General features: G+C 64.5%; 423 protein-coding genes, 5 tRNA genes, 2 other RNA genes, 3 pseudogenes and 1 riboswitch (1 of these 434 only partly in view). Of the genes and pseudogenes, 197 read left to right on the forward strand and 236 right to left on the reverse strand.

All coding sequences use genetic code 11. From position 1 onward, the window contains the following. Positions 1 to 30: 30 nt before the first annotated feature. Positions 31 to 846 carry an FkbM family methyltransferase gene (locus tag M2331_RS09415; protein ID WP_184117257.1) on the forward strand — a complete coding sequence of 272 codons (816 nt, stop codon included), beginning with the start codon at positions 31 to 33 and terminating at the stop codon, positions 844 to 846. Between the two features lie 23 nt (positions 847 to 869). On the opposite strand, the gene M2331_RS09420 is transcribed toward M2331_RS09415, so the two are convergent. The 4 genes from M2331_RS09420 to M2331_RS09435 all read right to left on the reverse strand — a co-directional run bounded on the left by M2331_RS09420 (position 870) and on the right by M2331_RS09435 (position 4733). Beyond that, positions 870 to 2003, reverse strand: coding sequence for a glycosyltransferase family 4 protein (locus M2331_RS09420; RefSeq protein ID WP_184117258.1), 1134 nt, complete (start codon positions 2001 to 2003; stop codon positions 870 to 872). An 86-nt stretch (positions 2004 to 2089) separates the two neighbouring features. Further along, entirely contained in the window at positions 2090 to 2743 is a 654-nt protein-coding gene (locus tag M2331_RS09425) for an ABC transporter ATP-binding protein (protein WP_181560044.1), read from the reverse strand. Continuing rightward, complete coding sequence (locus M2331_RS09430) at positions 2740 to 3543, reverse strand: ABC transporter permease (protein ID WP_181560045.1); 804 nt, start codon at positions 3541 to 3543, stop codon at positions 2740 to 2742. The genes M2331_RS09425 and M2331_RS09430 overlap by 4 nt, the downstream gene beginning before the upstream one ends. A 2-nt stretch (positions 3544 to 3545) precedes the next feature. Next, positions 3546 to 4733, reverse strand: a complete 1188-nt coding sequence (locus tag M2331_RS09435; protein WP_264592351.1) for a hypothetical protein — start codon at positions 4731 to 4733, stop codon at positions 3546 to 3548. Between the two features lie 176 nt (positions 4734 to 4909). Between M2331_RS09435 and M2331_RS09440 the strand changes: the two genes are divergently transcribed. From M2331_RS09440 to M2331_RS09455, 4 genes are all read left to right on the forward strand, one after another. Continuing rightward, positions 4910 to 5896, forward strand: coding sequence for an agmatine deiminase family protein (locus M2331_RS09440; protein ID WP_181560046.1), 987 nt, complete (start codon positions 4910 to 4912; stop codon positions 5894 to 5896). A 21-nt stretch (positions 5897 to 5917) separates the two neighbouring features. Further along, positions 5918 to 6778: an N-carbamoylputrescine amidase gene (gene aguB / locus M2331_RS09445; RefSeq protein ID WP_181560047.1), complete on the forward strand. Its 861-nt coding sequence runs from the start codon at positions 5918 to 5920 to the stop codon at positions 6776 to 6778. A 26-nt stretch (positions 6779 to 6804) separates the two neighbouring features. Continuing rightward, on the forward strand, positions 6805 to 7095 hold the full coding sequence (locus M2331_RS09450; protein WP_181560048.1) for a putative quinol monooxygenase: 291 nt from the start codon (positions 6805 to 6807) through the stop codon (positions 7093 to 7095). 90 nt (positions 7096 to 7185) lie between these two features. Continuing rightward, complete coding sequence (locus M2331_RS09455; RefSeq protein ID WP_181560049.1) at positions 7186 to 7890, forward strand: class I SAM-dependent methyltransferase; 705 nt, start codon at positions 7186 to 7188, stop codon at positions 7888 to 7890. Between the two features lie 278 nt (positions 7891 to 8168). Here the strand turns inward: M2331_RS09455 and M2331_RS09460 are convergent, their stop codons facing one another. Continuing rightward, a complete protein-coding gene (locus M2331_RS09460; RefSeq protein ID WP_181560050.1) occupies positions 8169 to 8393 on the reverse strand; it encodes a hypothetical protein in 225 nt (74 codons plus the stop codon). Positions 8394 to 9233: 840 nt separating this feature from the next. Between M2331_RS09460 and folK the strand changes: the two genes are divergently transcribed. Both folK and M2331_RS09470 read left to right on the forward strand, forming a co-directional pair. After that, complete coding sequence (gene folK / locus M2331_RS09465) at positions 9234 to 9770, forward strand: 2-amino-4-hydroxy-6-hydroxymethyldihydropteridine diphosphokinase (RefSeq protein ID WP_181560051.1); 537 nt, start codon at positions 9234 to 9236, stop codon at positions 9768 to 9770. Positions 9771 to 9796: 26 nt separating this feature from the next. Beyond that, positions 9797 to 9872, forward strand: a tRNA-Lys gene (locus M2331_RS09470). Positions 9873 to 10194: 322 nt separating this feature from the next. On the opposite strand, the gene fabG is transcribed toward M2331_RS09470, so the two are convergent. Continuing rightward, a complete protein-coding gene (gene fabG, locus M2331_RS09475) occupies positions 10195 to 10935 on the reverse strand; it encodes a 3-oxoacyl-[acyl-carrier-protein] reductase (protein WP_181560052.1) in 741 nt (246 codons plus the stop codon). A gap of 20 nt (positions 10936 to 10955) precedes the next feature. After that, entirely contained in the window at positions 10956 to 11891 is a 936-nt protein-coding gene (gene fabD, locus M2331_RS09480; protein WP_181560053.1) for an ACP S-malonyltransferase, read from the reverse strand. 150 nt (positions 11892 to 12041) lie between these two features. Between fabD and M2331_RS09485 the strand changes: the two genes are divergently transcribed. The 4 genes from M2331_RS09485 (at position 12042) to rplI (ending at position 14788) form a co-directional block, all read left to right on the forward strand. Then, positions 12042 to 13316 (forward strand): chloride channel protein, encoded by a 1275-nt coding sequence (locus tag M2331_RS09485; RefSeq protein WP_181560054.1) that lies wholly within the window; start codon positions 12042 to 12044, stop codon positions 13314 to 13316. Positions 13317 to 13499: 183 nt separating this feature from the next. Next, complete coding sequence (rpsF, locus tag M2331_RS09490; RefSeq protein ID WP_181560055.1) at positions 13500 to 13928, forward strand: 30S ribosomal protein S6; 429 nt, start codon at positions 13500 to 13502, stop codon at positions 13926 to 13928. 13 nt (positions 13929 to 13941) lie between these two features. Continuing rightward, positions 13942 to 14166 carry a 30S ribosomal protein S18 gene (gene rpsR, locus M2331_RS09495; protein WP_181560056.1) on the forward strand — a complete coding sequence of 75 codons (225 nt, stop codon included), beginning with the start codon at positions 13942 to 13944 and terminating at the stop codon, positions 14164 to 14166. Positions 14167 to 14179: 13 nt separating this feature from the next. Further along, positions 14180 to 14788, forward strand: a complete 609-nt coding sequence (gene rplI / locus M2331_RS09500; protein ID WP_181560057.1) for a 50S ribosomal protein L9 — start codon at positions 14180 to 14182, stop codon at positions 14786 to 14788. A 105-nt stretch (positions 14789 to 14893) separates the two neighbouring features. Here the strand turns inward: rplI and M2331_RS09505 are convergent, their stop codons facing one another. Both M2331_RS09505 and folE read right to left on the reverse strand, forming a co-directional pair. Next, a complete protein-coding gene (locus M2331_RS09505) occupies positions 14894 to 15664 on the reverse strand; it encodes an SDR family oxidoreductase (protein ID WP_181560058.1) in 771 nt (256 codons plus the stop codon). After that, positions 15661 to 16266, reverse strand: a complete 606-nt coding sequence (gene folE / locus M2331_RS09510) for a GTP cyclohydrolase I FolE (RefSeq protein ID WP_181560059.1) — start codon at positions 16264 to 16266, stop codon at positions 15661 to 15663. The genes M2331_RS09505 and folE overlap by 4 nt, the downstream gene beginning before the upstream one ends. A 359-nt stretch (positions 16267 to 16625) precedes the next feature. Between folE and M2331_RS09515 the strand changes: the two genes are divergently transcribed. The 3 genes from M2331_RS09515 to M2331_RS09525 all read left to right on the forward strand — a co-directional run bounded on the left by M2331_RS09515 (position 16626) and on the right by M2331_RS09525 (position 21034). Further along, complete coding sequence (locus M2331_RS09515) at positions 16626 to 17834, forward strand: acetyl-CoA C-acetyltransferase (RefSeq protein WP_181560060.1); 1209 nt, start codon at positions 16626 to 16628, stop codon at positions 17832 to 17834. Positions 17835 to 17993: 159 nt separating this feature from the next. Beyond that, the gene (locus M2331_RS09520) at positions 17994 to 20174 is read left to right on the forward strand and encodes a 3-hydroxyacyl-CoA dehydrogenase NAD-binding domain-containing protein (RefSeq protein WP_181560061.1); all 2181 of its coding nucleotides are present in this window, start codon (positions 17994 to 17996) and stop codon (positions 20172 to 20174) included. A gap of 266 nt (positions 20175 to 20440) precedes the next feature. Continuing rightward, positions 20441 to 21034, forward strand: coding sequence for a glutathione S-transferase family protein (locus M2331_RS09525; protein ID WP_181560062.1), 594 nt, complete (start codon positions 20441 to 20443; stop codon positions 21032 to 21034). A 15-nt stretch (positions 21035 to 21049) separates the two neighbouring features. Here the strand turns inward: M2331_RS09525 and M2331_RS09530 are convergent, their stop codons facing one another. The 4 genes from M2331_RS09530 to M2331_RS09545 form a co-directional block, all read right to left on the reverse strand. Then, positions 21050 to 22474: an ATP-binding protein gene (locus M2331_RS09530; protein WP_181560063.1), complete on the reverse strand. Its 1425-nt coding sequence runs from the start codon at positions 22472 to 22474 to the stop codon at positions 21050 to 21052. Next, positions 22471 to 23553 (reverse strand): hypothetical protein, encoded by a 1083-nt coding sequence (locus M2331_RS09535; protein ID WP_181560064.1) that lies wholly within the window; start codon positions 23551 to 23553, stop codon positions 22471 to 22473. The genes M2331_RS09530 and M2331_RS09535 overlap by 4 nt, the downstream gene beginning before the upstream one ends. A gap of 33 nt (positions 23554 to 23586) precedes the next feature. After that, entirely contained in the window at positions 23587 to 24816 is a 1230-nt protein-coding gene (locus tag M2331_RS09540; RefSeq protein ID WP_181560065.1) for a hypothetical protein, read from the reverse strand. Positions 24817 to 24946: 130 nt separating this feature from the next. Then, positions 24947 to 25258 carry an Hpt domain-containing protein gene (locus M2331_RS09545; RefSeq protein WP_181560066.1) on the reverse strand — a complete coding sequence of 104 codons (312 nt, stop codon included), beginning with the start codon at positions 25256 to 25258 and terminating at the stop codon, positions 24947 to 24949. Positions 25259 to 25526: 268 nt separating this feature from the next. Here M2331_RS09545 and M2331_RS09550 point away from each other — a divergent pair, with 268 nt between their 5' ends. Continuing rightward, positions 25527 to 27713 (forward strand): hypothetical protein, encoded by a 2187-nt coding sequence (locus M2331_RS09550; protein WP_181560067.1) that lies wholly within the window; start codon positions 25527 to 25529, stop codon positions 27711 to 27713. Between the two features lie 71 nt (positions 27714 to 27784). On the opposite strand, the gene M2331_RS09555 is transcribed toward M2331_RS09550, so the two are convergent. The 20 genes from M2331_RS09555 to M2331_RS09650 all read right to left on the reverse strand — a co-directional run bounded on the left by M2331_RS09555 (position 27785) and on the right by M2331_RS09650 (position 46694). Next, the gene (locus tag M2331_RS09555) at positions 27785 to 28069 is read right to left on the reverse strand and encodes a DUF1467 family protein (RefSeq protein ID WP_181560068.1); all 285 of its coding nucleotides are present in this window, start codon (positions 28067 to 28069) and stop codon (positions 27785 to 27787) included. Positions 28070 to 28080: 11 nt separating this feature from the next. After that, the gene (locus M2331_RS09560; protein WP_181560069.1) at positions 28081 to 29727 is read right to left on the reverse strand and encodes a ribonuclease J; all 1647 of its coding nucleotides are present in this window, start codon (positions 29725 to 29727) and stop codon (positions 28081 to 28083) included. Beyond that, positions 29724 to 30512: a type III pantothenate kinase gene (locus M2331_RS09565; RefSeq protein WP_181560070.1), complete on the reverse strand. Its 789-nt coding sequence runs from the start codon at positions 30510 to 30512 to the stop codon at positions 29724 to 29726. Before M2331_RS09565 ends, M2331_RS09560 begins: the two co-directional genes overlap by 4 nt. Positions 30513 to 30556: 44 nt before the next feature. After that, positions 30557 to 31276, reverse strand: a complete 720-nt coding sequence (locus M2331_RS09570; RefSeq protein ID WP_181560071.1) for a biotin--[acetyl-CoA-carboxylase] ligase — start codon at positions 31274 to 31276, stop codon at positions 30557 to 30559. 100 nt (positions 31277 to 31376) lie between these two features. Next, a complete protein-coding gene (gene nuoN / locus M2331_RS09575; RefSeq protein WP_181560072.1) occupies positions 31377 to 32816 on the reverse strand; it encodes an NADH-quinone oxidoreductase subunit NuoN in 1440 nt (479 codons plus the stop codon). Further along, the gene (locus tag M2331_RS09580) at positions 32816 to 34363 is read right to left on the reverse strand and encodes an NADH-quinone oxidoreductase subunit M (RefSeq protein WP_181560073.1); all 1548 of its coding nucleotides are present in this window, start codon (positions 34361 to 34363) and stop codon (positions 32816 to 32818) included. The genes nuoN and M2331_RS09580 overlap by 1 nt, the downstream gene beginning before the upstream one ends. Continuing rightward, the gene (nuoL, locus tag M2331_RS09585) at positions 34360 to 36471 is read right to left on the reverse strand and encodes an NADH-quinone oxidoreductase subunit L (protein ID WP_181560074.1); all 2112 of its coding nucleotides are present in this window, start codon (positions 36469 to 36471) and stop codon (positions 34360 to 34362) included. The genes M2331_RS09580 and nuoL overlap by 4 nt, the downstream gene beginning before the upstream one ends. A 4-nt stretch (positions 36472 to 36475) precedes the next feature. After that, positions 36476 to 36781 carry an NADH-quinone oxidoreductase subunit NuoK gene (nuoK, locus tag M2331_RS09590; protein WP_181560075.1) on the reverse strand — a complete coding sequence of 102 codons (306 nt, stop codon included), beginning with the start codon at positions 36779 to 36781 and terminating at the stop codon, positions 36476 to 36478. Positions 36782 to 36887: 106 nt separating this feature from the next. Further along, positions 36888 to 37502: an NADH-quinone oxidoreductase subunit J gene (locus tag M2331_RS09595; protein WP_181560076.1), complete on the reverse strand. Its 615-nt coding sequence runs from the start codon at positions 37500 to 37502 to the stop codon at positions 36888 to 36890. Between the two features lie 30 nt (positions 37503 to 37532). After that, entirely contained in the window at positions 37533 to 38015 is a 483-nt protein-coding gene (nuoI, locus tag M2331_RS09600) for an NADH-quinone oxidoreductase subunit NuoI (RefSeq protein ID WP_181560077.1), read from the reverse strand. Then, the gene (gene nuoH, locus M2331_RS09605; protein ID WP_181560078.1) at positions 38012 to 39058 is read right to left on the reverse strand and encodes an NADH-quinone oxidoreductase subunit NuoH; all 1047 of its coding nucleotides are present in this window, start codon (positions 39056 to 39058) and stop codon (positions 38012 to 38014) included. Before nuoH ends, nuoI begins: the two co-directional genes overlap by 4 nt. Then, on the reverse strand, positions 39055 to 41067 hold the full coding sequence (gene nuoG / locus M2331_RS09610) for an NADH-quinone oxidoreductase subunit NuoG (RefSeq protein WP_181560079.1): 2013 nt from the start codon (positions 41065 to 41067) through the stop codon (positions 39055 to 39057). Before nuoG ends, nuoH begins: the two co-directional genes overlap by 4 nt. A gap of 2 nt (positions 41068 to 41069) precedes the next feature. After that, positions 41070 to 42410, reverse strand: coding sequence for an NADH-quinone oxidoreductase subunit NuoF (nuoF, locus tag M2331_RS09615; RefSeq protein ID WP_181560080.1), 1341 nt, complete (start codon positions 42408 to 42410; stop codon positions 41070 to 41072). Further along, entirely contained in the window at positions 42410 to 43075 is a 666-nt protein-coding gene (locus M2331_RS09620) for a complex I 24 kDa subunit family protein (protein ID WP_181560081.1), read from the reverse strand. The genes nuoF and M2331_RS09620 overlap by 1 nt, the downstream gene beginning before the upstream one ends. Beyond that, a complete protein-coding gene (locus M2331_RS09625) occupies positions 43068 to 43259 on the reverse strand; it encodes a hypothetical protein (protein WP_181560082.1) in 192 nt (63 codons plus the stop codon). The genes M2331_RS09620 and M2331_RS09625 overlap by 8 nt, the downstream gene beginning before the upstream one ends. Continuing rightward, positions 43256 to 43618, reverse strand: coding sequence for a nuclear transport factor 2 family protein (locus M2331_RS09630; RefSeq protein ID WP_264572273.1), 363 nt, complete (start codon positions 43616 to 43618; stop codon positions 43256 to 43258). Before M2331_RS09630 ends, M2331_RS09625 begins: the two co-directional genes overlap by 4 nt. A gap of 11 nt (positions 43619 to 43629) precedes the next feature. Then, positions 43630 to 44865 (reverse strand): NADH-quinone oxidoreductase subunit D, encoded by a 1236-nt coding sequence (locus M2331_RS09635; protein ID WP_264592352.1) that lies wholly within the window; start codon positions 44863 to 44865, stop codon positions 43630 to 43632. Then, positions 44865 to 45752 (reverse strand): NADH-quinone oxidoreductase subunit C, encoded by an 888-nt coding sequence (locus tag M2331_RS09640; protein ID WP_181560083.1) that lies wholly within the window; start codon positions 45750 to 45752, stop codon positions 44865 to 44867. Before M2331_RS09640 ends, M2331_RS09635 begins: the two co-directional genes overlap by 1 nt. 10 nt (positions 45753 to 45762) lie before the next feature. Then, a complete protein-coding gene (locus M2331_RS09645; RefSeq protein WP_181560084.1) occupies positions 45763 to 46329 on the reverse strand; it encodes a NuoB/complex I 20 kDa subunit family protein in 567 nt (188 codons plus the stop codon). After that, positions 46320 to 46694: an NADH-quinone oxidoreductase subunit A gene (locus M2331_RS09650; protein WP_181560085.1), complete on the reverse strand. Its 375-nt coding sequence runs from the start codon at positions 46692 to 46694 to the stop codon at positions 46320 to 46322. The genes M2331_RS09645 and M2331_RS09650 overlap by 10 nt, the downstream gene beginning before the upstream one ends. Positions 46695 to 46836: 142 nt before the next feature. Here M2331_RS09650 and M2331_RS09655 point away from each other — a divergent pair, with 142 nt between their 5' ends. Together M2331_RS09655 and bfr are read left to right on the forward strand one after the other, a co-directional pair. After that, positions 46837 to 47139: a (2Fe-2S)-binding protein gene (locus M2331_RS09655; protein ID WP_319800986.1), complete on the forward strand. Its 303-nt coding sequence runs from the start codon at positions 46837 to 46839 to the stop codon at positions 47137 to 47139. A 161-nt stretch (positions 47140 to 47300) separates the two neighbouring features. After that, entirely contained in the window at positions 47301 to 47780 is a 480-nt protein-coding gene (bfr, locus tag M2331_RS09660; protein WP_181560086.1) for a bacterioferritin, read from the forward strand. Between the two features lie 118 nt (positions 47781 to 47898). On the opposite strand, the gene M2331_RS09665 is transcribed toward bfr, so the two are convergent. Genes M2331_RS09665 through efp form a run of 3 tightly spaced genes read right to left on the reverse strand, consistent with a single transcriptional unit; the run spans position 47899 to position 49698 of the window. Next, on the reverse strand, positions 47899 to 48723 hold the full coding sequence (locus M2331_RS09665; protein ID WP_181560087.1) for an inositol monophosphatase family protein: 825 nt from the start codon (positions 48721 to 48723) through the stop codon (positions 47899 to 47901). Positions 48724 to 48772: 49 nt separating this feature from the next. After that, positions 48773 to 49135 (reverse strand): hypothetical protein, encoded by a 363-nt coding sequence (locus M2331_RS09670; RefSeq protein WP_181560088.1) that lies wholly within the window; start codon positions 49133 to 49135, stop codon positions 48773 to 48775. Then, positions 49135 to 49698, reverse strand: a complete 564-nt coding sequence (gene efp, locus M2331_RS09675) for an elongation factor P (RefSeq protein ID WP_181560089.1) — start codon at positions 49696 to 49698, stop codon at positions 49135 to 49137. The genes M2331_RS09670 and efp overlap by 1 nt, the downstream gene beginning before the upstream one ends. A 52-nt stretch (positions 49699 to 49750) precedes the next feature. Here efp and M2331_RS09680 point away from each other — a divergent pair, with 52 nt between their 5' ends. Then, a complete protein-coding gene (locus M2331_RS09680; RefSeq protein ID WP_264592353.1) occupies positions 49751 to 50146 on the forward strand; it encodes a YdcH family protein in 396 nt (131 codons plus the stop codon). Positions 50147 to 50164: 18 nt separating this feature from the next. On the opposite strand, the gene xrtV is transcribed toward M2331_RS09680, so the two are convergent. The 3 genes from xrtV to M2331_RS09695 form a co-directional block, all read right to left on the reverse strand. After that, a complete protein-coding gene (xrtV, locus tag M2331_RS09685) occupies positions 50165 to 51097 on the reverse strand; it encodes an exosortase V (RefSeq protein ID WP_181560091.1) in 933 nt (310 codons plus the stop codon). An 87-nt stretch (positions 51098 to 51184) separates the two neighbouring features. Then, positions 51185 to 52024 carry a CmcJ/NvfI family oxidoreductase gene (locus tag M2331_RS09690; protein ID WP_181560092.1) on the reverse strand — a complete coding sequence of 280 codons (840 nt, stop codon included), beginning with the start codon at positions 52022 to 52024 and terminating at the stop codon, positions 51185 to 51187. Positions 52025 to 52173: 149 nt separating this feature from the next. Then, a complete protein-coding gene (locus M2331_RS09695) occupies positions 52174 to 53181 on the reverse strand; it encodes an acyl-CoA thioesterase (RefSeq protein WP_264592354.1) in 1008 nt (335 codons plus the stop codon). Here M2331_RS09695 and M2331_RS09700 point away from each other — a divergent pair. From M2331_RS09700 to M2331_RS09710, 3 genes are read left to right on the forward strand one after another with little or no spacing between them, the layout of a single operon-like run. Further along, positions 53180 to 53536, forward strand: a complete 357-nt coding sequence (locus tag M2331_RS09700) for a DUF952 domain-containing protein (protein WP_181560093.1) — start codon at positions 53180 to 53182, stop codon at positions 53534 to 53536. The two genes, M2331_RS09695 and M2331_RS09700, sit on opposite strands and share 2 nt — an antisense overlap. Beyond that, a complete protein-coding gene (gene trmFO / locus M2331_RS09705; RefSeq protein ID WP_181560094.1) occupies positions 53533 to 54891 on the forward strand; it encodes a methylenetetrahydrofolate--tRNA-(uracil(54)-C(5))-methyltransferase (FADH(2)-oxidizing) TrmFO in 1359 nt (452 codons plus the stop codon). Before M2331_RS09700 ends, trmFO begins: the two co-directional genes overlap by 4 nt. Then, entirely contained in the window at positions 54888 to 55457 is a 570-nt protein-coding gene (locus M2331_RS09710) for a MarR family winged helix-turn-helix transcriptional regulator (RefSeq protein WP_181560095.1), read from the forward strand. The genes trmFO and M2331_RS09710 overlap by 4 nt, the downstream gene beginning before the upstream one ends. Positions 55458 to 55478: 21 nt before the next feature. On the opposite strand, the gene M2331_RS09715 is transcribed toward M2331_RS09710, so the two are convergent. Beyond that, positions 55479 to 57065 (reverse strand): FAD-binding protein, encoded by a 1587-nt coding sequence (locus tag M2331_RS09715; RefSeq protein ID WP_181560096.1) that lies wholly within the window; start codon positions 57063 to 57065, stop codon positions 55479 to 55481. A 166-nt stretch (positions 57066 to 57231) separates the two neighbouring features. On the opposite strand from M2331_RS09715, the gene M2331_RS09720 reads away from it, so the two are divergent. The 6 genes from M2331_RS09720 (at position 57232) to M2331_RS09745 (ending at position 63771) form a co-directional block, all read left to right on the forward strand. Continuing rightward, on the forward strand, positions 57232 to 57525 hold the full coding sequence (locus M2331_RS09720) for a 2Fe-2S iron-sulfur cluster-binding protein (protein ID WP_220128542.1): 294 nt from the start codon (positions 57232 to 57234) through the stop codon (positions 57523 to 57525). A 157-nt stretch (positions 57526 to 57682) separates the two neighbouring features. Next, positions 57683 to 58786 (forward strand): aromatic ring-hydroxylating dioxygenase subunit alpha, encoded by a 1104-nt coding sequence (locus M2331_RS09725; RefSeq protein ID WP_181560098.1) that lies wholly within the window; start codon positions 57683 to 57685, stop codon positions 58784 to 58786. A gap of 209 nt (positions 58787 to 58995) precedes the next feature. Next, positions 58996 to 60075, forward strand: a complete 1080-nt coding sequence (locus M2331_RS09730) for a TAXI family TRAP transporter solute-binding subunit (RefSeq protein ID WP_181560099.1) — start codon at positions 58996 to 58998, stop codon at positions 60073 to 60075. A 102-nt stretch (positions 60076 to 60177) separates the two neighbouring features. Beyond that, positions 60178 to 60807 (forward strand): hypothetical protein, encoded by a 630-nt coding sequence (locus M2331_RS09735; protein WP_181560100.1) that lies wholly within the window; start codon positions 60178 to 60180, stop codon positions 60805 to 60807. A gap of 75 nt (positions 60808 to 60882) precedes the next feature. Beyond that, positions 60883 to 62271, forward strand: a complete 1389-nt coding sequence (locus M2331_RS09740; protein ID WP_181560101.1) for an MFS transporter — start codon at positions 60883 to 60885, stop codon at positions 62269 to 62271. A gap of 12 nt (positions 62272 to 62283) precedes the next feature. Further along, complete coding sequence (locus tag M2331_RS09745; protein ID WP_181560102.1) at positions 62284 to 63771, forward strand: carboxylesterase/lipase family protein; 1488 nt, start codon at positions 62284 to 62286, stop codon at positions 63769 to 63771. 32 nt (positions 63772 to 63803) lie between these two features. Here M2331_RS09745 and M2331_RS09750 read toward each other — a convergent pair whose 3' ends face one another. The 6 genes from M2331_RS09750 to M2331_RS09775 form a co-directional block, all read right to left on the reverse strand. Continuing rightward, positions 63804 to 66614 carry a M10 family metallopeptidase C-terminal domain-containing protein gene (locus M2331_RS09750; protein ID WP_181560103.1) on the reverse strand — a complete coding sequence of 937 codons (2811 nt, stop codon included), beginning with the start codon at positions 66612 to 66614 and terminating at the stop codon, positions 63804 to 63806. Positions 66615 to 66936: 322 nt separating this feature from the next. After that, a complete protein-coding gene (locus M2331_RS09755; protein ID WP_181560104.1) occupies positions 66937 to 68100 on the reverse strand; it encodes a hypothetical protein in 1164 nt (387 codons plus the stop codon). Between the two features lie 6 nt (positions 68101 to 68106). Then, positions 68107 to 68655, reverse strand: a complete 549-nt coding sequence (locus tag M2331_RS09760) for a hypothetical protein (protein ID WP_181560105.1) — start codon at positions 68653 to 68655, stop codon at positions 68107 to 68109. Positions 68656 to 68728: 73 nt separating this feature from the next. Next, positions 68729 to 71599, reverse strand: a complete 2871-nt coding sequence (locus M2331_RS09765; RefSeq protein ID WP_181560106.1) for a TonB-dependent receptor domain-containing protein — start codon at positions 71597 to 71599, stop codon at positions 68729 to 68731. 84 nt (positions 71600 to 71683) lie between these two features. Then, positions 71684 to 72313, reverse strand: coding sequence for a hypothetical protein (locus M2331_RS09770; RefSeq protein WP_181560107.1), 630 nt, complete (start codon positions 72311 to 72313; stop codon positions 71684 to 71686). 131 nt (positions 72314 to 72444) lie between these two features. Continuing rightward, positions 72445 to 73764, reverse strand: a complete 1320-nt coding sequence (locus tag M2331_RS09775; RefSeq protein WP_181560108.1) for a sialidase family protein — start codon at positions 73762 to 73764, stop codon at positions 72445 to 72447. A 249-nt stretch (positions 73765 to 74013) separates the two neighbouring features. Here M2331_RS09775 and M2331_RS09780 point away from each other — a divergent pair, with 249 nt between their 5' ends. Continuing rightward, on the forward strand, positions 74014 to 75156 hold the full coding sequence (locus M2331_RS09780) for an alpha/beta hydrolase (protein WP_181560109.1): 1143 nt from the start codon (positions 74014 to 74016) through the stop codon (positions 75154 to 75156). A gap of 42 nt (positions 75157 to 75198) precedes the next feature. Here the strand turns inward: M2331_RS09780 and M2331_RS09785 are convergent, their stop codons facing one another. From M2331_RS09785 to M2331_RS09795, 3 genes are all read right to left on the reverse strand, one after another. Continuing rightward, positions 75199 to 76770, reverse strand: coding sequence for a tannase/feruloyl esterase family alpha/beta hydrolase (locus M2331_RS09785; RefSeq protein WP_181560110.1), 1572 nt, complete (start codon positions 76768 to 76770; stop codon positions 75199 to 75201). Positions 76771 to 76902: 132 nt separating this feature from the next. Next, entirely contained in the window at positions 76903 to 78471 is a 1569-nt protein-coding gene (locus tag M2331_RS09790; RefSeq protein ID WP_184117259.1) for a carboxylesterase/lipase family protein, read from the reverse strand. A 4-nt stretch (positions 78472 to 78475) separates the two neighbouring features. Further along, the gene (locus tag M2331_RS09795) at positions 78476 to 79384 is read right to left on the reverse strand and encodes a dienelactone hydrolase family protein (protein ID WP_181560112.1); all 909 of its coding nucleotides are present in this window, start codon (positions 79382 to 79384) and stop codon (positions 78476 to 78478) included. 130 nt (positions 79385 to 79514) lie between these two features. Between M2331_RS09795 and M2331_RS09800 the strand changes: the two genes are divergently transcribed. Next, positions 79515 to 80840: a sugar porter family MFS transporter gene (locus M2331_RS09800; protein ID WP_181560113.1), complete on the forward strand. Its 1326-nt coding sequence runs from the start codon at positions 79515 to 79517 to the stop codon at positions 80838 to 80840. An 8-nt stretch (positions 80841 to 80848) separates the two neighbouring features. Here the strand turns inward: M2331_RS09800 and M2331_RS09805 are convergent, their stop codons facing one another. Continuing rightward, the gene (locus M2331_RS09805; RefSeq protein WP_181560114.1) at positions 80849 to 80992 is read right to left on the reverse strand and encodes a hypothetical protein; all 144 of its coding nucleotides are present in this window, start codon (positions 80990 to 80992) and stop codon (positions 80849 to 80851) included. After that, the gene (locus M2331_RS09810) at positions 80989 to 81468 is read right to left on the reverse strand and encodes a hypothetical protein (RefSeq protein ID WP_181560115.1); all 480 of its coding nucleotides are present in this window, start codon (positions 81466 to 81468) and stop codon (positions 80989 to 80991) included. The genes M2331_RS09805 and M2331_RS09810 overlap by 4 nt, the downstream gene beginning before the upstream one ends. 106 nt (positions 81469 to 81574) lie before the next feature. Here M2331_RS09810 and M2331_RS09815 point away from each other — a divergent pair, with 106 nt between their 5' ends. Beyond that, positions 81575 to 82462 (forward strand): MBL fold metallo-hydrolase, encoded by an 888-nt coding sequence (locus tag M2331_RS09815; RefSeq protein ID WP_181560116.1) that lies wholly within the window; start codon positions 81575 to 81577, stop codon positions 82460 to 82462. Between the two features lie 15 nt (positions 82463 to 82477). Here the strand turns inward: M2331_RS09815 and M2331_RS09820 are convergent, their stop codons facing one another. Further along, positions 82478 to 82768 (reverse strand): YciI family protein, encoded by a 291-nt coding sequence (locus tag M2331_RS09820; RefSeq protein ID WP_181560117.1) that lies wholly within the window; start codon positions 82766 to 82768, stop codon positions 82478 to 82480. After that, complete coding sequence (locus tag M2331_RS09825) at positions 82768 to 84030, reverse strand: Rieske 2Fe-2S domain-containing protein (protein ID WP_181560118.1); 1263 nt, start codon at positions 84028 to 84030, stop codon at positions 82768 to 82770. Before M2331_RS09825 ends, M2331_RS09820 begins: the two co-directional genes overlap by 1 nt. 135 nt (positions 84031 to 84165) lie before the next feature. Here M2331_RS09825 and M2331_RS09830 point away from each other — a divergent pair, with 135 nt between their 5' ends. After that, complete coding sequence (locus M2331_RS09830) at positions 84166 to 84459, forward strand: hypothetical protein (RefSeq protein WP_181560119.1); 294 nt, start codon at positions 84166 to 84168, stop codon at positions 84457 to 84459. A 54-nt stretch (positions 84460 to 84513) separates the two neighbouring features. After that, on the forward strand, positions 84514 to 85107 hold the full coding sequence (locus M2331_RS09835; protein WP_181560120.1) for a hypothetical protein: 594 nt from the start codon (positions 84514 to 84516) through the stop codon (positions 85105 to 85107). Positions 85108 to 85143: 36 nt separating this feature from the next. Here M2331_RS09835 and M2331_RS09840 read toward each other — a convergent pair whose 3' ends face one another. Next, positions 85144 to 86136, reverse strand: a complete 993-nt coding sequence (locus M2331_RS09840; RefSeq protein ID WP_181560121.1) for a protocatechuate 3,4-dioxygenase — start codon at positions 86134 to 86136, stop codon at positions 85144 to 85146. A 198-nt stretch (positions 86137 to 86334) separates the two neighbouring features. On the opposite strand from M2331_RS09840, the gene M2331_RS09845 reads away from it, so the two are divergent. From M2331_RS09845 to M2331_RS09885, 9 genes are all read left to right on the forward strand, one after another. Then, the gene (locus tag M2331_RS09845) at positions 86335 to 87570 is read left to right on the forward strand and encodes an acyl-CoA dehydrogenase family protein (RefSeq protein WP_181560122.1); all 1236 of its coding nucleotides are present in this window, start codon (positions 86335 to 86337) and stop codon (positions 87568 to 87570) included. A 38-nt stretch (positions 87571 to 87608) separates the two neighbouring features. Next, complete coding sequence (locus M2331_RS09850) at positions 87609 to 88058, forward strand: hypothetical protein (protein ID WP_181560123.1); 450 nt, start codon at positions 87609 to 87611, stop codon at positions 88056 to 88058. An 18-nt stretch (positions 88059 to 88076) separates the two neighbouring features. Then, positions 88077 to 88280 (forward strand): hypothetical protein, encoded by a 204-nt coding sequence (locus M2331_RS09855; protein ID WP_181560124.1) that lies wholly within the window; start codon positions 88077 to 88079, stop codon positions 88278 to 88280. Positions 88281 to 88310: 30 nt separating this feature from the next. Continuing rightward, complete coding sequence (locus tag M2331_RS09860) at positions 88311 to 89717, forward strand: MFS transporter (protein ID WP_181560125.1); 1407 nt, start codon at positions 88311 to 88313, stop codon at positions 89715 to 89717. A gap of 80 nt (positions 89718 to 89797) precedes the next feature. Continuing rightward, a complete protein-coding gene (locus M2331_RS09865; RefSeq protein WP_220128544.1) occupies positions 89798 to 90604 on the forward strand; it encodes an amidohydrolase family protein in 807 nt (268 codons plus the stop codon). Between the two features lie 139 nt (positions 90605 to 90743). Continuing rightward, complete coding sequence (locus M2331_RS09870; protein ID WP_184117260.1) at positions 90744 to 91829, forward strand: WD40/YVTN/BNR-like repeat-containing protein; 1086 nt, start codon at positions 90744 to 90746, stop codon at positions 91827 to 91829. Between the two features lie 185 nt (positions 91830 to 92014). Continuing rightward, on the forward strand, positions 92015 to 92875 hold the full coding sequence (locus M2331_RS09875) for an amidohydrolase family protein (protein WP_181560127.1): 861 nt from the start codon (positions 92015 to 92017) through the stop codon (positions 92873 to 92875). A gap of 38 nt (positions 92876 to 92913) precedes the next feature. Further along, a complete protein-coding gene (locus tag M2331_RS09880) occupies positions 92914 to 94020 on the forward strand; it encodes a zinc-dependent alcohol dehydrogenase (protein WP_181561454.1) in 1107 nt (368 codons plus the stop codon). Positions 94021 to 94115: 95 nt separating this feature from the next. Further along, positions 94116 to 94760, forward strand: a complete 645-nt coding sequence (locus tag M2331_RS09885; RefSeq protein ID WP_220128545.1) for a GntR family transcriptional regulator — start codon at positions 94116 to 94118, stop codon at positions 94758 to 94760. A 14-nt stretch (positions 94761 to 94774) separates the two neighbouring features. Here the strand turns inward: M2331_RS09885 and M2331_RS09890 are convergent, their stop codons facing one another. From M2331_RS09890 to M2331_RS09900, 3 genes are read right to left on the reverse strand one after another with little or no spacing between them, the layout of a single operon-like run. Then, positions 94775 to 95434 carry an RraA family protein gene (locus M2331_RS09890; RefSeq protein WP_181560128.1) on the reverse strand — a complete coding sequence of 220 codons (660 nt, stop codon included), beginning with the start codon at positions 95432 to 95434 and terminating at the stop codon, positions 94775 to 94777. Next, a complete protein-coding gene (locus tag M2331_RS09895) occupies positions 95434 to 96105 on the reverse strand; it encodes an RraA family protein (protein ID WP_181560129.1) in 672 nt (223 codons plus the stop codon). The genes M2331_RS09890 and M2331_RS09895 overlap by 1 nt, the downstream gene beginning before the upstream one ends. After that, positions 96102 to 97112 (reverse strand): amidohydrolase family protein, encoded by a 1011-nt coding sequence (locus M2331_RS09900; RefSeq protein ID WP_181560130.1) that lies wholly within the window; start codon positions 97110 to 97112, stop codon positions 96102 to 96104. Before M2331_RS09900 ends, M2331_RS09895 begins: the two co-directional genes overlap by 4 nt. A 234-nt stretch (positions 97113 to 97346) precedes the next feature. Here M2331_RS09900 and M2331_RS09905 point away from each other — a divergent pair, with 234 nt between their 5' ends. Continuing rightward, on the forward strand, positions 97347 to 98015 hold the full coding sequence (locus M2331_RS09905; protein WP_181560131.1) for a GntR family transcriptional regulator: 669 nt from the start codon (positions 97347 to 97349) through the stop codon (positions 98013 to 98015). 39 nt (positions 98016 to 98054) lie between these two features. On the opposite strand, the gene M2331_RS09910 is transcribed toward M2331_RS09905, so the two are convergent. From M2331_RS09910 to M2331_RS09920, 3 genes are all read right to left on the reverse strand, one after another. After that, positions 98055 to 98954 carry a formylglycine-generating enzyme family protein gene (locus tag M2331_RS09910; protein WP_181561456.1) on the reverse strand — a complete coding sequence of 300 codons (900 nt, stop codon included), beginning with the start codon at positions 98952 to 98954 and terminating at the stop codon, positions 98055 to 98057. Positions 98955 to 99004: 50 nt separating this feature from the next. Beyond that, positions 99005 to 101101, reverse strand: a complete 2097-nt coding sequence (locus tag M2331_RS09915; protein WP_264592355.1) for a PQQ-dependent dehydrogenase, methanol/ethanol family — start codon at positions 101099 to 101101, stop codon at positions 99005 to 99007. A 66-nt stretch (positions 101102 to 101167) separates the two neighbouring features. Then, positions 101168 to 101869, reverse strand: a complete 702-nt coding sequence (locus M2331_RS09920) for a nuclear transport factor 2 family protein (RefSeq protein ID WP_181560132.1) — start codon at positions 101867 to 101869, stop codon at positions 101168 to 101170. 142 nt (positions 101870 to 102011) lie between these two features. On the opposite strand from M2331_RS09920, the gene M2331_RS09925 reads away from it, so the two are divergent. Further along, complete coding sequence (locus M2331_RS09925; protein ID WP_181560133.1) at positions 102012 to 102914, forward strand: LysR family transcriptional regulator; 903 nt, start codon at positions 102012 to 102014, stop codon at positions 102912 to 102914. Positions 102915 to 103019: 105 nt separating this feature from the next. Then, a complete protein-coding gene (locus tag M2331_RS09930; protein ID WP_181560134.1) occupies positions 103020 to 103205 on the forward strand; it encodes a hypothetical protein in 186 nt (61 codons plus the stop codon). A gap of 106 nt (positions 103206 to 103311) precedes the next feature. Here the strand turns inward: M2331_RS09930 and M2331_RS09935 are convergent, their stop codons facing one another. The 7 genes from M2331_RS09935 to glmU all read right to left on the reverse strand — a co-directional run bounded on the left by M2331_RS09935 (position 103312) and on the right by glmU (position 121002). Beyond that, entirely contained in the window at positions 103312 to 108720 is a 5409-nt protein-coding gene (locus tag M2331_RS09935) for an autotransporter domain-containing protein (RefSeq protein WP_181560135.1), read from the reverse strand. 267 nt (positions 108721 to 108987) lie between these two features. After that, positions 108988 to 115044: an autotransporter domain-containing protein gene (locus M2331_RS09940; protein WP_181560136.1), complete on the reverse strand. Its 6057-nt coding sequence runs from the start codon at positions 115042 to 115044 to the stop codon at positions 108988 to 108990. A gap of 191 nt (positions 115045 to 115235) precedes the next feature. Beyond that, a riboswitch (cyclic di-GMP riboswitch) is annotated at positions 115236 to 115310 on the reverse strand. A gap of 279 nt (positions 115311 to 115589) precedes the next feature. Then, positions 115590 to 116732, reverse strand: coding sequence for a pyridoxal phosphate-dependent aminotransferase (locus M2331_RS09945; protein WP_181560137.1), 1143 nt, complete (start codon positions 116730 to 116732; stop codon positions 115590 to 115592). 141 nt (positions 116733 to 116873) lie between these two features. Then, positions 116874 to 118697, reverse strand: a complete 1824-nt coding sequence (glmS, locus tag M2331_RS09950) for a glutamine--fructose-6-phosphate transaminase (isomerizing) (protein ID WP_181560138.1) — start codon at positions 118695 to 118697, stop codon at positions 116874 to 116876. A gap of 20 nt (positions 118698 to 118717) precedes the next feature. Next, on the reverse strand, positions 118718 to 119086 hold the full coding sequence (locus M2331_RS09955) for a type II toxin-antitoxin system VapC family toxin (RefSeq protein WP_181560139.1): 369 nt from the start codon (positions 119084 to 119086) through the stop codon (positions 118718 to 118720). After that, on the reverse strand, positions 119083 to 119343 hold the full coding sequence (locus M2331_RS09960; RefSeq protein ID WP_181560140.1) for a ribbon-helix-helix protein, CopG family: 261 nt from the start codon (positions 119341 to 119343) through the stop codon (positions 119083 to 119085). Before M2331_RS09960 ends, M2331_RS09955 begins: the two co-directional genes overlap by 4 nt. Positions 119344 to 119685: 342 nt before the next feature. Next, a complete protein-coding gene (glmU, locus tag M2331_RS09965; protein ID WP_264592448.1) occupies positions 119686 to 121002 on the reverse strand; it encodes a bifunctional UDP-N-acetylglucosamine diphosphorylase/glucosamine-1-phosphate N-acetyltransferase GlmU in 1317 nt (438 codons plus the stop codon). Between the two features lie 167 nt (positions 121003 to 121169). Here glmU and M2331_RS09970 point away from each other — a divergent pair, with 167 nt between their 5' ends. The 8 genes from M2331_RS09970 to phoB all read left to right on the forward strand — a co-directional run bounded on the left by M2331_RS09970 (position 121170) and on the right by phoB (position 129276). Further along, positions 121170 to 121844, forward strand: a complete 675-nt coding sequence (locus M2331_RS09970; protein ID WP_181560141.1) for an HAD-IA family hydrolase — start codon at positions 121170 to 121172, stop codon at positions 121842 to 121844. A 73-nt stretch (positions 121845 to 121917) separates the two neighbouring features. Next, positions 121918 to 123207, forward strand: coding sequence for a sensor histidine kinase (locus tag M2331_RS09975; protein ID WP_181560142.1), 1290 nt, complete (start codon positions 121918 to 121920; stop codon positions 123205 to 123207). An 80-nt stretch (positions 123208 to 123287) separates the two neighbouring features. Then, positions 123288 to 124322 (forward strand): substrate-binding domain-containing protein, encoded by a 1035-nt coding sequence (locus M2331_RS09980; RefSeq protein WP_181560143.1) that lies wholly within the window; start codon positions 123288 to 123290, stop codon positions 124320 to 124322. A 77-nt stretch (positions 124323 to 124399) separates the two neighbouring features. Beyond that, on the forward strand, positions 124400 to 125782 hold the full coding sequence (pstC, locus tag M2331_RS09985) for a phosphate ABC transporter permease subunit PstC (RefSeq protein WP_181560144.1): 1383 nt from the start codon (positions 124400 to 124402) through the stop codon (positions 125780 to 125782). Then, positions 125779 to 127071, forward strand: coding sequence for a phosphate ABC transporter permease PstA (pstA, locus tag M2331_RS09990; RefSeq protein WP_264592356.1), 1293 nt, complete (start codon positions 125779 to 125781; stop codon positions 127069 to 127071). Before pstC ends, pstA begins: the two co-directional genes overlap by 4 nt. Beyond that, positions 127065 to 127847: a phosphate ABC transporter ATP-binding protein PstB gene (gene pstB, locus M2331_RS09995; protein ID WP_181560145.1), complete on the forward strand. Its 783-nt coding sequence runs from the start codon at positions 127065 to 127067 to the stop codon at positions 127845 to 127847. Before pstA ends, pstB begins: the two co-directional genes overlap by 7 nt. Positions 127848 to 127878: 31 nt before the next feature. After that, on the forward strand, positions 127879 to 128577 hold the full coding sequence (gene phoU, locus M2331_RS10000) for a phosphate signaling complex protein PhoU (protein WP_181560146.1): 699 nt from the start codon (positions 127879 to 127881) through the stop codon (positions 128575 to 128577). A 3-nt stretch (positions 128578 to 128580) separates the two neighbouring features. Then, on the forward strand, positions 128581 to 129276 hold the full coding sequence (gene phoB / locus M2331_RS10005; protein ID WP_181560147.1) for a phosphate regulon transcriptional regulator PhoB: 696 nt from the start codon (positions 128581 to 128583) through the stop codon (positions 129274 to 129276). Positions 129277 to 129312: 36 nt separating this feature from the next. Here phoB and M2331_RS10010 read toward each other — a convergent pair whose 3' ends face one another. The 3 genes from M2331_RS10010 to epsC all read right to left on the reverse strand — a co-directional run bounded on the left by M2331_RS10010 (position 129313) and on the right by epsC (position 131876). Next, positions 129313 to 130707: an OprO/OprP family phosphate-selective porin gene (locus tag M2331_RS10010; protein ID WP_184117261.1), complete on the reverse strand. Its 1395-nt coding sequence runs from the start codon at positions 130705 to 130707 to the stop codon at positions 129313 to 129315. Positions 130708 to 130818: 111 nt separating this feature from the next. Next, a complete protein-coding gene (locus M2331_RS10015; RefSeq protein WP_181560149.1) occupies positions 130819 to 131175 on the reverse strand; it encodes a DUF2794 domain-containing protein in 357 nt (118 codons plus the stop codon). Beyond that, the gene (gene epsC, locus M2331_RS10020; RefSeq protein WP_181560150.1) at positions 131175 to 131876 is read right to left on the reverse strand and encodes a serine O-acetyltransferase EpsC; all 702 of its coding nucleotides are present in this window, start codon (positions 131874 to 131876) and stop codon (positions 131175 to 131177) included. The genes M2331_RS10015 and epsC overlap by 1 nt, the downstream gene beginning before the upstream one ends. Before the next feature lie 172 nt (positions 131877 to 132048). Here epsC and M2331_RS10025 point away from each other — a divergent pair, with 172 nt between their 5' ends. Both M2331_RS10025 and M2331_RS10030 read left to right on the forward strand, forming a co-directional pair. Continuing rightward, on the forward strand, positions 132049 to 132810 hold the full coding sequence (locus M2331_RS10025) for a sulfite exporter TauE/SafE family protein (protein ID WP_181561460.1): 762 nt from the start codon (positions 132049 to 132051) through the stop codon (positions 132808 to 132810). A gap of 39 nt (positions 132811 to 132849) precedes the next feature. Continuing rightward, positions 132850 to 133779: a hydrogen peroxide-inducible genes activator gene (locus M2331_RS10030; protein ID WP_181560151.1), complete on the forward strand. Its 930-nt coding sequence runs from the start codon at positions 132850 to 132852 to the stop codon at positions 133777 to 133779. Positions 133780 to 133804: 25 nt separating this feature from the next. Here M2331_RS10030 and M2331_RS10035 read toward each other — a convergent pair whose 3' ends face one another. Genes M2331_RS10035 through pgsA form a run of 3 tightly spaced genes read right to left on the reverse strand, consistent with a single transcriptional unit; the run spans position 133805 to position 135130 of the window. Then, entirely contained in the window at positions 133805 to 134272 is a 468-nt protein-coding gene (locus M2331_RS10035; protein WP_264592357.1) for a molybdenum cofactor biosynthesis protein MoaE, read from the reverse strand. After that, positions 134265 to 134525, reverse strand: a complete 261-nt coding sequence (gene moaD, locus M2331_RS10040) for a molybdopterin converting factor subunit 1 (RefSeq protein ID WP_181560152.1) — start codon at positions 134523 to 134525, stop codon at positions 134265 to 134267. The genes M2331_RS10035 and moaD overlap by 8 nt, the downstream gene beginning before the upstream one ends. Positions 134526 to 134527: 2 nt before the next feature. Further along, a complete protein-coding gene (gene pgsA / locus M2331_RS10045; protein ID WP_413714712.1) occupies positions 134528 to 135130 on the reverse strand; it encodes a CDP-diacylglycerol--glycerol-3-phosphate 3-phosphatidyltransferase in 603 nt (200 codons plus the stop codon). A gap of 104 nt (positions 135131 to 135234) precedes the next feature. Between pgsA and M2331_RS10050 the strand changes: the two genes are divergently transcribed. Beyond that, positions 135235 to 136557 carry an MFS transporter gene (locus tag M2331_RS10050; RefSeq protein ID WP_181560154.1) on the forward strand — a complete coding sequence of 441 codons (1323 nt, stop codon included), beginning with the start codon at positions 135235 to 135237 and terminating at the stop codon, positions 136555 to 136557. Between the two features lie 4 nt (positions 136558 to 136561). Here the strand turns inward: M2331_RS10050 and M2331_RS10055 are convergent, their stop codons facing one another. Then, positions 136562 to 136756: a hypothetical protein gene (locus tag M2331_RS10055; RefSeq protein WP_181560155.1), complete on the reverse strand. Its 195-nt coding sequence runs from the start codon at positions 136754 to 136756 to the stop codon at positions 136562 to 136564. A gap of 517 nt (positions 136757 to 137273) precedes the next feature. Here M2331_RS10055 and M2331_RS10060 point away from each other — a divergent pair. From M2331_RS10060 to M2331_RS10085, 6 genes are all read left to right on the forward strand, one after another. Beyond that, a complete protein-coding gene (locus M2331_RS10060; protein WP_181560156.1) occupies positions 137274 to 138893 on the forward strand; it encodes a hypothetical protein in 1620 nt (539 codons plus the stop codon). 31 nt (positions 138894 to 138924) lie between these two features. Further along, complete coding sequence (locus M2331_RS10065; RefSeq protein WP_181560157.1) at positions 138925 to 140292, forward strand: surface lipoprotein assembly modifier; 1368 nt, start codon at positions 138925 to 138927, stop codon at positions 140290 to 140292. 57 nt (positions 140293 to 140349) lie between these two features. Continuing rightward, positions 140350 to 141072, forward strand: coding sequence for a DUF2334 domain-containing protein (locus M2331_RS10070; protein WP_181560158.1), 723 nt, complete (start codon positions 140350 to 140352; stop codon positions 141070 to 141072). Beyond that, positions 141072 to 142196 (forward strand): glycosyltransferase, encoded by a 1125-nt coding sequence (locus M2331_RS10075; protein WP_181560159.1) that lies wholly within the window; start codon positions 141072 to 141074, stop codon positions 142194 to 142196. The genes M2331_RS10070 and M2331_RS10075 overlap by 1 nt, the downstream gene beginning before the upstream one ends. Before the next feature lie 73 nt (positions 142197 to 142269). Next, the gene (locus M2331_RS10080; protein WP_181560160.1) at positions 142270 to 143208 is read left to right on the forward strand and encodes a hypothetical protein; all 939 of its coding nucleotides are present in this window, start codon (positions 142270 to 142272) and stop codon (positions 143206 to 143208) included. Between the two features lie 54 nt (positions 143209 to 143262). Beyond that, a complete protein-coding gene (locus M2331_RS10085) occupies positions 143263 to 144456 on the forward strand; it encodes a glycosyltransferase (RefSeq protein ID WP_181560161.1) in 1194 nt (397 codons plus the stop codon). Between the two features lie 37 nt (positions 144457 to 144493). Here the strand turns inward: M2331_RS10085 and M2331_RS10090 are convergent, their stop codons facing one another. From M2331_RS10090 to M2331_RS10140, 11 genes are all read right to left on the reverse strand, one after another. Beyond that, on the reverse strand, positions 144494 to 145018 hold the full coding sequence (locus M2331_RS10090) for a DUF2141 domain-containing protein (protein ID WP_181560162.1): 525 nt from the start codon (positions 145016 to 145018) through the stop codon (positions 144494 to 144496). Positions 145019 to 145317: 299 nt separating this feature from the next. Then, complete coding sequence (locus tag M2331_RS10095; RefSeq protein ID WP_181560163.1) at positions 145318 to 147222, reverse strand: TonB-dependent receptor; 1905 nt, start codon at positions 147220 to 147222, stop codon at positions 145318 to 145320. A gap of 335 nt (positions 147223 to 147557) precedes the next feature. Then, the gene (locus M2331_RS10100; RefSeq protein WP_181560164.1) at positions 147558 to 148349 is read right to left on the reverse strand and encodes a glutathione S-transferase family protein; all 792 of its coding nucleotides are present in this window, start codon (positions 148347 to 148349) and stop codon (positions 147558 to 147560) included. 42 nt (positions 148350 to 148391) lie between these two features. Beyond that, positions 148392 to 149165, reverse strand: coding sequence for a glutathione S-transferase family protein (locus M2331_RS10105; protein ID WP_181560165.1), 774 nt, complete (start codon positions 149163 to 149165; stop codon positions 148392 to 148394). A 76-nt stretch (positions 149166 to 149241) separates the two neighbouring features. After that, positions 149242 to 150156, reverse strand: coding sequence for an SDR family NAD(P)-dependent oxidoreductase (locus M2331_RS10110; protein WP_181560166.1), 915 nt, complete (start codon positions 150154 to 150156; stop codon positions 149242 to 149244). Positions 150157 to 150294: 138 nt separating this feature from the next. Then, on the reverse strand, positions 150295 to 152094 hold the full coding sequence (gene glgX, locus M2331_RS10115; protein ID WP_181560167.1) for a glycogen debranching protein GlgX: 1800 nt from the start codon (positions 152092 to 152094) through the stop codon (positions 150295 to 150297). A 38-nt stretch (positions 152095 to 152132) separates the two neighbouring features. Then, entirely contained in the window at positions 152133 to 153764 is a 1632-nt protein-coding gene (locus M2331_RS10120) for an alpha-D-glucose phosphate-specific phosphoglucomutase (protein WP_181560168.1), read from the reverse strand. Then, on the reverse strand, positions 153761 to 155215 hold the full coding sequence (gene glgA / locus M2331_RS10125; RefSeq protein WP_181560169.1) for a glycogen synthase GlgA: 1455 nt from the start codon (positions 155213 to 155215) through the stop codon (positions 153761 to 153763). Before glgA ends, M2331_RS10120 begins: the two co-directional genes overlap by 4 nt. A 93-nt stretch (positions 155216 to 155308) precedes the next feature. After that, positions 155309 to 156574: a glucose-1-phosphate adenylyltransferase gene (glgC, locus tag M2331_RS10130; protein WP_264570843.1), complete on the reverse strand. Its 1266-nt coding sequence runs from the start codon at positions 156572 to 156574 to the stop codon at positions 155309 to 155311. A gap of 46 nt (positions 156575 to 156620) precedes the next feature. Further along, on the reverse strand, positions 156621 to 158774 hold the full coding sequence (glgB, locus tag M2331_RS10135) for a 1,4-alpha-glucan branching protein GlgB (protein WP_181560171.1): 2154 nt from the start codon (positions 158772 to 158774) through the stop codon (positions 156621 to 156623). Further along, positions 158771 to 161191, reverse strand: coding sequence for a glycogen/starch/alpha-glucan phosphorylase (locus tag M2331_RS10140; RefSeq protein ID WP_181560172.1), 2421 nt, complete (start codon positions 161189 to 161191; stop codon positions 158771 to 158773). Before M2331_RS10140 ends, glgB begins: the two co-directional genes overlap by 4 nt. Before the next feature lie 367 nt (positions 161192 to 161558). On the opposite strand from M2331_RS10140, the gene M2331_RS10145 reads away from it, so the two are divergent. Further along, positions 161559 to 164780, forward strand: a complete 3222-nt coding sequence (locus M2331_RS10145; RefSeq protein ID WP_181560173.1) for a TonB-dependent receptor domain-containing protein — start codon at positions 161559 to 161561, stop codon at positions 164778 to 164780. A gap of 199 nt (positions 164781 to 164979) precedes the next feature. Beyond that, the gene (locus tag M2331_RS10150) at positions 164980 to 165555 is read left to right on the forward strand and encodes a MarR family winged helix-turn-helix transcriptional regulator (RefSeq protein ID WP_181560174.1); all 576 of its coding nucleotides are present in this window, start codon (positions 164980 to 164982) and stop codon (positions 165553 to 165555) included. A gap of 122 nt (positions 165556 to 165677) precedes the next feature. Here M2331_RS10150 and M2331_RS10155 read toward each other — a convergent pair. After that, a tRNA-Tyr gene (locus M2331_RS10155) sits at positions 165678 to 165763 on the reverse strand. Between the two features lie 103 nt (positions 165764 to 165866). Between M2331_RS10155 and M2331_RS10160 the strand changes: the two genes are divergently transcribed. Genes M2331_RS10160 through M2331_RS10170 form a run of 3 tightly spaced genes read left to right on the forward strand, consistent with a single transcriptional unit; the run spans position 165867 to position 167841 of the window. Further along, the gene (locus tag M2331_RS10160) at positions 165867 to 166619 is read left to right on the forward strand and encodes a TrmH family RNA methyltransferase (protein WP_181560175.1); all 753 of its coding nucleotides are present in this window, start codon (positions 165867 to 165869) and stop codon (positions 166617 to 166619) included. A 53-nt stretch (positions 166620 to 166672) separates the two neighbouring features. Continuing rightward, positions 166673 to 167431, forward strand: coding sequence for a hypothetical protein (locus tag M2331_RS10165; RefSeq protein ID WP_181561462.1), 759 nt, complete (start codon positions 166673 to 166675; stop codon positions 167429 to 167431). Next, positions 167428 to 167841, forward strand: coding sequence for a DUF2147 domain-containing protein (locus tag M2331_RS10170; RefSeq protein ID WP_181560176.1), 414 nt, complete (start codon positions 167428 to 167430; stop codon positions 167839 to 167841). The genes M2331_RS10165 and M2331_RS10170 overlap by 4 nt, the downstream gene beginning before the upstream one ends. Before the next feature lie 40 nt (positions 167842 to 167881). Here the strand turns inward: M2331_RS10170 and M2331_RS10175 are convergent, their stop codons facing one another. Further along, positions 167882 to 168199: a 2Fe-2S iron-sulfur cluster-binding protein gene (locus M2331_RS10175; RefSeq protein ID WP_181560177.1), complete on the reverse strand. Its 318-nt coding sequence runs from the start codon at positions 168197 to 168199 to the stop codon at positions 167882 to 167884. Positions 168200 to 168293: 94 nt separating this feature from the next. Here M2331_RS10175 and M2331_RS10180 point away from each other — a divergent pair, with 94 nt between their 5' ends. Beyond that, a complete protein-coding gene (locus M2331_RS10180; protein ID WP_181560178.1) occupies positions 168294 to 168908 on the forward strand; it encodes a DNA-3-methyladenine glycosylase family protein in 615 nt (204 codons plus the stop codon). A 27-nt stretch (positions 168909 to 168935) separates the two neighbouring features. Here the strand turns inward: M2331_RS10180 and M2331_RS10185 are convergent, their stop codons facing one another. Then, entirely contained in the window at positions 168936 to 169229 is a 294-nt protein-coding gene (locus M2331_RS10185; protein ID WP_181560179.1) for a 4a-hydroxytetrahydrobiopterin dehydratase, read from the reverse strand. 57 nt (positions 169230 to 169286) lie between these two features. Here M2331_RS10185 and ccmA point away from each other — a divergent pair, with 57 nt between their 5' ends. Together ccmA and M2331_RS10195 are read left to right on the forward strand one after the other, a co-directional pair. Then, positions 169287 to 169901, forward strand: coding sequence for a heme ABC exporter ATP-binding protein CcmA (gene ccmA / locus M2331_RS10190; RefSeq protein WP_181560180.1), 615 nt, complete (start codon positions 169287 to 169289; stop codon positions 169899 to 169901). Then, positions 169898 to 170539 (forward strand): heme exporter protein CcmB, encoded by a 642-nt coding sequence (locus tag M2331_RS10195; protein WP_181560181.1) that lies wholly within the window; start codon positions 169898 to 169900, stop codon positions 170537 to 170539. Before ccmA ends, M2331_RS10195 begins: the two co-directional genes overlap by 4 nt. 191 nt (positions 170540 to 170730) lie before the next feature. On the opposite strand, the gene M2331_RS10200 is transcribed toward M2331_RS10195, so the two are convergent. The 10 genes from M2331_RS10200 to coxB all read right to left on the reverse strand — a co-directional run bounded on the left by M2331_RS10200 (position 170731) and on the right by coxB (position 179791). Then, positions 170731 to 171627 (reverse strand): class I SAM-dependent methyltransferase, encoded by an 897-nt coding sequence (locus M2331_RS10200; protein WP_181560182.1) that lies wholly within the window; start codon positions 171625 to 171627, stop codon positions 170731 to 170733. A 136-nt stretch (positions 171628 to 171763) separates the two neighbouring features. Next, a complete protein-coding gene (gene thrC / locus M2331_RS10205) occupies positions 171764 to 173167 on the reverse strand; it encodes a threonine synthase (protein ID WP_181560183.1) in 1404 nt (467 codons plus the stop codon). A 44-nt stretch (positions 173168 to 173211) separates the two neighbouring features. Continuing rightward, the gene (locus M2331_RS10210; RefSeq protein WP_181560184.1) at positions 173212 to 173850 is read right to left on the reverse strand and encodes an SURF1 family protein; all 639 of its coding nucleotides are present in this window, start codon (positions 173848 to 173850) and stop codon (positions 173212 to 173214) included. Beyond that, a complete protein-coding gene (locus M2331_RS10215; RefSeq protein ID WP_181560185.1) occupies positions 173847 to 174275 on the reverse strand; it encodes a DUF983 domain-containing protein in 429 nt (142 codons plus the stop codon). Before M2331_RS10215 ends, M2331_RS10210 begins: the two co-directional genes overlap by 4 nt. 137 nt (positions 174276 to 174412) lie before the next feature. Continuing rightward, positions 174413 to 175243: a cytochrome c oxidase subunit 3 gene (locus tag M2331_RS10220; RefSeq protein ID WP_181560186.1), complete on the reverse strand. Its 831-nt coding sequence runs from the start codon at positions 175241 to 175243 to the stop codon at positions 174413 to 174415. Positions 175244 to 175296: 53 nt separating this feature from the next. Then, entirely contained in the window at positions 175297 to 175872 is a 576-nt protein-coding gene (locus tag M2331_RS10225) for a cytochrome c oxidase assembly protein (protein ID WP_181560187.1), read from the reverse strand. A gap of 11 nt (positions 175873 to 175883) precedes the next feature. Beyond that, positions 175884 to 176006 (reverse strand): hypothetical protein, encoded by a 123-nt coding sequence (locus M2331_RS10230; RefSeq protein ID WP_264570860.1) that lies wholly within the window; start codon positions 176004 to 176006, stop codon positions 175884 to 175886. Beyond that, a complete protein-coding gene (locus M2331_RS10235) occupies positions 176003 to 176932 on the reverse strand; it encodes a heme o synthase (RefSeq protein ID WP_181561463.1) in 930 nt (309 codons plus the stop codon). Before M2331_RS10235 ends, M2331_RS10230 begins: the two co-directional genes overlap by 4 nt. A 157-nt stretch (positions 176933 to 177089) precedes the next feature. Then, positions 177090 to 178760 (reverse strand): cytochrome c oxidase subunit I, encoded by a 1671-nt coding sequence (gene ctaD / locus M2331_RS10240; RefSeq protein WP_181560188.1) that lies wholly within the window; start codon positions 178758 to 178760, stop codon positions 177090 to 177092. An 11-nt stretch (positions 178761 to 178771) separates the two neighbouring features. After that, positions 178772 to 179791: a cytochrome c oxidase subunit II gene (coxB, locus tag M2331_RS10245; RefSeq protein WP_181560189.1), complete on the reverse strand. Its 1020-nt coding sequence runs from the start codon at positions 179789 to 179791 to the stop codon at positions 178772 to 178774. Between the two features lie 189 nt (positions 179792 to 179980). Here coxB and pyrE point away from each other — a divergent pair, with 189 nt between their 5' ends. From pyrE to lepB, 4 genes are read left to right on the forward strand one after another with little or no spacing between them, the layout of a single operon-like run. After that, positions 179981 to 180559, forward strand: coding sequence for an orotate phosphoribosyltransferase (gene pyrE, locus M2331_RS10250; RefSeq protein WP_181560190.1), 579 nt, complete (start codon positions 179981 to 179983; stop codon positions 180557 to 180559). 5 nt (positions 180560 to 180564) lie between these two features. Further along, positions 180565 to 181314: a pyridoxine 5'-phosphate synthase gene (locus M2331_RS10255; protein ID WP_181561464.1), complete on the forward strand. Its 750-nt coding sequence runs from the start codon at positions 180565 to 180567 to the stop codon at positions 181312 to 181314. Next, the gene (gene acpS / locus M2331_RS10260) at positions 181311 to 181712 is read left to right on the forward strand and encodes a holo-ACP synthase (protein ID WP_181560191.1); all 402 of its coding nucleotides are present in this window, start codon (positions 181311 to 181313) and stop codon (positions 181710 to 181712) included. The genes M2331_RS10255 and acpS overlap by 4 nt, the downstream gene beginning before the upstream one ends. Positions 181713 to 181726: 14 nt before the next feature. Beyond that, a complete protein-coding gene (gene lepB / locus M2331_RS10265) occupies positions 181727 to 182644 on the forward strand; it encodes a signal peptidase I (RefSeq protein WP_264592449.1) in 918 nt (305 codons plus the stop codon). 25 nt (positions 182645 to 182669) lie between these two features. Here lepB and M2331_RS10270 read toward each other — a convergent pair whose 3' ends face one another. Continuing rightward, positions 182670 to 183281 (reverse strand): TetR/AcrR family transcriptional regulator, encoded by a 612-nt coding sequence (locus M2331_RS10270; RefSeq protein WP_181560193.1) that lies wholly within the window; start codon positions 183279 to 183281, stop codon positions 182670 to 182672. A 77-nt stretch (positions 183282 to 183358) separates the two neighbouring features. Between M2331_RS10270 and M2331_RS10275 the strand changes: the two genes are divergently transcribed. After that, complete coding sequence (locus M2331_RS10275) at positions 183359 to 183721, forward strand: darcynin family protein (RefSeq protein WP_181560194.1); 363 nt, start codon at positions 183359 to 183361, stop codon at positions 183719 to 183721. 81 nt (positions 183722 to 183802) lie between these two features. Here M2331_RS10275 and M2331_RS10280 read toward each other — a convergent pair whose 3' ends face one another. From M2331_RS10280 to M2331_RS10290, 3 genes are all read right to left on the reverse strand, one after another. Further along, a complete protein-coding gene (locus M2331_RS10280) occupies positions 183803 to 184369 on the reverse strand; it encodes an FKBP-type peptidyl-prolyl cis-trans isomerase (protein WP_181560195.1) in 567 nt (188 codons plus the stop codon). 66 nt (positions 184370 to 184435) lie between these two features. Further along, the gene (gene rpsU, locus M2331_RS10285) at positions 184436 to 184642 is read right to left on the reverse strand and encodes a 30S ribosomal protein S21 (RefSeq protein ID WP_181560196.1); all 207 of its coding nucleotides are present in this window, start codon (positions 184640 to 184642) and stop codon (positions 184436 to 184438) included. A gap of 176 nt (positions 184643 to 184818) precedes the next feature. Next, the gene (locus M2331_RS10290) at positions 184819 to 186552 is read right to left on the reverse strand and encodes a bifunctional metallophosphatase/5'-nucleotidase (RefSeq protein ID WP_264587557.1); all 1734 of its coding nucleotides are present in this window, start codon (positions 186550 to 186552) and stop codon (positions 184819 to 184821) included. A 174-nt stretch (positions 186553 to 186726) separates the two neighbouring features. Here M2331_RS10290 and M2331_RS10295 point away from each other — a divergent pair, with 174 nt between their 5' ends. From M2331_RS10295 to M2331_RS10330, 8 genes are all read left to right on the forward strand, one after another. Continuing rightward, on the forward strand, positions 186727 to 187485 hold the full coding sequence (locus M2331_RS10295) for a class II aldolase/adducin family protein (RefSeq protein ID WP_181560197.1): 759 nt from the start codon (positions 186727 to 186729) through the stop codon (positions 187483 to 187485). A 58-nt stretch (positions 187486 to 187543) separates the two neighbouring features. Continuing rightward, the gene (locus M2331_RS10300; protein ID WP_181560198.1) at positions 187544 to 189646 is read left to right on the forward strand and encodes a prolyl oligopeptidase family serine peptidase; all 2103 of its coding nucleotides are present in this window, start codon (positions 187544 to 187546) and stop codon (positions 189644 to 189646) included. Between the two features lie 10 nt (positions 189647 to 189656). Further along, positions 189657 to 190217 (forward strand): (2Fe-2S)-binding protein, encoded by a 561-nt coding sequence (locus M2331_RS10305; RefSeq protein WP_181560199.1) that lies wholly within the window; start codon positions 189657 to 189659, stop codon positions 190215 to 190217. A gap of 121 nt (positions 190218 to 190338) precedes the next feature. After that, entirely contained in the window at positions 190339 to 191280 is a 942-nt protein-coding gene (locus M2331_RS10310) for an RcnB family protein (protein WP_264570871.1), read from the forward strand. Positions 191281 to 191429: 149 nt separating this feature from the next. Next, positions 191430 to 192119 carry a prolyl hydroxylase family protein gene (locus M2331_RS10315; RefSeq protein ID WP_181560200.1) on the forward strand — a complete coding sequence of 230 codons (690 nt, stop codon included), beginning with the start codon at positions 191430 to 191432 and terminating at the stop codon, positions 192117 to 192119. 160 nt (positions 192120 to 192279) lie between these two features. Continuing rightward, positions 192280 to 192720, forward strand: a complete 441-nt coding sequence (locus M2331_RS10320; RefSeq protein WP_181560201.1) for an RcnB family protein — start codon at positions 192280 to 192282, stop codon at positions 192718 to 192720. 185 nt (positions 192721 to 192905) lie between these two features. Beyond that, on the forward strand, positions 192906 to 194738 hold the full coding sequence (locus M2331_RS10325; RefSeq protein ID WP_181560202.1) for a DUF885 domain-containing protein: 1833 nt from the start codon (positions 192906 to 192908) through the stop codon (positions 194736 to 194738). A gap of 141 nt (positions 194739 to 194879) precedes the next feature. Then, positions 194880 to 195326, forward strand: coding sequence for a hypothetical protein (locus tag M2331_RS10330; protein WP_181560203.1), 447 nt, complete (start codon positions 194880 to 194882; stop codon positions 195324 to 195326). A 43-nt stretch (positions 195327 to 195369) separates the two neighbouring features. On the opposite strand, the gene M2331_RS10335 is transcribed toward M2331_RS10330, so the two are convergent. Then, entirely contained in the window at positions 195370 to 196971 is a 1602-nt protein-coding gene (locus M2331_RS10335; protein WP_181560204.1) for a lysine--tRNA ligase, read from the reverse strand. A 179-nt stretch (positions 196972 to 197150) separates the two neighbouring features. Between M2331_RS10335 and M2331_RS10340 the strand changes: the two genes are divergently transcribed. Next, a complete protein-coding gene (locus M2331_RS10340) occupies positions 197151 to 197510 on the forward strand; it encodes a PilZ domain-containing protein (RefSeq protein WP_181560205.1) in 360 nt (119 codons plus the stop codon). Positions 197511 to 197525: 15 nt separating this feature from the next. On the opposite strand, the gene M2331_RS10345 is transcribed toward M2331_RS10340, so the two are convergent. After that, positions 197526 to 197738, reverse strand: coding sequence for a hypothetical protein (locus M2331_RS10345; protein ID WP_181560206.1), 213 nt, complete (start codon positions 197736 to 197738; stop codon positions 197526 to 197528). Next, a complete protein-coding gene (locus tag M2331_RS10350) occupies positions 197735 to 198184 on the reverse strand; it encodes a DUF983 domain-containing protein (RefSeq protein ID WP_181560207.1) in 450 nt (149 codons plus the stop codon). Before M2331_RS10350 ends, M2331_RS10345 begins: the two co-directional genes overlap by 4 nt. Before the next feature lie 80 nt (positions 198185 to 198264). Between M2331_RS10350 and M2331_RS10355 the strand changes: the two genes are divergently transcribed. The 3 genes from M2331_RS10355 to M2331_RS10365 are packed head-to-tail and all read left to right on the forward strand — an operon-like array spanning position 198265 to position 203041. Then, the gene (locus tag M2331_RS10355) at positions 198265 to 199638 is read left to right on the forward strand and encodes a PLP-dependent aminotransferase family protein (RefSeq protein ID WP_181560208.1); all 1374 of its coding nucleotides are present in this window, start codon (positions 198265 to 198267) and stop codon (positions 199636 to 199638) included. A 56-nt stretch (positions 199639 to 199694) separates the two neighbouring features. Next, the gene (locus M2331_RS10360) at positions 199695 to 202493 is read left to right on the forward strand and encodes an ATP-dependent DNA helicase (RefSeq protein WP_181560209.1); all 2799 of its coding nucleotides are present in this window, start codon (positions 199695 to 199697) and stop codon (positions 202491 to 202493) included. Then, entirely contained in the window at positions 202490 to 203041 is a 552-nt protein-coding gene (locus M2331_RS10365; protein ID WP_181560210.1) for a SixA phosphatase family protein, read from the forward strand. The genes M2331_RS10360 and M2331_RS10365 overlap by 4 nt, the downstream gene beginning before the upstream one ends. A 286-nt stretch (positions 203042 to 203327) precedes the next feature. Here M2331_RS10365 and M2331_RS10370 read toward each other — a convergent pair. From M2331_RS10370 to M2331_RS10400, 7 genes and pseudogenes are all read right to left on the reverse strand, one after another. After that, positions 203328 to 203558 (reverse strand): annotated as a pseudogene (locus M2331_RS10370) (MerR family transcriptional regulator); the annotation flags it as partial. Between the two features lie 85 nt (positions 203559 to 203643). Then, positions 203644 to 203940, reverse strand: a complete 297-nt coding sequence (locus tag M2331_RS10375; protein WP_181560211.1) for an integration host factor subunit alpha — start codon at positions 203938 to 203940, stop codon at positions 203644 to 203646. Positions 203941 to 204096: 156 nt separating this feature from the next. Then, on the reverse strand, positions 204097 to 205068 hold the full coding sequence (locus tag M2331_RS10380; RefSeq protein ID WP_319800988.1) for a beta-ketoacyl-ACP synthase III: 972 nt from the start codon (positions 205066 to 205068) through the stop codon (positions 204097 to 204099). Next, positions 205065 to 206111: a phosphate acyltransferase PlsX gene (plsX, locus tag M2331_RS10385; RefSeq protein WP_181560212.1), complete on the reverse strand. Its 1047-nt coding sequence runs from the start codon at positions 206109 to 206111 to the stop codon at positions 205065 to 205067. The genes M2331_RS10380 and plsX overlap by 4 nt, the downstream gene beginning before the upstream one ends. 22 nt (positions 206112 to 206133) lie before the next feature. Beyond that, positions 206134 to 206313 carry a 50S ribosomal protein L32 gene (gene rpmF / locus M2331_RS10390; protein WP_181560213.1) on the reverse strand — a complete coding sequence of 60 codons (180 nt, stop codon included), beginning with the start codon at positions 206311 to 206313 and terminating at the stop codon, positions 206134 to 206136. Positions 206314 to 206542: 229 nt separating this feature from the next. Continuing rightward, positions 206543 to 207220: an MBL fold metallo-hydrolase gene (locus M2331_RS10395; RefSeq protein WP_319799446.1), complete on the reverse strand. Its 678-nt coding sequence runs from the start codon at positions 207218 to 207220 to the stop codon at positions 206543 to 206545. A gap of 58 nt (positions 207221 to 207278) precedes the next feature. After that, positions 207279 to 207980, reverse strand: coding sequence for an NAD-dependent deacylase (locus tag M2331_RS10400; protein ID WP_181560214.1), 702 nt, complete (start codon positions 207978 to 207980; stop codon positions 207279 to 207281). Positions 207981 to 208021: 41 nt separating this feature from the next. Between M2331_RS10400 and dapB the strand changes: the two genes are divergently transcribed. The 8 genes from dapB to M2331_RS10440 all read left to right on the forward strand — a co-directional run bounded on the left by dapB (position 208022) and on the right by M2331_RS10440 (position 213682). Continuing rightward, positions 208022 to 208789 carry a 4-hydroxy-tetrahydrodipicolinate reductase gene (gene dapB / locus M2331_RS10405; RefSeq protein ID WP_181560215.1) on the forward strand — a complete coding sequence of 256 codons (768 nt, stop codon included), beginning with the start codon at positions 208022 to 208024 and terminating at the stop codon, positions 208787 to 208789. Positions 208790 to 208792: 3 nt separating this feature from the next. After that, positions 208793 to 209449: an endonuclease III gene (gene nth / locus M2331_RS10410; protein WP_220128546.1), complete on the forward strand. Its 657-nt coding sequence runs from the start codon at positions 208793 to 208795 to the stop codon at positions 209447 to 209449. A 104-nt stretch (positions 209450 to 209553) separates the two neighbouring features. Next, on the forward strand, positions 209554 to 209820 hold the full coding sequence (locus M2331_RS10415) for a spike base protein, RCAP_Rcc01079 family (protein WP_181560216.1): 267 nt from the start codon (positions 209554 to 209556) through the stop codon (positions 209818 to 209820). Positions 209821 to 209948: 128 nt separating this feature from the next. Next, positions 209949 to 212342, forward strand: a complete 2394-nt coding sequence (locus M2331_RS10420) for a sialate O-acetylesterase (RefSeq protein WP_181560217.1) — start codon at positions 209949 to 209951, stop codon at positions 212340 to 212342. Further along, on the forward strand, positions 212339 to 212602 hold the full coding sequence (locus M2331_RS10425; protein WP_181560218.1) for a hypothetical protein: 264 nt from the start codon (positions 212339 to 212341) through the stop codon (positions 212600 to 212602). Before M2331_RS10420 ends, M2331_RS10425 begins: the two co-directional genes overlap by 4 nt. Then, positions 212599 to 213081: a lysozyme gene (locus tag M2331_RS10430; RefSeq protein ID WP_181560219.1), complete on the forward strand. Its 483-nt coding sequence runs from the start codon at positions 212599 to 212601 to the stop codon at positions 213079 to 213081. The genes M2331_RS10425 and M2331_RS10430 overlap by 4 nt, the downstream gene beginning before the upstream one ends. Then, a complete protein-coding gene (locus tag M2331_RS10435; RefSeq protein ID WP_181560220.1) occupies positions 213078 to 213542 on the forward strand; it encodes a hypothetical protein in 465 nt (154 codons plus the stop codon). Before M2331_RS10430 ends, M2331_RS10435 begins: the two co-directional genes overlap by 4 nt. Positions 213543 to 213607: 65 nt before the next feature. Then, positions 213608 to 213682, forward strand: a tRNA-Thr gene (locus M2331_RS10440). Between the two features lie 45 nt (positions 213683 to 213727). Here M2331_RS10440 and M2331_RS10445 read toward each other — a convergent pair. Then, on the reverse strand, positions 213728 to 214090 hold the full coding sequence (locus M2331_RS10445) for a hypothetical protein (protein ID WP_184117262.1): 363 nt from the start codon (positions 214088 to 214090) through the stop codon (positions 213728 to 213730). A 437-nt stretch (positions 214091 to 214527) separates the two neighbouring features. Between M2331_RS10445 and M2331_RS10450 the strand changes: the two genes are divergently transcribed. Then, positions 214528 to 217143 carry a glycosyl hydrolase 115 family protein gene (locus M2331_RS10450; RefSeq protein ID WP_181560222.1) on the forward strand — a complete coding sequence of 872 codons (2616 nt, stop codon included), beginning with the start codon at positions 214528 to 214530 and terminating at the stop codon, positions 217141 to 217143. A 57-nt stretch (positions 217144 to 217200) separates the two neighbouring features. Here M2331_RS10450 and M2331_RS16620 read toward each other — a convergent pair. Next, positions 217201 to 217296: pseudogene (locus tag M2331_RS16620) on the reverse strand (PEPxxWA-CTERM sorting domain-containing protein); the annotation flags it as partial. 692 nt (positions 217297 to 217988) lie between these two features. On the opposite strand from M2331_RS16620, the gene M2331_RS10460 reads away from it, so the two are divergent. Genes M2331_RS10460 through M2331_RS10475 form a run of 4 tightly spaced genes read left to right on the forward strand, consistent with a single transcriptional unit; the run spans position 217989 to position 222703 of the window. Beyond that, positions 217989 to 219431 (forward strand): efflux transporter outer membrane subunit, encoded by a 1443-nt coding sequence (locus tag M2331_RS10460; protein ID WP_181560223.1) that lies wholly within the window; start codon positions 217989 to 217991, stop codon positions 219429 to 219431. A 14-nt stretch (positions 219432 to 219445) separates the two neighbouring features. Continuing rightward, positions 219446 to 220792, forward strand: coding sequence for an efflux RND transporter periplasmic adaptor subunit (locus M2331_RS10465; RefSeq protein WP_181560224.1), 1347 nt, complete (start codon positions 219446 to 219448; stop codon positions 220790 to 220792). Continuing rightward, complete coding sequence (locus M2331_RS10470) at positions 220782 to 221495, forward strand: ABC transporter ATP-binding protein (RefSeq protein ID WP_181560225.1); 714 nt, start codon at positions 220782 to 220784, stop codon at positions 221493 to 221495. The genes M2331_RS10465 and M2331_RS10470 overlap by 11 nt, the downstream gene beginning before the upstream one ends. Beyond that, positions 221495 to 222703: an ABC transporter permease gene (locus tag M2331_RS10475; protein ID WP_181560226.1), complete on the forward strand. Its 1209-nt coding sequence runs from the start codon at positions 221495 to 221497 to the stop codon at positions 222701 to 222703. Before M2331_RS10470 ends, M2331_RS10475 begins: the two co-directional genes overlap by 1 nt. Positions 222704 to 222806: 103 nt before the next feature. On the opposite strand, the gene ligD is transcribed toward M2331_RS10475, so the two are convergent. The 4 genes from ligD to M2331_RS10495 all read right to left on the reverse strand — a co-directional run bounded on the left by ligD (position 222807) and on the right by M2331_RS10495 (position 227513). Beyond that, on the reverse strand, positions 222807 to 225332 hold the full coding sequence (gene ligD, locus M2331_RS10480) for a DNA ligase D (RefSeq protein WP_181560227.1): 2526 nt from the start codon (positions 225330 to 225332) through the stop codon (positions 222807 to 222809). Beyond that, positions 225332 to 225835 carry an MgtC/SapB family protein gene (locus M2331_RS10485; protein WP_181560228.1) on the reverse strand — a complete coding sequence of 168 codons (504 nt, stop codon included), beginning with the start codon at positions 225833 to 225835 and terminating at the stop codon, positions 225332 to 225334. Before M2331_RS10485 ends, ligD begins: the two co-directional genes overlap by 1 nt. Before the next feature lies 1 nt (position 225836). Next, positions 225837 to 226772, reverse strand: a complete 936-nt coding sequence (locus M2331_RS10490) for a Ku protein (RefSeq protein ID WP_181560229.1) — start codon at positions 226770 to 226772, stop codon at positions 225837 to 225839. A gap of 342 nt (positions 226773 to 227114) precedes the next feature. Then, a complete protein-coding gene (locus M2331_RS10495; protein WP_181560230.1) occupies positions 227115 to 227513 on the reverse strand; it encodes a VOC family protein in 399 nt (132 codons plus the stop codon). A gap of 316 nt (positions 227514 to 227829) precedes the next feature. Here M2331_RS10495 and M2331_RS10500 point away from each other — a divergent pair, with 316 nt between their 5' ends. Beyond that, entirely contained in the window at positions 227830 to 228117 is a 288-nt protein-coding gene (locus M2331_RS10500; protein ID WP_181560231.1) for a barstar family protein, read from the forward strand. Positions 228118 to 228224: 107 nt separating this feature from the next. On the opposite strand, the gene M2331_RS10505 is transcribed toward M2331_RS10500, so the two are convergent. The 13 genes from M2331_RS10505 to M2331_RS10565 are packed head-to-tail and all read right to left on the reverse strand — an operon-like array spanning position 228225 to position 240338. Continuing rightward, positions 228225 to 228983 carry a prepilin peptidase gene (locus M2331_RS10505; RefSeq protein WP_181560232.1) on the reverse strand — a complete coding sequence of 253 codons (759 nt, stop codon included), beginning with the start codon at positions 228981 to 228983 and terminating at the stop codon, positions 228225 to 228227. Between the two features lie 7 nt (positions 228984 to 228990). Then, positions 228991 to 229713, reverse strand: a complete 723-nt coding sequence (gspN, locus tag M2331_RS10510; RefSeq protein ID WP_181560233.1) for a type II secretion system protein N — start codon at positions 229711 to 229713, stop codon at positions 228991 to 228993. After that, entirely contained in the window at positions 229710 to 230189 is a 480-nt protein-coding gene (gspM, locus tag M2331_RS10515) for a type II secretion system protein GspM (RefSeq protein WP_181560234.1), read from the reverse strand. The genes gspN and gspM overlap by 4 nt, the downstream gene beginning before the upstream one ends. Then, on the reverse strand, positions 230189 to 231304 hold the full coding sequence (gspL, locus tag M2331_RS10520) for a type II secretion system protein GspL (RefSeq protein ID WP_181560235.1): 1116 nt from the start codon (positions 231302 to 231304) through the stop codon (positions 230189 to 230191). Before gspL ends, gspM begins: the two co-directional genes overlap by 1 nt. After that, positions 231301 to 232341, reverse strand: coding sequence for a type II secretion system minor pseudopilin GspK (gspK, locus tag M2331_RS10525; RefSeq protein WP_181560236.1), 1041 nt, complete (start codon positions 232339 to 232341; stop codon positions 231301 to 231303). The genes gspL and gspK overlap by 4 nt, the downstream gene beginning before the upstream one ends. Next, entirely contained in the window at positions 232331 to 232996 is a 666-nt protein-coding gene (gene gspJ / locus M2331_RS10530; RefSeq protein ID WP_264592358.1) for a type II secretion system minor pseudopilin GspJ, read from the reverse strand. Before gspJ ends, gspK begins: the two co-directional genes overlap by 11 nt. Further along, the gene (locus M2331_RS10535; protein ID WP_264592359.1) at positions 232989 to 233462 is read right to left on the reverse strand and encodes a GspH/FimT family pseudopilin; all 474 of its coding nucleotides are present in this window, start codon (positions 233460 to 233462) and stop codon (positions 232989 to 232991) included. Before M2331_RS10535 ends, gspJ begins: the two co-directional genes overlap by 8 nt. Continuing rightward, positions 233459 to 233869: a type II secretion system minor pseudopilin GspI gene (gspI, locus tag M2331_RS10540; RefSeq protein ID WP_181560237.1), complete on the reverse strand. Its 411-nt coding sequence runs from the start codon at positions 233867 to 233869 to the stop codon at positions 233459 to 233461. Before gspI ends, M2331_RS10535 begins: the two co-directional genes overlap by 4 nt. A 40-nt stretch (positions 233870 to 233909) precedes the next feature. After that, complete coding sequence (gene gspG, locus M2331_RS10545) at positions 233910 to 234419, reverse strand: type II secretion system major pseudopilin GspG (RefSeq protein ID WP_181560238.1); 510 nt, start codon at positions 234417 to 234419, stop codon at positions 233910 to 233912. A 3-nt stretch (positions 234420 to 234422) separates the two neighbouring features. Beyond that, complete coding sequence (gene gspF, locus M2331_RS10550; protein WP_181560239.1) at positions 234423 to 235670, reverse strand: type II secretion system inner membrane protein GspF; 1248 nt, start codon at positions 235668 to 235670, stop codon at positions 234423 to 234425. Positions 235671 to 235693: 23 nt separating this feature from the next. Then, positions 235694 to 237238 (reverse strand): type II secretion system ATPase GspE, encoded by a 1545-nt coding sequence (gene gspE / locus M2331_RS10555; RefSeq protein ID WP_181561473.1) that lies wholly within the window; start codon positions 237236 to 237238, stop codon positions 235694 to 235696. A 59-nt stretch (positions 237239 to 237297) separates the two neighbouring features. Continuing rightward, on the reverse strand, positions 237298 to 239475 hold the full coding sequence (gspD, locus tag M2331_RS10560) for a type II secretion system secretin GspD (RefSeq protein WP_181560240.1): 2178 nt from the start codon (positions 239473 to 239475) through the stop codon (positions 237298 to 237300). Next, entirely contained in the window at positions 239472 to 240338 is an 867-nt protein-coding gene (locus M2331_RS10565) for a type II secretion system protein N (RefSeq protein ID WP_181560241.1), read from the reverse strand. Before M2331_RS10565 ends, gspD begins: the two co-directional genes overlap by 4 nt. A 201-nt stretch (positions 240339 to 240539) precedes the next feature. On the opposite strand from M2331_RS10565, the gene M2331_RS10570 reads away from it, so the two are divergent. After that, positions 240540 to 241166, forward strand: coding sequence for a prolyl hydroxylase family protein (locus tag M2331_RS10570; RefSeq protein ID WP_181560242.1), 627 nt, complete (start codon positions 240540 to 240542; stop codon positions 241164 to 241166). Positions 241167 to 241262: 96 nt separating this feature from the next. On the opposite strand, the gene M2331_RS10575 is transcribed toward M2331_RS10570, so the two are convergent. The 6 genes from M2331_RS10575 to mscL form a co-directional block, all read right to left on the reverse strand. Continuing rightward, complete coding sequence (locus tag M2331_RS10575; protein WP_181560243.1) at positions 241263 to 243908, reverse strand: TonB-dependent receptor domain-containing protein; 2646 nt, start codon at positions 243906 to 243908, stop codon at positions 241263 to 241265. 80 nt (positions 243909 to 243988) lie between these two features. After that, on the reverse strand, positions 243989 to 245596 hold the full coding sequence (locus M2331_RS10580) for a hypothetical protein (RefSeq protein WP_181560244.1): 1608 nt from the start codon (positions 245594 to 245596) through the stop codon (positions 243989 to 243991). Between the two features lie 360 nt (positions 245597 to 245956). Further along, on the reverse strand, positions 245957 to 246313 hold the full coding sequence (locus M2331_RS10585; protein ID WP_181560245.1) for a tetratricopeptide repeat protein: 357 nt from the start codon (positions 246311 to 246313) through the stop codon (positions 245957 to 245959). A 267-nt stretch (positions 246314 to 246580) separates the two neighbouring features. Beyond that, positions 246581 to 246971, reverse strand: a transfer-messenger RNA (tmRNA) gene (gene ssrA / locus M2331_RS10590). 89 nt (positions 246972 to 247060) lie between these two features. Beyond that, a complete protein-coding gene (locus tag M2331_RS10595) occupies positions 247061 to 247321 on the reverse strand; it encodes a hypothetical protein (protein ID WP_264572283.1) in 261 nt (86 codons plus the stop codon). A gap of 123 nt (positions 247322 to 247444) precedes the next feature. Next, on the reverse strand, positions 247445 to 247873 hold the full coding sequence (mscL, locus tag M2331_RS10600) for a large conductance mechanosensitive channel protein MscL (protein WP_181560246.1): 429 nt from the start codon (positions 247871 to 247873) through the stop codon (positions 247445 to 247447). A gap of 143 nt (positions 247874 to 248016) precedes the next feature. Here mscL and M2331_RS10605 point away from each other — a divergent pair, with 143 nt between their 5' ends. From M2331_RS10605 to M2331_RS10650, 10 genes are all read left to right on the forward strand, one after another. Further along, positions 248017 to 248634, forward strand: coding sequence for a LemA family protein (locus tag M2331_RS10605; protein WP_181560247.1), 618 nt, complete (start codon positions 248017 to 248019; stop codon positions 248632 to 248634). A 44-nt stretch (positions 248635 to 248678) separates the two neighbouring features. Further along, the gene (locus tag M2331_RS10610; RefSeq protein WP_264574903.1) at positions 248679 to 249482 is read left to right on the forward strand and encodes a TPM domain-containing protein; all 804 of its coding nucleotides are present in this window, start codon (positions 248679 to 248681) and stop codon (positions 249480 to 249482) included. 17 nt (positions 249483 to 249499) lie between these two features. Then, positions 249500 to 250165 carry a TPM domain-containing protein gene (locus M2331_RS10615; protein WP_264592360.1) on the forward strand — a complete coding sequence of 222 codons (666 nt, stop codon included), beginning with the start codon at positions 249500 to 249502 and terminating at the stop codon, positions 250163 to 250165. Positions 250166 to 250209: 44 nt separating this feature from the next. Beyond that, positions 250210 to 250716 (forward strand): NUDIX hydrolase, encoded by a 507-nt coding sequence (locus M2331_RS10620; protein ID WP_181561476.1) that lies wholly within the window; start codon positions 250210 to 250212, stop codon positions 250714 to 250716. A 96-nt stretch (positions 250717 to 250812) separates the two neighbouring features. Further along, positions 250813 to 251457 carry a phosphoribosylanthranilate isomerase gene (locus tag M2331_RS10625; protein ID WP_181560249.1) on the forward strand — a complete coding sequence of 215 codons (645 nt, stop codon included), beginning with the start codon at positions 250813 to 250815 and terminating at the stop codon, positions 251455 to 251457. A 67-nt stretch (positions 251458 to 251524) separates the two neighbouring features. Next, a complete protein-coding gene (locus M2331_RS10630; RefSeq protein ID WP_181560250.1) occupies positions 251525 to 252136 on the forward strand; it encodes a TIGR02281 family clan AA aspartic protease in 612 nt (203 codons plus the stop codon). Positions 252137 to 252352: 216 nt separating this feature from the next. Then, on the forward strand, positions 252353 to 253609 hold the full coding sequence (gene trpB / locus M2331_RS10635; protein ID WP_181560251.1) for a tryptophan synthase subunit beta: 1257 nt from the start codon (positions 252353 to 252355) through the stop codon (positions 253607 to 253609). Then, positions 253606 to 254415 (forward strand): tryptophan synthase subunit alpha, encoded by an 810-nt coding sequence (gene trpA / locus M2331_RS10640; RefSeq protein ID WP_181560252.1) that lies wholly within the window; start codon positions 253606 to 253608, stop codon positions 254413 to 254415. Before trpB ends, trpA begins: the two co-directional genes overlap by 4 nt. After that, positions 254412 to 255266, forward strand: coding sequence for an acetyl-CoA carboxylase, carboxyltransferase subunit beta (accD, locus tag M2331_RS10645; RefSeq protein WP_181560253.1), 855 nt, complete (start codon positions 254412 to 254414; stop codon positions 255264 to 255266). Before trpA ends, accD begins: the two co-directional genes overlap by 4 nt. 110 nt (positions 255267 to 255376) lie before the next feature. Beyond that, positions 255377 to 256714, forward strand: coding sequence for a bifunctional folylpolyglutamate synthase/dihydrofolate synthase (locus M2331_RS10650; RefSeq protein ID WP_181560254.1), 1338 nt, complete (start codon positions 255377 to 255379; stop codon positions 256712 to 256714). Between the two features lie 9 nt (positions 256715 to 256723). On the opposite strand, the gene M2331_RS10655 is transcribed toward M2331_RS10650, so the two are convergent. Both M2331_RS10655 and M2331_RS10660 read right to left on the reverse strand, forming a co-directional pair. Further along, on the reverse strand, positions 256724 to 258082 hold the full coding sequence (locus tag M2331_RS10655; protein ID WP_181560255.1) for an AmpG family muropeptide MFS transporter: 1359 nt from the start codon (positions 258080 to 258082) through the stop codon (positions 256724 to 256726). Positions 258083 to 258176: 94 nt separating this feature from the next. Further along, positions 258177 to 258614, reverse strand: a complete 438-nt coding sequence (locus M2331_RS10660) for a response regulator (RefSeq protein WP_181560256.1) — start codon at positions 258612 to 258614, stop codon at positions 258177 to 258179. Positions 258615 to 258714: 100 nt separating this feature from the next. Here M2331_RS10660 and M2331_RS10665 point away from each other — a divergent pair, with 100 nt between their 5' ends. Further along, positions 258715 to 259617 (forward strand): pseudouridine synthase, encoded by a 903-nt coding sequence (locus tag M2331_RS10665; protein WP_181560257.1) that lies wholly within the window; start codon positions 258715 to 258717, stop codon positions 259615 to 259617. Next, on the forward strand, positions 259614 to 260156 hold the full coding sequence (rsmD, locus tag M2331_RS10670) for a 16S rRNA (guanine(966)-N(2))-methyltransferase RsmD (protein ID WP_181560258.1): 543 nt from the start codon (positions 259614 to 259616) through the stop codon (positions 260154 to 260156). The genes M2331_RS10665 and rsmD overlap by 4 nt, the downstream gene beginning before the upstream one ends. Positions 260157 to 260188: 32 nt before the next feature. Here rsmD and M2331_RS10675 read toward each other — a convergent pair whose 3' ends face one another. Next, positions 260189 to 260599: a hypothetical protein gene (locus M2331_RS10675; protein WP_181560259.1), complete on the reverse strand. Its 411-nt coding sequence runs from the start codon at positions 260597 to 260599 to the stop codon at positions 260189 to 260191. Positions 260600 to 260704: 105 nt separating this feature from the next. Between M2331_RS10675 and M2331_RS10680 the strand changes: the two genes are divergently transcribed. From M2331_RS10680 to M2331_RS10695, 4 genes are all read left to right on the forward strand, one after another. Further along, the gene (locus M2331_RS10680) at positions 260705 to 263047 is read left to right on the forward strand and encodes an ATP-dependent helicase (RefSeq protein ID WP_264592361.1); all 2343 of its coding nucleotides are present in this window, start codon (positions 260705 to 260707) and stop codon (positions 263045 to 263047) included. A 289-nt stretch (positions 263048 to 263336) separates the two neighbouring features. Beyond that, entirely contained in the window at positions 263337 to 264686 is a 1350-nt protein-coding gene (locus M2331_RS10685) for an MFS transporter (RefSeq protein ID WP_181560260.1), read from the forward strand. A gap of 67 nt (positions 264687 to 264753) precedes the next feature. Further along, entirely contained in the window at positions 264754 to 265677 is a 924-nt protein-coding gene (cysK, locus tag M2331_RS10690; RefSeq protein WP_181560261.1) for a cysteine synthase A, read from the forward strand. A 177-nt stretch (positions 265678 to 265854) separates the two neighbouring features. Further along, entirely contained in the window at positions 265855 to 267267 is a 1413-nt protein-coding gene (locus M2331_RS10695; RefSeq protein WP_181560262.1) for a cell wall hydrolase, read from the forward strand. 76 nt (positions 267268 to 267343) lie between these two features. Here the strand turns inward: M2331_RS10695 and M2331_RS10700 are convergent, their stop codons facing one another. From M2331_RS10700 to M2331_RS10760, 13 genes are all read right to left on the reverse strand, one after another. Further along, positions 267344 to 269149 carry an acyl-CoA dehydrogenase C-terminal domain-containing protein gene (locus M2331_RS10700; RefSeq protein ID WP_181560263.1) on the reverse strand — a complete coding sequence of 602 codons (1806 nt, stop codon included), beginning with the start codon at positions 269147 to 269149 and terminating at the stop codon, positions 267344 to 267346. A 23-nt stretch (positions 269150 to 269172) separates the two neighbouring features. After that, entirely contained in the window at positions 269173 to 269607 is a 435-nt protein-coding gene (locus tag M2331_RS10705; protein ID WP_181560264.1) for a MerR family transcriptional regulator, read from the reverse strand. Between the two features lie 111 nt (positions 269608 to 269718). Next, a complete protein-coding gene (gene hisI, locus M2331_RS10710) occupies positions 269719 to 270108 on the reverse strand; it encodes a phosphoribosyl-AMP cyclohydrolase (protein ID WP_181560265.1) in 390 nt (129 codons plus the stop codon). 85 nt (positions 270109 to 270193) lie between these two features. After that, positions 270194 to 270270 (reverse strand) — tRNA-His (locus M2331_RS10715). 256 nt (positions 270271 to 270526) lie between these two features. Further along, positions 270527 to 270799, reverse strand: coding sequence for an HU family DNA-binding protein (locus M2331_RS10720; RefSeq protein ID WP_181560266.1), 273 nt, complete (start codon positions 270797 to 270799; stop codon positions 270527 to 270529). Positions 270800 to 271052: 253 nt separating this feature from the next. After that, positions 271053 to 273449 carry an endopeptidase La gene (lon, locus tag M2331_RS10725; protein WP_181560267.1) on the reverse strand — a complete coding sequence of 799 codons (2397 nt, stop codon included), beginning with the start codon at positions 273447 to 273449 and terminating at the stop codon, positions 271053 to 271055. Positions 273450 to 273665: 216 nt separating this feature from the next. After that, positions 273666 to 273989, reverse strand: coding sequence for a YbaB/EbfC family nucleoid-associated protein (locus tag M2331_RS10730; RefSeq protein WP_181560268.1), 324 nt, complete (start codon positions 273987 to 273989; stop codon positions 273666 to 273668). Next, positions 273989 to 275761, reverse strand: a complete 1773-nt coding sequence (locus M2331_RS10735) for a DNA polymerase III subunit gamma/tau (protein ID WP_181560269.1) — start codon at positions 275759 to 275761, stop codon at positions 273989 to 273991. The genes M2331_RS10730 and M2331_RS10735 overlap by 1 nt, the downstream gene beginning before the upstream one ends. Before the next feature lie 32 nt (positions 275762 to 275793). Continuing rightward, on the reverse strand, positions 275794 to 276702 hold the full coding sequence (locus M2331_RS10740; RefSeq protein ID WP_181560270.1) for a DMT family transporter: 909 nt from the start codon (positions 276700 to 276702) through the stop codon (positions 275794 to 275796). A 150-nt stretch (positions 276703 to 276852) separates the two neighbouring features. Beyond that, positions 276853 to 276950: signal recognition particle sRNA small type (ffs, locus tag M2331_RS10745), an RNA gene on the reverse strand. A 215-nt stretch (positions 276951 to 277165) separates the two neighbouring features. Next, positions 277166 to 277501, reverse strand: coding sequence for a 2Fe-2S iron-sulfur cluster-binding protein (locus M2331_RS10750; protein ID WP_181560271.1), 336 nt, complete (start codon positions 277499 to 277501; stop codon positions 277166 to 277168). Next, entirely contained in the window at positions 277498 to 278604 is a 1107-nt protein-coding gene (locus M2331_RS10755; protein ID WP_181560272.1) for a cysteine desulfurase family protein, read from the reverse strand. Before M2331_RS10755 ends, M2331_RS10750 begins: the two co-directional genes overlap by 4 nt. Beyond that, positions 278601 to 279653: a cysteine desulfurase family protein gene (locus M2331_RS10760; RefSeq protein WP_181560273.1), complete on the reverse strand. Its 1053-nt coding sequence runs from the start codon at positions 279651 to 279653 to the stop codon at positions 278601 to 278603. The genes M2331_RS10755 and M2331_RS10760 overlap by 4 nt, the downstream gene beginning before the upstream one ends. Before the next feature lie 99 nt (positions 279654 to 279752). On the opposite strand from M2331_RS10760, the gene M2331_RS10765 reads away from it, so the two are divergent. The 3 genes from M2331_RS10765 (at position 279753) to M2331_RS10775 (ending at position 281615) form a co-directional block, all read left to right on the forward strand. Then, on the forward strand, positions 279753 to 280544 hold the full coding sequence (locus M2331_RS10765; protein WP_181560274.1) for a TSUP family transporter: 792 nt from the start codon (positions 279753 to 279755) through the stop codon (positions 280542 to 280544). A 115-nt stretch (positions 280545 to 280659) separates the two neighbouring features. Then, entirely contained in the window at positions 280660 to 281316 is a 657-nt protein-coding gene (locus tag M2331_RS10770) for an alpha/beta hydrolase (protein WP_181560275.1), read from the forward strand. Beyond that, positions 281316 to 281615 (forward strand): putative quinol monooxygenase, encoded by a 300-nt coding sequence (locus M2331_RS10775; protein ID WP_181560276.1) that lies wholly within the window; start codon positions 281316 to 281318, stop codon positions 281613 to 281615. The genes M2331_RS10770 and M2331_RS10775 overlap by 1 nt, the downstream gene beginning before the upstream one ends. A 15-nt stretch (positions 281616 to 281630) precedes the next feature. Here the strand turns inward: M2331_RS10775 and M2331_RS10780 are convergent, their stop codons facing one another. Beyond that, the gene (locus tag M2331_RS10780; protein WP_181560277.1) at positions 281631 to 282512 is read right to left on the reverse strand and encodes a DMT family transporter; all 882 of its coding nucleotides are present in this window, start codon (positions 282510 to 282512) and stop codon (positions 281631 to 281633) included. A gap of 112 nt (positions 282513 to 282624) precedes the next feature. Continuing rightward, positions 282625 to 284412: an ABC-F family ATP-binding cassette domain-containing protein gene (locus M2331_RS10785; protein WP_181560278.1), complete on the reverse strand. Its 1788-nt coding sequence runs from the start codon at positions 284410 to 284412 to the stop codon at positions 282625 to 282627. A gap of 139 nt (positions 284413 to 284551) precedes the next feature. On the opposite strand from M2331_RS10785, the gene M2331_RS10790 reads away from it, so the two are divergent. The 4 genes from M2331_RS10790 (at position 284552) to M2331_RS10805 (ending at position 287754) form a co-directional block, all read left to right on the forward strand. Then, positions 284552 to 285286: an SIMPL domain-containing protein gene (locus M2331_RS10790; protein WP_181560279.1), complete on the forward strand. Its 735-nt coding sequence runs from the start codon at positions 284552 to 284554 to the stop codon at positions 285284 to 285286. A 58-nt stretch (positions 285287 to 285344) separates the two neighbouring features. Beyond that, positions 285345 to 285662, forward strand: coding sequence for a hypothetical protein (locus tag M2331_RS10795; protein WP_181560280.1), 318 nt, complete (start codon positions 285345 to 285347; stop codon positions 285660 to 285662). 48 nt (positions 285663 to 285710) lie between these two features. Continuing rightward, on the forward strand, positions 285711 to 286376 hold the full coding sequence (locus tag M2331_RS10800; protein ID WP_181560281.1) for a response regulator transcription factor: 666 nt from the start codon (positions 285711 to 285713) through the stop codon (positions 286374 to 286376). A 73-nt stretch (positions 286377 to 286449) separates the two neighbouring features. Beyond that, positions 286450 to 287754 (forward strand): sensor histidine kinase, encoded by a 1305-nt coding sequence (locus tag M2331_RS10805; RefSeq protein ID WP_181561478.1) that lies wholly within the window; start codon positions 286450 to 286452, stop codon positions 287752 to 287754. Between the two features lie 4 nt (positions 287755 to 287758). Here M2331_RS10805 and M2331_RS10810 read toward each other — a convergent pair whose 3' ends face one another. Next, positions 287759 to 288163 carry a MerR family transcriptional regulator gene (locus M2331_RS10810; RefSeq protein WP_181560282.1) on the reverse strand — a complete coding sequence of 135 codons (405 nt, stop codon included), beginning with the start codon at positions 288161 to 288163 and terminating at the stop codon, positions 287759 to 287761. Positions 288164 to 288231: 68 nt separating this feature from the next. Between M2331_RS10810 and M2331_RS10815 the strand changes: the two genes are divergently transcribed. Continuing rightward, the gene (locus tag M2331_RS10815; RefSeq protein ID WP_181560283.1) at positions 288232 to 289011 is read left to right on the forward strand and encodes a MauE/DoxX family redox-associated membrane protein; all 780 of its coding nucleotides are present in this window, start codon (positions 288232 to 288234) and stop codon (positions 289009 to 289011) included. Positions 289012 to 289060: 49 nt separating this feature from the next. Here M2331_RS10815 and purC read toward each other — a convergent pair whose 3' ends face one another. Further along, entirely contained in the window at positions 289061 to 289840 is a 780-nt protein-coding gene (gene purC / locus M2331_RS10820; RefSeq protein ID WP_181560284.1) for a phosphoribosylaminoimidazolesuccinocarboxamide synthase, read from the reverse strand. A gap of 190 nt (positions 289841 to 290030) precedes the next feature. Here purC and M2331_RS10825 point away from each other — a divergent pair, with 190 nt between their 5' ends. From M2331_RS10825 to M2331_RS10850, 6 genes are all read left to right on the forward strand, one after another. After that, positions 290031 to 291272 (forward strand): putative DNA modification/repair radical SAM protein, encoded by a 1242-nt coding sequence (locus M2331_RS10825; RefSeq protein WP_181560285.1) that lies wholly within the window; start codon positions 290031 to 290033, stop codon positions 291270 to 291272. Continuing rightward, the gene (locus M2331_RS10830; RefSeq protein WP_264592362.1) at positions 291269 to 292693 is read left to right on the forward strand and encodes a UdgX family uracil-DNA binding protein; all 1425 of its coding nucleotides are present in this window, start codon (positions 291269 to 291271) and stop codon (positions 292691 to 292693) included. The genes M2331_RS10825 and M2331_RS10830 overlap by 4 nt, the downstream gene beginning before the upstream one ends. A gap of 321 nt (positions 292694 to 293014) precedes the next feature. After that, the gene (locus M2331_RS10835; RefSeq protein ID WP_184117263.1) at positions 293015 to 293347 is read left to right on the forward strand and encodes a hypothetical protein; all 333 of its coding nucleotides are present in this window, start codon (positions 293015 to 293017) and stop codon (positions 293345 to 293347) included. Positions 293348 to 293404: 57 nt separating this feature from the next. Beyond that, the gene (locus M2331_RS10840) at positions 293405 to 294679 is read left to right on the forward strand and encodes a TolC family protein (RefSeq protein ID WP_181560287.1); all 1275 of its coding nucleotides are present in this window, start codon (positions 293405 to 293407) and stop codon (positions 294677 to 294679) included. Next, on the forward strand, positions 294676 to 295818 hold the full coding sequence (locus M2331_RS10845; protein WP_181560288.1) for an efflux RND transporter periplasmic adaptor subunit: 1143 nt from the start codon (positions 294676 to 294678) through the stop codon (positions 295816 to 295818). The genes M2331_RS10840 and M2331_RS10845 overlap by 4 nt, the downstream gene beginning before the upstream one ends. Positions 295819 to 295821: 3 nt before the next feature. Then, positions 295822 to 299070 carry an efflux RND transporter permease subunit gene (locus M2331_RS10850; protein ID WP_181560289.1) on the forward strand — a complete coding sequence of 1083 codons (3249 nt, stop codon included), beginning with the start codon at positions 295822 to 295824 and terminating at the stop codon, positions 299068 to 299070. A 530-nt stretch (positions 299071 to 299600) separates the two neighbouring features. Here the strand turns inward: M2331_RS10850 and M2331_RS10855 are convergent. Further along, positions 299601 to 300086: a MarR family winged helix-turn-helix transcriptional regulator gene (locus M2331_RS10855; RefSeq protein WP_181560290.1), complete on the reverse strand. Its 486-nt coding sequence runs from the start codon at positions 300084 to 300086 to the stop codon at positions 299601 to 299603. Between the two features lie 292 nt (positions 300087 to 300378). Between M2331_RS10855 and M2331_RS10860 the strand changes: the two genes are divergently transcribed. Further along, complete coding sequence (locus M2331_RS10860) at positions 300379 to 303198, forward strand: TonB-dependent receptor plug domain-containing protein (protein WP_181560291.1); 2820 nt, start codon at positions 300379 to 300381, stop codon at positions 303196 to 303198. Beyond that, positions 303195 to 304583 carry an MFS transporter gene (locus M2331_RS10865; RefSeq protein ID WP_181560292.1) on the forward strand — a complete coding sequence of 463 codons (1389 nt, stop codon included), beginning with the start codon at positions 303195 to 303197 and terminating at the stop codon, positions 304581 to 304583. Before M2331_RS10860 ends, M2331_RS10865 begins: the two co-directional genes overlap by 4 nt. A 405-nt stretch (positions 304584 to 304988) precedes the next feature. Here M2331_RS10865 and M2331_RS10870 read toward each other — a convergent pair whose 3' ends face one another. The 3 genes from M2331_RS10870 to M2331_RS10880 are packed head-to-tail and all read right to left on the reverse strand — an operon-like array spanning position 304989 to position 307218. Beyond that, a complete protein-coding gene (locus M2331_RS10870; protein WP_181560293.1) occupies positions 304989 to 306026 on the reverse strand; it encodes a tetratricopeptide repeat protein in 1038 nt (345 codons plus the stop codon). Next, a complete protein-coding gene (locus M2331_RS10875; RefSeq protein ID WP_181560294.1) occupies positions 306023 to 306916 on the reverse strand; it encodes a hypothetical protein in 894 nt (297 codons plus the stop codon). Before M2331_RS10875 ends, M2331_RS10870 begins: the two co-directional genes overlap by 4 nt. A 32-nt stretch (positions 306917 to 306948) precedes the next feature. Next, on the reverse strand, positions 306949 to 307218 hold the full coding sequence (locus tag M2331_RS10880; RefSeq protein ID WP_184117264.1) for a hypothetical protein: 270 nt from the start codon (positions 307216 to 307218) through the stop codon (positions 306949 to 306951). Between the two features lie 161 nt (positions 307219 to 307379). On the opposite strand from M2331_RS10880, the gene M2331_RS10885 reads away from it, so the two are divergent. From M2331_RS10885 to M2331_RS10895, 3 genes are read left to right on the forward strand one after another with little or no spacing between them, the layout of a single operon-like run. Then, positions 307380 to 307691 (forward strand): hypothetical protein, encoded by a 312-nt coding sequence (locus M2331_RS10885; protein ID WP_220128549.1) that lies wholly within the window; start codon positions 307380 to 307382, stop codon positions 307689 to 307691. After that, positions 307681 to 308022 carry a hypothetical protein gene (locus M2331_RS10890; RefSeq protein WP_181560296.1) on the forward strand — a complete coding sequence of 114 codons (342 nt, stop codon included), beginning with the start codon at positions 307681 to 307683 and terminating at the stop codon, positions 308020 to 308022. Before M2331_RS10885 ends, M2331_RS10890 begins: the two co-directional genes overlap by 11 nt. 49 nt (positions 308023 to 308071) lie before the next feature. Continuing rightward, positions 308072 to 309163 carry an ATP-dependent DNA ligase gene (locus tag M2331_RS10895; RefSeq protein WP_181560297.1) on the forward strand — a complete coding sequence of 364 codons (1092 nt, stop codon included), beginning with the start codon at positions 308072 to 308074 and terminating at the stop codon, positions 309161 to 309163. Between the two features lie 60 nt (positions 309164 to 309223). Here the strand turns inward: M2331_RS10895 and M2331_RS10900 are convergent, their stop codons facing one another. Beyond that, positions 309224 to 309718, reverse strand: a complete 495-nt coding sequence (locus M2331_RS10900) for a cupin (RefSeq protein ID WP_181560298.1) — start codon at positions 309716 to 309718, stop codon at positions 309224 to 309226. Beyond that, on the reverse strand, positions 309715 to 310524 hold the full coding sequence (gene xth, locus M2331_RS10905; RefSeq protein WP_181560299.1) for an exodeoxyribonuclease III: 810 nt from the start codon (positions 310522 to 310524) through the stop codon (positions 309715 to 309717). Before xth ends, M2331_RS10900 begins: the two co-directional genes overlap by 4 nt. A gap of 573 nt (positions 310525 to 311097) precedes the next feature. Between xth and M2331_RS10910 the strand changes: the two genes are divergently transcribed. Continuing rightward, entirely contained in the window at positions 311098 to 314211 is a 3114-nt protein-coding gene (locus tag M2331_RS10910; protein WP_181560300.1) for a TRCF domain-containing protein, read from the forward strand. A gap of 445 nt (positions 314212 to 314656) precedes the next feature. Beyond that, entirely contained in the window at positions 314657 to 317038 is a 2382-nt protein-coding gene (locus M2331_RS10915; protein WP_184117265.1) for an arylsulfatase, read from the forward strand. Between the two features lie 482 nt (positions 317039 to 317520). Here M2331_RS10915 and M2331_RS10920 read toward each other — a convergent pair. Next, positions 317521 to 317610: transfer RNA gene (locus tag M2331_RS10920), tRNA-Ser, on the reverse strand. 143 nt (positions 317611 to 317753) lie between these two features. Between M2331_RS10920 and hspQ the strand changes: the two genes are divergently transcribed. Continuing rightward, on the forward strand, positions 317754 to 318149 hold the full coding sequence (gene hspQ / locus M2331_RS10925) for a heat shock protein HspQ (protein WP_181560302.1): 396 nt from the start codon (positions 317754 to 317756) through the stop codon (positions 318147 to 318149). Positions 318150 to 318196: 47 nt separating this feature from the next. On the opposite strand, the gene M2331_RS10930 is transcribed toward hspQ, so the two are convergent. Further along, on the reverse strand, positions 318197 to 319036 hold the full coding sequence (locus M2331_RS10930) for an ABC transporter permease (protein ID WP_181560303.1): 840 nt from the start codon (positions 319034 to 319036) through the stop codon (positions 318197 to 318199). A 134-nt stretch (positions 319037 to 319170) separates the two neighbouring features. On the opposite strand from M2331_RS10930, the gene M2331_RS10935 reads away from it, so the two are divergent. Next, positions 319171 to 319872 (forward strand): GcrA family cell cycle regulator, encoded by a 702-nt coding sequence (locus M2331_RS10935; protein WP_181560304.1) that lies wholly within the window; start codon positions 319171 to 319173, stop codon positions 319870 to 319872. Positions 319873 to 319982: 110 nt separating this feature from the next. On the opposite strand, the gene M2331_RS10940 is transcribed toward M2331_RS10935, so the two are convergent. Next, on the reverse strand, positions 319983 to 320834 hold the full coding sequence (locus tag M2331_RS10940; protein WP_181560305.1) for an outer membrane protein: 852 nt from the start codon (positions 320832 to 320834) through the stop codon (positions 319983 to 319985). Positions 320835 to 321186: 352 nt separating this feature from the next. Between M2331_RS10940 and parE the strand changes: the two genes are divergently transcribed. Together parE and M2331_RS10950 are read left to right on the forward strand one after the other, a co-directional pair. After that, positions 321187 to 323166 carry a DNA topoisomerase IV subunit B gene (gene parE / locus M2331_RS10945; protein WP_181560306.1) on the forward strand — a complete coding sequence of 660 codons (1980 nt, stop codon included), beginning with the start codon at positions 321187 to 321189 and terminating at the stop codon, positions 323164 to 323166. A 97-nt stretch (positions 323167 to 323263) separates the two neighbouring features. Further along, positions 323264 to 324703, forward strand: a complete 1440-nt coding sequence (locus tag M2331_RS10950; protein WP_264592363.1) for a L,D-transpeptidase family protein — start codon at positions 323264 to 323266, stop codon at positions 324701 to 324703. A gap of 130 nt (positions 324704 to 324833) precedes the next feature. Here the strand turns inward: M2331_RS10950 and M2331_RS10955 are convergent. Continuing rightward, positions 324834 to 324956: pseudogene (locus tag M2331_RS10955) on the reverse strand (IS5/IS1182 family transposase); the annotation flags it as partial. Between the two features lie 120 nt (positions 324957 to 325076). Here M2331_RS10955 and M2331_RS10960 point away from each other — a divergent pair. Next, entirely contained in the window at positions 325077 to 325376 is a 300-nt protein-coding gene (locus M2331_RS10960) for a hypothetical protein (protein ID WP_181560307.1), read from the forward strand. A 59-nt stretch (positions 325377 to 325435) separates the two neighbouring features. Here the strand turns inward: M2331_RS10960 and M2331_RS10965 are convergent, their stop codons facing one another. The 10 genes from M2331_RS10965 to uvrB all read right to left on the reverse strand — a co-directional run bounded on the left by M2331_RS10965 (position 325436) and on the right by uvrB (position 338381). Beyond that, the gene (locus M2331_RS10965; protein WP_181560308.1) at positions 325436 to 325705 is read right to left on the reverse strand and encodes a hypothetical protein; all 270 of its coding nucleotides are present in this window, start codon (positions 325703 to 325705) and stop codon (positions 325436 to 325438) included. Between the two features lie 5 nt (positions 325706 to 325710). Next, on the reverse strand, positions 325711 to 326271 hold the full coding sequence (locus M2331_RS10970; protein WP_181560309.1) for a type 1 glutamine amidotransferase domain-containing protein: 561 nt from the start codon (positions 326269 to 326271) through the stop codon (positions 325711 to 325713). A 151-nt stretch (positions 326272 to 326422) separates the two neighbouring features. Next, a complete protein-coding gene (locus tag M2331_RS10975; RefSeq protein WP_181560310.1) occupies positions 326423 to 328426 on the reverse strand; it encodes a TonB-dependent receptor family protein in 2004 nt (667 codons plus the stop codon). A gap of 40 nt (positions 328427 to 328466) precedes the next feature. After that, the gene (locus M2331_RS10980; protein ID WP_181560311.1) at positions 328467 to 329090 is read right to left on the reverse strand and encodes an SCO family protein; all 624 of its coding nucleotides are present in this window, start codon (positions 329088 to 329090) and stop codon (positions 328467 to 328469) included. After that, positions 329077 to 329547, reverse strand: coding sequence for a copper chaperone PCu(A)C (locus tag M2331_RS10985; RefSeq protein ID WP_264592364.1), 471 nt, complete (start codon positions 329545 to 329547; stop codon positions 329077 to 329079). The genes M2331_RS10980 and M2331_RS10985 overlap by 14 nt, the downstream gene beginning before the upstream one ends. Before the next feature lie 67 nt (positions 329548 to 329614). Beyond that, positions 329615 to 330001, reverse strand: coding sequence for a DUF2946 family protein (locus M2331_RS10990; RefSeq protein ID WP_413715171.1), 387 nt, complete (start codon positions 329999 to 330001; stop codon positions 329615 to 329617). A gap of 91 nt (positions 330002 to 330092) precedes the next feature. Next, on the reverse strand, positions 330093 to 331334 hold the full coding sequence (locus M2331_RS10995) for a DUF445 domain-containing protein (protein WP_264592365.1): 1242 nt from the start codon (positions 331332 to 331334) through the stop codon (positions 330093 to 330095). 131 nt (positions 331335 to 331465) lie between these two features. Further along, positions 331466 to 334606 (reverse strand): efflux RND transporter permease subunit, encoded by a 3141-nt coding sequence (locus tag M2331_RS11000; protein WP_181560314.1) that lies wholly within the window; start codon positions 334604 to 334606, stop codon positions 331466 to 331468. Between the two features lie 98 nt (positions 334607 to 334704). After that, a complete protein-coding gene (locus M2331_RS11005) occupies positions 334705 to 335898 on the reverse strand; it encodes an efflux RND transporter periplasmic adaptor subunit (RefSeq protein ID WP_181560315.1) in 1194 nt (397 codons plus the stop codon). Between the two features lie 287 nt (positions 335899 to 336185). Then, positions 336186 to 338381: an excinuclease ABC subunit UvrB gene (gene uvrB / locus M2331_RS11010; RefSeq protein WP_181561482.1), complete on the reverse strand. Its 2196-nt coding sequence runs from the start codon at positions 338379 to 338381 to the stop codon at positions 336186 to 336188. Between the two features lie 223 nt (positions 338382 to 338604). Between uvrB and M2331_RS11015 the strand changes: the two genes are divergently transcribed. The 4 genes from M2331_RS11015 to M2331_RS11030 all read left to right on the forward strand — a co-directional run bounded on the left by M2331_RS11015 (position 338605) and on the right by M2331_RS11030 (position 342605). Continuing rightward, a complete protein-coding gene (locus tag M2331_RS11015; RefSeq protein ID WP_181560316.1) occupies positions 338605 to 339165 on the forward strand; it encodes a DUF3617 domain-containing protein in 561 nt (186 codons plus the stop codon). 177 nt (positions 339166 to 339342) lie between these two features. Next, positions 339343 to 339762 carry a VOC family protein gene (locus tag M2331_RS11020; RefSeq protein ID WP_181560317.1) on the forward strand — a complete coding sequence of 140 codons (420 nt, stop codon included), beginning with the start codon at positions 339343 to 339345 and terminating at the stop codon, positions 339760 to 339762. Positions 339763 to 339832: 70 nt separating this feature from the next. Next, positions 339833 to 341710 carry an ABC-F family ATP-binding cassette domain-containing protein gene (locus tag M2331_RS11025; RefSeq protein WP_181560318.1) on the forward strand — a complete coding sequence of 626 codons (1878 nt, stop codon included), beginning with the start codon at positions 339833 to 339835 and terminating at the stop codon, positions 341708 to 341710. Positions 341711 to 341726: 16 nt separating this feature from the next. Continuing rightward, positions 341727 to 342605: an arylamine N-acetyltransferase family protein gene (locus M2331_RS11030; protein WP_181560319.1), complete on the forward strand. Its 879-nt coding sequence runs from the start codon at positions 341727 to 341729 to the stop codon at positions 342603 to 342605. 134 nt (positions 342606 to 342739) lie between these two features. Here the strand turns inward: M2331_RS11030 and M2331_RS11035 are convergent, their stop codons facing one another. After that, positions 342740 to 342985, reverse strand: coding sequence for a GlsB/YeaQ/YmgE family stress response membrane protein (locus tag M2331_RS11035; RefSeq protein ID WP_181560320.1), 246 nt, complete (start codon positions 342983 to 342985; stop codon positions 342740 to 342742). A gap of 172 nt (positions 342986 to 343157) precedes the next feature. On the opposite strand from M2331_RS11035, the gene M2331_RS11040 reads away from it, so the two are divergent. From M2331_RS11040 to M2331_RS11050, 3 genes are all read left to right on the forward strand, one after another. Next, positions 343158 to 344681, forward strand: a complete 1524-nt coding sequence (locus tag M2331_RS11040) for a fumarate hydratase (protein WP_181560321.1) — start codon at positions 343158 to 343160, stop codon at positions 344679 to 344681. Between the two features lie 25 nt (positions 344682 to 344706). Then, on the forward strand, positions 344707 to 345630 hold the full coding sequence (locus M2331_RS11045) for an EamA family transporter (RefSeq protein ID WP_181560322.1): 924 nt from the start codon (positions 344707 to 344709) through the stop codon (positions 345628 to 345630). A 91-nt stretch (positions 345631 to 345721) separates the two neighbouring features. Continuing rightward, a complete protein-coding gene (locus M2331_RS11050; RefSeq protein WP_181560323.1) occupies positions 345722 to 347134 on the forward strand; it encodes a methyl-accepting chemotaxis protein in 1413 nt (470 codons plus the stop codon). A 4-nt stretch (positions 347135 to 347138) separates the two neighbouring features. On the opposite strand, the gene M2331_RS11055 is transcribed toward M2331_RS11050, so the two are convergent. Together M2331_RS11055 and M2331_RS11060 are read right to left on the reverse strand one after the other, a co-directional pair. Continuing rightward, a complete protein-coding gene (locus tag M2331_RS11055; protein WP_319800997.1) occupies positions 347139 to 348368 on the reverse strand; it encodes a Bcr/CflA family efflux MFS transporter in 1230 nt (409 codons plus the stop codon). A gap of 10 nt (positions 348369 to 348378) precedes the next feature. Further along, on the reverse strand, positions 348379 to 348930 hold the full coding sequence (locus tag M2331_RS11060; protein ID WP_181560325.1) for a hypothetical protein: 552 nt from the start codon (positions 348928 to 348930) through the stop codon (positions 348379 to 348381). 533 nt (positions 348931 to 349463) lie between these two features. Between M2331_RS11060 and M2331_RS11065 the strand changes: the two genes are divergently transcribed. The 4 genes from M2331_RS11065 to M2331_RS11080 all read left to right on the forward strand — a co-directional run bounded on the left by M2331_RS11065 (position 349464) and on the right by M2331_RS11080 (position 352827). Continuing rightward, positions 349464 to 351332 carry a ribonucleoside-diphosphate reductase subunit alpha gene (locus M2331_RS11065; RefSeq protein ID WP_181561483.1) on the forward strand — a complete coding sequence of 623 codons (1869 nt, stop codon included), beginning with the start codon at positions 349464 to 349466 and terminating at the stop codon, positions 351330 to 351332. Positions 351333 to 351593: 261 nt separating this feature from the next. After that, on the forward strand, positions 351594 to 352019 hold the full coding sequence (locus tag M2331_RS11070; protein WP_181560326.1) for an OsmC family protein: 426 nt from the start codon (positions 351594 to 351596) through the stop codon (positions 352017 to 352019). 109 nt (positions 352020 to 352128) lie between these two features. Continuing rightward, a complete protein-coding gene (locus M2331_RS11075) occupies positions 352129 to 352473 on the forward strand; it encodes a glycine zipper 2TM domain-containing protein (protein WP_181560327.1) in 345 nt (114 codons plus the stop codon). A gap of 57 nt (positions 352474 to 352530) precedes the next feature. Beyond that, positions 352531 to 352827: a hypothetical protein gene (locus M2331_RS11080; RefSeq protein ID WP_181560328.1), complete on the forward strand. Its 297-nt coding sequence runs from the start codon at positions 352531 to 352533 to the stop codon at positions 352825 to 352827. Between the two features lie 53 nt (positions 352828 to 352880). On the opposite strand, the gene M2331_RS11085 is transcribed toward M2331_RS11080, so the two are convergent. Next, a complete protein-coding gene (locus M2331_RS11085; protein ID WP_181561484.1) occupies positions 352881 to 353291 on the reverse strand; it encodes a low affinity iron permease family protein in 411 nt (136 codons plus the stop codon). 172 nt (positions 353292 to 353463) lie between these two features. On the opposite strand from M2331_RS11085, the gene M2331_RS11090 reads away from it, so the two are divergent. From M2331_RS11090 to M2331_RS11115, 6 genes are all read left to right on the forward strand, one after another. Further along, positions 353464 to 353787 carry a hypothetical protein gene (locus tag M2331_RS11090; RefSeq protein WP_181560329.1) on the forward strand — a complete coding sequence of 108 codons (324 nt, stop codon included), beginning with the start codon at positions 353464 to 353466 and terminating at the stop codon, positions 353785 to 353787. Between the two features lie 177 nt (positions 353788 to 353964). Beyond that, complete coding sequence (gene sucC / locus M2331_RS11095) at positions 353965 to 355161, forward strand: ADP-forming succinate--CoA ligase subunit beta (protein WP_181560330.1); 1197 nt, start codon at positions 353965 to 353967, stop codon at positions 355159 to 355161. Beyond that, the gene (locus M2331_RS11100; protein ID WP_181560331.1) at positions 355161 to 355610 is read left to right on the forward strand and encodes a GFA family protein; all 450 of its coding nucleotides are present in this window, start codon (positions 355161 to 355163) and stop codon (positions 355608 to 355610) included. The genes sucC and M2331_RS11100 overlap by 1 nt, the downstream gene beginning before the upstream one ends. Before the next feature lie 49 nt (positions 355611 to 355659). After that, positions 355660 to 356406 carry an electron transfer flavoprotein subunit beta/FixA family protein gene (locus M2331_RS11105; RefSeq protein WP_181560332.1) on the forward strand — a complete coding sequence of 249 codons (747 nt, stop codon included), beginning with the start codon at positions 355660 to 355662 and terminating at the stop codon, positions 356404 to 356406. A 107-nt stretch (positions 356407 to 356513) separates the two neighbouring features. Continuing rightward, positions 356514 to 357443 carry an electron transfer flavoprotein subunit alpha/FixB family protein gene (locus M2331_RS11110; RefSeq protein WP_181560333.1) on the forward strand — a complete coding sequence of 310 codons (930 nt, stop codon included), beginning with the start codon at positions 356514 to 356516 and terminating at the stop codon, positions 357441 to 357443. Between the two features lie 233 nt (positions 357444 to 357676). Next, on the forward strand, positions 357677 to 358342 hold the full coding sequence (locus M2331_RS11115) for a DUF1345 domain-containing protein (protein WP_181560334.1): 666 nt from the start codon (positions 357677 to 357679) through the stop codon (positions 358340 to 358342). Positions 358343 to 358667: 325 nt separating this feature from the next. Here the strand turns inward: M2331_RS11115 and M2331_RS11120 are convergent, their stop codons facing one another. Together M2331_RS11120 and M2331_RS11125 are read right to left on the reverse strand one after the other, a co-directional pair. Further along, the gene (locus tag M2331_RS11120; RefSeq protein ID WP_181560335.1) at positions 358668 to 359453 is read right to left on the reverse strand and encodes a 3-hydroxybutyrate dehydrogenase; all 786 of its coding nucleotides are present in this window, start codon (positions 359451 to 359453) and stop codon (positions 358668 to 358670) included. Next, positions 359450 to 360628 (reverse strand): patatin-like phospholipase family protein, encoded by a 1179-nt coding sequence (locus M2331_RS11125; RefSeq protein ID WP_181560336.1) that lies wholly within the window; start codon positions 360626 to 360628, stop codon positions 359450 to 359452. Before M2331_RS11125 ends, M2331_RS11120 begins: the two co-directional genes overlap by 4 nt. 194 nt (positions 360629 to 360822) lie before the next feature. Between M2331_RS11125 and M2331_RS11130 the strand changes: the two genes are divergently transcribed. After that, positions 360823 to 361707 carry a neutral zinc metallopeptidase gene (locus M2331_RS11130; protein WP_181560337.1) on the forward strand — a complete coding sequence of 295 codons (885 nt, stop codon included), beginning with the start codon at positions 360823 to 360825 and terminating at the stop codon, positions 361705 to 361707. A gap of 841 nt (positions 361708 to 362548) precedes the next feature. On the opposite strand, the gene dksA is transcribed toward M2331_RS11130, so the two are convergent. Next, entirely contained in the window at positions 362549 to 363010 is a 462-nt protein-coding gene (gene dksA / locus M2331_RS11135; protein WP_181560338.1) for an RNA polymerase-binding protein DksA, read from the reverse strand. A 262-nt stretch (positions 363011 to 363272) separates the two neighbouring features. Here dksA and serS point away from each other — a divergent pair, with 262 nt between their 5' ends. The 4 genes from serS to rimO all read left to right on the forward strand — a co-directional run bounded on the left by serS (position 363273) and on the right by rimO (position 367932). After that, positions 363273 to 364550 carry a serine--tRNA ligase gene (gene serS / locus M2331_RS11140; protein WP_181560339.1) on the forward strand — a complete coding sequence of 426 codons (1278 nt, stop codon included), beginning with the start codon at positions 363273 to 363275 and terminating at the stop codon, positions 364548 to 364550. Next, positions 364550 to 365323, forward strand: a complete 774-nt coding sequence (gene surE / locus M2331_RS11145; protein WP_181560340.1) for a 5'/3'-nucleotidase SurE — start codon at positions 364550 to 364552, stop codon at positions 365321 to 365323. Before serS ends, surE begins: the two co-directional genes overlap by 1 nt. A 112-nt stretch (positions 365324 to 365435) precedes the next feature. Continuing rightward, positions 365436 to 366494, forward strand: a complete 1059-nt coding sequence (locus M2331_RS11150) for a potassium channel family protein (protein WP_181560341.1) — start codon at positions 365436 to 365438, stop codon at positions 366492 to 366494. A 67-nt stretch (positions 366495 to 366561) separates the two neighbouring features. Then, positions 366562 to 367932: a 30S ribosomal protein S12 methylthiotransferase RimO gene (gene rimO / locus M2331_RS11155; protein ID WP_181560342.1), complete on the forward strand. Its 1371-nt coding sequence runs from the start codon at positions 366562 to 366564 to the stop codon at positions 367930 to 367932. 157 nt (positions 367933 to 368089) lie between these two features. Here rimO and M2331_RS11160 read toward each other — a convergent pair whose 3' ends face one another. Then, positions 368090 to 368917 carry a PdaC/SigV domain-containing protein gene (locus M2331_RS11160; protein WP_181560343.1) on the reverse strand — a complete coding sequence of 276 codons (828 nt, stop codon included), beginning with the start codon at positions 368915 to 368917 and terminating at the stop codon, positions 368090 to 368092. A gap of 83 nt (positions 368918 to 369000) precedes the next feature. Here M2331_RS11160 and M2331_RS11165 point away from each other — a divergent pair, with 83 nt between their 5' ends. From M2331_RS11165 to M2331_RS11185, 5 genes are all read left to right on the forward strand, one after another. Continuing rightward, a complete protein-coding gene (locus M2331_RS11165) occupies positions 369001 to 370401 on the forward strand; it encodes a leucyl aminopeptidase family protein (protein ID WP_181560344.1) in 1401 nt (466 codons plus the stop codon). Positions 370402 to 370492: 91 nt separating this feature from the next. Further along, on the forward strand, positions 370493 to 371398 hold the full coding sequence (locus M2331_RS11170) for a C40 family peptidase (protein WP_181560345.1): 906 nt from the start codon (positions 370493 to 370495) through the stop codon (positions 371396 to 371398). Beyond that, entirely contained in the window at positions 371395 to 372321 is a 927-nt protein-coding gene (argC, locus tag M2331_RS11175) for an N-acetyl-gamma-glutamyl-phosphate reductase (RefSeq protein WP_181560346.1), read from the forward strand. The genes M2331_RS11170 and argC overlap by 4 nt, the downstream gene beginning before the upstream one ends. A 242-nt stretch (positions 372322 to 372563) precedes the next feature. Further along, entirely contained in the window at positions 372564 to 373094 is a 531-nt protein-coding gene (gene msrA, locus M2331_RS11180) for a peptide-methionine (S)-S-oxide reductase MsrA (protein ID WP_181560347.1), read from the forward strand. Positions 373095 to 373192: 98 nt separating this feature from the next. Then, a complete protein-coding gene (locus M2331_RS11185) occupies positions 373193 to 373414 on the forward strand; it encodes a hypothetical protein (protein ID WP_181560348.1) in 222 nt (73 codons plus the stop codon). 46 nt (positions 373415 to 373460) lie between these two features. Here M2331_RS11185 and M2331_RS11190 read toward each other — a convergent pair whose 3' ends face one another. Continuing rightward, on the reverse strand, positions 373461 to 375251 hold the full coding sequence (locus tag M2331_RS11190; RefSeq protein WP_181560349.1) for a glycosyltransferase: 1791 nt from the start codon (positions 375249 to 375251) through the stop codon (positions 373461 to 373463). 369 nt (positions 375252 to 375620) lie between these two features. Then, the gene (locus tag M2331_RS11195) at positions 375621 to 376577 is read right to left on the reverse strand and encodes an L-threonylcarbamoyladenylate synthase (protein ID WP_181560350.1); all 957 of its coding nucleotides are present in this window, start codon (positions 376575 to 376577) and stop codon (positions 375621 to 375623) included. A 164-nt stretch (positions 376578 to 376741) separates the two neighbouring features. On the opposite strand from M2331_RS11195, the gene M2331_RS11200 reads away from it, so the two are divergent. Next, positions 376742 to 377563, forward strand: coding sequence for an ATP-binding protein (locus tag M2331_RS11200; RefSeq protein ID WP_181561485.1), 822 nt, complete (start codon positions 376742 to 376744; stop codon positions 377561 to 377563). A 132-nt stretch (positions 377564 to 377695) separates the two neighbouring features. Here M2331_RS11200 and M2331_RS11205 read toward each other — a convergent pair whose 3' ends face one another. Next, positions 377696 to 379063: a PQQ-dependent sugar dehydrogenase gene (locus M2331_RS11205; RefSeq protein ID WP_181560351.1), complete on the reverse strand. Its 1368-nt coding sequence runs from the start codon at positions 379061 to 379063 to the stop codon at positions 377696 to 377698. 73 nt (positions 379064 to 379136) lie between these two features. Next, the gene (locus tag M2331_RS11210) at positions 379137 to 379319 is read right to left on the reverse strand and encodes a hypothetical protein (protein ID WP_181561599.1); all 183 of its coding nucleotides are present in this window, start codon (positions 379317 to 379319) and stop codon (positions 379137 to 379139) included. A gap of 240 nt (positions 379320 to 379559) precedes the next feature. Between M2331_RS11210 and M2331_RS11215 the strand changes: the two genes are divergently transcribed. After that, the gene (locus M2331_RS11215; protein ID WP_264573379.1) at positions 379560 to 379754 is read left to right on the forward strand and encodes a hypothetical protein; all 195 of its coding nucleotides are present in this window, start codon (positions 379560 to 379562) and stop codon (positions 379752 to 379754) included. A 101-nt stretch (positions 379755 to 379855) separates the two neighbouring features. Here the strand turns inward: M2331_RS11215 and M2331_RS11220 are convergent, their stop codons facing one another. The 5 genes from M2331_RS11220 to M2331_RS11240 form a co-directional block, all read right to left on the reverse strand. Beyond that, entirely contained in the window at positions 379856 to 381541 is a 1686-nt protein-coding gene (locus tag M2331_RS11220; protein WP_181560353.1) for a long-chain-fatty-acid--CoA ligase, read from the reverse strand. Positions 381542 to 381666: 125 nt separating this feature from the next. Beyond that, positions 381667 to 382323, reverse strand: coding sequence for a DUF1013 domain-containing protein (locus M2331_RS11225; protein ID WP_181561486.1), 657 nt, complete (start codon positions 382321 to 382323; stop codon positions 381667 to 381669). Between the two features lie 167 nt (positions 382324 to 382490). Continuing rightward, positions 382491 to 383549 carry a glycosyltransferase family 4 protein gene (locus M2331_RS11230; protein ID WP_264592366.1) on the reverse strand — a complete coding sequence of 353 codons (1059 nt, stop codon included), beginning with the start codon at positions 383547 to 383549 and terminating at the stop codon, positions 382491 to 382493. Further along, positions 383546 to 384385: a UDP-2,3-diacylglucosamine diphosphatase gene (locus M2331_RS11235; protein WP_264592367.1), complete on the reverse strand. Its 840-nt coding sequence runs from the start codon at positions 384383 to 384385 to the stop codon at positions 383546 to 383548. The genes M2331_RS11230 and M2331_RS11235 overlap by 4 nt, the downstream gene beginning before the upstream one ends. Positions 384386 to 384489: 104 nt before the next feature. Next, positions 384490 to 385470, reverse strand: a complete 981-nt coding sequence (locus M2331_RS11240) for an NAD(P)H-quinone oxidoreductase (protein ID WP_181561487.1) — start codon at positions 385468 to 385470, stop codon at positions 384490 to 384492. Between the two features lie 190 nt (positions 385471 to 385660). Between M2331_RS11240 and M2331_RS11245 the strand changes: the two genes are divergently transcribed. From M2331_RS11245 to M2331_RS11260, 4 genes are all read left to right on the forward strand, one after another. Next, positions 385661 to 385861 carry a DUF1192 domain-containing protein gene (locus M2331_RS11245; RefSeq protein ID WP_181560355.1) on the forward strand — a complete coding sequence of 67 codons (201 nt, stop codon included), beginning with the start codon at positions 385661 to 385663 and terminating at the stop codon, positions 385859 to 385861. A 143-nt stretch (positions 385862 to 386004) separates the two neighbouring features. Next, on the forward strand, positions 386005 to 388335 hold the full coding sequence (clpA, locus tag M2331_RS11250; protein WP_181560356.1) for an ATP-dependent Clp protease ATP-binding subunit ClpA: 2331 nt from the start codon (positions 386005 to 386007) through the stop codon (positions 388333 to 388335). A 124-nt stretch (positions 388336 to 388459) separates the two neighbouring features. After that, entirely contained in the window at positions 388460 to 389146 is a 687-nt protein-coding gene (locus M2331_RS11255) for an alpha/beta hydrolase (RefSeq protein WP_181560357.1), read from the forward strand. Between the two features lie 40 nt (positions 389147 to 389186). Then, positions 389187 to 389816: a glutathione S-transferase family protein gene (locus M2331_RS11260; RefSeq protein ID WP_181560358.1), complete on the forward strand. Its 630-nt coding sequence runs from the start codon at positions 389187 to 389189 to the stop codon at positions 389814 to 389816. A gap of 101 nt (positions 389817 to 389917) precedes the next feature. Here the strand turns inward: M2331_RS11260 and M2331_RS11265 are convergent, their stop codons facing one another. The 24 genes from M2331_RS11265 to ubiA all read right to left on the reverse strand — a co-directional run bounded on the left by M2331_RS11265 (position 389918) and on the right by ubiA (position 412258). After that, positions 389918 to 390649 carry a Bax inhibitor-1/YccA family protein gene (locus tag M2331_RS11265; RefSeq protein ID WP_181560359.1) on the reverse strand — a complete coding sequence of 244 codons (732 nt, stop codon included), beginning with the start codon at positions 390647 to 390649 and terminating at the stop codon, positions 389918 to 389920. A gap of 230 nt (positions 390650 to 390879) precedes the next feature. Beyond that, positions 390880 to 391968 carry an OmpA family protein gene (locus M2331_RS11270; protein WP_181560360.1) on the reverse strand — a complete coding sequence of 363 codons (1089 nt, stop codon included), beginning with the start codon at positions 391966 to 391968 and terminating at the stop codon, positions 390880 to 390882. Between the two features lie 194 nt (positions 391969 to 392162). Further along, positions 392163 to 392660, reverse strand: coding sequence for a DUF2793 domain-containing protein (locus tag M2331_RS11275; RefSeq protein ID WP_181560361.1), 498 nt, complete (start codon positions 392658 to 392660; stop codon positions 392163 to 392165). Positions 392661 to 392716: 56 nt separating this feature from the next. After that, positions 392717 to 394933: a phage tail protein gene (locus M2331_RS11280; RefSeq protein WP_181560362.1), complete on the reverse strand. Its 2217-nt coding sequence runs from the start codon at positions 394931 to 394933 to the stop codon at positions 392717 to 392719. A gap of 3 nt (positions 394934 to 394936) precedes the next feature. Beyond that, the gene (locus M2331_RS11285) at positions 394937 to 395335 is read right to left on the reverse strand and encodes an NlpC/P60 family protein (protein WP_181560363.1); all 399 of its coding nucleotides are present in this window, start codon (positions 395333 to 395335) and stop codon (positions 394937 to 394939) included. Positions 395336 to 395338: 3 nt separating this feature from the next. Then, a complete protein-coding gene (locus M2331_RS11290; protein WP_181560364.1) occupies positions 395339 to 396154 on the reverse strand; it encodes a DUF2163 domain-containing protein in 816 nt (271 codons plus the stop codon). After that, a complete protein-coding gene (locus tag M2331_RS11295; RefSeq protein ID WP_220128551.1) occupies positions 396151 to 398478 on the reverse strand; it encodes a DUF2460 domain-containing protein in 2328 nt (775 codons plus the stop codon). The genes M2331_RS11290 and M2331_RS11295 overlap by 4 nt, the downstream gene beginning before the upstream one ends. Positions 398479 to 398639: 161 nt before the next feature. Further along, positions 398640 to 399203 (reverse strand): tail tape measure protein, encoded by a 564-nt coding sequence (locus M2331_RS11300; protein WP_181560365.1) that lies wholly within the window; start codon positions 399201 to 399203, stop codon positions 398640 to 398642. Beyond that, on the reverse strand, positions 399196 to 399405 hold the full coding sequence (locus tag M2331_RS11305; RefSeq protein ID WP_181560366.1) for a phage tail assembly chaperone: 210 nt from the start codon (positions 399403 to 399405) through the stop codon (positions 399196 to 399198). Before M2331_RS11305 ends, M2331_RS11300 begins: the two co-directional genes overlap by 8 nt. Beyond that, complete coding sequence (locus M2331_RS11310; RefSeq protein ID WP_181560367.1) at positions 399402 to 399722, reverse strand: gene transfer agent family protein; 321 nt, start codon at positions 399720 to 399722, stop codon at positions 399402 to 399404. Before M2331_RS11310 ends, M2331_RS11305 begins: the two co-directional genes overlap by 4 nt. Then, positions 399719 to 400126, reverse strand: a complete 408-nt coding sequence (locus M2331_RS11315) for a phage major tail protein, TP901-1 family (RefSeq protein WP_181560368.1) — start codon at positions 400124 to 400126, stop codon at positions 399719 to 399721. The genes M2331_RS11310 and M2331_RS11315 overlap by 4 nt, the downstream gene beginning before the upstream one ends. Positions 400127 to 400187: 61 nt before the next feature. Then, the gene (locus tag M2331_RS11320; RefSeq protein WP_181560369.1) at positions 400188 to 400583 is read right to left on the reverse strand and encodes a DUF3168 domain-containing protein; all 396 of its coding nucleotides are present in this window, start codon (positions 400581 to 400583) and stop codon (positions 400188 to 400190) included. Continuing rightward, positions 400580 to 401119: a head-tail connector protein gene (locus M2331_RS11325; RefSeq protein WP_181560370.1), complete on the reverse strand. Its 540-nt coding sequence runs from the start codon at positions 401117 to 401119 to the stop codon at positions 400580 to 400582. The genes M2331_RS11320 and M2331_RS11325 overlap by 4 nt, the downstream gene beginning before the upstream one ends. Before the next feature lie 95 nt (positions 401120 to 401214). Continuing rightward, the gene (locus M2331_RS11330) at positions 401215 to 402366 is read right to left on the reverse strand and encodes a phage major capsid protein (protein WP_181560371.1); all 1152 of its coding nucleotides are present in this window, start codon (positions 402364 to 402366) and stop codon (positions 401215 to 401217) included. Positions 402367 to 402446: 80 nt separating this feature from the next. Then, a complete protein-coding gene (locus M2331_RS11335; RefSeq protein WP_181560372.1) occupies positions 402447 to 402866 on the reverse strand; it encodes an HK97 family phage prohead protease in 420 nt (139 codons plus the stop codon). Next, on the reverse strand, positions 402863 to 404008 hold the full coding sequence (locus tag M2331_RS11340; protein WP_181560373.1) for a phage portal protein: 1146 nt from the start codon (positions 404006 to 404008) through the stop codon (positions 402863 to 402865). Before M2331_RS11340 ends, M2331_RS11335 begins: the two co-directional genes overlap by 4 nt. Before the next feature lie 119 nt (positions 404009 to 404127). Beyond that, on the reverse strand, positions 404128 to 404835 hold the full coding sequence (locus tag M2331_RS11345) for a helix-turn-helix transcriptional regulator (protein ID WP_181560374.1): 708 nt from the start codon (positions 404833 to 404835) through the stop codon (positions 404128 to 404130). Between the two features lie 106 nt (positions 404836 to 404941). Next, complete coding sequence (locus tag M2331_RS11350) at positions 404942 to 406246, reverse strand: DNA-packaging protein (protein ID WP_181561489.1); 1305 nt, start codon at positions 406244 to 406246, stop codon at positions 404942 to 404944. A 13-nt stretch (positions 406247 to 406259) separates the two neighbouring features. Further along, on the reverse strand, positions 406260 to 406799 hold the full coding sequence (locus tag M2331_RS11355) for a hypothetical protein (RefSeq protein ID WP_181560375.1): 540 nt from the start codon (positions 406797 to 406799) through the stop codon (positions 406260 to 406262). Positions 406800 to 406957: 158 nt separating this feature from the next. Then, positions 406958 to 407665, reverse strand: coding sequence for a tRNA (guanine(46)-N(7))-methyltransferase TrmB (trmB, locus tag M2331_RS11360; protein WP_181560376.1), 708 nt, complete (start codon positions 407663 to 407665; stop codon positions 406958 to 406960). Positions 407666 to 407818: 153 nt separating this feature from the next. Continuing rightward, complete coding sequence (gene metK, locus M2331_RS11365; protein WP_181560377.1) at positions 407819 to 409027, reverse strand: methionine adenosyltransferase; 1209 nt, start codon at positions 409025 to 409027, stop codon at positions 407819 to 407821. An 88-nt stretch (positions 409028 to 409115) separates the two neighbouring features. After that, positions 409116 to 410705, reverse strand: coding sequence for an apolipoprotein N-acyltransferase (gene lnt / locus M2331_RS11370; protein WP_264592368.1), 1590 nt, complete (start codon positions 410703 to 410705; stop codon positions 409116 to 409118). Positions 410706 to 410709: 4 nt separating this feature from the next. After that, positions 410710 to 411291 carry a YqaA family protein gene (locus tag M2331_RS11375; RefSeq protein ID WP_181560378.1) on the reverse strand — a complete coding sequence of 194 codons (582 nt, stop codon included), beginning with the start codon at positions 411289 to 411291 and terminating at the stop codon, positions 410710 to 410712. A gap of 55 nt (positions 411292 to 411346) precedes the next feature. Continuing rightward, complete coding sequence (ubiA, locus tag M2331_RS11380) at positions 411347 to 412258, reverse strand: 4-hydroxybenzoate octaprenyltransferase (protein WP_181560379.1); 912 nt, start codon at positions 412256 to 412258, stop codon at positions 411347 to 411349. Positions 412259 to 412525: 267 nt separating this feature from the next. On the opposite strand from ubiA, the gene M2331_RS11385 reads away from it, so the two are divergent. Both M2331_RS11385 and M2331_RS11390 read left to right on the forward strand, forming a co-directional pair. Next, positions 412526 to 413287, forward strand: coding sequence for a 16S rRNA (uracil(1498)-N(3))-methyltransferase (locus tag M2331_RS11385; protein ID WP_181560380.1), 762 nt, complete (start codon positions 412526 to 412528; stop codon positions 413285 to 413287). A 64-nt stretch (positions 413288 to 413351) separates the two neighbouring features. Then, positions 413352 to 414725 (forward strand): glutamate--cysteine ligase, encoded by a 1374-nt coding sequence (locus tag M2331_RS11390; protein ID WP_181560381.1) that lies wholly within the window; start codon positions 413352 to 413354, stop codon positions 414723 to 414725. Positions 414726 to 414868: 143 nt separating this feature from the next. Here M2331_RS11390 and sthA read toward each other — a convergent pair whose 3' ends face one another. Continuing rightward, positions 414869 to 416266, reverse strand: a complete 1398-nt coding sequence (sthA, locus tag M2331_RS11395) for a Si-specific NAD(P)(+) transhydrogenase (protein ID WP_181560382.1) — start codon at positions 416264 to 416266, stop codon at positions 414869 to 414871. A gap of 319 nt (positions 416267 to 416585) precedes the next feature. Here sthA and M2331_RS11400 point away from each other — a divergent pair, with 319 nt between their 5' ends. From M2331_RS11400 to M2331_RS11410, 3 genes are all read left to right on the forward strand, one after another. Continuing rightward, positions 416586 to 417791 carry a toxic anion resistance protein gene (locus tag M2331_RS11400; RefSeq protein WP_181560383.1) on the forward strand — a complete coding sequence of 402 codons (1206 nt, stop codon included), beginning with the start codon at positions 416586 to 416588 and terminating at the stop codon, positions 417789 to 417791. A gap of 10 nt (positions 417792 to 417801) precedes the next feature. After that, on the forward strand, positions 417802 to 418515 hold the full coding sequence (locus M2331_RS11405; RefSeq protein ID WP_181560384.1) for a hypothetical protein: 714 nt from the start codon (positions 417802 to 417804) through the stop codon (positions 418513 to 418515). A gap of 260 nt (positions 418516 to 418775) precedes the next feature. After that, a complete protein-coding gene (locus tag M2331_RS11410) occupies positions 418776 to 418958 on the forward strand; it encodes a DUF465 domain-containing protein (protein ID WP_181560385.1) in 183 nt (60 codons plus the stop codon). A gap of 42 nt (positions 418959 to 419000) precedes the next feature. Here the strand turns inward: M2331_RS11410 and M2331_RS11415 are convergent, their stop codons facing one another. Continuing rightward, complete coding sequence (locus M2331_RS11415; RefSeq protein ID WP_181560386.1) at positions 419001 to 419972, reverse strand: ArsR/SmtB family transcription factor; 972 nt, start codon at positions 419970 to 419972, stop codon at positions 419001 to 419003. 183 nt (positions 419973 to 420155) lie between these two features. On the opposite strand from M2331_RS11415, the gene M2331_RS11420 reads away from it, so the two are divergent. Further along, positions 420156 to 420365, forward strand: coding sequence for a circumsporozoite protein (locus M2331_RS11420; RefSeq protein ID WP_181560387.1), 210 nt, complete (start codon positions 420156 to 420158; stop codon positions 420363 to 420365). Between the two features lie 73 nt (positions 420366 to 420438). On the opposite strand, the gene M2331_RS11425 is transcribed toward M2331_RS11420, so the two are convergent. Further along, positions 420439 to 420819 carry a GtrA family protein gene (locus M2331_RS11425; protein WP_181560388.1) on the reverse strand — a complete coding sequence of 127 codons (381 nt, stop codon included), beginning with the start codon at positions 420817 to 420819 and terminating at the stop codon, positions 420439 to 420441. A gap of 208 nt (positions 420820 to 421027) precedes the next feature. Between M2331_RS11425 and M2331_RS11430 the strand changes: the two genes are divergently transcribed. Further along, entirely contained in the window at positions 421028 to 423076 is a 2049-nt protein-coding gene (locus M2331_RS11430; protein ID WP_181560389.1) for a hypothetical protein, read from the forward strand. Here the strand turns inward: M2331_RS11430 and M2331_RS11435 are convergent. Continuing rightward, positions 423035 to 423493: a nucleoside deaminase gene (locus M2331_RS11435; protein ID WP_181560390.1), complete on the reverse strand. Its 459-nt coding sequence runs from the start codon at positions 423491 to 423493 to the stop codon at positions 423035 to 423037. The two genes, M2331_RS11430 and M2331_RS11435, sit on opposite strands and share 42 nt — an antisense overlap. A gap of 159 nt (positions 423494 to 423652) precedes the next feature. Here M2331_RS11435 and rpmB point away from each other — a divergent pair, with 159 nt between their 5' ends. After that, positions 423653 to 423946 carry a 50S ribosomal protein L28 gene (gene rpmB / locus M2331_RS11440; RefSeq protein ID WP_181560391.1) on the forward strand — a complete coding sequence of 98 codons (294 nt, stop codon included), beginning with the start codon at positions 423653 to 423655 and terminating at the stop codon, positions 423944 to 423946. An 81-nt stretch (positions 423947 to 424027) separates the two neighbouring features. Here rpmB and M2331_RS11445 read toward each other — a convergent pair whose 3' ends face one another. Further along, a complete protein-coding gene (locus tag M2331_RS11445; RefSeq protein ID WP_181560392.1) occupies positions 424028 to 425032 on the reverse strand; it encodes an esterase-like activity of phytase family protein in 1005 nt (334 codons plus the stop codon). A 188-nt stretch (positions 425033 to 425220) separates the two neighbouring features. On the opposite strand from M2331_RS11445, the gene M2331_RS11450 reads away from it, so the two are divergent. Next, entirely contained in the window at positions 425221 to 425595 is a 375-nt protein-coding gene (locus M2331_RS11450) for a glycine zipper 2TM domain-containing protein (protein WP_181560393.1), read from the forward strand. Positions 425596 to 425697: 102 nt separating this feature from the next. Here M2331_RS11450 and M2331_RS11455 read toward each other — a convergent pair whose 3' ends face one another. Genes M2331_RS11455 through M2331_RS11465 form a run of 3 tightly spaced genes read right to left on the reverse strand, consistent with a single transcriptional unit; the run spans position 425698 to position 428113 of the window. Continuing rightward, a complete protein-coding gene (locus M2331_RS11455) occupies positions 425698 to 426498 on the reverse strand; it encodes a LytR/AlgR family response regulator transcription factor (RefSeq protein WP_181560394.1) in 801 nt (266 codons plus the stop codon). Then, on the reverse strand, positions 426495 to 427595 hold the full coding sequence (locus tag M2331_RS11460; protein ID WP_181560395.1) for a sensor histidine kinase: 1101 nt from the start codon (positions 427593 to 427595) through the stop codon (positions 426495 to 426497). The genes M2331_RS11455 and M2331_RS11460 overlap by 4 nt, the downstream gene beginning before the upstream one ends. A gap of 8 nt (positions 427596 to 427603) precedes the next feature. After that, positions 427604 to 428113: a winged helix-turn-helix transcriptional regulator gene (locus M2331_RS11465; RefSeq protein WP_181560396.1), complete on the reverse strand. Its 510-nt coding sequence runs from the start codon at positions 428111 to 428113 to the stop codon at positions 427604 to 427606. Between the two features lie 178 nt (positions 428114 to 428291). Between M2331_RS11465 and M2331_RS11470 the strand changes: the two genes are divergently transcribed. After that, positions 428292 to 430388, forward strand: coding sequence for a RelA/SpoT family protein (locus tag M2331_RS11470; RefSeq protein ID WP_181560397.1), 2097 nt, complete (start codon positions 428292 to 428294; stop codon positions 430386 to 430388). Between the two features lie 238 nt (positions 430389 to 430626). Continuing rightward, positions 430627 to 431226 carry a PEPxxWA-CTERM sorting domain-containing protein gene (locus M2331_RS11475; protein ID WP_181560398.1) on the forward strand — a complete coding sequence of 200 codons (600 nt, stop codon included), beginning with the start codon at positions 430627 to 430629 and terminating at the stop codon, positions 431224 to 431226. Between the two features lie 64 nt (positions 431227 to 431290). On the opposite strand, the gene M2331_RS11480 is transcribed toward M2331_RS11475, so the two are convergent. From M2331_RS11480 to M2331_RS11500, 5 genes are all read right to left on the reverse strand, one after another. Beyond that, positions 431291 to 432019: a GIN domain-containing protein gene (locus tag M2331_RS11480; protein ID WP_181560399.1), complete on the reverse strand. Its 729-nt coding sequence runs from the start codon at positions 432017 to 432019 to the stop codon at positions 431291 to 431293. 183 nt (positions 432020 to 432202) lie between these two features. Then, entirely contained in the window at positions 432203 to 432733 is a 531-nt protein-coding gene (locus tag M2331_RS11485; RefSeq protein ID WP_181560400.1) for a CarD family transcriptional regulator, read from the reverse strand. A 391-nt stretch (positions 432734 to 433124) separates the two neighbouring features. Further along, positions 433125 to 433463: a ferredoxin FdxA gene (gene fdxA, locus M2331_RS11490; RefSeq protein ID WP_181560401.1), complete on the reverse strand. Its 339-nt coding sequence runs from the start codon at positions 433461 to 433463 to the stop codon at positions 433125 to 433127. 94 nt (positions 433464 to 433557) lie between these two features. Further along, a complete protein-coding gene (locus M2331_RS11495; protein ID WP_264571088.1) occupies positions 433558 to 433842 on the reverse strand; it encodes an RNA-binding S4 domain-containing protein in 285 nt (94 codons plus the stop codon). 52 nt (positions 433843 to 433894) lie between these two features. After that, entirely contained in the window at positions 433895 to 436864 is a 2970-nt protein-coding gene (locus M2331_RS11500) for a helicase-related protein (protein WP_181561491.1), read from the reverse strand. A gap of 226 nt (positions 436865 to 437090) precedes the next feature. Between M2331_RS11500 and M2331_RS11505 the strand changes: the two genes are divergently transcribed. The 6 genes from M2331_RS11505 to M2331_RS11530 all read left to right on the forward strand — a co-directional run bounded on the left by M2331_RS11505 (position 437091) and on the right by M2331_RS11530 (position 445044). Further along, the gene (locus tag M2331_RS11505; protein WP_181560403.1) at positions 437091 to 438677 is read left to right on the forward strand and encodes a M23 family metallopeptidase; all 1587 of its coding nucleotides are present in this window, start codon (positions 437091 to 437093) and stop codon (positions 438675 to 438677) included. Positions 438678 to 438837: 160 nt separating this feature from the next. Continuing rightward, the gene (locus M2331_RS11510; RefSeq protein ID WP_181560404.1) at positions 438838 to 441027 is read left to right on the forward strand and encodes a TonB-dependent receptor; all 2190 of its coding nucleotides are present in this window, start codon (positions 438838 to 438840) and stop codon (positions 441025 to 441027) included. 111 nt (positions 441028 to 441138) lie between these two features. After that, the gene (locus M2331_RS11515) at positions 441139 to 442227 is read left to right on the forward strand and encodes a YjgN family protein (RefSeq protein WP_181560405.1); all 1089 of its coding nucleotides are present in this window, start codon (positions 441139 to 441141) and stop codon (positions 442225 to 442227) included. A gap of 15 nt (positions 442228 to 442242) precedes the next feature. Continuing rightward, on the forward strand, positions 442243 to 443325 hold the full coding sequence (locus M2331_RS11520; protein ID WP_181560406.1) for a M48 family metallopeptidase: 1083 nt from the start codon (positions 442243 to 442245) through the stop codon (positions 443323 to 443325). A 13-nt stretch (positions 443326 to 443338) separates the two neighbouring features. Further along, the gene (locus M2331_RS11525; RefSeq protein WP_181560407.1) at positions 443339 to 444097 is read left to right on the forward strand and encodes an alpha/beta fold hydrolase; all 759 of its coding nucleotides are present in this window, start codon (positions 443339 to 443341) and stop codon (positions 444095 to 444097) included. Positions 444098 to 444105: 8 nt separating this feature from the next. Further along, positions 444106 to 445044 carry a hypothetical protein gene (locus M2331_RS11530; protein WP_181560408.1) on the forward strand — a complete coding sequence of 313 codons (939 nt, stop codon included), beginning with the start codon at positions 444106 to 444108 and terminating at the stop codon, positions 445042 to 445044. Positions 445045 to 445063: 19 nt separating this feature from the next. Here M2331_RS11530 and M2331_RS11535 read toward each other — a convergent pair whose 3' ends face one another. Beyond that, on the reverse strand, positions 445064 to 445762 hold the full coding sequence (locus M2331_RS11535) for an SIMPL domain-containing protein (protein ID WP_264592370.1): 699 nt from the start codon (positions 445760 to 445762) through the stop codon (positions 445064 to 445066). Positions 445763 to 445892: 130 nt separating this feature from the next. Here M2331_RS11535 and M2331_RS11540 point away from each other — a divergent pair, with 130 nt between their 5' ends. The 3 genes from M2331_RS11540 (at position 445893) to M2331_RS11550 (ending at position 447599) form a co-directional block, all read left to right on the forward strand. Further along, positions 445893 to 446327 carry a VOC family protein gene (locus tag M2331_RS11540; RefSeq protein WP_181560409.1) on the forward strand — a complete coding sequence of 145 codons (435 nt, stop codon included), beginning with the start codon at positions 445893 to 445895 and terminating at the stop codon, positions 446325 to 446327. After that, positions 446321 to 447052: a hydroxyacylglutathione hydrolase gene (gene gloB, locus M2331_RS11545; RefSeq protein ID WP_181560410.1), complete on the forward strand. Its 732-nt coding sequence runs from the start codon at positions 446321 to 446323 to the stop codon at positions 447050 to 447052. The genes M2331_RS11540 and gloB overlap by 7 nt, the downstream gene beginning before the upstream one ends. Before the next feature lie 130 nt (positions 447053 to 447182). Continuing rightward, the gene (locus M2331_RS11550) at positions 447183 to 447599 is read left to right on the forward strand and encodes a DUF6491 family protein (RefSeq protein ID WP_264575159.1); all 417 of its coding nucleotides are present in this window, start codon (positions 447183 to 447185) and stop codon (positions 447597 to 447599) included. Positions 447600 to 447614: 15 nt separating this feature from the next. On the opposite strand, the gene M2331_RS11555 is transcribed toward M2331_RS11550, so the two are convergent. Next, positions 447615 to 449408, reverse strand: a complete 1794-nt coding sequence (locus M2331_RS11555; RefSeq protein WP_264592371.1) for an AMP-dependent synthetase/ligase — start codon at positions 449406 to 449408, stop codon at positions 447615 to 447617. 219 nt (positions 449409 to 449627) lie between these two features. On the opposite strand from M2331_RS11555, the gene ggt reads away from it, so the two are divergent. Further along, the gene (gene ggt / locus M2331_RS11560; protein WP_181560411.1) at positions 449628 to 451370 is read left to right on the forward strand and encodes a gamma-glutamyltransferase; all 1743 of its coding nucleotides are present in this window, start codon (positions 449628 to 449630) and stop codon (positions 451368 to 451370) included. Positions 451371 to 451436: 66 nt separating this feature from the next. On the opposite strand, the gene M2331_RS11565 is transcribed toward ggt, so the two are convergent. The 3 genes from M2331_RS11565 to M2331_RS11575 all read right to left on the reverse strand — a co-directional run. Next, positions 451437 to 453164, reverse strand: coding sequence for a hypothetical protein (locus tag M2331_RS11565; RefSeq protein WP_181560412.1), 1728 nt, complete (start codon positions 453162 to 453164; stop codon positions 451437 to 451439). Between the two features lie 263 nt (positions 453165 to 453427). Further along, positions 453428 to 454849, reverse strand: a complete 1422-nt coding sequence (locus tag M2331_RS11570; protein ID WP_181560413.1) for a hypothetical protein — start codon at positions 454847 to 454849, stop codon at positions 453428 to 453430. Between the two features lie 95 nt (positions 454850 to 454944). Continuing rightward, positions 454945 to 456159 carry the 3' portion of an undecaprenyl-phosphate glucose phosphotransferase gene (locus M2331_RS11575; RefSeq protein WP_181560414.1) on the reverse strand. The gene runs 234 nt beyond the window's last position, so 1215 of the gene's 1449 nt are visible here — the last part of the coding sequence; its start codon lies off the right edge, out of view; it ends in the stop codon at positions 454945 to 454947.

The raw sequence follows: 456159 nt of genomic DNA on the forward strand, positions 1-456159 counted from the left end.
ATGCCCTGCGTCAATATCAAGCTAGACAACATGCCCCGTTTCGAAATGGAAGTTCACGAGCATGGCGATCAATATATCAGCCACGAACTCACTACGCTTGGGCGTTGGGAGCCGTTTGAGACAAGTGTAATCCGACGCTTTCTAGACAGCGACACGGAGTTTTACGACATAGGAGCTAACATTGGATGGTATTCCGTGGTGGCCGGCCTGACTATTGGGGTGGCAGCCGGCCCCATCCACGCGTTTGAGCCTGTTCGCGACAATGCCGCGTTGCTCACGCGCAATATTTCGCGGAACAGTCTGACCAATGTTCGGGTCAATCCATATGCGCTGGGCGACAGAACTGATGTCGTCGATATGCACCTGTCGCCAACCAATAAGGGTGATCACCAAGTCGATGGATCCGCCCCGGATCGGCAGACACAGCGCTGCGGAATGGCGCGCTTCGACACTTATCATGCCCCTTCATTGCGCAAAATCCTCATAAAGATAGACACACAAGGGTCGGAGCTCTCGATCATCGAAGGCATGGGACGGTATCTTGGCTCGATCCGCAATCTGACAATGGTGATTGAGTTTTGGCCCGTCGGGCTGGAGCGCCGCCCGGGCAGCACGAAGCGCCTAATCGAGAAGCTCGCGAGCCATGGCTTCGGGGCATTTAGCATTACGGAAGATGACGGGCGGATCCGACCAGCAGACTGGGATATTCTCGAACGTGCCTCGATGGGACCGATCGCGCCCGAAACTGGTGGATTTGTTAATCTCCTCTTGGTTCGAAACAGGGATGTGCTCGTGCGCGAATTCGAGGACCTCTACGACTCTGTTCCGTCACATCATCTGATCTGAATGAAACAGTCGCGCGAGCGGGTTTAGAGTCTATCCCGCGCTGCACCGCTTACGCTATCCAATAGAGATTGGGTTACCTCGCCCCACCCGACTGAAGTAGATGTTGACCGCCGCGCAGATCTTGGCATCATGATCGATCGCCGCAGATGTGCTACCGCCTCGACTGCCTGACCAACGTTGTAAAACAGGATGCCTTCAGGGGAAAACTCCCTGAACACCGGAAGATCTGGCGCAACAACTGGCAGCCCATAGGACATTGCTTCAGCGAGGGGGAGGCCAAAACCTTCCGCGCGGGAAGTCGAGAGGAAAGCGGTGCTAAACCTGTAGAGCCAGGCCAAATGCTCATCACTAGCATCCTCGATCCAAAAGAGGGAGCGGCCGGATTGCGGATGTAGCCGAATCTGCTGCTGCAAAGCCTCGGTGCGCCACCCCTTCTTTCCGGCGATCACAAATATTGGCGCAACACCTCCCGTCCAGTCGGCATCGATTATGTCGAGTGCCAGATCATAACCTTTGCGCGGCTCTACAGTCCCGACCATCAGTATGATTGGGTGCCTCGCAGGCACCCCCTGCAGTACCGACGGCATGACAGCCTGCACGCCTGATGCTTCGAATACCGTCGCCAGCCGCACGACGTCGATTTTTATTGGTCGATCGTTCTGAAAGAAGCGCTTGAGACCACGCTCTGGCAACAGATCGCGTAATTCTTGAGCAACGGTGGCCGAAATGCAGATGGCGTGATCCGCATGCAGCCGCACGAAGGAGAGCCAGCGACGAAAATTGCGCGCGCCTCGCTTGGTGAACCATTCGGGATTGGTCACCGGCAGAAGATCATAAACCAGAACATGAACTGTGACGCCGACCCGCTTCCAGTTGGCGATCGCGCGGTGATGGCGGGGGAGTATCGCGGGTGAAAAATCGAGAGCTAGGAACAAGTCGCCTGGTTGAGGTCGATAAGGCGCCAATTCGCCCCCGCTCCCGGCCGTTTTTGGACGCTCGACGAAGTCGTCATCAATATGGTGGAATGGGCTTCCATTGCTGGCCGCCACGGCAATGGCGGCAAGGCCCGGCCGATCCATCCGGCGCAATTCATCCCAAATGTTCCGGACAACGCGCTGGATGCCTGTCCCCGCATCGATTTGATACAATACGGACATATCAACGATCAATCGACGGCGCTCGCCGCGATATTTCTCAGTACCATCCAATATGTCCGTCGCCCTGACTAACGGCATAAGCTGCGCTACTGAAAGCGTTCCAGGTAATAGGAATAGGCGTCATCGACATTTTCGAAATTCACCATCTGCCCTTCATCCAGCACCGATGCGCGATGGCAGCGTTCGCGAATGAAGCCCGGGTCATGCGACACCAAGATCATCGCCCGATCGCCACGTTTTTCAAACAGTTCCTCATGACACTTGCGGTGAAAGCGCGCGTCGCCAACTGCGATGATCTCATCGACCAGAAAACAGTCAAATTCCACGATCATCGAAATTCCGAAAGCCAGGCGCGCCATCATGCCTGCCGAATAGGATCGAACGGGCTCATAAAGAAATGAGCCCAGTTCTGAAAACTCCTTCAGAAATTCGAGTTTGTCCGCCGGCTCTGCACCGTAGATCCGACAAATGAATCGGTAATTGTCCATTCCGGTCAGCGTCCCCTGAAACGCCCCGCCAAATGCGAGCGGCCAGGAGACCGACATATCTCTTGTTAAATGGCCGCTAGTAGGCTGCTCCGCGCCACTGATCAGCCGAATGAGCGTCGATTTACCAGCGCCGTTACGCCCCAAAATTCCGACATGCTCCGACCGGCCGACCTTCAGGTCAACATTGCGCAAAACATGAATAGATCCATGCTGCTTCCGGTAGATCTTGTTCACACCCTGCAACTGGATCATCCCGGCACGACCTCACGGCTCACTTTGCGCGTCATCACGAGCGCAGAGATCGTCAGGAGGGCGTTGAACGTTGCCATGTAGGCCATGTCATAATGCGCAACGATAGCGGAACCGAAATAGCCTTCCCGAATGAACTCGACCCCATTCACCATAGGCAAGTAAAGCGCGTACGGCTGAACATCCTGCGGCAGCGCATCAACCAGGAACGCCGCACCTGACAAAGGGAAAAGGAGATACGAAGCGGGATGCCAGAGCTTATCGACAATCTCGTTCTGCTCTGAGAGAACACCCAGCAAGATCGCAGTCGACATGCCGAACCAGGCAATCATCGACCAGCCTCCCAACACTTGCAGAATATCCTCAGGCGGCCTGATCCAGCCGATCGAAACGAAGAACAGCGACAGGATCGCAAAGGAGATAGACGCACCGCCGCCTTCCAACAACAGCCGCGCCAGCAATACATCAAGAACCTTCACGTTGCGATGATAAAGCAACGACAGGTTCGGCAGAATCGCACCGATACACCGCGCAGGCATGTTCCGCCAAAGCAAAACGCTGGAATATCCTGTCAGGGCGAAGGCGACGATCGGCAAATTCGAGCCATGCGTCAAACCGGCGGCCGTCCAGAGCGCCGTCACGCCCAGCGTGAACATCATTGGCTCGACGAACAACCACAGAAAGCCAATATTATGTCGACCATAGCGCGTCAGCATCTCGCGGATAAGCAGCGCAGCGACCACACGTTTCTGGATTTTCCAGGAATCCAGGAACGAAGATAGGCTGGACTCCGGTCCAAACATGATCAGGCCCGATGCTCCCGAACACCGGATAGCAGCATTGACAGCACGCCCCAGGCAATGAGCCCGAAGGCAATCGTAGCGAGAACGCCGCGTATGCGGCGCGGCTCGAGCGGTTCGTCCGGCAAGTTCGCTTGTACGATGCGCTCGACGTAGACTTGCTTGCGACGCGCTTCGTTCCGCGCTTCCTCGAGTGAAGCCATGGCGCTAGCCAACTGTCGCTCCGAGAACTGATTATCTAGCATCAGTCGCTGATATTGCGCCGCCGAGGACGATAAGGAGCCCCGGTCGCCGGCGACTTTGCCGAGCTCCTCATCGATCTGCCTTGTAAGCGCCTTTGCCCGGATATTCAGCACCGCGACCTGCGGATTATCGGGCGCAAAAGCACGGACTTGGATCAGCTGGTTTTTCGTGGCGATCAGCTCGTCCTGCAACTTGGAGACCATCTGAATTTGAACCGCTGCCTGCCGCTCGGGATCAATGACGCCCTCACGGTTCCGATATTCGGATAAGGCTAATGCCGCGCTCCGCGCTCTTTGGCGGGCGCCGTCAACCTCCACCTGGGCGAAGCGAATCAAATCCTGGCGGCCGCGCGTATTCAGACGATTTACGGTGGCTTCCGCCATTTCGAGCAGTTGCTGATTAAATTGCTGCGCTTCTCGAGCCGAATAAGCGCGTACGGACAGGGTCATAATAGAAGATGCCGTGTCGTGGCGAACCTCGATTTTCTTATTGTAATATTTAAATAAATCTTCGAAGCTGCTTCCAGAGATAAAAGTGCCGAACCGATCGAACTCTGAAATTACATGACTCGAATAAGCACGCTCAAAAGCGCCCGAGCGATTTAGTGTTCGAAGCGCGTCGCGCGACTCCACAAATTCCTTTGCAGCGTAGATTTCATCACCCGCATTCGAGAAGCCGGCGGATTTGAGCAAGATGCCGAGGCCCGACGTAGACGTCTTTTCGGGACTGCGAACCACGAACTTCGCTTCGGAAATATAGACGTCCGATGCGAGAAATCCAAAATAGAATATTGCGCAGATCGTCGGCAAAAGCACGGTGAGGGCGAACAAGCCGCCCAGTTTGGACACACGCTGCTGCAGGCGTCCGACCAGGCTGATCTGACTCCTGGCGCCCCCTTCCTGCTCGCCGGACGACACTTCCGCCGAGAATGCGTGGGCTCGATCTAACATGGAAACGGTCTTATCCGATCTTGGACAAATACAAGGTTACAGAACGCGATTTGCCCCCACGGCGGAAAATTTGCAACCGCCAATGCGTCGCCATAGATCATGCTCCTGCCTTGTGACTTGCCCTAATCATTGCATTGAGCGAGAGACAAAGCCTCACGCCATTCGGACAACGTTTCATGCCACATCATACTCCTGCCGAATGGGCGCCTCAAGAGCGCCTTTGGATCGGTTTTCCGGGCAACCCCGAAGAATGGTCAGTCGTCCTGCAGCAAGCGCAATTTCAAGCCGCCACCTTTGCGAGCACAGTCGCGGAAGCGGGTCAATCGGTAACTCTTATCGTCCGCGCCCCGCCGGATGCCGAAGCCGCGCGCGCCGCCGTCTCCCCCTCCGTCGAAGTGCGCTATGAGCACTTCGGGGACATCTGGCTGCGCGACACCGGGCCTATCGCTATCATCGGCACGGACAAATCCCGCACCCTGATCGATTTCGATTTCAACGGCTGGGGCGGCAAATATGTTATGTCGGGTGACGAAGATATCGGCGCCCGCCTCGCCGCGACCACCGGCCTGCCCTGCCGCCATGTGCCCATCATTTTTGAGGGCGGCGCTGTCGACACCGACGGCACGGGCCTTTTCGTGACGACCGAGCAATGCCTGCTCAATCCTAATCGAAACCCAACGCTGAATCGCCGCCAGATTGAGACATTGCTCGCCGGCGCGCTGAGCCTGTCATCGATGCTCTGGCTAGGCGATGGCCTACTCAATGATCATACTGACGGGCATGTGGACAATCTCGCCCGCTTCGTCGCGCCCGGTGTCCTGGCAGTGCCGGAAGCGACGACACCGGACGACCCCAACACCGCCATCTATGAGGACGCCGCCGCCCGTGCCCGCGCCTTCGGGTTGGAGGTGGTACGTTTCCCATCGGTCGGCCGCTACGATATAGACGGCGCCATCTTTCCCGCTAGCTACATGAACTTCTGCATCACCAATGGCGCAGTCGTCGTGCCGCAATATGGCGCACCCAATGATGCCGAAGCACTGGAAGCACTGAAGCCCTTCTTCCCCGATCGCGCTCTTGTTGGCCTGCCCTCCGATGCCATATTGCGCGGCGGGGGTAGCTTCCATTGCATGAGCCAGCACCTGCCAGTCGCCGCCGTCTAAGTCACACCGGTCAGGAATCCCATGTCGAAGGTCACCGTCGCCGCGCTCCAGCTTGCTTTCTCGGATGATGAGGCAGATAATATAGCGCTGGTCGAGGATCATGTGAACAAAGCGGCCGCCCGCGGCGCGAAAATCATCCTGCCGCCGGAGCTGTTCGAGGGGCCCTACTTCTGCACCATTGAGGATGAGGCGCTGTTTGCCCGCGCCCGTTCGGTGGGCGAGCATCCGGCCGTGCTGGCGATGCAGAAGGTGGCCAAGGCACAAGGCGTCTTCATCCCGACTAGCTTCTTCGAGTGTGACGGCCAGCATCATTACAACAGCCTCGCCATGATCGATGATGAGGGCGAGATTATGGGCATCTATCGTAAGAGCCATATCCCGGACGGTCCTGGCTATGAGGAGAAATATTATTTCCGTCCCGGCAATTCCGGCTTCAAGGTCTGGCAAACCAAATATGGCATCATCGGCGTCGGCATCTGCTGGGATCAATGGTATCCGGAAACCGCGCGGGTAATGGCGCTGATGGGCGCCGAGATGCTCTTTTACCCGACGGCCATCGGCTCCGAGCCTTATGATACTGAACTGGACACGAGCCGCATGTGGCGCCGCGCGATGCAGGGGCATGCCGTGTCGAACTGCATGCCCGTGATCGCGGCGAACCGCATCGGCAAAGAAAGCTCGGACAACGGCTCGCAGAAATTCTACGGCCACAGCTTCATCACGGATGAATGGGGCGACCTCGTATCGGAGGTAGAGGAGTGGCAGACTGGCGCCCTAGTTGCTACGCTGGACCTTGCTCAGGCACGCAAGCATCGCGCTGGGATGGGCTTTTTCCGCGACCGGCGCCCGGAGCTATATGGTCGCATCGCGCAGGATATCTGAGAGTTATCATAAGGAGAGAGAGACGAATGACCGTCGCACGCATTTACATCATCCCCGCAGCGGATGGGAAAAGCGCGGAAATGGAATCCGCCCTTACTGCGCTCTCAAAAATCGTCTCTGCCGTCGAGGGCAGTACAGGCGTCGAACTGTTGCGCGATCTCGGCAACGAGCATCGCTTCATCTTCATCGAAAAGTGGGTCAGCGAAGAGCATCATGCGGCAGGCTTTGCATCGCTGCCTCCGGGCGCGCTGGATAGCGTGCAAGCCGCTGCGGGTGGTCCGCCGGATGGGTCCCATTACGATTATATTGTGGGCTGAATCTGAAAGCTGCTCTGCCTTCGTCATCTGAAAAAGGCAGAACCTCCGGTTGCGACCCCTTACTCAACCTGTCAAACTCGAAGGCTGTTCATGTCGTCTCTGCCACGTCCGGATATCACCTGGTTTCATTCCTTTGACTTCGAGGACGGAGAAACAATCTCGGGAATCAAGGCACTCGATATCCTGCGGAAGGAAGCAGACCTGATTTTCGATGAGGATCTTACCGGAAAATCAGTTCTCGACATTGGCGCCTGGGATGGCTTTTTCTCGTTTGAGGCAGAGCGGCGGGGAGCCACGCGCGTCGTCGCGACTGACCATTTCATCTGGTCGGGACCAGGATGGGCCAACCGTTCGGGGTTCGACTATATCCATCATCGACTCAACTCCCGAGTGGAAGCGATAGACGCAGACATCGTAGATCTTCCCGGTTTGAATCTTGGGCAGTTCGACATCGTTCTTTTCCTAGGTGTCTTTTATCATCTGAAGGATCCATATACTGGCTTGGAGACCGCTGCTCAAATGTGCGGCGACCATCTGATCGTCGAAACGGCGACCGCGCTTCCACGAGAAAAACTCCCTGCAATGCGGCTCTATGCTCCTGGCGAATTGGGGAACGACACAACCAACTTCTGGGCGCCGAACATTCCGGCGCTCAAACTCATGCTCACCAGTTTTGGCTTTGGTAGAACGTCCTTCTCGGCTTTGTCATCTTCACGCCGACACCCGCTTAACGCTCGCATTCTCCCGCCGAATGCCGACGCGACGCACAGAACGATCGCTCATGCTTGGCGCTGAGCCCCCTCATGTATCATTGATGATCGGATGGACCTGCCCGCCCAGCGCATAACGCTGAGCGATGGTGAGTTACACAAGGATGGTTCGCTCGCGTTCGCGGTCTGTATACGGTTGATCACAAAAGGGCGAGCCCCACTGCTTCATCGATCGTCAAATCCTTAGCCCGCCAGCGCCACTGCCGCCTAAACCGCCTCATATTTGCCCGACAAAAGCTTGGGCGACGTGTCAGATAGTGTCAGGCATTTGCGTTTGACCTGACGCCGCGAAAGACCGTCCGCCTACGCCAATGTCCGCACCTTGGGCGATGCACCACAGAACCAGGCATCGACCTGCCGGACGAATGTCAGCACCTTGTAGCGGCATGAGTTCATCATTCGTGAGATGATCGCTTCACCGCCGGCGGCCCTCGCTGCAACATCTGTCGCAGCGGCGAGTTCGCAGAGCCTTCCCTTTTTTGGCGGGGAGGTGACAAGATCGGCGAGATCCACCGCGGAACTGATCATGGTCGATGCAACAATCCCTACTAGCGGAGCCCACCCTGCCAGCGTGAGGCAGACGCTAAACACTTTGATCGGCCTGATGCTCCGAAGGTAAACGCACTGGTAGTCGGACCGACAATATGGACATCCGAGTCCGACTTGCTCGAGCCATCCGACAAAGTGATATTACTCGCCTCCTCGCGTCAGTAGGAAAACGGATTTGAGCTTAGTCCGCGCGCTTCACATACTCCATCACCGAGGTGTCCGCTCGAACCCGGTATAACAGGGTCACATCATACGAGACAGCATCTCGCCGCACTGCGACGTTGAGTTGGATGGGCATTAGCAAGCTCTGTTTGCAACGTTTACAACCGGGCGCTTAGACGCGCCGTGACCACGCGATAGTCGGCGACACCAGCCGGAATATCGGAATTCCCGGTCATGTGCCGGATTTCCGCAAGGGTTTCGTTTTCGAGCGCCGCATCGATAGGGTCGGGGGGCGCTGTAATCGACCTGACGGAACTAGAAGCCATCTTGCTTACAGGACCGCGCCCATCGCTTCATATGTGCACGCGACAAATCGTCGGATACCAACACTTCATGGTCCTCCCCAGCAACGCAGGGGCGAGATTGACGCCAATAATCCCGCACCGCCAGCATTCGGATGAAGACACATGAAGTAACCCTATGGATGAGAGCCATGATCGCCAGAAGCCGTAAAAAACGCGATTGCTAGCGGCCATGTCTAAATTTAGAGCGAATGTCCTGATGCTGCGATCGCTGCCTCTCGGCGTCCGACGGGATGTTGGGGCGCACCGGTGAAACGGACTGGTCAGCGTCGATCCGCGAAGCTAGGTCCAACCGATGAGCAATGCGACAGCGAACCCCGACGACCAGCCATATGTCTATGCTATCGGTATCGGATCGAACCGCCCCCTCACGCGCGTCCTTGACCCCAAGGCAATCGCCACGGCCGCACTCACAGCACTGGACACTTTCCCTCTTCGCCTCCTCGCTGGCTCGCCGATCATAGCGACCCGGCCGCTCGGCCCATCGATGCGCACGTATGCCAATGCGGCCGCGCTAGTATCCTCGCCGCTCCAACCGATAGTGATGCTGAACCTGCTCCAGCAGATCGAAAGACGCTTCGGCCGACGCCGCCATCGGCGATGGGCAGCCCGTACGCTTGATCTGGATATTTTGCTCTGGTCGGCTGGTTCCTACGCAAGCAAGCGGCTAACCGTTCCTCACAGCGCCCTGAAAAATAGATCCTTCGCTCTGGCACCTCTCCGGATGATCGCCCCCCGCTGGCGACACCCTGCATCGAAACTGAGCGTCATTCACCTCGCTGCGCGCCTTGCCAAGCCGAAGCCGGTTGACCACTGCCGCGCACGCCTCTAGGTGACCCGCAGCCACCCGTTCTTTTCGGGCCCTTAGCTCAGTCGGTAGAGCAACTGACTTTTAATCAGTAGGTCGCTGGTTCGAACCCAGCAGGGCTCACCATATTCCGCCGGTATTCCGTTTTGTCACAACCCTAGGCTTGGGCGATCCCCCCGCGAGATCGGCCACCACGGTTCGTGGGTTCATAACTGAACAGCGCGTCAGCGCCAACGGAGAGCACTCACACAGCCGCTCCCACCCATCCTCACCACAAAAAAACGGCGACCTCTGAAAGGTCGCCGTTAAGGGGGTCCGCTGACCGGCGGGAGCCAGTCAGTGAGGGAATGATCGGCGCGGCATCGGGTTCCGCCTGCCGACAAAAAATCTCGCTCTGCCGTGATGATGAGCCCGGGATCAGCCGACCTCGCCAGAGACCGGCCAAAGCTCAGATCATCGCCATGCCGCCATTCACATGCAGGGTCTGGCCCGTGACATAGCCCGCCTCGCGGCTGGCGAGGTAGACCACCGCCGCGCCAATATCCTTTCCGGTGCCGAGCGCGCCGGCTGGAATGCGCGAGAGGATGGCGTCCTTCTGGGCGTCGTTGAGCGCGTCGGTCATGGCCGAGCGGATGAAACCGGGCGCGACGCAGTTCACGGTGATGCCCCGGCTGGCCAGTTCCTGCGCCAGGCTCTTGCTCATGCCGATCAGCCCGGCCTTGGAGGCGGCGTAGTTTGCCTGGCCCGGATTACCGGTGACGCCCACGACGCTGGTGATCGAGATGATCCGCCCCGTGCGCGCCTTCATCATCGGCTTGGCCGCCGCGCGGATGAGGCGGAACGCCGCTTCCAGATTGATCTTCTGGACGGTGTCCCACTCCTCGTCTTTCATGCGCAGGATGAGGTTGTCGCGCGTGACGCCGGCATTGTTGATGAGGATATCCAGCTTGCCGCCCAGCGCCTCAAGCGCGGCGGGCACCAGGGCGTCCACCGATGCCGCGTCGCTCAGATCGCACGGCACGCAGACGTGATCGCCGCCCAGCTCGGCGGCAAAGGCCTCCAGCTTGGCGACATTGCTGCCGGAGAGCGCCAGCCGCGCGCCCTGCGCGGCCAGTGCCCGGGCCACGGCAGAGCCGATGCCACCGCTCGCGCCGGTGACCAGCGCCGTCATTCCATTGAGATCGAACATGATGCAGTCCCTCCTGTCTCTCACACGCGGCCGAGCAGCGCCTCGATGTCATCCATCGAGATGACGCTGGTCACGGTCGCATCCGGCGCGATGCGCTTGACCATCGGGCCGAGCACCTTGCCGCCCAGCTCGACGAAATCGGTAATGCCCGCCGCCCACATCGCCGCGATGCTCTCGCGCCAGCGCACCCGGCCGGTCACCTGCTGAACCAGCAGATCGCGGATCGTTGCCGCGTCACTCACCGGCGCGGCCGTGACATTGGCATAGACGGGAATGAAGGCGCCGGGCGACTGCGTGTCCGCCAGGGCAGCCGCCATCGCATCGGCAGCGGGCTGCATCAGCGGGCAGTGGAACGGCGCGGAGACCGGCAGCAGCACGCCACGCTTGATGCCATGATTCTTCACCAGCCCGATCGCGCGCTCGATGGCGCCGACATGGCCGGAAATGACGACCTGGCTCGGATCATTGTCGTTGGCGACGGCGCAGACTTCGCCCTCGGCCGCAGCAGCCGCGAGCGCCTCGGCCTTCTCGATGTCGGCGCCGAGCAGCGCGGCCATGGCACCCTCGCCTACCGGCACGGCGGCCTGCATCGCCCGACCGCGCGTCTTGAGCAGACGGGCGGTGGTCGCGAGATCGAAGGCACCGGCCGCGCAAAGGGCGCTATATTCGCCGAGGCTGTGGCCGGCCAGCGCATCCGCCTTGTCGCGCAGCACCACGCCGCCTTCCTTCTCGAGCACGCGCAAAGTGGCGAGCGCGTTGGCCATGATCGCCGGCTGGGCATTTTCGGTCAGGGTCAGGTCCGCTTCCGGCCCTTCGGTCATGATGCGGAAGAGATGCTGGCCCAGCGCCTCGTCGACTTCCTGGAAAATCTCGCGCGCCACGGGCGATGCTGCGGCCAGCGCCGACCCCATGCCCACGGCCTGACTGCCCTGCCCCGGAAAGATGAATGCACGCACGGCCCTGATCCCTGCTTGGTCTGTGAAGGCCTGCGCCCTAGTCCGGGGGGGCGCCCCGGGCAAGTCCTGTTGGCTTGACCGGCACGACGGCGCGCCAGGATGGACATTGGCCATTGTGCGCCCTGCTCATGGGGCATAGTGGAAGCCAGGATGTTAAAGCCACGGTTCTCCAACGCGATCAGCCGCGTGGATGCCCGCGTGATGCGGGGCCGCATCGGCGCGATCGGCGGCGCCTTGCTGCTCAGCCTGGTCGCGGTGCTGTTCGCCAAGCTGGGCGAGGCCGCGCAAGGCGTGTTTACCGGCGTGGCCGATGCCTTTCCTTATGCGCCGCTGGTCATCACGCCCGGCCTGTTCGTCGCGGTGACCTATGTCACGCGGCATTGGTGCCCGGAGGCGCGCGGATCGGGCATTCCGCAGACAATGGCGGCGGCGCGTATGCCGGATCATCCACAATCCCGCCGCCTGCTCTCCCTGCGGACCGCGCTGTTCAAGCTGTTCGGCACGCTGGGGATGCTGCTCGCGGGTGGCTCAGTCGGTCGCGAAGGACCGACCGTGCAGATCAGCGCCGCCATCATGGCCGCGGTGCAGCGCTGGCTGCGCGTGCCGGTTTCGGCCGGGATCATTATCGCAGGTGGTGCGGCAGGCGTTGCCGCTGCGTTCAATACCCCGCTCGCGGGGGTCGCCTTCGCCATCGAGGAACTGGCCGCTGCCTTCGAGCAAAAGATTGCGATCGTGGTGATGGCCGCCGTGATGATGGCGGGCATCACGAGCCTGTGGCTCTCGGGCGATTACATCTACTTTGGCGCCATGCATCAATCGATGCCGATCTCGTCCATGCTCCTGCTGACGCCCGTCGCCGGGCTGGTCGGTGGCGTGGCCGGCGGCCTGTTCTCGCGCGCGCTGATCGCTCTTGCCTGGTCCCGCAGCCCGCTCACCCGCGCGATGCGGGCCAAGCCACTGCTCGTCGCGGGCATCTGCGGCCTCGTCGTCGCCATCACAGGCATCCTCACCGCTGGAATCAGCTGGGGCACCGGCTATGAGACGACGCGTGCGTTGCTCGCCGGTGAAGAGGTTTCCTGGAGCTTCGGCCCCGCCAAGCTCGTCGCCACACTGGCCACGGCGCTGAGCGGAGCCCCCGGCGGCATCTTTGCGCCATCGCTCTCCGTCGGCGCCGGCCTTGGTCAGCTGCTGGGGCTGCTGATGCCGGACCAGCCGCACGGCGCCATCGTCTTGCTCGGCATGATCGGCTATTTCGCGGGTGTGGTCCGGGCGCCGCTCACCGCCGCGATCATCATGATGGAAATGACCGCAGACCGCACCATGATCCTGCCGCTGTTCGCCACGGCGATCTTCGCCAACTGGGTCAGCGGGCAGATCTGCAAGCCCAAGCTCTATCACGCGCTGGCCCGGCAGTTCCGGCCCTGATCGCTTATCGGCGAGAGCGGGCAATGCGCACTTGCCTTGCGGGCACTTTTCAGCCATAGGCCGCCCCTTCGCCGGGCAGGCTCTCGCTGCGCCCGCCGCGAAGCTTTGTTTGAGACGACAGCCGGAGGGGCATGCGCATGGGGCGTATGTCAGCAATCGGCCAAAAGACAGGACGCATGAACCATGCCCTATTATGAGCATGTCTTCCTTGCGCGTCAGGATCTGGCACAGGCCCAGGTCGATGCGCTCGCGGAAAATGCCACCAAGATCATCGAGGCCAATGAAGGCAAGGTGACGAAGGTGGAAAGCTGGGGTCTCCGCAACCTCGCCTACAAGATCGCCAAGAACCGCAAGGCTCACTACGTGATGCTCAACATCGACGCGCCGGCTGGCGTGGTCGCCGAGCTGGAGCGTCAGACGCAGATCAACGAAGACGTGATCCGCTTCATGACCGTTCGCGTTGAAGAGCTGGAGGGTGGCCCTTCGGTGATGATGCGCAAGAACGAGCGTGACCGTGAGCGTCGTGGTGAGCGCGGCGACCGTGGTGACCGCCCGGATCGCGGCGATCGCGCACCCCGCCGGGACCGCGAAGAAGCCTCGGACGGCGAATAAGGAGACCTGACACATGGCACGCCCATTTTTCCGCCGTCGCAAGACCTGCCCGTTCTCCGCAAAGGACGCACCGCGCATCGATTACAAAGATGTGCGCCTGCTGCAGGGCTTCGTCTCTGAGCGCGGCAAGATCGTTCCCTCGCGCATCACGGCCGTCTCGGCCAAGAAGCAGCGCGAGCTTTCCCAGGCAATCAAGCGCGCCCGCCATCTGGGCCTGCTGCCCTACATCGTGAAGTAAGGAGGGCGGACCCATGGAAATCATTCTGCTCGAGCGTATCGAGAAGCTGGGTGCAATCGGCGACGTCGTAACCGTCAAGGACGGCTATGCGCGCAACTATCTGCTGCCCAACAAGAAGGCGCTTCGCTCCAACAACGCCAACAAGAAGGTGTTCGAGGCCAACCGCGCCAAGATCGAGGCCGACAACGCAGCCCGTCGTGACGACGCTGCCAAGGCGGCCGAGAAGGTCGATGGCGTTCAGGTCGTCCTGATCCGTCAGTCGTCGAACAGCGGCCAGCTCTACGGATCGGTCTCGGTCCGTGACATCGTGGAAGCGCTCCACGAAGCCGGCCACACCAATGTGAGCAAGTCGATGGTCGTGCTGGAACGCCCGATCAAGACGCTCGGCCTGTTCGACGTGCGCGTCTCTCTGCACCCGGAAGTCTCCGTCACCGTTCAGGCCAACGTCGCACGTTCGCCTGAGGAAGCCGACCTGCAGAAGGACGGCGTGGACGTCATGGCCTCCATGTTCGAGAAGGACGAAGCCGGCTTCACTGAGGATTACGATCCCAATGCCGAGCCGGGCGAAATCGCGACCGAGGCTGCCGAGCCGGCTGCCAACGAGGATACGGAAGAGGCCTGAGCCCCTTCCCTCCGCAAGCTTTAGAAACCCCGCCGGACAGATCGTCCGGCGGGGTTTTGCTTTGTGGGAGATCGGATCGGCCGTCACCGGGCGCTGCCGGGCGGTTCAGGTCTCCAGATGCAGAAAATCGCGCGCGTAGGTACGCATATGGGCACCGCCATCGACAATGATCGTCTGGCCGGTCACCGACTCCGCCCGCGCCAGATACAGCACCGCCTCGCCCACCGCTTCCGGCGTCGGCAACACGCCGAGGGGCGCGTGACTGGCAAGCCGCTCCAGTTGCTCGGGCGTATAATCATAGGTTGCGAGCGTCAGCCCCGGCGAGACCGCGTTGACTCGAATGGCAGGCGCCAGCGTGCGCGCCGCGATCCGCGTGAACGCCTCCAGCCCCGCCTTGCCCAGCGTATAGGCGAGCTGGTCGCCATGCGGCTGGGCCAGGCGCTGGTCGAGAATATTGACGATCGAGGCGCCAGCCCCATCGGGCCGGGCCGCCGCAGCAAAGGCCTGGGTCAGCAACACCGGCGCAACCGTATTGACCTGATGATAGTCAGCCAGCTGACCGGCGCTGACATTGGCCAGCTCGCTCTCGCCGAACAGCGAGGCGCTGTTGACCAGCAGATCCGGCGCGCGGCCGAAATGATCGGTTACTGCCGGCATCAGCCCTTCGGCGGCCCCCGGCGTCAGGAAATCCGCGACGAAACCATGCCAGCGCACGCCTGTTGCGGCGAGGCATTCGGACAGGAAGCGATGCGGCTCCGCATCATGCCGGCCATGGATCGCCAACGCATAGCCGGCGCGCGCCAGATGCATGGCGATGCGCGCGCCGAGGCGGCGGTGCCCCCCGGTGACGAGCGCGAGCGGGGCCTGCGCCGTCATTTTACGCCCATGAGGCGCAGCACTTCCTCTCGGCTCTTTTCGTCGCGCTTGAATACGCCCATCATCCGGCTGGTGCGCATGATCGTGCCATGGGTGCGGACGCCCCGCCCGGTCATGCAGCCATGGGTCGCCTCGATCACCACGGCCACGCCGAGCGGCTTGAGATTCTCCCAGATGCAGTCGGCGACCTGCGCCGTCAGCCGCTCCTGCACCTGCAGGCGGCGGGCAAACGCCTCCAGCACGCGAGCGAGCTTGGAGATGCCGACGACATAATCCTGCGGCAGATAGGCGATGTGCGCCTTGCCGACGATCGGCGCCATGTGATGCTCGCAATGAGACTGGAACGGGATGTCAGTCAGCAGCACGATCTCGTCATAGCCGCCGACCTCGTGGAAGATGCGCGAGAGGTGATAGGCCGGGTCTTCGGCATAGCCCTCGCAATATTCCCGCCAGGCGCGCGCGACGCGCTTGGGCGTTTCAATGAGGCCTTCCCGCTCTGGATCGTCGCCGGCCCAGCGGATGAGGGTGCGGATCGCCTCCTCTACATCCTTGGGAACGTCCGGCTTTGCCGGCTTGAGACTGTGTTCGTTCTGGCTGGCCATGCCTACCCCCGGGAAAAGGACAAGAGGACACGCGGGTGTGCATGTCGATATGCTGATGCGGCGCAGATAGGCCGTTGGAACTTTCTATTCAACCGCAGACGCCCGAGTCGGGCCGCTTGCGCCCAAAAGGGCAGCGCGGACTTGGCATGTACGGCTCGCCGTGGCGCCAAAGATTGGGAAATTATGCCCCGCCTGCACGCCTTCCGTTGACGTTAGGGTAAGGCCGAGGATTGGCGGATTTCTCGGGCTTGCATGGACCGCACAACTGGTGAAGCCCGCAGCGAGCCCTTGCGCGAAGGCGATGGCATGGCCCATATTGGCCGCACCAAAGGCCCCGCCAGACCTACAGGAGAGCGACCATGGAAGCCTTCATCTATGATGCCGTGCGCACACCGCGGGGACGCGGCAAGCCGGACGGGTCGCTCCATGAGGTGACGCCGGTACAGCTGGCAGTGCGGGTTCTTCAGGCCATTCGCGATCGCAACACCATCGACACCGCCGATGTGGACGACGTGATCCTCGGCTGCGTCGCCCCGGTCGGCGAGCAAGGGACGGACATCGCCCGCATGGCGGTGCTGACCGCCGGCTATGCCGAGACCGTGCCGGGCGTGCAGATCAATCGCTTCTGCGCCTCGGGCCTGGAAGCGGTGAACATGGCCCTCGCGAAGGTGATCAGTGGCGAGGCGGAGCTGGCCATTGGCGGTGGCGTGGAGAGCATGAGCCGCGTGCCGATGGGCGCAGACGGCGGCGCCTGGGCCTCCGATCCCAATGTCGCCTATGCCAGCTATTTCGCGCCGCAAGGCATTGGCGCGGACGTGATCGCGACCAAGTTCGGCTTCTCGCGCGACGATGTGGATGCCTATGCGGTCGAGAGCCAGAAGCGCGCCAAGGCCGCCTGGGACGACAAGCGCTTCGGCAAGTCGATCATTCCGGTGAAGGATGTGATCGGCCAGGTGCTGCTCGACCATGACGAGCATATGCGCCCGGAAACGACGATGCAGAGCCTCGCCAGCCTCAAGCCCAGCTTTCTCGCCATGGGCGAGGAGATGCCGGGTTTCGACACCATCGCCCTACTCCGCTACCCGGAGCTGGAGCGCGTCAACCATGTCCACCATGCCGGCAACAGCTCCGGCATTGTCGATGGCGCGGCGGCTGTGCTGATCGGCAGTAGGGCGATGGGGGAGAAATATGGGCTCAAGCCGCGCGCCCGGATGAAGGCCATGGCGTCGGTCGGCTCCGAGCCGATGATCATGCTCACGGGGCCGGAAAACATTGCCGACAAGCTTCTGAAAAAGGCTGGAATGTCGGTCGGCGATATCGACCTGTGGGAGCTGAACGAAGCCTTCGCCAGCGTCGTGCTGCGCTACATGCAGGCGATGGGGCTCGATCACAGCCAGATCAACGTGAACGGCGGCGCCATCGCCATGGGCCATCCGCTCGGCGCGACCGGGGCCATGGTGCTGGGCACTGCGCTCGACGAGCTGGAGCGCTCCGGCAAGGGCACGGCGCTGATCAATCTGTGCGTCGGCGCGGGCATGGGCACGGGCATCATTATCGAGCGGGTTTGAATCCAGAAGTCCGTTCGCCCTGAGTAGGGGCTGAGCCTGTCGAAGACCCGTATCGAAGGGTCTTTCCGTGGCTCGATCCTTCGATACGCCACTTCGACAAGCTCAGTGGCTACTCAGGATGAACGGAGGGAACAAAATTGAACGAGTCAGGAGGCACACATGGCTACGAGCATCACGACCGAGATCGACGGCGACGGCATCGCCCTTCTCACCATCGACGTGCCGGGGCAGTCGATGAATGTCATCACGCCTGACTTCCTGACCGACTTCGCCGCCGCCATCGCACGGATCGGTAGCGAGGAGGCCATCAAGGGCGCCGTCGTCTGCTCCGGCAAGGACAGTGGCTTCATGGCGGGCATGGACCTCAAATATCTCTCGGCCATGCTGCGCGAGGCGACAACCGGCGATGTCGACATGGCCGCCCTGTTCGACAATGTCTTCACCCTCAACGACTTGCTGCGCAAACTTGAGACTTGCGGAAAGCCGGTCGCCATTGCCATCGAAGGTACGGCCATGGGCGGTGGTCTGGAGCTGGCGCTCGCCTGCCATCACCGCGTGCTCAGCAACAATCCCAAGGTGCAGATCGGCCTTCCGGAAATCCTCGTCGGCCTGTTCCCCGGCGGTGGCGGCTCACAGCGCCTGCCCCGCCTGATCGGCATCCAAGGCGCCCTCATGTACATGCTGCAGGGGAAAAGCTGGCGTCCCGCCGAAGCGGCGGCGATGAAGGTCGTCGATGAACTGGCCGACCCCGGCCAGACTGTCGATGTCGCCAAGGCCTGGGTGAAGGCCAATCCCGATGCCCACACCCAGCCGTGGGACGTCAAGGGCTTCAAGGTCCCTGGCGGATCGGGGCAGTTCAACCCCGGCTTCATCCAGACGATGATGGCCGCGACGGTGATGACCACCAAGCAGACCCAGCGGAACATCCATGCGCCCCATGCGCTGCTCAGCGCAGTCTATGAGGGCCTCCAGTTGCCGATGGACCGGGCGATCCGGGTCGAGAGCAAATATTTCGCCAAGGTGGTGGCCGATCCGCAGGCGGGCAACATGGTCCGCACGCTGTTCGTCTCCAAGCAGGCCGCCGAACGCGGCGCGCGGCGTCCCACCGGCGTCGAGAAGGCCCCCACAAGAAAGCTGGCCGTGCTCGGCGCCGGGATGATGGGCGCGGGCATCGCCAATGTCGCGGCGCAGGCCGGTATCGACGTGGTGCTGCTCGACCGCGATCTGGCCTCGGCGGACAAGGGCAAGGCCCATGCGCAGGCGCAGATGCAAAAGCGCATCGGCCGGGGCATGACGCCGGATAAGATGGAACAAGCCCTCGCCCGCATCATGCCGGCGGACAGCGTGGACGCGCTGCAGGGCTGCGATTTCGTGATCGAGGCCGTGTTCGAAGACCCTGCGATCAAGGCGGAGATCACCCAGCGGGTCGAATCCGTGCTGGGGCCGGACGTGATCTTCGGCTCCAACACCTCCACCCTGCCGATCTCGGGCCTCGCCAAGGCCTGGTCGAAGCCGGAAAATTTCATTGGCGTGCATTTCTTCTCGCCGGTGGAAAAGATGCCGCTGGTCGAGATCATCCTCGGCAAACAGACCGGCGATGCCGCCGTCGCCAAGGCGCTCGATTTCGTCGCGCAGATCCGCAAGACACCCATCGTCGTCAATGACTCGCGCGGTTTCTACACTTCGCGCTGCTTCGGCACTTATGTGCAGGAAGGCGCGCAGATGCTGGCCGAGGGCATCAATCCAGCGCTCATCGAGAATGTCGGGCGCCAGCTCGGCATGCCGGTCGGCCCGCTCGCCGTCTCGGACGAGGTCTCCATTGAGCTGGCCCATAAGGTGACGCTCGCCGCGAAGGCCGCGCTGGGCGATGCCTATGTGCCCGCCAAGGCCGACGATGTTGTCGCGCATATGGTCGAGATCGGCCGCCTCGGCCGCAAGAACGGCAAGGGCTATTATGATTACCCGGCTGACGGCGGGAAAAAGGCGCTCTGGCCCGGCCTTGCGGCGGAGTTCCCCCGCGCGCTCAACCAGCCGACCCCGGCCGAGGTGCGTGAGCGGCTGCTCTACCGCCAATTGGTCGAATGTGCCCGCTGCTTCGCCGAGGGTGTGCTGGTGACACCACAGGATGGCGATATCGGCGCGATCTTCGGCTGGGGCTTCGCGCCCTATACGGGCGGCCCGTTCAGCGCGATCGACACGATCGGCCCCGCGAAGGTCGTCGAGGTTCTGGATCGGCTGACGGCGGCGCATGGCGAACGCTTTACGCCGACAGAGCAGTTGCGGGAGATGGCAGCGAGCGGCCATGGCTATTATGACGGCGCGCAGGTGAAGGCGGCCTGAGATGATAATAGGCTGCCGTTAAGCAGCAAGGATCGCCCTATACCCTCTCCCCTTGAGGGAGAGGGATGCGCAGGCTTGGCAGCGTGCTGCCTAGCCGAAGCTGGGAGAGGGGTAAGCGATCCACGGGATCGCGCGGATCATGGATCCGCCACCCCTCATCCAACTTCGCCTAGCCGCCGATAGCGGCAAGGCTCCGTATCCTTCTCCCTCAAGGGGAGAAGGATTAAGCTTGTCACAGCCTTTGCCGGCATCAGGGAGGACAACCCATGCTCACCCTCTATATCGCCCCGGGCGCCAGCTCGATGGCCCCGCACATCGCGCTCGTGCACATAGGGGCGCCGTTCGAGCTACGTTCGCTCTCCTTCGCCAAGCGCGAGCAGGCAGAGCCGGCCTATCTGGCGATCAATCCCGAAGGCAAGGTGCCGACCTTGGTGACCGATGAGGGCACGCTGACCGAAGTAGCGGCCATCCTCTTCTATCTCGCGCGGCGTTTTCCCGAGGCCGGACTGCTACCGGATGACCCCATGGGCACCGCGGAGGCTCTTTCATGGATGTCGTTCGCCGCGTCGACGCTGCATCCCTCCTTCATTGCCGGGCAAGAGCGCGCGGAGGCTGCGCTCGAACAGGCGGAGCATCGGCTTGCGGGTCAGGAATGGGCGGTAGGCGGCAGGCTTTCGGTGGCCGACATCCACCTTTTCCGACTATTCTGGCGGATGCGACACACGCTCGCCCTGCCGGTGGAGAACTGGCCGGGCCTCACCGCTCATTATGACCGGATGATGGCGCTGCCAGCCGTTCGCAAGACCTGTGAGATCGAACAGTCGATCGGCTATGAGTTGCGAGGTCTGCGGGTGCCCTGAACGCTACGCCTCAGGTCAGGCGTCCGCCCACACCGGCAGATCGAGCGTGAAGCGGGCGCCCTGCCCCAGCGCGCTCTCGACGGTCAGATCGCCGCTCATCGCGCGGGCAAGGCGGCGGGAGATATAGAGCCCCAGCCCGCTACCATCCCCGCCGGAGAGACCCAGCCGCTCGAACCGCTCGAAAATGCGCTGGTGATCGGCGGGGTCGATGCCGCCTCCCTGATCCGCGACGACGACGCGGGCGCGCCCGCCCTCGCTATCGACGCGCACCCAGATGGTGCTGTCGCGCGGCGTGTGCCTCACCGCATTGCCGATGAGATTGACGAGAATCTGCAGCACGCGGCGATACTCACCGCAAGCCATGGCGCTCTCACCCAGCGGCGGTGTCTGGATACGGATGCCGCGCTCGCCGGCACGAACATGCAGCAGGCCGGCGGCTCGGCGCGCCAGATCGGCCAGATCGACGCGCTCCTTCGCCACCCGGAAATCGGGGCGCTCAATGGCGTGAAGATCTGACAAGTCATCGACCAGATCTAGCAGATGGCGGCTGGCCTGGGCGATGTCCGCGCCATAGCCTGCATATTCCTCTCGCAGTTCACCATGCGCCTGCGCAGCGATGCTGCCGGCATTGGCGATGATCCGCCCGATCGGTTGGCGAAGGGCGCGGTCCAGCCGGGGGGCGAAGCCGGCATCGAACATGCCATCGCCAAAGAGATCGTGGATCTCCGCCGACGGCGCCTCTGCCTCGACGCGGGGTCCCTGTGCGGGCTGGCTCTCCTGCGGCACCGCGCGGCCGCGATAGCCCATCAGCGCGCCATGCTCATCGAACAGCGGCTCGCCGGAAATGCGATAGAAGACGGCATCGTCGGCCCGCAGGCGCGCATGCTGGTCCGTAAACGGCATGCGCAGCGCCAACGCCTCAACCAGCGGCATCGGCGACACATCGTCCGCAATGATCGCATCGAGGCGGAAATAGGCCGTCAGCGGCTCGCCATCGCGGGGCGGCTCATGCCCGATGGCGGCGGCGTCTGCCGCAACCTGCCGGAAGCGCAGTTGCGTATCCACCTGCCATGGCCAGCCCGGCTCAACGGGCGCCAGACGGCGCGCCATCAGCACGCCCAGTTCGCCGGGCCATTGACGCGGAGCGCGCACCTGCCAGTCGACGATAGACATGGCATAGCCGTCCGCCTCCGGGCGGATCTGCACCCACATGCTCAGATCAGCCTCGCCCTGAGCCGCCTGCACCGCGCGGGAAATCGGGATGCGCAGGCGCGCGGCGAGGCGGACGAGCGCGGCCAGCGCGGGAATGGCGAGCGGCCCGTGCGGATCGCCGCCGGCATCGGCCTGCAACCGCGCAAGCGGCGCGTCGGCCGCGATGATGCGGCCGTCGCCGTCCAGCCGCGCCAGGATTGGCTCCGTGCCGGGGCGCGCGACTGTCATCGGCCGTCCAGCAGAGCGAGCTTGTCCGCCAGCGCGCGCGGGTTCATCCGGTCGAGCAGCCATTGCATGGCCTGCTCCGCATCGAACGCGCGATAGCCCTCGACGAAAGCGACCAGCGCGGCATCACCCCCTTCGGCGAGACCGGTGACCGGGCCGAGCATCTCTGCGACCTGAAAGGCGCCGGGATCGTCCACGCCCATGACCCGCAACAGGGCGAAGCGATCGCGATCCTGCGGGCCGATCAGCGCCTCCAGCACCTCGTCCAGCGCAATGCCGCCCTCGCACTCCACGATGGCGGCGAAGAGCAGCAGCCGCGCTTCCGCCAGCGCGTGCGGGGCGATGGCGAAGCGTTGATCCGAATTAAGCGCACGCGCGCAGCGGCGGGCCTGTGCGATGGCGCCCTGCCCTTCATCATGCCGGGCAATCAGCCCCTCGGCGGCGCGCGCGATGGCTGCCGTAAGCATGGGATCAGCGCCGGCGGCTTGTGCGCTGCTGCCGTTTACCAGCAGGGCCGCGACGGTCCACACGAGATCGTGATAGAGATCGGCCGGCAGGTCCGGCAGCATCGTTGCGTCGAGCAACATCGGCCCGCACCAGTTGCGCTCCGCCAGCGCGAGGCCAGCCAGTGCATCGAGATACCGACCATTGTCGCTGGCCTCGCTCTCCAGCCGCGAGCGATCGCCATGGCGACCCTCGAGCCGATATTGCCGCATCAGCAGCGACACGCAGGCGCGATGACGCAGATGGCGCAGCAGGTCCGGCGAAAGCACGGCGATGTCCCGCTCGATCGCCTGCCGCGCATAACCGGCATCGGGCATGGCGGAGGCCGAGGCCACGGGCTCGCGGGCCAGTCCGGCGACCAGCGCCTGCTCGACGGCGTTCATCAGCCCGGCAAGATGGATGCGCGTTTCGGCCAGCAAGGCATCGGTCCAGCGGCCCGGCGCATCGTCGGCCAGTCGCGCGAGATCGGCCCCATGGCGAACCTCCAGCGCCAGCCCGCGAGCAAAGCGCGCGGCAAACACCGCGCCTTCCCGCTCGCCGCCATGGCGTTGCTGAACCGGTTCACCCACGCCCGTCATGCCCCATCCCTAGCCAAACAGGCTTAACAGGCCCTAAAATTCGGACCTTCCCAAATGGAACAGTCGCGCGGCCAGAAGACCGGCCAGAACCCAGCCGAGCAGCGCAAAGGCTATTCCCACATAGCCGACGATAACGCCGCCAAGCACCATCAGCAATGCCGCCGGGACGCCGGGACGAAGCTGCACTTCCCAAAGCGCAGTGGGCGGCGTTCGTTCCGACCCGAAGGTGAAAAGAGTGAGGAACAGCAGCACGAACAGCACCGTCGTGAGCGCCAGCGGGTCCGCTCCCGCCGCGCGCAAACCGGTCATGCCCAACAGCAGCAGCGCGCCGCCCTGCACCAGCGCCAACGGCCACCGCCGACCGGTCGCGCGCAGGGTCAGTTGCGCATAACGGTCCGCCAGCGCCGCGATGCCGAGCGCCGGCAGCATGAGGAGCAGCGCCGGGAAAGCCCATCCGCTGAGTCCCACTGCCACGCTGCCCGCGCACAGCAGCACGGCGAGCAGCGCGATATGTCCCGGTTCCGCCTGCCGGTGCATCAACTCGCGCAGCAACGTACGCGAGAGCGGCGCCAGCAAGGCCGCAACGCCGCCGCCATCGCGCCAGCTTGCGTCGGGGGCGTAATCGCTGAGGGCATTCAGCGCCAGATCGGCGCTGGACTGATCGGTGAGGAAGGCCAACCGGCCCTGCAGCACCGGCTCGGGCGGCAGCATGATCCGCTCCACGCCATCCTGAACGGCGCGACGGAGCAAGGTGAGCACCAGATCCCACTCGCCCAGCATATCCAGCGTTGCGAGCAGCCGTTCCCCGGAAACACAGAACGCCCCGCCCCACATGCTGCTGGCATCCAGCCGCTCGAAGCTGGCCGTGCTCGCGCCAGAGGGCAGCACCAGCACCGCCTCGCCACCGCTGATCGTCAGGGCGTCGAGCGCTTCTGAGGGGATCACCGCCCCTTCCGCCATCAGCAGAACGAGGTCTTCCGGTGCAATCGTGCGGGCCAGTTCCGGCATGTCGCGCACCACGCTCACCGGGCAATCGGTCTCTCGCGCGATGTGATCGGCCATGCGGGTGAGGCCGGGCAAGTCCGCCTCGGCCGCCGCCGCATCGGCATGGATGATGAGCTTTTCCGCGCCCGCGCCAAGCGCCAGCCGCGCCTGATACTCGATGAGGCTCTGGCCGCCAAAGTCCAGCAGCGCCGATGACACGGGCGACTGCAGACCGTCCCGTGCGGCATTGCGCGCACTGAGCAGAGCGACCAGCACCATGGATGCTACCTAGAGACCGACATTCGACACAGACAATCTGTCTGGCAATGCGGTGGCCTGATTGCAAGGCCCCCGTTTCGACACATGGGGCTGCCTGGAGAGTAATCAGCCGACACATACGGTCGGGCTGTCAGTCTTCGTTTTCCGCCCCGACCGTCGCGAGCGCCTGGGTGATGCGCCGCAGGATGACCGGATCGCCCGGCGCGCCCATCAGCGCTTCATCGGCGAGGTTCATCAGGCGATTGACGCCAAAGCTGGCGCAGAGCCCCTTGAGTCGTAGCGCCGCCATCGTCCAGTTCGCATCGCAGCGGGAACGGGCGAGAAGATCAACCTGCCGGCCTGCGCTCTCGAGGAATGCGCGACGCAAATCCGCGATGAGCGCACGGTCGGAACCGACTGCCGCAGCAAGGGCTGCTTCGAGCGTGCCAGGATCATATGCCATGGCCATCTGATAACCTTCGAAAGGTGAACAGAGTGTAAAACCGGGTTCCCCCTCAGAGGGAACATGTTAAGGAAATGCCATGTCCGACGCCCGAAAAGTCGAAAATCCGTCCCAAAACGGTACGGATGGGCGGGACATCGACCAGATTAGCGGCATCAATAAGGGGCCAGAACACGTGAAACAGGACGGCGTCTCGCGCCGCAACGAGTCGGATGCAGGCTGGGATGCGCCCGCCTTTCCCGATCGTTCCTCTGGGGGAGATCAAGGCATGGCCACATCCTTCGCAAGCGGCGCCGCAGAGCGCGAACCGCTCAGCCCGGCGCGGAAAGCCGCTCTGGGGGGCTTGGGGGTCATTGCCGTCGGCTGGGTCGCGCTTGTGGTCGCCAGTGGGACCGATCCGGACATCGGCGCGCGCTCCGCATGGCTGATCAACCTGATCGCAGTCGCGACGGCACCCTTGTTGATCCTTGGCGGCCTCGCCGTGATCCTGATGCGACGCCCGGCCGCGGCTGTAGCCTCGCTCAGCGCCGACGACGCCGCGCAAATCACCAGCGAAGCGCGCCAGGCCCTGACCATGCTCACCGACGTGAACGGCCAGCTCGCCGGCCAGACCCGCGAAACCGCCCGGGCAGCCGAGGCGGCGAGCGAGTCCCTGCGCCGATCCATGACGGACATCGCCGCGCAGACCGACCTGCTCGGCCAGAACAGCACGACCTCGCTCTCACGCGTGAGTGCCGTCGGCGACCGTCTCGCCGCGATGGTCGATACGCTGCCCAAGCTGGAGGACCGGCTGGCGACACTGGGCGAAACGCTCGCACGGGTCGGTGGCGATCTTGGCCAGCGCCACGACGCGCTCGATCATCAGTTGCAGGCGACAGCTTTGGTGGCGGAGGAAGTCCGCCTGCAGCTCACCGATGCCGGCAAGGCGCTCTCGGCGCAGATCTCCGGGCTGCGCGACGGCGCGCATGACGCGGGAGAAGAGCTGACCAATCTCTCCGAACTCTCCTCCGCCCGTCTCGACCTCACCATCGACCGCGTGAAATCCGTGCTCGATGCGACCGAGCAGCGCCTCGATGCGCAGAACGCCGCGCTGGCCGCGCTCGTCGAACAGAGCGCCGCGGCGATCGACCGCGCATCCAGCGGCGGCCTGGATCGCTTCGCTTCCACCTGCCGCGAGATGGAAGCCCTGCTCGACGGTCTCGATGCCCGATTGGAAGGGCAGACCGGCAGGAGCACGCAGTGGCTGACCCAGACGAGCGAGCAAGCAGTCGCGCTTGCCCATTCGTTCGATGCGCTGGAGCAGGCCTCGCTCGCCCGCACCCAGCAGCTTTCCGGCACGCTCAGCCGGCTGTCAGGGGAAACCCAGGCCCTGATCGAGACTCTGGGGCGCGGCGATGGCCATGCCGGTCAGCTTATCCAGCGCACCGAAGCGCTGCTGCTCGCCCTGGACAGCAGCGTGCGCGAGCTCGACGAGAGCCTGCCGGCCGCGATTGGCCGGGTTGAAAGCCAGCTTGGCACGATGCACGAGCGCATCCGCACGGCAGGGCCGGCGCTTGAAGCCGTGGAAGCGGTGGCGACCGGCGTCGTCAGCCAGTTGCGCGAGTCGGACAAGGCGACCAACACCCAGCTCAGCGTGCTCACCGAGGCTTTGTGCAAGTCTCAGGATGCCCTTTCCGCGCAGCGCCAGCAAATCGCGGCGCTGGCCGATGCGGTCGAGCAGGCAGGTCGTGGCATGGAGGTGCTTGGCGAGACGGTCGGCCCGCGTCTGGCGGAAGCGCTGGGCGAAGTCCGCAATGCCGCCGACGCTGCTGCCTCACGCGCGCGAGAAGCGATGGACAACGTGATCCCGGCAGCCGCGCAGGGGCTCGCAGTGGCCAGCGACAAGGCCATCCGGCAGGTGGTTGAGGCGACCGTCTCGAGCGAACTGGCCCGGCTGGCTCAGGCGGCCGACGAGGCTGCGCAGACCGCCCAGAAGGCAACGCACAAGCTGAGCGGCGACATGCTGACCCTCGCCGAAGCCGGCATGACGCTCGACCTCGCCATCAGCGCACATCGCGAGAAGCTGGAGACGCAGGACCGCGATCTGATCTCCGAACGATCGGCCATGCTCATCGGCGCATTGGGCGAGCACGCCATCGATGTCGGCAAGTGGTTCGACAAGGATGTCTCGGACAGCGACTGGAACGCCTATCTCAAGGGCGACCAGGGCCTATTCGCACGGCGCGCGACCAAGCTGGTCAACAATGCAGAGGCGAAGCAGATCCACGCCCTCTATCAGGACGATGCCACCTTCCGCGAGCATGTGAACCGCTACATCCGCGACTTCGAGATGCTGCTGCGCACGGTGATGGCCGCCAAGGACGGCAGCACCCTGGCGCTGACAATGATCTCGTCGGATATCGGCAAGCTCTACGTGGCGCTTGCCCAGGGCATCGACCGGCTTCGGCCAAATTGAGGCCGAACTGAGCGGGGCGCGCGGCTGAAACCGCGCGCCCGCCTCCCCGCTTATTGCCGGAGGCTCTGCGCTTACTGCCGGAGGCTCTCAGGGGCGTTCAAAAACCCGTCGAAGCTGCGGATGGTCACCCAGCCATATTCCCAGTTCGCGTAGAACAGCGCGAAGAACAGAGCGGAAAGCGCCGTCGTGCGCAGGATCATGCGGAAGAAGCGAAACTCATGGGGCGCGCTGTCCGCCTGCCCCGGCACCTTCTCCTTCCCAAGCTCGTCGCTGGTGCGCACGCCGAACGGCAGCACCAGAAACAGGCTGAGAAACCAGATCAGAAAATAGATCGCCAGCGCGGAGCCGATTTGCATCCTCGCCTCCCTCAGCCGGCCTGCACGATCATCACGTCGACGATCGGCTTCTTGCCGGTCCACTCGAACGCCACGCGCCGCGCGCCGATGCGCACCGCTTCCCGCAGGGATTCGACGTCCCCACTCGCCTTGCCCTTGGCGACAACCGCGCCCACAGCTTTGGCCGCATCAGCCAGGAACTGCTCGCGATCATCCTCCACCGGCACGCCCTTGGTGCGGATGTCCGGCGCGCCGAGCATCTTGCCCTTGGCGGAAATGGCGAGGCCCACGCTCATATGGCCGTGGATCATGATCTTGCGGCGCTCGTTCATGGTGTTGCCATCGGCCGGCAGGATCACATCGCCATCCAGCACGAGGCGCCCGGCGCGCGTCTCGCCGATCTTGTGCGGCCCATCGGGCGCGAGGCGGATGATGTCGCCATTGGTCTGCACGATGCCGCGCTCGATGCCCTGCTCCGCGGCAAAGCGCGCCTGCTCCGCCATATGGCGCAATTCGCCGTGCACCGGCACAATCATCTCGGGCCGGATCCAGCCATACATCGCCGCCAGCTCCGGCCGCCCGGGGTGGCCGGAGACGTGGATATGCGCGTCATTCTCGGTGATCATCACCACATTCTTGGCCGCCAGCGCATTCTGGATGCGGCCGATGGCCAGCTCGTTGCCGGGAATCTTGCGCGACGAGAAGATCACCGTGTCGCCGGTATCCAGCTTGATCGGGTGTTGATCGGTCGCGATGCGGGCGAGCGCGGCGCGGGATTCGCCCTGGCCGCCAGTCGCGATGATCATCGCTTCGCGCGGCGGCACCGCCATGATCGCGTCGAAGTCCAGCATCGGCGGCAGATTCTGCAGATAGCCGCAGCTCTTGGCGATGGTGATGATGCGATCGAGCGAGCGCCCGGCGACACAGAGTTTGCGCCCGGTGAGCCGCGCCACATTGGCCAGCGTCTGCAGGCGCGCGGCATTGCTGGCGAAGGTGGTCACCACCACCCTGCCCTTGGCGCCGGCAATCGTACTCAGCAGATCGGCCTGCACAGAGCCTTCCGAGCCGCTGGCCTCGGGATTGAACACATTGGTACTGTCGCAAACGAGCGCCAATACGCCCTCGTCGCCCACGGCTTTGAGTTCTTCCGCCGTGGAGGGCACGCCGATCTGCGGCTCATCGTCGAGCTTCCAGTCGCCGGTATGGAAGATGCGGCCAAAGGGCGTCTCGATCAGCAGCGCATTGCCTTCCGGGATCGAGTGCGCGAGCGGTAGGTAGCGCATCCGGAATTCGCCCAGTTCGAAGCTCTCGTCCTCCTGGATGACATGCAGCGTCACGCTGTCCGTCAGACCTTCCTCGGCGAGCTTGCCCCGCACCAGACCGGCAGTGAACGGCGTCGCATAGATCGGCACGTCGAGATCGGCCGCAAGATAGGGCACCGCGCCGATATGATCCTCATGCCCATGGGTGAGCACGATGCCGAGCAGATCCTTCTGCCGCTCCTCGATGAACGCGGTGTCCGGCATGATGAGATCTATGCCGGGGAAGGACGGATCGGAGAAGGTCACCCCCAGATCCACCATCAGCCATTTGCCACGACAGCCATAGAGATTGAGATTCATGCCGATTTCGCCTGACCCACCAAGGGCCAGGAAGAGAAGTTCATCGCCTGGCGTCATGCACTTTTTCCGCTGCGTTCATAGAGGAGTGCCAGGCCGGTCAATGTGAGATCCGGCACGATGGCATCGAAGAGATCGGTCTTCTGGTCGAACAAGATGGCGAGGCCGCCGGTGGCAAGAACAGTCGCCGGGCGGCCGATCTCCTTGCGCATCCGCATGACCAGCCCCTCCATCATTGCCACATATCCCCAGAAAACACCAATCAGCATCTGGTCCTCCGTGGTGCGGCCGATCACGGAATCATTGTTACGGGGGGATTCGATGGCGATGCGGGGCAATTTCGCGGCATTGTTCACCAGCGCATCGAGCGACAGGTTGATGCCCGGCGCAATGATCCCGCCCTTATAGGCGCCGGTATAATCGATATAGTCGAAGGTGGTTGCCGTGCCGAAATCGATGACGATGAGATCGCCTTCATAGGCGTCATGGGCGGCGATGGCATTGAGCGCGCGATCCGCACCGAGCGTCTGCGGCATCGGCACGTCCACATTGATATGCCATTCCACCGGTGGTTTGCCCGCAATCAGCGGCTCGACGCCGAAATATTTGCGGGCGAGCGTATCGAGATTGTGCATCGCGCGCGGCACGACGGTAGAGACGATCACCGCCGTCACATCCTTCATGCCCAGCCCTTCGAGCTGGAGCAGCTGGTTGATCCACACGGCATATTCATCGCCGGTGCGGCGCGGATCGGTGGCGATCCGCCAGCGCGCGCGGATCGTGCGATCGGGCGCGATCAGCGCGAAGACGACATTGGTATTTCCGGCATCGATGGCTAGCAACATGGGCTGATCCTCTCAGGCGGCGTTGCGCGTTTCCAGCGCCGAATTCAAGGCAATATGCCGACATCGCCGCTGTGCACGACCGCCTGTGTGCCATCCTCACGGGCCAACATCAGCGCACCATCGCCGCGCAAGCCGGCAAAGCGCCCGTGCAGGGGCGCGTCTGCCGTGCCCGTCACCACCAGCGCCGTGCCGATGGGATGCGCCCGCGCAAGCCAGGCCGGGACGAGCGCGGCCATCCCCTCCGCGCGCCAGCGTGGCAGCCAGCGGTCGACCGCGAGAACCAGCGCGTCGAGAACCGCCTCGGCGGCAACGTCAGCCCCGCCCGGCAAGGCATTCAGCGCTACGGTCGGGCGGTCGGCGAGCGACGGCGCGGTGGCGATGTTGACCCCGATCCCGGCGATGATCGCCTGCCCTTCCCGTTCCAGCAACATGCCCGCCAGCTTGGCGCCATCCGCAAGAACATCATTGGGCCATTTCAGCAGGATCGGCGCCTTCACTGCGAGGCTTGAAAGCGCGTCATGGACCGCGATCCCCATCATCAGGCTGATGCCGGTGACTGGCGGATCACCCGGCTGCAGCGCGATCAGGGTGGAGGCGTAGAGGTTACCGGTCGGGCTCTGCCAGGCACGGCCGAGCCGCCCCCGCCCCGCCGTCTGGCGCTCGGCGCGCAGCCAGTGCCCATCCGGCCAGCGATCGGCCTGCGCGCGCAGATCGGCATTGGTGGAGCCGGTTTCCGGTACGACATCGATGCGCGCGTGCGCCATCTAGCCGCGCCCCTGTGACGCCATGCGGTGATAGAGGGTCATCGATGCGCCCACTGCGCACTGCAGCGTCGCCCCGCTCGTAAGGCGACGCGCGGCGGTCTCAGAAAAGCGAAGCTGCAGCAGCCGCGCTCGCCCGGTCGAGCCAGGGGTTGAGCAGATAGCCCACCACGATGATCGCTGCGCAGGCGGTCATAAGCCCATATTCCAGGGGGCTGCGGGCAGTGCCATAAGGCTCGGCCGGCTGGTCGAAGTACATCGTCTTGACCACCTTGAGATAATAGAAGGCGCCGATGACCGAGGCGGCAATACCGATGGCGGCCAGCGGCGTAAGGCCCGCACCGACGGCGGCATCGAACACCAGGAACTTGGCCCAGAAGCCGAACAGCGGCGGAATACCCGCAAGGCTGAACATGAAGATGGCCAGCGCAGCCGCCAGACCCGGTCGCGAGCGCGACAGGCCCGCGAGGCTCGCGATCGTCTCGACCGGATTGCCGTCCTCATCCCGCATCTGCAGCACGCAGATGAAGCTGCCGACCGTCATGATAATGTAGATGAACAGATAGCTCATCACCGCCGCAACACCTTCGGCCGTGCCGGCCGCCAGGCCGATCAGCGCGAAACCGATGTTGTTGATCGAGGAATAAGCCAACAGCCGCTTGATGTTGGGCTGGTTGATCGCCGCAACGGCGCCCAGCACGATGGACGCCAAGGCCATGAAGATGATGATCTGCTGCCAGGCGACTCCGCTCGGCCCCATCGCGCTGATCGCCACGCGCACCGTCAGCGCGAGCGCTGCCACCTTGGGCGCGCTGGCGAAGAAGGCCGTGACCGGTGTCGGCGCACCTTCATACACGTCGGGCGTCCACATGTGGAACGGCACCGCACTGATCTTGAAGGCAAGACCCGCCAGCACGAACACCATGCCGAACATTTCGCCGGTGCTCAGGCCATCGGCCATCGCTGCAGCGACACCAGTGAAGCTCGTCGTACCGGAGAAGCCATAGAGCAGCGACATGCCATAAAGCAGGATGCCGCTCGCGAGACCGCCGAGCACGAAATATTTGAGGCCGGCTTCTGCCGAGCGCGAATCCTTGCGGGCAAAGCTCGCCAGCACATAGGCGGCTAGGCTCTGCAACTCGAGGCCGATATAGAGCGTCAGCAGATCGGCCGCCGACACCATCATCGACATGCCTATGGACGAGAAGAGGATCAGCACCGGATATTCGGCGCGCAGGCCACCGTCGCCATCGAAGAAGCGCGGTGCCACGACGATGCAGGCCGCAGCCGCGAAGAAGATCAGTGCCTTGGCGAAGCTCGCAAAGGCATCGGCGCGGTAGAGACCCTCGAAGATCAGGCCGCCGGCATTCACCGCCGGCGTGGCGAGCAGCAGCCCGGCCACGGCCAGCGCCAGCACCGAGAGCCAGCTCACCGTGCGACCGGCGCTATCGCCTGCAAAGGCACTGACCATCAGCAGGACCAGGCCCGAGATCGTCAGCGTGATTTCCGGCAGGACCGAAGCGAATACGCCCAGGCTATCCATCAGTGCGCCCCCTCGGCGTGTTCTTCATGATGTGTTGTAACGGCCTTGCCCGTGCCCTTGGTGAGGTGGGCGTCACCGGCGGGCTTCACCGCCTCGGTGCGGGCAACGATGCTGGCGACATTGCCGCGCATCGGCGCCAGGAAGCTTTCGGGATAGACGCCCATCCACAGCACCGCAGCGGCAATCGGCACCAGCAGCGCCATTTCACGCGCCGAGAGGTCCGGCATGGCGCGAACGTCGTCCTTGACCAGGTCGCCGAACACCACGCGGCGGTAGAGCCACAGCATATAGGCGGCGCCCAGGATGATGCCGGTGGTGCAGACCAAAGCGACCCAGCTCGATGCCTGATAGATGCCCATCAGCGACAAGAGTTCGCCGACGAAGTTGCTCGTGCCCGGCAGGCCGACGGAGGCCATGGTGAAGAGCATGAACAGCAGCGCATATTTCGGCATGTTGACGGCAAGGCCGCCATAGCGATTGATCTCGCGGGTGTGCAGGCGATCATAAATGATGCCCACGCACAGGAAGAGTGCACCGGAAACCAGGCCGTGGCCCAGCATCACCATCATGGCGCCCTCGACGCCCTGCTGGTTGAAGGCGAACAGGCCGACCGTCACGATCGCCATGTGCGCGACCGAGGAATAAGCGATCAGCTTCTTCATGTCGCTCTGCACCAGCGCGACGAGACTGGTGTAGACCACCGCGACCATCGAGAGGCCCCAGACCAGCCAGGCCAGTTCGGCCGAGGCCACCGGGAACATCGGCAGCGAGAAGCGGATGAAGCCATAGCCGCCCATCTTCAGCAGCACGCCGGCGAGGATCACCGACCCTGCGGTCGGCGCCTGCACGTGCGCATCCGGCAGCCAGGTGTGGACCGGCCACATCGGCATCTTCACCGCGAAGCTGGCAAAGAAGGCGAGGAACAGCCAGGTCTGCGCGTGCGGCGGGAAGTCATAGGCCATCAGCTCCGGAATGGCGGTGGAGCCGGCCGTGCGGACCATCCACAGCATCGCAATGAGCATCAGCACCGAGCCGAGCAGCGTATAGAGGAAGAATTTGTAGCTGGCGTAGATCCGGTCCGCGCCGCCCCAGATGCCGATGATGAGATACATCGGGATGAGGCCGGCCTCGAAGAAGATGTAGAAGAGGAAGATGTCCTGCGCCGCGAAGACGCCGATCATCAGCGTCTCCATGAACAGGAACGCCGCCATATATTCGCCGACGCGGTCCTTCACGGATTCCCAGCTCGCGCCGATGCAGATCGGCATCAGGAACACCGTGAGCGCGATCAGCATCAGCGCGATGCCGTCTATGCCCAGCGCCCAGGCGAACCGCCCGAAGATCGGCGCATATTCGGTGAACTGCCATTCCGCCGCGCCGGGCGTCATGTCGAAGCTCAGCCAGAGGATAGCGCCCAGCACCAGGTCGATCAGGGTCGCGGCGAGCGCGATCCAGCGCGCGGACTGCGCCGAGACGAACAGGCAGGCGATGGCGCCGATCATCGGAACGGCGAGCATCAGCGAAAGGATGGGGAAGCTCTGGCTCATTTCGGCATGATCGCCCAGGTGACTGCCGCGGCGAGGCCAATCAGCATCACCAGCGCATAGGAATAGAGATAGCCCGACTGCATGGCCCGCGTGACCCGGCTGCCGGCAACGACGACCGCCGCCGCACCATTGGGACCGAACCGATCGATGACCCCCTGGTCGCCGCCCTTCCAGAAGACGCGGCCAAGCCACATGGCCGGGCGAACGAAGATGAGATCGTACAGCTCATCGAAGTACCACTTATGCAGCAGGAAATCGTAGAGCATGTAGAACTGCGCCGTGAACTTGGCCGGCCAGTCGGTGTGGCGGATATAGGCCAGCCAGGCGATGACGAGGCCGGTGAGCATGACGACGGCCGGCGTCGCCTTCACCCAGAACGGCACTTCATGCGCGGCATGGACCAGATGCTCGTTGAAATAGAGCGTGCTGGCCGCCCAGAAGCGGGCGCCCTCTTCGACCCCGAAGAAGCTGTAGTAGAACACATAGCCACCCAGCACCGCACCAAGGCTCAGCACGATCAGCGGGATGAGCATGACCAGCGGGCTCTCATGGGGGTGATAGCCTGCCGTGCCGGTCGCCTGCGCATCGACGCCATGGCCGTGCGGATCATGACCCGCATCTTCCTGCGCCGGCGGATTGTCCGCACCATGCTCGGCATGGCCGTATGCTTCGGCATGGGCATGGTCGTCATGACCGTGGCCGTGGGCATCATGGACAGCGTGCTGAATGTGCTCGCTGCCCGCCCAGCGGGGCTTGCCCCAGAAGGTCAGGAACATCAGGCGCCAGCTGTAGAAGCTGGTGAGCAGCGCCGCGAAGGCGCCGACGAAGAACGCGCCCGTGCCATGGCCGCCCGCCGCGAAGGCGCTCTCCAGGATCGCATCCTTGGAGAAGAAGCCGGCAAAGCCGAAATAGGTGCCGGGAACGCCGACGCCGGTAATGGCCAGCGTGCCGAGCAGCATCGTCCAGAAGGTGATCGGGATCGATTTCCGCAGGCCGCCATAATAGCGCATGTCCTGCTCATGATGCATGGCATGGATCACCGAGCCGGCGCCGAGGAACAGCAGCGCCTTGAAGAAGGCGTGCGTCAGCAGGTGGAACATCGCAGCGCCATATGCGCCAACGCCAGCAGCGAAGAACATGTAGCCGAGCTGCGAGCAGGTCGAATAGGCGATCACGCGCTTGATGTCGGTCTGCACCGTGCCGATGGTGGCGGCGAAGATGCAGGTTGCCGCGCCAACGATGGTAACCACCGCCATGGCCGTCGCGCTCGTCTCGAACAGCGGCGAGAGGCGGCACACCATGAACACGCCTGCCGTGACCATGGTCGCGGCGTGGATCAGTGCGGAGACCGGCGTCGGGCCTTCCATCGCGTCCGGCAACCAAGTGTGGAGGCCGAGCTGCGCGGACTTGCCCATCGCGCCGATGAACAGCAGCAGACACAGGACCGTCATGGTATCAAAGCGATGGCCGAGGAAACCGATGGTCGAGCCGGCCATGGTCGGCGCGGCCGCGAGGATCGCCGGAATGTCGATCGTGCCGAACACCAGATAGATGCCGAAGATGCCGAGCATGAAGCCCAAGTCGCCGACGCGGTTGACGACGAACGCCTTGATGGCCGCAGCGCCCGCCGAGGGCTTCTTGTACCAGAAACCGATCAGCAGATAGGAGGCCAGGCCCACGCCTTCCCAGCCGAAGAACATCTGCAGCAGGTTGTTGGCGGTCACCAGCATCAGCATCGCGAAGGTGAACAGCGAGAGATAGGCGAAGAAGCGCGGCTGATCCGGGTCCTCGTCCATATAGCCCCAGCTATACAGGTGGACGAGCGCGGAGACGCTGGTGATGACCACCAGCATCGTGGCCGTCAGCGCATCCACCCGCAGCGCCCAGCTGACGTCCAGCGTGCCCGAGCGCATCCAGGTGAACAGCTCGACAATCTGCGGCTGTGCATTGCCGGTGAGGTAGGAGATGAAGATCGGCCAGGAGAGCGCGCAGGAGAGGAACAGCGCGCCCGTCGTGATGATCTTGGACGGCACATTGCCGATGGCGCGCTGGCCCAGCCCCGCGATGATCGCGGCCAGCAGCGGACCGAAGACGATGATTGAGATCACGCGATCAGCCCTTCATCTGGTTGACATCGTCGACGGCGATGGTGCCGCGCTGACGGAAATAGATGACGAGGATCGCCAGACCGATCGCCGCTTCACCGGCGGCCACTGTCAGAACGAACATGGCGAAGACCTGCCCGACCAGATCGCCCAGATAGGCGCTGAACGCGACGAGATTGATGTTCACCGCCAGCAGGATTAGCTCGATCGCCATCAGGATGACGATGATGTTCTTGCGGTTGATGAAGATGCCGAGCACGCCGAGCACGAACAGGATCGCGCTGACGACGACATAATGACCCAGGCCGATCATGCGGAAAGACCTCCCTTTCCGTTCGCTTCGAGCGAAGTCGAGAAGCGGGGTGCGCGACGTGTCTCGACGACGCTCGACACGAACGGAGCGTTGATGCGGAAGAGGCTCACAGCTCTACCCCCTTGCCCACCGGCTGATCGATGTTGCGCACGGCATCCTCGGGCCGGCGGCGGACCTGCTTGCCAATGTCCTGCGAGCGCACGCCGCCCCGGGCGCGATGCGTCAGCACGATGGCGCCGATCATCGCAACGAGCAGGATGAGCCCGGCCGCCTCGAACAGGAAGATGTAGCGCGAGTAAAGCAGCGCGCCGATCGCCTGGATGTTCGGCATGTCCGTCGGTGTTGGCGCAGCCCGCTGCGCGAGCGTGACCTCACCGGCCTGCCAGATGGCGATGCCGAGCACCAGCTCGACCAGCAGGATCAGCGCGATGGCGCCGCCCAGCGGGAAATAACTGACGAATCCCGCTCGCAACTCCGCGAAATCGATGTCGAGCATCATCACCACGAAGAGGAAGAGCACGGCGACCGCACCCACATAGACGATGACGAGCAGCATCGCGACGAACTCGGCGCCGAGCAGCACCATGAGTCCCGCCGCGTTGAAGAACGCCAGGATGAGCCAGAGCACGCTGTGCACCGGATTGCGCGCGAGAATGACCATCGTGGCCGATGCCACGACGATGCTCGCGAACAGGTAGAAGGCGAAAACTTGAACGGTCAAAACGTCCCCCTCTGGTCCCTTCGCGGCGCCTTAACGGTAGGGGGCATCGGCGGCAAGGTTCGCCGCGATTGCCCGCTCCCATTTGTCACCATTGGCGAGCAGTTTCGCCTTGTCGTAATAGAGTTCTTCACGGGTTTCCGTGGCAAACTCGAAGTTCGGGCCTTCCACGATCGCGTCGACCGGGCAGGCTTCCTGGCAGAAGCCGCAATAGATGCACTTCACCATGTCGATGTCGTAGCGCGTCGTGCGCCGCGAGCCATCGTCGCGCGGCTGCGCCTCGATGGTGATCGCCTGCGCCGGGCAGATTGCCTCGCACAGCTTGCACGCGATGCAGCGCTCTTCGCCATTGGGATAACGGCGCAGCGCATGCTCGCCGCGGAAGCGGGGCGAGATCGGGTTCTTCTCATAGGGGTAGTTGATGGTCGCCTTGGGCTTGAAGAAATACTTCAAGGTCAGCCAGTGCGCCTTCAGAAACTCCCAGAGGGTGAAGGATTTGACGAGATGCGCAATCATGCGCCGCCTCCATAGCGGGTCAACATCAGGAACCCGGACACGAGGAATACGAAGAAGAGCGAGAGCGGCAAGAAGACCTTCCAGCCCAGCCGCATGAGCTGGTCATAGCGGAAGCGGGGCACCGTCGCCTTCACCCAGGAGAAGATGAAGAAGAAGATGAAGGTCTTGGCCAGCAGCCAGATGATGCCCGGCACGACATAGAGCGGTGCCCAGTCCACCGGCGGCAGATAGCCACCCCAGAAGAGCAGCGCGTTGAGCAGGCACATCAGGATGACGTTGGCATATTCGCCGAGCCAGAAGAGCGCGAAGCTCATCGACGAATATTCGGTCTGATAGCCGGCGACGAGCTCGGATTCAGCCTCGGTCAGGTCGAAGGGCGCCCGCGCCGTCTCCGCCATGGACGAGATGAGGAACACCACCGCCATCGGGAAGAGCAGCGGGTTGAAGCCGTGGCCATTCAAAAAGCCATAATAGCTGCGCTGCGTCTCGACGATGGTCGAGAGATTGAAGCTGCCCGACCAGAGCACGACGCTGATCAGCACGAAGCCGATCGAGACCTCATAGGAGATCATCTGCGCACTGGCGCGCATCGCAGAGAAGAAGGGATATTTGGAATTGGACGCCCAGCCCGAGATCACCACGCCGTAAACGCCGAGCGAGCTGATCGCGAGAATATAGAGCAGGCCGACATTGATGTCCGCCAGCACCATTCCGGCATCGAATGGGATCACCGCCCAGGCTAGCAGCGCCACCGTGAAGGTGATGATTGGCGCGAGGATGAACAGGCCCTTGTTGGCCGCACTCGGGATGATCGTTTCCTGCAGGAAGACCTTGAGGCCGTCCGCGAACGACTGGAGCAGGCCAAAGGGACCGACGACGTTGGGGCCGCGACGCAGCGCCATCGCCGCCCAGATTTTGCGATCGGCATAGATGATCATCGCGACCGCCAGCATGAGCGGCAGCGCGATGAGCAGGATGAGGATCAGGTTGGCGACGAACCAACCGAAGCCCGTGCCCAGATAGGTCTGGAAAAACTCGGTCATTCCGCGGCCTCCGCGAACTCTTCACCCATGACCAGTTCTGCCGAGCAGCGCTTCATCGTCGGGCTGGCCCGGCAGATCGCGTTGGTCAGGTAGAAATCCTTGATCGGCAGGTTGATCGGGCCGCTCGCATTGCTCGCCAGCGACGGAGCCGACCAGCCGAAATCGACAAGCCCTTCCTGCGCCAGCGCCGGGACGGCGGCATACATGGCCGCACGCAGCGCCTCAAAGCTGTCGAACGGCAGCGTCTTGCCCAGCACGTCGGAAAGCGCGCGCAGGATCGTCCAGTCCTCGCGGGCATCGCCCGGCGCGAACACGGCCTTGTCGCCGCGCTGCACGCGGCCTTCCGTGTTCACATAGGTGCCGGCCTTTTCGGTGTAGGCCGCGCCGGGCAGGATCACCTCCGCCGCATGCGCGCCCTTGTCGCCATGATGGCCGACATAGACCTTGAAGCTCTTGCCGAAGAGGTCGAACGGCACATCGTCCGCGCCCATCAGGAACAGCAGCTTGGGCTCGCTCTGCGCGATCGCCTTCACCCCGCCCTGCGCGGCATAGCCGAGCATCAGCCCGCCCATGCGTGCGGCGGCCATGTGGACGACGTTGAAGCCGTTCCAGTCAGCCTTGATCAGACCCAGCGTGTTCACCGCCGCCAGTGCGGCGCCATGCACGCCCGCGGCCGCCAGCGCACCGCCGCCCATGATCAGCGCCGGGCGGTTGGCCGCAGCGAAGGCATCAAGCACATCCTTGGGCAGGTTCGCGAGAAGCGCGGCATCGTTGCCGAGCGAGGTCACCTTATAGGTCAGGTCCACATCGGGCCCGATGGTCCAGACCTTGGCGCCCTTCTTGATGGCCTTGCGGATGCGCGTGTTGATCAGCGGGGCTTCCCAACGCAGGTTGGTGCCGACCAGCAGGATCGCGTCCGCCGTCTCGATGCCGGCGAGCGTCGAATTGAAGTTCACCGCCGAAAGGCTGGAAACGTCATAATCGAGGCCGCCCTGGCGGCCTTCGAGCAGCGAACCGCCAAGACCATGGACAAGCTCACGCGCGGCGAACATCGTCTCGCAATCGAGCTGATCGCCGGCAATCGCAGCGACCGAGCCGTTGGCGGCCTTCGCCACAGCGGCGATGGCCGCAAAGGCCTCGTCCCACGTGGCAGCAACCAACTGGCCGTCCTTGCGGACATAAGGCTTGTCGAGGCGTTTGCGGATCAGGCCATCGACCGCGTGGCGGGTCTTGTCGCTCGCCCACTCCTCATTCACGTCGTCATTGACGCGCGGCAGCACGCGCAGCACCTGACGGCCACGGCTGTCGATGCGGATATTCGTACCCACGGCATCCATCACGTCGATGGCGAGCGTCTTCTTGAGCTCCCAGGGCCGCGCCTCGAAGGCGTATGGCTTGGAAGTCAGCGCGCCGACCGGGCAAAGATCGACCACATTGCCGGAGAGCTCGCTCTTGGCGGCATGTTCCAGATAGGTGGTGATCTGCATGTTCTCGCCGCGATAGATCGCGCCGATCTCCGGCACGCCGGCCACTTCCTCGGCAAAGCGCACGCAGCGGGTGCACTGGATGCAGCGGGTCATCACCGTCTTGACGATGGGGCCCATATATTTCTCGGTGACAGCCCGCTTGTTCTCGTCATAGCGGCTCTGGCCACGGCCATAAGCGACGGACTGGTCCTGCAGATCGCACTCGCCGCCCTGATCGCAGATCGGGCAATCGAGCGGATGGTTGATGAGAAGGAACTCCATCACGCCCTCGCGGGCCTTCTTCACCATCTCGCTGTCGGTGCGGATTTCCTGACCGTCCGCGGCCGGCAACGCGCAGCTCGCCTGCGGCTTGGGCGGCCCAGGCTTCACCTCGACGAGGCACATGCGGCAATTGCCGGCGATGGAGAGGCGCTCATGGTAGCAGAAGCGCGGAATTTCCTTGCCGGCCAGCTCGCACGCCTGAAGCACGGTCGCTCCGGCGGGAACTTCGATGTCGATGCCGTCTACTTTGACTGTGGGCATGATTACTCCGCTGCCTCCAGCACAGGGGCGCCGCCGCGCTTGGCCGCGATGCGGCGCTCGATCTCGGGGCGGAAATGGCGAATGAGGCCCTGGATCGGCCACGCGGCTGCGTCGCCGAGCGCGCAGATGGTGTGGCCTTCGACCTGCTTGGTGACCTGGAAGAGCATGTCGATCTCCTCCACATCGGCGTCGCCGCGCACCAGCCGCTCCATCACGCGCCACATCCAGCCCGTGCCCTCACGACAGGGCGTGCACTGGCCGCAGCTCTCATGCTTGTAGAAGTAGCTGAGCCGCGCGATTGCCCGCACGATGTCGGTCGACTTGTCCATGACGATCACCGCTGCGGTGCCGAGGCCGGAGCCGAGCGCGCGCAGGCCGTCAAAATCCATCGGCGCGTCCATAATCTCAGCGGCTGGCACCAGGGGCACCGAAGAGCCGCCGGGGATGACCGCGAGCAGATTGTCCCAACCGCCGCGAATGCCGCCGCAATGGCGATCGATCAGCTCGCGGAACGGGATGCTCATGCTCTCCTCAATCACGCACGGCTTGTTCACATGGCCGCTGATCTGGAAGAGCTTGGTGCCGCGATTGTTCTCGCGCCCGAAGCTGGAGAACCAGCCGGCGCCGCGCCGCAGAATGGTCGGCGCAACCGCGATGCTCTCGACATTATTGACCGTGGTCGGGCAGCCATAGAGGCCTGCGCCCGCCGGGAACGGCGGCTTGAGACGCGGCTGGCCCTTCTTGCCCTCGAGGCTCTCGATCTGCGCGGTTTCCTCGCCGCAGATATAGGCCCCTGCCCCGCGATGGACGAATACATCGAAATCATAGCCCGAGCCGCAGGCATTCTTGCCGAGGAAGCCCTTGGCATAGGCCTCTTCCACAGCGGCGAAGAGCACCTTCGCCTCGTAGATGAACTCGCCACGGATGTAGATATAGGCCGCCCGCGCACGCATCGCGAAGCCGGCGACCAGCGCGCCCTCGATCAGCTTGTGCGGATCGTGGCGGATGATCTCGCGGTCCTTGCACGAGCCCGGCTCGGACTCGTCGGCATTGATAACCAGGAAGCTCGGGCGTCCGTCCTTGCTCTCCTTGGGCATGAAGCTCCACTTCATACCGGTCGGGAAGCCGGCGCCACCGCGACCACGCAGGCCCGAGGCCTTCATGATGTCGATGATGCCGTCCTGCCCGATTTCGAGCAGTTTTTTGGTGTTATCCCAATCGCCCCGCTTCATGGCGGCGTCGATGCGCCAGTCCTGATAGCCATGGACGTTGGTGAAGATGCGGTCCTTGTCTTCCAGCGGGCCGACAAAGGGCGGCGGCGCGGCGGGCGTTTCGTCAGCCATTACCATTCCCCCCGATAATCATGATTCTCGGTGACCATCGCCTTCGTCGCAGTCGGCCCGCCCTCAGGGGCGCTGGTCTGGCGGTCGATCTGCGGACCGATCTTGGGCTGCTTGCCGGCTGCGAGATCGTCGAGGATCGCCGTCATGCTCGCGAAGGTCAGATCTTCGTAATTGTCGTCGTTGATCTGCACCATCGGCGCATTGGCGCAGGCGCCGAGGCACTCGACCTCGGTCAGCGTGAACAGGCCGTCCGCGGTGGTCGTGCCCTTCTTGAGGCCGCGCTTGGTGCAAGCGGCCAGCACATCGTCGCTGCCGCGCAGCATGCACGGCGTCGTGCCGCAGACCTGCACATGGAACCGGCCGACCGGCGCCAGATTGTACATGGTGTAGAAGGTCGCGACCTCATAGGCGCGCATGAACGGCATATCGAGCTGGGCGGCGACATATTCGATCACCGAGATCGGCAGCCAGCCCTGCGTGTTCGTCTCCGCACCGACCTGCCGCTGGGCAAGATCGAGCAGCGGCATCACAGCCGACTGCTGGCGGCCATCGGGATAGCGTGCGATGACCTTCTTAGCCTGCTCGGCATTTTCCGGCGTCCAGGCGAAACCGCCCCAGCGGGCGCGGACTTCGGCTTCATCGGGGATCTGGGGCGCGTCAGCCATTCTCGCGGATCCGCTTGCTGTAGGCCGGTGCACCGAAGGTCAGCCAGAAATAGACCGTGGCGCATGCCAGCCCTGCGACCACGCCATCGGGAACATCGGCCATGCGGTCCAGCACGATCAGCACCATGCCGGCAAGGCTCAGCACCAGGATATGCAACCAGACGGGTGTTGCGTCGCCCCTCATCGAATGAACTCCACGCGCGACACCTTGTCGCCCTCGAATGAATAGACAGCGATCACGTCGAACGGCTCGACCAGCTCCGAGCCATCGCTTGCCGGGCCGCGCGTGACATGCTCGCGCATCAGCACATAGCTGCCGATGGCCTGCGCCTCGACGATCTCCGCATGGTTCTGCGGCCATTTGGCGAAAGCGGCGGCGAGGCCCGAGCGGGTCCCTTCCTTGCCTTCGCGCACGACCGCGCCGCGATAATTCGCCTCGCAGGCCTCGTCCGTCATCAGCTCGACATAGGCGTCGGCATCCTGACGATTGTAGCGCGCGATCATCTCGCGGGCGATGGCGATGCGCTCGTCAGCGGACAGCATGGTTGCAACGCTCACCGGTCGCACTCCCCGAACACGATATCCATCGCGCCGAGCACGGCGGTGGTGTCGGCCAGCATGTGACCCTTCATCAGGAAGTCCATCGCCTGCAGATGGCTGAATGCGGTCGGACGGATCTTGCAGCGATAGGGTTTGTTGGTCCCGTCGCTCACCAGATAGACGCCGAACTCGCCCTTGGGGCTTTCGGTCGCCACGTAGACTTCGCCCTCGGGCACGTGGAAGCCCTCGGTATAGAGCTTGAAGTGGTGGATGAGTGCTTCCATCGACTGCTTCATCTCGCCGCGCTTGGGCGGCACGACCTTGCGATCGAGTGAAGCGACCGGGCCGTCCGGCATCTCGTTCAAGCACTGCTTCATGATCCGCGCCGACTGGCGAACCTCTTCCACGCGCACCATGAACCGGTCGTAGCAGTCGAAGTTGGTGCCGACGGGCACGTCGAACTCCATGCGATCATAGACATCGTAAGGCTGGGCCTTGCGGATGTCCCACGGAATGCCGGAGCCACGGAGCATTGGGCCTGAGAAGCCCCAGCGCAGCGCGTCTTCCTTGGAGCAGACTGCGATATCGACATTGCGCTGCTTGAAGATGCGGTTGTCCGCCACCAGGCTGATCGCATCCTCGAAGAGACGTGGCAGGCGCGTATCGAGCCATTCGCCAATGTCCGCGAGCAGCTTGAGCGGCACGTCCTGATGGACGCCGCCCGGCCGGAAATAGGCCGAGTGCATGCGCGCGCCGGATGCGCGCTCGAAGAAGTTGAGGCAGTCCTCGCGGATCTCGAACATCCACAGGTTCGGCGTCATCGCGCCAACGTCCATGACGTGCGAACCGAGGTTCAGCATGTGGTTGCTGATCCGCGTCAGCTCAGCAAAGAACACGCGCAAATATTGCGCGCGCAGCGGCACTTCGAGGTTCAGCAGCTTCTCGATGGCCAGCACATAGCTGTGCTCCATGCCGAGCGGCGAGCAATAGTCCAGCCGGTCGAAATAGGGCAGCGCCTGCAGATAGGTCTTATACTCGATCAGCTTCTCGGTGCCGCGATGCAGCAGGCCGACATGCGGATCGCAGCGCTCCACGATCTCGCCCTCGAGCTCCATAACCAGACGCAGCACGCCGTGGGCAGCGGGGTGCTGCGGGCCGAAGTTGATCGTATAGTTCTGGATCGCGGTGTCGCCGAGCGCCGGATCGGCGTCGTCAACGAGATGCTCCAGCTTGTCGAGATATTCGGACATCAGGCGTCACCCTCGGGCGTCTTGGGCTTGCGCGTACGCTTCGGCTTGTTTTCCACCGGGGGCGTGTCTTCCACCGGCGCAGACGCAACCTCCGCCTTCTTGGCACGCGGTGCACGGGCCTGCTTGGTCGCAGCCTTGTCGGCCGGCGCGCCGGCACCGGTATCCGCAGGCTTGTCCGTCGTCTTGGTCGTCTTTGCGTCCGGGGAAGCGGATGCTGGCGGGGGCGGCGGAGGAGGTGGCGGCGGCGTGGGCGCACCCGGCGCCTCGCCCTTGGCCTTCTCGTCGCCCGGCAGCACATATTGCGCGCCTTCCCACGGGCTCATGAAGTCGAAGCTGCGGAAGTCCTGCGCGAGCTTCACCGGCTCATAGACCACCCGCTTCTGCTCTTCCGAATAGCGCAGCTCGACATAGCCGGTGAGCGGGAAGTCTTTGCGGAACGGATAGCCCTTGAAACCATAATCGGTGAGGATGCGACGCAGGTCCGTGTTGCCCTCGAACAGCACGCCATACATGTCGAACACTTCGCGCTCGAGCCAGCCGGCAACCGGCCAAAGATGCGTGACGGTCGGCACCGCATGATCCTCATCGGTGCGCACCTTGACGCGCAGGCGATGGTTCTTGGTCACCGAAAGCAGGTGATAGCAGACCTCGAAGCGCTCGGCGCGATCGGGATAGTCGACCCCGGCGATCTCCATGAGCTGCTGATAGTCGAAGCGATCGCGAAGAAGCTGCAACGCATCGGCCAGCGCCTCGCGCTGCACGCCCACGCTCAGCTCGAAATGCGCATCCTTGATCGCCAGCACGACATCGCCGAGTGCGGCGCGAATGGCATCGGCCAGACCCTCGATCGGCTCGACCCGCGGTGCGGAATGAACGGCTGTCACCATATCCGCCCCCTCAACGCTCTATCGTGCCGACCCGGCGGATTTTCCGCTGGAGCTGCATGATGCCATAAAGCAGTGCTTCGGCCGTCGGCGGGCAACCGGGGACATAGATGTCCACGGGCACGATCCGGTCGCAGCCGCGCACGACGCTGTAGCTGTAATGATAATAGCCGCCGCCATTGGCGCACGAGCCCATCGAGATGACGTATTTCGGCTCGCTCATCTGGTCGTAGACCTTGCGCAGCGCCGGAGCCATCTTGTTGCACAGCGTGCCGGCGACGATCATCACGTCGCTCTGGCGCGGGGACGCGCGCGGGGCAGCGCCGAAGCGCTCCATGTCGTAGCGCGGCATGTTCACGTGGATCATCTCGACCGCGCAGCAGGCGAGGCCGAAGGTCATCCACCAGAGCGAGCCGGTGCGCGCCCAGTTGAACAGGTCTTCCGTCGAGGTGACGAGGAAGCCCTTGTCGCTCACCTCGGTGGAGAGCGCCTTGAAGAATTCGGGATCTGGCTGCGTGGCCGGCGGAACCCCGATCAGCGGAGCGCCCAGCGTGCCCGGCCGTTCAAGTTCTACTCCCAATCGAGTGCTCCCTTCTTCCAGGCATAGACGAGGCCGAGCACCAGCTCGAAAATGAAGATCATCATCGCGCCCCAGCCGGCCCAGCCGATCTCAGCCAGACTCACCGACCAGGGGAAGAGAAACGCCGCTTCCAGATCGAAGATGATGAACAGGATCGCGACGAGATAGAAGCGCACGTCGAACTGACTGCGCGGATCCTCGAATGCGGGAAAGCCGCACTCATATTCGCTCAGCTTTTCCGGGTCCGGCTTGTGCGATCCCGTCAGCCGGCCGACGGCCATGGGCAGGAACACGAACGCGCACGACAAGCCCAATGCGACAACCAGAAACAGCAGGATCGGCAGATATTGCGACAGATCGACCACTTGAATCCCCTAGGCTTAATAGCCTTTGATGGGGGCGCTTTAGGACTGCTGCACCTGCGAGGCAACCCTTGGACGGGCTGAGAATGATTCGCAACAAATCAGCCGAGCGTCAGCCCCTCCCCTATGGGCTCAGACCGGCCGGATGCCCAACCATTCGTCGCATTCGATCACGCCGGAGATTGCAAATGCCTCGCAACAACACTATCAACGAATCATGCTTGTCTGTATCTGTAATGCGATCACGGAACAGGAACTGCGCAGCGTTGCTCGCCAGGGTGTGACGTGTCCCGAAAGCGCCTACCGGGCGCTCGGCAAAACGCCGCAATGTCGCATCTGCCTCGATCATGCGGAAGATGTGATGGTGGAAGAGCAATCCTCCTGCCGGGCGCGCTGCAACCGCAGCCTCAATGCGCCGAGCCAGACCGGCACCTGGGCAACGGCCTGAGCCGACCAGCCAAGCCCCATTCCTGACTATCATTGGCATTAGCGAAGAAGTGCACCGCTATTAAGAACCTATCGCACCCATGGTTGCGAGACGTTCTCGCGTGAATTATTGCCGCTTTGCTGCTAGTTCCGCTCCATCGACTGACGACATGGAGACAGAACATGAAGGGTGACGAAAAGGTCATCGAATTTCTCAATGGCGCGCTCAAGAACGAGCTGACTGCCATCAACCAATATTTCCTCCACTACCGTCTTCTCGATCACTGGGGTATCTCGAAACTCGCCAAGTTCGAATATGAGGAATCGATCGACGAGATGAAGCACGCCGACAAGCTGGCGGAGCGCATCCTGTTTCTCGATGGCCTGCCCAACTTCCAGCTGCTCGGGCGCCTGCGCATCGGCAGCACGGTCGAGGAAGTGCTCAAGGCCGATCTCGACACAGAATTGGAAGCGATCCCGCTGCTTCGCGATGCCATCCAGCATTGCGAGAGCGTGCGCGACTATGTCAGCCGCGACCTGTTCCAGCATATCCTCGACAGCGAGGAAGACCATGTCGACAAGCTGGAGACGCAGTTCGAGATGATCGAGCGCATGGGCCTGGCCAATTATATCCAGCTCAACAGCGAGGCCGTCGAAGGCTGACGCGCCGTCCAGAAGCAAAAAGGGCGCCCCTGCCGGCCGAATGGCGAGCAACGGGCGCCCTTTTTTGTTGGCCGGTAAACGGCGGCAGCGATAGTCGCCGGCGCCGGACCGTTCCGCATCACATGTTGCGTAGCGCTCCGGCGAGCAGCTTGTGGAGCTTGCTGTGGAGCACGTCATTGGCGGCCAGCACCTGGCGACGCTCCACTGGCTCGGCGCCACCCCGGAAATCGGTGACGAAACCGCCGGCCTCGCGGACCAAAAGAATGCCGGCCTGCACGTCCCATGCCGAGAGGCCGCTCTCCCAGAAGCCGTCATAGCGCCCGGAAGCCACCCAGGCGAGGTCGAGCGCAGCGGAGCCATAGCGGCGGATACCCGCAACCGAGGGGGCGATGGCGCCGAAAATGCGGCTCCATTCAGTGAAATCGCCGTGGCCGATAAACGGAATGCCGGTGGCGATCAGCGCCTCGGTCAGATCGCGACGAGCCGAGACGCGCAGGCGCTGGTCATGCCGCCAGGCGCCGCGGGATTTCTCCGCCCAATAGCTCTCGTCGGTGATCGGCTGATAGATCATGCCGGTCGTCACTTCGCCCCAGCCCTGCCCGGAGCGATGCGGCTCCTGCACGGCGATGGAAATGGCGAAATGCGGGATGCCGTGGAGGAAGTTGGTGGTGCCATCGAGCGGATCGATCACCCAGCGCGGCTTCATGGGATCGCCGGCGATCTCGCCGCCTTCCTCGAGCAGGAAGCCCCAGTCCGGCCGCGCCTTGCTCAGTTCGGCGACCAGCGTGTCCTCCGCCTTCTTGTCGGCGACAGTCACGAAGTCGGCCGGCCCCTTGCGGCTGACCTGAAGATGCTGAACCTCGCCGAAGTCGCGCCGCAGTTGCGGAGCCACCTTGCGGGCCGCGCGCTCGATGACCGTCAGCAGGCCGGAATGGGATACCATGTCAATCTGTCTCCTCCGGCGCGGAAGAGCGGCCGGTCAGGGAATGAAATCACTTCTTGGGCGGTGCGACCATCTCGGGCCGCAAACCGCAAACGGCCGCCATGGCGCTGAGCACCTGGGTCGGATTTTTGCGGTCCAGCTTCTTCTCGGTCATCAGCTTGTCGGTATTCTCGCTGATCTTGCTGAACGGATTCCCGTAGGCGCAGGTGAAGAGAATGCTCTTCACCGGCTGCGGAATCTTGTCGGACTGCAGACCGCTGACCATGATGCGGAAATTCTCCGCCGCGTGCTGAAGCTGGGCTTCGCTGGGCTGCCCCGCAGGCCTGGCCGGCTTGGCCTGCGCCAGCAGCGGCGCGGACCAGGCAAGGGACAGGGCCAGCGCGGACCCGGCGACGAGGCGGAGGGCGCGCATCAGTCGGCCCGCTTCACATATTCGCGCTCGTAGACATCGACGATGATCCGGGTGCCGGTGGTGATGTGCGGCGGCACCATCACGCGCACGCCATTGTCGAGAATCGCTGGCTTGTAGCTCGCCGATGCGGTCTGCCCCTTCACCACGGCGTCCGCCTCGACGACGGTCGCCTCGACCGTCTCGGGCAGCTGCACGCTGATCGGGCGCTCTTCATACATTTCGAGCATGACCATCATGCCGTCCTGCAGGAACGCTGCGGCATCACCCACGAGATCGTTGGGCAGGTTGATCTGCTCATAGGTCTCCGTGTCCATGAAGACGAGCATGTCGCCCTCGGCATAGAGATACTGGAAATCCTTGGTATCGAGGCGGATGCGCTCGACCGTCTCGGCAGAGCGGAAGCGCACATTGTTCTTGCGCCCGTCGATCAGGTTCTTCAGCTCCACCTGCATATAGGCGCCGCCCTTGCCGGGCTGGGTGTGCTGGATCTTCACGGCGCGCCACAGGCCGCCTTCATATTCGATATTGTTGCCGGGACGAATATCCACGCCGCTGATCTTCATGGGTCGCGCCTGTCTATTTCAAGGATGGAAAGAGCCGGTGCGCCCTCTAGCCGTGTTGACGCGCAACGGCAAGGGGCGCGGGCAATCCCGCCGCCCATGCGCTGGCGGTGGGCGACGAATTGATCTTGCGCAAGGCGCGCTATCGTTCCGTCCGGCACGATCGGATCATTGCAAGCCGGACAAGACCCAGGAGAGCAACATGACCCTTGATACCCGCGAGACGCTCGACGACCTGTTCCCGCATGACCATGAGGTGCTTCACGCCCTGAAGCTGCACAACGCGCATTTCCGCACCCTTGCCGAGCGCCACCACCTGCTCACGCGCCAGATCTACCGGATCGAAACCGACATCGAGCCGGCCTGCGACGAGCATCTGGAGGACCTTAAAAAGGAGAGGCTGGCGATCCTGGACGACATGTCGAACCTGATCGCCCAACAGCGGAGCTGAGGCACGCCGCGCCCGGCCTTAGGGCTGGGCGGGCTCGGCCGCTGGCTTTAAGACAGGATCGCTCTTGCTGCCCTTCAGGCGCGGGAACAGCAGCCCGAAGAGATGATCGATCGCGAATATGGTGATCAGCGCGGTCATGAACATGGTCAGTCCCGCAAAATCATGCAGGAAGCCCTGCGCCGCTGCCTCGCCGCCATGATAGGTCAGCAGCACAAGCAGTACGATCCGCACGAAATTGGCGAACACGGCGACCGGCACGATCGCCACGATCATCAGCAGCGCGTAGCGCACATTGGCGTGGTGGCGCAGATACACATAAAATAGCGAGATGGCCGAGAGCGAGATGAGCGAGTTGAGGCCCGCGCAGGCCTCCGCGACAAGCAGCTGATACTGGCCCACCTGAATGGTGACACCCGACGAGGCGACCGGATAACCGACCAGATACAGGAAGCCGACGGCGGATTCGGACAGCATGATCTTGAGCGGATTGGTGACCATGGCCACCAGCGTCTCAGGCGGCGGCAGCACGAACAGCAGGTAGATGAGCGGGAACCAGAGCCGCTTGAGCGCCTCCCAGCCGATGGCGCTGAACAGCGCCGCAACGACCAGGCCATACATGAGAAAGCCCTCTGTCTCGACGATGTTGCTGACCCGCGAGACGAAATAAAGCGGGAGGAGAATCGCGAAGGCGATGGCAATCGGAAGCCCCGGCGCCGGACGCGCGACGGCCGCAGCATTCTGCCATTCCCGCCACAGCAGCCACAGGCCGGTGGCCAGCACGATGGGACCATGCGCGCCCTGCTCAGTCGACCAGCTTTCCCTTGCCACGAGCAGTAGCGTCGGAACGAGCACCGCGAGAATACCCGCCCCCAGAACAGGGTTGGCGATCAACCAGTTCAGCAGCTCGAAACGAGTTTTCTTTTCGGTAATCACAGGTGCATTCGTCGCCATTGGAACTCTCAGCTCTTTGACCTGCGCCTAACCCGAACAAGGTTAAGAGCTGATGATGATACGGTCAGCCATCGGGATAATTTTGGTTTACGGTAATTTACCTTTACCGCGATCCCCGCCCTCTCGCCAATAGGCAATGGCGCGCGCCTCGACGCTGATGCGCGGCGGTGCCTCGTCATCGCACAGCGGATCATCGAACGCGACGTGCGGCACGCAGCGGGCGACGCCTGCGCGGCTGTCATGCGTCTTGAAGATGATCGCCTCGTCCGTCGTCATATCGGGAAACCACAGCCAGCGATGCGCCGGATCGTGCGCGACGACATAGCCCTCGAAGCTCCAGTCGCCCGAGGGACTGTCGAAAATCGCATCGGCCAGCAGCAGTTCCTGGCCGGTGACCGACCGCGCATCGCAGATCGCCAGCGGCACATCCTGCGGGGCGGGCGAAAGAACGCGCCAGACATTGTAATGCGCGGCCCGAACAATGTCCCCCTCTGCGGGCTGACGCTGCGCCGAAAAACCGCGCGCCGTCGCGTCGCTGACATCGACATGGGCAAAGCGCGCGGGATGGCTGTTATCGCTGCTGCCGGCCTTGCCGGAGCGTTCCGAAAAGCGCAGGATCGGCGGACCGGTGACGATCACCACATCCGCCCCCGTCTCGCGCAGCAGCAGCGCTTCGATCTCCTTGGCATAAGCTGGGAAATTGGCCTTGTCGGCAAAGTCGGTGACCGCCGTGGGCGCCTCAACCAGCGCCACGCCGGCCGTGTCGAGACCGAGCACCTCATGCCGTCCATCGCTGGCGGCCATGCCGTGCTCCTCGATCACCACCGTGTCCCGGCTGTGATCGTTCGCATAATAGCGCGGCCGTTCGTCGGTGAGTGCGACATAGTTGATCGTCACAGAGGGCCGATCAGCCCGAATTCTGGTCATCCACTCCTCCGTTCCGCCCGGGGTGTGCCTTTGTCAGGTCCGGATCAATAGTGCTTTCGGCGATGAACTTTGCCGTCAGCGCGGCTCAAACGCAACGGATGTCCTGATGACATGGAATATTGGGAGCCGACGGTCCAAAGGGACGCGCGTCACTCGGCTTCGCGGAAGCGGATCAGCCCTTCCTGCGCCACGCTGGCCACCAGGCGACCGTCCCGCGCGTAAAAATGCCCGCGCGCGAAGCCCCGTCCATGCCCCGCCCAGGGACTGTCCGTGATGTAAAGCAGCCAGTCGCCGCACTCCACATCGTCGTGGAACCAGACGCTGTGATCGATGCTGGCACTGGCCACTCCGGGACTGCCGATGTGCAGGCCGTGCGGCCGGTAGGCCGTTGCCAGCAGCAGCATGTCGCTGATGAACCCCAGCATCGCCCGCTGCATGGGCTGCTCAAGGCCGAGCGGCCCCTCCCCTACGCGCATCCAGCACAGCTGCGGCGCGGCATCGTGTGTCTTGATGATGCCGGACTGGATATCGCCCACCGGACGGAAGCGCACCGGGCTGTTACGCCCGGCAATCCAGCGCAGCACCGGACCGGCCGGGAGTTCATGCTGCTCGATGAGATCGCCGAGATCCTTGAGATCATCAGGGTCCGGCACCGGCGGCATGTCGCTCTGGTGCGCCGGACCGCGTTCGGCCTTATGGAAGGACGCGATCATGTTGAAGATCGGCTTCTCCTGCTGCCAGGCCACGATCCGCCGGTTTGAGAAGGCGCGGCCATCCATGTCCGCGTCCACCTGATAGTCGATAGGATAGTCCTCACTGCCCGGGCGCATGAAATAGCAATGCAGCGAATGCACGGGCCGGTCCGCCGCCACCGTCTTGGCCGCGGCCGCCAGCGCCTGGCCGACCACCTGCCCGCCATAGACGCGCCCTGCCCCGCCGGGCTTGCGATGGCCGAGGAAATGCCCGGGCTCTCCCGCCGGCTCGACATCGAGCAGGCGGATAAGCCCTGCGGTGAGCACGGACATGGGCTTGGCGTCGCTCGGCATGAAGAACATATCCCGTTCTGTTTCAATCGATTCACCGGTTGGAATGCCCGGATTTCGCGCCTCAAGGCAAGCGCTGGACGGCGCCCCGCCCATGCCGTAGCGTCGTTTCATGACAGAACTCTTCGCCTTCAAGCTGTTGCGCCCCGAGGAATGGTCGGCATGGCGCGACTCAGGTGTTTTTACAGGCGCGCCGGTGGATCTGGCCGATGGCTACATCCACCTTTCCGCCCGCGAACAGGTACGGGAAACCGCAGCCAAATGGTTTGCCGATGTCGATCCGGCCATCCTCGTCATGGTCGATCTGCCGCCGCTGGGGGACACCGTGCGCTGGGAAGTCTCGCGCGGCGGCGCTCTGTTCCCGCACGTCTATGGCACCATCCCGATGAGCGCGGTTGCCGGTCACAGCAAGCTGCGGCTAGGGGCAGACGGGAAACACGCATTCCCGGCAGGATTTGAAGAACCATGACCCATCAGGTGCACATCATCGGCGGCGGCCTTGCCGGCAGCGAGGCGGCGTGGCAGCTCGCCCAGGCCGGCGTGCGCGTGCGCCTCTCCGAGATGCGCGGCGGCGGCGAACAGACGCCCGCTCACGAAACCGATGCGCTGGCCGAGATGGTCTGCTCCAACAGCTTCCGTTCCGACGATGCCAACAGCAATGCCGTCGGCCTGCTCCATCAGGAAATGCGCGCGCTCGGCTCGCTCATCATGGCGCAGGCGGACAAGTGCAAGCTGCCAGCGGGCTCCGCGCTGGCGGTGGACCGAGACATTTTCGCGCAGGGCGTGACCGCTGCCATCGAAGCGCATCCGCTGATCGAGCTGGTGCGCGAGCGCGTTGACGGCATTCCGGCGGAGGGCCCGACGATCATCGCCACCGGCCCGCTCACCGCCGCGCCGCTGGCCGAGGCAATCGCGCGGACGACCGGCAAGGACCAGCTCGCCTTCTTCGACGCGATCGCGCCCATCGTCCATGGCGACAGCATCGACATGTCCATTGCCTGGAAAGCGAGCCGTTGGGACAAGGGTTCGCCCGACGGCGACGGCAAGGATTATATCAACTGCCCGATGGACAAGGATCAGTACGACGCCTTCGTCCAGGGTTTGCTCGATGGTCCCAAGACCGAGTTCAAGCAGTGGGAGAAGGACACGCCCTATTTCGATGGCTGCATGCCTATCGAGGTGATGGCCGAGCGCGGCCGAGAGACGCTGCGCCACGGGCCGATGAAGCCAGTGGGTCTCGACAATCCCCGCACCGGCCGCTGGCCCTATGCCGTCGTGCAGTTGCGGCAGGACAATGCGCTAGGCACGCTGTGGAACATGGTCGGCTTCCAGACGAAACTTAAATATGAGGCGCAAGTCGCTCTGTTCCGGACGATTCCTGCGCTTGAGAATGCACAGTTCGCGCGGCTGGGCGGCCTGCATCGCAACACCTTCATCAAGAGCCCGGAGTTGTTGGACGATCGCCTGCGCCTGCGTGCCATGCCGCATGTGCGCTTTGCCGGGCAGATCACTGGCTGCGAAGGCTATGTGGAAAGCGCCGCCATCGGCCTGCTCGCCGGTCTGTTCTGCGCGGCGGACCTCGGCGGACGCGACATACCCCTCCCCCCACCGCAGACCGCGCTGGGCGCCCTGCTCGGCCACATCACCGGCGGCGCCGATGCGGAGAGCTACCAGCCGATGAACGTCAACTTCGGCCTCTTCCCGCCCATCGAGGACGAGAGCGTGCGCAAGAAGCAGCGCAAACAGGCCTATACCGACCGGGCGCGAGAAGCGCTGGCGGGTTGGAAGGCCGGCCTCCATGCCGATGCAATGCCGGTAATGTGACAAAAGACGGCGCGACTGCAGCCTTAGGCCTCGCGCACCTGCGTGCGGAGAGTGAGGCGCATCGGCTGGATGCGGCAGTGGATGCGCTTGTCGGGGAGTGGCAGGCTGTCATTCCGGCGCTGGATGCCGATGTGCGGGCGATTGCGGCGCGGGTCGCGCGGATCGATGATCGGCTCCGTGCGGAGACGGCAGCGGTGCTCAAGGCGTCGGGGCTATCCGATAATGAGTTTCGTCTGCTGGCGGGCCTGATGCGCATCGGCGCGCCCTATCGCGCGGCGCCGACCGACCTCGCCGGGCGCTATGTGCCGGTGACCTCGGGCGGGTTGACCGGGCTGGCGCGGCGGCTGGAACAGCGCGGCCTGATCCGCCGCGTCTCGCATGCCAGCGACCAGCGCTCGTTGCTCATCGAACTCACGCCCGACGGCATCGCGCTGGCCGGGCGGACCATGGCCGCCTTTACTGCGACGGAACAGCGCCTGATGGGCAGCCTTTCGCAGGCGGACCGGCAGCGTTGCAACGCGATCCTGCGCAAGCTGCTCCATTCGATCGAGGCCGCGCTGCCCTGAACGCGGGCGGCGCGGCGCCGGTCAGGCGTCGGCGAGTTCGACCACCGGGATGGTATCGACAGCCACCGCGCCATCGCCTGCGTTCGCGAGGCGGACGTGGCGCACCCAGGCGGGATCTTCCTGCGGGAAATCGGTGCGCCCATGGCCGCTGCGCGTCTCCTCGCGGGCGAGCTTGGCAGTCGCCACCAGTTCGGCGGTGAGCGCGAGATTGCGCAGTTCCTCGGCGGCGACCAGATCGGACTGATCGATATCGGTCGCGGCGATGCGCTGGATCTCCTGAAATTTGGCGATGGCATCGGTCAACTGGGTGCGGTTGGACACCACGCCGACCTGCGCCCACATGATCTCGCGCACCCTCTCGAACAGGGCGACAGGATCCTGCGCGCCCGTGCTGCGCGCCAGCCGCGCGACCTCGGCCTCCACCGCAGCGGGATCGAGCGCGGGCAAGTCAGTCGTCTTCGCGCGCTGCGCTGCGCTCTGCCCGGCAATGCGGCCAAAGGTCTGCGTCTCCAGGAACCCGCAGCCCTGCATCCGGTCGCCGCCATGAATGCCCCCGGACGCCTCGCCTGCGGCATACAGGCCCGGCACCGCCGTCGCAGCGGTCACATCGATGCGCGCGCCGCCCATCAGGCGCTGGAACATGAGGGTGATCTCCACGATCTGCCCGCCCTCATAATTGCCGACCGGTGCGCGCGAGCGGGCGACCTGCCCGTCCTCGACATGCCAGACCACCGGCCCGCGCCCCTCAAAATTCTCGGTATAGACGGCGCGCGCCATCATGTAGCGCGGGGCGCATTCCATATTCTCGGGATCATATTTCTCCATGATCCGTTCGCCGAGCGCATTCACATAGGCGGCGCCGTAGATCGGCCCGGCGGGTGGTGAATCGCGGAACTGCACGAACTCCATGTCAATCAGCGGCGCGCCGGCATGGAACGCCAGGCTGTAGGAATCGCCCGTGGTGCGGCTGCCATGCTCGACCACTTCGTCGCAAAGCTTGGTGTAGAGACGGTTCACTCCGCCCGAGGCGAGCACGACAGCCTTGGCGCGGATGATGAAATGCTCGCCATCTGGCCCGACCGCATATGCCCCCACGACCGCCCCATCACTGAGCAGAAGGCGGGTGATCATCGTCCCTTCCTGCAGCGTCACGCCGGCATCGATCAGGCCGGTGCGCATGGGCGCGATGACATTGGCGTGCTTGCCCTTGCCCAGGCCCTGCGCCTGCAAGGTCCGGCGCACGGAATGGCCGGCGCGGCGGGAGATGAACCAGCTTCCATCGGCATTGCGGATGAAGGGCACGCCGCGCTTTTCCATATCCTCGGCCAGAAAGCGCCCATGCTCTGCGCATTGGGCGACCAGATCGCGATCGCAAATGCCGCCGCTGGCCTTCGCCCAATCCTCGACGAACAGCGCGGAGCTATCCGCCTCATCCAGCAGCGGCACGCTGAAGCCGACCAGTGCGTGCGGGCTGGAGCCGCTATCGCCGACCGTGCCCTTGTCCACCAGCATCACGGCCACGCCCGCCGCCGCGGCCTCCAGCGCCGCGCGCGTCGCCGCGGAGCCGCCGCCGATCACCAGAACATCCGTCACCATTTCGCGGGCCACTGCGCATCTCCTAAACCGTTATCAGGGGCACCGAGCGCAGCAAATGGCGCGTCCGGCGAATGGCCTTGAGGGTATTTTCGCCCTCGTCGCCTGTCAATATATCTTAGCACTAAGATATTTCTGGCGTATGAAGGATGAATGGAAAGCATGATAGAGATTGCCGGTCGTGACTGAAAAACAGCCCCTCCCCGATGGCACCATCATCGTCGAATTGGCCCGCTCCGGTCTGGTGCTCACCGTGGCGCCGGACCAGTCGATCCTCGATGCGGTGCGCGAGGCTGGCGTGCCGACCAGCTCCAGCTGCGAACAGGGCACTTGCGGCGCCTGCGCAACGGAAGTGCTCGCCGGGACGCCCGAGCACTTCGACGCGGTGCTGACACCGCAGGAGAAGCGCGAGGGGAAGATGATGATGATCTGCTGCTCAGGCGCGCTCACCGAGCGGCTGGTGCTGGACCTTTGATGAGTGACCAGCCACGCGACTTGCCGGATGACAGCGAATAACTCGTATGGTATACATAATCGTCTACCAATGATTCAGGAGAGGTTTGCTGCGCCCGCCTCCTGGTCCTGTTGCGGAAGCCCCGGTTGCCGCGATCAAAATATTGATGGAGTGGTGAGTGCTCTCGATCCTGAAAAACACCTGGTACGCCGCAGCCTATTCCCATGAACTCGGCGAAGGCACGCTGGCCCGCACGCTGATCGACCAGAAGGCCGTGCTGTTCCGCGACAGCCATGGCGAGGCGGCGATGATCCTCAATCGCTGTCCGCACCGCTTTGCGCCGCTCTCCGCCGGCCGGATCATCGATGACACGCTGGAATGCCCCTATCACGGGCTGCGCTTCAACCGGGATGGCGAATGCGTGCTCAATCCGCACAGCAAGACCAAGGCCGGCCTGCCCGCCGCAAACATTCGCGCCTGGCCGCTGCTGGAGCGCTACGGCATCATCTGGTTCTGGCCCGGCGACCCTGCAAAGGCCGACCCGGCATTGCTGCCGGTCATCGATTTCCTTGAGCAGCCCGATGACTATGCCGTGGTGCGCGGCCTGTTGCACGTGAAGGGTCATTATGAGCTGGTGGTGGATAACCTGCTGGACCTCAGTCACGCCGCCTTCATCCACCCGCAGTTCAGCGGGGGCAATTACACGCCAGAGCAATTGCTCGCCGCCACCACGCAGCGGCTGGAGCGCGGCGATCGCTGGATCACCAATCATCGCATCCGCAGCGGCCTCGGCCCCTCCTCGGCGCATGTCGGCCTGTTCGGCATGGACCCCAAGGTTGTGGTGGAAACCGACACCACCATGACCTGGCATCCGCCGGCGATGCTGGACTTCAAGCTGGGCAGCTGGGAGGTCGGTCAGCCGCGCGAGAGCGGCGCGCATATCCCGCAGCTCCACATCATTACGCCGGAGACCGAGTTCACCTCGCATTATTTCTTCGTCAACGGCCGCAATCGCCGCCGCGATGAGCCGGAGGTCGATCAGGCCCTGCTCGACTTTTTCGATATGGCCTTCCGCCAGCAGGATGAGCCGATGATTGAAATGGTGCAGGATAATATGGGTGCCGTCAGCGACATCAACGAGTTGAACCCGATCCTGCTTGCGACGGATACGGCGCCGGTTTCCGCGCGCCGCATGTTGGCCGATCTCATCGCCCGCGAACGCGCCGAGGAGGCCTCCGCCTCCCTGAATGCTCCGCGCGCACCCGCGGAGATGGCGCACTGAAGCTCTCGCGCGCCCACAGGTCAAATATTAGAAAGGCGCGCGACCACATGGCATTGACGACGCCAGATTAGTATACTATTTTTTATATTGTTTGCTGCCTAACCGAAGCTTCCCACAGAAGAAAGCGGGGTTGGACCAGCCGCTGCCTGTCCTGCGAGTCTCGCGACACACTGGATCGGGCGCCTGAGGGGAGACGGTCTTCAATGCGCATGCTGCTATCTGCAATCGCCCTGGCCCTGGCCGGCCTCACGCTGGGCATGCCGGCGCGCGCGGCAGAGCCGGAAAAGATCGTCGACTCAAGCTGGACCGATGTCGGCAAGACCGGTTACGCCACCAAGCGTCTCGTCCTCGCCTCCGCCTGCCCGGAAGCCTGCCCCTGGGGCGAACTGGGCGAATTCGTGCGCGATGCGATGGCGCCGGAAGGCTATGAGATCATCCTCTGCCGCAATTGCAACCGCACCGAAGGGCCGCGTCTGGTGGGCAAGGCCGCCCTGCCCCCGCCCCTGAAGGAAGGCGATGTACGCCACGGCACGACCCAGCGGATCAACGCCCCCATCGACTTCGGCATCACCGAGGCATCGATGATGACCTGGGCCTATCGTGGCCAATATATCTATGCCAAGGACGGTCCCTATCCCGCGCTGCGCCTCATCGCACGGATCGAGGACCCGACCTATCTGCTGGTCGCGGTCAAGCCGGAACTCGGGATCAAGAGCCTCGCTGAAATCCGCGCCCGCAAGCTGCCGGTGCGCATTCTCACCGATGGCCAGCCGAGCGAGGCGCCCGTGCTCGCTTATTACGGCCTCGATAAGGCCAGCGTGGAGAGCTGGGGTGGCTCGATCCAGAGCCCGCACGACGTGACCGCGGAGACCCCATTCGACGTCGTCATCTCCAGCCTCGCCAGCCCGGCGAACAACCCTGAGTCTTCGTTCTGGACGACGCTGACCGTCGCGCACAAACTCCACTTCCTCGATCTGCCGGACGATCTGCTCGACAAGATGGTCAAGGAGGCTGACATGGTCCGCACCACCGCCCGCTGGGGCGTGCTGCGCGGGGTGGATCGCGCGATCAAGACGGTCGGCCGGTCCGGCGAAGTCGTGTTCGGTCGCGCCGATATGCCGGATGACATTGCCTATGCCGCCGCGCGCGGCATCGACCGGGCACGCGGCGAGCTCAAATGGTTCGTGCGGCCCTATTCCATCGATCCACGCACGGTCGGCGACGGCAAGGGCGTTCCGCTGCATCCCGGCGCCGCGCGCTATTATCGGGAGATGGGCTACATCGACTGATCGGGCGGCTCGCAAGCGCCGGACATGACATAACACGCGTATGACACCACCAGCGACACAGGGCGAACGACCCCAAGGCGCTCGCCAGCAGAAAGAAGCACCATGCCCTCGTCACCTAAGCCGCTGACCACTGGCTTCATCGTTCCGGCCGCGCTGAGCGGCGCCATCGGCCTCTATCTGGCGTTCGGCAAGTTCGACACGTTCATGTTCTTCGGCTTCCCGATCCTTGCCGGTATCGTGGGCGCGCTGATCCTGCGCCGGCTGGACCCGAAGCGTACGACGGCGGACCATGTAACGGATGCGATGCGCATCTATTTCGGCCTGCATCTCATCTGGTCCTCCTCGCGCTACTGGCTGACGGACATGCAGCCGGTCGTGCCCCACCCCATCGGCGGACCGTTCATCCAGTCGCTGCTCGATATGGGCCTCTTCCCGGGCATCAAGGCCATGGAGGGCCTCGTCGGCATCGTGCTGCTGACCAACCGGTTCGTGCCGCTGATGCTGGTGCTGCAGGTGCCGACCAGCTTCACGATCTTCTACCTCAACGCCATCGTCGTGGGACTGCCGCGCCAGCTCATCACAGGACCGCTGGAGATCGGCGTGAACTGCGCCCTGCTGCTGGCTTATTTCCGCTATTACCAGCCGTTCCTCACCGCGCGCGCCTATGCCGCGCCGCCGCGCTTCATGGGCGAGAGCGCCCTCGACACGCAGGAGCCGCCCCGCCCCCTTTGAACCATCCGCCGTGAGCGCGCGACAGCAGAATCGCCCCCGGCCACAGACCAACGCCTGACACGGAGAGAGAGCAGCATGGCATCCTTCACCCCAGCAGCCGGCACGGCACTGCCAGCCGAGCCCAGCGGCGCGGCGTCAGCTGTGGTTTCGCACGATCTGGGCACGGCCATCGACAATGCAGCCTGGAGCCCGTTCCAGAAGCTGCTGCTCGGCTGTTTCGCGCTGGTCTTCGCGGTCGACGGGCTGGCCAACCAGTCTCTCGGCATCGTGCTACCGGCGCTGATTGCGGATTGGGGCATTCCCCGTGGGGCGTTCGCGCCGGTGACGGCTGCCAATCTGGCCGGCGTCGCATTGGGCTCGATCATCGGCGGGATCATGGGCGACCGGATCGGCCGCCGCTGGGCCTTGATCGTTGCCATCCTCCTGTTCGGCCTGATGACGGTGGCCGGTGGCTTCACGCATGACGCCACGCAATTGCTGCTCGTGCGCTTCCTCGATGGCCTCGGCATCGGCGCGGCGATCCCCAATGGCGCCGCGCTCATCTCTGAATTCACGCCGGAAAAGCGCCGGGGCCGTGCCATCGCCATTGGCATGGTGTTCATTCCCATTGGCGGCATCATCGCCGGCGGGCTCGGCGCCTCGGTGCTGGAGATGTTCGGATGGCGGACCCTGTTCTTCGTCGCAGGCGCCATGCCAATCCTGCTGGCCCTCGCCTTCATCGTCTTCCTGCCGGAATCGCCAAGCTTCCTGCTGCGCGCCGGCAGGCATGAGGATCTGGCACGATTGCTCAAGCGTTGCCGCATCTCGCATGACCCGGCCCATCGCTTCGATGCACCGCCGCCAGCCAGCACGGTCATCGCGCCGCTGCGCCTGCTGCTCTCGCCGGCGCTGCGCCACCAGACCCTGCTGCTCTGGGGCGGTTTTTTCACCTGTCTGATGGCCTCCTACACCATCTTCAGCTGGGTCCCGACGATGCTGAGCACATTGGGCTTCGATCTCACCATGACCAGCCTCGGCATCACCACCTTCCATATGGGCGGCGTGGTCGGCGCACTGTTCAGCGGCATCCTGCTCGATCGCACCGGGTTCAGCCGCGCACATATGGGCCTGGCCGGCGCCGCTGCCCTGCTCGCGGGCGTTCTCGCCGTGTTGCTCGGCAGTGATGTCGTCTCGGCGCTCATCATCCTGCCGGTGATGGTCGCGCTCGGCTTCTGCATGGCAGGGCTGCACAACACACTCTACACGCTGGCTGCCACGGCCTACCCAACAGCCGCGCGGGCGACCGGCGTAGGCGTCGCCTCCGCCACCGGGCGGCTGGGCGCGGTGCTCAGCTCGTTCACCGGCGTCATTTCGCTCGATCTGGGCGGCTCCTTTGCCTTCTTCGCCGTCGTCGCCGTGCTGCTCGCCCTGTGCGGCCTGGCCGGATTTGCCGCCCGCGCCCGCCCCTCGGCCAGTGCGGCCTGAATGGAGATTCGCATGAAGACAATCCCTCTGCTGCGCCGTTGCGCGCTTGCCGCACTCCTCCTCGCCGGAACTGCCGCCCCGCTGGCCGCCGACACCGGCGCCGCGCCGCAGGTGACGATTCGTCAGGGCGCGCTGAAAGGCGCGGAGGCGGACGGCGTGCGCAAATTCCTCAACATCCCGTTCGGCGCGTCGACCGCGGGCGAGCGACGCTGGAAAGCACCGGTCGCGGCCTCCGGTTGGAGCGGCCTGCGCGATGCAACGCAGTTCGGCCCGATCTGCCCGCAATGGCGCCCGCCGGTCGACCAGCGGCCGATGAGCGAGGACTGTCTTTCCGTAAATGTCTGGACGCCAGCCGAACACAAAGGCCCGCTCCCGGTGATGGTGTGGATCTATGGCGGCGGCTTTCTGGGCGGCTCCAACCGCGAGCCGGCTTATGACGGCACTGCGCTCGCGAAAATGGGTGTGGTGCTGGTTACTCTCAATTACCGCGTCGGCCCGCTCGGCTTCATGGCACATCCTGGCCTTACCGCCGAAGCACCTTACAAGGCCTCGGGCAATTACGGCATTCTCGACCAGATCGAGGGGCTGAAATGGGTGCGCGATAACATCGCGGCCTTCGGCGGCGATCCGGGCAACGTCACCGTGTTTGGCGAATCCGCCGGCAGCACCGCGATCAGCATCCTGCAGGCTTCGCCGCTGGCCAAGGGATTGTTCCACCGCGCGATCGGCGAGAGCACGTCCCAGTTCGATCCCGATGGTGGCCTCGTCGGCCGCAAGGACATGCGCGAGGCGGAGGCTTATGGTGCCGACTTCGGCCGCAAGCTCGGCGGCGAAACAGTCGCGCAGCTCCGCGCGCTGCCGATGGACGCCTTCACCAAGGAACTGGCTTTCTTCTGGCCCACCGAGCGCGACGGCTATGTGCTGCCGGACATCGTCTACAACATCTTTGCTGCGGGCAAGCAGAACGACGTGCCCACGCTGGTCGGCTCCAACTCCATGGAGGGATCAAACATCCGCAAGGATTGGGTGCAGCGGTCGGACGCGAATGGCGCGGCTTACGACCGGATTTACGGGGCATCCAAAGACCAATTGGGCCAATCTTCGACCGATGCCGTCCAATGGCAGATGCGCAGCTGGGCCAAGCTTCAAGCCAAGACCGGTAAGTCCGGCGCGTGGCTCTACTGGTTCGATCAGCCTTGGCCCGGCAAGCCGGAAATGGGCGCCTTCCATTCAGCGGAGATCGTCTATGTCTTCCGCAACCTGCAGGTCGAGGATCAACCGTGGACGCCTGAGGATCACAAGCTCTCCGACCTCGTCTCGCATTATTGGGTGAACTTCGCCCGCACCGGCAATCCCAACGGCCCCGGCCTGCCGGAATGGCCGCGCTATGACGACACGGCACCCAAATTGATGCGTCTCTCCCCGCAGCCGGCCGTCATCGGCACCCCGCGCGCAGAAGCGCAGGCCTTCCTCGACAGCTATTTCGATGCGCGACGCTAGCGATCCGCGTCCGGCGGCGGCGCCGGATCGGGTCAGAGGACCGCAAAAGATGTGGCTGTGATCGACTGCGGCTTGCTGAGCAGGATCGCGAAATCGATCAGCTCGTTTGCTTCGTCACGGTAACTGAGCGTTCCGCTGCCGGTATCGTAAATGACGAACAGGTCGGGATCCGCAGACTGGGTTGAATAACCGAAGTGACCGCTCAGATCGCTGAGGTTGCTGAGCCGGTCGAAAATACTCTTGTCGAGCGCGATGACGTCACCTGCGCTGACAGAAAAGTCGCTTATGCTGTCGACATTGCTCGCTCCCAGCGCGGTATTGAATATGAACTGATCGGCTGCGCCGCCCCCGGTCAACAGGTTGGAGACATGGTTGCCGATGATCGTGTCGCGGCCTCCCCCGCCGACCGCATTTTCGATCACGGCCCCCGCAGCGATCGTATATCCTCCGGTTATCGCAAGATTCCGCAATACATAGAGCGTGGGGTCGATGCCGGCCGTGAGCGGATAGGCATTGAGGTTGATGACGCAGTTGAGCGAACTGCCCGCATTGCTGATCGTGTCCACGCCCCCCGCATCCCAGATGCATGCCCAGCCCGTACCCGACTTGCTCGCGGTGGGCAGCGTGTAGACGTCGTTACCGGTTCGGTATGAGAGATTGGCGCCATAGATCGCCTGTATCGCAGCAACATCGAAGACCATCGGCGTCTTCGACAAGCCCCATGCGTAACTGTTTGGCGGCGCCTTCACATCCCAGCCGAAATTGTAGGACATGATAGTCCAGATGCCCTGATTCAGGTCCAGCGTCCCGAGCGCATAGGCATCATTGGCCGCTACGCCCGGAAATTGGGTCTGCGTCACGCCGTTGATGGTATCCGTGAAGGGGTGGCCTAGGCCGAGGGCATGGCCAAGTTCATGCACCAGCGTGTCGAACGCGAGGCCCCCTTCGCTCAGATTCTGCCAATAGGAAATCTCATAGTTGAAGCGGCCGACCTGCGTGGCATTGTATCCGCCGAAGGGAATGGTGAAGTCGGCCAGAATTCCAGGCTCGGTCCAGGTCGAAGCGGGCGATTTTTCGAGAGCGATATTCGCGCCGCCCGCCGCTTCGCCATAGTCATCCGTCTCCTGAAAGTCCAAATTCGCGATATTCTCGTAGAGAGCCAATGCCGATCGCACGGCGCTTTTCTCACTTTCCGACCAGACCGATGCGCCCGAGCCGGCGGAGAAAGAATAAGTGATGATGCCACCGGACCAGCCGGCCTCGCCGATAATCAGAGCGTCGACATACTCACTGCCATAGCCGGAGGCCGCCACATCGTTGGTCGTGTAGGCTTGTGCATTGATCTGCAGCGGGACGGTGGTGCTTGCAGAATTACCCGCGTCATCGCTGACGGTGGCCGTAAATGCCTCCGCCCCGATGCCGAATGACACGATGTCCGCGTGCGTGAGATTCAGGGACCAGGCCCCCGCGACGTCCACCGTCACCACCCGCTGTTCAGAGGCCCCGAAGGTGACGACGACCTTGCTGCCGGCTGTGCCTGTTCCGTGCAGACTGGTCGCGCCCTGCTGAAGGACAGAAGCGCCAGCCACCGGGCTCGTCACGAGGTTGATGATCGCCCCCGTTGACGGGTTGATCGAACTCGCTATCGGATCGAGAAAGCCGGATATCACGGGCGCCACCGGCGGCGTGGAATCGATGGTCAGGACAGTCTCATTGTGCCCGGCTTCGGACAGGTTCCCTGCCGCATCGCGCTGCCGGACCTGAATCTGATCGGCCGCATAGGTTCCCGTAGCAAGGCTGAAGGTCTCCCCCTCGCCCTTGAGCCAGGTCTGTCCGCCGTCGATGCTGTATGTCCAGGATGCTCCCGCCTCCAGAAGCGTGACCAGAATATGGCCGTCATTGGTCAGGCCGTCGGTCTGGGATGTCCCGTTATCGTTGGCCAGCGATAGCCGGGGCGCCACGGGTGCGACCAGATCGACGAACACGCTCGGATCAAAGCCGGCGAGATCCGCTAGAGCGACGTTGGCATCCGCCTTCACCCCCTGGCCGGCCACCTGCGAGCGCACAGCCCCATCGGCGAACACCAACAGATCGTTGAGCGTGCCGCCGCTGGATGCCACGACGATCGTCTCGACGTGCCCGCTCACAGTGCGGGTGAGCGTCAGGCGCGCGCCGGTGAGGGTCTTGGTGTAGTCGGCCCATTGTCCCCGGAAGTAAACCACATCCACGCCGCCGCCGAGCGAGGCAGCGTCGATCGTGGTTCCCTCGGCGACGTACACCCTATCGACACCGGCACTGCCGAGGATCTGGAACGCGACGCCCGGCTTCGAAGCGGCGACCGTCTCGCCAGCAGGGTTGAAGCATCCGATCTTCACTATGGCGTCCAGAACGGCGCCGCGCGCGGCCGCGCCTTGAGGGGCCAGTGAGGTTTCGCCCGTCGGCACTGGAGCCGCCGTTCCGTCTGCAACATGCGTGTAAAGGGCGTTCACGCTCACGCTGCCATCTGAAAACACCAGCACATCGGGTGCGGTCGTCGCGTTGGCGCCTGCCACATGGACGGTCTCCACTTTACCGTCCACCGTGCGCGTCAGGATCAGCGTCGCGTTATTGCGACTCAGCGTGTAATCGGAGAGCTGACCTTCGACATAAATGCGGTCCGCTCCGCCTCCTGTATTCAGAACATAGCTCGCCCCGGGGCGGACAAAAACAGCATCGATCAATGAGGAGCCGAGAAACTGGATGTCCTGACCATCCAACGCCAATCCACCATATGTCACAATGAAATCGATAAACGCGAGGCCATCACCTCCGATCTTCATCATGATGTATTTAGAGGTCGTCATTGAATCCCAGGTTGGTTAAGATCGTTATATTTAATTAACAATCGTTAAATAAAATATTTAATTTATACTTCGACTTTAGCTCTCTCGGACGCACCGGATTCCGCAAAATTGTAGAGACAGTCATTTACATACATTGACTTTACATGTCAGGAAATAGACCATTATTTCCGTCGCACTTATAAATAAGCGCAATCCACCACCACGCTAAGGGTGAGTTGCGGCGCTTTCGGAAAGCGGCAGGAAGCTGATTAGCCGGGTGTCATCGTCAGATCGGCGAACCAAGCTGCCGCGATGGGCTCCAGCACCCGCGACCCAGCTTGTTCTACAGGTCGCGCTCCGCCAGCCAGCGGGCGATGAAATCGGCGATCAGATGATTGTTGGTCTCAGTCGGGAAGCCATGGGTGTTGCCCACGAAGCCATGCGCGTCGAGCGGGACGAGATCGACCGAGACGCCCGCCTTCTCCAGAAACTGCGCGGTGCAGTGGTCATAGCCGGCATGATAGGACGCCCCGCCGACCAGCACGATCACCGGCACCTGCGCCAGATTGACCAGCCGGGGCATTTTTCCCGCCACGGTCCAGCAGCCCACCTTGTGGCCATCCTCCGGCGGCAGTTGGGTGAGTGGCCCGAAGTCGCGCAGTTCCGTGACCGGCGGATCGAAGCGCAGACCGGCATAAGTGATGCCGAAGGGCCGCGCGACCGGATCGCCCGGCGCGCCCATGGGCGGGGCGTTGTAAAAAGGCGGGCCATTCGGTTCGGCGGCGACGATGGCTTTGACTAGGCCGGGCCGGGCATCGGCGATCTGCCAGCCTGTCGTCCCCGCCCGCGAATGGGTGACGAGAATGGCGGGGCCGATCCGGTCGAGCAGCGCGGCGCCCGCCTCCCGGTCCAGCCGGTCGACATAGAGGCTGACCGCCAGGGCATCGCCGGGCGCGCCGAAGGGCACCTCGATGGTCGATTGGCGCGCGCGACGCATGTAGGCGGTGGCCGGATCGTCAGGGGCGTTCGTGCCGGGCAGATGCGCTGGCTTGCTGGTCGGCGGAGGCGGTGCCGCCTGCCCCTCCCGCGCGGGAAGTCCGGCGGGAGGCATCAGCTTGCGCCCGTCGACCGCCTCATAATGCGGGGAGCGGCCGAGCGTCGGGCGATCCACCACATAGACGGCATAGCCCTTGCGCAGGAACAGCGTCGCCCAACCCTCGCGGCCATCCGGCGTACTCCAGAAGCTCGCCCCGCTGGAAGCGCCGCCATGAAAGAATATCAAGGGATAGGGATGCGTCTGCTGCGCCGGAATCTGATATTCGACATACATGGCGCCGGCGATCACCGGCCCGTCCGGCGTCTGTGCCTCATGCCCACCGACGAAGAAATTGCCCTGCCGCGCAATAACGAGCGGCTGCGTTGCAGCGGCGCTCTCCTGCCCGGACGCAGCAGAAAGCGGCAGGGTCGCCAGCAGACAGGCGAGCAGTGGCAGGCGGATGGACGTCATACCCGCTCAGCGCCGAAGATAGACAGTAAGGTAAGTGATGCCGATGGCCGCGGCTATGCCCATAAGCGCGGCGAGGCCGTGCCGCGCGGGCACCATGCGCGTGCCGTGCGCGGCGGTTGAACCGCCGGGCGGGCCTGCGCTCCACGCCAGCATCGGGCGGTAGCGGTGGAGATAGCCGAAAGACATGGCCGCGTTCAGCCCGATAATGATCGCCGCCACACCCATGCCGAACGGGCGGCCATGCGATGCCGTGACAAAGGCAATCATCAATGTGATCGGCCAGGCGGCCACAACCGCCAGCGCCGCGAACAGATCGAGCAGCAGGGCCAGGCCAATGGTGACTTCCAGCGCCTTGACCAGCGCCATCACCCCGGACTCTGCCAGTGCGGGCACGAGACCCGGCCCCGGCTGGATCGACCGGTCCAGATAGAATTCCAGCCAGTAGTTCAGCCCGTGGAACAGGAACCAGCCGCCATAGAGAAACTGGCAGGCATAGACGACGCTGCCGAAGGTCGTGCGCCCACCGGTGGGCGAAGCGACTGTGCTGGGTGCCATGGCGGATCGCCTCCGGTACAACTGACGGACCGGACGAAGCCCTTGGGCTTCGTCCGGGCGCCCCCCTCAGCCGTTAGAACTTCTTCGAGAGCTGGAACGAGATGTACCGGCCCATCGAGCTGGAATAGCTGGAGTCGAACCGGATCGGCGTGGCGCCACCCGCATTCACCACCAGCGGCGGATCGGCATCGAACACGTTGAGCACGTTCAGCGACGCCGCCAGACCATTGGTGATCATCGATCCGGTTTCGCCGAAATTGTAGCGCAGGCTGAGGTCCACCGTCGTGATCGGATCGATGTTCTGATACTGATCGGGCACGGCTGCCGGCAGGAAGTCGCGCGTGATCGTGCGCGAATTCACATAGTTGAGGAACACGGTGCCGGAGAAGCCGCCGATGTCCACGCCCGCTTCAACCTTGCCGGTGAAGCGCGCCGGATAGCCGAAGTGGTTCACCTCATCCTTGAGCGCAACGCCGGGAACCGGCGAGGTCTTGTAGTGGAGGACATAATTGGCCCGCGCGCCGAAGCGGAAATCGATGCCATTGCCATAGAGTGTATAGTCGAGCGAGACGTCGAAGCCGTCCGTCTCCACCACGCCGCTGTTATTGCGGCGCGCGTCGACAATGGCGATGACCGTCGTCGGGTCGACCAGGCCCAGCACCGGCAATTGCGGATCGGCCGTGATCTGGTTCCAGTACGCGACATACTGGGCCAGCGTCTGGTTGGTCTTGTTCGGGAAGTAGACCGGGTTGAACACGATGAAATCGTCATAGGCGCCCGAGTTCAGCACTGCGCCGATGGGGGCGTTGTAGGCAGCGGTATCCACCTTATCCTTGTAGACGATATTATAGTAGGTCAGGCTGAAGTTGAAGCCCTTGGCCAGCTCCGGCGTCAGGTCCATGCCCAGCGACCAGGTCGTGGCCGTCTCCGGCTTCAGGTCCGGATTGCCGCCAATCGGATAGACATATTGGAACGAGCCCGCAGCGGGCGACAGACCCACGGCCGAGCCGCTGCCGGTGCGCGGCAGGAAGCCGGCGGTGGCATATTTGTTGACGTCGACCAGCGAGGGCGCGCGGAACGACGTGCCATAGCTGCCGCGGAACTGGATGCCGGATGCCGGGGCGTACGTCACACCAAAGCGCGGATTGGTCGTCGAGCCAACGTCGCTATAGCGATCGTAGCGGACGGCGGCGTTGAACTCGAGCTTCTCAAGACCCGGCCGGGCATTATCCGGACCGAACAGCGGCACATAGGCTTCTGCGTAGACCGAACGCACGTCGCGCTCGTTAGAGGTCGGCACACCCGCAAAGGTATCGACATTCGCAGTGCGCGTGTTGGAGAGCTGACCGTTGCCGAACAGATAGTCGAAGCGGATCTCGCCACCGACCGAGACGCGCACGTCACCGCCCGGCAGGCGGAAGAGTGAGCCGCCGATATTGGCCGAGCCGCCATAGCTGCGATTAAACACTTCAAGTTCGGTCTGCGCGCGGAAGAGCGCGAGAGTCGCCTCGGAATTACAATCGAACTGCTGCCCGTCGCAGAACGGGTTGAAGAACGGCACGCTCGCCGGCTTGGTGGTGCCGGCGACGGTAGCGCCGAGCGCCCGGTTGAGGCCGTTGGTATTGAGCTGGTTGGTCGCCAGGCTGTAGCCTTTGTTCTCGCTGTAATAAGCGGTGACGTTGGCGTTCCAGCTGTTGCTCAGCTTCATTTCCAACCCGCCCGAAAGCGACCATATCTGCTCATAGCCTGTGATCGTTTGCGGCCCCAGGTCCTCAAGGAAGCTGTAGGGCACGCTCAGCGTCCCGTTGGCCGGGCAATTGAGCGTGGCACTATCGTCCACCTTGCCGGCCGCGCACGGGCTGAACGGGTTGGTGCTCGGCACCGAGAGCGTCGCTGTCGAGGCGATGCCGCGGTTGGTCAGTTCACGCCGCGAGAACAGGCCATCGGCCACGAACGTCACGTTATCATCGAAGTCCTGACGGAAGGTGCCCACCACCGTGTGGCGCTCCCCGGACGGAATAGCGTCGGCGCCGATCCATGCATTCTCGCGATTGGGCGTCGCCGTCAGCTTGCCCAGCGTCACGTTCGTGCCATTCTGCCCGGCGGGAATACCATAGAAGCTCGACCCGAACTGAACGTTGCCCGGATTGGTGAGCACCGGGTTCGGCGCGCCGCCATAAGGCGAGAGGTCGCTGTTATACAGGTTCGGCCGGTCCGCAGCTTCCAGCGCGGTGCGGTTCTGATACTCGTAGGCGAGGAAGAAGCCGCCGCTGGACCAGCGCCGCCCGAAGGCCACCGAGCCGATATACTCCTCGACGGAGTCGGCAAAACCGGCGCGGGCCTGCACCTCGAACACATTGTCGGGCCGGCGCATGATGAAGTTGACGACACCGCCGACCGCATCCGACCCGTAAATGGCCGAGCCGCCGTCCGCGACCACTTCGATGCGCTCCAGCGCGATGGCGGGGATGTTATCGGCATCGAAGAGCTGGCCATTGGCGCCCTGCGGGGCGACACGGTGGCCGTTCACCAGGCTGAGCGTCGAGGCCGTGCCCAGACCGCGCAGGTTGATCGACTTGGCGGCGAAGGAGTTGAGCGAGGTGTTCTGGATGATCGATCCGCCCTGCTGCTCGTTATTGCCGCCGAAGTTGACGATCTGGGGGAGCTTGCGCAGGGCATCGTTGGTGGTGCTGACGCCGAGCTTCTCGATCTCCTCGCGACCGACGGGGATGACCGGCGAACCGACCGGCGCGACGCCCTTGATGCGCGTGCCGGTCACGATAATCGCGGCATCCGCGGCATCCGTAGAGCTGCCCTGCTGGGGCGATGCATCCTGCTGCGCCATGGCGGGCGCTGCGCCGAGCGCCGCCAACACCAGAGCCGAAGCGGAGACCGCCAGTTTCAGACCCGTCCGTTCGCGGACAGAAAAATTCCGTGCCTTCATCTCATCTCCCTCCCCTTGCTCCCGATCATGGCCGGGATGCCTGAGCGACTGGCACCTCGCCAGACCGCCGAATTCATCGGTATATTAAATGTTATTTGATTTTGTATAACTATATTGAGCCTTGTCGTCAAGGCGATCGTCGCGTTCCCAAGGCGGCGCAGCGCGCGGCTTTACGCGCAGCATCGGGCGGTAATGCTGGAAATAGGCGAGCATCAGCAGCACGTTTACGCCCAGTTCGGTCGGCCCGGTGAGCAGGCCGCTGAGCCGCGCGGTGATGAAGGTGTTGAGATAGAACACCGTCATGCTCGTCGGCACTTCCAGCACGAGGGCCAGCGGAACGAAACGGTTGCTGAGCAGCATTACGCCGACAATGCCCTCCAGCACCTTGACCGCCGGGAAAATGCCAGTCGCGAAGAGCGAGGCAAGAAATGGCCCGGCAATCGGATGCATGGGCGCACCGGAGGGTTGCATGTCCGTGAACCAGAAGCGCAGGCACGACCAGAGCAGATGCCCGCCAAAGTAGATGCGCATCACATCGGTCGCCTGGTCAATCGTCCGCCAGTCGGCATGGCGGCGCGTGTTCGCCCAGGCCACCGCAACACCGGCCACCATCGGCAGGCCGAAGAAGATGAAGGAATCAAAGCTCAGCAGATTGAACGAGAAGCCCGCGATACAGATCAGTATCGCTGCGACGATCTTTGCCTGGTGCCCCATCGATGCATCCCCTCCAGCGCAGGATCAGGCGGGAGGCACTTAGTGCCCCTCACGCCTTGAGCGCTGATGGTCATGCTAGGGCCATCCCCCGCATCGTGTCAACATTTTGAATTTAGTTTTGACTAACGATCTTATTTGTTCGGCGGCGGTAGGTCGCCCAGCAGCGGTGCCAGCGGAACGCGCGCATATATCACCTGCCCTGCCGCGCCTGCTGGCCAGCCTGTCCAGGCGGCGTGAAACGCGTCCCTCCCGGCGCCTAGACTGCTGATGAAGTCCCCGCCTGCGGAATAGTCCTTCACCAGCGCGTCCGGCACGCGGGATGAGGCGGGCGAGACGCGCTGCACCGGTCCGAAGCGCTCACCATCGGCAGAGGCCGCGATATAGAGGTCATAGCTGCCATCGGCATGATAGCCGCGCCAGAGCAGCCCCAGCACCCCATTGGGCGTATAGGCCAGCGCCGGCCGCGACGACCGCACCACGCCTTCAGGCGCGGCCGGGCCATCCAATGCCTGCCAGTGGGCGCCGCCATCCCGCGTGATGCGCACCGCTGGCGTCCCCGCCTTGTCGGACGCCAGCGCCAGCGCATATTGCCCCACATGGGCCGGATGCGCGGCGATCGGCGGATAATGGACCAGCCGGTCGAAATACTCGACCTGTGTCACGAGGTGCCGCTGCACCGTCGCTCCGCCATCCGCGCTGGTGGCGAAGACCACGCACAGGCATCTGACGCCACCGACCGGCACAGCTTCCGCCAGATAGCTGAACGCGAGGGTGCCGTGGGCGACGACATAATACCCGTCCCAGCGCTGCGGCCAGCCGGGCGCACCAAAGGCGCGGATCGCTCCCCAGCTTTTGCCGCGATCCTTCGAGACGGTGTAGAAGCGCTGCGAGCGCAGCGCCTCGCCCGGCGGGGCCGGATAGCCGCCGGAGAGGATGATATCCCCGCTCACCGCGTCGATCACGCCGCGCCCGCCGTCCCATGGCACATGCGTCGCTTCGGCCGGGACCGTGGTATTGGCCTCGAACCGCGCCTCATCCCCGGTCGCGATGCCGCTGTGGATCGGGGACCAGCTGCGGCCCCAGTCGGTCGAAAGGCGCATCACCACCCGCCCTGACGCATGCTCGCCCTCCGGCGCGTTCTGTGGCAGCACGCCCGCCAGCGTCGCGCCGATCAGCAGCTCGCCCTGCGGACCAATGTCCACATAAGGCGAGTTGCACACGGGCGGGTCGGCCATGGCCCAGACCAGCGGCTGGGTGTCGAAGCTGCGCCCACCGTCCTTGGACAGCGAAAGGTGGCACTGCATGCCCCGCTCGCCGGCAGGTTCGCCGGGCCTTGTCATGGCTAGATCCCGCCAGATGACCGCGATACGCTGCGGGTTGGCGGGGTAGACTGCGATTTCCGGCACTGAGGCGGAAAAGGCCGCGCCGCCGGTGCTGAGTTGTTGGACCATCGGCCTCTGCGCCTCCGGTCGTGCCCCGGCAGGATGACAACCCGCCACCAGTGCCACTGCTCCTAAGCCAGCAAGCGCCCGCACCCCGCCCTTACCCTGCGCCAAACCGACCATATCCACTCTCCCTCGACCAGCAAAAAGACCGATTTGGACGGCCTCTTTACAATCGATTGTATTCATGTGAGTCTAACAATTCCACATGCCAATTTGCGATGCGGCACAAAAAACCAGACTAAATGAGAGGTTTATATGGGAGAATCATTCGCCAAGCGCCCTGCGCACAGCCTGTGGTCGCGACTGGTGGCGGTTACGGGCGCATCGGTCGTCGCGCTGGCTTTGCCGGCCGCCGCACCGGCCCAAACGGCTGACAAGCCGGACAGCAATCCAGTGAAGATCGACGCCGACGGCACAGTGCATGTGCCCGCGATGAGCGTGCCGGTTTCCAGCTTCCTGACCGATGAAGCCAAGGCCTATCTGGCCGAGCATCTGCACGACATGCAGGACCGGGAATCCAAGACGCTGCCGGAAAATGGCGTCCCCTTCTTCATGAAGCCCTATATGGCCTCGGCCAAGGCGATGTTCCCGCTGGTCCGGCAGGAAACGACCATCGCAGGCGTGCCCACCATCACTTACACGCCTACGCAAGGGGTTAAGCCGCAGAACCAGAAGCGCGTCCTGCTCAACCTGCATGGCGGCGGCTTCGGCGGCTGCTACCCCGGTTGCGCCGAGTTGGAATCGATGCCGATCGCGTCGCTCGGTGGCTATAAGGTCATCACCATCGATTATCGCCAAGCACCGCAATATCGCTTCCCGGCTGCCAGCGAAGATGTCGCCAGCGTCTATCGCGAACTGCTCAAAAGCTACAAGCCGGCTGATATCGGCATCTATGGCTGCTCGGCGGGTGGCATGCTCGTTGGCATGGCGATGGCCTGGTTCGATAAGGAGAAACTCCCCATGCCCGGCGCCATCGGCATTTTCTGTGCCGGCATGACGCTGGAGAAAGGCCCCGGCTTCGGCGGCGACGCGCATTATACCACCGCCGCCATCGGCGAGGCGAACCCGCCGGCGGAACCGCCGCCGCCGCTCGGCAAGGGTCTGCCGCCGCTCCAATATCTCGAGAAGGTCGACATCAAGGACCCGCTGGCCGCACCGGCCAACTCGCTCGAACTGCTGGCCAAATTCCCGCCGACGCTGTTCATCACCGGCACGCGGGCCTTTGAGCTCAGTTCCGCAGTCTACTCACATGGCCAGATGGTGAAGGCCGGCGCCGATGCCGATCTGCATGTGTGGGACGGTCTGTTCCACGGCTTCTTCTACAATCCGGTCATCCCGGAATCGCAGGATGCCTACAAGGTTATCGTCAACTTCTTCGACAAGAAGCTCGGCAAGTAGCGGGTGGAATGCGGCGCAGCGGTCTCCCCTCTGCGCCGCATGTCAGTAAGGAGCCGGCGGCGGACCAGCCTCCATGCCGGCGCCCACCCAATCGAACCGGTCGTCATGATCCTTGGCGATGGGCACCGGCGCAAAGCTGCTGGCGGCGTTGATGTCTCCCCGGCCCGTATAGCGTGCCTGCACCGGGAACGGATAGGTCGGACGGCGGCGGATCGTGCCATCCGCCAGAATGGCAGCGCCTTCCACCGCACCGGGCGCCGCGCCCCGCTCTACCCAATTGACCATCGGCCCGAGCAGGTCGTGCTGATAGCCGATATAGCCGCCAGCGCAGTGATAGACGCCGGGGAACATGTAGACCCGCATGAACGGATCGGTCCCGGCAAAGCCGCCCATCGCGTCCCGGACGCGCTGATAATAGTCCGGCAGCAGCCATGATCCTGCGGCATTGTCCGCCTCGCCCTGCCACATGATCAGCTTGCCGCCGCGCGCCTTGAATGCGGCGAGATCGGGATTGCTGGCATTATAATAGCCGCCCTTGTCGATCAGATCGGCCAGGGCCGCCGCATCGGGCTTCCATGTGCGCCAGTCGAAATCCTGATGGGCCTCGCCATTGTAGATCATGAACTTGATCTGGTTCGCCGCCAGTTGATAGCCGTCAGCCACGAAGCTGCCCGGCCCGGTCCACAGCAATTCGGAGCCGTAAGGCTCGCCGCCGAAGAACAAGGGCTGGCCCTGTGCATCCCTCGGCCCTTCGTAAAGCCGGTGCATGGTCTCGGCCTGCTGCGCCGTCACGCAATCGGCCCGCTGCCCCGGCTTGCAGACGAGCGTGCGCGGATCGAACCGGCAGCGACGGGGATTGTCGATCTGGCCATCCTTGAGGCCATCAAGGCCATCGCACGCCGCCATCACTGCCCGATGAAGCAATTGGGTAGATTGCGGCGTCAGAATGGGCTGGCCATCCGCGCCCCTAGCCACCTGAGACTCATGAATGATGCGGACGACGCCCGGCGTGATCCACAGAGCGGGCGCGCCTGCGATGATGCCGTCAAAATCATCGGGATAGCGCTGCGCTTCCATCATGGCCTCGCGCCCGCCATTGGAGCAGCCCAAGAAGTAGGAATAGGCCGGCTTGCGTCCGTAGAAGCGGGCGAGGATCTCCTTGGCGACACGCGCCGTCACATGCGCCGCACGATAAGCAAAATCCGCCCGCAATTGCGGGGCATGGGCGGCCCAGAGCGTATCACGCGCGTCCGGCCCGACATGGCCGCTATTGTTGAAGCTCACGGCAAATGCGCCGTTGAACGCCGTCTGATTATCGCAGGAGGGCGACACCGTCTGATAGATCACGCCGCAGGCCCCGCCACAGCCACCCTGCAGGTAGCGACCGGTGTAGGTTTCCATAGGCAGGTGCAGCTCGAACTGAATCTGCGGCGCGATCATGCCCTTGATCCGGCAGAAGGCCACGCCATTGTCGCGCGTCTCCAGCGTTGCGCTGCTGATCCGCGTCGGCGCGCCCTCGATGGTCAGCAGATCCTCGGCGGGCAAGGCGTCGCAGCCCATGACCGGCATCACGACCGGCCGCTCGGGCAGCGGCGTGAAATGAACCGGCGGCATCGGGGATTTCGCCGGTTGCGACTGAAGCGACGCGCTGCTGGCACAAGCGAGCATGACACCCGCGGCGAGTCGTGCCAGCCGGTTGATCCAACTTATCCGCATAAGCCCTCCCCCTCTCCGATACCTTCGCCTTCAGCGCGGCTTTATGGTTTGATCCGCTTTCCTGCTCTCGCCGTGATAATGCCGGTCGATAAGGTCGAGCAGCACCGGCTCGCGCTCGCCGATCGGCGCTGCGCCCTCCGCGCCGAAGCGCAGCGCGACATGGGCGGGCACACCATGAACGGGCCATTGCGGCAGACCGGCGCCATTGGGATTGCCAGTGCGCGCGAAGTTCAGCCAATAGCCGCTCAGCAGCCGATGGATCATCTGCTCCTCGGCATCGAGCGGCCGCCCGGCGGGCTGATAATTGCCGAAGATATAGGCCAGCTCCGCGCCATGATGCGCCGTGCGGGGGCGCCCGGCCGGTTGGGGCGGCGCATAATCAAAGACATAGCGATAGACAGGCGCCCGGCCGGTCTTGGTCTGCAGGCCGGACCACATCGAAGCGGTAAAATTGCCCCATTCGACATTGGTCAGGCGCCAGCGCGCGTCGGTGGGATCGGCCTCCCCGTCGGCACCGATGGCGGTGGCGATGGCCGGTGCCAGCGGACCATATTCGGCCTGCAGGCCCGCATTCAGCGCCTCCCGGCTGATCTCGGGCGGGCGCCCGAATTCCTGCGTAGTGCCACCGATAATCATCGGCACATCATTCTGCGCCCCGGCCAGATAAATCTCGCGCACGCTGCGCGGCAGCAGCCAGCCGTCGACATTTGGCTCATATTTCTGATCGTCCGGGATCAGCAGCTTGTCCGTGGGCAGCTTGCGCAAGGCGGCGAGGCTGGTCACGCCGCGCTCAGCCATGAAAGCCTTGCCCAAGGCCTCGACCTTCCGCAGCGGCAAGGCCGCCCGCACGCCGAAGGACGAGCCGGATTCGCCGATGGCCTTGGCGAACAGTCCCTTGGCGAGCGGCGAGGCGGTGAGGATGTTCACTGTCTCGGAGCCGGAGGACTGGCCAAACACCGTCACATTCTGCGGATCGCCCCCGAAGGCGGCGATATTCTCCTGCACCCAGCGCAGCGCGGCAACGGCATCGAGAACCCCGTAATTGCCCGAGGCCCCATGGGGCGATTCAGCGCTCAGCTCCGGCGTGGCGAGGAAGCCGAGCGCCCCCACCCGATAGCCGAAGCTCACCAGCACCACGCCCTGCTGCGCCAGCGCGCGCCCGTCGAAGATCGGTAGCGCAGTCGATCCACCGCGAAAGCCGCCGCCATAGATCCACACCATCACGGGGCGCTTGGCCTGCGCGCCCATCTGCGGCGTCCAGACGTTGAGATAGAGGCAATCCTCGGACGTATCCTTGCGCGCCGGCAGCCCACCGGGGCAGGCTGGCGCAAAGGTTGTCGCCTGCCGGGGCCGGGTCCAGCCCGCCGGCGCTGCAGGCGGCCGCCAGCGCAGATCGCCGGTCGGCGCGGCGGCATAGGGCACGCCCTTGAAGACAAGCACGTCATCATCGCGCGTACCGATGACGGTGCCTTGTGCCGTCTCGGCGCGGGGCGCCTCCGTCGCGGTGCCTTGCGGCTGGGCGAAGGCGGGCGCCGCAACAAGCGTGCCGGCCATCATCAGGGCTGCCAGCACGCGACCTCTCCCGGCGATCTTCCTCATGCGATCAACCATTGGCGCGGCCCCCGCTCGCGCAATCATGGGTGGCGAAGAAGTCGAGCGTCTGCGGCAAATAGCGCACCCAGGCATCGCCATGCGTGCCCTCGGGGATCAATTCCATCCGCGCGTCGATGCCGGCAGCTTTCAGGCGCTCCGTCAGTGTCTGCGTGTCGGATGCGTTCGCGCGATCATCCTTGCCGCCATGCACCAGCAGCACGCTGGAAATGGGCTTCAACTGCTCGACCGGATAATCCGGCCAGGGCGGCCCGCCGCTCGCCGAGATGGCGCACCAACGCTGCGGATCGGTCTGCGCGAAATGCAGCACGCCGGTCATGCCCATGGAATTGCCCATCAGATACACACGGCGCGGATCGATATTGTAATCCGCCATGGTCTTGGCCAGCACGTTGCGCACATCCGCCTCAGCCAGCGCGGATTGCTGCTCCGGCGTCATCGTCGCTTTCTTCCCCATGTCGGGCAGCGCCGAGGGGAGCGGGAGATTGGCGCCATAATCGGCCATGCCATTATAGCCATTGGGCGAGACCACCACGAAGCCATGCTTTTCCGCCTCCCGCTGAAGCGCCCCCCCGGCATCGTCAAAGGGGCCATCAGCCGTGCTGCCATAGCCATGCAGAATGAGCACCATCGGCCATTGCCGGTCTGCCCGCCAGTTTGACGGCAGAAAGACCCGGTAGGCGATCTCCTCGCCCTTGGCCTGTGGCATGGCGTAGGTGAGCTTGAGATCGCCGGTCTGTACCGTGCTCGCACTCGCCGCCGCGGCATTGTTCTGCGCATCCGACGCGGCCCCGTTGCACCCGGCCAGCAGCAGGCCCAGAGCACCGAGCGCGAAAAGCGCCTTGCCCCCGGAAAACCGCGCAGCTAGCTTGGCGTCAGGCCTTAGAAATGGGGGCATCATGGCGCTCCTCAATCCTCATCTTGCAATCCATTGCGAATCATCTTTATTCATGATCGTATAACAAAGCGAGATCGGTACCAGCGTTCTTCTGGATAAATTGACCGACCGCTGACCGGACAGGAGACGCCGTATGCCCAATCGCTCGATTTCGCTCTGGGCTTTCACGGCGGCGTTGGCCGGCCTGCTGTTCGGTTTCGATACCGCAGTGATTTCAGGCGCGGAAATGGCCATTCAGCGCACTTGGTCGATGGGCAGCGCGATGCACGGGCTCGCCATATCCTCTGCCCTGTGGGGCACGGTGGTCGGCGCCCTGTTCGGCGCGATCCCCAGCGATCGCTATGGCCGCAAGCCGACGCTGATCTGGATCGGCATCCTCTATCTGGTCTCCGCCATCGGATCGGCACTGGCGTGGGACCCGTGGTCGTTCATGGCCTTCCGCATTATCGGCGGCCTCGCCATCGGCGCTTCCTCGATCGCCGCGCCCGCCTATATTTCGGAGATTGCCCCGCCGGCCTGGCGCGGCAGGCTCGGTATCCTGTTCCAGACCATGATCGTGCTGGGCATTCTCATCGCCTATGTCTCCAACGCGCTGATCAGCGGCGCACACCCGGCGGACTGGCGGATCATGCTCGCCATCCCGGCCATTCCCGCTGCGCTCTTCCTGCTCGCCACCGTCGTGCTGCCGGAGAGTCCGCGCTGGCTGCTGCTCCACAAGGGCAATGAAGCTGAGGCGCGGCGCGTGCTGGCGATGGCCGGCGGCGATATCGAGGCGATCCGCGCCACGGCCGACCCTGCCGGCGAAAGCCGGATGACGCTCCGCCGCTTCTTCAACGGGCATCTGCGCCGGCCGATCATGCTCGCCTTCCTGGTCGCCTTCTTCAACCAGCTCTCCGGCATCAACGCGATCATCTATTATGCTCCCCGCATCTTCGGCCTTACCGGCGCGGAGGCGAGCGCCACCCTGTACGCGACAGTGGGCGTCGGCGTGGTCAATCTGGTCTTCACGCTCGTCGGCATGGCGCTGATCGACAGTGCCGGGCGCCGGAAGCTGATGCTGATCGGATCGGTCGGCTACATCGTCTCGCTGGCCATGGTCGCTTATGGCTTTGCCAGCGCGCATTATACGCTGGTGCCGGTCTTCATCTTCCTCTTCATCGCTGCCCATGCCATCGGCCAGGGCGCGATCATCTGGGTCTACATCTCGGAGATCTTCCCGAACAATGCCCGTGCGACGGGTCAGGCGCTCGGCACCGGCACGCATTGGGTGCTCGCCGCCGCCCTCACCCTGATCATGCCCGCCGTGCTCGCCAGCGTCGCGCCCGCGTGGATCTTCGGCTTCTTCGCCTTCATGATGGTGCTGCAGCTGCTCTTCACCCTGTTCATGATGGTCGAGACGCGCGGCCGCTCGCTGGAGGAGCTATCGGCGGATCTGGCGAGCGAGCCCGCCCGGCCCTGACGGCCAGGCTATTTCCCGATCAGGCCGACAAACAGATAGAAATTATAGGCCTGCAGCGCGATGGCGAACCAGCCGAACGCATAGAAGGCGATCCGCAGCCAGCGCCAGCTCTTAGAGCGGGCCTCGCGAGGCGATGTGGTCTGCACGGTCATAGCCCGGCCTCCTTCGGCGTCGCTTTCCAGGCAAGCATGGGACGATAATAGTCAAGGTAGCACCAGATCAGCCACAGATGGATCAGCAGCACGCACAGGCCGCCGATGATCATGTCGCCAATGGCGGCGAGCACCTGCGCATTGGTCACCGTGCCCTGTATCCAGCCCCAGATATCATCGAGGATCAGCGCATCGAGCATGAAGGTGCCGAAAATCACCGGAAAGGCGACCACGAGCATCAGCGGGACGCCCCGGTTGAAGACCAGCGACAAGCCCAGCAGGATTTCGACCACCTTGGCCATCTGGAACATCCAGCCGGTGCGGATCATCTCGGTGATGACCACATGTTTCATTGGGGCATCAAGCGGCATGTAGATGCTCGGCAGCGGCATGAAGCCGAAGAACCAGTTGAGACCGCTCAGCAGGCTGAAGATGCCGAGCAGCATCCGGGCAGAAACCACCATTGGCTTGAACATAACATCTTCTCCCGCTCCGCGACCCCACCCGAATTGCGCCGATTCGAGTTGACAGCGCCCTTGTAACGCGCATGAATTGCTAGGCAATCATGTATTAGGATTTCTCATGACGCCGCAGAATCTGGGCCGGATGACGATCAGTCGTGTCATGGAAATGGAGTCGGCCATGCCGCTGGCGATGATCTTTCCGCAGGTGACGGCGGATGATCTCGCCGGCCTTGCGCGATGGTATCGCGATGACAGCCTGACCGCCGACCCGGCGACCTCCCTCGTCACGCTCAGCATGCACAGTTTCGTCGTCCAGCTCCATGGCCAGAACATCCTGATCGATAGCTGCAACGGCAATTGCAAGGCGCGCAGCGTGCCGGACATTCACATGCTCGACACGCCCTATCTCGAGAATCTGGCGAAGCTCGGCCTGCGCCCGCAGGATATTCACATGGTGCTCTGCACCCATCTCCACATGGATCATGTCGGCTGGAACACCCGGCTGGAGAATGGCCGTTGGGTGCCGACCTTCCCCAATGCCCGCTACATCTTCGGCAAGCGCGATTATGATCATTGGTCCACCCAGCAGGATATTCCCCCGCATCGCGAGGCCTATGAGGATTCGGTTCTGCCGGTGGTGGAAGCCGGGCTGGCCGACATCGTCGATACCGACGATCCGCGCGCGGCGTTCAAGGAGATTGGCGATGGCGTGTGGCTCGAGCCCGCCTATGGCCACTCGCCGGGCAGTTGCCTCGTCCACGCCCAGGGCGGCGGCGCGGCGGCGACATTCTGGGGCGATGTGATCCACCACCCTGTCCAGCTCCTGCGGCCCGACCTGCAGCTGATGTTCGATGACGATGGCGACGCCGCCGCGCAGGTGCGCCAGTCGCTGCTCGCACGGTTGGCGGATACCGACACATTATGCTGCCCCGCGCATTTCAGGGGCAATTCCGTCGGTCATGTTCGCAGTGATGGCGACGCCTATCGCTACGATTTCGTCGGCTGATCGGCCTGTCGCCGGCTAGGCCGTAGGCGGTTTCATCGCGGCGATCCGGAACCGCCGGACCGAGACCAGTTCCAGCACGCCCGCCGCGACATAAGGGTCGGCCTGCGCCGCCGCCTGCGCGGCGTCGAGATCCGCAGCCTCAATGATGACGACGCTGCCGATGGGGCGCTCATCCTCGTCCAGCAGGGGTCCGGTCAGCGGCATGGCTGGGCCGAACCCCTTGCGATAGGCAATGTGTTCGGGCCGCTTGGCCTCGCGAAGCTCGGCAGCGCCAAGCTCGCGATATTCGACCAAAAAATGCGCCATCAGGCTGCTGCGCCAACCGGCTGGAGATCATCGCCGAGCGGCTGGATGTCCTGCCACTTCTGCGTCGGCTCGAAGTTGAACGTCTCGGCCGTGATCTGGCCCCAGTCGAACTGGCCCTGATCGGCTTCCGGCATCTCTCCGGTCTCCGCCAGCCGCCGCGCCGCCTTCAGCATCATGCGCCGGAACGCCACGACAGCCATGTCCGACCGCCCGAGATGCTCTTTCGAGCGGTCGGCGATCTTGCCCATCGTCTCGCTCACGGCGTGATCCTGCAGCGCCACGCCGATGATGCCGGACATGTTCTGCGTCCGCATCATCTCGCGATCCTGATTGTACCAGACCGACATGCCGTTGGTCTTGAAGAACTGTTCGTCATGCGGCGTGTTCGCCTCGCCCATGCGGTGTTCGCGGTCGATGGTCTGGCCGGGATCGTAGAAGAACTGGATGTGCCAGGTCGTGTAGTCGTCACGCGGCACGAAGGCATTGACCAGCCGGCGATTGCGGCGGAATTCCGGCGCCTTGGGACCATCGGGCGGAATGAAGGTGTAGAAGGGCAGCGGCACCTGCGTCATGCGGCCCTGCTTCTGCTCGCCATCGTTGCGGACGGCGCAATAGCGCATGCCATAGCGAGTATATTCGATCTCAAGCTTGGGCCGCAGATCCTTCTCGTGCGGCCATTTCGCCGGCTGATCCCAGGCGCTGTCGCGGTGCAGGATGCCTGCGTGCGAGCTGTCGACCGCGCCTTCCAGCGCCTGCGCGTAATTGCACTCGTAGATGACCTTGAAAGCCTCGCAGCTGCCCGGCGGCATATCGAACCAGGGGAAGTGCGGGAAGACCGGCTCCTTCTCCTTCGGCCCCATATAGGTCCATACCATGCCGCCCGCGACACGCGTGGGGTAGGCCTTGACCCGCATTGCCTTGGCCAGCTTGGAATTTTCCGGCTCGGCCGGCGTGTCCACGCACTGACCGGTCACATCGAACTTCCAGCCATGGAACAGGCAGCGCAGGCCGCACTCGCCGTTCACGCCCAGCGCGAGCGAGCTGCCGCGATGCGGGCAATGCTCGTCCAGCAGGCCGATCCGCCCCTCGCTGTCCATGAAGGCGACCAGCTCTTCGCCGAGCAGCTTGATGCGCACCGGCTTGCCGTCTGCCTGCAACTCCTGCGTCAGCAGGGCCGGCATCCAGAAGCGGCGCATCAACTCGCCCATCGGCGTGCCGGGACCGATCCTGCAAAGCAGCTCATTATCTTCGTGAGAGAGCATTTGACGCACCTGACATTGTTAGACAATAAGATATAAATATCGTGGCTCGCCCGAAAAGTCACTACCCAAAAGTTGCCGGCATGCGCGCCGGCCCGATAAGGCGGAGCAGCCGCCGCACTGAACTGGAGATACTGCGTGGACCTGGACGATATTCTGCCGGTGGAGAACTTCTCGGACCTGACGATCCAGACGCTGGCCGACCGGCTACAGCGCAGCAGTGGCGCCGAACAATGCATCTACCGCGAGAGCGAGCTGGACGAACTCTGGCGGCTGATCGACATCGCCCTCAAGGCCGGCGGCGACACGCATTATGATTCCGAGCAGCTTCATCATCTGCGCGATCTGGTCCACCGCGCCCATGATCTGGTCGGCATGGAAGACCGCCCCCGGGAGGCGGCGGAAGTGCTGCGGGAAGCGTTGCTGCGGTAGAACGCCGCACCGCCAGGCCGGGAACGGCCAGCTGGCCTTGCGGGTTCTTTGGCCATGAACAGCGCCAAACTCATCCTCCTAATTCCCGCCTTCTCGCTCGCGGCCTGCGGCGGGGCGCCGCCGAGAGAAAATCAGACCATCGATCCTTCCAACGCGGGCAGCCCGGCAGCGATCAACGCGGGAGGTCCAACCGAGCCTCCGGCCGCCGACGAAGCAGGTGCGGCTAGCAACCGCGCCGCTGCGCCCGACTTCACCCCGCCGGTGCTCACACCGGAAGCGGAACGCACCGTGAAAGGCGCGCGCAACGTGCTGATCTCCTTCGCGCGCGCGATCGAGCAGCGCGCGTTCGATCAGGCCTGGGCGTTGCTCGCGCCAGCGGACAAGGAAAAGTGGAGTAAGAGCGCGTTCGCGGCGCTCTTTGCCGACCTCTCCAATATCATGGTCGCAATGCCGGACGGCACGATGGAGGGGGCGGCGGGCTCCAGCTACTACACGGCGCCCGTCACGATCACCGGCAAGGATCGCGATGGGCGACCAGTGCGCATGGAAGGCGAAGCCGTGCTGCGGCGGGTCAATGATGTGGATGGCGCGACGCCCGCGCAATTGCGCTGGCATTTCCAGAGCCTGGCGCTCGACTGGACGCACTGAGGCTAGGCGGGCGGCGCCGGCCGCCCTCGCCCGGGGTTACTTCCAGTAAACGAACCCCATCGCATTGCCCGTCCCAGCCTCGCTGCGATAGCAGGGCACATAATCGAGCACATGGCCCTCCAGCCCAAGCTGCGCCATCGCGCCGGCCACCGGCACCCAATTCTTCATCTCTGACGTGCCGTCACGGAACGTCTCTTCGCCCATGTTGAAGACCGGATCGAAATCCTTGCTTTCCAGCGCATTGAGAAACGTCTTGTCCACCGTTTCATCAATGACGAAATGGGTCAGTCCGCCACTGGCAATCAGCGCGACGCGCTTGTCGCTGTCCCAACCGCGGATCGCTTCCAGCAGGGACTGGCCGAACTTGTAGCAGCGCCGCACGCTCGGCTGGTTGGGTGGGAAGAAGGTGTTTACGGTCACCATCACGCTCGGGCAGGGTCGGTCGCGCATGATGCGGCGATAGACGAACCCCCAGGCGTGGGGCGCCTCCGGTCGCGGCATCGCAGACATCGCCGCGACGTCGAACTCGTCTGCCATTGCCTGCTCGATGATCTTGAGCGCCAGGTCCGGGCAGCCGGGATAATCCGCGCCGCCAGCCGGAATATAGCCCTTGAGCGATGGCGCAATGCCCGGCGGCAGTTCACTCAGCCGCTCCGGCGTAAACTCGTAATTGGTGATTGTGTCGCCATAATGCACCGCGAAGGCAGGGTTGAGCGTCTTGCGAAAGATCTCGTCCTGATCGTTGCCGACGATCACGGCCACATCCACCCGCGCCTCCTCGAACAGGTCGGCTAGTGCCTCGATATTCTGCTGGCAGCGCGCCTGCCGCTCGTCCCACACGGATTTGACGGTCTGCTCGCCGAGCCGCTCCCCGGCCCGTGCTTCCACTAGCTCATCGAAGGTCCAGGTGCCGCCCTTCCACGCATGCTTGTTGGCCTTGTCGGCAGGAACGCGCAGGCCCCAGCTCTCGGTTTCGGTGACCAGCATCGGGCCATGGCTCGTGCCGATACCAAGGACGATTTCTGCCATGCTCTGCTCTCCTGCCGATGTTCTTTTGCGGTCGTTGCACGGACGGGCACCGTGGGGTGTTGATGTCCGCTCCATTATCGGATACCTATTTGTATAACAATCCTGCATCGCGGGTCAATCGCGGGCAGAAGGGGCTGCGGCGCTCAATGAGCCGACGGAAGCCCCGAAGATGAACGCAATGGAGGAAGGATGACGAACATGGCGAGCCAGGCAAGCGCGGACGTTGCGACGTTGGATATTGCGGGCCGTTACCCGGTCGTCGAGTCCAGCGCGGATGCGATTGCGCGCATTCGGGCGCTGCTCCCGCAGATCGCGGCGGCGGATGCCGAGTCGGAGAGCGCCCGGCGCCTCTCCCCGCATGTGGTCGATGCCATTCGCCAGACGGGCCTGTTCGGCATCGTCATGCCGCGCAACCTTGGCGGATCGGAGCTGGGCTTTGCCGATCTGGTGCGTGTCACGGCAGAGATCGGCACTATGTCTGGCTCGGCGGCCTGGATTTTCGGCGTACTGGCCGGGCATAGCTGGCTCATCAACCTCTTCCCCGAGCAGGCGCAGCGCGAGGTGATGGACGATCCCACCACACTCATCGGCACCGTCTTCCGCCTCGGTGGCGAGGTCGTGGAGGAAAATGGCGGCTACCGGCTGACAGGCGGCGCCGGGCGCTTCTGCTCCGGCATCGATTATGCGAGCTGGGTGATCATCGGCAATGCCGTGAAGAAGGCGGATGGCCGCATGGAGCCGCGCTTCTTCGTCCTGCCCAAGTCCGAGATCGAAATCGTCGACGACTGGTTCACCATGGGCATGCGCGCGACCGGCAGCCGCTCGATCAAGATCGACAGCGCCTTCATCCCTGCCCATCGCAGTTGCAGCCTGGCCGACATGCTGGCCGGTTCCACCCCAGGTGCGCGGGTGCATGAGGGTGCGGTCTACCGCATGCCCTTCTCCAATATCGCGCCCTTCTCCATCGTCGGCGCGCCACTCGGCATGGCGCGGGGCATGGTGCAGCGCTTTGCGGCGGATATCGGCAAGCGTCTGGACGGCGCCGATCCGTTGGAAGTCGCCGAGCAATCCGCCACCTTCGCGCGTATCGCGGAGATTGGTGCCGAGGTCGACGCTGCCTTCGCGCTGATCTTGGAGGACGCCCGCATGGTCGATGAGGCCCGCGATCCCGCCGAGATCACGCCGCTTCTGGGCGCGCAAATCTCGCGCAACTGGGCGTGGGGCGTGCAGCGCGCGCGCCATGCCGCGAACCGGATCTTCGAGGCATCGGGCGGCAGCGCCATCTATGATGGCAGCGCCATGCAACGGCTGTTCCGCGACATGAACTCCGGCGCGCAGCACTTCGCCTTCACCTGGGATCGGGCGATGACGGGCTATGGCCGCGCCGCCGCCGGGCTCAAGGCCGGGGCTTTCGCCATTCCCAAGGGGAAGTGAGTCACGAGGGGCTGACCGATATCAGGGGAGGACGCGGCATGAGGGGCGTGATCGAAAAATACGGTGTCGTCTTCTGCCGCTATTATCTCGGCGGCTTCAACCTCGTCTCCGGCCTCAACTACTTCATCCTCTTCTGGCCCCAGCCCAAAATGGGCGCGGCGGCCGGCAATGCGTTCGTGCTCGCCGCCACCGATCTCAACCTGTTCACCTATGCCAAGATCATCGAGCTGACCGCCGGCGCCTGCCTGCTGCTCAACCGCTTCGTGCCGCTTGCGCTGACACTTCTGATGCCGGTGACGCTGATGATCTTCCTCACCAATGTGCCGTGGGTGCCCCTGCCCCACATCCAACTCTCGGTGACGCGCAATCTGGTCATGCACCTCATCTTGCTCGCGGCTTACGCCAATTACTTTCTGCCGCTGCTCAAGGCGAAGACTGCGCCGCAGCCGATTTGGAAGCGGCCCTCCCGGCTGACGCGGGCACTTTAAGCAAGGATCGACAGGCCAATGGCGAACTTCAGCTTCAAACTCGACGGCCAAGTCGACATGATGAGCCTCAATCCGCTCGAAATGACGAATTTTGAGATGGTCGGCGCGCTCTTCGGCATTATGGGCATATTGATCACCCTGTTCCTCAGCCGAAAGGCCGCCGCACGGCAACGCCCCCATGAGTTCATTCCGCAAGAAACAGACGAAGACGCCATCGGCTAGCCGGCCACTGCGCGAGCGGACAGACCTGGCTTGAAGCGGTTTCTGTCCCTGAAGAGTCGCGGCGCGATCCTCATTGCGTCGACCGCCATGTTCATGGTCCAGCTCGATGCGTCCGTGCTGGCGGTGGCGATCCCGCAGATTTCAACCGACTTTGGCCTGCCGGCGATCGAGCTCAGCCTCGCCATCACCATCTACCTCACCATGCAGATCGCGCTGCTGCCGATCAGCGGATGGGCGGCCGAGCGCTTTGGCCCGAAGACCGTGTTCATGATCGCGACGGCAGGCTTTGCCTTCTTCTCGATCTGCTGTGCCGCCGCGCCCTCCTTCTGGCCGTTCATTGGCGCGCGCGCCCTGCAGGGGGCGACGGCCTCGCTGATGACCCCGGTGGCCCGGCTGCTGCTGTTACGGCAGACCAGCAAGGAGGAACTGGTCGATGCGATGGCGATCGTGGCGATGCCCATGCTCATCGCGCCGACGCTCGGTCCCTCGATTGGCGGATTCATCGTGCAATATGCGCGCTGGGAGTTCATTTTCCTGCTGAACATCCCCGTCACCGTTGCTCTTCTGCTCGCGGCATGGCGCACCATCCCGCCCAGCGCGCCCGATGCCTCCAGACGATTGGATGTGATCGGCGCCGCGCTGCTGGGCGGATCGCTCGTTTGCCTGCTCACCGGCTTCGACCGGCTGGCCAGCGGCGTCGGTCGCCCATTGCCTTGGATGTTGCTCGCGGTCGGCACGGTCCTGTGCCTTGCCGGACTGAAGCATATTCGCACCCATCCGGACCCGGTGCTGAAGCTCGATGCCCTCAAGGACCCAAGCTTCCGGACGACGGTGATCGGCGCGGGCGCCATCGTCCGCATCCCGGCGCGCGCGATGCTCTTCGGCCTGCCGCTCATGTTCCAGATGGCCTATGGCTTTACGCCCATTCTGGCCGGCGTCATGCTCATGGCGCTCAATGGCGGCGACCTGCTGGCCAAGCTGTTCATTCGCCCGCTCTTCGACCGCTTCGGCTTCTCGGGGCCGGTGATGCTTTCAAGCTTTGCAGGGCTGGCCGCGATCGCAGTCGTCGCCCTGGCCGATCAGGGGCCGTGGCTCGCTGCCCTGATCTTCGTGGCACTGCTCGTCGCCGGGCTGGCCCGCTCCGTGCTGTTTACCGGCATGACCTCGCTCACCTATGTCAGTCTGGACAAGGACACGATGACGCAGGGCAATGTTCTCGCCAGCATTTCCATGCAATTGTTCGCGGCGCTGGCGGTCTCGCTCACGGCGCTGCTGCTCGGCCTCCTGACACAATTTGCCGGCCATGCCGAGCCGGGGCTGATGGAGTATCGCGGCGCCATGCTGGCCGTCGCGCTGATCGGGTTCGTCGCGACCCTGCTCATGCGCCGGCGCATCCCCCGCCATTTGAGCCAGCTGGCCGTGCGCGACGAGGACTGATGCCCCGACTAGAATCGCCTAACATTTTACGCTAACGATATCGGCCAACCCCCGGCGATGACAGCCTGTGAGGATAAGCCGTGCTCCTGATCGATGCCCATTGCCACGTCTCGCCCCTGTGGTTCGAGCCGGTCGAAACCCTGCTCTTCCAAATGGACCGCCACAATGTTGCGCAGGCGGTGCTGACGCAGATCCTGGGGCAATTCGACAATCGCTATCAGCGCGATTGCGTTGCGCGCTATCCGGATCGCTTCGTCAGCGTCGGCGCCATCGATCCGGCGGCGCCCGATGCGGTGAACCAACTCGGAGCGCTAGCTGATGACGGCATGGCCGGCCTACGCCTGCGGCCCGATGCCCGCAGGGCCGGTGACGACCCGCTCGCCGTCTGGCGGGCTGCGGAGCGGCACGGACTCGTCATCAGTTGCGGCGGGCCGAGCGCCCAGTTTGCATCCGCCGCGTTCGCCGATCTCGTCGGCAGCGTCCCGACCATGCCGATCGTGCTGGAGCATCTGGCGGGATGGGTCAGACCCGACTGCGACCGAAAGCCCGAGACCTGGACGGCACTGCTCGCGCTCGCGCGCTTCCCCAATATCACGGTCAAGATCCCCGCGCTGGGGCAGTTGATTGCCCGACCCGTCGGTCAGCCTCTGCCTGCATCCGGGCCTGTGCTCGACCCGGCGGGCGGCGCACCGCTGATCGAGCTGCTCGATGCCTTCGGGCCAGACCGGCTGATGTGGGGCAGCGACTTCCCCGTCGTCTCCTCGCGCGAGGGCTATGCCAATGCGCTCGGCTGGACGCGCGATGTGTTCGAGCAGCACCGCCCCGCCAGCGTCGCGGCAATCTTCGGTGGCAATGCCGGCAGAATATTCTTCCAGCGCAAGGCTTGAAGACTGGAACAGATTGTTATACAAAACGATATATTCTATTGCTGGAGCACATCCCATGGCAGAGGCTGCCAAATCCACGATCATCTGCATTTCCGCGAACGGAAAGACGAGCTCCGCCAGCCGAAGCGCCGCAAACCGGATGCTGATCGCCACCGCGGAGGGCGTGGTGGATTTTCGCCGGGACAATCTTGATGCGCCTTGGACCCGGCAGCCCGATATGCTGCTCCCCGGCCATCATGTCAGCGCGCTCGTCTATGACGAGGTGACGGACATGCTGTTCGCCGGCCTGCATTATGAGGGCGGCCTGATGGTCAGTTCTGACCACGGCAAGAGCTGGGAAGCGCGCAACAACGGCCTGCAATCCGGCCATGTCTACAGCCTGCTCGTGCAGCATGATGGCGACCGGACAATCCTCAATGTCGGTACCGAGCCGGTTATGTTCTACCGCAGCTTCGATCTGGGGCGGAGTTGGACGGCTTTTCCCGGCTGCACGCAGGTCGAGGGCACCGAGCACTGGTTCTTCCCCCGCTCCCAACCCCATGTGAAGCACATCGCCGCGCATCCGTCCGAGCCGGACACGATCTATATCTGCGTGGAACAGGGCGACCTGCTGCGCACCGAAGATGGCGGGGAAAGCTGGACGTCGCTCAACTCCATGGAGCGCCCGGACGACAAGTTCCGCCGCGACCAGCACCGGGTGACCTTCTATCGCGACAACGCCGCCGAGATTTTCCTCACCACCGGCATCGGCCTGTATCATACGGCGGACCGTGGCGAGACCTGGGAGCGCCTGACCGACACCAGCCACCCCTGCGCCTATCCCGACCCGCTGTTCGTGCATCCCCGCAAGGAGCTGATGTTCATGGTCGGCGCCGGCATGAATCCCAATCCCAATTGGGGCGCGGAAGGCACCGCCTATCCCAAGTTCATGATCAGCACGGACCATGGCAAGACCTGGCAGACCAGCATGGTCGGCATGGCCGATCCGATCGCCGGCAATCTGGAAGTCGCGGCGATGCACGATTCTGCCGAGGGCGGCGTGGAGCTCTTCGCCGGCTCCGCCTGCGGGGAACTCTACGCAAGCCGGGACGAGGCCCAGAGCTGGCAGCGCATTGCCGACGGGCTTCCGGCTATGTCCAAGGGGCCGCACTTCCGCCACTTCCTGCCGCCTGACGAACGCGCGGCTTATGAAGAAAAGCTGCGCGCGCTCAACGCGTTCGCCTGAGCAAGAACGGTCGATCGTCAGCGGGCGACAGACCCGCTGGCGGCTTTCAAGGGGGGAATGGTCTTGGACAGGCTTCAATCGTCGGCTTTGCGCATTGTCGAACGCGCTCGGATGCGGCGGCCTGATCAGGATGCGGCGGCGCACGGCGCCGGTCCCTCGTCTCACTGACGGGTGCAATTTCGCTCATGATCGACTGCCACGCCCATCTTGTCTCCGATGACAAGACCACCTACCCGCCGGCACCGCCGGGCGGTCTGCTGCCCCCAATGGCGTTCGACAACCTCATGACGGCCGAGACGCTGCTGGAGGAGATGGACAAGTCCGGCGTCGAGCGGGCCGTGCTCGTGCAGCGTGGGTCCATCTACGGGTTCGACAGTCGCTATGTCTGCGACAGCGCCGCGCGCTATCCGCAACGCTTCGCCGCCGTCTGCTCTATCGACGCCACGCAGGCCGATTGTGGGGAGGCCGTGCGATATTGGGTCGGCGAGCATGGCGCCGTCGGCATTCGGCTGATGGAACTCATCAAGGGCTCGGACATCGCCTGGCTGGATTCCCCGGTGGCGCGCGACGCCTGGCAAGCCGCCGCCACGCTCGACGTGCCGGTCTGCGTCCATTTCTTCCCGTGGAATCGCGACATCGGGCTGGCGCGTCTGGAGCGGATATTGCGCGAGGTGCCTGGCCTGACGGTCGTCATCGACCATCTCGGCTCCATTCAGAGCGATGCCGGCGGCCCGGACCATGGCATCGATGATCGGCTCCGGTCGATCGCGCAATTCGACAATGTCGTCGTCAAGTTCACGACCATTCCGCTGGGACGGCTGGACAAGGCGGGGATCGACCCCTGCCCCGTCATCGAGCGCGTATGCGATCTGTTCGGCGCGGAGCGGATGATCTGGGGATCGGACATCACCCAATCGCCCGGCAGCTATGATTATATGGCCGCGCTCGGTCGCGCAGCCGTGCGCAATCTCACGGCTGCGCAGCAGGAGATGATCCTGGGCGGAACGGCGATGCGCGTTTACGGCAAGAGCTGGGGCAAGGCCTGAGCGCAACGGGCCTTCGAGACGAGAATTGGAGGGGAATGATGGAATCCGTGTCTCGTGCTGCCGTGAAGATCGATATCGAACGATCTGAAATCAGAGAATTTCCGTTGCCACCTCTTGGCGAGAATGATGGCTTGCTGAAAGTCGAGGCCTCGGGCGTGGGTGGCAGTGACCCCGAAATGTACCGGCGGGAGAACACGGCGCCGTGCATCATGGGGCATGAGAATGTCGGCACCGTCGCCCGCATCGGCGGCGCTGCGGCACAGCGCTGGGGCCTGCGCGCCGGCGACCGCATCGCCCTGCACGAATATCTCCCCTGCTGGCATTGCCACTGGTGTCGCCAGGGCGATTTCCGCCTGTGCATGGAGGCCGACTTCTTCAACGTGAAGGATCGGTTCAACACCCTGCGCTACGGCACCTGCAACGCGGACATTCCGCCGCATCTATGGGGTGGTTTCTCGGAATATATGTACCTCGCGCCCAATGCCGTCATCCACAAGATCCCGGCAGACATGGATGCCCGGCTGGCGACGCTGGCCGTGCCGCTCGGCAATGGTGTGCAATGGGCAGTGCTGGATGGCGGTGCGGGACTGGGCAAGACCGTGCTGGTCTTCGGCCCCGGCCAGCAGGGCCTCAGTTGCGCGCTCGCCGCCAAGCAGGCGGGCGCGCTCACCGTCATCATCGCCGGCATGACACGCGACCGGGCCCGGCTGGACCTTTCGCTCAGCCTCGGCGCCGACATCGCCGTGGACGTGCAGCAGGAGGATCTTGCAGCTGTGGTCATGCGGGCGACCGGCGGCATAGGCGTGGATGTGGTGGTGGATACCACCGGCGATCCCGATGGCAAGATCGCCGAGCAAGCGGTGGCTCTGTCCGCCAAGGGGGCCTGGCTCAGCCTCAATGGCCTTAGCGCTTCGGTGCCGCTCGGCGAGATCAAGAAGCGTTACCTCACCGTGCGCGCACCACGGGGCCACAGCTATCGCGCGGTGCAGATGGCGCTCGATATCCTCGCCAGCGGCAAGTGGCCGGCCGAAAAGCTGTGCAGCCACGATTTTCCGCTGGAGCAGGTGCATGAGGCGATCCTCGCCACCGCCGGGCGCGGGATCGAGGGGGCCATTCACGTCACCGTCTCCCCGCGCAAGAGGTGATCGCAGCCCCCTCCCCGCCTCCCGCCCTGCCTATTGCCTCGCCCGCCAAAATCCTCTTCCATGGCGCACTGCCACCAGCCGCAAGGAGCACATATTTGGCCACGCAGATCGACATGGGGGACTCCCTGCCCAATGTGGTGGCGGATGAACTGCGGGCGCTGATCGTGCGGGGCACGTTGCTGCCGGGCGAACATCTCGGACAGACCCAGCTTGCCGACCGGTTCGGGCGCAGCAAGGTGCCCATTCGCGAGGCGCTCAAGCTGCTGGCGGCAGAAGGCTTCCTGCGCCACGACCATAACAGGGGCTATTTCGTGGCGCCGCTGGAGCTGGAGGAAGCCCGCCAGCTCTACAAGCTGCGCCGGTGGCTGGAAGCGGAACTGCTCGCCACGGCGGTCTGGCCGACCGACGCGCAAATCGCCGAATTCCGCCGCCAGTTCGATGCGCTGGATGCCATGGATCAGGTGAGCGATTTCACCAATTGGGCGCTGGCGCTGGAAAATCTGCGCCTCGCCCTGTTCGCTTTATCGCCCGAGCGCATCCTGCTGCGCGAAGCGACCCGGCTCTGGCGGCTGACCGACCGCTATCGCTCGCTCATGCCGCGTACGATGGGCGAGAGCCCCGAGCGCAAGCTGATCGACGCCTTGGCCGCGCGGGACCGCGACGCGCTGCTCGCCGATTATATGCAGGCCCGCGCCAAGATCGAAGGTGCGCTGGAGCAGGTCTTCCAGCACGGCCGCTAAGGGCCAATCGACATTCAGCCCTGCACGCGTGTCTGAAGGCTGTGATATTTAAACTGCGCGCGGGCCTCATCGAGGCGCATGCCGGTGCGGCAGGCAACGCGGATGCTCTCTTCGGCGGCGTGGATTTCCTCGGCGGCGGCGAGGACGGCCTCCTCATGCGCCTGCGGGATGACGATCACGCCATCGGGGTCGCCGCGCAGGATATCGCCGGGGGCGACGCGGGCGCCGCCGATATTGACCGGGCAGTTGGTGACCTCGACCTGCACCCGATCCTTGCCGGTGCGCATCCAGTGGCCCTTGCTGAAGACGGGGTAGCCGAGCGCGCGGCACAGTGAGACATCGCGGCTGATCCCGTCGATCACGGTGCCGGCGAGGCCCCGGCGATGCGCGATCTCGGTGAGGATATCGCCCCAGATGGTGGCATCCTCGCGGCCGCCATTGTCGATGACGACGACATGGCCGGGGGGGACATCGTCGATATAATCGCCGACGGTGCCGGGGGGCGTCGAGGCGGGACCGCAGAGCATGGTGTAGGCGCGGCCGGCCATGCGGAAATCCGGGTCGCGCCCGGCGATCTGGTAGCACTGGCCGACGATGCCGAGCCGGTCGAGCGCATCGCTCAAGGTTGCGGTATCGAGCGCGGCGGCGCGGGTGACGTTGCGGTCGTCGGTCATCAGCTGTCGCCCTTGAGCATATATTCGTAGTTCGCGCCGAGCACAAAGCTGGCGCTCTCGCCGGTGGCGAGGCGGCGGGTCATCTCGCCCTCGCGGCGGACGATGTCCTCGGCGGCATCGAGCACGCGGGCGATGTCGGCTGGCGCGATGAACACCGCCGCGCTGGAATCGCAGATGACATAGAAACCGGGTTCGATGGTGAAATCGCCGACCGTGACGGGGACGTCCGTCGCATCCTCATAGACGCGGTTGCGGGCCGTGCGGGCCGTGTAGCCTCGGCAGAAGACCGGGAAGCCGATCTCGCGGGCCTCATCGACATCGCGGGCCAGGCCTTCGCAGATCACCCCGGCGACGCCCTTGTGCTGCGCCCCGCGCGACAGGATGCCGCCCCAGCAGCCGGCATCGATGCCGGTGCGCTGCTCGACCACGATCACATCGTCCGGTCCGCTGGCATCGATGGCGGCAGCACCCAGATGCACCGGGGGACGGTCGGTGGGCGCGTTGCCGGCTTTGAGCTTCACGGTGTGGACGCGGCCAGCGATCCGCTTGCCCGGCGAGGCCGAGCGCAGCCCGGTCACGCAGCCGGCCAAGCCCAGCTTGTCCAGCGTGTCCGACACCGCGCAGGCATCCAGCTGGCGCAGCCGCGCGACATGGGGATCGCCCGCGCTCATGCTGGCGGCAGGTCCAGCTTGAAGAGGCGCGCGGCGTTGCCGAACATGATCTGGTCCTTCTCCGCCTGGCTCAGCCAGTCGAAGCCGGTGATGAACGGGGCAATGTCGTCCAGCGTCTTGCCGGTCGCGGGGTCGACCGCAGAGCCGACGCCCGGGCATTCCGCGCCGAATAGGCAATTGTCGGCGCCGACGGTCTTGATCAACAGCCGCAGCGCTTCCTCGGAATAGAGCACGGTATCATAATAGATGTGCCGCATCTTATCGAGGAACTCCTCGCCCTTGCGCAGGCCGGACGCCCGGAAGCGACCGACATGATAGGGGATCGCGCCGCCGCCATGGCTGCAGACGATCTTGAGGCTAGGAAAGTCCTTGAACACATCGCTCTCGAGCAGGCCATAGACGGCCATCGTCTCTTCCAGCAGGAAGTTGAGCGTATAGGGCGCGCGGCGGCTGCGCGATCCGGCGGAGTGGATATGCGCTGGCACGTCCAGCTCGCACAGCTTCTCGTAGAGCGGATACCAATAGCGGTCGCCCATCGGCGGGGGCTCGGTGCCATCATTCTCATAGGGATCGGGGTTGAGCAGGCAGCCCTTGAAGCCCAGCGTTTTCACACAGCGCTCAAGTTCAGGCAGGACATTCTCGATCGGCTCGCCAGCGACTTGCGGCAGGCCGCAGATGGGCGCGAAGCGGTCCGGCAGAAGCTGGCACTGGCGGGCGATGATGTTGTTGGTGGCTTCGGTGAACCAGTGGACCAGAAAACCCGGCTTTTCCGAATGCATCATCTGGAACGGGCGGGGGCTGAGCAGCTGGTAGTTGGTGCCGACCCGGTCGAGCATGTCGAGATGGCCGCAGGGCGCCATCTCCTTCTTGTTGGTGTAGGCGAGAATTTCCTCATCCGTGAGGTCGGGGAACTTCTTGCCGTGTTCGCCGCGATGCGAGAGCAGCATCGACTTGTAAATCCACAGTTCCGCCGGCGCACTCACATGGCCATGACAATCGACAATCATCGCAAAATCCCCACCCGCAGCTGGTTATCAGATCATAGGTATACATTTTTGTATACCTATCCTGAATTTCCGGTCAAGCGGGTGGAGGGTGTTTGTCGGCCAAAAGCCTCGCGCGACCGGCCCGGGATTCCTAGCGCGTGAAAATGTCTACATTTTTGTGAGACACCACGCTAGGGATGCCCGGAACGACCATAATTTCAAGGCCGCTGGCTCTTCGGCCAACCAGGAATGCCCATGATGCAGGAAACAGTGAAATCCGAACGCGGAGTTCCCGCCAAGATCGCCAATGAGCTGCGGCTGCTCATCGCCCGCGGCACGCTGGCACCCGGGATGCGGCTGGGGCAGACCGAACTGGCCGAGCAATTCAATGCCAGCCGCGTGCCCGTGCGCGAGGCGCTCAAGCTGCTGAGCTCGGAAGGCATCATCGAGCACGACCCCAACCGGGGCTTCTTCGTCACCCGGCTTTCCCGCGATGAGGCCGAGCAACTGTTTGCCCTGCGCCATCTGGTCGAGGACGAATTGCTCAAATCCGTCGACTGGCCGGACGCCGAAGAGCTTGCCGAACTCGAACGTCGCGAACAGCGCCTCGAAGAGCTGCTCGACGAAGGCGACCGCACGAGTTGGTGGAACGAGCATCGCGAATTCCACACGATGATCTTCAACCTCTCCCCCAAGAAGACCATCGTGCGCGAGGCCATCCGCCTGTGGGCATTGACCGATCGCTACCGCGCCCTCCTGCCGCTGCCGCGCCGGAACAGTGAGGAGCGCAAGGTGGTGGACAAGCGCGAGTTGCTGAACGCTATCCGCCAGCAGGACAGCAAGAAGCTGCTCGCCGCCCGCCGCACCCGCCGCGAATCCTTTGAGCGGATGTTGCTGGAAACGCTGGAAGCACGCGGGCTCTAAAGCCAGCCACCTGCCACGCTCAGCTCTAGCGGGCGATCCTCACGCGTCGCGAGCGCAGCGAAACCCGATATGCGATGTGGAGGTATCCACCGTCTGCGGATAGCGCGCGGCGGGGCGATAGCGCTGGCAATAATTGGGCGCGCACAGATGCGATCCGCCCTTGAGCACGCGGCGGGGAAAGCCGCTATAGGGATCACGGCTGGCATCCTCGCTGGCGCCGCGCGGGTTATGCGGCGCGCAACAGGGCTTGGTCGGCGCGTCGTGTCGATCGACATACCAGTCGCTTGTCCACTCCCACACATTGCCGATCATGTCCCAAAGGCCATAGCCATTGGCCGCATAGCTGCGCACCGGCGAGGTGCGCAGATAGCCGTCCGAGAGATCATTCTGGTGCGGGAAATCGCCCTGCCAGGTGTTGGCCAGCATGGCACCGCCGGGATGCAGTTCGTCCCCCCAGGCGAAGGCCTTACGATCCAGCCCGCCGCGCGCGGCGAATTCCCATTCCGCTTCCGTCGGCAGGCGCTTCCCCGCCCAAGCCGCATAGGCCTCCGCATCGGCACAGGCGATGTGGACGACGGGATGATCCGCCAGCCCGTCGATGGAACTCTCCGGCCCCCAGGGGTGGCGCCAGTCGGTCCCGAAGGAGAATGTCCACCACCCCATTGGATCGTGCAGCGGCACGGGGGTCGGCGGCGGCGTAAACAGGGAGGAGCCGGCCTTCAGCATCGCGGGATCGGCACCCGGATAGTCGGCAGCGTCAGGCACCGTTTCGGCCACCGTCACATGGCCCGTCGCTTCCACAAACCGCGCGAACTGCGCATTGGTGACCGGCGTTTCATCGATCCAGAAAGCATCGACCGAGGCCGGATGCGCGGGGCCCTCATCGGGATAATGGTCGTCCGACCCCATCCAGAACGTCCCGCCCGCCACACGGATCATGCCGTCTTTCATCTCTGGCGCACTCATCATGCCACCCTGCGCCTGATCGGTCATTGCGTTTGCTTGCGTCCTTCCTGAGTCTCGATCCGCCGGTCCTCAAGACTGCGGCGGACGAGATAAGCATCAATGGCATCGACCTGTGCCGGCGTCAGCTGGCCTGCGAAGCTGGGCATGCCCATCTCCGCCAGCGCGCCGCCCAGAACGACCTGCGAAAAACCCTTCGTGCCGAGCAATCCCGTCCGGCGCAAGTCCGGATAGGCACCGGCGCTCACCGCCCCGCTCCCATGACAGCGCAGGCAGAAGCGGCCGAACAGGCCGTCGCCCTGTGCGATTTGCGCCGGTGTGCCCTTGTCCACCACATCGGGGAACGGCAGTGGCTCGGCCGGCGTGAAGGCAGGGAGCTTCGCCGCGCCATCCAGTTTGAACACCAGCAGCCGGTTAGGGCCGATGGTCTTGCCGGCCTTGAGCGCCATCACCCCGCCGGTGAGTGGCCAGCCGCCGCCCCAGCCGGCCATGACCGCGATATATTGCACCCCGTCCAGCCGATAGCTGATCGGCGGCGCGACGATGCCGGTCTGCGCATCGAACGACCAGAGCTGCTTGCCGCTCTCGTCATCATAGGCGACCAGCCGCCCCTGCGCATTGCCGGCAAAGACGAGGCCGCCCGCCGTGGCGAGCACGCCGCCATTGAAGGGTGCCGCTTCCTCACTTGTCCAGCGCGGTTTGCCGGCGATCGGGTCCCAGGCGATCAGCCGGGCCTTCATGCTGTCGTACAGCGCCTTGCGGTCCGCCGCGCTCATGGCGCCGCCGCCGCTCATCGCCACACCGGAGGTGTAGGCGCCGATCACCTGCGCCTCATGCGGGTTGGGGCCGAAAGGCATGCCGACGTCCTGCGCGGGAATGTAGACAAGCCCCGTGCGCGGGCTGAAGGCCATGGGCGGCCAGTTATGCCCGCCGCCCGAGCTTGGGAACTGGAAGTGCGGCTTGCCGGTGCGGTAATAGCGTGCTTCCGGCACGATGTCCGGACGGCCGGTCTTGGGATCGATGCTCTTCGCCCAATTCTGCGGCACATAAGCGGTGGCATTCAGGAACTCGCCGGTCGCGCGGTCGAGAATGTAGAAGAAGCCGTTCTTGGGCGCCTGCATCAGCACCTTGCGCGGCTTGCCGTCGATCTCCATGTCCGCCAGCACGATGTTCTGGGTTGCGGTATAATCCCAGGCATCGCCCGGAACCTGCTGGAAATGCCAGACATATTCGCCCGTCGAGGCGCGCAGCGCGACGATGGAGGACAAGAAGAGATTATCCCCCTTCCCGTCCGAGCGCATCTGATGATTCCACGGCGAGCCATTGCCGGTGCCGATGTAGATGAGGTCCAGCGCGGGATCATATTCGATCGCATCCCACACCGTGCCGCCACCGCCATAGCGCCACCACTGGCCTGCCCAGCTTCCCTGCGCCTTGGCCAGCACCGTGTCGGACGCGGCATTGTCCTTCGTGCCCGGCTTCCCGGGGACAGTGTAGAAGCGCCAGGTCAGCTTGCCAGTCGCGGCATCATAGGCACTCACATAGCCGCGCACGCCGAACTCGGCGCCGCCATTGCCGATGACGACATTGCCCTTGATGACGCGCGGCGCCCCGGTGATCGTGTAATTCACCGCAAAGGGGCCGGACTGGTCGATCGTCTGCTTTTCCCAGACCGGCTTGCCGCTTTTGGCATCCAGGGCGATCAGGCGCCCGTCAAGCGCGCCGACATACACCCGGCCCTGCGCCACCGCGACACCGCGCGAGACCGGCCCGCAACAGGAGCGCGCAGACGCCGCGCGGACTTGTGGATCGTAGGTCCACAAGCCCTTGCCGGTGCGCGCATCAATGGCGGAGACGACATCATAAGCGCTGACCACATAGAGCACGCCATCGACCATGATCGGCGTCGCTTCCTGCCCGCGATCCGTCTCCAGATCGAAGGACCAAGCCAGGCCCAGCCGTGACACGGTCTCGCGATCGATCTGATCCAGTTCGGCAAAGCGCTGCGCCGTCTCGGTGCGACCATGCAGCGGCCACTCGACATCGCCGCCGGCCTGACCACCGTCTGCGGCATCGCGGCAGGCGGAAGGGAGGACAAGCAGCAGCGCGGTCAGCGCCATCATGCGCCTGAACATCAAACCCACGATTAAAATTTCCCTCTCCCTCGGCCCACTGCCACCCGTCGCCCGCTATGCGGTCCGTTCCGCATCCGCCAGCGCCCGGCCGAGCACGGGATGCGCGAAGTGCATCGCCAGTTCCTGCCGATAAGGCCATGTCTGCCGCTGATTGTCGACCAGTTCATCCGGGCCGAGCGGGTCTTCCGGGAAGGTCTTCGTCAGCGGCTGGAGATGCGCGATGGTCTTGTACCAGCCGGCATCATAATCCGCCTGCCATTGCACGACATAATCGAGCCGCTTGATCTTCCAGACGCCGTCCTCGCGCACATAATCATTCTCGTACATGCCGGCTTCGTAGAACTGGTCGGGCAGGCCCTCCGGGCGATAGTCGCGGCTCTCATGATTGCCGCCGAGCAGCAGCGCGCGAAACCGGCCCTTGGCGGTGCGGCGATCCGGCGCGACGGTGATGATGTCCTGCATCTGGAAATGATCGAGCAGGAAGCCATAGACCGGGCCGGGCCGCCCTTGCGTGAAGAACTGGCGGAACCAGTCGCCATAGAGCCGCCGCGCACCCACCTTGCCGCGATAGATGCCGGAGAGAAAGATGATCTCGGCATCGTCGGAGAACAGCTCGGCCAGTTCGTCCGAACGGTTATAATCGGTATAATAGCCATAGGCATTATGAAGCCGGCGGATTGCATTGAGATCCTCCAGCATCCCGATCCGCTCGGTCAGGGCCTTCACATCGCTGCGCAGCGCTTCGATCTCGCTCATAATCCTGCTCCTGATTGCTCTTTTGCTCTGTGCGGGCCGCCCGGATCATCGCCGAGACGCCTCATTCCCAAGGCATCGGTTGCTCCCGATTGCAAAGCAACGGCCCGGTCCGCTATCAGTTATAAGGGAGGGGCTATCGCTTATGGCATTCACGATCCGGCAATTGGAGATTTTCGTCGAAGCGGCGAAGGACGAGAATTTCCGTATCACGGCCGATCGGCTGGGGATCAGCCAGCCCTCGATCAGCAATCATATCAAGGCGCTGGAGCAGAAAGCCGGCGCTCGCTTGTTCGATCGTCAGCGCGGATCGACAGCGCGCCTCTCCCCTCTGGGCCGCGATTTGCTGGATCAGGCGCGGTTGCTGCTGCGTGAGGCGAACAAGGTTCAGTTGGGCGCCACGGCCGGCAGTGCGCAGAGCTATGTGCTGCGGGTCGCCGCCGGCCCTTATCTTATCGATCAATGGATCAGGCCGTGCCTGCCGGATTATTATGCGCGCGGCCAGGTGCCGAATGTGGAGCTGATCCTCTCCGCGCCGGGCGAAGAAATGCTCTCCATGCTCCGCAGCGGCAAGGTGGACGTCGCCTTCTTCACCGGCCGGCCACCGGTCGCCCCGGATCTCACCATCGAGACACTCCGGCGCGTGACCAGCAGCCTCTTCGGAACGTCCGCGCTGGTCGAGGCGGTGGGGAGCGATCCTGTCAGGATCAGCGCCGCCCCGATGATCATGATGCCGGACAACACACCGCATAACGACTGGCTGATCAACGCGCTGGCCGATGCGTGCATCTACGCTTCCAATGTCGTCGCGCGACCGCAATTCACCGATGTCGCGATGGGGCTGGCGCTCAATGGGACGGGCCTTGCCATGCTGTTCGATGAGGAAGCCGCACCTGCCACCACGCGCGGACAACTCCATCGCGTCCCGGTCGATTTCGAGCCGGGCTATCGCCTGATGCTCTCGCGCAAGGGGTTCGACGATGCCCGCGGGCGTCTGGCCATCGATCATCTCCGGCGCACGCTGCAGGCCGGACGCGCCGCCAACTGAGGGTACCGGCAGACGCCTGTCCTCTTCACTCCGGCGCATCTCAATGGCGCGGCACGGAACGCTCCGCGCTCTTGCTCATTGTGCTAGCGATCAAGGAGACCGCACATGATGAAAACTTTGCTCGCCGGCGCGGCGATTGGTTATTTCGGCAAGAAGCTCTACGATGAAGGCAAGCTCGATCCCTATATCGCGCGCGCCAAAAGCACGCTCGCCGAGCTTTCCCCAGAACAGGCGGACACGCGCGCCCCGCGCGGCGTGGGTCAGGACGAACAGCCCAATATGGCATTCTGAACGGGGTCGCGGGCGCGAGCTGGCTACCACCTTCGAATGAGAGGCACGAAAAAAGGGGCGCGGTCATTCCGCGCCCCTTTCGTTTTCAGCTTAGACGCGTCTGAGATCAGAAGCTGTAGCTAAAGCCGATCTTGACGCCGTGGTCCTTCCACTGGTCGCCGATGTTGCCCACGTAGGTGGCGCCGATGGAGCCGCCCGGCATGATGTTGGCCTGAACGCCGCCCTCGAGACGCAGGGTATCGCGCGTCGTGGGGAGGCCCGCGACCGAGAAGGCCTCGCCAGTCGAGAGGATGTTGCGGCTGGTCGCATCGACATCGCCGAAGCTGCGCAGCCAGGCGGCCGAGACGCGCGGGCTGAGCACCGTGGTGGCGCTGACCGGCACTGCCCCGCCCAGACGCAGACCCAGGGTGGTGTAGGTCACATCGCGGGTGCTGTCCGTGACGCCCAGCGCGGTCAGGGCACTGCCCGTCTCGGTGAAGGCATCGCTCTTGAGATGGACATGGGTCACGCCGGCAAAGGGCTCGGCGGTCACCGCGCCCAGCGGGAGAGCATAGCTCACCTCACCGAAGGCAGAGGCGCTCTTGGCATCATAATCGCCCGCCAGCGCATCGTTGACGCCCAGGAACGCCACCTTGCGCGTCCCGTTCACGTCGAGCCAGCTATAGGAGGCACCGATCCGGGCGCGCAGGGCGCCCCAGCCCCCGCCGGCATAGACCAGCGCGCTGTTGCCGTTGACGGTCGCCTCGCTGCTGCGCCCGTCGACCCGCACCTTGTTCTGCTCATGCGCGAAGGCCACGCCCAGACGCCAGCCACCAAGGCCCGTATCGACACCAGTGATGAAGCCGAAGGTGCTCTGCGTCGCCTTGATCGCATTGCCATTGCTCTTGAGGGTGCTCCACGCGCCAATGCCCTGGCCCCAGACCGCCGTGCTGCCATCACGCAGCGTGCGGGCCGAGGACCCGGCACCGGCCAGCGTGCGGCTGACGACATCGGCCTGCTCCATGCGGCCGATCACCATGTCGCCAAGCCGGCGGGTGCCGTCCACCATCAGCGTGCCCGTGGTCGCCCACAGCTCGCCCGAGAGCGCATCGAACGCCCGGACGGCGCCGGCTTCCTCAAGCTGCCCGGCTACCGCGCGGGACAGGCTGGCATTGTCGTCACTCGCATCCAGCGCAAGCGCCACGGCCAATTGGTTGGGTGTCACCGCCACGCTCTCGAAGCTGCGATTGTTGCGCGTCAGCACCAGCCTGACATTATTGGCGTCATAGCTCAGCTCCGGCGTCAGGAACGGCAGATCGACATCGGTGGCCGCAAACTGCCCGGTCACCCCGCCCGCGGCCGTGATGATCGTGTACTCATTGCTGAAGCGATAATTGCCTGCAGCCGCCAGCACCGAAACCGTGCCACCCTGAATGGTCGCCGTCCCGCCGACGATCAGCTTGTCGCTTTCGCCCTCGGCATTGACCTCCACCTCATAGGTCGAGCCTGCCTGGAACACGACATTGCCCGCTGCGGTGAGCGTGCCGATCGAGTTGCCCGGCAGCAGCGTGCCGCCATTGCCGACCACGATATTGTTCACCTGCCCGCGACCGCCCAGGGCCGCATCGCTGCCGACCGTGATCGTGCCGCCCATCGAGCCGTTCACCCGCGTCACGATGCCCTCAAGGTTGAGCGCACCGGTGAACGAGCCAAAGCTCTCGCCGGTCAGGTTGATGCTGACGGGCGCGCTGGACGGACCGTTCAGCGCAATCGTCCCGCTGCCGCTGAAGCTGCCGCCGAACAGCGTGTTGCTGCTCTGGTTGACGGTCAGCGTGCTCGTGCCCAGGCTCACCGTCCCGCCCCCGCCGCTGAGGCCCGCCACGGTCTGGTCGGTGCCGCTGAGGTCAAACTCGCCATCGTCCACGACCAGATCGGTCGCGCTGTCGAGCTGCGCCAACAGCCGCACCCGGCCCGCCTGCACCACGGTCGATCCGGTATAGCCATAATCGCCCGAGAGCAGCAGCGTCCCCTCACCCTGCTTGATCAGGCCACCATTGCCGGACAGCGCGCCGGTATAGTCATAGTCGCCAATCTGATTGAAGATCAGGGTGCCATTGTTGGTGGCATCGGCCAGCAAATCGCCATTCTTCAAGCCATTGCCCACCTGCAACGTGCCTGCGGTGTCGATCAGCAAAGTGCCGCCCAGCTTGCCCGTCAGCAGCACCGTGCCGCCATCAATGGTCGCCTCGCCTGCAAAACCACTGCTGTCACCTGAGAAGGTGATCGTGCCCGCGCCCGTTTTCAGCACGGTGCCCGTGCCGCTCAGCCTGCCCTTGTAGCTCGTGGTCGCGGGGTTGGCGAACACCAGCTCGCCCTGTTCGGCGACATTGACATTGTTGCTGATCGTCCCAACAAACAGGGCCGTACCCTGCTGCACGTCAAGCTGGACGCCGCTCATTGAGCCGCCGAAGATCACTCTATTATCGCCGGTCTTGATCACCGTGCCCTGGCCGGAAATCTGGCCGAGATAGCTCACATCGTCCGCACGGTCGAACAGCAGAGTGCCGTAATTGGTGACATTGGCAGTGATCGAGCCGGTCGTGCCGCCATTGCCGAGGTTGACCGTGGCGCCGTTGCTGATCCCCAGACCGCCTTCGAAATCGCTGGCGTTGGTCAGGGTGAGCGTGCCGGCAGACACGTTCAAACCGCCCGTTCCGGTGATCCGTCCGGAAAAGACCTGCGAGGCATTGGCCAGCATCAACCCCGCATCACCGACGATCACCGTTCCGCTGCCGCCAAGATCCTTGATCTGTGCGCTGGCTGCACTGGTCAGGTCGAAGGTACCATTGACCGTTACGGAACTCGATTGGTTCACCCGGCCCTGATTGGAGAGGGCCAGTGTGGCACCGGCATCAATCGTCGTGGCGCCCGTGAAGGTATTCATCCCGCTCAAGGTGATCACCCCGCCCGCCACGGTCAGATCGCCCGTGCCGGAAATGACCCGGTTGTGATGAAGCGCGTCCGAGCGATCGAACACCAGCAAGCCGTTGTTCACAAGATCGCCGTTGAGGGAGCCACTGGTGCCGCCATTGCCGATCTGCAGCGTGCCGTCCTGCCCTATAATCGTGCTTGCGGCACTCGTCGTGTTGGCCAGCACCAGCAGGCCGCTGTCCACATTTAACGAGCCAGAATAATTGCTGCTGTCACCAGACAGGATCGTCGTACCGGCAAGCACATCGACCACGCCGCTGCCCGACAGGCCTGCAGCCAGCACATAATCCGTGCCGGTGTGGTTCAGAACCAGCTTGCCCGCCCCTGCACCGAACTGAATGCCATTGACGGCATCGATCATACCGGCCGCCTGGGCCGCACTGCCTGCCGCCGCGCCAATGTTCAGCGTGCCCGTCGAGCCGACTTCATAAGCCAGCGTGATGCCGCGATTGCCGTCAGACTTGAGGGTCGCGCCATCGGAGACGGTGACAACGCCGCTGCTCCCGGTATATGTGCCGACCATGACGTAAGACGTGCCCCGCGCGAGCGTGCCTTCACCGCTGATGTTCAAAGTGCCCTGGCTGCCATCCACGAAGCCGACAATCAGCTTGTCACCGCCCAGCAGCGCCTCGTCCGTCACGGTGGCCGTGCCTGATCCATAGCTGCCGATAGTCATGTTCCGGTCAGTCGTTACGCTGGACCCGCTGCCTGAGACTGTCATCTGACCGTTGCCGTTGGCGCTTGCGCCAAGTCTCACATCTGCATCGCTGCCGGAGGCGGCAATCGTCGCGCCATCCGTCACGGTGAGGATGCCCTCGCCGCTGGTGCCGATCCCCAAGCCGCTTGCACCGATGTCCCAGCGCGTTCCCACGCCGCTGAGGGTGCCGGTGCCGAGCGATCCGGCATTTACGCCGAAACTCCCGCTGGTGGATTGCATCGTCGCGCCTCCGGACAGGATGAGCGTGCCTTGGCCACTCCCGCCGAACTGCAGGGAGCCGCTCTGCAGATGGCTATTTTCACCCGAAACGGTGATGGAGCCGACACTGCCCTCGACCGCACCGACGGACGTGGAGGTGTTGACCACGACGGTACCGCCATTCTCGATCGCCACGCTGCCGTCGCCATAATAGCCGACCGTCAGGAATTCGGTCGTGACCGTCGATCCCGTTCCCGTGACGAGCAGCGAACCGCTCTCATCTTCCATGCCCGGCATCGCCGAATTGGTGCTGTTGCTGACGATGATGTTGGGGGCGTTGAAGGTGCCGCCATTCACCACGGTCAGCGACGCCCCGTCGAGCCCGCCCAGGAAGACGATGTTCCCGCTCGTCGTACTGCCATCAATGACCGTCTCGCCGCCGGTGAGCATCATGTTGCCAGCAAAAGCGCTATTGTCGCCCGTGAGGGTCAACGCTCCGCTGCCGGTCTTGATCACAGAGCCCGAGCCTGAAATCGCACTGGAGAGCGTGTAATTCTCAGACTGGGCGAATTCGAGTTTCGTGGCACTGGTCGCAACGACGATACCACCGTTCAGCGTGGCGCCGCTGGCGAGTGTCAGCCTGTTGGTACCGCCCGTGAAATTCAGGGCCGCGGCCCGCTCGCCATTGCCACCAAGGCCGCCGGATACGGAACCGCCAGTCCCGATGGAAAGAGCAAGGTTCTCGCCTTGAATGCCTGCGCCGCCCGCACCGTTGGTGAACATCCCGGCCCCACCGGCGCCGCCTGTCACCGCTGTGTCGATCGTGAGGGTGGTAAGGCCGCTCATGTTCTCAATCAGGATGCCAAAGCCCCCGGCCCCGCCGAAGTTGCCGCCTTGGGCATCACCGCCCGTGATGCTACCCCCGGAGATCGAAACAGTGCTGCTCCCGGTACCGCCGGTGAGCACAAGGGCAGAGCCGCCATTGCCGCCAAAGGACTGACCTTCGCGGCTCCCGCCGCCCGCGCCGCCGGTCAATATGCTGTCCGTAATGCTGAGGGCCGTATTGCCGGCCGGCTGATCGATAACCAGACCGCTGCCACCATTGCCGCCGACGCCAGCCCAGCCATAGGCGCCGCCCGCGCCGCCGGTGGCACTGACGGTGATTGCGTCGTAGGAGTCGTTAAGACCGGTGACGACCGCGCCGAAGCCGCCGCCGCCACCGCCGCCGCCATATCCGGCAATTCCAGCAAGGCCGCCATTACCGCCATTGCCGCCGGTGAGCGTTCCCGATGTCGGCAAATCTGTGATGAGTCCGACAAAGCCATGCGCGCCGCCGCCACCGCCGCCGCCTGAACTGTTGGCCCCGCCATCGGAGCCATCCGATCCCGCCTCACCGGGCGCAGCCCCTCCCGTCCCGGCGAAGCCGGGGTTGGGACCAGCACCGGCACCGCCATTGCCCCCTGTGATGCCACTGCCGCCGCCAGCGCCGCCGGAGAGATAGCTGGGATCTGTGCCAACGCCATCCGTCCCGTCACCGCCCGTGAAGGTGGTGCTAGCGCTCCCGCCAACGCTCGTGAAGCTGTTATCGCCCCCCGCACCACCGGTGCCATCCGCGGCGTAGGCGGGCATAGCTCCCACCGCGGCAAGGAACGTCGCGGCCACCGAACAGCGCAAAACAGATTTGAAGGACATAAGACGAATGTCAGCAAGCGGCTGAGCTTCAACGCGGTCAAACTTGTTATAAAAACCCTGCATTCTCAATATCCTTACGGCCATTTATTGGCCTCTGTTCGTGTCGTTTGAGGGGGGCTGCCTCGGTCGTCGCGAGACTGCTGTGTGGAATTCGGTCAAGAGAGGCGCAGCCGCAGCCGCGCCTCCCGGAGCGTCCGCCTGAGATCAGAAGCTGTAGCTAAAGCCGATCTTGACGCCGTGGTCCTTCCACTGGTCGCCGATGTTGCCCACGTAAGTGGCGCCGATGGAGCCGCCGGGCATGATGTTGGCCTGAACGCCGCCCTCGAGCCGCAGGGTGTCGCGTGTCGTGGGCAGGCCCGCGACCGAGAAGGCCTCACCGGTCGAGAGGATGTTGCGGCTGGTCGCATCGACATCGCCGAAGCTGCGCAGCCACGCCGCCGAGACGCGCGGGCTGAGCACCGTGGTGGCGCTGACCGGTACCGCCCCGCCCAGACGCAGACCCAAGGTGGTGTAGGTCACATCGCGGGTGCTGTCCGTGACGCCCAGCGCGGTCAGGGCACTGCCCGTCTCGGTGAAGGCATCGCTCTTGAGATGGACATGGGTCACGCCGGCAAAGGGCTCGGCGGTCACCGCGCCCAGCGGGAGAGCATAGCTCACCTCACCGAAGGCAGAGGCGCTCTTGGCATCATAATCGCCCGCCAGCGCATCGTTGACGCCCAGGAACGCCACCTTGCGCGTCCCGTTCACGTCGAGCCAGCTATAGGAGGCACCGATCCGGGCGCGCAGGGCGCCCCAGCCCCCGCCGGCATAGACCAGCGCGCTGTTGCCGTTGACGGTCGCCTCGCTGCTGCGCCCGTCGACCCGCACCTTGTTCTGCTCATGCGCGAAGGCCACGCCCAGACGCCAGCCACCAAGGCCCGTATCGACACCAGTGATGAAGCCGAAGGTGCTCTGCGTCGCCTTGATCGCATTGCCATTGCTCTTGAGGGTGCTCCACGCGCCAATGCCCTGGCCCCAGACCGCCGTGCTGCCATCACGCAGCGTGCGGGCCGAGGACCCGGCACCGGCCAGCGTGCGGCTGACGACATCGGCCTGCTCCATGCGGCCGATCACCATGTCGCCAAGCCGGCGGGTGCCGTCCACCATCAGCGTGCCCGTGGTCGCCCACAGCTCGCCCGAGAGCGCATCGAACGCCCGGACGGCGCCGGCTTCCTCAAGCTGCCCGGCTACCGCGCGGGACAGGCTGGCATTGTCGTCACTCGCATCCAGCGCAAGCGCCACGGCCAATTGGTTGGGTGTCACCGCCACGCTCTCGAAGCTGCGATTGTTGCGCGTCAGCACCAGCCTGACATTATTGGCGTCATAGCTCAGCTCCGGCGTCAGGAACGGCAGATCGACATCGGTGGCCGCAAACTGCCCGGTCACCCCGCCCGCGGCCGTGATGATCGTGTACTCATTGCTGAAGCGATAATTGCCTGCAGCCGCCAGCACCGAAACCGTGCCACCCTGAATGGTCGCCGTCCCGCCGACGATCAGCTTGTCGCTTTCGCCCTCGGCATTGACCTCCACCTCATAGGTCGAGCCTGCCTGGAACACGACATTGCCCGCTGCGGTGAGCGTGCCGATCGAGTTGCCCGGCAGCAGCGTGCCGCCATTGCCGACCACGATATTGTTCACCTGCCCGCGACCGCCCAGGGCCGCATCGCTGCCGACCGTGATCGTGCCGCCCATCGAGCCGTTCACCCGCGTCACGATGCCCTCAAGGTTGAGCGCACCGGTGAACGAGCCAAAGCTCTCGCCGGTCAGGTTGATGCTGACGGGCGCGCTGGACGGACCGTTCAGCGCAATCGTCCCGCTGCCGCTGAAGCTGCCGCCGAACAGCGTGTTGCTGCTCTGGTTGACGGTCAGCGTGCTCGTGCCCAGGCTCACCGTCCCGCCCCCGCCGCTGAGGCCCGCCACGGTCTGGTCGGTGCCGCTGAGGTCAAACTCGCCATCGTCCACGACCAGATCGGTCGCGCTGTCGAGCTGCGCCAACAGCCGCACCCGGCCCGCCTGCACCACGGTCGATCCGGTATAGCCATAATCGCCCGAGAGCAGCAAAGTGCCTTCACCCTGCTTGATCAGGCTGCCGTTGCCCGAAAGAGCGCCCGTGTAATCATAGTCTGCAACCTGATTAAAGATCAGCGTGCCGTCGTTGGTCGTGCTGGCGGTCAGCTCGCCATTGCGGACGCCATCGCCAACCTGCAACGTGCCATTGGCGTTGACGGTCACGGCACCATTGAGCTTGCCCGTGAGCAGCAGCGTCCCGGCATCAACCTTCGTCTGGCCAGCGAACGTGCTGCTATCGCCGGCCAGTACCAACCGGCCCGACCCGGCGTTCACGATCGTGCCGTGCCCGGTAATGCTGCCGCCATAGCTGGACACATCGCTGCTGTTGAACACCAGCGTGCCGTTGGTGTGGACGTCGCCAGCCAGCGTGCCGGCCGTTCCGCCGTTACCGATCTGCAGGGTGCCATCAGCCGCGATCGCGGTCGAGCTGGCATTCATCACGTTGGCCAGCACCAGCTTGCCGCTATTCACGTTCAACGCGCCGGTATAGGCGCTGCCATCGCCGGTTAGCACCGTCGTGCCCGCAAGAACATCGACCACGCCATTCCCCGACAGGCTGGCGGCAAGTGCATAATCGGTCCCGCTGTGGTTCAGGACCAGCTTGCCGGCCCCGGCACCGAACTGAATGCCATTGACGGCATCGATCATACCGGCCGCCTGGGCCGCACTGCCTGCCGCCGCGCCGATGTTCAGCGTGCCGGTGGAGCCGGCGCGATTGCCGATCTTGATCACCTCGGCGCTGAGTTCTGCGCCATCGGCCAGTGTCAGGACGCCGGCTCCCTCGGCACCGATATAGAGGCCTTCCTCCGTCCGGATCGCCGAAGATGCGCCGCTTACCGTCACGCTGCCGCTCGAGGCGACATCATTGCCGATGTAGACGCGCACCGCCTCCACCTTGCCGCCGTCCGAAACCTCCAGCGTGCCGCTGCCGAACAGGCCGACATTGATGTAACCCGCCCAGTTCGTCAGGCCATCGTTATAGGCGCTCCAGGTCGAGCCGGCGCCGGTCACGATCATGCTCGCCTGCGATCCCGTGAGATTGCCGAGCGTGCCCTGCACCGCGCGCAATGTGCCGCCATTAGAGATCGAAATCGTCGACTGTGCGCCCGCCTCGTTGCCGGCAATGAATAGCCCGCTCATGTCCCAGACCGAGTTGGCACCGCTGATGTTCACAGCGCCTCTCGAGCCGCTGACCGTGCCCACATAGCCATCCGTGCTGGTGATCCGGCCGCCCTGCGCGACGTTGAGCGTTCCTTCGCCGACATTGCCGACGTAGAGAATACCGTCATTGGTCCAAATGCTGCCCGCGCCGCTCACGATGGCCGTGCCCTGACCGGTCGACTCCCAGCCAATGATCGCACCTTGCGAACTCGCCGAGGCGCCATTGCTGACCATGAGCGTGCCCTCGCCAGAGATGCCGATACCGATGCGACCGCTGCCGATCTCAAGCGTGGAGCCTGCTCCATCGACGCTGACGCTGCCGACAGCGGACTGAGCCCCACCGATTCGCAGGGATTCGCCGGTGACGCGGCCGCCCGCCTCGATGGTCAGCGTACCGCTGCTGCCCTCCTGGCTCGCCACATCGATCAGGGCGGCTGCCGACAGCAGGGCGCCGTTGGAAACCGTGGCGGTGCCCGTGCCGCTGTAGCCGACCCGCATGTTGCCGGCGTAGCCGTTACGGGCGAGAACACTGTAGGTCGTGCCTTCGCCGGTCAGCGTCAGCGTTCCGCTCGAGCCGGTGTCGACGCCAAGCGCGCTGGTGTAGGACGTGACTTCTGCACCGCCGGACACCGTCACATTGCCCTGGCCAACGGTGTCGTTGCCGGTGCCGCCGATGTACAGGCTGAGGCCGTTGCGCCACACCGTGTCGGCACCGTCGACGATCATCGTCGCCGTGCCGGACCCGTTTCCGCCGATATAGCTGCCGTCAGCCTCCAGCAAACCACCGTCGGTCACCGAGATGCTGCCCTCATCCGCACTGAACCAGCCATCGGCCGAAACCCAGTCGGCCGGCAGTTCGGAATGCAGCGTACCGACACGGAGCGCCGAACCCTGACCACTGATGCTGACCGAGCCGCCCGCGCCCATATAAATGCTGCCATTCACAGTTTCGACCGAGCCGCCATTTGTGATGGTCAGCGACCCGGAGGAATTGGGATTGCGGCTGATCTCGATGAGGCTTGAGTTGATCCAGCTCGCGCCGCCATCAACGGTAACGCTCCCCGCGGTGCCATTCATGCCAATGGCCGCAGAGACAGAGTTGAGCTGCCCCACCGCCTTGATATTGAGCGAAGCCAGCTCCGCGCCGCCCACGGTCACCGTGCTGGCGCTGAAGCCGCCCGTGAGGTCAAAGGCGCCGCCGGTGACATCCAGCGCACCGTTGAAGAGAGCGCCATTGCCGGTGAAAGCGAGCGCACCTTCGCCCGCCTTGACGAACCTGCCCTGGCCGACCAACGTGCCGGCGAAGACGGTGTCGCTGCTCTGGTCGAGCACGAGCACGCCGCCATCGGTGGAGACAAGGCCCGCTTCTCCGACAGTGAGCGAGCCCAGGGTCGCCTGATAGGTGGAGCCCCCCACGCCCAGCACGCCCCCTTCAACGACATAGGCCTGACCCACACCGAATGCGTCGCTGCTGGCAGCGTTCAGCGTCCCTTCGCGGACCGTCCAGCCGGTCGTCCCTGTCCCCGTGAGCGTCCAGGTGCCGGTCCCTACCTTCACGAACTCATCGAAATCATAATATTGCGTGCCGACCAATCCGGCGTCGAATGACGCATTGATGGCGCCGCCCAGCGCCAGGGTATTGGTGCCGCTCGCGATATCCGCATCCGCGACGAGGCCGATGATGTTGAAGCCGGCATGCAACTCCAGCGTCACGTCGCCGGCGCCCATCAGAATGGCGTGGCCGAAGGAAGGCGAGGCCTCGATGGTACCGGCGTTGATGATCGTGGTCGCCGCGCTGTTGGTGACGATACCGGTTTCACCCAGGATCGACCCGGAATTGGTGATCTGGACCATGCCGCTAAGTGTGTCTGCATCGACAGCCGCGATCCCGCTCAGCGATTGCAGCGTGCCGGTGTTGCTGATGACCACATCGCCAAGCGGCGTGCGCGCCTGAACTGCGCTTCCGGTTCTGCCGGTGACAATGCCGCTGTTGGTGATGGTGATTTTACCAGAGCCGGGCGCATCCTCGTCGAAGCCGGCGACGGCGAGAATGCCGGTGGTGCCCTCCGCAATGCCTGCGTTGGTGATGGTGATATTGCCGATCTGCGAGGCGCCCTGAATCGCCGGGCCGTTGGCCGAGATAGCCTCACCCTGCTCCTGATTGTCGATCACCACTTCGCCGTTCGGCGTCCAGCCGACCAGCGCCTGATTGTTCACCGAAGACACGTAGGCGTTGTTCGTGATTTTCGCCAAACCGTTGTAATTGACGACGCGGATACCCGCCGCCTGAGCCTCCACCCGGCCAGTGTTCGTCACGGTCACCTCGACCGGCTCGGCATCGTTGAAACCGCCGTCGGCGTAGATTCCCCGCTGGGTGAAGTCTGCGGCCCCGTTGGTTTGCTGGACCGTGATGGCCCCGCTATTGGTGATGTTCACCGATCCTGCGTTGGTGGTGGCAGAGATGCCATTGGTTTCCACGCCTGAGACCGTCAGCGCGGCGCCATTCTCGATCACGATGTCGCCCGCGATCTGGTTGCGAACCCAGATGCCACCGTTGCCACCCACGCTGTCAACCGTGACGTCCGGGCCCAAGGTGACCGAAATGTCGTTCCGACCCTGGATATTGGAACTGACGTTTACGCCGCCATTATCAGTGGTGCTGATCGTGGAATTGGTGATGAGCAGCGTCGACGTAATGTCGCCAGAGACTGTATTGTCCCACGTATAATAGCTGACGCCATCGCCCGTGATACTCCACTCGTCCTGTGCGCCGTTCACAGTGAGGCTGGTATCGCCTCCTTCAATACGAGCCTTAACCGACGAGGGTTCGCAGAAAAACAGGGTCACATTACCCTCAGTCTGGCAAATGCCAGGCTCGGCGTGGGCGGCAGATGCGCCTGCCAACATCCCCGCAATGCCGACGCTGCTGAACAGACCGGCCTTGAGAGCCTGCCGAACGGCGCCGCGCGTTTTGATTGCCTTGCCCTGCATTACGAAATCCCCTCGTGTGGGCCCACCGCCCAGATGATGTGAAGGGCAAACCGCCATGCAGGTGCGGTTCAACGGGATTTGAGACAGGGATCGAAGCGCGACGACAGGGAGCGCAGCCTGAGGTTCAAACGAACCCCATGACCTTCTCACAGCAGGCTACACACGATATCCGAAAATGCTCTGTTTCATCCCCCGGTAGCCCCGCTACCCCATTGGGGCCGGAGGCTTTGCGTCCCGCCGTTACCGACAGTTTGCCCTTGTCGAAGGCAACGAACGCCCATCGGGCGGAGCCGTCATCTTCAGGAGGAATATTAACGTTAGCTGAGCGGCAGCGCAACAAAAAAGCCCGGCCTTGTCGAGATGGCGCGCATGCAGATCGGAGCCATGCAGCTGATTTGTCGTGTGAAAATTATCGCCCTCGGTCTGGAGCGGGGTCATAACCGGCCGTGTTAAGCCGATAACTATAGTTAACTTCAACGCAAGCACGACGTCGATTGCGCTGCATCCGTCGCTCTAAAATATGGTTGCCCCCCGCGACGTGATCGTTACAGCCGTCGCTGGTCGGGCAACCACGCCGAAAGGCGCCGCACTGCCTCTTGCACTTCGGCTTCCGTGATCGCAAAGCTCAGCCGGATGAACCGATGGCCATTGACCGGATCGTGGTCGACCCCCGGTCCCGTGGCGAGCCCGGTCTCAAGGAGCAGCTTCTTGCAGAACGCAGGGCTATCATCCGTCAATTCGCTGACATCCGCATAGATGTAGAAGGCGCCATCCGGCGGCGCGATGCGTCGCAGACCAAGGGCTGGCAAGGCGTCCAGCAGAATCTCCCGGTTACGGGCATAAGTGGCCCGATGCGCTTCCAGCTCTGACGTGCAGTCCAGCGCCGCCAAAGCGGCATGCTGGCTGATCGATGGCGCGGTCAGGAACAGGCTGCCCATATAGGCGCGTGCCCGCTCGACCATGGCGCGCGGCACGTAGAGCCAGCCGAGCCGCCAGCCGGGCATGCAGTAATATTTGGAAAAGCTGCTGACGATCATCGCGTCGGCTGCGAATTCTCCCATCGAGCGGCAAGGCGCGCCATAGCTCAGGCCATGGTAGATTTCGTCCGAGATGATCGCGATGCCGCGCTCTGCGCACAGCCGCGCAATCGCCTCCAGTTCGGCAGGCGCGATGATCGTTCCGGTGGGGTTGGCCGGGCTGGCGACGATCACGCCCTGCGGAGCGGGATTGAGCGCTGCCAGCGCACGCGCCGTCAACTGGAAGCGCGTCTGTTCGCCGCATTCGATCTCGACCGGCGCCATGTTGAGCGCGCGCACGGTGTTGCGATAGGCCACATAGCCCGGCCGCGCCATGGCGATCCGGTCGCCCGCCTTGAAACGGGTGCTCAGCCCAAGGACCAATGCCGGCGAGGCGCCGCAGGTGAGCAGGAACTGGTCCGGCTCGGCTACCATGCCGTACCGCTCCCTATAGAGCTGGACGAGCCGCGCCTGCAGCGCAGGACTCTCCCAATAGCCCATCGGATCGATGCCAAGCGCGTCGCGCGCAGCGTCCAGCGCGGCCTGCGGCGCACCCGTCGAGGGCTGGCCAAACTCCATATGGAGAACCGATCGCCCCTCCGCGCCCAGGCGATAGGCCAACTTGCTTAATTCTATGGCCTGAAACGGCTCGACATCCATCAGATCATCCATCGCTCGGTCCAGCGCCGATAGCGGGCGCGGGCACAGATGCCAACGGTGCGGCGGCCTACCGGTCGCCGCTGGCACCGGAGCAGGATGGCCGCACGGATCAGCTGAAGAGGTGGTGGTGGTGGTGATCGCGCAACGTCGAACCTACTCCACCGTCACGCTCTTCGCCAAATTGCGGGGCTGGTCCACATCCGTGCCCTTGAGCACCGCGACGTGGTAGGCGAGCAGTTGCACGGGCACGGCATAGACCATCGGCGCGATGAGGGGGTGGACCTTGGGGAGTGCGAGCGTCGCGAGGCAGCCTTCGCCGGCGGCGGCGATGCCCTCCTCGTCCGAGATCAGCACGACCTTGCCGCCGCGGGCCTGCACTTCCTGCATGTTGGAGACAGTCTTCTCGAACAGCGGGCCTGAAGGCGCGATGACGATGACCGGCACTGCCTCGTCGATCAGCGCGATGGGGCCATGCTTCATTTCACCCGCCGCATAACCTTCGGCATGGATGTAGCTGATTTCCTTGAGTTTTAGTGCACCTTCGAGGGCCAGCGGATAATCGGTGCCGCGCCCCAGATAGAGCACGTCCCGCGCGGGCGCGATGTGCGGGGCGAGGGCTTGGATCGCCTCATCCTGCATCAGCGCCTGATTGATCGCGGCGGGGGCCTCGGCGAGATGGCCGACGATCCGCTGCTCTTCCGCGCGCGTCAGCCGCCCCTTGGCGCGGGCGAGATTGGCCGCGAGCGCGGCGAGAACGGCAAGCTGGCAGGTGAAGGCCTTGGTCGAGGCGACCCCGATCTCCGGCCCGGCATGGGTCGGCAGCAGCAGGTCCGCCTCACGCGCCATCGAGCTGGTCGGCACGTTGACGACGACGGCGATCTTCTGCCCTTCCGCCTTGGCATGGCGCAACGCCGCGAGTGTATCGGCCGTCTCGCCGGACTGGGAGATGAAGAGGGCAAGCCCCCCCGCTTCCATCACCGGCTCGCGGTAACGAAACTCCGATGCGAAATCGAGATCGACCGGCACGCGCGCGAACTGCTCGAACCAGTATTTGGCGACCATACCGGCATAGAAACTGGTGCCGCACGCGACAATCGTGACCCGGCCGATGGCAGACAGGTCGAAGTCCGGGATCGGCAGGGAGAGCGTGTCGTCGATCCGCCGGAGGTAGCTGCGCAGCGTCTGCGCCACCACCACGGGCTGCTCGTAAATCTCCTTGAGCATGAAGTGGCGATGATTGCCTTTGTCGATCATCGCACCGGACACGCCGGAGATGGTGACCGCGCGCTCGACGGGATTGTTGGCCCGATCGAACACCTGCGCGCCCTCGCGCGTCACCACCACCCAGTCGCCCTCGTCCAGATAGGCGATGCGCTGGGTGAGCGGGGCCAGCGCCAGCGCGTCCGATCCGAGATAGGTCTCGCCATCGCCATGGCCGACCACCAGCGGCGAGCCAAGGCGCGCGCCGATCAACAGATCGGGATGACGACGGAACAGGATCGCAAGCGCGAAGGCGCCGTGCAGACGAGGCAGCACCTGCTTCACTGCCTCCTGCGGCGAGGCGCCCTGCTCGACCAGCTCGCTCACCAGATGCGCGACCACCTCGGTATCGGTCTCGCTGGCGAACACCCGCCCGCGCCCGATCAGCTCATCACGCAGCGCCTTGAAATTTTCGATGATGCCATTGTGGACCACCGCGACTTCGTCCGTCGCATGGGGATGCGCGTTGCTCGTGGTCGGCGCGCCATGGGTGGCCCAGCGGGTGTGGGCGATGCCGGTCGCGCCCGCCAGCGGCTCGGCCGCCAGCACGCGGGCAAGATTGACGAGCTTGCCCTCGGCCCGCCGCCGCTCGATCCGGCCATCCACGATTGTAGCGACGCCGGCGGAATCATAGCCGCGATATTCGAGCCGCCGCAGCCCGTCGAGCAGGCGCTCCGCAACATCCTGCGTGCCGACGATGCCGATGATTCCGCACATGGGGTGAGCCTTCCTTGAATTCAGATCGTGTAGGGGATGCGGATGCCCGGCATATTGGCCGGGAAATCCCTGCTGTTGCGCGTCACCAATATGCGCCCGCTCAACTGGGCCGACGCCAGAATGATGGCATCAGGCAATTTAAGCGAGCGGCGCTGCTGCCGAAGCGATGCGGCCCGCCGCCCCACTTCCTCGCTCACTTCCGCGATCGCGAAAAGGTCCAGAAAGCGCTCGGTATCGGCATGGAGCCCGTCCGGGGCGCCGGCCATGATCTCGATCCAGCTGATCCGGCTGATCCAAGGTCGGCGGGCGCGCTGCAGCTCCGCCCAGGCCTGCGGGCGTTCATGAAGCGCATCGATGAGAATATTGGTGTCGAAGTAGAACTCGCTCACGGCTGAGGTGCGCCCTCGGCGCTCTCCCAGTCCCGATCCCACTCGCCACGGGCGTGACGTTCATAGGCCAGCCCATCCACTGACGAGCCATGCTGCGCCCAGAGGCCGAAAAAACGCTCCACTCCCTGCATGGACTGGGCGGCACGATAGCTGCTGACGGCCTCGCGGAGGATGGCCGCGCGGGATGTCCCCTGCTGCGCGGCCTGCTCCTCAAGCCACTTCACATCGTCGTCGGAAAGGTCAGCTAGGAAGCGCATGATATATTGATATCATATCGTGATATCATGTCAATGCGCGCCTCGGCCACGCAAGAAAAGAGGGCGAACCACATAGCTGGCCGCCCTCTTTCCTATCCCAACTGCCCAAATGCACCGGGCGGCGCATTTCCCACGGACAGGTTCGGCTCGCACCGATAAGGATCGATGATCAGCGCTGCACTCCCCACAACCGGGCAAAGCCGATTGTGTCCCACGAAGGATCGCTGCTCATCTGCTGGCTCGACCCTCTCAAAAATGCTGCCAGGGCTATTGGACATTTTCGACAATCCCGCAGAAATTTTCCTCGGTTCGTCGATAAAATGCCACCGGATGGCAAGTGCCTCAGCTGTCTTTCTTGTGCGCCGCACTTTTCTTTTTGCGCATCGCGTCATGGAAGCGATCGGCCCAGCCCGGCTTCACGAACTGTTCCGCGCGGACCAAGCGTAGCTCTCCGTCCCCGACATCGCGCGAGACGGCGCTGCCTGCCGCGACGATGGCATCCCGGCCGATCCGCACCGGCGCGATCAGCGCGCTGTTCGAGCCGATAAACGCGCGGTCGCCGATCACCGTTTCATGCTTGAAATAGCCGTCATAGTTGCAGGTGATCGTGCCGGCACCGATGTTCACCGCCTCGCCCACCTGCGCGTCGCCGACATAGGAGAGATGGTTTACCTTGCTCCCCGCGCCCAGCACGGCCTTCTTGATCTCGACGAAATTGCCGACCTTGGTCTTTTCACCCAGCCGCGCGCCGGGCCGCAGCCGCGCGAACGGCCCAACCGAGGCATCGCGGCCGACATGCGCGCCCTCCAAATGGCTGAAGGCATGGATCGTCGCGCCCTCCTCCACCACCACGCCGGGGGCGAAGATCACATTGGGCTCCACGGTCACGTCGCGGCCCAGAACGGTATCGTGGGCGAAAAACACGGTCTCCGGCGCGACCAGCGTCACGCCGTCGCGCATCGCTTCCGCGCGCCGTGCCTGCTGCCAGCTCGCCTCGACCGCGGCCAGTTCGGCCCGGCTGTTCACGCCGGCGACCTCATCGGCGCGGGTTTCGATGACCGCACTCGCCCGCCCGTCGACGGCGGCGAGCATCACGATATCCGGCAGATAATATTCGCCCGCTGCATTGTCATTGCTCACCCGGTCGAGCAGCGCGAACAGATCCTCGGCGCGCACGGCCATCAGGCCGGAATTGCAAAGATCCTCGGCGCGCTCGGCCTCGGTCGCGTCCTTATACTCGACCATCTTGCCAATGCGTCCATCGGCAGTGGCGATGATGCGGCCATAAGCGGCGGGATCGCTCGGGCGGAAGCCGAGCACGACGCAGGCCGGCGCATCCTCCTCATGCAGGCGCGCGATCATCGCCCGCATGGTCTCGGCGCGCACCAGGGGCACATCGCCATAGAGAATGAGCACATCGCCCACAAAGCCCTGCAGCGCCGCTGCGCTCTGCGCCACGGCATGGCCCGTGCCGAGCTGTTCGGTCTGCACCGCAATGTCGATCCCGCGACCGGCCACGGCGGCCTCCACCTGCTCACGCCCGGCGCCGACCACGACGATCTGCCGCGCCGGATCGAGCGCGCCGGCGCTTGCCAGCAGATGAAGCAGCATCGGGCGACCAGCGAGCGGATGCAGCACCTTGTGCCTGGCCGACTTCATGCGCGTCCCCTGGCCGGCAGCAAGAATGATGATGGCAAGCGGGCGGTTGATTGGATCGGGCACGGGCACTCTCTTGTTGGCGAGATCGAGGGGCGATCAGGACAGGGCAGGCAAGCCTTGCCATGTTTGACTTGATCGCGCCACTGCCCAGAAGGCATGGGGCAGCGATGACCACCTTTGCTTTCGACCTTGTCGGCTTCGATCTTGACGGCACGCTGCTCGATACCGGCGCGGACCTGACCGCCGCCGTCAATCATGCGCTCGCTACGCGCGGTTACGGCCCCTTTCCGGTCGAGACCATCCGCCCGTTCATCGGCAAGGGCGCGCGGCGCATGCTGGCGCGGGCACTGCAGGAATCGGGCGAGCAAGACGAGGCGATGGTCGATGCGCTGCTGCCGATCCTGCTGGACCATTATACCGCCAACATCGCGGTACATACCCAGCCCTATCCGGGCCTGATCGATGCCATGGATGCACTTTCCGCGCGCGGCGTGCGACTGGCCGTCTGCACCAACAAGCGCGAGGCGCTGGCGCGCAGCCTGCTCGATCAGCTCGGCCTTACGCCCCGTTTTGCGGCTATCGTCGGCGGCGACACGCTCGGCCCCAACCGGATGAAGCCGCTGCCCGATCTGCTGCTCGACATGGTCGAGAAGGCGGGCGGCGGGCGCACCATCTTCCTGGGCGATACAGACAATGACACGCTGGCCGCCCGTGCTGCTGCCATTCCCTCGATTGCGGTCAGCTTCGGCTTCGTGCCCTGCACGGCGGAAGAGATTGGCGCGGATGCCGGCATCGACCATTATGACGAGCTGATACCGCTGCTGGAGCGCTGGGCGATCTAAGCCCCTCCCCGTCTTCCGTGCGCCGCGATCTTTGGAATCGCGCTGGCAGTGCGAATCATCTACGGGGTGGCCCATGGCCCGCGTCGATCGCTCGATCTGGATTTTGCTGCTGACGGGGGCGCTCGCAACCGTCATCGTCTACGCCCTGACCGGCAGCGCGGAAGCCACGTTGACCTCGGCGGTGGCCTGCCTGTTCGGCGTCGCGCTGCTCTTCGATGCGCTGGAGCGCCGCGCAACGCCGTCCCTGATCTCGGCACCTGCGCCTGACGCAAATGGCGCGAGCCTCAGCCAGATCGACACCCTGCTCCAGGCCCTGCCGCATCCGAGCCTGATCGTGGAGCGCGGGCGGATCGAGCGCTGCAATGACGCCGCGCTGGCGCTGCTCGGCCGCCACATCATCGGGCAGGACGTGCGGCTGGCGCTGCGCCACCCGGCCGCGATCGATCTGCTCACCGGCCCCAATCAGGCGCAGGCCCCGGCGCGCGTGGACATCATCGGCCTGGGCGCCGCCGGCCAAAGCTGGGCGCTCGACATTCAACCGATTGCCAACGGCCGCCTGCTCGCCTTGCTTTTCGACCAGAGCGACAAGCAAGCCGCCGAGCGGATGCGCGTGGATTTCGTCGCCAATGCCAGCCACGAGCTGCGCACGCCGCTGGCCGGCATCCTCGGCTTCATCGAAACCCTGCGCGACCCGGTCGCGGGTGCCGATGCGGCCACCCGCGAGCGCTTCCTCACCATCATGGATGGCGAGGCGCGGCGAATGCAGCGGCTGGTGGATGATCTCATGTCCCTCTCCCGCATCGAGGCGGACAAATATCGCTCGCCCGACCAGCCGGTGGCCTTCGCCCCGCTGGTGGAGGAAGTGGTGCAGGTCTTCCGCCAGGGGCAGAACAAGCGCGGGCAGGATATCGTGACGCAGGTCGACCCGGACTTGCCGCCGGTGCGCGGCGACCGTGCGCAGTTGAGCCAGCTGCTTCACAACCTCATCAGCAATGCGCTCAAATATGGCGCGGCCGGCACGGCGGTGACGGTTCGGGCCGAGCCGCATGAGCGCAACATGGTGCTGCTGGCGGTGAGCGATCAGGGTGAGGGCATTCCGCCCGAGCACCTCCCCCGCCTCACCGAGCGCTTCTACCGAATCGACTCAAGCCGCAGCCGCGCGATGGGCGGAACGGGCCTTGGCCTCGCCATCGTGAAGCACATCGTGCAGCGCCATGGCGGAATTCTTCAGTTCGACAGCAAGGTCGGAGTCGGCACCACCGTGCGGGTGGAACTGCCGGTCTTCCGCGCTCTTGCGGGGGAAGAGGCCGCTGCCGGCACCGCGCGGGCCGCTTCTGCCGGGGTGACCGAGTCACAAAAGTGAAACAGAAACGTCACAGAGGCGCGAGGAACCCGGTTCTAAGGCGACGCCGGGCAACACAAGCGCCTCCCGGAGACCAGTCCATGCGTCACGCATTTTTCGCCGCGTCCCTGCTCATGCTCGCGGCCTGCCAGAACCAGCCCGGTGGCGGCGCGCGCGATCAGATTCGCGCGGTCGGCTCGTCCACCGTCTATCCATTCGCGCAGGAGGCCGTGCGCCTCTTCCAGAATGACAATCCGGGCATGAAGGCGCCGATCATCGAATCCACCGGCACCGGTGCCGGCATCAGCCTGTTCTGCAAGGGCGTCGGCGCCCAGAACCCGGATATTGCCAACGCCTCCCGCCGGATGAAGAAATCCGAGTTCGAGGCGTGCAAGGCGAACGGCGTCAACGAGATCATCGAAATCCAGATCGGCCTGGATGGCCTGGCGCTGGCGGAATCCGTGAAGGGCCCCAAGATCGCGCTGACCACCAAGCAGGTCTATGAAGCGCTGGCCGCCAATCCCTATGGCAAGGGCCCGAACAAGGCCAAGACCTGGCAGGACATCGACCCCTCGCTGCCTGCCATTGCCATCTCCGTCTTCGGCCCGCCCTCGACCTCCGGCACGCGCGATTCGCTGGCCGAGCTGATCCTGACCCCGGGCTGCGACACCGACCCGGCCATGAAGGAACTCAAGGCCAAGGATGAAGACAAGCACAAGCAGCTCTGCACGCAGATCCGCGAGGACGGCGCCTATGTCGATGCCGGCGAGAATGACAATCTGATCGTGCAGAAGCTGAATGCCAATCCCGATGCGGTCGGCATCTTCGGCTTCTCCTTCCTCGAGGCCAATCGCGACACGGTGCGCGACATTGCCATCAACGGCCAGGAAGCCACTTATGAAACCGTCGCCGGCGGCTCCTATCCCGGTGCCCGTCCGCTCTACATCTATGTGAAGAAGGCCCATCTCGCGGCCATTCCGGGCCTCAAGGCCTATATGGAAGCCTTCGCCAAGAACTGGGCACCCGATGGCGCGCTGGCCCGCCGTGGCATGGTCGCCGCGCCCGAGGATGTGCGCACGGCCAATGCCGAGCGCATCGCAAACCTCATTGTGCTGAACGGCGACGAACTGCACTGATCGGACAATCCAACCGGTGACGGCGCGCTGCCGCCACCGGTTCCTGCCAGGTTGAATGGCCAAGGGGGTATGAGCGAATGACCGGCGTAATGATCGTCCTGATCATAGGCGCGCTTGGGGTGATCGGCTGGATCATCGCCCGGGCACGCGCCACCCGGCTGCAGGCGGAGGTCGGTCGTCTCGCAACCAACAGTCGCCCCACCCAGCACGGTTGGTATGTGGCGCTGTGGACCATGCTGCCGGCTTTCGCCTTCCTCGCGGTCTGGGCGAATGTAATGCCGGCGCTGATCGCGGACTCGGTGCTGGCCACGCCCGCCGCCCAGAGCCTGCCAACCGACGATTTCTCCCGCAACGCGATCCTCGCCGAAGCACAGTCCATTGCCACCGGGTCGCAGGCGGCCGCCTTCAATCCCCAAGCCACGGAGCTGGTCGAGCCCTATAGCGTCGCGACGATGCGCTATTCGACCATGGGCGCGATCCTTGCCGCGATCCTGGCCTTTGCCTGCGGCGCCTATGCCCTCTCCCGCGTCCGCCCCGCCTTCACCGCCCGCCACCGCGTCGAGAAGGTGGTGATGTGGTCGCTGCTCGGCGCCTCGTTGATCGCCATCGTCACCACCGCCGGCATCGTCGCCTCGCTGGTGTTTGAATCGATGCGCTTCTTCTCGATGGTCAACCCGCTCAACTTCCTGCTCGGCCTCAACTGGAGCCCGCAATCGGCCGCGATGGGTTATGGCAATGAGGACGCCTTCGGCGCGGTGCCGCTGTTCTGGGGCACGATCTTCATCGGCGCGATCATCGCCATGATCGTCGCCATTCCGCTCGGGCTGATGAGCGCCATCTACCTCACCCAATATGCCCGCCCGACGACCCGCAAGTGGATGAAGCCCATCCTCGAGGTGCTCGCTGGCGTTCCGACGGTGGTCTATGGTTATTTCGCGGCGCTGACCGTCGCGCCGGCGCTGCGCAGCCTCGCGGTCTCGCTCGGCATTTCCAATGCATCCTCCGAGAGCGCGTTGGCCGCGGGCCTCGTGATGGGCATCATGATCATCCCCTTCGTCTCCTCCATGGCGGACGACAGCATCGCCGCCGTGCCGCAATCGATGCGCGACGGCAGCCTCGCCATGGGCGCGACGACCAGCGAGACGATCCGCAAGGTGCTGATCCCTGCGGCGCTGCCCGGCGTCGTCGGCGGCGTGCTGCTCGCCGTGAGCCGCGCCATCGGCGAGACGATGATCGTGGTGATGGCGGCTGGCCTTGCCGCCAACCTCACCCTCAATCCTTTCTCCAGCGTGACGACCGTGACCACGCAGATGGTCCAGCTGCTGACCGGCGATCAGGAATTCGACAGTGCCAAGACGCTCGCCGCCTTCGCGCTCGGGCTGGTGCTGTTCGTGGTCACATTGCTGCTCAACATCGTCGCCCTGCGGGTCGTGAAGAAATATCGGGAGGCTTACGAATGAGCGGCGAGACTGTTCTCGACCGGGCTGCGGCCAGCGACCGCGCCGAACGGGCGCCGACCGACTGGCGCGGCGACGCGATGAAGCGCCGTATTGCGCGCCGCTACGCCGCCGAGCGCCGGTTCCGCCTGTGGGGCATGGCTGCGGTGCTGGTCTCGGCCGGCTTCCTCGCCTTCCTGCTCATCTCCATGATGGGTAATGGCCTGCGTGGCTTTACGCAGACGGAAGTCGCCGTGCCCATCGATTTCCCGCGCTCACCCGCGCTGATCGATCCGGCGGTGCTCGCGACCAATCCCGAGCAGGCGCTGGCCAATGCCAATCTGCCGGCGGTGCTGGAGCAGGCCACAAGGGAGGCGTTCGGCCTCCCCGAGACCCAGATCCTCTCGCCCAACGCCGTGCTCACCCTGCGCAAGGCGATCATCAGCGATCCAACCATTCTCCAGCGCGAGGCCACGGTGAGCCTGCCCGCCTCGACCGGCATGGACGTGGCAATGAAGAGTGACGGCACCCCCACCGACGAAGCGCTGGTTGCCAAGCTCGGCGATGCCGGCGCGCTCTCGACCGCCTTCAACATCGGCTTCCTCACCGGCAGCGATGGCACGGACCCGACCATGGTCGGCATCTGGGGCGCGCTCAAGGGCTCGCTGATTACGATGGTGATCACGCTCGCGCTGAGCTTCCCCATCGGCGTGTTCGCCGCGCTCTATCTGGAGGAATATGCGCCGCGCAATCGCTGGACCGACCTCATCGAGGTGTCGATCAACAATCTGGCGGCGGTGCCCTCGATTATCTTCGGCCTGCTCGGCCTCGCCATCTTCCTCAACGTGATGCACCTGCCCCGCTCTGCGCCGCTCGTCGGCGGCATGACGCTGGCGCTGATGACCATGCCAGTCATCGTCATCGCCGGGCGCAATGCCATCAAGGCAGTGCCGCCCTCGATCCGGGATGCGGCACTGGGCATCGGTGCCTCGCCGGTGCAGGTGGTGTTCCACCATGTGCTGCCGCTCGCCCTGCCCGGCATTCTCACCGGCACGATCATCGGCATGGCCCGCGCGCTGGGCGAAACCGCACCGCTGCTGATGATCGGCATGCGTGCCTTCGTCTCGCAGCCGCCGGGCGGCTTCACCGATCCCGCCACCGTGCTGCCGGTGCAGATCTTCCTGTGGTCGGACGAAGTGGGCCGAGGCTTCATTGAAAAGACCTCCGCCGCAATCATCGTGCTGCTGGCGTTCCTGCTCACGATGAACAGCATCGCGATCTTCCTGCGCAACAAATTCGAGAAGAAATGGTAATGGCCGATATGCAGACCAGCGCACCCAAGATGTCCGCTCGCGGCGTCAAGGTCTTCTATGGTGACAAGCAGGCGATCGACAATGTCTCGATCGATGTGAACCTCGACAATGTGACGGCCTTCATCGGCCCCTCGGGCTGCGGCAAATCCACCTTCCTGCGCACGCTCAACCGCATGAACGATACGGTTGCAAGCGCGCGGGTGGAGGGCGAGATCACGCTCGACGGGCAGGACATCTACGCCTCCGGCATGGACGTGGTGCAGTTGCGCGCACGGGTGGGCATGGTGTTCCAGAAGCCCAATCCCTTCCCCAAGTCGATCTATGAGAACATCGCCTATGGGCCGCGCATCCACGGCCTTGCCGCCAGCAAGAGCGACCTCGATCAGGTTGTCGAGAAGTCGCTGCGCCGCGCCGGCCTGTGGGAGGAAGTGAAGGACCGCCTCAACGAGAGCGGCACCGCGCTCTCGGGCGGCCAGCAGCAGCGCCTGTGCATTGCGCGCGCGATTGCCGTGGACCCGGAAGTGATCCTGATGGACGAGCCCTGCTCGGCGCTCGACCCGATCGCCACCGCCAAGATCGAAGAGCTGATCCTGGAGCTGCGGGGCAACTATGCCATCGTGATCGTGACCCACAATATGCAGCAGGCGGCGCGCGTCTCGCAGCGGACGGCCTTCTTCCACTTGGGCAAGCTTGTGGAACAGGGGCCGACGACAGAGATCTTCACCAACCCGCGAGAAGAGCGCACCAAGGATTACATCACCGGACGCTACGGCTGACATCGGCCGATTGGATGGACAGGAACGAGCTATGACGGAACACACGCTCAAGGCCTTCGACGACGACATCAACGCCCTGCGGGCGCTGATCGCCGAGATGGGCGGCCTCACCGAGGATGCCATCGACAATGCCATCAAGGCGCTGACGACGCGCGATGTGGCACTCGCCAAGAGCGTCGTCGCCGGCGATGCGCGGATCGACGAGCTGGACGCGCATATCGAGCGGCTGGTGGTGCAGACCATCGCCCTCCGCGCGCCAATGGCGGACGACCTGCGCGAGATCATCGCGGTGCTCAAGATCGCCGGCATCGTCGAGCGCATGGCCGACTATGCCAAGAACATCGCCAAGCGCGTGGAGACGGTGACGGCCTCCAGCCGCATGGAGCCGCTCTCGCTGCTCCCCTCCATGGCGCAGATCGCCCGCGAGATGGTCAAGTCCGCGCTCGATGCCTTTGCCGCGCGCGATGCGCAGCAGGCGCTGGCCGTGATCGAGCGGGATCGGGCGGTGGACGATTTCTACAATTCCATCTTCCGCACCATGGTGACGTTCATGATGGAGAACCAGAAGATGATCTCCGAGAGCGCGCATGTGCTCTTCATCGCCAAGAATCTGGAGCGCATCGGCGACCACGCCACCAACATCGCCGAGATGGTCCATTATGTCGCGACCGGCGCCAAGCCGCCGGAGCGGGAGAAGGGAACGTCAGTCGATCTGCTGGCGGAGGACTGAGTGGTGGTCCGCGCAAAGATGTTGCTCGTCGAGGACGATGCAGCGCTGGCGGAATTGCTCATCTGGCACTTCCAGCGCGAAGACTTTGACGTCACGCAGACGCCCGACGGCGAGGAAGCGCTTATTCTGGCGCAGGAGAGCACGCCGGATATCGTGCTGCTCGACTGGATGGTGGAGAATCTCTCCGGCATCGAGGTCTGCCGGCGACTGCGGCGGATGCCAGAGACGGCTAACGTCCCGATCATCATGCTCACCGCGCGCGGGGAGGAGGAAGACCGCGTGCGTGGCCTCGAAACCGGCGCTGACGATTATGTCACCAAGCCGTTCAGCCCGCGCGAGTTGATCGCCCGCGTCAACGCCGTGCTGCGCCGCGTCCGCCCTGCCCTCGCCGGCGAGGTTCTGACCTTTGCCGATCTGGAAATGGATACGGTGGCCCACAAGGTGCGGCGCGCCGGGCAACTCGTGGCCCTCGGCCCCACCGAATTCCGCCTGCTGCGCCATCTGCTCGAACATCCCGGCTGGGTGTTCTCCCGCGAGCGCCTGCTCGACAGCGTTTGGGGGCAGGACAGCGAGATCGAACTGCGCACCGTCGATGTCCATATTCGCCGGCTGCGCAAGGCGGTGAATGCCGGCGGCCTGCCGGACATCATCCGCACCGTCCGCTCGGCCGGCTACTCGCTGGATGCCGACGCGGCCTGACCGCGCGCCTTTAGAAACGCGCGGTCCCGCCGGCCGTCAGAACTCATACTGCGCGCGCAGACCGAACACGTCGCTGCCATAATCATCTCGGGTACCGGCGACGACTGGTGTATCGCGCACCTCGACGCGCAGATAGTTGGCCAGGAACTTCACCCGCTCGATCGGCACCCAGATGAGCGACACGCCATAGGTCTGCTCGCGGCCGCCATTGATCAGGCCATCGTCGAGATCGAGCCAGTCATAGCGCAGGTTGAGCTGCCAGGCGCCCGAGCCGCCCTTGTCCAGCCCGCGTGTGGGCTTGATCGAGCCGAAGGCGCCGTTGCGATAGCCCCGGCCGGAGGCGCCAGCGAGGATGTAGCCGACTTCCCCATAACCACCAAAGAAGGTCGGATCGGCAAGGCCGGGCCGCGCCACCTGCTGCCAGAAGCCTTCCGCCGCCACATGCCACCGTCCCCGCAAGGCCGCGAATTCCAGGCCATAGCCCGTCTCCGCGCTGGCGCTGAACAGACCGGTGTCGACAAAGCGGACATCGGTCGTCCGCGCGCCGGGCCGGGCGCGATATTGGAGGACGTCGGTCAGATCGTTCAGCTCCCGGTGATGCAGCGAGCCGCCAATATGAAGTTGCGTGTCGCCGAGCTTGGGCATGAACACCAGCCGGCCATCCAGCGCATAGCTGTTGCTGGTGACGCCCGACGTGCCGAGCGCCGCGAGATCATCTGCAAAGGCGCCGGCCGAGAGCATCAAGTCGCCGATTCGATAGGTGGCCGAAAGCCCCAGCCGCCGCTCCAGACCGAAGGCCTGCGTATAGGCCGCGCGCTCGAGGAAACTGGTTTCCAGATCGCTGGTCAGGTCTTCCAGCGTGGTGATGCGGTGATGCCCGACCGTCAGCGTAAGCTGCCCTCGCTCATAAGTGAGCCAGGCGTCGGTGAACTGCGCGCTGCCGGACGCGAAATCCAGCTCCAGCCGATAGCCAAAGCCGCCACCCAGCGTGCCGTCCGCACCCAGATAGGCGCGGCGCACGTCGGCCGACCAGCCCAAAGTGGGCGCATTGATGCCATCCGGGCGGGAAACGACGTTGGTATCGAGTTGCAGCCGACCGCGGGGCTTGAAAGAAAGCCCGCCCTCGCCGCTAAATTGGGGCGCACCACGCCAGCTGAGCTGCGCATCCGGCTTGGCGCTCGCTGCGGGCGCGGGAGTGGCAGTCTGGGCAGAGGCGACCGCCGCCTCGGGGGTCGCGGACGGCGTGGAGGACGCGTCCTGTGTGCCCTCGACCTTGCCGAGCCGGGCCTCCATGCTCTCAAGCTGCGCTCTTAGCCGCGTAATTTCTGCCCGCAGCGCGGCGACGTCCTCCGGGGCAGAGGCTTGCGAGGAGGCCTGGGCCAGCACGGGCGCGGGTATCGTCAGCGCGCTCGCAGCGAGAAGCGCCGCCATCAGGGGAAATCGCAAGGTCCATGCTCCGTTCAAATGTCGGACGCCGGTATGACAGTTTGATGACAGTTTTGCGACAGTCGGGTGAGAGACCTCGCGGCGACGCGCCTGCCCCTAATCCTCGATCAGCTTCATCAGCCGGCGCTCGACGGGTGCCAGAATTCCGGCCAGTTCCTGCCCCCGGCGCAGGATGACGCCATTCTCGCCGATCAGCGCCCACATGCCCTGGCGGTTGCGCAGAGACGGGCGCTTCTCGATGCGCACCTCCGGGCGTTCCGCCGTGCGGCGGAAGGCGGAAAAGATCGCGACGTCCCGATTAAGATCGATGGCGTAATCGCGCCACTGCCCCGCCGCGACCATGCGTCCGTACAGATCCATGATCCGCGAGAGTTCCAGTCGGTCGAAACTCGTCTGCGTGGGCGGGCTATTGGCCGGTGTGGGCCGGGGAGGAAATGGTGTGACGTTGCTCATCAAGCCGAGGTGCGGGACTGGCCATCAGCGCCGTCCGCGCGCCGGGCTTCCTGCTCGGCGACCAGATCCGCCAACCGCTTGCGCAGCACTTCGACTTCGCACTGGAGAATTTCCAGCTTCTGCGTCGCCGGATCGTAGGTCTCGCTGCAGGGCGTACCATAAGGCGTGAACGGCTTTTGATATTCCTTGGCATCGACCAGCGTCGCGCGGGCTGGAATGCCGATCATCACCGCACCGGCCGGCACGTCCTTGGTCACCACGGCATTGGCCCCCACCCGCGCGCGCTCACCCACGGTGATGGGGCCGAGCACCTGCGAGCCCGATCCGATGATCGCGCCGTCGCAGATCGTCGGGTGGCGCTTGCCGGCGATCCCATTCGCCGGATCGGTGCCGCCCAGCGTCACGCACTGGTAGATGGTCACATTGTCGCCAATCAGCGCAGTCTCGCCGATGACCGTGAAGCCGTGATCGATAAAGAAATTCTTTCCGATCGTCGCACCCGGGTGAATGTCGATGGCGGTCAGGAAGCGTGAAAAATGATTGACCAGACGCGCAAGGAAGAAGAGCCGCCAGCGAAACAGCTGATGCGCGACCCGATGCAGGCCGAGGGCCCAGACTCCTGGATAAATAAGGATTTCCAGCCGCGAACGCGGCGCGGGATCGCGCTCTTTCACGGAATCGAGGTAGGACAAAAGCCCCATGGCAAAGCGTCCCTTGCTGGCCGACAAGAGCAGCTATCTAGTCGCGATGCGTTGAAATTTCTAGAGCGTTGCCAGGATTAGGCCCAAGGACAATTTCCTTGCCAAGCCGGAAACGGCGGGCCTATTGTCCAGTGAGTTAATTGAGAAAGGCTTGCCCTTGCCCGACGCCTGGATGGATTTTGCGCTGATGCTGTTGCCCTTCGTGGCCGTCGGCTTCGGTGCGCAGATAATCGATGGCGCGCTCGGCATGGCCTATGGCGTCATTTCCAGCAGCCTCCTGCTCGCGCTCGGTGTTCCGCCCAAGGCAGCCTCCGCCAGCGTTCATGCCGCGGAGACCTGCACCACCGCCGTCTCCGCGATCAGCCATGTGCTGCATGGCAATGTCGACTGGAAGCTGTTCTGGAAGCTGGTAGTTCCCGGGATGATCGGCGGCGTTGCGGGCGCCTATTTCCTTTCGAATATCGATGGCGAGCTGATCCGGCCCTATATCCTCTCCTATCTTGCCTTTATCGGCCTCTGGCTGCTTTGGCGCGGCCTGCGCCATACCGAGGCGCATGTGCGCGACCCCCGGTTCGTGTCGCCGCTCGGCCTTCTCGGTGGCTTCCTCGATGCATCCGGTGGCGGCGGATGGGGTCCGGTCGTGACCTCGAACTTGCTGATCCAGGGCACCAGCCCGCGCCACACCATCGGCACGGTCAACACAGTCGAATTCTTCCTGACCCTGTCGATCAGCATTACCTTCCTCGTCCATCTCGGCTGGGAGACGTTCACCACCGCCACGACCGGACTGTTGATTGGCGGCGTGCTGGCCGCCCCGCTCGGCGCTTGGATCGCCAAGCATGTCCCGGCCCGGCCGTTGCTGATCATGGTCGGTTGTGTGCTGACCCTGACGACCGGTTACGGCATCCTGCGCTCGCTTGAACTGATCGGCTAGATCGATTAAATTGCTTCTTTCCAGCGGAAAGGGCGATCAATGTCGATCTACATGCCGACCCTCAAGCAGCTCCAATATCTGGTTGCGCTGAAGGAACATGGCCATTTCGGGCGTGCGGCGGATGCGTGCTTCGTCACCCAGTCGACGCTCTCGGCCGGCATTCGCGAACTTGAATCGCTGATCGGCGTGACATTGGTCGAGCGAACCCGCCGTATCGTGCGCTTCACGGCGCTGGGCGACCGCATCGTCACCAAGGCCCACCGCGTGCTGCGCGAGGCCGAAGAACTGGCAGCCATTGCGCAGGCCTCCGGCACGCCGCTGGTCGGCGAATTGCGGATGAGCGTCATCCCCACCATCGCGCCCTTCCTCCTCCCCCGGTTGCTGCCCAGACTGCGCGAGGAGCGACCGGCGCTGCAGCTTTATCTCCGCGAGGAAACCAGCCACGCGGCGCTCGACTCGTTGCGCCACGGCCATGCCGATTGCGTGCTGCTCGCCCTGCCCTTCCCCTGCGGCGATGCGGAAATCGAGGTGCTGTTCGATGATGCGCTGTTCGTGGCCTTTCCCAAGGACGATCCGCGCGATCCGCCGGCCCTGATCACGCCCGAGATGATCGACGGCAACCGCCTGCTGCTGCTGGAGGATGGCCACTGCCTGAAGGAACATGCGCTGGCCGCCTGTAACCGCGCGGAATTGCGTACCGAGGCGACCATCACCGGCACGTCGCTCCATACGCTGGTGCAGATGGTGGATAATGGCCTGGGCCTGACCTTGCTGCCAGACATGGCGATAAGGGGCGGCATTCTTGCCAACACCAAGATCACCGCGCGGCCGATCCAGTCGCCGAGCGCCCATCGCGAGATTGCCCTGGTCTGGCGGCGCAACTCGCCGCGGGAAGCCGACTTCCGATTGATGGCGGACATTTTGCGCAACGCCGCGACCAGCCAGCAGGAGACAGCCGAGGCCGCCTGAGCGCCGGCTGGCCGTCAGACCGCGTTCAGCCCTCCTGCCGCCAGATTGCGGCGCGCGCGTCGTCGGCACCTTTCGGCTCGACCCAGCCGGCCGAGCCGTCATGCCGGATTTCCTGCTTCCAGAAGGGCGCAGAGACTTTGAGCCAGTCGATGAGGAAAGCGCAAGATTCGAGTGCGGCGACGCGGTGGGCGGAGGCGGTGCCGACGAAGACGATCCGAGCGCCGACCGGCAGTTCACCGAACCGGTGGATCACCGTCACGCCGAGCAGCGGCCAGCGGGCGCAGGCCTCTTCGACCACCGCTCCGATCTGTGCTTGCGTCATCGCGGGATAATGCTCCAGCCGGAGCGCGCGCAGCCCGCCATCATCGCGCACCAGCCCCGTGAAGCTCGCGATCCCGCCCCCATCCAGCCCTTCCAGCCGGGCCAGCTCGCGGCCGGGATCGAAATCCTCCGCCGTGACGCGCAGCGAGATCGAGGGCGTGGCGTCAGCCACCGGTCACGGGCGGAAAGATCGCCAGCTCGCGCGCCTGGCCGATGGCAGTGTCCAAGGGCACGAACTTCTGGTCCAGCGCCGCGCGCAGACGCCCCCGGTCGGCAAAGGCCGCCGCATGACCGGCGCTGCCGGCCGACAGGGCATCGAGAAGCTGCGCAACGGTCGCCTCCGGCGAGGGCACGGGCTGCTGCTCTTCGTCCAGACCGATCCGCTCGCGCACCCAGGCGAAATAGAGAATCGTGATGTCGGCCATGATCAGACCGTCATGTGCTTGAGGCCGGCGCGCAGATAATCCCAGCCGGTAAGCAGGGTGAGCAGAGCGGCCGCCCACAAGGTGACGAGGCCGGCAAGCTGGATGAACGCGATATGCGGCAATCCGCCCGCCAGAATGAGCGCACCCAGCGACACAAGCTGAAATGCCGTCTTCCACTTGGCGAGGCGCGACACCGGCACGGAAATCCGCAGGCCCGCGAGAAACTCCCTCAGGCCGGAGACCGCAATCTCCCGCAGCAGAATCACCAGCGCCGCGATGATATGGACGCCGTTGATGTTCTGGTTGGCACACAGGATGAGAATCACCGCGCCGATCATGATCTTGTCCGCGATCGGATCGAGAAACACGCCCAGCTTGGAGACCGTGCCCTGCGCGCGGGCGAGATAGCCATCGAAATAATCGGTGATGCCCATCAGGCAGTAGAGCCCGAAAGCCGCGAGATAGCCGAGGCGCCAGGCGTGGACAGACTCGGCCGGCCACAAAAGGGCGACGAGCAGGGGCACCGCGAGAATCCGCGAGAGGGTCAGAATGTTTGGCAAGAACTTCACGACAATGCGGGTGCCACAGCCGTCCAGCGCAGACAAGGGGCTGCACGATGCGGCATCCAATGTCTTTTCACCTGCCCATTTCGCCGCTAGAAGCCCGGCGACGGCACGAGTCCGGCCGGATCACAAGAGTTCACGCACTTATGCAGGCATCCCTGCGGCTGCTCGGCCACCGGAAGTTTCTGCCCCTGTTCGTCACTCAGTTCCTCGGGGCCTTCAACGATAATCTCTTCAAGACTGCGATGATCCTGTTCGCGACCTATGGCGTGTTTCAGGACCCGCAGCAGGAATCGGCGTTCAACGCAGTCGCGACCGGGCTGTTCGTGCTGCCCTTCTTCCTGCTCTCGGCGCTCTCTGGCCAGCTTGCGGACAATATCGACAAGTCGAGGATCATCCGCACGGTCAAGCTCGCGGAAATCCTCATCATGACGGTTGGCGCGGCCGGTCTGCTGGTCAGCGCGCGGCACCCGATGACAGGCGTTGGCCTCATGCTGACCGCACTGCTGGCGATGGGCGTTCACTCGACCTTTTTCGGGCCGATCAAATATGCGATTCTCCCTCAGCATCTGGAGCAGGATCAGGTGCTCGGCGGGACGGGGCTCGTCGAAGCCGGCACCTATATCGCCATTCTGACCGGGACGATCGTCGCGGGCTGGATCAGCCCGACCGCTGCGGCGTGCGGCGTCCTCATCATCGCGATGATCGGCTATCTATCCGGTCGCATGGTGCCGCCCGCCCCGCGCGTCGGCCCGCCCATCGACATGGATTACAATATCTTCCGGGCCTCCTGGCGCCTGATCTCGGCGACCATGCACATTCGCCGCCTGTTCCTGGCGATCATGTCGATCAGTTTCTTCTGGATGATCGCCACGGTGCTGGTCATCATCTTCCCGCCGCTGGTGAAGAACGAGTTCACCGCGACCAAGGAAGTGGCAAGCATGTTCCTCGCGATCTTCTCGATCGGCGTGGCGGTGGGATCGGTGGCGGTCAACCGCCTGCTCGGTGGCGTCGTCTCCGCCCGTTACTCGCCCATCTCGGTGCTGATGATGGCCGGCTTCATCTGGTTCTTTTCCTACGCATCCGGCGACTGGGTGCGCGCGCCTGCCGATACGCTCTATACGGTCCGCGATTTTCTCGCCGCGCCACATAGCTGGCGCATCGTGATCGCACTGTTCGGCATCGCGACATTCGGCGGCATGTTCGTTGTGCCGCTCTACGCCTTCCTCACCACCACGGTGAGCAAGGACCAGACCGCGCGGACAGTCGCCGCCAACAATGTCGTCAACTCAGGCGCGATGGTCTTCGGTGCGCTCGTCATCATGGCCGCGACCAGCGCGGGCCTGAGCAACCGGGAAGCACTGCTTATTATGTGCGGCATGTGCGGCATCTGCGCCCTGCTGGCGCTGAAGCTTCACCGGGCGTGTGAAGCGGACCTGGCAGCCGCGCGGGAAGCCGGCAGCCGCTAAGTCCTCACACGATGAACGTGTAGGCGACCGTAAAGAACGCCGCGAAGCTCAGCACAAACAACTTCCAGTCCTTGTCTTCGTCCGGCGCGGGGCGGGCTTGCGACGTCGCGTCCGGCGCAGGCCGGAACACATGGCGGGGAAGCGACTGGCGAAACGGATGTCTCGCCTCTTCGTGAGTCAGAACGGGGGCGCGTCTCATAGTTAAGAATTGTTAACCATTCTGACCCGACAGGGAAGCCCGGAAGATGGTTAACGCGCCATGCGGCACCCGCAAGTGCAGTTTTGCGGTGAAATTTTACCGACTTCACCTCCAACCGTCTCAAAAACGGACCCAGTTCCAAGATGATAAACTTTTCGTCAATTATATTTGGCCAACGTCCGGACACGAACCCTCGAACCGTCTCGCGCTCATTAATCCGGAGTTTCGCCCCGTCATGGTCAAGCAGAGCAAGTGGGCCACGCCCCTCCTCATCACTCTTCTGACCACCGCCTGCGGAGGCGGTGGAGCGGGCGGCGTCAATTCCACGCCGACCCCGACACCGACGCCGACTCCCACAGCTACCCCGACACCGACGCCGGCCCCGACGCCTACCCCTACGCCGACTCCCACACCTACCCCGACACCGACTCCCACTCCCACGCCGACGCCGACCCCCACCCCGACGCCGGCGCCCGCCCCCAGCCCGAACCCGATTGTCGGGCCGAATACGAGCCTGATGGGGCCGCTGCAGAGCCAGACGTTCACCAGCAATGGCGGCAATCTTTCCGGCCGCTTCTATGCCGATGAGCGGCCGGTCGAGAATGGCCAGTCGGCCCGGGGCACGCTCTCGATCTCCTATAACGCCGCCACGCAGAGCTATTCCATCGCCACGGCCAACCGCAGCGCCACCTTCGCCCCAGCCGATCTGGTCGCGTCCGGATCCCCGGCGTTTATCAGCTTCCAGAAGCTCGGCACGACCAGCGAGGCACTGACGCTGACACGGCCCGGCACATCGGGAGAACTGACCTATCGCTATGTCGGCGGCGGCGCGTGGGAGCGCGCCACGGTCTCCGGTAACACCCTCGACTTCACCTATGATCCGTTCACTTATGGCATCCAGACGCCTGCCGGCCAGCTCCAGCCATCCGGCACCGGGCGTTATGCCGTGAGCCTCGTCGGTGCGCGGGCGATCGATTCTCCCTTTGCGGTCGCGGGGAGCGGCGCCCTGCAGATCGACTTCCAGAGCGGCGCCCTGACCAGCAGCGGCGTGCTGACCACGATCGACGTGGACACCGGCCTCATCAAGGGCATCGGCGCCTATTTCGGTGAGGCAGCGCTGACCAGTGGCACCACCGCCTTTTCCGGCAACTTCTTCATGGATGACGGCAAGCGCTTCAACGGCGGTTGGGACGGTCGCTTCTACGGGCCCAATGGCGAGGAAGTCGGCGCGACCTGGTATCTCTATAGCGCCGACGGCGAGGTGACCGCCGGCTATATGCTGGGCCGGCAGGACAGCACAGTGGCCGGGCTTAACATGTCGCTCACCGCCCTGCAGTTCGACGACAGCTTCGAGCACCGGTTCAGCCAGCTCAGCCTGACCGATACGGGCAGCGGAAACAGCGCGAACAATGCAGCACTGCTCCGCTCCAACGGGCTGTTCACCTACGACGCCGCGCAGGGCAGCTACCGCTATCAGGATAGCGACCGGGGCATCGACACGACATTCGGTTCCGCCAGCCTGGACTCGGCGGCCTCCTCGAATGCGCTCGCTGTCTACAAGATCACCGGCGGGGATGGCCTGTCCTACACGCTCTCGCTCAACAAGGCCGGCGCGGGCAACACCGCCATTGCGCTCAGCTATGCGAGCTTCGGGCGCTGGGAGCGCGCGCAAGCACCGGGCAGCGACCGGCTCGACCGCTGGTTCGCCTGGGGAATCCGCACCAACGGCTTCCAGATCCCGACCGGATCGGGCAGCTTCACGGGCATCATTCGCGGCACGGCGGCGCAGTTCGGCGGCGGCGCGACCTATGCGCTGAGCGGAACGAGCAACTTCGCCGTCAATTTCGGCGCCGGCACATTCACTGGCTCGCTCAACCCGATCGGCAAGAGCAATTTCGACGGCAGCACCCGCGATTTCGGCACGTTTACCTTCGACCGCGGGGTCATGGACATCGACGCCGGACTGACGGCGGACGTCGTGAACGGCAGCAATGCCTATCTCGGCTTCTTCGAGGGCGCTCTCTACGGCCCGACGGCGACGGAGATCGGCGGCACCTTCGGCTTCCAGACCGCGCCGGGCGATACCAGCAGCACATATTATCTAAGCGGCGCGACGGTGGGCAAACGCACCAATTGATTTGTCCATAGCGCACCGGCAAGGGCCTGCCATGACATTGCGACGACTGAGTTGGCTGGGGCTGATCCCAGGCCTGTGCCTGCATGCCCCGCTGGAAGCGCAGGCGCAGGCCCAACCGCCCGCTGGCAGCACGCCGACCGTTTCCGAAGACGCCAGGTCCATCTCCGGCCTCAATGCTGCGCAACTGTTCGACCTCGCCGATCAGGCGCGCGTCGCGGGGCGGCTGGAGGATGCCGAGACCATCTATCGTGCGCTTGCCCGCGATCCTGATCTCAAGGTCCGCTCCGAAGCGCGCTTTCGCCTGGGCATGATGCTCGATGAGCAGGGCCGGCAGACCGATGCCGCCCTCGCCTTCCGCGCTATCTTGGATGAGGAGCCGGGCGCGACCCGCGTGCGGCTGGAACTCGCGCGCGTGCTGGCGGCAATGGGCGATGAAAGCCGCGCCCGCCAGCAATTGCGGCAGGCGCAAGCCAATGGCTTGCCGCCGGACGTGCAGCAGGTGGTGGATCGGTTCGCCGCCGCACTGCGCTCCAACCGGCGCTTCGGCGGCAATTTCGAACTGGCCATGGCGCCGGACAGCAACATCAACCGCGCCACCGATGCCAAGGAGCTGGATACGGTCATCGCCCCGCTCACGCTGGATGAGGATGCGCGGGAGCAATCGGGCATTGGCCTGCGCCTCTCAGGGCAGGTCTATGCCCGTGTCGGGCTGGGCCAGGGACTGACGCTGGTGCCGCGGCTCTCGGGCGATGGCACCTTCTATCGCGCCAGTCAGTTCAACGACCTTTCCGGCAGTGCCCTGCTGGGGCTGGAGTGGCAACGGGGGCGCAGCCGCCTCATGCCTTCTGCCGGCGTCACCTGGCGCACTTATGGCGGCAAGGCTTATGCTCGCACGGAGACGGCCGATCTCCGCTGGACGCAGCGCATCGGGCGGCGCGCGCAAAGCGATGTCGGCTTTTCCTATGGCCAGTCGCATTACAACCGAAACGCCCTGCAGGATGGCGCGCTCTACAATCTGAGCGCCGGCATCGAGCGCGCCCTGTCCGCCCGCAGTGGCGTCGGCATTCAGCTGAGCGGCACGCGGCAGACCGCGCGCGATCCCGGCTATGCGACCGCCTCGGGCGGTGCGACCCTGCTCGGCTGGCGGGACATGGGCCGCACGACCCTGTTCGCCAATGCCACGGTGCGGCGGCTCGAGGCCGATGCCCGGCTGGCTTTGTTTCCGGAGCGCCGCAAGGAATGGTTTCTGCGCGGATCGGTCGGCGCGACCTTCCGCCAGATCGAGGTGGCAGGCTTCTCGCCGGTCGTGCGACTGGCCTATGAGCGTAATATCTCGACGGTCGGCATTTACGATTACCGGCGCACGACCGTGGATCTGGGCATCACCCGCGCCTTCTGACCCTGCCCCCTGCGGTGGGGCGTGACGGCGCGCGGGAAAGGGTGTAACGGCTCGCCCATGCCTCGTTTGCTCGCCTCGATCCATGATGTGACGCCGCATTTTGAAAGCGAAGTCGATGCGCTGTTCGACCGCCTGAGCGGCCTGCTCGGTGGTCCGCGCCTCGCCATGCTGGTGGTGCCCGATTTCGAAGACAAGGCGCCGCTCGCCGGCAATGCCGTCTTTGCCGGCAAATTGCGCCGTTGGGCCGATGCCGGGGTGGAAATGTTCCTGCACGGCTGGTGCCACCGCGACGATGCCCGCGAAAAGGGCTTCATGCAGAAGCACATGACGGCCGGCGCCGGTGAGTTCGCGCAGCTCTCGCGGGAGGAAGCGCGTCGCCGGCTGGAGCGTGGTCGCCCGATCGTGGAGGACGCTATCGGCCGGCCCGTGACCGGGTTCATCGCCCCGGCCTGGCTCTACTCGCAGGATAGCCTGCAGGCGCTCGCCGATTGCGGCTTCCCGCTCGCCGAGGATCATCTCAAGGTCTGGCAGCCGGAAACGGGCCTTGTCGTCGCCAAGGGGCCGGTCATCACCTGGGCCAGCCGCACGAAGGGCAGGATCGCCAGTTCGCTGATCGTCGCCGCCGCCGCCCGCGCCGCGCCCTGGGCGCTGCCCAATGCTCGCATCGCGGTGCATCCGCCTGACACCACCGTACCCGCTTTGCTCGACAGCATCGACGCTACCTACAGCAAGTTCATGCGCACTCACACGCCCGCGCGCTACGCGGATCTTGCCGCCTGATGGCTGACGAGGGGCCGTTGTTCGTCCTGAGCGTGCTCCACAGCCTCGAACCGGGCGGGGTCGAGCGCGATCTGCTGCGCTTTACCAAGGCCTGGCGGGAAGCTGGGCTCGATGCCCGCATCGCGCTTGGCCGGTGGGAAGGCCGGCTGCAGGAAGAGGCGCCGGACGTCCCCTATATCATCCCGCCTCCGGGCCGGCTCGCGCGGATCGAGACCGAGAGCCTGTGGATGATGCTCAAGCTGCCGGGCATCGTGAGGCGGTTAAAGCCAGATGTGCTGTTCTTCCCCAGCAACGGGCTGATGGCGGTGGCTGCGGTCACCCGGCTTGTCCTCGGCAAGAGCTGCCCGCCCATTGTGCTGCGCCCGAGCAACAGCCTCGATGAGCGCCACAGCAGCCCGCTGCGACGGCGGCTGAGCCGGTTCATCATGCATGGCCACAGCCATATTTACGCGGCTGTCGTCGCGATGGCGCCGCCGGTCCGTGACGAGATCGAAACCGAGATGGGCGTCCCACTTGAGCGGATCGCCATCATTCACAATGCCTCGATGACGGCGGCGGTGGCGCAGCGTCTGGCCAGTCTGCGCGACGCCACGCCGCGCAATCACCTGGGCCGGCATTTCCTGGGCGTGGGGCGCCTCTTCCCGCAAAAGAACTTCGAGCTGCTGCTGGATGCCTTTGCACGGATCGCGCGGCCGGACGACCGGCTGACGATCGTGGGCGAAGGCCCGCTCCGCACCACACTGGAAGCGAAGGCGCAGGCGCTCGGCGTCGCCGCGCAACTTAGCCTTCCCGGCCATCACAACCCTGTCGACCCCTGGTTTGCGCAGGCCGACGCCTTCATCCTGTCCTCGGACTTCGAAGGCGTGCCGGCGGTCGTCGCGGAGGCGCTCGCAGCCGGCATTCCCATCGTCGCGACCGATTGCACCATCGCCATGCCGATGATGATGGAGGATGTGGGCACGCTGGTTCCAATCAAGGATGTCTCGGCTCTCGCCGCCGCCGTGGATCGCGTGTGCGAACAGAAGCCGCAGATATCCGCCATGCGCGCGCGTGCATCCCTGTTCACGATGGAGGCGACGCTGGAGAAGTGGATCGCCCTCTTCCGCCGTGTCGCAGGGAAATAGACTTTGACCCCGGCCAGATTGTTGCTATCCGCAGCGCGGACGCGATCGGGCCTTATCAAGTAAGCAAACACACATGCAGACACCAGCCCCTGCTCCGTCGAGCGACGATCCTTCCAAAGACCCGATCCCGCTTCCTGTCCGCCAGACCTCGTGGTGGGTGTGGATCACCCCGGCGCTGTCCATTGCCATTCTTGCGGTTGTCATCTGGCAGTTCCGCTCGTTCCGCCTTGACGATCTGTTGCAGACCATCCCGGCCAATCCTTTGTTCTGGGTCGCCTTTTTCGGCTATTATTTCACGGGCCTGGCCTTTGATTTCATCATCTTCCGCTGGCTTTGGCATATTCCGGGCGAAGGCCTCATCGCCCTTGCGCGCAAGAACGTCACCAACGAGCTGATCGTCGATTATCTCGGCGAGGCCTATTTCTACAGTTGGGCACGCAAGAAGATCAAAATGGAGGGCTCGCCCTTCGGCGCCGTCAAGGACGTCGCGATACTCTCCGCCGTGGTGTCCAATATCTTCACGCTCGCGATGATGGCCTTGGTCTATCCTTATGCGAAGAGCCTGAACCTCGGCATCACCAGTTCCGCCCTGGCCGCATCGGTCGGCGTCATCATGGTCGTCTCCCTGCTGGTCTTCGTGTTCAGCAAGCGCATCTTCAGCCTCACGCGCACGCAACTCTGGGCCATTTCTAGCCTGCATTTCGCGCGACTGCTGGTCGGCAACGTCCTGCTGGCCGTGGTGTGGAGCCTGGCCCTGCCGGACGTGGCGCTGGGCTGGTGGCTGGTGCTGGCCACGGTGCGAATGCTGCTCTCGCGCCTGCCGCTCATCAGCAACAAGGACATCATCTTCGCAGCGGTCGCCGTGTTCGCGGTCGGGCAAGACAGCGAGATCCACATTCTCATTGCGCTCATCACCACCCTCATCCTGCTGACCCATCTCGTCATCGGTGCGGTGCTGGCCATCGGCGATCTCGCCACGATCAGGGTTGGCAGAAAAGAAAAGCGGGCCTGATGGCAGGATCGCGCGACAAGGTGGACGCCATGTGCGCCCGCGCCGGGTGACATCATGCGCATTGTGGATGTCGCTGCCTTCTACACGCCCTATGGCGGCGGCGTAAAAACCTACATCGATCGCAAGCTTCTCGCCGGACCTGCGGCGGGGCATGAAGTGGTGGTGATCGCCCCAGGGCCGGGTTTCCGCGTTGAGGATTATGGCCCCAATGCGCGGATCATCTACCTGGAAAACCCTCAATTTCCGCTGGACCGGCGTTACCATTATTTCCGCGACGTCGACACGTTGCACGATACGTTAAGCCAACTCGAGCCCGACGTCGTCGAATGCTCCTCGCCCTGGCGCAGCGCCCGCTTTGTTGGCGAGTGGCCAGGCAAAGCACCGCGGGCGCTGGTGATGCATGCCGATCCCATGTCGGCTTATGCCTATCGCTGGTTCGATCCTTTCCTGCCTCGTCCGGCCATTGACCGCGCTTTCGGCATGTTCTGGCGTCACCTCAAGCGGATGGACCAACTGTTCGACGGCTCGATCACGACTGGCGAAGACCAGACCAATCGCCTGCTGGCGGGTGGGATGAAACGGGTCGTGACCAATCCCATGGGCGTCCAGCCAGGCATTTTCTCTCCGGACTTTCGAGATGAAGAGTTGCGCGCGCGCCTCCTTGCGCGCTGCGACCTGCCGCCCGAAGCAACGCTGCTGCTGGGGGCTGGGCGGCACGGCCCGGAGAAGCGCTGGCCTATGGTGATCCAGGCCGTGACCATGGCGGGAAACAAGGCGCCGGTCGGCCTCGTGATTGCGGGGGATGGGCGGGATCGCGCGCGCGTGGCCCGCGCCGCCGCGCAAATCCCGCACGTCCATCTGCTCTCACCGATCTCGGACAGGCAGGCAGTCGCGCGTCTTTTCGCCAGCTGCGATGCCCTGATTCATGGCTGCGAGGCGGAGGTGTTCTGCACCGTTGGCGGCGAGGCGCGTGCGGCCGGCCTGCCCCTTATCATGCCGGATCGTGGCGGCGCGGCGGATCACGCCCGCTTGTGCGAAGGGTGGCTGTACAAGTCAGCCGATCCAACAGCCGCGGCCAAGGCGATCCTGGACTTCATTGCCACGCCCAAGGAAGAGGTGCGCGCCAAAGCCCTCCATTATGCGCAACATGTGCGCACCATCGACGAGCATTTCGCCGATCTGTTCGCTTATTATCAGCAGCTCGTCGACAACCCCGTGGTGCGACGGACGGGCACGCTGGCCGCCTGACACGCGAGGGCGGCTAGGCCAGCCCTCCCCCTTGCCGCTACTTCTTCAGCGGGCCAAAGCAGACCAGACTGCGACGATACTGCATGGTGACGTTGATCGTGGTCGGGCCGTTGCCCACCGTCGCCCGCGCGTCGCGGCCCTTGGGCTGGCCCCAGCACAGTTTGGGATCACCCGGAAAAGCGACGCCATCCACCGACAGGCCGAGCTTGCGGTTGGAATCGCGATCATGCAGCAGGCTCAGCGTGTAGGTGCCCGCGCTCGGCGCGCGGATGCAGAGCACGACCGGGCCGCTGGCCGGCACCTTCATCTCGGCGCGACGAAAGGGCTTGCCCGCCATGAGCAGGACATTGTCGTCGGCGAGGAAATCCTCGTCGCTATTGGGATAGAGCTCGACGCGAACCAGACCCTGACGGTCCTTCAACCCGTTGATGTTGATCATATAGGCCGGGCCGCTTTCATTCGCGCGGCAGCGCCCTTCGGCCATCCCTAGCGTGGGGCTGGACGGGATATATTGCGGCGATCCTGCGGCCGCCGCCGCGGCAAGCAACACACTCAGTGTCATCAGCACTCATTCTCCTGCACCGGGCAGACCCCGCACCGCATGGCGCGAGATCCGCACTGGTCAAACTACCATAAGCCCGGCTCAAAGCCGGCACCGACACGGGCGCGAAGGCCCGTTGCGACAAGCTGAAAGCCTATCTGCATGACATCATCCGGCTCGGCAATGCTTGACTGGCACGGACAGTTACAGCGTCAGCGCGTCCGTGAACCGTTACAATGCCGCGCCGACCTGAAAGATCCATGGCATGATGCGCCTGAACACAGGATGGATCGGCCCTTGTTCGGCCCCTTGGGGAGCGGCTACCGGATGCTGCGCTTAATCGTCAGATATGCGACCAGGTGACTCTCGCGATGACGCAGTTCGCGCTCATAGGGCATCAGCGAGCGCCGATCCGGATCGTAGAAGTCGCGCACGCGCCGCTTGCCGCTATCCAGCAGGTTTTCGCTGCCGAGGGTCACCGTCCAGCGAGGATTCGGGCGATATTCGACAAAGGCGGCGACATTGGGCGCGATCCCCCGGTTGAAGTCCACCTCGTCGATCCGATAGCTGTCCGACCCGCTATTGCCGGTCATGCTCGTGCCCCAGGCGAAGCGGCCCAGATCCTGCCGGAAGCGCGCCTCGTAGTAGAAGGGCGCATAGCCGGAAAAGGGGCGGTAGCGCAGCGTGTACGGATCCCGCACGGACGTATCGATGTAGGAGCCATAAAGGGTGAGCCGCCCGCCTTTGACGCCCAGCCGGGAGAGCGGCAGATCGATATTGGCCGCCGCGCTGAACTGGGTGCCGTCGCCCAGATTGCCCGGCGCATCGAACCCCTCCGGCGTCGGCACGCGGTCCTGAACCTTTGCGATGAAATCATAGCCCAGATCGAGCGTGATGCGCCCGTCGCCCGGCAAGGCGCGATCAACGCTCAGCTTGAACTCCCAGGCCCGTTGCGGGAGGAGATCGGGATTGCCACCGTTCACCCGGTCCGCCGAAAGCTCCGCGGCGCTGACGAAATCCTCGAAATCGAGCTGCGCCACGGTCCGTTCGGCGCTGATCTGGCTGTGCCAGGCGCCGTCACGCCAATCCAGCGCGACCTTGGGCTTGACGAATTCGAGGGTCCGACGGGCGCTGACATCGCCCCTTACGCTGAGGCGCGAGCGTTCATAGGCAAGGCCCAAATCGATCCGCAGCCGGGATGACAGCGGCCGGCCCCCATTGGCAAAGACCTCGCCGCGATCCTCCGTCACCACCGCGTGGCTGACGGGCAGATCATAAACCGTGACGGCCCCATCGGGATCGACGGAAAACAGATCCACTTGGCCATCCAGCCGGGTGCGGACGCCCTCCACGCCTGCCTCGACAGTCCAGCCCGAGAATGCCGTGCCATTCCAGCTCAGGCGCGCCAGCGTCTCGTCCCGCCAGTCATGCTGGTTCTGAAAGAGGCCGCCCATATCGTCCCCTGCCAGGCTGGCCTCGGTCGCCTGATCGCGCAGGCTGCGATATCGCCGGGAGGCCAGACCGAGCAGCTTGATGCCGCCCGAGCCGAGTGGGCGGGTAATGTCGCCGCTCACTTCCATGGTGCGGGTAAACCAACGCTGCACAAGGGCGTCGTTGCGCTCGGATCCGTCAGCGGATTGCACGAAGCTGCTTTGCGTCAGGTCATCATAATTGAGGTTGAGACTGGCGCTGAGATTGACCGTGCGATGCTCCCCCTCGTTCAGCGTCCACCGCACGGAGCCGGAGGGCTGGGGATTGCGGAAGCGGCTGAACTTCTCGCGATACTCCTGCTCGGTGCCGCCGGGCAGCGCGACCAGCTGGTCGAACCCCTCCTCCGATGTCGCAGCATTTTTAACGGCGAGTGCGACGTTGAAAGTCGAAGCGCCCCGATTCCACAGCGCGGAGATGCTTCCTTCCGGAAGGATCGCGCCGCGATATTCCCGGCGCAAGGTCGTCTCGACAGTCGCCGCAAGCCCGCCCTCCTGCGACAGCACAACATTGGCTACCAGCGCGCGGCCGGCATAGTCCGTCCCGAACCGATCGCCCGAGGCAAGTTCGATGCGGACGACGCGGGCAGCGGGAATGCGCGAGAGCAGCGTGCCGAGCGTCTCGCTCTTGGCATTGGGCCGCCGACCATTGATGACGACATTGCCTGCCGCCTGCCGAAAACCGCGAATCTCGGCATCACCCTCGTCCAGCGTGAAGCCCGGCACCAGGGCGATCATCTCCAGCGCATTGCTGGGTGCGGAGGGGCTAAAAAAAGCGGCCTCGTAAACGGAGCCGCGCGATTGGTCTGCAGGCTGCCCCTGTGCCGGCGCTGGCAAGGCTGCACCGGCCAGACACGCATATCCAAAGATCAGCCACTTGCGGCGTGACAAACCAGATCCCCCAAGGCGATACCCACACCGGCTCTCGGGAAGCCGACCGGCCTGCTCGCTCCCACAGGCCAAGTCCCTCATTATGGTTAACAATTCCTCATGTCATGGCCCGAAGATGCATCTTGCCAAGAAAGCATGAAGGATGTGGCAATCAGATCATAGCATGCTAAGCAATTTGCGGGTTAAGCGGCAAGGCCCAGTTCTTTATCGGTCGCGGGGCGGTCCCATTTGTCTCGGGGAGGCATGGGGCGGTTGCGCCAGTCGAAATCCGGGGAGAAGCTGGAAATGGCGCGCCCTTCGGGTATGCGACCGTTGCCGCCGCCCTGGCTATAATCATAATAGAGCTTGATCAGCTCTTCATGACTGCGGTGCTGGGCGGCCGGATGCGCGACGCAGGCCGCGCGCCAGCGCAACACCCGGTCGAACTGGGCGGGCACCTCATAATCTTCGTAATATTCGAGGAACCACAGCCGTTTGAACATCGGCGTGAAGGCGACCTCCGCCCAGCCGAAGCGATCCTCGAATAGAAAGTCCGCGCCCGTGGCGTAGCGGCGCAAAAAGGCATCCACCTTGCCGAACTCCGCGTCCACAGCCGCGCGCATTTCCTCGCGCTTGTCCGCATCGCGGTTGAGGATCATGCGGTAACCCGCGCCCGAGAAAGGGCCGGACAGCTCCGCAAGCATCCCCTCGACGGCGTGGTGGAACGGGTCGGGATGCGCGACGGCAGGCTGCGGGTATCGCTGCTCAAGATAGCGCAGGATGACCATGCTCTCCTTGAGGCTCTCGCCATTCTCCACGTCGAGCAGCGGCAGCGCCGTGGTGCCGCCGCTCTTGGCCAGCAGCCAGTCCGGGCGCGGCTTGGAGATGTCGATCTCGACATCCTTCAGCGCCACACCCTTGAGCGCCATCATGATCTCGATGCGCTCCGAGAAGGGGCAGCCGGGAATGTGGTAGATGGTGAGATCCTGCGTCATGCCCGGTGCGCCTCGTCGTCTGTGTCTGATTGCCGCCGCGGTTCAGGCGGCGGGCTGCGGCTTGGCCTTGAGCAGATCCTCGCTCTTGGCCTTCTCGAACATTGCCTTGATCGCCGGACGCTCGTTGATGCGCGCCAGCCAGGCGCACAGGCCGGGGGTCTTCTGCTCATTCACATAGTCGCCGAAAAAGCCGCCGGGCCGCTGGAGACCATTGGCGATGGCGAAGTTGCAGATGTCGGCGAGGCTGAAGCCGCTGTCGACCAGATAGTCCTGCTTGGAGAGCGTCTCCTCCAGTCGCTGGACCGACACGCCGACCTTCCGGAACTCCTCGTCCAGCATTTCCTGCGGGAAGCCGTTGCGGGCGCGGCGCCACTTCACCTGCTGCTCGGGGATGGTCACCTTGTTGGTGACATGATCCTCGAACTCCTCGTCGCTCATCTTCTGGGCAATCGCCTTGATGCCGAATGCCCAGCCGATGGTGGAGACGCACCAGCAGAAATACTCGTCCACCCACTTGGTCCACACGCGCATTTCGGCGCGCTTGAACGGATCGGCGGGGCGCAGTGACGTGCCCGCATCCGGAAACACGTCTTCAAGATATTCGCAGATTACGGTGGATTCGGTGACGACCTGACCATCATGCCAGAGCGCCGGCACCTGGCCGCGCGGATTGATCTTCTTGAACCAGTCCGAATGCTGCTCGAACTTGGCCGGGTCGACGAACACCGGCTCGAATTCGAGGCCCTTCTCATAGAGCGTCGCGAGCGGCTTGAGCGAATTGGCGCCGGGGCCAAAGCTGTACAATTTGAGGGTCATGTCTCTCTCCGATAGTCTTTAGTGCAACCATGACCCTGCATGGCGCCCCAGCGCAATCCGATCGCGCAATGCGATATTATTCGCCCTTCTTGCCGTCGGCGAAGACGCGCGTGCGGTCGCGGCCCCAGTTGATCAGCGCCTCGGTGCGCAGACGCGCGCCCTCCGGGTCGCTCTCGATCGGTGCGACGGACTCGATGATGGCCTGGAAATGCTTTTCCAGCCCCTCGCGCACTTCCGGATAGGGAATGATGTAGAGCGCGTTTTCCTGAATGCCCTTCATGATCGCCTCACCCAGCTTCTCGGGATCGAGCCCATGCTGGTGGATCGAGTGCAGGGAGGCGATGGAATCGTCATTCTCGACATAACCGCTCGACCCGAACTTCTCAGGACGCAGGCGGCTCGCCTCGGCGATGTTGGAGCGGATATTGGCCGGCGTGCAGACCGAGACGCCAATATCATATTGCGCCAGACCCTGCCGGTAGCCTTCCATCAGGTTGATGCTGGCCGCCTTTGCCGCCGAATAAGGACCGGCCAGCGCGCTGCCCATGAACCCGCCGAGCGAGGACACTGTCACGATATGCCCCGGCACGCCGGCCGCGATCATGCGCGGGACGAAGGTGACCATGCCATTGATGACGCCCCCGAGGTTGACGCCGACAATCCAGTCAAAGTCATCATAGGTCGTCTTCTCGATCGGCCCGAAGCTGTTGACGCCAGCGGTGTTGGACAGGATCGTGGGTGCGCGCCCGAAAACGGATTCGACCTCGTCCGCAGCCTTCGCATAGGCGTCGCGGTCCATGATATCGAGCTTGATGCCGTGGGCGCGGATGCCCTCTGCGCGCAGCTTCTCAAGGGCGGCGTCGATTGCTTCCGCGCGCACATCGGCAATGACAATCTCAGCGCCGGCCCGTCCGAACACGGTTGCCTGACCGAAGCCGGCACCCGAGGCGCCACCGGTGATGAAAGCCAGCTGGCCCTTTAAATCCTTCATGCAATCCACTCCTCGCTCCGGTCGTCCGACGGGAGACTGACCTGTTATACCCATCGGGGTCTTCCGTGCTGCTGCGCTAGAGCTACCGCCCAATCGCTTCGCGCGGAATGATTCCCCCATTCCCCGCCCGGTTTTCACTCAATACCGGACAATGTCAACAATGAGTCGGCGGTGCGCGCGGTCGACGAGGAGCGTGAAGCGGCGACCATTCGGCAAGTCCGCTTCATAACGGACAAAGCCGGTCTCGGCCGATTCCCAGTCGGAAACGCTCATATCCGCCCCGTCCGCCCCGGACCAGCGGCCGGGCTCAGGAAATGTCGCGAACGCATCGAGATCCGCCGCGCGCGCGGCGGAGAGCGCACAGGCAAAGGCCTCCAGTGCGGTATCGCGATCATGCCAGGCAACCCAGGAGAGCGGATTATCCTGCGCATATGCGTTGTTGTTGCCCTGCTGGGTGCGGCCAAATTCATCGCCGGCCGTCAGCATGATCGTGCCGGACGAGGCAAAGAGCGTCGCAAGCAAGGCCCGCAGATCGTCCCCGCGGGCCGCGATTACGGCGGGATCGTCGCTTGGCCCCTCGACACCGTGGTTCCAGCTGAAATTCTCGCCATGCCCATCGCGATTATGCTCGCCATTGGCGAGATTGTGACGATGGACATAAGCCACGGTATCGGCGAGCGTGAAGCCGTCATGAGACGCCAGAAAATTGATGCTCCGGCTCGGCTTGCCAAAGATGTCAGATGATCCGGCGAGACGCGTGACGAAAGCGCCGATCCCGCCATCGCCGCGCCAGAAGCGGCGCACATCGTCGCGATAGCGGTCGTTCCACTCCAGCCAACTCTCAGGAAAGCGGCCGAGCTGATAACCGTCCGCGCCGATATCCCATGGCTCGGCGATCAGGACCCGATCCGCCAGCCAAGGGTCGCGCGCGATCTCATCGAAGATTGGCGCCTGCGGGTCGAACGCCGGGCCGCGCGCCAGCACCGGCGCGAGATCGAAGCGGAAGCCATCCGCGCCCGCCTCGCGCACGAAGCGTCGGAGCGTGTCCAGCGCGAGCGCCCGCACCGCAGGCTGGGTAAAATCAAGCGTGTTGCCGGTACCGGCAACGTTGACGAGGTCGCCATCGGCCTCCAGCGCATAATAGCTCCGTTCGCCCAGCCCGCGCATCGACAGGGTCGGCCCGATCCGGTCGCTCTCACCGGTGTGGTTGAACACCAGGTCGAGAATGACGCCGACGCCGGCCTGGTGCAGGCACGCCACCGTTTCGCGCAATTCCGCCATCCCACCGGGACAAAGCCGGGGATCAAGGGCCATGGGCGCGATCGGGTTGTAACCCCAGGCATTGGCCAAACCACGCGCGACCAAATGCCGCTCATCGATCCAGGCGATGATCGGCATCAGTTCGACCGCGCCGACATGCAGCTTCTGGAAATGCGCGATGACCGCCGGGTGGGCAAGCGCCGCCACCGTGCCACGCAGTCTCGGCGGCACGTCCGGGTGCAGCATGGTGAAACCGCGCACGTTCAGTTCGTAGATCAGGGCGCCCCGGCGGAAGTGCGGCGGCGTCGGCGAGAGATCGGCCAGCGGTGCGGTGACGACACTGCGCGGCACCAAGGGCGCCGTCTCTACGCCGCGCTCGACAAGCTGGGGATCGTAGACAAAAGGCCGATCAATCGCGCTCGCCCAGGGATCGACCAGCAGCTTGGCGGGATCGAAGCACAGCCCCTGCTCCGGCGCCCATGGGCCGTCAGCGCGAAAGCCATAACGCTGGCCGGCCGCGACCCCGGCAATCTGCGCCTGCCAGACATCGGCTTGTTGGACCATGGCATGGCAATGCTCGTGCCCATCCTCGTCGAACAGGCACAGGGTGACGGCAGTCGCGTCGGGCGCCCAGACGGAGAATGTCGCCCCCTCGCGGGTAAGATGAACGCCGTACATTCAGGCCCTGAACGCCTGCGAAGCAAAGGCGCGCCGCCTCATGTCACGACATCCGGGGCAGCGCGGCCCGTGTGGCGCGCGATTCCGGCAATCGCTTCCGCCGCTGCGATCAGCTCCGCCAGCATCGCAGGCGTCTCTTCATCCAGCGCGCCGCCCACGGGTTCGTAACGCTCCAGGTAGACGCGCAGCGTCGCGCCTTCCGTGCCCGTGCCGGAGAGACGAAACACCACGCGCGAACCGCCCTCGAACAGCACGCGCAGGCCCTGATTGGCACTGACCGAGCCATCGACCGGATCGGCGTAAGAGAAGCTGTCCGCCGCTGCGACGGTGAGCGCGCCAAAGCGCGCACCGGGCAGCGTAGGGAGCGCCGCCGTCAGCGCGTCGATCAGCGCATTGGCCTTCTGCGTCTCGATACCTTCATAATCGTGCCGCACATAATAATTGCGGCCGAAGCGCGCCCAGTGATCGCGGGCCAGAGCATCGACGCTGATCTTCCGCTCAGCAAGGATGTTGAGCCAGAGCAGGACGGCCCACACGCCGTCCTTCTCGCGGACATGGTCGCTGCCCGTGCCGGCGCTTTCCTCGCCGCAGATGGTCGCCATGCCGGCATCCAGCAGATTGCCGAAGAATTTCCAGCCGGTCGGCGTCTCGAAGCTCGGGATGCCGAGCGCTTCCGCCACGCGGTCCGCTGCCGCGCTGGTTGGCATGGAGCGGGCAATGCCCTTGAGGCCGCCGCGATAGCCCTTGGCGAGGTGGGCGTTAGCCGCCAGCATCGCCAGCGAATCCGACGGCGTGACGAAGCGCCCCTTGCCGATGATCAGGTTGCGGTCGCCATCGCCGTCAGACGCCGCGCCGAAATCGGGGGCGTGCGCGCTCATCATCAGATCGTACAGCACCTTGGCGTGGACGAGATTGGGGTCCGGGTGATGATGGCCAAAGTCCTCCAACGGCGTGCCATTGCGGACGGTGCCGGGCGCAAAGCCCAGGCGTCGCTCGAAAATCTCGGTCGCATATGGGCCGGTGACCGCGCTCATCGCGTCGAAGGCGAGCCTAAAACCGCCCGCCGCCATGGCGCGGATGGCGGCAAAGTCGAACAGCTCCTCCATCAGATCGGCATAATCGGCGACGGGATCGACCACCTCGACTGTCATGCCGCCCACAGTAACGGTGCCCAGCGCATCGAGATCGATGTCCGCCGCCTCCACCATCTGCCACTGGGTGATGGTCTGTGTGCGCGCGTAGATTGCCTCGGTCACTTTCTCCGGCGCCGGCCCGCCATTGGAGACGTTATACTTGATCCCGAAATCCTCGTCCGGCCCGCCGGGATTGTGGCTGGCGGAGAGGATGAGCCCGCCCAGCGCGCCATATTTGCGGATGAGGTGGCTGGCGGCTGGCGTCGAGAGGATGCCACCCTGCCCCACCATCACCTTCGCAAAGCCATTGGCGGCGGCCATGCGGATCGTCTGCTGGATGACCGTTCGGTTATGATAGCGCCCGTCGCCGCCAATCACGAGCAGGGCACCATCCTTGCCATCAATCGCATCGAAGACCGACTGGACGAAATTCTCGGCATAATTGGCCTGCTGGAACACCCGCACCTTCTTGCGCAGGCCGGATGTGCCGGGCTTCTGGCCTTCGAACGGCGTAGTGGGGACGCGCATGATCGTCATCTCTGCTCCTTGAGTTGCCGGTAGAGCGCAGCATAAGCAGCGCCGCTCCGTCCCCAGCTATTGTCCGTCTTCATGCCCGCCTGCTGGATCGGCCGCCAGCGCGCTCCCGCCCCATAAACGCGGATCGTGCGGCTGATCGCCGCTGCAAGGCCCTGATAATCGACCGGCGAGAACAGCACGCCGGTGGCCGCCCCCGCGTTCATGGCAGCCTCATTGGCGTCGATCACCGTATCGCCCAGCCCTCCAGTGCGCGCGACGACCGGCACGCAGCCATAAGCCAGACCGTAAAGCTGCGTGAGACCGCAGGGCTCGAACCGGGAGGGAATGAGAATGGCATCGCCCCCACCCTGCATCAGATGAGCGAGCGGCTCGTCATAGCCGATGCGAATGCCAACGCGACCGGGATGCCGCCCGGCTGCGGCATGAAGCCCTGCCTCGATCGCCGCATCGCCGCTGCCCAGCACCGCGAGCCTGCCGCCCAGGCCGACGAGGTGATCGATCACCTCCAACAGCACGTCCATGCCCTTCTGCCAGGTGAGCCGTGTGATGACGACGAACAGCGGCCCATCGCCGCTCTCCAGCCCGAAGGCGGCCTCGATCGCCCGCTTGTTGGCCACGCGACCGGAGAGGTCGTCCGCCGTGAATGGCGCGGCCAGCGCTGCATCCTTGGCCGGATTCCACTCGGCGGCATCGATGCCGTTGACGATGCCATGCATGCGGTCCTGCCGGCCGACGACCAGCCCCTCCAACCCCATGCCGAATTCGGGCCGCCGGATTTCCTCGGCATAGCCGGGGCTGACGGTGGTGATCGCATCGGCGAGGACCAGCCCCGCCTTCAGCATCCCCACGCCTCCATGATATTCCACGCCCTCGATCGACCATGCGACCGGCGGCAGGTCCAGCCGGGCAAAGAAAGCCGCGTCGAACCAGCCTTGGAATGCCATGTTGTGGATGGTCATCACGCTGGCGGGCCTTGTCGTCTGATCCCCGGAATAGACCAGATAGGCCGGCGCCAGCCCGGCCTGCCAATCATGCGCGTGGAGCACATCGAACGGCTTGAGCCCCGCGCGCCCGGCGGCGAGGTCGGCTGCGGCCTTGGCGAAGGCGGCAAAGCGCAGGCCATTGTCCAGCCAGTCCCGCCCCATGGCATCGGCATAAGGTCCGCCATCGCGCTCGAAAAAGCCGGGCGCATCGAGCACCAGCAGCGGGCGCCCCTCATGCTTGGCAGCGAGAATGCGCGCCGGCGTGCCGAGCAGCGCGTCATAGCGGAAGACGGTGCGCTTGCGCGGCAGGGCCTTCAGGACCGAGGGGTAGCCGGGCAGAAAGCGCGTCATCGCCACGCCATGGGGCGCCACCGCCGCCGGCAGGGCCCCGGCCACATCGGCAAGGCCGCCGGTCTTGATGAGCGGCCAGCATTCGGACGCGGCGGAGAGGACGGAAAGCTCTGTCATGTTCGTAACAACCCGATGGACGGCGACGTGCCTTAAGGCAAAGGATGAAAAATCCGGTTCGACACGCGCAAGTGCTGCGCGCGGCCCTAGACGCTAGTCCAGCCGGTCGATCATCGCCTTGGTGATCAGACAGATGCCGCTTTCCGTGCGGCGAAACCGCTGCCCGTCCAGGCCCGGATCTTCGCCGACGACCAGACCTTCCGGAATGCGGACGCCGCTATCGATGATGCACCGCTTGAGCCGCGCACCGCGACCGATGTTGCAATAAGGCAGGATCACCGCCTCCTTGACGCTGGCGAAGCTGCCCATCTTCACGCCGGTGAACAGCAGACTGCGATGGGCCTCGGCGCCCGAGACGATACAATCCTGCGAGATGAGCGAACTCACCGCCATGCCCCGGCGGCCTTCCTCATCATGCACGAACTTGGCGGGCGCGGCGATGATCTGGTCGGTCCAGATCGGCCAGTCGCGATCGTACATGTTGAGCTTGGGCACCACGTCGGTCAGGTCGATATTGGCTTCCCAATACGCATCGAGCGTACCGACATCCCGCCAATATTCCTCGATCTGCTCGGCAGCGCGGATCGCGCTGGATGAAAACAGATGGGCGACGGCTTTGCCGTGCTTGACGATATAGGGGATGATGTCTCCGCCGAAATCGCGCTTGCTCTCCGGATCGTCGGCATCGCGGCGCAGTTGCTCGAAGAGAAATTCGGTCGTGAAGACATAGATGCCCATCGAGGCGAGCGCGACATCCGGCTTGCCGGGCATGGCTGGCGGGTCGGCGGGCTTCTCGAGGAAGCTGGTGATCTGGCCCTTATCATCGACATGCATGACGCCAAAGGCCGTCGCCTGCATGCGCGGGACTTCCAGGCAGCCCACGGTCACATCGGCATTTTCCTGCACATGCTGCTGGAGCATGAGCTCATAATCCATCTTGTAGATGTGATCGCCCGCCAGGATGACGATATATTTGGGCGCGTGGCTGGCGATGATGTCGATGTTCTGGAACACCGCGTCCGCTGTACCCTCATACCAGTGAAACTCGTCGATGCGCTGCGAGGCGGGCAGAATGTCGAAGCTCTCGTTGCGCTCGGGGCGCAGGAAGTTCCAGGCGCGTTGCATGTGGCGGATGAGGGAGTGGGCCTTGTACTGCGTCGCCACCCCAATGCGCCGGATGCCGCTGTTGATCGCGTTGGAGAGCGCGAAATCAATGATGCGGGACATGCCGCCGAAATAGACCGCAGGCTTCGCGCGATTGTCGGTCAGTTCCATCAGGCGGCTGCCGCGCCCGCCGGCCAAGACATAAGCCATCGCATCGCGTGCCAGAGGTTGTTTGCGGCCTTCTCTTTGTGTCACCTGTTCCCACTCCTTCCTCTGGCGCGCCATTATGACGGCAGACGCCTCAATCCTCTCCGTGCAGCATGATCGTGGCGAGGGGCGGCAAGGTCATCCTCGCCACGCCTTTCTCGGCCTGCACCGCACCCAAATTACCGACACCGCTGCCCCCATAGATCGCGGCATCGGTGTTCATCACCTCCTGCCAGACGCCATCATGCGGCAGCGGCACGCGATAATCATAATGCACCACCGGCGTCATGTTCGCGATCACCGCGACAGGCGCCGCGCCGGGTGCCTTGCGGACCCAGGCGAACACCGAATTCTCGCGATCGTCCACGATCAGCCATTCAAAGCCCTCGCCTTCGCAATCGCGCTGATACAGGGCGGGAAGAGAGCGGTACAAACCGTTGAGATCACGAATGAGTGTCCGGATGCCGGCATGGGCGGGCGCGTCCAGCAGATCCCAGTCGAGCGCGCGCGCTTCGCTCCACTCGCGACGCTGGGCAAACTCCTGCCCCATGAACAGCAGCTTCTTGCCGGGATAGCCCCACATGAAGGCATAATAAGCCCGCAGATTGGCGAATTTCTGCCAATCATCGCCGGCCATCTTGTTGAGCAGCGATCCCTTGCCGTGGACCACCTCGTCGTGGCTGAGCGGCAGCACGAAATTCTCGGTATAGGCGTAGGTCAGCCCGAAGGTGATTTCTTCATGATGATAGCGCCGGTGGATCGGATCGCGCGCCATGTAACTGAGCGTATCGTTCATGAAGCCCATGTTCCACTTGAACCCGAAACCCAGGCCATTGTCATGCACGGGATGCGTGACGCCCGGCCATGTGGTGGATTCCTCGGCAATCGTCATGATGCCGGGATGGGCGCCGTAGATCGCCTTGTTCATGGTCTGGAGGAAGGCTGCGGCCTCCCAGTTCTCGCGCCCGCCCTCAGCGTTGGGCACCCATGCGCCCGGCTCGCGGCTATAGTCGCGGTGGAGCATCGAGGCGACGGCGTCGACTCTTAATCCGTCGACATGATAGCGCTCGGCCCAGAACAGCGCGTTGTTGACGAGGAAGCTCGCCACCTCGCGCCGCCCGAAATTGTAGATCGCCGTATTCCAGTCCGGGTGGAAACCCTGCCGCGGGTCTTCATGCTCATAGAGCGCCGTGCCATCGAAGCGCGCCAGCCCGTGCGCATCGGTCGGGAAGTGCGCGGGCACCCAGTCGAGCAGCACGCCAAGGCCGGCGCGGTGGGCGCCATCGACAAAGCGGGCAAAGCCGGCCGGATCACCAAAGCGGGCCGACGGCGCATAAAGGCCGGTGGTCTGGTAGCCCCAGCTAGGGTCATAGGGATGCTCGGAGACCGGCAGGAACTCGATATGCGTGAAGCCCATGTCCGCGACGTAGGGGATCAGCTCCTCGGCCATCCGGTCCCATGACAGGAACCAGCCGTCCTCATCCCGTCGCCAAGATCCGGGGTGAACCTCGTAGATGCTCACCGGCACACGGCGCGGATCGACCGAGGCCCAATGCGCGCGGTGGGCGGCATCTCCCCAGTCCGGCTTGGCAGGAGAGAAGGTCATCGACGCGGTTTTCGGCCGAAGTTCGGAGGCGAAGGCAAACGGATCGGCCTTGAGCGGCTGGACCGTGCCGTCCGGTCCGACGATCAGATATTTGTACGCCTCCCACGCCCCGAGGCCGGGCATGAAGATTTCCCACACGCCATTGTCGCTGCGGCGGCGCATCACATGGCGTTGGCCGTTCCAATCATTAAAGTCGCCGACCAGCGCCACGCGCTGTGCATTGGGCGCCCAGACGGCAAAGTGGACGCCACTTGCGCCTTCATGTTCAATGAGATGCGCGCCGAGCTTGTCGAACAATCGGAAGTGGGTGCCTTCCCCAATCAGCAGATCGTCGAGCGGCCCCAGGACCGGTCCGAAGCTATACGGGTCCGTGATTGTCCACTCGGCCTCCTGCCCCTTCGCACGATAGCGCAAGGGCTGACGCGGTCCCGACACGGCGCCTTCGAACAGACCGCGCGCATCAACGCGCTCCAGCCTGCCCAGCCGCGTGCCCGCCAGATCATAGGCGTCCACCTGCTCGGCACCCGGAATGACCGCGCGCACGAACATGCCAGTCGGCCCTTCGTGCGGCCCGAGCAACGAAAAGGGGTCGGCATGGGTGCCAGCCAGCAAGGCTTCAAGGGCCGCTTTGGGCGGCTTCACATAACTCCCCAGATGTCTTTGGCATATTCCGCGATGGTGCGGTCTGAGGAGAACCAACCAACGTTCGCAATGTTCCGCAGCGCTGCGCTTTGCCAACCGGCGGGGTTCGACCAGCGGGCATCGACGGCGCGCTGGGCCTGGCTGTAGCTTTCGAAATCGGCGGCGACCATGAACCAGTCATGGTCATACAGGCCGCCGATCAGTTCGACATAACGGTTGGGGTCGTCCGGCGAGAAGACGCCCGAGGCAATCGCTGACACCGCCTGCTGCAACTCGCGCGACTCCTCGATGATCTGGCGCGGGTTATAGCCATTGGCCCGTTGGTGCGCGACTTCATCCGCCGTCAGACCGAAAATGACGATATTGTCATCGCCCACCCGGTCCTTGATCTCGATATTGGCGCCATCGAGCGTGCCGATGGTCAGCGCCCCGTTGAGCGCGAACTTCATGTTGCCGGTGCCGGATGCCTCCATGCCGGCGGTGGAAATCTGCTCGGAGAGGTCGGCGGCGGGGATGATCTTCTCGGCCAGGCTCACATTGTAATTCGGCACGAAAACGACCTTGAGCAACCCGCCCACCGAGGGGTCGCTGTTGATCCGCCGGGCGATGTCATTGGCCAGTTTGATGATGAGCTTGGCATTATGATAGCTCGGCGCTGCCTTGCCGCCGAAAATCTTGACGCGCGGCACCCAGTCGATCTCCGGATGGCTGCGAATCTGGTCGTAGAGCGCCACCGTCTCGATGAGATTGAGGAGCTGGCGCTTATATTCGTGGATGCGCTTGATCTGCACGTCGAACAGCGCGGAGGGATCGAGGCGGATACCCATATGCTCGCGCAGATGCTGCGTCAGCGCCTCCTTGTTGGCGCGCTTGATGGCGCCCAGCCGCTCGCCGAGCGCCGCGTCATCAGCGAACCGGTTCAGCTCGTGGAGCTTCTCGGCGTCGTCCATGAACCCGTCGCCGATCGTCTCGCGAATGAGCGCGGTGAGGCCCGGATTGCACTCCAGCAGCCAGCGCCGCGGCGTCACGCCATTGGTCTTGTTATTGATCCGGTCCGGGTAGAGCCGGTGCAGATCGGCAAAGACGGTCTGCTTCATCAGCTCGGTATGCAGTGCCGCGACGCCATTGACGCTGTGCGCGCCAGCAAAGGCGAGATTGGCCATGCGCACGCGGCGTTCGCCATTTTCGTCGATCACGGAAATGGCGGAGATGGCTGCATTGTCGAGCTGCTTGCTGGCCCGCGCCTCACGCAGCACCAGCGCATTAATGGCATAGACGATCTGCATATGCCGGGGCAGCATCCGCTCGAACAGCGGCAGCGGCCAGCTCTCCAGCGCCTCGGGCAGCAGAGTGTGGTTGGTATAGCCGAATGTGGCGCGCGTGATGGTCCACGCATCCGCCAGTTCCAGCCCGTGATCGTCCATCAACAGGCGCATCAGTTCCGCGACGGACACCGCCGGATGCGTATCGTTGAGCTGGATGGCGACCTTGTCCGGCAATGTGCGGATGTTGCCATGATATTGCATGTGCCGCCGCACGATGTCCTGAATGGAGGCCGACGAGAAGAAATACTCCTGGCGCAGGCGCAGTTCCTGCCCGGCCTGCGTCGAATCGGCGGGATACAGCACGCGCACCAGGCTTTCGGCGCGCACCTGTTCGGCCAGCGCGCCGGCATGGTCTCCGGCATTGAAGGCATCGAGCCGCAGCGGATCGACCGGGAAAGCGTTCCACAGCCGCAGCGTGTTCACGCGACGTCCGCGCCAGCCGACCACCGGGGTATCGACCGCCATGGCGATGACCTTCTCGGCCGGATGCCATTCGACGCGCCCATCGACATCGCCGACGACTTCGCCGCCAAAGCCGACGCGATAGGCGCTCTCCCGCCGCTCGAATTCCCACGGATTGCCGTGGGCCAGCCAGTTTTCGGGCAGTTCGACCTGCCAGCCATCATCGATGCGCTGGCGGAACATGCCGTTCACATAGCGGATGCCATAGCCATAAGCGGGGATGTCGAGCGTCGCGAGGCTCTCCATGAAGCAAGCGGCGAGACGCCCGAGGCCGCCATTGCCCAGTGCAGCATCCGGTTCGATCTCCACGATCTCGTCCAGATCCACGCCATGTTCGGCCAGCGCGGCGCGCACCTCCTCAACCACGCCGAGATTGCTCAGCGCGTCGCGCAGCAGTCGCCCGATCAGGAACTCGAGGCTGAGATAATAGACTCTCTTCGCACCTGCAGCATGAGCCGCCTTGGACGATTCCATCCACCGCTCGATGATCTCGTCACGGAGGGTATAGATCGTCGCGGCAAGCCAGTCGTGTGGCAGCGCAGCTTGGCTATCCTTGCCAATCCGGTGGACCAGCGCGTCAACAATCCGCATCTGAAGCGCCTTGTCCGACCTGCTGTCTCTACTCGCCATTACCCCTGCCCCTTTTCGATTCATGCCGCGTCGCGGAATCACCCATCGATAACACAGACGCACGCATGCGCCAGCCTTGCTTTCAATGCTTTTCCTTGAACCCCCGGATCAATGAAGAGCCCAATTTCGATTGAATCTTAGTAGTTGCCGTCTGCATTTATTTGAATAGCATTCATTTGAAGCTGACCTTTCGAGTCGGCGACGCAGACGGGGAGGATATGGCTGCGCGACACAGGTCCGCGCAGGCAGATGGCGTTCGCTCATTCGATGTTCCTGCGCACGATGACGCGTATCCACGCCGCTCACTCTTCCTCGAGAGACGACCACGCTGCGCGAATGGCTCGCGCGACGCAGGGGAGGAAGACTGATGAACCCACGAACTGACAGATGGACGGCGCGTGCCCTGGTGAGTTGTACGGCGCTCGCCTTTGCCTTCAACGCGCCAAGCCCGGCAAAGGCCCAGTCCACCGAGGCGGACGCGCAGGAAACGCAGGCGATCGTCATAACCGGATCGCGGATCGTGCGCCGCGATTATACCTCAGCGACGCCGCTGACCACCGTGACAAGCGACACCTTGCAGTCTTCCTCGGATCTCAGCATCGATCAGGGGCTGAAGGAAATGCCGCAGTTCACAGGCGGCGTCGGCGCGACCGGTCGCGGCGGCGCCGGCCTGACCGGCTTGGCCGGATCTGACGTGCAGGCCACACCGACCAACAGCCCCGGTATCGCGACGCTCGACCTGCGCGGCATCGGCGCCAATCGAACGCTGGTCCTCCTGGATGGACGGCGCACTCAGCCGGCCAATGCGACACTGGTGGTCGATATCAACACCATTCCCAAGGCAGCGCTCGACAGCGTCGAGGTCATCACCGGCGGCGCGGGCGCAACCTATGGCGCGGATGCCGTTGCCGGCGTCGTCAATTTCAAGCTCAAGCGCGACTATTCCGGCGTCACGATCGATACCAGCATGGGAATCAGCGAACGTGGCGATGGACGGCAGTTCGAGATATCCGCCCTTGTTGGTGGCAATTTCGCCGATGGACGCGGCAACGCCATGCTGGGCGTGACCTATCAGGACCGCGACATCATCTATCAGGCGGATCGCCCCTTCTATCAGGCCGGTTATACCGATCCCGCCAGCAGCGGCGGCGCGGTCTTCTTCGGCAGTAGCTTCGGCGTTACGCCGCGCACGAATACGACCGGCGTACCGGGCGTGGTGGCCGGCTTCGACTTCGCTGCACCAGCCGGCAACCCCTCCCAGGCGGCCGTTAATCAGGTGTTCGCGCGCTACGGCTTCGCGCCGGGCGAAGTCGCGATTGCCGGGCCGGGCCTGTCGACCAGCTTCTTCTTCAACAAGGCCGCTAATCCGCTCGATGCCACGATCTTCTCGGGCGTCGTCGGCCGCGTGACAGGTGCGCCCGCACCCAATTACAACGGCACCGACCCCAATGTGAAAATTCTGGAGAACGGCAATGCCTCCTTCGTCAGCAAGGAAGGCTATCTCCAGTTGCCGCTGCGGCGAATATCATTCTTTGGCAGCGCGCATTACGACATCACGGATGGCATTACGGCCTATGTTCAGGCCAAGTTCGACCAGAACAATGTCCAGACCCAATCCACTTATGCCACGGCGTTCAGTCAACTCAATGCCGGTATCACTTTCGACGCCGGGACATGTGGCGCGGCGGTGGGGCATCCTGTGCCGCAGGACCTCTGCGACATCCTGCGCAGCCGCGCTCGCCCGAATGCGCCATGGTCGCTCAATCAATCGATGACGTTCATGGGCCCCTCGCGCACCGAAACGAACACCTATAATTATGAGGTGATTGGCGGCTTCCGCGGCAATGTGGGCATTCGCGACTGGACGTTCGATGTCTTCGGCGGTCACGGCAGGAGTTCGCAAGTTACGCGCTATGAGAATTTCATCGATCTGGATGCCTACCAGACGCTCATCGGCCTTCCTAATTACGGCGCTGGAACAACCTTCCTGCACCCCAGTCTCGGCATGTCCGCAAGCTGCACGAGCGGTCTCAACCCGTTCACCACCGCCCCGGTCTCGCAGGACTGCCAGGACCTGATCCAAGCGAACATCAAGGCTGAGACGGTCGTCGGGCAGACGCAGGCGGAAGTGAACTTCCAGGGTGGACTGTTCGACCTGCCAGCCGGTGAAGTGCGCTTTGCGGCCGGCGCGTCCTATCGCGAGAACAACTTCTTCTATGAGCCCAGCGGCCCGCTCAACGCACAGACGATCAACAGCGGTGTCATCAGCCTGCCCGGCGTCTCGCGAACGGAAGGCAAGATCTTCGTCAAGGATTTCTCCGGCGAGGTCCTCATTCCGCTTCTGTCCGATCTGCCCTTCGTTCAGGCACTGAACCTCAATGCGGGCTATCGTCACTCGAGCTACAACACGGCAGGCTCGGTCGGCACATGGAAAGTCATTGGCGACTGGGACGTGAATGACTGGCTGAAGTTCCGCGGCGGCTACCAGGTCGCCAACCGCGCGCCGAACATCGCGGAAATCTTCCAGCCCGGCATCTACACCGTGGTCAATTGGCCCGGCGGCGATCCGTGCGCGACCCATGCCAACAATTCCGCCTATCCCGGCTATGGCAATCGCGCCGATAATCCGGATCGCGCGCAGGTTCTGGCACTCTGCTCCGCGATCTCAGGCGGCTTTCCGATCGGTCCGGATTTCGTGGGCAATCAGCCGCAGCTGTTCCCTCTGGGGCGGGATGTCACATTGGGCAACCCAGATCTCAAGTCCGAGGAAGCCCGCACCTTCACGGCCGGCATGGTCATCCGCTCGCCATGGCGGGATTCCCCGTGGCTCAGCCGCCTGACCCTCTCGGTCGACTATTATAATATCAAGATCGCAGGTGCCGTCTCGACCCTGTCGACCGATTATGTCTACCGCCAGTGCTTCAACTTCGATGGCACAAGCAATCCCACTTACGATCCCGACAACGAGTTCTGCACCCGGATCATCCGTGAGCCGCAAAGTGGCTTCTGGTCGGCGACACGCGCCTTCTTCGAGAATCTGGGTAAAATCCACACCGCAGGCATCGACGCCAATCTTAACTGGACCGTCCCGGCGCCCGGGCTGTTCGGGGATGAGGGATCGTTCACCACCAATATCGCGTTCAACTATCTCGACAAGTTCGACGTCCAGAGCTTGCCGGGCGGGCCGACGGCCGACTATCGCGATACCATCGGCAGCAACCAGTATAGTGCGCAGTTCAAATGGAAGCTGTCGACCAATGTCGCCTATAATTTCGGCTCGGGTGCCATCAGCCTGACATGGCGTCATCTGCCCAAGGTTCGCTACTTCACCTACGCGACCAGCACGACGGCGACTGAGCTCCCAATCCCCGCCTATGACATCTTCGACCTCTCCGGGCGGGTCGCGGCGACATCCACCGTCGAGTTGCGGTTCGGCGTGGACAATCTGTTCGACAAGCAGCCCCCGCGCCTCGGCGTGCGGGCAGGCACGCTCGCGCAGGGAGGCTCTTCGCAATCCGGTGTCACGGACCCGAGTACCTACGATGTGCTTGGCCGGCGCTTCTTCCTCGGCGCCCGGTTGCGCTTTTGACGAGGGCGTGGCGGGCGCACTGGGCGTCCGCCACGCCTACTTGCCTCCCGGCGCACCCCTGAACGGTTGCAGACAAGGCAGTTCGCGCGGGCGGTTGCACATTGCTCACGCGCAAACTAATTTTGCGGACCGCAGAGATTTTTGCGACTTTTTTGGGCGATCGCGCCCTTCTGGCAAGGTTACGAAGGAACGGCATCGCATGAAAAGCGCTCCCAAGACGGCAGGCAGCGAAGCTGAAATCTTCGGCAAGGTCCTGCCACCGAAATCGGGCTATCCTTCCCCGGACATGGCGCTGACCATCACCATTGTGATGCTGGCCCGCCGCTGGCGCGCGCTGGTCGATGAGAAGCTGCGGGATATCGGCCAGAGCGCATCGCGCATGGAGGCGATGTCCTCCATCGCCTATGCACCGCCCGGCACGACCCAGATCCAGATCGCCAAGCGCGTCGGGATCGAAGGCCCTACCCTCACCCGCACGCTGGACCTGCTGGAGGCCGAAGGGCTGGTGGAGCGGCTGCCCGACCCGAGCGACCGGCGCAACAAGCTGATGCGCCTGACGGCAGAGGGTTATCAGACGCTGGCCCATATGCTCGAAATCGCCGCCAGCCTGCGCGCGCATTTGCTTGAGGACGTCTCCGAGGAGAAGGTGCGGGAAGGCTATGATTTCTTCTCGATGCTGCTTCAGCGCATCGAATCCGGGCTCGATCTGCCCGCCGATCAGATCGGCAAGCTGCCGGGATTCGCAAATGACGGACTGCCACCCGCCACCCGCTGACGATTTATGGGCTCGGATGGTCCGCGCCGGATAAGCGGGCCTACGGACAATGCAATCGATCGATTGCGCTGATTCAGGCTTCCGTCCCGGGGGACGCGGTTTCAACTGCTCATCATGGGAGATGGTGGAAGGGGCTGGATTCGAACCAGCGTACGCTCACGCGGGCAGATTTACAGTCTGCTGCCTTTAACCACTCGGCCACCCTTCCAGAGGCGCCTGACCCGGACGGCGGGGCCGTCAAACGGATTGGAGGCGGCTCAATGGCGAATGGGGCCTTGCCTGTCAATGCCATGCTGTGGAAAAGCGCACGCATGAAACGGGGACACAGAACAGGAAAGCCGAAAGGCGGGTATCCGAGGCTCTATGGGCGCCACGCCATCACGGCCGCGCTCGCCAATCCGGAGCGGGTGATTCGCAAGATCTGGGGCACGCGCGAGGCATTGGCCGCGCTCGATCTGCCGCCGGTGTTGCCGATCGTCTATTCGGACGTGGCCGATTTGGGCCGCATGGTGCCGGGCGACGCGCCGCATCAGGGCCTTGTGGCCGAGGTGGAAGCGCTGGAGGATATCTGGCTCGGCGATCTCCTGGAACAGGGTGTGCCGGATGAACAGGCACGCCGGCCGATCCTGGTGCTCGATCAGGTGACCGACCCGCACAATGTCGGCGCGATTTTGCGCTCGGCCGCGGCCTTCAATGCACTGGGCATTGTGACGCAGGACCGCCATGCGCCGCCCGAATCGGGCGTGATCGCGCGGGCGGCGGCAGGGGCGCTGGAAATCGTGCCCTGGGTACGCGTGGTGAACCTCGCTCGCGCGCTCGATGAAATCGCCGAGGCCGGCTATTGGCGCATCGCGCTCGATGGCGACGCACGCGATACGATCGCCGGTGCACTGGACAATACCACTCGCGTCGCGCTTGTGCTGGGTGCGGAGGGTGAAGGCCTGCGCCTGAACAGCGTCAATCATTGCGACATGGTCGCTCGCCTGCCGATCAGCCCGCGCATGGAGAGCCTCAACGTTTCCAACGCCGCTGCAATCGCGCTATACGCCTGCATGACGCGCTAGGCGCAAGCCTGGCGCCGTGCCTCGCGGGGGATGAGCGATTGACGAACCGGGCGATGATGACGCGCTGGCTGCTGGTGCTGATCGCGCCCCTGCTGCTTTCGAGCTGCCTGCTCGTGCCGACGCGATTCGCGGCGACGCTCGATATCAAGGCCGACCGCAGCTTCACCTTCGCTTATGTGGGCGAGGTGCAGCTTCTCAAGAGCAGTCCGTCCGACATGACCGACGGGCTGCTGGATGAAGACAATGCCGCAGACGGCGACGCCACCGATGCCGCGACGGACGATGCGCAGATGTTCAAGATCGCCAGCCAGCCGCAAAGCAAGAGCGGGACTGCGGACGACGTCGATGCCGACGATGAGGCGCAGCTCCGGCGTCTCGCCGAGGCGCTGAGCAAGGAATATGGCTACCGCTCCGCACGCTACATCGGCGACCGCAAGCTCGCGATCGATTACCGGATCAGCGGCCGGCTCGACCATGGCTTCGTCTTTCCGTTCAACCCGGACGGCGAAGTCGTCCTTCCCTTCCTCGCCATCGAACTGCGCGGCAAGGATCGCGTGCGCGTGAAGGCTCCCGGCTTTGCCAATGATAGCGATGCCGCCGCCCTACCGATGGGCACGGCGAGCGGTCGTGAGAGCCCTGGCGGGCTGCTGGACGGCACGTTCACGCTGACCACATCGGCAGAGATCGTGAGCCAGAATCAGGAAGAAGGCGCCGAAACCATGAAGGATGGACAAAGACGGATCGTCTGGAAGGTCACCCCAGCTACCAAGGATTCACCGATGGCCGTGCTGCGCGTGGCGCCGTTGCCATGAGGTTGCACGCAAGCCTTGGGCTGCTGATCGCAAGCGCCGCTCTGGGCACCAGCGCAGCCTGCGCGGCGGAAAGCGAATCGCTGGGCATCTGGACCAATCCGCAGCGCAGCGTGCAGGTGCGCGCGCATCGCTGCGGCACGGCGATGTGCGGGACGGTGATTCAGGCCAGCGAAAAAGCCCGCGCAGACGCGCGCAAGGGCGGGATGGACAGTCTGATCGGCGCGCGCCTGTTCAGCGGCTTCGTGCCCGAGAAGGAAAATGTCTGGCGGGGCAAGGTGTTCGTACCGGATATCGGCAAGACCTTTTCCGGCACCATCACCCTGGTCAACGAGCGGACGCTGAGCGCGCAAGGCTGCCTGATCGGCCGCATCGGCTGCCGATCACAGGTCTGGACCCGGGTGGATAACTAGACCCGGCGGGCGCCCGCTGGCGCGCACCGGGCCAAAGCGCTCAGTCTTCCGGCGCGATCGTGACGACCATGCCCTCAAGCTCCGGGCCGACCGGGATCTGGCAGGAGAGACGGCTGGAGGCATTGCGATGCTCGGAGCTATCGAGCAGATCGTCCTCGTCGCCCTTGAGCGGCGGGAGCTTGTCCGCATAAGCCTCGTCCACATAGACATGGCAGGTTGCGCAGGAACAGCAGCCGCCACAAATGGCCAGCAGTTCGTCGATTCCGTTGTCGCGGATCACTTCCATGACCGTGTGGCCATTCTGGGCCTCGATCTCGTGGCGCGCGCCGTCCCGTGTCACAACCGTCAATTGCGGCATTTTTATCTCCAAACCATGGTTTGGCTCGCTATGAGGGGCTGCTGGACAGAAATCAACCCGGCGACGCGCGCCGCTCTTTATCCTGGGACGAACCATGCTCGATGATGCCGCATTGCGGACTTCGCTGGATGCGCTGGCGGCAGATCAGCCCGCGATCGCCGCGTTGATCGAGCGGCTCGGTTACCCCCCATCCCGTCAGCGCGAACCGGGTTATGAAACGCTGCTGCGCACCATCGTCGGCCAGCAGGTGAGCGTCGCCGCGGCGGCCTCCGTATGGAGCAAGCTGGAAGCGGCGCTTGGCGCCGGCTGCGCGCCCGATGCCCTGCTGGCGCAGGATTTCGAGACGCTCCGCGCCTGCGGCCTCTCCCGCCAGAAACAGGGCTATGCCCGCAGCCTCGCGGAAATGGTGGTGAGCGGCGGGCTGGACCTGCACGCCCTGCCGCAGGATGATGAGGAGGCCATCGCCGCGCTCGTGCGGATCAAGGGAATCGGCCGCTGGTCGGCGGAAATCTATCTGCTGTTCGCGGAAGGCCGCAGGGACATCTGGCCGGCGGGCGACCTCGCCGTGCAGATCGCGGTGGGGCAGATCATGGGCCTCGATGCGCGCCCGGCCGAACGCGAAACCCGCGCGCTGGCCGAGGCATGGCGTCCGCACCGCAGCGCCATGGCGCTGATGGCCTGGCACCATTATAACACCCCGGTCTTCTGATGCGCCGCGTCCCCCGCCCCCTCCCCGTCAGAGCAGCGCGTCGATTGCCGTGGCGAGGGCAATATCGCGCGCGCTCAGGCCCCCGGCATCATGGGTGGTCAGGCGAATATCCACGCGATTGTAGACGTTCGACCATTCCGGGTGATGATCGGCGCGTTCGGCCAGCAGGGCGACCTTGCTCATGAACCCGAAGGCGGCGACGAAATCATCGAACCGCAGGCTGCGCGAAATGCCGCTGGCATCATCCGACAGGCGCCAGGCCGGGAGGGTGCTGAGCGCTTGCGCGCGCTCCTCGTCGGAGAGACGGGCGATCCTTGGCATGGCGGTCTCCTTTTCGCGCGCCCCCTTCTCGGCCACGCGCGCATGGACCGTCAAGCCATGAGCGGCGCGGCGCTCCGGCTGGACGATGTCGCCTGCCTGCGGGGCGGGCGACTGCTGTTCGCCGGCGTCAATCTCAGCCTGACGGCAGGCGGCAGCGCTCAGATCGCCGGGCCGAACGGCATCGGCAAATCGAGCCTGCTGCGCATCATTGCCGGGCTCCTGCGGCCCTTTGCGGGGACGGTGACCTGTGAGGGCGCGGTTGCGCTGACCGACGAGCTCGATGCGCTGGACCGGGACCGCACGGTGCGCGATGCCCTCGCCTTCTGGGCCAAAGTGGATGAGGCGCCGTCCGCGCGCATCGACGCCGCGCTCGATGACCTCGCCATTGCACATCTGCGCGATATTCCGGTGCGAATGCTCTCCACCGGCCAGCGCAAGCGCGCCGCGCTGGCCCGCACGCTGATCACCGCGGCACCGATCTGGCTGCTGGATGAGCCGGCCAATGGCCTCGACGTCGCCTCGGCCGCGCAGCTCGGCCAACTGGTGGACCGGCACCGGGCGCAGGGCGGCCTCGTGCTCGCGGCCTCGCATATGCCCCTCGCCTGGACGCAGGACGCGGTGATCAACCTTCATGCGCCGGCCCCGGATGCGGGCGAGGAGCGCGACGGATGATCGGCCCGATCATCCTGCGCGATCTTGGTCGGGCGTGGCGGAGCGGCGGCATCTGGTTGCCGCTGGCCTTTCTGCTGCTGATTGCGGCGCTGTTTCCTTTCGCGGTCGGCCCCAATGCCACGCTGCTCAGCCAGACCGGCGGCGGTCTGCTGTGGGTCGCCGCGCTGCTGGCCAGCCTGCTGCCGATCGACCGGCTGATCGAGCCGGACCGCGACAGCGGCGTGATCGACCAGCTCGTGCTGCGCGGCGTGGGGGAAGGCACGATCCTCTTTGCCAAGGGCGTCGCGCATTGGCTGAGCTTTGGCCCGCCGCTTCTGATCGCGGCGCTGCCGGCCGGGGCCCTGCTCAAGCTGGAGCCGGAGATGCTGCGGCTGGTGATGATCGGTCTGGCGCTTGGCACGCCCGGCCTTGCCGCGCTCGCCCTGCTGGTGGCAGCACTCACCGCCGGCCTGCGGGGCAGCGGCGCACTGACCGGCCTGCTGGTGCTGCCGCTGGCGGTGCCGATCCTGATCTTCGGTGCCGGCGCCCTGCAATTTGGCGGCGACGGCGCGCTCAAGCTGGTGGCGGCCTGCTCGCTTCTGCTCTGTGTGGTGGCTCCCGTCGCGGGCGGTGCGGCGCTAAGGGCGGGACGGGATTAGGTAGGGCGGGATTGAGGGGCGCGGCATACCAGGCCTTCCCTCTTCCCCGTTCATGTCGAGCGAAGTCGAGACACCAAGCACAGCGCTAGACGTGTCTCGACTTCGCTCGACACGAACGGAAAGGTGGGCAGGTTTACGCAGGCGCTTGCGGTGCGCTGACTCTACGAGCGAACCCCTTCCCCGAAAGCCCCTCAGTCCCGCGTCCAGCGCGCCCAGATTGCGGTGGGGAGCAGCAGCCCCCGCGCCTCTTCCCGCACGGCCAGCTCGCCGCATTCGATCCGTCCTGGCAGATCGCCCAGATGCGCGCGGAGCAGTTCACCGATTGCCAGGGCGGACATGCGCACAGCGTAGACCGTGAGGAACAGGAAGCGGCTCTCGCCATCCAGCAAGCGGCGGCAATCGGCGATCAGGCCGGGCAGGTCTTCCTCAAGCCGCCAGATCTCGCCATCCGGTCCGCGGCCATATTTGGGCGGATCGAGCAGGATGCCATGATAGCGCCGCTCCCGCCGCACCTCGCGTGCCACGAATTTGGCGGCATCGTCGATGATCCAGCGGACGGGATTGCTCTCCATGCCGGAGAGCGCCGCATTGGCACGCGCCTGCGCGACCGATTTCTTGGAGGCATCAACATGCACGCACTGTGCCCCGGTCGCGGAGAGGGCCAGCGTGCCGACGCCGGTATAGCCGAACAGGTTGAGGAAATGAGGCGCTTCAACGCCGTGCAGCCGCTCGCGTGCCCACTGCCACACCGGCGCCATGTCCGGGAAGAAGCCGAGATGACGGAAGGGCGTGCAACTCGCCTGAAAGCGCGCTTCTTCCCAGCGCAGCGGCCAGCCATCGCGCGGCACGGGCTTGTCGAAGTGCCAGCGCCCGCCGCCATCCTCGTCCGATGCCGGAATGAAGCTGCCATGCGCATCCCAGTCGGCCTGCGCGGGCTGCCACATCGCTTGCGGCTCGGGCCGGATGAAGCGGTATGGGCCGTAGCGCTCCAGCTTGCGGCCGGCGCCGCTATCGATCAGGCCGTAATCGCCCCATGGCTCGCCAACCATCGTGGTGAGCGGGAGCGTGGATGGCGGGGTTATAGACATCTAGCCCCTCCCCTTCAGGGGACGGGTCGGGGGGTGGGGGCGACGCAGAGCATCGCTCGCGCAGCGCTCTGGAGCCGACGTAGCCGACACCACCCCAACCCCTCCTCTAAAGAGGAGGGGCTTCAGAAAGGACGTCCTACCCACGGCGCGGCGTGGCGCGTTCCGCGATATATTCGGTCACTGCCTCGAACGTACCGGGCAGCGTCGCATAGCGCTCCTCGCGCCCGAACAGATCGCCCACGCGTGACGGCAGCGAGGGACGCACGCCGGTGGCGCGTTCCACGGCATCGCGGAACTTGGCGGGATGCGCCGTCGCCAGCGTCACCACCGGCACGGACGGATCGAGCGGCACGGCATGGGCCGCCGCGAGGCCGACCGCGCTGTGCGGATCGATGACCTGAGAGGCCGCATCATAAGCCCAGCGCATCGCCCGCGACATGTCGTCGCCATCGACGCGCGCGGACGAGAAGAGCTTGGACGCCCCGTCGCGCTGGGCATTCGTCAGGCGCATGGCCTTTGTCGCCTCAAATCCCTTCATCTGCTCGGCCAGCGCCAGACCATCGCGCCCGCCAAGATCGAACAGCAGCCGCTCGAAATTGGAGGAGACCTGAATGTCCATGCTGGGCGTGGCCGTCGGCACGACGCCTTCCTGGCTGTAGTCGCCCTGCGAGAGCGCCCGGTGCAGAATGTCGTTCACATTGGTGGCGACGATCAGCCGCTCGATGGGCAGTCCCATGCGCGCTGCGACATAGCCGGCGAACACGTCGCCGAAATTGCCGGTCGGCACCGAGAAGGCCACCTGCCGATGCGGCGCGCCGAGGCGCACGCCGACATAGATATAATAGACCACCTGCGCCACGAGTCGCGCCCAGTTGATGCTGTTCACCGCCGACAGATCGAAGCGGCCGGCGAACTCGGCATCGTTGAACATGCGCTTCACCAGCGCCTGAGCATCGTCGAAACTGCCCTCGATAGCGATGTTGTGGACGTTCGGCGCCAGCACCGTCGTCATCTGCCGGCGCTGCACATCCGACACGCGATCGGCCGGATGGAGCATGAAGATGTCGATCTTGGCACGGCCCGCGACGGCATCGATCGCCGCCGAGCCGGTGTCGCCGGACGTGGCACCCACGATGGTCAGATGCGTGTCGCGCCGGCTGAGGAACTTCTCGAACAGCAGGCCGAGCATCTGCAGCGCGACGTCCTTGAACGCCAGCGTCGGCCCGTGGAACAGCTCAAGCAGCCAGTGCTGATGATCGAGCTGCACCAGCGGTGTCACCGCGGCGTGAGAGAAGCGGCCATAAGCCTGCGTGCACAGTTCGCGAAGTTCGTCTTCGCTCAGACAATCGCCCACGAAGGGGCGAATGACGCGAACGGCGGTCTCGACATAAGAGAGGCCGCGCATGGCCTCCAGCTCGTCGGCGGAAAAGGTCGGCCAATGCTCAGGCAGATACAGTCCGCCATCGCTCGCCAGCCCTGCCAGCGTTGCGCCTTCGAAATCCAGCGCAGCCGCGCGTCCCCTGGTGCTCACATATTGCATGACCGGCCCTTAGCCTTGTGGCTGCCGTAGCGCAACGGAGTGGATCAACCCTCGCGCGCTTCGCCCCGCCAGCGCTTGCGCAGGGCGAGCGCATAGATCACCAGCGCGATGGTGGCGAACAGGAACCACTGCACCGCGTAGGAGCGGTGATTATTGGGCACCGAAGAGGGATCGGGCGGCGCGGAGGCGAGCAGGCCGGGCGCCGGCTCCTCCGCGACGATCATCAGCCGCAAGGGCGATGCCTTGCCCTGCAACCGGGCCATCAGCGACGAATTGTCCGGCTCATGCGTCGCTGTGCCGGTCACCGGACCGCCCTGCCAGTCGGTCTTGCCATCCGGCCGCACGCTCACGCCCATGTCCACCACAAGTCCCGGCCCTTCGGTACCGGTCGCGCAATATGCGATGTGCCGCCATCCGGTCTCGCCGCTGCGCGCCCGACCGCCGATCACCTGCCAGTCGACCACGCGCAGACACTGGGCCGCGAGACGGCGAAACATGTAGCTTTGATCGGTTGGGTTCTGCCGGGGATAGGCTGTCAGCGGCAGATGCAGATTCGCGCGCCAGGCATCCAGCGCGGCCTCCTTCTGATGCGCCCGGCCGATCTGCCAGATGCCCAGCGCGATCATCACGGCGACGGCGAGGCCGACCAGAACGGTCGGCACCAGCGGCACGCGGCGGCTCATGGCGCGCCCTCGCCCGGCTGACGCGCATCGGCAATGCGCCCCTCGCGCGCCTTGTTGCGATATTCGATGATCAGCAGTGCTGCCTTGGACAGGCGCAGACAGCCGATGACCAGCGCGGAGGTGAGCGGCACCCAGAGCAGGATATGCACCCAGAATGGCGGATCGGCGGCCAGTTGGACCATCAGAGCCAGCGCCGTGACCAGCCCGCCGACGATCAGAATGAGGAAGGCCGCAGGGCCATCCCCGACATTGAACGCGGCCAGATCCAGCCCGCAGGCCCGGCAGCGCGGCGCGAATCGCACCCAGCCATCGAACAGCGGCCCGACGCCGCAGCGCGGGCAGCGGGCCTTGACGCTCGCCTGGACCAGATAAGCCGGTGTGACCGCGGCTGCCTTTGGCGCCTCTGCGGGCTTAGTCTCGCTCATCCATCCTGTCCTTCGCAAATGCCGCGTGCCGAAAACGAAGCGACGCGCGGAAGGGCTTTCCGCGCGTCGCCTTTGCTATCGATAAATGAGGAGCGAGCATGGGCCTTGGCGCCGCACATGCTGTGCTCCCCGGCCGATCAGCCCGCGTGCATCGGAGCTCCCCAGCCGCCCCACACATAGATGGAGACGAACAGGAACAGCCACACCACGTCGACGAAGTGCCAGTACCAGGCCGCCGCCTCGAAGCCGAAGTGCTGGCGCGGCGTGAAGTGACCCTTATAGGCCCGCACCTGGCAGACGATCAGGAAGATCGTGCCGACCAGAACGTGGAAGCCGTGGAAGCCGGTCGCCATGTAGAAGGCCGAGCCATAAGGCGTCGTGCCGAAGGCGAAGGGTGCGTGAGCATATTCATAGGCCTGCACGCAGGTGAAGACGATGCCGAGGATGATCGTGAGCCACAGGCCCTTCTTCAGGCCGTCCCGGTCGCCGTGGATGATCGCATGGTGCGCCCAGGTGATGGTGGTGCCCGAGCAGAGCAGGATCAGCGTGTTGAGGAGCGGCAGTTCGAAGGGATTGAGAACCTCAATGCCCTCGGACGGGAACAGGCCGTCAATCGGCGGTAGGGCCGTCGGGAAGAGGCTGAAATCGAAGAACGCCCAGAACCAGCCCACGAAGAACATGACTTCCGACGCGATGAACAGGATCATGCCGTAGCGCAGGTGAAGCTGCACGACAGGCGTGTGATCGCCGGCATGCGCCTCGCGAATAACGTCCGCCCACCAAAAGAACATGGTGGCGAGCACGCCGGCCAGACCGAGGAAGAAGCCTGCGCCGCCCCAGCTGCCCATTTCAGAAGGGTGCATCCAGGCAACGGCGCCCAGCGCCATCACCAGGGCCGACATCGAGCCCATCAACGGCCAGAAACTGGCGGGGAGAATGTGATAATCGTGATTCTTGGCGCCGGCCATATCGTATTCCCTGTATCTAAGCGCTTTATCCGAGCGCTCGTTTGCGCGCTTCTTTAGCTCTGGTCGTCCGGCTTCTCAACCGGATAGAATGTGTAACTCAACGTGATTTCCTGGACGTCCTTGCCGTCAGAATCATCAAGGAACGCCTTGTCGACGTAGAACAGCACGGGCATCCGCACCTGCTGCCCCGGCTGCAAGGTTTGCTCCGTGAAGCAGAAGCACTGCACCTTGCTGAAATATTTGCCGACATATTCGGGCGTCACGTTGAACGCGGCCCGCCCGGTGACCGGCTTATTCGAGGTGTTCTTAGCGATGAAGATCGCCATCGACTTGCCACCGACGCCCACGGTCACGCGGCGCTTCTCGGGGTAGAATTCCCACGGAATGCCGCCGCCGATATTCGAGTCGAACCGAATCGACAGCTGCCGGCCCTGCGTCTGCAGCGAGACCGCCTTGGCGGCCTCTGCGGCGTCGACGCGCTGGGTGGTGCCGCCGAAACCGGTGACCTGACAGAATAGGCGGTAGAGCGGGACCGCCGCGAAGCCGAGGCCGAGCATCGCCACCGCCACCAGCGCTGCCAGCAGGGCTGTCTTGCGGTTACTCACGCGCTTTCCGGCAATCGTCGTCATCGCACCGCTCCTCAGGCCATTTTCGCGATGGTGATCGCAAAGAACAGCACCACCAGTGCGGCGAGAATCCACGCCATGATGCGCGCCCGCGCCCGCTGGCGCTCCTGAATGAGTTTCTGGTCTTCAGGGGTCATGCCGCAAACACCCAATGGTCGACGACAACCGCGCCGAAGAGCAGGAAAAGATAGAGAACCGAATATTTGAACAGCCGCCGCTCCGGCTTCATTTGGGCGGGATCGCTCTCCCGGCGCAGCGAGACCTGCAGGGCCATGGCCGCGAACACCGCCGTCGCCAGCAACGCAGTCACACCATAGATCGGGCCGGTCAGCCGCAGGACCACCGGCGCCAACGCGGCGACGCCCATGATGCTGGTATAGCCCAGGATCTGGCGGCGGGTGGTCACCTCACCGGCAACCACCGGCAGCATCGGGATGCCCGCATTGGCGTAATCCATCCGCACGAACAGCGCGAGCGACCAGAAGTGCGGCGGGGTCCAGAAGAAGATCAGCATGAACAGAGCGATGGGCAGCAGCGCCACATCGCCCGTCACGGCCGCCCAGCCGATCAATGGCGGAAAGGCGCCGGCCGCACCACCGATCACGATATTCTGCGCCGTGCGTGGCTTGAGCCAGATCGTGTAGACGAACACATAGAACAGGATCGACGTCGCCAGGATGCCGGCGGCGAGCCAGTTGGTCGCAAAGCCCATCAGCAGTACGGAAAAGGCCGCAAGACCGACGCCGAAATGCAGCGCCGTTTCCCGGCTCATCCGGCCGGCCGGCAGCGGACGACCTGCGGTGCGCTTCATCTTCGCGTCGCGGTCGACTTCATACCATTGATTGAGCGCACCAGCCGCACCGGCGCCGAGCGCGATGCAAAGAATGGCGGTAAAGGCGAGCACCGGAGACAGGCTGCCGGGTGCGACCAGTAATCCGCACAGGCCGGTGAATACGACGAGCGTCAGCACGCGCGGCTTAGTCAGCGCGAGCAGATCGCGCCAGTCCGCCGGGAGCGGAACCGTCGACCCGCCAAGCGGAGACTGTTGTGGCGCGGTGCCCATGATCGATGCCTTGCTCGCCAAAACCTCTGACCTTGCGTTCAGTTCAACTCGTCAGTTCATATCGCAAGCGGGAGCGCTTGCGCGCCCCCGATCACTATCTTGTCTGTTCAAGCCGCCACCCTGAGGACGGCGGCTCGCGGGTGAAACCCGTTGCCGATCAATCGATGACCGGCAAGGTCTCGAACTGGTGGTACGGCGGCGGGCTGGACAGCGTCCATTCCAGCGTCGTGGCACCCTCACCCCACGGATTGGCAGCGGCCTTCTTGCCGGCCAGCAGGGAGATGAAGACGTTTACGAAGAAGATCAGAACGCCCACGCCCATGATCGCATAACCAAACGAGGCGATGCCGTTCCAGTAGGCCAGCGCATCGGTGTAATCCGGCACGCGGCGCTGCATACCGCTCATACCCAGGAAGTGCATCGGGAAGAACATGATGTTCACGCCGATGAAAAACACCCAGAAGTGGAGCTGACCCAGGAACTCGTTGTACATCTTCCCGAACATCTTCGGGAACCAGTAGTAGAAGCCTGCGAACAGCGAGAACACGGCACCGAGCGAGAGCACATAGTGGAAGTGCGCGACCACATAATAGGTGTCGTGCAGGTTATCGTCGATGCCGCCATTGGCGAGCACCACGCCGGTCACGCCACCCACGGTGAACATGAAGATGAAGCCGAGCGACCAGACCATGGGGGTCTTGAAGCTCATCGAGCCGCCCCACATCGTGGCGATCCACGAAAAGATCTTCACGCCGGTCGGCACCGCGATGACCATGGTGGCGGCCGTGAAGTACATCTTCATGTTCACGGTCATGCCGGTGGTGAACATGTGGTGCGCCCACACGATGAAGCCAACGACGCCGATGGCGACCATGGCATAGGCCATGCCGAGATAACCGAAGACGGGCTTGCGGCTGAAGGTGGAGACGATCTGGCTGACGATGCCGAAGCCCGGCAGAATCATGATGTACACTTCGGGGTGGCCGAAGAACCAGAACAGGTGCTGATAGAGAACCGGGTCGCCACCGCCGGCGGCGTCATAGAAGACGGTGCCGAAGTTACGATCGGTCAGCAGCATGGTGATGGCCGCGGCCAGCACGGGCAGTGCGAGCAGCAGCAGGAAGGCGGTGACCAGCACCGACCACACGAACAGCGGCATCTTGTGGATGGTCATCCCCGGTGCGCGCATGTTGAAGATGGTGGTGATGAAGTTGATCGCGCCCAGGATCGAGCTGGCGCCTGCGATGTGCAGCGAGAGAATCGCCATGTCGACCGCCGGACCAGGGCTGCCGCTGGTGGACAGCGGTGCATAGACGGTCCAGCCGGTGCCCGCGCCATTGCCCGTGCCGCCGGGCACGAAGGCCGAGCCAAGCAGGAGCAGGAAGGCCGGGATGAGCAGCCAGAAGCTGATATTGTTCATCCGCGGGAAGGCCATGTCCGGCGCGCCGATCATGATCGGGACGAACCAGTTGCCGAAGCCGCCGATGATCGCCGGCATCACCATGAAGAACACCATGATGAGGCCGTGGGCCGTGATCAGCACGTTCCAGAGGTGATAGGCCTGATCGATCGTCGCATCGGGACCGTCCGCGAAGGTGGCCCAGTGCTGAAGATACTGAATACCCGGCTCAGCCAGCTCGAGACGCATGAGGCCCGAGATGGCGCCGCCAATGACGCCGGCCATGATCGCGAAGATCAGGTAAAGCGTGCCGATGTCCTTGTGGTTCGTCGACATGAACCAGCGGACGAAGAAGCCCGGCTTGTGATCGGCATCATGATCGCCATGGGCGTGCGCCCCGTGGAAATCGTCTGCGGTTGTGGTGCTCATCTTGGAAGTCCTCAGGATGCAGTCGCGGGCGCCGCAGCGGGCGTCTCGGCGTTGGCGGGAGCAGGAGCGGCGGCGGGTGCTTCGGCGGCAGCGGCAGGCGCGGCTGCGTCACCCGGCATCTGGCCACCCTGTGAGCGGACCCACTGTGCGAACCGCTCGGGGCTCACCGCTTCGATCGAGATCGGCATGAAGCCATGGCGTGCACCGCACAGCTCCGAGCAGACGCCGTAATAGACGCCTTCCTTCTCGATGGTGAAGGTCTTCTCGTTGAGACGACCCGGCACAGCATCTTCCTTCACCCAGAAGGCGGGAATCGAGAAGGAGTGGATCACGTCAGCCGCGGTGATGATCGCCTTGATGGGCACGCCGACCGGCAGGACGACGCGATTGTCGACGCCGAGCAGGCGGGGCTCGCCACGCTTGAGCGCTTCTTCAGGCGGCAGCATGTTGGAGACATATTCGCCGATGCCGAGATCGGGATATTCATAACCCCAGTACCACTGATAGCCGGTCACCTTGAGGGTGATGGCGTTGGCGGGGGCCGGCTTGAACTGTTTGGCCAGCAGGTCGATCGACGGAATGGCGATACCGATGAGGATCAGCACCGGCGCCAGCGTCCAGACGATCTCGATCGCCGTGTTGTGCGAGGTGCGCGAGGGCACCGGGTTGGCGGCGCGACGATAGCGCACCACGACCCAGAGCAGCAGCCCGAGCACGAACAGCGAGATAACCGTGATGACCGGCAGCAGAATCACATTGTGCATCCACAGCGCATAATTGCCGGTGGAGGTCACCTGCTTCTGGAAAGTCGTCTCGCCCACGGCGGGCTGGCCGATGCCTTCAACCGGCGCGGCATGATCGAACGCCGGCGCTGCGGGAGCTGCGGGCGCAGCGGCGGCGGCCGGTGCGGCTTCCGCAGTCGACGCCGCGGGCGCAGCAGCCTGTTCTGCCTGCCCGAAAGCGGAAGATGGCGCGAGCGTGCTCAGTCCGAGCGCGATCGCCACCATGAAGCCATTGATTCTTCTAGTCATGCGGTCGACCTGCCTTCAATTTCAGGCCGCTAGCGAAAGACATCGACTGCGGCCCCCCTCATTGATCTTGCGGCCCCTATACGCAGCCAGCCTCCCAGCCTCAAGCGCAGAAATTGCCCGAATGCCAGCCGTTGATTGTCAGCCCGTCCGCCGCTATCTGCGCCGCTCTATATAAGAGGTCGGGGAAACATGACAGAATCGGAAGTGCTCGCTGAATTTCGCGCCTGTGACGCGCTGCTCCAGGGGCATTTTCTGCTGTCCTCGGGCAAGCACAGCGCCAACTATCTGCAATGCGCGCGCGTGCTGATGAATCCCGAGCGCGCCGGCCGCATCGCCGTTGCGATCGCCCAGTCTATCCCGCGTGATATTCGCGCCGCCATCAACGTCGTTGTCTCGCCAGCGATGGGCGGCATCATCATCGGCCACGAGATGGGCCGGGCGCTGGGCTGCGATGCGCTGTTTCTCGAGCGGCCGCAGGGCACCTTCCTGTTCCGTCGCGGTTTTTCGCTGACGCCCGGCCAGAAGGTGCTGATGGTCGAGGACGTCGTGACGACCGGCCTCTCCTCCCGCCAGGCGATGGAAGCGGTGCGCGCGGAAGGCGGCGAGGTCATCGCCGAAGCCGCCGTGGTCGATCGTTCGGCCGGCGAGGCCAATCTCGGCGTGCCCTTCTTCCCGCTCGTGAGCCTCAACTTCCCGGTTTACGACGCTGACGATCTGCCGCCCGAGCTGGCCGCGATCCCAGCCACCAAGCCGGGCAGCCGGGCATGACAGTAATGGCGGACCAAGGCGGCCGCCACCTGCGCCTGGGCGTCAACATCGATCATGTGGCGACCATCCGCAATGCGCGGGGCGCCTCCTATCCCGATCCGGTCCGCGCTGCCCTGCTCGCGCAGGAAGCCGGCGCCGACGGCATCACCGCACATTTGCGTGAAGATCGCCGGCACATCACGGATAAGGACATTGCGCGCCTCTCCGCCGAGCTGGAGATCCCGTTCAATTTCGAGATGGCCGCCACGCAGGAGATGCTGGAGATCGCACTGCGCCATAAGCCGCACGCCGTCTGCCTCGTGCCAGAACGTCGCGAGGAGCGCACCACCGAGGGCGGGCTGGATGCGGCCGGGTTGCACAATCACCTCGCGCCCATGGTGGATCGGCTCGGCGAAGCGGGCTGCCGCGTCTCGCTGTTCATCGAGGCCGATCCACGCCAGATCGATGCAGCGCTGCGCCTCAAGGTGCCGGTGGTGGAACTGCACACGGGCAAATATTGCGAGGTCGAAGGCCCCGAGCAGGCTGCGGAACTTCGGCGCATCACCGAAATGGCGGCGCTGGCTGCCAAGAACGGCATCGAGCCCCATGCCGGCCATGGCCTGACTTACGAGAATGTCACGCCGATCGCAGCGATTTCGCAGGTCGCGGAACTCAACATCGGCCACTTCCTGATCGGCGAGGCGATCTTCTTGGGCCTGCGCGACAGCGTGGCGCAGATGCGCAGGCTGATGGACGAGGCGCGCGGGCCTGCATGATCGTCGGCCTGGGCTCTGATCTTTGCAATATCGAGCGAATCCAGGTCTCTCTGAACCGGTTCGGAGAGCGATTCGAGCAGCGGGTGTTCACCGACCATGAGATCGCCCGAGCCAATCGACGCCCGTTTACGAAGGCCGGCACATTGGCCAAGCGCTTCGCGGCCAAGGAGGCCTTCAGCAAGGCAGTCGGCACCGGATTCAAGGCCGGCGTCTTCATGAAGGACATTGGCGTCGTCAATCTGCCCTCCGGCGCACCGACGCTTGCCCTCACGGGCGGCGCCAAAGCGCGACTGGATGCCTTGACCCCGCCCGGCACCAGCCTATTTGTTCACCTGACATTGACCGACGATCATCCCTGGGCGCAGGCGTTCGTCATTCTGGAGGCGCGCTTTCCGTGACGGATGAGGCATCGATCAAGGCGCAGGAAACGCGCCGGAAACGCGCTGACAAGAAGACCGATTGGATCGGCGAGATCAAGAGCATCGTGTTGCTGCTGACGGCAGTGCTCGCCTTCCACAGCTTCGTGGCCAAGCCTTTCTACATACCCTCCGAATCGATGATGCCGACCATGCTGGTGGGCGATAGGCTCATTGTTTCCAAATATGCCTATGGCTGGTCCTACGTCTCCCCGACGATTCCCAATCCGGCCGCGATCCTGCGCACCACATTGCTGGGCGGACCGCCCGAGCCCTGGGGCGTCACGCTACCTTTCATGAACGGGCGCGTTTGGGGCAAGATGCCCGAGCGCGGCGACATCGCGATCGTGACCCCGCAGAACAGCAACGAGGATTATATCAAGCGGGTCATCGGCCTGCCCGGCGATCTGCTGGAAGTGCGCGACGGCGTGGTGATCCTCAACGGCAAGCCGGTTAAGCAGGAGGCTCTGCCCGCCATGCGGATGCCGGTGGATGCCAACAGCCGGTGCGATCCGCGCCAGTTCCCCGGCGCGCTCGAAACGCAGCCCGATGGCACGCAGGTATGCGTGCTCCCGGTGCTGCGTGAGACGCTGCCCAATGGACGCAGCTACACGATCATCGACATGGGCGCGCGAGAGACCGACTGGTACGGCCCGGTGCGCATCCCCGCCGGCCATGTATTCCTGATGGGCGACAATCGCGACAATAGCGCGGACAGCCGCGTCTCCGCCGCGATGCAGGGCCTCGGCGGCCCCGTGCCCTGGGAATCGCTGGGCGGCCGCGCCGAATTCATCACCTTCTCGCTGGATGGATCGACGCGGCTCAATCCTGCGACGTGGATCAGCAGCTTCCGAAGCGGACGCGCGGGCATGTCGCTGCACCCTGAAGAGACAGCAGGTTCGGCGCAGCGCTGAGCGCTTTTGCGGTAAGAGCGGCTCCTCACCGATAGCCGAGATAGCCGCGCACGGCACGGCCGACGCGTTCTTCCAGACCGGGCCGGTCCAGCTCTCCATGCGCACCAGCCGCGTCGACCATGCCCTTGATGATCGCGAGCATATCCTGCGCGGCAAGCGCCGTATCGGCGTGGGGTGGAAGATCCGGGCGCTGTAACACGCCGGTGACGATCTCGCGGAGCCGCACGCTCACCGCGTGAACTGCCGGATCGAGCGGCAGCCGCGCCTCCTCGATATCAAGAAGGCGCGCCAAAACGGGGCGCCGGAGTTGATGCGCGACCGCTGCTGCGATCAGCAGAGCCAGCGCCGCCTGCCCCGTCTCGGCCGTTGTCGCCGCCTCCCAATCGGCGATCAACAGCGCGGTTTCCCGCAAGATCAGCGCACCGATCAGGGCGTCCTTGCCCGGGAAGTACTGATACAGCGACCCGATGCTGACGCCGGCACGTTCGGCAACGGCATTCGTGGTCAGTCCGCCGAGTCCCTTTTCCTCCAGAATGCGAGCCGTCGCTTCGACGATGGCCTTTACCGTCTCCAAAGAGCGGCTCTGCCGCGGCGATTTTCTGGGGATGGAGCGCTGCTGGGAAGGGATGTTGGTCATGACGTCAATGCGAGTAGCCAATCTTGAGCATTTGCTCGCATTTAGTCCGCGCAGACACAGACTGACAAGGACCCATCATGACCAATGCAAGCCTTTCGTTCGAACCCGCCCTCACCGTCTTCATGCTCGTCAAGACGTCGCCCGAGTGGCTCGGCTTTCCCGTCGACCGCCGCTTCGCGCTGCTGGGTGAGCAATTCGCGCCCATTCTGCGCAAGCACGCCGGCAAGGTCGCGCTGCGCTTCTTCGACGTGGAGTTCTACGCGACGCGCGTCACCGACATCTGGATGTGGGACGCGATCGATCACCACGCCTATCAACTATTGGTCGAGGACCTGCGGGAAACAGCCTTTTGGGACCGTTATTTCGACATCGTGGAAATTCTGACCGGTGTCGAAAATGCCTATGCCAAGAATTATGGCCGGCCGGTCATTAGCGGATGAGGCGTTCAACCGGATGACAGCCCAGATGCCGGGCGGGAATGGGATGTGTGAAGCGGACGCCAGATCGGCGCCCCTTTGCCATCAGGGCTGCGGCATCTCCGGCGCGCCCGGCGGCATGGCGCTTGGGGCACCCGGACCTCCGCCCTGCTGCTGCATCATCTGCTGCATCTGCATCATCTGCTGGGCCTGCATGACCTCGGCGCGGGATTTGAACTCAAGCAGCTTGATCTCGAACTGCAAGGGCGTGTTCGGCGGGATGACGCCGCCCGGAGGAGGACTGTCGCCATAAGCCAGCTCGGCGGGGATCCACGCACGGATGCTGCCGCCACGCTTAAGCAGGGTCACGGCTTCCGCAAAGCCGGGGACCAGCGACTGCAGGTCCATCGGCGCGCTCTCATTCTCGTCGAACACCGTGCCATCGGGCAGCGTGCCCTTATAGGCCACGAGCGCAAAATCATCGAGCGTGGGGCTTTCGCCCGACCCTTGCGTGATCATCTGGTAGCGCAGGCCGCTGGCGGTATGACCGAACTGGCGGCTGCCGGCCCAGGCCAACACCGCCGCAACGGCCAGCACCAGCACGACCGCAAGCCAGAAACGACGAACCGAACCGCGCCGGATGGGCTGCAAGGGAACCGCCGTGACGGACATGGGCCGTGCCTCTTCTTATTGAAACCGGGAGAATCAACAGGGCCGCAAGCGCGGCCCTGGAGTAACTTAACGGGCGCCGTCGCGCTCGGCGCGCTTGCGCTCCAGCTTGCGGGCACGACGGATGGCCGCAGCCTTCTCGCGCGCACGCTTCTCGGAGGGCTTCTCATAGTGACGACGGAGCTTCATCTCGCGATAAACGCCCTCACGCTGCAGCTTCTTCTTGAGCGCCCGCAGCGCCTGGTCGACGTTGTTGTCGCGCACGATGATTTGCATAAGCTCGTCAGTCTCCAGTTCTATCGCTTGTCCGCAGGGACCGGAGCACACTCCGGACGCGGTATCAATCTGCCTAAAATAACATACGCCGCGACAATCTGCCACGGCGGAACGGGCTGCCCTTATCAGGGTGACCTTACCGGATCAAGACCGGAAAGGCTTGGAAAAGGCCACAATCATTGCGGTGTGACATTGCGGATGCGGTCCAGGGCAGGTGGGCCGCGATGCGAGTCGCTGGCGATATACACCTCCAGCGCGTCCACATCCACCGGCCCTTCCGCCAGCACCGGCGCCGGCGCGAACAGGCGCAGGCCATCACCGCCCTGCGCGATGAAATTGTTCATGGCGACCCGGTAAGTGCCCTCGTCGCGCAATGCCGCGCCATTCAGGCGGATGTTGAAGACGCGTGCGCCGGCGGGACGGCTGGCATCGAACTCATAGCTGAATCCCCTGGAAACGCTGAGGATCGACGGGCGATCACCACGGGTGAACTGCTGCTCCAGCGCGGCACGGATGTCTGCCCCCGAGAGCTGCTTGACGAGCACCACATTGCCGAAGGGCTGCGCGGAGTAGAGATCGCCAAAGCGCACGCTGCCATCGGCCAAGGGCGCGACGGGCGCGCGCAATCCGCCGGGATTCATGAGGGCCAGCTGCGCCCCGCCCCGCTCCGGCGCTTGCACGGAGGCCAACTGCGCATCGGCGATGAAGTTGCCGAGCGTGCTCTGGCCGCTCACATCGGCGATCTGGGTCAGGCTGCCGGCCAGCTTGCCGACGACTCGGTCGCTCACGCTGGAGGCCGCCGTGCGATAGCGCGCCACGAGATCGGTCAATTCGGGCTGGGCGACAGGCGCATCCTCGCGCTGCTCCACGAGAAGGTTCTCGGCCCGCTTGTCGACCAGCCGATGTGCGGCGACATCATAATCGAGCGTGATGCGGGTGAGCAGCGTGCCATATTGACCCGCGCTGGTGGCGAGCAAGGGCCGGCTGGGATCAACCGTGCCATAGCGGCAGACATAGGCCTGATGGGTATGCCCGGAAATCACGAGATCGAAAGCAGGATCGAGCCGCGCCATGATCTGCGGCAGCGGTCCGGAGAGCGAGCCGCAATCGCCGGGATCGCCCTCCCCACCCGGATAGCCGCCTTCGTGGATCAGCAGCACCAATATCTCTGCCCCGGCCTGCTTGAGCGCGGCGACATAGCTGTTCGCCGCCTCCGCCTCATCAAGAAAGCGCAGATTGGCAACACCGCTCGGCGCCACGATCTCCGGCGTGCCCTTGAGCGTGACGCCGACAAAGCCGACGGTCACCGTCTTGCCGCCCGCGAGGGCAAAGCGCTTGAGGCCATAAGCCGGGAACAAGGTCTGCCCATCGGCCTGCTGCACGTTCGCCGCAAGAAAGCCAAAGCGCGCGCCGGGGAAATCGCTCATCACCTGGCAGGGCTGCAATCGTGTAAACTGCGTGCAGCCGCCGGTCTGCATCCGGCGCAGCTCGTCCGGCCCGCGATCGAACTCATGATTGCCCACCGAGTTGAAATCAACGCCGACCGTGTTCATCACGCGGATCGTCGGCTCATCGAGGAAATGGCCGGAGATGAGTGGCGAGGCGCTGATCATGTCGCCGGCGGAGACCACGGCGCTGTTGGGATTCTCGGCCCGCAGGCGGGAGACGGCCTGCGCAAAGTGGATCGCGCCGCCCGCTGCCGTGCGCGGCGCATCGGCAGCGGCGCCCGGTGGGAGCACGGTCTGTCCGACCGTATCGATATGGCCGTGAAAATCATTGAAGGCGATGATCTGCAGCCGCGCAATACTGTCGCCCGCCGGGGATGCGGGCCGCTGCGCCGTCTGTGCGCAGGCGCCGAGCAGAAGAAGGCCAAGCGGCAGGCTGGCGCGGATCATCGAGGAAAATTGCATCGTCACTCGTCCATAGCTGGCGAAAAGCGGGTCTCTGTTAGCAGATGCTCCGGGTCATCGCAGTGACAGCGGCACAGGCCGCCGCCTTTCACTCGACAACCCGCCCTCTCCCGCGCATCATCCAAGCCATCGCCCCACGAGACCCAGGAGGGTCCGGCGCAAGGAGAGAGGATCATGGCCGCAGCCGCCCAAACACACCCAATGAGCGATGCCGAATGGCAGGCCCGCCAGCAACTGGCCGCCTGCTACCGCATCTTTGCGCATATGGGCTGGGACGAACTGATCTATAATCACATCTCGCTGCGCGTGCCGGGCGAAGAGCAGGCGTTTCTCATCAACCCTTTCGGCCTCCATTATTCGGAGGTCAAGGCATCCAATCTCGTCAAGATCGACATTGACGGCAACACGCTGGATGGCAGCCCGCACCCGGTCAACCGCGCGGGCTTCGTGCAGCACAGCGTCTTCCACCGCCATGTGCCGGATGCGCATTGCATCATCCACACCCATACCACGGCAGGCATGGCCGTCTCATCCACGCAGGAAGGGCTGCTGGCGACGAACTTCTACGCCGGTTTCCTCGTCGGCAACATCGCCTATCATGATTTCGAGGGCGTGACGGTGCGCCCGGAGGAAGGTGCGCGCCTCGTCGCCAATCTAGGTGACAAGCGCTTCATGATCCTGCGCAACCATGGCTTGCTGGTGATGGGCCAGACGTTGCCGGAGGCATTCCTGCGCTATTTCGTGTTCGAGCGGGCTTGCGAGATCCAGCTTGCCACGCGGCAGGCCGGGACGCCGCTCATCATCCCGGACGAGGTGCTGGCTGTGCACAAGCGGGACATGTTTTCCGCCATCCCGGCCGAGCGGTTCGGGATGCTCGACTTTGCCGCGATGGTCCGCGTGATCGACCGGATCGACCCGAGCTGGCGCGACTGAGCATTGCTCCGGCACGCCGCTGGTGGCAATCAGGGGCGTGTTTCCGGGAAGATTCTCCATGAAGGTATTGGCAATGGCGGCTGCGATCACCCTCGCAAGCGGAACGACGGCGGCTACGGCAGACACTGTGGCGCAGGACGACCCCTTCCTCTGGCTCGAGGACTGGCATGGCGAGAAGTCCATGGCCTGGGTGGAAGCGGAGAATGCGCGCACCGTGAACGTGCTTCAGAACGACCCCAATTACCCCGGCATGGTGAAGGACGCGATCGCCATCGCCACCGCGACCGACCGCATTCCGATGCCGAGCCTGATCGGCGGGCGCATCTATAATTTCTGGCGGGATGCCGCGCATCCGCAGGGCATCTGGCGGCACGCCAGCGTCAGCGAGTATGCGCAGGCCAGCCCGCGCTGGACGACCGCGCTCGATCTCGACGCGCTGAGCAAGGCCGAGGCGAAGAAATGGGTGTGGAAAGGCGCGACCTGCCTAGAGCCGGATGAGCGGCGTTGCCTGATTTCGCTATCTGACGGTGGCGAGGATGCCACCGACATTCGCGAGTTCGATCTCACCACCAGCACCTTCGTCAAGGGCGGTTTTGCGCTCTCCACCTCTAAGCAGGGTGTGGACTGGGTGGATGCCGACACGCTCATCGCCTCGCGCGACTGGGGCGAAGGCACGCTGACGGCATCGGGCTATCCGTTCGTCGTCAAGACGCTGAAGCGCGGCGCGCCGCTGAGCGATGCCACAGAGGTGTTTCGCGGCGCGAAGGAGGATGTCGGCGTGTGGCCGGCGGTGCTGAACGACGGCGCAGGCAATCGCGCGGTGATTCTTGTGCGCTCGCGGACCTTCTTCGAGAATGATTACATCCTCGTCACGCCCCAGGGCGTCCGCAAACTGCCGCTGCCGGCGAAGTCCACACTCTCGGGCATGATCGCCGGCCGGGTGATCCTCAAGACCAGCGAGCCTTGGCGCAGCGGCGGCGTGGACGTGCCGACCGGTAGCGCGGTGGCGATCTCGCTCGATGATCTGCGCGCCGAGCGGACGCAGGTGCCCCAAATATTGTTCGCACCGGGCGCCCGGCAATCGGTCGAGCAGGTCGCCACGACCCGCGACCATGTCATCCTCGCCACCACCGACAATGTGCGTGGCCGCGCCGCCGTATTGACGCCGACCGCGACGGGCTGGACATCGACTGCGCTGACGCTGCCCGACAATGCCTCCATCGGTATCGCGGCGGCCAGCGACCGGGACAATGCGGCCTATCTGTCTGTCACCGGTTTTCTTCAGCCGACAACGCTCTGGCAGATCGATGCCGCCAAGCCGGCGCCGGTGCAGGTGAAGGCCCTGCCCGCGCGCTTCGATGCCAGCGGGCTGGTGGTTGAGCAGTTCGAGGCCAGTTCCACCGACGGAACGAAAATCCCCTATTTCATCGTCCACCGCGAAGGCATGGCGCGCGATGGCAGCACGCCGACGATCATGACGGCTTATGGCGGGTTCGAGGTTTCCTACACGCCGTCCTACTCCGCGCTGATCGGCAAGCTCTGGCTGGAGCGGGGCGGCAGCTTTGTCATCGCCAACATCCGTGGCGGCGGGGAGTTCGGACCAGCCTGGCATCAGGCGGGGCTCAAGACCAAGCGCCAGATCATCTATGATGATTTTGCGGCTGTGGGTCAGGACATCTTCGCGCGCAAGCTCTCAAGCCCCAAGAAGTTCGGCATCTTCGGCGGCTCCAATGGCGGGCTGCTGATGGGCGTGGAGTTCAACCAGCATCCCGAGCTGTGGAATGCGGTGGTCATTCAGGTGCCGCTGCTGGATATGCTGCGCTTCGAGCAGATCGCCGCCGGGCCAAGCTGGGTCGATGAATATGGCAGCGTCTCGGTGCCGGAGGAAAAGGCGTTCCTGAAGACCATCTCGCCCTATCATAATGTGGTGAAGGGCAAGGCGTACCCAGAACCCTATATCTGGACGACGACTAAGGACGACCGCGTCGGCCCGCAGCACGCTCGCAAGTTCGCGGCGCGGCTCAAGGATTATGGCATCCCCTACCTCTTCTACGAGGACACAGCGGGCGGCCATTCCGGCGATGCGGACATCGAGCAGAGCGCCCGGCTGAAGGCGATGGAGATGGTCTACTTCACCCGCAAGCTCGTCGACGGCAAGTGACGCGGGGCCGATGACCAAGTTCACCGTCAACGACCGCCCGGTCGAATATAAGATGGACCCGCAGACGCCCTTGCTGTGGGCATTGCGGGACGCCTCCAATCTCACCGGCACCAAATATGGCTGTGGCACGGGCGACTGTGGCGCCTGCACAGTCGACATTGACGGTCTCGCGATCCGCTCCTGCCAGGTCACGATCGCCGCGATGGAAGGCCGGTTCGTCACAACCATCGAGGCGCTGTCGCCCGATCGCAGCCATCCTGTGCAGCAGGCCTGGGCAGCGCAGATGGTGCCGCAATGCGGTTACTGCCAATCCGGCATGATCATGGCGGCCTCCGTGCTGCTGCGCCGGAACAGCAACCCGACCGACGCGCAGATCGACGCGGCGATGACCAATATCTGCCGCTGCGGCACCTATCCGCGCATTCGCGAGGCGATCAAGCAGGCGGGGCGCATCATGCGTGGTGAGGAGCGCGTGGCGGCCGCGCCTGCACCGGGCATCGCGCCGGCAGACGCCGCGCGCCATGTGCCAGCCATGACGCCGCCCAATGACGGGCGCTCGACCGCCGATTGAGCGTCCCGCTGCGAGACAAGCTTTCGCATCGCTGTCAGCAATGTTCAGCATGACGACAGCGGCCTTGTCGTAAACACATCCTTAATGGCGAAGAACCGCCTGCTTTGAGGATGTAACCACGATGAGCCGTCTTTTGACCTTCGGCCTGCTGGCTTCCACCATGCTGGCCACAGCGCCGGTTGCTGCGCAGGAGCGCAGCGCCAACCGGGGCGACTGGATCCGTAACCAGAACCAGCAGGAGCAATCCGCCCCGCGGCAGGATGGCGGCGATCGCCGGCGTGACTGGTCCGGACAGCGCGGTGGACCGTCGCGCGGCGAGGGCATGCGCCCACAGCCGGCTCCGCAGCAGCGCGCGCCCGCTACGGTGACCACGACCCGCGTCGCGCCGTCCGATGCGCCCCGCCCCAATTGGCAGGACCGTCGCGCACCCGACCAGGCCGGACGGCCCGACAGGCCCGAGCAGCGCGAGCGTCCCCGGGATCAGCCGCGCAGCTGGAATGACACCAGCCGGAACAATGCCAACTGGCGTGACGATAGCCGCCAGCAGGCCGAGAACCGCGCCGAATGGGAACGTCGCCGCGAGCAGGCCAATCGGGATGGCAACCGCACCGACTGGCGAGACCGCGACGACGCGCGCCGCTGGGATGGTCGCCGCGACAATGACTGGCGACGCAATGACAGCACCAGCCGGGACCGCGCCGACTGGGAGCGGCAGCGCCTGAACGAGCGCCAACGCTGGGCCGACCAGCGCCGCTGGGACAATCGCTGGCGCAACGACCGGCGCTATGACTGGCAGCGCTACCGTACGCAGTATCGCTCGGTCTACCGGATGCCGACCTATTACGCGCCCTATGGCTGGAACTACGGCTATCGCCGCTTTTCGATCGGCATCTACCTGAATGACATGCTGTTCGGGCGGAATTACTGGATCAGCGATCCCTATGAGTACCGCCTGCCGCCCGTCTACGGCTCGCTGCGTTGGGTGCGCTATTATGACGATGCGCTGCTGGTCGACACGCGTGACGGCTATGTCGTCGATGTGATCCACGACTTCTTCTGGTGAGCGGGTCGGCACCCGCACCAAGCCCTTCCTGAGCGGCCTTCAGGAAAGACTGGGCCGGTTCCCGCTTCGGCAGGGGCCGGTCCTTTTTTGGGTGCGGGCGCACCGCCTCCCCCTTGCTAAGCCCGGGATCGGGATGGCAGGAGACAGGCATGAAGCAAGATTGGCCAGATGACGCGGAACTTCCCTCGCAAGCCCGCGCGGAGATCGGGGTCCGCGTGCGCCAGCGCCTCTCCCGCAACCCGATGATCAGCCGGGTGCAGACCGAGCGGGCCGAGATGTTCCTGCGCCACGGGCTGGTGACGCCCAAGGAATGCACCGAGCTGATCGGCAAGATCGATGCAGGGTGCAAACCCTCCAAGCTGTTTTCCGGCACCGAGTCGGGATATCGCACGAGCAGCAGCTGCAATCTCGATATCTACGATCCACTCGTGGTCGCGGTGACGAAGCGCATCGACGCGCTGATCGGCATCGAAGGCGACTATGGCGAGCTGCTGCAGGGCCAGCGTTATTACGAGTCCCAGCAATACCAGCTCCATTGCGATTATTTCCCCGCGAAGGTGCACTATTGGCCGGCGATGCGGGCGACCGGCGGACAGCGCTGCTGGACGGCGATGGCCTATCTGTGCGACGTCGAAGCGGGCGGCGAGACGCAATTTCCGCGCCTCGGCGTGACCATTCCGCCCCGCACTGGCACGCTGCTGATCTGGAACAATATGACAGCGGACGGCAGCCCCAATTACGATACGCTGCATGCTGCCCTGCCCGTTACCAAAGGCGCCAAATATGTCGTGACCCGCTGGTATCGCGAGCGCCCCTGGGAACCGCGCAATAAACCGTGACTCCGGGTTCAGCCACGCGGGGAACCTCAGACAAATTGCGACACTTATGAGCGAAAGCTGACACAGGCGTTCGCGCGCCATTCAGCCCGTCGAGCCGATAAGGATCAGGCGACCAAGGCCGCAGAATGAGGCGCCTGGCCGGCACTGAAAGGAGTGTCACATGATGAAAAAGTTTCTGCTCGGCGGGCTTGCAGCCCTCACCCTCATCCCCACCACCGCGATGGCCCAGCCCTATCATGCCCAGGACCGGCAGGATGTGCGGGAAGCTCGTCGCGACGTGAACGACGCCCGTCGCGATGTTCGCGATGCCAAGCGTGACCTGCGCGACGCCCGCTGGGACTATCAGCGCGAGGTGCGCGACTATAATCGCGAGCGCCCGTGGCGCGCGGCCCCGTTCAAATATCAGAACTTCAAGGCAGGCGTCACCATTCGGCCCGTCTATTACGGCCGCAGCTATGTCGTGAATGACTGGCGCCGCTTCCACTGGGATGCCCCCCGTGCGAACCAGGTCTGGGTGCGCCATTATGACGACGCGCTGCTCGTGAATACGCGCACCGGCAGGGTCGTGAAGGTGATCCACAACGCCTTCCGTTACCGCTGACCACGCGTCCCTTTTCGGGATGGGAATGAAGAGGGCCGCGCCGACATTCGGCGCGGCCCTTTTTATGCGCCTGAGCATGCTTCCGCACGACGAAACGAGCCGGTCGAGCGTTGTGATGAACAGCGCGCGGCGCTACGCATCCAAGCATGCGATCCCCCGATCGACCTTCCCGGAAAGGATTTCCCATGTTCCGCGCCCAGCGCCTTACCCGCAGCCTCTCGTTGCTACTTGCCGCCGCCGCTTCCGCCACGCCCCTGCTGGCCCAGACGCTTGCGGCGCAACCCGCCGGCCAGACTGCCTCCAGCGAGGATCAACGCCTGACCGCGCTCTTCGCTCGCGCCAATGAGGCCACGCTCGCCAACAACCCGCTCGACGCGCTGTTTCGGGGTGATATGCGCCACGCCGACCGCATGGGCGATTATATCAGCGATGCCTATTTCGCGACCGAGCGCAAAATCGCGCAGGACAATCTCGCCGCTCTCCACGCAATCAACCGCGACCGGCTGAACGCCCAGAACAAGATTGCCTATGATGTGTTCGAGTGGGAAGTGCAGGACAAGCTGACGAAACTCAGCCCGCCGCTGGTCAACATCAGCGCGGTCATCCCGATCAATCATTTCACGGGGCTGCACACCTTCTACCCCACCCTGTCGTCCGGCAAGGGCGCGGCGCCGTTCAAGACGCTCGCCGACTATGAGAACAACCTCAAGCGCCACAAGGACTATGTCCGCTACCTCGACCGTGCGATCGGCCGCTTCCGCGAGGGCATGGCGAGCGGCGTTGTCGAGACCAAGCTGACCATCGGCAATACGATCTCGCAGCTCGATGCGCTGCTGGCCCAGCCGGTTGAGGACTCGCCTTTCTACCAGCCGGTGAAGGATTTTCCCGAGGACATCGCGCCGGCTGACCGCCATCGGCTGACCAAGGCCTATCGGGATGCGCTGATCAATGAGATCAACCCTGCCCAGAAGCGGCTGCGCGACTTCCTGAAAGCGGACTATCTGCCGGTGGCACGCGACGGCGTTGGTCTCAGCGCCATGAAGGGTGGCGCGGAGCTTTATGCCGCGCTGGTCAAGAGCATGACGACGCTGCCGCTCACGCCGGATTATATCCACAACCTCGGCCTTTCGGAGGTCGCGCGCATCCGCAGCGAGATGGAGCAGGTGCGGGACGAGGTGGGCTTCAAAGGCACGCTCGGCGCCTTCTTCACCCATTTGCGCGAGGCCCCGGAATTTCACCCCAAATCCCGCGAATGGATGACGGAGGAATTCTACCGCATCGGCAAGATCGTCGATGAAAAGGTGCCGAGCCAGTTCTCCACCCTGCCCAAGGCAAAGCTGGAAATCCGGCCTTACCCCGAGTTCCGCGAGAAGTTCGAGGCGGGCGGCTCCTATGAGAATGGCACGCCCGATGGCTCGCGCCCCGGCGTCTTTTACTTCAACGCCTATGATCTGCCCTCCCGCAGCATTCCGGGCATGACGACGCTCTATCTGCACGAAGGCGCGCCGGGCCATCACTTCCAGATCAGCCTCGCGCAGGAAAATGCCAGCCTGCCCGACTTCATCCGCTTCGGCGGCAACACGGCCTATGTTGAAGGCTGGGCCCTCTACGCCGAGACGCTGGGCTATGATTTCGGGCTGTTCAAAGACCCCTATCAGCGCATGGGCCATCTTGACGACGAGATGCTGCGTGCGATGCGGCTGGTGGTGGATACCGGCATCCACGCCAAGGGCTGGACTCGCGATCAGGCCATTGCGTACATGCTCGACAACAGCTCGATGGGGAAGACGGACGCCACCGCCGAGGTCGAGCGCTACATCGCCATGCCGGCCCAAGCCCTCTCCTACAAGATCGGCGCGCTGACCATCCAGCGGCTGAAGAAGAAGGCGCAGGCGGCGCTTGGTGACCGGTTCGACGTCAAAGCCTTCCACAATCAGGTGCTGATGACCGGCGCGCTGCCGATGAGCGTGCTGGAGCGAAAGATCGACGACTGGATTGCCCACGCCAAGGCTCGGTAATCAGCCGTGCCCCGAGTGCACCCGGTGGCCCCGCCCAAGCGAGAGCCACCGGGATTGACGGCGATGTCGGCCCCAATCACTATTGCAATTCGTTCGCAATAGCATATCCTGCCAGCCTTCATTCTGCTGGAAGGGGTCGCCATGACCAGGGATTTATCCGCTCTTTTCGCCTTTCGGGACCTGCGGTCCTTTCCGTTGACGGCCATGCACCTCATCATGGCCGCGCGGCTGTGCATTATCTACAGCCAGTCAGGCCGTGATCCTGTGCCGGACCTCGCCGTCCGCTTGCGGTCCATGGATGCCGCCCGGCGCGTCATTCTGCTCGTGCGGGGATTGCAGGAGGGCTGGCCCGAGCATTTCCTCGTGCATCGCCCCTGCGCGATGTCGCTCAGCCCTGACGAGGCGCTGCTTGGCGATCTGGCGGTGACGGCGATCCAGGGCGACGAGGCGGAGGCCACGCGCCTGCTGCGCGAGACGCTGCCCTGCGATGTCACGCATTTCCTCTTTCACCAGACCGTCGCTGCGGTGGCGGCCATCCGGTCTGCGCAATTGCAGCCGCATCGCCCCGAGAACCGATGCGGCTGCTGAACGCGGGGAAAGCTGGAGGGTAGCTTGCCCCCCGTTCTGCCGATTATGCGGCAGCCAGATCCAGCGCCTGGGCAATCAGCTTGCGGCTGTTTGCAATGCCATAGAGCGCGATGAAGCTGCCCATGCGTGGCCCCTGCTGGGCGCCGAGCAAGGTCTCATAGAGCGCCTTGAACCAGTCGCGCAGCTGCTCGAAGCCGTAATGCGGGTCCTTGCCGATCTCGTACACGATATTCTGGATGTCTTCGGCCGAGGCGTCGTCCGGCAAAGCGGCGAGCTGGGCATCCAGTTCGCGCAGGGCCAGCGCTTCGTTGGGCTCCGGCGCGCGGCGCTTGAGCGTGGGCGCGACGAAATCGCGATTATAGGCCAGCGCATTGCGCACGAGGCCGGCGACGCGCGGATAGCGCTCCACGGAGGCATCAGGCGCGTAATTGCGCAGATAGGCCCACACCTGATGCTCGGTCGCATCGGCGCCCATGACGCCGACCAGATTGAGGAGCAGGCCGTAGGTAACCGGCAGCGGATCGTCCGCCACCTGCCCGCCATGGACATGGTGAACGGGATTGCCGAGGCGCTTGTCCACGGCCTGCGTGGCATAGGCCGAGCGGAACTGCTCATAATCGTCGACCGCGCGCGGAATGACGCCGATGTGCAGCGACTTGGCCGCCTTGGGCTCGCGATAGATATAGAAGGCCAGGCTCTCTTCCGAGCCATAGGTCAGCCACTGTTCGATGCTGAGACCATTGCCCTTGGACTTGGAGATCTTCTCCCCCTTCTCGTCCAGGAACATCTCGTAGTTGAAGCCCTCGGGCGGGCGTCCGCCGAGCGCGCGGGCAATCTTGGAGCTTTGCGTGACGCTGTCGATCAGATCCTTGCCGGCCATCTCATAATCGACGCCGAGCGCCACCCAGCGCATCGCCCAGTCGACCTTCCATTGCAGCTTGGCGCCACCGGAGAGGATGCTCTGCTCGATCGTTTCGCCATCATCCTCGAAGCGGACGATCCCGGCATCGGCATCGACGACCTCGACCGGAACCTGCAGCACGATGCCGCTCTTCGCGCTGATCGGCAGCACCGGCGAATAGGTTGCCTGCCGCTCCTTGCGCAGCGTGGGCAGCATGATGTCCATGATCGCCTGATAGTTGCGCAGCACGTTGCGCAGGGCGTCATCGAACTGGCCGCCGCGATACCTGTCGGTCGAGGAGACGAACTCGTAATCGAACCCGTAGCGATCGAGGAATGCGCGCAGCATCGCATTATTGTGATGCGCGAAGCTCTCATATTTCTCGAACGGATCGGGCACCTGGGTGAGCGGTCGGCCGATATGCTCGGTCAGCATTGCCTGATTGGGGACATTGTCCGGCACCTTGCGCAGCCCGTCCATATCATCGCTGAAGGCAATGAGGCGCGTGGCCGCGCCGGTGATTTCCTCGTAGGCGTGGCGGACCATGGTGGTGCGCTGCACCTCATTGAACGTGCCGATATGCGGCAGGCCCGAGGGGCCATAGCCGGTCTCGAACAGCATCGGCGCACCGCTCGGCTTGCCCTGCGGATAGCGCTTGAGCAGCTTGCGCGCTTCTTCATAGGGCCAGGCCTTGGAGACCTTCGCGGCCTCCCGCAGTTGAGCGGCATAATCAGCATCAGTCATGCGGCGAGCCTCTAGCGCCAAGAGCGCGCGCGCAACAACCAAAAAGGCCGGAGAGCAAAAAACAGAAATGCGACGAAACGAAAATTTTACCAATTGGTGTAAGACATCGTGAACGTCCGCCGGAGACGCAAAACCCCTGGGGAGGGGAGAATCGGGTGGGCTTGTGTGGGAGTCTCACCGTGGACCATAAGATCGACCGGCCGCAGCGCGTCTGCGTCCAAGTTCCTGTTATCATAACGACCGTGCTCGACGTGCAGGAGGCCACCTTGGTAGACCTGACCGAAGATGGCGGCCTAATTTCAGGATGCAGCCTGAGCGAAGGCACACGCTTCCAGATCGATTATATGAGCGAGACGATCTATGCCCAGTCCATCTGGCATGAGGTTGACCGCACCGGCTGCCGATTCATTTTCCCGCTAAGGGATGGCGCGCTCTATCAGCATCTCGAACTGGCCCGATCAGCCCTTTTCGCGGAAAGTGCGGCCTTCGCGGATGCGAGCGCTGGCCCAATCCGCGGTTTTGGGCGCCGCCTCGCCTGAGTCCCGTCTTTTACCTCAACATTCCTCGCCGACGAGCCGCCGGCCGTTGCGCCGGACCGGGGGGCCGGACTCGGGCTGAAGAATCTTGAGCAGGGCAAGCGCGAGCCGGACTTCCACGAAATCATCGCCCGCGCCCGTCGCGACCCGCTGAGCCTCTTCGGCAAAGCCGCTGTCGCGCAGATGCTGTGCTGCGGCCTTGCGGGCCAGATCGATGGGGGCAGCCGTCACGGCCGGTCGCCCGAAGGCGCGACCAGCGGGCCATCCGCGCCATAAGGGCGCCAGGGTTGCGACACCCGCCCTTCCCGCGCCTTGAAGAAATATTGGCTGCAGATCAGCCAGCCCTTGAGCGGCCGCAACGGCAGGATGCAGGTCGCAAGCACCAGCGGCAGGGTGGTGACCAGATGCAGCCACAGCGGCGGATCGGCCTTCACCTGCAGCACGAGAGCGAAAACGACCGCAGGCACGCAGGCGAAGCAGATTACGAAGAAAGCGGGGCCATCGGCCGGCTCGGCATAATCATATGAGAGCCCGCAGACCTCACAGGAGTCGCGGATCGTCAGGAATCCCTTAAATAGCCGGCCCTGCGCGCAGCGTGGGCAGCGGCCGCGCAACCCGGTGCGCACGGGGTCATGCCGAGGCCCGTTTTCTTGCTCTTGCGTGGTCAGGTTCGACATGGCGATTGCTCCATTTCCTTTGGCAATCAGATAGGCAATATGTAGGTATCATCCCACCATACATAAAACGGGCGCTTGCCATGCAGAACTGGGTTGCCCTGATCCGCACCGAGAAATTCCGCGCGGACCATGGACCAAAATATGCGGCCATTGCCGATGCTCTGCGCGGCGCAATCCATTCCGGCGAGTTGCGCCCCGGAGAACGCCTCCCCGCGCAGCGCGATCTGGCGGCGCAGCTCGGCGTGGACCTGACGACGGTGACGCGCGCTTACACGCTGGTGCGCGAGGCCGGGCTGATCGAAGGCGCCGGGAAACTCGGCAGCTTCGTGCGCAATGACATCGCTCTGCCCCGCTTTGGCGAAACCGCGAGCGACCGGGGCATGAATGTGCCACCGCAGCCGGGCTTCAACCTGCTGCCCCAGGCGATCCACCATGGCATGGCCAGCCTGCTGCGTGCCGGTCGCCATTCCCCGATCCTCCAGTATCAGCCGAGCCTAGGCAACATCGCGGACCGCGCGCAGGGGGCTGAGCGGCTGGCGGTGGCGGGCTTACCGAGCGAGGCGGACCAGATCGCCATCACGGCAGGCGCCCAACATGCCCTGCACGGGCTGGTCCATAGCATTTTGGAGCCGGGCGACCGACTGTGCTGCGCGCCGTTCATCTATCCCGGCATGATCGCGCTGGCACGGCGGCGGGGGCTGGTGCTCACGCCCGTCGATGCCGATGATGAGGGGCTGATACCGGACGCACTAGACGCTGCCCTGCGCGAGGGCGCGCGCACCGTCTATATCACGCCGACCAATGACAATCCCACCTGCATCACCATGGGATTGCGGCGGCGGGAGGAGATTGCCGCCATCATTGCCGCGCATGGCGCGACGCTGATCGAGGACGATGCCTATGGGCAGCTCTGCCGCGCTGCCCATCCGCCCTGCGCAGCGCTGATCCCGGCGCAAAGCTGGTATATTGCCGGCACGTCCAAGCTCATCTCGCCGGTCTTGCGCGTCGCGCATGTTCGCGCGCCCTCCGCAGAGCAGAATCTGCAACTGGGCGCGGCGCTCGGTGACAGCGCCGTGATGGCGCCGCCGTTGAACGTCGCGCTGGTCAGCCACTGGTTGCGCGAAGGGTTGTTCAGCGCGCTGATCGATGGCGTGAGGGACGAAGCGGTAGTGCGGCACCGGCTCGTGACGCGCCATCTGGCCGGCCTGCCCTACCGGATGCAGCCCGAGGGCTACCATCTCTGGCTGGACCTGCGCGATGCCAGCGGACGGGCGCCGGATATCGACGCGCTGATTGGTGTGCTGGGTGGCATGGGCCTTTCTGCCGTGGCCGGCAGTGCGTTCGCCGTTGAAGATGGCGCGTCCACGCATATGCGCCTGTCCGTCGGCGGCGCGCTCGACCATGGGGCGATCGAACGTGCGCTGCGACACCTCCGGGACCGACTGGGGCGTTGAGTTCGACCACCGGCCGCCGGTTATGCGGTAAAATAACCGAACGGCGCGTTCCCCTTATGGACCAAGCACGCTATGGCTGCCGGGTGTCCCCATCCGATCCGATCCTGCCGGGCCTGCCACCGGCGCTCCATGCCAGCCATGCCGGCATCTGGCTGACCGATGGCAGCGGCGAACAGACCATCGGGCTTGGTCGCGGACAAGCCCTTGCGCGCGCCGCGGATACGCCGCTCCTGCTAGTCAATGCGCCCTTGCTGGGATCGCGATTGGGCTATGCGGATCTCTCTGGCCTCGACCTGCTGGAGCTATTTGCCTTCCTCTTCCCCGCTCAGTTCGTGATTCCCACAGTTGCGGGGCTCGCCCGGGCCATGGGCCTCGCGCCGCCGGCCAGCGACGCCGAGGCGGCGCGGCTCATCCCGCAGATTGCCAGCTCCATGCTCGGCTGGACTGAGCGAGCCGACTGGGCGGAGCGCGAAGGCGCCTGGACCAGCCTCAATCAGCTCGAGCGGTTGCGCTGGAGCTGGGCGTCGCTGCTGCGTCCGCGCATTCGCCAACCGGCTGAGGCCGAGCGATGGCTGTTTACACGCCTGCCGCAATGGGAGGAGCAGGCGCCCCGCCCTGCCCCGCGCCCCGTGACCCTCGACGAGGCGGATGTGCTGGCGCGCCTGCGCAGCCTGACCGGCAGCGGCGCCGAAACGCGGCAGGGCCAGCGCGATTTCGCCGCCGCCGCGTCCGGCAGCTTCGCGCCCCGGCCGCGTGAGGACGCGCCCAACGTGGTGCTGGCGCAGGCGGGCACAGGCATCGGCAAGACGCTTGGCTATCTCGCGCCCGCAACGCTGTGGGCCGAGCAATCCGGCGGGACGGTGTGGATCGCGACCTACACCAAGGCCCTGCAGCGCCAGCTCGACCGCGAAACCCGGCGCCATTATCCCGACGATGCCGCCTTCCGCCGCCATGTCGTCATTCGCAAGGGGCGTGAGAATTACCTCTGCCTGCTCAACCTGGAAGATGCCCTGCAGGGCGGCTTCGCCGGGCGCGCGGCGGTGCTGGCGCAGTTCGTGGCGCGCTGGGCGGGCTATACGCGCGACGGGGATATGGTCGGGGGCGATCTGCCGGGCTGGCTGATGGCCCTGTTTCGCCGTGCGGGTGCGACAGCGCTCACTGACCGGCGCGGCGAGTGCATCTATGCAGGCTGCCCGCATTTCCGCACCTGCTTCATCGAGCGGGCGACCCGCGCCAGCCAGAATGCGGACATTGTGATCGCCAATCATGCACTGGTGATGATCAACGCCGCGCGCGGGCGGGAAGCGCAGGGCACGCCGACCCGGATCGTCTTCGACGAGGGGCACCATCTGTTCGACGCGGCGGACTCGACCTTCGGCGCGGCACTCACCGGGCGCGAGGCGATCGAACTGCGGCGCTGGATCATGGGGCCGGAAAGCGAGCGCAAGGGGCGCCGGCGCGGCCTCGCCGCCCGTCTTTCCGATGTCGCAAGCTATGACGAGGAAGGTGCCGAGGCCATCGACGCCGCCCGCGAAGCCGCTCGCGCGCTGCCGGGCGAGGACTGGCTGCGCCGCGTCGTCGAGCATGGCGCCGAGGGAGCGATCGAGGCGGTGCTCGCCGCCGTGCGCGACACCGTCTACGCCCGCGCCGAACGGGACGGACGCGACACCGATCCGGGCTATGGGCTGGAAGTGGACCTGAGCGAAGCGGACGGGGCACTGATCGATGCTGCCACGGATGCCGCGCGCGCGTTGGAGGCGCTGCTCGGGCCGCTCCAGCGGCTGGGCAAGCGCCTCGTCGCCGTCATTGAACTGGCGCCGGACTGGCTGGATGGCCCGGCACGCGCGCGCATCGATGGCGCGATCTCCGCCCTTGGCTGGCGGTGCGATCTGCTGCGCGCCTGGATTGCGCTCCTGCTGCGCGTCGGCGGGCCGCCCGAGCCGGCCTTTGTCGACTGGCTGGCGGTGGATCGCGTCGAGGGCAAGGAATATGACATCGGCCTGCACCGCCACTGGCTGGACCCGACCAAGCCGCTGGCCGAGACGGTGATGCGGCCGGCCCATGGCGTGCTCGTCACGTCGGCGACGCTGCGGGCCGGCGGAGATACCCAGACGGCCGTCGAGCGATCGGGCGCGGTGCATCTGGGGCGCGCGCCGCAATGGTTCGAGGCGGCCAGCCCCTTCGACTATGCGCGACAGAGCGAGGTGCTGATCGTCACCGACATCAAGCGCGGCGACCTGCCCGCGCTGGCCGGTGCCTATGCACGGCTGATCGAGGCAGCGGGCGGCGGGACGCTGGGGCTGTTTACGGCCATTCGCCGGCTGCGCTCCGTGCAGAAGCGCATTGCCGACCGGCTCGCCCGTGCCGGGCTGCCGCTCTATGCGCAGCATGTCGACCCGTTCGACCCCGCAACCCTGATCGACATGTTCCGGGACGATGCGCGCGCTTCTCTGCTCGGCACGGACGCGCTGCGTGACGGGATCGACGTGCCGGGCGATTCGCTGCGGTTGGTGGTGATGGAAGGCGTGCCCTGGGCCAAGCCCTCGGTCCTCCACGCGACGCGGCGGCAAGCCAGTGGTGAGTCAACCGCCTATGACGATCGGCTGGTCCGCGCCCGCCTCGCCCAGGCATTCGGGCGGCTGATCCGCCGGGGTGACGACAGCGGCCAGTTCGTGATGCTCTCCTCGGCCATGCCCAGCCGATTGTTGAGTGCTTTTCCACCCGATGTCCCCATCCTGCGCATTCCGCTCGATGAAGCCATCGCTCGCGTGCGCTCACGCCTTGGTTCCTCGGCCGATATCGGGCAGAGACCGCTGGACGGATCTTATGAGACTAGGGTGTCCACCGAGGAATGAAGACGGTTATCGTTCTGCGCCATGCCAAGTCTGACTGGAGCGATGCCGCGCTGCGCGACTTCGACCGCGGGCTGAACGGCCGCGGCGAACGCGCGGCGGCCGTGATGGGCCAATGGGCCGCCGGTCACGGCGTGACCTTCGAGACGATCATCGCATCCCCCGCCGTCCGCGTGACGCAGACATTAGCGCGTTTTCGCGACGCTTATGGCCCCTGCCCCGAACCCATGCGTGACATGCGGCTCTATCTGGCTTCCGCCGGAACCATAGCAGAGGTGTTGAGCGAAACCGCGCCGGACCGGGCCTCGGTTCTGTTGGCCGCCCACAGCCCCGGCCTTGAGGATTTCATCCTGACGGCCAGCGGCCAAGAGCGGCTGGCCGGAATGCGCGCATCCGTCGAAACGAAATTCCCGACCGCCGCCATGGCCGTGCTGACCTTCGATGTGGCGGGCTGGGCGGACCTCGCCAGCGGATTCGCTGATGCGGCGACGCTTGAAGCCTTTGTACGGCCACGCGATCTAGATCCGAGTCTGGGGCCGGACCAGCGCTGAGTCGGAAGCGCTGACAGGCCGCTCAACCGGGGTTGAGCGCCTCTTCGAGATTGTTGCGGATGACCCTCAGCCTTGCGATCACCGTGGAGATGTCCGGCGAGGCTGGCGAGCGCGGGCGGACCGGCTGATCGACGGCCGTCCCTGAAAACAGGTCGTCCATTGCCGTCCGTGCCGGACTGGAACGCCCGTCGCTCGCTGAGGGCGCAGGCCCTTGCACGAGCCGCTCAGCGGGTTGCGCTGCGTCTGCCTCAGGGGAGGAAGGCGCCGACGCCGCCTTGCGCACGCTGGCCAAGGCCCGCTGCGCACCCGGCACAGTAAAGCCTTCCTCATTCAACAGTCGATGGATCCGACGCGCAAGTTCCACGTCCGCCGGCCGATAATAGCGGCGATTACCAGAACGCTGGAGCGGACGAAGCTGCGGGAACCGGGTCTCCCAGTAGCGCAAGATATGCTGCGCCACGCCCAGTTCACGAGCAAGCTCTCCAATCGTCAGAAACGCGCCGTCATCTTTGGCCATGCCTTATTCTGCAACGAGATACGCGCGCGGGTCAATCCGCGACCGACCGCACGAGCCCATCACGCGACAGTTAACCGTGAGATATTCAGGCGCCGGCGACGCGTTCGCGCAGCGTCTGGCTCGGCCGGAAGGTGAGAACCCGCCGCGGCGTGATCGGCACCTCGACGCCGGTTTTCGGATTGCGCCCGACGCGCTCGTTCTTGTCGCGCAGCACGAACGTCCCAAAACCGGAAATTTTGACATTCTCGCCTTGCTCAAGTGCCTCACTCACAAGGTCGAGCACCTGCTCGACAATCTGCGCGGATTCAGACCGCGAGAGGCCGATCTGGCGGTTGAGCCGATCAGCGATCTCAGCGCGGGTCAACGTTTCTTCTGAACTCATTTCGCCCCCAAATAACGAAACCAAGCGCGCCCTGTCCCCCAACAGGCCACATCGCCGTCTCTGCGGCAGAAACTCTTACAATGCAATCGGCAAGAATCGAAACAAGCCGCAGTTATTTCGCGATATTATTGAAAAATAAGATTATCAGAACACGGGCTAAAACCGCAGGGCGCTGGCGCCCCAGGTAAAGCCGCCGCCCATTGCTTCCAGCACGAGGAGATCGCCCCGCTTGATGCGCCCGTCCCGTACGGCGGTATCGAGCGCCAACGGGACCGACGCGGCCGAGGTGTTGGCATGCTGATCGACGGTGACGATCACCCGCTCTGCCTCCAGCCCGAGCTTGCGCGCCGTGGCATCGAGAATGCGGGCATTGGCCTGATGTGGGACCACCCAGTCGATATCCTCGACTGCGATATCGGCCGCCTCGAGCACTTCGCGGAGCACCTGCGCAAGGTTGATGACCGCGTGGCGGAAGACGTCCTGCCCCTTCATCCGCAGCTTGCCGACCGTTCCCGTGGTCGAGACGCCGCCGTCGGTATGGAGCAGGCAGTTGTGCCGGCCATCGGCGTGGAGGCGACTGGCGAGGATGCCCCGCCCGGTCTCCTCATCGGTATCCTGCCCGCGCAGCAGCACCGCGCCCGCACCATCACCGAACAGCACGCAGGTGCCGCGATCTTCCCAGTCGAGCAGCCGGCTCATCGTCTCCGAGCCGATCACCAGCGCGGTCTTTGCCGCGCCGCCACGGATCATGTTGTCCGCGACAGTCAGCGCGTAAAGAAAGCCCGAGCATACCGCTGCCACGTCGAATGCGACGCAATCATTGATGCCCAAACCGGTCTGAACGCGCGTGGCAGTCGCCGGGAAGGTCTGATCAGGCGTGGTGGTCGCCAGGATGATGAGATCGACCTCAGTGGCCGGGACATTTGCGGCCTGCAGCGCCTTGCGCGCCGCCTCGACCGCGAGCGTGGAGGTCGTTTCGCCCTCCCCAGCGAGATGGCGAGCATGAATGCCGGTCCGCTCGACGATCCACTCGTCGCTCGTGTCCACTGTCTGCGCCAACTCATGATTGTCGACACGGCGCCGGGGCAGGGCGGACCCGGTCCCTTCGATCACGGACCGCAAGGTCATTTGGCGACCAGTTCCTCTTTTCCAATAGGCCCAACGCGGGCGATGTCCTGCGCGATGCGAGCGCTCAGATCTTCCTCGACCAGCCGCGCGGCGACGTGGACGGCGTTGGCGATGCCCTTTTCGTCGGCACTGCCGTGGCTTTTCACCACCATGCCGTTGAGGCCGAGGAAGACGGCGCCATTATGATTGTTGGGATCAAGATGCACCTTGAGCAGGTGCAGCGCCGGCTTGGAGAGCAGGAAACCGGCCTTGGAGCGCAACGAGCTGGTAAAGGCACGGCGCAGCACGTCGGTTACGAACCGGGCGGTGCCTTCAGCCGTCTTGAGCGCGATATTGCCGGCAAAGCCCTCGGCGACGATCACATCCGCATCGCCCGAGCCGATCTTGTCCCCCTCGATAAAGCCATCGAAGCGGAGCGGCAGGCCGATGCCCTTGCGGAGAACCGCAGCGGCATCGCGAATTTCGTCAGTGCCCTTGAGATCCTCGGTGCCGATGTTGAGCAGGCGCACGCGCGGCATCTCGAGATCGAGCACGACACGGGCGTAAGCGGCGCCCATGACCGCGAATTCAACGAGATTGCGCGCGTCGCACTCGGTGTTGGCACCGAGATCGAGCATGACGACATCATTGTCGCCCAACGTAGGCAGGAAGGCGGCCAAGGCGGGCCGGTCGATCCCCGGCAGCGTGCGCAGGGCAAGCTTGGCAATCGCCATCAGCGCGCCGGTATTGCCGGCGGAGACGGCAGCCTGCGCCTCGCCGTTCTTCACAGCCTGAATCGCCAGGCCCATCGAGCTCTGGCGTGACTGGCGGATCGCCTGACTGGGCTTGTCGCCCGCGTTCACCACCTTGTCGGTGTGAACGATTTCAGCGGCTTGCGAGAGATTGGGGTGGTTGGCGAGCGCGGCACGAATCCGCGTCTCATCACCAAAGAGCAGAAATTGCAGCCCTTCATGCCGACGACGCGCCAAGGCAACGCCCGCGATCATCACGCGGACGCCCTCGTCACCGCCCATCGCATCAATCGCGATCCGCGGCGTCTTCACAGCATGATTCCCCGGTCGGGCCTCAGGCGCCGATCGCGACGATTTCGCGGCCGTTATAGTGCCCGCAAGCGGTGCACAGATTGTGGGGGCGCTTCAGCTCACCACAATTGGGGCATTCCTGATAGGATTCCACGCGCAGCGAGTCATGGCTGCGACGCATGCCGCGCTTGGACGGCGAAGTTTTTCTCTTTGGGACAGCCATGAGGGCACCTGTCTAAAAAACGCAAAACATCAATAACGGGTTCGCTTGCCTGGCCGCCTGCAAAGGCGTCTTGGCGGCCACAGAGGACCGCGGCCAACCGAGAGCCGGGCGTTCGCGAGAGTGAGCGCCTATAGCGCTTTTTCCTGATGGTGCAACCGATTCATTGGACAAACTGGGCGCTTGCGGGACCGAGCCGGACATTGCGTGGCGGGAAGGCCGCGTCGCGCCATCAGTCGCGCACGCCCGTGACGCTGTCGCCCACAAAGGGGTTGCTGGCCCGCTCATGCGCGAAGCTGCTGGGCTGGCCATGACCCGGCACGAAGATCGTCTCACCACCCAGCGGCCAGAGCTTGCGCGTAATCGACGCAATCAGATCCTCATGATTGCCGAGCGGAAAATCGGTGCGGCCGATAGAGCCTTGAAACAGGACATCGCCGACAATGGCGAGCTTTGACGGGCCATGATGAAAGACGACATGACCCGGCGTGTGGCCGGGGCAATGGATGACATCCAGCACCAGCTCGCCGACGGTGACCGTATCCCCATCGACCAGCCAGCGCGTCGGCTCGAACGGCTCGCCGGGTACGCCCCAGCGCTTGCCATCATCATCCAGCCGCGCGATCCAGAAGCGATCATCCTCATGGGGCCCTTCGATAGGCAGGCCCAATTCCTTGGCGAGCACGCCGGCCTGCCCGCAATGATCGATATGACCGTGCGTCACGAGCAGCTTCTCCAGCGTCACGCCGGCATCCGCCACCGCCTTTTTGAGCCGCGCCAGATCACCGCCGGGATCGACCAGCGCGCCACGCATGGTTTTGGTGCACCAGATGAGCGAGCAATTCTGCTGGAGCGGCGTCACCGGGATCATCGCGGCGCGCATCGGCGGATTTTGGGGATCGGCAGTCATGGGCCTTGATCTGGCAGTCGAACCCGCCCAGCGCAAGGGTGGCGGAGCGCCGCGCCGTTCAGGACGCCAGCATCTCATCCACCCATGCCGGCACGAGCTGGCTCGCCGGGCCGAGGCGGGATTCGTCGAACCAGGCGCTGCCTTCTGACGGTTCGAGATTCAGCTCCAGCGTGCGCGCGCCGTAGGCCTGCGCCATGCGGACGAACCCGGCGGCTGGATAAACAGCGCCCGACGTGCCGATCGACACGAACAGATCGGCACGGGCCAGCGCCGCTTCGATCCGCGCCATCTGATAAGGCATCTCGCCGAAAAACACGATGTCGGGCCGCAGAGCGGGCGCGCCGCAGGTGGGGCACGTCGCTGCAGGCGGGAGAGGACCCGTCCACGGCAGACGGTAATCGCAGGCGGCGCACAGCGCGCTGTTCAACGCGCCATGCATATGGAGGAGGTTGCGCGAGCCGCCCCTCTCGTGGAGATCATCGACATTCTGCGTGACCAGCAGGAGCTCGCCGGGCCAATGCGCTTCCAGCCGGGCGAGCGCCTCATGCGCGGGATTGGGCTCAACGCGGTCCAACGCGGCGCGACGCATATCATAGAAGCGATGGACCAATGCAGGATCGCGCGCCAGCGCTTCGGGCGTGCAGACATCCTCGATCCGATGCTGTGCCCACAGGCCATCTTCCGAGCGGAAGGTTTCCAGGCCGCTTTCTGCCGAGATGCCGGCGCCGGTGAGGATGACAAGTGCGTTCGAGTCTGGCATCGGCGCGATGAGACAGATTTGGAGCGAAGGACGCAAGCATCATGACGGCGATCGGCATCTTTGGCGCGCGGGGGCGCATGGGTCAGGCGATCGCGGGGGTTGCGGCGGATGCCGGGATTGCGGTGGCGGGCGGAACGGACAGTCAGCCGGGCGGGACCATCGGCGCAGAAGGCGCGGCGATCACCAGCGATGCGATGGGCCTTGCGGGCAGCGCCGACGTGCTGATCGACTTCTCGGTGCCCGGCGCGCTGCAGGCGCATCTTGATGCCTGCGTCGCGGCGGGCAAGCCGCTTCTGATCGGCACGACCGGCCTCGAAGCGGCGCATCACGCAGCCATCGACCGTGCGTCGGCGCAGATCGCGGTGCTGCAGACGGGCAATACCTCGCTCGGCGTCAATCTGCTGGCTGCGCTCGTTCAGGAAGCGGCCGCGCGACTGGGCGACGATTGGGACATCGAAATTCTGGAGATGCATCACCGCCACAAGGTGGACGCTCCTTCCGGCACGGCGCTGTTGCTGGGCGAAGCGGCAGCGGCCGGGCGCGGGATCAGCCTTGCCGACCATAGCGCGCGCGGGCGCGACGGGATCACCGGCGCCCGCAAGGCCGGCGACATCGGTTTTGCGGCGCTGCGCGGGGGATCGGTCGCAGGCGATCATCTTGTGGTGCTGGCCGCCGATCAGGAGCGGATCGAGCTGGGTCACCGGGCCGAGAGCCGCATCATCTTCGCCCGTGGTGCGGTGAAGGCCGCGCAATGGCTGATCGGCAAGGCGCCGGGACGCTATGCCATGGCGGATGTGCTGGGGCTTTAGGTTTTGAGCCGCCAGCGCATTCTCAACCGCGATCAGATTTTTACGCTGTTCTCGCGGCTGGCGGAGCATAATCCCGAGCCTCGCACCGAGCTGGAATATGGCAATGATTTCCAGTTGCTTGTGGCCGTGGTCCTCTCCGCGCAGGCGACCGATGCGGGCGTCAACAAGGCGACGCGGCGGCTGTTCGAAACGGTGAAGACGCCGGCGGACATGGTGGCGCTCGGCGAGGAGGCGCTCAAGGAACACATCAAGACCATCGGCCTCTTCAACACCAAGGCCAAGAACGTCATCGCGCTCTCGCAGGTCTTGGTGGAGACCTACGGCGGCGAAGTGCCGCGCGACCGGGACGTGCTGACCACCCTGCCGGGCGTGGGGCGCAAAACCGCCAATGTGGTGATGAACACGGCATTCGGCGAGGAAACCTTTGCGGTCGATACCCATATCTTCCGGGTCGGCAACCGCACCGGGCTGGCGCCGGGGAAGACCGTGCTCGCCGTCGAGAGCGGGCTGGAAAAGCGCGTTCCCCAGCCCTTTCGGCGCGATGCCCACCATTGGCTGATCCTGCATGGCCGCTATGTCTGCAAAGCCCGTAAGCCCGAATGCTGGCGCTGCATCATCAACGATGTGTGCCTGTTCAAGGACAAGACGCCAGCACCGTGATTTTACCAGATAGGTAAATTTAATCTGTCCTACAGCACCTCTCCGGTGGCTTAAGGGCGTTGCGGCGATTCGGCCGCAGCACTCGCCACAGGAAGGGCACGGACATGGCCGACCGCTTCGAAAACCAGATCGACTCCCTCACCCAGCCGGCGCGCGAGGCCTTTGCCATCACGCCCCACGCCACCAATGAAATCGACCCGCTACCCAAGGCCATCTATGTCGGGACGGGCGGCGCCATCACGCTGCGCGCGGCAGGCTCCGGCACGGACGTGATGCTCAAGAATGTCGCGTCAGGGCAGATCCTCGACATCCGCGCTCGCTACATCCGCGCCAGCGGCACGACCGCGGCCGACATTGTGGGCCTTGCCTGATGGTCGGTCCCGGATTTGGTTTCGGCGCTGCAGGGTCTGCGCGCCGTCATCGGCCCCTTGGCGCGTCTCCCACCCCCACGCCGACGCCTACACCAACCCCCGCCCCCAGTTGGACGAGCAGACCCGCCATGACCGGCGCCGCCAGCCCTCCGCGCGTCGGCGATATGCTCACCGCTCTGGGCGGCATCATCGTGAACGGCGCGGCGACGGGATGGCAGTGGCTGCGCGATGGCGTACCCATCGCAGGCGCCACCGCCAACAGCTATGTGCTGTCCGCAGCCGATACGGGATCGATGATCGGCCCGCGCGAGCTGGCGAACGGGGCCGGCGGCAGTGGGTCGGCCGATGCGGACGCCGTCGGGCCGGTCGCTGCGGCGCTCGTTGCCGCGAGTTACAGCGCTGGCTTCACGTTGGCGCAGTTCCCAAGCTACGAAGAGAAGCGGATTTACCAGCGCACCACAACCAACGGCGGTGGCCAGGGCAAGGGCACCGGCACGATCCGCGTGCCGCTGTCCGGCACCGTCACCGCCGGCACGGTCGGGGTGCGTATCCGCTCCGCCGAGGATGGAACAACGATCCTGCAGGGGCCGTGGACCGCCGGCACGATCGCAAACGGCGCCACCTATGTCGACGTTACCGGCGTGGATGCGCGGCTTGGCTGGTTCTTCGTCGATCTGAAGGGCGCAGATGGCGCCTGGCAGCTCGGCACCGTCAAGGTCGGCATGGGCATGTTGACCGGCTTTGCGGGTCAATCGCTCACCGTGCGGATGCTGGGGCGCCAGGCCACCGATTCGACGGCGACCTTCGCCTCGCTTGGGATCGCGCCGGATGCCAACAGCGCGGTGCTGGCGCGATATGTGGACGGCAACACCTACAATCCCGCCGCCGCCACCATGCCCTGGCAGACGCCGGCTGATATGAGCAATAGCGCCGGCCCCAATTCCGTCGGCGTCGGTGAATATCTCAACCGCATGATTGCGCTGACCGGCGTCAACTGTGGCGTTGTCGGCCATGCGGTCGGCGGCACCACCATCGCCAGCTTCTTTAGCCGGCAGAGCAACTGGACGGCGCTCACCGAGGTGATGAACCGGGCCGGCAATGGCTTCGAGGCCTTTGTCTGGGGTCAGGGTCATACCGAGGCCCTCTATGGCATCCCACCCAAGGCCTATGGCCAGGCCCTGAGCACCCTCTTCAGCCAACTGACCACGCTCAACAGCCTGCCGTCCTTCGCCCGTCTCGTCTGGACCATCCCCTCCATGGGGTTGCTGCGGAGCTGGGGCACGCCGTGGCAGGTGAGCCGCATCCGCAAAGGCGCGCAGGACTGGTGCGCGGCCAATGGTGCGACGTATGTCCACATGGACGATACGCTGATGAGCGGCGACGGCATCCACCAGACACAAGCCGGCTCGCTGACCATGGCGCGCCACCTGTATCGCGCGCTGCGCAGTTCTTATGGCGCGAGCGCAGGCCTTGGCCCCGCGCCCCTCTCCGCCACCCGATCCGGCACCACCATCACGCTTACGCTGAGCAATGTCGGCCAGAGCGCTCTCGTGCTGAGCGGCACGCCGGGCAACCGCTTGTGGGTGTTCCCGCGCGGCCGGGTGAACCCGATGGCCAACAACGCGACCGACAACCGCTTCCCGGTGGCATCGGTCAGCGCAGTGAACGCCACGACGCTCGCGATCACGCTCGCCAACGATCCCGGCCCCGGACATGAGCTCGACCTCTGGGTCTACTTCCCGAGCGGCCCTGCCAATGCAGCGACCGACACGATCCGCGATGACCGGACCGATGGAGACGGCATCACCACCGGCCGCATCGTGCAGGGCAGCACGCTCCCCATCGCCATCGCGGCGCCGACGCCGGGCGGCGCGATCAATGCCCCGCCGAGCGGCTTCATCGCGCCGATCAGCCCCCTCAGCATGGCCGAGACGAGCACGACCTACGCCGCCAGCACCGGTGGCGCGGCGTTCGGCCAGCAGATGACGGGCGGCACCGCGCGTGGCAGTTACAGCCCGGTCTTTGCGCCGATTACCGTGGAGGGCTTCTTCACCTGCCCGGACCCGCTCCCGGGCGCGATCCAGGTCCTGTTCGGCGGGTTCGGAAGCAACGGCTCCCGCTTCGTCGCCATCGATGGCGCCGGCAAGCTGCGGGTCTGGAGCGGCCTCACCGGCACCACGGTGCTGGCGCCGGGCAAGCGCTACCATGTCGCCTGCCAGGCCGGGCCGGGAGGGCTGGCGCTCTATGTGACCAACGTCACCGATGGCCTTCCCGGCACCCGCGAGAGCTATGCCGCGTTCGGCGAGACGATCGTGCCGGCCGCCTCTGGCTATTCGCTCCGCAACCATAACGGCGAATACGGGCTCACCGGCGGCGCGCTGGATGAATGGGCGGTGTTCAACAGCGAGCGCTACAGCGGCGCGAGCTACACCTGCCCGAACGGCCCGCTTGCTGGCGATGAAGCGGATATCGTCGCGCTCTATCGCTGCGATGGCGACGCAAAGGATGCGGTGACACGATGACCAGCCCGCAACTCGCGCGGAAGCTGGATCAACTGATCGGCAAGGTGGAGAGCCTTGCCGAAACGGTCGACCGGCAGGCGCAGGAAATCGGCCGCGCATCCGAGCGGCTTGCGCTGGTCGAACAGGACACCAAGCGGACCATGGAAGTGATCGAAGCCTGGCGCGCGGCGAAGCTTTGGCTGCGCTGGAGCCGATGGGTGGCGGGTTTCATCGCCTCGATGATCGCCGCATTCGCGGCCTTCAAGGGCTTGAGCAAATGAACGCGCGGGATACGCTGCTGGGCGGGGCGGTCGGCAGCGCTTTCATCGGCCTCGCCATCATGATCGCGGCGCCGTTCATCGCGCGATGGGAAGGCACACGCACCGACCCTTATCGCGACATCGCCGGCATTTGGACGGTCTGCACCGGCGAGACCCGCGTGCCGATGCGGCGTTACACGCCCGCCGAATGCGCGGCGATGCTGGACCGAACGCTGGCCGCCGACTGGGCGCCCGCGGTGCTGCGCGCCGTGCCAGCGCTCAGGGATCGGCCCTATCAGTTCGCGGCGGCCATCTCGCTCACCTATAATATTGGCGAGGCGGCCTTTGCGCGCTCGACAGTCGCGCGGCGGTTCAACGCGGGCGATTGGCCGGGCGGCTGCGACGCGTTCCGGCTCTGGGTGATGGTCGATGGGCGGCGCGTGCAGGGGCTGGTCAACCGGCGGGAGGCAGAGCGCCGGCTCTGCCTGACCAACTTGTGACGCTACGGGGATGGCTCGCCGCCACCGGCGCGCTCGCCCTGGCTCTTATTCTCGCGCTGGCATGGGGGGTGCGGGTTGACCATCTGCGCGCACGCCATGCCGCCGCACTTGCGAAGGCCCGTCAGGATTATCGCGCCGCCCAGGCCAAGGCGCAGACGGATTTCGACGCGCAGGTCGCCGCGCTTCGCGTCCACAACAGGAGGCTCAACGATGCTGCCGAACAGAAGAGCGAGGCTCTCACCCTTGTCTATCGCGATCGCGTTGTGCGCCTGCCAGCCGCGCACGCTGCCTGTACTCCCGATCGCCCCGGCCTGCCCGCGCCCGGCGATGCCCAGCCTGTTGACCGATCCAGTCGCGATCCCATCCTTCTTGACCGCGCCGACGCGCTGATCTGCGCGACGAATACTGCCCGGCTGGAGGCGGCGCGCGCCTGGGCGCTGGAGATGCAGACCGGGCCATGACCTTGCTACCGAGCCGCATTGCGGATTGACCCCCGCGCGGTGAAATCATAGGGAGTTGCGACCTTGCCGGATTAGCACAGTGGTAGTGCAGCGGTTTTGTAAACCGAAGGTCGCGGGTTCAAATCCTGCATCCGGCACCATTTCCTCACGGATGTGAGGGTGGTTGTGACCTCGCCCTATCCGCCTCAAAGCGCGCCGATGGATGTCCGGCGATCGTCGAGAGAATTCAGGTCGGCGCTCAGGTGCATTGCATCCGAGCGCTCGTCGGGATGAAAACTGCGCGACAGTCCGGCAAAAACGCGCCGCTGCTGCACTTGATTGAGATGCGCGTCAGCAGCGGTGTTGGGGCTCTCGGGCGCAGTCTCCCCGGCCCACTTATAGCCGGCAATTCCGTCCGCTAATCTAACGATCGTGTCCCTCAGCGAGCCGGACGCCTGGAGCGCATCGCCCACAGGGTTGGCATAGGAGACGGGGCTCATGGAACGGCGACGCCAACCAACAATCACATCTTTGATCACGTAAAGTCCCCCGTCGACGCCCAGAAGCATTTACAGGCCGGTGCAACCTTCTGCTGCCTTGAGCGTTTACACCCTTTTTTGGGCGGAGCAATTGCCATCCGCGTAGGGAAAACCGTGCGCTGAGCGGCGTCGCGGCCTCTCAATTTGAGGCAAAATACGGATCGTTTGGCGCCGCGATGGAGAGTTCCCTGCGCCAACGGCGTCGAGCGCTGAAGCCCAAACCCAGCCGGATTGGCTCAAATCCTGAGATTTGGCACACTCCGACCGCGCGAGCGTCCGCGCATCATACCCAATTGATGACCGCAGAAGCACTGCCACCGGCATGCCTCTGCTCGACCGAAAAGCGTATTAAAACGGCACGGTGCATTTGACAGCGGGCTCAACTATTTGCACTTTATTTGTCGGAGTAAAACGCGTGATGGTGCGCTGAGGCGTCGCAGACAGACGAAGAGTGAAGGGAGCGGATCATGCGCGAGCACGCAGCCAGCGGAGTCACGCGGCGACGGCTGATGGGGAGCGCGGCTGCCGGAACGCTCGCTTTGCTAGGCTCTCCACTCGCCGCGCGCGCCGGGACGCTGGGATTGGGGGCGCAAGCGCCCTTCCCGCTGATCCGCAGCGGCGTGCCGGCTGGGGTGATAATCGATAATGAGGCCGACAGTGCGGTGGGCCATGTCGCCACGCGATTCGCGGAAGATATTGGGCGGGTGTGCGGCACGGCTGCGCGCGTGTCGAAAGGCTATGGGAGCACGCCTTCCGGCGTGGCTGTCATCATCGGCGTGCTGGGCCAAAGCCGATTGATCGACGGTCTGATGGCTGCCGGAAAGATCGACGTGGGCGATCTCGCGGGGGCCTGGGAAGCCTTTCGGCGAATCGTCGTGGATCATCCGGCCAAGGGGATCGAGCGCGCGCTGGTGATCGTGGGATCAGATCGGCGCGGCGCCGTGTTCGGCACCTATGATGTTTCCGAGCAGATCGGCGTCTCGCCATGGCATTGGTTTGCCGATGTGCCGGTCAGGCGAAGGTCGGACGTGTCGATCGCCGCCACGCCAGTGCGGGATCAGCCCAAGGTGCGCTACCGTGGGTTCTTCATCAACGACGAGGCGCCCTGCCTGAGCAGTTGGGCGGAAAAGACGTTCGGCGGCTTCAACACCGCGATGTACGCCCATGTCTTCGAGCTTCTGCTGCGCCTCAAGGGCAATTATCTTTGGCCGGCGATGTGGGCACCGCGCGCTTTCGCCGCCGACGACCCGCAGAACATGACCCTTGCCGATGAAATGGGCGTGGTGATGGGCAATTCCCACCACGAGCCTATGCTCCGGGCGCAGGACGAGTGGCACCGCAATCCTGAAGGCGGCGTGACCGGCGGACGCTGGGATTACACGACCAACGCCGACAATCTGCGCGAATTCTGGCGCGGCGGGATCGCCCGCATGATGTCGAAAGGGAATGGCGGGCGCTATGAGTCTGTCGTCACCATCGGAATGCGAGGCGATGGCGACGAAGCCATGGCGGAAGGCACCGCGATCCCGCTGCTCGAACAGATCGTGACGGACCAGCGCGGCATCATCGCGCAGGCGACCGGGCAGAGCGCGGACAAGACCCCGCAGGTCTGGGCGCTCTACAAGGAAGTGCAGGATTATTATGACCACGGCATGCAGGTGCCCGACGATGTCATCCTGCTGTTCGCCGACGACAATTGGGGCCAGATCCGCCGCCTGCCCGATCCGGCCGCGAAACCCCGCAGCGGCGGCTATGGGGTCTATTATCACTTCGATTATGTGGGCGTGCCGCGCAACTATAAGTGGCTGAACACCAACCAGATCGAGAAGGTCTGGCAACAGATGGACCTCGCCTATCAGCGCGATGCCCGGGCGATGTGGATCGTCAATGTCGGTGACATCAAGCCCATGGAATATCCGCTGAGCTTCTTCCTGGCGATGGCCTGGAACCCTGAGACGATGACGCCGCAGGCGCTTGCGGCTTATCCGGCGCGTTGGGCGGCGGCGACGTTCGGCCCCGAACAGGCCGAGGCGATCGGTGCGATGATGACGGCCTACAGCCAATATGCCGCGCGGCGAAAACCCGAACTGATCGATCAGGACAGCTTCCCGCTGGGCGACGTCACCTCGCAGGCGCTGGACGGAGGCGTGTTCGGGGCTCTGGTCGGTGAGTGGGATGCGCTCGAACGCCGGATGCTCGCCACGCGGGCGCGGCTGCGCCCCGAGCAGCACGATGCTTATGATCAGCTCCTCGCCTATCCGATCAGCGCGATGGCCAATCTGTACCGGCTCTATTATGGCGCGGCGTGGAACAAGCGGCTGGCGCAGGACAATGACCCGCGCGCCAACTATTTCGCGGACATGGTGGAAACGAGCTACCAGCGCGATGCCGATCTGACCGCACACTATCATACGCTCAATGGCGGCAAGTGGGATGGCATGATGGCGCAGGTGCACATCGGCTATGTCATCTGGCAGCAGCCGACCCAGCAGAGCATGCCCAGCATCTCACGGGTCGGCGATGGCACAACGAAGGGCACGCCCGTCTTCGTCACGCCCCGCCCTGCAGACCCCCGCGTCATCACGATCGCCGCGAGCGACTTCGCCCGCGCGCGCCATGCCAAGGGCCCGCGCTGGACGCCCATCGCCCATCTCGGTCAGGGCGGCAGTGCGGTGGTGGCTCTGCCGCAAGGCAGGCCGCCGACCACGCCGGCCGACGGGGTCGCGCTCGATTATGAGGTGGACGTTCCGCATGCGGGGGTTGGCCAGATCACGGCCCATCTGGTCCCCACGCTGGATACGATGGGACAGGCCGGAGTCGCGCTCGGTGTGTCTCTGGACGACGGCCCGGTCATGGTCTTGCGAGCCGTGCTGGAGCCGACGGGCGGCGCGCAGGACACGCCCGCCAAGCGGCGCTGGGCCGAGGCGGTCATCGACAACAGCCTACGCCTGACCGCCGATCTCGGCCCGGTTGAGGCCGGGCGGCACCGGATCAGCATCTGGCGCATCGACGACAATGTCGTGCTGGAAAAGCTGGTGCTGACCATCGCTGGCGGAGAGGGCCGCGCGCCTACTCCAGCATGACCCATGAAAAAGGGCCGGAAGTCCGGCCCTCTCTTCCTTTGCTGCGGACGAAGCCGGTCAGCCGAAGCTGACCGACACCTTGCGGCGGCGCATCATAAGACCCACCAGTGCCAGGCCGCCGAGCATGAGCGCCCAGGTCGCAGGCTCAGGAATGGGATTGGAGGCCGGCGGCGTCACAGGCGGATTATAGGCCGCCTCGCTTACCTGCACATAGCCGCCGAACCAGTCGCCCCAGCAATCGGGGCAGGTGTAGTTCGCCTTGAACTGCAGGGTTACCGACCCGGCATCGGCAAAGCCGGAACCGATCAGCGCGTTGGACCAGCCCGGCGTCAGATTGCTGGCGATGCTCGTGCCGTTGAGCAAAATGTCCGTGAACTGGAATTTCGGCGAACCGCTCAGAAACAGATCCACCTTGCTGTAGGTCGGCAGGTTGAACGTGAATGTCTGGTCCACGGTCGAGAATTGGGAGACCTGAACGCCCCAATAATCGATGCCGGCCCACTGGCCTGCTGGGTTGTTGATCCCGTCGGTAATGGTCGAGGTCGCCAAAGCGGGGACCGATACCAAAGACAATGCGAGCGCCGCAGCGCCAAGCCTCACGTTCATCATGCTGTTCTCTCGAAGAAGATCGGGCTCCGTCCTGGTGCGTCGCTTGCGACAATCCGGCCCTGTTGCAGCCATGATAATCGACGCGCATTCACCGAACAACTTCCTTAACCATCAATATCTTAAGGAATGGATAAGGCCGCTTCGCGCAGCGTTCCGTAGCGGCAATCTACCCGTTCGGTATAATTTGTGACAATTTGCGGCTGGACGAAAATTGCGCGCTCACCCATTCATTGGGCATGAACCGCGCATTCCTGCTGCTATCGGGCATCGTCCTGCTGCCATCCTGCACCATGGCTCCCGCTTATGAGCCGAAAAGCGCCTCCGCTCTGGGGGTGCCCGATCAGTGGTCCGTGCCCGCGACACCGGACCGGCCGGACCTGACCCGCTGGTGGCAGAGCTTCGATGATCCGGTGCTGGGCCAGTTGGTGGAGCAGGCCGCGCAATCCAACCTCGACCTCGCACAGGCGACGGCGCGGCTGCGGCAGGCGCGCGAGGCGCTGGTGGTCAGCCGCTCGAGCCTTCTCCCCTCGGCCAGTGGCTCGGCCGGTTACCGCCGGACCGAGCCGCTGCGGGGCGGCGACAGGACGACGACGCTGCCGGATGGATCGGTCGTGACCGTCGGCGATGGGGGCACCGACAGCTTTTCGCTGGGGCTGGACGCCAGCTACCAGCTCGATCTCTTCGGCGGCGTGCGCAGTTCCGTGGCGGCCAGCCGGGCGCAATATGAAGGCGCGGGCTTCGATTATGCGACCGTGCTGCTCTCGGTGCAGAGCGAGGTTGCACGCAATTATGTGCTGGCGCGTGCCTATCAGGCGCAGATCGAGAATGCGCGGTCGAGTCTCGCGATTCAGGACGATAATCTGGAGATCGCCGGCTTCCGCGTTCAGGCCGGGCTGGTTTCTTCGCTGGATGCCGAGCAGGCGCGGGCAAGCCGGGCACAGACCGCCGCCAGCCTGCCACAGATTGAGCAGCAGTATAATGCCGCCGTCTCCCGCATCGGCGTGTTGACCGGGCAGGCACCCGGCGCGCTCAAGGAGATGCTGGCAGCGCCCAAGCCGATCCCCCATGGACCGGAGGAGATCGCTGCCGGCATCCCCGCCGACGTGCTGCGCCAGCGCCCCGACGTGCGTGCCGCCGAGCGCAACCTCGCCGCCACCACCGCGCAGATCGGCGTCTCGCGCGCGCAGCTTTTCCCGGCGCTCAGCATCGGCGGTAGCCTGAGCGCGGGCGCCACCAGCATCGGCAGCGTGCTCGATACGATCACCGGCAGCCTGTTCGCGAGCCTCAGCCAGCTCATCTTCGATGGCGGCCGCACCAGCGCGCAGATCCGCTCCGCGCAGGCCGGCGCGGAAGGCGCCTTCGCCAGCTATCGGTCGACCGTGCTGACCGCGCTGGAAGATGTCGAGAACGCGTTGGTTGCGCTGCGCACCGCCGGTGAGCGGGAACGACAGTTCGCCATCGCCTTCGATGCGGCCAACACTTCCGCTCTGCTCGCACGCGACCAGTATCGCACCGGCCTCACGGACTTCACCACGCTCAACACGCAGGAAGCATCGCTCATCTCGGCCCGCAACGGCCTGGTGCAGGCCCGCGCCGACAAGGCAACCGCCCTGATCGCTCTTTACACCGCACTGGGTGGCGGGTGGGATTCCACCGTCACGCCGACCGCGCCTCAATGACCGGAAGCACAAGCATGGCAGATCAGCAACTCGATGATTTCCTCGGCGTGAAGCCGCAGCCGGCCTGGCGCCGCCATTTCAAATGGGTCGCCATCGTCGCTGGCGCGCTGCTGCTCATCCTGCTCGCCTGGCGCTTCTTCGGCAACGCAGAGGCGCCCGGCTATGTGACCGCGCCGGTGCAGCGCAGCCACCTCGTCACCACTGTCTCGGCGACCGGCAAGCTGGCGCCGACCAATCAGGTGACGGTCGGCTCGCAGCTCTCCGGACTGGTGGTGCGCGTGCTGGTGGACGTGAACGACCGTGTGACGCAGGGCCAGCCGCTGGCCGAGATCGACCCCGAGCAGATCGAAGACCAGATTCGCCAGGGCCGCGCCCAGCTTGCCGCCAATCAGGCGCAGGTGGCGCAGGCCAAGGCAACCCTCTCCGAATCGCAGGCGCAGCTTGCCCGGCTGGAGGAAGTCGCCCGACTTTCCGGCGGACGTGTTCCTTCCAAAACCGAGCTGCAGACCGGACGCGCCAATGTACAGCGCGCGCAGGCTGCGCTGCGCGTGGCCGAGGCCAATGTCGTCGCCAGCCAGGCCGCGCTTTCCCAGAACCAGACGCAGCGCGCCCGCGCGATCATCCGCTCGCCCGTGGCTGGCGTGGTGCTCGCCCGTCAGGTCGACCCCGGCCAAACGGTCGCGGCCTCGTTCAACACGCCGACCTTGTTCGTGATCGCCGAGGATCTCTCCAAGATGAAGCTGGAGGTGGCCATTGACGAAGCCGATGTCGGCACGGTCAAGGAAGGCCAGAAGGCGACGTTCATCGTGGACGCCTTCCCTGAGCGGACCTTCCCGGCCGTCATCACCCGTGTCGACATCGGCTCCAATCTCTCGGCCAGCGCGGCCAGCGCATCCTCGACGTCGAGCACGTCCACGAGCGGCACCACGGGTCAGGTCGTCTCCTATGCCGCCGACCTCAGCGTCGATAACGAGAAGCTCGATCTGCGCCCCGGCATGACGGCGACGGCGGACATCGTCACGTCCGACAAGAAGGACGTGCTGCTGGTGCCCAACGCGGCGCTGCGCTTCTCCCCGCAGGCGCAGGGCGGCAGCCAGGCTGGCGGCGGCCAGTCCGGCATCACCGGCGCGCTCTCCATGGGGCCGCGCCGCAGAGGCGGCGGCAATGACCGCAGCGTCACCGTGGGTCGCGGCGCGCAGCAGCAGGTCTATGTGCTGGGCGACGACGGCAAGCCGAAAGCGGTGCAGATCACCACCGGCGACACCGACGGCTTCCATACCGAAGTGCTTTCCGGCGACCTCAAGCCCGGCATGAACGTCATCACCAGCCAGCTCAGCGGGGCCGCCAGCAGTGGCCGATAACGCCTTCATTTCCCTGCGCGGCATCACCAAGGTCTATGGCGAGGGCGCGACGGCGTTCCAGGCGCTCAAGGGCGTCGACCTCGACGTGGCGCAGGGTGATTTCGTGGCGGTCATGGGCCCGTCCGGCTCCGGCAAGTCGACGGCGATGAACATCCTCGGCTGCCTCGATGTGCCGACCTCCGGCGCCTTCATGTTCAAGGGCGTGCATGTTGAGACGCTGGACCGGGATCAGCGGGCGCTGCTGCGCCGCAAATATTTCGGCTTCGTCTTCCAGGGCTTCAACCTGCTGGCGCGCACGACGGCGCTCGAAAATGTCGAGCTGCCCCTGCTCTACCGCGGCGATGCCAAGGATGCGCGGCGGGAGGCGGCAATGAGCGCGCTCGAGAAGGTCGGGCTGGATAAATGGTGGGACCATACGCCCGCCGAACTCTCCGGCGGCCAGCAACAGCGCGTCGCCATCGCGCGCGCGATCGTCACCAATCCCGATGTACTGCTGGCCGACGAGCCCACCGGAAATCTCGATAGCGAGCGCTCGGTGGAGATCATGGAACTGCTGAGCGGCCTCAATCGCGATGCGGGCATCACCGTCCTCATGGTGACGCACGAGCCAGACATGGCCGAGTTCGCCCGCACCATCGTGCATTTCAAGGACGGGCTGGTCGATCGCATCGAACAGGGCGCCGGCAAAAGGGCGATGCACTGATGCTGGGCACCACCTTCCTCCTCGCGCTGCGCTCGATCCTGCGACACAAGCTGCGCTCATTCCTCACGACGCTGGGCATCATCATCGGCGTGGCGGCGGTCGTGACCATGGTGACGCTGGGCAAGGCAACGACAGCCGCCGTGCAGCAGCAGATCGCGGCGCTTGGCACCAACATCCTGCAGGTGCGCCCCGGCCAAGGCTTCGGCCGGGGGGGCGGCGGGCCGCGTCCGCCCGAGTTCGAACCCTCGGACGTAACGGCCATTCAGCAGCAGGTGGCGGGCGTTACCGCGGTCGCACCGCAGGCGCAGGCCAGCGCGACGGCGATCTATGAGGGCGCCAACTGGTCGACGACGATCAACGGCACGACGATGGATTATTTCAAGGTGCAGCCCTGGCCCCTAAGTGCCGGGCGCATGTTCACCCCGGCGGAGGAAACGGCGGGCAAGGCCGTATGCATCATCGGCTCGACCGTGCAGCGCAACCTCTTCCGGGGCGACGATGCCATCGGCAAGCGCTTCCGCATCGGCGACGTCAGCTGCGACATCGTCGGCACGCTGAGCACGCGCGGACAAGCCGGCTTCGGCGGCGATCAGGACGATGTCGTCATCATGCCGATCAAGACCGTACAGCGGCGCTTTACCGGGACGACGGATATCCGGCTACTGATGGTGGGCGTCGATCAGGCCTATTCGACCCAGCAGGTGCAGGCCTCCCTCACCGACCTGCTGCGGGACCGGCGGAAGATCACCGGCGGTAAGGAAGATGACTTCAACATCTTCGACACCCGCCAGATTTCCGACACGCTGACCGGCACCACGACGCTGCTCACCCGCATCGTCGCGGCGGTGGCGGGCATCAGCCTTGTGGTGGGTGGCATCGGCATCATGAACATCATGCTCGTTTCCGTGACGGAACGGACCCGCGAAATCGGCATCCGCCTCGCCATCGGCGCGGTGCAGCGCGAGGTGCTGCTGCAGTTCCTCGTTGAGGCAGTGGTGCTCTCCTGCCTCGGCGGCGCGATCGGCCTGCTGTTGGCGCAGATCGCCATCGCCGTGGCGACGCCCTTGATGCAGGTGCCGTGGACGTTCGACGCGCAGATCAACGTCTTTGCCTTCTGCATTTCAGCGCTGATCGGGGTGGTGTTCGGCTTCTTCCCCGCCCGGCGGGCGGCGGCCCTGAACCCCATCGACGCGCTCCGGCACGAATAGGGGGTCTAATTCTCCCCCCCGTTCGTGTCGAGCGTAGTCGAGACACGCCAGCGCTGTCCTAACGTGTCTCGACTTCGCTCGACACGAGCGGGCAGGCAAAGGCTCACAATTCCGGCAAGCCCTGCGCCATCAATCCCCAGCCCCGCAGCGACTTGTCCCGTGACCGCTCGATTAAGGCCTCCGCATCCGCGATGCTGAACGGATGCGCATCCTTCGCATCCTCCAGCTCCTCCCAGCTGATCGGCACCGCAACCGGCGCGCCAGCACGGGCGCGCGCGGAATAGGGCACCACCGCCGTGCCGCCCCGCTGGTTGCGCAGATAATCGATGAAGATGCGCCCCTTGCGCTTGGCCTTGCTCATCGTGGCGACGAAGCGCTCCGGCTCAGCCATGCTCATCGCCTCTGCGAAGCGATGCGAGAAATCCTTGTGCGTGTCCCAATCATGCCCCGGCGTGAGCGGAACGACCACATGCACGCCCTTGCCTCCGGACAGCATGGCGAAGCTGACCAGCCCGATATCCTCCAACCGCCGGCGGATATCCCGGGCCGCGCGGATGATCTCGGAGAAATCCAGCGCCTCATCGGGATCGAGATCGAAGATCATCTTGTCAGGATGCTCGACATCGCTGGCCCGCGCGGCCCAGCCGTGAAATTCGATGGTCCCCATCTGCACGCAGGCGAGCAGGCCCTCGCTGTCCTGCACGTAGAGATAATCCTCCGTGCCGCCATCCTTCTCGCGAATGGGCACATGATGCACATGGGCGCCGAACGAACCGCTATCATGCTTCTGGAAAAAGCACTGCTTCGCCCGGCCCTGCGGGCAGCGCACGAGGCTGATCGGCCGGTCCGACACGAAAGACAGCATGATCGGCGCGATCGCCGCATAATAATCGGCCAGATCGCCCTTGGTCTGCCCGCTCTCGGGGAAAATCACACGCTCCCGGTTGGAGATCGGCACGTCGCTCTTCGCCTTGGGTGCGGGGGCTTTCTTTTCGGGCGTCACTGCGGTCGCGTCCTTGTCGCTGCGCAGCCCCAGGAAGCTGCCATGCCGAACCCGCCCGTCGCCGGTAAATTCCGCAAAGGCCACCTCGGCAACCAGGTCCGGCTTGATCCACTGCGCACCGCGTGCCTCGGCCCGGGGCACCTCCGCCGCCGGGGTCTTGCGCGCGCGGGTGGCGAAGCGGGCCGCGAGATCGTCCATCGTCGCCGCATCGAAGCCGGTGCCGACCTTGCCCTTGTAGACCAGCTCCTCCCCCTCTCGCTGGCCTAGCAGAAGTGAGGCAAACGGACGCCCCTTGGCGCTGCTGCGGCTCCAGCCGATTAGCACGAACTCCTGCCGCAGCGTACATTTGACTTTGAGCCAGTTGCGGGTCCGCGCGCCGCGATAGGGCGCATCGATGCGCTTGGAGATGATCCCCTCGCCACCCGCCTTGCACATGGCGGCAAACAGCTTTTCGCCTGCGCCTATGACATGATCGGCGACATGAAGCGGCGCCTCTGCCGCGTGGAGCAGCGAGTCCAGCCGCTCCTTGCGCTCGATGTTCGAACTGCCGCGCAGGTCCGCGCCATCGAGGCTCAGCAGATCGAAGGCGAAGAAGCTGAGCGCGGCTTTGCCCTCACCCTTCAATGCGGCCTGCAACGTCGAGAAATCGGGATTGCCGCCCTTACCCAGCGCCACGATCTCGCCGTCAATCAGCGCGGGCGGCAGGTCCAGCGCGGCAAGGGCATCCGCAATGGGCTGAAACTTGTCCGTCCAGTCGAGGCCGCTGCGCGTAAAGAGCCGTACATCCGCCCCGTTGACGGCCGCGAGCGCACGATAGCCGTCGAACTTGATCTCGTGCATCCACTCATTGCCCGTGGGCACCGCATCGACCAGGGTCGCCAGCTGCACGGACTGGAAATCCGGCCGCTTGGCTTTCGACTGAGCTTTCGACGCCCGGCGCTCAGGCGCCGCCGCCTTCTTGGCAGCCTTGTCATTATGCGCAGCGGCGGCCTCCATCGCCTGGGTGAAGACCTTGCCCTTCTTGCCGGCCAGCGACTGCGCGCCTGCCGTATCCGCCGCGATCTCCGCCATGGTGCGGTCGGTGAGCACGGATGTCAGTGATTGCTCCACCAGAACGTCGCCGGTGCCGGCGAATGCGTCGTCGATCTTGCGCAGCAGCCAGTTCTCGCGCTTTTCGCCAGGGCGCGGCTTCATCCGCACCAGCAGCCATTCGCCCTTCATCCGCTCGCCTTCCAGCCGGAAATGGAGGTGGCCCTTCTCGATATCCTTGGCGCTCTTGCCTTCCACCGGCGCCCAGCTGCCCTTGTCCCACAGCATCACCGTGCCGCCGCCATATTCACCCTTGGGGATGATGCCCTCGAACGTCGCGTAGGAGAGCGGATGATCCTCCGTCCGCACGGCGAGGCGCTTGTCGTCCGGGTCCACGCTTGGCCCCTTGGTCACCGCCCAGCTCTTGAGCACGCCGTCCACTTCCAGCCGGAAGTCCCAGTGCAGACGGGTCGCGTCATGCTTTTGCACGATAAACAAATTGCCGCCGGGGCTGCGCTCCTGCTTGCCTGCCGGCTCGGGCGTCCGCGTGAAATCGCGCTTGGCGTCATAATCGGCAAGGGGGCTCTTGCGGGGCATCAGCTCTTCTCCTTTTCCTTGTCGGACGCCCTCTCTGCGAGGCGAGGCTCGATCCAGCGCCGCTCCACCAGCCGCAGAAAGGTCAGCATCACCACCGACACGATGCTCGCCACCAAAACCAGCGGCCACTGCGCCGCACCGCACGCAATGCCCACCACGGTCGCCAGCCAGATGTGGGCGGCGGTGGTGAGATTATGGACCTCGCCCTTGCTGAAGACGATGAGGCCTGCCGCAATGATGCCGACGAACGTCCCCGTCGCCTCAAAGATACGCAGCGGGTCCATGCCCGACTGGCCGGTCGCAAGCTGACGATAGAGCGAGATCGAGCTCACCGTCATCACCGCCGCGCTGAAGCAGATGAGGCCATGGGTACGAAGCCCGGCAGCGTGTCCTCGCAATTCCCGGTCCAGCCCCAGAGCCAATCCTAGCAGGGCCGCGATGCCCAGCCGCAGCATCACCTCCCCATCGACCCAATGCAGCGGCGTTCCGGGGTTGAGATCCATGTCAGGCGCTCTTGCGGCGGCTCGACCGTGATGCGGTTGCCCGGCTTCCCGCCGCCTTCGAGGCCGGAGCCTTGGCGCTCTTGCTGGCGGTTGCCCGGCTCTTGGCAGGCGCGCTCTTGGTGGTGCTGCCCTTTTTGGCGCCGCCGCCATCGCCAACCGACTTCTTGAGCGCAGCCATCAGATCGATGACATTGCTGCCGCCGGGCCGGCTCGCTTCCTCGGCATCCTCGAGGATGCGCTTGCCGCCCTTCGCCTTGCGCTTTTTCTCGATCAACCCCTCGAGCGCCTGGATGTAGCGATCCTGAAATTCGGCCGGGTGGAACGGCGCGCTTTTCTTGTCGATCAGCGCGGTGGCGAGATCGAGCAGATCGGCCTCCGGCTTGGTGTCGCCGATATCGCGGAAGAAGCCCTGTGCCTTCACCACCTCGTCGGCATAGCGCAGCACCTCCATCACCAGCCCGCGCCCGCACGGCTTGATGGAGACGAGTTGCTCGCGCCCGCGCACGGAAAGCTGGCCCAGGCCGACCTTCTTCGCCTGCCGCAGGGCATCGCGCAGCACCACATAGGCTTCCTCGGCCAGATCGTCCGCCGGTACGACGTAATAGGGTTTGTCGTAATAGAGCACGTCGATCTCGCTCGCGTCGACGAACTGGACGAGGTCCAGCGTCTTGCGGCTCTCGATCTTCACCGCCTCGATTTCCTCATCATCGAGCAGCACATACTGCCCCTTGGAAACCTCGAAGCCCCTCATGATCTCATCGCGATCCACCGGCCCGACGCCGGGCGCGACCTTCTCATAGCGGATGCGCTTGCCGCTCGGTTCATGGACCTGATGAAAGGCGATCTTGGCGCCGGAGCGCGTGGCGGAGAACACCTCTACGGGGATCGAAACGAGCGCCAGCTTGATCTGCCCACGCCAATATGCACGCGCTGCCATGAGATACCTCCGGGAATGAACCCCGCGGCGCGGTGGTTGGTTCCCCGTTTAGCGCTAGGTGGCTTCGACAATTCCAAAGTTGGTAGAATGGCGGCTATTCCATTCCATTTCCCCGAGGCTGCCTTTCCGGACACGACGACATAGCTGCCTCTCGACGATCACTCTTCTAAGCTCGATTTCCTCAGCCAGTTTATTCGTCTCCTTCTCTTCCGATCGAGAGAGAAAATGGAACCGGGTCGCCGTCGCTCTCAGCGGCGATAGCGTCAGCGAAACCTAGCCTTTACCAGAAAGTTCAGCTGCCCAACCAACGCATAGGCGGGCAGCCGACTAAGAAAACGTCGATCACTGGGGGAAATGGATCCCGCACAGCTTATTTCCATCTGGATCGCGGAAATAGGCGAGTTCAATCGTACCCAGAGACGCCGTATTGCGGGGACCGGGGGGTGCCTCAATCGATGTGGCGCCATTTGCAACGGCGACATCGTGAAACTGTTTTACCTGCTCTGGCGAACTGCATGAAAAGGCAACGGTGCCGCCGTTCGCGACGGTCGCAGGTTCGTCGTTGATTGGCTGCGTAACAATGAAATTGGTACCATTCCCGTTGTTGTAGATCAGGCGCTTATGGCCGCTGTCGGCCACGTTAACGGTCGCTTCCCCAACCCCCAGCGTGCCAAGTACGGTATCATAAAAGCGCTTTGCCCGCTCAATGTCGTTCGATCCCACCATCGTGTGAAAAAGCATGCTTCTTCTCCGTATTTAGCTACGTCGTGATTGAGCGCAGCCCTGCGGTCCGACCATAGCAGACACGAACGCTCGGTCACGCTCGGATCATCCTCGGCGGCAGTGATCTTTGACACGGCAACGCTCTCTTAGTTCAAACAAGCGAATGGCCGCTTCCCCCGACATCTCAGCTATAGTGCTCAGCGGCAGAAATCATCAAAACCTTCCGTCCGTGCAACCTCATGCCGATAGTCTCCATTTAGGATTTTTGCGCTCAAAGCTGCCTTTCCGGACAAGACGAAATTGCGGACATGTCAGCTGGTGTTAGTTTGACCAAATGCTGACGATTGATATGAGCGCGCTGCGCTGGGAGAGCGCTGAAGACTTCTCCATTGAAGTCCTTCTCAAGCTTGGAGCCCCTTCATGGCACGGGCACAGCCTTGACGCCATAAACGACAGTGTTTTCGGCGGCGATATCAACGAGATTGCACCACCCTTCCGCATCATGATTACTCATATCGCCAACGCGAAACCGGATATGCAGGCATTCTTGCGCAAAGTTCAAAAGGTCTTCGCAGACGGTAGGGATGAAACGAGACGAGACGCTTTCATCGATCTACTCTGACAGTCCGCTTCCCAAGCCTTTCCCGACTTGCATCTCCTCCCTGTCTCCGATCGAAGAGGATGCTCGTTCAGGTCGGACTTTGTCCACGTAACTCTACCGCATCACCGTCATGGGGCTATGGTCCACGCCAATGCTGCTGCCAGTGGTGCAGCCAGACACAGGCAGGTGCCGAAGGGCAGGCGCATGTCGCCGGACAGCGTCCGCCCCTTCAGACACAGGATGAGGGCCCAGATCAACCCGCCGATGCTGGCCAAAAGCAGCACGAACGGCAGCAGCTGCCAGCCGAGCCACGCGCCGATCGCACCGAGCAGCTTGGCATCCCCCAAGCCCAGCCCATCGCGTCCGCGCAGGCGCCGGTAGCTCATGGCCAGCAGGAACAGGCCGATATAGCCGATAGCCGCGCCGATCATGCGATCCGCAAAAGGCGCTGGCACCAGCCAGTCGCCCAGGGTGAGACCCAGCACCGCAAGCGGGAGCGTCAAGGCATCCGGCAACCAGAAATGGCGTGCATCCAGCACCGCCAGCGCCAGCAAGATCCACAGCGCCACCGCAACCAGCGCCGCAGCGGGCAGCGCCAGCATCAAGGCGCAGACGCCGCCGATCACGGCTGCGCCCAGTTCCATGATCATATGCGCCGGATCGATCCGTGCCCCGCAGGTCCGGCATCGCCCGCGCGTCCGCAAGGCGCTGAGCAGTGGAATGAGGTCGATCGCGCCCAACGTCCGCCCGCAGGCATCGCAGGCCGAGCGCCCGCGCATCACTGATTCGCTACGCGGCCAGCGGGTGACGACGGCGCCGAGAAAACTGCCGGCGATGAGGCCAAGGCCGCAGCCCAGCGCCATGCGCAACAGATCGGCCCCCAGCATCGCGCGATCAGAACCGGCCGACGGTCCGCAGCACCTGCTCGCCATTGACTGCCTGAAAGCCGTTGGCGCCCAGCGCCGCACCGATCAGCGGATCGGTTGTGCGCATGCGCATCGTTGCCTCATAGCTGCCGTCCTGCTTGATCCGCACGAACAGTTGCTCCTGACCGGACTGGCTGACCAGCGGCAGTTCCACCGCATCGCCCGCGCACCGCACGGCGCCGGCAAGGCCATTGGCGAGACCCAGCCCGCTCATGATCGCCGGCACGCGCGCGCGCACCCGCCCTTCCGCCTTGGTGCACATGCCGCCGGAGAAGTGGACGGTCATATCCTCGAACTCGACCCGGCTCACCGGCAGCGGCGCCAGCGGTGCGCCGAGCGCGACCGATCCGGTCACATCGTCCACACCGCGCCGGTTGAGCCCCAGCGTGAATGCCCCGCTGATATCATCGCGGTCGCCCAGCCGCCGCACGATGTCGATGCGCACGCGGCCCACGAACAACTGGATGGGACTGAGGAACACATCCACCGTGCCCAGCTGAACCCCACGGATCTGCAACTCCTCGGCGCCACCCCACCAGATCGGCCCGCGCAGGGATCGGGCGGCGACGCCCATGTCCTTGAGGCCGAACAGCGCGAAGGCGGCATAAAGCGGCCATGTGACCAGCAGCGCGATCAGGAAGATCACGCCGAGCATGATGCGCGCCCGCGTCGTCTGGACCATCGCCATCATGGCCGCGTCTCCTGGAACACGGCCTGTACGGAGACGGTGCCTTCTGCCGCGCCTGGGACGATGCTGATCGTCTGGACCGCAACCCCGTCTGCCTCCAGACGCGCGATCCATTGCAGCAACGGCCCGACGCGCGCCGAGGCGATGTTCACGGACATGCGGCCCTGCCCCTGCTGGTCGGCGCGATCGAGCGTGAAGCCCGCTTCCGCTGCTGTCTGGCCGACGCGTTGATCGACCGCGAGGCGCTCGCCCTGGGCACGCTTTTGCGGCTTCTGGCGCAATTCCGCGACCATGGCCCGCACCGACGCATAGCGATCCAGCGCGGCGCCTTGTCGCTCCCAGCCGGCTGCCAGGCCATCATTGACCGGACGCCAGACGCCCAGCCACAGAAACATCAGCAACGCCACGATGCCCAGCCCCGCCATGAAGCGACGCTCGGCCAGGCTGTGATTGGCCCACCAGGTCCGCAGCCCCTGCATCAGCGCACCACCGTGATATCGGCGACGATCCGCGCGCCGCGCTGCTGAACGGCGTTGGCGCTGATCCGCCAGCCGGCCTCCTGAATGGCGATCAGCACCTCATTGATCTCCTCGGCCTGATTGGCGGACAGTTGCACACGCAGCGCGCCATCGCTGCCCTGATTGATGCTGGTGAGCGTGACATTGGCGTTGGCCTGCATGGCGCTCATCAGCCCGGCGACCGTGCCGGTGAACCCGCCGCGCCCGCCCCGCGCGCCGAGCAAGGCGGTCACGCGCGCCTCTGCACCGGCGGCATCGGCCACCGCAGGATCGACACTTTGCGCGATGGCCACGGTCTGCGCGTCGAGGCGGGAGGCCTCCGCATTCAGCCGAACGATGGTGATGAGCGAGACGATGAGGCTGGCCAGCAGAATGAGCCCGAGCATGATGGCCATGCGCCGCCAGCGATCCTTGCCGAACAAGGCCGGCGCGCGGCGAGCGAAGGTGCCTTGCCGCAGATCCAGCGGCGGCGTCGCCAGCGCCAGCAACAGCGCCTCATCGACATTATCAGGCGGCAGACGAGTCAGCGAAGCCTCGCCGATGATGAGCGGCGCATGCGGTTCGCTGCCATCGAACACGCTGTCACGCCCGCGCACGACATCCGCGCCGCCAATGGGGGCATGGACGAAGCCATCCTCGGGCGCCGGCAGCAGCAGCGCGGAGGGAACGAGACTTGCCTGCGCGATGCCATGCTCTGCCGCCCAGTCCACCCAATGCGTCATGGCGCTGCGGCTGGTGACGGCCACGACATACGGCGCATCGGGATCGTCATTGGCGGCGACGGCGGCGTGAAGCTGGTCGCCATCGCCAATGCTCGCCTCCAGCGCCATCAGCCGCGCGGCGGCGGCGCCTTGCTTCGGCGTCATGCCGGGGCAGGCGATGAAGTGGAGCGTCGTCACATGCGGTGGGAGCACCAGCATGGCGTGGCCGACGGCGGGCTCGGTATCGTTCGCCTGTTCGGGCGGAAACCATTCGGTGCCGCGTCCGCGCCGCACGATCTGCTCGTCCGCCACCCGATACCAGACCGGAGGCGTGTCGCTCTCGCGCGGCAGGACAATGACATAATCGTGCTTCAACTCTCGTCACCCCATTGGCGGCGCATCAGCCGGGCCGGCTGCGTCTCCGCATCGATCAGCACAATCTCACTCACCTGGTCTCCTCCGAGATCCGCCCGCAACGTCGCTTCGAACCAGCGCGTCTTGGCCAAGGTCTGGTTCTTCACATCCTCGGGCAACGCAAGCCTGACAAGCTGCGGGAGAGACCAGAAGGCGTTCACGCTGCCATACCCATCCGCAGGGCGCTGCGCCAGCACCTGCCGCGCCTGTTCGAGCCCGAGACCGTCCGGCGCGAGCATGGCCAGCAGCACGGCCTGCCCCGGCAGCAGCGTATTGATGTTGATCGGCGAGAGCCGCGTCGTCGGCAAGGCGCAGACCCACGGGCGGATGCGCTGATAGATCTGCGGCGTCATGGCATTGACCATCAGCAGCTCGCTCGGATCGGCCATCAATGTGTTGGCCGCGCGATAGGGCGGATCGAACCCCGCATAATAATTGTCCTCCGCGCCGCCATTGCCCGGCTCTGAATCGCCGTCGATCCAGTCGGCGGCCGAAATCGCGATCTGGGTGGCGGCATTCTGATCGACGCCGAGCAAGCGCATCAGCGCCGCGAACTGGGCGATGCCGACCGGCCGGGCAGCGAGTTGCATGGTGGACGTATCCCCCTCTACCCCACCTGCCGGCTCCGGCCCCACGACCAGACTGTTGAGATTGAAGCAGTTGCCGCGATCGACCAACTGCACGGTCACCGCGCCGCCGGGCACGGAGATGGTCTGGTCGCGGCCCAGCCAGCCGCCCTGCAAGGTGGTGCGATCCGCGTTCACCGCCACAAGGTCGCTCACCAGATTGGCCACCATCTGCTCGCCGGTGAGCAGATAGGCGCGGCCCTGATCGGCCGAGACAATGTTGCGGGTCATCCGGCTCGCCAACGTCAGCCGATCCAGCGCGACCGCCGTCACGACCGAAAGAATGGCCACAAGCAGCAGCACGGTGAGCAGCGCGGCGCCCCGCTCGTGGGCCGGCGTTGCCGCGCTGGCATGAAGGGGGTCAGGGCGCACTGGCAGCCTCCGCGCCCTCAGCCGGGGGCTGATACATGGCCGTGCCGACCGGAAAGCGCAGCGTCACTGGCGCGGCGCTCCGGCGCTCCACGGTGATTTCGACGACGGTCGGCAGTTCGGTCGGCCGGGCGGGCGCCCAGCGGTCCTGCCAGGCGCCGTTGCGGGCCCGGTAACGCAGGCTGAGCGCGGTCACATTCTCGAACAGCACGGATGGGGCCGGCGGCTGCGCGCCATCGAGCGCCGGGTAGCCGATGCGTTCCAGCCGCCCGTCCCGCCACCAATATTCGATCTTCTGCAAGGTCGGTCGGCGCAATGTGGCAGGATTGCTCCAGCCCGCGCGCACGAACTGGATCAGCGGCTCCTCGCTCTGCGCGGCGCGGCCGAAGAAAGCAGGTGCGAACGTTCCGGCCTCGGTCCGGCTGATGCGCGTCACAGCCTGCGAGAGATCGGCATCGAGCAGGGACACGCCGCGTTGCACATCGGCCAGCGCATCGAGATTGCGGCCGATCGCGGCCTGCCCGTCCACGCTGCTGCGCAGCAGCACGACACCGGCCGTCGCGAGCATGGCGAAGATCATCACCGCCACCAGCAGCTCGATGAGGGTAAAGCCCTCCTCGCCCGCATGGGCATGGCCAATGGCGCGCGCGTCAGTCACCGCTGGTTACCTTGCCGTCCAGCATCATGCGCACCGGCAGTTTCTGCCCGTCCCGCTCCAGCGCAAAATCGAGCGGCTGATCGGCCTGCCCCACGCTGTCGAACATCACCCGCAGACGCGTCTGCTGGCCGAGCGCGGCGCGGGTCTCGCCGGACCAGTCATGCGCGGCGAGCGGCCCTTCCGTGATCGGCTCCCATTGCCCCTGCGCCCGCCGCTCGAAACCATAAGCGGTGGTGGAGACCCACAAGGCAACCGGGCGTCCGGCGATGACGGCACTGTCCCGCGCGGCGCGCACACGCCCGGCAAAGCGGTCCACATCGCCCGAAACCCGCCCGCGCGGATCGGCCATGGTGAGGACAACCGCGCCCGAGATCAGCCCGATAATCGCGATGACGACCATCAGCTCAACCAGCGTGAAGCCGGCCGTGCTGCGCGTCACAGGCGAAGCAGGGGCCCGCCGCATCATTGCGCGGGCCGCCCGAAGGTCAGCACGGCGGGCGATTGGCCCGGTCCGGCATCCACACGCACCGTCACGATGAGCAGCCGCCCGTCTTCCCCCTTGTCGACCCGCTGAATCCACGGCCATTTGCGGCCGCCATTCTCGGCCACGCCGTTGCTCGCGCCCAGCGCCGGGGGCTGCGGATCGGTCATCCGCTCGATCATGAGGTTGCGCGCGACGATCTGCGCCATGGTGCGGCTGTTGAGATCGACCGAGGTCCGCGCCGAGACGCCCTGCAGGCGCACCAGCGCCAGCGCGGCGAGGCTGAAGATGGCAAGGGCGACCAGCATTTCCAGCAAGGTGAAGCCGGCGGATGCGCACGCGCGGCGCGGCAGGGGCAAGCCCTGCCGATGACCGGGCGTGCCCCGCCTCATGCCTCAATCTCCCTGACGGACCGGCGCCGGTGCGCTGCCCTTAAAGATCGCTCGAATAGATGTCGGCATTCTCGCCCTCGCCTCCTGTCTGGCCGTCGGCGCCCAGCGAATAGACGTCGAAGGCGCCGCGACGGCCGGGAGCGGCATATTGATAGGGCTTGCCCCAGGGATCGTTCGGCAGCTTCTTGACGTACCCGCCGACGCGATAGCGCTCCGGCTGCGCCAGGCCCGGCGGCGGCGCGGTGAGCGCGTTCAGGCCATCGCTGGTGCTGGGATAGGTCAGGTTATCCAGCCGATACTGCTCCAGCGCCGATTCGATGACGGAGATATCGGCCTTCGCCTTGGCGACATTGCTGGTGCCGAGCGCGCCGAACACGTTAATCGCCACGATGGTGCCGAGCAGGCCGATGATGACGATCACCACCAGCAACTCGATGAGCGTGAAGCCCTGCTCGCTCGGCCGCTGCGGCCCGCGCAGGGCCGGCCCGAAGGATCGCGACCGCCGTGCCTTGCGGCGGAGGGAAGAAGCGAGAAAACGCGCGAACTTCATGAGTCAGACTCCGGCACCGGTGAGATTCTGCAACTGCATGATCGGCAGCAGAATCGAGAGGATGATGATCGCCACGATACCACCCATGAGGATGATGATCAGCGGCTCCAGCATGGAGAGCGCCGCAGCGGTAAAGCTGTCGAACTCGCGCTCCAGATATTCGGCGGCGCGCTCCAGCATCAGATCGAGCTGGCCGGCGCTTTCGCCGCTGGCGGCGAGATAGACAAGCAGCGGCGGGAACACATCGGCACGGCGCATCGCGGCGGACAGGCTGCCGCCGCCGCGCACCGACTCCACGATCTCGCTCGTCGCGGCCCGTAACACGCGGTTGTGGATGGTCGGCACGGTGAGCGAGAGGCCTTCCATCACCGGCAGGCGGCTCTGCACCATCGTCGCCAGCGTGCGGGCCATGCGCGCGGCGTGGAGATCGCGCAGCAGCCGGCCGACGAACGGCACGCCAAGCAGCATCGCGTCGGCACGCAGGCGCACATCCTCATTCTTGAGCGCCCGCCAGCCGATGAGGCCGAGCGCCACCAACAGGATGAGGATCGCCCACCACCAACTTGCCAGCATGTTCGAGATGCCCATCACGATGCGCGTGAGCAGCGGCAATTGTTGGCCCAGCGTATCGAACTGCTCGACCACCAGCGGCACCACGAAGATCATCAGCGAGATGATGACGATCACCGCGAACGCCGCGAGAACGGTGGGATAAGCCAGCGCCGTCAGCAGCTTGGAGCGCATCACGGCCTGCCGTTCGAGCAAAACCGCCAGCCGCTCGGTGAGCATGGGCAGGCTGCCGGAGCGCTCCCCCGCTGCAATCATCGCGCGATAGAGGCCGGGGAAGCTGCGCGGATCCATGCCCATCGCCTCTCCCAGCGTGCGCCCCTCGACCACGCCCTGATGGACTCGCGAGACGATCTCGCGGACATGCGGCTTCTCGCTCTGCCGGGTGATCGTGCGCAGCGCTTCTTCCAGCGGCGAGACCTGCGCCAGCGTGGAGAGCTGGCGCGTGAACAAGGTGAGATCCTTGTTTGAGAGCCGATTGCGCTCAAAGCTCAGCAGGCTGCGCGCCGGCCGGGCCTTGCCTTCGGCCTTGGTGCCCGAGGCCCCCCGCCCATCGCCGATGCGCACCACGAACAGCTTCTTCGCCGCCAGCGCGCTGCGCGCATCGGTGGCGGTCTCCGCGCGGATCAGCCCACGCTTCTCCCGCCCGGCGCCATCGATAACGACATAGTCGAACTCAGGCATGGCCGCTCTCGGGTATCACAACTTCAGGCATCGACCGCTTCGTGCCGCGAGATGCGGATCGCCTCTTCCGCGCTCGTCTCGCCGCTCAGCACCAGCGCCCGCGCGGCGGAAACTAGATTGGGGGCATTGAGATAGGCGTGGCGAGCAATGCGCGATTCATCGCCGCCCTCGTTGATCATCCGGCGGATCGTCTCGTCCACGCGAATGGCCTCGAACATGCCGATCCGGCCCTTATAGCCGCTATTGCCGCACTGGTCGCACCCGCGCGGGCGATAGATTAGCGTACCCTCGTCAATGCCGAGCAGCGCGCTGACGGACTTGTCCGCTGGCACCTGCTCGCGACAATGCGGGCACAGCCGCCGCACCAGCCGCTGGGCAATGACCGCGCGCAGCGTTGAGGCGAGCAGGAATGGCTCCACCTTCATGTCGCGCATCCGGGTGATGGCGCCGACGGCATCATTGGTGTGGACGGTCGAGAGCACGAGGTGACCGGTGAGCGAGGCCTGCACGGCGATTTCCGCCGTCTCCCGGTCGCGAATTTCGCCGACCATCACCACATCGGGGTCCTGGCGCAGAATGGCGCGCAGACCGGCGGCGAAGGTGAGACCGACCTTGGCATTGACCTGAGTCTGGCCGACACCCTCGATGGCATATTCCACCGGGTCTTCCACCGTCAGGATATTGCGGCTGCCATCGTTCAACTGACGCAGGCCGGCATAGAGCGTCGTCGTCTTGCCGCTACCGGTCGGGCCGGTGACGAGGATGATGCCGTTCGGCTCCTCCAGCGCGCGACGGAAGACGCCATCGGCGGTGCCGGTCAGCCCGAGCACATCGAGCGAAATGCCGGCATTCTCCTTGTCGAGAATACGCATGACGACCCGCTCGCCCGCCCGGCTGGGCAGCGTCGAAACGCGCACGTCCAGCAGCTTGCCGCCCAGCGTGAGGCCGATGCGGCCATCCTGCGGCACGCGCCGCTCGGCAATGTCCAGCCGCGCCATCACCTTGATTCGGCTGACGACCACCGGCGCGACATGCGGCGGCATCCGCAGCGTCTCGGTCAGCACGCCATCCATGCGCATCCGCACTACGAGGCCTGTCTCATAAGGCTCGATATGGATATCGCTGACGCCCTGCCGGGCCGCTTCGGCGAGAATGCCGTTGATCAGGCGGATCGCCGGGGCGTCGTCGCCGCTGTCGAGCAGATCCTCGGCGGTCGGCAGGTCGCCCGCGATGAAATCGAGATCGTCCCCGCCCATGGCGAGCGAGCCGGCCATCGCCGCCGCCGAGCCTTCCATGGCGTAGTGGTTGGAGAGATGCTTGTCGAAATCCTGCTGGCTGACGATCGAGACATCGAAGCTGCGGGCAAGATGCCGCCGCACCTCGACCAACACGCGCGGATCGGCGCCCTCCCGCATCGCGACGGCAAGGCGGGGCTGCGCCGCATCCGCCTCGGCCTTGTCCGCCACCAGCACCACGCCATGCTTGCGGGCGAAGGCATAGGGAATATCGACCGGCAAGGTCTCATGAACCAGCGGCGCGGGCTCGTCAGATGCCTGCACCGGCGGCATCAGTTCAGCCGGCACCGGCAGGGGCGCGCCTTCGGCCTGAGCGGGGCGCTCGGGCTCGCTCATGGCACGTCCGTCGTCTTGACTGCGCCCGGCCGCACGACCTGCTGGGAGCGCACCTCCTGCCCGGTCGCGATCCGCCCGTCGACCACCTGATCGCCGGGCTTGGGCTCGGCGACCGGCGGCGTCGTGCCCAGATATTCGCGCACCAGCTGATCGATGGACGGCTCGACATCCGGGTTGGCGAGCATCTGCTGGCCGCGAATATAGCCATAGCGCTGGGCGGTCATCTTGCGCGCATCGGCGCGGCTGCCGAGAATCGTCGGGCGGATGAAGACCATCAGGTTGGTCTTGGCCTTCGCCCGGCTGCGCGATTTGAACAGCTCACCGATCAGCGGAATATCCCCCAGCAGCGGGATCTTCTCGATCGTCCGGCGCTCATTCTCGTCGAGCAGGCCGCCAATGGCGAGGATATCGCCATTATCCACCAGAACCGTCGTTTCGAACTCGCGCTTGTTGATGATGAGATCGCTGCTGTTGTTGGAGACCGGCCCGGCGACGCTGCTGACCTCCTGTTTGATGAACAGCTTGATCGTCCCTTCCGAGCTGATCTGCGGCGTCACGTCGAGCATGATGCCGACATTCTGCCGCTGCACGGTGCGGAACTTGTTATCGAAATTGGGGCTGAGCGCCTCGCCCGTCGCAACCGGCACTTCCTGCCCGACGAGCATCTTGGCCTGCTGGTTGTCGAGCGTGGTGATGTGCGGCGTCGAGAGGATGTTGCTCTCGGTATCCGACTGGACGGCGTTGATGATCGCGCCGAACACGCCGTTGCTGCCCAGTTCCGTCGCGATGCCGCCAAAGCCGCCGCGCGCCGCTGCCAGCGAATCGACGGCCGCGCTCTGCAGCTGATTGGCAAGGCCGCTATTCTCGGTCGTCGTGGTCGTGGTGCGCGTGCCGTCGGGCGCCACCACCACCGTCTCCGTCTGGCTCAGATTTCGGGCGGCAAGCGCGCCGGCCAGCGTCAGGATGTTCGGGCTGGCATTGGAATAGTTCGTCGCGGCAAAGCCGGTCGACGTGCTGCCGACAAGGAACTGCACGCCGAGCTGCCGCGCGGCATTGTCGCCGATTTCGACGATGATCGCTTCGACCAGCACCTGATCGCGACGGGTATCGAGCTGGCGGATCACTTCGCCAAGCATCCGCTGCGTGTCGCCATTGGCCGCGACGATCACGGCATTGGCGCCTTCATAGCGGGTCACGACGGCGGGGCCGCGCCCGATGCCGCCCCCGCTCGAACTGCTCGCCGGTGTGGCGGCGGGGGCCGCGGGCGCGCTGCCTGACCCGGCGGGCGCGCTGGGCGCATTCGTGGCAGCCGGCGTCTCCGACACCACTGCGGCCTGACCCAGCAATTGCTGCAGTACTGGCAGCATCTTGTCGGCATCGGCATGCTGCAGCCAGTAGACGCGAATTTCCGTGCCCGAGGCGGCACGCGCGTCGATGTCCCGCACCATCGCGGCGAGGCGCTGCACGGTCGTCGCGTCACCGCGCAGGGCGATGCTGTTGGAACTGTCGATCGCGACGATGCTGGCGCGGGAGGGCGCGCCTTCCTCTCCGGCAAGCAGACCTTGCAGCGACGTGGCGATCTCGCGCGCGCCGGCATTTTTCAGCGTGATGAGCTGCGTGGTCGATCCATCCGTATCCACCTGCGCGAGCACTTGGCGGATGCGCTGGATATTGTCGGCATAATCCGCCACCACGATGGACCGGCCGGAGCGGTTGGCGGTGATCGAGCCATCGCGGCTCACCAGCGGGCGGAGCGTTTCCAGCGCCGATTGCGCGTCGATGGAGCGCAGGCGGATGACTTCCGTCACGAACTGGTTGCTGTTGGCCGCCCGGCCCACCTGCCCCGGCTGGCCCGCCGCGCCCTCGACCGGCTGGATGCGGAACGCGCCGCCCGCCGCAGGCACGGCAACCAGCCCGTTGGCGCGCAGAGTCGAGAGGAAAATCTCGAAATATTCAGAGCGCGACAGCGGCCGATCCGTCACGACCGAAACCTTGCCCTGCACCCGATTGTCGATGATGAATGTGCGACCGGTCACCCGCGCCGCATCCTGAATGAAGGCGCGCACATCGGCATCCCGCACATTCAGCGTCAACTGGCCGACCGCCGGCACGGCGAGCAGCAGCGCGATCATAGCGCTGCCGGCGAAACGGCGGAATTTGGGAAGCAGGGTCATTGGCGTTCCGGGAGATTGAGTGAGATGGGCACGGTGGAGGCACCGCGCTCGACCATGAGGGACAGGCGCGCACCGGGCCGGAGCGCCGCCTGCAACTGGGCGATGTCGCCCATTGATGTTACGGGCCGCCCGTTGATCTGCACGATGATATCGCCGGGCCGGAAGCCGACCTGTGACAGTGCGCCGCTATCGCTGCCGGCGTTGAGGACAATGCCGGTAACCTTCCCGTCCTGATTGCGCGGCGCCATGTTGACCGCCTTCATCACCGAGTCGGGCGTCAACGCCGCGGCAGGGGCCTGCGGACCGGCGCCGGTCACCATCTCCGGCGGCATGGCAGGGCCGCCCTCGGCCGGCGGCGCGGGCACCACGGGCGCGTCGCCACCGGACTGATCGATGTAGAGCGTCTCGCCGACACCGCCGCGCTCGATGACGACATGATCGAACTGCACGGCCTTGAGGATGATGCCCGGGGCGATCTGATCGCCCACCGCATAGCTGGCCTGCTCGCCCGCTTCATTGGCGATGATCGCCGAACCCTGGCCCGACGCCTCGTTGAGACGGATGCCGAACAGGCGGAACGGCAGGGACGTGACTTGCTGCACGCCACCGCCCGCGTTCGCGCCGGTGCGGAAGAACGGATCGAAGCCGGCGAACAGGGCGCTCCGCGCATCCGCGGAGACGAGCACGGGCTCACGCGCGCGCCAGTCGCCGAACAGGCCAACCGGCGTGCCGAGCGTCCAGAGCAGCCGGGCGATCTGAATAATGAGGACGACGAGCAGCACCGCCTCGATCCATTGACCGAGGCTGGAAGAACCGGCGGGCCGGCCCTGTCGCGCGCGCCGAATGAGATCGGTCCACCGCATCCTAGATTTGATGCCCTCCAGCAAAGCAAGCGCTGCCTATGCGCGGTGTATGACTGATCCGTTTCACCATGGTTACCAAAAAATGACAACCGACGCTGAGATGCGCTGAATGGCCGGTCGGACGCCGTCTACCCCGCAAAAATAATCGCCGTGGAGCGGTTGATCCAGCTCCGCTCCCGTTGCTAGACGCACCGTTCAGCCATGTCGATGCTCGACGCACCTCTTCTTGCCGGTCAGCCGGGCATTCAGCGCCTCCCTCGGCGCGACCTCACGCTGTTCGTGAAGAAGGGTTTTCTCGATTCGGACGAATGCGCAGGGCTGATCGATCGCATCGAAGCCAACCGCCGGCCTTCCACCATCGCCGATGATCTCGGCTACGAAGCCTTCCGCACCAGCGAGACCTGCGATCTGGAGGATAGCGACCCCTTCGTCGCCGCGATCAACGCCAAGCTCGCGGCCTATAGCGGCATCGATCCCGCGCAGGGCGAACAGTTGCAGGGGCAGCGCTACGCCGTGGGTCAGGAATTCAAGGCGCATACCGATTATTTCGAGCCGGGCGGCATGGATTTTGAGCGCTATTGCGGTCGCTCGGGCAACCGCACCTGGACGTTGATGGTCTATCTCAACCAGCCCGCCGCCGGTGGCGCCACGCGCTTCACCCAGGTCGATAAGATGATCCAGCCGGAAACCGGCAAGCTGGTCGCCTGGAACAATCGCCTGCCGGACGGGACGATGAACCCGGCCACCATCCATCACGGCATGAAGGTGCGCTCGGGCGTGAAGTACATCATCACGAAATGGTATCGCGAGCGCATCTGGGCGGGGTAAGCCCGGCGCGGTCCCCATCCCGATCAAGCCCGCGCGCGAAAAAGGGCGACCATGGGGCCGCCCTCCTTCGTTCACGCTATGGGTGCGTCAATCGGATCAGAAATTGACGCTGAACGATGCCTCGAAGCTCGTGCCGGGCTTGTAGAGATTGTAGTAGACCCGGTTCACGCCGTTATCCTGAAATTCCTTGTACTTGGTGCCTGTGATGTTGCGCACCTCCAGCTTCAGCTCGCTTTCAACCCGGCCGAGCTGGATGCCCTGCCGCGCCACGAAATCGACCGTGAAGCCCGGCTGCTCGACAATGTCCGGCTGGCCGGAGAAGCCGCGCCGCGTCACGCGCTGGCTGGCATAGTTGATGAGGAAGGTCTGCTGCGAAAGGCGCGACGTGTCCTCGAGCCCGATCTGCATGTTGAGCAGGTGATCGGACTGGCCGGTGAGCGACGCGCCATCGCGGAACACGTTGGTCGCGACCTGCGGCGGCACGCCGTAGATCAACACCTGATCGTCCGCCTTCACCTTCAGCTTGGAGCGCGAATAGGTGTAGTTGAGGATCGTCACCACGCGCCGGTCCGGCGCCATGTCACCCAGCGACCAGTATTTCTGCGTCTCGAACTCGACGCCGTAGAGATTGGCCTTGGGCGCGTTGGCAAAGCTAGTGGTGAAGCTGTTGTCGCCGACGGGCGAGATGTAGGTCTCGATCGGGCGGTCGATCTTCTTGTAGAAACCCGCCAGCGAGATGCGCTGATCCCGCGCGAAATACCATTCGTAGCGCAGTTCGGCGTTGAACAATTCGCTATCGACCAGCAGCGGATTGCCCTGGAAGGACGTGTTGGTCTCCGGATCGTAATAGGATTGGAAGATCAACTCGCGGAACTGCGGGCGGGCGATGGTCTTGGAGGCATTGGCGCGGACTTGCATGTCGCCGAACGCGTAAGTGAGCGTGGCGGTCGGGAGCCAATAGTCCTTCTTGAGACCCGTCGACGCGTTGGAACTGCTCGGAACGCTGAACACCTGGATCGGCCGCACCGCTTCAAAACCACGCTCGTAGCGAACGCCGGCGTTGAGATCGAGGCCGTCCATGAGCGTCGCCTGGATCTGGCCATAGGCGCCATGCACCTTCATGCGGGCGCGGAAGGCCGGATCGGTCTCGGTCGTCTCGAAGAGCTGGTAGCCGAAATATTTTGCGAGGTCGCCGTCCAGCAGCAGATCGGGGCGGAGCGCACCAACGCCAGCCGGGAAGCTGCCCGGCGCCTGGATGCGGAAGTCGCGCCGCTCGGAGGTGCGGATCGTCTTCATATAGGCATAGCCCACAGTCGCCCGCACAGTCGGCAGCAGCGGGTAGGACAGGTCGATCCCGCCCGAGAGCAGGTTCTCATTCAGGTCCGAGAAGGAGAAATTAGCCGTACCCACCTGCCCGCTCAGGCGGTTGATGTACTGATCGCCGAACGGATCGATGCTGGTCGGCGCGTTGGTGCGGACATAGGTGAAGCCGAGCTCGTAGGGCGCCTCGCGCTGCGAATTGGCGTAGCTGCCGCGCAGATCGACCTTCAGCTCGCCGAAGCGCAGCTCGCCAACCAACTGGGTATTGATGAGCTGCCGCTCATACCAGGCGGTATCCTGATTGAGGAAATCGAACCCGGCGGACGCCGCGATCTGGCCGTTGGAGAGCCGCGCCTGCTTGATCGTGTCGCGAATGTAGAGATTGGTCCAGCGCAGCTTCTGCTCGCCAAATTCCAGGCCAAAGCCGAGCAGGCCGTTGACGACCACGCGGTTGTCGGTCGCTACCGTGTGGAAATCGCTTCCGAGCTGCGACAGGTCCAGGCTAGCGGCTGACTGCTGGAGAATGTCGCGCGTGCGCCACTTGCTGCTCCAGCCGGCGCTGGCGATGACGCCGAGCGTCGATCCGCCAAGATCCAGGCTGGTACCGGCGCTCAATGCCACGCTGCCGCTCGGCGGCATGTTGAAGTTGCGCTGGACGATGGCGTTCCGGCCATTTGCGATCTGGCCGATGATGGCCGCTTGATCGACGCCCACGTCGCTGATCTTCGCGCCGCTGGCGAAGAACTGGGCCAGCGCCGGCGGCGTATCGCGCGCGCCATTGTCAAAGCCCGACCAGTCGGTGCGCGAGCCATAATAGGTATAGCCCAGGCGACCCGTGGTCTCGCTGTTGAAGCTGAGCCCGCCCGAGATGCTGAGGAAGGAGTCATCCGGGATCGCGCGGGTCGTGAGGTTGATCACGCCGCCACCGAACTCGCCGGGGAAATTGGCCGAATAGCTCTTCTGCACCAGCGACGAGGCGACGAGGCTGGTCGGGAAGAGATCGAGCGGAACGACGCGCTTGAGCGGCTCCGGGCTCGGCAATGGCGAGCCGTTGAGCAGCGCCAGCGAGTAGCGATCGCCCAGACCGCGCACATAGACATAGCCGTTGCCGACCACGCTAAGCCCGGTCACGCGCCCGAGGGCGCCGGCAATGTCGCCCTCACCGGTGCGGGCAATCGCTTCGGCCGAGAGCAAGGAGACGACGGCGGGTGCCGATCGCTCGATGTTCGCGCCGCGACGGCCGGTGACGATGATGTCGCCGCCGCCGGGAATGGAAACCTCTGCGGCATCGGCGGGTGCAGCCGCCGCTTCGCTCGCGCCGTCGGCGGTCTGCGCGGCATCCATGTCCTGAGCCCAGGCGGCGGATGCGGTCAATGCGGTTGTCACGAGCAGCAGACCCGCGAAACGGAGCGGCGTCACCATCGATAGTCCCCTTAAATCACTGTGGAGAGAGGCGGGCGGGTGCGCTGCGCATCCACCCGCCTCCATTGTCATCTATTGTGTCAGGCGGTCGGCAGCGACGTGCAGGCGCGGGTGGTGTCCGAGCCATTGTCGAAGGTCGCCGTGCCGGAATTGCAGGTCCAACCCTGGTACCAGCTGTCATTGGCGTCCTTCACCGCGCCGATGTAGTTCACCGCCGTGAAGAAGGAGCCGAGGGTCGTCACGTCGAAGGCGCTGACGCCATTCTCGGTGGTGCCGTTGACGAACACGCTCACCAGCGACGGGGTATAGGCCGCGCTATTGTTCGTGCCGGCCTGGAAGATGGCCTGCACGTCAGCCGCCGTCACGCTGTTCTTCCCGAAGAAGGCACCGCTGGACGGGCACTGCATCTGCACCGAGCGGAAAACGGGCGCGCCGGCTTCGTCGGTTGCGGCATCGACCGTGGCAGAAGCCGTCGCCGCCTGGCTGATGCCGAGGCAGGGGAAGTTCGGGCTGATGACGATGCTGTTGACCAGCGTGTAGTCGGCCGCACCACGGATGTAGACTAGCGCGCCGTTGCTGTTGGCCGTCGAACGACCGATGAACGTGGCGTTGGACACCTTGGTGTTCTGGCGCGGCGTGTTGGTGGTGAAGGCATTGTCGCTGTCCGCCTCGATGAACGAGTCGCCGGCGCCGCCGCCAGCGCGGTGGATGCCGAGGACGAACTGGATGTTCGCCTTCACGCCCGTGTCAGTGTCGAGGATGTCGTCCTCAGCGCCCGTCGACACGAAGTGCTTCATATTCACCACGCCACCGAAAGCTTCGACCGCATCGTCCGAGCTGTTGTGGCTCTGGATGTGATCGAGGGTCGTGGCCGAGCCGACACCGCCCAGCGTGAGCGACTGGAGCTCCGAGTTCGCGCCCAGCACATAACCAGAGTAGCGGATCTGGACGTAACGCATCGTACCGCTGTTATCCGCCACGATCTGACCGCCGAAATAGGCCGGGTCGGCCGCGCCCTCGGTCTGACGATAGCAATCATTGGAGCCCGGGGTCGCGCCGCCGATGGCGCAATCGGTGGTCGGCGCACGGCCGAGCAGCACAACGCCGCCCCACTGACCCGACTTGGAGTCGTCATTCAGACCAAGCACATTGTCGCGGCTGGTGAAAATGATCGGCTTTGCGACGGTGCCGACAGCGTTGATCTTGTTGCCGCGATTGACCGCCAGCCAGGACACACCGGTGCCGCCATAGACGATCACGCCAGGCTCGATCGTCAGCGTAACAGCGGGGATCGTGCAGCCGGAGGGGACCAACGCGTCGGAAGGACCGCGATCGCAGCCGACATCGACTCGACCGGGGAGTTGATACAGCAGGCCGGCGACCTTGGGCAAAGTCACGTTCGCGCGAATTTGTGCCGGAAGGCTGCAGACGCGCCAGGTGCCGGTGGAGCCCGTGATCGTGCCTGCGTCGGTCAGTCCCTGCGGATCTGCGATCGTGGGGCATCCGGCAGCTGGCGTTACGCTCGTTGTCGGCGTGGGTGTGGGCGTCGGCGACGGGGTGGGTGTCGGGTTGACGATGACATTGCCGCCCGTGCCCGGCGACGCGATATCCTGCGCACCGCAACCGGCGAGCAGCGGCAGGGCCGCGCCTGCCAGCATGAAGTTGATAGTCCGATTGATCAGTTTCATCGTCGTCTCCGCTGCCGGATGTTCCGGATTTCGATTGCAGGACGGCCAACGGGAGTAGCGACTCTGTGAAGTCCCCCTTGCGCCCTCGGCGCGGCAGCTAGGCGATGAGTGTGACAGCGGGATGCAATCCCCGCGTCATCCGCGTGACGGATTCATGTCAGTTTTATTGCAGGGGCTTGGGGCAGCGGCGGACGCAAGGGTTAGGTCGCGAAGATCGGCCCAGCTTTCGGAAGCGGGAGGACGTACGGCATTGGAGCTGCCGGTGGCGGGCTCGCCGTTCCCCTCCATAGAAAAAAGGTGCGCAAGACCTGCGTCCGCGCACCTTTTCGGGATGATGTCCGGCCGGAAGCCGGATCGGCCTCAATGCTGATCGAGGCGCGCCAGCAGGGTGCGGGCGACGGCGTGGCTCGAATAGCTGGCGCCATCGGCCAGATCGAGCTGCTCGGCGGGCAGCGACTGAACGCGCATCAGCGCCTCGCGCGCCTCGGCCTTGCGCTGCGTGCGCGCATAGACCGTCGCGATGTTGATGAGCCGCGCGGGATCGGCAGCATCGGTCATGCTGGCCGGTTGCAACAGCCGCTCGGCTTCATCGAGATTTCCGGCAGAAATGGCGGTGGCGGCGTAGCTGCCCGTGGCGCCGCCGGTCTGGGCGATCGCGCCTGTGCAGCCCAGTGCCGCGAGCGCGGCGCCTCCTGCAATCAAAATCTTGAAATTCATGACAATTCCTCTCGTATCTTTTGAAATCTGACCGAGAGTATTTCAGTTTTATGACTCGCTATCAATATTCGAACAAAAATTTTTAAATTCACAAAATCATAAGGATAGTCATGATTTTTCGTGTGTACGTACGAGAGGAGCATTTTGTCATAATTCTGTAATATTCATGATTCTGTGCTTCAGCGCTCAGGGCCCGCAATCTCCAGAGCCGCGCGAAGCAGCGCCCCACAGAAGTCGGGTCTTCAAAAGCTGAGCGAGAAGGGCTGAGGTGGGGAGCTTCTGTTGCCCGGCGCTCCCCGTGCCGCTGGAATCCGATTCTGTTGCCCGGTTCGGTCCAACCGCGTTCTGTTAGGGTAATGTCAGGCCGTGAGGCCCTCAATTACGCTGCAAGAGCAAGTGCTTCGTTATCGTTGGCACTTATGGGTTTTGAGCCTTGAACGGGTTACTCAGCCCGGGCAAAAACAGCGTTTTTCAACACACGTCGATCCTAGTTCGGCCCCGTCAGGAACAGTTCTTCCTGAAAGGAAGAGCCACTTCTGGTGGAGCCGCCGGGTACCGCCCCCGGGTCCGCTGCGCCTATTACACGCCGCAGTTTATCGCCATAGCCGGACAAGCCGGCAAATCCTCATATAGGGATCAATTCGCGGTTGAGAAGCCCGCAGACGCAAACAGCCCGGCATAATCCCTGTGGACTATGCCGGGCCGGTCGAACCAAACGCTCAGCGAGCGTTTAGATCAATTGGCAATTCACTTGGCCGCGTCGATCGCGTCAGCCTTCTCGTCGCCCATGTTCCGCACGGCATCCGCACGATTTTCAAGACGATCCACGGCGTTTTCCGCGCGGTCTTCAGCAGCGCCGTTCATGTGGTCGCTCGCCTGCTCAAGCTGGTCAGCCTGGTTGTCAATCGCGTCCGCCCGGTTGTCATAGGCATCTTCGACGTTCTGCGCTTCCTTGGAATCGCATGCGGCCAGCGTCAGGGCTACGCCTGCAGCGGCAAGGATCATCATGGGTTTCACGCGTCTGTCTCCTGTTAGGTCCCGCCATCTGTCACGAGACTGCAAACAAAACCCCCGCAGCGACAAAGGTTCCCGGCTCGGCAACCTTTCGTTCACCGCGATGCGACGGACCGATCAGGGCTTCGCCTTCAGAACGTCGCGGATTTCCTTGAGAAGATCGACCTCGGAGGGGCCAGCGGGCGCTGCAACCTCCTCTGCTTTTTTCTTAACGAAGAAGCGGTTGGCCTGCCGCACGATCAGGAAAATGACAAACGCGAGGATGAAGAACTTGATCACCGCCGTGATGAACGAGCCATAAGCGAACACCGGCACCGCCGCAGCCTTCATGGCCTCCAGGGTGGGCTCCGTCCCGGCGGGGACGGCGGCCAGCGGAACGAAGTAGTTGGAGAAATCCAGGCCGCCGAGCAGCGCGCCGATGACCGGCATGATGAGATCGTCCGTCACCGAACTGACGATAGCGCCAAAGGCCGCGCCGATGATGACGCCCACCGCGAGATCGAGGACATTGCCCCGTGCGATGAAGGCTTTGAATTCGGTCAGCATCGTGTTTCTCCCCTGCCGTCTGCGGGCTGCTGATGATGGATTTGGATGATGCGGGGCAGCTAAGCCCGTTGCGGGCGGGCAATCAACACCCTATTTAGCGTATCACTCAAGCGATACACCGCCTTATGAGGGGACAGACCGCCATGGCCACGCTTTCATCGCCATTCAAAGCACTGCGCATGTTTCTGCTGCTTGCCTTGCCGCTGGCGCTGGCGGCCTGCGGGATCAATTCGGTGCCCACCGCCGAGGAAAATGCCAAGGCCAAATGGGCTGACGTGCAGGCGGCTTATCAGCGCCGGGCCGACCTCATTCCCAATCTCGTCGCGGTCGCGCGCAATTCCGCGCAGATCGAGCGCGAGACGCTGGAAGGCGTGATCAGTGCCCGCGCGTCCGCGACGCAGGTGCAGGTCACTGCAGATCAACTGAGCGACCCGGCCAAGGTCCAGGCGTTTCAGGCTGCGCAGAACAATGTGAGCGGCGCCCTCTCCCGCCTGCTCGTCACCGTCGAGCGCTATCCCGACCTCAAGAGCCAGGAGCGCTTCGCGGACCTGATGACCCAGCTTGAGGGCACGGAAAACCGCATCAACATCTCGATCCGCGACTATAATCTTGCGGTGCAGGATTATAACACGCGCATCCGCACCTTCCCGGAGATGATCGGCGCCAAGCTGATCCATGGCGCCAAGCCGCTGACGCCCTTCGAGGCCAAGGCCGGTGCTGACACCACGCCGGATGTCGGCGCGATGTTCAACGGCAATTGACCCGTTCCCACCGCCCTGTCGCGCCGGCCATCGGGCCGGCGCTGATGCGCTTTATGCTGGTGCTGGTCGCGCTGCTCATGCTGCGGCCGGATGCGGCGCTTGCCCAGAGCTTTCCCGCGCTGACCGGGCGGGTGGTGGACGGCGCCGACATTCTCGACCCCGCCACAGAGGCAGCCCTTACCCAGCAATCCGAGACGTTGGAAAAAACCACCGGGCGCCAGCTGGTCGTGGCGACCGTGCCGGACCTCAATGGCTATGAGATCAGCGATTATGGCTATCGGCTTGGTCGCGCCTGGGGCATCGGCGAGAAGGACACCAACAGCGGGGTACTGCTGCTGGTCGCGCCGAACGAGCGCCGGCTGACCATTCAGGTCGGCTATGGTCTGGAGCCGATCCTGACCGATGCGCTATCCGGCCGCATCATCCGCGATGTCATCACGCCGCGCTTCCGCGATGGGGATTTTCCGGGTGGCATCAGCGCGGGCGTCGCCGAGATCGTGCGCATTCTCGAACTGCCGCCCGAAGAACAGCGCAAGCTCGCCTCGGCCGCGGCCGAGCAGGACAAGCGCCAGGCGGGCAAGGGCTTCGGGCCGGCGATCTTCCTCGCTATCTTCATATTGTTCTTCGTTGTGCTGCCCATTTTCGGGCGGTTGCGCGGCGGCCGGCGCTATCGCGGCGGCATCCACCCCATCATCATCTGGGGGGCGGAAGCGGCCATTCGCAGCGCGCTCAACAGTCGCGACAATGATGGCGGCGGCTGGGGTGGCGGCGGTGGCTGGGGTGGCGGTGGCGGCTTTTCCGGCGGTGGTGGCAGCTTCGGCGGGGGCGGCGCGAGCGGAGGCTGGTGATGGGCAGGCGAATTTCCATGAGCGAAGCCGATCATCGCATCGTTACCGATGCCGTGGCGAAGGCCGAACTGAAGACCGACGCGGAAATCGTGACCATCGTCGCGCGCCGGTCGGATGCCTATCATGATGTCGGGCTGCACTGGTCCTTGCTGTTCATGCTGCTGGTGCCGCTGATTGCTGCCGCCTTCCCCGCAGCTTATGAGCGTGCCTTGATCGGCCTGACCGGCGGCTGGCATCATGAGTTGCCGCGACACCTGCTCTACCTGCTGATGTTCGGGCAGATGTGCCTGCATTTCCTCATCATGCGCTATCTGCTGGCGATACCGGCGCTGCGGATGCTGGTGACGCCTGGCGCGACCAAATCACGGCGGGTGCGGCGTCGCGCCCTGCTGCTGTTCCGTACCTCAGCGGAGGCGCGGACCCGCCGCCTTACGGGCATGTTGCTCTATCTCTCGCTGGATGAGCATCGCGCGGAAATCGTGGCAGACGAAGCCATCGCCTCGCGCGTGTCGCCGGAAGTCTGGGGCGAAGCAATGGCCGCGATGATCGACGAAGTGCGCGCCGGGCGCATCGCGCAAGGCATGGCGCTCGCCATCGAGAAGGCCGGCCTCATCCTCGCCGAACATTGCCCCAAAAGCGCCGACAATCCCAATGAGTTGCCGGATCGGCTGATCGAACTGTGAGCGACGCCACCCCTGAAGACGAGTTCCGCTTCCCCGAGGAAGCCATGTGGGAGGGCCGGTTCATTACCGCCAAGAGGCGCGGGCGGTGGGAATATGTCTCGCGCGCTCGCGGCATCCGCGCCGCCGTCATCATCGCCATGGATGAGGGCACGGACGGGCGCCATATTCTGCTGGTCGACCAGTTTCGCGTCCCCCTCGGGCGCCGATGTATCGAGCTGCCCGCCGGGCTGGTGGGCGACGAGTCGGCTGGCGAAGAGCCGGGCCTCGCGGCCGCGCGCGAACTGGAGGAGGAAACCGGCTATCGCGCAGGCCGCATGGAGGATCTGGGCGAATATTGGAGCTCGCCCGGCATGGTCTCGGAAAGTTTCACCCTGTTCCGCGCCTTCGACCTTGAGAAAGTGGGCGACGGCGGCGGCGTTCCCGGCGAGGACATCCGCGTTCACCGCGTCCCGCTCGCCGGCTTCGCCGACTGGATCGCAAGCCGCCGCGCGGAAGGCTATGCGGTGGACGTGAAGCTGCTCACGCTGCTCGGCGGCGCGATGATCCGCTGAGGCTGTTCCGCTGCGTTGCGCAGACAGCAATCCTCCCCTACCTAGCCCGCGAACCGGCTGCGAGCGCCGGCGATGCCCAACCGGATGCCATTGTTCATGCCCAAGGTCGCCATCAAGATTTGCGGGGTCAAGACCGCCGAAGCTATCGATGCGGCCGTGCGGGGCGGCGCGAGCCATGTCGGCCTTAATTATTTCCCGCCCAGCCCGCGCTATCTCGCGCCCGATCGGGTGAGCCTCATCGCCGCGCGGGTGCCGGCCCATGTGAAGCGGGTGGGTGTTCTTGTGGATCCGAGCGATGATCTGATCGATACACTGGTCGCTGCCGGCGGCATGGAGATCGCCCAGTTGCATGGCCGCGAGACGCCGGAACGGGCTGCGGCCATCCGCCAGCGCACCGGGCTGGAGGTCTGGAAAGTCATCTCCGTGAAGACCGCCGCCGATCTCGCCACTGGTGCGGCTTATGCGGGCGCGGCCGATTTCCTGCTCTACGATGCCAAGACGCCGGACGGTGCGGCTCTGCCCGGCGGCATGGGCCTGCGTTTTGATTGGCGCCTCCTCGCCGGCCATCGCCCGCCCCTGCCCTGGGGCCTCTCGGGCGGGCTGGACGCGGAGAATGTCGCCGATGCCATTCGCCTGACTGGCGCGCCGCTGGTGGATGTCTCTTCCGGCATCGAGAGCGCGCCGGGCGTCAAGGATGTGGCCAAGATCGCCAACTTTTGCCGTGCGGCGCAGGCTAGCTGATTGGGGCGCCCTGGCGGTTCGCGGACGCTGTGCGGGATCGAATGCACGTGATTGCGGTTGAGCTTTCATGCCGATGACGACCAACCCCGAATGGCTTCACCTTGCGCTCTACGCGGGCGGTGCGGCGCTGATCCTCATTCTGATCTTCAAAATCCCCTATGTGGGACGGGCTCTGCGCGCCCTGTTTTCGTTCGCCTTGCTGGCGTTTGCCTTGTTCGTGCTGTTTCAGCAGGCGCCATTCGACCCGTCCCTGTCCCGCTTCAGCAGCCGGCTGGGCGTCGACTCTCAGCAAGTCGTGGGCGACGAGGTGCGCATCCGGATGTCGCCCGACGGCCATTTCTGGGCGACGGCGCAAATCAATGGCGTCGACCGGCGGATGCTCATCGATAGCGGCGCCACCGTCACGGCGCTGTCCACGCGGACGGCGGACCTCGCAGGCGTGCCCCGCGGGGCCAGTCTGCTGCCGGTCGTGCTCCAGACAGCGAACGGAACGGTGCAGGCGGAAACCGGCACCGTCGAGCGCCTCGCGATCGGCCCGCTGACGGCCCAAAATCTCAAGGTCGTGATCTCGCCCGCGCTGGGCGACATGGACGTGCTCGGCATGAACTTCCTCTCCCAACTGGCCTCCTGGCGCGTGGAGGAGCGAACCCTGATCCTCGTGCCCGCCCCGCCGGCCTGATGGATCGGGACCGAGGGCAAAACGGGCGCCGCTCGCGCGACTGCCCCAAAGGCCAGCCGCCGAATGCGTCAATGCGGTGGACAAGGCCGCGACCTTCTGCAAAGCGGTTGGGAATGATGACACTGCCTGCCATAGCCAGATGCATCGGGACACGATGGCGCTGATCGCTCGACCCTTTCGACGCGACCCGACCACAGTGACCAAGAGAGACGCACAGTGACTGCTGCAACCACCCTCCCCAATTCCCGCCCCAATTCCTTGCGCGCCCTGCCCGACGAGCGCGGCCATTTTGGCCAGTTCGGTGGCCGTTATGTGGCCGAGACGCTGATGCCACTCATCCTTGACCTGGAGCGCGAGTATCGCGCCGCCAAGGAAGATCCGGCTTTCGAAGCCGAGTTCAATGGCCTGATGACGCATTATGTCGGCCGCCCCTCGCCGCTCTACTTCGCGGAACGGCTGACCGCTTATTATCGCGAGCGCGCCAAGCCCGGTTTCGGCGCCAAGATCTATTTCAAGCGCGAGGAGCTCAATCACACTGGCGCGCACAAGATCAACAATTGCATCGGCCAGATCCTGCTCGCCATCCGCATGGGCAAGACACGGATCATTGCCGAAACCGGCGCCGGCCAGCATGGCGTGGCGACGGCGACCGTTTGTGCCCGCTTTGGCCTGCCGTGCACCATCTTCATGGGCGCCAAGGACATCGAGCGGCAGCAGCCCAACGTCTTCCGCATGAAGCTGCTCGGCGCGGAAGTGCGCCCCGTCACCAGCGGATCGCAAAGCCTCAAGGATGCGATGAACGAAGCGCTGCGCGACTGGGTGGCGACGGTGGAAAACACCTTCTACATTATCGGCACTGCCGCAGGTCCGCACCCCTATCCCGAGCTGGTGCGCGACTTCCAGAGCGTGATCGGCAAGGAAACCCGCGAGCAGATGCTGGCTGCCGAAGGGCGCCTGCCCGATCTGCTGATCGCGGCCGTCGGTGGCGGTTCAAATGCCATCGGGATGTTCCACCCGTTCCTGGACGATCCCGATGTGGCGATGGTCGGCACCGAGGCGGCGGGCCACGGCATCGATACGGACAAGCACGCGGCCAGCCTCACCGGCGGCAAGCCCGGCATCCTCCACGGCAACAAGACCTATTTGCTGCAGGACGAGGACGGCCAGATCACCGAAGCGCATTCGATTTCGGCGGGCCTCGATTATCCCGGCATCGGCCCCGAGCATAGCTGGCTGCACGAGAGCGGCCGCGTGCGCTATGTGCCGGTGACCGATACCGCCGCGCTCGACGCCTTCCAGCTCTGCTCGCAGCAGGAAGGCATCATCCCCGCCCTCGAAAGCGCTCACGCCCTCGCCGCGCTGGAGGCGGAGGCTACGGCGATGCCGCAGGACAAGCTGATCGTCGTCAACGTCTCCGGCCGCGGCGACAAGGACATCTTCACCGTCGCCCAGGCGCTGGGAGCGAAGATATGAACCGCCTCACCTCCACCTTCAGCCGCACCCGCTCGGAAGGGCGCGCAGCGCTCGTGACCTTCGTCACGGGCGGCGATCCGACGCCTGCTGACACGGCCTCTGTGCTCGATGCATTGGTCGCGGGCGGTGCGGATGTGATCGAGCTGGGGATGCCGTTCACTGATCCCATGGCGGACGGGCAGGCTATTCAGTCCGCCAATCTGCGCGCGCTGGCGGCGGGGATCAGCACGGCGAAGATCTTCGAGATCGCCGCCGCCTTCCGCGCTCGCCATCCTGACACGCCGCTGGTGCTGATGGGCTATGCCAACCCGATGACCGTACGCGGCGCCGACTGGTTCGCCGCCGAATGCGCCAAGGCTGGCGTCGATGGCGTGATCTGCGTCGACATTCCGCCCGAGGAAGATGCTGAGCTTGGCCCGGCGCTGCGAGGCGCTGGCGTCTCGCTGATCCGCCTTGCGACGCCGACCACGGATGCCGCGCGTCTGCCGGCCGTGCTGGAGGGCGCCTCGGGCTTTCTCTATTATGTGTCTGTCGCCGGGATCACCGGCTTGCAGCAGGCCGCGCAAACCAGCATCGAGTCCGCTGTGGCCAAGCTCAAGGCCGCAACCGACCTGCCCGTCGCCGTGGGCTTTGGCGTGCGGACGCCCGAGCAGGCCGCCGCCATCGGCGCGGTGGCTGAAGGGGTCGTCGTCGGCTCGGCCATCGTCGAGCTTGTCGGCAAGCACGGCGCCCAGGCTGCTGGCCCGGTTCGAGACTTCGTGGCGACCCTGCGCGCCGCGCTCAATCAGAAGGAGAAAGCCGCATGAGCTGGCTGAACCGCGTTCGCAATGCCCTGCCCTTCATCGCCAAGAAGGCCGAGACACCGGACAATCTCTGGCACAAATGCACGAGCTGCGGCCAGATGATCTTTCAGAAGGAATGGGACGAGAATCTCTCCGTCTGCCCGCGTTGCGACCATCATGGCCGGATCGGCCCGCACACCCGCTTCGCGCACATCTTCGACGACGGCACGATGCACATCCTGCCCGCACCGGTGGTCAAGGAAGACCCGCTCAAGTTCCGCGATTCCAAGCGCTACACTGATCGCCTGAAGGCCGCCCGCGCGCAGACCGGCGACCAGGATGCGCTGATCAATGCCTCCGGCCGGATCGACGGCCAGCCTGCCGTTGTCGGCGTGCAGAACTTCGCCTTCATGGGCGGCTCGATGGGCACGGCGGTTGGCGCGGCCTTCGTCGCGGGCGTGCAGGAAGCCGTGCGCCAGTCCTGCCCTTATGTGATCTTTACCGCCGCTGGTGGCGCGCGGATGCAGGAGGGCATCCTCTCGCTGATGCAGATGCCCCGTGCCACCGTCGCCGTGCAGCAACTGCGCGCGGCAGGCCTGCCCTACATCGTGGTGCTGACCGACCCGACCACCGGGGGCGTCACCGCCAGCTATGCGATGCTGGGTGACGTGCAGATTGCCGAGCCCAATGCGCTGATCGCCTTCGCCGGTGCCCGCGTGATCGAGAACACCATCCGCGAGAAGCTGCCCGAGGGCTTCCAGCGCGCCGAATATCTGCTCGCGCACGGCATGATTGACATGGTGACGCATCGCAAGGAAATGAAGGCGACGCTGGCCAAGACGATCGGCTATCTGACGACGAAGCAAGCGGCATAAAACCACCGATTTCCGTCCCGTCCGCGCCTGCCTGAGGACTCGCCGACCTGCGCAGCAGGGCGAGTCTCCCGGCAAGCAGGCCGGGCGGTACCTGACCCAGAGGCCTTGCGATGGCTGACCACGCCGTTTCCGACCACCCTGCTGTGCAGGCGCAACTCGATCGCCTGATGGCGCTTTCGCCCGGCCGCGACGTGCTGGGGCTGGAGCGCATCAGCGAACTCGTCCGCCGGCTGGGCAACCCGCATCTGGAGATGCCGCCGGTCTTCCATGTCGCCGGCACCAACGGCAAGGGATCGACCTGCGCCTATTTGCGCGCGGCGCTGGAAGCCGACGGCAAGAGCGTCCATGTCTTCACTTCTCCCCATCTGGTGCGGTTCAACGAGCGCATTCGCCTTGCCGGCACGTTGATCGACGATGACACGCTCGCCCGCGCGCTGGAGCAAGTGCTCGACATCGGCGGCGATCTGAACGCCAGCTTCTTCGAGATCACCACCGCCGCAGCTTTCATGCTGTTCGCCACCGTGCCGGCGGATGCCTGCGTGATCGAGGTGGGTCTGGGCGGACGGCTGGACGCGACGAACGTCATTCAGGCGCCGGTCGCCTGCGGTATCGCCTCGCTGGCGATCGACCATGAGAGCTTCCTGCTCGCGCCGGACCATGACGTGCCGGAAGACCCGCTGAGCCGCATCGCCTTTGAGAAGGCCGGCATCGCCAAGGCCGGGGCGCCATTGGTCACCCAGCACTATCGCCCAGCGATGAACGCCACGATCGCCCGCGTGGCCGATAAGGCCGGTGCCGCGCATCTGCCGCGCGGGCGGAGCTGGGACATCGCCGAATATCAGGGCCAATTACACTATCGCGACGAAGCCGGGCGCATCGAATTGCCGACGCCCCGCCTCCACGGCGCTCATCAGATATCCAATATGGGCCTCGCCATCGCGATGCTCCGCCACCAGCAGGCCGTGCCATTGCCCGAGGCCGCGCTGCGCGCCGCGCCGCTCTGGGCGCACTGGCCCGCGCGCATGCAGCGTCTGGAAGGGGGGCCGCTCAATGCGATGCTGCCCGGGCGGACGCTGATGCTCGATGGCGGGCATAATCCCGATGCCGGCAAGGCGCTGGCCGACGCGCTGACGGAAAGCCATCTGGCCGATGAGGGCATCGACCTGATCATCGGCATGCTCTCGAACAAGGACGTCGCCGGCTTCCTCAAGCCGCTCCGTCCCTTGATCCGCTCGATCCGCTCGCTGCCGGTGCCTGGCCATGAGCATCACGGCCCGGAGGTCTTCGCGCAGGTCGCCCGCGCATGGGAAGTACCGCACCGCAGCTTCACAACGATCCAGGAGGCGCTGACGGATGTCGCCGCCGGGCCGCGACGCACCGTGCTCATGGCGGGCACGCTCTATCTGGCCGGGCAGGTGCTGATCGCGAACAACCAGCCGCCGGTCTGAGGCGCGTCGCTAATCGTCCTGCGTGCTGGGCTGTCGCACGGACTCCACCACGAAGCCTTTCGTCCACATGATCCAGAGCAGGATCATGCCCGGAATGGCGGCCACGACGGTGAATGCCCAGAAACCGACCCAGCCCAGCCCCTCGGCGAGATAGCCCGAAGGCGTCGAGAGCCATGTCCGGCCGACTGCGGCGAAGGATGAGAGCAAAGCAAATTGGGTGGCGGTATAGGCGAGGCTCGACAGGCCGGACAGATAGGTGACGAACACCGTCAGGCCGATGCCGCTGGTGAAATTCTCCGTCCCCACCGCCAGCGCGAGCATCGGCGTCGAATGTCCGGCCACGGCCAGCGCGCAGAACAGCAGGTTGGAGAGCATCATCATCGCGCCGGAGACGAACAAAGCGCGCCCCATGCCCAGCCGGGCGATGAATGGCGCACCCAGCGCCGACCCGGCAATCAGCGCGGCAAAGCCGACGAACTTGTTGACGGTGACATATTCGGTGTCGGTAAAGCCCAGCTCGACGATCATCGGCGCCAGCATCACCTGCCCCATGGCATCGCCAATCTTGTAGATCAGCACGAAACCCAGGACGAGAAAGGCCCCGTGGCGGGAGAGGAACTCGCGGAATGGATTGACGATGGTCTCCTTGAGCCAGTCGCCCATCGCCAGCCCTTCGCGCACCGCGCGGTGCTCCACATAGCGCCCCGGCCCCGCTAGCAGCGCGCCAATGGCAGCCGGGAGCACGCAGAAGGCAGTGATGCCATAGGCGACGGCCCAACCCAGCCCGGCGCCTTCCGTGGAAGCGAGGAAGATCGTCCCGGCGCCGGCCAGCAGGTTACCGGTGCGATAGCCGAACTGGTTCATCGCCGTACCGTGCGGCAATTCCTGCTCGCTCAGGATTTCGATGCGGTAGGCATCGATCACGATATCCTGCGTGGCGGAGAGGAAGGCGACGGCAATGGCCCACAGCGCAAAGCGCGCGAGATCGGTCGCCGGATCGCTGGCGCCCAGTTGCCAGATCGCGCCAAACAGCAGCGCCTGGATGAAGAACAGCCACGCGCGCCGCTGCCCGAACAGGCGGGTGAGCACAGGCAGTGGCAGCTTGTCGACCAGCGGCGCCCACAGGAATTTGAGCGTGTAGGGCGTCGTCAGGCCAATGGCGAAGCCGATCGTGGACTTGTCGATGCCAACCTTGGAGAGCCAGAAGGTCATTGTCGCCAGCAGCAGCGTCAGCGGAAAGCCGCTCGATATGCCGAGCAGGAACGCGACGAACGGCATGGGCCGCAAATAAGGACGGAAGCTTGGAACGAAGAAGCCGCTCGCCACGACTGCACCGACAATCACGGCGAATATGAGGGTCTGCGACATGCACACTCCGACTGCTTGGGCCTGAACCCGCAGTCTTAGAGCGCTATGCCGGAATTCAAAGCATCGTTTTTGCCGGCGCGCCTCAGCGCAGCCCTCAGTTGCGCTTGAAGAGCTTCAGCCCCGCCGGCAGCCGGCCCGGCGAACGCCCGCCGATCACCCGCTCGCACACGCCAATGGCACGGATGAGGTCGCGCGGCAGAAACGGCTTGGAGAGGCACCCGAGCGCAATGTCCTGATCGCGCGCTTCCTCCGGGCAGGTGGCCGTCGCGAACAGCACGGCGATGCCGAGTTCGCGGGCATGGCGGGCCAGCTCGACGCCCGAGCGAACACCGGCAAGCCGCACGTCGGTGACAACCAGATCGACCGCGCCTTGTTCGAGGATGATGGCCGTCGCTTCCCGGAAGCGATCGACTGTCGCGACCACCTCATAGCCGGCTGTCTGGAGGGTATGTTCTTCATCGAACGCGAGCAGCGGCTCATCCTCGACGATCAGGATGCGGCGTATTCGCTGCGTCTCCTTCGAGAAAAACATTGCCGCCTCATTCCCGTTGCGCCAAACCGCAGACCGAAAACGGATCGATCCCGGCGCACAAAAACGCTAGGTCGCGCGGCTGCGATTCGCCAGTGCAGCGATGACACAGCCGCCCCAAAAACGGACACAGATTTTGTCGAACACTCGTGGACCTTCCGGACCTCGCCGTCCCCAGCGCCCTGCAGCCGGCGCAACCGACCGTCGGGCACAGCCGCCCAGAGCGCGCCGGGGCGCAGGCCGCGTCACGCCGCAAGTGCGCCAGGCCGCCGATGATGGCACGGCGCGCGAGGGCGAGCGCATCGCCAAGCTGTTGGCGCGCGCGGGCGTCGCCTCCCGCCGGGACGTTGAGCGGATGATCGCAGAAGGGCGCGTGGCGCTGAACGGCACGCTGGTGGAAACGCCCGCAACCTTGCTCAAGTCGCTGCGCGGCGTGACCGTCGATGGCGTGGCGGTGAAGGAGCCCGCACCGGCCCGCCTGTTCCTGTTCCACAAGCCGGCCGGCCTGCTCACCACCGCCAAAGACCCCGCCGGGCGTCCGACCATTTATGATCGCCTGCCCGCCGACCTGCCGCGCGTGATGCCGGTCGGCCGGCTCGATCTCAACACGGAGGGCCTGCTGCTGCTCACCACCGATGGCGAGCTGAAGCGGCAGCTGGAACTGCCTTCCACCGGTGTCGAGCGCACCTATCGCGCGCGCGCGTTCGGGGAGATCAGTCAGGCGCAACTTGAAGAGCTGATCGAGGGCGTCGAGATCGAGGGGATGCGCTATGGTCGCATCGACGCCAATCTGGAGCGGCGGACCGGGCGCAATCAATGGATCGAAATGACCCTGACCGAAGGCAAGAACCGCGAAGTGCGGCGCGTGCTCGAACATCTCGGCCTCAAGGTCAGCCGGCTGATCCGGACCCGCTACGGTCCGTTCGTGCTGGGCGATTCAGCGCCTGCTGAAGTGGCCGAGGTGCGCCAGGTCGATCTCATCAAGTTCCGCAAGACGCTCAAATGAGGATCATTTCAGGACAATGGCGGGGCCGCCCGCTGGTGGCGCCAGTCGGCGAGGAAACGCGCCCGACAGCGGATCGCACACGCGAGACACTGTTTTCGATGCTCACCAGCCGGCTGGGCTCATTCGAAGGGCTGGCGGTGGGCGATTTCTTTGCCGGCTCCGGCGCGCTGGGCCTCGAGGCACTCTCGCGCGGGGCAGGGACATGCCTGTTCGTCGAGCGCGACCGGGCTGCGATCGCCGCCTTGCGCAAGAACGCAGAAAAGCTGGGACTCGCGCGCCCCGACATCCGCCAGAACGATGTTCTTGCGCTTGGCGCCACGTCGGCGCCGCTGGATGTGATTTTCATGGACCCGCCTTATGGTACCGGCGCGGGTGCCGTCGCTCTGGACAAGCTCGCCCGGCTCGGCTGGGTCGGCCCCAGCACCTGGGTGAGCATCGAGACCGAAAAGCGGGAAGAGATCGCGGTCAAAGGCTTCGATTGCGATGCCGAGCGCGTGGTCGGCAAGGCCAAATTGGTCCTGCTGAGGCCAGCGACCTAGACGGAGGCCGACCTCAGCAGAAGCTCAGTTAGTTATTGCCCGCCGGGGTTCTTGCACCCGTCCTTCACGGTGCGCGAGCAGACCGGATATTCTGCCGGGGGCTGCGGAGCGGTCTGCTCCACGGGCCGCTGCGGCATCATCTCAACCTGACCACCACCGGGGGGCGGAGGCGGCGGCGTCATCGTGCCGCCGGGTGCAGGGGGCGGCGGGGGAGCAGGCGGCGGCGGCGGCGGGTTCATGCCATCGCCGGGCATGGGGTTACCAGTCGGCGGGGGCATGGTGTCCGTCCCGCCCGGCATCGGCCCGGGTGTGTCGCCCGGCATCGGCGCGGTCGCGGACGGCGGGCCGGCTGGCGCTCCACCCGGAGGCGGCATGTCTTGTGCGTAGGCAGCGAAGGCCAGTGCCGAAGCGGCACCGCAGGCGAGAATGGTTGAGAAGCGCATGATCGCATCCTCCTATGAGTGATCGTTCTGTGGGATGGAAATCCCGCAACGGGACAGCCGTTCCGTGCGAACCATCCGCCGCAGACCGCCGGGGGCGTAATCGGGATGAAGCGGTCGGAACGCACGCCAAGGCCCTTGCCCCCGCCCCACCCGTTCCCTAGTTGTTCGCCTGTGACCGATCCTTTGCCAGCCCCCTCTCCTGCCGACCCGCCTTATATCCAGGACCTCAATGCGCCGCAGCGCGAGGCTGTGCTGACCACGGAAGGGCCGGTTCTGGTTCTGGCCGGCGCGGGCACGGGCAAGACGGCAGCGCTGACCGCGCGCCTCGCGCATCTGGTCGCGACCCGCCGCGCCTGGCCTTCCGAGATCCTGTGCGTCACCTTCACCAACAAGGCCGCCCGCGAGATGCGCGAGCGCGTGGGGCGAATGATCGGCGAGGCCGTCGAGGGCATGCCTTGGCTCGGCACCTTCCACTCCGTCTGCGCCAAGATGCTGCGGCGCCATGCCGAACTCGTCGGGCTGCAGAGCAATTTCACGATCCTGGATACGGACGACCAGTTGCGCCTGATGAAGCAGATCATCGTCGCCGAGGGGATCGATGAGAAGCGCTTCACCGCGCGCGCCCTCGCGGGGCTGATCGACAAGTGGAAGAACAAGGGCCTCACCCCCGGCGAGATCGACGCGGGCGAGAGCGAGGCCTTCGCCAATGGCAAGGGCGCGGCGATCTATGCGCTGTATCAGGCCCGCCTGCGCGCGCTCAACGCCTGCGATTTCGGCGACCTGCTGCTGCACATGCTGACGATCTTCAAGACCGATCGTGAGGTGCTGGAGCAATATCAACAGCGCTTCCGCTACATCATGGTGGACGAGTATCAGGACACCAACACCAGCCAGTATCTCTGGCTGCGGCTGCTCGCCCAGCAGCGCAAGAATATCTGCTGCGTCGGCGATGATGACCAGAGCATCTATAGCTGGCGCGGCGCGGAAGTGGCCAATATCCTGCGCTTCGAGCGCGATTTTCCCGGCGCCGCGATCATCCGGCTGGAGCAGAATTATCGCTCGACGCCGCATATCCTCGCCGCGGCCTCCGGCGTCATCGCGCAGAATGGCGGGCGACTCGGCAAGACCTTGTGGACGCAGGAGGCCGATGGCGAGAAGCTGCGCGTCATCGGCGTGTGGGACGGGCCGGAAGAGGCCCGCCGCGTCGGCGAGGAGATCGAGTCGCTGGAGCGGCAGGGCGTCGGCGCCGAGAAGATCGCCATCCTCGTGCGCGCCTCCTTCCAGACCCGCGAGTTCGAAGACCGTTTCATCCAGATCGGCCTGCCCTATCGCATCGTCGGCGGCTTCCGCTTCTATGAGCGGGCCGAAATCCGCGATGCGCTGGCATATCTGCGCCTCGTCAACCAGCCGGCGGATGATCTTGCCTTCGAGCGGATCGTCAACGTGCCCAAGCGAGGCCTTGGCGACAAGGCGGTCGAGAAGGTCCATCGCCTCGCCCGCGCCATGGGGGAGCCGCTCACCAGCGCGGCGGCCCGTATTCTCGACACGGACGAGCTGACCCCGCAGGCGCGGCGCTCACTGGGGCGGTTCATCGGCGATCTCGCCCGCTGGCGCGATCTCGCCAATGCGATGAACCACGCCGATCTCGCGCGCCAGATTCTCGACGAGAGCGGTTACACCGCTGCGCTGCAGGCCGAGCGTACGACGGAGGCCAGCGGGCGACTGGAGAACCTGCAGGAGCTCACCCGCGCCATGGAGGAATATGAGACGCTCGGGGCCTTCCTCGAGCATGTCAGCCTGGTCATGGACAATGAGGCGCAGGCGGATGAAGCCAAGGTCACGCTGATGACCATCCACGCCGCCAAGGGGCTGGAGTTCGACACCGTGTTCCTGGCGGGCTGGGAGGATGGCCTGTTCCCCTCGCAACGCGCGCTCGATGAAGGCGGCCTTGCCAGCCTGGAGGAAGAGCGCCGGCTGGCTTATGTGGCGATCACCCGCGCGCGCCAGCGCTGCCTGATCCTGCACGCCGCCAATAGGCGGGTCTATGGCCAGTGGACCAGTTCCATCCCCTCCCGCTTCATTGGCGAGTTGCCCAAGGAGACGGTGGACGAGGAAAACACCATGTCCGGCGGCGCCAGCCTGTGGCGCGCCAACTGGTCCGAACGGGATGATCCCTTCGCCAATGTCGCGCGCGGCTCGGGGCGCGGACCGGGCTGGCAGCGTGCGCAAAGCCAGTTCTCGCGTGAGCCGACCCGCCTCGTCGAAGCACGGCAGAGCGCTGTGAGCCTCGGAAACAAGGGCCGCAGCGACGTCAGCCTCGGCACCCGCGTCTTCCACCAGAAGTTCGGCTATGGGACGGTGACGGGCATTGAGGGCAACAAGCTGGAGATCGATTTCGAGCAGGCCGGCGCCAAGCGGGTTCTGGACAGCTTCATCAGCCTCGCCTGAGGTGCGGCACCTCAGGCGGCACAATTGTGTTCACGACGCCGCAGGTGCCCCAGGAAAAATGACAAGCTGCTTTATTTCCTGATGACTCATTAACCCTGTTTTCTTAGGGCGGAGCTGCGACCCGAAGGGCGCTGGCAGCCCCAGTGCTCAAACTCGGCCCGGCGGAGCGTGGGTTCCTGCCGGGCCTTTTTCGTTCCGCCTAAGCGAAGGCGCGCGGCAATCGAAAATCTTTGCCCTGCGCGCGTTTTGGTCCGTTGCGCCGTCGCCAGCCTTGCGCCAAGGAACATGCATGGTCAGCCCATCTTCTCGCGAGCCTGACGGCACCGCCGGGCGCAAGCCACCGACCCATCCCTTTCAGATCGGCGCCTTCCGTGCCTATCTGATGGTCCGCCTGTCGACGATTCTCGCGTCCAACGGCATGGCGCTCATCATAGCGTGGGAAGCTTACAACATCGCGCGCCAGACCATGTCTCCCGGGCAGTCGGCGGCGCAGCTGGGGCTAATCGGCCTCATCCAATTCGTCATGGTCTTCGTGCTGACGCCCTTTGCGGGACTCGTCGCGGACAATTATTCGCGCACCCGCATCGCCATGGGCACGCTCTCGCTGCTGCTCTTCTCGGCAGGGATTTTGGCGCTTTCCAGCTATGAAGGATGGATCAGCCTGCCGCTGATCTTCGCCCTCGCCGCGCTGATCGGCTTTGCCCGCGCTTTCCAGGGGCCAGCGCTCGGCTCCTTGGGCCCGAACATCGTCCCCAAGGACCTGCTGCCCCGCGCCATCGCATTCAGCAGCATGTTCTGGCAGGCGGGCAGCATCGTCGGGCCGGCCGTCGCCGGCTATGCCTATGCGTTCAAGCCCTATTTTGCCTACATGTTCAGCAGTGCGCTGTTCGGCGTGGCTGTCATCGGCATGATCTTCGTCGGCAAAGTCCCGCAAGCGGCCCGCCAGCGCGACCGTCATCCGATCGGCCAGATCATCGATGGCCTCACTTATGTGCGCACCAACCGACTGGTCTTCGGCGCGATCACGCTCGATCTCTTTGCCGTGCTGCTGGCCGGCACCACGGCGCTTCTGCCGGTCTATGCGCGCGATGTGCTCCATATCGGCTCGCAGGGCCTGGGACATCTTGCCGCAGCGCCCGGCATCGGCGCGGGTCTGACGGCGCTGTTCTTCTCGTTCCGGCCGCTGCGCCACAATGTCGGGCTGAAAATGATGCTGTCCGTCGGCATCTTCGGGCTGGCGACCATTGTCTTCGGCCTCACCGCCTTCATGCCGCAGCAGACCGCGATCATCGTCGCCTTGTTCGCCATGGCGACGTGGGGCAGTGCGGACATGTTCTCGGTGTTCGTCCGCCAGTCGCTCATCCAGCTTCACACCCCCGATGACATGCGCGGGCGCGTGACCAGCGTATCGATGATGACGATTTCCGCCTCGAATGAGCTGGGCGATGCCGAGTCGGGCTTTCTCGCCGCGCTCATCGGACCGATCGCGGCTGTGATTGCCGGCGGCGTGGGTGCAATCGCCATCACCTTGTGGTGGTCGCGCCTTTTCCCTGAATTGCGGAACGCCCGGACGTTCGATCCGCCCGAGGTTCATTTACGACCTTCCCACGCGGGCGCTGCTCCCGCAAAAGAAGGATAGAGTCCGCCCCTTGCAAATCTCTATCAATTAAGTTTTAATTGATCGATCGCCTTATGGAGGATTGCCCATGAAAGTCTCGTCCATTCTCGAAACGATCGGCGGCACGCCGCACATCCGCTTCAACCGCCTGTTTGGCGATGCGAATGTCTGGATCAAGTCCGAGCGCTCCAACCCCGGCGGATCGATCAAGGACCGCATCGCGCTGGCCATGATCGAGGCTGCAGAAAAGGACGGCAGCCTCAAGCCCGGTGGCGTCATCGTCGAGCCCACCTCGGGCAACACCGGCATTGGTCTTGCCATGGTCGCCGCCGTGAAGGGCTACAAGCTCGTCCTCGTCATGCCCGAGAGCATGAGCCTTGAGCGCCGCCGCCTGATGCTGGCCTACGGTGCCAGCTTCGACCTGACCCCGCGTGAAAAGGGCATGAAGGGCGCCATCGAGCGCGCGCTGGAGATCGTCGCCGCCACGCCGGGTGCGTGGATGCCGCAGCAGTTCGAAAATCCGGCCAATATCGATGTTCATGTCCGCACGACGGCGCAGGAAATCTTCAACGATTTCGCCGACGAGCCGCTCGATGCCCTGATTACGGGCGTCGGCACCGGCGGACACATCACCGGCTGCGCGCAGGTGCTCAAGGCAATGTGGCCGGGCCTCAAGGTCTTTGCCGTGGAGCCAACGCTTTCCCCGGTCATCAGCGGCGGCGCGCCCGGCCCGCACCCCATCCAGGGCATCGGCGCCGGTTTCATTCCGGCTAATCTGCACACCGATCTGCTGGACGGCGTGATCCAGGTCGATCCCGCCGATGCCAAGGACTATGCCCGCCGCGCTGCCAGCGAGGAAGGCGTGTTGGTCGGCATCTCCTCCGGCGCCACGCTGGCCGCCATCGCTCAGAAGCTGCCGGAACTGCCCGCCGGCGCCAAGGTGCTGGGCTTCAATTACGACACTGGCGAGCGCTATCTTTCTGTGCCGGACTTCCTGCCCGAAGCCGGCTGATCCGGGTCGACCATCCTGTGCCGGCGAGCCGTTAAGACTTGCCGGCCGGAATTTCCCGTTATGGCACGGCTGTCCCTGTGGCCGGGCGGCTGGCCGTGCCGCTCTTGCCTAACGCGACCTAAAGGCACACATACCGCCCCTCTCCGGCCGCGCATGGCGGCTGTGGCGGAAGGACGTATGGCAACCAACGGTCTGATTGCGCGAAAATCGGCATTCCCGGCGCTCTCTTCGCGCCAGGGCCGACTCGTGCTGGCTAGCCTGCTGGGGCTGATCCTGACCGGCGCTCTGGCGCTGCTCGCCATCGGCAATCGCACCAGCGTTACCGCGCTGTCCGGCAGCGAGGCCGTGAGCACAGCTCTGCCCAAGGCACCGGATAACAGCCCAGTGCCCGTCGTCGAGCCGCTGGTGCTCGACGCCTCCCATCCCGATCAGGCGCGCCAACTGAACGCGCAGATCCCCTTCTCGACCGCGCCCAATCCTGCCGCGCGCCCCTTCACGTTCAAGGGCGACGCGATGGCACTGGGTCGGGCAACCGACTGTCTTGCCGCCGCGATGATCTATGAAGCCGGCGACGACGCCAAGGGCCAGCGCGCCGTGGGACAGGTGGTGCTCAACCGCCTGCGCCACCCCGCCTTCCCCAAGACGGTGTGCGGCGTGGTGTTTCAGGGGCAGGAGCGGGCCACCGGCTGCCAGTTCACCTTCACTTGCGATGGCGCCATGGCGCGCCGCCCGTCCACGGCAGCCTGGGATCGCGCCCGGGGCAATGCCGCGCGGATGCTCGCTGGCGATGTCTACGCGCCTGTCGGCTACAGCACCCATTATCACACCGACTGGGTGATGCCCTACTGGAGCAAGTCGCTCGACAAGGTCGCGGCGGTCGATACGCACCTGTTCTTCCGCTGGGAGGGCTGGTGGGGCACACCGCCGGCCTTTGCGCGGAGCCTCAACATCGCTGCCGAGCCCGCCATCGCCAAGCTCGCCGCTTTGTCGCCTGTCCATGCCGATGATGGCGCGCTGGCCGGCACCCTGCCCGGCTCGCTGATCGACGACGCCACCGCGCCGGCCTTGCTTGGCGCTGCGGATATCGGCAAGCGCATCGGCCCCGGTCGGCTGGCTGCCATCGAGCCCGGCGGCACGGGCTTTGTGATGACACTCGATCCGGGCGGCGACCCGGCCCGCTATGCTGACGCCGCCGCGCGCCTGTGCGCCGGTCGCGCCCAATGTCGCCTGCTGGCGTGGACGAGCGACAAAGCGACGCCACGCAGCTTCCCGGTCGCCGAAACCAGCCTCGCCTCCATGTCTTTCTCCTATATCCGCATGAAGGACAGCGGCATCGAGCGCACGCTCTACAATTGCGACGAGTTCCGCGACGTGCCGCGCGTCAACTGCATGGTCCGCCGCACGCCAAGCGCACCCGCGCCCAAGCTGCTGGCCGACGAACGCGGTGAAGGCTCGCGGATCAACCTGCCGGCCGGCGCCCGTCCGGTTGCCGACATGCAGCGTGGCGAGCTGGTGCCGCTCAAGCCCGGCGATGCCGCGCTGTTCAAGGCGCCGCTGCGGGCTGATGCACAGGCATCTGCAAAGCCCTGAGCCTCAGCCATCGCATGAAAACGGCCCCCTCTCCGGAGAGAGGAAGCCGCTTCTTGGTCCCGCAGGATAAGCCCGATCAGGCTGCCGTCAGGAAAGCCTCTGGCGGCAGTTCCATCAGCACCTCGGCGCCGCCCTCGATCTTGCGACGCAGTGCGCCGGCTTCCGGCATGATGCGCTCGGCGAAGTAACGCGCCGTCACCAGCTTGGCCTTCATATAGTCGGGATTGCCCGTGCCGGCATTGAGCTGCGCCTGCGCGGCCATCGCCATACGCAGCCACATCATGCCCGTCGCGACGATGCCGGTGATGTGCATATAGGCATAAGCCGCCGCGCCGGCATTGTTCGGGTTCTGCATGGCATTCTGCATCAGCCACATCGTCGCGGCCTGCAGTTGCTGATTGGCCTTCTCCAGCGCCTCAGCAATAGCAGCCGTCTCCGGCACGGCCTTGCCGGCGGCGACATCCTCGGCGACCATCTTGAACAGCGCCTGCACCGCGCGACCGCCATTGGCGGGCAGCTTACGGCCGACCAGATCCATGGCCTGAACGCCATTGGTGCCTTCGTAGATCATGGTGATGCGCGCATCCCGCACCGCCTGCTCCACGCCCCATTCGCGGATGTAGCCATGGCCGCCGAACACCTGTTGCGCGAGGACGGCGACATCGAAGCCCTTGTCCGTGCCATAGCCCTTGATGACCGGGGTGAGCAGCGAGATGATGTCATCCGCCGCCTGACGCTCTTCCTCGGTCGGCGCATATTTGATGAGATCGACCTGCAGCGCGCCCCACAGAACCAGCGCACGCAGGCCCTCGGTGAGCGCCTTGCACTCCATCAGCATGCGGCGGACATCGGGGTGCACGAACAGCGTATCGGCGGGCTTGTCAGGCTCGGCAGCGCCGGTCAGCGCGCGGCCCTGCCGCCGGTCCATCGCATAATGGACTGCCTGCTGATAGGCCAGTTCACCTTGCGCAAGGCCCTGAAGGCCCACGCCCAGTCGCGCCTGGTTCATCATGATGAACATCGCGGCGAGGCCCTTATTCTCCTCGCCGATCATCCAGCCGGTCGCATCGTCATAGTTCATGACGCAGGTCGCGTTGCCGTGAATGCCCATCTTGTGCTCGATGGAGCCGCAGGTGACGGCGTTGTGCGCGCCCAGCGAGCCATCGTCATTGACCATCATCTTGGGGACGAGGAAGAGCGAGATGCCCTTGCTGCCTGCGGGCGCACCCGGCGTCTTGGCCAGCACGAGGTGGATGATGTTCTCGGCCATGCTGTGCTCGCCGGCCGAGATGAAGATCTTGGTGCCGGTGATCTTGTAGCTGCCATCATCCTGCGGCAACGCGCGCGTCTTGATGAGGCCGAGGTCGGTGCCGCAGTGCGGCTCGGTCAGGTTCATGGTGCCGCACCACTGGCCGGAGACCATGTTGGGCACATATTTCTGCTTGAGCGTATCGTCGCCCTTGGCGAGGATCGCGCTGACCGCGGCGCCGGTCAGGCCGTGATACATGTTGAAGCCGTGGTTCGACGCCGTGAAATATTCCTCGGCGGCGATCGCCAGCACGATAGGCAGACCCTGCCCGCCATATTCCTCCGGCGCATGCAGCGTGGTCCAGCCACCCGCAACGAACTGGTCGAAGGCCTCCTGAAAGCCCGGCGGCGTCGTCACCGTGCCATCGTCATTGCGCTTGCAGCCAATCTGGTCGCCGACGGCATTGAGCGGGCTGAGCACCTCGCTGGCGAACTTGCCGCCCTCTTCGAGAATGGCCTGAACGATATCGCTGGTCGCCGAACCAAAGCCGGGATTGTTCGTCAGACGCTCCAGCCCGACGATCTCGTTGAGGATGAACATGGTGTCGGCGACGGGCGCCTTATAGCTGGGCATTGGCCTCTCCGTGGTAGAAAGTCTTAGTTGAGTTCGCCTGACAGGCGCTGATTTTCTTCGACGAGCGCGACGAAATTCTTCAACTCTTCAATCGCTTCGTCGATATCCTGCCGCTGCCGCTGGAGCAATCCGATCCGCTCCTCGCATTTTGCGACGGTAAATTCGCGCTGGGTGCGCCGACCGTCGCCGGCATCGTACAGGTCGATCATGTCGCGGATTTCGGCCAGGCTGAATCCCACCCGCTTGCCGCGCAAGATCCAGGCGAGCCGCGCACGATCGCGATGGCTGTAAACCCGCGTCAGGCCCTGCCGGCGCGGCGAGATGAGTTCCTCATCCTCGTAAAAGCGCAGAGCGCGCGGCGTCACTTCGAATTCATCGCACAGGTCGGAGATCGAAAACTCTTCCCGCCCGTCCCGTTCCGGCTGAGGAATGCCGGCAATCATCTGGAGCTTCGTCATTGCATCCATCCTTCCGTGAAGGTCAGACGCACAGTTTACGTTTACGTCAACGGAAAATCAACCCCTCCGCGCCGGTGCTCAGACGGGACTGAGCGACATATCCGTTACAGCTCAATGGGCGTGCGGCTCGCTGTCGATCCATTCGAGCCCGTCATCCGTGACGCGGCGATAGAAGCAACTGACGCGGCCCGTGTGGCACGCCGGCCCTACGGGCTTGACCAGCAGCCAGATGGCGTCCTGATCGCAATCTATCCGCATGTCGACGATGTGGAGCTCGTTGCCGGACTCCTCGCCCTTGCGCCAGAGCTTGCCCCGGCTGCGCGACCAGAAATGGGCAACACGCGTTTCGATCGTCGCGGCCAGAGCCTGCGCGTTCATATGCGCCAGCATCAACAATTCGCCGGTATCGACATTGCTCGCCACGGCTGTGATCAACCCGTCGCGGTCATAGCGAGGATTGAGCCGCAGCCCTTCCTCCCGATCATCGTCTGTTTTTGCCATGCTGTGCCTATAGGCGGCGCGCGACGGGCTGTCAGCCCCGCGCAGGCAGCGCGGCGGCCAGTCATCCAAATCTCGGAGAAGAAAATGGGGCGATCGACGGGATCCGAACCCGCGACCTCTGGTACCACAAACCAGCGCTCTAACCAACTGAGCTACGATCGCCACAGCGTCCATCGACGCTATCGAGAGGCGGCCCATAATGCCCCGGGAGGACCGCCGTCAAGCACAGAGCGCGCCCCTTTCGGGATTAGCACGCTTTTCCCGGCAGACCGGGCATCGTCAGCCTTCCCCCGGCTGAAAATCAAAAAGGCCAGGCAGAGCCCGGCCTTTGCCGACATGGGACGTCGCGTTCCCTGTCGGCGATCCAATCAAGCGGTGCCCCGGCCGGAAAGCGCGGGGCAACGATCGATCGAGTTGATTAGTTGACGGCGTCCTTGAGACCCTTGCCGGCCTTGAACTTCGGCTGGCTGGACGCCTTGATCGCCATGGTTTCGCCCGTGCGCGGGTTGCGACCGGTCGAGGCCTTGCGCTGCGAAACGGAGAACGTGCCGAAGCCAACGAGGCGAACTTCATCGCCCTTCTTGAGAGCGGCGGTGATCGCGTCGAACACTGCCTCAACAGCCTTGTTCGCATCGGCCTTGGTGAGGCCGCTCTGATCCGCGACCGAACTGATGAGATCCTGCTTGTTCATGCCTTGGGAACCCCCTTCTTGAGAAAACTTGTGGTGGGAATCATGCGACGAAGGCGCGCATAAAGGCTTGCTTCGTCGCAAGTGTCAAAGAGATTTGCGCCTCAAACCCGTTAAAAACCCTGATTTACGCTGTTTTTCACGATGATCGGTCCGGTCCGGGCGACGGACCGGACCATTTACGACGATCCTTAACCGCCCTTAACTTCAAATCGGGCTGTTTTGGGCATCGGTGTCATGACGATCATCGCGAGACTCAGTGCCGCATCCGCTGCTCATGCTCGGCTGCCGAGCCGATCGGAGGCTGGGCGGCGAGATCATCTTCCTCGGACCAGTCAATCGGCGTGAGCGCCCCGGTGAGCGCGCGAGCAAGCACCTCGTCCACATGGCTCACCGGCACGATTTCAAGGCCTTCCTTGATGTTCGCCGGAATCTCCACCAGGTCCTTCTCATTCTCCTGCGGAATGAGCACGGTCTTGATCCCCCCGCGCAGCGCCGCGAGCAGCTTTTCCTTCAGCCCGCCAATGGGCAGAACCCGGCCGCGCAGCGTCACTTCGCCGGTCATCGCGACATCCTTGTGGACGGGGATGCCGGTCAGCGTCGAGACGATGGACGTCACCATGCCGATACCAGCGCTCGGCCCATCCTTGGGCACGGCGCCTTCGGGAAGGTGGATGTGAATATCCTTGCGGTTGAAGATGCTCGGCTTGATGCCATAAGCCGGGGCGCGCGCCTTCACATAGGAGAAGGCCGCCTGCACCGACTCGGTCATCACGTCGCCAAGCTTGCCGGTCGTCTTGATCTGGCCCTTGCCGGGGACCGTCACCGATTCGATGGTGAGCAGTTCGCCGCCCACTTCCGTCCAGGCGAGGCCGGTGACGGCACCGATCTGGTGCTCTTCCTCGGAAATGCCATGACGGAATTTCCGCACGCCCGCATAATCGCCGAGATTCTCCGGCGTGATGGTCACGCTGGTTTCCTTGCCCTCAAGGATACGGCGGAGCGCCTTGCGCGCCAGCCGCGCGATCTCGCGCTCCAGCGTCCGCACGCCCGCTTCCCGCGTATAATAGCGTATAAGGTCGCGCAGCGCTGCTTCCTCGATGGCGAATTCGCCTTCCTTCAGCCCATGGGCCTCAATCTGCTTTTCGATCAGATGCCGCTGCGCGATCTCCAGCTTTTCGTCCTCGGTGTAGCCCTCCAGCCGGATGATCTCCATGCGGTCGAGCAGCGCCTGCGGAAGATTGAGGCTGTTGGCGGTCGTGACGAACATCACATCCGACAGATCGAGGTCGATCTCCAGATAATGGTCCTGGAACTTGCTGTTCTGCTCCGGGTCCAGCACCTCGAGCAGCGCGGACGCCGGATCACCGCGGAAATCCTGGCCGAGCTTGTCGATCTCGTCGAGCAGCACCAGCGGGTTCATCGCGCCGGCCTTTTTGAGGTTGGACGCGATCTTGCCCGGCATGGAGCCGATATAAGTGCGGCGATGGCCTCGAATCTCGGCCTCGTCCCGTACGCCGCCCAGCGACTGGCGCACGAACTCGCGGCCTGTCGCCTTGGCGATGGAACGACCGAGCGAGGTCTTGCCGACACCCGGCGGGCCAACAAGGCACAGGATCGGGCCTTTAAGCTTGTCGGAGCGCGCCTGCACGGCGAGATATTCGATGATCCGGTCCTTGACCTTGTCGAGCGCGAAGTGATCGGCATCCAGCACTTCCTGCGCCTTCACCAGATCCTTTTTGAGCTTGCTCTTCTTGCCCCAGGGCACGCCGAGCAGCGCATCGAGATAATTGCGGACCACCGTCGCTTCGGCCGACATGGGCTGCATGGAGCGCAGCTTCTTCAGCTCGGCTTCCGCCTTGCTGCGCGCTTCCTTGCTCAGGCGGGTCTTCTTGATCTTCTCGGTCAGCTCGGAAAGCTCATCGCCCTCCTCACCTTCGCCACCGCCCAACTCGCGCTGGATCGCCTTGAGCTGTTCGTTGAGATAATATTCGCGCTGGGTCTTCTCCATCTGGCGCTTCACGCGGCCACGGATTTTCTTCTCGACCTGCAGCACGCCGAGTTCGCCTTCCATGAAGGCAAAGACCATTTCCAGGCGCTTGAGCGGATCACCCTCGACCAGCAGCGACTGCTTGTCGGCGACCTTCACGGCAAGGTTGGCCGCAATGAAATCGGACAGGCGGCCAGCCTCGGTGATCTCGCGCAATTGCGCGGCGGCTTCGGCCGGCAGCTTCTTGTTGAGCTTGGCGTAATTCTCGAACTGATCGGTAACCGAGCGCATCATCGCCTCGACCTCGGCGCCGCCCACGACGATATCGTCCAGCGGCGCAACAGTGGCGACGATGTGGTCCTCGGCATCCGTCAAGGCAGTCAGCGAGGCGCGCTGCTTGCCTTCCACCAGCACGCGGACATTGCCATCGGGCAGCTTGAGCATCTGCACGATGCTGGCAATGACACCCATGTCGTAAAGCGCTTCCCGGTCCGGATCGTCCTCGCTCGGGTCGAGCTGCGCGACGAGAAAGATGTCCTTGTCGCCCGCCATCGCCTTTTCAAGCGCCGTCACGCTCTTGTCGCGTCCCACAAACAGGGGCACGATCATCTGCGGGAAAACGACGATATCCCGCAGCGGCAAGAGAGGCAGATCAAGATCCATTGTCACTCCAATCCAGCCAGGGGGCCTTACCCCTGAGCCTGCGAACCGCCTTCGTGCAGAAGGGGCCGCTTCACAACTCGGTCGCTTTTCCCGCGCATCGCGAAAAACGATCAATGCATCATATCGTTCAGCCGCGCGCGCATTTCAACGGCGCGAAAAGCTACTGACTGCCGAACTGGTTAAGCGCGGGTAAAAACTATCGCCTTTTTACGCCGATCAGAAGGGCATCTTGAAGCCCGGCGGCAGAGGCAGACCAGCCGTCATCTTGCTCATCTGCTCGTTGGCCGCTTCATCCGCCTTGGCGCGCGCATCGTTGAAGGCGGCGACAATCAGGTCTTCCAGCATCGTTTTGTCGGCCGGCACGATCAGGCTCTCATCGACCGAAAGGCCGAGGATACGGCCCTTGGCGCTCGCCCGCACCTTGACCAGTCCGCCGCCGGAAGCACCCTCGACCTCCATGTTATCGAGTTCCGCCTGCGCCTTCTGCATTTCCTCCTGCACCCGGCTGGCCATGCCGAGAATGTCGTTGAGGTCCTTCATCAGCCTTCACTCCTATATTGCTCATCATCCGGGTCCACGAGCCGTGCTCCGGGGAATGCGTCCAGCGCGGCAGCCACGATAGGCGCAGCGCTGATCTGGGCAAGCCGCGCTTCCTTGGCGGCCTGTTCCTGCTCGCGCAGGCTTGGCTGGCCGTGGGCGTCCGTCGAGCGGACATCCCAGACCTCGCCCGTCACCTCACGCAACGCCGCCGCTACTTGCCGGGGGAAATCGGCGTCGAGCGGCTGGAGGATGCGGAAGGCCAGTTCCGGCGGAGCATAATGCACAAGGCTCACATAATCATGCAGCTCCGCGCTGAGCCGGGCATGGCGCGCCTTGAGCGCCTCGACCATCGCGGTAAAATCCGTCGGCAGCGCTGGCGTTTCCGCTTCCGGTTCCGGCTCAGACGCTGCTGGCAGGGCGGGCGGCGGCGGAGCGCTCGGGGCCGACTGGGCCGCTTCGCTCGTCGTCCCGCTGGGCGCAGGGGCCGGCATCGTCGGGCTTGCCTGCCCGCCGCCCCCAGCACCGTCGCGGATGAGGCGCGCCAGTTCGGCCGGGTCCGGCATGGCTGAGGCGTGGATCAGCCGCAGCAGCGCCATTTCGCAGGCCGCGTGGGGCCGCGCGGCAGCGGCAACCTCGGCATGGCCTTTGAGCAGCAATTGCCACAACCGATGGAACACCGGGAAAGACAATTGCTCTGCCCAACCGGCAATCGCGCCGCGCTCGGCCTCCGGCATGCGATCGAGCCCGGCGCCCCGCCCGGCCTTGGCCGTCGTCGCCGCATGGATGAGATCGAGCAAGGCATTCACCGTGGCGAGCGGCTCGACGCCGAGCGCTTCCTGCTCGCCCAATGTCGCCAGCACCGCCGGCGCATCGCCATCGAGGATCTGGTCGAACAGCCGCCGCGTCGCGCCGCGATCCGACAGGCCGAGCATTTCGCGAACCTGATCGGCCTGCACGAAGGGCCGCCCATCCTCGCCGACCCCGGCATGCGCAATCGCCTGATCGAGGATCGACTGGCCATCGCGCGCCGAGCCTTCCGCGGCGGTGGCGATGAGGCGCAGGGCATCGTCCTCGGCAACGACGCCTTCCTTGCCGCAAATCATGCGGAAATTATCGACCAGCAACTCCACCGGGATGCGCCTCAGGTCGAAGCGCTGGCAGCGGGAGAGCACCGTGATCGGCACCTTGTTCACCTCGGTGGTGGCGAACAGGAACTTCACATGCTCCGGCGGCTCCTCAAGAGTCTTGAGCAAGGCATTGAAGGCATTGCGCGAGAGCATGTGCACTTCGTCGATGATGTAGATCTTGAACCGCGCGGAGACGGCTGCGTAACGCACCGCCTCGATGATCTCGCGCACATCATCGACGCCGGTGTGGCTGGCCGCGTCCATCTCGATCACGTCGATATGGCGCCCCTCGGCAATCGCCTTGCACGGTTCGCATACGCCGCAGGGATCGATGGTCGGCCCGCCCTGTCCGTCCGGCCCGACGCAATTGAGCGCCTTGGCGATGAGCCGCGCGGTGGAGGTCTTGCCCACCCCGCGCACCCCGGTCATCAGGAAAGCGTGCGGCAGACGCTCGCGCTTGATCGCATTGGCGAGCGTGCGCACCATCGCTTCCTGGCCGATCAGCTCGGCAAAGGTCTGCGGGCGATAGGCGCGGGCCAGCACGCGATAGGCGGGCGCGTCAGGCGAAGTGATGGGCGCCACAGCCGCTTGCGGCCGGGGCGGTTCGCCAAGGTCGAAGCCCGGATCGTCTGAGGAATCGGTCATTGCGTTCGTTCTAGCCGCACTTGCGCCGGAAGTTAATGCGCCATCGGGGCGCGGACGGATCGGCGCAGGAAGGGCAGCGCGATGCCAATGAAGATCAGGCCCATGCCGGCAAGATGATAGCCATGCAGCGGCTCGTCCAGCAGCAGCGCCGCCAGCAGCGCGCCGAACACCGGCTGCAGGTTGATCACCTGCCCGGCATCCCCCGCCCCGATCTGCTCGACCGCCAGATTGAACAGGAAGTAAGCGACCAGCGAGGGCAGCAGGATGACATAGGCGATGCCCGCCGCGACGCCGGGCGTCATGATCACCTGCGCGTGCGTCAGTTCATAGGCCGAGAGCGGCGCCATGCACAGCACGCCGATGAACGCGGTGATCGCCAGAAAGCTCAGCCCGTGGATCTTGGGCCGCAGGCGCAGAAACACCGTGTAGAGCGACCAGAGGCTGACCGCGCACAGCACCAGCAGATCGCCCCGGTTGAACACCATCGAGAACAGGGCCGACGGATTGCCCTGCAGGATGATCGTAAGCACGCCGGCAGCGGCCATGATCACGCCCACCACCTGCATAGCGCGCGGGCGATTGCGGAAGAACAGGAAATCGAACAACAGCACCAGCGCCGGAATGGCGGCCTGGATGAGCAGGCTGTTCGCCGCCGTCGTATATTGCAGGCCGGAATACATGAACGCGTTGAAGCAGCCGACGCCGATCACGCCGAGGAACAGGATGATCTTCCAGTTGGCTTTCGCCACGGGCCAGTCCTGCCGCAAATAGCGCCAGGCGACCGGCAATGCGATCAGCGTCGCGCCGCTCCAGCGCCAGAAGGCCAGTGTGAAGGGCGGCATTTCCGTGTGGATGGCCCGCGCAACCACGGAGTTGCCGGACCAAAGCAGCATCACCAGCACCAGCATGAGATAGACGATGGTTCGGGATCTGCCGGCCATGAACTCAGTCCTTTCGCGCGCGCCGCTCAGCTACGAAAGCGCGGCCTGCCTATGATGCCATGCCCATGACGCCCTATCCTGCCCCCGGCAAGTCCGCGCGCGTGCCCGCAAGCAGAAGGACGCTGCAGAACAAGGACATTGCGATGGGAGGTAGGTGGAAGCCGGAACGACCCGCAGCGAATTCGTTGTGGCTGCTTCCGTCAGGACCTGACCAGGTTGGCGAAGACTACGTCCGCCCGACTTCCGCGGCGCATATGGCGGCATGAGGCAGGAAATGCAAGCGGCGCGAAATGTGCGGAGGATAGGTCCGACATGCTTTGATACCCCCTCTTCTTCAGATGAGGGGCAGCGAGCGTTACGCACTTGTTCGTTACGCGCAGCGGGGTGGTATTTTCGGCCTGGCTCAGAAACGCACCTCACCACCCCGACCCCTCCTCTAAAGAGGAGGGGCTTTTTTTTTGCCTCACGCCCCCTGCATGTTCCGACTCTCGGCGGGAATGTGCACGGTCAGCGTCTCCAGCGCGTCACTCAGCACGATTTGGCAGGAGAGCCGGCTGGTCCGGGTGGTGGAGGCCGCCAGATCGAGCATGTCTTCCTCATCCTCGCTGGCGCGGGGGAGCTTGCTGAAGTCCTCGGCGTCCACGATCACATGGCAGGTGGAGCAGGCCATCTGCCCTTCGCAAGTGCCCTCCAGCGGCTGGCCGGCGGCCTGTGCCACGTCGAGCAGGATGTCGCCCGCCCTGGCCTCCACTTCCTGCACTTGTTCGCCATTGGCGCTGATGAAGCGGACTAAGGTCATGCGGGCACTCCCTGTGCGTCGGCGGCCTGATTGAGCAAGCTCGCGGCTTCTTCCAGATCGGCCATGCGGGTGTAGCGCCCCATGCCGATCCGCACGGAGCTGCGCGCCTCGGCATCGCTGAGGCCCATGGCCTTGAGCACATGGCTCGGCCGGCCGGACCCGCTCGCGCAAGCAGACCCGAGCGAAACGGCGACCGTCCGCACGTCCGAGATCAGCCGCGCCGCGTCCAGCCCAGGCCGGCGGAGATTGAGATTGCCATGATAGCGCGCCTCCCCGGTGCCATTGAGGTGCCAATCCGCAAACAGCTCCAGCGCGCGCGTCCAGAGCGCTTCGACATGGGCGAGGTCGGCATAGCGGCGCTGCGCCGCCAGTTGCGCGGCCACACCGAAGCCCGCGCACAGCATGGGCGAGAGCGTCCCCGGCCTTACCCCCTGCTCCTGCCCGCCACCATGCATGAGCGGCGGCAGGTCGAGGCCTTCGCGCAGCCACAGCGCGCCCACGCCCTTCGGGCCGTGGATCTTGTGAGCGCTGATCGCGATCAGGTCCGCCTGAGGGGTCGCAAGTCGGCCAAAACCCTGCACGGCGTCGCACAATGTCGGCACGCCAGCCGCGCGCGCGATCACGAACAGCCGGTCGAGTGGCTGCACCACGCCGATCTCGTTGTTCACCTGCATTACCGCAAGCAAGGCGGCTCGCTCATCGATCGCCGCCTCGGCAATCTCCAGATCGACCAGCCCGTCGGCATTCACCGGCACGATCACCGGCTCGAAACCCTCGCGGCGCAAAGCCATCACCGTATCGAGCACGGCGGCATGTTCGGTCGCCACCGTCACCACCCGTCGCCGGCTGTGCGGAGCGGCCCGCGCGGCGCCGATAATGGCCATGTTCAGCGCCTCCGTCGCGCCGCTTGTGAAGATCAGGCGACCATCCGCGCGGCCCAGCGCATCGAGGATGCGACCCCGCGCCAGCTCGACATCCGCCGCCGCAATGCGACCGATGCGATGCGCGCTGTTCGGATTGCCATAATGATCCATCGCGGCCACCATGGCATCCGCAACCTCCGGCGCCAGCGGCGTGGTGGCCTGGTAATCGAGGTAGATCATCGTCTTGCGTTCCCGTGCGCGATGGCCTGCCACTCAGTGAGAAAATCGTCAATGTCGGCCGCGCACGTGTCGTGCCCCATAGTGACACGGATCACCTCGGCGGCCTCAGCCTGCGGCCAACCCATGGCCGCCAACACATGGCTGGTGCGCAAGCTGCCCGACGAGCAGGCACTGCCCGCCGACACCGCAATCCCGGCCATGTCGAAGCGGATGAGCTGCGCTTGCGCGGACACGCCGGGCATTCGGTAGCTGGCGATAGTCGGCAAGCGCGGGGAGGCGTCCGCCACGATCTCACCGCCGGCTGCGAGAATAGCCGCGTCCATCCGCTCGCGCCAACCGGCGACGTCAGCCAACCAGTCGCGCGGAGCTTCCAGCGCTGCCGCAAAGCCTAGCGCCAGCGGCATGGCCTCGGTGCCGGCGCGATAGCCTTGCTCCTGCCCGCCGCTTGGGCTGAGCAGCGTCAGATCGCGCACGAGAAGCGCACCAATGCCGATCGGTCCGCCCAGCTTGTGCGCGCTCAGGACGATCAGGTCCGCGCCTTGCGGCAGCGCCATCTTCCCGGCCGATTGGCTGCAATCGGCCAGCAGCAGGCCATTTTGCGCGTGGATGCGCTCGGCGAACGCCTCCAGCGGCTGGATCACGCCGGTCTCGCTATTGACCTGCTGGATCGCGATCAGCGTACCCGGCGCAATGGCATCGGGCAGGCACACGATCCCGTCATGATCGACCGGCAGCCGGCGATCCTCCGGGATATGACGTAGCACAGCATCATGTTCGCTCGCTCCTGCCAGCAAAGCAGACGCCCTTGCGCGCGTCAACGCGATGGCCAGCGCCTCGCTCGCGCCGGCGGTGAACAACACACGCCCATCCCAATCCAGCGCCCGCGCCACGCGGCGGCGGGCATCCTCCAGCATGGCGCGCGCCTGACGACCGGCGGCATGCGGCGATGAGGGATTGGCCCAGGCATCGAACCCGGCCAGCATCGCAGCGCGAGCCTGCGGCAGCAGCGGTGTGGTCGCGGCATGATCGAGATAGATGCGTCGGCTCATCGCCCCTTCCCTACAGGCCCGTCGCGCCGCAGCAAATGGATTTGCCCTCTGGTGCAATCAGCCATGTTGCGGCGCAACACAGACCTGATATGCAAAGACATGGATCCCGCCTTCAACATCATCCTCATCCTCATGGGCGTGGCGTTTCTCGCCGCGACCATCGACGCCATGGCGGGCGGCGGCGGCCTCGTCACCATTCCCGCGCTGCTGGCGGCGGGCATCCCACCCGTGGCCGCTCTGGCGACCAACAAGCTCCAGAGCAGCTTTGGCACCTGCGGAGCCGTCATCGCCTTCGCCCGGCGCGGACATATCGATTTCCGCCGGTTTGCCTTGCCCGCGCTGGCGTCATTTATCGGCTCTGCGGGCGGCGCGTTTCTGGTAACGCGGATTGATTCCGGCTTTCTCTCCGCGCTGCTGCCGATGCTGCTGATCGCGATGGTGCTCTATTTCCTGCTCTCGCCACGCATGAGCGATGAGGACAGGCACAGCCGCTTCGGCCCGCTCGCGCTTATCGTCACAGCGGCGATCATCGGCGGCTATGACGGCTTTTTCGGGCCCGGCACCGGCTCCTTCTTCACCACCGCGCTGGTCGGCCTGTTCGGCTTGGGCCTCATCCGCGCCGTGGCCCATACCAAACTGCTCAATTTCGCCAGCAATTTCTCCAGCGTGATCGTCTTCATCATCGGCGGGCATGTGCTCTGGATCACCGGCCTTGCCATGGCCGTCGGCAGCATCGCAGGCGGGCAATTCGGCGCCTATCTCGCGATCCGCTTCGGCGCCGGAATCGCGCGGCCTCTGCTGATCGTCATGTCCCTCGCGCTCACCACCAAGCTGCTGCTCGACCCAGCGAACCCCCTCACCGCCGCTGCTCTGGGCTGGTTCGGGGGCTGAAGCGGGCGCCCTCCACCAGAAACATTGCGAAAATCGCGCTTCCGCCTATATAAGCGCCCGTCCCGCGTCGTCGGCCAGTCTCGGTCGCCCGCTCCCATTTCAAGTCTCAGGTGCCATGCCCGACGTCATTTTTCCCGGTCCCGAAGGCCGTCTCGAAGGTCGTTTCAGCCCTCCGCCCCGCCCGCGTGCGCCCGTTGCGCTGATCCTGCACCCGCACCCGCAGGGCGGCGGCACGATGAACGATCGCATCACGCAGGCGCTCTACAAGACCTTCGTGAAGCGCGGTTTTGCGACGCTGCGGTTCAATTTCCGGGGTGTCGGTCGCTCGCAGGGCGTGTTCGACAATGGCATTGGCGAGCTCTCCGATGCCGCCGCCGCACTCGACTGGATCCAGAGCTTCCACCAGGAAGCGCAGACGACATGGATCGCCGGCTTCTCGTTTGGCGCGTGGATCTCCATGCAGTTGCTGATGCGCCGCCCAGAAGTGCGCGGCTTTATCTCGGTGGCCCCGCCGGCCAACATGTACGACTTCTCGTTCCTCGCGCCCTGCCCCGCCTCCGGCATCATCGTGCAGGGCGTGAACGATGAGGTCGTCTCGGCCGCCTCCGTGCAGAAGCTGGTCGACAAGCTGCGCACGCAGAAGGGCATCACCATCCATCATGACGAGATCCGCAACGCCAATCACTTCTTCGAGCATGAGCTCGACCAGCTGATGATGAGCGTCGACAATTATCTCGACATGCGCCTCGCCCCGGATTCGCCGATCCGCTGATGCTGATCCTTGCCGGGACCGTTCGCTTGCCGCCGGAGAACCTGCCGGCGGCACGTCCGGTCATTGCGCGGATGGTCGCAGCCAGCCGCGCGGAGCCGGGCTGTGTCGCCTACAGCTTCGCCGAGGATCTCGAGGAGCCCGGCCTGCTGCGCATCTTCGAGGTGTTTCGCGACCGCGAAGCCCAGCAAGCCCATGCCGCGAGCCAGCATATGAAGGACTGGCGCGCCACATGGGAAGACCTCGGCATCGGCGACAAGCAGATCACCCATTATGAGGTCTTGGCCACCGCGGAGAGCTGACCCCCGCCGGTTCGGTCACACCGTCGCGGGCGGAGTCCGGCGGCGGCGCTTCAGCACGATCAACATGCCGGCGCTGCCGATCGTGAGCATCCCGACAATCGCCACCGGATCGGGCACATGTCGGAACACGATCCAGCCCAGCACTGTCGCCCACAGCACCTGTAGATAGGTGATCGGCGCCAGGGTCGAAGCCGGGGCATGGCGAAAGGCCGCCGTGAACAGATAATGTCCCACCCCGCCCCACAAGCCCAGCGACGCCAGCAGCGCGCCTTCCAGCAGCGTCGGCATCCGCCCCGCCCAGTAGAAGGGCGCCACCGCGCCGAAAACGAGGCTGCCCACGGCGGCACTGTAGAAGAGCAGCGCGAAGGTTTTTTCGGTCGCCGCGAGCGTGCGGGACATCAGCTGATAGGTGCCATTGAGCATGGCGGCGCCCAAAGCGAGCATGACGCCCACGACATCCAGCCCGCCACCCGGCCGCGCGATCAGCACGACGCCGGCCAGCCCGAGCAACACAGCGCCCCAGCCCCGCAGCCCGACCTCTTCCCTGAGCAGCAGCCCGCCACCCAGCGCGACCAGCGTCGGCGCGAGAAACATGATCGCCGTCGCTTCGCCGACCGGCATGCGGGTGAGCGCGAGCGCCATCAGTACGGAGGCACAGGCGAGGCAGCAGCCACGCAGCCAAACGAGCACTGTTCGCGTCGTCCGCACCATCTCCCGCCCGCCGCGCGGCGCCATGACGACGAACATCAACAAGAGGTTGCCGATGAACCGCGCCGCCACGATCACCGGCGCCTCGAAATGCGCGGTGAGCACTTTCGTCGTCGTGTCCAGCGCCGCGAACAGCAGCAGAGCGGCGGCGCAGAGCAGAATTCCACGAATCGGTTGAGTGCTAGTCATCTGAATGCTCGTCGGCGACAACGCCCCCGCCGACCATGGCTGGGTGCGTCGAAAATCTTGATCTGCGCGATCCGGCTAAAGAGAGCGGGACGCCACGCGGCCCTTGCCGGGCTCAACCCTGCAGGGCCTCGACCTGCTCGGCCAATTCCAGCCAGCGCTCCTCGGCCGCATCCTTTTGCGCGCGCGCCTTTTCGATCGTCGCGCTCAACTCGGCGAAGCGCTTGGGGTTCTTGGTATAGAGATCGGGGTCGGCGAGCGCGGCTTCATCGCGGGCAATCGCCGCCTCGAGCGCCTCGATCTGACCCGGCAACAGATCATAATCCCGCTGGTCCTTGTAGCTGAGCTTCGCCGCCTTGGGGGGCGGAGGCGCAGCCGGCGTATCCGCCTTCGCAGCCGATCGCTTGCCCGCCGCATTGGGCTTTTGGCGCTTGGCTTCCCAGTCCGCATAGCCGCCGGCGATCACATCGATCCGGCCGGAGCCATCCAGTCCCAGAGTCACAGTCACCGTGCGGTCGAGAAAGTCGCGGTCGTGGCTGACGATCAGCACCGTGCCATCATAATCGGCGATCACTTCCTGCAGCAGGTCGAGCGTTTCCAGGTCGAGATCGTTAGTCGGCTCGTCCAGCACCAGCAGGTTGGATTCGCGCGCGAATTCGCGCGCCAGCAACAGGCGCGAGCGCTCGCCACCCGAGAGCGTGCCGATCTTCGCCTCGGCCAGCGACGGATCGAACAGAAAATCCTTGAGATAGCCGTGGACATGCTTGCGCACGCCGCGCACGTCGATCCAGTCGCCGCCCTCGGCCAGCACATCGCGCACCCTCTTGTCCGGCTGCATCAGCGAGCGTTGCTGGTCGATGACGATGCCGTCCAGCGTCTTGGCCAGCGTGATGGTGCCGCTATCCGGCTGCAGATCGCCGGTCAGCAGGCGCAGCAGCGTCGTCTTGCCGGCCCCGTTGCCGCCGACAATGCCAATACGGTCGCCGCGCTGGATGCGGATCGAGAAATCCTTGATGACCGCGCGGTCGCCAAACTGCTTGGTGACATGCTCGGCGGTGATCACGCTCTTGGTTTTGGTGTCGTTGGCGGTGACCTCCAGCTTGGCGCCGCCCTGCGGGCCGATCATCGCCGCGCGCTGGGCGCGCATCTCCCACAGCTTGGCCAGTCGGCCCTGATTGCGCTTGCGCCGCGCCGTGACGCCGCGCTCCAGCCAGTGCGCCTCGATCTTCAGCTTGGCGTCAAGCTTCTCGGCCGCGTGGGCCTCGTCTGCATAGGCCTTTTCCATCCAGGCCTCGAACCCGCCAAAGCCGATCTCCTGCCGCCGCAGGCTGCCCCGGTCGAGCCAGAGCGTCGACCGGGTGAGGCGCGTGAGGAACGTCCGGTCGTGGCTGATGACGATGAATGCGCCATTGAAGCGCGTCAGCCAATCCTCCAGCCAAGTGATCGCGGCGATGTCGAGATGGTTGGTCGGCTCGTCGAGCAACAGGATATCGGGCTCGCTCGCCAAGGCGCGGCAAATCGCTGCCCGCCGCCGCTCGCCCCCCGATGCGGTCGCCGCCGCGCGGGAGAGATCAATGCCGAGCTGGTCTGCAATCGCTTCCACCTCATGCGCCGCCGGCGCCTTGGCGCCAGACGTGGCGAAATCATGCAGCGTTGCGAAGGCGGAGACGTCCGGGTCCTGCTCCAGCATCACCACATGCCGCCCCGGCACGACCGAGCGCTTGCCTTCATCCGGTTCCACCGTGCCGGCGATCAGCTTGAGCAGCGTCGTCTTGCCGGCGCCGTTGCGGCCGATCAGCGCCAGGCGATCACGCTCGCCGACATGAATGTCCAGACCACGGAACAGCCAGCCGGCGCCCTGGATGAGACCGAGATTCTCGAAGGAAAGAAGTGGCGGGGCCATGGCAAGGCGCTAAAACAGATGCAGGCGGCGGGAGCAAGGGCTGAGGCGCCAGATGAACGGGAAGAAACTCGATGGGTCAGGATGCGTTCAGAAGCTTCAGCCCATTTCTATGGCTATCACACAAAAGGGAAAATGTTCCATGCGTCGTTTGCCAATTCTGCTCGCTGCAACTGCCGCTCTCATGATGCCGGCGATTGTCTCGGCCCAGCCGCAACCGCCGGCACCCCAGGCTGCCAAGGGCCCGCTGCTGAGCCTGAGCGTCAGTGAATCGGTGAACAGCGCGCCGGATATGGCGACCATCAACACCGGCGTGCAGACCCGCGCGATGTCAGCAAAGGATGCGATGGCGCAGAATGCCACCCAGATGGACAAGCTGATCGCTGCGCTTGTGAAGGCTGGCATCGCCCGCAAGGACATCCAGACCAGCGGCATCAACCTCAACCCGCAATATGATTATAGCGACCGCACAGATGGCAAAGGTCCGCGCTTCATCGGCTATGAAGCCAGCAACCAGCTCACCGTCGCAGTCCGCAAGCTGGATAGCGCAGGCGATCTGATCGACTCGCTGGTCGCCGCCGGGGCGACCAACATCAACGGCCCGAGCTTTGGCATTGCCGAGCCGGACAAGCTGCTCGATCAGGCCCGCACCAAGGCGCTGAAAACCGCTCAGGCCCGCGCAAACCTTTATGCGCAGGCGACCGGCTTCCGCACCGCCCGGCTGGTGAGCATCTCCGAAGGTGGCGGTTTCGCGCCGCAGCCGATGCCGATGATGGCTATGCGCGACTCTGCTGCAGCCGCGCCGCAGACCAAGATCGAGCCCGGTGAGATCGCCACCTCGATTTCCCTCAACGTCCAGTATATGCTGGAACCCTGAACGGGGGACAGATGGGACATTCAGCGCTTGTTCAATGCTTGATGGCTAACACGGCATCATGAAACATCTTTCATCCTCTCTTCTGCTCGGCGGGCTGATGGCACTGGCGGCCACCAGCCTCCCGGTTTCGGCGCAGAGCTTTGCGCGGGGCGATGACCAGCGGGCGGCGCGGCGCGCCATGCTCGACGGTGAGGTGATGCCGTTTTCGATCATCAAGCGTCGTGTCGAGCGCGAGATCAGCGACGCCCAATATGTCGGCGTCGCCCCATCCGTTCGCGAAGGCGTGTACCGGATGCAGTTCCTCCAGCAGGATGGCAAGGTCATCTGGGTTGATGTGGACGGCAAGACCGGCAATATCATCGGACGGACGCGCTGATCCGGCCGGATCGCCTGCGCACGCTCCCTCATTCGGAAAGGAAAAGCCATGCGTCTGCTGATCGTCGAAGATGAGCCGACCTTGGGCAAACAGCTCAAGTCCACGCTCGAAGGCGTCGGCTATGCCGTCGACCTGGCGACCGATGGCGAGGACGGCCATTTCCTCGGATCGACCGAGAGCTACGACGCGATCATCCTGGACCTGGGCCTGCCGGAAATCGACGGTCTGACCGTGCTCGACCGCTGGCGCAAGGAAGGCTCGGCGGTGCCCGTGCTTGTGCTGACAGCGCGGGATAGCTGGTCCGACAAGGTTGCCGGGCTCGATGCCGGTGCAGACGATTATCTCGCCAAGCCGTTCCAGAGCGAGGAACTGATCGCCCGCCTGCGCGCGCTCATTCGCCGCTCGTCCGGCAATGCCTCGTCCGAGCTCATCGCCGGCAGCGTGCGGCTGGATACCCGCTCGGGCAAGGTCACGCTGAACGGCGAGCCGGTGAAGCTGACCGCGCAGGAATATAAGCTGCTCTCCTATCTGATGCACCACAAGGGCAAGGTGGTGAGCCGCACCGAACTGATCGAGCATATCTACGATCAGGATTTCGACCGGGATTCCAACACCATCGAAGTGTTCGTCACGCGCATCCGCAAGAAGCTGGGTGCCGATGTGATCTCCACCATTCGCGGTCTGGGCTACAGCCTGGAGGACCCCGCTGGCTGAACCGGCGCCGCACGATGCGGAGACGGCGCCCCCGCCAGCCTCCAGCCGCAGTACCGGATCGCTCAGTCGCCGCATTCTCGGCATCTCGGCCATCTGGATCGGCCTGCTGTTGCTCGGCGGCGCGCTGGCGCTCGACCGGGTGCTGGTGAGCACCGTCACGCGCACCTTCGATGACGGTTTATCCTATGTTCTGACCGCCATGATCTCCTCGGCGGAGATCGGCCCGGAAGGCGAAGTGCTGTTCAATCGGCCGCTCGCCGACCAGCGGTTTCTGGAGCCGGCAAGCGGGCTCTATTACCAGATCAGCGGTCAGGGCCATGAAGACTGGCGCTCCCGCTCATTGTGGGATCGCGCGATCCGCGTCACGCCGGGCATGACCACCAATCCCGGCGAGGGGATGGACAGCAACCAGTTCCCCGATGAACCGCTGCGCCTGATGGCTCGCACGGTGATCCTGCCGGGCAGCAATACGCGGTGGATTTTCATCGTCGCGCAGGCCCGCGAGGGCCTGGACGCGCAGATCCACGCGCTGCGGGCCACGCTGTTCAACAGCTTCGTCATTCTGGGCGTCGGGCTGATCATATTGGCCGGCTTGCAGGTGTTCTTCGGCCTGCGGCCGCTGCGCCATATCCGCCGCGAAATCGCGCGCATGAGGGATGGCGAGAAAAGCCGCGTAACCGTGCCCCTGCCCCGGGAGGTCCAGCCGCTGGTCGAGGAATTGAACGCGCTGCTTGCTCATAACGAGCAGCAGGCGGAGGAGGCCCGCCGCCACGCCGGCAATCTCGCTCATGCGCTCAAGACGCCGCTGACGGTCGTGATGAACGCCGCGACGGCCCAGTCGCCCGACCTCGCCACCACGGTGGTGCGTGAAACCGGGACGATGCGCCGCCAGATCGACCACCATCTCGCCCGTGCCCGTGCCCTCGGCCGGCGCGGCGCGGCGCAGAGCCGCACATTGGTGTGGCCGAGCCTCGAAGCGGTGGAGCGCGCCGTGGAACGCCTCTACCCGGACGTCCGCATTGACCGCGACGGCGCGCAGACGGCCGTCGTCCGCGTTGAGCGGCAGGATCTAGACGAGCTGCTCGGCAACCTGGTCGAGAATGCCGCCAAATATGGCGGTGGCAGCGTGTTCGTCACCGTGGTGCAGAGCACGCCCTGGGTCGACATTCTCGTGGAGGACGACGGCATGGGCATTCCCGAGGCCGCGCGCGAACGCATCTTCGATCGCGGCGTGCGGCTGGATAGCGGCAAGCCCGGCACCGGCCTTGGCCTTGCCATCGTGCGCGATGTCGCGGAAATCTACGGCGGCTCGGTCACGTTGGACGAGAGCGAGGACCTCGGCGGCCTGATGGTACGCCTGCGCCTCCCCGCCGGATAAGGCCTCACACGCCGAAGGATTGCAGGATCGGGCACGGCCCTTCTTCGGAACGGGCACAGGTCCGCGCGAGTTGGCGCAGCGAGGCGCGGGCCGCTTCCAATTGCGCGATCTTTTCATCGAGCTGGACCAGCCGCTCTTCCGCCAAGGCGCGCGCGCGGGCACGATCCTGCCCCGCATCGAGCGACAAAAGCGTGCGGATTTTCTCAAGCGTAAAGCCTGCCTGCTGCGCCGCTCGAATGAAGCGCAGCCGCCGGACATCCTCCTCACCATAGCGCCTTATGCCCCCGGACAGGTCGTTGCCGGCCTGTTTCTCAGGCGTGGGGAGCAAGTCCTTGCGCTGATAGAAGCGGACCGTCTCGACCCCCACACCGCCGGCTTTCGCCAAACCCGAAATGCTCATCGCCGCCATGCTTGACTCCGTACCATGGTACAGACCCTATATGGGGTGCATGGACTTCTCAGCAAGGATGAGCGTCAATGCCTGAACCCCGCGCCACGAGCAGCCCTAAGGCCGTTCTCTACCGGATGGTGATGCCCGGCCACATCTGCCCCTATGGCCTCAAGGCGCTGCACCTGCTGCGCAGCAAAGGCTATGCGGTCGAGGATCGCTGGATCGAGACCCGCGCGCAGCAGGAAGCATTCAAGGCCGAGCACTATGTCACCACCACGCCGCAGGTGTTCATCGATGGTCAGCGGATCGGCGGCCATGATGACCTGCGCCGCTTCCTCGGTCTGACCGTCAAAGACCCGAACGCGACGAGTTACACGCCTGTTCTGGTCGTCTTCGCCGTCGCGGCGCTGATTGCGCTCGCCATCGATCTGTTGACGGCCGCGCCGCTGCTCAGCCTGCTCACCCTCGAGCGCTTCATCTCCGTGACGATGATCCTGCTGGCGATGCTCAAGCTGCAGGATGTGGATCGGTTCGCGACCATGTTCCTGGGCTATGATCTGTTGGCCCGCAAATGGGTGCCCTATGCCTCAATCTATCCGTTCGCCCAATTGGGCGCCGGCGTGCTGATGCTCGCGGGGGCCCTGCCCTGGCTCTCGGTACCAGTCGCCGCGTTCATCGGCGGCATCGGCGCGGTCTCGACCTATAAGGCCGTCTATGTGGAAAAACGCAGCCTCAAATGTGCCTGCGTCGGCGGCGGGACCAATGTGCCGCTCGGCTTCGTCTCGCTGACCGAAGACCTGTTCATGGTCGCCATGGCCCTGTGGATGGGCCTCAATGCCTGGGTGCTTCCCGGCGCGCCGATGTAAAGGCGCGGATGCCGGGCGCCGCTGATGAGCGCCCGGCCCGAAACGTCTCTTACTTGCCGCGCTTCTTGCGGTGGCTCTCCAGATCGAGAACGTCGTTCTCAAGGCCCTCGGGCAGCAGGCCCAGGCGGCGCGCGACTTCCTGATAGGCCTCGACCTCACCGCCCAGATCGCGGCGGAAGCGGTCCTTATCCAGCTTCTCGTTAGTGGCCATATCCCACAAGCGGCAGCCATCGGGGCTGATCTCGTCGGCCAGAATGATGCGCGAGAAATCGCCATCCCAGATGCGGCCGAATTCCAGCTTGAAGTCGACCAGGCGGATGCCGATGCCGGCGAACAAGCCGCTCATGAAGTCGTTTACGCGGATCGCCATGTCGGCGATGTCGTGCATCTCTTCCTGGCTCGCCCAGCCGAAGCAGGCGATATGCTCTTCGGTGATCAGCGGATCGCCGAGCGCATCATCCTTGTAATAATATTCGATGAGCGTGCGGGGGAGCTGCGTGCCCTCCTCGATGCCCAGCCGGGTGGAGAGCGAACCAGCGGCGACATTGCGCACCACGACCTCGATCGGCACGATCTCCACCTGACGAATGAGCTGCTCGCGCATGTTCAGCCGCTTGATGAAGTGGGTGGGCACGCCGATGTTCGCGAGCAGCGTGAAGACATGCTCGGAAATCCGATTGTTCAGCACGCCCTTGCCGGAGATCGTCCCCTTCTTCTGCGCGTTGAAGGCGGTCGCATCGTCCTTGAAATACTGGATCAGCGTGCCGGGCTCGGGACCTTCATAAAGGATCTTCGCCTTGCCCTCATAAATCTGGCGACGACGGGACATGTGCGGGTGCCTACTCATCAGTTGTAAAAATCAAGGCCCCGGCGGCGCGAATCAGCGAGGATCAGCGGACACCGGGGCTCTTCCCAAGCGCATAGCGCAAGGCACATGGCAGTGCAATTTTCAGACGAACCGAGCCACGTTGGCCTGCTCGGTGCTTGCCGCCCCAGTCGTAAGAACATATAAAGAACAAATGAAACAGGAGACGATCACGGACCGCTTGGCGATCCTTGCCGACGCCGCGAAATATGATGCCTCCTGCGCATCGTCTGGCACGGCTAAGCGCAACAGTCGCGACGGCAAGGGGATCGGCTCGACCGAAGGCATGGGCATCTGCCATGCTTATGCGCCAGACGGGCGCTGCATCTCGCTCCTCAAGATTCTGCTGACCAATCATTGCATTTTCGACTGCCATTATTGCGTCAATCGCAAGAGCTCGAATGTGCGGCGCGCGCGCTTCACGGCCCAGGAAGTGGTCGAGCTGACGCTCAACTTCTACCGGCGCAATTATATCGAGGGCCTGTTCCTCTCCTCCGGCATCATCAAGTCTGCCGACCACACGATGGAGCAGTTGATCGAGGTCGCGCGCGCGTTGCGGGAGGATCATGGCTTCAAAGGTTATATCCACCTCAAGACCATTCCCGAGGCCGATCGCATGTTGGTCGAACAGGCCGGTCGCTGGGCCGATCGCGTCTCGATCAATGTCGAACTGCCGACCGAGCGCGGTCTGACCGATTTGGCGCCCGACAAGAATGGCGGGCAGATCGAAGGCGCGATGGCGCGGCTCGGTTCGGCCATGGTCGAGGCGAAGGATGCGCGCAAACGCTTTAAACATGCGCCGATGTTCGCGCCCGCCGGCCAATCTACCCAGATGATCGTCGGCGCGGACGGCGCCAGCGACACACAGATCATCGGCCGGGCCAGCGAATTATACGACCGCCATCGCCTGCGCCGTGTCTATTACTCCGCCTTTAGCCCGATCCCCGATGCCAGCGCCGTCCTGCCGCTCAAGCGACCGCCACTGATGCGCGAGCATCGGCTTTATCAGTCCGACTGGCTGATCCGCTTCTACGGATTTTCGACCAGCGAGGTGCAGACCGCGACCGACGATGACGGCATGCTGGCGCTCGACATCGATCCTAAATTGGCTTGGGCCTTGCGGCACCGGCAGGATTTTCCGGTCGACATCAATCTGGCCTCGCGAGAAAAGCTCCTGCGCGTGCCGGGACTGGGCACGCGGGCGGTGGCTGCCATCCTCCAAGCCCGCCGCCATCATCGTCTCCGGCTGGATGATCTCGCCCGGCTCACTCGCACGGTCACCAAGTTGCGGCCGTTCATCGTCACGGCCGACTGGCGCCCGACTGGCTTGATCGACACGGCAAACCTGCGCGCCCGACTGGCTCCGCCGCCTCGCCAGATGGAACTGTTCGGGTGAGGCCGGCCCCGCTCCAAGATCAGCCGGCGCTGTTCAATGCCGAGCTGGATGACGCCCACGATTTCGACACATGGCGTGATCTGGCCCGCGCCCTGGTCTCGCAGGGCGTCGCTCCGGAGCATATCCGCTGGTCAGCGGCATTGGACGGCGCGCGGGATTTGTTCGGGTCCAAAGATACGCCCGAGCCGGCTCGATCACCCCGCCCGGTCACGGCCAACAAGCGCTTCATCGAGTTGGCCCGCAAGGTGATCCTGCACAGCTCGGATACACGGTTGGCGCTGCTCTATCGCCTGCTGTGGCGCCTGCAAAGCGACGCGCACCTGCTTGAAAAGATGAGCGACGCTGATGTGTACGCCCTGACGCAGTTGGAGCGGCAGGTGCGCCGCGACATTCACAAGATGCGCGCGTTCGTGCGGTTCCGGCTGGCCCACGATCCCGACGGAACGGACCGCTACGTCGCGTGGTTCGAGCCGGATCATGCCATCGTGCGCGCCAATGCCCCGTTTTTCCTCAATCGGTTCGCGAGTCAGCGCTGGTCCATCCTGACGCCCGATCTCAGCCTGCACTGGGATGGCGCCCAGCTTGCGGAGGGGCCGGGCGCCGACGCCCGGGATGCCCCCGGCGAAGACGAGATCGAAGGGCTTTGGCAGCGTTATTATGCCTCCATCTTCAACCCCGCGCGGCTCAAGGTGGCGATGATGGTGAAGGAAATGCCTCGACGCTACTGGAAGAACCTGCCGGAAGCCGCCTTGATCCCTGCGTTGATTGCCGGCGCGCAGGCCCGCGAGGCTCAGATGGTCGATCAGGGCGCCGATCCCTTCCAGCGCCCGCCCCCGACGTCCCTCGGTGAGATTGCCGAGGGCATCTCGACCTGTACCGCCTGCCCGATCGGATGCAACGGCACACGCGCTGTCGCCGGCGAAGGCCCCGGCAACGCGCGGCTGATGATCGTGGGCGAGCAGCCCGGCGATTTTGAAGAGCAGCAGGGCCGGCCTTTTGTCGGCCCGGCGGGGCAGTTGCTCGACGGGCATCTGGAGACAGCCGGGTTCGACCGCGCCGAAATCCGGTTGACCAATGCCGTCAAACATTTCAAATTCGAGCAACGCGGCAAGCGTCGTCTCCACCAAAACCCGACCGCGGGGGAGATCGACCATTGCCGCTGGTGGCTCGATGCCGAAAGACGGATCGTTCAACCAACGATCGTGCTGGCCTTGGGCGCCAGCGCCGGGCGCGCCCTGCTAGGCCGGACACCCAGCATCGCCAAGGAGCGCGGCCGACCCTATCAGCTCGCGGACGGCAGCCAGCTCTGGCTCAGCGCCCATCCCAGCTATCTGCTGCGCCTAAGCGGCGAGGCGCAGGTGCGGGAACAGACTTTGTTCGCCCGCGATCTGGCGGCGGTCCGCGTGGCGCTGCAAGGTTGAGAGCGCAAGAGACGCGCTGATGCCCCGCACGGGCCTGCCGAGATCGCTCGGAAGAGGAAAAGTGAGCCGCAGGCCGTCGAACTAATCACCACCCGACCATATCGAACGTGAGTACTGGCCAAATCGGGCACGACGGGAGCCGAGAAGCGCACAGCATCGGCACAGGCGCTCAATTGTAATAATGGAGAGGGTTTACGCCTCATCGGTGCCAGGCTCAGGGCACCCTCGCGACTTCCGGCGGCGCGCCAATCAACCTTACGCATGCAGAGCTTATTTCAAAAAACACCGGTTACGTCGTGGCGTCTGGGTGATAAGGGGCGGATGATGCGCAAGCTTCTCCCTTTGCTCGCCTGCCTGATGCTGGTGCTTTCCGGCTTCGCGGGCATGGCGCACGCTGCTGAAGCGGTGGGCGGGAGCGTGCTTGGCGCCGAACTTACGGTCCACGCACCGGGTGATGGCGACGAGGTGCCTGCGGACAGCGACAATGGACTGCCGCATCATCACAATCCCTGTCACGGACATCATGTTGGAACGCCTGCAACGATCATCGGGTCACAGGCGAGCCTGGTGACGGACGATCCCGAGCGGCGCCATTTGCGCGCGCCGCTGCCGGATGCCCGCGGCGGCGTCTTGCCAAGGCCGCCCCAAGCCTGACGGTTTCGCCGGCCGGCGCATGCCGGCCTGACGATCAGCTGTCAGGAAGAATTACTCATGAAGAAATTGCTCGCGGCGATGCTCGCCGCAGCGTCCTGTGCCTCGGCGGCGCAGGCGCAACAGGGGCGCGTATCGGCCGATGCTGCGGCGTCGATCCTCACGCTTGAACAGGCCATAGCCGCGGCGGGCGGCGCAGCACCGTCAACCAACGCTGCCAAAGCCGCAATCGAAGCCGCGCGCGCTAACCAAATGGTTGCGGGCCTGCGTCCCAACCCGGTGGCGCAGGCGCAGGTCGAGAATGTCGTCGGCACCGGACTATATAGGGGGCTCCGGAGCGCGGAGACGACGATGGGCGTGACATTGCCCATCGAACTCGGCGGCAAGCGCAGTGCGCGTATGGCTGTCGCCACAGCGCAACTTTCGCGTGCGGAACTGGAAGCAGCGGTCGTCGCGGCCGATGTCCGCCTTCAGGTTACGTCGCTCTATGTCGAGGCAATCGCGGCGGAAAGACGGCTCGCAACCGCCCATGACCAGCTCAGGATCGCGAACGATGCCCTGCAGGCGGCAAAGGTGCGGGTGCAAGCCGGCCGTGCTTCACCGCTTGAAGAACAGCGTGCGGATCTCGCCAGGATCAACGCGGCGGCGAGCCTGGAACGCGCGGCCCGGCTTGCGGACGTCGCGCGGCTGAACCTCGCACGACGCCTTGGCCGTTCGATTGATGGTGCACTGGATATCGGGCTGCTGGACCAAATTCCGACAGTATCCTATGGCCCGATGATCGCGCCGTCCGCTTCCGGCACGCTCACGCTTGCGGCAGCCGACGCCGATCTTGCCGTCGCCGATGCCGGCATCCGTCTGGCGCGCGCCAACCGTGTGCCCGATCTCAATATCGGTCCGGCGCTCCGGCGTCTGGAAGCGACCAACGACACCGCCGCGGCTTTCGCCATCTCGATTGCAACCCCGCTGTTCAACAACGGCCGGGCGGCGGTGGCGCAGGCTAGTGCCGAGCGCACAAGGGCTGAGGCGCGGCGGCGCATGACGGCACTCGATGTCGATCAGGCGATCGCCGAAGCGCAAGCTGAAGCAGCCAATGCCGAAACGACCGCACGCGCGGCCGCCGGCCCGGCGCTTGCGGCCGCGCAGGAGGCGGCCCGTATCGCACGGATCGGCTATCGCGAGGGCAAGTTCAGCCAGCTCGACTTGCTCGACGCCGAGCGCACGCTCGCGGACACCCGCGTCGCTGCGATCGATGCCCTCGCCAATTATCACAATGCCCGTGCGCGGCTGGAGCGGCTGACCGCTCCCGCGCCTCAAGGGGGAAACCAGTCATGAAGAAAATCCAGCTTGCGGGCGCATTGTCGCTCGCGCTCATATTAGCTGCCTGCGGTGACGGCGCTTCGACAAACGAGACCGCGCCCGAGCAGCCCAAGGAAACCGGCCATGCGGATGAAGGCGTCATCGCGCTCTCGGCCGAACAGATCGCGGCGGCAGGCGTGCAGGTTGCCGTTCCGCTGATCGGCGGCGCCGGCACGATCGAACTGCCCGCGACGATCGATGGCGATCCGCAGGCGACACAGGTCGTCTCAGCGGCGATCGCGGGTCGTGTCGTCGCGCTTAACCGCAATCTCGGCGAAAGCGTTTCCCGCGGGCAGACGCTTGCGGTGATCGAGAGCCGCGAGGCGGCGCAGCTCAAGGGGGCGGTCGAGGCGGCCCGGGCACGGCTCGCCCTCGCCAATTCCAATCTCGCGCGCGAGCAAAGGCTGTTTTCTCAGCGCGTTTCACCTGAGCAGGATCTGATCGCGGCGCGAACCGCGGCAACCGAGGCGCGGATCGCACTCACTCAGGCGCAAAGCCAGGTTTCGGCAACTGGGGGCGGTGGGGGCGGGCTCAATCGCCTCGGCATCGTTGCCCCCCTCTCGGGCCAGGTGATCGCGCGACCTGTCGTGCTCGGTCAAACAGTTGCGGCTGACGCCGAGCTGTTCCGGGTCGCCAATCTGTCGAAGGTGTCGCTAACGCTCAGCCTCAAGCCCGAGGATGCGGGCCGCGTCCGTCCCGGTGCGCCCGTGACGGTCACCGCAGCAGGACGCTCGGCAATCGGGCAGATCAGCTTCGTGTCGCCAGCGCTCGATCCACAGACCAGGCTGGTGCCGGCGATCGCATCGCTCGACGATGGCGGCGGCGTCTGGCGCGTTGGCGAGGCGGTTACCGCGTCGGTGCAACTGGCTGGCGGCGGCGACGGTCCCGCCTCTGTGCGCGTGCTCTTGACGGCCGTGCAAACGGTCGAGGGGAAAACGGTTGTGTTCGTTCGGACGGCGACAGGCTTCAGGGTCACGCCGGTGCAGCTTGGCGATCCCGCCGGCGACACCGTGCTCGTCCGCTCTGGGCTTTCAGGCCGTGAGCGGATCGCCACCACCGGAAGTTTCACGCTCAAGGCCGAACTCGGCAAGAGCGAAGCAAGCCACGAGGACTGAACCATGATCGCCCGCATCGTCACATGGGCGGTGGAGCAGCGCTGGCTTGTCCTCGCTCTCACCGCCGTTGCCGCCGTCATCGGCGCCTATTCCTTGTCCCGCCTGCCGATCGACGCCGTGCCGGACATCACCAACAATCAGGTGCAGATCAACGTTCGTGCGCCCGCGCTCTCGCCTGAACTGGTCGAGAAGCAGGTGTCGTTTCCGATCGAAACCGCGCTCGCCGGTATTCCCGGTCTTGAGTACACCCGTTCGCTGAGCCGCAATGGCTTTGCTCAGGTCACGGCCGTGTTCACCGACGCGACCGACATCTATTTCGCGCGTCAGCAGGTCGGCGAACGCCTTGAAAGCGTGAAAGAGAGCCTGCCCGGCGGTGTCAGCCCTGAAATGGGGCCGATCGCGACGGGGCTTGGCGAGGTCTATATGTGGACCGTTCGGCTCGACCATCGGGCCGACGACAAGCATCGGCCCGGCGAGCCTGGACAGCAGCCGGACGGCAGCTACATTACGCCCGAAGGGCAACGGCTGACCAGCGAGTCCGATAAGGCCACCTATCTGCGCACCACGCAGGACTGGATCGTCACGCCGCTCCTCAAGAATGTGCCCGGCGTCGCCGGGATCGATTCGATCGGGGGCTACGCCAAACAATATCTCGTCGTGCCCGATGTTCAGAAACTGGCATCGATAGGTCTGACCCTGACCGACCTCGGCACTGCTCTTGAGCGCAACAACTCCAGCGTCGGGGGCGGGTTCGTCAATCGCGGTGGCGAAGGTCTCGCGGTCATATCGGACGCGCTGATCCGCAACGAAGCGGAACTGGCGCGAACAGTCATCGCGACCCGTGAGGGCGTACCGATCACGCTTGATCAGGTCGCCACAGTGCAGACCGGACAGGCGGTTCGGATGGGATCAGCCTCGGAGAACGGCACCGAAGTGGTGGTTGGCACGGCGATCATGCGGATCGGTGAAAACAGCCGCACCGTGGCGACCGCGGTTGCCGACAGACTGCAGGAGATCAACGCATCCCTGCCCCCCGACGTCGTCATTCAGCCGGTGCTGGATCGGACGGTCCTCGTGAACTCGACGATCAAGACGGTTGCGAAGAATCTCAGCGAAGGCGCGCTTCTGGTCATCGTCGTCCTGTTCCTGCTGCTCGGCAACTTCCGGGCGGCCCTGATCGCAGCGCTGGTCATCCCGATCACGATGGTGCTGACCGGTTTCGGAATGCTGCGCGTCGGCGTCTCAGCCAATCTGATGAGCCTTGGCGCGCTCGACTTTGGCCTCATCGTCGATGGCGCCGTCATCATCGTTGAGAATGCGCTCAGGCGTATCGCCGAACAGCAGCATCATGAGGGGCGCCTGCTCACAGTGCAGGAACGGCTCGGCAATGTTGCGAGCGCCGCGCGCGAAATGATCCGTCCCTCTGTCTACGGCCAGGCGATCATCATTCTGGTTTATGTGCCGCTGCTCACGCTCACCGGGGTGGAAGGCAAGACCTTCGTGCCGATGGCGCTCACGGTCATCATCGCGCTCGCCTTCGCCTTCATCCTGTCGTTGACCTTCGTGCCCGCGATGATCGCGATCTGGCTTTCGAAAAAGGTTGAGGAAAAGGATGGCCGGATCATCTCCTGGTTGAAGGCGCGGTACGAACCGGGCCTCGATCGGGCGATGAAGACGCCTTCGTTCACCGTCGGCGCGGCGCTTGGAAGCCTTGCGATCGCGGCGGCGGCGTTCCTCTCGCTGGGGCAGGTGTTCCTGCCGCAGCTCGATGAAGGCGACATCCTGATCCAAGCCCTGCGCATCCCGGCGACATCGGTCCAGCAAAGCCAGGCGATGCAGGTGCCGCTCGAGCAGATGATGTCGCGTCAAAAGGAGGTGAAGTTCGTCTTCTCCAAGACAGGCACGGCGGAACTGGCATCCGACCCGATGCCGCCCAATGCAACGGACATGTTCGTGATCCTCAAGCCACGGGATGAGTGGCCCGATCCGCGCCTGACCAAGGCAGAACTCGTGGAGCGTCTGGAAGGCGAGTTGGGGAAGATCCCCGGAAACGCCTATGAGATCACTCAGCCGATCCAGATGCGCTTTAACGAGCTGATTGCCGGCGTCCGCGGCGATGTCGCGGTCAAGGTTTTCGGTGACGATTTCGCATCGATGAACCGGGTGGCCGAGCAGATCGCTTCGCTTCTGCGGAGGACGGAAGGCGCGACCGACGTGAAGGTCGAGCAGACCACCGGTCTGCCGATGCTCGACATCCGCGTCAACCGCGATGCGATGGCGCGGCTCGGCGTGACGGCGCAGGACGTGCAGGACACCATCACCGCCACAATCGGCGGCCGGACGTCAGGCATGATCTCCGAGGGTGATCGACGCTTCCCGGTGGTCATCCGCCTTTCCGAGGCCCAACGTGCCGACCTTGGCGCACTGGCCCAGATCCAGGTGCCGGTCGCTGGGGGCGCCTATGTTCCGCTGTCGAGCGTCGCGACGATTGCTGTGGTCGACGGGCCGAACCAGATCAGCCGCGAGAACGGCAAACGCCGCGTCGTTGTCCAGGCCAACGTCCGTGGCCGCGATGTGGGCAGTGTCGTTGAAGACGTTCAGGCAGCGATTGCGAACGAGGTGCGCCTGCCTGCGGGCAGTTATCTCGAGTGGGGCGGGCAGTTCGAGAATCTCGCTTCGGCAAGCGAGCGGCTGAAACTAGTCGTGCCGGGCTGCTTCGTCATCATCCTGTTGCTGCTCTACGGTGCGCTCGGCAATGTTCGGGACGCAGCGATCGTTTTCACCGGCGTGCCCTTCGCGCTTGTCGGCGGCGTGTTGCTGCTATTCGTGCGCGGGATGGACTTCTCGATCTCGGCGGCGGTGGGGTTCATCGCGCTGTCGGGAATCGCGGTGTTGAACGGGCTGGTCATGGTCAGTTCCATTCAGGATCTGATCGGCAAGGGCATGAGCCGCGCCGAGGCGGCACGAACGGGCGCGATCCAACGCCTGCGGCCCGTCGCCATGACTGCGCTGGTCGCAAGCCTGGGCTTTGTGCCCATGGCGTTTGCCAGCGGCTCCGGAGCCGAGGTCCAGAAGCCGCTGGCGACCGTGGTGATCGGCGGCCTGATATCCGCAACGCTGCTGACGCTGTTCGTTCTTCCGACACTCTATGCCCGCTTTGGACAACGCGCTGTCCGGCGGCGCGGTCATCCGATGACCTCGGACAAGCGTCACCCGCTCTTGTCAAAGCCGGTTAGTCAGACGCGCGAATGATGCGCACTTGAGGTGGTTCGAATGGTCATGTGACGCGCCGCAAGGAAGAAATGCCAGGCGGGCCATACCATCGCTGCGAGGCATCCCATGATCACCCATTGCGTGGCCTGGGATGTCGCGGAGCGGCATGCGCTGGCCACTTCCGGGGCGCTCCCGGCGGCCGCGCCGCCGGGGCACGTGCTCGAAAAACTACCTTGCCCAACGGCACCGAAGAGATGAGCCGCCAGCAGATCGATCCCCAGGCCCGCGAGCAGCGCACCGAAACCCATCGCGATCAGACTGAGACAGAAGCTCGCGATGACCGATTGTCATCTGCCATATATCGTTGGGGCGCCGCGGCGATCCGCACATGAGATGGGTATTGGACGGCAAAGTCTTGTGGCGCCTCGCGGATGCGTAGCAGGCAGCGGTTGATCGCAGGCCGGTTGCGGTCCAGGGGAGAGGTTGGGACGTTCGCCAGAGGCGCTATGCCGGGACCGTCTTCGGCGGAGCGACGACGGAGGGGTCCTGAGCACGGAGCAACCTGAGCTCTATTCCTTGCCTCGCCCATAATTCTCGATCGCCTGGCTAACCCGCTGGAGGACGGAGAGACAGGTCTCCAGCTCAGAGCGGGAGACGTCGCTGAGCAGTGCGTCCCTTATGTCACTGACCTCCTGCGAGATCGCCTCGATGATCGGATGCGCCGCTGGCGTAAGGTGCAGGTTCTTGACCCGGCGATCCGTGCTGCTCTCGCGCCGCTCAAGCAGCCCCTGACGGACGAGCTCGTCCACGATGGCCACCAAAGTGGCGCTGGTGACGGACATATGTTCCGCCAGTTCGGTCTGGGTAATCCCCGGCTGCAGTCGCGCCCAGGCGAGCACCCGCCAGCGGGGCTGTGTCTGGCCCGCGAAGCGCAGATGTTCATCCAGCAGATTGCGCCACGCGCGGCCGGTGCCGACCAGCCACCACGACATCTGCACCCGCAAATCGGCATCCGAACCGGGTTCCTGACCACGGGCGGGCGGCGGTCCTGGCACGAACCGCGCCTTCGCATCCTTTGCGGAAAAGGGCGCGATTTTCGGCGAATCCTTTGCGTCTTTCGACCTTCCCATCATCGCCCTCCTGCCTTGTTGGTCTTGATGCTTCAACACCCATTGCCTTCACTTTAAAAGATAGGATATGAATTACTAGGCGCCCTAAACATTAGGGCGGTAAATTCATGTCCATGCGTGCTCTATGCCGTGCCACACAGGCGCGGTCGAGCGAACGATATGGGCAGAGACTGGGGAGAGGATTGCAATGCTGGCGCTTCGTCAACGAGTTCGGGTTTTGAGAAATTCTGCGGCCATTCTGGCGATGGCTGCGATCGGCGTGGCCTCTGCCGCGCACGCGCAGAATCAGGGCGGTGCAGCACCGCAGGCCGAGGATCAGGCCGCATCCGGTTCGCAGGAGATCGTCGTGACGGGCTCGCGCATCACGCGTGGTGGTTTCACCGCGCCGACTCCCGTCACCGCGATCGGTCGCGACCGACTCGAGACGACTGCCGCGACGAATATTGGCGATGTGCTGAGCCAGTTGCCCAGCTTTCGGGCCACCTCCAGCCCTTCCGCCACGCAGACGACGCCCGGCAATGCCGTCGGCTCCCGCGTGCTGGAACTGCGCAGCCTTGGCAGCGAGCGCACCCTGGTGCTGGTCAATGGCCGTCGGTTCGTGCCGACGACAGCGCGCGGGACGGTCGACACCAACTATATTCCCGGCATCCTCATCGATCGCGTTGACGTCGTGACCGGCGGTGCATCGGCGGCCTATGGTTCGGACGCGGTTGCGGGCGTCGTGAACTTCATCCTCAACAACAAGCTCGATGGCCTTCGCGCCGAGGCCCAGTCGGGCATCTCGCAGCGCGGCGACGACCGCACGATCTTCCTCTCGGCGGCCGGCGGCACATCCTTCGCCGGTGGCCGGGGCCACGTCGTGTTCGGCGGGGAGTATGAAGACAATGATGGCCTGGCGGACTGCTATCAGGCCCGCTCGCTGTGCGCGCAGGAGTGGACGCTTGTCGGCCGCCCGGCTGGCGCGGCCGGTGCGGGCGCCCCGGCGCTGAGCATTCTCAACAATGTCCACACCGCCACCATAGCCCCGGGCGGCCTTATCCTCAGCAATGGCCCCCTCAAGGGCCTGCAGTTCCTGCCGGATGGGACGACAGCGCCCTATGAGGTCGGCAGGCTCGCGGGTTCGCTGTTTCAGCAGGGCGGCAGTGGGAAGGGCCAGAACGCCTTCCTCGCCGGCTTGCTTCTCAAGGTGCCGGTCGAGCGCTTCAGCACCTATGGCCATGCCGAATATGAATTCAGCGACGCGCTCAAGGCCACGCTGGAAGCATCCTATGGCGAAGTCCGCGCTTTCTCGGTGAGTGCACAGCTGCGCGACAGCACAGGCTCGCTGATCGGTCCGGTCCGCCGCGACAATCCATATCTCCCCCGGTCGGTCACGGACGTCATGGATGCCAACGGCATCACCCAGTTCAACATGGGCCGCGCCGGGCTCGACCTCGGCAATGCCCGCGGCGCGACCAAGAGCACTGCCTTCCGCATCGTCGGTGGCCTCTCCGGCGCCATCACCGATCGCTGGACGTGGAACGCCTACTATCAATATGGCCGCAGCACCTATCATCAGGAAGCGACCAACAACCTCATCCGCTCGCGCCTGCTGCTCGCGGCCGATGTTACCTCCGGCCCCGGCGGCACGCCCATCTGCCGCTCGACGCTCACCAACCCGACCAATGGCTGCCAGCCGCTCAACCTGATCGGCGCGGGCCGCTTCAGCCAGGAGGCGCTCGCCTATGTCACCGGCACATCGATGCTCGACCTGAAGATCACCCAACAGGTTGCTGCGCTGGACGTGCAGGGCGATCTCGTCGACTTGTGGGCCGGCCCGCTCTCGCTGGCGGCCGGCGCCGAATATCGCCGCGACGAGGTGAATGGCTCGACGGACCCGCTCTCGCCGACCGGCGCCTTCTACGTCTCCAACTTCGCTGCTTCCAACGGCAAGGTCGAGGTCAAGGAAGCATTCGTTGAGGCGGTCCTGCCGTTGCTCAAGGACAGTGCGCTGGGCAAGAGCCTGGAACTGAACGGCGCCGCGCGCCGCACCGACTACAGCACGAGCGGCGCGGTCACCACCTGGAAGCTCGGCGGCGTCTATGAGCCGGTCGATTTCCTGCGCCTGCGTGGCACGCTCTCGCGCGATATCCGGGCGCCCAATGTGAACGAGCTGTTCGGCTCGGTCACGCGCAGCTTCTCGTCCTTCACCGATCCGGTGACGAGCAAGCAGGGCCTGATCGAAATCGTCTCGGGCTCGAATAATACGCTGCGCCCGGAAAAGGCCGATACCTTCACGGCCGGCGTGGTGCTGAGCAACCTGTCGTTTCTGCGGGGCTTCAATCTCTCGGTCGATTATTACAATATCCGCGTGAACGACGCGATCGCGCAGATCGGCTCATCGACCATCGCGACGCGCTGTCTGGTGAACAACGCGACCGAGTTCTGCCCGCTGATCACGCGGAACGGGGCAGGCGAAGTCACCCTGATCAACGACCGTCTGCAGAATGTGAATGGCTTCAAGACCCGGGGCTTGGACATCGAGGCGAGCTATCGCACCCGCATCGGTGCCGCCGCATCGCTCGACCTGCGGCTGCTGGCGACCAAGACGTTCGATCTCATGATCATCGACAGCGCCGGTTCGGTCGACCGCGCCGGCCAGACCGGCTTCCGCGCCAGCAACACCCCCGGCGTGCCGGACTATGTGCTGGACGGCATGGCGACCCTCAAGGCCGGGCCTTTCAGCGTGAGTGCGCATGGCCGCTACATTCCCGAGGGCAAGTTCCTCGTCGAGTTCGTCGGCCCCGAGGATGCAGGCTACAGTGTCGGTCTCGCGAACAGCATCAGCACCAATCGCGTCGCCGCCCGCTTCTATGCGGACCTCACGCTGGGCTGGAACGTGAAGGCCGGCCGCAGCGATTTCGAATATTTCATCGCGATCCGTAACCTGTTCGACAAGGATCCGCCGATTGCGCCCAGCGCGGTGGGTATCACCAATCAGGTGCTATTCGATCAGGTCGGGCGCGCGTTCCGCGTCGGGGTGCGTCTCAAGCGATGAGCGAGCCGGTCGGCACGCAAGCCACGGGTCAGACGCAGCCGGCATCGGCCGGCGCGTCTGGAGCCGGCGACGATTGGCCGTCGCCGGCCCGCGCTTGGTACACGATCTGGCTGATCGCCTTCGTGACCATGCTCTCCAATGTCGACCGGAACATCATCAATCTGCTGGTCCAGCCGATCAAGCGCGACCTGGCGCTGAGCGACACCCAGATCAGCCTCATCATCGGCTTCGCCTTTTCGTCGGCCTATATGGTCGTCGGCTTGCCGATGGCTCGCGTCGCGGATCAGCGCAGCCGCAAGATGATCCTGACGGCCGGCCTGACGGTGTGGAGCCTGGCCACTGCGCTCTGTGGCATGGCCAGGAGCTTTGGCGGACTGTTTTTCGCGCGCGGCGTCGTCGGGGGCGCGGAGTCCGTCGCCGGCCCCTCGTCCATGTCGATGATCTCGGACATGGTGCCAAGGTCAAAGCTGCCGCGTGCCTTCGCGGTCTATCAGCTCGGCATCAGCGCCGGTCAGGCCACGGCGTTGTTGGCTGGTGGCCTGCTGGTGGCGTTCTTTGCCGGGATGGGACCGGTCCACATCCCGGTTCTGGGCGAGATGCGCGAGTGGCAGCTCGTCTTCCTCGTCTGCGCTCTGCCAGGGCTGGCAACCGCCTTGCTCTTTCTCTTCACCGTGCGGGAGCCGGTGCGCCGCAATCGCCGCGGCAAGGGCAGCGTACCGCTGCGCGAGGTCGGGGCGTATCTCTTGTCAAACCGCATATTGTTCCTTCCCCTGTTCCTCAGCATCGGCATCGGCGCGATCGAGACGACGGGCCTCATGACGTGGCGCGCGGCCTTTTATGAGCGCACCTATGGCTGGGGACCGGCGCAGATCGGGCCGCTGCTGGCGCTGTCGCTCCTCATCTCCACGCCGATTGCGTTGACGCTGGGCACCTGGTTTGCGGAATATATGGGCAAGCGCGGCAATCCCGATGCGATGGCGCGGGTCTGCTTCTATTCGCAAGCACTGTCCGCTCCCTTCGCGATCGCCACCTCGCTCATGCCCAGCCCCTGGCTCGCCTTCTTCTGCGGCATGATCTCCTCGATCATCGGCCTCGCCAGCGCGCCTGCGCAGAATGCCGCGATCCAGATGGTTACGCCCAGCGAGATGCGGGCTCAGATCAGCGCTGTGTATCTCTTCACCATCAGTGTCATCGGCAATGGCCTCGGGCCGCTGCTCATCGCGCTCGTGACAGATTTCCTGCTGAAGGACGAGAGCATGCTGCGCTATTCGATGGCGTTCTTCGCCGCCGTAATGGCCCCCGGCGGCGCGGCGCTCATGTATCTGGCGATCAAACCTTATGCTCAGGCTGTAAGGAGTTCTGGTTTTGGGGAGGCTTCCCGCTGAGGAGAGCCCTGAGGACTGGCTTCTATGAGGCTGAACGAACGGCAGCTTTCCATTGCTTCCACGTCGAAAGCTGTCGTTCCGGCCAGTCCTTCTGACGCTCGCGACGTCCGCTTTGGCGGCGCCTCTAATCGCAGTATTCGCTTTCCGACCAGCGTCTAACCAACCAGAGGTTCAAGTTCTTCCCCACGCCGATAGTATCCCGTCTTGCCGACAGTTGCCGATCAAGCGGGCCGGAGCGGATAAGCGCTGCTTCGAAGGGCTCAGCAAGATTGCTCAGTGCTCGACTTGTCTCGTCCGCACCGTGTTTGGAAGACGCAGCCCGTCGAGCATCGTCCGGGGACTGCTTTTATGCCTCTATGGATCAGCCCAAGCATTCCCAAGGCAGATCAACCCGGGGCGCGCACCTCAGCGCTGTTCCTTTCCGCCATCCTCGACCGCGCTTGAAGCGCTCGCCGCAGCGTGTGCATCGGCGAGCGCCTTCCTCACCTTGCCGGCGAAGGAAGCCTTCGGGTCCAGCTTCAGGGATCGCTCCAGCAAGGCAATCGCTCGCGCAAGATTGCGATCTCGACCGTGCTGGCCCTCCAGATTGGCTTTCCCAATCATGAAGCAGCTTTCCGCCTCCCCGATCCCGCACGCCTTGTCGAACATGTCGAGCGCGCCGCTCCGGTCTTTACGGACTCCCTGGCCCCGATGGATCATCATCGCGAGATTGCCGCAGGCGCTCGCGTCGTCAGCCTGACACGTCTTCTCGAACAATTCTGCCGCTCGCGCGTAGTCACGCGACACGCCGAGGCCGTCGCGGTAGAGAACGCCGAGGTTATAGCATGATTTGTCATCGCCCGCGTCGCAGCCCTGCCCGAAAAGGCGCGCGGCTTCTGCATGATTACGGCGCAGTCCCTTGCCCAGCGAATAGGCAGCGCCGAGGTTCATGCATCCGTCGGACGATCCCTTGTCGCAGGCTTCCCGGAAGAGAGCAGCGGCACGGACGTCGTCCTTCACAACGCCATCCCCGCGAATATAAGCGAGACCCAGGTTCGAGCATCCGGTGGCATCGCCGCTCCGGCAGGCATAGGCGTAATAAGCAGCGGCTCGGTCCATCGACAGGGCGACGCCCTGCCCCTGCCCATAAGCGAAGCCGGCCATGGTGCAGCTTGCCATGTCACCGAGATTGCACGCCTTGCCGGCAAAATAGGTCGCCCGCACCAGATCGCGTGCGACACCCCGGCCTTCACGGTAGCGCTCGCCCAGGTCGGCGCAACTGTCCGCATGCTCTTCGTCGCAGCGCGTGACAAGGTCCGGCACGGAGGTCGGCGCGTCCTCCTGTGACGGCTCCATTTGCGGTGGCGTTTGCGTTGCTGTCGCGGCTTCCTGCGCCTGCGCAGGAAGCACCACGAAGAAGATTGCCAGCGCGAGGACGACTATGGGCCGCAAGGCCGATGTCATCCCCCTTGTCCCTCGGCCGCGTCACGGACGAGCTGTGCGCGAAAGTGCAGCGATTGCGGCGTAGCCTCAAGCACGTCGATCATGAAATCGCCGATGTGAACCGTCTTTTGCGTTTGCGGAACGCGCATGGGCTGGCCAGAACCGGCATGGGCGAGGTCGTCAATGCTGTAGCCACGCTTCTCGAACACCAACTCGCCGTTCTGCACCCCCAGATAGGCAATGTCGTAAATCTGACCGACCACATCCGTGTCATAATCACTGACGATGGGGATCTGCACACCCTTCGCATAATCCCGTGGCGGAACGACGGCATGTCCCGCCAGCGCGATCTGCGGCGTGCCGAAGGTTTCAACGCCGGGCGCCTTCGAGCGAATGACCGGCACCTCGGGATCAAGCCGCATGCGTTCGTGGATTGCCTTCGGGCTTTCCGACGCGTGGGTGTCAGCGATCAGAGCCTCGGCAAATGCGACTTCGTCGATCTGCAGGGGGAAGCCGTCGCTCTGCGCGCGATCCGCGGCGCAGACGAACTGCAATTGCGCATCGCCGATCGTGTCGGGCAGGACGGCTTCGGTCGGAAAGCGCACCGCGGTCTCGTCGAGCCGTTGATCCTCAGCGTCATAGCGCATCGCCATATCCCAGCTTTCGGTGCGTTTCTTACAGTCGGTCACCATATAGGCGCGGATGAGGGCCGCTGGATCATTGGGATCGCGGATCACCTGGCTGGCCTGATACCGGACGATATCGCCCTCACGCTCGATGGAGCCCACATCGACGAACAGAACCCGGTCTGCGCCCTGTGCCACGAACCACCATTGCGAGGAGCGCGCCTGGGCCGCCATCGGCGCCAGCGCGAGCAGGCCGCATAGCAACGTAGCAATTTTGCCGTTCAACAGCTGTCCTTTCCTCATGGTCATTCGCCGGCCTATTGCGCCTCTGGCGCGCCTAGCGGCTCAATGGATTTGCCATCCTTGGTACAGGTGAACCGCGACGCGCGCAGTGGCGGTTGCACGCTCACCGCATCTGCCCGCCAGATTTGCCCCTGTTCTGGGCTGGACGTCATCGCACTGCGGTCGATACGCATGCCCGCCTCCGGCGCCAGCTCCTCTTCGAAAAACCGAACGCACTTTTGAACGGCGGTGTCCGTGATCCCGGCAATCGCGACCTCATCTTCGCCGATCCCGACGGCCAGCATGCCAGCGACAGGATCTGCCCTCACCACATCTTGCGGTGGAGCCGCAGCAGCGAGGAGGACTGTTATCGTCAGCATAGGATAGACCTTTACAGGAGGAACAGGCTCTGTGGGCTCTGGCGCCCAAACGCTTCGCGGCAAAGGCTGAAGCATCATCGTCCGCGGTGCGCAAGTGGGATGGCAAATGGCTAAGTACGTTGCTTCGTGCCGCGGGCTATCCTCGCGATACGCTGCGGCTGCGTGACAGCGATGCGGCTCAGCGCGAAACAGTCGAGCGCATTCTGGCTCCTTTCCTACCGTCGGAACAGCTTGCGGAAGAAGTCGCGAACCTCCTTACGCTCGCCGAGGTGCGCGAGATTGAAGTTCCTCCCGCGCATCGCGCGCTGGCCGATGCACAGGTCGAGAGGGCACGCTGGTGCGCGGTGCGCGATGCAGCCCTCGCGCGCGCTGACGAACTGAGCGACCATGCCCGATAGCCCGCGTAAGGCCGGCCATCATCCGGTCACGCCCGACGGACGTTACTTCGTGGTGCGCGGCCGGTTGTGGCGCATGTCAGACCCGGGGCTGTCCGAAGAGAGACGCGCACGTCTCGTCAAAACGTTGATGGCCGCACGCCGGGCGGTCGGTACCGCCAGACGCGCTCATTACAAATCAGCCGAGGATTGCGCGCACGGCGAAGTTGACGAAGCTAAGCGAGCCCTCGGCGAGCGCGGTCCCGTGTGGTGGACTGATGGCGCGCCCGATCTCAATCGCCGCATGGTCCGTACGACGGTCTACGCTGAATGGTTCGCCAGTCTTTCAAGCTGAGCCGTTTCGATGATAAGCAACCGCTATCCTGGCCAGGGGTTATCCCGGCATGGCTCGCTCGAAATCAACCCATACCACTGGCGGCAGCAAGGCTCCGCTTGCGCCCATGGAAGCGGTTTTGGTCGAGGAACTGCCCTCCCCACCCGGCTGGCAGTATGAACCCAAATGGGATGGCTTTCGCGCGATCGCTGCGCGCGATGGTGACGATATCGAGATCTGGTCCAAATCGGGCAAGCCGCTCGGCCGCTACTTTCCGGAAATGATTGCCCATATTCGCAACCGTCCTGAGAAGCACCTGCTCCTTGACGGTGAACTGGTGATCCCGATCGGCGATCATCTCTCCTTCGATGCGCTTCAGGCCCGCCTCCATCCCGCTGCCTCGCGCATCGCCAAGCTCTCGAGGGAGACACCCGCGCAGCTTATCCTGTTCGACGCGCTGGCAATCGGCAGCAGCAACCTTCGCGACAAGCCGCTGGCGGAACGACGGGGCGCGCTTGAGGCGCTATACAGCTCGATAGCCAATTCATCACTGATCCTGTCGCCGGCCTCAGAATCGCTGGAGCAAGCAAAAACCTGGCTCGCCGAAACGGGCGGCGCCCTTGATGGCGTGATCGCCAAGGCGCTCGACGAGCCCTATCGACCAGGGGAACGCGCGATGCGGAAGGTGAAGCAATTGCGCACGGCCGATTGCGTGGTTGGCGGATATCGCAAGACTGCCAAGGGCGATGTCGCCTCACTGCTCCTTGGGCTCTATACTCAGACTGGTCATCTCGATCTTGTCGGATTTAGCTCGGGTTTCCCCGCTACCGAGCGCAAGGCCCTGATCAAAACACTCAAGCCGCATGAAGGCGGGCCGGGGTTTACCGGAAAGGCGCCCGGCGGACCCAGCCGCTGGAATCCTGACAAGAGCGGCGATTATATTGCGCTCGATCATGGGCTGATCGCCGAGGTCATTTATGACCAGATCACCGCATGCCGGTTCCGCCACGGTACCCGCTTTCACCGCTGGCGCCCTGACAAAGCGCCCGCGCAATGCACGTTCGATCAGTTGGTGCGAGAGTTGAAGCCTGCCGAACTCATTCAACTCGTCGAAAAGAGCGAGGAAATCGGGAAGAAACTTCCGCCCGAAGACCTGACCTAAGCGAAGGGGACGACGCGGATCGACGCACTGAAAGCAGAGCTGTCTCGCGGCTGATCCTTCTTATGCCCCGATCCGCGCGCCCGTTTCGCCAGTCACGGGATCGCGACGGGGTTCAGGCACAGCGGCCATTCGCGCCTCGGCGGCATCGTTGGCCCCTTCCCGGCAGATGTCCCAGCTCAGCCCTTTCGGGTACGCGCCAACAACCTGAAAATCTTCGCTGGACGCGACGCAGCGGTGGCCGGTGCCGACGGGCAACATCACCGCATCGCCCGCCACGACCTCGCCCTGCCGGCCGTCAGGTCCACCGAGTTCGAGCGTCGCCCTTCCGGCAAACACGCCGAGCGCTTCATGCGTGGTCGAATGATAATGATGATAGTCGAACACACCGTCACGCCAATCGGGCGGCCAGCCATTCTCCGCGAACAGCGCTTCGAACCGTTCGGCCAAATCCGAGTTACCGCCCTGCAATACGCCGCGATAGACGATCACGGGCAACCGATCGTTGTTCGGCACCCAGCCGTTTTTGCCCAGGAGGAAGCTTTCAGTCTCCATCATGACATAGCTTTCGGGGTTCTTTTGCGTTTGGGCTTATCGGCAAGCTCGATCCAAACTGGCGCATGGTCGCTCGTTTTTTCCCAGCTACGCACATGGGCGTCAACCTGAGCATCGACCAGTCGGCTGGCGAGGGCCGGGCTGAGCAGCAGATGGTCTATTCTAAGGCCTGCATTTCGGCCGTAGGCGTTCCGGAAATAATCCCAGAAGGTGTAGATGACTTCGCCGGGATGAAGCGTGCGAAGCGCATCTGTCCAACCTTGGTCCAGCAACCGGAAATAGGCCGCCTTCACCTCAGGCGCGAACAGGGCGTCGTCGAGCCAGCGCTCGGGCTTATAGACGTCCAGATCGGTGGGCATGACATTGAAGTCACCAGCAAGCATTACTGGCAGCCCGGTTTCGAGCAACCCGGCAGCGTGATCGATCAGCCGCTCGAACCAGCGCAGCTTATAGTCGAATTTGGGGCCAGGTCGGGGATTGCCATTCGGGAGATAAAGCCCGCCAATCAGGATACCGTTGACCGCCGCCTCGAGGTACCGGCTTTGGCTCGGGTCCGGGTCGTCGGGAAGCCCTCGCCGGGTCTCGTGAATTTCTCCGACGCGGCTCAGCATCGCGACGCCGTTCCAGGATTTCTGGCCGTGCCAGATGACATTATAACCAAGATCGCGGATGGCGCCTTCGGGAAAGCGCTCCTGCGGTGCTTTCAACTCCTGGAGCACGACGACATCGGGTTCAGCTTCTTCCAGCCAACGGAGGAGGACAGGCAGCCGGCCGTTGACGCCGTTCACATTGTAGGTCGCGATCTTCACCGCCGAGCACCCGCATGTCCGGCAGCACCCCGTCGGCGCCCGCCCAAGCCTATGAAGACCTCTGGACCGACGCGCTTCATCTGCGCCACATCATGAATCCCGCCAATGGCATATCCACGAAATCCTTTGGCATGAGAGTCGTTCCAGCTTGGTCTAAGGAAGGTTCCAGCGGCCCAACGCACGTCGCTCACCCGCGGAAATGCTCGTTGAGCCGAGTGCAACCGCCGCTAAGGACGCGTTTACTTGCGGGGACGCAAATCTGCCGGTCGATGGATCAGGGGGGCAGTCTCAACATTGACAAGCTAGGGGCTGATGCAGCGAAGGCGGCGCATCGTTGACCAACGTCGGAAGTTCCGATCAGGACAATCAACATAAATCAGACTAAATTTGCTCGCGACCCTGCGACCAGGGGCGAACGTGCGCGTTTCAGGCTTCCTATCGTCCAGTGCAGGAGCAGACCCTGGAAGACTTTGCAGGCCGGATTGCGGCCGCGGCCACTATGATCGCCGCTACGATGGCCGCTGCCAATATCGGGCCGCGAACTGCGGTCGATCTCGCCGGAGAGAACGCGAAATGAGCGGCGGGCATGGAGTGGGTGTACGGGCCCTGACACTATGGAAAGCGCTGCAAGCCGAGGACGTTCTCTATCTTGCCGATGATGAACAGGAAGCGGAGGCGCTGGCCGCCGCCCTCGGCAAGCTAGCGCCCGAGAACGTTGTCATCTTCTTACCATCAAGTGACACACCGCCCGGCGACAGTGCTCCTGCTTCACCTGCGAACATTGGGCAGCGTGTTGCCGCGCTGCGCATGCTCAGGCGCTCCATGCAGGCGGGCGGCGTCAAGCCCATCGCTGTGGTAATGAGCGGCGAAGCGGCGGCAAGGCTTTATCCGGATCCATCCGCCTTTGACGCCGCGCCGCCTACGCTGAGGGAGGGCGACAAGATCGATCCTGCGGGGTTTGCGCAGGACATGAACGCGATTGGCTATGTCAGTGACGACCGCGTAGACGAACCGGGCGAGATCGCGGTGCGGGGTGAAGTCATTGATATCTATCCGGCGGATGCCGGTGCGCCCGCTCGCATCGAGATTTCTGATGGGCAGATCGCCAGCATCCGGCATTACGACCCGGCGACCCAGCTTAGCACTGGAGATTGCGAAGCGCTGGAGATCGGCCGCGCGCTGGAGCCAACGGATGGTCGGCGTTGCAGCGTTTTCGCTCATCTTCGGCCGGGGCGCCTGTTTCAAAGTGGAAAAGCCGACCAGCGCCGTCGTCGATTTGCTCGACTGGCAGCTGAGACAGGGGGCGAACAGCCGGCGGACGCCGTGGCGGAAGGTGAGTGGAGGGCGGGCGAAGAAGGCTGGAACACAAGTGAGATTACCGATGCTCAAATCGAAGCACTCCCCCGTTTCGCTGAGCAACGCGCACCACTCAACGCGATGGTCCGGTTTGTGAAGCCGCGACTTGATTCCGGCGACCGATTACTGCTCGTTGGAAGCGAGCGGGATGTCCGATTCCTGCGGTCTCGCATCGCGCGCAAATTGGGTCTCGAATTGCGGGACGTGGCCGATCTCGGTTCCGTTCTCGCGTGTCCAAAGTCGAGCGGTGGCGCTTTAATTGCGCCGATCGACGGGGGCGCGGTCGGAGACGGGTTGATCATGCTGGCGGCCGCCGATCTCTTGGGCAGCCGGGCGTTGCTGAACGAGGCCCCGGAGACGGCATCGTCAGAAATTGCGCGCGCAGGCGGCGATATTCGCGTGGGCGATGTGGTCGTCCATGAAGACCATGGCGTCGCGCGAGTCCTCGGGCTCAATGCTGCGCCAGCCGAGGGCGGATCGGAAGCGATCATTTTGGAATATGCCGGCGGTACCCGCCGACTGGTGCCTGCCGGAGAGGCGGGGCGTATCTGGCGCTATGGCGCCGATGCGGACGCAGTAAAGCTCGACAAGCTTGATGGCACGAGCTGGGCAAAGCGGCGTGGCGAGATCGACGAGACCGTCGCGGCGAGCGCAAAGGCGCTTTTGAAGCTGGCGCAACAGCGCATGAATACAAAAGCCCCTTCACTGGAGCCGGAGGTGGCTGCCTATGAGCGCTTCGTTGCGACCTTCGCGTTCAATGAGACGGCTGATCAGGCGCGGGCCATCGCAGCCGTGCGCGATGATCTTGCCAGCGGTCGTCCAATGGACCGACTGATCATTGGCGATGTAGGCTATGGAAAGACCGAAGTTGCCCTCCGGGCTGCGGCATTGGCTGCCCTAGCCGGGCATCAAGTCGTAGTCGCAGCGCCGACTACCGTGCTTGTGCGCCAGCACCTGGAAACGTTCGAGCGCCGCTTCGCAGGGCTGGGAGTCAAAGTCGCTAGCCTATCCCGCCTTTCGAGTGCGACAGAGAAAAAGGTCGTCAAGGCGGGCTTGGCGGACGGATCGCTCGACATCGTCATCGGAACGAGCGCGGTAATGGCGAAGGACGTGCGCTATGCGAAGCTGGGTCTCGTTGTCATAGATGAGGAGCAGCGTTTTGGTGCAGCTGACAAGGCGAAGCTGCGCGGCCGGGCCGACGTCCATTTGCTCGCGATGAGCGCAACCCCGATCCCGCGAACACTCCACCGGGCGATGATCGGACTTCAGCAGATTTCCGTCATCGCAACGCCGCCAGCGCGCCGCCAGCCGATCCGTACCAGGCTTGCCGAGCCGAACGACGCGCAGATGAGAACGGCGTTGCTACGCGAGCGCTCGCGGGGCGGGCAAAGCTTCGTCGTCGTGCCACGGATCGAGGATCTCGCGCCTCTCTCGGAGCGATTGCGGCGCATCACGCCCAATCTTGTGCTGATCGAGGCGCATGGCAAGCTGCCGGCGGCGGAAATTGACGCGGCTATGGTCCGTTTCGCCAATGGCGAGGGCGATGTACTCCTCGCAACGAATATTATCGAGGCGGGTCTGGACGTGCCGCGCGCCAATACCATGCTCGTTTGGCACGCCGACCGTTTCGGCCTCGCCCAGCTTCATCAACTGCGCGGACGGGTCGGCCGTGGCAATAGGCGGGGACAGGTCATGCTGTTCACCGAGGGTGGGACGATTGCCGAGCAGACGATGAAGCGCCTGCGAACGCTTACGACTTACGACCGACTTGGCGCGGGATTCGAGATAAGTGCAGCAGACCTTGATCAGCGCGGTGCCGGCGATCTGTTAAGCGATGCTCAGGCGGGGCATATGAAGCTCATGGGCGTCGACCTTTACCAGCATTTATTTGAGGCGGCGTTGAAGGCCGCACGCGGCGAGGATGACGGGCTTTGGCTCGCGGAGGTGAATGTTGGAACGGCCGGCGCGTTGCCCGAGGACTGGATTCCCGACGTCGACATTCGTCTGGGTCTCTATGTGCGGATCGCCAGGGCGAGCGACGAAGGAGAACTCGAAGCCTTACAAGAAGAGCTGATCGATCGGTTCGGCTCGCTCCCGGATGCTGCTGAGCGACTTCTTGCGATCGCGCGGATCAGGCTGCTCGCTCGATTGGCCCAGATAGAGAGGGTCGACGCAGGACCTGCAGCAATTGCGCTGACCCCGCGCGGACGGCGCAGGAAGGTCCCGACCGGGCTGGTCCATAAAGACGGACGCTGGCTGCTCAAGGAGCGGATCGCTGAGGAAGAGCAACTGGAGCGGCTGGCAGGCGTGCTGCACGCCATCGCGCCATAATCGCATTGGTTCTGTCGCTGCGTTTCTTACACCTTTGCGACGCGCTTTTATAAGACCTGAGGGACGCTTGCCAACTTTTCATCCTTTGGGCGCCCTTGACTAATCGGGCCCGACGAGTGCGCTCCCCGAGCCACTACCGCCCCGCCAACTGAGCCAGCCAGAACCGGCCCGGAACTGATGCCAATCGACCTGAGCGAATGGCGGCTTTCGGAATACGGGCCACGCAGACCGCACGACCGCACGACCGCACGACCGCAAGCAGGGCGAAGCCACATGCTGCTTTCTAACGACAGGCCTGCTGGTGACGAGTAGTGAACGATCACCTACGTCCTACAGTGCGGAAACAACCTGCTGGACGTCGCTGCCATAGCCGTGCTGATGACGGGCCTGTGATTATATGTGGGGCGGAACGGCGTCAGCGAACTGAGGGATGCACGACATGATTATGAGCCGACTGATTTCGACGTCCTGCCTCACCTTCATCTGCGCGAGCAGCGCGGCGCTGGCGCAGGCTCAACCTGCAGGGGCTGGACAAGCAGAGGTGCGATCCGCACCGGCCCAGACGGCGGGCGCGATCCTGCCAGCGCCGGAACAGCGCTTTGAAGGCAAGATCGGCCGCACGCTCGCGCAGTCCGATGCGCCGAAATATGCGCCGCTGCCCAAGCCGCCTGCCGGCGCGCCGAACGTTCTGGTCATCATCACCGACGATGTCGGCTTCGGCGCCACCACCCCGTTCGGCGGCCCGGTGCCGACACCGACCTTCGAGGCACTCGCCCATGATGGGCTGCGCTACAACCGCTTCCATACGACGGCGCTCTGCGCGCCGACCCGGGCCTCGCTGCTGACCGGCCGCAATCCGCATCGCGTCGGCTTTGGCGCCATTACCGAAATGGGCACGGGCTATCCTGGTTACACGACGATCCTGCCCAAGAGCGCAGCGACGGTCGGCGAGGTGCTGCGCCAGCATGGCTATGGCACGGCGTGGTTCGGCAAGAATCACAATACCCCGGAATGGGAACAGAGTGCCGCCGGTCCGTTCGACCGCTGGCCCAACGGGCTGGGCTTCGACTATTTCTATGGCTTCATGGGCGGCGCGACCAGCCTGTGGAACCCCTCCTTGTTCGAGAACCAGCTGCCGCTCGCCCGCGGAAATTTCCCGCCGGGCTATCATCTTGAGCGCGACATGGCCGATCACGCGATCGAATGGATCCGCATGCAGGGGATTTCGGCACCCGGTCGGCCCTTCTTCATGCTCTATGCACCGGGCACCTCGCACAGCCCCCATCACGCCCCAGCCGACTGGATCGCGCGGTTCAAGGGCCAGTTCGATCGGGGCTGGGACAAGATGCGCGAGCAGATTCTGGCGCGGCAGATCGCGGCCGGCGTCGTCCCGGCCGGCACCAAGCTGACGCCGCGCCCCGCCTCCATTCCGGCCTGGGACACGCTCGGCCCGGATGAGCGGCGGCTCTACGCCCGCATGATGGAGACCTACGCGGGCGCCCTCTCTTATGCGGATCACCAGATCGGCCGGGTCATCGAGACGCTGCGGGCGTCCGGCCAGCTTGAAAACACGCTCGTCATCTACATTCAGGGCGACAATGGCGGGAGCGGCGAAGGCGGCCTGAACGGATCGACCAACGACATCGCCGCGATCAACGGGATGCGCCCTGATCTCACGACAATGCTGGGCCAGATCGACAAGCTGGGCGGCCCGGAACTCTATAATAATTACCCCGTCGGCTGGGCCTGGGCGATGAACGCGCCGTTCCAGTGGACCAAGCAGGTTGCCTCCCATCTCGGTGGCACGCGCAATGGCCTGGTGGTGTCCTGGCCTGCGCGGATCAAGGCGCATGGCGAAGTGCGCACGCAGTTCCACCATGTCGCGGACATCGTCCCGACCATCTATGAGGCGGTGGGCATCGCGCCGCCCGAGCAGGTGGATGGTGTGACGCAGATGCCGCTCGATGGCATCAGCATGGCCTATAGTTTCGGGCAGGCCGATGCGCCAGGCCGCCGCCACGAGCAGATTTTCGAACTGCAAGGCAATGCCGGCCTGTACCGCGACGGCTGGTTCCTCAGCAGCACCCCGACCCGCGCACCGTGGGATTTCGCCGGGCCCGGCGGCCTGCCCACCGACAATGGCTGGGAGCTCTATAATCTCTCCGAGGACTTCTCCCAGTCGCGCAATCTGGCGGCGAAGGAGCCGGAGCGGCTGAAATCGATGATCGACCAGTTCTGGGCGGACGCCAAGAGCGGGGACATTCTGCCGCTCGACAATCGCTCCTTCGCACGCTGGTCGAGTCGCAATCGGCCTACGCTGCTGGCCGGCGAGACACGTTTCACCTACCAGCCGACGACACGGCCGATCACCGGCCCCGGCTTCCCGGATCTGGCCGGCCGCTCGTGGCGGGCAGAGGCTGATATCGCCCTTGCAAAAGGCATACGCGCCGAGGGCACGCTGGTCATGAACGGCAGCCGTTATGGCGGCTGGAGCCTCTACATGATAGGCGGGCGACCGACCTTCCTCTACAAGGCCTCGGATTCACCCGGCGACATTCTGCGCCTGCAGGGCCCTGCCCTTCCCGCCGGCAAACACCGCATCTCGGTTGCGGTGACCGACAATGGGCAGGGCAAGCCCGGCGATGCCGTGCTGCACGTGGATGGCGTCGCTGTAGGCCAAGGTCAGATCAAGCGGACCATTCCCGCCATCATTCGCGGCGGCGGCGCTATCGGGCGCAGCTTCGACACGCTGGACGGCAGCTTCACGGCCCCCTTCGCCTTTAACGGGCAATTGGACAATGTGACGATCGACTTGGTGCCGGAATAGATTGGATATTTGCAAAACGCTTGGGGTGTCGCGCGTCGCTCGTAGGACAAGGGCCAACAGCGCATGCAACACGTCAGCCGATACGTTCCATTAAAATGGTGTCGCAACATCGGTCCCGAGTTTTAGGAAACGTCTAATGAACAAAGGGCAGGTTTCAGCGACCATTCGAGCAGTGAATGTCGGCTATGCCGGGGCTTCCACGCGCCTGATCAAGCACGTGCCAATGATAGGTTTCAGAGAGAGCGAAGATATACGGCGGGCGCGCTTGAAGGGCGACCGAGTGCCAGAGTTGCGGACGCGCAAATAGAAGCCCGCCGTCGGAATAGATCCCCGCTTCGCAAGTCTCTCCAACGGGTTGACGTTGAGTTTGTGTGGAGTGCGCATAAGCCGCCATTATTACAATGGGTTAAGCCATAAAGTCGGCCGTGTTGCACGCGATCTGCCGCAAACGGGACTGGGCTTGATCACCTAGGTGCAGGAACTGGCGGAGAGGGTGGGATTCGAACCCACGGTACGGTTGCCCGTACACCGCATTTCGAGTGCGGCGCATTCGACCACTCTGCCACCTCTCCGCAGAGGTTTTCGCGTCGCAGTGCCCTAAGAGAGGGCGCCGCTGCGGTAGTCGAGCGCGCGCTGTTAGCGGATGATCGGGGCTTTGCCAAGCAGTCGGTGCGGGAAAACTTGCACTCGGTGCCGGCGACACTAAATCTGTCTCATGAATCAAGCCCAAGCCCGCAAGTCATTCTCTTCCGTGACGCACATTCCGACGATCAGTGCCGCCCATCGCGTGTCGCACGCGCATTTCGGCATTGGGGAGAAGGTCCGGCACCGCCTGCTGGGGTTTCGCGGGGTTGTGTTCGATATCGATCCGGTCTTTTCCAACAGCGAGGAATGGTATGAGGCCATTCCCGAGACGATGCGGCCGGAGCGGGACCAGCCTTTCTACCATCTGTTCGCGGACAATGGTGAAGCGACCTATGTCGCTTATGTGAGCCAGCAGAATCTGGTGGCCGACGGAACCGACGAGCCGATCGATCATCCGGCTGTCACCGCCTTGTTCGGCGAGCATCGCGGCGGGCATTATGCGCTCGACCCGAGCTACTGGCACTGAACTGACGGGCGGCGCCTCGCCTGTTGCAGTCGGGGCTATGCCTGTCTTCAGGATTTGATCCGCCACCCCTGCCGCAGCCCGATATAGCAGACGGCGGCCAGCACGAGGTTGAGCGCGAGCAGGAGCGCCGCGCCCACCGCGATGGGCGAATCGGCCGCGGCGAGGAAGCCATAGCGGAAGCCCGAAATCGCGTAGAAGAACGGATTGACGTGGCTGATCGCCCGCATGATCGGCGAAACGTGGTCCATCGAGTAAAAGGTGCCGGAGAGCAGCGAGAGCGGCGCGACGAGGAAGTTAGTAACGGCCGCGGCATGATCGAACTTCTCCGCCCAGATCCCGGTGAGAATGCCGAGGAAGCCCAGCATCGCCGAGCCAGCAATGCCGAAATAGACGACGGCCCAGAGATGATGCGGGGCCACATGGACGCCCGGCCAGGCCAGCATCGCCAGCCAGATCGCGCCACCGACAAAGGCCGCACGGGTCACCGAGGCCGCGACGAGGGCGAACAGCAGTTCCCCCGCCGAGAAAGGCGGCATGAGATAATCGACAATCGTGCCCTGCAGCTTGCCGGCGAGCACCACGGTAGCGGTATTCTGGAAGCTGTTCTGCACCATCGCCATGATGATGAGGCCGGGCGCCACGAAATCGGCGAAGGGCACGCCCATCACCATCAGGCCGCCACGCCCCAGCGCGACGGTGAAGATGATCAGGAACAACAGGCTGGTGAGTGCCGGCCCCCAGATCGTCTGCAGATGCACCTTGAGGAAGCGGCGGACTTCCTTGAGATAGAGCGCCTTCATCCCGGACCAGTTGACGCCGTGGATGACGGGAACGCCCGGTTCATGACGAATGAGCGGTTGGGTGTGCGAGGAAGCAGGTTCGGCCATGAAACCGCCCTATCGCGTCCCACCCGCAGCAGCAATGGCGCAGCGATACTGTACCGCCCGGCTTTGTCGATGACAGGCCGTTTGACCTTTGGGCCATGGATGCCCATATGACCCGATCATTTGAAGGAATAGGCATGTCCTGGACAGACGAACGCATCGATCAGCTCCGGCAGATGTGGGAGCGCGGCATGACTGCGAGCCAGATCGCTGAAGAGCTGGGCGGCGTGAGCCGCAACGCCGTAATCGGCAAGGCGCACCGCCTTGGCCTGCAGTCGCGCCCCTCCCCCGTGAAGGCGGCGGACTCCAGCCGTGCTGCTGCGCCGCAAAGTCGCAAGGCCGCACCACCGCCGGCGCCCGCCGCACCCAAGGTGGAAGCCGCGCCGGCGCCCGAGCCGCGCATCGCAAAGCCGCAGCCCAAGGCGCCGCCGGTGGTGGAAGCACGGCCGCAGCCGCCCGTCGCGGCCCAGCCTGCTGCCGACGCCCCGCCGCCGCCTCCCCAGCCCCGGATCGTCTCGGTTGGCCCTGGCGGCTTCCTGCGGCAGGGCCCGGGCGAGATGCAGCAGCCGATTCCGCCGGCACCGCCGCGCCGGCTGGTTCCCGCCAAGCCCAGCCCGGAAATCGCGGACAAGACCAGCCTGCTCGATCTCAACGAGAAGATCTGCAAATGGCCGATGGGCCATCCGGGCGAGCCGGACTTCCACTTCTGCGGTGAGAAGGTGAACCCCGGCTTCCCTTATTGCGTGGAGCATTGCGGGCGGGCCTATCAGGCGCAGCTGCCGCGTGGCACGCGCCGTCCGCCGCCGCCCATGCCTTATGGCGGCCCGCGGGTGCGCTGAGGCATCAAGCGATGACAAAAAAGGGGCCGGTTTCGGCCCCTTTTCTATATCTGGCATTCCAGTGCGACATACACCCTCCCGCCTTATGAAGCGGGAGGGCGCTATCGATCTTAGAAGCGGAAGCTCGCCGTCGCGCGAACGGTGTGATGATCGAACACATCGTTGGTGCGCTGGATGTCGGTGAAGCCAGCCGGCGTGATCACGAACGGGTTCGTCAACGAGGGCGGCGTGCCCTGACCGGCACGAACCGTGTAACCCTCCGTGTTGAAGCGGGTGTAGCGATACTGCACGCCGATCGAGAAGTTCTCGCTCACGCGCTGCTCGATGCCGCCGCCAGCAGTCCAGCCCCACTCATCCGCGCTTTCGTTGGACTCGGTGAAGGTGTTGAAGGTGTTGCTGGTGGCGAAGTTGTTCTTGATCTTGGCGTAAGCCACACCGCCGGTGCCGTAGATCAGCGTACCGGTGCCGAGTGCCAGACCGGCGCGCAGACGGGCGTTGGCATCCCAGTCAATCCGACGCGACAGGACATAGCTGGCCGGAGTGGTGCTGAAGCCGCTGACCGAGTTACCGATCATCGTGCGACCGCCTTCGATGACAGCGCCGACGACGAAGTTGCCCATCTGCATGTCATAACCGGCATGGACACCCCAGGCGACGCGACGATCCTTGTCACCGGCACAAGAGCCGGGCGTGGCACCAAGCGCGCGGCCGCGGCAGAAGCCGGGCGCGAAGGCATTGCCGGGGACAGCCGTGGAAACGGTATCGCCATAATTGCCGTCATTGTTGGTGTCGAAGGTCAGCGTCTCGAGCGTGTCGCGGTCATAATTTGGCTGCCAGGCCATGCCGAGCGAGCCACCGACATACGGACCGGTCCAATCACCCGCGCCATCCTGCGCCAGAGCCGGAGCGGCCAGCAGGCCTGCCATGGCGGTGGTGAGCGAAATGAGAGCGATCTTTTTCATACAATAAATCTCCTGCCTCTGAACTGGCTGGCCGCAATACGTTCACCCCCTCGAATTGGTTTCGCGAACTCGCTCACAAAATTCTGTTAACCACGACACCTGTCTCTTTTTTGTAACGCTTTGCCCGCGAATATTGCTGCCAGATGAACGAAACGGTGGCGATTATTGATTTTGCGTACTTGGTTGCTCGCAAAGCTGTCTGCATCTGCAGGCTATTCTATTGCATTTGGACCCGGCGCGACGCTGCGGTGATCGATCCGCTAGAGCGCTCGGGCGCCGACATGGTTCCACCACCCGCCGGATAAGATCACGCCGCTTGCGCCCGTGACTCCGCTGGCCCTATAGTTCCCGCATGTCCGACAACCTGTTCGACCAGAACATCGCCCGCACAACCGAAAGCTACGACGCCTCCGCCATCGAGGTGCTGGAGGGGCTGGAGCCGGTGCGTCGCCGCCCCGGCATGTATATCGGCGGCACGGACGAGCGCGCGCTGCACCATCTCGCCTCCGAAGTGCTCGATAATGCGATGGACGAAGCGGTCGCCGGCCACGCCACCCGCATCGAGGTGACGCTGGAGGCGGGCAACCGGCTGACGATCACCGACAATGGTCGCGGCATCCCGGTGGACCCGCACCCCAAATTCCCCGGCAAGTCGGCGCTGGAGGTCATCCTCACCACGCTGCACTCGGGCGGCAAATTCTCGGACAAGGCCTATGCGACGTCGGGCGGCCTGCATGGCGTCGGCATCAGCGTGGTCAACGCGCTGTCCGTCGACACCGAGATCGAGGTGGCGCGTAATCGCGAGCTGTTCCGCCAGCGCTTCTCCAAGGGGCACCCTTTGGGTCCGCTGGAGAAGGTGGGCGCGGCGCCCAATCGACGTGGCACAAGCGTCAGCTTCACGCCGGATAGCGAGATTTTCGGCGAACTGAAGTTCAAGCCCTCCCGGTTGCACCGCCTCGCCCGCTCCAAGGCCTATCTCTTTGCCGGTGTGGAAATCCGCTGGAAATGCGATCCCGCCATCATCACGGATGACACACCCGTCGAGGCGGTGTTCCAGTTCCCCGGCGGCCTGTCCGATCATCTGCGTGAGCAGCTGGGCAATCGCGAGTGCGCGACGGCGGAGTTCTTCCGCGGCACGCAGGATTTCCCGGACGGTGTCGGGCGCGTGGAATGGGCCATCGCCTGGCCGCTCTGGTCCGACGGTTCCACCAGCTGGTACTGCAACACCATCCCGACCCCGGACGGCGGCACGCACGAGACCGGGCTGCGCGGCGCGGTCACCAAGGGCATCCGCGCCTTTGGCGAGCTGGTCGGGCAGAAGAAAGCCAAGGACATCCAGACGGACGACATCATGTCCGGCTGCGAGCTGATGCTGAGCGTGTTCATCCGCGATCCGCAATTCCAGAGCCAGACCAAGGACCGGCTGACCAGTCCCGAAGCCGCGCGGCTGGTGGAAGCGGCTATGCGCGACCATTTCGACCATTTCCTCACCGACAATATGGACCGGGGCAAGGCGCTGCTCGGCCATGTGCTGGAGCGGATGGACGAGCGCCTGCGCCGCAAGCAGGAAAAGGAAATCAAGCGCAAGACGGCGACCTCGGGCCGCAAGGTCCGCCTGCCGGGCAAGCTGACCGATTGCTCGTCCGATGACCCCGAGGGCACCGAACTGTTCATCGTGGAAGGCGACAGCGCCGGCGGCAGCGCCAAGCAGGCGCGTGATCGCAAGACGCAGGCGATCCTGCCGATCCGCGGCAAAATCCTGAACGTTGCCTCGGCCACCTCTGCCAAGATTCTCGCCAATCAGGAAATCGCGGACCTGATCCTCGCTATCGGCTGCGGTACGCGGAAGGACTGTAACCCGGACAATCTGCGCTATGAGCGCATCGTCATCATGACCGACGCCGATGTCGATGGCGCGCATATCGCCACCTTGCTGATGACCTTTTTCTTCCAGGAAATGCCAGAGCTTGTGCGCCGGGGGCATCTCTACCTCGCCCAGCCGCCGCTCTATCGCCTCGTGGCCGGCGGCAAGAGCTGGTACGCGGCGGACGATGCCGCACTCGCCAAACTGCGCAGCGGCGAGCTCAAAGGCAAGAAGCTGGAGGTCAGCCGCTTCAAGGGCCTGGGCGAGATGAACCCCATGCAGCTGCGCGAGACCACCATGGACCCCAAGAAGCGCAAGATGATCCGCATCACGCTGCCGCAGGAATATGAGGAACGCGCGGGCGTGAAGGATCTGGTGGACCGGCTGATGGGCACCAATCCTGCGCATCGCTTCGCGTTCATTCAGGAGAATGCCGCGCAGGTCGATGAGGACGTCATCGACGCCTGAGCCGGGCGAGCCCACGGAATTTCGCGCCTGAAACCGCCCGTAACGGGAGCGTTATCCCGCGCCTCGCGTTTCCCTACCAAGCAGTCGGGAGACATATGTGCGCACTGGAATTTTTGGATCATCGTTGCTGGCGGTCGCGCTGCTTCTTTCGGGTTGCGATAAAACAAAGGACAATCAGGATCAGGCCGGTGTCGCGCTGGAAGACATGCAGTGGAGCGACGAGGGAACCGATCAACTAAACGAAGCGCTGGCCCAGCGCGCTGCGCATGGACTGGACCAGAAGGATTTCGGCCTCGCCGGCTCGGGTGAAAAGGCCGGCAATGCGGAGCTAACCAAGGCTGCGCTTGCTTATGCACAGGCACTGGCTCGCGGCGCGACTGACCCGACCAAGCTGTATGAAATCTATACCGTCCCCCGCCCCTCGCCCGACCTTCGCGCCGGGCTTGCGCAGGCCTTGCGGGAGGGCAAGGTCGGCGCGTGGCTGGCCAGCCTCGCGCCGCAGGATGCAAGCTATCGCAAGCTGTCCGAGACCTATCTGGCGCTGCGCAAGCAAGGCAATGGCGCCAGCACCGAAATTCCTGCAACCAGCGCGCCGCTCAAGCCCGGTGAGAGCGACCCCCGCATCCCGGCCATAGCCCGGCAGCTCGTGGCGACGGGTTATCTCGACAGGGCGAATGCCAGCACGGACACGCGCTACACTCCGGCAATCGCCGCCGCCGTACGGGCCATGCAGGCGGACTATGGCATTTCGACCGACGGGGTGATCGGGGATGATGCGCTGAAGATCATCAACCTGCCAGACGCTGACCGTGCCCGCGCCATCGCGGTGAACATGGAGCGGATGCGCTGGCTCGAACGGACGCCGCCGGCGACGCGCATCGATGTGAACATCGCGGCGGCCCGGCAGAGCTACTGGCGCGACGGCAAGCTGGCCGATGTGCGCCGCGTGATCGTGGGCGAACCGGACCATGAAACGCCGATGCTCGGGTCGCCCATCTATCGCCTCGTCGCCAACCCGACCTGGACCGTGCCCCGCTCTATCGAAGAGAAGGAACTGGCCGGCAAGGGCGCAGACTATCTCCGCCGCAACAACATGGCGCGGAAGGACGGCTGGATCGTCCAGCAGCCCGGGCCGAAGAATTCGCTCGGGCTCGTCAAATTCGACATGAAGAACGATCACGCCATCTACCTGCACGACACGCCGGCCAAGCAGCTGTTCAATGACGTACAACGCCAGCGGAGCCATGGCTGCGTGCGCGTGCAGGATGCGCTTGGCTTTGCCGATATGATTGCGCGGGACGAAGGCGTGACGACCGAATGGCAAAAGGCGCGCGAAACCGGCAAGGAGAGCTTTGTCCCCCTGCCCCGCGAAATCCCGGTGCGGCTGCTCTACCAGACCGTGATCTTCGACGATGCCGGCGATCCGGTGGTCCGCGACGATCCTTATGGGTGGAACAACCCCGTCGCCGCCGCGCTGGGGTTCGGCTCAGGGTCGGAACGGCGTGTGCGGGGCGATCGCGGCGACATCGGGCCGTGAGCCACTTGGTGCCGGCCGTAGACTCATAAGCGCTGAACCACAGGCTTGTCCGCCGGCCCGATCGTGCGCGGGCGGAGATGATTGAGCGGCCTGTTTGCCCGACGTCAGGCCGAGCCGCATCGGTACCGTTGATGATCCAGAAGATGCCCTTCAGCACGCGGCGCTCATCGAGCTGCGGGGCGCCACGCAGCTCGATGGGTAGCAATGGTTCAATCGCGCGCCGCTCGAAGCCGGTTAGATCGTATTGGCTCAGGCCGCTCCTGAATCAGAATGTGGCGCGATATGAGAGCTGCCTTTGGCAAATGCGCCGATAGCCGGGATGGGGTAGAGTTGTTAAGGGAGGGGCGCCGGTCAGGAAAAGAGAATCCACGAAATGGCAACATTCAAGATCATTGGCAGTCGGCGATGTGGCCTCGAAGATTGCGAGTTTGATGTCATTCTCGAAGACGGCGAGATTATCGTGAACGAGATATTCCCAATCTGGGAAAAAGGAACGCTTTGGGAATTTATTATCGGGGCGATCGAACACCGATCAGATTCTATCACTCTTTTCTGTAAGACGTGGCTTCCGGAAAGCGGCGCATTCGTTGGCCTGAGCGTAAAAACCCGTGCGATGAATGCGGTGGATCGCAAACGCTATGCCAGCGTACTCGGTGGCCAAGATAACGGCTGAGTGTCGCTCCAGTTCAGACGGGCTCCTTCGATGATCGGTCCCGATTAAAGGTTCGCCGCCTAGCCTTCCGCCCGGCGCCGGCCGGGCCGCAGCAGGTAACGCCACACCCCGACGAGATTGATGACGAGCAGCACGATGTTCTGCACGCCGATGCCTTCGCTCTCCGGCTGGAGGAAGCCCCAGCCGATAAGCGCCATGGAGCTGGTGACGAAAATCACCATCGCCCAGCCCGTCCACAACCTGCCGAGATTGAGGGACACGATGAGCGCGGCCAGCGTCGCCGCGGCCGCGCCATAATATTGTAAGGCTGTCAGCAAGCCGTCAGACATGCAGGTCAGGCCGCATCGACATGAGAACCTTCAGCAAATTCCTCGATGATCTTGGCGCAGAAGGCGTCCAGATCATCCGGCGTGCGGCTGGTGACGAGGCCATTGTCGACGACGACCTCCTCATCCACCCAATCCCCGCCGGCATTCTCGATATCGGTCCTGACGGTTGGGTACGATGTGAGCGTGCGCCCTTCGACCACATCGGCCTCGACGAGCAGCCACGGACCGTGGCAGATCACGCCGATGGGTTTGCCAGCCTCGGCGAAGGCGCGAACCAGATCGATGACATCGTCATCGCCGCGCAGCTTGTCTGCGCCGACGCTGCCGCCGGGGATGATCAGGCCGTCGAAGTCATCGACGGACACATCGGCAACCGCGCGATCCACGGTGTAGGTGCCGCCGGGGTCGAGATCATTATTGTTGGTCTTGGCTTCACCCGTCTCGATGCCGATCACGGTGACGGTGGCGCCCGCCTTGGTCACGGCATCGCGGGGTTGGACGAACTCGGGCTCTTCCGTGCCGCGCGGCGCGATGAGGATCGCGATGGATTTTCCTTCCAGACTCATAGGGTCTCTGCCTTTCCTTGCGTTTGGGGATATTCCGGACAACGCACCGGCAGGCGATCCGAGCCCGAAGGATGTGCAAGACAGGCTGAACCGAACCAATCGCATGCTGGCGGCGGAGCAGGCCCTCCGCCGCCAGCGCGCTCATTGAGGGTTAGAAGCGGGCGCGAACGCCGCCGTAAACCGCGCGGCGCTCGACCGGGTAATAGATCGCGGAAGTTCCCGTGGCAGCGATCACTGCCGAAATGTCGCCAATCGCCTTCTTGTCGGTGATGTTCCGCACGTCGAGGAACAGATCGACCCCGCTGGTCAGCGTCGCACCTGCCGTCAGGCCAAGCAGCGCGTAGCCGGGCGTGCGCGTGCTGTTGGCGTAATCGGCAAACGCACCTTGGGGCACCCATTCGAGATTGGGCGCGACATTGAGCGCCGCCGTCCCGATCCGAACTTCACTGCGCAGTACATTCAGCGGCACCACCGGCAGGCGGTTGTTCCAGAAAGCCGCATCGTTGACGAAGTGGAAGTCCGAATGTTGCCAGATCTGGCGCAGGCGCAGCCAGGGCGTCGGCGCGAGGCTGACGGCGGCCTCGATGCCACTGTGCCGCGTGCGATCCGCGTTGAAGGTGGCGGCCGGAACGGTGGTGCCATTGGGGGAATATTGCAGCAGCTCATCGCGCAGGGTGGCACGGTAGGCGGTGATGTCCCAGCTCACCATGCCCGCCTGCCCGCGGGTGCCGATTTCCGCCGTCCAGGCCGTCTGCGGCGCGATGGCCGCAATGAGCGTGCTGACCGGCGGCGTGCCGACGCTCTGGAAGACCTCCCCGAAGCCCGGGAATTCCGCCGAGCGGCTGTAGTTGGCGAAGAGCTGGATGTCCGGTGTCGGCTCGATGAGCACGCCGAATTTGGGCGAGAATTCACTGAAGGCGAGGCGCCCGCTCTGCCCCGTGGAGACCAGCACGGTCCGCTTGCGGAAGCCATCGGCATAGATGCCACCGGCAATCAGCGTGACGCCCGGCACCGGCTGCAGGCGCGCCTCGCCATAGACATTGGCGATGCGCGCGGTCTGATCGGCATCGAAGGTCAGCGCGCCGCGTTCCCCATTCACATTCCGATACTGGCGCGCCCGCGTTTCGCCATGGCGGAACTCGCCGCCCAGCGTGAAGGAGAGAATGCCCGCATCATGATCCAGCCGGGCGAAGACGCCCTTGTCGGTCGATTTCTGATCGATCACTTCAAAGATGGGGTGGAACAGATCCTTCATGTTGAGGAAGGCCCCGACATCGAGCCGGGTCTGCCCCCAATCGAAGCGGGTGCGGTTCTGCAGGCGGATCGAGTCGATATCCCGCCCCTGATCGCCGCTGAAATTGCCTTTTTCCGGGTTATTCAGAACATCCGTAGCGGTAAGCGCGCCGGGCAGGTCCTGCCGAATGCGGTTGAGGCTCGCATAGAAGCGCGTGGTCACAACATCGGACAGGGCAAGGCCGACATTGCCATGGACGCGCATGCTCTCGCGATGGGCGTGCTGGCGGTCGCCGTCCGAGGTATCCGCGCTCACGCCGACCCAGTAGTCAGCGGGGCCACTGGTTCCGCCATAGGCCGCCAGTCCGCGGACTGTCTCGAAGCTGCCGGCATCGGCCCGCAGATACAGGCCGGGCGCATCCTTGCCGGTGGGCGTCACGCCATTGATCGCGCCGCCCAGCGTGCCGGAGCCAAAGCGCAGCGCGTTGGCGCCGCGATAGACTTCCAGCCGCTCGAAGAAGATCGGGTCCAGTTCCTGAAAATCGCCATTGTCATCGGCGAGATTGATCGGCGCGCCATCCTGAAGCAGCGTGATACCGCGCATGTGAAAGCCGCGCGAGAGGCCCGACCCACGAATGGAGAGGCGGACCTCCTGCCCGTAGCGAGGCTGGGTGTAGACGCCGGGCGAGAAGGCGAGCGTATCGCGCAGTGAGACAATGGTCTTGTCGGCATAATCCTCGTGCCGCACGACATCGGTGCCGCCCGGCGTGGCGCGGGCGAGCCGCTCGGCTTCCTGCGTTTGGGACTGGCCCACGACGATGATGGTGCGCTCGCCATCGGCGGCGGCATCGGCAGCCTCCTCGGCAAAGGCGGGCGTGGCCATGGCGAGCATGGTTGCGAGAGCGATAAAGGACGTTTTCATGATGATGTCTCCCCCCGTTCGGGGTCTGAAATATTGTGGGTCAGGCGATCAGGCGGCGAAGTTCGGCAAGGGCCGCATCTTCGCTGTCCTGATCGCTCAGCAGGGATTGCAGGCGCCCGTCACGATCCATGAGGATGACGAAGGCGCTGTGATCGATGGTGTAATCGCCGCCCTCGAGCGGGACCTTCTGGTAAAAGACCCGGAATGACTTCGCGGCGTCGGCAATCTGCGTTGGCGAACCGGTGAGGCCGAGAATGGGCGTGCCGAACAGATCGACATAAGCGCCCACATCGGCCGGCTTGTCATGGCCGCTATCCACCGAGACGAAGACGATACGGAACTTGTCCCCATCGGCACCCATCGCCTTGCGCAGATGCGCCATGCGGCTGAGGGTCGTCGGGCAAATATCCGGACAGCGCGTAAAGCCGAAGAAGATCGCATAGGGCGTGCCCTTGAGCGTCTGCGCGGTGACCGGCTTTCCATCCCTGTCGACCAGCGAGAAATGCTGGCCGACATCGGCCGGCGCCCCCGCTATCACTTGCGGCGGACCTTGGGTGACGAACCGCAGGGCCAACAGAATACCAAGGCCAAGGGCAGCGAGCGCCACCAGCAGCCAGAGCCACAAACGAATGCGAGCCAGCCGGCGCGGATCAGTGTCCGCCATGGTTGCCTCCATAAGTGACGGCCTCGACGGCGAACGAGACCTGCACCTTCCCGGCGCGGGCGAAGTCGAGCGTGACGGGAATGGTCTCGCCCCGGACCAGCGGGCGCTTGAGGCCCATGAACATGATATGGAAGCCGCCCGGCTTGAGCGCGACAGAGCCGCCCGCCGCGACCGGCAGGCCATTCTTGAGCGGCCGCATCCGCATGACACCGCCCTCCATGCTCATGCTGTGGATTTCGACGCGGGTGGCGACCGGCGTGCTACCGCCAGTGAGCCGCTCATCCGCACGGGCGCTGTTGGTGATGGTGAGGAAACCGCCGCTGGCGGACTGGCCCCGCGCGGTTTCCCGTGCCCAGGGTCGATCGATGGTGAGGACGTCTTTCTTGACGCCCTGCGCGGTGGCAGGCGCCACCAGAGCTGCGGCGAGACCCGCCGCGATTAGGATAGGAATTTGCATTGAGAAACACTCCGACATGCCCGCGCGTGACGACGCGCCGGCAGAACCGACAAATCAGCTCAGATTGTCAGGCGTTGGCCGGAGGACCGCGTAACGGGGGACGGAGATAGGTCTCATGCCGAGGCAGCCGCAGATCGGTCTGCAGCAGGGCCGTCGCGAAGATGAACGCCAGCGCGGCTTCGAGCACGACCGGATCGGTTGCGGCAAGCGCCTGAGCCGTCAGGCCACCGAAGGCGCAGGTCTGATCCGATTGGGTCTGCGGCGTCTTGTCCTTGCCCTCGACGGGAATGTGCAGCGTGATCGGCCCGGCCCCGCCGGACGAACACAGCTCGACGGTGAGCGTCTTGCCACTGACGACGGGCATGAAGCCCGCCGGCATCAGCGCCTTGAACAGCAACGCGAGGCCGAGCAGCGTGGCAGCCCAGCAGCGGTGCGAAAGAACAAGGCGGCGCATATGCAACACGGCCGCGCTCCTAATCCCCTCCGCCGCATTTGTCACCCGCGAACGGATAAAACCTTATAGCGCCCGCGCAGCGGCGGATTTCCTAGAACAAATAGCTGAGGCTGTGCAGCGTGAGGCCGACCAGACCGCCGACCAGGGTGCCGTTGATCCGGATATATTGCAGATCGCGCCCGACCGCATTTTCCAGCCGGCCGGTGATCGTCCGCGCATCCCAACTGCGGACGGTTTCGGAGACCAGCAGGACGATGCTGTCGCCATAGCGCGCCGCCGTGCCGACCGCGACGCGCCGGGCGAAACGATTGACCACATGCTTGAGCGCGGGATCGTCGCGGAGCGTTTCGCCAAGCTGGCGCACCACCTCGCCCATCCGCCCGGCGAGCGCCGCCTGCGGATCACGCGCAGCGCGGAGCATGGCCTCGCGCGCGGCCTGCCAGATGCCATCCAGCCAGCGCTGCATGGCCGGGTTGGCGATCATCTCGTCGCGGATGCGGTCGACCCGCGCCTGCATCTTGGGGTCGGTCTGGAGATCGTCCGCAAGAGTCGCCAGCCCCTCCTCCACCTTGGAGCGCAGCCGGTGCTCGGGGTCGTCGGCAGCCTCCTGCAGCAGCCTGTCCAGCCCGTCGATGATCTTGTTGGCCAAGGTCTCGTCGAGCCCCGTGAAGCGCATGATCTTGCCCGAGCGCTCATGCACGATCTGGCGGATGAGTTCGCGATTGGCTTCCAGCGTCCGCGCCCCCCAGCGGATCAGGGCATCGAGCACCGGCTGGTGACGCCCGTCCTTCATGGCGGCGGCGAGCAACTGGCCCAGCAGCGGCGCGGCATTGAGCTGCCCGATGCGCTGGACCAGCACGCCCTTGAGCATCCCGCCCAGCCGCTCATCATCCAGCGCTTCCAGAGAATCCGCCAGCAAGCGCGAGGCACCGCGCCGCAAGCGTCCATCGCCGGCGGCCGGCGCCGCCAGCACGCGCCCGGCCGCGCCGGCGACATCCAGCCGCCCCATGCGGCGGGCGACGACGGCGGGCGTGAGGAAATTGTCGCGCAGAAAGACCGCCAGCGTATCGCCGATGCGATCCTTGTTGCGGGGGATGATCGCGGTGTGCGGGATCGGCAGGCCCAGCGGATGACGGAACAGCGCGGTGACCGCGAACCAGTCGGCCAATCCGCCGACCATGGCCGCCTCGGCGAACGCCCGGACGAAGCCCAAAGTCGGATGCAGGTCCTCGAACCGACGCGCCGACACATAGGCAATCGCCATCACGACCAGCAACCCGGTCGCAATGATGCGCATCTGCCGCACGCCGCTATGGACGGGAACCTTGATCATGCGACGTCTCTAGCCGAGTGCTGCCCCTGGGTCATCCGGCAAGGCATCGCGCGGCCGGTCCATCCCGGCACGCGAACCAAGCCGCTGCCGGAAGAAGTCCCGTCAGCGACAAGAGTTCCAGAAACCCCTGCTTATTCGGCTGGCTGAGCGGCCTCGCCCTTGCCGTCATAGGTCAACACCCGGCGGCGCAGCCACGGGCCGATCCGCTTTTCCACGCCATCGGCGAGGCTGAACGCAGCCGGTACGATCGCGAGGGTGAGCAGCGTCGAGAGGATCAGGCCGCCGATCACGGTGATGCCCATCGGCGAGCGCCAGGCGCCATCACCGGTGAGCGAGAGCGCGGTCGGCACCATGCCGGCGGTCATGGCGACCGTCGTCATCACGATCGGCTGGGCGCGCTTGTGGCCGGCTTCCATGATCGCCTCGAACTTGGGCACGCCCTTGTCCATCTCCTCCAGCGCGAAGTCGATCAGCAGGATCGAGTTCTTGCCGACGATGCCCAGCAGCATCAGCAGGCCGATATAGACCGGCAACGAGAGCGGCTCGTTCATCACCAGCATCAGCAGCAGGCCACCCAGGGGCGCCAGCGCCAGCGAGCACATGTTCACCAGCGGCGAGATGAAGCGCTTGTAGAGCAGCACCAGGACCGCGAAGACCAGCAGCACGCCAGAGGTCACGGCAATGACGAAGTTCTGGATCAACTCCTCCTGCCAGCGATCGCTGCCGACGGCCTGATTGCTCACGCCTTGCGGCAGGTTGCGCATGGTCGGCAGCTTGTTGATCGCCTCCATGACCGGGCCCTTGACCGCGCCCTGCGCCAGATCCGCACCGACGAAGATGCGGCGCTGCTGGGCATAACGCTGGATGGAGGTGGGCCCGGAGCCGAAGCTGATCTCGGCGACGCGGCTGAGCGGCACAGTGCCGCCGCCCGCCGTGGGGACAGGCAGGTTCTCGATGTTCGAGAGATCGCGCCGCGCCGATTCCGGCAGCATGACCCGGATGGGCACCTGGCGATCCGACAGCGAGAACTTTGCGCTATTCTGGTCGATATCGCCCAGAGTCGCGATGCGGATCGTCTGGCTGAGCGCGGACGTCGTGACGCCAAGCTGCGCCGCCAGATCGAGCCGCGGACGGATGATGAGCTCCGGCCGCTGCATGTCGGCATTGACGCGCGGCGCCACCACGCCCGGCAGGCTCTTCATCTCTTCGGCGACCTTCGTCGCCGTCTCTTCCAGAAGCGCCGGGTCAGAGCCGGAGAGCATCACGGAAATATCGCGTCCCGTGCCGAACCCGCCCTGCTGGGACGCGAACGAGACGCGCGCGTCCGCAATTTCCGCAAGGCGCGGCGCCAGTTCGCGCTCGAACTCGATGCTGGTCCGCTTGCGGTCCTTCTTGAGCGTGATGAAGATACGGGCATTGCCTTCGCCGACGTTCGCCATGGCGGTATCGACTTCCGGCTGCTTGTTCAGCAGCTCGGTCACCTGATCGGCAATGGCCTCGCTCTGCCGGAGCGTCGTGCCCGGCACTGCCTCGATGTTGATCCGGCTGAAGTCCTGATCGGCATTGGGCTCGAACTGCTTGGGCATCGAGACGAGGAGGATGACGGTCAAGGCGAAGGCCGCCAGACCAAAGCCCATCATCCAGACGCGATGATCGAGGAAGCGCGCGCGAATCCGCCGCCCCAGCCCGCCGCCACGGGCATAAGCCTTGGCCTTGCGATCATCGAGTGCCCAGCCAAGCAGGCTCATATAGCGGTCCATCAGCCAGCCTTCGCCATGCTTCTCCTCGCCATGATGTTCGAGGAAGTAAGCGGCGACCAGCGGCGTGATCATGCGCGCGACGGCAAGGCTGATCAGCACGGCGATGACGACCGTGAAGCCGAAATTCTTGAAGAACTGACCGGTGATGCCGGGCATCAAGGCGACTGGGAAGAACACCGCGACGATGGACATCGTCGTTGCAACCACCGCGAGGCCGATCTCGTCCGCCGCGTCGATGGAGGCCTGATAAGCCGTTTTGCCCATGCGCATGTGCCGCACGATGTTCTCGATCTCCACAATCGCATCGTCGACCAGCACGCCGGCCACCAGACCGAGCGCGAGCAGGGAGAGGGAGTTCAGGTTGAACCCCATCAAATCCATGAAATAGAAGGTCGGAATTGCCGAGAGCGGAATGGCGATGGCGCTGATCACCGTCGCACGCCAGTCGCGCAGGAAGATGAACACCACGATGACGGCGAGCACCGCACCCTCGATGAGAGCGTGCATCGAGCTGCTATACTGGCTCTTGGTATAGTTCACGCTGTTGAAGCGCTGGTAGAAGCGAATGCCGGGATTTTCCGTCTCAAGCTGCTTCAACACCTTGAGCGTTTCATCGAAGACGCTGACGTCCGATGCGCCCTTGGCGCGCTCGATGGAGAAGTTGACGACCTGCTTGCCGCCGACCTTCGCCAGCCGCTTCTGCTCGCCATAGCCATCGGTCACGCTGGCGATGTCCGCCAGCAGGATCGTGCGGCCGTTGCCCAGCGATATCTGGGTCTGGCCGAGGCTGTAGGCATCCTGCGCATTGCCCAGCACGCGCACCGACTGGCGCGAGCCGGCGATCTCCGCCTGGCCGCCCGCCGCGTTGACGTTCACCTGACGCAGCGCCTGGTTGACCTGCGACGCCGTAACGCCGAGCGACTGCATCTTGGCCGGATCCAGCGTCACGCGGATTTCGCGATCGACACCGCCACCGCGCCCGACGCGCGCCATGCCTTCGATGCCGAGCAGGCGCTTGGCCACCGTATCGTCGACGAACCAGCTCAACTGCTCGATCGTCATGTCCGAGGCCTGGACCGAGAAAAACGCGATCTCGGCGCCGCCCACTTCGACCTTCTGGACGAAGGGCTCGAGAATGCCATCGGGAAGATCGCTGCGGATCTGGTCGACCGCGTTCTTCACTTCTTGGGTAGCGACGTTGGAATCGACGCCGATCTGGAACTGGACGAAAGTCTGGCTCGATCCTTCGCTGGCCGTCGACTGGATTTCATCGACGCCATTGATCGACCGCACCGCCGCCTCGACGCGCTGGGTGATCTGGGTCTCGATTTCCGTCGGCGCGGCGCCCGGCTGGCTGATCGTCACATTGACGGCCGGAAAATCGATGTCCGGATTATCCACGACGGCCATGCGGCTGAACGCGATGATGCCCGCCAGTAGCAGGCCGATGAAGAGCACGATCGGCGGCACCGGATTGCGGATGCTCCAGGCCGATATGTTGCGAAGACTCATCTCGTCTGTCCTGCCAATCTAGCGTGTGACGGCCGCCACAAGCAGCGGCGCCCTGTTAGACGTCGCCCGTTAGACGTCGCCCTGTCAGGCGTCGCCGGTCAGCCGCCAGCCCTTCCGTCCGTTGCACTCTTCGCGAGCCGGGGCTTGACCGTCTCGCCCGGGCTGAGGAAGCCGCCGGCATAGAGCACGACGCGCTCCGAACCATTGAGCCCCTGCACCACGGCGATGCCCCGCGTTGTCACGGCGCCCGTCTTCACCGAGCGGCGCTCGACCTTGTTATCCTTGCCGACGACGTAGACATAGCTGCCCTTCGGGTCGCTCTGGATCGCGGACTCCGGCAGGACTGCTGCCGACACGCGCTCCATGGCAATCTCCGCATTGGCGAAACCACCCGGACGCAGCGCGGCATTATAAGGCACGGCGATGCGGACGATGCCCTGGCGCGACGTCTGGTCGATCACCGGCGCGATCTGCCACACGCGACCCTCGAAGCTCTGCGTCATGCCGACAGGCGTGACGCGTGCCACAGCGCCTTCGGACAGCAAGGCCAGCTCGTCTTCGGAGAGCAGCGCCTTCATTTCCATTTCGCCCGCGCGGGCGATGCGGAACAGCACGCCGCTGCCACCGGACACGACCTGACCCGGCTCGACCGAGCGCGTGAGCACCAGCCCTGCGGCCGGCGCGCGAATATCCAGCCGCCCGACCTGCGCGCGCATCTGATTGAGCTGCGCCACGGCCACATTGACCCGGGCCACGGCAGCATCGCGCGTTGCGGTCTTCTGGTCGATGTCGGCGCGGGACACGAATCCGTCGCTCACCAGCGCCTTGGCGCGATCAAGATTGTTCTGGGCCAGCTTGGCATCGGCCCGGGCGACCTGCACGGACGCTTCGAGCTGGGAAATCTGCTGGGCCTGCACCGAGCGCTCGATGGTCGCGAGAATCTGATTCGCGCCGACCCAGTCGCCCGGCTGAACATGAACGGCGACCACGCGACCACCCTCGCCAACGACCCCGACGGGCATATCCACCCGCGCTGCGAGTGATCCGGTAGCATTGGCGGTGCGCGTCACGGCTTCCTGCGCGGGCACGGCAACGGTGACGATAGCCACCTGACTGACCTGCTCGCCCTGATCGCCCGAACCGCCGAAGAATCGATAGGCCAGCATCGCGATGACCGCCAACGCGACGAGCGCGCCAACGACCAGCAGCAGGCGCCGCCGCTTCTGCTGACTCTCGGCCTCTTCCGGGTCCACACTGGACACGCCGTATTTCATGTTCGCTTCATAGTTCATGAGTTTCGCCGCTAGGCGCCCCTTAGCTCGAACTGTATTACATGAATAAGTCACTATCGACAAGCGGGATTATACCCACCTTCTCGCAGCCGCAACACCCTGTGTTCACTTCGCTTTCTAAGCTGAAGACCTTACAGGACAGCAGCATGAATGAACGCTGAGCAAAAGCGATGCTTGGCGGATGCGCCTGCATGAAATCCGAGTGTCGCAGCGGTGCCGGCTTGTAGACCTCGTCTACTTGCTGTCAAACGAAATTGAGCCGCGAAAAGTCTCCACCGCTTGTGAGGCTAGCGCCCCATTTTTCGCTGCGTCTTGCCATAGCGCATCTTGCGCGTGCCGGGTTTGCCCTCCGTTGCGCGGCCAAGATAGCGCCCGGCATTGGCGGTGACCTGCTGATCGACAGGGAGCCCCAATTCTTCGGCTTCCAGCTTGCGGATCTGGTCGCGCAGGCGGCCGGCTTCCTCGAACTCGAGATCGGCAGCCGCGGTGCGCATCTTCTTTTCGAGATCCTCGATATAGGCGCGCAGATTGTGGCCCACCATGTGCGGCGCATCGTCGAGGCCGGTGTCGACGGTCACCTGATCCTTGCTGGCGACATGGGCGATGATGTCGCCGATCTGCTTCTTCACGCTTTCCGGCGTGATGCCATGCTCCAGATTATAGGCTACCTGCTTTTCGCGGCGACGATTGGTTTCGTTGAGCGCGCGCTCCATCGAGCCTGTCATGCGGTCGGCGTAGAGGATCACGCGCCCATCCACATTGCGGGCGGCGCGGCCGATCGTCTGGATGAGGCTGGTTTCCGACCGCAGAAAGCCTTCCTTGTCGGCATCGAGAATGGCGACGAGGCCGCATTCGGGAATATCCAGGCCCTCGCGCAGCAGGTTGATGCCCACGAGCACGTCATAGACGCCCAGGCGCAAGTCGCGGATCAGCTCGATGCGCTCCAGCGTCTCGACATCGCTGTGCATGTAGCGGACCTTGAGGCCTGCCTCATGCATGAACTCGGTCAGATCTTCGGCCATGCGCTTGGTGAGCGTGGTCACCAGGGTGCGGTAGCCCTTTTGCGCGGTCAACTTGGCTTCATGGATGAGGTCGTCCACCTGATCCTCGACCGGCTTGATCTCCACCGGCGGATCGATGAGACCGGTCGGGCGGATGACCTGCTCGGAGAAGGTGCCGCCGGTCTGCTCCATCTCCCAGTTACCGGGCGTGGCGGAGACGCTGACCGTCTGCGGGCGCATCGCGTCCCATTCATTGAAGCGTAGCGGGCGGTTGTCGATGCAGCTCGGCAGGCGGAAGCCATATTCGGCGAGCGTCACCTTGCGACGATGGTCACCCCGCGCCATCGCACCGATCTGCGGCACGGTCTGGTGGCTCTCATCCACGAACAGGATCGCGTTTTCCGGCAGATACTCAAACAGAGTCGGCGGCGGCTCACCCGGCAGGCGGCCGGTGAGAAAGCGGGAATAATTCTCGATGCCCGCGCAGGAACCCGTGGCCGCGATCATCTCCAGATCGAAATTGGTGCGCTGCTCCAGCCGCTGCGCCTCCAGCAACTGACCCTCCTCGACCAGCTCCTTCAGCCGCTCGGTCAGCTCATGGCGGATCGCCTCCATCGCCTGCTTGAGCGTCGGGCCGGGCGTGACGTGGTGCGAATTGGGGAAAACCTTGACGTAATCGAGACTGGCCGCCTTCTTGCCGGTCAGCGGATCGAACTCGACAATCTCCTCGATCTCGTCGCCGAAGAAGCTGATCCGCCAGGCATTATCCTCATAGTGGCTCGGGAAAATCTCCAGATTGTCGCCGCGCACGCGGAAATTGCCGCGCGCGAAGGCGGCATCGTTACGCTTATATTGCAGCGCCACAAGCTTGCGGATGATCTCGCGCTGGTCGGCGCTCTCACCCTTCTTGAGGCTGAAGGTCATCGCCGAATAGGTCTCGACCGAGCCGATGCCATAAATGCAGGAGACGGATGCGACGATAATCACGTCATCGCGCTCCAGCAGCGACCGGGTCGCCGAGTGGCGCATCCGGTCGATCCCCTCGTTCACGCTCGACTCTTTCTCGATGTACGTATCCGAGCGGGGCACATAGGCCTCGGGCTGGTAGTAATCATAATAGCTGACGAAATACTCGACCGCATTTTCAGGGAAAAAGCTCTTGAACTCCCCATAGAGTTGCGCCGCGAGGATCTTGTTGGGCGCCAGCACCAGCGCGGGGCGCTGCACCGCCTCGATCACCTTCGCCATGGTGAAGGTCTTGCCCGACCCGGTGACGCCAAGCAGCACCTGATCCTTCTCGCCAGCCTCGGCCGCCTCGACCAGCTCGGCAATGGCGGTCGGCTGGTCGCCGGCAGGCTGATAATCGCTCACCAGCTTGAAACGCCTGCCGCCCTCCGCCTTTTCCGGGCGCGCCGGACGATGCGGAACGAAGGACTGGTCAGTCTGGGGTTCAGCCAGACTTGTGCGGATTTGGATCGCCATAGGGGGAATATGGCGATTGTGGCCGCCGGCGGCAATGGGGTGGAAGAACAAAGCGGGATCGACGATGACTTGGCCCGCCATCATGACATGAGGCAAACGTGAGTCAGGCTTTTGCCGCCGATCCGTCCGTCGTGCCGTTCTCGACCTTGCCCTGCGGAGGCTAAAGCGCCATCACCGGCCTGACGAGCTTGGACACACAGGTGCCGGGCCTTGCGAAGAGGATATGCCCATGCGCGCCGTTTGTCTGATCACTACCGCCCTTCTTGTCCTCTCCGGCTGCGATAGCAGCCCGAAAGTTTCGGCGACCAACGCGACGCCCGAGGAAGTGCAGCAGGAAGTGGCGGCTGCCGGCGGCGATGGTGTCATGGTCAGCCCCGGCCGGTGGGAAGGCCAGATGACGGTGCAGGACATCGAGATGCCCGGTCTGCCCGCCGAAGCGCGTGATCACATGAAGGCGCAGATGGGCGCCGGGCGAAGCTTCACCAGTTGTGTGACCGAAGAGGATGTGAAGGAGCAGAAAGCCTTTTTCACCGGCGAGCACGACAAGAGCTGCAAATATGATCACTTCACGATGAAAAATGGTAAGATTTCCGCCCTACTCAAATGCGATGGCGGCGCGCAGGGCCGCATGGAAATGAAGATGGACGGCGAATATGCCCCCGACCGCTACCGGATGGAAATGACCTCAAAGGCCCAAGGCGGGGACGCCGCAGGCGAGATGACGATGAAGATGACAGTAGATGCCAAGCGGGTCGGCGCCTGCAAGGGAGACGAACAGGGCTGACAGCCTCGGTCGCCCTGCGGGGCGAGAGGGACCCGCCCATGCGAAGCGTTTCAATTCGGGGCGGCAGAACTAGCGTGGAGCACGACCGGTTAGCACCAGCCGAATTCTACTGTATGGAGCCGCTGGTTCGCGCGGCGTTGAGTCGGGCAAGCGGTCCATCCCGGCGGAGAGGCACCCATGATCGGCTACACGACGGTGGGAACCAATGACCTGCAGCGCGCCATGGCCTTCTATGATGCGCTGTTCGGCAGTGTCGGCATCCGACGGTTGCTGGAGCTGCCGCATATCGCGGCCTGGGGCGCCAGCTGGAGCAAACCGATGTTTGGCGTCGCCAAGCCCTTCAATGGCGGACCGGCGACCCCCGGAAACGGGGCGATGGTCGCCATGGGCCAGCGCACGCGGGAGAAGGTGCGGCGTCTGCATGGCAAGGCCATCGAAATGGGCGGGGTGGATGAAGGCCCGCCCGGTCTGCGCAGTGCCGATGGGAGTCAGGCCTTCTACGCCGCTTATGTGCGTGATCTCGATGGCAACAAGCTCTGTTTCTACTGCGTCGGACCCGGCGAAGGCGATGCGGAGACGGCCGCCGCGGCCGGCTAGATCAGCAAACAAGCGCCGGCGGTCAGAATTTTCCGGGCGACCTGCGCTGCGCTTGTGCTAACGGCGCGCCATGCTGACCATCAATGATATCACCGTGCGGCTGGGGGGCCGTGTCATTCTCGATGCCGCGAGCGCCGCCCTGCCGCCGCGGTCGCGGGTCGGCCTGATCGGCCGCAATGGCGCCGGCAAGTCCACCCTGATGAAGACGATCATCGGCGAACTCGACCCCGATGGTGGATCGGTCGACATGCCCCGTGACACGCGGCTGGGCTATATCGCGCAGGAAGCGCCGAGCGGCAGCGCCACGCCGTTCGACACCGTGCTCGCTGCCGATACCGAGCGCGCGGCGCTGCTGGTGGAGAGCGAGACGTGCGAAGATCCGGACCGGCTGGGCGACCTGCACGATCGCCTGATCGCCATCGATGCCTACACCGCGCCCGCACGCGCGGGTCGCATCCTCACGGGCCTCGGCTTCGATGAAGAGATGCAGAACCGGCCACTCGACAGCTTTTCGGGCGGGTGGAAGATGCGTGTCGCGCTGGGCGCCCTGCTCTTCTCCGAGCCGGACCTGCTCCTGCTCGACGAGCCATCCAACCACCTCGACCTCGAAGCGACCTTGTGGCTGGAGAGCTTCCTCAAGGAGTATCGCGGCACGGTGCTGGTGATCAGTCACGAGCGCGACCTGCTCAATAATGTGGTGGACCATATCCTGCATCTGGAGGGCGGCAAGATCACCCTTTATCCGGGTGGCTACGATGCCTTCGAACGGCAGCGCGCCGAGCGGCTCGCCCAGCTCGAATCGGCCCGCGAGAAGCAGGCGGCAGAGCGTGCCAAGCTGCAGGATTATGTCGCGCGCAACAGCGCGCGCGCCAGCACGGCCAAGCAGGCGCAATCACGGGCCAAGGCCCTGGCCAAGATGCAGCCCATCGCCGCCGCGCTGGAAGACCCCAGCCTGTCCTTCGACTTCCCCGATCCCGAAGCGCTACGCCCGCCGCTCATCACGCTCGACATGGCGTCGGTCGGATACAATGAGACCCCGATCCTCCAGCGCCTCAATCTGCGCATCGACCCCGATGACCGCATCGCGCTGCTCGGCAAGAACGGCAACGGCAAGACGACGCTGGCCCGGCTACTGGCCGCGCAGTTGCCGGCCATGGAAGGCGCGATGAACGCCTCGGGCAAGATGAACGTCGGCTATTTCACCCAATATCAGGTGGAAGAGCTGGATACGGAAGACACACCGCTCGAGCACATGACCCGGCAGATGAAGGGCGCCACGCCCGGCGCGGTGCGCGCGCAACTCGGCCGGTTCGGCTTTTCGGGCATAAGAGCGACCCAGAAGGTCGGGTCGCTCTCCGGCGGCGAACGCGCGCGGCTGGCGCTGGCGCTGATCACTCGCCACGCGCCGCACCTGCTGATCCTCGACGAGCCGACCAACCACCTCGACGTCGATAGCCGCGAGGCACTGGTCCAGGCGCTCAACAGCTATTCCGGCGCGGTGGTGATCGTCAGCCACGACCGGCACATGATCGAGCTGGTCGCCGACCGGCTGGTGCTGGTCGATAGCGGACTGGCCCAGCCTTTTGACGGCAGCCTTGAGGATTATACCGACTTCGTTCTCGGGCGCGGTGCCAGTGCCCCGGCGAAGGAGAGCGGGTCCAAGACCGACCGCAAGGCCGATCGCCGCGCGAATGCCCAGGCACGGGAGCGCTACAAGGCGCTGCAGGCGGCCGTGAAGAAGACAGAGAAAGCGCTGGCCGATCTCACCGCCGAGCGCTCGCGGATCGATCTCGCCCTGTTCGATCCGGCAAAGGCTGGGCCGCAGGAAAAGGACCGGACGATGAGCGAACTGATGCAGCGGCGCGCCAAGCTGGACGGCACCATCGAACAGGCCGAACAGAGCTGGATGGAAGCCAGCGAGGCGCTCGATAGCCTCGACGCGGCCTGACCGGGGCGAGCCTGCCATGACCGCCGCCGACCGCCTCGACGCCTATCTGGCCCGCCTCGGCCTTGAGTCCGCGCCGGCGCCCGATGCCGACGGCCTCGCCATTCTTCAGGCGGCGCAGCGCCGGCGCATCGCGTTCGAGAATCTGGATGTCCGCCTGGACCGCCCGATCCTGATCGACGGGGACAGCGTGTTCGACAAGCTCGTCACCCGGCGGCGCGGCGGCTATTGCTTCGAGCAGAACCGGCTGTTTGCCGACATGCTGGGTGCCCTTGGCCTGCCGGCCAGGCCGCTGCTCGCGCGGGTGTTGCTCGGCGCGGCGCCCGGCGACGTCCCGCCGCGCACGCATACCCTGTTGCTGCTTGAGATCGAAGGCGAGCCCTGGGTAGCCGATGCCGGATTTGGCGGCAGTTTCGTGCCGCCCCTCCCCTTGCAGGACGGCGCCGAGGCCACGACGCCGGACGGGGCCAGCCATCGCTTGCGCCGGACCGGCCAGCCCGGCGACGTCCTCGGCGAATGGCTGCTGGAGCGCGCCGGCCCGACGGCCTCCACCGACGGGCGGAGCGCTGAAACCGACGACTGGCAACCGCAATATGCGTTCCACCTCGATCCCGTGGCACCCGTCGATCTGGAACAGTGCAACCACTGGACCTCCACGCGGGCGGCCTCGCGCTTTACGACCCTGCACATTGTCAGCATCGTACTGCCCGACGGCTTTGCGGCGCTGACCGAGCGGAGTTTCTCGATCGCGCAGGGGTCTAACCGCGAAATCCGAGATATTGCCGCTCCGGAAGAGTATCGGGCAACGCTGGCGGAGGTCTTCGGCCTCGCACTTTCGTCGGACGACGTAACGAGCCTGCCCCTGTTCGCGCCGAAGAGCCATGCAGGCGGCGGATGATAAGCGAGTTTGCCCCGGTCTCAATGTTGCGGTGCTCCTGCGGAAGCAGGAGCCCAGGGCCTCGAGGAACAGCGGTTGCGCCCTGGGTTCCTGTTTTCACAGGAACACAAGGCGGTTCCTAGGCTTGACCGCGCCTAGCTCAATGATCGCACGATGAAGATCAGCAGCATGCCGCCGAGCACAGAGCCGATGAAGCCGACCGGGCGGAAGTTGCCGCTCTTGCCATCCATCAGCCCGGCGACGAAGCCGCCGATGATGCCACCGCCGATGCCGAGCAGGATCGTGGCGATCCAGCCGAGGTCCACGGCGCCGGGATAGAAGAAGCGCGCGAAGACGCCAACGATGAGGCCGACGACGATATAGCCGATGATCCGGAACATAGATGCATCCTTCCTGCCTGCGGCGTCATGAGCGCGCGCCGCTGAGCGGTTATTGCGCGGATCGGCCGGCGCCGCAACGGCGTCGAGCGCTTGCCTGCGCAGGCCAAAGGCGTATAGCGCGCGGCATCCAAACCGCCTTTCCTTGCCATTTGCCGGGAGTCTCACGCGCGCCATGACCGTGACCATCAAGACCGCCGACCTGATCGAAAGCGTCGCCGATGCGCTTCAGTTCATCAGCTACTATCACCCGATGGATTATATCCGCGCGCTGGGCACGGCCTATGAAGCGGAACAAGGGCCGGCGGCCAAGGACGCCATTGCGCAGATCCTGACCAACAGCCGCATGTGCGCCGAGGGCCATCGCCCGATCTGCCAAGATACCGGCATCGTCAACGTGTTCGTGAAGTGGGGCATGGATTGCCGCCTCGACGACACCAGCAAGTCGCTGCAGGAGGTTGTCGACGAGGGCGTGCGTCGCGCTTATCTCAACCCCGAGAACAAGCTGCGCGCATCCGTGCTGGCCGACCCCGCCTTCACACGGCGGAACACCAAGGACAACACGCCCTGCGTGCTGCATGTCGAGATGGTGCCGGGCCATCATGTCCATGTCGATGTCGCGGCCAAGGGCGGCGGCAGCGAGAACAAGTCCAAGTTCAAGATGATGAACCCGGCTGACAATATCGTCGACTGGGTGCTTGAAATGCTGCCGCAAATGGGCGCCGGCTGGTGCCCGCCGGGGATGCTCGGCATCGGCATCGGCGGCACGGCCGAGCATTGCGTCCACCTCGCCAAGAAGGCGCTGATGGAGCAGATCGACATGGCCAGCCTCAAGGCGCGCGGGCCGCAGACGGACATCGAGGCGCTGCGCATCGAGATTTTCGACAAGGTGAACGCGCTCGGCATCGGCGCCCAGGGTCTGGGCGGGCTTGCTACGATCCTCGACGTCAAGATCCTCGATGCGCCCTGCCATGCCGCTGGCAAGCCAGTGGCGATGATCCCCAATTGCGCCGCCACGCGCCACGCGCATTTCTCGCTCGATGGCTCCGGCCCGGCCTATCTGGAAGCGCCCAAGCTCGATGAATGGCCCAAGGTGGACTGGAAGCCGAGCGCCGAAGCGATCCGCGTCGATCTCGATGCGCTCACGCCCGAGATGGTGCAGAGCTGGAAGCAGGGCGACCGCCTGCTGCTCAACGGCAAGATGCTCACCGGCCGCGATGCCGCCCACAAGCGCATTCAGGACATGCTGGCGCGCGGCGAGCAACTTCCGGTCGAGTTCAAGGGTCGCGTCATCTATTATGTCGGCCCTGTCGATCCGGTCGGCGAGGAAGTGGTCGGCCCGGCTGGCCCCACGACCGCGACCCGCATGGACAAGTTCATGCGCATGATGCTCGGCCAGGGCCTGCTCGCCTGCGTCGGCAAGGCCGAGCGCGGCCCGGCGGCGACCGAGGCGATCAAGGAGGCCAAGAGCGCTTATCTGATGGCAGTCGGCGGCGCGGCCTATCTCGTCGCGCGGGCGATCAAGGGCAGCAAGGTCGTCGGCTTCGAGGATCTGGGCATGGAAGCGATCTACGAGTTCGAGGTGCAGGACTTCCCCGTCACCGTCGCGGTGGATAGCGAAGGCAACAACGTCCACCAGCTCGCGCCGCTCGTTTGGCAGGAGAAGATCGCCCGGGAAGGCCTGCTGGAGAAAGCATGAACCTGACCCGGCATAGGGCGCAGCGTTGATTTCTTCGCCGATCTGGCTGCCGGCGACGCTGCTGGCCGGCCTGCTTCAGGCGTGGCGGACGGCCGTGCAACGGCGCGTCGGGCAGATGATGTCCGTGAATGCCGCTGGCCTTGTGCGCTATCTCTACGGCCTGCCCTTCGCGGCGGTGCTGATGCTGGGCTATCACGCCCTGCTGCGGGACGGGCTGTTCCCGGCCTTCTCCAGCGCCACCGTCATCTATAGCGCATTGGGCGGGCTGGCGCAGATACTGGCGACGAACCTGCTGCTGATGGCCTTCCATCATCGCAATTTCGTCGTCGGCACCGCCTACTCCAAGACGGAAGCCGCGCAGGGCGCCCTGCTCTCCATCCTGCTGCTCGGCGAAACGCTGAGCCTGCTGGCCTGGATCGGCATCGCCATTGGCGTGGTGGGCGTCATGCTGCTCTCCACCGGCGGCAAGCGGATGAGCGCGGGCGATTTTCTGCGAGCGCTCGGCCAGCCCGCTGCGCGCTACGGCATCGCATCCGGCTTCTTCTTCGCGCTCACCGCGATCGCCATTCGGCGCGCGACGATGGATGTGACCACGCCCGACCCTATTTCCGCAGCGCTCACGGTGCTGGTCATCACCGTTGCCCTGCAGACGGTGATGCAGGGCGGCTACCTGCTGTGGCGCGAGCCGGAACAGGTGCGCAGGGTGTTCGAGACATGGCGCGTCTCGGGTCAGGTCGGCTTTCTCTCCGCACTCGGCTCGGCCTGCTGGTTCACCGGCTTTGCGACGGCACCGGTAGCGCTGGTGCGGATCGTCGGCCAGAGCGAGGTCGTCTTCACGCTCAGCTTTGCGCATTTCTATCTGCGCGAGCGCCTGCGCCGGAGCGAAGTGATCGGCCTGCTGCTGGTGGTGAGCGCGGTGGTGCTGGCGCTGCTCGGCGCCCGAGATTAGGGCGACGCGCCACTAATACCGCACTGCACAACGTCATTTTAACCGCTTGTTCCTAAACCGCCCGTCGAGCGGGAGACAAAAGCGCGTGAACATGACGAACCGGCTGGAAACGACGATCTTACATGTCGCCGAGCATACCGGCGCGCTCGGCCTGCGCACGCTCGACCTGCAGGTGGACATTGCCGAGCTGGCCGACCGCGTGACCGATCAGGCATCCATGCTCGAAACGCTCGAGGATGCCGCGATCGCGCTGGGCCAGATGGGCGATGACGTAGGCGACAATGCCGATCAGGCCCGCGCGCAGGCCAGCACCGCGCGCAAGGTGGTCGATGATTCGAGCACGCAGCTTGCCTCAGCCTCGCAGAATGTGCTGGATCTGATCGATCAGGTCTCCCGCATTCACGAGCGGCTGGATGGGTTCAATCTTGCGCTCGCCAGCGTGAGCGACACCAGCAAGGTAATCAGCGGCATTGCCGGCCAGACCAATTTGCTGGCGCTCAACGCGGCCATCGAAGCCGCCCGCGCCGGCGACGCCGGACGGGGTTTCGCGGTGGTGGCGGCGGAAGTGAAGAAGCTGGCACAGGAGACGGCCCTCGCCACGCAGCAGATCGAAGGATCGATCCGCGAATTGCGCAGCGAAGCGCAGACCATGCTCGATCGAATCGCTCAGGGCGCGGAAAAGGCCAATGGTGCCCATGCCGCCTCGGGCGAGATCGCCGCGCTGGTCGCGCGGTTGCGGGATCTCATCCTCGGCCTCTCCGGCAATAGCGAAGCGGTGTCGGCCAACATTCACGCGATCCTCGGCTCGGTCGGCGAAATCCGCACCGGCCTCTCCGACCTTGCCGATGCCTCCATCGACAATGCCATCGGCCTCCAGCGGCTATCTACGCGCGTCATCGACGTGAGCGAGGACACCAACCAGCTGCTCCAGTATCTCGCCGAAAGCGGTGTCGACATCCCGGATTCGCCTTATATCCGCTTTGCGTCCGAAGCGGCGGCGGCCATGGCCTCTGCCGTCGAGGAGGCCATCGCAGCCGGCGAGATCACGGCCGATCAGATCTTCACGGACGATTATGAGCCGCTGGCGGGCAGCAATCCTCCGCTGTTCAGCCATCCTGCCCAGACCCTGATCGCGCGGATCGCGGCAGGCTGGCGGGAGGGTGCGCGGCAGCTGCCGGGCCCGGTTGGCTTCAACTGCCTCGACCGCAACGCCTTTTGCGCGCTTGCTCTGTCCATACAGGGGATAGAGCAACCCTCCGCAGCCCTGGAGCCAGCGAGCGATCAGGGCCAGCAGGGGCAGATGCTCAATGCGCCCCACATGCGCGCGCTGGCGCGGACGACCCGGCCGTTCACCGTGCGGACGAGTCGCCGCCCGCTGGCGCAGGGCAGAAGCGGGCTGTTCAAGCAGGTGGTGGCGCCGCTCTCCATTGCGGGCCAGCATTGGGGCGTCATCGAACTGATCTATCAGCCGCCGCTGGCTGCGCCGCTCACCATCGCAGCCTGACGGCTCAGGCGCGTTGGCGCGGCACCAGATGCCAGGCGCACGCCGTCGCCATGCCGCCGCACACGATCAGGGCGAGAGCGAGCGAAACCGGCTCTCCCGCCGTCACGCGCGAAAAAATCGCCACGATCAGGCCGGCCAGCGCCAGTTGAACGAAGCCCAGCAAGGCTGAGGCCTGACCGATGCTGTGCGGATGGGTGGACAAGGCGCCGGCCTGCGTCTGCGGCTGCACGATGCCCCAACCCATGGTGTAGAGCATCTGCGGGAGCACCAGCGCGACCCATATGTGCGGCCAGGCAGAGACGGCGAGTAGCATGAGCAGCGGCCCGGCCGCCTGGAACAGCACGCCAACCCTCAAGGTGCCATCCACGCCCAGGCGACGGACGAGACGATAGGACAGGAAATTGCCGGCGATGAACCCGGCCGTCGCCAGCGAGAGCATTGCCGCATAGCCGGCGGCCGAGACGCCGAGATAGTCGATGATGACTTGCGGCGCGGCGGAAGAAAACAGCAGGATGCCGCTGTAAGCAAAGGCGTTCGCGATGATGTAGGCCATCAACGCGCGCGACCGGGCAAGGCCTGAGAGGGTGCAGAACAAGGCGCGCAGATCAAAGGGGAGCCGCTCTTCGCGCGCCAGCGTTTCCGGCAAGCGCAGGGTCGTCACGATGACTAGCACGCCGCCCATCACGGCCAGTGCCACCAGGGGCGCACGCCAGCCGCCTGTCGCCACCAGAACGCCGCTGATGAGTGGCGCCAGCGCCGGGGTGAACCCCATGATGATGCCGATCAGCGCCAGAGCGCGTGCGGCATCCTCCCGGCCAAGCTGATCGCGGACCATCGTGCGGGCCAGCAGCACCGCTGCGGCTGCGCCGACGCCCTGCAGCGCACGAGCCGCGAGCAGCATCGGGAAGCTCTCCGCAAATGCACCCAACAGGCCCGCCAGCGTAAATAGCAGCAACCCGCCGATAACAACCGGCCGGCGGCCCAGCGCATCCGCGCACATGCCGCCCAGCAGCTGCGCGATAGCGAAGCTGATCACGAACGCGCTCATCGCCGTCGGCATATGAGTGGGGTCTGCCCCAAGGCCGCTCGCAATAGCCGGCAAGGCGGGCGATACGCCCTCGATGGCGGCCGGCAAGGTCGCCGTCAGCGCGGCCAGCAGCAGGACATGGCCGAGCGGGAGATGCGACGGTGGGGACGCGCCGGGCGCCGCCTTGGGAGGATGATCGGTCAGAATGGGGGTCCGTTCAACTGTTGCCGGGGCCGTTCAGCTTGCCGAACCGCGCCTCGAAGCCGGCAGTGTCCCCGCGCGCAAGGAAGCCGGCTTGCTCCACCCAATTGTCGCGCACGATGCGGCCCTTGAACGTGCCCAGATTGGCATCGACCGTCGCGATGTCCGCCGCGTTCCAGCCGGCGATCTGGTCGAAGCGGGTAATCCCGAGCTCCGTCAGCAGCGCAGCGAGCTTTGGCCCGACGCCCTTGAGCAGGCGCAGATTGTCCGGCGCGCCCACGGCGGCAGGAATGCCGATGGCGTTGGGCGTTGTCGCCGCCGGGGCCGGGGCTGCGACGGAGTCATCCGGGAGCGGTGTCGTCGCCGGGGCGGCCGTCTGCGGCTCAGACTTGCCCTCGAACTTATGCGCGACCTCTTCGGCGATGTTGCGTGCCGCTTCCGTCACCGCGCCCACGGCGGTGGCCGAGGTATCGATATGGTCCGCCGCTCCGAATCGTGACCGGAAAACCCACACCAGCAGAATGATGAGCGCGATTGCGCCGATGATCATGATGATGCCTTGGGACATGCCGACAATCCTCTGTGCCTGACTCTTCGCCCGATCCATAAGGCGGCCTCGGCGGATTTGCCAGCATCACGAGGGCGCGCATTCGGTGCACGTCGCCAGGCACGTCCCGATGGCCGGCCTTTTCCACATCTTTATTTTTCCGGCCCGCTTTCTGCGCTTGCTTTCCGGCAAGCCCGCGCAGGACCGCGCGTCGCTGCACTGCAACATAAGCCGATGTCGCCCAACCGAGTCATTTCATCGATGAAATGCGCCGCCGCGATCACCATTACACCTTGCATCCGCAATCATCTGTGGCACTATCAATAGTGTTAGGGGTCCGGGGGCTACGCTATAGATTGTGCTTCGTGATGTTCTGGATAGCGCGCCAAGGCGCGTAACCCGGCGGAAAATCCCGCCGACATCCGAATTTGAGGTCTCTCCGGCCAAGGCTTGACGAAACCGAACGAAGCAAGAACATTGGGGGTTGAATCATGGAGTTTCGGGATTTGCAGGCGGAAGGTTTGGCAGAAGCAACGCTGGCCAGCGAGGGCATCATGGAGACTGTGCGGACAGGCGATGCGCCTGAAAAGGCGCCCAAGAAGGCGGCAGCATCGAACACCATCGACGCCCGCCGCTTCGACGTGGTGACCGATTCCACGCGCGATGCCCTGCTGACCGAGTTCGGCAAGGAGACGCTCAAGGATCGCTATCTGTTGCCCGGCGAATCCTATCAGGATCTGTTCGCGCGCGTTGCTGCGGCTTATGCCGACGATGAGGCGCACGCCCAGCGCATCTACGATTATATCTCCAAGCTGTGGTTCATGCCCGCGACGCCCGTGCTCTCCAATGGCGGCACCGGGCGCGGCCTGCCCATCTCCTGCTATCTCAACAGCGTGGATGACAGCCTGGAAGGCATCGTCAACACCTGGAACGAGAATGTCTGGCTCGCCTCGCGCGGTGGCGGCATCGGCACCTATTGGGGCAGCGTGCGCGGCATCGGCGAGCCGGTCGGCCTGAACGGCAAGACCAGCGGCATCATTCCCTTCGTCCGCGTGATGGATTCGCTCACCCTCGCGATCAGCCAGGGCTCGCTGCGGCGCGGCTCGGCGGCCTGCTATCTGGACGTCTCGCACCCGGAGATCGAGGAGTTCCTCGAAATTCGCAAGCCATCGGGCGACTTCAACCGCAAGGCGCTCAACCTGCATCATGGCGTGCTCATCACCGATGAATTCATGGAAGCGGTGCGCGAGGGCGCCGAGTTCCAACTGCGGAGCCCCAAGGACGGCAGCGTGCGCGCCACCGTCGATGCCCGCTCGCTCTTCCAGAAGCTCGTCGAGACGCGGCTGGCGACCGGCGAGCCCTATATCGTCTTCTCGGACACGGTGAACCGGATGATGCCCAAGCATCATCGCGACGTGGGCCTGAAGGTCTCCACCTCCAACCTCTGCTCGGAAATCACCCTGCCGACCGGCAAGGACCAGTTCGGCGAGGATCGCACCGCCGTGTGCTGCCTCTCCTCGCTCAACCTGGAAACCTGGGACGAGTGGAACGGCGACAAGATGTTCATCGAGGACGTCATGCGCTTCCTCGACAATGTGCTGCAGGATTATATCGACCGAGCTCCGGACGAGATGGCCCGCGCGAAATATTCCGCAGGCCGCGAACGGTCCGTTGGCCTCGGCGTCATGGGCTTCCACAGCTTCCTGCAGGCGCGCGGCATCTCCTTCGAAGGCGCCATGGCCAAGAGCTGGAACCTGCGCATCTTCAAGCATATCAATGCCAAGGCCAACGAGGCCTCGATGGTGCTGGCGCAAGAGCGCGGCCCCTGCCCCGACGCGGCCGATCAGGGCGTGATGGAGCGCTTCTCCTGCAAGATGGCGATCGCCCCCACCGCGTCGATCAGCATCATCTGCGGCGGCACCTCGGCGTGCATCGAGCCTATCCCGGCGAATATCTACACACACAAGACGCTCTCGGGCAGCTTCATCGTCAAGAACCCCTATCTCGAGAAGATCCTCGCGGCGAAGTCCAAGGATTCGACCAATGTCTGGAACTCGATCCTCGAGAAGGGCGGCAGCGTGCAGCATCTCGACTTCCTGACCCAGGAAGAGAAGGACACGTTCAAGACCAGCTTCGAGATCGACCAGCGCTGGCTGCTCGAGCTGGCCGCCGACCGCGCGCCGTTCATCGATCAGGCGCAGTCCTTGAACCTGTTCATCCCGGCCGACGTGGAGAAGTGGGACCTGCTGATGCTCCACTTCCGCGCCTGGGAGCTGGGCGTGAAGTCGCTCTATTATCTGCGCTCCAAGTCCATTCAACGCGCCGGCTTCGCGGGCGGCGTGGAGGCGGACAACACAGCCGAGCTCAAGAAGATCGAGCTGGGCGAGTCCACCGATTACGACGAGTGCCTCGCCTGCCAGTGATCCCCCGGATCATCGGCACGTCCCGGCTCGGCACTCTCGCCTGCCAGTAAGGAGCGGGCATCGTCCACTCAATCGATCCCATATGGGCCGGAGCGCATGGCGTCTCCGGCCCATATCTTTGGCGGGCGACGCCCCGCCGCCATGCATTGTCGCCAAATCCTCCAGCAAAGATGGTACGATCTGGCACGCCGCCCTTTAGGCAACCGAGCGCGGGGGGCGTTCGTTCAACGATATTGCGCAACGCGTTTAAGGAGACAGCATATGACCACCCGGACAGCATCGGCTCAATATGAAGGCATGGGCAAGGCCGGCAAAGGCCGCCTCACCACCCAATCCGGCGTGCTCAAGGAGCAGCCCTATGGCTTTGGCACCCGGTTCGGCGATGAGCCCGGCACCAATCCCGAGGAGCTGATCGCGGCGGCCCATGCCGGTTGCTTCACCATGGCGCTCTCCTTCGCGCTGGAGCGCGCCGGCTATGCGGACGGGTCGCTCGACACCAAGGCTTCGGTCAAGCTCGAACAGGGCGATGGCGGATTTACGATCACCCGCTCGGACCTGGTGCTGGAAGCCACCGTGCCCGGCATCGGCCCCGATGAATTTGCGCGGATCGCGGAAGAAGCGAAGAAGACCTGCCCGGTCTCGAAGCTGCTCAATGCCGAGGTGACGCTGGAACATCGCCTGAGCTGATCCGGCACGCGAGCGCGCAGCAGAGCAGGTTCTGCGAGCCCTCGGAACGACCTCGCCTTCCAGCCGTTATCTCTGCCAACAAGGGCAGGACGATCAGAAAGGCAAGGACATGACTTTCGCAGGATTTCGCACACCGGCCATCGCACTCGCGGCCGCGACCATGACCCTCGCAGGGTGCAGCGATATGGGCCTTGGCGGTGGCCCCGGCTATGCCTCCAACAATGATGGCTATGTGCTGGGCGCCAATGACCCGATCTATCGCGACGACCGCGGCGGCTACTATTGCCGCAAGCCGGACGGTACGCGCGGCGCGATCATTGGCGGCCTTGCCGGTGGCGTTCTCGGGAACATCATCGCGCCCGGTGGCAGCAAGACGATCGGCACGATCATCGGCGCTGCAGGTGGCGCCGTGGCTGGTCGCGCCATCGAACGCGGCGAGGTGCGCTGCCGTTAAGGCCTCACCGACCAACGCAAACGCGCTTCGCAACATTTCGCAAATCAGGAGAGCATCATGCTGAAAACATTTTTCTATGGAGCGGTCGCCGCCTTCATCGGCTCGAAGCTCAAGAAGATGAACGATGAGGGACGCCTCGAGCCGTATAAGGATCGCGCCCGCAAGCGCGCTCAGGAGCTCAAGGACAAGCTGGCGGAACATCGCCAGACGTCCGAGACGGATACGGCCCGGCAGGGGATCGGCAAATCGCTGTCGTCCGACAAGACGCTAGCCAATGCTTCGGCATCGCCGGACGTTTCGAAGCCTGCAAAGGCCCATCCCTGGCCGGTTGATCCAAAGGCCATGCCGAGCTGAGCTATCACTCCTCTACATGAAGCGGGCGCCCGAACGGCGCCCGTTTTGCTTTGTCAGCGCCGCTCGATCAGCCTGTTCAGCTCCACTTGGCGCTGGGCGATCAATTCCGGCACCGCGTCGATTTCCTTCTCCAGGGCATCCCGCAGGCTGCAAATCTGCGCATCCGTAAGGTGCTCGATGCCGATATAGCCATTCTGCGCGGACTCGATGGCGCGGATAAGCTCGTCCAGCTTGACCTGCATGGCGCTAGCATCGCGGTTCTGGGCATTCTGGATCAGGAACACCATGAGAAAGGTCACGATCGTCGTGCCGGTGTTGATGACCAGCTGCCACGTGTCCGACCACTGAAAAATCGGCCCGCTGATCCCCCATATGACGATGATGCTCAAGGCGAGAACGAAGGTGAACGGCTGCCCCGTCCAGCTCGCCATGCGGCTGGCGAAACGGGTGAAAAACATCTCGATCATATTGCGCATTCCAGCAGGGAGGATGCGGCGGATGTGTAACCGGTCGAGGCCTGACTGGCCAGCATGCAGGCACTCAAGCCAAAGTTGCTGCGCCCGCCTGTGCGCCAAGACAGAGCAGCCGAAACGCAGGCTCTAGGCATGAGCCGTCTGGCCGGCTACTCTCCCGCGCATGAAGCTTACTTCCGTCCGCGCGCTTGCCGCCCTCGCCCTGCCCGCAGCCATTTTGTTGAGCAGCTGCGCGACGCCGGAAAGTCGCATTCGCGCAGGGCTCGTGCGCGCTGGCCTCAGTGAGCCTATGGCGGGCTGCATGGCGCGCACCCTCACGGATCGCCTGAGCAATGCGCAGCTTCGCCGGATCGCGACGCTGACCGATGGACGCGGCATCGACCCCAACCGGACGACGGTGAGCGAAATGGTCCGCCACCTGAGTACGCTGGGCGATCCCGAAATCCTGCGGGCGGCAACAGCCTCGGCCATTAGCTGCGCGATCTGACGCATACACCTGACGTCGTCCAGCCAATCCGACTTGTGACGCCTTGGTCCAAGGGCGCGCTGGGCCACGCGTAAATAGCGTATCCGAACCGTCGATTTTGCAACTTTGCAAATTACGCCGGCGTCGGCTTGGGCTATGGCGCGGCCAACCTCTTCTCAGGCTCAGGATACTGCACCCATGAACATCCATGAATATCAGGCCAAGGAACTGCTCGCGAAATTTGGCGCCCCCGTCCCCGCCGGCCATGCCGCGCTGACCGTGGCGGAAGCCGTCGAGGCCGCCAAGTCGCTCCCCGGCCCGCTCTATGTGGTGAAGGCGCAGATCCATGCTGGCGGGCGCGGCAAGGGCAAGTTCAAGGAGCTCGGTCCGGATGCCAAGGGTGGCGTGCGGCTGGCCAAGACGATCGAGGAAGTCGAGGCGCACGCCAAGGACATGCTCGGCAACACGCTGGTGACGATCCAGACCGGTGAGGCCGGCAAGCAGGTCAACCGCCTGTACATCACCGATGGCGTCGACATCGAAAAGGAATTCTACCTCGCCCTCCTCGTGGACCGCGCCAGCGGCCGCATCGCCATGGTCGCTTCGACCGAGGGCGGCATGGACATCGAGGAAGTGGCGCACTCCACGCCCGAGAAGATCCACACCATCACCATCGACCCGGCGACCGGCTTCATGCCGCATCATGGCCGCCGCGTGGCTGCCGCGCTGGAGCTTTCCGGTGATCTCGCCAAGCAGGCCAGCAAGGTCGCCGGCGCGCTGTACAAGGCGTTCCTCGGCACTGATGCCAGCCAGATCGAGATCAACCCGCTAGCCATCGCCGGCGGCAAGATCCAGGTGCTGGACGCCAAGGTCGGCTTCGACGGCAATGCCCTGTTCCGCCACCCGGACCTGATGGAATTGCGCGACGAGACCGAGGAAGACCCCGCCGAACTGGAAGCGAGCAAGTACGACCTCGCCTACATCAAGCTGGATGGCGATATTGGCTGCATGGTCAACGGCGCTGGCCTTGCCATGGCGACGATGGACATCATCAAGCTCAATGGCATGTTCCCGGCCAACTTCCTCGATGTGGGCGGCGGCGCCTCCAAGGAGAAGGTGACGGCGGCGTTCAAGATCATTCTGAGCGACCCCGCGGTGAAGGGCATTCTCGTTAACATCTTCGGCGGCATCATGCGCTGCGACATCATTGCCGAGGGCATCGTCGCGGCGGCTAAGGAAGTGAACCTCTCGGTTCCGCTGGTCGTGCGGCTTGAGGGCACCAACGTAGCGCAGGGCAAGGAAATCCTCGCCAATTCCGGCCTCGCCATCGTGCCGGCCGACGATCTGGGCGATGCCGCCAAGAAGATCGTGGCCGAGGTGAAGGCACTGGCCTGATGCAGAGCGCGGCAGAGGGCGGTTGCCGCTGTGGCAAGCTGCGCTTCCGGGTGACCGGAGCGCCGCTGTTCACGGCGGCCTGCCACTGCCGCGGCTGCCAGCTGATGACGGCGAGCGCTTTTTCGCTCACGAGTTGCTATTTCTCGGCCCGTTTCGAGGTGATGGCGGGCGAACCGGTGATCGGTGGATTGCACGGGGCAACCCGGCATTTCTTTTGCGATCATTGCCTGAGCTGGGTGTTCACGCGACCTGAAGGCATGGACGAGATCGTCAACGTGCGTACCACCTTGCTGGACGTGCCACCGACGGACCCGCCGTTCCTCGAAACCTATACCTCGGAAGCGCTGCCCTGGGCGGTCACGAAAGCCAGACACAGCTTCGAGACCTTCCCGCCCATGGAGCAGTTCCAGCCCCTCATGGCGGAATTCGCCGGTCTCGCGCACGATTGACGTTAACGTGAACGTCAACTAACATTTGAATGTCTTAAGGAGAGCGCAGATGAAAATCCTCGTCCCCGTAAAGCGGGTGCTCGATTACAATCTCAAGCCGCGCGTGAAGGCGGACGGGTCCGGTGTGGACCTTGCCAACGTCAAGCTGAGCATGAACCCCTTTGACGAGATTGCCGTCGAGGAAGCCATTCGCCTGAAGGAAAAGGGCGTCGCGACCGAGATCGTCGCGGTCTCCATCGGCGAGGCGAAGTCGCAGGAGACGCTGCGCACGGCACTGGCCATGGGCGCGGACCGCGCGATCCTGATCACGCATGAGGGCGTGGCCGAGCCGCTGGCGGTGGCCAAGCTCCTGAAGGCGATTGTCGATGAGGAGCAGCCGGGGCTGGTGATTCTCGGCAAGCAGGCAATCGACGATGACAGCAACCAGACCGGCCAGATGCTCGCCGCGCTGCTCGGCTGGGCACAGGGCACCTTCGCCAGCAAGGTCGAGGTATCGGGCGACACGGCGAACGTGACGCGCGAAGTGGACGGCGGGCTGGAAACGGTGGCGCTCAAGCTGCCGGCCATCGTGACCACCGACCTGCGCTTGAACGAGCCGCGCTATGCCTCGCTGCCCAACATCATGAAGGCCAAGTCCAAGCCACTCGCGCAGAAGACGCCGGCCGATTACGGCGTGGACATGACGCCGCGGCTGACGACGCTGACGGTGACCGAACCGGCCAAGCGGCAGGCGGGCGTGAAGGTGAACAGCGTGGATGAGCTGGTCGAGAAGCTGAAGGTGCTTGGGGTCGCCTGAGCGACCGATCACTTTTCCGTTCGTGTCGAGCGAAGTCGAGACACGCCGCGCACAACGCTTCTCGACTTCGCTCGAAGCGAACGGGATGCGGATGAAGGGACAGGATAATGAAGACACTGGTTCTGGTCGAGCATGACAATGCCACCCTCAAGGATGCGACCCTGCCGGTCGTGACCGCCGCCGCCCAGCTTGGCGAGGTGCATCTGCTGGTCGCAGGCAAGGGCTGCGCCGGGGTGGCGGAGCAGGCCGCCAAGATTGCTGGCGTCGCCAAGGTCCATCTCGCCGATGATGCGGCGCTGGAGCACCAGCTCCCCGAGAATGTCGCACCGTTGATCGTGGACCTCATGGGGCATCATGACGCCTTCCTCGCCCCGGCCACGACGACCGGCAAGAACATCGCGCCGCGCGTCGCCGCCTTGCTCGACGTGATGCAGATTTCGGACATCATCGCGGTGGATGGGCCGGACACGTTCACGCGCCCGATCTATGCCGGCAATGCCATCGCGCAGGTGAAGACGAGTGACGCCAAGCTGGTCATCACCGTGCGCGGCACCGCCTTCGACAAGGCAGCGCCCGAGGGCGGATCGGCCCCCGTGGAGGCCGTGTCCGGTACTGGCGATGCTGGCACCGCGCGCTTCGTGTCCGCGGAGGTTGCAGCCTCGGAGCGGCCCGAGCTGACCAGCGCCAAGGTGATCGTCTCGGGCGGTCGTGGCGTGGGCAGCGGCGAGAATTACAAGGCGATCATCGAGCCGCTGGCCGACAAGCTCGGCGCCGCCGTCGGCGCCTCGCGGGCGGCGGTGGACGCGGGCTTCGTGCCCAATGATTATCAGGTCGGCCAGACCGGCAAGATCGTGGCGCCGGACGTCTACATCGCCGTCGGCATTTCCGGTGCCATCCAGCACCTTGCCGGCATGAAGGACTCCAAGACCATCATCGCCATCAACAAGGACGAGGATGCGCCGATCTTCCAGGTGGCCGACGTTGGACTGGTGGGCGACCTGTTCCAGATCGTGCCGGAGTTGACGAGCAAGCTCTGAAGCGCGGGTTGCATTCGGCGGAATGCGGGCGTCATTGGGTGCGCCCGGGTTCTGCGGGGCCAAGCCGGACTCTGCTAAAGTTCCTAACTTTGGCGCACAGAAGGGCCTGGACGTGACTTGCGTTGTAGAACGGGAAAGTCACGGATAGGTGAGCCCGAACGGCGATGTGCGCCGGCGCTAGCAGATGAAGAAACAAGGTTGGGCAGGCCATTTCGCCCGCTATAGTCGCGCCGATGGCTCTTGACCTTGGACGGCGCCTTGCGCCCATACGCTTCCTCGCTTTTGCGGCGATCCTGCTTGTCAGCCTGCCGCTGCTGCATCCGGTCCTGGGCTGGCGCCATGCCATGATGGCGGGATTCGACGTGGCGGCCGGTATCTTTCTGCTGTCCGTCTGGCCTTTGCTGGCCCGCGCCGGGCCGGATCAGATGCGCCAGTCGGCTGCGCGGAACGATGCCAATCGCACCTTGCTGCTGGGGATCACCGGCGCGGTCTCGCTGGTGGTGCTCGTCGCAATCTTCTCCGAACTTGAGAACAGGCACGATCCCGGCATCGAGGCCATGGCTCTGGTCATCGCGACCCTGGCGCTGGCGTGGATCTTCTCGAACATGGTCTACGCGCTCCATTATGCCCATATGTTCTATGTGCGGAGCGAGGGCGACACGGATGACGAGGGCAGCGCGGATACGCGCGGCTTCGACTTTCCCGGCACCAAGGAGCCGACCTATTGGGATTTCGTCTATTTCAGCTTCACGCTGGGCATGACGTTCCAGACCTCGGATGTGGCGGTCACCTCCACCTCGGTCCGGCGCGTGGCGACGATCCACTGCCTTGCCGCCTTCGTCTTCAATCTGGGCGTGCTGGCCTTCACGATCAACGTGCTGGGCGGCAGCGGCAACTGATCCCGTCGCTCTGGCTGCGACACATTGATACAAACTCCGCCGATTGCGACAAAGTCTCGTGACAAGTGGGGGCTATACAGTCCTCATCAGCGTTACTCTCCCACGGCGCTGATACTCTCCCACAGTCCCCGACGGCCCCTCCCTCCCCCAGGGAGGGGCCAAGGACGTTTTGGGGTAAGCGCCCCCGCTCTCCCACCAGAACTATAATTGCGATTAGTGCTCCTGCGCAGGCAGGAGCCTAGGGCGGCGAGGACATGCGGCTGCGCCCTGGGCTCCTGCTTGCGCAGGAGCACGCGCTTCTATCTAGCTGTCGTCATTCTAGCCCTCAGGCGGCGGTCCAGCCGCCATCCACGCTGATGTTCGCGCCGGTAATGTTGCTCGCGGGATCCGAGCAGAGGAACATCGCGATCGCGGCGACCTGCTCCACCGTCACGAACTCCTTGGTCGGCTGACCAGCCAGCAGCACATCGTTGATGACCTGCTCGCGCGTCATGTTCCGGGCTTTCATCGTGTCCGGAATCTGGCCCTCGACCAGCGGGGTCCAGACATAGCCGGGCGAGATGCAATTGGCAGTGATGCCGAAGGTCGCCAGTTCCAGCGCGATCGTTTTGGTGAAGCCGGCAAGGCCGTGCTTGGCCGTCACATAAGCCGACTTGAACGGCGAGGCGACGAGGCTGTGCGCAGAGGCGGTCTGGATGATCCGGCCCCATTTGCGCTGCTTCATATAGGGCACGGCAAGCCGGGTGGTGTGGAAGGCGGATTCCAGATTGAGCTTGATGATGAGGCTCCACTTGTCGAGCGGGAATTCCTCAACCGGCGCGACATGCTGGGTGCCGGCATTGTTGATGAGGATATCGACACCGCCAAAGGCCTCCGCCGCCTGCGCCATCATCGCCTCGATCTCCTCCGGCTTGGTGAGATCATGGCCGGAATAGATCGCCTTCGCGCCGCTCGCCTGCTCCAGCGCCAGCCGTTCCTTCTCGATGGCATCGGCATCGCCAAAGCCGTTGATGACGAGGTTGACGCCCTCGGCCGCCAGCGACTTGGCATAAGCAAGGCCGATGCCCGATGTGGAGCCGGTGATCAGCGCTGTCTTGCCCTTCAAACTCATGCCTGCTTCTCCTTGATCTGACCGGTCAGCGCGAGGTCGAAGGTTGCGCTGCGGCCACTGACGATGTTTTCCGCGATAAGCTGGGTCCCGTGCGAGAGCACGGCGGCGACGGCTGCATCACCCTGCGCCCAGTGATCCAGCATCGTGCGGCGCGAAAATTCGAAATCGCGCGCGCCGCTGTGCCAGGCGCGCAGGCGGTGGATGAGATGGATGATGTTGACCGATCCCTCTTCGATCATCCCCGCCAGCCGCAGCGCCTCGGGCGTTTGGGCGACGTCCTGCGGCAAGCGATCCAGCAGCGCGCGGATCGCCTCATGTTCGCGCCGGGCGCGCAGGAAGCGGTCCGTGACCTGCCGGGTGCGGCTGGAATATTGAATGTCCTTCTGTCGCGACCACACATCGCTCATTTCCCGCGGCAGCGGCCCTTCCGCCGGGAAGAGATCGACCTGGAAGATCAGCAGATCACCGGACTGATGCTCGAGCACGTGGCTGAGCGGGGTATTGGAGACCAGGCCGCCATCCCAATAATGGCGTCCATCGATCTCCACCTGCGGCAGGCCCGGCGGCAGGGCACCGGAAGCCATGACATGGCGGGCATCGATCCGGCCCCGCCATTGCGGATCCTGATTGTCGAAATAGACGAAATTGCCGTTCTCGATATCCACTGCGCCAATGGAAAACCGCATGGGACCGTGATTGACCCGGTCCCAGTCGACCAGCCGGTCCAGCGTCTCGCGCAAGGGCGCCGTGTCGTAATAGCTGATCGCTTCCGTCGTTCCGGGCGGTGCCCATAGGGGCTGCAAGAAATGCGGGCGGAAGAAACCTGGTACGCCCCCGAGCAGCACGGCGCCGGCGGCGGCGAGATGTGCGCCCTCGCGCAGATGATCGTCCTCGGGCAGGCAGATGTTCGGCAGGCCGCTGCTGACGAGAGTCCAGAACTCGGTCAGACGGGCCACCCATTGATCGGGCGTGTTGCCGGCGATGATGGCGGCATTGACGGCGCCGATGGAGATGCCCGCGACCCAGTCGATCCCGATGCCAAGCGCCGCCAGCCGCTCGATCACGCCGGCCTGATAAGACCCCAGCGCGCCTCCGCCCTGGAGGACCAGTGCGACCTGATCGGGCAAAGGGAGCGGCGCATGGCCGCCGCGGCGACGCGGAGTCGGCATATCCATGGTGCGATGCAATATCCCATTCCCCGGCCGTCCACCAGCGCCGAGCGGGGACCGGATGTCGCGATCCCCACAGAATTGCCGGGGCGTTGGGATAGTTCCTAGCCTTGTTGCATTTCACCGTCGCAGCGGGGAGAATTTCCCGACACATCGACCATGGCGTGATCATGCAAGCACGCGCTGGGGAAGGGACGAGAATGCGGCTCGACGACGAACGGGAAAGCAGCAACTACGAGATCCAGCGTGGCGGCGGGGGCGGTTTCGGCGGCGGGGGCGGCAATCTGCTCGGCATGTTGCTGCCGATGATCGGCAGCCGCTTCGGCTGCGGCGGGGTGGTAATCGCGCTCGCCGTGTTCGCCTTCATCAGCTTTAGCGGCGGCGGGCTGCTGACCGGCGGAGATACCTCCCAGCCGGCGACCGAGCAGGGCGCTCCTACGGGTCAGGAGGGAGAGCTGACACAGATGCAGAGCTTCTCGCTCAAGGTGCTCAACACCACCGAGCGCATCTGGGGCGATCTCTTCCGGCAAAGCGGCCAGACCTACAAGCCCGCCGTGCTCTCATTCTATGCCCAAAACGGAAAATCTGGCTGCGGGGCGGCGCAATCGGCCATGGGACCATTCTACTGCCCGCTCGACGAGAAGATCTACCTCGACACGGATTTCTTCCGGGAACTGCAGCAGCGCTTCGGCGCACCGGGCGACTTCGCCCAGGCCTATGTGATTGCCCATGAAGTCGCGCATCATGTCCAGCATCTGGAGGGCCGGCTGGATGATGTGAACAAAAGGCAGCAGCAGCTGGGCGAAGCACAAGCCAATGCACTTCAGGTCCGCATCGAGCTGCAGGCCGATTGCTACGCAGGGGTGTGGGGACGCCGTACCGGTCTGATGGAAACTGGCGACCTGGAGGAAGGCCTGCGCGCTGCCGCAGCGATCGGCGATGACACGCTGCAAAAGGACGCCGGGCGCCGGCCGGTGCCGGACAGCTTCACCCACGGCACCAGCGCCCAGCGGGTGGCTTGGCTGCGTCGGGGCTACGACTCCGGCGACCCTGCCCAGTGCGACACCTTCAGCGGCGACATCTGATCGTCGAAGCGGGCAGGTGATTCGCGAATGAGGGCGACATTGCATTCGATTGCAATGTTCAGCTAGGAGCAAGGCGCCCTTGTCCATGATCAGAAAATGGCGGGTTTCTTTGAATTTTTTTCGCTTCTTTGAGGCGATCGCCGGTTGATTCCGTCACCTCTCGCGCGCGCGAGATAAAACTCTGCAGCGAGAGGGATGAAGAAGGTTTCCTCTTCGGAGAAAATTTTTTCTCTTTTATATCAACGCTGTATACGCAAATTACATTTTTGCATCAGCGAGTTTCGTTTTTCGCACTTGCAGCAAAAAGCGGATGTGCTATTTAGAAACTGCCTTTCAGGCATCCTCTCCTAAGACTCAAGGGGCCGATCTCTCACGAGGTCGGCCCTTTTTTTTTGTATAAAACTGCATTAGGCAGGCCCGTCTCCATCGCTCTTACAAGATTACTTCGGAGAGGGAGCCGCCGGGAAGACCGGCACGGGCGACGGGACAAAGCGGAGGATCGAGCGCTTAGAAGCAGCTCTCCTCCGCTTTTTCGTTTCTGGATATTGCGTGAGTCTTTCGAGGCAGCAGAGTCTTGCTGTCATTGGGCAGGCTGACTGCGTAAGCGGCTTCGAGCGCGCGGGTAGGGCACAAGGATGCTCCCCAAGCAACGCGGCAGCCAGGCATCCTTGACAGCTTTGCAAGAAAATAGGGGAGCGCGAGCACGAAACCGCGCGCGGTCGCAATCAACGCCAGTCGATCAGTCAGGAAGGCAAGCGGCCGAACGCCGCTCGTCGCCAGCGCACCCTGCTAAGATGCGTGAGCTATCAGGACGAAGACAGCTAACCGACGGCCGCTATGATCAATCGTCGCGAGAGACTTTTTCCTGCCGTTCGTGGCGCTCCTGCGCCTCAACGGTCATGGTCGCGATGGGGCGGGCTTCGAGGCGACCGAGCGAGATGGGCTCGCCGGTCACTTCGCAATAGCCATATTCGCCATCGTCGATGCGGCGCAACGCGGCGTCGATCTTCGAGATGAGCTTGCGCTGCCGATCGCGGGTGCGCAGCTCGATGGACCAGTCCGTTTCGCTAGAGGCGCGATCGTTGAGATCGGGCTCGCGCAGCGGTTCGCTCTGCAGCGTGGCGAGCGTGCCCTCTGCCTCAGCGAGAATCTGCTTTTTCCAATCGAGCAACCTGCGGCGGAAATATTCCAGCTGCAGCGGCCCCATAAACTCTTCGTCTGCGGAAGGCCGATAGCCTTCGGGAAGATCGATCCCCGAGCCTTTCGAGCCGTTTTTATCCGACGAATCTGCAAGCGAGGCCATTCACTTCTCCGCGTCGATCAAGTCGCCGATTTCCGGCGCTCTCGCGGCGCCTATAGAGCGCAGCCGAGAGTGAAACAAGCACTGTTTCCAGCGCATTGAACGATGACTGAACAACGGCCGAATCCGCTGTGAAACTGCGGCCGAACGAGCCTATTACCGCTGCCCCCGCCAGGCTTGGGCGGCGGTGCCGGTCGCGTCCCCACCACTGGGAGATCGCTGGCCGCTTGATCGGCCATGGCGCGCGGGGCATAGGCGGTGCGCCATGCATGATATCAAAGCCATTCGGGACAATCCCGCCGCCTTCGACGCCGCCCTCGCCCGCCGTGGCATGGAGCCGGTCGCCGCCTCCATCGGCGAGGAGGACACGCGCTGGCGCGCCGTCGCCACGCAGGTGCAGGAAGGCCTCGCGCGCCGCAACGAGGCCAGCAAGGCCATCGGCCAGGCCATGGCGAAGGGCGACAAGGAGACAGCCGAGGCGCTGAAGGGCGAGGTCGCGACCCTCAAGACCAGCCTGCCCGAGCTGGAGGCGCAGGAGAAGGCGCTGGCGGAGGCTGTGCAGAGCCGCCTCGCCGCCATTCCCAATCTGCCCGCCGCAGACGTGCCCGATGGCGTCGATGAGGCGGGCAATGTGGAAGTGCACCGCTGGGGCACGCCGCGCAGCTTCGACTTCACGCCGCAGGACCATGCCGATTTCGGTCCTGCGCTCGGCCTCGATTTCGAGGGTGCGGCTGCCATGTCCGGCGCGCGCTTTGCGGCGCTGCGGGGGCAGATGGCGCGGCTCCACCGGGCGCTCGCGCAATTCATGCTCGACCGGCAGACGGAGACCAATGGCTATACCGAGGTCAATCCGCCGCTGCTGGTGCGCGATGAGGCGGTGTTCGGCACCGGGCAGTTGCCCAAGTTCGCCGAAGACCTGTTCCGCACAACGACCGGCCACTGGCTCATCCCCACGGCGGAAGTCAGCCTCACCAATCTCGTGCGCGAGCAGATTTTGACCGAGGCTGCGCTGCCGATGCGGTTCACGGCGCTCACGCCCTGCTTCCGCTCGGAGGCGGGATCGGCCGGACGCGATACGCGCGGGTTCATTCGCCAACATCAGTTCGAGAAGGTCGAGCTGGTGGCGATCTGTACGCCCGATCAGGCGGCGACCGAGCATGAGCATATGCTCAAATCCGCCGAGGGCATTCTTGAGGCGCTGGGCCTGCCCTATCGCCGGATGCTGCTGTGCGCGGGAGACATGGGCTTTTCCGCAACCAAGACCTTCGATCTGGAAGTCTGGCTGCCGAGCCAGCAAACCTATCGCGAGATCAGCTCCGTCTCGACCTGCGGCGACTTTCAGGCCCGGCGCATGAATGCGCGCTACCGTCCCGAGGGCGAGAAGGGCACGCGCTTCCTGCACACGCTCAACGGATCGGGTCTCGCCGTGGGGCGGACGCTGGTGGCGGTGCTGGAGAATTACCAGAATGCCGATGGCAGCGTGACCGTGCCTGAGGCGCTGCTACCCTATACCGGCGGCCTCAAAGTGCTGACGCCGGCCTGATGCGCATCCTGCTCACCAATGATGACGGCGTGAACGCGCCCGGCCTCAAGGTGCTGGAAAAGATTGCCCGCTGCTTCTCCGACGACATCTGGATCGTCGCACCGATGGAGGAGCAATCGGGCGCCGGGCATAGCCTGACACTCTCCCGCCCGCTACGCCTGCGCCAGCATGGCGAGAAGCATTACAGCGTCTCCGGCACGCCCACCGATGCGGTGATGATGGCGGTGGGGCATCTGATGAAGGACCAGAAGCCCGACCTGCTGCTCTCCGGCGTCAATCGCGGCGCCAATCTGGGCGAGGACGTGACCTATTCCGGCACCGTCTCGGCGGCGATGGAAGGCGCGATCTCCGGCGTGCGCTCGATTGCGCTGAGCCAGGTCTATTCGCGCGAGGGGCTGGGCGATAGCATCCCGTTCGAGGCGGCCGAGGCTTGGGGCGAGCGGGTAGTCCGTGCGCTGCTCAAGCAGGATGCGCTGGAACGCACACTCATCAACGTGAACTTCCCGGCCCTACCCGCCAGCGCGATCAAGGGCATCAAGGTCGCGCGGCAGGGCTTCTACGACATCGACCGCACCCGCATCGTGCCAGGCACCGATCCGCGCGGATATGATTATTTCTGGTTTGGCCTGCATCATAGCGACTCAGCTCCGGAAGCGAGCGATCTCGCGGCGGTGGCGGAGGGTTATGTGTCCGTGACGCCGCTGCATTACGACCTGACGCATTACGATCTGTTGACGGCGCTCGAAGAGGGGCTGGCGGGGGCCGTGGAATAACGGCAGTGATCTAAAGCCGCTCCTCTGCAGAGGAGGGGAGAAGGTTCGATCCCATGCCTGCCGCGCCCACCTCGCCTTGCACCCTGCCCTCCCCGCTGGCACAAGGCCGGTGATGTTCCAGCGCGACGATCCCCGCGTGCCGCCGCGCGCCTTTTTGCGACGGCGGTCATCCCTGCCGGTCTGGGCGGACCTCGCCTGGCGGGTGGGCGCGATCCTGATCCTCGCGACCTTCGTTCTGATGGTTCACTGGTTCGAGCGGGACGGGCTGCGCGACAATCTCGACGGGGAGGTCAGCTTCGGCGATGTCGTCTACTTTACCGCCGTGACCGTCACCACCGTGGGCTATGGCGACATCGTGCCGGTCACGGACCGGACGCGATTGTTTGAGAGCATTTTCGTCACCCCGGCGCGCATCTTCGTCTGGCTGATCTTTCTTGGCACGGCCTATCAGTTCGTTTTCCGCAATGTTTGGCACAGGTGGCGCATGTCGCAGATCCAGAAGTCCCTCACCAACCACATCATCGTCGCCGGCTTCGGCACGAGCGGTTCCGAGGCGGTGCGGGAACTGGTGGCGCGCGGCACAGACCCACGCTGCATCGTCGTCATTGAGCGCAGCGACGAATCACTGGCGCTGGCCGAGGCGGCTGGTTGCAACATCCTGAAAGGGGATGCGACGCGCGACCAGACGTTGATGGACGTACGCGTGCAGGAAGCGCAGGCCATGATCGTCTCGGCCGGACGCGACGACACCTCGATCCTCGTAACTCTGACGGCCCGCCACCTCGCGCCCGACATTCCGCTGAGCGTCGTCGTCCGGGCGCCGGACAACGAGTCGCTCGCCCGCCAGGCGGGTGCAACGACGGTCATCAATCCGGTCAGTTTCGCCGGATTGCTGCTCGCCGGTTCGTGCCAAGGCGCCCATATCGCTGATTATATGGCCGATCTTGCGGCATCGGGCGGGCGCGTGCAGCTGCGCGAGCGGCGGGTCGCGCAGGCCGAAGTGGGCGAACCGCTGAGCGCGATCCAGACCGGCCTGGGTGTGCGGCTCTACCGTGCCGGGCGCGCCTATGGTTTCTGGGAGCCAGAGGCCGCGATGCTCTATGCGGGCGACATGATCATCGAGATCATTCCCAACGACGGCGAAACACCGCCCAGCTCCAGCCCGGCGTAACGGCGCAGATGGACCGCGCGGGACGACTCGCCTTTTGCTTGCCGGCGCCCTATATGCGCGCGCAATCATGGCATTGAAAATTCCCGACGCGCCCAAGGTGGGCATGGTCTCGCTCGGCTGCCCCAAGGCGCTGGTCGATTCAGAACGTATCCTCACCAAGCTGAGGAGCGATGGTTACGCCTTGTCCCCGGACTATGATGGCGCGGACGTGGTGCTGGTGAATACCTGCGGCTTCCTCGACAGCGCCAAGGAAGAAAGCCTCGAGGCAATTGGCGAGGCCATTGCCGAGAACGGTCGCGTGATCGTGACCGGCTGCATGGGCAATGAGGCCGAGCTGATCCGCGCCCGCTTCCCGCAGGTGCTCGCCATCACTGGAGCGCATCAGTATGAGGATGTGGTCAATGCGGTGCATGATGCCGCGCCGCCCGTCCCCAACGCCTTTGTCGATCTGGTGCCCGAGGGTGGCCTCAAGCTCACCCCGCGCCATTATGGCTATGTGAAGATCAGCGAGGGCTGCAACCACAGCTGCGCCTTCTGCATCATCCCCGACCTGCGCGGGAAGCTCGCCAGCCGGCGGATCGACGCGGTGCTGCGCGAGGCGGAGAAGCTGGTCGCGGCGGGCACGAAGGAACTGCTTATCATCAGCCAGGACACGTCTGCTTATGGCGTGGACGTGCGCCATGAGGAACGGCTGTGGAAGGGCGAACCGGTCCGCACCCACATGACCGACCTCGCCCGCGCGTTGGGCGGCCTGCGCACGCCGCAGGGCGAGCAGCCCTGGGTGCGGCTGCATTATGTCTACCCCTATCCGCATGTCGACGCGGTGATCCCGCTGATGGCGGAGGGGCTGCTGACGCCCTATCTCGACATCCCCTTCCAGCACGCCGCGCCCAATGTGCTGCGCGCCATGAAGCGGCCGGCCAACGAGGCCAAGGTGCTGGAGCGCCTGCGCGGCTGGCGGGAAATCTGCCCGGATATCGCAATCCGCTCCAGCTTCGTTGTCGGCTTCCCCGGCGAGACGGAGGCGGACTTCCAGTATCTGCTCGACTGGCTGGAAGAAGCGCAGCTCGACCGCGTCGGCGCCTTCCGCTTCGAGCCGGTGGAGGGGGCGCAAGCCAATGCACTGCCCGACCATGTGCCAGACGAAGTGAAGGAAGAGCGCTTCCAGCGGATCATGGACGCCTGCGCGCGGATTTCAGCAGCGAAGCTCGCCGCCAAGATCGGCCGCACGTTGCCTGTGATTATCGACGAGGTTGGCGAACCGGATGAGGACGGCAGTGTCGGGGCGACCGGCCGCAGCCAGGCTGACGCGCCGGAGATCGACGGGCACGTGTATCTGCGCGATGTGGATCCGGGGCTGTCGGCGGGTGATTTCGTCTCGGTCGAGATTGAGGATGCGGATGAGCACGACCTGTTTGGCGTACCGATTTCGGTCTGACGAAGCTTTCCAGCCTCCCGTTCGTGTTGAGCCCTTCGACTGCCCGCAGGCGGGCGCTCAGGATAAACTTCAGCCGTTAGGCTGAAGTCGAGACACGCCGGCGCTGGTTTATCGTGTCTCGACTTCGCTCGACACGAACGGAAGGTGGTTCTGAAGGTTACTGCGCCGCCGCGAAGGCTCCCTTCCAGGCCGGCTTCACCGCGCCCAGCACTGCCGCATCCACCGGCACTTCGATCTCGTAGATCCCTTCCGCATAGGGCCCGGCCTCATAAGGCATGATCACGAAGTGAAGGCGGTTGAGCGCGCCGCCACCTGAGGTCGCGGCAATGATCGTCTGCTTGGTCGGATCGACACACTGATCGAATTCGGGAATCGGGCTGCCCTCCCCGCTGCCGACGGGCTCTCCGCGCCGCTTGGCGCGCTCGGCGTCCAAAGCCGTGCAGAAGCGGTCTTTAACGGCGCGCCCTAGCGCAGCGATGTCGAACAGGTCGCCGGCTTCCAGCTTCTTGTTCCCAGCCTTGTCCCAGTAGAGAACCTTGACCAGAGGCATGCCGTGCGCGCCGCCCGTATAGCTATAGCCTTCGCTGCGCAAAACGAGCAGCGTCGGCCCATCCGCCGCCACGGACCAGTCCTCGGTGTAGCTATAGCCACGGAAGGGATAGCCGGCTTCCTTTGCGGAGGCTTCTTCCGCCCGGATGCCGTCCTCCGTCTCCTTGCGCTGCTTCTCCGCGCTCTCCTGCAGCATGGCATCGAGCGGGGCGATGGCAGCGGCCGCGGCGGGCCAGCTGACGCGAAATTCGGATTCGCCCTTGGTGAACGCCACCGACTTGCCCGCCACGGCATTGGCCTGCATCGCATTGGCGGGCTCGGCTGCGTTGGCCGCGTTTTCTACCGGCGCCTGCATATTGTTGGGGACGGTCTCATTGCCGCAGGCGGCCAGCGCGATGCAAAGGCTGAGCAGAGTGGCGGACTTGATGGGGGCCATGGGGCAATCCTTTCACGAATGGGGCGAGCCTAACGGATCAGCCGGCGCTTGCCGAGGCCCCCTGCGCACTCTAACCCTGCATTATGACGGACCCAGCCGATCTCGTGCGCCCCGACACGGGCCAGACCGCCCATCTCATCCATCTCATCGATGCCGCCAGCCATGAGCAATGGCTCGCCGGACGGACCGAGCGGGAACGCGCCGCGCTCGTGGCGCAGAATTACCAGCCAAAAGCCTATGCCCACGCCATCCTGCCCGGGGAAAAACCCGATGCATGGAGCGTGGTGACATATGTCGCCAATGTCGACTCGCTCTCCAGCTGGTGCCTTGCCAAATTGCCGGGCGTGCTGCCGGCTGGAACCTATCGCTTGGCGGATAGGGAGCCAGGTCCGGCGATATTCGGCTGGATGACGGCGCAATATCGCTTTGAGCGCTACAAGGCCAAGCCGGCGGCCAAGGGGCCTTGCGTGCTGCTCACCAGCCAGCCCGGCGCCATTGACGGTGCCGCCGCGCAGGCCCGCGCGACGGCGCTGGTGCGCGATATGGTCAATACGCCGACGGCCGAGATGGGGCCGGACGAGATCGAGGCGCAGGCGCGCGCGGTCGCCGATCGCCATGGCGCCACCATGACCGTCACGCGCGGCGATGCGCTCGAATCGGGCTATCCGATGATCCACGCTGTCGGCCGCGCGGCGGACCGGGCCAATGCGCCCCGCCTCATCGAGCTGGTCTGGGGCCGCGAGGAGCATCCGCGCATCGCTTTGGTCGGCAAGGGGATCACCTTCGATACCGGTGGCCTCGATATCAAGCCGGCTTCCGGGATGCGGCTGATGAAGAAGGACATGGGCGGCGCGGCCCACGCGCTGGCGCTGGCGGATCTGGTGATGGGCGCAGGTCTGCCTGTACGGCTGCACCTGCTGCTGCCGGTCGCCGAGAACGCCATCGCTGGCAATGCCTTCCGCCCCGGCGATGTCCTGCGTAGCCGCAAGGGCCTGACCGTCGAGATCGGCAATACCGATGCGGAGGGACGGCTGGTGCTCGGCGACGCGCTGACGCGGGCCGGCGAAGACAAGCCCGAACTCATTATCGACTTCGCCACGCTGACCGGCGCGGCGCGGGTCGCGCTCGGCCCGGACCTGCCTGCGCTCTTCACCAATGACGATGCACTGGCGGCCATGCTGGCCAGCTGTGGCACCGACGTGGACGATCCGCTGTGGCGCCTGCCCCTATGGGCGCCCTACAACGACCTGTTCAAGAGCGACATTGCGGACCTCTCCAACAGCGGCGAAACCCCGTTTGCCGGCGCCTCGACGGCGGCGCTGTTCCTCCAGCGCTTCGTGCCGGACAAGACCCCGTGGGTGCATTTCGACACCTTTGCATGGCGGCCGACCGCCAAACCGGGCCGACCCAAGGGGGGTGAGGCCCTCGGCCTGCGCGCGACCTTCGCCATGCTGCAAAAGCGCTACGGACAGTCTGGGGATTGAGCGATCCGGGCATCTGCGCCGAGGCCCGGGATGCACCGTTGCGGTCGGGTATCCCTTGACCTTTCTGCCTGTTTTGCCGCAGGGGGCGCCGATGAAACAGACCATCGCCGGGACTAGCGTGGCGTCGTCGCCCGAACGCAAGAGCGTGAAGCTGGACGGGACATCCCGCAGCTACGATCCGCGCGTGCGCGCGATCCGGCCCGATCTGGCCGATGTGGCCCTCGCCGATCTGTATTTCGCGCCGCATTATGCCGCGCCTGTGCCGCGCAGCTGCGTCGCGGCCACCACGATGCTGCGCGCCGCCCCGGATGCCGCCGCGAGCGCCGTGAGCGAGTTGCTCTATGGCGAGAGCTTTCACATGCTCGATGCCCGCGCCGGCTGGGCCTGGGGCTATTGCGGCCATGATCATTATGTCGGCTATGTGCCGCTGCAAGCGTTGGGCGAACCTACCGAAGCCAGCCATATCGCACGCGGCATCACGCCGGTGTTCGCGGCGGCTGACATCAAATCCCCGGTGCAGATGCTGCTGCCCGCCGGGGCCCAACTGGCGGGTACGGCGCAGGGCGATTTTCTCGCTATCGATGGCGGGTTCGTTCATCAGCGGCACGTCCGCACCCTCGCGGATGTCGAGAGCGACTGGGTTGCCGTCGCGGAGCGCCATCTGGGCGCGCCCTATGTGTGGGGTGGCCGGGGCCTTGGGCTCGATTGCTCGGGGCTGGTGCAGATCGCTCTGGCTGCCTGTGGGATAAACGCGCCTCGCGACACCGACCAGCAGGCCGAGGCGATCGGCGAGGCGCTGGGCGACAATGCAGCGCTCCGACGAGGCGACATCACCTTCTTCCCCGGCCATGTGGGGCTGATGGTGGATGGCGAGCGCCTGATCCATGCCAATGCTCACGCGATGGCCGTGACCATCGAGCCGCTGGACGATGTCGTCGCGCGGCTCCGCGACACGCATGAGCAGCCGGTGACAGGCCGGCGCAGGATTACGACATGACAAAGATTTTCATTGATGGCGCCGCCGGCACCACCGGCATCCAGATCCGGGACCGGCTGGAGGGGCGCAGCGAATTCGATCTCATCACGCTGGGCGATGCCGCCCGCAAGGACGATGGCGCGCGCGCCGAAGCGATCAACGCCGCCGATATCGTCATCCTCTGCCTGCCCGACGACGCGGCGCGCCAATCCGTGCAGATGATCGCCAATGATCGCACGCGGGTGATCGACGCCTCGACGGCGCATCGCGTGGCCGATGGCTGGGTGTATGGCATGCCGGAAATCTCCGGCCATGATACCGTCGCGAAAGCCCGCTTCGTGAGCAATCCCGGCTGCTACTCGACCGGCTTCATCGCGCTCGTGGCGCCGCTGGTGAAAGCCGGGATCATCCCCGCCGAGACGCAGCTCACATGCAACGCCGCCTCCGGCTATTCCGGCGGCGGCAAGGCCATGATCGCCGAATATGAGGGCGCAGACGGCGCGCCGAGCGCCTTCCGCACCTATGCGCTCGGCCTCGGCCACAAGCATGTGCCCGAAATGCAGGCCCGCTGCGGCCTGACGCATCGCCCGCTGTTCGCGCCGGCCGTCGTGCCGGTCTATTCCGGCATGATTGTGGACGTCCCGCTGCATCGCGATCTGTTGGCCAATGGCGCGGATGCCGGCACCATGTGCGCAGCGCTGGCCGAGCATTATGCCGGCTCGCCGATTATCAGCGTGGCGGATGGCTATGAGGCTGCGACGCTCCCCATCGAGCAGCTGCGGGACAAGGACATCATGCGCCTGTTCGTCTTCGCGGATGAAAGCAGCGCGCAGATCCGGCTGGTCGCGGCGCTCGACAATCTCGGCAAGGGCGCGTCCGGTGCAGCCGTGCAGAACCTCAACCTGATGGCGGGCCTGCCGGAGACGACGGGGCTGCGCCTTTAGGCAACAGCCAGCGGATTCCCGTTCCCGTTCCCGTTCGTGTCGAGCGAAGTCGAGACACTTTGCCACTGTGCTTGACGTGTCTCGACTTCAGCTTGCAGCTGAAGTTTATCCTGAGCGCCCGCCTGCGGGCAGTCGAAGGGCTCGACACGAACGCCAGGTGGACTGGGCGCGCCCCTTTGCACCCCGCCACCGACTTCCTATCTTTGAGGCAAAACACCCCCTCCTCGAAAGGACGCCCCCTCATGAGCGCGACTGCTACGCTGGCCGGCGGCTGCTTCTGGTGCACAGAAGCGGTCTATCAAAATCTCGCAGGCGTCGAGTCCGTCGAGAGCGGCTATATCGGTGGCAGCAAACCCAACCCCACTTATGAGGAGGTCTGCTCGGGCAGCACGGGCCATGCCGAAGCAATCCGCATCACTTATAATCCGACCGTGATCGGCTATGGCGATCTGCTCGATATCTTCTTCGCCACGCATGACCCGACGACGCTGAACCGGCAGGGAAATGACATCGGCACCCAATATCGCTCGGCGATCTTCCCGCACGATGCCGAGCAGGAGGCCGAGGCACGCGCTGCCATGGAACGGGCACAGGCGGACTGGCCCAGCCCTATCGTCACGACGATCGAGCCGCTTGCCACCTGGTATCCGGCCGAGGATTATCACCAGCAATATTGGGATCGGGTCGGCGACCGGAACCCTTATTGCATGGCGGTGATCCCACCCAAGCTGCAGAAGCTGCGCAAGGGCTTCGCCGATCGCCTGAGGACCTGAGCAGCAAGCGGCTGCCATTCCGGCGCAGCAGGCTTGCGCGACGGCGGGAAGCCGCTCAGACAGTGCTCCTGTCCCTGATGGACATTGGAGAGGCTGCCATGGTTCGACCTGCCCTGCTGATCGCCGCGAGCGTGCTTGGACCGCTCGCCCTGCAGGGCTGCGTTGCTCGCACCGCCTACAAGGTAGCCAAGGCGCCGGTCGATGCCGGTGCGAAGATGGCTGACTGGGCGACGGTCAGCGGCGACGAAGCGGATCGGGAACGCGGTCGCGAACTCCGGCGCAAATGCAAGGCGCGCTACGACCCTTATTATTGCGAATGAGGCAGGAGGGCGGGATCTAGCCGCCCTCCCCTCGATTGTCAGAACCTTAGCTTTCCCAGACGCGGCTGACGGCGACGCGCGCATCCCGCGGAATGTAGCGCGGGCGAGACGGCCGGGGCGCCGGGCGGGAGGCACGAATGGCCGTCGCCGCCATCAACGGCGCACAGAAGAAGCGCAGGGCCAGCGACACGAAGCCGATAAAGCTGAGGAGCGCGACGCCCGTGCCAAGCAGCCCGATGGCAAACAGGCAGAGCACCGCCACGGCGAGCGACGCACATCCTGCGATCGTCTCGGGCCGGGTCGCTGCAAAGGGCGATTCGTCGGCCAGTCCGGCGAACTTGGGCGTGCGCCGCCAGGCGAGCGGGCGATTAGAGAGGCCGGCGATGCCTGCGACCAGCACGACATAGCTGAGCGATGCGCGGGCGATCTCGCCCCACACCATGGCGCCCGTGTCATAGCAGCCGGACAAGCGATAGCGATGCACGAGCCGCACCCACCATGTCGCCGCACCGATAAGCATCAGCAGACCGGCGATGGACGGCACCTTGACCGGCTCCATGGCGCCGATGGCCAGCCCGACAACCATGGCGAACATGCCCCCCACGCTGACGACGAGCGCGGCCAGCGTCTGCAGCGGCGCGAGGCAGCGCACGACTTCCAGCAATTTTGTCCAGCCTGGCAGCGGCGCGGCAAAGGGCGCGGGCAGGAACAGGCGCCAGTGACGACGCAGCTGCTGCACCGGACCCGCCGTCCACCGGAAGCGCTGCTTCTTGTAATCGTCGAAGGTCTCGGGGATCAGGCCGCGCCCAAAGGTCTCGCCGAAATACAGGCCCTCATAGCCGACCTTGCGCAGGCGGACGGAGACTTCTGAATCCTCGGTCAAACACCACTCGGCCCAGCCACCGGCTTTCACCAGCGCATCCTTGCGCATCAGACACATCGTACCGATGGTGAAGGCACCGCCATATTCGCTCACGCCGGGGTAATCGACCTTGTTGACCGGCATATATTCCCAATAGCAGGCGCTCAGATAGTCATTGCCCTCATAATCGCGATAGTCGTGGGGCGTCTGTATATAGCCAAGCTTCGGATCGGCGAAGAACGGTAGCAAGCGCGAGAGGAAGTCGTTGCGGGAATAATAATCGGCGTCGATCACGCCGATGATCTGCGCATCGGAGGCGGTCTGCTCGAGCAGGAAATTGAGCGCGCCAGCCTTGGCGCCGGGCAGCGGATCGACATGGAAAAAGCGGAAGCACTCCTTGCCGAGCTTAGCGTTGAGGCGCGCGCAATGGGCTTCCAACGGCCTCCAAAGAGCTTCGTCCTTCGTATTATTATCGCAGACCAGAACTTCGAAATTATCATAATCCTGGGCGGCGAGGCGGTTCATCGTCTCGATCACGATCTCGGGCGGCTCGGCATAGCAGGCGAGGTGCAGCGAGACCTTGAGATGCGCGGCTGCGGGATCGGATGAGGGGATCGCCACAGGCAGGCGCCAGCGCTCATGCGTCAGCACTGCTTCGCGCGCCACGCTGGCGATGAGATTGGCGAGGAAGGCGAACAGCGTCAGCCCGAGCGCGGCGAAGGCCAGCACCATCAGCAATGGCGGCAGGCCGGCTTCGAGAATGAACAGCGTGCCCCACAGGCTCGTCATCACGCTGCCAAGCCCGGCGCCAGTCAGCCAGAGGATGCCCGGCATGCTGAAGCGCACGAGATAATAGCGCGCGATTGCGACCAGCGTGATCGCGGCGAGGAAGATGGGGATGACCGAGCCGATCTGCCAGGTCACCAGCGCCGTGGCGAAAAGCGCGCCGAACGAGGCGCCCAAAAACTCGTGCACTTCCTCGGAAACCGGCCGAGAAATACGATGCGGCGCAGAAACGGCACGAAGTGTCAAAAGTGCAGCCGCAAGTGTAAAAAATGCAACGAAGATCAACGAAGAATCGAGATCAACTCTGGATAAGGCGACCAATTATTCAGTCCTCCGTTTACTGCCGACACGCCAACTGGATTTGCCGCGTCCGTGCATAACGCATGGATTTGACAATCGAGCCTTCACGAACTCTTCAAAAACCGCAAACCAGCCAGCGGCAAACCGTGCATGAGCCGCCGCTGCCTGCCACATGTGCGAGATTCGCGAGGATGGCCAGCGGTCGATCGCCCCCGCCCGTCCCGCATATTTTCGACCGACTCACTGCTCAGGCCGACCTCACGCAGCCGCGCGCCGCAGACGATCGTTGATGGCAAGGCCGAGCCCTTCAGACGGGATCGGCGCCACCGAAATGCGCGCCGCCGCGCTCTCATCCGCCTCGTGCAGAGCGGCGAACAGATTGGCGGCGGCTTCGACCACATCACCGCTCGGGCTGAGGTTGCGCTGGGATGGTCCCGGACCGAAACCGATGTGGAAGCTGCCCGGCGCAGGGTCCGTGCAGTTGAGCATCAAGGGTTTGGATGGCGCATAATGGCTTTCGAGTTGGCCGGGCGCGGTAATCCCTGCACTGGCTGCCGGTGCGCGCACCGGTCGTCCGGTGATCGCTTCGAGGCGCTCCGGGGTGACCGGACCTGGTCGCAGCAGGATGATCGCATCGTCGAGCGGCTCGACGATGGTCGATTCCACGCCATCGCTGGCTGGGCCGGCATCGAGGATGAACGGGATACGCCCGCCGAGGCTAGCCAGCACATGGCTGGCGCGGGTCGGGCTGATCGCGCCGGAGCGATTGGCCGAGGGGGCGGCCAACGGCACGGCCGCCGCGCCGATGAGCGCGCGCATTGCCGGATGCGATGGCAGCCGCACCGCCAGCGTGGGAAGACCGGCGCTGGCAAGCCCGGCGACGGGACTATCGGGCAGGCGCGGCAGGACCATGGTCAGCGCGCCTGGCCAGAATGCCTCGGCCAGCGCCTGTGCCGTGGCGTTGAACGACACCAGCTGGTGCGCCATCGCGACATCGCTGACATGGACGATCAGGGGATTGAAGGACGGGCGGCCCTTGGCCTCATAGATGCGCGCCACGGCGAGATCGTTGGTCGCATCGGCGGCGAGACCGTAAACCGTCTCGGTGGGCACGGCGACCGGTTCGCCGGCCATGATCAGCGCGGCGGCTTCCGCCAGCCCGGCGCTGTCATAGGCGCGAATACGCGTTTCGAGGGACCGGGTGGCGCGGGACATGTGCGGCCTATAGCCGCGCCGCGTGACACATTGAAGCGGCATGATAGCGTGGCGGCGACGGGGCGGAGACCGGTGCCGCCTGCCTTCGCGTCTTGACCTCGCGGGAACGGCCCGCCACGGCTCAATCCATGATGACCGAGGGAAATGCCATGTCCACACCGTCCATGGACGATGCGCTCGCGCGGATCGCCGCCGCGCTCGAACGGCTTGCGCCGAATGCCGCCGCCACCCCGGACCTGGAGGCCCATCCGGCCTATCGTTGGGATGGGAAGATACTGGTGCCCATCGAGGGCTTCGAGCCGATCGACTACGCCCTGCTGACCGGCATCGACGCGCAGAAAGAGGCTTGCCTTGAGAATACCCGTCGCCTCGCGCGGGGCCATGCGGCGCACGACATTCTGCTGTGGGGTGCGCGGGGCACGGGCAAGTCGGCCACGGTCGCCGCCTGCGTCGGCCAGGTGCAGAAGGAAGGGCTGCCGCTCGCTATGGTCGAGATCGCCACGGACGATCTGCGAAGTCTCGCAACGCTGTTCTCGCTGCTGCGCGCCGCGCGCCGTCCGATCGTCCTCTATATCGACGACCTTGGTTTCGACGGTGACTTCGGCGCCGATGCACGAGCGCTGCGCTCGCTGCTGCAGGGTGGCGCCAGTGCGCGCGGGAGCCATGTGCGGCTCTATGCGACATCCAACCGGCGCCACATCGTGCCGCGCTCCATGGGCGAGCAGGACGACCCGATCAATCCGCGCGACGTCGTGGACGACCGGATGGCCCTATCCGACCGGTTCGGTCTGTCGCTCGGCTTCCATGCGCTCGATCAGGATGCCTATGTCGCCATCGTGCGCCGCTATGCCGCCCGTTATGAACTGGACGTCGATCCACTGGCCGCGATCCAGTGGGCAACCCAGCGCGGCAGCCGCTCAGGCCGGGTCGCCTGGCAATATGTCGTGGAACTGGCCGGGCGGGCGGGCATTACGCTCGACCGCTAAGCGATGGTGCCGAGACCACGATGAAAACTGTGCTCCTGCGAAAGCAGGAGTCTAGGGCGGGTCTTCTCTTCGGCTGCTCCCTGGGCTCCTGCTTTCGCAGGAGCACGGGGCTTAATCAGTTCTGTAAAAGGCTCAGGAGGCGGGCCCGCGCTCCGGCGTCGGCGCGGCGGCCGGTTTTGCGGAATTGCTCACACGCCAGATGATCCCGCCGACATCGTCACTGACCAGCACCGATCCATCGGCGGCCACGAGCACGTCAACCGGCCGACCCTGCGCCTGCCCGTCCTTGTTGAGGAAGCCGGTGAGAAGATCGACAAGCTTGCCCTGCGGCCGGCCGCGATCGTCAAAGGCGACATAGGAGACCTTGTAGCCGCTGGGCGGCTTGCGGTTCCAGCTGCCATGCAAGGCCACGAAGGCCCCCTGATTGAACGGCGCGCCAAGCGCGGACCCCGGCGTGAAGGCCAGGCCCAGGGGCGCCGTGTGCGTGCCCAGACCAAAGGCCGGGCGGCGGGTATATTCGCGCAGATCATCGCGCTGCGGCTGCACGCGCCGGTCGACATAGCCGCCCCAGTAATTCCACGGCCAGCCGTAGAAGGCCGCGAATTCAACGTCGGTCATGTAATCCGGCACCAGGTCCGAACCCAGCATGTCCCGCTCGTTGACGACCGCCCAGAGTGAGCCGGTCCACGGGTTCCACGCCAGATCGGTGGGGTTGCGCAGGCCGCTGGCGAAGATATTCGCCTCGCCCTTGCGCGGATCGATCTCCAGAATGGCGGCGCGATAATCCTCCGCGTCCAGCCCGTTCTCGGCGATATTGCTGTTCGAGCCGACGCCGACATAGAGCTTGCCGTCGGGGCTTGCTGCAAGGCTGCGCGTCCAGTGATTATTGGGCGCATTAGCGGGAAGATTGGCGACCTTGCGGCCTTCCACGGTGATCCGCGTCTCGCCCAGCTTGTAGGGAAAGGCCATCAGGCTGTCGGTGTTCGCGACGTAGAGCGTCTCGTCGATCAGCGCCATGCCATAGGGCGAGTTCAGCCCTTCCAGCAGAACATGCCGCTGCTCGGCAATGCCGTCGCCATTGGTATCGCGCAGCAGCGTGATGCGATTGGCGGACACGCCACCAGCGCCGGCAAAGCCGATCAGCTTGCCCATGATCCAATCCTGAATGCCACCGGCTTTGCGGGGCGGGCTGTTGGTCTCCGCCACCAGAATGTCGCCATTGGGCAGGCGCAGCATCTGGCGAGGGTGATCGAGACCGGCCGCGAAACGCTGCACGACGAGACCGCGCGCGGCCACCGGCGCGGCGCCATCGGCCCAGCCCACCGGCTTGGCGATCATGACGGTGGGTAGGATCTGCTTGCGCGCTGGCGTGAACTCGGGCTCACGCCCTTCAAGCGCGGTTTCCGGCAGGCGCGCGACATCGGGGCGCGACAGATAATAGAACACGCAACCCGCGATGAGGATCAGCGCGGCGAGTGTCAGCAGGATGATCTTTTTCATGGCGACGATCTTACGGCTGCGCCTGCCTTGACGCAACAAGCCGAGCGGGCATGCGCGCCCTTATCTGCGCGGATCAGCCCCGGCCCTTCAGCCAGATCGCGACAGCCACGATCACCCCCAGCGCAAGCCCGGCCAGAATGCCGATCGAGGGCTGCCCGGTCGCGATGCCGACGATCGTGCCAAGGAGAATGAGGCCAGCCAGCGGCGCACCGCCGCCCATGGGTGATTTGTCGCCTGGAGAATTCGGATCGGTCATGTCACGCCCATGCCATGTCCCGCGCCGCGATGCCAGCCGAACAAGCCGGCGGTCTTCGTCGTGCCGTAACTGGACAGATTGCTCCCGCGCGGGACTTGGTTAAGCCGTGCTTAGCCAGCGTGGGGCGTCCGGCACGGATAGAGGGCGAAGCTGGCACGGTCCGTGAATGGATACAGCTGGACCAGAATGACTTGATTTTGCGGGGGCAAGGGATTCGAATATTGAATGCATCTTCCGATCATGGTCGACCGTCGGAGTTACGACGACGCCACCGCATTGATGCGTATTTTCGGCGATCACGCCGGCGTTGAGGCGGCGCAGCGCGCGGATCGCAGCCGCGATGTCGGCAACCACATCCGTTTCTGCCACTGGAGAGAGGTGGAGCGCGTCCTGTTTCTTCTCCAGGTCCAACATTGCGTGGGAACCGTCCATTGACAGCCGCGTTGAGGGAATGATGCGGCTCCCCGCAATTGCCGCTATCATCTCTCCCGGCTCATCCCTCAGTCCCCCCCAACGATGAGCCGGGAGAGAAACCCTCAAACAAGCCCCACCTTGGCCCGCTCTTCCGCGACAAGTTCCTTGCGCGAGAGCTTGCCAACCAATGTGCGCGGCAGGCTCTCACGGATTTCGACCGCGCAGACGCGCTCATGCTTGCCGAGCTGCGGATTGAGCCAGTCCTTGAGACGCTCCCCGTCGATGTCGTCCTCCACCTCCGGCCGCAAGGTCACGAACGCCTTGGGCACCTCGCCGCGATAATCATCGGGAATGCCGATCACGAGCGCTTCCCGAACGGCGGGATGGCGATACAGCACGTCCTCCACCTGGCTGGGGAAAACTTTGAAGCCACCGACCGCGATCATATCCTTGATGCGGTCGACCACGCGGAAATAGCCGTCTTGATCGATAGTGCCGACGTCACCGGTGCGCAGGAACCCATCGACGAAGACCTCCCGATCGGCATCCGGATTCTGCCAATAGCCTTGCATTCTTTGCGGGCCGTCAAAGGCTATCTCGCCGGGTTCCCCCGGCTGGGCAAGCCGGGACGGGTCTTCCCGGTCGAGCAGGCGCACGCGCGTGCCGGGAATGGGCTGGCCGATCGAGCCGGTCTTGCCCGGCCCATCATAAGGATTGGCCGAGACGACGCCGCTGCTCTCCGTCAGCCCATAGCCTTCGACCAGCCGCGCCCCGGTGGTCGCCATGAACCGCTCCTTGAGCGGCAGGGGGAGCGGCGCGCCGCCGGAAATACAGACGCGCAGGGAAGAGAGGTCCGCTTTGGCGAGATAGGGACTGTCCAGCAGAGCCTGGAACATGGTCGGCACCCCGGGCAGCGAGGTGACGCGGGTCCGCTGGATCGCTGCGATGACCTGCCGCGCGTCGAAACGCGGAAGAATGACGATCTCCCCGCCGCGAACGACTGTGCGATTGAGCACCGCCGTGTTGGCGAACACGTGGAAGAAGGGCAGCGCACCCAGAATGCGGTCCTCAAGGGCATGCCAGGGATCGAGCAGGTCGATCTGCCGCGCATTGGCCGAGAGGTTCTGGTGGGTGAGCATCGCGCCCTTGGGTCGCCCGGTGGTGCCACCGGTATATTGCAGCAAGGCAAGGTCGCGCAGGGGATCGATCGACGGCAGGCTGGAGGGATCATCGCCCAGCAGCGAGCCGAACGAGAGAATGCGCGGATCGGACGGGACATGGTCATCGGCCGACCGCTTGAACAGGCGGTAGAGCAAGGATTTGCCCAGCGGCAGGCCACCGACGACGGAGCCGACCACCAGCCGGTCGATGCAGGAGCAATCCAGCACGGCGCAGGCATTGCCGAACAGGGGCTTGGCGGAGATGGTCACCAGCAGGGTCGTCCCGCTGTCCTCGGCCTGATGCGCCAGTTCCTCGACCGTATAGAGCGGCGAGAAATTGACCGCGATGGCGCCGGCCATCATCGCGCCATAATAAGCCACGACGTAATGCGGGACATTGGGGAGGTAGAGACCGACCCGGTCGCCGGGCTGGACGCCGAGGCCGATCAGCCCGGCAGCGAAGCGCCGCGCGTTGCGGTAGCACTCGGCATAACTGAACTTGCGCCCGTAAAAATCAAGCATCGGGCGGCTGCCATCCTGCTCCACGGCAGATCGCAGCATCTCCGGCAGCGATAGCGGGGCAAAGTCCTGCGCCCACGCAACGGGGTGATCATAATGGTCCTGCCAGGCGGGTTTTTCGCTCTCCATATGGAGAGGCTATGCGATCCCGCGTGGCAAGGCAACGCCATGCCGGGCGACGCTACGTCGCCCGGATGAATGCTTATGATCACAGTGCAAATTCGACCCCGAACGCACCGAATCGGGGCGCAAAATCAGTCTTCGCGGGGGCGGCTCGCGAACAAAGCGGCTTCCTCCGCCAGCATCGTTTCAGACGCGCGGCGCTGTGCATCCTCGCGCTCCTGACGCAGTTCGGCGATCAGCGCCTCACGGTCGCCATCGAGACGGTTGTCGGTCGGCGCTTCGATGCCGGCCTTCTTGGCCGCCTTGGCCACCAGTGCATCCAGCTCACGCTGCGAGCACAGACCCAGCGTCACCGGGTCCTTGGGCTGGATATTGCTGATGTTCCAGTGCGTCCGCTCACGGATCGCCTGAATGGTCGTGCGCGTCGTGCCGATCAGCTTGCCGATCGCGCCGTCCGAAACCTCGGGATGGTGGCGCAGAATCCAGGCAATGCCGTCCGGCTTGTCCTGACGCTTGGAAACCGGCGTGTAGCGCGGTCCTTTGGTGCGGCGGACCGGGTCGGGCCCCTTGAGCATCTGCAGCTTGTAATCGGGGTTCTGCTCGCCCTTGTGGATTTCCTCCACGGAGATTTCATGCGCACGGACCGGATCACGGCCGGTATATTTGGTGCCGGCGGTATCGTCCGCGATCGCCTGCACCTCGAGGATGTGCAAACCGCAGAATTCCGCAATCTGCTCAAAGCTGAGCGCAGTGTTGTCGACCAGCCAGCTGGCTGTGGCGTGGGGCATGAGCGGCTGTGCCACGGGACAAGTCCTTCTGTGCAAAATAGAAGGGCCACCCCTCACGGGATGGCCTTGATGGTCGCACAGATAAGCTATTCCGGCTGGATCGGCAAGCGCTCGCGCGCGTCACGGCGCCCAAGGGGACGAAAGACCGTTCGGCCGGTACAACGGGGTCAGGCCGCGCGTGCCAGCGCTGGGGCGCCGAGCCAGTGCAAGCTCTCGAGGAACTGCTCTGCACTGCGCCGCCAGGTGAAGCTGCGCGCATGCGCCGTGCAGGCCGACGGAGAAAGCTCCAGCGCCTGCGTCACGGCGCGCGCGAGATCCTCATCCATCGTGCCGGTCTGTGCTGTCAGCACGTCGACCGGGCCGGTGACCGGATAAGCCGCCACTGGCGTGCCGCAGGCGAGCGCCTCGATCATCACCAGCCCGAAGGTGTCGGTGCGACTGGGGAAGACGAAGACATCGGCAGCCCGATAGGCCGAGACAAGCGCCTCGCCGCTCAACATGCCCAGGAAGTGAACGGCGGGATGCCGCGCCTCCAGCGACGCGCGCGCAGGCCCATCGCCCACCACGACCTTGCTGCCGTGCATATCGAGCGCGAGAAAGGCCTCGATATTCTTCTCCACGGCGACGCGGCCGACGTGAAGAAGGATCGGCCTCGGCAAGCCGGCAAGCGCGGGATGCCCCTCCCCTCGCGGCGAGAATTGCGTCAGATCGACGCCGCGCCCCCAGTGATGCGTATGACGGATGCCGGCGCGATGCAGTTCGGCGCGGACGGACGGCGTTGCCGTGAGCACCGCCTGCGCCGCCCCATGAAACCAGCGGAAATATGGCCAGAACCAGTCCGCCGACAGGCCCGTGCGCCGCTCGACATAATCGGGGAAATTGGTGTGAAACGCCGTGGTGAACGGGCGGTCATGTCGCAGGCACCAGCGCCGAGCTGCCAGACACAGCGGGCCTTCGGTCGCGAGATGGATCGCATCCGGGCCGAACGCCGCGATCATGCGGGCAATCGCTCCCGGCGCAGGCATCGCTAGCCGAATTTCTGGATAAGTGGGGCAAGGTAGCGTGTGAAAGCGATCGGGCGCGATCACCTCGACCGTGTGCCCCATGGCGATGAGTTCTGCGCGAACCGCCTGAAGCGTTCGCACGACGCCATTGACCTGCGGCGCCCAGGCATCGGTGACGATGAGGATGCGCCGGCGGGCCGGAGCCAGCCCGTGACCGCTCAAGCGGCGACCTCCAGATCATCCGCAGCAGCGCTCAGGGTGCGTGCCGCCATCACCTCGGCCCAGTGCAGGATTTCCATCCGCCCATCATGATGCTCGACAAGCGCCGTGCATCCCTCCACCCAGTCGCCATCATTGTAATAAGTAATCTCGCCGAACTGGCGGATTTCCGCCGTGTGGATGTGCCCGCAGACCACCCCATCGACCCGCCGTCGTCCCGCCTCATGCGCAACGATCTCCTCGAAACGGGTGATGAACGCCACCGCATTCTTGACCTTGTGCTTGGCGATCTTGGAGAGCGACCAATAAGGCAGGCCCAGCCAGCGGCGGACCTGATTGACGCGGCGATTGAGGGCCATCAGCGCGGTGTAGGCGGCGTCCCCTACAAAGGCGAGCCAGCGATGGGCGAGCATGACCGTGTCGAACTCATCACCGTGCAACACCAGCAACTTGCGGCCGTCGACAGTGGTGTGGATCATCTTGCGGCGGATTTCGACGCCGCCAAAGCTCATGCCGGTGAACTGGCGGAAAATCTCGTCATGATTGCCGGGGATATAGATGACGCGCGTGCCGCGCCGCGCCCGCTTCATCACACGCCAGACCACGTCGTTATGGGCAGTCGGCCAGTAGACGCGCTTCTTGAGCTGCCAGCCATCGACGATATCGCCGACCAGATACAGCGTGTCGCTGTCCACATTGTCGAGAAAATCGACAAGCATCTCGGCATTGCACCCCTTGGTGCCGAGATGGATGTCGCTGATCCAGATCGTGCGGTAGTGGGCGCGCGGATGACCGCTGCGGACAGCCCGCTCCTGCGCGATTGAGCTGATGGCGTTCATGGCTTTCTCGACCCCCGGGGACACCATTTCCCCAAGCGCGCTCTAGCCGAACAATGTGACAGTTTTTCTCGGAATATGACGAATTTGCGTCACTCGTCGGCCCTTCACCGCACCTTCAAGACGATCTTTCCGAAGTGCCCGCCCGCTTCCATCAGCGCGTGCGCTTGCGCGGCTTCGCCAAGCGGGAAGACGCGGTCCAGCGCGGGACGCAGCGCGCCCTTCTCCGCCATCGACCAGACCGTGCGGCGGATCTCATCGACGAGCAGGCCCTTGAAGCCCGCGGTCCGCGCCCGCAATGTGGAGCCAGTGAGTGTCAGGCGGCGCATCATGATTTTGGGAATGAACAGGTCGGCCTTGGCCCCACCCAGCACTGCGATGGAGACATGCCGGCCGTCCTCGGCCAGGCACTCCAGGTTGCGCGGGAGATAATCGCCGCCAACCATGTCCAGCACCGCCGTCACGCCTTTGCCGTCCGTGATGCGCTTCACAGCTTCGACGAAGTCCTCGCTGCGATAATTGATCGCATGGCCAGCGCCCCATTCCAGCGCGGCGCGGCACTTGTCGTCACTGCCACAGGTGACGATCGTCGTGATCTCGAACAGCCGGCATAGGGCCACGGCCATGGTGCCGATGCCGCTCGTCCCGCCATGGATGAGCACGCTGTCGCCGTTCACGATATAGGCGCGCTCGAAGAGATTGTGCCAGACCGTCATCAGCGTCTCAGGGATTGCAGCCGCTTCTTCCATCGAGAGCGCCGGTGGAATGGCGAGGCATTGGGCATAGTCGGCGCAGGCATATTCGGCATAGCCGCCGCCCGCGACCAGCGAACAGACGCGCTCGCCGATCACGTCAGGGCCTATCCCCTCACCCACCGCAACAATGGTTCCGGCCACTTCCAGCCCCGGCAGCGGGGAGGCGCCGGGCGGCGGCGGATAGCTGCCCTGCCGCTGCAGAACGTCTGGGCGATTGACGCCTGCCGCCGCGACCGCAACGAGCACTTCGCCTTGCGCGGGCACCGGCAGGGGAACCTGAACCTCGGTCAACACATCCGGCCCGCCTGGCTCCCGAATAGCAATGGCGCGCATGGTCTCGGGCAGGTTCGTCACCTTGGCTTGCTCCCCCTGGCTGGCCGTGATCGGCCTTACGTCTAGAGTCCGGCGCGGAAAAGACCAGCCCGGAAAGCACGATAGGCGGATTGAGATCGCCCCTTCGGGCATGCCGAGGCTTCTGCCAACCCCGGTTGACTTGCGCGGACTTTGGCGCAAGCATGTCGCCATGGATTTCGACGACGCCTCACCCCGGGCGCGGCCCGGCGACCTGATTGCACAGCTGATCCGCGAAGATCTGGATCGGCTTTCGGTCGATGAGCTCGATGAACGCATCAGCCTTCTTTCAGCCGAAATCGAGCGCACCCGCGCCAAGAAATCGAGCGCAGTTCACCATAAGGCAAGCGCTGAGGCGCTATTCAAGAAATGAGGAGAGCGGAGGCAGGATCGCCTTCTGGCGCATATCGGCCTCCGGCAAATCGGTGGATGACAGAGCGGCCCTTGAAGGCGGCTCGCGGCGTGCCGACATTGACCCTAACGCGACCCTCTCTCGGGCCGCAGGAGTAGAACGATATGCCCTCTTTCGCGTCCGCCCTCGAAACAACTCTGCACAATGCCCTGGCGCATGCCACGGAGCGCGCGCACGAATATGCGACGCTCGAGCATCTGCTGCTGGCGCTGATTGACGATGAACATGCCGCAAAGGTCATGCAGGCCTGTGGCGTGGATCTTGGTGAGCTTGGCGACACGGTCACCCATTATCTCGATACCGAACTGGAGAGCCTGAAGGTCTCCGGCGGCGTCGACCCCTCTCCCACCAGCGGGTTCCAGCGCGTCGTCCAGCGCGCGATCCTGCACGTCCAATCTTCCGGCAAGGAAGAAGTGACCGGTGCCAATGTGCTGGTGGCTTTGTTCTCCGAGCGGGAGAGCTATGCCGTCTATTTCCTGCAGCAGCAGGACATGAGCCGCCTCGACGCGGTTTCCTATCTCTCGCACGGCGTCGGTAAGGGCGCTGCCTCGCCGGAGCCGGCCAAGCCAGCTCAGGCCGAGGAAGAGAAGAAGCCGGAGGCCAAGAAGAAGGAAGGCGCGCTCGACCAGTTCACCGTCAATCTCAACGAGAAGGCGAAGGAAGGAAAGGTCGATCCGCTGATCGGCCGCGATTCCGAAGTGGATCGGACGATCCAGATCCTGTGCCGGCGTTCCAAGAACAACCCGCTCTATGTGGGTGATCCGGGCGTGGGCAAGACGGCCATTGCCGAGGGTCTGGCGCGCAAGATCGTCAATGGCGAAGTGCCCGACGTGCTCAAGGAAGCGGTGATCTACTCGCTCGACATGGGCGCGCTGCTCGCCGGCACGCGTTATCGCGGCGATTTCGAGGAGCGGCTGAAGGCCGTCGTCACCGAACTGGAAAAAATGCCGCACGCGGTGCTGTTCATCGACGAGATCCACACGGTGATCGGCGCGGGCGCCACTTCTGGCGGCGCCATGGATGCCTCGAACCTCCTGAAGCCGGCGCTTTCCGGTGGTGCGATCCGCTGCATCGGCTCAACGACCTACAAGGAGTTCCGCAATCATTTCGAGAAGGATCGCGCACTGCTGCGTCGCTTCCAGAAGATCGATGTGAACGAGCCGACCGTGGATGATACCGTCAAGATCCTCATGGGCCTCCGCTCTGCCTTCGAGGATCACCACTCGGTCAAATATACCCCCGATGCCATCAAGGCGGCGGTGGAGCTGTCCGCGCGGTACATCAATGACCGCAAGCTGCCGGACAAGGCGATCGACGTGATCGACGAAGTCGGCGCGATGCAGATGCTCGTGCCGCCCTCGCGTCGCAAGAAGATGATCACGCCTAAGGAGATCGAGGCTGTGATCGCCACGATGGCGCGCATCCCGCCCAAGACCGTGTCGAGCGACGACAAGAGCGTGCTGGAAACCCTCCAGACCGATCTCAAGCGTGTCGTCTTCGGACAGGACAAGGCCATCGAGGTGCTTAGCTCCGCGATCAAGCTGTCGCGCGCCGGCCTGCGTGATCCAGACAAGCCGATCGGCAACTATCTCTTCTCCGGCCCCACCGGCGTCGGCAAGACGGAAGTTGCCCGCCAGCTTGCCACGCTGCTCGGCATTCCGCTCCAGCGCTTCGACATGTCGGAATATATGGAGCGGCATTCGGTCAGCCGCCTGATCGGCGCGCCGCCCGGCTATGTAGGCTATGATCAGGGCGGTCTGCTGACCGATGCCATCGACCAGAACCCGCATTGCGTGTTGTTGCTGGACGAGATCGAAAAGGCCCATCCGGACCTGTTCAACATCCTGCTGCAGGTGATGGACAATGGGCGCCTGACCGATCACCACGGCAAGACCGTCGACTTCCGCAACGTGATCCTGATCATGACGACCAACGCCGGCGCGTCCGACATGGCGAAGGAATCGATCGGGTTCGGCGAGTCGACGCGCGAGGATGTGCAGGAGGAAGCCGTGAAGAAGCTCTTCACGCCGGAATTCCGCAACCGCCTCGATGCGATCGTGCCCTTTGGCTATCTGCCGTCTGAAGTTGTCGCCCGTGTGGTCGACAAGTTCATCCTGCAGCTCGAGCTTCAGCTGGCCGATCGCGATGTGCACATCACGCTCGACGACGAAGCCCGCAACTGGCTCACCGCCCGCGGTTACGACAAGCTGTACGGTGCCCGTCCGATGGGTCGGCTCATGCAGGAGAAGATCAAGCAGCCCCTCGCCGAGGAACTGCTGTTCGGCAAGCTCGTGCATGGTGGCGAGGTTCACGTCCGCCTCAAGGACGATGCTCTCACCTTCGAGATCACGCCTGCAGCACCCAAGCGCAGCAAGGGGAGTGCCACGCGCAAGGCAAAGAGCGGCCCTTCCGAGGTCTCAGAACCGAAGAGCTGAACACCATCGACGGCACAGTTCATATAATCTCGACCGGCCCCGGGCAGTTGCTCGGGGCCGGCTTGCTTTCAGGATATCCGCATCACCTTGAGGATGGCCGGGATCGCTCAGGCATGATCAGGCGTTGACACCCACCGTGCAGCCGACCGTCCTCCTCATTCATGGCTTTGCCGGATTCGCGGTGATGAACCGTCCCCTCGCCGCCATGCTTCGCAGCACCGGCTATCAGCCCGTCGATCTGAGTTACAACAGTTGGCGGCTGGACCTCGAGGGCATCTGCAAACTGCTCGGCCCACGTCTGGAAGAGATCGATACAGCGGGTAGCCCGGATCAGCCTCTCCACATCGTCAGCCATTCCATGGGTGGTCTGGTCGCCCGCGCGCTGATCAAAGCGCGGCGCCCGGCGCGGCTGGGCCGGGTCGTCATGTTGGGAACCCCTAACGCTGGCAGCGAGATAGCCGACACATTGCACCGTTATGCTCTGCTGCGCCCGATACTCGGTAGGGCCGCCCCGGCCCTGGTCACGCAGCGTCCGGCAGAGATCACTGCAATGTTGGGTGAGATCGACTATCCGGTAGGAATCATCGCCGGCGACCGCCCGATGATGCGGTATGGCGCGTCACGCCTTCTGCCCGGGCCGAGCGATGGCAAGGTCAGCGTGGCCTCGACCAGATTGAAGAACGCGACGGACCACATCGTCCTCCCGCTCTCCCATATGCTGCTGCCCTATCACCCGACCGCCCATGCCCAGATAAAGCATTTTCTGAGCGAAGGGCGCTTCGCCCATAGCAGGGCTTTGACGAAACCCTAAAGTTCGTTCATGATACGTTCCAGTCACTGGGGAGACGATCATGAGCCAAATCCAATTCTACACCAACCCAATGTCGCGTGGGCAAATTGTCCGCTGGATGCTGGAAGAAGTCGGCGTCCCATACGAGACCCACCTGCTCGACTACCAGACCAAGATGAAAGGCCCGGCCTATCTGGCCATCAATGCGATGGGAAAGGTGCCCGCCGTGGTCCACGAAGGAGCGGTCGTCACAGAATGCGCCGCGATTTGCGCCTGGCTGGCGGATCGCTTTCCCGAAGCAGCGCTGGCCCCGCCCCTGCCCGATCGTGCCGATTATTATCGCTGGATGTTCTTCGCGGCGGGACCGCTGGAGGCGGCTGTGACGAACCGTGCACTGGGTTTTGTCGCTGAGCCTGGTCGGGAAAGGACTTTGGGCTATGGCAGCTTCGAGCAGACGATCGACACCTTGGAAAGCGCGCTCCGGGACAAGACGTTTATCTGCGGAGAGATGTTCACGGCAGCCGATGTGTATGTCGGATCGCATATCGCCTGGGGGCTGCAGTTCGGCACCATCCCCTCCCGACCGATTTTCTCGGACTATGTCGCCCGTCTTGAGAGCCGACCCGCCTATGTGCGCGCGAAGGAAATCGACAATGCGCTTATCGCGCAGGCGCAGTCGGGCAAAGCTTAATCCAGACTCAGTTCCGGTGCACTCGCTCGGGCTGCCTAATAAGAAAAAAGGCCGGGAGGATATCTCCCGGCCCTTCTGGTCAATAAAAGAACCCGACGCGATCAGTCGCGATTGCCCAGGAACTGCAGCAGGAACGTGAACATGTTCACGAAGTCCAGATACAGGCTCAGCGCGCCCATGATGACGGCCTTGCCCATCATGTCGGACCCGGCAACCTGGAAATACAGGCTCTTGAGGCGCTGCGTATCATAGGCAGTCAGGCCGGCAAAGATCAGGACACCAAGGATGCTGATGACCAGCTGAAGCGCCGTCGACTGCACGAAGATATTGATGACCATGGCGACGAGAATACCGATCACGCCCATGATCAGGAACGTGCCGAAACCGGAGAGGTCCTTCTTGGTCGTATAGCCGTAAAGGCTCAGGCCCACGAAAGCCGCTGCCGTGGCGAAAAATGTCTGCGCAATCGAGACACCCGTGAACACCAGGAAGATCGACGACATGGAGAGGCCCATGACGACTGCAAATGCCCAATACAGCGCTTGCGCGGTGCTCGTCTGCAACTTGTTGATCCCGAAGCTCAGCACCATCACGAAGGCCATCGGGGCCAGCATGATTACCCAGCGCAGCGGGGTCACCAGCACCTGAGCCGCGAAGCCGGAGCTTGCAAACAACAGCGCAACGATACCCGTGACCAGCACGCCGCTGGCCATGTAATTGTAGATCGAGAGCATGTAGGAGCGCAGGCCTGCGTCATAAGCAACCTCGCTCGCATGCGTGGAAGCACCACCGTAGCCCGTAGCGGACGACCGGGAATCTGGCCAATTCGCCATTTTATCATCTCCTCTTTCCGGCAACAGCGCCGGACTATCAGCGCACAATATCGGGCTATGCCCTTAGATTTCAAGTGAAACCGGTCCGCGAGGCTTATCATGCCTGCTGTATCGCCCGCTCTCGATGCGCGCCCATAGACGCAAGCTGACAGCCCGACGCTCTTTCACACAAAAAAAGGGGCCGGATAAGCCGGCCCCTTCCTTGTTCGTCCCGCCGAAGCGGAGAGTTCTTAGTTGCCCGAACCCGGACCGTAGGTGATTTCCACGCGACGGTTCTGGAGTTCACGCACACCGTCGGCCGTGTCGACACGCGGACGCGTCTCACCGAAGGCCTGCGTCGAGATGACGCCGTCGGAGATGCCACGCGAGGTGAGGTAGCCACGGACCGAAGCGTTACGACGCTCGGAAAGGCCCATGTTGTAGCGCGGCGAGCCCGAACGGTCAGCGTGACCAGCGAGCATGACCTGCGCACTACCGCAGTTCGCATAAGCCGAAACCGCGTTGTCGAGGATCGAGGCAGCATCCGGCGTAACGTCGGCGCTATCCCACTCGAAGAACACGATGTACGGCCCCGGCTGGCACTGCGCGACCGGCGGAGGCGGCGGAGGCGGAGGCGGCGGGGGAGGCGGCGGCGGGGGCGGCGGGGGAGGCGGCGGCGGAGCCGGCTCTTCACCACCGAAGTTGAACACCAGGCCAGCCAGGATGCTGTGGCTGCGAACCTCAGTTTCCAGCGGCGTGCCGGCGGTGTTGATCAGGTCGATGTTGCTGTGGTTGAAGAAGCGATACTTCAGCGACAGATCGACGTTGTTGCTCACCGGATAACGGACGCCAGCGATTGCCTGCCAGGCGAAGCCCGTGTCGGAATCGCGCGTGTCGGGCAGCGAGATCTTGGACCGCGCAACGCCGACGCCGCCGCCGACGAAGCCCTGCAGGCCATCATCGGGACCAAAGTCGAGCATACCGTTCAGCATGATGCTGTCTACGCGAGCCTGGCCGCCGGGCAGAGCCGTCGTCCGGTTCGAGTAGGTGGTGTTCTTGTTCATCGCCTTCTTGTGCGAATATTCGGCTTCCAGGCGGAACGCGCCGAAGTCGTAACCCACATAACCCGCGGCGTCGTAACCGACCTTGTGCGGGGTGTTGGCCGTGACGCCAGTGGTCGCTGCCACACCGGCAACGGTGCCGGCGTCATACGTGGTGTCAGAGTCCTCGACGATTATCGCGCCAACGTCGCCGCCCAGATACCAGGCGCCGTCCTTGGCGAGCGATGGTGATGCCATCGCGGTCGAAGCGAGCGCTATGGCGAGGCCAAGCTTCCGCATATCATTCCCCTTTCAGGTTGATCGTAAAATGCTGCTCGACGTTTTTAGGAGTGCGCCGCAAAGGTTTCAAGCGCACAATCGCATGATGTTGCCTAAATGCCGCATTGTGATCAGCTAATGTTGGCCCTGCAGGAAATATTGCCTGTCGCGTCCGCATGTTGGGAACCGACAACGTCTTTGTGCTTTATGCGTGGTTACGATGCGATGAGGCCGTGTGCCCTCAGGGTATCAAGCACTGAAATGATCGCCTCTCTCGCCTGCGAATCGACGGGCGCCCCCCCGGATGGATTCGCGATTGCAGGCCGCCTGCTGCCAATCACTTTCTCGCCATCAACATAGAAACCGTCAGTCCGCAGACCTTCTTCCCGCCAGTCGCCGGCCTGGAATCTCACGCCACTTTGCGTATCCCGCTTCCAGCAATTCAAGCCCTCGAACGGCGCGAGGAAGCGCCATCCAGCCGCAGTCCACGCCGCAATCATCCGCTCGCACCCTGCCCATTCGCCCGTAGCGCCACTTCCCACGAGCCAGCATGCACCCAGATCGGGCGCGGCGGGAGGCGCTGACAGGCTCGCGCTTTCCACCACTCGTCCAATCGCGATGTCGATGAGCGACAACGCCTCATTATGGGTAAGTTCCTTTTGCGCCTGCCCAGCAGAGAGCAGCGGCAAGCCAAATCGATCGGTTTGAGCCATAGATCGTCGTCCTTCTGATGTGGGAAGTCGCGCGCGGAGACGCGGATAAGACAGGGCTAGGGAATGACGAGCGCTCGTCCCGCTCCCCAACTGCCCAGCTGCCTCACTTCGATCTGCATGCCAACCGAGGCCGCGGTCGCGAGATCGGCCGCAACGTCACTCGCCGCGTAGACGCAGGACGGGAGCGTCGTTTCCCATCGCCGCAATGTCACTCCGTCTGCGACGACACTGACCGCATAAGCCTCCCGCTCCTCCCCGACGGGCGCATCCACGCCGTCGATCCATGCCGAGCCAAGCCGGCTTCTGCGAACCCAACTGATCTCAACATCACCACCGGCCAAAGTCGTGTGCCGCCCGTGCACCGGCGAAAGAGGCATCAAAGCGCGGCCGTCGATCAAAAGGCTGTCCTGCGCGGGCGTACTGTCCCCGCTGCCGATTGCCCTCAGAGTCAGCGTCGTTCCAACCGCGCTTTGCTCTACCGGGATCGGCGCCAGCCGCTCGCGGTCGATCAGCACGAACCGTTCGCCCGCATCGTGCCCAGTCATGGCCCATTCGGTGCCCATGCGCCCGCGAACGAGCCGCGACAGACGATAATGCCCCGGCCCGAGCGCGTCCGCCTGACCAAATTGCAGCAGTTCCTCTCCAATCTGGCAGATGTTCGCGCCGCCGAGCAGAAGATCGTCCCCCACCCCGGTCAACACATCGCCGGGATCGTCGAGAATGATCTCGATGCTGCTGGAAAGGTCCATCCGCCACGGCGCGCCCGGAGGCAGCGCGCCAACAGTGCGGCCCATCACGGCGCGCGGCGCTGTGCTGCCAATAGGCTCGGCAATCTCCAGGACCGGATCATAGCGAAAGAGGGCTGCGCGCCGCCACCCGGCATTTGTACCGCACGCCGCTGCCGCAAGGACGGGGCTCGTGGAAATCGTAGTCCCGTCACCCGGCAACTCCACAATCTTCAGACTGGTCGGCCCCTGGACGAGGTCAGGCTGACGGACCGGCTCCCCGGAGGCCCCTGCGCCTGCGATGGCCCGCGTGCCGCTCTCAAAAGCCTGCAAGCTGAGCCTGACGGCCATGTCATCCCATTCCGTCGTCTCGACGAGCCACTGCCCCGGCTCGCCCGCGACCGTCACAAGATCGCCCGGACCAAGGTCCAGCGCGCTCCAACCAGTGCCGATATTGACACTTCGGCGCCGCCGGAGCGCATTGCGCAACTTCCGGTCGGCCAGGCGCCGGGCATTGTCCGCGCCCATCGCGGCCGGCAAGTCGATTTCCTCGCTGCGCATCCCCGGCCCCGCCCGCAACGCGGTCTGCAAGCCAAGCTGATAGTCGCGAGCCGGGTCGTGGTGACGGATCGCCAGCCGGGCAGCCACCGTCTCGATCGGTGTGCGGACATGCTGAGGCTCGGCTTGCTTCTCGCCATCGATGCTGCGCACGGCGGTGACCGGATCGATGACATGGCTCGACGGCGTCCCGCTGCTCAGCGCGAGCTCCCCCTCGCGCTCTGTCCATCGCACGTCGTGCAGCGAGACGATGTCGCGCATCGCTTCCTCCACAGCGCCTTCTGCAGCGAAGCCCAGCAGGCGCGCAGGATCGCCCTCACCGGCATGACTGACGGTGCGTCCGGCAAGGTCGGTGGCAATCGCCGGCAGGGCCACTGGTTCGGCATCAGCGATCACTTCGAACGTCAGCGAGGGAATCCGGTTGCCGAAGTCCGCCAGCTGCAGCCCTTCGAACACGACATAAGCGCAGCCACGATAAGCAGGGCATTGCGCCACGCCCACTGCGGACGCCACCAGCGGGTCCACCATCTGGTCCGGTCCGCCCAGATACAGCCGAAATGCCGTGAGCGGCGATTTGAAATCCCCCACTGCACCACGAAGCAGATTGCCGTCCGCCCAGATGCGCCCGATGCCGAGAATAGGCCGTGAGGAAAGGGCAACAGCCAGGCTCGCTGAATAGCTGTAAGTCGTGACGCTTGGGCTGCCCTTGCCTCCACCGCTGGTCGATTTGCTCTCCTGAAGGTCCGTGGCCCAGATCACCGTGCCCGCGACACGGATCGTTCCGTGGATGCGCGGGATCGCCGCGCCGTAGCGGGATGTCTGAACCTGAAGGTCGCTCAGCCGGGGCCCCGTCCGCCCGCCGGGTCGAAAAATCAGGGCATCGACAGACCGTCCGGCGAGCGCGCCGACCGCGCCGCCAATCGCCGCGCCCACAGCGCCGAACGTTCCGCCAAGGGTACTGCCCACGGCGGTGAGAACCAATGTCGCCATGCGCTACTCCTGAAATTGCCACGCGCCCAGCACCGGCCAGGGTGATGGCCCCGGCATCAGCACCACCTTGCCCAGTCCGGCATGAGCATGGACATGACCACCGTGCGTCACGATCATCAGATGCAACTGCATCGGACCGCTATCGACCAGCACCACGGCGCCCTCGGCCATCTCCGGCGCCGGGGAGAGGCCGCATATCGCGAGGTTCCGTGCCGCTTTCGCCTGCCCCATGCCCCTCAGCTTATAGGTCGGGAGCGTGGGAACAGCGATTCCGGCCCGCCGCGCCGCAAGCGCAACCAAGCCGACACAATCCACCCCCGTTTCCATGCTGCGCCCGTGCAACCGAAAGGGCACGCCGACCAAAGCCAAGGCCTCGGCCGCCATTCGTTCGCCAACGTACATTACTCAACTCCCCGGATAGCGCGTCAGCAAATCCATGCCGGGCAGATGCGGCTCCCCGCGGAAATTGACGGCATTGCCGAACCGCCACGCACAGGTCGCAAGGCGCTTGTCGCACCCATACCTCAACAGCGCGCGCGTGCCTGCTGCCACCGGAAACACCGGCGGTTCCGCCAAGAAAACGCCCCCTGCCTCCTGATCGACAATGGTCTGCAGGAGGCCGCAATTGGGCCCCTCCAGCCAGCGCAACGAGCCGAAGGGATACACCCCAGCCAGCAGGCCACCGCACGCAACGCGGTCATCCGCCACGGCATCAACCGCGACGATCTGCTGATGCCGCCGCAAATCGATCCGGCAATCCGCATCCCCCAGCGTCGCCCGGCAGGTGGCGCTGGTCACCGGCGCGACCGGGCGCTCGAGCGCCGCCGCAAGCGTAGATCGCAGGCTCACCGAATAAGCGCCGCCGCGCCGCTCGATGCTTCCCAGTTCGCCGCGCGCAAGTTCCAGCCAGAGCACCCCGGGTTCGGTCCATTCGGTGAGATGCAGGAGCAGTGTCGCGCCGTCCCAGCGCCCGGCATCAAGATCGACCTCGCTGATGGCCGCGCTGCTGATGGCGCCCTGCAAGTCCGTCAGGTCCGGGTCGTTGCCACCCTGCACGATGGCGCTCGGCGTGATCCCGGGTGCTGCCGCATAATGCAGGCCGTGCACCTCCAGGCCCCGATCATGGCTGGTCAGGCCGATGGTCACGCCATCGCGACGCTCCAGCCGCCAGCAGAAAGCAAGCGCGCAGAGCGGCTTGCCCAGGATCGCTGCGGCGCTCACTCGCGCACCTCCACCAGGGGGACGGACGGGACAATGCCCGCCGCAAACGTCTCTCGGTCGATATCCAGCCGGTCTTCGGCGAAGCGCACGGGCACGTCGAACACAAAGCCCGCCGTCACCACCGCGCCCTCGGGTGGCGGGTTAGCGAACGCGATCTCCCCCATGCCCGGATGAGACCAGCCGCCAAACCGCTCCGCCCCGTCCACCGCAACCCTGATGCTCCCTGCGACGGGCCGCGTGATCCGTCGTTGCTGGGGATCATCCACCCCATAATTCTTGCGCAACTGGAAACTGGTCGTCACGCCATCGCCCGTTCCGATCCACTGATCGAACGGCCCCGGCGCAAGGCCGAACGAGCCAGACGCATGATCGAACGGATCACGAAACCGAAACCCTCGTGCTGCGCCGCGTCGAGCCCGAAAAAAGGCGATGAGCGTCGCGATATCCGCCTCGGATCGCACCCCCGGCCCCGCATCGAACTGCAGCCGCGCGTCGGCCCATTGCGTGCTGCGCTGCTCGTGGCCGGACACGCTCTCCACGATCCGCGTCGAGAAAGCCGGCGCCACCTGCGCGCGATTGCCGATGTCGAGCGGAAAGGCGAGGTCGTCGAAATGCTGCACGTCCGCATCTCCTGAAAGCTGGAAATAGGTAAAGCCGTCCCGCGCGACCTGGGGCAGCGCCCAGATGAAGGTGGCGGCATGGCCGCGCGCGCGCGCAGCATCTGCCGCTGCGGCGATCCGGTCCCAGCCGGTCTGCGTTGACTCATCGGTGGAGCCAGCCGGCAAAAATCCGGCGAAATAATGCTGCTCATCTGGCGGATAGCCCAGGCGCGCGTCCATCGCGGCGCGCCCTGCGGCTGAGCGGGCGGTTCGGCCCTCGGTCACCCAGTCATAATCTTCGATCTGCAGCCGGTCGAATGCCGGCGCGGCCCAGCCTGTCGGCACGTTCGCGCGTTTGAGCTCCGGCGCCGCCGGATCAAGTACGCTCGGTAAATAGACAAGCAGAAGAAGCTCGGCGCCCGGAGTCTCCGCGCGCACGGCATCCGCCACGCCCGCCGTCGAAGTGGCCAGCAGAGCGCCAGCCGCATCCAACAAAGCCATCTGTCCGCTGTCGAGCGTATCGCGAACCGTCGGAATTTCCACCGCAGCACTCCCGAACGCGGCGCGCGCAGCATCATCATAAAGGCAGGGACGCCCATCCGCCATCACCCACCACCAGGGCTCGCCGATCTGGAAACGCACTGCCAGCCCCGCATCCCGCGCGATGCCGGCAAAGGCCCGCGCCACCGCACGCAAATAGTCGTTAGCCGCGGCATTGGCTGGCGAAAGCAGGGTGGAGGGCGGCGTCCACCCTGTCAGCGCGGGCGCTCCGTCCCACGCCCGCTGCTTCCACTCAGGTGGGCAATAAGCATCGAACAACTCGTAAGAGAGCGACAGGATCAGCCCGAACCCCAGCGCCTTGCAGCGCGCCGCGAAGTCCTCGTGCCAGCGCCGGCATGGCGTCGCCAGCGCACCGCCCGCCAGCGTCACGCGAAAATCGCTGCCGTCAGGGGCGAGCCGCATATAGTGGCTCATCCCGACATAATGATTGATCGCGCCGCGATAGCCGAGCGCCAGCACCTGCCGCAGCAAGCGCTCGGGCGTCTGGTTGTACGCATCATCATAGCCGCTGGCGATGGACAGCCCATGCTCCGGCAGCATCGGATCGCCCATGGCGATGACCGATCCTGCCCCCTCGCAAACCATCTCGCTGACCTCCACCCGGCCTTCGCGGGCGTCAGGAAAGGTCGTCTCTCCCTCATCATAATCGGTCTGGACGATGGAGATGAACAGGCGGTCGATATCCCGTGCATCCACCGGGTCCGCATCGGCCGGCAAGGCAAAGCCACCGACCAACGCGTCGAAGTCGAGGGTGACGACCGCATCCTCCGGACTGCCTTCCGCATAGTTCCAGAGCCGCACATACCAGGCCCGCGCATTGCCGGCCGCGTCCCGCCCCTCAAGCGTCAAGGTCGGGCCCTGAATGGCATCGAGCGGCTTGACCCCAGCACTCCGCCAGCGGAACCGCAAGGTGCAGCCACGATAATCCCGTCGCGTCTCATAACGGAGCAGCGGATGGTCCCATACATCAGCCGATTCCCAGATCAGCCCGGCAAGGTCGCCCGAGCCATGGAACACCGCATCGACGCGCAATCCATCATCCCCGACCGTCACGACGGAGGCCGTCATCGGCCGTGGGAAATTGACGGTCCAGAAAGGTGGCGAGAAGCGCTTGACCACGCCGCTCTCCTGATTGCGCCTCTCGGTCGCCAGCCAGTAGGCCATCGGGGTTATCCTTTGTTGATGTCGAGAGCAGCCATTTCGGCGGGCGATCCCACCCGCCCCGCCCGTTTGTGTCGAGCCCTTCGACCGCTCGCAGGCGGGCGCTCAGGGTAAACTTCAACCTCTCGGCTCTAGTCGAGACACAGTCATGGACGCGAAAACGCCTAATCCCCGAGCGCCCCACGCACCGCCCGCGCCACCTGACGCGCACTGCGCGCCAGCGCGCGCGGCGCGTCCTGCCCGCTGCCATTGACGGTGATCGAGACGCGCACGTCTCGTCCGCCCTGGCCACCGACGCCGGGCACAATCTGGCCGCTGTTCGTCGGGACGAGCACTTCCGGCCCGCGCTCGCCAACGAGATAGGCCCGCCCCGGCGCCACCGGGCCGCCCGTTGCCCGGCCGGGCAACCCAAGCGCACCGGTGAGGAGGCTCGTTCCCAACCCCAAAAGCGCGGAAGAGCCTCCGCCGCCGAGGATCGCCTCCAAACCGTTACGAACCGCCGAACGGGCGATCTGGTCCATGACGGACAGCGCGATCTTGCCGAGATCTTCAAAGCCGATCCGCCCCGTCCGCACGGCACGCAGCAGCCCCGCCTCGATGGTGCGGCTCGCTCGTTCCGCGCCCGTGCTCAGTAAATCCAGCTCGTCGCGCAGACCGCTCGCATCTTCGCGCAATCGGGCCATGTCGCTGCCCATCGGCGCGAACAGGCTTTGCATATCCTCATCCATCGGGATGCCTTTCCATCATTTTGGCCAGTGCAGATCGGTCGAACGGCGTGACCTGAGGCCCGGCCAGATCGCGCAACACCGCCAGGGCGTCGGCCAGCTCGGCCGGCGTCGCGCGCCAGAACTCGTCGGGGCGCCAGCCGAGCAACAGCCCGGCCTGCCCGGCCAACGTCCGAGCGACCTCCGCAAAGCAGGCCGACGTCATGCCCCGCCAGCCACGACCTGCCGCATGATTGCCCGGAGCGCCGGCAAGGCCACGCCCACGCCTTGCGCGATCAGCGCGTCGCCCAGATCGGCCCGGGCCATTGCCTCGGGTCGATCCGCAAGGCAGTGCCACAACAGAGCTTCCATCTCGGCGAGGCCGAGCCGCCCGTCCGCCGCGCGCTCGACCAGCGCAAGCAACGGCCCGGTCTCACGCTCGGCAGCGACCAACGCCGCAAAGGTCGGGCGCACCGTCAGGCAGTGCTCGCCGACCATCAGCGCGGCTTCCCCCCGCGCCTCATTCGCGACCGCCCCGCTCATAGTGCGCTCACGGCGCCGGAGCTTTCCAGCGCGAGCGTGTAGGTGCGTTCGCCATTATAGTCGCCGGCATAGTCCAGCCGCGTGACCAGAAACCGCCCACGCAGCTTCTCGCCACTCTCGAAGCTCAGTTCATAATCGTCGATGGCACCGGCCAGCGCATGATTGCGCAGCCGGGTTTCCGCCGCCGATCCGGTAAAGATGCCGGAGCCGGACACACTCACCGAGCGCACCCCCGCGCCCGGCAGAAGGTCGCGCCAGCCGCCGGAATCCTTGGAGGTGACATTCACCGCCTCACCATTGACGGAAAGCTGCGTAGCGCGCAGCCCCGCCACCGTCGCATAGCTTACCGGCGTGCTGCCATTGCCGATCTTGAGCAGAAACGCGCTGCCCTTCTCCACTGCCATCGCCTTGATCCTTTCTGTATCCGCATCCCCGCTCGCACCGAGCGAAGGCGAGATGCGGGCTTCAATTCAGCCGCGCCGCCCTCACGGCATAGTCGGCGCTCGCTCGCCACTCGGTGCGGCTGCGCAGGATGCGTGATCGCTCGAACCGCAAGCTGGTGATCCGCCAGTCGCCCAGATCGCCATCGACCCCCGCGAGCACGGCATCCACGCGCGCAAGCACGGCGGTCACCCGCGCCAGATCATCGCCACGAATGACCAGTTGGATGGGCAAGCGGAGCGCCAGACCCGTCACATCCCGTGCGCCCCAGCCGGTCGACATCATCTCGCCGACCAGAAGCCAGGGCGGGCTTGCCTTGATCGGCTCGCCATTGCTCACGAGGTTGACCAGGGCCATCAGGTCCGCATCGTTGCGGAGTGCGGCGATCACCGCCCCCCTCACTGCCGTCTCGCCGCTCATGCGAGGTGCACCCGACGCCAGGGTCGCAACAGGGAGACAACGGATGCCGGCAGGTCTCCCTCCAGCCCGTCGCGTCGCGCATACCACTCGCCCGCCAGCCGAACGACGGCGTGCTGAAGCGCATCGGGCACATCGTCCTTGGCAAGGGCAAGGCCAGCACGATAGGTCACGCGAACCCGTCCGGCCGATCCCGGATTGAGGATCCGCACCCATCCCGCCCCCTGCGCATCGATATCAATGGCATAGGCCGTAACCGGCAGGACGAATGCCGCGCCATCCGCCGGCAGCCCCTCAATGCCGCTGATCGCGCTGACCGGTGCCATCGTCAGCCGACCCCATGCGCCGCTGGCGCCGCACACTTCGGTCACAGCTCTCTCGATCAGCATTTGGCCGAGATATTGCTCGGCCGCCTCGCTCGCCGCGCGCAGCAGATCGGTGAGCGCAGCATCATCGTCGGCAAGGCTGATGCCCAGATACTGCTTCAGGTCTTCAAGCGGCACCGCGAGCGGCCCGCCCTTCTCGATTGTCACGGTCATGATCGCAGCCGTCCTTCAAGCATGAGAAAAAGGCGCCATGCCGGCGGGGAGAGACCGGCATGGCGCCCCTCATCGGTTCGCCGATCAGGGCCTCCTCAGGAGGCGGCGAACTTCATGAGCTTGATGGCCTCGCTGTTGGCGACCGCGCCGCCGATCCGCTTCACTGCGTAGAAGTGGACGAACGGCTTGTTGGTGAAGGGATCGCGCAGAATGCTCGTCTCGCTGCGCTCAGCGATCACATAGCCATTGGCGAAGTTGCCGAAGGCGATGGAGAGGCTGTTGGCGGCGATGTCGGGCATGTCCTCGGCCTCGATCACCGGATACCCAAGCAGCGTCGCAGGCTGGCCTGCGATCATGCTGGGCTGCCACAGGAACGCGCCGTCGCTGGTCTTGAACTTGCGGATCGTCGCCAGCGTCGCCGCATTCATCACGAATACCGCACCCTGCCGATAGGGCGCCCGCAGCGACTGGACGAGGTCGATCAACCGATCCTGCGGATTGCTGGCCGGGAAGCCGCCCGCTGCCCCGGATGCGACATATTGCAGCGACCCGAATGGACGAACGCTGTCAGCCTGATTGGTGGTGGCGTAAGTCAGGAAGCCCTTGGGCTTGCTCGTCCCGTCGCCATTGATGAATGCCGCGCCCTCGGCCCGGCCAAATTCGCGGGCGATTTCCTCGGCGAGCCAGCTCTCCACATCGAACTGGGCATCGTCCAGCATCGCCTGACTGGCCGATGGATTGGCATAAAGATCACCGGAGGGCGGCGCGATTTCCTGGAAGGTGGGGGTCGCCGTCTCGGGCCGCGCTGCCGTCTCGGCCGCCCAGCCGGATACGACACCGCCGGTCGTCACAAGCTTTCGATAGCCCGCCGACCCTGTGCGCACCACATTGGCCACCGCGCGGATCGGGGAAATCGATTTGAGCGCCGCGTCGATCATCTGGTCGATCTCGCGCGGCACCGCATAGCCGCCGCTGCCGCCGCTCGCGCCCGAGAAGCTCTTCAGCTCCACACCGGCCTCGATGCCGCGCCGCAGATAGCGGTCGGTAAAGGCCGCCCGCGCCGGGTCGACATCGCTGCCCTTGGCGCCGTCCAGCGGCGGCCGACCGGCCAGCGCCATCGCCCGCTCGGCCTGCTTGCGCAGCGCCTCGTCAAAGGCGTCCATCCGGGCTTCCATGCCGGTCAGCCGGTCTGCCTGCAGGATCGCGTCAAAGCTCTCCTCAAGGCTCTTGGTTTCCACGTCCTGCATTGCGTCATTCTCCTGCGGTCAAAAACAAAAAAAGGGGCCGCAGTCGGCCCCTCAAACATCCAGAAAATCGGCGCGCGCTGTCAGCCAGCCTCCACCGCGTGAACGCGCGCCAGCGGCTGCATCGGGTGAGTCACCAGGCTCACCTCGACCAGATCGAGCGCATCCAGCCGGCGGGGTTGATGGCCCTCCGCCGCCACCACGCGATAGCCGAAGGACAATCCCTCGATCCGGCGATCGCGCAGCAGCACCTTCGCCTGTTCCGCGGTCGCCCCGGACGCACTAATCGTGCCGATCACCCGCAACCCGCGCGCATCCTCCGCGACATGATCGATCCGCCCGATCACCGCGCCCACCCGATGCTGCCAGAGCAGCGGCAGCGCTGTCGCCGCACGGCGCGCGAGGCTGGCCGAGAAGGCACCCGGCGCGATGACATCGCCACCCTGATCGATCTTGTCGAAGATCGCCGCATAGCCGGCGAACCGCACGGTCCCGGCGCTCATGCGCGCGTGGCGTCCAGCCCCAGCATCGCGCGCTTTTCCTCGGTCGAGAGGAAATCCGCCCTCTCGATCCGGTCCCACAGCAGCATCCTGTCCTCGGCGAGCGCGGGTAAGCGGTTGAGATCGACCTCCAGCACCAATTCGGGCCAGAAGTCGCGCAGCCCCTGCCCGAGCGCGCCGAGCAGCTTGGCCAGTAGCGGCAGCACGCTTTGCCGCCACAGCGCCTTATTGGCCTCCCGATAATTCGAGTAGGTGCTGTCCCCCGGCATCCCGATCAGCACGGGTGGCACACCGAAGGCGAGCGCGATGTCCCGCGCCGCCGCTGCCTTTAGCGCCACAAAATCCATGTCGTGCGGGGAAAGGCTCATCGACTGCCAGTTCAGCCCGCCTTCCAGCAGCATCGGCCGCCCCGCATTGTCCGCACCCTGAAATGCGCCTTCCAGTTCGGCCTTCAACCGGGCGAACTGCTCGGGCGCGAGCACGCTGCCATCGCCCGGCGCATAAATGAGCGCGCCGGATGGCCGCGCCGCATTGTCGAGAAGCGCCTTGTTCCACTGCGTCGCCGCATTGTGGATCGCCACCGCACCCGCTGCAGCGCCCAGGCAGCCTAGCCCATAATGATCGTCTGCGGGGTTGATCGCTTTGACGTGGATGACCGCGGTCCGCCCCGCCGCATCCTCGCTGGCATAGCGCATCTCGCTATCGCCCGCCCGGTAACGATAGCCCACGGGCCAACCGGCACGATCCTGCTCGATTGTCACCCGTTTGGGGCGCAGGGCATAGAGGGTCGCGGGCAGACCATCGGCGCCATGGCCAATCTGTGCGTAACCATTGCCATGCAGCAGCACATGCGCGGCGAGCATCTCGATGAGACTTTGCCCCGCCACGCTCCGCTGCACGAGCGCCAGAGCCGCTTGCGCATCCCCCTCCTTGGCAGCCACCGCGTGCAACGCCGCGCTTCCCGCCGCCTCTGCCACCAGCCGCACCGCACGCTGCGCCACCGGGTTGGCAATCACTGCCGCCTTGAGCTGCGCCTCATAGCTTTGCGGCCAGTCGCCCGCTCCTGCCCAGCCAAGCCCCAGCCAGGCGCGCGCCAGCGGCGGCCGCGTCGGTGTCGACGCGGCTTTTCGTCCAAACCATTTCACCTGATCGTCTCCTCGCTTGCGCACGAAAAAGCCGCCAGCGTCGGGGCCGGCGGCTGCAAGATCACTTATCGGTCGCGACGGTCGATGCGCGGCAGCGCCCCCGATCGCGCGGGAATGGATCAGGCCGCGATCAAGCCCGACCCCACACCTTTGACGGCGGCGGACGTCCGGTCGGACACCTCCAGTTTCTCGTAAATCCGCCGCATATAGGTATCGACCGTTCCCGGCGATATCTGGAGGATGTCGGCAATCACCGTGTTGCTTTTACCCCGCGCCACCCAATGCAGGATCTCCTTTTCCCGCGCCGAGAGTTGCCGTTCCCGCCCCGTTTCCTCCGCAAAAAGGCCGCAGATCCGCAAATGCGCCGCTTGCGCCGCAAAATGCAGTTGGGTCATCCGCTCTTCGCTCAGGTCCGCATCCGGCGCGATCCTCCCCAGACCAACGACGCCATTACGATTGCCAGGGCCATAGCACGGCAAGGAGAACCCATCGGTGAAATCGATCTGCCGCATGGCCTCCAGAAACTGGCGCTCCTCGACCGTCAGTTCGGTATTGCCCCACACCTCATGCCACCGAATGGGCACGCCTGCTGCCAGCGCCGCGCGCGGCACGATATCCAGCCGCTGGAAGTCGAATGAGCAATAGAGCGCCACCTCCTTTTTGGAGAAGCCATGTTGCAGCGGCAGAGTCGCCGGCATGTTGGTGCCGATTTTCACCCAATAATAGCTGACCGCGCCGAAACCGTTGCGCGCATAATAGCGCGTCATCCCGCGCCACAGCAGCGGGAGGCTGGATGCCTCGGCAATCTTCTCCAAAATGTCGTTCACCCGTGGAAGCTCCTGGGGACAGCTTCATGGGACGATCATGCTGTGCCTGCTTGCAACCAATAGCAAGCACTTCCGTATCGTTCCCGAAACGGGGTGAAGCGACAAGCTAGAGTGATCGAACCCGCGCCTGCGGATTGGTCTTCAAAAGCAGTTCGGTCAGGCACCAGACGAGGGCGTCCGCACGGTCAGGCGATCGTCCCGGCCCCTCGTAACGCCCATTGATCAACAAGCCGCACAACTGGTCCTCCAGCATCGCAAAGGGTCGGGCATGGCGGACCCGACCAGCCTCATAGGCGGCGGCAATCGGCTCGGCTCGCGCCACTTTGCCCTGCGCCGCGTGAACCAGGCGGACCGGCAGGGCCCTGTCGGCTCCGCGCAGCACGGTACGCACCATCTCGCCGCCGTTGTTCGCTTCCGCCACGATGCGATCTGCCGCCCATCGCTCTGCGGCATGTGCCACAGCCTGTGCCCAGCGTTGCGGGCTCGCCTGCTCGACGCTCGCATCCTCCAGCACGATTGCCTCGCCGGCCTGATCGATTCCTGCGACAATGATCCCGCAGGCGTCGCCTCCCGCGCTCGCTGGCGGATCGACGCCCACCGCGACACGCGCCAGCTCTGCACGCTCAGGCACAAGGCCGGCTAAACGGCACGTCTCAATGAGCGCCCGCGTCCACAGCGCGCCTTCGTGATCAAGCAACAATTCCCCGTCCAGTTCCTGTCGCCCCAGCCGCGTGCCTCTGAAATTGCGTTCCATCTCCGCGAGGAAGCTCTGCGGAAGCGCACCTCGATTGTCCCGCGTGCTGCCCCGCGTCACCACCACGCGCGGATCGGCAGCTAGGCGTCGGACCAGCGGCACGGCGCGCGGTGTGGTGGTCGCGACAATGGCCGGTCGATTGCCCAGACGCAGCCCCATCGCCAGATTGTCCCACGCTGCCTCCCCGCGCGGCCACTTCCCGATCTCGTCCGCCCAGGCATGGCTGTGCTGCGGCCCACGCAACGTCTCCGGGTCCGCAGCGCCATAAAGCATGGCGCACGCCCCGCCCGGCCAGCGCAACTGGCGCTTGGCCGGAAACCATTTCGGTTCATTGCCCTGCGTCGCGATGGCAAGCAGTCCGCTCTCGCCTTCCACCATCACGGCTCGCGCTTCATGCAGGCTCGCCCCGACCAAAGCGATGCGCGCGGTGGGGTCGCCCTCGGCCACCATTCGCACCCATTCGGCACCAGCCCGCGTCTTACCGAAGCCCCGCCCCCCCATGATCATCCAGGTGAACCAGTCGCCCGGCGGCGGCAATTGCGCAGGTCGCGCCCGAAAGCGCCAAGCCTGGATCAAGCGCCGCCGTTGCAAGAGTGACAAGTTTCGTAACAATTGCTGCCGCCGCGTCGGACTCAGTCTGGCCAGGCGATCGATCATCGACAGCCTGTCGTCATTCACCTGCCGGCTCCCCGGCATTCTCCTCTCCATCGTCCTCCGTGAGGAACCGCTCGCAAATGGCCTCCAGTTCGGCATCCAGCCCGTCCAGATCTTCCGGGTCATCGCCAGCGCCACTTGCCGCCTCGGTTTCGCGCCGCCAGGATTCCACCTCCTGCCGATGGGCTGTCAGCAATCGCACTGCCACCGTCAACGGATAGCTGTGGATGGTCCGCACCTGCTTGACCGCCTTGGTTTCGCCATCGATAACCGTTTCGGTTCGCATCGTCCCGTCCATCGATTGGCGCATTAGGTGCAATTCGAGGTCGGAATAGCCCTGCTCCAGCGCCTCCTTCCAGGCTCGGGCGAATTCGGGGTCACGCCCCTTGAGCGCATAGGCCGTGCATCGATGCATTGAGGCCGCCTGCGCCGCTGCACTGACATTGGATGTCTCGGCGAGCACCGCAAGAAACTGGCGGCGGCGCTGGATCGTCCAGCGCGGGCGCCGGGGACGCGACATGCGCGGTCGCGGCGCACCGATCGGGCGTTGCGTCATGAACACCATCCTGTTGAGAGAAGCCTTCGCAATGCGCCACGGGACGAGCAGGCCGGCTCTATATGAGCGGCCCGTCCAAGCGATTCGAATTGCGATGATGCCTTCTTCTAACCAGAGAGCGTCACGATGTCAACAGTAAATAACCTAAATGGTTATTTTCACTTCCGCCGATATCGGAAGTACCAGACCTCATGCCCTTGCCTGCGAGCCTTGGCCTCATAGCGGGTTTCGGGCCAGCCGCCCGGACGGTTGAGGAAATCGCGCGGGCTGTCGCACAGCCAGTCGAAGTCCTCGCGGTCCCGCATCACCATCAGCGCCCAGCGCAGGTAGATCGGATGATCGGTCCCGAACCGGAATTCGCCGCCCGGTTTCAGCTTGGCGGCGATCATGTCGACCGGCCCCTTGTTCATCATCCGCCGCTTGGCATGGCGCGCCTTTGGCCATGGGTCCGGGTGGAGCAGATATACAAAGCTGAGCGCCCCATCGGGGATGCGCGCCAGCACTTCGAGGGCATTGCCCATATGCAGCCGGACATTGCCCAGATGCTGGTCCCGCACATGCCCCAAGGCGCCGACCACGCCATTAAGGAAAGGCTCGCAGCCGATGAAGCCATGGTCCGGCAGCATATCGGCGCGGTAGGCCAGATGCTCGCCGCTGCCGAAGCCGATCTCGAAATGCAGCGGCCGCTCGCCAAAGGCGGTCGGGCCGAACAAGCGCTCGGCGGTGATCTCGCCCTCCTCGGGCACGCTGATCGCCGGCAGCAGCTCATCGACAAGGGCCTGCTGCCCCTGCCGGAGCTTATGGCCGGATTGGCGGCCATAGAGCCGGTTGAGCGTGGTGGGATCGCCTGATTTGTGCGCAGTCATGCGCGTGCGCCTAGATCATTTTGTCGCTGGAGGAAACGGGGGACGGCGCGCGCGGTGCCTGCTTTCATCCGCCCGCGCAGCACCTACGAAAAACGGCGCGAAGCAAGCCTCGCGCCGTTCCCTATCTCTTGGAACGCAAAGGAGCGCTTCGGCTCAGCCCAGCGCGGCCTTGAGGTCCTCGACCAGATCGGTCTTTTCCCAGGGGAAGAAGTCGCCTTCCGCCTTGCGGCCGAAATGGCCGTAAGCTGCGGTCTTGCGATAAATCGGCTTGTTGAGCCCCAGATGCGTGCGGATGCCGCGCGGGGTCAGGCCGCCCAGCTTCTCGATTTTGCCGATCGCCGCCTCGATCTTGTCGTCGCCCACCGTGCCGGTGCCGTGCGTATCGACATAGAGCGAGAGCGGCTTGGACACGCCGATGGCATAAGCCAGCTGGATCGTGCACTTGCTGGCCAGGCCCGCCGCCACGATGTTCTTGGCGAGATAACGCGTGATGTACGCCGCCGAACGGTCAACCTTCGTCGGGTCCTTGCCGGAGAACGCGCCGCCGCCATGCGGAGCCGCGCCACCATAAGTGTCCACGATGATCTTGCGGCCGGTCAGACCTGCGTCGCCGTCCGGCCCGCCGATCTCGAAGCTGCCGGTCGGGTTGATGTGATACTCGGTCTCGTCGCTCAGCAGCGCGGCGGGCAGGACATCGGCGACCACTTTCTTCACATAGGCCTTGAGCTCGGCTTCCTTTTCGCCGGCATCATAGCCCTTGGCATGCTGGGTGGAGACGACGATAGCGGTGCAGGCGACCGGCTTGCCGTTCTCGAAGCGCAATGTGACCTGGCTCTTGGTGTCCGGCTCCAGGAAGGGGGCGGCGCCTGAGTGGCGGTCGGCGGCCATGCGCTCGAGGATCTTGTGGCTGTAATCCAGCGTCGCCGGCATCAGGTCAGGCGTCTCATTGCAGGCATAGCCGAACATGATGCCTTGGTCGCCGGCGCCCTCATCCTTGTTGCCGCTCGCGTCCACACCCTGCGCGATGTGCTCGCTCTGGCCGTGGAGATTGTTCTCGAAGCGCAGCGTCTCCCAGTGGAAGCCCTCCTGCTCATAGCCAATGTCCTTGACCGTCTGGCGGACCGTGCGTTCGATTTCCTCCAGCGCGCCCGGCGCCCACTGGCCATTCTCGTACACGCCCTTGCAGCGGATCTCGCCGGCCAGCACCACCAGCTGCGTCGTCGTCAGCGTCTCGCAGGCGATGCGCGCCTCGGGGTCTTTGGAAAGAAACAGGTCGACGATCGAATCGCTGATCTGGTCGGAAACCTTGTCCGGGTGCCCCTCGGAAACCGATTCAGACGTGAAGAGATAGCTGGAACGCATGGGAGATCGTGACCTTTCTTCTAGCGGCTCTCGTGGCGGAAGTTCGGGGCCGCAGTTCATATAAAGAAATGTTTATGTTGCGCGCTCCTTAGCGAGTGCGCCGGGCGATAGCAACGCCGCTTACGAGCAGCAGCACGGCCAGACCGACCGGCAGCAGGTTGCCCAGCCGCGCAAACAAGGTGGGCGCAAGCGGCGCGGGCAGGGGGGCCTCAAAAGCACCCGCCTGCTGGAAGGGGATGGACCGGACGACACGCCCGACGGGGTCGACCAGCGCCGAAATGCCGGTGGGGGTCGAGCGGATTACCGAGAGCCCCTCCTCGATCGCCCGCAGCCGCGCCTGCGCCAGATGCTGCGGCGGCCCCCAGCTGCCAAACCACGCATCATTGGACGGGTTGAACAGGAAATCGGGACGATTAGCCCTGTCGACCACCTGCCCGGAGAAGATGATCTCGTAGCAAATCTGCACCGCCATCCGCAGCTTGCGGCGCGCCTGCCCGCCATCCGGCGTCGCAGGCAGATCGAGCGTGCGCGGCCCCGGCCCGGGCCAAAAGTCGACGCTGCCTGGCACCAGCCGGGAAAGGCCGATCGCCTCCAGCACCGGGCGCATGGGGAGATACTCGCCATAAGGAACAAGGTGCGCCTTGTCATAACGCCCATGCAGGTCCCCGCGCGCGTCCAGCACCCACAGGCTGTTATTGGCGCCCTCCAGAACCTGCGTATCCACCACGCCGCCCTGCTCGTGGAAATGATATTTATCACCGCCGAGCATCAGCAGATCGTCCATCCCCAGCAGCGAGGCGATCCGCCCGCGCCAGCGTGGTTCCATATCCAGCACTGCCGGCACGGCTGCCTCCGGCCAGAAGATCAACGCAGGCTTGCCGGACCGCAGCATGGTCAGCTCGGCCAAACGGCGGAAGTTCAGGATTTCAAGATTGGCGTCGTACTTCTCGTTCTGATTGATATTGGGCTGCACCACATGGATGTTGGCAAGGGCGCCAGACTGGTCCTTTCCACCGATATAGCTCGCCCGCAGCTGCCCCAGCCCAGCCACCAGCGCCAGACCGACGATCATGAGACCTGCCGGCCGCCATTGCCGGTGCGCCAGCCACCACAAGGCCGCCGCCGCCAGCATGGCGACCAGACCAAGCCCATAAGTGCCGATAGCGATGGCCGTCTGCTCCACGCCGGTGCCCAACCAGATCACCCCCAAAGGATTCCAGGCGAAACCTGTGAACAGGCTCGCGCGCAGATATTCGGTCAGCAGCCAGGCCGTGGCGAGGAAAAGGGCGAAGACCTGCGGCCGGCCCCGCCCGAGCGTCCAGCCGATCATGGCGGCCATCGCGGGATAAACCGCCAGATACACCGAGAGCAAACCCACCGCTGGATAGCCCAGCCAGGCCGGCATGGAATCCTGAAAGGTGAAGGCATGGGCAATCCAGTTGAGCCCGAGCATGAAATGCCCGAGGCCGAACAGATAGCCGATCTGCCCTGCGCTCTTGCGGTCCGGCGCCACCCAGATTAGTTGCATCAGCAGCGCGAGCATGATGAGCGTCACCGGCCACAGCTCGAGCGGCGCGAAGCCAGTGGCGGAGAGCAGCCCGGCAAGCAGGGCCGTCACCCCCGGCCTGCGCGCAACGACGGCCGCAGCGATCCGGTAAGGCGCGCGGGAGATTGTCACGCCATCACACCAGATACTTGACCAGCACGAACCCGCCGACGCCCAACGCGCCGACAATCGCCGTGATCAGCCCGAAGTGCCGGTCGATAAAGGCCTTCATCGGCTCTCCGAACTTCCACAGCAAACCTGCGACCAGAAAGAACCGCGCAGCCCGCGAAATGATGCTCGCGATCACCAGCACATAAAGGGGCATCCCGGTAGCGCCCGCCGCAATGGTGATCACCTTGAAGGGCAACGGCGTGAAGCCGGCGAGCAGCACGATCAACCAGCCTTGCTCGTTGAAGCGTTGCGCGAAATGCTGAAACTCCGCCGTCAGACCATAAAAATCGAGGATCGCCCGCCCGATCGTATCGAACAGGAACATGCCGATGACATAACCGAGCATTGCGCCCAGCACGGACGCCACGGTGCAGATCAACGCGTATTGAAAGGCCTTGTGGGGCTTGGAGAGGCACATTGGCCCCAGCAGCACGTCCGGCGGAATCGGGAAGAAGCTGCTTTCCATGAAGCTGATGCCGAACAGCCAGCGCGGCGCGGTGCGATGCCCGGCCTTCTCGAGAGTCCATTCATAGATGCGACGCAGCATTGGCGCTCCCCGGCGGTGTCAGGCTGCCTGCGCCTGCCCGCCCCCGCTGCGTTCGTCAAGCACTGCCCACCGCAAGGCAGGCGGCGAACATCAGCAAACCCGCAAAGCGGTTGGAGCGAAACTTGACGAGCGGGTCTTTGCCGTCCTCGCGCAAGGTCCAGACCTGCCAGCCGAACTGCACCGCCAGAGGCGCCAGGGCCATGAGGGAGAGCCAGCTCGGCACGACTTGCCAGAGCGCGCCGCCCCACAGGAGCAGCGCAAGGACAAAGCAAAGTCCCACGCCCGCCCGCACATGCCGCCCCATCGCCAGGGCGCTGGAGCGGATGCCGACCAGCGCGTCATCCTCCTTGTCCTGCAGGGCATAGATGGTGTCATAGGCAATCACCCAAAAGAAGGCGCCGCCATAGAGCAACAGGCCAGCCGCGTTCATGCCCCCGCTGATCTCCACCCAGCCCACCAGCGCAGCCCAGGTGAACACCAGCCCCAGCCAAGCCTGCGGCCACCAGGTGATGCGCTTCATGAACGGATAGGCCGCGACCAGCGCAAGGCTCGCCAGCGCGACGACCTGCGCCTGCCAGCGCAATTGCAGCAGCACGATCAACCCGATGAAGCACAGGATGAGCAACCACGCCCAGCCGGCCTTGAGCGACACAGCGCCGCTGGCAATGGGCCGATTGGCGGTCCGCGCGACCTTGGCGTCGAGGTCACGGTCTACGATATCATTGTAGACGCACCCCGCGCCCCGCATCGCGATGCTGCCGAGCAGGAACCAGAGCAGCATCGTCCAGCGCTCGGGCACCCCGCCGGCGAGCGCTATCGCCCAGGCGCCGGGCCAGAACAGCAGCCACCAGCCAATCGGCCGGTCGAACCGCGCCAGCAGCGCGTAGGGCCGTGCCGCAGCCGGGAGCAGGCGCAAGAAACCCTGCGCTTCGGTATCCGGCACATATTGCGGCTCGCTGCGCTCCATCGCCTTGCTAGTCCCTGTTGCCTTGATGGTCGCCCCACCCCTGCGCCAGGAGCGACCATCCGATCAACCCCTCGTCGAGCCGGACCTCCTCTTCCGCCACCTCCTGGCGGCCTCTGCCGACGTGCTTTGAGCGGCCACCGTTCGTTTCGAGCGCAGTCGAGACACACCCCTCGACCTACGCCATGCTGTCGAGGGTCTCGACTTCGCTCGACACGAACGGAATTGAGGCGTTGCCGAGTCAACGGACGATGCACTAGGGCAATGCTCATGCCCGCCACTCCCGCCTGGCCACCCAAATCTACGCCGCGCCTGTTCGTCGAGACGGCGCTCGGCGAGCAGGTTGCCGTGCCGGTCGAGGGCAACAGCGCTCATTATCTGATTTCAGTGATGCGCCTCCGCGAGGGCGACACCGTCCTTCTCTTCGATGGCCGCTCGGGCGAATGGAGCGCCACCGCCGAGCAGGTCCGCAAGCGCGATCTCGTCCTGCGCTGCGCGGCGCAGACGCGGTCGCCAGAGAGCGTGCCGGACTTCTGGCTCTGTGTCGCACCGATCAAGAAGGGCCGGATCGATCTGGTCGCCGAAAAGGCCTGCGAACTGGGCGTCGCGCGTCTCGTCCCGGTACGCACCGAGCGCAGCATCGTCGACAAGGTCAACGGCGAGCGGTTGAATGCCCATCTGGTGGAGGCCGCAGAGCAATGCGGCCGCACCGCGCTGCCGGAACTGGCCGACCTCACCACCCTCCCCGCCCTGCTCGCCGATTGGCCGGCTGACCGCGCCCTGTTCTTCGCGGACGAGACGGGCGGCGAGCCGATGACCACGAGCTTTGCGGCGAACACCGGTCCGGCCGCCCTGCTCATCGGGCCGGAGGGCGGCTTTACCGAGAAGGAGCGCGCGCTGATCCGCGCGCATCCGGCCGCCCGCCCCATCTCCCTTGGCCCGCGAATCCTCCGCGCCGAGACCGCCGCCATCGCCGCCACGGCCTGCTGGATGGCGCTCAACGGTGACTGGACAAGTTTCGAATCGAAATGAATTTGCGCGGGCGCGGCAAACCTCTTATGGGCGCGCCGATGCAGGGCGAGGACCGGATCAGGCAATGAGTACACGCAAGGAAACGGCGGGCGAAGATCCGATCATCGAGTCTCGCAGCCAGCTCATCAGCCTGTTCCAGGATGGCGAAAAGCCTGCGGATCGCTGGAAAATCGGCACCGAGCACGAGAAGTTCGTCTACCGCCTCGCAGACCATCGCGCGCCCTCGTATGATGAGCCCGGCGGCATTCGCGATCTGCTCGATGGCCTGCGCACGTTCGGTTGGGAACCGGTCGAGGAAGGCGGCAAGGTCATCGCGCTCTCGGGCAGCGATGGCACAATCAGCCTTGAGCCTGCCGGCCAGCTCGAACTCTCCGGCGCCCCGCTCGACAATCTCCACCAGACCTGCGCCGAAACCGGGCGGCATCTGGAACAGGTCAAGGCCATCGGCGACAAGCTGGGTCTGGGCTTCCTCGGCCTTGGCATGTGGCCGGACAAGACCCGTGCTGAACTGCCGATCATGCCCAAGGGTCGCTATGGCATCATGCTGCAGCACATGCCGCGCGTCGGCAGCATGGGCCTGGACATGATGCTGCGCACCTGCACGATTCAGGTCAATCTGGATTATTCCAGCGAAGCGCGCATGGTGAAGATGTTCCGCACCAGCCTCGCGCTCCAGCCACTGGCGACGGCTCTCTTCGCCAATTCGCCGTTCACGGAGGGCAAGCCCAACGGCTACCTCTCCTATCGCAGCCACATCTGGTCGGACACCGATCCGCACCGCACCGGCATGCTGCCCTTCGTGTTCGAGGATGGCTTTGGCTACGAGCGCTACGCCGACTACGCACTCGACGTGCCGATGTACTTCGTCTTCCGCGACGGCAAATATATCGACGCCGCCGGCCAGAGCTTCCGCGACTTCCTCAATGGCAAGCTGCCTGCCCTCCCCGGCGAGCGCCCGACCATGGGCGACTGGGAGGATCACCTCTCCACCGCCTTCCCCGAAGTGCGCATGAAGAGCTTCCTCGAAATGCGCGGCGCCGATGGCGGCCCGTGGAACCGGATCTGCGCCCTCCCCGCCCTGTGGGTCGGCCTACTTTATGATGACGGCGCGCTCGACGCGGCCTGGGATCTGGTGAAGGACTGGACGATGGAGGAGCGCGAAACCCTCCGCACCGAAGTCCCACGCCTCGCCCTGCGGGCGCCCGTCCCCGGCGGACGCACATTGCAGGACATCGCCGGCGAGGTCCTCGCCATCGCCCGCGCGGGCCTCACCGCCCGCGCCCGCCTCAACAGCATCGGCGAAAATGAAGGCGGCTACCTCTCCGCGCTCGACGAAGTGGTCGCAACCGGCCGCACCCACGCCGAGCGCCTGCTGGATCGCTACAAGGACGCGTGGGACGGCGACATCACCAAGGTCTACGGCGAAGAGAGTTTTTGAGAGGCGAACGCCTCAACATTAAACGCTGCACACCACTCGTCATTCCCGCTCACGCCGGAATCCAGATGCGGCGTGGGATCTGAGCGGTAGCGCTCAACTGGATCCCCCCGTGCGCGGGAATGACGAAGTGAAGAACTGAACCCTCACCCCTCCCGCGGCATCCGGTTCCAGGCGTCCAGCGCCGCAATCTTGTAAGCTTCGGCCAAGGTCGGATAGTTGAACGTATTCTCGATGAAATAGTCGATCGTGCCCTTCAGGTTCAGCACAGCCTGGCCGATGTGGATCAGCTCCGTTGCGCCCTCGCCGATGATGTGCACGCCAAGCAGCCGCCGCGTCTTGAGCGAGAAGATCATCTTCATCAGCCCTGAATCCAGCCCCATGATGTGCCCGCGCGAGGTTTCGCGAAAGCGCGCGATTCCGCATTCATAGGGGATCTTCTTGGCCTTCACGTCCTGCTCGCTCATGCCGACCGTGGAAATCTCCGGCACCGCGTAGATGCCATAAGGGAAATAGGCCGGAGCCGGCGGCATCGGCAGATCGAACGCATGGCACGCCGCGATCCGCCCCTGCTCCATTGAGGTCGAGGCAAGGCTGGGGAAGCCGATCACGTCGCCCGCCGCGTAAATGTGCGGCACCTCGGTCTGGAAGGTCTTGGGATCCACCTTCAGCCGGCCACGATTGTCCACCGCCAGTCCGCAATGCTCCAGCCCGAGCGTATGCGTCGCGCCCACCCGGCCGGCCGCGAACAGCATCATCTCGGAGCGGATCGCGCGCCCGTCCTCCAGCGTCGTGACGACGGCTCCGCTCGCATCCTTCACCACATTGGTGACCTTGGCGCCCAGCCGGATGGTCATGCCCCGGTCGCGCAGCTGATGGATGAATTCCTCGATGATCTCCCGGTCGATGAAGTCCAGGAATGTCTCGCGCGGCTCGATGAGCGTCACCGCCACATCCAGCGCTGAGAAGATCGTCGCATATTCGATGCCGATGACGCCCGCGCCTATGACCACCAGCGAGCGCGGCACGCGCGGCGCCTCAATCAGCACGTCACTGTCCAGCACGATATCGTCGTCGAAGGGTATATTATCCGGCCGGAACGGCGCAGTGCCGACCGCAATCAGGATGCGCTCGCCGCGCACCCGCAATTCGCTTTCGTCCGGCGCGGTGACCAGCAAGGTGTGCGGATCGGTAAAACGAGCAAATCCCTCCAGCGTGCGCACGCCATTGCGCTGAAACTGGTGCTCCAGCACGTCCACCTCATGCTCCAGCGTCTTGTCGATCCGGTGATCGAGATCGCTGCCGCCAATGTCCTTCTTCACCCGGTAGGAGCGGCCGTAGAAGCCGCGCTCGCGCCAGCCGGTCAGATTGAGCACGGTCTCCCGCAGGGTCTTGGAAGGAATGGTCCCGGTGTGCACGGACACGCCGCCGACACGCTTGCGCCCTTCCACCACCAGCACCGATTTACCGAGCTTTGCGGCCTGCACCGCTGCCCGGCGCCCGGCCGGCCCACTGCCGATCACGACGAGATCATAAACATCCATAATGGCGCCCCCCGCTGCCTGACAGGCTGCCTGCCTGTCCAACCGCCTTCCAAGGGACATCCTCTCGAAGCGATGATGGTGGTGCATTTCCCCCGCCTTTGCAATGTTCTCTCCAAGGCGGCAGGGCCTAGCCTCAAATGGCTTAGATTTGATTTACCATCGCTCCGTCCCGGCGTCTCCTCGCGAGGGCCGTGGCCGCGCAGTGCAATCCGCGTCCTCGCCTCCGGGGACTTACTTCTCCGCCCCATGCCCCCTATACTGAAGACCGGCCTTGAACCGGCGGTGTTATATCGCAATATTACACCCCAAGGAGACCCAGATGGCGACCAGCGCGACGACGACCCAAGACAAGCTCGATCTCACCCCACCCGAGGTGGTGCCCAATGTGACGGCTGAACGCGCTGCCGGCCTCGTCCCGCTGGAAGATGAGAAGAAGAGCAAGCTCGACGAAAAAGTCGATGCTTTTGTCGAGGAACTGGCCGCGCTCGACGCCAATTCCCCCGAGTTCGGCGCCAAGGTCGATCAGATCACCAATATGGGCCGCAAGGAGATTGCGGAAGCTGCCGGCCACTCCAACCGCTTCCTCGATCGCCCGGTGCGCGCCATGGACGCGGACAGCAATGTCGGAACCGACCTTGCCGAGCTGCGCCGTGTCATCGAGGATCTCGATCCCGGCAAGCGCGGCAATCTGCTCGCGCCGCGCAAGCTCTTCGGCATCATCCCGTTCGGCAACAAGATGCGCAACTATTTCGACAGCTACAAGTCGAGCCAGACGCACATCAACTCAATCCTCGGCAGCCTCGCCAGCGGCAAGGACACGCTGATCAAGGACAATGCCGCCATCGATGTCGAGCGGCAGAACATGTGGGCGACCATGGGCCGGCTGGAGCAGATGATCCACATCGCCAAGGCCATGGACGCGCGGCTCGAACAAAAAGCCTTCGAGCTGGAGGCGACCGATCCGGCCAAGAGCAAGGCCATCAAGGAGAGCGCGCTGTTCTACGTGCGCCAGCGCACCCAGGACCTGCTGACGCAAATGGCGGTCACCGTGCAAGGCTATCTGGCGCTGGATCTGGTCAAGAAGAACAATGTCGAGCTGGTGAAGGGGGTGGACCGCGCGAGCACGACCACCGTCTCTGCCTTGCGCACGGCGGTCACCGTAGCGCAGGCACTGGCCGGGCAGAAGCTGGTTCTCGACCAGATCACCGCCCTCAACACGACCACGGCCAATCTCATCGATTCGACGGGCGAACTGCTCAAGACCCAGTCGGCGCAAATCCATGAGCAGGCGGCCAGCAGCACAATCCCGCTGGAGACGCTGCAGCGCGCCTTCCAGAATATCTACGACACCATGGACAATATCGACACCTTCAAGCTGAAAGCGCTGGAGAATATGAAGACGACGGTGAACACGCTCAGCACTGAAGTCGAGAAGTCGAAAGGCTATATCGCGCGCGCCGAGGGTCAGGCCCGCGCGCAGGCAGCGGTGACCAGCGGCCAGTCTCCGCTGACGGCGATCGAGTAACACGGCCGCCATGCCCAGCGAAGTCGACGAGATCGTCCAGCGCGCCAATGAGCTGATCGCGCGGACCAGCGAGCGCTACCGCCATACCGGCCGCAAGATCGCCCGGATGCAGCGCGACTGGACGCGGCGGCTCAAGCGCATGATCCTCGCGGTCGCTGCCGTGCTGGTCGGCGCGGCGATTGCCGGGTTCGTGCTGGGGGGCATCGGCACCACGGGCGTTCTGCTGGTCATGGGCCTGCTCATCGCTTGCCTCGCTTTCGCGTTCATCTCCACCGAGCCGCGCGTCATGGAGCCGGAACGGCTCGCGCAGGCAGACCTCAAGACGCTTCCGCAAAAGACCGAGATCTGGCTCGACAATCAGCGTCGCGCGCTGCCGGCGCCCGCCATTCCCATCGTCAACGCCATCGGCAACCGCTTGGAGACCCTGGCACCGCAGCTTGCCAAGCTCGACCCCCGCGAGCCTGCCGCCGTCGAGGTCCGCCGCCTGCTCAGCGACCATCTGCCGGAGCTGGTTACCGGCTATCAGTCGATTCCCGAACCGCTGCGTCATGTCCCTCGCAACGGCCGCGTGCCGGACGCGCAACTGGTCGAGGGCCTCTCCGTCATCGAGCAGGAGATCGCGCATATGACGGCCCAGCTCGCCGATGGCGATCTCGACAAGCTCGCGGTTCATAACCGCTATCTTGAGCTCAAATATCAGGAAGCCCGCCAACTCGGCGAATAACGCCGGTCGCTCCGCGACACGCCCGCTATGAGGCGGTTTTTGTGACAGAAAAAGCCTGTTCAGACTTGAACAGCCGTCTCGGCTTGCTACATTGGATGTGCGGGCCGGGCCCCTCTGGCGAGCAACGACGTTCCCCCTGCGTCAGCTCGTGATGTCGGACCGCATCGGGTGACACCGGTGCGACGTCTGGCACCCCCATGCAGACAAGATCATCGCCCGGTTGTCACCCGAGTTTTGGAAACCTTCCAACGGAGTGGCATATGTCCAAGCATATCTTCAGTCTCCTTGATCGGCACCAGAAGCTCGATGAAGCCCTGCGCTTTGAACAGCGGCAGCGCGCGCCGGATTTCGGAAAGCTGCAGCGACTCAAGCGCCTCAAGTTGGCGGTCAAGGATCGGCTTGCCTTGATGGCGCGCCGGCGCCACCTCGTGCCGAGCGACTGATCTCCCTCGATTGTCGCGAAATGCAGTTGCGGCGCTCGGCGTTTATGCGCGTCGGGCGTCCTTTTTTGGAGCCAGCGGCACGCGTTGGCTCTGGCCGAGCCACAGCTTCACGGTCAACTCACCGCCCGCCAGTGTTTCCACCTGTTCCAGCGCCACGCCTGCCGCCGCAAACCACGCCCTGATCTGCTCGTCGGAAAAGCCCAGCCGGCTATGGGCGTCGCGCGTTCGCAACTCCTCCCGCTCATGTGGCGCGAAATCGACGATGAGCAGGCGCCCGCCCGGCCGCAAGGTGCGCGCGATCTCGGCGATGACCCGCTCGGGCGCCTGCGCATAATGCAGCACCTGATGTAAAATCGCCGTGTCGGCCGATCCATCCTCGATGGGCAAGGCACTGAAATCACCGGCCAGAAAATGCACCCGATCGGCGATGTCGCGCGGCAGCTTTCCGCGCGCCAGCCGCAGCATTTCGGCACTGCGATCGATCGCCAGCACCTGCTCAGACTGCGCGGCGAACAGCGTCGCGATCCGCCCCGTCCCCGTTCCCACATCAAGCAAGCGGCCAAGCTTGTGCGTCTTGAGCATCGCCAGCATGGCCGCTTCCACATCGGCCTCCGGCACATAGAGCGAGCGCTGGGCGTCCCACTCCTCGGCATGGCTTGCGAAATAATCCTCGGCCGCGCGCGCCCGCTCCGCCCGAACGGCCGTAAGGCGCGCCTGGTCCGCCTCGATCCACAGCCGCTCGCTCGCCGAGGGTGCCGCCGCGTCGAGCAGGGCCAGCAATGCTGGTGTTTCCTGTCCCCCGCATAGGCGCAGGAACACCCAACTGCCCTCCTTCCGGCGTTCCGCCAGCCCGGCCTCGACCAATATGCGGACATGCCGGGAGACGCGGGGCTGGCTCTGCCCGACGACGAGCGCGACTTCGCCCACCGCCAGTTCCATCTCACGCAGAAGATGCACGATCCGCAGCCTCGTGGGATCGGCAAGAGCGCGGAAAAGATCGAGTTGTCCCAGCATCGCCCGGCTGTCTGCGGCATCCGTCGAGGCAGTTCAAGCCATAGCTTTCATCGCTGGTTAATGGGCATCATTACCAAGGGATTGCGCTGGCGCTCACAAATCGATACGAATCGCTTCGCAGGCAAAGGGGGGGGACCCCTTCCACAGCTTCTGCTCGGTTTGAATTCATCAAGGGGTTTGCCCATGACCAAGACTATTGCCATCTCGCTTGTTCTGGCTGCTTCGCTCGGCCTCGCCGCGTGCTCCAAGTCCGAGACCAACGAAGCCGTCAACAACACCGTGAACATGTCAAACGACGTGGAAAACGCTGCCGACAACACCATGAACGCCGCGGGCAACGCGATGGACAACATGGCGAACGGTGCCAGCAACGTCGCCAACAACGCGATGTAATCCACGGCTTTGCCGTAAGAATTCGAAAAGGGCTGCCGGCGATCCGGCGGCCCTTTTTTATTGCGCGCTCGCCTTAGCGGAACACCCATTGGCGGTTGAGCGTGAAGACCAGCACCGGCGTGACCACGCCCATCAAGGGAATCGGCGACCAGAGCGGCAGCATCAGCCGTTCCACGCACAGCCAGACCCAGAAGGCGTTGAGCGCCAGACTGAGCAGCGAAACGATCGCAAAGCGCACCGCCTGCGCCACCGGACGATCCCGGCTACCATGCCCCCGAAATGTGAAGCGGCCATGCAGCACATAGCCTGTAGCTACCGCAACCAGATAGCCGCAGACATTCGCGAGTTGCGGGTGGACGCCCAGCAATTGCGCCAGAACCCAGTAGACGCCAGCCTGCAGCGCCGTGACGAAGCCGCCGGTCAGCGCATAGCGCACGAGTTGTCCACCGATCATCAGCTACACGCACTTTCAGCCGACCGGCGTTTCGATTCACTCATGTGTGATTTGCCCCGTTGCGCTTTTGATGCACATGGCTAAGCCCTAGGCCGTGAACTCGGCAGCGGCAATGGTCGCGGTTCCCCAATGGGGAAGACCGCAGGCGTATCGGGACGACGAGGCCGCCCTGCCTGTTCCTGCACATATGGCTATCGGGCGCTGAACCATGCGGATTGACAGTTCTGCCACTCAAAGCGGGTGGACATCGCGCGCGAGCCGGCTGTGGCGCGCCATAGATGGGTTCGCGCAGCGTGAATGGCGTTGGCTGATCGTCATCGCTTGGCTGATCATCGCGGCCTATTTCCTGAATCGCTCCGCGGATGCCATTCGCTTCCTCTCCCTTGGCGATACCGACGATAATATGCGGTATCTGCAGGTGAGGGACTGGCTGGCCGGGCAGAGTTGGTGGGATTTGCGGCAGCACCGCATGGCGCCGCCCGATGGCGCCAATATCCACTGGAGCCGGCTGGTCGATCTGCCCATCGCCGCACTCATCCTCTTCTTCAGCCTGTTCACCGATCGCGCGCGCGCCGAGGAACTGGCGGTTGGCGTCGAGCCACTGCTCCCATTGCTGCTGCTGATGCTCGCCCTCGCCTTCATCGCGCGGCGCTTGTCGGATCGGGGCCAGGGCCAAGGCTGGTTCATCGCGATGCTGCTGCCGCTGGGTGCCGGCATGGGCCTCTCCATGTTCATGCCGCTGCGCGTCGATCATCATGGCTGGCAGTTGGCGCTGACCGCGACCGCCCTGGCCGGCCTTGTCGATCGCAAATGGACGCGCGGCGGTGTCGTCACCGGCGTCGCCAGCGCTCTCTCCGTGGTCATCGGCATGGAAATGCTGGTATATCTCGTCGGGGCCGGCGCGCTCATTGCCTTGCGGTGGATTTTCAAGGAAGGCGCTGCCCGCCGCGTCCGCCCCTATGCGCTTGGCCTCGGCGGCACGACGGTGCTCGGCTACGCGCTGTTCGCCAGCAACGCCAATCGCGCGCCGGTATGCGATGCCATCTCACCGGTCTGGGCCAGCGTACTCGTGCTGACAGCGGGCGTGCTTTACGGCCTCACCCTCCTGCCCCTCCGCGGCTGGCTGCAGCGCCTGGGGGCCGCGGCCCTTGGGGGAGCGGCCGTTCTCGCTTTTGCATGGCTGAGCTGGCCCAATTGCGTGACGGACCTCTACGGCATCTCGCCGGAACTCCAGAAGAGCTGGCTGGTCTACATCCGCGAGGCCAAGCCGATCTACGTGCAGGCGCAATCGAGTTGGGTGCCGATGATCAGCCTGCCGATCACCGGCCTGCTCTCTGGCCTGATAGGTTGCTGGGCCGCCCGCCGCGATTCGGAGCGGATGTGGGCCTGGGCCACGGTCACGCTGATGATCGCCTTCGCCATCGCGCTGACTTTCTGGCAGATCCGCGCCGGCCCTGCCGCACAGCTTCTGGCCATTCCCCCGGTCGCCTGGGCCGGCTGGGCGATCATCGTCACCCTCATCACCGGCTCGTGGGTGCGACGACTGCTCGCCGTGCCGGCCGCGCTCGTCCTCATCTGGGCGAGCAGCGTCTATTTCCTCTATCCCATCGTTTCGAAGGCCTTTGCCCAGGCGCCCAAGCCGGACAATCAGGCGAACGCCGCGCCCTCGACGCGCAACCAGGCGCCGCCCTCGGCGAAGAACGCTTCAGCCAACGGCGCCCACGCGGCACCGGCGGCCAACCTGTCCGCGATCTCAAAGCCCGGCACAAAGCCGCTCACCGGCGCGCATCGACCGGAAGTGCGCTGCCGCACTCAACCCGCGCTGCAACCGCTCGACCAGATCGCGCCTGCGACGATCTTCACCCTTGTCGATCTCGGGCCGCGCCTCATCGCGATTACGCATCACACGGTCATTGCCGGTCCCTATCACCGAAATCAGGAAGCCATTCTCGACGTGCACCATGCCTTCGATGGATCGCCCGAGACATTCCGCAAGATCGCGCAGAAGCGCGGCGCGACCTATCTGCTCTATTGTCCCGGCTTCCCGGAAGGGACGATCTACCAGCGCCGCAGCCCCAAGGGCTTCTATGCGCGGCTGGCGCGTGGCGAGACATTCCCCTTCCTGACGCCGGTCACCGTCAAGGCGCCGAGCGAGTTGCCCTACCGGCTCTACCGGATCACGCCGCTGGCGGCGCAGGCCTCTTCCGCAACCGCGTCACCGCCGCGCGGCGAAAAAGTCCCGCAAAAGGTTCGCTGAGCTGTCCTCGCCGATGCCGGAGAAAATCTCCGGACGGTGATGGCATTGCGGCTGCGCAAAAACCCGCGCGCCATGTTCGACGCCACCGCCCTTGGGATCGGCCGCGCCATAATAAAGCCGGGCGATCCGGGCATGGGCAATGGCCCCTGCGCACATTGGGCAGGGTTCCAGGGTCACCCACAGGTCGCAATCGCTTAGCCGGTCCTGCCCGAGATGTGCGCAGGCAGCGCGGATTGCGACGATCTCGGCATGCGCCGTGGGATCGCGATCGCGCCGGTTGCGATTCTCGCCCTGCGCGATCACCGCGCCATTCCGCGTCACCACAGCGCCGATCGGCACTTCCCCGGCTTCCGCAGCGCGGCGCGCGCAGTCCAGCGCCAGACGCATCGGCTCGGGCAAGGGAAAAGCGCTCGACATGATCGCAGCTAGTGGCTCATCCGCCCTTCCCTGTCGAGGCCAGTCCTGCTAGGTCGCGCGCAAGGACAGGGTCGTTTTGCGGGAAACCGCCTTGACGATTCGTCCCCCGCCTTGTATCGGCGCCGCTTTCCGAACGACCAAGTATCAGGATCGATTGACATGTCGCGCATCTGCGAACTGACCGGCCGGGGCCGCCAAGTGGGCCACAATGTGTCCCACGCCAATAACAAGACCAAGCGCGTGTTTCTGCCCAACCTGCAGAACGTGACGCTCATCTCCGACACGCTGGAGCGTGGCGTGAAGCTGCGGGTTTCGACCCACGGCCTGCGCTCGGTCGAGCATAACGGTGGTCTGGACAACTGGCTGCTCAAGACCTCTGACGAAAAGCTCTCGCTGCGCGTGCGTCGCCTGAAGCGTGAGATCGTCAAGAAGGTAGCCGTCAAGGCTGCCTGAACGCGCTGGCCGATCCGTTCGGCCAGACACAGAGATTGAAAGGGGCGGCCTCAGCGGGCCGCCTTTTTCTGTGCCTGCAGTTTACGGTTGCAGCCCCTCCCCAATCCAGTCGGCCGGCAAGGCGAAGCGCAGCAGCAAGCTGCGCTGCAGGGCAAAGCGGTTATTGTCGGAAACGACCCACAGGATCAGCTGACCCGCCTCCCAGCCCAGCGCCAGCCCCTCGAAATTATCCGCCAGCCCGGGCGGCTCCAGCCGGGCCACGACCGTACCGGAAAGCTCGGCGCCAACCTTGAATGCTGGCAACCGAACAAGGCTCAGCCGGGCCGTAAAGCCGTGTGCCAGCGTCAGCCGCCGATTGAGGACCAGCAGCCGGTCTCCGCCAAGCCACAGCGCATCCGTCGGCCGGTAACCCGCCGGGGCATGATAGCGAAGCCGCAGCGGCGGTGGCGTCTCCCGCGCAACCGGGTCACCTTGCCACAGCAGCGCCTCGAACGCGCCGGAGCGATCCTGCGCCATCTCGGCAATGGCGAGAAACTGGCCATCGCCCAGCCGCACCAGCGATTCGATGCTGCCCGTCGAGGGCCAATGTCTGATTTCCGCAGGGGCGACGCAGGCTTCGACACGGCGAAACCGGGGCGCATAGCGGCAGATTCGCTGAAGATGCTCGAACCCCACCCAGGAGCGCCCCGACACCGGGTCATGCGCGAGGCTCTCCGAATCCATCTTCCAGCGCGGCCAGTCCTGCTCGACCGCCCAGCGCGGCAGGGACTGGACCTTGCCAACGCCCGGCCGCCCCGGCCGCATGATCTCGAACAGTTCCCCCGAATCGCTCAGCCCGGTCAGATTGCCGTCAGCGTGCACCATCAGCGCGGAAATGCCGCCGAAGACCTCACGCGGGCTGGTCAGGGACCAGGCGCCCGTCAGGCGGAGCGGCCCGAAGGCCGTGGCGTCCGCTGCGGCCGACCTTAGCGCCAGTGGCTCGGCCTTGATGAGCAGAGGCCCGCTCTCAAGACCCGGAGAAAGCGCCGGGTGGCGGCCATTCATCAGCAGAATGAAGAGGGCGAGAATGAGCAGGATGCGCCGCATGGCCTTGCTCCTAGCGCCCCCTCGGGCAGCGCGCCAGCCAAGCGACGTCAGGTCGGCAAAGCTGAACCTTGGCTAAAATGTCCATTCAGCTTTGGCTCAACGGATGGGGTCTAAACAGAGATCATGACGGACAAGGCGTGGCCACCGTGCCGCAAGATGCCCGCCAAAGGATTTCAAGGAGCAAGACCATGACTGCACGCAAGTTCCTCAGCATCACGGCGGCCGCCACCATGGTCGCAACGTCCTTCGGCGTCACGGCTCCGGCCATGGCCCGTGACCATTATCGCGACTATCGCGGCGATTATGGCCGTGACTATCGCTACAACGACCGCGACTATCGTGATTACCGCGATGCCCGTTATTCGGATCGTCGCAACTATCGCTACGACAACCGCTGCCGTGACAATGGCACGGGCGGCACGATCATCGGCGCCCTGGCCGGTGGCCTGCTCGGCCATGAGGTCGCCGGTCGCCGGGGTGACAAGACCGCAGGCGTGATCATCGGCGGCGCGGTGGGCGCGATTGCCGGCCGCGCGATCGACAAGGCCGACAGCCGCTGCTGAGCAGCCTGACAGCCGAGCTTCTGCCTCCCAGGCAAATGGAAAGGCCGGCCCCGCAAGGGACCGGCCTTTCTTTTCAGTCGCGTCACCTGAGCAGTGGCGCTCTTAATGCACGAAGCGCGCGACCACGTCCCGATAGGATCGGCTCACCTTCACCTGGCTGCCGGATTCAAGGATCAGGAAGCACTCGCCATTGGTATGCGGCTTGACCTGGCGAACCTGCGACAGGTTGACGATGGTCGAGCGATGGATGCGCTGGAAATTGCGCGGGTCCAGCCGCTTTTCGAGGTCCTTCATCGTCTCGCGCAGGATCAGCGAGTTATCCGCGGTATAGATGCACATATAATCGCCGGCCGCGTCGATCCGCTCGATGGTATCGACATCGATGCGGAAAATCTGCCCGCGATCCTTGATGTTGATGAGCTTCTCATAACGGCTCGATGAAGGCGCCTCATTGTCCGCCGGCATTTCGGACACCGCGTCCGGAGCCACCTCGGCCAGCACTTCGCGCAGGCGGCCGGCTTCCTCCACCTGCTTCTTCTCATGCAGGCGGGTCCGGGCACGGTCGAGCGCATCGGCAAGGCGCTGCTCCTCCACCGGCTTCATCAGATAATCGATCGCCTTGGCCTCAAAGGCTCGCAGCGCGTGATCGGAATAAGCCGTCACGAAGATGAAGAGCGGCGGCTCGACCTCCATCACCCCCTGGACCACGGAGAAGCCGTCAAAGCCGGGCATCTGGATATCGAGGAAAACGAGATCGGGCTTGTGTGTCTTGATCGCGCGGATCGCTTCGCGACCGTTGGTGCACGTCTCCACGATCTCAACGTCGGGATGAGCCTCCAGGCGGAGCTTCAGCCCCTGAATGGCGAGGCTTTCATCGTCGACGAGAATGGTGCGTATGGTCATGCGGCTACCCTTGATGGTTCGGCGGTAATGAACGGCATCTCGATGATGACGCTGTAGCCCCCCTCGGGTGGTGAACGCGTTTCCATATTCTGGCGTTCCCCGAACGCCTGAACCAATCGGTCACGAATGTTGGCAAGGCCCACACCCGTACCCTTCGTCATGCGCTGATCGCTCCCGTTCAAGCCGGGACCGGTGTCCGAAACGACGATCCGCACGTTTTCGCCGACAGGCTGCGCTGTGACCACGATATCCGCGCCCTCCTCCTGGGGGGTTACGGCATATTTAATGGCGTTCTCGACCAAAGGTTGCAGCAGCAGCGAAGGAAGTCGCGCGGAGGCGACCGCCGGATGAATGTCGAAGATCGGGCGCAGGCGATCCTCGAAGCGCATTTTCTCGATCTCGAGATACAGCTTGAGCGTCTCCACCTCCTGCTCAAGCGTCACCTGCGCCGTCGGCTCGTTGATGAGCGTGTAGCGCAAGAAGGCCGACAGGCGGGAGAGCATCGCATTGGCCCGCTCGGTCTGCTTGAGCAGCACCAGCGTGGAAATGCTGTTGAGCGTGTTGAACAGGAAATGCGGATTGAGCTGATAGCGCAGCATGGCAAGCTGGGCACTGCTCGCCTGGCTCTCCAGCAACTGCAACTGATCGGCCTGCTCTTCCACGGTGATGTAGAAATTGATCGCGTAATAAAGCGCCGACCACGCCCCCAGCAGCGTGAAATTGAGGTAAAAAGCTCCCAGGAACAGCTTGAGGCTGGAACCATCGCCCGACTGGTTGAGCGTGGTGAACACCCAGGCATCGATAAAGGCGGATGTTCCGCCCGCGACGATCGCAATGACGATCGAGGCGGTCCAGGTGACGATCGGCGTCTGCCTCAGCAGGAAGCGATAGCCGACCGCCATCAGCAGCGTGAGCGAATAACCGGTGATCGTCGAGATCAGCACCGGCACCAGGAAAGACATTGGCTGGCCATTGGCGATGCCGGAGACGGCGCGCAGCAGGAACGCGCCGGTCCATCCGACCGCCTGCAAGGTCCAGAACGCCTTGTTCTTGTCCTCAAAGAACGGGCGACGCCGGATGACGAGCACGGAGGTCATCGGCGGGGTCAACGTGCGGCGCCCATCGCGCGCAAGGGCGCGGCGGTGCAATCCGGCTCGTCGTCGGCCGCGGCCGGCGCCTCGATCCAGCACAGATCCTGATAGTCGAGCAGGCGTCCATCGGCGGCCTGCAAGCGCACCTCGCGGACCGGCTGCCGGTCGCGGCTATCCGCCAGGATTCGGCGCGCAGGCGGCACGGGCTCCCAGCGCTCTCCCCACTGGCGCAGCGCAATCATCACCGGCATCAGGGCTTTGCCTTTCTCGGTAAGGCCGTAAGCGACACGGCGCTTGTCATTGGCGACCGGCTCACGGGTGAGGATGCCCCTCGCAACCAGCTTACCCAACCGATTGGACAAGATGTTGCGGGCGATGCCGAGCGCGCATTGGAAATCCTCGAAATAGACGATGCCGCTGAAGCAGGCGCGCAGGATCATGAACGACCACCGCTCGCCCATCGTTTCGAGCGCGGCCGGCAGGGCGCAGCCCTCAAATGCATCAAGACCCTTGCGTTCAGCCATGGCCAGCGACGCTAGCGCATTCGGCGCGCCGCGCCAAATGTCGAGTGCTCTGGACTGTGCCTTCGTCGCACGGATCGGGCAGAGCGTGGCGTTGAGGGGACAACTTCCCCCTCGCCGACCGCTGCCGCGCGAGTTTTTTGTTGCGCTGCACGGGGTCCGCCCACCATGTTGCGCGACGATGTTGCGTCAATATGAACTGGTCGAGAGGGTCAAAGGCTATGACCCGGATGCCGATGAGGCCCTGATCAACCGCGCCTATGTGTTTTCGGTCGCCAAGCATGGCACGCAAAAGCGCGCCAGTGGCGATCCCTATTTCAGTCATCCGATTGAAGTGGCAGGCATTCTGACCGATCTGTTCCTCGACGATAAAACCATCGTCACCGCCCTGCTGCACGATACGATCGAGGATACGCTCACCACCACGGCAGAGATTGAGCGCCTGTTCGGGCAGGACGTCGCCCGGCTGGTCGATGGCGTGACCAAGCTCAGCAAGATCGAGGCGCAGAGCGAAAGCCAGCGGGCCGCCGAGAATCTGCGCAAGTTCCTGCTCGCCATGTCGGACGATATTCGCGTGCTGCTCGTCAAGCTGGCCGACCGGCTGCACAATATGCGCACGCTGCACTTCATCAAGAACGAAGAAAAGCGCCGCCGCATCGCCCGCGAGACGATGGATATCTACGCGCCGCTCGCCGAGCGCATCGGCATGTACGAGTTCATGCGCGAGATGCAGCTCCTTGCCTTTCAGCAGCTTGAGCCCGATGCCTATGACAGCGTCACCAAGCGTCTCGCCCTGCTCAAGGAAGGCGGCGAGAGCAAGGTCGCCCGCATCTCGACGCAGCTGCAAAATATGCTCACCTCGGCGGGCATGCACGTCACGGTCTCCGGCCGTGAGAAGCATCCCTACTCGATCTGGCGCAAGACGCAGGAGCGTCACATCAGCTTCGAGCAGCTGACCGACATCATGGCATTCCGTGTCGTCACCGACAGCACGGACGATTGCTATCGCGCCCTGGGCCTGATCCATCAGCGCTTCAAGATGGTGCCCGGACGGTTCAAGGATTATATCTCCACGCCCAAGCGCAATGGCTATCAGTCGCTGCACACCACCGTGATCCACGAGGAGAATGCCCGCATCGAGGTGCAGATTCGCTCGGAGCGGATGCATCAGGATAGCGAGTTCGGCCTTGCCGCCCACTGGGCCTACAAGCAGTCCGGCGCGCGGCCCGACGGGCAGGCCGGCTGGCTGCGCGATCTCGTCGAAATCCTCGAACAAAGCCACGATGCGGAGGAGTTGCTCGAGCACACCCGCATGGCGATGTATCAGGATCGGATCTTCGCTTTCACCCCCAAGGGAGAGCTGCAACAGCTGCCCAAGGGATCGACGCCGGTCGATTTTGCCTATGCCGTCCACACCACGCTCGGCAACCAGACCGTCGGCGCGAAGATCAATGGGCGCGTCATGCCGCTGCGCACGCAGCTTGAGAATGGCGATCAGGTCGAGATCCTCAAGTCCGATGCGCAGGAGCCCCAGCCCGGCTGGCTCAGCTTCGCGATCACCGGCAAGGCGCGCGCAGCGATCCGCCGGTTCATCCGCCAGAAGCAGCGCACCGAGACGATCGCACTGGGCGAGAAGCTCTACGAGGAGATCGTGCTGCGCCTGCCGGTGGAGATTGGCGACAAGGCGGAGAAAGCGGCGATCAAGCGGCTCAAACTGGAAGACAAGGCCGCGCTGATGATCGCCATCGCAACCAACCGCATCTCGGACGAGGAGGTGATGAACGCCCTGGTGCCCGGCAGTGCGGAGGACGCACCCGGCGCGGCCCGGCGGCGCAAGAAGCAGGCGCAGGCCGTTTCGATCATCGGCCTGACGCCCGGCATCGCCTTCACCCTATCAGAATGCTGTCATCCCGTTCCGGGCGACCGCATCGTCGGCCTGCGGCGGCCGGGCGAACCGATCGAGGTGCATACCATCGATTGCCTCGTGCTGGAGACCGGTCAGGATGCCGACTGGGTGGACCTCAGCTGGGACAGCGAAGCCAAGGGCGGCACGGCGCGCCTTTCGGTCATCCTTAAAAACCAGCCCGGCGCTCTGGCGACGGTTGCCAACATCTTCGCGGTCAACAAGGCCAATATCCTCAACCTGCAACTGGTGAACCGCGAAGGCCCGTTCCACACCGATCTCATCGATCTCGAGGTGGAAGATGCGAGCCACGTCGCCCGAATTCTCTCGGCGTTGCGGGCCGTGGACGCCGTGGTGCAGGCGGATCGGATCTAGCGGCGGCGGGCGGCAGCGCCTTGCAAACGATCATCCCGCTTCTCCACGCGCGTTAATCCTTGCTGCAAAACAGTGCCAATGTCGGACAGCGCCCGGAGGGGCCAGGAAACTATCCTCAACGACCTCGCCCCTTTTTGCTGGCGCCTCTACATGCTCGGTCATCAGGAAGCCTCCGGTGGGACGAAGGCAGGCCTGCCAAGGAAACGAGCCGAGAACGCTCAGTCGGGAAGTTCGATACATGCGTAAGATCCTCATCGCGTCGCTGGTGACCTATGCTACTTTTGCCGTTCAGCCGGCTCAGGCAGCGCTTGTCAGTTCTGCCGCCAGTTGCTCCGCATCGGACATTGGCCTCACGGCGAGTTCGAGCTTCAGCTGTGTCGGCTTTTACAACGGCAATCTGGCCAGTCAGGCGACCACGGGAGATCAGACGTCCGCGCTGGCCCTGCTTGGTCTGACGCTTCCCAACGCGTTTTCCAGCGCCGTGGAGAAGGTCTCCGGTTCGCCCTGGATCTCGACCACCACCCTGAATTTCGACACGATGATGTACGGCACGACCTATATCGGCGTGCACTTCGGCAACATTCCCAATCCGTCGGGCAAGGGTCAGCCGCTCGCCAACAACATCACCGCATTCTATAAGTTCGATGCTGGCACCGACGGCATCGACCTGCTCAATCTCCAGTTCGCCAGCGGCTCGAACGCGACCATCTACAAGACAGGCGCAGTGCCGGTCCCGGCTCCCGTGCCGGAGCCCGCCACCTGGGCACTGATGGTCGCCGGTCTCGGTCTGGCAGGCATGCTGATGCGCCGCCGCGCCGCGAAGGTTCAGTTCGCCTGATCAACCTGACCGCCAGAATTGCATAAGGACAGGGCGTCGGGTTTCCGGCGCCCTTTCTTTTACCTCAAGGCGCAGGGCGTCCGCAGCGCACCAGCCCACTCCCGACCTGGCGCACGGTACAGGCAGGGCGCCCCTCCACCACCGCGCTGCCGGTTCCCACCAGCATCACTTTGGCGGTTCGCTCGGCAAACGTTTCGGCCGTCGCGGCGCCATCCACCGCGAGCTCAAGGTCCACCGCGCGCAGGTCGCTCGCATCGAGCGTGCCGCTGCCGGAGAGACCGATCTGCACCTTGCGCGCTCGCCCGGACAGGAGCGTGCTGCCCGCACCGCCCTGCACGAGCTTGAGATCGTCAATCTCGATTCCCCTCACCTCGATGCGACCGCTGCCGACGAGATTCACATCGGCAGCCGCCTTGTTGAGGCCCTTCACGCGCAGCAGACCGGAGCCCACGAGTTGCACCCGGCGCAAGCTCGGCGCTGTGAGAGCGAGCCGCGCGGTGTCCCGGGCGCCCTGCGCCCCGGCAGCGCCGGCCACGGGCGCGCGGAGGCGCACCGTTAGCGTGCGTGCAGACACTGTCAGTTGCAGGGCATCCAGCGTGGCACGATCTCCCTCGCCCCGCGCGGACGCCCCGCGCCCGGTTTCAAGGGAGACTTCCAATGGTCCCTCGACACGGATGCTATCAAAATCGGTCACGATATAGGTCCGGTTCTCTGCATGGGCCGCTGACAGTCCGCCAGCGGCGGCAACGAGCATCAGCAGCCGGATCGCCCGGCGCGCGGCACCTGATGTCATGACGGTCATCCCCCGAAGCAGTTCATGGGCGCGAGCATAGCAGATGTGTCGCCCCAAGTCGCCAACACGAGGCCCCATCCTGACGAGGTGACTATGGACGATGCCCCTGGCGTGAACGCGCCCCAACAAAAAACGGCGCCCATAAGGGGCGCCGTCTCTTGGTCTCTAAGGACGAAGCCTCGATTACTCGACGCGTTCCTTGGCATATTTCGGGGCAGCCTCGTTGAGGATCTGGAGGATCTTCTTCAGAGCCGTTGCCTCGTCCACCTCTTCCATCGCCGCGAGTTCACGCGCCAGACGGCTGGAGGCGGCTTCGAAGATCTGACGCTCGGAATAGCTCTGCTCGGGCTGATCGTCCGCCCGGAACAGGTCGCGCGTCACTTCCGCGATCGACACCAGATCGCCGGAATTGATCTTCGCTTCATATTCCTGTGCGCGGCGCGACCACATCGTCCGCTTCACCTTCGGCTTGCCCTTGAGGGTTTCGAGTGCCTCGCCCAGTGTCTTGTCCGAGGAGAGCTTGCGCATCCCCACGCTTTCGGCCTTGTTCGTCGGGACGCGGAGGGTCATCCGCTCCTTCTCGAAACGCAGCACATAAAGCTCGAGGTCGATCCCGGCGATCTTCTGGCTTTGCAGCTCAATCACCCGGCCGACGCCGTGCTTCGGATAGACAACATAGTCGCCGACATCAAAAGACAGCGCTTTTGCAGCCATTCTTGCGAACCTTTCTTCTATCTGTTTGTATTCTTGGCTGAGTTACGCGGCACGTTGAGAATGCAGATTTGCGAGAATGCAGATGTGCAGGTGCCAGCCACAGGCCATGCGCGAATACTCCTGAGTGACGAGGGGTGTCACTTCCCAGCGGGTTTAACAGATTCGCAACAAAATTACCAGCCTAACCGGAGGTAATCTGATATTTTGCGGCATATCGCACGCCGACACACTATGGATGGCGTGTCGCGCTGGTCTGGAGAGTTCATCTGGCCCAACCGTAGCGGGCTCGTTCCGAACCCGCCGTTAGCCCTTCGCGGGCCAATAGGTCGGCATCGCGAGGAACCACATCCGCCCGCAATTGCAGGCGAATACAGTCAGTTGTGCGTAAGGCTCAGCCGCCTTCGCCCGGCTCGGGCGAGAAATATTTGTCGAACTTGCCGTCCTCACCCTTATGCTCTTCGGCATCCGCAGGGGGTTCGCGCTTGGTCGTGATATTCGGCCACTCGGCGGAATATTTGGTGTTCACCTCAAGCCACTGCTCAAGACCGCTCTCGGTATCGGGCAGGATCGCCTCAGCCGGGCATTCCGGCTCGCACACGCCGCAGTCGATGCACTCGTTGGGATTGATGACGAGCATGTTCTCGCCCTCGTAGAAGCAATCCACCGGGCATACTTCCACGCAGTCCATATATTTGCAGCGAATGCACGCGTCGGTCACGACATAGGTCATGGCTGGCTTTCCTAGCTTGGTTTTCGCTGATCGCGATATGCGCGCGCCGCCACAGGGTCAACAGGCAAGGGCAAGGATTGCGCGTAGCTTAACTTTATCGGGGCATCACCGTCGTATCCGGGTCGGCACCGGGCGTAATCGCGCTGTAGCAAAGCTGGGCCTCTGGGGCCGGTCCGCGCCGCTCCGGCAGATGTTCCACGCGGATCACGCGAATGACATTGCCCTGCGGCAAGGTGAGCAGGTCACCCACACGCACCGGCGCATGCGCCCGCTCGATCCGGCGGCCATTGATGCGCACGATGCCCCGCTCCGCGAGCGCCTGCGCGCTAGAACGACTGGGGGACAGGCGCACGAACCAGAGGAATTTGTCGAGGCGCAAACTCGGTCCATGGCCGGTCGATGCGCCCTCATCCCGCTGCCTTGCCAGAAAGTCAGTCCTCTCGGCCGAACAGGGCGCCAAGACCCGCCAACGCCTTGCCCGTGGCGACAATCGGCCGCTCGCGACCTCCGCCATCACGGTCCGGTCGCGGACCACGATCCGGCCGTGGGCCGCGATCGGGACGATTGTCGCGATCCGGGCGCTTGTCCCGTTCACGCCGCGGACCACCCTCGGCCGCCTTGCCGCGCCGATCCGGGCGGTTGCGCGGGCCATCGCCGGCCGCTTGAGACTGGCCATCCTGATCCTGCCGCCCCTGCTGCGCCGGACGACGATTGCCCCCGCGATTGCGCGGCCCCTCGAATTTGGGACGGGGCTTGGGGCGTCCACGGAACTGCCAGTTGGGCGCGCCTTCCGCCGCATCGGGCACGGGGCGGAACCCCGCCTGCCGCATCAGTTCCAGGAAGCTCGCTTCATTCAGGCCAATGGAGACGATGGTCGTGTCGTCGGCGCCATAGGGCTTGCCGGCGGCAATCGCCTCATGCGCCCCGCGCGCGAGCCGTTCGGCCATATCGATGCGCAGCCAGGCCTCGCCCAGCTTGCGGAACCCGGCAATACGCGCGCCAATCTCGTCGATCGGCACGACAGGCTTGGCGACCTTGGCAAGTGCGTGCGCCTCGGCAGCTACCGGCGTTTCGGATGCCGGAGCTCCGGCCGCTTCCGGAGCCTCCGCGGACGCTTCGACTTCGGGCTCAACCGGTGCTGCGACGTCGCCGGCTTCCAACGGTTCGCTCGGCGCACTCGCCTTGCGCTCTTCGCCGCCACCGCTCTGCAGCAACACCGCGCCCGGCGCGGGCAGCGCCACCAACGGTTTGCCGGATTTCAGCGAGAGCAGAACCATGCGCCATTGCGCCGCCGCCGGCTTCATCAGGCCGGGATGATACAAATCCATAACGCCGATCACCACGCCGGCCTTGCGCAAATGGGTGCGGTCTTCCTTGGCGACCTGCCCGAGCGCTTCATCCAGCGTGTTGCGCGGCACGATGCCGCCCGCGTCCGCCAGTTGCGCGAGCACCGCGCGCACGGTCGCGGGCAGCTCGGCCTCCGTTGAGCCGGCCTCCATCTTCAGCAGCGCCGGAATGTGGCGCTCGAACTGATTCTTGAGCCAGAGCGCCAGCCGATCGCGCACGCCCTGCTGAATTTCCGGGACGAGGCTGGAGAGCCCCGCATCCAGCGTCATTTCAGGCGCGAGCAGACGCTGCCCTGCCTTCAACGTCGCGACCGGGTGCCCGTTCCAGATGATCTGCGCATCACCGCCGGGAGGGCTGGCGAGAGTGAACGCTTTATCGTCCACCGCCAGCAATGCCTGAGCCATCTCGTTCAAATGCGCACCCAGTCTCCGTTCGGCAGCGGCCAGCAGCAGCCGCTTCTCATTCGCTCTCGCCAAGGGATCGACGATGAAGCGGAAGCCCCGCATCGTGCCGATCCTGTGACCATCGACTGTTACATTGCCTGCGCCGTCGACGTCCACTGACAAAAACGCCTTGGCATCACCGCCGCGCCGAAGCAAGGCGGAGGCGCGCCGATCAACGAAACGCTGCTTCAATGCGCCGTGCAACGCATCGGAAAGACGCTCTTCCAGAGCCCGCGCGCGCGCCGCCATCTCCATCGGTTGGGCCAGCCAATCGTCCCGCTGGGCGACATAGGCCCAGATTCGCACCGCACCGATCCGCCCGGCCAGCGCATCGACATCGCCCTGGACATTGTCCAGCCGGGCGAGTTGGGCCGCGAGCCAATCCTGCGGAATATGGCCGCTGCCCTGGCTCAGCCACGTCCACAGGCGGTGGATGGTGCGCGCATGATGCTCGATGCCGAGCTTCTGGAAATCCGGCACGGAACAGGCCGCCCAGAGCCGCGCGACCTGCCCCCGGCCCCGCGCCCGTGCGCGCACGTCCGGCAGGTCGGCGAGATTTTGCAGCACCGCCAGGTCAATCGCTTCGGGTGCCGCGCGCAACCCCGCGCGCTCCGGACGATCCAGCAGCGCCTCGATCAGCGTGTCGATATCGTCCATCGGCAGGTCCGCTTCCCGCCAGAAGATCTGCTCGATCGGGTCGAAGCGATGCTCCTCGATCCGCTCCACCTCCTCGGCGGAAAAAGCCGGCTCGCCATCCGCCGCGCCGACATCGCCGAATGTCCCGTCCCGCTGGTGCCGCCCCGCGCGTCCGGCAATCTGCGCCATTTCAGAGACAGTCAGGCGGCGCGTCCGCCGTCCGTCAAACTTGCGAAGCGACGCGAAGGCGACGTGATCGACGTTAAGATTGAGCCCCATGCCGATGGCATCGGTGGCGACCAGATAATCAACCTCTCCGGCCTCGAACATCGCGACCTGCGCATTGCGCGTCGCAGGGCTGAGCGCCCCCATCACGATCGCCGCGCCCCCGCGATGCCGGCGCAGCATTTCGGCGACGCGGTACACCTCCTCGACGGAGAAAGCGACGACGGCGCAGCGGCGCGGCAGGCGGGAGAGTTTCTGCGGCCCGCTGTAGCGCAGGGTGGAGAAGCGCGGCCGCGTCACGATTTCCGCCTTGGGCAGCAGCGTGCGCACCAAGGGCGCCATGCTCGCCGAGCCGAGCAGCATCGTTTCCTCGCGCCCACGAGCGTTCAGCATCCGGTCGGTGAAGATGTGGCCGCGCTCGGGGTCCGCGGCGAGCTGGATCTCATCCACGGCAACGAACGCGAAATCGGAGAAGGCGCCGAAGCCACCGCGAACCGGCATCGCCTCGGCAGTCGCCAGCACATAACGGGCGCCGGGCGGCGCGATTCGCTCCTCGCCGGTCAGCAGCGCGACCTGATCGGCGCCCTTGATTCGCACCACGCGCTCGTAAACCTCACGCGCCAGCAGGCGGAGCGGAAACCCCATGAGCCCGCTCGAATGGCCGCACATCCGCTCAATCGCCAGATGGGTCTTGCCCGTGTTGGTCGGCCCCAGGACCGCCTTGAGAGCTGCAGGCTCGTAGCTCGACATGATTGGCTGACACATGGAACGCGCCGTGGCTCACGGCAAGGCTCAATCCAGACGGCGCATGAATTAGGGACGGTTCCGCAACCAGCCGACGATTGCGCACAACTCGCCGCAAGATATGGGCCGATATTGTGTCTTTATTTGACTTTAACCCGCTGCATTTACAAACAAAGCGCGACGTTTGGCAGTCGCGACAGCGTGGCAGAAGCCGTCAGGGGCGCATCAATTCGTGTTTCAGAAGATCGAGCTTAGCCCCACGCAGGGCGCCGGCACCGGTACGCTTTGGCTTAACAGCCCGGCGAAGGTGCTCGCACCGCTCCGTTCTGGCGACTGGCGCGAGCGAGTGCAGGACTGGGCGCATCGTGTCGATCTCGCGCCCGATCTTGGCCAGAACATCGGCAGCCGGACCTGGTGGCGCGGTCTCATCACCTGCTTTTCGCTCTGCGGTATCATGGTCATGTCCGCGCCCGGCGTTCTGACCGTCCCCGGCGCACAACCCGCGCCGCTCTCGACCGAGCAGCTGGACCAGTATCGCTCGCAGATGATCAGCGCCTCGGCGCTCGGGGCCGATACAGGCAAGCGCATGGGGCCGACCGATCTGGTCGCGCCGCTGCGCGAGACGCCCGAGCGCCCGCAGATCGAACTGGATGCCGCCGTCGGCACTGGCGACAGCTTCGCCCACACCCTCTCGCGCGCCGGCATCAGCAGCAATGATGCCGGCGCGGCGATGGCGCTGATCCGGCAGGCCGTCGATCCCGCTACGATCGCGCCCGGCACCCGCGTGCGCATCGTGCTCGGCCGGCGTGCCAATCGCAACGTCGCACGGCCGCTGGATCATCTGTCCCTCCGCGCGAAGCTCGAGCTGGCGCTGGAGATCACCCGGCAGGATGGCGCCCTGACGCTCCGCCGCATTCCCATCATCGTAGACAACACGCCACTGCGCATTCGCGGCCAAGTGGGTGACAGCCTCTACCGCTCTGCCCGCGCAGCCGGCGCCGATCCGTCGACGATCCAAGCCTATCTCAAAGTGCTGTCGGCGCAGGTCAATGTCGGCAACGGCCTGCGGGCTGGCGATACGTTCGATATCATCGTCGCCCATCGCCGCGCCGCAACCGGCGAAAGCGAGACCGGAGAGCTGCTGTTCGCAGGGCTGCAGCGGCAGCGAGGCAAGGACATCAACCTGCTGCGCTGGACGCAGGCCGGCCGCGCGCAGTGGTTCGAGGCATCCGGCGCCGGTGAGCGGCGCGGCGTTCTCGCCCGTCCGGTAAGCGGACGACAGAGTTCCGGCTATGGCATGCGCAGACATCCGATCCTCGGCTACAGCCGGATGCATGCTGGCCTTGACTTCGCAGCCAGCACTGGCACACCCATTTACGCGGTGAGCGACGGCCGGGTGACCTATTCCGGTTGGCACGGCGGGCACGGCAAGTACGTCAAGATCGAGCATGGCGGCAGCCTTGGCTCGGGCTATGGCCATATGAGCCGCATTGCCGTCGCCGCTGGCCAACGCGTCAAGCGTGGGCAGGTCATCGGTTATGTCGGCTCGACAGGCCTCTCCACGGGGCCGCACCTGCACTACGAGCTCTATCGCAATGGCCGCACGATCAATCCGGCGAGCGTGAAGTTCACGGAGACGGCTCAACTGGCCGGCGCTGAACTGCGCGCCTTCAAGGGCCGCCTTGCCGAACTCAAGCGCCTGCGCGCCGGCCTTCCTGAGCCTGCGAAGACGGAGCCGACGGAAATGGCAGCGAGCAATGCCTCAAGCGCTGCTGCGTCCGCTCAGTCGGCAGGCGGCGGGTCCAGCCGCACGCGATAAGAGCGTCCGCTCGGTCGCGAGCGACGCCGGTTCCCCTCGGATGCCGCGTCTTCGGCGCGCCTGACGCGCCCCGCCCTGCTGCCGCGTGAAAATTCCCACGAAGCGAACGCCGACGACATTTCGCTTGCGCAGCATTTTTTCACTCGTTACGTTATATCATATGAAAAGCAATTTCCGTCCGCGCCTCGCGCATACCGCCGCCCTCTCCGCCCTTCTCTCCAGCGCCGCGCTGCTCGCAGCCCCGGCTCTGGCGCAGCGCCAGCCGCCGCCGGATACCGGCGAAGCGCATGGCCATGACGATCGGCCGGAGAACATCGTCGTCACCGCGATCATCCCCCGCTCGCATATCGATGTGCTGGGCGGCACATCCGTCCTCACCGGCGAGGAGCTGGCCCGCGACATCCGCCCGAGCCTGGGCGAAACGCTGGCCCGGCAGCCGGGCGTTTCTTCCACATCCTTCGGTCCTGGCGCCTCTCGCCCGATCCTGCGCGGCTTCTCGGGCGACCGCATCCGTTTGCTCACCGATGGGATCGGCAGCTTCGACGCGTCCGCCACTTCGGTGGACCATGCCGTCGCAATCAATCCGCTGCTCGCCGACCGGATCGAGGTGCTCCACGGCCCTGCAGCGTTGCTCTATGGTTCGTCCGCGGTCGGCGGCGTCGTCAATGTCATCGACACGCGCATTCCCACACATCTGCCCGAAGGCGGCTTCGATCTGGCCGCTACCGGCACATTCGGCAGCGCCGCCCGCGAGAAATCGCTCGCCGGCAAGACCGACATTGCATTGGGCGGCGGCTTCGTCTTCCATGCCGATGGCAGCTGGATCGAAACCGGCGACCTGCGCAGCGGCGGCTATGTGCTGGGCACCGAGCCGCGCGCCGAAGCGCTGGAAAGCGACGAAGCCGACATTCGCGACCTCGCCGGGCTGCGCGGGCGCATCCCCAATTCCGCCATCGAAGGCTGGAGCTATACCGGCGGCCTCAACTACATCGATTCCGGCGGGTCCCTCGGCTTCTCGGTCGGCCGCTCGCAATTCACCTATGGCCTGCCGATCCGCTACGTGACCCACGAGGATCATGAGGACGAAGGCGCGATCGAGGGCGAAGAAGGCGAGCACGAGCACGGCGCCGAGGAAGTCAAAATCCAGATGAAGCAGACCCGTGCCGATCTGCGCGCGCAAGTGAATGTCGGCGGCGGATTGCTCGACCAGATCCGCCTGCGCGCCGGCTGGGCCGATTACGAACATGCCGAAATGTCGCTTGACGGGCAGGACATCCACACCCGCTTCTTCACGCAAGGCCTCGAAACTCGGCTCGATCTCGTTCAGGCGCGGCGGGGCGGATGGGAAGGCGCGATCGGTGGCCAGATGCTGCTGCGCAAGAGCCACATCGAAGGCGAGGAGAAGTTCCTGCCGGCCATCGACAGCGAGACCTGGGGTCTGTTCACGCTGCAGGCGCTCGATCTCGGCAAGGTGCGGCTGGAGGCCGGCGCGCGGTTCGAGCACAACCGCATCGAGGCGGCGCAGGACAGCGACCTTGGCTCGCCGGACTATCGCCGCAACTTCGACACGGTGTCGGGATCGCTCGGCGCCAGCTATGCCATCGCGACTGACTGGCGGGTCGGCGTCAACCTCTCGCGGGTCGAGCGGGCGCCCACAGCGGATGAACTCTTCGCGCGCGGCAACCATGCCGGCACGCAGGCTTTTGAGCTTGGCAATCCCAACTTCGGCACCGAGCGCGGCTGGGGCGTCGAGGGCACCCTGCACGGGCGGGGCCAGGCCTTCCACTTCAGTGTTTCGGCCTTCTACAACAAGTTCGACCGGTTCATTTACGATTCCATCGTCGATGACAGCGCGTGCCTGGCGGCCAGCGGCGCGACCTCGCTCGAATTCCCCTGCTTTGCCTATCTGCAATCAGGCGCGGAATATTATGGGGCGGAGATTCAGGCGGATTGGACGGCGGCAACATTCGGCCGCACCGAGCTGCGCCTGGATGGTCTGGCCGACTTCACGCGCGCAACGCTCGACAGCGGCGAGCCCGTCCCGCGCATCCCGCCGCTGCGGCTGCTTGGCGGTGCCACGCTCGATGCGGGCGAATGGTCTGTGCGCGGCGAGATTGAGCATGCCTTCAAGCAGGATCGGGTAAGCGCGCGCGAGACTGTCACGCCGGCTTACACCTTCGTCAACGCCGGGCTGACCTGGAAGCCCGCCATCGCGAACCAGCAGGTTTCCTTCTCTCTGCAAGCCAACAACATCTTTGATGTCGAGGCGCGGCGCCATGCCAGCCTGCTCAAGGATTATGCCCCGCTCGCCGGGCGCGACATACGCCTCACGGTCTCCCTCGCCCTGTGAGTGCGGGGCGGGGCGCCCCTCTCCGCGTCCCGCCCTTTTTTCTCAGTCACTTGACAGTTCAGCCGCATCCGGTGTCTGGTCGCCCGCGCAATAGCCGGGGGACCATTGCCAATGAACGACCAGACCGACCGTGCATTCGGTTTTGAAGGAAGCTGGCGGGAATACGCCCCGATTGCCTTCACCAATCTGCTGCTGACCATCGTGACACTGGGCGTCTATCGCTTCTGGGCGACGACGCGGACTCGCCGCTATTTGTGGAGCCGCACCCGCTTCATCGACGAGCGGCTGGAATGGACCGGTACCGGCGTTGAACTGCTCATCGGCTTCCTGATCGTGCTGGTGCTCTTCGGCATCCCCTTTCTGTTTCTCAACTTTGGCATGCAGGCCATGGTGTTGCGTGGACAGGCACCGCTCGCCGGCGTGCTGGGCCTAACGTCGTTCGTGGTGATCTTCTATCTCGCCGGCGTCGCGCGCATGCGGATGCTGCGCTATCGCCTCAGCCGCACCTGGTGGCACGGCATTCGCGGCGGCAGCAATGACAAGGGCTGGGCCTATGGCTGGTCCTACGTCTGGCGCAACATCGTCGCGTGGATGGTGATCGGCCTGCTCATTCCCTGGTCTATGACCTCGCTATGGAACGACCGCTGGAACGCGATGAGCTTTGGCCCCCATCCCTTCCGCGCGGCGGCAATGCCTGGCCAGATCTTCCGCCGATTCCTGCTGTTCTACCTGCTGCCGTTCATCATCTTTGCCGTCATGGCCGTACTCATCTTTGCAGGTGGTGGCGCTGCGATGCGTGGCGGTTTCGATCCCGAGACGCAGGCCCAACCCGGCCTCGCCTTCGTGCTCGCGATGATCCTGATGGTGCTGCTGATCTATACGATCATCGGCTTTTTTGCGCTGGCCTATTACGCCAAATTCTTCCGCGTGGCCGTGAGCAGCCTGTCACTTTCGACGCTCGATTTCCACTTCTCGGCCCGCACCAAGGACTGGTTCAAGCTCATCCTTGGCGACATCGCGCTGGTGGTGCTGACGCTCGGCATCGGCCTCGTCTTCCTCTCCTATCGGCACTGGAAGTTCTTCATCGTCCATCTCGATGCCAGCGGCGAGATCAGCCTCTCATCCCTCACCCAGTCGAGCACGAATGCGCCGGGTCAGGGCGAGGGCCTTGCCGATGCGTTCGACATCGGCGCCATCTAGCTCCATAGCGCGCGCATGACCCAGGCCGGCCCGGACGAGACCATCTGGCATTATGATGGCACCAGCGCAACGCGCCATCATCCGGTTCTGGAATGGACAGCGGAGACGTTCACGCTCCGCTGGGGTCTGAACAAAAGCGGCCCGCACCGCTGGGGCGATCTGGTGCCGGTCGATGGCAGCGGCGGGCGCTCCATTTATGGCCTGCGCGGGCAGCATGGCTGGCGGCTCGGCTTCACCGGCGCGCCACCGCAGGACTTCGCGATCCACCTGCCCCTCCCCGCACGTTATGGCCGCTGGATCGACCGTGTCGGCCTGTGGCGGGCACTGGCGCTCTTCGCCGTGATCGCGGCGGGCGTCGTCTACGCCGTCCTCCGCGCGCCCGACTGGATCGCGCCGCATGTTCCGCTCAGCTGGGAGCAACGGCTCGGCGATGCCATGATCGGCGATTTCGGCGGTCGCCTGTGCCAGACCCCGCAGAGCCGCGCCGCGCTCGACAAGCTCCAGCGCAAGCTCGGGGAAGATGTACCCATCCGCCGCATCGGCATCGCCAATGTAAAGATGGTCAATGCGGTCGCCCTGCCCGGCGGCCACATCCTGCTGTTCGACCAGCTCATTCAGGATGCCCAGTCGCCCGATGAAGTGGCTGGTATCCTCGCCCATGAGATCGGCCATGTCCGCAACCGCGACACGATGACGGCGCTCATCCGCCAGTTTGGCCTCAGCATCGTGCTGGGCGGGTTCGGCGGCGACCTCGGCAACACCGCCAACGGCCTGCTGTCCCTGAGTTATGGCCGCGATGCCGAGCGGGCGGCGGACAGCTACTCCATCGGCGCCTTGCAAAAGGCCGACATATCGCCCCTGCCGACCGCCGCTTTCTTTAAACGCCTCGGGGGAGGCGACGGCGGGGAGCAGATCGAGCGTGCCGCCAATCTCATGGCCTCGCACCCCATCTCCGCCGAGCGGCGCAAGGCATTCGAAGCCTCTGCGCGCAAGGGCCACCGCTATGAGGCCGCACTGACGCCGGCGGAATGGCGCGCCATTGTGAATGCTTGCGAGGATGACAAGGACGTCGCCCCTGCCAGTCGCTTCCCTTTCTGATAAGGGCAGCGTCATGACTGACGATACCACCAGCGCCCCGCCCGCGTTTACGCCCAACGCCGCGGGCCTGCGCCTCGCCTACCGCCACCGGCCCGGCACAGGGCCGACCATCGTCTTCCTCCCCGGCTACATGTCGGACATGATGGGCAGCAAGGCGCTCGCGCTGGACGACTGGGCCGCCGCCCAAGGCCGCGCCATGCTCCGTTTGGATTATGCCGGCTGTGGCGAAAGCGAAGGGCGGTTCGAGGACGGCACGCTCGCCAGCTGGCGCGACGATGCCCGCGCCGTGATCGATCATTGCGTCCCCGCCGGGCCAGTCATCCTCGTCGGCTCCTCCATGGGCGGCTGGCTGGCCCTGCTGCTCGCCCGCGATTTGGGCGCGCGTGTTACCGGCCTCGTCGGCATCGCCGCCGCGCCGGATTTTACCGATTGGGGCTTTGATGCCGCGCAAAAAGCGACCTTGCAGCGCGAGGGCAAGCTGGTCGAGCCCACCCCTTATGGCGATCAACCCTATGTCACCACGCGCGCCTTCTGGGAGTCGGGCGAGGCGCTGCGGCTGCTCGATGGAGAGATCGCGATCGATGGCCCGGTGCGGCTGCTGCAGGGACAGGCCGATGCCGACGTCCCCTGGCAGATCGCCGTGCGGATCGCGCAGCAGGTTCGTTCAGCCGATGTGCAGACGCTGCTCGCCAAGGATGGCGATCATCGCCTCTCGCGCCCGCAGGACATCGCCCTGCTGATCGCGACAGTCGCGCGCCTCGTGGAGTCCTGACCCTGCCTATGCTCGTTGCCGCCGCGCTTTCCCTCGCCCAGCTCGCTCAGGCGAGCGTGCCCCAGCATGATCCCGAAATCGAGGCCCTGCTGCGGCGACGAGACGAGATGCGCCGCGCCGAGGCCGAGCAGAGAGAGCAGCGCCCCTGGATCGAGCAGGTGCCCGCGGAACGCGCCGGCAATGACAGCACGGAACTGGCCGCCGTCGTCCCGCCCGCCATTGCGCCCCGCCTCGCCACCTGTCTGGAGCGCGCCAACGCCAACCCCTCCGAGGGCATTGCCGATGCGGAAGCCTGGGCAAAGGCCGATGGCGGCGCCTATGCCGCGCAGTGCCGGGGCTATGCGCTCGGGCAGGCCGGGCGCTGGAGTGATGCGGCAAAGGCTTTCGAGGATGGCGCGGCCTTCAAGGGCCTCGACGCGGTAACGCAGGCGCGATTATGGTCGCAGGCCGGCAATGCCGCGCTGATCGCAGGCGAAACGCCGCGCGCGCTGCGGGCGCTGGATGCGGCCCTCTTGCGCCCCCTGCCCAAGACGCTTGCGACCGGAGAAATCTATCTGGATCGCGCCCGCGCCCGCGTGGCCGCCAACGATCTGCCCGGCGCCCGTACCGACCTCGATCAGGCGATCGTGCTGGCCGCCGCCGATCCGCTCGCATGGCTGCTCTCGGCCACGCTCGCCCGGCGCATGAACGACCTGCCCTTGGCTCGCCTGCATATCGAGGAAGCCGCCAGCCGCGCCCGCAGCGATGCCGCCATTGCGCTGGAACAGGGCATCATTCTGGCGCTCTCAGGCAATGACGCCGGCGCCCGCGCTGCCTTCAGCCGCAGCAAAGAACTGGCTGCGCGCGATAGCGATATTGCCCGGCAGGCCACCGATTATCTCGCCCAGCTGAACGGCGAGCCGGCCCCCGCGGCCGCTGCTACGACAGGGACCGAAACCGGGCGATGAAGCGTGCGTGCGGCCGACCTCAGTCGAGGTAGAAATCCACCGTCGTCACGACCCGCACCTTCTTGAACGGCGTGTCGGCCGCGCCATAGCCGCCGGATGTCTCGCCATCACGCGGCTCGATGGAGAAATAGCCCTGTGTCGCGCTCTTGATGCCACCCACGCCCGTGCCGCTATCCTTGGCGAACTGTTCGGCAGAGGAGCGCGCATCCTTGGTCGCGGCGGCGACCATCTCCGGCTTGATATCGTTGAGCTTGGTGAAGCTGTAGCTCATCGCCGAACCCTCCTGCAGCGTCACGCCGCGCCGCACGAGATCGAACTGATTGGCCACCGCCTTTTGCGCCCGCTCGATATCGGTCGTGCGCAACTGCATCCGCTGGGTGATCGTGATGTTGGGAACGCCGTTGTTGATGAACTGATTGACGCCGGCCCCGGTCGCGGTCAGCGCATTGTCAGGGAAGCCGAAGCTCTTGAAGTAGCCGCGCAGTTCGGCCGTATTGCCCTCGATATCGGCCCGCACGCTGGCAAGGTCGGTGCCGGTCGCGGAATAGGCGATGGTCCAGGTCGCAAGATCGGCGGTCACATTCCGCTCGGCAAGGCCCCGCACCGTCACCGACCGGTCGGCCGCATGCGCGCGCCGCAGGCCATCCCCAAGCAGGTAGCCACCGGTGATCATGCCGCCCGCAAGCACCACAGCACCTGCCAAAGCGACCCTGTTCATGTCCTGCAGCCAAACCATTGTGCGCATTCCTCTCTTTTCCCGCGACCGCGAGACGCCTATTTGAGAGGTGACCAATCTCACTCTTGTGCTGAACCGTTGCTGACGCGGGACCAAAGGAAAGAGCTGCACCATGCCCAAATATCTCCACACCATGATCCGCGTGACCGACATCGACGCGACCTTGCGCTTCTTCCAACTGCTCGGCCTCAAGGAAGTCCGTCGCTTCGATAATGAGAAGGGCCGCTTCACGCTCGTCTTCGTCGCCGCGCCGGGCGATGAGGATGCGCAGGTGGAACTGACCTACAACTGGCCGCCGGAAGACGGCAGCGCCGGCGAAAGCTATGGCGGCGGGCGCAATTTCGGCCACCTCGCCTATCGGGTCGAGAATATCTACGAGACCTGCCAGCGCCTCATGGACAATGGCGTGACCATCAACCGCCCGCCCCGGGACGGCCATATGGCATTTGTCCGCACGCCCGATGGCATTTCCATCGAGCTGCTGCAGGATGGCCATCTCGAGCCGGCCGAGCCTTGGGCGTCGATGCCGAACACGGGTGAATGGTGAGCGCGCTCGAAATCCTTCGCGTTCCGGTTCTGTCGGACAATTATGTCTGGCTGGTTCATGACAAGCCGAGCGGGGAGACGCTGGTCGTCGACCCCTCGGTGGCCGAGCCGGTGCTGGCCGCCGCGCAAGCGCGCGGCTGGTCCATCACCCAGATCTGGAACACGCACTGGCATGGCGATCACATCGGCGGGAACGGGGGCATCGTAGCCGCGACCGGCGCCACCGTCACGGCGCCCGCCGCCGAACTCGCGAAAATCCCCAATGTCGATCGCCCGGCACGCGAAGGCGACCGGGTACGGCTGGGCGATCACGAAGCGGTGGTGATGGAAGTGCCGGCCCACACCGCCGGCCACATCGCTTATCACTTTGCCGACGACGCCATGATCTTCGTGGGGGATACGATGTTCGCCATGGGCTGCGGCCGGCTGTTCGAGGGCACGCCTGCGCAGATGTACGCTAATATGCGACGCTTCGAGGCCCTGCCCGAGGACACCCAAGTCTATTGCGCGCACGAATATACGCTCTCCAACGGCAAGTTCGCCCTTCAGGCAGAACCGCAGAATGCGGCCATCGCGGATCGCCTCGCGCAGGTCGAAGCTGCCCGCGCGCGCCACGAGGCCACCGTTCCCACAACGATCGCGCTGGAACGTGCCACCAACCCCTTCATGCGCGCCCAAAGCGTGGAGGAACTGGCCAGCCGGCGCGCGGCCAAGGACAGGGGCTAGGCAATAGAGGCCACGGCGCTCTGTCCTGGCCTGCGCAACCAAGGGCCCGCACGTTCGTATCCGTCATACAAGATGCGAGACAGCCGGAAACCTGCTAGTTTCGAGACAGACAGACGCGAGAGGAGCGGAGATGATGAACAGATTGTGTCTCTCATTGGCGGTCCTGCCGCTGGCCGCCTGCGCGACGGCGGGTCCCGCTCCCGAACCGAGGCTCAGCGAACGCGAAACGCAGGAGCTGGAGCGCCTGCTGGAGGGCAAGACGGCGGGCGAGCCCGTCTCCTGCGTCACCTCGTTCGACAGCAGCCGCCTGCGGTCCATCGGCGATAACACGCTGGTCTATGTGGTGAGCAAGGATCAGGTCTATCTCAACCGCCTGCAGGGGAGCTGCACCGGCATCTCGCGCGGCGACACGCTGGTGATGAACCGCATGAGTTCATCGCAATATTGCCGGGGCGATATCGCCCGCGTAGTGAACCTCCCCTCGGGCGCGATGACCGGCAGCTGTGCGCTAGGCGACTTCATTCCCTATCGCACGCCCGGCAAGTAACACGCCGGGCAGCCGTCACGCCTTGTAAAGCGCGTCCAGCCGCGCCTGATAGCGTGCGCGGATCACGTGGCGACGGATCGATTGCTTGGGGGTGAGCATCTCGTTGTCGATCGTGAACGGCTCGTCCGCCAACGCAAAGCGCCGCACCTTTTCGATCACGGACAGGTCGATATTGACGCGATCGACCGCGGCCCTGATCGCCCCGTGCAACGCAGGGTCCTCACGCAAGGCCTCAAGATCGGCCGGCTTGCCCTGCGTCTGCGCCCATGCCTTGAGCCAGTCCGGATCGGGGACGATCAGCGCCACGATGTGCGGACGCCGGTCGCCATGCACCATCACCTGCCCTATTTCCGGCTGCAGGGTCAGCATTCCCTCCAGCTTTGCCGGTGCGACATTGTCGCCCTTGTCATTGACGATCAGGTCCTTCTTGCGGTCCGTGATCATCAGCCGCCCGGCATCGTCGAACCGGCCGATATCACCGGTGTGGAGCCAGCCATCCTGGATCGCCCGCGCGGTTTCCGCCGGATTGTTCCAATAGCCCTTCATTACCAGCTCGCCGCGCACGAGGATTTCGCCATCCTCGGCAATGCGCACCTCGACATGCTTGAGCGGCGGCCCCACCGTGTCCATCCGCAGCCCTACCGAGGGACGATTGCAGCTCACCACCGGTCCCGACTCCGTCTGGCCATAGCCTTGCAGCAAGGTCAGGCCGAACGACTGGAAAAAGGTGCCCACCTCCGGATTGAGCGGCGCACCGCCGGAGACCAGTGCCTTCATGCGGCCACCGAACCGGGCCTGGATTTTGGGATTGATCGTCCGGTTGAGCACGGCCTCGAGCGGCTTGTCCCACAAGGGCAGCGTGCCGCCCCTTTCCGCCCGCTTCGCTCCCAGCCGCAGTGTCTGCTCCAGCAGCAGCGCGGGCACCTTGCCCTGCTTCTCCACCGCCTTGGTGACGCGGGTTTTCAGCAGCTCGAACAAGCGCGGCACGACCACCATGATGGTCGGTCGGGTTTCGGCAATATTGCTGGCCAGCTTTTCAAGGCTCTCGGCATAATAGATCTGCCCGCCCAGACCGATCGGCAGAAACTGCCCGCCCGAATGCTCATAGGCATGGCTGATCGGCAGGAACGAGAGGAACACCTCGTCGTCCCAGCCGAAATCACCGGCAATGATGTCGACACAGCCCTCCACATTGCAAAGGATCGCACCGTGATGCTGGATCACCCCGCGCGGCGCCCCGCCGGTTCCGCTGGTGTAGATCAGGCAGGCGATATCATCGCGCGTGGCCGTCTGCTCGGCGGCGCAGGCGACAGGATCGGCCGGATGCTCGGCGATGAGCGTCGCCCAGTCGCAGATCTGCACAGCCGAGTTCTGCATCGACTTGATCGGCTCGATGCTGATCGCGAATTCGATCCGCGAGCGCACGACGGCGGGCAGCAGGGCAGCGCCGATTTTCGCGGTCGAGAAGATCACCGCCCGCGCGCCGCTATTGCCGATGATGTGCTCATGATCGCGCGTGGTGTTGGTGGTGTAGGTGGGCACGGTGATGGCGCCCGCCGCCATGATCGCCAAATCGGCAATGCAGAATTCCGGTCGGTTCTCACAGACCAGCATCACCCGGTCGCCCGGCGCGACGCCCAGCGCCTTGAGCGCCTTTGCCATTGAAGCAACCCGGCGGGCGGTCTCCATCCAGCTGATCGGCTGCCATTGCTCGCCCTGCTTGGCCCACAGGAACGGCCGCTCGCCGCGCTCCATGGCGCGCGTGAAAAACATGGCGGTCAGGCTTGGAAAATATTCGAGGGCCTGCAAGCAACGCTCTCCTTGAACCGGCTGCTCCGACAGCGAGCGCCTTTACATCCCATATAGCGCGCCGTTGCGCGAGGGCCACCCTGCCCGCGCGCCCGATCGTGCATGGGCGGCAGCGCCGGCAAGATACGCACATCATCCCCTTGCTTCGGGATCGTGCGCGCCCCACTGTGCCGCGACTGCAGCGCAGCGTCATCGATTACAACCAAGCGGGCTTGCCATATGTTCCATTTCCGTGCCGCCATCGGCTTCCTTTCCGCGCTAGCCCTGACGGCCTGTGCGACGACTGCGCCGCCCCGCTCGAGCACAGCGCCGCGTCCTGCTTCGCCGGTAGCCCAGAATTTCGTCGTGGCGTCCAACCCGCTGGCAGCGGAAGCCGGCATGAAGATCCTGCGCCAGGGCGGCAGCGCTGTCGATGCGGCCATTGCCGTGCAGGCGATGCTCTCGCTTGTCGAACCCCAGAGCTCGGGCATGGGCGGCGGCGCATTCATGACCTTCTTCGATGGCGGCACAGGCAAGGTGGTCGTCTATGACGGCCGGGAAACCGCGCCCGCCGGTGCCACGCCGGACATGTTCCTCGGTGCCGATGGCAAGCCCATCCCCTTCCGCGACGCGCTGGTGAGCGGCCGGGCAACCGGCGTGCCGGGTGCGGTGCGGATGCTGGCCCTGGCTCATGACGAGCATGGCAGCCTGCCCTGGAAATCTCTCTTCGGCGATGCGGAGCGGACGGCACGCACCGGCTTCACCATCACGCCGCGCCTGGCCAAGTTCCTGGAAGGGAATTTTCCCCAGATGCAGGTGGCCGATGCGCGGCGTTATTTTTCTGCCCCGGACGGATCGATCAAGAAGGCCGGCGATCAGCTCGCCAATCCCGCTTATGCCGAATTTCTGCAACGGCTCGCCGCGCAAGGGCCATCCGCGCTGTATGCCGGCGATACCGCGCAACGGATCGTGACGCGAGTCGCTGCCGGCCCCCTCGGCAGCAGCATGACGCTGGCTGATCTGGCGGCCTACCGTCCGATCAAGCGTGAGGCCGTGTGCAATCCCTACCGGGTCTACGTCGTCTGCGTGCCGCCGCCGCCATCCAGCGGCGTCGCCTTCCTGCAATTGCTCTCCCTGTTGGAACGCACCGACATCGACAAGCGCGGGCCAGCCGACCCGCAGGCATGGTTCCTGTTCGCCGAGGCGAGCCGGCTGATGTACGCCGATCGCGACCGTTATGTCGGCGATCCGGCGTTCACTGCCGTTCCCGTCGCCGGGCTCCTCGATAGCGCCTATGTCGACAGCCGGGCAAAGCTGATCGGCGCCACTGCGGGGCCGCCGCCCTCGGCCGGTGTGCCACCCGGCGCGCAGATCGCTGGCATCGACGACACCCATGAGCCAGGCGGCACCTCCCATTTCATCGTGGGCGATGCGCGCGGCAATGTCGTCTCGATCACGACGACGGTCGAATCCATCTTCGGCACGGGTCGCATGGTCGATGGCTTCTTTATCAACAATCAGCTGACCGATTTTTCCTTCACGCCGCAGGATGCGGACGGAAGGCCGGCAGCCAACGCCGTCGCACCCGGCAAGCGCCCGCGCTCCTCGATGATCCCGCTGGTGATGATTGATCGCGCGGGCCACTTCGCGGGCGCCATTGGCTCAGCCGGCGGCAACGCCATTCTCGCTTATGTCGGCAAGTCGCTGGTCGCTGCGGTGGACTGGGGTCTCCCCATGCAGGAAGCCCTCGCCCTCCCCAATCTCATCGCACGTGGCTCTGCCTTTCAGGGTGAAGTGAGCAAGTTCTCGCCGGACACGCTGGCAGGCCTGAAGGCCCGCGGCATCGACCTGCGACCCGGACAAGGTGAAGACAGCGGTGTTCATGCCGTCATCATCCGCAATGGCGTGGTTGACGGCGGCTATGACCCACGCAGAGAGGGCCGCGTTCTCGTTGAGGCCGCGATCCCGCAAGTTGACCGGTAAAGTTAATCCGTCAGACAAGAGAACGGGCCGCGCTCAGCGCGACCCGTCCCATCTAATCTATCCTGATCAGCGTGTGATGTAGGACTGGCGGAACAGCTCCACAGCTCTTTCCTTATTCGCCTCACTCAAAGGCTGGCCCACATAATCCCGCTGGCCCCAGCTCCCCCATTGGCTGCCGCCTCCATAATCGGCGAACATCACCATGAGGTCTCCGACCTCGTCACGCCATTTGGTGAGATAGGTCGTGTAGAGCTTGGTCATGCGCGCGTCCCGTTGCAGGGCGATCATTTTGTCCAGCGGCGCCGATCCCAGCACGTGCTGGCCCGCCTCATAAGTGATCGTTCGCAAACCGAATTTGGTAGCAACGTCCTTGACCTTCTTGGATTCGGCGATGCGGTCATTCACGTCATTGGCCAGACCGGCAAAGGCAGCATCGACACCTGCCGAGGTATCAAGCGCGTTCGCAGACAGGTTCGCTGCAAAATAGGGCGCGATGGCAACAGCATCCACCTTCTTTGCAGTGTCGCCAAAACTTAGAACAAAGTCCGCATTCCAGGCGCCCGTCTGAACTGCCGCAACACGAACGATCCGTTGCATCTGGCCGGCAAAAACGGAGGACCAGATGTCCATCACTTGTCCAGTCTTCTGCGAATAACGAGACAGCATCGCCATATGGTCGTTCGAGGAGAGACCGGCCGCCTTACCTTCTTTCAAAGCCTGCGTCGTCACGGGATAAACGTAATTCCAGACCTCGTTGGATACCTCAACATAGGCTTTGAGAGACGGGTCCAACCGTGTGCGCACGAGCTCCGCGAACTTGCGCACATACTCGTCGTCGGCATTCCAGGGAACGCAGAACCAAGGATCGGCCTTTAATTCATTGGCCAACTGGATCATATATTCCAGCGCCACGCCGTCCGGACCGGCAACGATTTCGTCGCCCAGCTTTGCTCGGGTCTCCCAACGCACAGGAAGATTGCCCTCGACGCCCCCGTAGGACCATTTCATGAACCGCAAGACGCCGTAGCGCTTCACCTCGGCAAGATAAGTCGGGTCGAACGTCGCATTCGGATCGGCGTCGACTTCACGACAGTCTGCGTTCCGAACAGGATCCGACGGGCTTGTACTTGCGATACGAAGCCAGGCTGAAGCCCCGCCCTGAGGCACGAATGTGAATGTCAAAGTTTTTCCCGATACTCGGGTATTCTTTGCAGGCGTACCACCGACGCTGACGCTTCCCGTACCCTGCCAGCGACAGATGATATCGACACTCTCACCCCACAGGCTGCGCGTGGGCAGAGCCATTTGGCGAATGCCCGATTCACCCGATCGCAGATCGACGAGCCGTTTGTTGGCGTCCAGACGGTCCTCGGGCATGTCAGACCATCCGCCCTGTGCATTGCTGAGACGCCAGCCGCTCAGAAGGTTCAGGAAAGACCTGTTTCCAATCCATGTGGTGGGAGCGGTCAGGTTCAACCCGAGCTTCATGGCCGGCACGCCAGTCGCTGCCGACCCGCTTCCAACAGTGGTCGCGGAACCCGGTGTAGAAATCGTCGTCGTGGAAGAGCCCGACGGCTTGGTACCCGAGGACGTCGACGGGAGCGACGCAAGGGTCAGAACCGAGAGAACATCGGCCCATTTCACCAGATTGAGGCCTTTCAGCTTGATTGACGCCGTATAGAGAAGAAACGCGCTGGCCGTGCTGGCAGCCACTGCCGCCGTGCCCATCATCACTGTCGAACTCAGTGCCATCGCACCGATCAACCTGAGTTTCGTTTTACGCACCCGGTTCATACGCTTCAACTTCCTGCCAACCCCGTAGGGATTCATTGCGTCCCGAAGCGAACCTAGGAGAGAGCCAAAAAGCTTCGATTGCCAAGTGTGGTTAAATTCCTGCTTACCACCCCACTGAACGCATCGCGTTACCGATCCGCTATATTGCTCTGTAGATTATCTGCAGCCCGCCGTTCTATGCCGGTTGACCGATCTTTCGGCTTTGCCAAGCGCAAAGCTACCAACAGGTTTCCATCTGCGGCGATCAGCGGCACACCATGCTGCTAGGCGCGCGACAACGCCTTTGATGGCGGGTGAATGTCGCGGGATGGCTCGCCTCCCGGCTGAGCATCGCGCGGGCCTCTCCGGGACCTTTTGTCCAAGCGCAGACCGGCGATCGCTCCCGCAACCAGCCATGTAATCGGCTGGATGGACGAATTCGGGATCAAGTCCAGAACATTGTACATGTGGACCGCCACCAGCGCGAGACTGGCTGTCGGCACCGCGCTGCGGCGCAAACGGAAAGCGCGCCAGAAGGGATAGGACAGCAAACCGAAGAATAGCACATAGCCGACCCAGCCCAGCATGCCGATGACGATGATCCATGTGCCATCGGTCACCGCGACATCGAGCGTGCCGCCCCAATGCGCGACCACGATCACACGATTTCGACCAAATGTCCCCCATCCGAACAATGGCCGCTGCTCCGCTCTGTCGAGCAGCAGTTCTTCATTCCTCAGTCGGAAATCGAAGGAGTCCGCCCGCTCGGCGCTCAACGAGGCAGCGGTCTGTACGATGTCCTGCAACGGCAGCAGATTGGCGCCGCGCAGGGCGGGATAGGTCACGACCATCATGGCCAACCCGGCGATTGCGATCAGGAACATGCGCCGCTTGAGCAGCAACAACATCGGGGCCAGCAGGGCGACCAGGACGACTGCGCCGACGGATTTGTTCAGGATCAGGATGCCCGCCAGATAAGCCGCGATGAGGGACATCGGGAGTCCGAACAACTTCATTCGCATCTTCATCAGGCCGAGTGCGGCCAGAAGTGCCATGCCGAGCAGCGTGGACACCAGCAGGCCATGGCCGAGGAACACCATCGAGCGAAAGCCGCCGAACCGCATCTGTTGCAGGAAATATTCGGCGTCTTCGATGCCATAGACCCATCGCTGCAAAAACGGACTGAGCCTGACTTCGAGCATGATTGGGATGGAATAGGCTAGCGCGCCGATCACTAGCGCGAGCAGGATCTGCCGATGGCCACGCTCATTGCCGAGCAGACCGGCGCCGAGCACGAACGGCGCCAGCGTGATCATATGGCCGACCGACATGGACAGGCCTTCTCTGAAACCGAGCGCCGGGAAGGCCATGCTCCCGATCATGTAGAAATCGCGGTTGGTCAGAGCCGTGGCAAAGGGCGTGAGGACAAAGCCCAGCATCAGCATGTTCAGCGCCTTGCTGCGCGGCCATTTGAACTCACCCCGCCGCGAGGTGGCCAGCGCGAGCACGAACGCCGCGAGGCTTGGGATGGTGGACTTGTCGAAGGCCGGGATGCCCGGAAGGTCGAACGCAACCCCGCGCGGCAGCAGCAGATAGCCCGCGAGCAACGTCCAGATCGTCGCCCGTCCGGCCGACATGGTCATGTAAAGGACCAGAGCCACCAGCGGCCAGAGGATGAGAACGCCCTGAGCGACCAACGCCTGCATCGCTTCATCCCCTCCGCGCGATGCAGTTGAGCGCGCTCATCAACGCGCCGGCCATGGCAGCCCGCTCGCACGACCCTTCACGCTGGCGGACAGCCTCAGTAGGCATGCTTGTCCCAGATCAGGCGCACGACAGTCTCGAGGATGATCCGCAGATCAAGCAAGGGCGACCAATTCTCGATATAATAGATGTCATATTCGACACGTTTCTTGGCTCTCTCGATCGTATCGATCTCTCCGCGCAAGCCCCTAACCTGCGCGAGGCCGGTGATCCCGGGCTTCACGCGATGCCGCGCCGCATATCCACGGACCGCGTCGTGATAATAGGCATCGCCGACGCGCATCGCCAAGGCGTGGGGCCGCGGCCCGACCAGAGACATCTCACCCCTGAGCACATTCCACAATTGCGGCAGTTCGTCGATGCTGGTGCGACGAATGATGCGTCCCACCCGGGTGATCCGCGGATCGCCCTTTCGCGTCCGTTCGCCACCACTGACATCCTGACGATCGGTATACATCGACCGGAACTTGAGAACCTCGATTTCCAGATTGTTGAAGCCGAGGCGCTTCTGGCGGAACAGGATCGGCCCCTTGCTCTCCAGTCGGATGGCGAGCGCGGTGAGGATGAGCAGCGGCGCCAGAACGATCACGCCGATGAGCGCAAGAAGGCGATCCTGGATCTCCTTCAGAACGCCGTCGAAATCCCGCATCGGCAGTTGCCACACGCTGAGCACCGGCAGGGAGCCGATATAATTGACGCTGTACCGATCCCGCAGCACCAGGAACTCGCGCGGCATGATGCAAATGTCGATCGCGCCGGCACTGAGCTGCTCGATGATCTGGTTGAGGCGCTCCTGTCGCACCAGAGGCAGCGCCACGATCACCTGGTCCAGCATCCCCTGTTGCGCGAGGCCCAGCATCTCGTCGAACCCGCCGAGATACGGAAATCGCCCGATCATGCCCGTCTCGACCCGAGAGCGCCGGTCGTCCGCAAAACCAACGATGTTGATATGGGGCAGCCGCTCGATCTCCAGCAGTTCCAGCAGCCGGCTCGTCACCTCCCGGTCCGCGCCATAGATCGCCACGCGCTGCCCGATGATCTTGTGCTTCATCGCCACGCGAACGAGCTGCCGGAACAGCAGGCGCGAAAACACCAGAAAGATAAGGCAGACCAGCGAGAAGACGAGCGCGAAGCGGAGCGACAGATCGCCGCCTTTGCCAAACTGGACGAGGATGAATCCGGTCAGCGTCAAAGCCACGAGGAAGTCGAGGAATGTGCTGCCGCCAAGATCATCGCCCTGCCCCCGGAAGCC

The organism is Sphingobium sp. B10D7B (assembly GCF_025961955.1).
Lineage (GTDB): Bacteria > Pseudomonadota > Alphaproteobacteria > Sphingomonadales > Sphingomonadaceae > Sphingobium.

What these genes read in the sequence shown, in the direction of transcription:
- epsC (WP_181560150.1), bottom strand. Translation starts at nt 131,876, where the DNA reads ATGGGGCTTTTGTCCTACCTCGATTCCGTGAAAGAGCGCGATCCCGCG.
- M2331_RS09905 (WP_181560131.1), top strand. Translation starts at nt 97,347, where the DNA reads ATGATGCAGGAAACAGTGAAATCCGAACGCGGAGTTCCCGCCAAGATC.
- M2331_RS09630 (WP_264572273.1), bottom strand. Translation starts at nt 43,618, where the DNA reads ATGCTGTCCGCTGACGAGCGCATCGCCATCGCCCGCGAGATGATCGCG.
- M2331_RS09535 (WP_181560064.1), bottom strand. Translation starts at nt 23,553, where the DNA reads ATGACGGGCGTGGGTGAACCGGTTCAGCAACGCCATGGCGGCGAGCGG.
- M2331_RS10780 (WP_181560277.1), bottom strand. Translation starts at nt 282,512, where the DNA reads ATGACTAGCACTCAACCGATTCGTGGAATTCTGCTCTGCGCCGCCGCT.
- M2331_RS11185 (WP_181560348.1), top strand. Translation starts at nt 373,193, where the DNA reads ATGGTTCGACCTGCCCTGCTGATCGCCGCGAGCGTGCTTGGACCGCTC.
- M2331_RS09635 (WP_264592352.1), bottom strand. Translation starts at nt 44,865, where the DNA reads ATGTCCGAATATCTCGACAAGCTGGAGCATCTCGTTGACGACGCCGAT.
- M2331_RS10200 (WP_181560182.1), bottom strand. Translation starts at nt 171,627, where the DNA reads ATGTCTATAACCCCGCCATCCACGCTCCCGCTCACCACGATGGTTGGC.
- folK (WP_181560051.1), top strand. Translation starts at nt 9,234, where the DNA reads ATGAGCAATGCGACAGCGAACCCCGACGACCAGCCATATGTCTATGCT.
- gspE (WP_181561473.1), bottom strand. Translation starts at nt 237,238, where the DNA reads ATGCCGCCGGTGCAGGCATCTGACGAGCCCGCGCCGCTGGTTCATGAG.
- M2331_RS11410 (WP_181560385.1), top strand. Translation starts at nt 418,776, where the DNA reads ATGTCCAAGCATATCTTCAGTCTCCTTGATCGGCACCAGAAGCTCGAT.
- M2331_RS11025 (WP_181560318.1), top strand. Translation starts at nt 339,833, where the DNA reads ATGCTGACCATCAATGATATCACCGTGCGGCTGGGGGGCCGTGTCATT.
- M2331_RS10815 (WP_181560283.1), top strand. Translation starts at nt 288,232, where the DNA reads ATGCCTGAACCCCGCGCCACGAGCAGCCCTAAGGCCGTTCTCTACCGG.
- M2331_RS11325 (WP_181560370.1), bottom strand. Translation starts at nt 401,119, where the DNA reads ATGACCGTGACAATCGAGAAGGGCGGGCCGCTCGCGGTGCCGCTTGAA.
- M2331_RS10985 (WP_264592364.1), bottom strand. Translation starts at nt 329,547, where the DNA reads ATGCAAATTCCTATCCTAATCGCGGCGGGTCTCGCCGCAGCTCTGGTG.
- M2331_RS11150 (WP_181560341.1), top strand. Translation starts at nt 365,436, where the DNA reads ATGTTCCAGCGCGACGATCCCCGCGTGCCGCCGCGCGCCTTTTTGCGA.
- M2331_RS10350 (WP_181560207.1), bottom strand. Translation starts at nt 198,184, where the DNA reads ATGTCGAACCTGACCACGCAAGAGCAAGAAAACGGGCCTCGGCATGAC.
- M2331_RS11470 (WP_181560397.1), top strand. Translation starts at nt 428,292, where the DNA reads ATGTTGCGTCAATATGAACTGGTCGAGAGGGTCAAAGGCTATGACCCG.
- M2331_RS10700 (WP_181560263.1), bottom strand. Translation starts at nt 269,149, where the DNA reads ATGCCCAGCTATAAGGCGCCCGTCGCCGACACCATGTTCATCCTCAAC.
- M2331_RS10050 (WP_181560154.1), top strand. Translation starts at nt 135,235, where the DNA reads ATGCAGGCATCCCTGCGGCTGCTCGGCCACCGGAAGTTTCTGCCCCTG.
- M2331_RS11160 (WP_181560343.1), bottom strand. Translation starts at nt 368,917, where the DNA reads ATGGCCCCCATCAAGTCCGCCACTCTGCTCAGCCTTTGCATCGCGCTG.
- M2331_RS11550 (WP_264575159.1), top strand. Translation starts at nt 447,183, where the DNA reads ATGATGAACAGATTGTGTCTCTCATTGGCGGTCCTGCCGCTGGCCGCC.
- M2331_RS10495 (WP_181560230.1), bottom strand. Translation starts at nt 227,513, where the DNA reads ATGCTTTTTCACACGATGGTGGGATCGAACGACATTGAGCGGGCAAAG.
- M2331_RS10215 (WP_181560185.1), bottom strand. Translation starts at nt 174,275, where the DNA reads ATGAGCGAGACTAAGCCCGCAGAGGCGCCAAAGGCAGCCGCGGTCACA.
- hspQ (WP_181560302.1), top strand. Translation starts at nt 317,754, where the DNA reads ATGAATCAAGCCCAAGCCCGCAAGTCATTCTCTTCCGTGACGCACATT.
- M2331_RS09525 (WP_181560062.1), top strand. Translation starts at nt 20,441, where the DNA reads ATGCTCACCCTCTATATCGCCCCGGGCGCCAGCTCGATGGCCCCGCAC.
- M2331_RS10825 (WP_181560285.1), top strand. Translation starts at nt 290,031, where the DNA reads ATGAAACAGGAGACGATCACGGACCGCTTGGCGATCCTTGCCGACGCC.
- M2331_RS11225 (WP_181561486.1), bottom strand. Translation starts at nt 382,323, where the DNA reads ATGCCCCACGCCACAGCCAGCTGGCTGGTCGACAACACTGCGCTCAGC.
- M2331_RS09925 (WP_181560133.1), top strand. Translation starts at nt 102,012, where the DNA reads ATGGCATTCACGATCCGGCAATTGGAGATTTTCGTCGAAGCGGCGAAG.
- M2331_RS11535 (WP_264592370.1), bottom strand. Translation starts at nt 445,762, where the DNA reads ATGAACAGGGTCGCTTTGGCAGGTGCTGTGGTGCTTGCGGGCGGCATG.
- M2331_RS11035 (WP_181560320.1), bottom strand. Translation starts at nt 342,985, where the DNA reads ATGTTCCGGATCATCGGCTATATCGTCGTCGGCCTCATCGTTGGCGTC.
- M2331_RS10750 (WP_181560271.1), bottom strand. Translation starts at nt 277,501, where the DNA reads ATGACCTTAGTCCGCTTCATCAGCGCCAATGGCGAACAAGTGCAGGAA.
- M2331_RS09790 (WP_184117259.1), bottom strand. Translation starts at nt 78,471, where the DNA reads ATGAGGAAGATCGCCGGGAGAGGTCGCGTGCTGGCAGCCCTGATGATG.
- M2331_RS09980 (WP_181560143.1), top strand. Translation starts at nt 123,288, where the DNA reads ATGCGTCACGCATTTTTCGCCGCGTCCCTGCTCATGCTCGCGGCCTGC.
- M2331_RS10485 (WP_181560228.1), bottom strand. Translation starts at nt 225,835, where the DNA reads ATGGATCTCAACCCCGGAACGCCGCTGCATTGGGTCGATGGGGAGGTG.
- M2331_RS11235 (WP_264592367.1), bottom strand. Translation starts at nt 384,385, where the DNA reads ATGAACGCCATCAGCTCAATCGCGCAGGAGCGGGCTGTCCGCAGCGGT.
- M2331_RS11385 (WP_181560380.1), top strand. Translation starts at nt 412,526, where the DNA reads ATGCCCGCCACTCCCGCCTGGCCACCCAAATCTACGCCGCGCCTGTTC.
- M2331_RS11310 (WP_181560367.1), bottom strand. Translation starts at nt 399,722, where the DNA reads ATGAGCGGGGCGGTCGCGAATGAGGCGCGGGGGGAAGCCGCGCTGATG.
- coxB (WP_181560189.1), bottom strand. Translation starts at nt 179,791, where the DNA reads ATGACTAGAAGAATCAATGGCTTCATGGTGGCGATCGCGCTCGGACTG.
- gspF (WP_181560239.1), bottom strand. Translation starts at nt 235,670, where the DNA reads ATGCCTGAGTTCGACTATGTCGTTATCGATGGCGCCGGGCGGGAGAAG.
- M2331_RS09460 (WP_181560050.1), bottom strand. Translation starts at nt 8,393, where the DNA reads ATGATCAGTTCCGCGGTGGATCTCGCCGATCTTGTCACCTCCCCGCCA.
- M2331_RS10160 (WP_181560175.1), top strand. Translation starts at nt 165,867, where the DNA reads ATGAAACGGGGACACAGAACAGGAAAGCCGAAAGGCGGGTATCCGAGG.
- M2331_RS09695 (WP_264592354.1), bottom strand. Translation starts at nt 53,181, where the DNA reads ATGAAACGACGCTACGGCATGGGCGGGGCGCCGTCCAGCGCTTGCCTT.
- M2331_RS11435 (WP_181560390.1), bottom strand. Translation starts at nt 423,493, where the DNA reads ATGTCGAGCGCTTTTCCCTTGCCCGAGCCGATGCGTCTGGCGCTGGAC.
- M2331_RS10275 (WP_181560194.1), top strand. Translation starts at nt 183,359, where the DNA reads ATGACCAATGCAAGCCTTTCGTTCGAACCCGCCCTCACCGTCTTCATG.
- M2331_RS10445 (WP_184117262.1), bottom strand. Translation starts at nt 214,090, where the DNA reads ATGCTTCTGGGCGTCGACGGGGGACTTTACGTGATCAAAGATGTGATT.
- M2331_RS10185 (WP_181560179.1), bottom strand. Translation starts at nt 169,229, where the DNA reads ATGCCAAGGATCGCCCGTCTCTCCGACGAGGAGCGCGCGCAAGCGCTC.
- nuoN (WP_181560072.1), bottom strand. Translation starts at nt 32,816, where the DNA reads ATGGATAGCCTGGGCGTATTCGCTTCGGTCCTGCCGGAAATCACGCTG.
- nuoI (WP_181560077.1), bottom strand. Translation starts at nt 38,015, where the DNA reads ATGATTGCGCATCTCGTCAAATCCTTCACCCTCTGGGAGTTTCTGAAG.
- thrC (WP_181560183.1), bottom strand. Translation starts at nt 173,167, where the DNA reads ATGCAATATGTGAGCACCAGGGGACGCGCGGCTGCGCTGGATTTCGAA.
- M2331_RS10150 (WP_181560174.1), top strand. Translation starts at nt 164,980, where the DNA reads ATGAAAAGCGCTCCCAAGACGGCAGGCAGCGAAGCTGAAATCTTCGGC.
- M2331_RS10305 (WP_181560199.1), top strand. Translation starts at nt 189,657, where the DNA reads ATGACCAAGTTCACCGTCAACGACCGCCCGGTCGAATATAAGATGGAC.
- M2331_RS09620 (WP_181560081.1), bottom strand. Translation starts at nt 43,075, where the DNA reads ATGGCTGACGCGCCCCAGATCCCCGATGAAGCCGAAGTCCGCGCCCGC.
- gspG (WP_181560238.1), bottom strand. Translation starts at nt 234,419, where the DNA reads ATGAAGTTCGCGCGTTTTCTCGCTTCTTCCCTCCGCCGCAAGGCACGG.
- M2331_RS11405 (WP_181560384.1), top strand. Translation starts at nt 417,802, where the DNA reads ATGCCCAGCGAAGTCGACGAGATCGTCCAGCGCGCCAATGAGCTGATC.
- M2331_RS09930 (WP_181560134.1), top strand. Translation starts at nt 103,020, where the DNA reads ATGATGAAAACTTTGCTCGCCGGCGCGGCGATTGGTTATTTCGGCAAG.
- M2331_RS10295 (WP_181560197.1), top strand. Translation starts at nt 186,727, where the DNA reads ATGGCCGCAGCCGCCCAAACACACCCAATGAGCGATGCCGAATGGCAG.
- M2331_RS09895 (WP_181560129.1), bottom strand. Translation starts at nt 96,105, where the DNA reads ATGAGCGCGGGCGATCCCCATGTCGCGCGGCTGCGCCAGCTGGATGCC.
- M2331_RS11115 (WP_181560334.1), top strand. Translation starts at nt 357,677, where the DNA reads ATGGCTCTTGACCTTGGACGGCGCCTTGCGCCCATACGCTTCCTCGCT.
- M2331_RS10055 (WP_181560155.1), bottom strand. Translation starts at nt 136,756, where the DNA reads ATGAGACGCGCCCCCGTTCTGACTCACGAAGAGGCGAGACATCCGTTT.
- rimO (WP_181560342.1), top strand. Translation starts at nt 366,562, where the DNA reads ATGGCATTGAAAATTCCCGACGCGCCCAAGGTGGGCATGGTCTCGCTC.
- M2331_RS10420 (WP_181560217.1), top strand. Translation starts at nt 209,949, where the DNA reads ATGACCGGCGCCGCCAGCCCTCCGCGCGTCGGCGATATGCTCACCGCT.
- serS (WP_181560339.1), top strand. Translation starts at nt 363,273, where the DNA reads ATGCATGATATCAAAGCCATTCGGGACAATCCCGCCGCCTTCGACGCC.
- M2331_RS10110 (WP_181560166.1), bottom strand. Translation starts at nt 150,156, where the DNA reads ATGAAGGATTTAAAGGGCCAGCTGGCTTTCATCACCGGTGGCGCCTCG.
- M2331_RS10795 (WP_181560280.1), top strand. Translation starts at nt 285,345, where the DNA reads ATGAAACATCTTTCATCCTCTCTTCTGCTCGGCGGGCTGATGGCACTG.
- M2331_RS09850 (WP_181560123.1), top strand. Translation starts at nt 87,609, where the DNA reads ATGAGGGGCGTGATCGAAAAATACGGTGTCGTCTTCTGCCGCTATTAT.
- M2331_RS10685 (WP_181560260.1), top strand. Translation starts at nt 263,337, where the DNA reads ATGGTCAGCCCATCTTCTCGCGAGCCTGACGGCACCGCCGGGCGCAAG.
- M2331_RS11245 (WP_181560355.1), top strand. Translation starts at nt 385,661, where the DNA reads ATGGATTTCGACGACGCCTCACCCCGGGCGCGGCCCGGCGACCTGATT.
- M2331_RS10960 (WP_181560307.1), top strand. Translation starts at nt 325,077, where the DNA reads ATGGCAACATTCAAGATCATTGGCAGTCGGCGATGTGGCCTCGAAGAT.
- M2331_RS10300 (WP_181560198.1), top strand. Translation starts at nt 187,544, where the DNA reads ATGAAGGTATTGGCAATGGCGGCTGCGATCACCCTCGCAAGCGGAACG.
- M2331_RS10845 (WP_181560288.1), top strand. Translation starts at nt 294,676, where the DNA reads ATGAAGAAAATCCAGCTTGCGGGCGCATTGTCGCTCGCGCTCATATTA.
- M2331_RS11220 (WP_181560353.1), bottom strand. Translation starts at nt 381,541, where the DNA reads ATGGAGAGCGAAAAACCCGCCTGGCAGGACCATTATGATCACCCCGTT.
- hisI (WP_181560265.1), bottom strand. Translation starts at nt 270,108, where the DNA reads ATGGCAAAAACAGACGATGATCGGGAGGAAGGGCTGCGGCTCAATCCT.
- M2331_RS10580 (WP_181560244.1), bottom strand. Translation starts at nt 245,596, where the DNA reads ATGAAACTGATCAATCGGACTATCAACTTCATGCTGGCAGGCGCGGCC.
- M2331_RS10585 (WP_181560245.1), bottom strand. Translation starts at nt 246,313, where the DNA reads ATGAATTTCAAGATTTTGATTGCAGGAGGCGCCGCGCTCGCGGCACTG.
- aguB (WP_181560047.1), top strand. Translation starts at nt 5,918, where the DNA reads ATGTCGAAGGTCACCGTCGCCGCGCTCCAGCTTGCTTTCTCGGATGAT.
- fdxA (WP_181560401.1), bottom strand. Translation starts at nt 433,463, where the DNA reads ATGACCTATGTCGTGACCGACGCGTGCATTCGCTGCAAATATATGGAC.
- M2331_RS10735 (WP_181560269.1), bottom strand. Translation starts at nt 275,761, where the DNA reads ATGACCGATTCCTCAGACGATCCGGGCTTCGACCTTGGCGAACCGCCC.
- M2331_RS09770 (WP_181560107.1), bottom strand. Translation starts at nt 72,313, where the DNA reads ATGGGGCACCAGGCAAAGATCGTCGCAGCGATACTGATCTGTATCGCG.
- M2331_RS11210 (WP_181561599.1), bottom strand. Translation starts at nt 379,319, where the DNA reads ATGACCGATCCGAATTCTCCAGGCGACAAATCACCCATGGGCGGCGGT.
- M2331_RS09760 (WP_181560105.1), bottom strand. Translation starts at nt 68,655, where the DNA reads ATGGCACCCAGCACAGTCGCTTCGCCCACCGGTGGGCGCACGACCTTC.
- M2331_RS09425 (WP_181560044.1), bottom strand. Translation starts at nt 2,743, where the DNA reads ATGATCCAGTTGCAGGGTGTGAACAAGATCTACCGGAAGCAGCATGGA.
- M2331_RS09765 (WP_181560106.1), bottom strand. Translation starts at nt 71,599, where the DNA reads ATGAAGGCACGGAATTTTTCTGTCCGCGAACGGACGGGTCTGAAACTG.
- M2331_RS09505 (WP_181560058.1), bottom strand. Translation starts at nt 15,664, where the DNA reads ATGACGGCGCAGGCCCCGCTCGCGCTCGTCACCGGGGGGCACCGCCGC.
- ubiA (WP_181560379.1), bottom strand. Translation starts at nt 412,258, where the DNA reads ATGGAGCGCAGCGAGCCGCAATATGTGCCGGATACCGAAGCGCAGGGT.
- M2331_RS10935 (WP_181560304.1), top strand. Translation starts at nt 319,171, where the DNA reads ATGTCCTGGACAGACGAACGCATCGATCAGCTCCGGCAGATGTGGGAG.
- M2331_RS11425 (WP_181560388.1), bottom strand. Translation starts at nt 420,819, where the DNA reads ATGATCGGTGGACAACTCGTGCGCTATGCGCTGACCGGCGGCTTCGTC.
- M2331_RS09670 (WP_181560088.1), bottom strand. Translation starts at nt 49,135, where the DNA reads ATGCGCGCCCTCCGCCTCGTCGCCGGGTCCGCGCTGGCCCTGTCCCTT.
- M2331_RS11130 (WP_181560337.1), top strand. Translation starts at nt 360,823, where the DNA reads ATGCGGCTCGACGACGAACGGGAAAGCAGCAACTACGAGATCCAGCGT.
- M2331_RS10195 (WP_181560181.1), top strand. Translation starts at nt 169,898, where the DNA reads ATGATCGGCCCGATCATCCTGCGCGATCTTGGTCGGGCGTGGCGGAGC.
- M2331_RS10090 (WP_181560162.1), bottom strand. Translation starts at nt 145,018, where the DNA reads ATGACACTGAGTGTGTTGCTTGCCGCGGCGGCGGCCGCAGGATCGCCG.
- rsmD (WP_181560258.1), top strand. Translation starts at nt 259,614, where the DNA reads ATGAGGATCATTTCAGGACAATGGCGGGGCCGCCCGCTGGTGGCGCCA.
- M2331_RS11260 (WP_181560358.1), top strand. Translation starts at nt 389,187, where the DNA reads ATGAGCCAAATCCAATTCTACACCAACCCAATGTCGCGTGGGCAAATT.
- M2331_RS10595 (WP_264572283.1), bottom strand. Translation starts at nt 247,321, where the DNA reads ATGATGATCCTTGCCGCTGCAGGCGTAGCCCTGACGCTGGCCGCATGC.
- M2331_RS11510 (WP_181560404.1), top strand. Translation starts at nt 438,838, where the DNA reads ATGAAAAGCAATTTCCGTCCGCGCCTCGCGCATACCGCCGCCCTCTCC.
- lon (WP_181560267.1), bottom strand. Translation starts at nt 273,449, where the DNA reads ATGGATCTTGATCTGCCTCTCTTGCCGCTGCGGGATATCGTCGTTTTC.
- M2331_RS10120 (WP_181560168.1), bottom strand. Translation starts at nt 153,764, where the DNA reads ATGACGATCATGCGCGTCCCCACTACGCCGTTCGAAGGCCAGAAGCCC.
- M2331_RS10680 (WP_264592361.1), top strand. Translation starts at nt 260,705, where the DNA reads ATGAAGCGGTCGGAACGCACGCCAAGGCCCTTGCCCCCGCCCCACCCG.
- folE (WP_181560059.1), bottom strand. Translation starts at nt 16,266, where the DNA reads ATGGCCAGCCAGAACGAACACAGTCTCAAGCCGGCAAAGCCGGACGTT.
- gloB (WP_181560410.1), top strand. Translation starts at nt 446,321, where the DNA reads ATGGTGAGCGCGCTCGAAATCCTTCGCGTTCCGGTTCTGTCGGACAAT.
- ccmA (WP_181560180.1), top strand. Translation starts at nt 169,287, where the DNA reads ATGAGCGGCGCGGCGCTCCGGCTGGACGATGTCGCCTGCCTGCGGGGC.
- M2331_RS11480 (WP_181560399.1), bottom strand. Translation starts at nt 432,019, where the DNA reads ATGACATCAGGTGCCGCGCGCCGGGCGATCCGGCTGCTGATGCTCGTT.
- M2331_RS10145 (WP_181560173.1), top strand. Translation starts at nt 161,559, where the DNA reads ATGAACCCACGAACTGACAGATGGACGGCGCGTGCCCTGGTGAGTTGT.
- M2331_RS10010 (WP_184117261.1), bottom strand. Translation starts at nt 130,707, where the DNA reads ATGGCGGCGCTTCTCGCTGCGAGCGCGCTGACGATACCCGCGCCCGTG.
- M2331_RS11110 (WP_181560333.1), top strand. Translation starts at nt 356,514, where the DNA reads ATGAAGACACTGGTTCTGGTCGAGCATGACAATGCCACCCTCAAGGAT.
- M2331_RS10620 (WP_181561476.1), top strand. Translation starts at nt 250,210, where the DNA reads ATGTGGGAGGGCCGGTTCATTACCGCCAAGAGGCGCGGGCGGTGGGAA.
- M2331_RS10320 (WP_181560201.1), top strand. Translation starts at nt 192,280, where the DNA reads ATGATGAAAAAGTTTCTGCTCGGCGGGCTTGCAGCCCTCACCCTCATC.
- acpS (WP_181560191.1), top strand. Translation starts at nt 181,311, where the DNA reads ATGATCGTCGGCCTGGGCTCTGATCTTTGCAATATCGAGCGAATCCAG.
- M2331_RS11165 (WP_181560344.1), top strand. Translation starts at nt 369,001, where the DNA reads ATGACGGACCCAGCCGATCTCGTGCGCCCCGACACGGGCCAGACCGCC.
- M2331_RS11170 (WP_181560345.1), top strand. Translation starts at nt 370,493, where the DNA reads ATGAAACAGACCATCGCCGGGACTAGCGTGGCGTCGTCGCCCGAACGC.
- M2331_RS10900 (WP_181560298.1), bottom strand. Translation starts at nt 309,718, where the DNA reads ATGATGGAGACTGAAAGCTTCCTCCTGGGCAAAAACGGCTGGGTGCCG.
- M2331_RS10270 (WP_181560193.1), bottom strand. Translation starts at nt 183,281, where the DNA reads ATGACCAACATCCCTTCCCAGCAGCGCTCCATCCCCAGAAAATCGCCG.
- M2331_RS09640 (WP_181560083.1), bottom strand. Translation starts at nt 45,752, where the DNA reads ATGGTGACAGCCGTTCATTCCGCACCGCGGGTCGAGCCGATCGAGGGT.
- nuoF (WP_181560080.1), bottom strand. Translation starts at nt 42,410, where the DNA reads ATGGCTGACGAAACGCCCGCCGCGCCGCCGCCCTTTGTCGGCCCGCTG.
- M2331_RS11080 (WP_181560328.1), top strand. Translation starts at nt 352,531, where the DNA reads ATGCTGAAAACATTTTTCTATGGAGCGGTCGCCGCCTTCATCGGCTCG.
- M2331_RS11390 (WP_181560381.1), top strand. Translation starts at nt 413,352, where the DNA reads ATGAGTACACGCAAGGAAACGGCGGGCGAAGATCCGATCATCGAGTCT.
- M2331_RS09855 (WP_181560124.1), top strand. Translation starts at nt 88,077, where the DNA reads ATGGCGAACTTCAGCTTCAAACTCGACGGCCAAGTCGACATGATGAGC.
- M2331_RS10770 (WP_181560275.1), top strand. Translation starts at nt 280,660, where the DNA reads ATGCCCGACGTCATTTTTCCCGGTCCCGAAGGCCGTCTCGAAGGTCGT.
- M2331_RS10970 (WP_181560309.1), bottom strand. Translation starts at nt 326,271, where the DNA reads ATGAGTCTGGAAGGAAAATCCATCGCGATCCTCATCGCGCCGCGCGGC.
- M2331_RS09810 (WP_181560115.1), bottom strand. Translation starts at nt 81,468, where the DNA reads ATGTTCAAGCCAATGGTGGTTTCTGCCCGGATGCTGCTCGGCATCTTC.
- M2331_RS11330 (WP_181560371.1), bottom strand. Translation starts at nt 402,366, where the DNA reads ATGCAGGACGTGGAAACCAAGAGCCTTGAGGAGAGCTTTGACGCGATC.
- M2331_RS10080 (WP_181560160.1), top strand. Translation starts at nt 142,270, where the DNA reads ATGCAGACACCAGCCCCTGCTCCGTCGAGCGACGATCCTTCCAAAGAC.
- M2331_RS10070 (WP_181560158.1), top strand. Translation starts at nt 140,350, where the DNA reads ATGCCTCGTTTGCTCGCCTCGATCCATGATGTGACGCCGCATTTTGAA.
- M2331_RS10890 (WP_181560296.1), top strand. Translation starts at nt 307,681, where the DNA reads ATGCCCGATAGCCCGCGTAAGGCCGGCCATCATCCGGTCACGCCCGAC.
- purC (WP_181560284.1), bottom strand. Translation starts at nt 289,840, where the DNA reads ATGTCCCGTCGTCGCCAGATTTATGAGGGCAAGGCGAAGATCCTTTAT.
- M2331_RS09690 (WP_181560092.1), bottom strand. Translation starts at nt 52,024, where the DNA reads ATGACCAGAATTCGGGCTGATCGGCCCTCTGTGACGATCAACTATGTC.
- M2331_RS09665 (WP_181560087.1), bottom strand. Translation starts at nt 48,723, where the DNA reads ATGGTATCCCATTCCGGCCTGCTGACGGTCATCGAGCGCGCGGCCCGC.
- M2331_RS10460 (WP_181560223.1), top strand. Translation starts at nt 217,989, where the DNA reads ATGAACCGCGCATTCCTGCTGCTATCGGGCATCGTCCTGCTGCCATCC.
- M2331_RS09730 (WP_181560099.1), top strand. Translation starts at nt 58,996, where the DNA reads ATGCTGCTATCTGCAATCGCCCTGGCCCTGGCCGGCCTCACGCTGGGC.
- M2331_RS09580 (WP_181560073.1), bottom strand. Translation starts at nt 34,363, where the DNA reads ATGAGCCAGAGCTTCCCCATCCTTTCGCTGATGCTCGCCGTTCCGATG.
- M2331_RS10785 (WP_181560278.1), bottom strand. Translation starts at nt 284,412, where the DNA reads ATGGCCCCGCCACTTCTTTCCTTCGAGAATCTCGGTCTCATCCAGGGC.
- M2331_RS09805 (WP_181560114.1), bottom strand. Translation starts at nt 80,992, where the DNA reads ATGACCGTGCAGACCACATCGCCTCGCGAGGCCCGCTCTAAGAGCTGG.
- M2331_RS10360 (WP_181560209.1), top strand. Translation starts at nt 199,695, where the DNA reads ATGGACCAAGCACGCTATGGCTGCCGGGTGTCCCCATCCGATCCGATC.
- M2331_RS10335 (WP_181560204.1), bottom strand. Translation starts at nt 196,971, where the DNA reads ATGACTGATGCTGATTATGCCGCTCAACTGCGGGAGGCCGCGAAGGTC.
- M2331_RS10840 (WP_181560287.1), top strand. Translation starts at nt 293,405, where the DNA reads ATGAAGAAATTGCTCGCGGCGATGCTCGCCGCAGCGTCCTGTGCCTCG.
- M2331_RS09625 (WP_181560082.1), bottom strand. Translation starts at nt 43,259, where the DNA reads ATGAGGGGCGACGCAACACCCGTCTGGTTGCATATCCTGGTGCTGAGC.
- M2331_RS11300 (WP_181560365.1), bottom strand. Translation starts at nt 399,203, where the DNA reads ATGGATGAGGATATGCAAAGCCTGTTCGCGCCGATGGGCAGCGACATG.
- M2331_RS10140 (WP_181560172.1), bottom strand. Translation starts at nt 161,191, where the DNA reads ATGGCGAGTAGAGACAGCAGGTCGGACAAGGCGCTTCAGATGCGGATT.
- clpA (WP_181560356.1), top strand. Translation starts at nt 386,005, where the DNA reads ATGCCCTCTTTCGCGTCCGCCCTCGAAACAACTCTGCACAATGCCCTG.
- M2331_RS10910 (WP_181560300.1), top strand. Translation starts at nt 311,098, where the DNA reads ATGAGCGGCGGGCATGGAGTGGGTGTACGGGCCCTGACACTATGGAAA.
- M2331_RS10760 (WP_181560273.1), bottom strand. Translation starts at nt 279,653, where the DNA reads ATGAGCCGACGCATCTATCTCGATCATGCCGCGACCACACCGCTGCTG.
- M2331_RS10535 (WP_264592359.1), bottom strand. Translation starts at nt 233,462, where the DNA reads ATGATGCGGCGGGCCCCTGCTTCGCCTGTGACGCGCAGCACGGCCGGC.
- M2331_RS11455 (WP_181560394.1), bottom strand. Translation starts at nt 426,498, where the DNA reads ATGACCATACGCACCATTCTCGTCGACGATGAAAGCCTCGCCATTCAG.
- M2331_RS09450 (WP_181560048.1), top strand. Translation starts at nt 6,805, where the DNA reads ATGACCGTCGCACGCATTTACATCATCCCCGCAGCGGATGGGAAAAGC.
- M2331_RS10810 (WP_181560282.1), bottom strand. Translation starts at nt 288,163, where the DNA reads ATGGCGGCGATGAGCATTTCGGGTTTGGCGAAAGCCGGCGGTGTGGGG.
- M2331_RS10990 (WP_413715171.1), bottom strand. Translation starts at nt 330,001, where the DNA reads ATGCGCCGCCTTGTTCTTTCGCACCGCTGCTGGGCTGCCACGCTGCTC.
- M2331_RS11020 (WP_181560317.1), top strand. Translation starts at nt 339,343, where the DNA reads ATGATCGGCTACACGACGGTGGGAACCAATGACCTGCAGCGCGCCATG.
- M2331_RS10395 (WP_319799446.1), bottom strand. Translation starts at nt 207,220, where the DNA reads ATGACTGCCGATCCCCAAAATCCGCCGATGCGCGCCGCGATGATCCCG.
- M2331_RS10870 (WP_181560293.1), bottom strand. Translation starts at nt 306,026, where the DNA reads ATGACATCGGCCTTGCGGCCCATAGTCGTCCTCGCGCTGGCAATCTTC.
- M2331_RS10170 (WP_181560176.1), top strand. Translation starts at nt 167,428, where the DNA reads ATGAGGTTGCACGCAAGCCTTGGGCTGCTGATCGCAAGCGCCGCTCTG.
- M2331_RS09785 (WP_181560110.1), bottom strand. Translation starts at nt 76,770, where the DNA reads ATGCCGCCGGTTCATTTCACGCCGCTGCCCGAGCGGCCGGTCGTGATG.
- M2331_RS09915 (WP_264592355.1), bottom strand. Translation starts at nt 101,101, where the DNA reads ATGATGGCGCTGACCGCGCTGCTGCTTGTCCTCCCTTCCGCCTGCCGC.
- M2331_RS11030 (WP_181560319.1), top strand. Translation starts at nt 341,727, where the DNA reads ATGACCGCCGCCGACCGCCTCGACGCCTATCTGGCCCGCCTCGGCCTT.
- M2331_RS11570 (WP_181560413.1), bottom strand. Translation starts at nt 454,849, where the DNA reads ATGCAGGCGTTGGTCGCTCAGGGCGTTCTCATCCTCTGGCCGCTGGTG.
- M2331_RS11090 (WP_181560329.1), top strand. Translation starts at nt 353,464, where the DNA reads ATGAAGCTTACTTCCGTCCGCGCGCTTGCCGCCCTCGCCCTGCCCGCA.
- M2331_RS11215 (WP_264573379.1), top strand. Translation starts at nt 379,560, where the DNA reads ATGGTCGACCGTCGGAGTTACGACGACGCCACCGCATTGATGCGTATT.
- M2331_RS09750 (WP_181560103.1), bottom strand. Translation starts at nt 66,614, where the DNA reads ATGACGACCTCTAAATACATCATGATGAAGATCGGAGGTGATGGCCTC.
- M2331_RS11315 (WP_181560368.1), bottom strand. Translation starts at nt 400,126, where the DNA reads ATGGCAGTGGAGAAGGGCAGCGCGTTTCTGCTCAAGATCGGCAATGGC.
- phoU (WP_181560146.1), top strand. Translation starts at nt 127,879, where the DNA reads ATGACGGAACACACGCTCAAGGCCTTCGACGACGACATCAACGCCCTG.
- M2331_RS11200 (WP_181561485.1), top strand. Translation starts at nt 376,742, where the DNA reads ATGGACGATGCGCTCGCGCGGATCGCCGCCGCGCTCGAACGGCTTGCG.
- M2331_RS09940 (WP_181560136.1), bottom strand. Translation starts at nt 115,044, where the DNA reads ATGCAGGGCAAGGCAATCAAAACGCGCGGCGCCGTTCGGCAGGCTCTC.
- M2331_RS09975 (WP_181560142.1), top strand. Translation starts at nt 121,918, where the DNA reads ATGGCCCGCGTCGATCGCTCGATCTGGATTTTGCTGCTGACGGGGGCG.
- M2331_RS09900 (WP_181560130.1), bottom strand. Translation starts at nt 97,112, where the DNA reads ATGATTGTCGATTGTCATGGCCATGTGAGTGCGCCGGCGGAACTGTGG.
- parE (WP_181560306.1), top strand. Translation starts at nt 321,187, where the DNA reads ATGTCCGACAACCTGTTCGACCAGAACATCGCCCGCACAACCGAAAGC.
- M2331_RS09550 (WP_181560067.1), top strand. Translation starts at nt 25,527, where the DNA reads ATGGCCACATCCTTCGCAAGCGGCGCCGCAGAGCGCGAACCGCTCAGC.
- M2331_RS10655 (WP_181560255.1), bottom strand. Translation starts at nt 258,082, where the DNA reads ATGTCGCAGACCCTCATATTCGCCGTGATTGTCGGTGCAGTCGTGGCG.
- M2331_RS11075 (WP_181560327.1), top strand. Translation starts at nt 352,129, where the DNA reads ATGACTTTCGCAGGATTTCGCACACCGGCCATCGCACTCGCGGCCGCG.
- M2331_RS10235 (WP_181561463.1), bottom strand. Translation starts at nt 176,932, where the DNA reads ATGGGCACCGCGCCACAACAGTCTCCGCTTGGCGGGTCGACGGTTCCG.
- M2331_RS10975 (WP_181560310.1), bottom strand. Translation starts at nt 328,426, where the DNA reads ATGAAAACGTCCTTTATCGCTCTCGCAACCATGCTCGCCATGGCCACG.
- M2331_RS10290 (WP_264587557.1), bottom strand. Translation starts at nt 186,552, where the DNA reads ATGCAATTTTCCTCGATGATCCGCGCCAGCCTGCCGCTTGGCCTTCTT.
- M2331_RS09825 (WP_181560118.1), bottom strand. Translation starts at nt 84,030, where the DNA reads ATGCTCTCTCACGAAGATAATGAGCTGCTTTGCAGGATCGGTCCCGGC.
- sucC (WP_181560330.1), top strand. Translation starts at nt 353,965, where the DNA reads ATGAACATCCATGAATATCAGGCCAAGGAACTGCTCGCGAAATTTGGC.
- nuoH (WP_181560078.1), bottom strand. Translation starts at nt 39,058, where the DNA reads ATGACCGAGTTTTTCCAGACCTATCTGGGCACGGGCTTCGGTTGGTTC.
- M2331_RS09875 (WP_181560127.1), top strand. Translation starts at nt 92,015, where the DNA reads ATGATCGACTGCCACGCCCATCTTGTCTCCGATGACAAGACCACCTAC.
- metK (WP_181560377.1), bottom strand. Translation starts at nt 409,027, where the DNA reads ATGCGTTCCAGCTATCTCTTCACGTCTGAATCGGTTTCCGAGGGGCAC.
- gspI (WP_181560237.1), bottom strand. Translation starts at nt 233,869, where the DNA reads ATGAGGCGGGGCACGCCCGGTCATCGGCAGGGCTTGCCCCTGCCGCGC.
- M2331_RS10230 (WP_264570860.1), bottom strand. Translation starts at nt 176,006, where the DNA reads ATGACCCCTGAAGACCAGAAACTCATTCAGGAGCGCCAGCGGGCGCGG.
- rpsF (WP_181560055.1), top strand. Translation starts at nt 13,500, where the DNA reads ATGCCCTATTATGAGCATGTCTTCCTTGCGCGTCAGGATCTGGCACAG.
- M2331_RS10835 (WP_184117263.1), top strand. Translation starts at nt 293,015, where the DNA reads ATGATGCGCAAGCTTCTCCCTTTGCTCGCCTGCCTGATGCTGGTGCTT.
- M2331_RS11005 (WP_181560315.1), bottom strand. Translation starts at nt 335,898, where the DNA reads ATGAACTATGAAGCGAACATGAAATACGGCGTGTCCAGTGTGGACCCG.
- M2331_RS11530 (WP_181560408.1), top strand. Translation starts at nt 444,106, where the DNA reads ATGCTCGTTGCCGCCGCGCTTTCCCTCGCCCAGCTCGCTCAGGCGAGC.
- M2331_RS11515 (WP_181560405.1), top strand. Translation starts at nt 441,139, where the DNA reads ATGAACGACCAGACCGACCGTGCATTCGGTTTTGAAGGAAGCTGGCGG.
- rplI (WP_181560057.1), top strand. Translation starts at nt 14,180, where the DNA reads ATGGAAATCATTCTGCTCGAGCGTATCGAGAAGCTGGGTGCAATCGGC.
- M2331_RS10505 (WP_181560232.1), bottom strand. Translation starts at nt 228,983, where the DNA reads ATGCTGGGGGCCGATCTGTTGCGCATGGCGCTGGGCTGCGGCCTTGGC.
- M2331_RS11375 (WP_181560378.1), bottom strand. Translation starts at nt 411,291, where the DNA reads ATGCTGCGTCGCATCTATGAATGGACTCTCGAGAAGGCCGGGCATCGC.
- pyrE (WP_181560190.1), top strand. Translation starts at nt 179,981, where the DNA reads ATGACAGAATCGGAAGTGCTCGCTGAATTTCGCGCCTGTGACGCGCTG.
- M2331_RS10375 (WP_181560211.1), bottom strand. Translation starts at nt 203,940, where the DNA reads ATGAGTTCAGAAGAAACGTTGACCCGCGCTGAGATCGCTGATCGGCTC.
- M2331_RS09545 (WP_181560066.1), bottom strand. Translation starts at nt 25,258, where the DNA reads ATGGCATATGATCCTGGCACGCTCGAAGCAGCCCTTGCTGCGGCAGTC.
- M2331_RS09880 (WP_181561454.1), top strand. Translation starts at nt 92,914, where the DNA reads ATGGAATCCGTGTCTCGTGCTGCCGTGAAGATCGATATCGAACGATCT.
- M2331_RS11460 (WP_181560395.1), bottom strand. Translation starts at nt 427,595, where the DNA reads ATGACCTCCGTGCTCGTCATCCGGCGTCGCCCGTTCTTTGAGGACAAG.
- M2331_RS10570 (WP_181560242.1), top strand. Translation starts at nt 240,540, where the DNA reads ATGTCGATGCTCGACGCACCTCTTCTTGCCGGTCAGCCGGGCATTCAG.
- xrtV (WP_181560091.1), bottom strand. Translation starts at nt 51,097, where the DNA reads ATGGCGACGAATGCACCTGTGATTACCGAAAAGAAAACTCGTTTCGAG.
- M2331_RS11415 (WP_181560386.1), bottom strand. Translation starts at nt 419,972, where the DNA reads ATGCTGGGACAACTCGATCTTTTCCGCGCTCTTGCCGATCCCACGAGG.
- M2331_RS09430 (WP_181560045.1), bottom strand. Translation starts at nt 3,543, where the DNA reads ATGTTTGGACCGGAGTCCAGCCTATCTTCGTTCCTGGATTCCTGGAAA.
- M2331_RS10575 (WP_181560243.1), bottom strand. Translation starts at nt 243,908, where the DNA reads ATGGTGACGCCGCTCCGTTTCGCGGGTCTGCTGCTCGTGACAACCGCA.
- M2331_RS10220 (WP_181560186.1), bottom strand. Translation starts at nt 175,243, where the DNA reads ATGGCCGGCGCCAAGAATCACGATTATCACATTCTCCCCGCCAGTTTC.
- M2331_RS11420 (WP_181560387.1), top strand. Translation starts at nt 420,156, where the DNA reads ATGACCAAGACTATTGCCATCTCGCTTGTTCTGGCTGCTTCGCTCGGC.
- M2331_RS09560 (WP_181560069.1), bottom strand. Translation starts at nt 29,727, where the DNA reads ATGACGCCAGGCGATGAACTTCTCTTCCTGGCCCTTGGTGGGTCAGGC.
- M2331_RS10280 (WP_181560195.1), bottom strand. Translation starts at nt 184,369, where the DNA reads ATGTCCGTCACGGCGGTTCCCTTGCAGCCCATCCGGCGCGGTTCGGTT.
- M2331_RS10765 (WP_181560274.1), top strand. Translation starts at nt 279,753, where the DNA reads ATGGATCCCGCCTTCAACATCATCCTCATCCTCATGGGCGTGGCGTTT.
- M2331_RS10865 (WP_181560292.1), top strand. Translation starts at nt 303,195, where the DNA reads ATGAGCGAGCCGGTCGGCACGCAAGCCACGGGTCAGACGCAGCCGGCA.
- cysK (WP_181560261.1), top strand. Translation starts at nt 264,754, where the DNA reads ATGAAAGTCTCGTCCATTCTCGAAACGATCGGCGGCACGCCGCACATC.
- M2331_RS11070 (WP_181560326.1), top strand. Translation starts at nt 351,594, where the DNA reads ATGACCACCCGGACAGCATCGGCTCAATATGAAGGCATGGGCAAGGCC.
- M2331_RS11485 (WP_181560400.1), bottom strand. Translation starts at nt 432,733, where the DNA reads ATGGCTGCAAAAGCGCTGTCTTTTGATGTCGGCGACTATGTTGTCTAT.
- M2331_RS10325 (WP_181560202.1), top strand. Translation starts at nt 192,906, where the DNA reads ATGTTCCGCGCCCAGCGCCTTACCCGCAGCCTCTCGTTGCTACTTGCC.
- M2331_RS11275 (WP_181560361.1), bottom strand. Translation starts at nt 392,660, where the DNA reads ATGGCTCAAACCGATCGATTTGGCTTGCCGCTGCTCTCTGCTGGGCAG.
- M2331_RS11295 (WP_220128551.1), bottom strand. Translation starts at nt 398,478, where the DNA reads ATGGCCTACTGGCTGGCGACCGAGAGGCGCAATCAGGAGAGCGGCGTG.
- M2331_RS11305 (WP_181560366.1), bottom strand. Translation starts at nt 399,405, where the DNA reads ATGACGTCGGCCTGCTTTGCGGAGGTCGCTCGGACGTTGGCCGGGCAG.
- M2331_RS10930 (WP_181560303.1), bottom strand. Translation starts at nt 319,036, where the DNA reads ATGGCCGAACCTGCTTCCTCGCACACCCAACCGCTCATTCGTCATGAA.
- M2331_RS10025 (WP_181561460.1), top strand. Translation starts at nt 132,049, where the DNA reads ATGGATTTTGCGCTGATGCTGTTGCCCTTCGTGGCCGTCGGCTTCGGT.
- M2331_RS11525 (WP_181560407.1), top strand. Translation starts at nt 443,339, where the DNA reads ATGACTGACGATACCACCAGCGCCCCGCCCGCGTTTACGCCCAACGCC.
- M2331_RS10980 (WP_181560311.1), bottom strand. Translation starts at nt 329,090, where the DNA reads ATGGCGGACACTGATCCGCGCCGGCTGGCTCGCATTCGTTTGTGGCTC.
- M2331_RS11060 (WP_181560325.1), bottom strand. Translation starts at nt 348,930, where the DNA reads ATGTCCCAAGGCATCATCATGATCATCGGCGCAATCGCGCTCATCATT.
- M2331_RS09835 (WP_181560120.1), top strand. Translation starts at nt 84,514, where the DNA reads ATGAACAGCGCCAAACTCATCCTCCTAATTCCCGCCTTCTCGCTCGCG.
- M2331_RS10790 (WP_181560279.1), top strand. Translation starts at nt 284,552, where the DNA reads ATGCGTCGTTTGCCAATTCTGCTCGCTGCAACTGCCGCTCTCATGATG.
- M2331_RS10175 (WP_181560177.1), bottom strand. Translation starts at nt 168,199, where the DNA reads ATGCCGCAATTGACGGTTGTGACACGGGACGGCGCGCGCCACGAGATC.
- ggt (WP_181560411.1), top strand. Translation starts at nt 449,628, where the DNA reads ATGTTCCATTTCCGTGCCGCCATCGGCTTCCTTTCCGCGCTAGCCCTG.
- M2331_RS09970 (WP_181560141.1), top strand. Translation starts at nt 121,170, where the DNA reads ATGACCACCTTTGCTTTCGACCTTGTCGGCTTCGATCTTGACGGCACG.
- M2331_RS10610 (WP_264574903.1), top strand. Translation starts at nt 248,679, where the DNA reads ATGCGCTTTATGCTGGTGCTGGTCGCGCTGCTCATGCTGCGGCCGGAT.
- M2331_RS09870 (WP_184117260.1), top strand. Translation starts at nt 90,744, where the DNA reads ATGCTGATCGCCACCGCGGAGGGCGTGGTGGATTTTCGCCGGGACAAT.
- M2331_RS10650 (WP_181560254.1), top strand. Translation starts at nt 255,377, where the DNA reads ATGGCTGACCACGCCGTTTCCGACCACCCTGCTGTGCAGGCGCAACTC.
- M2331_RS10565 (WP_181560241.1), bottom strand. Translation starts at nt 240,338, where the DNA reads ATGCGGTGGACCGATCTCATTCGGCGCGCGCGACAGGGCCGGCCCGCC.
- M2331_RS10895 (WP_181560297.1), top strand. Translation starts at nt 308,072, where the DNA reads ATGGCTCGCTCGAAATCAACCCATACCACTGGCGGCAGCAAGGCTCCG.
- M2331_RS10085 (WP_181560161.1), top strand. Translation starts at nt 143,263, where the DNA reads ATGCGCATTGTGGATGTCGCTGCCTTCTACACGCCCTATGGCGGCGGC.
- M2331_RS10100 (WP_181560164.1), bottom strand. Translation starts at nt 148,349, where the DNA reads ATGACGCAGGATCTCACCATCTACCACATTCCCGGCTGCCCCTTCTCG.
- M2331_RS10425 (WP_181560218.1), top strand. Translation starts at nt 212,339, where the DNA reads ATGACCAGCCCGCAACTCGCGCGGAAGCTGGATCAACTGATCGGCAAG.
- M2331_RS09820 (WP_181560117.1), bottom strand. Translation starts at nt 82,768, where the DNA reads ATGGCGCATTTTTTGGTCGAATATCGCGAGCTTGGCGCTGCCGAGCTT.
- M2331_RS09755 (WP_181560104.1), bottom strand. Translation starts at nt 68,100, where the DNA reads ATGACGTCCATCCGCCTGCCACTGCTCGCCTGTCTGCTGGCGACCCTG.
- glmU (WP_264592448.1), bottom strand. Translation starts at nt 121,002, where the DNA reads ATGAAGTCGGCCAGGCACAAGGTGCTGCATCCGCTCGCTGGTCGCCCG.
- M2331_RS10380 (WP_319800988.1), bottom strand. Translation starts at nt 205,068, where the DNA reads ATGACCTTGCGGTCCGTGATCGAAGGGACCGGGTCCGCCCTGCCCCGG.
- M2331_RS10705 (WP_181560264.1), bottom strand. Translation starts at nt 269,607, where the DNA reads ATGACGAAGCTCCAGATGATTGCCGGCATTCCTCAGCCGGAACGGGAC.
- M2331_RS10755 (WP_181560272.1), bottom strand. Translation starts at nt 278,604, where the DNA reads ATGATCTACCTCGATTACCAGGCCACCACGCCGCTGGCGCCGGAGGTT.
- nuoK (WP_181560075.1), bottom strand. Translation starts at nt 36,781, where the DNA reads ATGATCGGCCTGGGTCATTATGTCGTCGTCAGCGCGATCCTGTTCGTG.
- M2331_RS11040 (WP_181560321.1), top strand. Translation starts at nt 343,158, where the DNA reads ATGACCGTGACCATCAAGACCGCCGACCTGATCGAAAGCGTCGCCGAT.
- gspN (WP_181560233.1), bottom strand. Translation starts at nt 229,713, where the DNA reads ATGATGGCGATGGTCCAGACGACGCGGGCGCGCATCATGCTCGGCGTG.
- rpmF (WP_181560213.1), bottom strand. Translation starts at nt 206,313, where the DNA reads ATGGCTGTCCCAAAGAGAAAAACTTCGCCGTCCAAGCGCGGCATGCGT.
- M2331_RS09910 (WP_181561456.1), bottom strand. Translation starts at nt 98,954, where the DNA reads ATGATCCGTGTGGCGGGCGGGACGTTCTGGATGGGGTCGGACGACCAT.
- M2331_RS11065 (WP_181561483.1), top strand. Translation starts at nt 349,464, where the DNA reads ATGGAGACTGTGCGGACAGGCGATGCGCCTGAAAAGGCGCCCAAGAAG.
- M2331_RS10310 (WP_264570871.1), top strand. Translation starts at nt 190,339, where the DNA reads ATGAGCCGTCTTTTGACCTTCGGCCTGCTGGCTTCCACCATGCTGGCC.
- dapB (WP_181560215.1), top strand. Translation starts at nt 208,022, where the DNA reads ATGACGGCGATCGGCATCTTTGGCGCGCGGGGGCGCATGGGTCAGGCG.
- M2331_RS10800 (WP_181560281.1), top strand. Translation starts at nt 285,711, where the DNA reads ATGCGTCTGCTGATCGTCGAAGATGAGCCGACCTTGGGCAAACAGCTC.
- pstA (WP_264592356.1), top strand. Translation starts at nt 125,779, where the DNA reads ATGAGCGGCGAGACTGTTCTCGACCGGGCTGCGGCCAGCGACCGCGCC.
- M2331_RS11335 (WP_181560372.1), bottom strand. Translation starts at nt 402,866, where the DNA reads ATGAGCGCCGGGACCGTGCGGTTCGCCGGCTATGCGGCGATCTTCGAC.
- M2331_RS09775 (WP_181560108.1), bottom strand. Translation starts at nt 73,764, where the DNA reads ATGGTCCAACAACTCAGCACCGGCGGCGCGGCCTTTTCCGCCTCAGTG.
- ctaD (WP_181560188.1), bottom strand. Translation starts at nt 178,760, where the DNA reads ATGAGCACCACAACCGCAGACGATTTCCACGGGGCGCACGCCCATGGC.
- M2331_RS10330 (WP_181560203.1), top strand. Translation starts at nt 194,880, where the DNA reads ATGACCAGGGATTTATCCGCTCTTTTCGCCTTTCGGGACCTGCGGTCC.
- M2331_RS09845 (WP_181560122.1), top strand. Translation starts at nt 86,335, where the DNA reads ATGGCGAGCCAGGCAAGCGCGGACGTTGCGACGTTGGATATTGCGGGC.
- gspM (WP_181560234.1), bottom strand. Translation starts at nt 230,189, where the DNA reads ATGCAGGGGCTGCGGACCTGGTGGGCCAATCACAGCCTGGCCGAGCGT.
- M2331_RS10850 (WP_181560289.1), top strand. Translation starts at nt 295,822, where the DNA reads ATGATCGCCCGCATCGTCACATGGGCGGTGGAGCAGCGCTGGCTTGTC.
- M2331_RS11520 (WP_181560406.1), top strand. Translation starts at nt 442,243, where the DNA reads ATGACCCAGGCCGGCCCGGACGAGACCATCTGGCATTATGATGGCACC.
- M2331_RS10400 (WP_181560214.1), bottom strand. Translation starts at nt 207,980, where the DNA reads ATGCCAGACTCGAACGCACTTGTCATCCTCACCGGCGCCGGCATCTCG.
- M2331_RS10940 (WP_181560305.1), bottom strand. Translation starts at nt 320,834, where the DNA reads ATGAAAAAGATCGCTCTCATTTCGCTCACCACCGCCATGGCAGGCCTG.
- M2331_RS09415 (WP_184117257.1), top strand. Translation starts at nt 31, where the DNA reads ATGCCCCGTTTCGAAATGGAAGTTCACGAGCATGGCGATCAATATATC.
- M2331_RS09840 (WP_181560121.1), bottom strand. Translation starts at nt 86,136, where the DNA reads ATGGCAGAAATCGTCCTTGGTATCGGCACGAGCCATGGCCCGATGCTG.
- M2331_RS11100 (WP_181560331.1), top strand. Translation starts at nt 355,161, where the DNA reads ATGCAGAGCGCGGCAGAGGGCGGTTGCCGCTGTGGCAAGCTGCGCTTC.
- trmB (WP_181560376.1), bottom strand. Translation starts at nt 407,665, where the DNA reads ATGACTGCGCACAAATCAGGCGATCCCACCACGCTCAACCGGCTCTAT.
- M2331_RS09570 (WP_181560071.1), bottom strand. Translation starts at nt 31,276, where the DNA reads ATGGCGCACGCGCGCATCGATGTCGTACCGGAAACCGGCTCCACCAAT.
- M2331_RS09815 (WP_181560116.1), top strand. Translation starts at nt 81,575, where the DNA reads ATGACGCCGCAGAATCTGGGCCGGATGACGATCAGTCGTGTCATGGAA.
- M2331_RS09485 (WP_181560054.1), top strand. Translation starts at nt 12,042, where the DNA reads ATGTTAAAGCCACGGTTCTCCAACGCGATCAGCCGCGTGGATGCCCGC.
- M2331_RS11400 (WP_181560383.1), top strand. Translation starts at nt 416,586, where the DNA reads ATGGCGACCAGCGCGACGACGACCCAAGACAAGCTCGATCTCACCCCA.
- M2331_RS11015 (WP_181560316.1), top strand. Translation starts at nt 338,605, where the DNA reads ATGCCCATGCGCGCCGTTTGTCTGATCACTACCGCCCTTCTTGTCCTC.
- M2331_RS11205 (WP_181560351.1), bottom strand. Translation starts at nt 379,063, where the DNA reads ATGAAAAAGATCATCCTGCTGACACTCGCCGCGCTGATCCTCATCGCG.
- fabG (WP_181560052.1), bottom strand. Translation starts at nt 10,935, where the DNA reads ATGTTCGATCTCAATGGAATGACGGCGCTGGTCACCGGCGCGAGCGGT.
- sthA (WP_181560382.1), bottom strand. Translation starts at nt 416,266, where the DNA reads ATGGATGTTTATGATCTCGTCGTGATCGGCAGTGGGCCGGCCGGGCGC.
- M2331_RS09780 (WP_181560109.1), top strand. Translation starts at nt 74,014, where the DNA reads ATGGGAGAATCATTCGCCAAGCGCCCTGCGCACAGCCTGTGGTCGCGA.
- M2331_RS11465 (WP_181560396.1), bottom strand. Translation starts at nt 428,113, where the DNA reads ATGGCTGAACGCAAGGGTCTTGATGCATTTGAGGGCTGCGCCCTGCCG.
- M2331_RS10225 (WP_181560187.1), bottom strand. Translation starts at nt 175,872, where the DNA reads ATGACGACGATTGCCGGAAAGCGCGTGAGTAACCGCAAGACAGCCCTG.
- M2331_RS09520 (WP_181560061.1), top strand. Translation starts at nt 17,994, where the DNA reads ATGGCTACGAGCATCACGACCGAGATCGACGGCGACGGCATCGCCCTT.
- M2331_RS10740 (WP_181560270.1), bottom strand. Translation starts at nt 276,702, where the DNA reads ATGGCCGGCAGATCCCGAACCATCGTCTATCTCATGCTGGTGCTGGTG.
- M2331_RS09935 (WP_181560135.1), bottom strand. Translation starts at nt 108,720, where the DNA reads ATGCCCGCCTACGCCGCGGATGGCACCGGTGGTGCGGGGGGCGATAAC.
- M2331_RS09960 (WP_181560140.1), bottom strand. Translation starts at nt 119,343, where the DNA reads ATGCGCTTCCTAGCTGACCTTTCCGACGACGATGTGAAGTGGCTTGAG.
- M2331_RS10630 (WP_181560250.1), top strand. Translation starts at nt 251,525, where the DNA reads ATGCCGATGACGACCAACCCCGAATGGCTTCACCTTGCGCTCTACGCG.
- M2331_RS11350 (WP_181561489.1), bottom strand. Translation starts at nt 406,246, where the DNA reads ATGATCGATCGCCTGGCCAGACTGAGTCCGACGCGGCGGCAGCAATTG.
- glgA (WP_181560169.1), bottom strand. Translation starts at nt 155,215, where the DNA reads ATGACAGAGCTTTCCGTCCTCTCCGCCGCGTCCGAATGCTGGCCGCTC.
- M2331_RS09920 (WP_181560132.1), bottom strand. Translation starts at nt 101,869, where the DNA reads ATGAGCGAGATCGAAGCGCTGCGCAGCGATGTGAAGGCCCTGACCGAG.
- M2331_RS10500 (WP_181560231.1), top strand. Translation starts at nt 227,830, where the DNA reads ATGCTGACGATTGATATGAGCGCGCTGCGCTGGGAGAGCGCTGAAGAC.
- M2331_RS10430 (WP_181560219.1), top strand. Translation starts at nt 212,599, where the DNA reads ATGAACGCGCGGGATACGCTGCTGGGCGGGGCGGTCGGCAGCGCTTTC.
- M2331_RS09540 (WP_181560065.1), bottom strand. Translation starts at nt 24,816, where the DNA reads ATGGTGCTGGTCGCTCTGCTCAGTGCGCGCAATGCCGCACGGGACGGT.
- glgX (WP_181560167.1), bottom strand. Translation starts at nt 152,094, where the DNA reads ATGTACGGCGTTCATCTTACCCGCGAGGGGGCGACATTCTCCGTCTGG.
- M2331_RS10490 (WP_181560229.1), bottom strand. Translation starts at nt 226,772, where the DNA reads ATGGCAGCGCGTGCATATTGGCGTGGGCAGATCAAGCTGGCGCTCGTT.
- gspD (WP_181560240.1), bottom strand. Translation starts at nt 239,475, where the DNA reads ATGACCCTGCTTCCCAAATTCCGCCGTTTCGCCGGCAGCGCTATGATC.
- pstC (WP_181560144.1), top strand. Translation starts at nt 124,400, where the DNA reads ATGACCGGCGTAATGATCGTCCTGATCATAGGCGCGCTTGGGGTGATC.
- M2331_RS10660 (WP_181560256.1), bottom strand. Translation starts at nt 258,614, where the DNA reads ATGTTTTTCTCGAAGGAGACGCAGCGAATACGCCGCATCCTGATCGTC.
- M2331_RS09440 (WP_181560046.1), top strand. Translation starts at nt 4,910, where the DNA reads ATGCCACATCATACTCCTGCCGAATGGGCGCCTCAAGAGCGCCTTTGG.
- M2331_RS09700 (WP_181560093.1), top strand. Translation starts at nt 53,180, where the DNA reads ATGACAGAACTCTTCGCCTTCAAGCTGTTGCGCCCCGAGGAATGGTCG.
- M2331_RS11565 (WP_181560412.1), bottom strand. Translation starts at nt 453,164, where the DNA reads ATGAACCGGGTGCGTAAAACGAAACTCAGGTTGATCGGTGCGATGGCA.
- M2331_RS10355 (WP_181560208.1), top strand. Translation starts at nt 198,265, where the DNA reads ATGCAGAACTGGGTTGCCCTGATCCGCACCGAGAAATTCCGCGCGGAC.
- trmFO (WP_181560094.1), top strand. Translation starts at nt 53,533, where the DNA reads ATGACCCATCAGGTGCACATCATCGGCGGCGGCCTTGCCGGCAGCGAG.
- M2331_RS09740 (WP_181560101.1), top strand. Translation starts at nt 60,883, where the DNA reads ATGGCATCCTTCACCCCAGCAGCCGGCACGGCACTGCCAGCCGAGCCC.
- M2331_RS10965 (WP_181560308.1), bottom strand. Translation starts at nt 325,705, where the DNA reads ATGTCTGACGGCTTGCTGACAGCCTTACAATATTATGGCGCGGCCGCG.
- M2331_RS11430 (WP_181560389.1), top strand. Translation starts at nt 421,028, where the DNA reads ATGCGGATTGACAGTTCTGCCACTCAAAGCGGGTGGACATCGCGCGCG.
- M2331_RS11120 (WP_181560335.1), bottom strand. Translation starts at nt 359,453, where the DNA reads ATGAGTTTGAAGGGCAAGACAGCGCTGATCACCGGCTCCACATCGGGC.
- M2331_RS10060 (WP_181560156.1), top strand. Translation starts at nt 137,274, where the DNA reads ATGGGGCCGCTGCAGAGCCAGACGTTCACCAGCAATGGCGGCAATCTT.
- M2331_RS09745 (WP_181560102.1), top strand. Translation starts at nt 62,284, where the DNA reads ATGAAGACAATCCCTCTGCTGCGCCGTTGCGCGCTTGCCGCACTCCTC.
- rpsU (WP_181560196.1), bottom strand. Translation starts at nt 184,642, where the DNA reads ATGCAAATCATCGTGCGCGACAACAACGTCGACCAGGCGCTGCGGGCG.
- M2331_RS10015 (WP_181560149.1), bottom strand. Translation starts at nt 131,175, where the DNA reads ATGAGCAACGTCACACCATTTCCTCCCCGGCCCACACCGGCCAATAGC.
- M2331_RS10720 (WP_181560266.1), bottom strand. Translation starts at nt 270,799, where the DNA reads ATGAACAAGCAGGATCTCATCAGTTCGGTCGCGGATCAGAGCGGCCTC.
- M2331_RS11195 (WP_181560350.1), bottom strand. Translation starts at nt 376,577, where the DNA reads ATGTCCCGCGCCACCCGGTCCCTCGAAACGCGTATTCGCGCCTATGAC.
- ligD (WP_181560227.1), bottom strand. Translation starts at nt 225,332, where the DNA reads ATGCCCCGCAAGAGCCCCCTTGCCGATTATGACGCCAAGCGCGATTTC.
- glmS (WP_181560138.1), bottom strand. Translation starts at nt 118,697, where the DNA reads ATGTGCGGAATCATCGGCATCGTCGGCACGCAGGATGTTGCGGAGCGC.
- M2331_RS10915 (WP_184117265.1), top strand. Translation starts at nt 314,657, where the DNA reads ATGAGCCGACTGATTTCGACGTCCTGCCTCACCTTCATCTGCGCGAGC.
- M2331_RS10605 (WP_181560247.1), top strand. Translation starts at nt 248,017, where the DNA reads ATGGCCACGCTTTCATCGCCATTCAAAGCACTGCGCATGTTTCTGCTG.
- surE (WP_181560340.1), top strand. Translation starts at nt 364,550, where the DNA reads ATGCGCATCCTGCTCACCAATGATGACGGCGTGAACGCGCCCGGCCTC.
- M2331_RS09795 (WP_181560112.1), bottom strand. Translation starts at nt 79,384, where the DNA reads ATGATGCCCCCATTTCTAAGGCCTGACGCCAAGCTAGCTGCGCGGTTT.
- M2331_RS09565 (WP_181560070.1), bottom strand. Translation starts at nt 30,512, where the DNA reads ATGTTGCTAGCCATCGATGCCGGAAATACCAATGTCGTCTTCGCGCTG.
- M2331_RS10475 (WP_181560226.1), top strand. Translation starts at nt 221,495, where the DNA reads ATGCTGGGCACCACCTTCCTCCTCGCGCTGCGCTCGATCCTGCGACAC.
- M2331_RS11270 (WP_181560360.1), bottom strand. Translation starts at nt 391,968, where the DNA reads ATGCGGAAGCTTGGCCTCGCCATAGCGCTCGCTTCGACCGCGATGGCA.
- efp (WP_181560089.1), bottom strand. Translation starts at nt 49,698, where the DNA reads ATGAAGATCAGCGGCGTGGATATTCGTCCCGGCAACAATATCGAATAT.
- M2331_RS11500 (WP_181561491.1), bottom strand. Translation starts at nt 436,864, where the DNA reads ATGTCGAGCTACGAGCCTGCAGCTCTCAAGGCGGTCCTGGGGCCGACC.
- M2331_RS10450 (WP_181560222.1), top strand. Translation starts at nt 214,528, where the DNA reads ATGCGCGAGCACGCAGCCAGCGGAGTCACGCGGCGACGGCTGATGGGG.
- moaD (WP_181560152.1), bottom strand. Translation starts at nt 134,525, where the DNA reads ATGGCCGACATCACGATTCTCTATTTCGCCTGGGTGCGCGAGCGGATC.
- M2331_RS09655 (WP_319800986.1), top strand. Translation starts at nt 46,837, where the DNA reads ATGCCCAACCATTCGTCGCATTCGATCACGCCGGAGATTGCAAATGCC.
- M2331_RS10465 (WP_181560224.1), top strand. Translation starts at nt 219,446, where the DNA reads ATGGCAGATCAGCAACTCGATGATTTCCTCGGCGTGAAGCCGCAGCCG.
- M2331_RS11445 (WP_181560392.1), bottom strand. Translation starts at nt 425,032, where the DNA reads ATGCGGCGCATCCTGCTCATTCTCGCCCTCTTCATTCTGCTGATGAAT.
- M2331_RS11475 (WP_181560398.1), top strand. Translation starts at nt 430,627, where the DNA reads ATGCGTAAGATCCTCATCGCGTCGCTGGTGACCTATGCTACTTTTGCC.
- M2331_RS10180 (WP_181560178.1), top strand. Translation starts at nt 168,294, where the DNA reads ATGCTCGATGATGCCGCATTGCGGACTTCGCTGGATGCGCTGGCGGCA.
- M2331_RS10625 (WP_181560249.1), top strand. Translation starts at nt 250,813, where the DNA reads ATGCCCAAGGTCGCCATCAAGATTTGCGGGGTCAAGACCGCCGAAGCT.
- M2331_RS10095 (WP_181560163.1), bottom strand. Translation starts at nt 147,222, where the DNA reads ATGATCGCCCTGGTGCCGGGCTTCACGCTGGACGAGGGTGATGCCGAG.
- M2331_RS10665 (WP_181560257.1), top strand. Translation starts at nt 258,715, where the DNA reads ATGACACAGCCGCCCCAAAAACGGACACAGATTTTGTCGAACACTCGT.
- uvrB (WP_181561482.1), bottom strand. Translation starts at nt 338,381, where the DNA reads ATGGCGATCCAAATCCGCACAAGTCTGGCTGAACCCCAGACTGACCAG.
- M2331_RS11125 (WP_181560336.1), bottom strand. Translation starts at nt 360,628, where the DNA reads ATGGATATGCCGACTCCGCGTCGCCGCGGCGGCCATGCGCCGCTCCCT.
- M2331_RS09800 (WP_181560113.1), top strand. Translation starts at nt 79,515, where the DNA reads ATGCCCAATCGCTCGATTTCGCTCTGGGCTTTCACGGCGGCGTTGGCC.
- M2331_RS10675 (WP_181560259.1), bottom strand. Translation starts at nt 260,599, where the DNA reads ATGCGCTTCTCAACCATTCTCGCCTGCGGTGCCGCTTCGGCACTGGCC.
- M2331_RS09420 (WP_184117258.1), bottom strand. Translation starts at nt 2,003, where the DNA reads ATGTCCGTATTGTATCAAATCGATGCGGGGACAGGCATCCAGCGCGTT.
- M2331_RS10255 (WP_181561464.1), top strand. Translation starts at nt 180,565, where the DNA reads ATGGCGGACCAAGGCGGCCGCCACCTGCGCCTGGGCGTCAACATCGAT.
- M2331_RS10065 (WP_181560157.1), top strand. Translation starts at nt 138,925, where the DNA reads ATGACATTGCGACGACTGAGTTGGCTGGGGCTGATCCCAGGCCTGTGC.
- dksA (WP_181560338.1), bottom strand. Translation starts at nt 363,010, where the DNA reads ATGGCCTCGCTTGCAGATTCGTCGGATAAAAACGGCTCGAAAGGCTCG.
- M2331_RS11265 (WP_181560359.1), bottom strand. Translation starts at nt 390,649, where the DNA reads ATGGCGAATTGGCCAGATTCCCGGTCGTCCGCTACGGGCTACGGTGGT.
- M2331_RS11450 (WP_181560393.1), top strand. Translation starts at nt 425,221, where the DNA reads ATGACTGCACGCAAGTTCCTCAGCATCACGGCGGCCGCCACCATGGTC.
- M2331_RS10695 (WP_181560262.1), top strand. Translation starts at nt 265,855, where the DNA reads ATGGCAACCAACGGTCTGATTGCGCGAAAATCGGCATTCCCGGCGCTC.
- rpsR (WP_181560056.1), top strand. Translation starts at nt 13,942, where the DNA reads ATGGCACGCCCATTTTTCCGCCGTCGCAAGACCTGCCCGTTCTCCGCA.
- M2331_RS09945 (WP_181560137.1), bottom strand. Translation starts at nt 116,732, where the DNA reads ATGGATGATCTGATGGATGTCGAGCCGTTTCAGGCCATAGAATTAAGC.
- M2331_RS10165 (WP_181561462.1), top strand. Translation starts at nt 166,673, where the DNA reads ATGATGACGCGCTGGCTGCTGGTGCTGATCGCGCCCCTGCTGCTTTCG.
- M2331_RS10075 (WP_181560159.1), top strand. Translation starts at nt 141,072, where the DNA reads ATGGCTGACGAGGGGCCGTTGTTCGTCCTGAGCGTGCTCCACAGCCTC.
- M2331_RS09435 (WP_264592351.1), bottom strand. Translation starts at nt 4,733, where the DNA reads ATGTTAGATCGAGCCCACGCATTCTCGGCGGAAGTGTCGTCCGGCGAG.
- msrA (WP_181560347.1), top strand. Translation starts at nt 372,564, where the DNA reads ATGAGCGCGACTGCTACGCTGGCCGGCGGCTGCTTCTGGTGCACAGAA.
- bfr (WP_181560086.1), top strand. Translation starts at nt 47,301, where the DNA reads ATGAAGGGTGACGAAAAGGTCATCGAATTTCTCAATGGCGCGCTCAAG.
- M2331_RS11355 (WP_181560375.1), bottom strand. Translation starts at nt 406,799, where the DNA reads ATGACGCAACGCCCGATCGGTGCGCCGCGACCGCGCATGTCGCGTCCC.
- M2331_RS10730 (WP_181560268.1), bottom strand. Translation starts at nt 273,989, where the DNA reads ATGAAGGACCTCAACGACATTCTCGGCATGGCCAGCCGGGTGCAGGAG.
- M2331_RS10365 (WP_181560210.1), top strand. Translation starts at nt 202,490, where the DNA reads ATGAAGACGGTTATCGTTCTGCGCCATGCCAAGTCTGACTGGAGCGAT.
- M2331_RS10030 (WP_181560151.1), top strand. Translation starts at nt 132,850, where the DNA reads ATGTCGATCTACATGCCGACCCTCAAGCAGCTCCAATATCTGGTTGCG.
- M2331_RS10315 (WP_181560200.1), top strand. Translation starts at nt 191,430, where the DNA reads ATGAAGCAAGATTGGCCAGATGACGCGGAACTTCCCTCGCAAGCCCGC.
- M2331_RS10995 (WP_264592365.1), bottom strand. Translation starts at nt 331,334, where the DNA reads ATGATCAAGGTTCCCGTCCATAGCGGCGTGCGGCAGATGCGCATCATT.
- argC (WP_181560346.1), top strand. Translation starts at nt 371,395, where the DNA reads ATGACAAAGATTTTCATTGATGGCGCCGCCGGCACCACCGGCATCCAG.
- M2331_RS11540 (WP_181560409.1), top strand. Translation starts at nt 445,893, where the DNA reads ATGCCCAAATATCTCCACACCATGATCCGCGTGACCGACATCGACGCG.
- M2331_RS09530 (WP_181560063.1), bottom strand. Translation starts at nt 22,474, where the DNA reads ATGACAGTCGCGCGCCCCGGCACGGAGCCAATCCTGGCGCGGCTGGAC.
- M2331_RS11320 (WP_181560369.1), bottom strand. Translation starts at nt 400,583, where the DNA reads ATGAGCGGCGAGACGGCAGTGAGGGGGGCGGTGATCGCCGCACTCCGC.
- rpmB (WP_181560391.1), top strand. Translation starts at nt 423,653, where the DNA reads ATGTCGCGCATCTGCGAACTGACCGGCCGGGGCCGCCAAGTGGGCCAC.
- M2331_RS11105 (WP_181560332.1), top strand. Translation starts at nt 355,660, where the DNA reads ATGAAAATCCTCGTCCCCGTAAAGCGGGTGCTCGATTACAATCTCAAG.
- accD (WP_181560253.1), top strand. Translation starts at nt 254,412, where the DNA reads ATGAGCTGGCTGAACCGCGTTCGCAATGCCCTGCCCTTCATCGCCAAG.
- M2331_RS09455 (WP_181560049.1), top strand. Translation starts at nt 7,186, where the DNA reads ATGTCGTCTCTGCCACGTCCGGATATCACCTGGTTTCATTCCTTTGAC.
- M2331_RS10210 (WP_181560184.1), bottom strand. Translation starts at nt 173,850, where the DNA reads ATGAGCCGCCGCGTGCCGCTGGTGCCGACCGTTCTGGTCGGCCTCGCC.
- M2331_RS10415 (WP_181560216.1), top strand. Translation starts at nt 209,554, where the DNA reads ATGGCCGACCGCTTCGAAAACCAGATCGACTCCCTCACCCAGCCGGCG.
- M2331_RS09735 (WP_181560100.1), top strand. Translation starts at nt 60,178, where the DNA reads ATGCCCTCGTCACCTAAGCCGCTGACCACTGGCTTCATCGTTCCGGCC.
- M2331_RS10775 (WP_181560276.1), top strand. Translation starts at nt 281,316, where the DNA reads ATGCTGATCCTTGCCGGGACCGTTCGCTTGCCGCCGGAGAACCTGCCG.
- M2331_RS11285 (WP_181560363.1), bottom strand. Translation starts at nt 395,335, where the DNA reads ATGTACGTTGGCGAACGAATGGCGGCCGAGGCCTTGGCTTTGGTCGGC.
- M2331_RS11240 (WP_181561487.1), bottom strand. Translation starts at nt 385,470, where the DNA reads ATGCGCGCCATTGCTATTCGGGAGCCAGGCGGGCCGGATGTGTTGACC.
- M2331_RS09555 (WP_181560068.1), bottom strand. Translation starts at nt 28,069, where the DNA reads ATGCAAATCGGCTCCGCGCTGGCGATCTATTTTCTGATCTGGTTTCTC.
- pstB (WP_181560145.1), top strand. Translation starts at nt 127,065, where the DNA reads ATGGTAATGGCCGATATGCAGACCAGCGCACCCAAGATGTCCGCTCGC.
- nuoG (WP_181560079.1), bottom strand. Translation starts at nt 41,067, where the DNA reads ATGCCCACAGTCAAAGTAGACGGCATCGACATCGAAGTTCCCGCCGGA.
- trpA (WP_181560252.1), top strand. Translation starts at nt 253,606, where the DNA reads ATGAACCGCCTCACCTCCACCTTCAGCCGCACCCGCTCGGAAGGGCGC.
- M2331_RS09515 (WP_181560060.1), top strand. Translation starts at nt 16,626, where the DNA reads ATGGAAGCCTTCATCTATGATGCCGTGCGCACACCGCGGGGACGCGGC.
- M2331_RS11050 (WP_181560323.1), top strand. Translation starts at nt 345,722, where the DNA reads ATGACGAACCGGCTGGAAACGACGATCTTACATGTCGCCGAGCATACC.
- M2331_RS11000 (WP_181560314.1), bottom strand. Translation starts at nt 334,606, where the DNA reads ATGAGTCTTCGCAACATATCGGCCTGGAGCATCCGCAATCCGGTGCCG.
- mscL (WP_181560246.1), bottom strand. Translation starts at nt 247,873, where the DNA reads ATGCTGACCGAATTCAAAGCCTTCATCGCACGGGGCAATGTCCTCGAT.
- M2331_RS09890 (WP_181560128.1), bottom strand. Translation starts at nt 95,434, where the DNA reads ATGACCGACGACCGCAACGTCACCCGCGCCGCCGCGCTCGATACCGCA.
- M2331_RS10880 (WP_184117264.1), bottom strand. Translation starts at nt 307,218, where the DNA reads ATGCTGGCCGTCGGGATCGGCGAAGATGAGGTCGCGATTGCCGGGATC.
- M2331_RS10615 (WP_264592360.1), top strand. Translation starts at nt 249,500, where the DNA reads ATGAGCGAAGCCGATCATCGCATCGTTACCGATGCCGTGGCGAAGGCC.
- M2331_RS10105 (WP_181560165.1), bottom strand. Translation starts at nt 149,165, where the DNA reads ATGACCCTCAAATTGTACAGCTTTGGCCCCGGCGCCAATTCGCTCAAG.
- M2331_RS11280 (WP_181560362.1), bottom strand. Translation starts at nt 394,933, where the DNA reads ATGGCGACATTGGTTCTCACCGCCGTGGGCAGTACCCTTGGCGGAACG.